The organism is Bacillus sp. B28 (genome assembly GCF_029536185.1).
Classification (GTDB): domain Bacteria; phylum Bacillota; class Bacilli; order Bacillales; family Bacillaceae; genus Bacillus; species Bacillus halotolerans.
This window is the reverse complement of the sequence record NZ_CP120511.1, coordinates 2,006,838-2,468,210: the sequence shown is the minus strand read 5'-3', so window position 1 is coordinate 2,468,210 and position 461,373 is coordinate 2,006,838. Positions and strand designations below refer to the sequence as shown.

Below are 461,373 nucleotides of genomic sequence, written 5' to 3'. Positions count from 1 at the left end.
GTTTTCTTCGCTCTTTTTCGGGGCTTTTGTAGCCGCCTTTGATTTGATGGCCAATGGAGCAAGTGATGACCGCTGCGGCTAGCAGCAGAACGAATTTTTTCATGAGCTGTAACTTCTTTCTGTAAAGTAAATATTCTTTAAAGCTTACGCCTGCCCAACCCTTCCGTCAAACCATCTGCTCACCGTATTCATCAATTTTTTAAAAATGAATATAAAGTTGCTTCTTTCAGCTAATTTTTTCTAAAATGCTGCTCTTTTAGAGACATCCTCATAGACAGATCCGCTTGCTTTCTTTCTAACAACAGGAAATCAGCAGGTCAGATAGCCCTTTTGAAAATCATGGAAAAGTTGTACCGGCTTTTGTGCAAGCTTTACAAATCCGCCATTCTGGTCAAAGATAAAAGCCAAACATCAGGAAGAGGTGATCATGTGAAACAAACTGGTCTATTTCTGTTTACTGTACTGCTGCTTTCCGGATGCAGTATTGCAAGCGCGGATGAATCAGCTCCGAGGTTTACAGAAGAGGGCAAATACATTGGCTCGGCCAATCCTCATACAATCGCTGTTTCCCTTAACGGAGAAGAAACCATGATACAAGTTCCGAGAGACAAGCGTGATGATTGTGAGGATCTGCCAGATCACACAAATGTCCAGGTGAAATATATAAAAAAAGAGAACGGAATCTTACAGCTGGAAGATATTCAGCAGCAAAAGAATTCGTAATGACAGACCGGAGGGAGAAACGTTGAGAATGTTATGGAGGAGTTTAGCGATATGCGGATTGGCTTTTATGCTCGCACCCTGTGCGCAAGCGGCAGAGCCGGTAGCAGGGAAGACGGTATATATTGATGCCGGCCATGGCGGCAAAGACAGCGGGGCAGTCGGAAACGGACTCTTAGAGAAAAATATTAATTTGGCTGTCTCCCGTCATGTTGTGGACAAGCTGAAAGCGGAAGGAGCGAATCCTGTCGCTACAAGGACAGATGATCATTTTCTGACCTTGGAGGAAAGAGTGGCAAAAGCAAGTGCAAACCATGCCGATCTTTTTGTCAGTATCCATGTGAATTCGGGCGTTTCCTCCGCTTCAGGAACGGAAACGTACTTTCAGTCTGATTATGAAGCGGAAAACAGTCAGCGGCTGGCATCAGATATTCAGTCAGAGCTGGTATCATCCTTACAAACAAGAGACAGGGGTGTGAAAGAATCAGATTTTTATGTCATTACATATTCACAAATGCCGAGCGTGCTGGCTGAGCTTGGATTTATTACAAACAGCTCTGATGCGGACAAGCTTGGGAGTGAAGTATATCAGGAAAAAGCTGCAGACGCGATTGTCGCGGGGATCGATTCTTATTACGCGCAATAGTCTGAGTACAAGAAACCTTAATTCTAGAGTGACAAGGCCAAAATCAGTATAATGAAGAAAACGGGCAACTTTAGGCTTGAGGTGAAACAATGACAAAGATTTTTGCCCATCGGGGGGCATCAGGTCATTATCCCGAAAATACAATGATTGCATTTGAAAAAGGGATTGAAGACGGAGCAGACGGAATAGAGCTTGATGTTCAGCTGACAAAAGACGGACGTATTGCCGTTATTCATGATGAAAGGCTCGACCGGACGACATCCTTAAAAGGTTTCGTAAAAGACACGGTGTACGATGTCTTGAAAACCGCGAATGCGGATGCCGGTCATCATCAAACAGTCGGCGATGTAAGGGTGCCGCTGCTAGAAGACGTGCTCTCGTGGGCTGAAAAAAAGGATTTTCTGATTAACATTGAATTGAAAAACAGCGTGATCCGCTATGAAGGAATGGAAGAAAAAGTGCTTGAGGCAGTAAAGCGATTTAAAATAGAAGAAAGAACGATTCTGTCCGCATTTAATCATGAAAGCTTAGCCTTATGCGGCCGGCTGGCACCCCATATTGAGCGGGCGGTGCTGACCTCAGATGTGCTTTATCAGGCTGATCAATATGTAAAATCCATTCCGGCAGCCGGCTACCACCCAAAGCTGCATAGCCCGGCGGTAACGGATGAAGTGCTGCATCAAATGCGGAACAGTTCGATTAAGGTAAGGCCTTTTACAGTCAATCGGCCAGACGATATGGAGCATTTGATGAAAATGGGAGCAGACGGCATTTTCACAGATTTTCCTGAGCGGGCTGCTGCCATCGCTAAGAAATTGAATAGAAGAAATTAGTTTTCAAGAAGGCTGCCGGAGCAGCCTTCTTTTTTCATTCATTCATACCTGTTTCAAAGCATACATTCATAGAAGACATCAAGAAATGTAAGCGCTGTCTATCTTCTGATTTGAGGTGACACTATGAGGAAAACAGTTATTGTAAGTGCTGCGAGAACCCCGTTTGGTAAATTTGGCGGGGCATTAAAAGAAGTAAAAGCTGCTGAACTCGGGGGCGCTGCTATGAAAGAGGCGTTGAAGCGTGCCGGAGTCTCTGGAGATCAGGCGGAAGGCGCGGTCATGGGTATGGTTGTCCAAGCCGGTGCGGGCCAGATACCTTCCCGGCAAGCTGCCCGTATAGCCGGACTGCCTTGGAGTGTGCCATCGGAAACGCTGAATAAAGTTTGCGCCTCCGGCCTTCGCGCTGTCACTCTATGTGACCAAATGATTCGGGCGCATGATGCGGACATTCTTGTTGCTGGAGGCATGGAGAGCATGAGCAATATTCCGTATGCTGTTCCCGCTGGCCGCTGGGGCGCGCGGATGGGTAACGGTGAGCTAAGGGATTTAATGGTTTATGACGGATTAATGTGCGCCTTTGATGAAGTGCACATGGCCGTTCACGGAAATACGGCGGCCAAGGAATATAGAATTTCACGTAAAGAGCAGGATGAATGGGCCCTTCGAAGCCACAAGCGGTCGGCCGAGGCGGCCGATGAAGGAAAGTTTGATGAAGAAATTGTTCCTGTCAGCTGGCTTGGCCGGAAAGGAAAAACAAACATTGTTGACAAAGATGAAGCGATTCGCCGCGATACCACTCTCGATCAGCTTGCGAAACTTTCTCCGATTTATTCAAGTGACGGATCCATTACAGCCGGCAATGCACCGGGAGTCAACGACGGAGCGGGAGCATTTGTATTAATGTCTGAGGAAAAAGCAGCTGAACTAGGAAAGCGTCCTCTTGCAACCATTCTTGGTTTTTCAACAGCCGGAATGCAAGCGCATGAGCTTGCGGCCGCTCCGGGATACGCAATAAACAAGCTGCTCAAAAAGACCGGTTTTACATTACAGGATATTGATCTTTTTGAAGTCAATGAAGCATTTGCTTCTGTTGTATTAACATGTGAAAAAATCGTCGGATTTGATCTTGAAAAAGTAAACGTAAATGGCGGAGCGATTGCGCTGGGCCACCCGATCGGCGCTAGCGGTGCGAGAATTTTGATGACACTTGTGTACGAATTAAAGCGCCGGGGAGGCGGACTGGGTATTGCTGCTATTTGCAGCGGGGCGGCTCAGGGAGACGCTGTCTTGGTTCAAGTTCATTAAAGCATTGACGGAGAAGGGGATTTGAATGGAAATCAAACATATCATGGTAGCCGGCGCCGGACAGATGGGAAGCGGAATTGCCCAAACAGCGGCTGAAGCCGGCTTTTATGTGCGGCTGTATGATTTGAATCCGGAGGCAGCGGAAACGGGGTTTCAGCACATAAAAAAGCATTTGAACCGCGCTGCTGAAAAAGGAAGAAAGACGGAAGCTGAAGTGAAGGCTGTTATCAGCCGCATTTCGCTTTCCCCCGCGCTGGAGGAGGCGCAGCATGCGGATGTTGTGATTGAAGCAATTGCAGAAAACATGACGGCAAAAACTAAATTGTTCAAAAACCTTGATCATATTTGCCCGGCTCATACGCTTTTGGCCAGCAATACATCTTCCTTGCCTATAACAGAAATTGCAGCTGTCACAAATCGTCCAGAACACGTCATTGGCATGCATTTTATGAACCCCGTCCCTGTTATGAAACTGGTTGAAGTTATTCGCGGCCTGGCGACATCAGATGAAACGGCATTAACCATTACGGCATTAGCAGAAAAAATGGGGAAAACACCGGTCGAAGTCAATGATTTTCCCGGATTTGTCTCCAACCGTGTGCTTCTGCCAATGATTAATGAAGCCATCTATTGTCTTTATGAGGGGGTAGCTGAGCCAAACGCAATAGACCAGGTCATGAAGCTTGGCATGAATCACCCGATGGGTCCGCTGAAATTAGCTGATTTTATCGGGCTGGACACGTGTTTGTCGATTATGGAAGTCCTTCACTCCGGGCTTGGAGACTCCAAGTACCGTCCTTGCCCGCTGCTTCGTAAGTACGTCAAAGCAGGGTGGCTCGGCAAAAAGAGCGGACGCGGCTTTTATCATTACGGCGAGGAGAAGAATACCTGAAGTCAATTCCAATCCGGGGGTGGCCGAGTTGCATTTAACCCAAGAGCAAGTCATGATGCGAAAGATGGTGCGGGATTTTGCCCGAAAAGAAATTGCTCCTGCTGCGGAGGTCATGGAGAAAACAGATGAATTTCCATTTCAGCTAATGAAGAAAATGGGTGAACACGGCTTGATGGGAATACCAGTGCCGGAACAGTATGGCGGCGCTGGAGCGGACGTTGTTTCTTATATTTTGGCCATTCATGAGATTTCTAAAATCAGCGCGGCGGTCGGTGTCATTCTTTCGGTTCATTCCTCAGTGGGCACAAATCCGATTTTGTACTTCGGAAACGAAGAGCAAAAAGTGAAATATATACCGAAACTCGCCTCAGGCAGCTATTTGGGTGCATTTGCGCTGACTGAGCCATACTCTGGATCGGATGCCGGGAGCCTTCGCACCACAGCAATCAAAAAGAACGGCAAATATATTTTAAACGGATCGAAAATTTTCATAACAAACGGCGGTGCCGCCGACCTCTATATTACGTTTGCTTTAACAGCCCCAGGCCAAAACAGGAACGGGATTTCGGCTTTTATCGTTGAAAAGAACACACCGGGTTTTACAGTCGGCAAAAAAGAAAGAAAGCTGGGGCTTCACGGGTCCAATACAACAGAGCTGATATTTGAAAATGCGGAAGTGCCGGAAGAGAATTTGCTGGGCGAAGAGGGCGATGGATTTAAAATCGCGATGGCGAATCTGAATGTGGGGCGCATCGGCATTGCAGCACAAGCGCTGGGAATCGCAGAGGCTGCCCTGGAATATGCGGTTGCTTACGCGAAACAGCGTGTCCAATTCAACAGGCCTATCGCAGCCAATCAAGGCATATCGTTTAAGCTCGCCGATATGGCGACAAGAGCAGAGGCGGCAAGGCACCTTGTCTATCATGCGGCAGATCTCCATAACCGCGGCCTGGCCTGCGGAAAGGAAGCGTCCATGGCTAAACAATTTGCTTCCGATTCAGCGGTGAAGGCTGCCCTTGAGGCAGTCCAGATTTATGGAGGATATGGTTATATGAAGGATTATCCGGTCGAACGGCTGCTTAGGGATGCAAAGGTAACACAAATTTATGAAGGCACAAATGAAATTCAAAGACTCATTATTTCCAAGCACCTGCTTGGCGCAATCTGACAGATAATAACGCAAAGCGGAGGTTGAGAATATGGATGGTAAACAGCCTTTTTCTCCAGGTCTGGACGGGGTCGTCGCGGCAGAAACGGATATTTCTTATCTTGACACACAGTACAGCCAGATATTGATTCGAGGCTATGATTTAATTGATCTTTCAAAAACCAAAAGCTATCTAGAACTGGTGCATCTATTGCTGGAGGGGAGGCTGCCGGATGAAAATGAAACGGAAACTGTCAAAAGGAAGGTCAACAGCGCTTCAAACCTGCCGGCTGACCTTGTCCGTCTTCTTGAGCTGCTGCCTGAACATACACATCCGATGGATTGTCTGCGAACCGGGGTATCGGCTCTTGCCGGCTACGACCGCCAAATTGACGATCGGTCGCCTTCTGCAAACAAGGAGCGCGCCTATGAGCTTTTAGGGAAAATGCCTGCGCTCACAGCAAGCAGCTATAGAAAGATAAATAAAGGAAAACCGATTCCTCCGCTTCAGCACCTTTCCTACAGTGCGAATTTCCTATACATGATGACAGGGAAAATACCGTCCGCATTGGAAGAGCGGATCTTTGACCGTTCACTCATTCTGTACAGTGAGCATGAGATGCCGAATTCAACCTTTACGGCCAGGGTGATCGCTTCAACACAATCGGATCTTTATGGCGCATTGACAGGAGCAGTAGCTTCTTTGAAGGGGAATCTTCATGGAGGCGCAAACGAAGCGGTCATGTATATGCTTTTGGAGGCAAAAACAAAGGCTGATTTTGAACAAATCCTGTTATCGAAACTGAGAAGAAAAGAAAAAATCATGGGCTTCGGCCACCGGGTGTACATGAAAAAAATGGACCCGAGAGCGCTTATGATGAAAGAAGCGCTTCAGCAGTTATGCGATCAAGCCGGAGATCACCGTTTATACGAAATGTGTGAAGCAGGGGAGCAGCTGATGGAGCGGGAAAAAGGGCTTTATCCAAATTTGGATTATTACGCCGCCCCGGTATATTGGATGCTGGGTATACCAATTCCATTGTATACACCTGTCTTTTTCAGTGCGAGAACGGCAGGCTTATGCGCACATGTGATTGAACAGCATACCAATAACCGCTTGTTCCGCCCGCGTGTCCGCTATACAGGTCCGCGATATGAGAACAAATCCAACTCATGAAAGGAATGGGGCGAATGCTGAAAACGGATCATGTCATTGAAGAAATAACAGACTATGTGCTTGAGAAAGAGATTACGAGTTCAGAAGCGTTTACAACGGCAGGTCACGTTTTGCTGGATACACTCGGCTGCGGGATTTTAGCGCTCCGCTATCCCGAATGCACCAAGCTGCTCGGCCCGATTGTCCCCGGAACCATTGTGCCAAACGGAAGCAGAGTGCCGGGAACGTCATATGTTCTTGATCCTGTACGGGCGGCATTTAACATAGGATGTATGATCCGCTGGCTTGATTACAACGATACGTGGCTTGCGGCGGAGTGGGGGCATCCGTCAGATAACTTGGGGGGCATTCTTGCGGCGGCTGATTATGTATCAAGAGTGAGGCTGTCTGAAGGAAAAGAGCCATTAACGGTTCGCGACGTCCTTGAAGCGATGATCAAGGCTCACGAAATTCAAGGTGTGCTGGCTTTAGAAAACAGCTTAAACCGTGTCGGGCTTGATCATGTGTTGTTTGTCAAGGTGGCAACGACGGCTGTAGCCGCAAAGCTGCTGGGCGGCGGAAGGGAAGAAATCAATCATGCGCTTTCGAATGCTTGGATTGACAGTGCCGCCTTGCGGACATACCGGCATGCGCCTAATACAGGCTCGCGCAAATCGTGGGCCGCAGGAGATGCGACCAGCAGGGGCGTTCATCTCGCACTGATGGCGTTAAAAGGCGAAATGGGTTATCCGACAGCTTTGACTGCTCCGGGCTGGGGCTTTCAAGACGTCTTATTGAACAAGAAAGAGATCAAGCTCGCCCGCCCGCTTGACGCGTATGTCATGGAAAATGTGTTGTTCAAAGTCTCTTATCCTGCGGAATTCCACGCCCAGACAGCGGCAGAGTGTGCCGTCATTCTTCATCCGCATGTCAAAGACCGTATCGATGAAATTGACCGTGTTGTTATCAAAACGCATGAATCAGCTATCCGCATCATTGATAAAAAAGGCCCGCTGCATAATCCCGCGGATCGCGATCATTGTCTGCAATACATCACAGCGATTGGTTTGATATTCGGTGATATCACTGCACAGCATTATGAGGCTGATACGGCAAGTGATCCAAGAATAGATAAACTTCGAGAAAAAATGGAAGTGACTGAAAACAAAGCATATACGGAAGATTATCTCAAACCAGATAAACGCTCCATTTCAAATGCCGTTCAGATTCATTTTAAAGACGGAACGAGTACAGAGATGGTTGAATGTGAATTTCCGCTGGGCCATCGTTTTCGAAGAGACGAGGCTGTGCCAAAATTGTTAGAAAAGTTTTCTGCGAATCTTAAAACCCATTTTCCAGAGAAGCAGCAAAAACATATTTACAAGCGCTGCACCAGCTCTGAAACATTACAAACGATACGCGTAAACGATTTTGTCGATATGTTCTGTATGTGAAAGGAGGACTCATATCTTGTCTTGGATCGTCAATGAGCAATCGTCACAAGAAGAACTTGCTGAACGCTTCCGCAAGCTGATGTGTGCGCCGGAAATATTGCAAATTCCCGGCGCTCATGACGGGATGGCCGCCTTGCTTGCGAAGGAGGCCGGTTTTTCTGCCTTATACTTATCGGGTGCGGCTTATACGGCCAGCAGGGGGCTGCCTGATCTTGGAATTGTTACGTCGGCAGAAATGGCCGAGCGGGCAAAAGATCTCGTGCGCGCAGCAGACCTGCCTTTGCTCGTTGATATCGATACGGGTTTTGGCGGGGTATTAAACGCTGCCCGCACCGCCCGCGAGATGCTGGAAGCAAGGGTGGCAGCAGTGCAAATAGAGGACCAGCAGCTTCCGAAAAAATGCGGGCATTTGAATGGCAAACAGCTTGTCCCGGCTCAGGAATTGGTGCAAAAAATAAAAGCCATGAAACAAGCGGCACCATCGCTTGTGATTGTCGCCCGTACAGATGCAAGAGCGCAGGAAGGACTTGAATCCGCAATAAAACGCGCTTTGGCATACATTGAGGCGGGAGCGGACGCAATTTTCCCTGAAGCGCTTCAAACGGAAAACGAATTTCGCCAGTTTGCTGAACAGATCCCTGTCCCGCTTCTTGCCAATATGACTGAGTTTGGGAAAACGCCGTATTATCATGCAGATGAATTTGCTGCTATGGGGTTTCAGATGGTGATCTATCCGGTCACCTCGCTCAGAGCTGCGGCAAAGGCTTATGAACGGATGTTTAGCTTGATAAGGGAGCGCGGATCGCAAAAAGAAGGGCTTGATGATATGCAGACGCGTAAGGAGCTGTATGAAACGATTTCTTATTATGATTATGAAGCGCTGGACAAAACGATTGCCAAGACCGTCTTGCCTGATAAATAATGCGAACAAAAAAGCCGGAGCATTCTCCGGCTTTTTTACATCTTTTGTTTTCTGAATCGCGGACTGACTTGATTGCGTTTTCTGTCTCTGTACAAAATGAACCCGGCCAGCACATACAGGCCGAAAACGAAAAAGATTAATCCTGATAAACCTTGGAGCCAAAGAGAAGAAAATGGCTTTACCGTATGGCCGAAAAGCATATCTCTCATCAGTTTAATGCCTAAAGCAGAAATGGCGCCGGGGAGCACTAAAATCAAAAGCGCAAGAAGTCGGCTCATGTTCAGAAAACCCCTTTATTTTTCATTTCCTTTATTGTCCAGCGGAAAAAATATTTTGTCAAGAGAAGAAAACGTGGTAACATAGGGTTGTGCAAATTATTGCAACGGAAAAAACAGGTATGCAAATTTTTTCATACAAAGGGGTATCGGGATGCAGAAGGTACTGATCGTAGGTGCCGGTAAAAGGGGAACGGCGTTATTACAAATTCTCATTAAAACAGCCATCATAGACATTATTGCCGTGGTTGACAAAAACCCCGAAGCGCCGGGATTAAAAGAAGCAAAACATTATGGAATTGCCGTTTCATCTGATTGGAAACCATACATACAACAAAAGCCGGATATCGTTATTCATACAACGGGTGAACAAGCTGTACTTGACGAACTCCTTCAGGAAAAACACGCGCAGACCATTGTTATGCCGGGAAAGATGGCTTACATTGTGTTTCAGCTTATGGAAGAAAAACAGCAGCTGATTCAAATGCTAAAAGAACAAACATACAAACATGACCGAATCTTTAATTCCACCCACGACGGAATGATTTTTATTGATATCAATGAAGAGATCATTCTGTTTAATCATATGGCTGAAAATATGGTGGGAAAACAACGTGAGGAAGTCATTGGACGTCCGATCAAAGAAGTCATCCCGAGCACAAAGATGCCTCGGATTTTAAAAACGAGAGAGCCTGAATACAATCAAAAACAGTTCTTGGGTGAAAATTTGCAAATTGTAACAACAAGGCTGCCGATCATTGATGAAGGCGGACGTCTGCTCGGAGCACTCAGTGTATTTAAGGATATTACAGATGCGGTCGAACTGGCGGAGGAAGTGACAAATCTAAAACAGGTGCGCACGATGCTGGAGGCGATTATACAATCCTCCGACGAGGCGATTTCTGTCGTTGATGAAAACGGCATTGGCCTGTTGATCAATAAAGCATACACAAAAATGACTGGGCTTTCTGAAAAAGAAGTCATCGGCAAGCCGGCGAGCACTGATATTTCTGAAGGGGAAAGCATGCATTTAAAGGTGCTTGAGACAAGACGCCCAGTGCGCGGCGTCAGAATGAAGGTCGGCCCGAATGAAAAAGAGGTCATCGTCAATGTAGCGCCGGTGATTGTGGATGGCATTTTAAAAGGCAGTGTCGGCGTGATCCATGACGTGTCAGAAATTAAAATGCTGACCGCGGAGCTTAACAGGGCCAGGCAGATTATCCGCACGCTCGAAGCGAAATATACCTTTGACGACATTATCGGCAAAAGTGAGCAAATGCTGGTTGCGCTTGAACAGGCGAAGCTTGGAGCGAAAACGCCGGCAACGATTTTGCTGCGCGGAGAATCGGGCACGGGCAAAGAGCTGTTTGCCCATGCCATCCATAACGAAAGCGACAGGAAATACAATAAATTCATCCGCGTAAATTGCGCCGCTCTTTCAGAAAATCTTCTGGAATCAGAACTGTTTGGCTACGAGGAAGGCGCGTTTTCGGGAGCGAAGCGCGGCGGCAAGAAGGGCTTATTTGAAGAAGCCAATAACGGTAGCATTTTCTTAGACGAAATCGGCGAGCTGACGCAAAATATGCAGGCGAAACTGCTGCGCGTCCTTCAAGAAAAAGAGATCGTCAGAGTGGGAGGCACGAAGGCAATCCCTGTTAATGTGAGAATTATTGCAGCCACAAATGTAAATATCGAAAAAGCAATGGCGGATGGGACGTTCCGTGAAGATCTGTACTACCGCATCAATCGCTATCCCATCTCTATCCCTCCTTTGCGTCACCGGATTGAAGACATTGAAGCGCTCAGTGAAAGGCTCATTCAAAAAATTAACCGCGATTACGGCCGGAATGTAAAGGGACTGACCCAGCAGGCTTTGCGGGCATTGTCGGCTTACCATTGGCCGGGAAATGTCCGCGAGCTGGAAAATGTCCTTGGACGAGCAATGATTTTTCTGAAGCCGCACATGGAATGGATTGAAAAAGAGCATTTGCCTGTATTTGAAATAGAACAAAAAGAAAGCAGCGCAGAACAGGGAGCCGGTTTTGATTTTCCTGACATCGAAGGCGAAAAGCTGTCTAAGGCCGTTGAAAAATTTGAAGCGCACTTGATTCAGCAAACGCTGGAAAAGCATCATTTTAACCGTACGAAAACAGCGAAAGCCCTCGGCGTCAGCATTCGAAATTTATATTACAAAATGGATAAATACGGCCTTGCAAATGAAGGCATGCAATAATTTGCAGAATAAGCGCAAACGTCTGCACGAATTTTTCTTCGCATCCATCATGACAGCATCGCACCGAGCTGGCATAGAACTTGCATAATAAAAAGCGGAGTCGAGACAAGAAAGGTGGTAACTGATGAAGCTGAAAGATTTGATCGGCAAAGCGTCGATGTACAAAAACAAGACCATTGCGGTTGCTCATGCTGAGGATGAGGAAGTGATCCGGGCTGTGAAACTGGCAGCCGAGCATTTGTCCGTCCGTTTTTTATTAGTGGGCGACAGCAAAAAACTGAACGACCTGACATCCTCCATGCAAGGGCATCAAGTGGAAATCATTCATGCCAATACGCCGGAGGAATCGGCGAAGCTAGCGGTTCGTGCTGTTCATCAAAAAAAAGCAGACGTCTTAATGAAAGGGAATGTGCCGACTTCTGTTTTGCTTAAAGCGGTATTAAACAAACAGGAAGGGCTGCGGAAATCCCGTGTCCTTTCTCATGTGGCCGTGTTTGATATTCCTGACTTTGAGAGACTCATGTTTGTGACAGATTCGGCTATGAATATTGCCCCTTCGCTGGAGGAGCTTCAGCAGATTCTTCAAAATGCTGTTCATGTGGCGCGTGCAGTAGGGAACAATATGCCAAAAGCGGCTGCCCTTGCGGCGGTAGAAACGGTAAATCCGAAGATGGAAGCGACGGTCAATGCAGCTGCTCTCGCCCAAATGTGCAAAAGAGGGCAGATTAAAGGGTGCATTGTAGATGGACCGCTTGCCTTGGATAACGCAGTATCGCAAATTGCCGCGGCTCAGAAAAAGATTTCGGGAGACGTAGCGGGCAGCGCCGATATCCTTCTTGTCCCTTCGATTGAAGCGGGAAATATTTTATATAAATCACTGATTTATTTTGCGAAAGCACACGTGGCGGCTGTCATTACGGGGGCCAAAGCGCCGATTGCATTAACGAGCAGAGCGGATTCCGCTGAAAACAAACTGTATTCGATCGCGCTGGCATTATGCGCATCTGAAGAATACACACTTTAGGAGGAACTGATATGGAACTTTTTAAATATATGGAGCAATACGATTATGAGCAATTGGTTTTCTGCCAAGACGAACAATCAGGATTAAAGGCAATTATCGCAATTCATGATACAACACTGGGACCAGCGCTCGGCGGAACGAGAATGTGGACGTATGAAAATGAAGAAGCTGCGATTGAAGACGCACTGAGACTTGCAAGAGGCATGACCTATAAAAACGCGGCGGCAGGCTTAAACCTGGGTGGCGGAAAAACGGTTATCATCGGCGATCCGCGCAAGGATAAAAATGAAGAAATGTTCCGCGCGTTCGGCCGTTATATTCAAGGGCTTAACGGCAGATACATTACGGCTGAGGATGTCGGCACAACGGTTGAGGATATGGATATCATTCATGATGAAACGGATTTTGTCACAGGTATTTCTCCTGCATTCGGCTCTTCAGGAAATCCGTCTCCTGTTACGGCTTACGGGGTGTATAAAGGCATGAAGGCTGCCGCTAAAGCTGCATTCGGCACGGACTCTCTTGAAGGAAAAACCATTGCTGTACAGGGTGTTGGCAACGTGGCTTACAATCTATGCCGCCACCTTCATGAAGAAGGAGCAAGCTTAATCGTTACGGATATCAACAAGCAATCAGTTGAACGTGCGGTACAAGATTTTGGTGCACGTGCGGTTGATCCAGAAGATATTTATTCACAAAACTGCGATATTTATGCGCCGTGTGCTCTTGGTGCAACCATCAATGACGATACTATTAAGCAGCTGAAAGCTAAAGTGATTGCAGGCGCGGCTAACAATCAGCTGAAAGAAACTCGCCACGGCGATCAAATTCACGAAATGGGCATTGTTTACGCACCGGACTACGTCATCAACGCGGGCGGTGTTATCAACGTGGCGGATGAGCTTTACGGCTATAATGCGGAACGTGCACTGAAAAAGGTTGAGGGCATTTACGCCAATATTGAACGCGTCCTTGAAATTTCCCAGCGTGACAGCATTCCGACGTATTTAGCGGCTGACCGCTTGGCTGAAGAACGAATTGAACGCAATCGCCGCTCAAGAAGCCAGTTTTTGCAAAATGGCCACCATATATTAAGCAGACGCTAAGAAATTGATCTGGAGGTTTTGAAATGCTACATGATGAAAAACGCATTCTCACCATTAATCCAGGCTCAACTTCAACGAAAATCGGTGTTTTTCATAATGAACGCAGTATTTTTGAAAAAACACTGAGACACAACATAGAAGAGCTGCAGCAGTTCGACCATATTATTGACCAGTATGAGTTTCGAAAAAAGCATATCCTCGAAACGCTTCATGAACAGGGCATCAATATTTCAAAATTTGATGCTGTCTGTGCCAGAGGAGGTCTTCTCCGTCCGATAGAAGGCGGGACATATGAAGTGAATGACGGCATGATTGAGGACTTGAAAAGCGGTTATGCAGGACAGCATGCCTCCAATTTAGGAGGCATTATCGCAAGAGAAATTGCTGACGGCCTCAACATTCCATCTTATATTGTAGACCCTGTTGTAGTTGACGAAATGTCAGAGCTCGCTAAAATATCAGGCATGCCGGAAATTGAACGGAAAAGCATCTTTCATGCGTTAAACCAAAAAGCTGTCGCCCGTAAGGCGGCAGCCTCTCTTGGCAAACGATATGAGAATATGAAAATGATCATTACTCATTTGGGCGGCGGCATTACAATAGGTGTACATGACCGGGGCCGGGTGGTCGATGTCAACAACGGCCTTCACGGAGAGGGGCCGTTTAGTCCTGAACGCGCAGGAACAGTGCCTGCGGGGGATCTCGTCAATTTATGCTTTTCAGGAGAATATACAAAAGAAGAAATGATGAAAAAACTGGTGGGAACCGGCGGACTCTCCGGTTATCTCGGTACAAATGACGCTGTGAAAGTAGAACAAATGATTCAGGAGGGCGATGAAAAAGCCCGCTTAATTTTTGACGCCATGGCGTATCAGGTAGCGAAAGAAATCGGAGCAGCAAGCGCCGTTTTAAAAGGCGAAGTCGAGGCCATTGTTCTGACAGGAGGTCTGGCTTACGGCAAAAGCTTTGTTTCCAGCATCAGATCATACATAGATTGGATTTCGGACGTTTTAGTATATCCGGGAGAAAACGAACTGCAATCTCTGGCACAAGGGGCGCTCAGGGTATTGCAGGGCGAAGAGCAATCCAAACAATATCGCATTGAATAGACAGACAGGAGTGAGTCAGATGGCAACTGAGTATGATGTAGTCATTCTGGGCGGCGGTACAGGCGGTTATGTCGCGGCGATCAGAGCGGCGCAGCTCGGCTTAAAAACAGCCGTTGTAGAAAAAGAAAAGCTCGGCGGAACATGCCTGCATAAAGGCTGTATTCCGAGTAAAGCGCTGCTGAGAAGCGCGGAAGTGTACCGGACAGCCCGTGAAGCCGATCAATTCGGAGTCGAAACGTCTGGCGTTTCCCTCAACTTTGAAAAGGTACAGCACCGTAAGCAGGCTGTTGTTGATAAGCTTGCAGCAGGCGTCAATCATTTAATGAAAAAAGGAAAAATTGACGTGTATGACGGATATGGGCGCATCCTCGGACCGTCTATTTTCTCTCCGCTGCCGGGAACGATTTCTGTTGAACGGGGAAATGGCGAAGAAAATGACATGCTGATTCCGAAGCAGGTCATTATAGCAACAGGCTCAAGGCCGAGAATGCTTCCGGGTCTGGAAGCGGACGGAGAGTTTGTTTTGACCTCGGATGAAGCGCTCCAAATGGAGAAGCTTCCAAAATCGATGATCATCGTCGGCGGAGGGGTCATTGGAATCGAATGGGCATCCATGCTTCATGACTTTGGCGTAAACGTAACGGTTATTGAATATGCGGACCGGATATTGCCGACTGAAGACCAGGACATTTCAAAAGAGATGCAAAGCCTTCTTACGAAAAAAGGAATTCAGTTTGTCACAGGAGCTAAAGTGCTGCCTGATACGTTGAAAAAATCGTCAGGCGAAATCAGCATACAAGCGGAAAAAGACGGAGAAACCGTTACCTACTCTGCTGAAAAAATGCTCGTTTCCATCGGCAGACAGGCAAATATCGAAGGAATCGGGATAGAAAACACCGATATTGTCACTGAAAATGGCGTCATTTCAGTAAATGAAAGCTGCCAAACGAAGGAGTCTCATATTTATGCAATCGGAGACGTAATCGGTGGCCTTCAGCTAGCTCATGTTGCATCGCATGAAGGAATCATTGCCGTTGAGCATTTTGCGGGTCTCAATCCGCATCCGCTTGATCCAACACTTGTACCGAAGTGCATTTACTCAAGTCCTGAAGCTGCCAGTGTCGGCTTAACAGAAGATGAGGCAAAAGCGAATGGGCATAATGTCAAGATCGGCAAGTTCCCATTTATGGCAATTGGAAAAGCGCTTGTATATGGAGAAAGCGACGGATTTGTAAAAATCGTGGCGGACCGTGAAACGGATGATATTCTCGGCGTGCATATGATAGGCCCGCATGTCACTGACATGATATCAGAGGCAGGTCTTGCAAAAGTGCTGGATGCGACGCCATGGGAGGTCGGACAAACGATCCACCCGCACCCGACGCTGTCTGAAGCGATTGGAGAAGCAGCGCTTGCTGCAGATGGCAAAGCCATTCATTTTTAAAAGCATAAAGGAGGCGCTTGAATGAGTACAAACCGACATCAAGCATTAGGGCTGACTGATCAGGAAGCCGTTGATATGTATAGAACCATGCTGTTAGCAAGAAAAATCGATGAAAGAATGTGGCTGTTAAACCGCTCTGGTAAAATCCCGTTTGTTATCTCTTGTCAAGGACAGGAAGCAGCACAAGTAGGAGCAGCTTTCGCCCTTGACCGTGAAACAGACTATGTGCTGCCTTACTATAGAGACATGGGTGTCGTGCTTGCGTTTGGCATGACCGCGAAGGACTTAATGATGTCCGGGTTTGCCAAAGCAGCAGATCCAAACTCAGGAGGCCGCCAAATGCCGGGGCATTTCGGTCAAAAGGAAAACCGGATTGTGACGGGGTCATCTCCGGTAACAACGCAAGTGCCGCATGCGGTCGGCATTGCGCTGGCTGGACGCATGGAGAAAAAAGATATCGCGGCTTTTGTCACATTTGGAGAAGGATCTTCAAACCAAGGCGATTTCCATGAAGGGGCAAACTTTGCCGCTGTTCATAAGCTTCCGGTTATTTTTATGTGTGAAAACAATAAATACGCGATTTCGGTCCCTTACGATAAGCAAGTGGCATGTGAAAATATTTCAGATCGTGCCGTAGGCTATGGAATGCCTGGCGTAACTGTGAATGGAAACGATCCGCTCGAAGTTTATCAAGCGGTGAAAGAAGCGCGTGAACGGGCGAGCAGAGGAGAAGGCCCTACCTTAATTGAGACGATTTCTTACCGCCTGACACCGCATTCCAGCGATGACGACGACAGCAGCTACAGAGGCCGTGAAGAAGTAGAGGAAGCGAAAAAAAGTGATCCCCTGTTTACTTATCAAGCTTACTTAAAGGAAATAGGCCTGCTGACCGAAGAGATAGAACAAACCATGCTGGACGAAATCATGGCAATCATAAACGAGGCGACAGATGAAGCGGAGAACGCTCCTTATGCAGCTCCTGAGTCAGCGCTCGATTATGTGTATGCGAAGTAGGGAGGAAGTACAAATGTCAGTAATGTCATATATTGATGCGATCAATTTGGCAATGAAAGAAGAAATGGAACGAGATTCACGTGTCTTCGTTCTTGGGGAAGATGTAGGAAAAAAAGGCGGGGTATTTAAAGCCACAGCCGGTCTGTACGAACAATTTGGAGAAGAGCGTGTCATGGATACGCCGCTTGCTGAATCAGCGATCGCCGGAGTCGGTATCGGAGCGGCTATGTACGGCATGAGGCCGATTGCTGAAATGCAGTTTGCTGATTTTATAATGCCGGCGGTAAACCAGATTATTTCCGAGGCTGCTAAAATCCGCTACCGCAGCAACAATGACTGGAGCTGCCCGATCGTTGTCAGAGCGCCGTACGGTGGCGGCGTGCACGGAGCGCTTTATCATTCTCAATCAGTCGAAGCGATTTTCGCCAATCAGCCCGGACTAAAAATTGTGATGCCTTCAACGCCATATGACGCGAAAGGACTCTTAAAAGCCGCAGTTCGTGATGAAGACCCGGTGCTGTTTTTTGAGCACAAGCGCGCGTACCGTCTGATCAAAGGAGAGGTTCCGGCAGATGATTATGTACTTCCTATCGGCAAGGCTGATGTAAAAAGGGAAGGCGATGACATCACGGTGATCACATACGGGCTTTGTGTCCACTTTGCTTTACAGGCTGCAGAACGTCTCGAAAAAGACGGCATTTCTGTACATGTGGTGGATTTAAGAACGGTATACCCGCTTGATCAAGAAGCGATCATCGAAGCCGCATCCAAAACCGGAAAGGTCCTTTTGGTCACAGAAGATACAAAAGAGGGCAGTATCATGAGTGAGGTGGCTGCCATTATATCCGAGCATTGTCTGTTCGACTTAGACGCGCCGATCAAACGGCTTGCAGGTCCTGATATTCCGGCTATGCCTTATGCGCCGACAATGGAAAAATACTTTATGCTCAACCCTGATAAAGTAGAAGCGGCGATGAGAGAATTAGCGGAGTTTTAAAGACGTAAGGAGGATACGATCATGGCAATAGAACAAATGACGATGCCGCAGCTTGGCGAAAGCGTAACGGAGGGTACAATCAGCAAATGGCTTGTCGCCCCTGGAGATAAGGTGAACAAATACGATCCGATTGCGGAAGTCATGACAGATAAGGTAAACGCGGAGGTTCCGTCCTCTTTTACCGGTACAATAACAGAGCTTGTGGGAGAAGAAGGCCAGACCCTGCAAGTCGGAGAAGTGATTTGCAAAATCGAAATAGAAGGCGCAAAGCCGGCTGAACAAAAACAAGATCAGACGGAAGTGCCAACTGCCGGGCAAGCTGCTCCTGAAAGCAACACTGAAGCAGCCAGCCAGGCCAATAAGAAACGTTTTTCTCCAGCCGTACTTCGTTTGGCCGGAGAGCACGGCATTGATCTTGAGCAAGTGACAGGAACGGGCGCCGGAGGAAGGATTACGAGAAAAGATATTCAGCGTATCATTGATTCAGGCGGTGTTTCCGAACGGACTGAGGAGCCAAAAGCAGCTGCTCCTGCACCAGTGCAAAAACAGGAGACGAAAGAAGATGTTTCTCATCCTGCTTCAGCAGCCGGTGATAAAGAAATTCCTGTCACAGCTGTTAGAAAAGCGATCGCTTCAAATATGAAACGAAGCAAAACAGAAATTCCTCACGCTTGGACGATGATGGAAGTCGATGTCACAAACATGGTGGCATACCGAAACAGTATAAAAGATTCCTTCAAGAAAACTGAAGGCTTTAATTTAACTTTTTTCGCTTTTTTCGTAAAAGCGGTCGCTCAGGCGTTAAAAGAATACCCGCAAATGAACAGCATGTGGGCGGGGGACAAAATCATTCAGAAAAAAGATATCAATATTTCAATCGCGGTTGCCACGGAAGATTCTTTATTTGTTCCGGTGATCAAAAACGCTGATGAAAAAACAATTAAAGGTATTGCGAGAGAAATTACCGACCTTGCCAAAAAGGTAAGAGACGGAAAACTGTCAGCAGACGATATGCAGGGAGGAACGTTTACCGTCAACAATACAGGTTCTTTCGGATCTGTTCAGTCGATGGGAATCATCAATTATCCTCAGGCTGCGATTCTTCAAGTGGAATCGATCGTCAAACGCCCGGTTGTCATGGATCACGGCATGATTGCAGTCAGAGATATGGTCAATCTGTGCCTGTCTTTAGATCACAGAGTGCTTGACGGCCTCGTGTGCGGAAGATTCCTGGCGCGTGTCAAAGAAATTTTAGAATCTATAGATGAGAAAACCTCTGTCTACTAAACAAACAGAAAGAGCATTTTTTGAACGATAACTTCAAAAAATGCTCTTTTTCTATGTATCATTATTCTGCGATTCGAATTTTCATCTCAACCCGATATTCTTCTTGTTTTTTCGGCGAATAATGAATCGGTATGATTAACTCGTATACATCACTGATAACCGTTAATTGATGGTCCGCGATATACTTAATCAGCTTCTGTAAGTTGAGAAAATAATGCTCCGGCGAGAAATTATAAGCGATACAAACATATTTGCCTTTTGGTATCGTTGTGATTTCCATATCCGGCGTAATCGAAGAAATTTGTTTATTCGTTAAGACAGGCGTGAAAATATGACGGTAAGTCATTTCATCAATGTTGTTGTACGGCTGAAACGAGAAAGTAGCACCGTAGCTATTGTTCGTAAAACCATCAGCTGATTCGATAAAGGTTTTTAGTTTGCTGTATGAAGCGTTGAGCACGTTTTCAGGCCCGATTCCCTCTGCCTCTGTCTGTATAATCCGTATTTCTTCTTCATCTAGAACAAACACCTCACCGAGCGCAGGATATTCCATCTGCCGCTTCATTCGCTTTTTCACCAGAGCAATGGTCTGCTCCAATGTTGATAAAAAATCTAATTTCTCCTTGATTTGCTTTTCCTGCTCTGTATAAAAAGAAAACAGTTCTTCCATCTCTAATTCCTGTGCCTTTTTCATCTCTTCTAAAGGTGTGCCGATATATTTTAATGATTTAATCAAATCAAGATGATAGAGCTGGGAGTCTGTATAAAAGCGGTATTTGGTATCCGGGTCGACGTAGGCGGGTTTAAATAAATCAATCTTATCGTAATACCGAAGCGCTTTAATCGACACATTTGCCAGTTTTGAAACTTCTCCAATTGAGTAAAACGAGTCCTTCATGCCATCACTCCCCTTATGATCAGTATAATAAAAAAGCGCATCCTTTGCAGTACACAAAGAATACGCTTTTTTTACATGCTGGCTTTTATATGGGCAGGGGCTTTCCAGGCAATGGTCAGCGCAATGCCAATGGCTAAAGCTGCTGTTGCAAAATAGAATGGATAGTTTAAGTCAATATCGAATAGCATTCCCCCGATAATAGGGCCGAACACATTGCCGATGCTCGTAAACATTGAATTCATCCCGCCGGCAAACCCCTGTTCATTTCCCGCAATTTTTGACAGATAGGTTGTTACGGCCGGCCGCATAAGATCGAATCCGACAAATACGGTGAAGGTAACTAATAAAATCGCAGCATATGAATTTACGAGGGTCAGCAAAAACACAAGACTAGTTGAGAGAATTAAGCTGTAGCGGATTAAACGGATTTCCCCAAACCACCTTGTGAAGCGGTCGAATAACACGACTTGCGTGATGGCTCCGACAATTGCTCCACCAGTTATCAAAATGGCAATGTCACTGGCCGTAAATCCGAATTTATGATCAACAAATAACGCAAATAAAGATTCAAACGATGCTAATCCAAAAGACGATATTAAAATGATGAGAAAAGCAATGAAATACATAGGTGCAAAAATCCGCTTGAATCCTGTCTTTTGGCCCTCTATTTTCTCATTCTCAGGATTTCGCTCCGGTTCCCGAAGCGTCAGCATCGATAAAATGGCTGCTATTAACGCAAAGGCTGCCGCAAAGAAGAAAGGCAGACGGGAATGGATTTCCGCTAAAAATCCGCCAATGCCGGGACCGATAATAAAACCTGTTGAAATAGCGGCTGACATATAGCCGAGCGCTTTCGGCCGTGTTTTAACAGTAGTGATATCGGCGATAAAAGCCGTGACCCCGGGCATAATGAAAGCAGCACTGATACCGCCAAGCATACGGGATATAAATAAAATGTCAACTGTTTTTCCGATGCCGAATAAAAACTCTGAAACACTAAAAAACAACAGGCCAATCACGATCATAATTTTGCGTCCGAAGCGGTCAACCCAGCGTCCGGCGATTGGTGACACAATAAGCTGCGTAACAGCGAAGCATGCAACCATATAGCCGACCGCGGTACCGGATAAATGCAATTCATTCATAATCGAGGGTGTTACCGGAATCACAAGCCCGATCCCTAAAAAAGCAATGAATAAATTGGTTAATAATATAGCTAATGTGATGTTCTGTTTCTTCATGTGACTTCCCCTTTTTACGAAAGTGTATCCCTTATACTGTAAGACCTCCTCTTAGGGGAGAGTCAACGGATTTCTTTCTATGAAGCTGTTCTCACTTTATAAACGTCCATGACCAGCGGACAGTTATTCATTGCGGGGAATAAGCATGTCAATGTGCTGCGGAAGGACTTGAATCACAGTGGGTGTATGTGTATACACTTCTCCATCTGTATCAGCCTTTTTAACAGTATCCGTTTCAATTTCGACGCGAGAGGCCTGAACATAGGAAAGCTCTCCGGTGAATCGCTCTATTGTACCCTGTTCCATATTCATCAGCTCACGCAAAGCGGAGAGATTGGTGCTGCGGCAAATGAGGATATCAAGTAATCCGTCACATATACTGGCATCCGGCAGGGGAATTCGATTCGTTCCGATGTACTGTCCGTTCATGACAAGCAGCATAACGGCTTCATCTTTTATCTCTTGCCCATCGATTGTCAATGAAATAGGAAAAGATTCAGCAGATGAGACGGTCCGTAACGCGCTTGTAAAATAGCTGATTTTTCCTAATAGGGCTTTTTCCGTTTCGTTGATTTGATTCGATGTTTCTGCGATCAGGCCGATCCCCCAGAAATTCAAAAAATAACGATCGTTCATCTGGCACACATCAACCTTGGATTTTTTTCCTGACACAAGTGCTTCGGCTGCCTTTGCAAGATTTTGAGGAATGCCCAGGACTCTTGAAAAGTCATTGCACGTTCCGCCGGGCAAAATACCGACAGCTGGCCTTCTTTCTAAAGTACTGATGCCGTTGATGCATTGATGGACTGTACCGTCGCCGCCGAGAATAAAGACAGTCTCGATAGAATCATCTATTGAACGGCAAAAATGATAGGCATCGTCTTTTTTCTTTGTCTGTTTAATGATCACCTCATCTAACGATTGTGATAAAACCGGCACAACAGCTCCCAATGCTTTTTCTATATTTTTGTTGCCGGCGTTTCCGTTATGAATAAGTAAAGCTTTCCTGTGGCTCATACAAAACTGCTCCTTTATTTATACATCTGATTATATAATTCCCTTTTCTTGTAAGCAGTAAACGGAAAGCAAAAAATCCTCCGATATAAGCGGTGGCATTTGCCGATAAGGCGGTTTCCTTGCTATCATAAGAACAGATGATGAAAAAGGAGAGGTCTTCATTGAACATGGACTTTAATTTATTTATGAATGATGTTGTCCGCCAAGCGAGACAAGAAATTACGGCTGCCGGATATACCGAGCTGAAAACAGCTGAAGAGGTGGACGAGGCACTTACGAAAAAAGGAACGACGCTTGTCATGGTCAACTCTGTCTGCGGATGCGCGGGCGGGATCGCAAGACCGGCTGCATACCATTCCGTTCATTATGACAAAAGACCTGACCAGCTCGTGACTGTGTTTGCGGGACAGGATAAAGAAGCGACGGCAAGAGCGCGCGAATATTTCGAAGGATATCCGCCATCCTCTCCGTCATTTGCTATTCTAAAAGACGGGAAAATCATGAAAATGGTGGAGCGTCATGAAATTGAAGGCCATGAGCCGATGGCAGTTGTCTCAAAACTGCAGGAAGCCTTCGAAGAATATTGCGAAGAAGTATAAGATAATAAAACCCCGGATGCCCGAGCGGCACGGGGTTTTTTTGTGCATAAAATTCCAAGTGATAATGAATAAATATTAGAGTTTATTCAATAGCTACGCTACAGAAGATGTCCTTTTATATAGTAATATGAAAAGAGATTGCTGGAAAAATAAGCTTCGAGATAATTTTTAAAAATAGTATTGCATAAAAATAAGAAAGTGTTTAAAATACAAATTAACGAATAAATATTCAAATATGATAAAAGTAATGAATATGGGGGAAATGGATCATGAAAAAATGGCTCTTATTACTGATAGCTGCGTGCATCACCTTTGCATTATCTGCTTGCGGCTCAAGCAGTTCAGGTTCAGAAAGCGGCAAGAAAAAATTAGTTATGGGAACTTCGGCGGATTACAAACCGTTTGAATATAAAGATGGCGATAACATTGTCGGTTTTGATGTAGATTTGGCAAAGGCCCTTGCGAAGAAAACCGGCTACGAAATTGAAGTGCAGGATATGGACTTTAACAGCTTAATTACAGCACTGAAATCAAAGCAAGTTGATTTGGTTTTGTCAGGAATGACACCGACGCCTGATCGTAAAAAACAAGTTGATTTTTCCGATGTATATTACACAGCGAATCATATGATTGTCAGCAAAAAAGACAGCGGCATTAAGTCTTTAAAAGATCTGAAAGGAAAAACAGTCGGCGTTCAGCTTGGCTCCATTCAGGAAGAGAAGGGGAAAGAGCTTTCTCCGGAATATGATTTTAAAACAGAAGACCGCAACAGAATTTCTGATTTGGTGCAGGAAATCAAATCTGACCGCTTTGACGCCGCGATTATTGAAGACATGGTGGCAGAAGGGTATTTCAAATCAAATGATGACCTGCAGGGCTTCGTGATTCCTGATGCGAAAGCGGAAGAAGCCGGTTCTGCGATTGCTTTCAGAAAAGACAGTGAACTGACGGCCAAATTCAATAAAGCGCTCAAAGAAATGCAAGATAACGGAGAGCTCGAAAAATTGAAGAAAAAATGGTTCACTGGCGAGAAGTAAAAAAAGCGGCTCAACTTTTTCGTTGAGCCTTTTTATTGAATAGGAAATCTTTTTTCCTGTAAGAAAAGGAGACAAAGGCTATGAATTTGGATTTTTCAGCAACGATTCCCCAAATTCCTTTTATATTAGAAGGCTTAGCAATCACATTAAAAATTGTTGTTGTATCTGCTATTATCGGACTTATATTAGGGATTGTGCTAAGCTTATGCAAGATCAGCACATTCCGCCCGCTGATCTGGATTGCTGATTTTTACACATCAGTATTTCGCGGCACGCCTTTAGTGCTGCAGCTTATGATTGTTTATTTTGGGCTCCCACAGCTGCTCGGCTTTCAAATTGACCAGTTTTGGGCGGCGGTTGTCGCATTGTCACTGAATTCCGCTGCTTATGTATCGGAAATTATCAGAGCGGGAATCAACGCAATTGATAAAGGGCAAAAAGAGGCTGCTGTCGCACTGGGTGTTCCGTACGGCAAAATGATGAAGGATCTGCTTTTGCCGCAGGCCTTCAAAAATATATCACCTGCCATTGTAAATGAATTAATTACGTTAACAAAAGAATCGGCGATCGTTACAGTTATTGGTCTTGGCGATGTCATGAGACGCGCGTATCAAGCTGGCGCCGCCACTTACAATTACCTTGAGCCGCTGATTATCGCCGGTTTGATTTATTATGTGCTTGTCCTTATTTTAACGTTTATCGGCAAGGCTGTAGAAAGGAAGCTGAAATCCAATGATTAAGGTTGAAAAGCTGTCAAAATCATTTGGGAAACATGAAGTATTAAAAAACATTTCAACAAACATCGCTGAAGGTGAGGTTGTTGCCGTCATCGGCCCTTCAGGCTCAGGCAAATCAACATTTCTTCGCTGTTTGAATCTCTTGGAGAAACCTAACGGCGGAACCATCACAATTAAAGACAAAGAGATTACGCAGCCGAAAACCAATTCATTAAAGGTACGAGAAAACATCGGAATGGTATTTCAGCATTTTCATCTTTTTCCGCATAAAACGGTTCTCGAAAATATCATGTACGCGCCTGTAAATGTCAAAAAAGAATCCAAGCAGACTGCACAGGGAAAAGCTGAGGACCTGCTGCGCAAAGTCGGATTGTTTGAAAAGCGAAATGACTATCCAAACCGTTTATCAGGCGGACAAAAGCAGCGTGTCGCCATCGCCCGTGCTTTGGCAATGAATCCTGAAATCATGCTGTTCGACGAGCCGACATCCGCGCTTGACCCTGAAATGGTCAAAGAAGTGCTCCAGGTCATGAAAGAACTGGTCGAAACCGGTATGACCATGGTAATCGTTACACACGAAATGGGCTTTGCAAAAGAAGTGGCCGACCGCGTGTTATTTATGGATGAAGGGATGATTGTCGAGGACGGCAATCCGAAAGAATTTTTTCTTTCGCCAAAATCCAAAAGAGCGCAGGACTTTTTAGAAAAAATATTATAGAATATAGGGAAAAAGGAGAAGGCTTGTGCTTCTTCTTTTTTGTTGAAGAAACAAATAGAATGGAGTCCGACATGTTTAAAATTGGTTACCGCACAATAAAGACAGCACTTGGAACAGCTCTGGCTATTTATATAAGCCAGCTATTGCATTTGCAAAACTTCGCATCAGCAGGAATCATCACCATTTTGTGCATACAAATCACACAAAAACGGTCGCTACAAGCGTCATGGGCCCGATTTGCAGCATGCTGTCTGGCAATTCTCTTTTCCTATCTCTTTTTCGAACTGATTGGTTATCATCCGTTTGTCATTGGATTGCTTTTGCTGATTTTCATCCCAACAACAGTTGTATTAAAAATCAACGAAGGCATCGTCACCAGCTCTGTTATTATCCTTCATCTGTATATGTCCGGCGGCATTACGCCCCAATTCATCTGGAATGAAGTCCAGTTAATTACGGTGGGAATCGGCGTCGCTCTTTTAATGAATCTGTATATGCCGAGCCTTGACCGAAAGCTGATCGCCTATCGAAAAAAGATAGAGGACAATTTTGCTGTCATTTTCGCAGAAATCGAACGGTATTTGCTAACTGGTGAGCAAGATTGGACAGGAAAAGAAATTCCGGAAACACACCAGTTAATCACTGAAGCCAAAAACCTGGCGTACAGAGATGTACAAAACCACATACTGCGCCACGAAAATCAGCACTATCATTATTTTAAAATGAGAGAAAAACAATTTGAAATCTTCGAGCGCCTTCTTCCTAAAGTGACATCCATCTCCATTACGGTGGATCAGGGAAAAATGATTGCTGAATTTCTTCGCGATCTGCGGGAAGCAATTCACCCGGGGAATACAGCCTACAAATTTTTGAAAAGACTTGCTGACATGAGAAAAGAATTCGAAGAGATGCCGCTTCCTGCGACAAGAGAAGAATTTGAAGCGAGAGCCGCACTCTTTCATCTTCTTGGGGAAATGGAGCAATATTTAGTGATCAAAAGTTATTTCAAAGGAATCAAACAAGAAAAATCGCTCGCTTAACTCGCATGAGCTCATCCTACATTGGTCAACCTAATGGAAAAGGAGGAGCTTATGCGTTTTTTCTTATGTTCAATTTTGATAATTATTTCTCCGATATGGCCTCTTGGCGAAAATCCGCTTTATGTCATCGTCAACAAGAAAACAAATGAGCTTGCTGTCATCATCGACAACAAAATTGAAGGCGTTTATCGTGTGGCAACCGGAAAGTCGGATGATTTGACGCCCGAGGGAGAATTTTCGATTACAGTAAAAGCGGCGAATCCTTATTACAGAAAGAAAAATATTGAAGGCGGAGCTTCTGAGAATCCGCTTGGGGCAAGATGGATTGGGTTTGATGCGAGAGGGACAGACGGCCGGATCTACGGTATTCACGGGACAAACCGGGAAGAATCTATCGGTCAATTTGTATCTAACGGCTGTATACGTATGCATAACGATGAAGTTGTCCATCTGTTTCAAGAGATTCCGGTGGGGACGAGAGTGCTGATCACGAAAGACTCCCGGTCTTTTGAGGAGATTGCCATTGAGCATAAAGCCCTGATAAAAAAGCAGGATGTTCCCGTTCAATAAGGCCGCCTGCTTTTTTATCATTATAAAAACATAACGATTCCTGAGAGTACTGTTGAAAGAATAAAAACTCCCAAAATCACGATTAAAACGCTTTTCATCAGTTTTTGAGACATGGTTTCACTCCTTAGACAATCTGATTATATTTTAACGTGTTTTGTATGGGCGGACAAGCGATATCTATTGCCGGAAAGCAGGGATGAAAATGACCGGACTTGACCATATTGGGATTGCCGTTTATTCCATAAAAAAAGCCAGAACTTTTTATGAAGATGTATTGGGATTAACGTTTCTTCATCAAGAAACGGTTGAAGAGCAAAAGGTGATCATTGCTCTGTTCCAAGCGGGAGGTGTTTATTTGGAGCTGATCGAGCCGTTAACGCCTGACAGCCCTGTCCGTACATTTTTAGATAAAAAAGGAGAGGGGCTGCACCATGTTGCGTTTTTATGCAGCGGCTTAACAGATCAGCTTCAAGCATTATCGAACCGGCAAATTGACGTAATAAACAGGCAGCCGAGACAGGGAGCAAACGGGAAACGGATCGCGTTTATTTCTCCGCGGGAAACAAATGGCGTGCTTGTAGAGCTCTGTGAACCGAAAGGAGATCAAGACATTGAACATGAATGAACATATCGGTCATCTATACAACAGGCGCAGGCAGGCGGAAGAAGGCGGGGGACATGCAAAGCAGGCTGAACAGAGGAAAAAGGGAAAGCTCACAGCACGGGAAAGGATCGCCTATCTCCTGGATGAGGATAGTTTTATCGAATTATATCCTTTCATGGAGAGCCGAAGTTTAACTAGGGAGCAGCGTATATTGGGAGATGGAGTCGTGACGGGCTACGGGACGATTGACGGCCGCTCTGTATATGTGTTTGCGCAGGATTTTACCGTATTCGGCGGGGCGCTTGGCGAAACCCATGCGAAAAAAATCACCTCTCTGATGGATCTTGCAGCAAAAAATAAAGCACCGATTATCGGGCTGAACGACTCAGGTGGTGCGAGAATTCAAGAGGGTGTGGTATCATTAGATGGATACGGTCACATATTTTACCGAAACGTCTTATATTCCGGAGTCATTCCGCAAATCTCGGTTATATTAGGGCCGTGCGCTGGAGGCGCTGTATACTCTCCGGCACTTACTGATTTTATCTTTATGGCAGAACAGACGGGCCGAATGTTTATTACCGGTCCGAAGGTCATTGAAAAAGTAACAGGAGAACAGGTTGATGCGGAGAGCTTAGGAGGAGCGGGAATACATAATGCCGTCAGCGGGAATGCCCACTTTTCCGGAAAAACGGAAGAGGAGGTTCTGGCAGGAGTGAAGAAGCTGCTGTCTTATTTGCCGCTCGACAAACAGATATCACTACCTTCATCTGGGGATGAGGCCTCCAGCTCGTTAATAAACCGCCTCGTGCCGGCTGACAGCACAAAGCCGTATGATGTTCGGGCGGTGATTCAGGAATTGGCTGATCCGCAGTCTTTTTTTGAGATTCAGCCGTATTTTGCGAAAAATATAGTCATCGGATTTGCAAAGCTTGGCCAAAAAACGATCGGAATTGTGGCAAACCAGCCGAAACATTTAGCAGGAAGCCTGACGATTGACGCGGCTGATAAAGCAGCGAGATTTATCCGGTTTTGTGACGCCTTTGACATCCCGCTGTTAACTGTCGAAGATGTTCCGGGGTTTTTGCCCGGCATTCAGCAGGAGCATAACGGCATTATCAGACACGGAGCCAAATTGCTGTTTGCTTATGCAGAAGCGACGGTCCCCAAAGTAACGCTCATTATAAGAAAAGCGTATGGCGGGTCGTATGTCGCCATGAACAGCAAATCCATCGGAGCGGATCTCGTGTTTGCTTGGCCAAATGCTGAAATCGCAGTGATGGGTGCTGAAGGTGCGGTATCTATTTTGTATCATAAGGATATTGAAGCGTCAGCTGACCCGCAAAAAACAAAATGCGAAAAAACAGCTGAATACAAAAAACAAAACGCCAGCCCTTACAAAGCGGCGGCATGCGGAATGGTCGATGACATCATTTTGCCGGAAGAATCAAGGAAAAGACTCATCCAAGCTTTTCACATGCTTGCACATAAGACAGAAGAGAGACCGAAAAAAAAGCACGGTAACATACCGCTTTAACATGGAGGGACTTACAAATGGTGAATGAAAAACGCCTGCTGGAAGAATTTTTAGAGCTTGTTCAAATCGATTCAGAAACGAAGCATGAAGCTGAAATCTGCAAAGTGCTGAAACAAAAATTTTCTGATTTAGGTGTAGACGTAAAAGAAGACGATACAATGGATATCACTGGCCACGGAGCCGGCAACCTGATCTGCACATTAAAAGGGACGAAAAAGACAGATACAATTTATTTTACATCTCATATGGACACAGTCGTACCCGGAAACGGCGTAAAACCGGTTGTTGAGGACGGATATGTCAAAACAGACGGCACAACGATTTTAGGCGCCGATGACAAAGCCGGATTGGCTGCCATGTTTGAAGCAATTAAAGTGCTCAAAGAAGAAAACATTGAGCACGGCACGATTGAATTCATCATCACTGTAGGTGAAGAATCAGGTCTGATCGGGGCAAAGGCGCTTGACCGTTCCATGATGACAGCATCCTACGGTTATGCTCTTGATTCAGACGGAAAAGTCGGCAATATCATTGTTGCGGCACCGACTCAGGCGAAGGTAAGAGCGGCGATTTACGGTAAAACTGCACACGCCGGAGTTGAACCAGAAAAAGGTATATCAGCGATTACAATCGCAAGCAAGGCGATTTCAAAAATGCCATTGGGCCGCATCGATGAAGAAACAACAGCAAACATCGGCCGGTTTGAAGGCGGCACACAAACGAACATTGTGTGCGACGAAGTTCATATTCTTGCTGAAGCCCGTTCTTTAGTTCCTGAAAAAATGGAAGCGCAGGTTCAAAAAATGAAAGCTGCTTTTGAAGAGGCGGCAGCTGATATGGGCGGACGTGCAGAAGTTGAAATCGAAGTCATGTATCCAGGGTTTAAATATCAAGATGGCGACCAGGTCGTTGAAATCGCGAAAAAAGCGGCTGCGAAAATCGGACGCACAAGCGAGCTGCAAACGAGCGGCGGCGGAAGCGACGCAAACGTAATCGCAGGCCATGGCATCCCAACGGTCAATCTTGCAGTCGGGTATGAGCAAATTCATACGAAGAACGAAAAAATGCCGATTGAAGAGCTGGTGAAAACAGCAGAAATGGTTGTTGCCATTATTGAAGAAGCAGCAAAATAATGAAGAAAACCCGAGTGCGGATCTGGCATTCGGGTTTTTTTCTGACAGTCAGCGCCATTGTCGAAGCGGCCAAAATAACACGTCTTGTTTTTTGGCATAATGAAGCAGCGGTTCTGAGTCTGGTAAAGTGATTTCGTGAGCATCAGCCACTGTATTGATTGAAAACTGGGCCTCGGCTCTTTGAAGAAGCCAAGGATGATGGTGAATGTCCTCATAATAGAGCTTGTCACGATGGGCGGTGTAGAGTCTGTAGCGCTCCGTCAGCCAGTAATCTAGCGAATCCTCTTGCGCTGTAAAAGGCGCAGAGAGTGGCCGGTACTTGGCGCCGAATTCTGCTTTTCCGGCGTCTCTCCGTTTGCTTCTATATTCCATATCATCCCCATTTTTTTCGGCTTTCATATCGGCGTAAAAATAAGGCAAATGAAAGAAAGTCCGTGCACCTTGAACTGCCAGCCGATGATCAGCATCTAAGCTGAAGAAATAAATGCCCGGCTTGCCTTTATAGGTGACATAAGTGCGCAGGTTAAGCTCTGGAAAGGACTGGGCTCCGGGAATAGGAGGGAGAAAACGCGCGCGAAGGTTTGTGAGCATAAAGGGAAGCACGCTGACCCAAGCTTGTCCGTTATATGTATCTATGTCCAATATCGGCGGAATCTTAGCTCGAAGGGTAGAGTAATTAACCGGCCAATGAGCAAATAAGACATCATTCCATGTTTGTTTCATGATCCAAATTCCCTCAGGCACAGAAATATTTTTTTGTTGAGACCGTTCCGTCACGACACCAGCTCCTTTCGTTTGGATGTGAGTAAAGGTATTCCCGATTTTCTTCTTTTTAAACGAATGCAGGTTCTAAAACGTGATGGAAATAAAAAACAACTCCGAACAAAAGTCGGAGTTGTTTTTTATTTCACCGGCTCTGTAAGAGCGGCTGTTTTTTTATGTTTATGGTGTGTCATCTGAAGTACGACGTTTTGCACTGTCAAGAACAGGCCGCTGGTGAACCAGTACAGCGGAAGGGCCGCAGGTACATTAAGCGAGAAAATCGTCATCATCACAGGGAAGAGAAACACCATTAGCTTTGCGGATTGCTGCGCTGCCGGATTTTGCGGAACAGCGGAATATTTCGCGCTCAGTTTTTGAGCGATATAGGCTTGGACAAAATACATAATCCCTGCACTAAGGGACATGAGAATATCAGATTGCCCTAAACTGAACCATAGAAACGAGTGTGACGCAATTTCAGGTGTTGAGCGAATCGCGTAATAAAGCCCAATCATAATCGGAGACTGAATCAGCATTGGAAGACAGCCCATCGCAAGCGGGTTGATATTATGCTCCTGATACAGCTTCATCATGTCCATTTGAAGTTCTTTCTGTTTTTCCGGGTCCTTTGTCTTTTTGATTTTGGCTTGAATGCTGTCTACTTGCGGTTTAATGACTGCCATTTTTTCTTGGAACACACGCTGTTTTTTAAACTGATTGACAAACAAAGGCAGTACCACAACGCGCACAATAACGGTTACAAGTATGATAGACAACCCGTATTCTCCGTGAAACAGTCCGGCAACACCTTTCAGCAGCGAGGAAAACGGCTCAATTAAATAGTCGTGGAAAAAACCGACGTTACTGAGGCCTCCCACCTGATTTGTTGCAGCAAAAGCTGCGTTGCCCGAGCATAATACGATCAAAAAGGCCCCTAGAGCCAAAAGTTTCTGATATGTTTTTAACAATTTGTTCTCCTCCTTTTTATAAATGCGGTTTATAAAAGAAGGGAACTGACGTCTTCATCATCATTTACAGGTGAATTCATGCGGAAGACTTTACGTATCCAAGTTGTAATGCGATGATATATAATAATAAGAAAGTCTGTTCGGTTTATTCGAAAGACCGTCTGATGTTCATCTGTTCGTTTTGATTTCCACTGCTCGCCGGCTCGGCACTCTCGCAAGAGAAAAGCAATCCCGATGGCGGTCAGAGCCGGAAGAATAATTGTGAAAAAATCGACTAAGAATAAAACGTCATTTATCGATTCCACAAACATTGTAATCACATCCATTCAATACCTTCATTTTACTATATGTACAAGCCGTTGTCTAATGAACGGAAAGGAGATATGTTTATGCCGGGGAAAGGCCGAATTATTTTCCATATTGATATGAACAGTTTCTATGCATCGGTGGAAATGGCATATGACCCGGCTCTCCGAGGAAAGCCGGTTGCAGTTGCCGGAAACGTCAAAGAACGCAAAGGCATCGTCGTCACATGCAGCTACGAAGCAAGGGCGCACGGCGTGAAAACAACCATGCCGGTTTGGGAAGCAAAGCGCAACTGTCCTGAGCTCATCGTCCTTCCGCCGAACTTTGACCGGTACCGAAGCTCTTCAAGAGCGATGTTTAGCATCCTTCGTGAATATACAGATCTGGTGGAGCCTGTATCCATCGACGAAGGCTATATGGATATGACGGATACACCATACAGCCGCAATGCCTATGAGACGGCAAAAGAAATACAAAGCAGACTGCAGAAAGAGCTGCTGCTTCCGTCAAGCATCGGAATCGCCCCGAATAAATTTCTCGCCAAAATGGCATCCGATATGAAAAAGCCGCTTGGGATCACCATCCTGAGAAAAAGAGAAGTGCCTGATATCCTTTGGCCTCTCCCCGTTGGAGAAATGCATGGCGTAGGCAAAAAGACGGCGGAAAAACTGAACGGGCTCAGTATTGATACGATTGGAGATTTAGCGGCCGCTGACGAACACGCGCTGAAACGGCTGCTTGGCATCAACGGGCCCCGTCTAAAAAATAAAGCGAACGGCATTCACCATGCCCCTGTTGATCCGGAGCGCATTTATGAATTTAAAAGCGTAGGCAATTCATCCACACTTTCTCATGATTCTGCCGATGAGGATGAGCTGTTAGCTGTTTTTCGCAAACTGTCCGCATCAGTTAGCGACCGTTTGCAGCGTAAGGAAGTAATGGCTTCAAAGCTGTTTATTATGATCAGATATGCGGACTGGAAAACGATTACGAGAAGCATCACACTGAAGAATCCGATAGATCAAAAAAACGAGATATATAATGAAGCAGAACATCTCTTCTTTAAGCATTGGAACAAAAACCCCATCAGGCTGCTCGGCATTACCGGAACGGAGTTGGTGGAAAAAGAGCAGGCCTATAAGCAGCTCGATTTGTTCAGCTATACAGAGGATGCGAAGGATGAACCGATTCAGCAGATGATGGAAAAACTGAATGAAAAGTACGGTTCCAAGCTGATCAGAAAAGGTGCAAAGGTTAAAAAAGACGAGAGCAAAACAAGCGGAACAAGCTTTAATAAAGATTTTTTTCAAGATGAAAAGAAAAGCTGAATGTCTTGAAATAAGGGGGTGAAGTATGGTAATTTCAATAGTATAAATATCATTTTATTTTAATGTAAATTTTAAAATGGTTAAACGTTTGCAGAAGGGACGTTAGAATATGTCAAAACAACAAATCGGAGTTATCGGACTTGCGGTAATGGGTAAAAATCTGGCTTTAAATATTGAAAGCCGAGGATTTTCTGTTTCTGTTTACAACAGATCAAGCAGCAAAACCGAGGAATTTTTGCAGGAGGCTAAAGGCAAAAACGTTGTTGGCACCTACAGCATTGAAGAATTTGTTCAATCCTTGGAAACACCGCGCAAAATTTTGTTAATGGTTAAAGCGGGAACTGCTACAGATGCGACAATTCAATCTCTTCTTCCTCACTTAGAGAAGGACGATATTTTAATTGACGGCGGAAATACATATTATAAAGATACACAGCGCCGAAACAAAGAGCTTGCTGAAAGCGGCATTCATTTTATCGGCACAGGCGTTTCAGGCGGAGAAGAAGGAGCGCTTAAAGGGCCTTCTATCATGCCTGGCGGACAAAAAGAAGCTCATGAACTTGTGAAGCCAATTCTTGAAGCAATTTCTGCAAAAGTTGACGGTGAAGCGTGTACGACATATATCGGTCCGGACGGTGCCGGCCATTATGTAAAAATGGTGCACAACGGTATTGAATACGGGGATATGCAGCTGATCTCTGAATCTTATTTCATCCTGAAGCAGGTACTCGGCCTTTCAGCTGATGAGCTTCATGAAGTATTTGCTGAATGGAATAAAGGCGAGCTTGACAGCTATCTGATCGAGATTACTGCTGATATCTTCACGAAAAAAGATGAAGAAACAGGCAAACCGCTTGTTGATGTAATTCTTGATAAAGCGGGTCAAAAAGGAACAGGAAAATGGACAAGCCAAAGTGCACTTGACTTAGGTGTTCCGCTTCCGATTATCACTGAATCTGTATTCGCACGTTTTATTTCAGCGATGAAGGATGAGCGTGTGAAAGCAAGCGGCCTTCTTTCAGGGCCTGAAGTGAAGCCTGTTACAGAAAATAAAGAAGAGCTGATCGAAGCAGTCAGAAAAGCGCTGTTCATGAGCAAAATCTGTTCTTACGCCCAAGGTTTTGCCCAAATGAAAGCAGCTTCTGAAGAATACAACTGGGATCTCAATTACGGTGAAATCGCTATGATCTTCCGCGGCGGCTGCATCATCCGTGCGGCATTCCTGCAGAAAATCAAAGAAGCTTACGACCGCGATCCTGAGCTTGATAACCTGCTGCTTGACAGCCACTTCAAGAATATTGCAGAAAGCTACCAAGGAGCGCTTCGCCAAGTGATTTCACTTGCAGTTGCCCAAGGCGTGCCGGTACCTTCATTCTCAAGCGCACTAGCTTATTATGACAGCTATCGCACAGCCGTGCTGCCTGCAAACTTAATCCAAGCGCAGCGTGACTACTTCGGCGCCCATACTTATGAGCGCACAGACAAAGACGGTGTCTTCCATACTGAATGGATGAAATAATGATGTGGAAATCCCGCAGCCTGACAGCTGCGGGATTTTTTTGAAATAGAGTGCCGACGAAAGGATGTATGTTTTGCCTGTAAATGAGTATTTACTTGAAAATTTTCCTGGTTTACGACTTACACCTCCTTTGTTTTATAACTGGCCGATCGGAATCCGGTTTGAAATAGGTGTAGGGTATAATGTGAACGATGCCTATCTACACAGCCCTTATTTAGATAACGCATATAAGAGAGCTATCACTTTATTTAAATCTCTACATGCCGAAGATGATGATATATTTGTTGTAGCTGATGCTGTTGGTTTTGAAGGGAGAAGGGGATATAAGAGCAAATTGCATATTTTCTCACGGTACATTCGAGAAAAAGCTGTGTTGAAAAAACTGCAGCACATTGCTGTTCCTTATACTTGTTCTGAGGATTATGATGATAAAACGCATAGATTTTTTCTTAGATGCAAAGCTGGTGATATAAGATATATCCCAATGCTGAGAGCAATATGTAATCAAGATATGGGGATAAAACCAAGCATTTCTCGAAAAATTTACTTTATCAATATAAAGAAGAGAACCATTTTTTATCTTTATGATGATCGAGGCTGCGATATTTTAGCTGCTGCAGCTGAAACAATACGGGATATGTATGAAACATATAACAGTTGGATATTAGATTACGACAGAGAGAGAATCAATCGACTTTTTGAGCCGCTTAGAGGCAGAAAGCTTGATACATAAATAAAAGGCTGAAAATGCTTTACAAGCACTCAGCCTTTTTCTTTATATATTCCACCAATGCAAGCCGTCTTTCGCCAAAAGATCATCTGATTCTTTTGGACCCATAGAACCTGATTCGTAGTTTGGCGATAGTGTTTTGTTGGCTGCCCATGTTTCAGAAATGGAATCGACAAAGCTCCAAGAAAGGGCAACTTCATCCCAGTGTGCGAAGTTCGTCGCATCGCCGAGAAGACAGTCGTGAATCAATTTTTCATATGCTTCAGGAGTGTTCAGCTCGTCATTGCAATTGCTGCAGTAATCCAGTTTGATTGGCTGCGCGTGTGCTGCTCCTCCGAGTTTTTTAGCGTTTAAGTAAAGTGTAATGCCTTCGTCAGGCTGAATATGAATGACGAGTAAGTTCGGATTCATGTTGTTTTCATTGCCGTAGTACAGGTTCATCGGAATGTCCTTAAATTGAACGACAATTTTTGTAGACTTTTCTTTCATTCGTTTTCCGGTACGGATGTAGAATGGAACACCAGCCCATCTGAAGTTGTCGATCAGAAGCTTTCCAGAAACAAAGGTTTCTGTATTTGAGTCAGGAGCGACATTATCTTCATCTGTATAAGCAGGGACTGGCAGACCGTCAATTTCACCGGCTTGATATTGTCCGCGCACAAAATACTCATCCACTTCGTCTTTTGCAATAGGGCGGAGGGCTCTCAGCACCTTCACTTTTTCGCTGCGGATTTCTTCTGTGTTCAGTTTAATCGGCGGCTCCATTGCGAGAAGCGCAACCATTTGCATAATATGGTTTTGGACCATGTCGCGAAGGGCGCCTGATTTTTCGTAATATCTAGCACGGTCTTCAACACCAAGTGATTCGCTTGATGTGATTTGGATATTTGAGATGTAGCGGTTTGTCCATAGCGGTTCGAAAATCGCATTGGCAAATCGAATGACCTCAATATTCTGCACCATTTGTTTTCCTAAATAGTGATCGATTCTGTAAATTTGATCTTCTGTAAATGCTTCGCGAATTTCTTGATTTAATGCTTGCGCGCTTGGCAAGTCATGGCCGAACGGCTTTTCAATCACAAGGCGGGACCAACCTGTAGTTGCTGTAACACCTTCTGATTTTAATGTCTTTGCAATTGTCCCAAAGAATTCTGGGGCCATTGCCAAGTAGAACATTCTGTTGTTCGGGATTTGATATGTATCTTCCAGCTGGTTGAGCAGCACGTTAAGCTCTTGATAAGAACCAGGGTTTGTCACGTCAAACGGGTGGTAATAGAAGTGAGACGTGAAATCATCTATATGTTTATCAGCAGCTGAGGAAATAGATGTTTTGACGGTTTGGCGAAGATCCTCATTGGACCAAGGTCTTCTTCCGACTCCTACAACTGCAAACTCTTCGCCGATTTGTCCGTTTTTATATAAACGGTGAATGGACGGATAGAGTTTTCGTTTTGCTAAATCTCCCGTTGCACCGAATATGACAATTACTGCTTTTGGTTGTTGGTTTGTTTTCACTAAAAGTACCTCACTTTATTCGAAGCTTTATTTTAGTACCCCGCATATTTCCTTCATTTTAAATCTAAAATTCAACGAAAGCAAACATTTAAGACCTTTTTTTGCAGAATGGCGCAAAATTATTTCTAGAACGAAAGGATTGCCCGAATCAGAGGCAAGATTCACATTTTACGCATGATCCTGTATTCTTGTAGGTAACTAGTTCTAGTAGGAGGAAGGAAATGTGGAATTACTTTTTTTAGGGACGGGAGCCGGAATTCCCGCTAAGTCGAGAAACGTGACGTCGATCGCATTAAAACTGCTTGAAGAAAGGCGATCTGTATGGCTGTTTGACTGCGGAGAAGCCACACAGCATCAAATTTTACATACATCGATTAAACCTCGAAAAATAGAAAAGATCTTCATTACTCACATGCACGGCGATCATGTATACGGTCTTCCAGGGCTTCTTGGCAGCCGTTCTTTTCAGGGCGGTGAGGACGAGCTGACGGTTTACGGACCGAAAGGCATCAAGGCGTTTATTGAAACAAGTCTTGCCGTCACGAAAACTCACCTAACATATCCGCTTGTGATCCAAGAGATTGAAGAGGGAGCGGTATTTGAGGACGATCAGTTTATCGTCACAGCTGTATCCGCGATTCATGGTGTAGAGGCCTTCGGGTACCGCGTACAGGAAAAAGATGTGCCTGGTTCTTTAAAGGCGGCGTTATTAAAGGAAATGAATATTCCGCCGGGACCTGTGTATTCGAAAATGAAAAAAGGTGAGACTGTGACACTTGAAGACGGACGCATCATAAACGGGAAGGATTTTCTGGAGCCTCCTAAAAAGGGGAGAGCTGTCGTGTTTTCCGGGGATACGAGAGTGAGCGATAAGATAAAAGAGCTTGCGCGGGACTGTGATGTGCTTGTGCATGAAGCCACCTTTGCTAAGGATGATGTGAAGCTTGCATTTGATTATTTTCACAGTACAACAGAACAAGCAGCTCTAACTGCCAAAGAAGCCGGAGCGAAGCAGCTCATTTTAACTCATATCAGCGCGAGATATCAGGGAGAGGCTTCTTTAGAGCTCCAAAAAGAAGCGGCAGCCGTTTTTCCGAACAGTATCACGGCGTATGATTTCTTAGAGGTGCAAGTTCCGAGAGGCTGAGAAAGAGATGGTGTTTGACAATCTGTTGTTAAGCTGTATAATAAAACGTAATCATTACGCTTTATAAGGAGATGTTAACATGAGAGTAAATGTTACTTTGGCTTGCACTGAAACAGGGGACAGAAACTACATCACAACCAAAAATAAACGCACAAATCCTGATCGTTTAGAGCTGAAAAAATACTCACCGCGTTTAAAGAAATATACCCTTCATCGCGAAACAAAATAATAAAAACCCCGGCTGCTTTAGCCGGGGTTTTTGTTTAATTGACTGCCTGGTATATCGGGGCGGCCTGCTGGCAGGCCGCACACCAAACATCATAAATCGCCAGATGGACGATATGAGGTTCATCATGATGAATGTTATGTGAGCTGTTTTTAGCTTGTATCCAGCCGCTTTGATCGGATAGAGACAAAATGCTGCTATGCAGGTTTCTCCAGTCCTCTTCAGCGGAGGCGAATTTCTCAGTGCGTTCACCTGATGACAGGACAATAAGCGGCATGTTCCCTAAATGGACTTGCTGCTGTTTGAACTGCCGCAGACTTTTCGAAAAGTCTGCATGTGTCTCCTCGTGCATCATCTGCTTTCTGTATGCTGTATGCATTTCTTCAGGAATAAATGTAAAGCCGCCTGTGCCGTAATCTCCTAAAGCGGGATCAAGGAGCACCATGCCGATAATATCCTGTCGGTTTTTACAGGCCCATAAACTGCTGATAACCGATCCGTATGAATGTGAAACAGCCAGATAAGGGGGTCTTATACCTGCTGCCTTAAGCAAGCTTTCTAATTCTCTCACCTTTTGGTCGGCTGTTCGTTCTGCCTTGCTTTGTCCGCTTTTCCCAATGCCCGCTCTATCATATGTGAATATGCCAAATTCGTCATCAATGTCCGCTGTTAGTGGTTTCCATGTCTCTGAAGAAGTGCCGTAGCCGGCTTCAAAGACAATGGTTACACCGCTAAATCCTTTTCGGTGTTTTGTATGAAATTCACAACCGTCAACCGTATAGGTCCTATCGATCCATGCTGCATTCATTGGAGTCATCTCCTCTAATTGGTTCTACTAGGGAGACGGAGAACGTCAGCTGATCGTTTCTCCAAAAATAAAAAAAGAGATATCCGGCGGCGGAGCCGCGGATATCTCGGATCAAGATTACCAGCCTCTTTCGTATTGAACAGGGGCTTGAATGTCTGTATTCAGCTGTTTTGCGGCAGTTCTTGCAAAGTAAGGGTCGCGTAATAGCTCTCTGCCGATAAAGATGAGGTCTGCACGGTTATTTTGAAGAATTTCTTCAGCCATTGAACCATTTGTAATCATTCCAACAGCTCCAGTCGCCATGTCAGCCTGTTCGCGGATTTTCTCGGCGAAGCTGACCTGATAGCCAGGGAATACGTTAATGTCTGCCTGAACAAGGGCACCTGAGCTGCAGTCAATTAAGTCAACGCCCTGCTCCTTCATCCATTTTGCAAAACCGATATGATCAGCGATGTCTAAGCCTTTGTCTGTATAGTCAGAAGCCGATACACGGACAAATAAAGGACCGTCCCACACTTGTTTGACTTCATCAATGATCTCTCTTAAGAAACGGTAGCGGTTTTCTGGTGAGCCGCCGTATTCATCTGTGCGATGGTTAGAAAGCGGAGATAAAAATTCATGAATTAAGTAACCGTGTGCTGCATGAATCTCAATCACATCAAAACCTGCTTCTTTTGCACGGGCAGCCGCTTGTTTGAACTCCTGTACGGTTTCTTTCACTTTTTCAGTTGTCATTTCAACCGGCGTGCTCGATTGCTCGTCAAACGCAATCGCAGACGGAGCGAAAATATCTCCTTCAAGCTCTGCTTTACGTCCTGCGTGGGCAAGCTGAATTCCGATTTTTGAGCCTTGCGCTTTTACCTGCTCAGTCAGCTTTGCGAAACCTTCGATATGCTCGTCGCCCCATATCCCTAAATCTTGGTCTGTGATTCGTCCTTGAGGATTAACCGCTGATGCTTCCACAATAATCAATCCGACCTGGCCGACTGCGCGCGTTATGTAGTGAGCCATGTGGAACGGCTGTAATTTTCCGTCCTTTTCGTGAGAAGAGTACATGCACATTGGTGACATCACAATGCGGTTTTTTAACGTTACATCTTTAATCGTAATAGGTGTGAATAATTTTCTGGCCATTTCTTTCGCCTCCCGTAAGGTTTTTAGAGATTGATTATAACAAGTCATTTCTTTCACGTCATATAAACTGCTCAAACGATCCGAATTTGTCAAATATTTCTGTATAATAGACAGGGAATCATGTTATTTTTTAGGATCGAAGCGTTTTTATACATAGGAGGGCGGAAATGATGAATTGGCAGACTAAGGATGATTTGCTTACCCTTTTAACTTCTCTTGTCCAGTATGAAAGTATCACCGGTTCGAAAGGGGAGGCCGCACTTGCAGAATATCTTTATCATCTTTTAAAGGACAAGCCTTATTTTCAAAATAACCCTGATCATGTAACACTCCATCCGATGGAAGACGGCAGAACGTTTTTGACAGCGCTTGTCAAAAAGAAAGATGTCAAACAGACGGTGCTCTTGCTGAGCCATTTTGACGTCGTGGACATAGAGGACTACGGAGAATTCAAGCATATGGCTTGTAAGCCGGCTGAGCTTTTGAACTCCTTTTTAGAGAAAAAAGAGTTGCTTCCTGAACATGTGAGAACAGACGCGGAAAGCGGCGACTGGCTGTTCGGGAGAGGCACGATGGATATGAAAGCGGGGCTGGCTGTTCAGCTGTCGATGCTTGAGCGGGCAATGAATGGTCATTTTGATGGGAATGTGCTTTTGATTTCGGTTCCTGACGAGGAAGTGAATTCAAGGGGAATGATCGAAGCCGTTCCTGCGTTGAAAGAAATGGGGAAAAAATATCATCTTACATACACTGCTTGTTTGAATAGCGAACCGATGTTTGAAAAGTTTCCGGGCGACCAGCAGCAATATGTGTATTCAGGAAGCATCGGCAAGGTTCTCGCAGGGTTTTTCTGCAAAGGGATAGAGACGCATGTCGGAGAGCCGTTTTCCGGTTTAAATGCAAATTTAATGGTTTCTGAGATCAACCGTCTGCTGGAACTGAACGTGAATTACTGCGAAATGGCTGACGGGGAAGTCACCCCGCCGCCGGTAAACTTAATGCAAAAGGACTTGAAGGAGGCATATTCCGTCCAAACACCGCATACGGCCGTTACGTTATTTAATGTACTGACAATGAAGCGCTCCGCGAGTGAGCTGCATGACATGCTGCGGAAAACCGCAGAGCAGGCGGCAGAGAAGATTTCAAACCATATTCAGCAGAAAACACGTGATTTCCAGAAGTTTGAGCCATTTCATCCAATTGAACGAACTGTCTCTGTTTTTACATTTGATGAGCTGCTTGCACGTGCGAAACGGCGTGTCGGAAGCTCGGAAACAGAACGGGTGCTGAATTTCACTTATGCAAACAGGGGAGATCTTGGAGACAGGGATTTTTCGACTAGAATTGTATCTGAGCTCGCAGCGCTGTGTAAGGAAGATGCGCCGCTCATCGTTCTCTTTTACAGCCCTCCATTTTACCCGGCAGTGTCATCAAAGAACGATCAGATAATCAAGAATACTGCTGGCAAGCTCATTCAATATGCAGCTGACAGGTACGGCATTGCTTTACGGGAGGTGCAGTATTTCCCAGGACTCTCGGATTTGAGCTATCTTCAGCTGGAAAAACAGGAGGTTGGTGCATACACAAGCAATATGCCGCTCTTTAACAGAGGATATTCACTTCCCGGCAGTAAAGACAAGGCGCTGTATGTCCCGGTATTAAATGTCGGCCCGGCTGGAAAAGACCCGCACAAATGGACAGAAAGACTGTATGTGCCTTATTCCTTTGAGGTGCTTCCCGACTTGCTTTCCTTTACAATCTCTGCATTATTAAAACAATCAGAAGCTGCCAGCCAGCCTTAAGATAAAAGAAGACAGAAAGCGCTTTGCCTTCTGTCTTGTGTTTTTTTCTATAAATGCTTCTCTAAGGCGGCTCCGGCAAATTGCTCTTTGATTTCAGCGCTGCGTTTGGCTGTTTCTTCAATACAATGAATGATCGCTTCTTCAAAGCTGGCTTCCGTTAAAGCGCGAAGGCCTGCCTCTGTTGTTCCCCCTGGGCTCGTAATCTCCCTGCGCAGCTGTGCGGGCTGTTTTCCGCTTTGACGAAGCATGTCTGTAGCGCCTGCCATTGTCTGCAGGATCAGTTTTTTAGCCGTTTCCTCATCTAAACCGACCTTTTGCGCCGCTTTTTCCATCGCTTCGATATAGCGATACAGGTAAGCGGGACCGCTGCCTGCTATCGCGGTAACGGCATCAAGGTGCTGCTCCTCAACCAATGTGGCGTCACCGATTGTTTCTAGCAATGCTGTAGCCGCCGTGATATCGTCTTGGCTTGCTTCAGTGCTTACGGAAAATCCGGTTGCTGATTTTCTGATGGCAGCTGAAGTATTCGGCATCACCCGTATGACAGCAAGCTTTCTGCCGAAATAATGCTGAATGGTTTCGATGGTAAGGCCTGCAAGCACAGAAATGACAAGCTGATCCTTCATGTAAGAACGAATGCTGTCAATGCTCTCTGCCGCATCCTTAGGCTTAAAAGCGAGAACGACGATATCAGTTTGTGTGAAAAACTCGCTCTTATCCCTGCATGGACGCACGCCGTACATTTCCTTTAATTCATTCAGTCTCTCTTCGTTTGACCTGTTTGTGATATAAATATTTTCAGGTTTTGTAATGCCGCTTTGCAAAAAGCCGTTGATCATTGCTTCAGCCATGGACCCGGCGCCGACAAATCCTATCTTTTTCATGGATATCCTCCTTCTATCAGAACAACAAAAAACCTTTTCATCACATAAAGGACGAAAAGGTTCGCGGTACCACCCTTATTAGCACAACTTGTGCTCAGCTCAAATCCCGTAACGCGGGAAACGTTTAGGTTTTCCTAACCGCGACTTGAGGGCAGGTTCTACAAACAAGCGGGCCGCGATACCTTTCAGCCTGGGGATATCGCTCTCTCTGGCCATTGCCTGTATACTATTCCTCGTCATAGCGTTCCAATGGTTCTCATTTTAGTTGTTGTTCATTATGCAATGGGGGATAAGCTAATGTCAATAGCTTTTTCAAAAAGGGACATTCTCATACGGCACAATAATGACACAAGACCGAGAAAAAGCTAAAATATGAGTAATGAATGAAGACAAGGAGCAAAAGAATGACAACTGCAGATATCATTCCGATTCGCGTCCCGACACCGTTTGCCGTCGGTGATGTCATCGTTTACATAGTGAAAGGTGACGCGCTGACACTGATCGATGCCGGACCGAACACTAAAGAAGCAGCTGAAGTCCTAAAAGAGCAGCTTGCTAGTATACATATAGAAATGTCAGATATTGAGCAGATCGTGCTGACTCACCATCACGCGGATCATGCGGGGTTGCTTGATGTTTTTTCTGATGATATTAAAGTGATTGGACATCCGTTTAACGAACCATATATCAGCAGAGACAAGGCATTTATGGAGTGGCAAAAACATTTTTTTCAAAAGCTGCTGCCTGAGTTAGGCGTTCCATTTGATGATGTGAAAGCAGAAAGGCTCATCCGGTCGGCGTACGCATTTTCCTGTACAAGATCCTTGACCCAAACGGTTACGGAAGGGATGAAAATTGACGGGATGGGTGACTGGACTGTTCTGGAAATGCCCGGACATGCAGAGTCGCATATTGTTCTCTTTCATGAAAAGACCGGAAGAATGCTTGGCGGTGATTTGTTGCTGGCGAACAGCTCGTCTAACCCGATTCTTGAAGCGCCAAAAACGGGAGAAAAAAGATCGGAGCCTTTACTGGATTATCAGCGGTCGTTGCGGAGGCTGTCTGAACTTGCCCCGAACACAGTGTTTCCCGGTCATGGCGAGATGATTGGCAATGTACGAGCACTGATCAAGAAGCGGTTTGACAAGCAGAGCAGCCGAACCGAGGATGTGCGTCAAATGCTGTCGGAAAAACCGCTTACCGCTTTTCAGGTCTGTCAGCAGCTCTTTCCTGCCGTTTATGAAAAAGAGTTGTTTTTAACGATGTCAGAAACGGTTGGGCATCTTGATATATTGGCAGCCGAAGCAGGCATCACGTCATATTGGGATGGAAAAACCGCATACTTTAGAGCAATAGAGAGGTGAACAGGGTGAAAAATATAGCTGGCAAGCGTATTTGGATTACAGGTGCTTCCGGAGGGCTTGGTGAAAGAATCGCTTATTTATGTGCGGCTGAAGGAGCCCATGTTTTGCTGTCGGCAAGACGTGAGGATCGTTTGAAGGAAATCAAAAGAAAAATGACCGAGGAATGGAGCGGACAATGTGATATTTTCCCTCTGGATGTCTCCCGTCTTGAAGATATCACCCTCGTCCGTGATCAGATCGGTCCGGTTGATGTGCTGATCAATAATGCAGGCTTCGGTATTTTTGAAACGGTTTTAGACTCTACACTTGATGAGATGAAATCAATGTTTGATGTCAATGTTTTCGGTCTGATCGCCTGTACAAAAGCTGTTCTTCCGCATATGCTTGAGCAAAAAAGCGGCCATATCATCAATATTGCCTCTCAGGCAGGGAAAATTGCCACGCCGAAATCCAGCCTTTATTCAGCGACAAAACATGCAGTGCTCGGCTATTCAAACGCTTTGCGTATGGAGCTGGCGGGCACGGGCGTCTATGTGACGACAGTCAATCCAGGGCCGATTCAGACTGACTTTTTTTCTATTGCTGACAAAGGCGGAGACTATGTCAAAAATGTCGAACGCTGGATGCTTGACCCAGATGATGTGGCAGCACAAATCGCGTCTGCCATTATGACGAACAAACGTGAAATCAACCTTCCTCGTTTGATGAATGCCGGCACAAAGCTATATCAGCTGTTTCCAGCCCTTGTGGAAAAGCTGGCTGGACGGGTGTTCATGAAAAAATAAGCATGGAACTGCCTGTGTGAGGCGCCTTTTGGTGTGTTTGCAGGCAGTTTTTTATAAAGATATACATTTGTTACAGGAAGGAGAAATGGCTGATGTCGATAAATCAAGAAACTTTGCTTAATCTGATAAAAGATCCATTTATTCAGAAATTGATTGATGCACGACCGGTATTCTGGGCTAATCCCGGCAAGAAAGAGGGGATGGTATTACAAGCGGCTGAGTGGGAAAGCGAGATAGCCGAGGCGGACAAAAGACTTCGGCGGTTTGCTCCTTATATTGCCGAGGCGTTTCCGGAAACAAAAGCTGCCGAAGGGATGATTGAATCGCCGCTTTTTGAAATACGCCATATGAAAAAGAAGCTGGAGGAAGTGTATGGCGAAACGTTTCCGGGGAGATGGCTTTTAAAGTGCGATCATGAGCTTCCGATTTCGGGATCGATTAAAGCACGCGGCGGTATTTATGAAGTGCTGAAACATGCGGAGGATCTTGCGCTTCAAGAAGGAATGCTTAAGGAAACAGATGATTACCGCATCTTGCACGAAGAGCGGTTCACTTCATTTTTCTCACGCTATTCCATTGCTGTCGGCTCAACAGGCAATCTTGGTTTAAGCATCGGCATCATTGGCGCCAAACTAGGTTTTCGAGTGACGGTGCATATGTCCTCCGACGCTAAGCAGTGGAAGAAGGATTTACTTCGCAAAAAGGGCGTCACCGTAATCGAGTACGAATCAGATTACAGTGAAGCGGTTAAAGAAGGACGGCGGCAGGCGGAACAAGATCCATTCTGTTATTTTATTGATGATGAACATTCCCGCCAGCTGTTCCTAGGATATGCGGTAGCGGCCAGTCGTTTAAAAACACAGCTCAGCTTAATGGATATCGAGCCTGGTCCTGAAACACCGCTGTTTGTGTATTTGCCTTGCGGAGTCGGCGGAGGGCCGGGCGGTGTGGCATTTGGACTGAAGCTATTGTACGGAAACCATGTCCATGTATTTTTCGGGGAGCCTACCCATTCACCGTCTATGCTCTTAGGTCTATATTCCGGCTTGCATGACCAGATCTCTGTGCAGGATATCGGCTTGGATAATGTAACGGCTGCTGACGGGCTTGCCGTAGGGCGTCCATCAGGATTTGTCGGCAATCTGATAGAACCTTTGCTGAGCGGCTGTTATACAATTGAAGACGAAACGCTGTATACTTTGCTTCATTTGCTGGCTTTATCTGAAAATAAGCATTTAGAGCCGTCTGCGCTTGCCGGTATGTTCGGGCCTGTTCAGCTGTTTTTATCGGAAACCGGGAAACACGACATGTTTGAAAATGATCTGCGTCACAGCATGAAAAATGCCGTACATGTTGTCTGGGGAACGGGAGGCAGTATGGTTCCGAAAGAAGAAATGACTGCATATAACCGAATCGGTGCTGACTTGTTAAAAAGGTAAATTGAAAAAATAAGCAGACAGTAGGAATGTTTTCCGTTACAATCTTTGTAAGCGTTTGTTTAAAGCTACAGAGAGTCAGGTGTAAACAGTGAAAAATAAAGAGCTTAATTTACATACTTTATATACACAGCACAGCCGGCAGTCTTGGTCAGGATTTGGGGGCCATTTGTCGATTGCTGTTTCTGAAGAAGAGGCAAAAGCTGTTGAAGGGCTGAATGATCATCTATCCGTAGAGGAAGTGGAGACGATCTATATTCCGCTTGTTCGCCTGCTTCATTTGCATGTCAAGTCCGCTGCCGAACGAAATAAGCATGTCAATGTTTTTTTGAAGCACCCTCATTCAGCCAAAATTCCGTTTATCATCGGCATTGCCGGCAGTGTCGCAGTCGGGAAAAGCACGACAGCGCGGATTTTGCAGAAGCTGCTTTCACGTTTGCCGGATCGCCCCAAGGTCAGCCTGATCACGACAGACGGCTTTTTATTTCCTACAGCTGAGCTGAAGAAGAAAAACTTGCTGTCAAGAAAAGGATTTCCTGAAAGTTATGATGTGAAAGCGCTCCTCGAATTTTTGAATGACGTAAAGTCAGGAAAAGAAAGAGTAAAGGCCCCGGTATATTCTCATTTAACCTATGACCGCGAGGAAGGTGTGTTCGGGGTTGTAGAACAGGCTGATATCGTGATCATCGAAGGGATTAATGTTCTTCAATCGCCGACCTTGGAGGATGACCGGGAAAATCCACGCATCTTTGTTTCCGATTTCTTTGATTTTTCAATTTACGTAGATGCGGACGAAAGCCGGATTCTTACCTGGTATTTAGAGCGTTTCCGCCTTCTTCGGGAAACAGCCTTTCAAAATCCGGACTCGTATTTTCATAAATTTAAAGACCTGTCTGACCAGGAGGCTGACGAGATGGCAACCTCGATTTGGGAGAGTGTCAACCGCCCTAATTTATATGAAAATATTTTGCCGACTAAATTCAGGTCAGATTTAATATTGCGAAAGGGAGACCGGCATAAGGTAGAAGAAGTGTTAGTGAGAAGGGTGTGATCATTATGCACCATATTGAACTGTATGTCTCCGATTTGGAAGCGGCTATAAAGAGTTTCAAAATGGAGTTCCGGCATCAGCTGGAAGAAAGATCACTTTTACCTTGTGATTGTTCAGGCAAAAGAAGAATGTCTAGAGCCGAAATATCACAGGTGCCGTGTCGGCCTGAACCATCTCGCGTTTCAGCTGAAATCAAGCTTCAAGTCGACCTGATGACTGAAAAATTGATGGCGAAAGGCTATCGTGTGCTGTACCGGGACCGGCATCCTTTTGCCGGAGGAGACGGGCATTATGCAGTTTATTGTGAGGACCCTGACCGGATCAAGGTAGAGCTCGTTGCCCCAAGCGGTTAATCGTTTTGGTCTTCGGACATGCTGTTAAGCTTTTTTTCGATTCGGTCCAGCTGTGCTTTACGGTTTTTCGCATATGTAGAGCCGATCACAGCCGCCGAGATAACAGCGGCAAACATGAAAAATACGATCAGCTGAAACATGATATCACCTATATTCATATTTCATCACCTCGTTTTTGCGGGAGAGAGCGATTCTCTCCCGTCTTCTTGTGTTAAAGCGGCTTCCCCAGTCCGGGTTGCTGCTCAGTGATTCCCGCTTTCATCCTCCGATAGGCAAACACTAAAAACGGCAGGCCAAGCAGGGTGATGCCGCTAAGGACAGAAAAAATGGAACTTGGATGCCCGGCACCAAATGCATCTATACATAAGCCGCCGGCCCAAGGGCCAATCACATTCCCAAACTGCGAAAAGCCGATCGCTCCGAAATACGTTCCTTTTAATCCGGGTTTTGCAATCTGGTCTACAAACAAATCCATCATACAGAATAAGAGCACTTCTCCAATTGTAAATGCAATCACAATGATAACAAGTGAAGAAACTCCGTGTGACATGGTAAGGATCATCATGCTGGCGCTGATCATGATATTGCCGAGCATCAGGGAGCAAAGCGGCGAAAACCGTTTACCAAGGTGGACGATGGGAAACTGTGTTGCCAAAACAACAATTGCGTTTAATGTCAGCATCAAGCCGTACAATTTTGTCCCATTTTCGATAAAAGGATTTTGCGCCATATATTGCGGGAATGTAGAGCTGAACTGCGAATAGCCGAAGCTGCATAGTGTAATGCCGATAAGAGCAACTGTAAAAAGACGGTCCTTTTGCGTTACCATAAACGCTTCCCGAACGTTCAGATTTCTGGATTGTTCTAATGTCGCGGGTGGATGCTTTTTAAATTGGATGGCAAGGATGACACCGTACATCCCATAAATCACCGCGGGCACCAAAAAAGGAGCGGTAGATTGTGATGAACCAAAGTGCAGACCGAGCACAGGGCCGAAGACAACGCCGATATTAATGGCTGCATACCGTAAATTAAAAACCAGCAATCTTGTTTTTTCTTCTGTCATATCTGACAGCAAAGCTTTTGAAGCAGGTTCAAACAGTGATTTACAAAGTCCGTTTAACGCATTTACCACAAAAAATACCCAGAGGTGAGAAGCGGCCGCAAACCCTGCAAACACCAGCATCCAGCCGAAAATGGATACAAGCATCATGTTCTTTCTGCCGAATTTGTCCGAGATATATCCGCCATAAAAGCTTGCAATGATACCGACTGATGAGCTCGCCGCAATGACAAGCCCCGCGTAGGACGCTGATGCGCCTTGGACAGATGTTAAATAAATCGCTAAAAACGGAATGCTCATCGATGTTGCCATCCTGCCAAAAATGGTTCCGATAATAATTGTCCAGCTGATTGGGTGGATATCTTTCCATGTCTTCATGTCTATTGTTCTCTCCTGTTAGTAAGATCTTTTTCTATCATACATGAAAAAATTTCCTTATCCAACGGAGGATTAAATATTTTTACTTACCGGTTTATAAGGGATTGTATTACACTATGGGTGCGCAGGATGACCTTTGTTTTTGAATGGTTCATGTTTCAAGGTTGACGATGGCGTTTACGCCGTTGAAGCAGAGGTTGAAGTACTCGGATTTTTTGTCCGGCGCTTATATCTCACCATGAAAGTGCAATTCTCATTCAGCAGAAATGCCCGGGCAGTTTAAAGATATCAGGAATGCGGGAGAATCAAACGGATTTCCGTTTAAAGACGTTGACCTATCAGGCTGTAGCTCATATCGGCGGGGTTCCTGAAATGCTGAGTGAGACGGGGCATCAGGCTAAAGTTTATGCTGATGGGCTTGAGCGTCCCTATATGAGAAGGGGCGCTTCCCGTCGATATCAGCGGCGTCCCTTCTGGCCATACGCAAACAGAAATACGAAATTTCTCCAACAATGAAGGTGCATGACACTAAGAAAACAGCCCTTGGTTTGTGACGTAGTCATAAATGATATCCTCTATATGCGCATGCAGGTCCTCATCTGGATCTTCATTTTGTCTTTCCTCTAAAGCAGCTTTCAGGCTTTGTTTTTCATATGGGCTTAACGGATCAACGGCAACATTTCGGCCGTATTGGCGCAATGCCTGTCCCAGCATTTTTTCAACAAATTTCTCCATTTTGACTCTCCTATCTTTATGGTTCGCTTTCATTCTACTAAATGTTTTCCTTCTCTCAAACCCTTGCATCATATTTTCTGTCAGACAAGAATCATTTACCAGTATAAATCGAACATATTTTCGCATATAATAGCGAAAGCGAACATAAGTTCTTTTTAGAGGTGTGTATGATGAAAGAAAAAGTGATTTTTCTCGTTGACATGCAATCGTTTTATGCATCTGTAGAGAAAGCGGAAAATCCACATTTGAAAAATCAGCCGGTGATTGTTTCGGGTGATCCGGAAAGGCGGGGCGGAGTTGTATTGGCTGCATGCCCGCTGGCGAAACAAAAAGGGGTAGCCAATGCCTCACGCCTGTGGGAAGCGCAGGAAAAGTGCCCTGAAGCTGTTGTGCTCCGGCCTCGTATGCAGCGGTATATTGATGTATCGCTGCAAATCACCGCCATTTTAGAGGAATATACAGATCTCGTGGAGCCCTATTCCATTGATGAGCAGTTCATGGATATCACAGGCAGCCAAAAGCTGTTTGGGGCGCCCGAGGAGATTGCTAAAAGCATTCAGGACAGAATTATGCGGGAGGTCGGCATTTATGCCCGGGTCGGAATCGGCCCTAATAAAGCGCTCGCCAAAATCGCGTGTGACAATTTTGCCAAAAAGAATAAGAACGGTATTTTCACGTTAACGAAAGAAAATATGAAAACCGAGATGTGGCCGCTTCCGGTGGGGAGTATGTTTGGCGTCGGGAGCCGGATGAAACATCATTTGAATCGAATGGGCATCAGCACGATCGGCGGGCTTGCGGTTTTTCCGCTCGAGCTTTTAAAAAAGAAATGGGGCATTAACGGACACGTGCTGTGGATGACGGCGAACGGAATCGACTATTCTCCTGTGTCAACGGCATCGCTGGACGGACAAAAAGCGATTGGCCACGGAATGACACTCCCGAAAGACTATGAACACTTTGACAAAGAAATAAAAGTCGTTCTGCTGGAGCTGAGTGAAGAGGTATGCAGGCGAAGCCGAAACGCCGGGATGATGGGGCAGACGGTTTCGGTGAGCTGCAGGGGGGCTGACTTTGATTTGCCGACCGGCTTCAACCGGCAAGTGAAGCTGGCGGAACCGACCAATTCTACGCAGGATGTGTACCAGGCTGTATGCAGACTGTTTCTCAAGTTTTGGGACGGGAAGCCTGTCCGCCGCCTCGGGGTCAATCTCTCTCAGCTCTCATCTGATGAAGTATGGCAGCTTAATTTATTTCAGGATTATGCAAAGAAGATGAGCCTCGGCTATGTGATGGACGGGATTAAAAACCGGTTCGGCGACACGGCGATCATCAGGGCGGCCTCACTGACAGCGGCAGGCCAGGCGTTTGAACGAGCGGCTAAAATAGGAGGGCATTATAAATGAATGAGCATTTAAAAAGAGGCAATCTGCTGTGGGAAGGAAGCCGAATGTTTCTGCCTGAACATAAACAAAGCCTGCTTGAGAGAAAACACCATAAACAGAAGCTGCAAAGGCCAATCCTTGATTCGGATAAGCTAGAGGAGATGAACCAAACGCTTTGCATGGCAATGGAATTTGCTCAGGATATTACTGTCAGCTGCTTTCAGGATGGCGAAATTGTCACCTGCAGCGGGAAAATCTGCCGCTATGAGGAATTTGAAAAAACAGTGTGGATAAAAGGAGACGCCGGCAAGCTCTGTAAGCTGAGACTTGATCAGGTGCTTGATATTTTTCTGTAAATGTTCCCCCTCCTGGAGGGGGAGAACTAGATGTGAAAATAGCAAACATCGTTCCGTCAGCAGTCTGGAAACGTATGATACAGAAAAGAAGGCATTTACAATTCCAGTCAGGCAAAATATAATTTTTATATTGTGAGAAAAAAAGAGACATTCGTTTTGCCAGACGGAGGGAGATCAAATCGTAATGGATATTCGAACAATCACGTCTTCAGATTATGAAATGGTAACGTCTGTAATGAATGAATGGTGGGGCGGCAGGCAGCTGAAAGAAAAGCTCCCGCGATTATTTTTTGAACATTTTCAGGACACCAGCTTTATCACACATGAACATAACAGCATGACTGGATTTTTAATCGGATTTCAATCGCAATCAGATCCTGTAACGGCATACATCCATTTTTCCGGTGTGCATCCGGATTTCAGAAAAATGCAAATTGGAAAACAATTATACGATGTGTTTATTGAAGCAGTTAAGAAGAGGGGATGCACCCGGGTAAAGTGCGTGACGTCCCCGGTAAATAAGGTGTCAATCGCGTATCATACAAGACTGGGATTTGAAATTGAAAAAGGTAGCAAAACAGTGAATGGCATCTCAGTATTTGCAAATTACGATGGACCGGGCCAGGACAGGGTTCTTTTTGTGAAGTACATATGAGGAGGAACCGCTATGGATTTTTTATCAAAAACACCTGAGCCCCCTTATTATGCTGTTATCTTTTCTTCTGTCAAAAGTGAAAATGACGAAGCGTATGGAGAAACAGCAGAGCGGATGGTTTCGCTTGCGGCGAGCCAGCCCGGATTTTTAGGTGTGGAAAGCGTTCGCGGAGCGGATGGAACCGGCATCACAGTTTCCTATTGGGAGAGTATGGACGCAATCAATCATTGGAAGCATCACACCGAACACCAGGCAGCGAAAGAGAAAGGAAAAAGCGTATGGTATGAATCGTATGCGATCCGCATCACCAAAGTCGAGAAGCAGCGGCTGTTTTCAGGAGAAAACAAATGATTGCATTTCTTCAGCATAAGGAAGAGGCTGTATCGCGTGAGATTATTGACGTTCAAAAGCCAGCTTATGTAAAAGAAGCGGAGCTTATCGGTTTTGACGGAATCCCTGCTTTACACGAAAAAGCTGAGGATATCAGAGCCTCTCAGGAGCAATTTGCGGGATACCGGGAAGACGGGAAACTGCTCGGTGTCGTTTCATACGAGAAGTTTATGCATGAGCTGACAATTTGCAGGCTTGTTGTGCATCCCGACGGTTTCAGAAAAGGCATCGGACGAGCACTCGTGCAATTTGTTATTGATCAGAACGAAGACGCTGAGAAAATCGAGGTCGTAACAGCCGAGAAAAACAGCCCGGCAGTGTCGCTGTATACGCAGGCAGGGTTTGTAAAGACGAAAACCGTCAAAGCGTCAGAGGGGCTTTTTCTGTCAGTCTTTCATCTCTATCCGAAAAGAAAGGTTGAAGTCGTTCACTGCAATGAAGAATGGGCAAGGCTGTTCAGAGAGGAAAAAGATCGTCTGAAGCTTGTGCTCGGCCCGGAGATCATTGACGTGCATCATGTCGGAAGCACATCGATACCAAATATGGCGGCAAAGCCGGTCATTGATATCCTGATTGCAGTAAAGGATATCGCGGCCGTGAACCAATATGATTCGAAAATGGCGGAGCTCGGCTATATGCCGAAAGGAGAAAACGGCATGATTGGCAGACGCTATTTTCAAAAGGGCGGAAATAAGCGTACCCATCATGTCCATATCTATGAGGGAGGGCATCCTGCTATTGAACGGCATTTGGTGTTCAGAGATTATCTCACAGCTCATCCGGAAATAGCGAATGAATACGCCTCGCTCAAAAAACAGCTCGCGGCCCAGTATCCGGACAATATCAAGCCGTACATACAGGGAAAAAACGATTGGATCAAGGCTGCAGAAGAAAAAGCGAAGCGGTGGAAAAAAGGCAGAAACAATGCGAACGGACGCGTGGTGTGCTACAATAGCGAAAATGAAAAAAACGGGGGTTTCACCTTATGAACATTCATGTGACAGATGCAGCAAAACAGGCACTGCAGCAGGCGCTTGACGCCAACCCGGGAAAAAAGGCACAGCTCCGTTATGACGCTGAAGGATGCGGCTGCGCAGTAAGCGGTGTACCGACCATCTGGGTGACAGAGGAATTAGCGGGACAGTGTGAGCAGCTGGAAACGAACGGCATTCCGCTATATATCCAGTCGTCGCAAAAAGTGTTTTTTGACGATCAAATGACAATCGATTACAATGAAAAAGCCAAAACGCTGGCGCTGAAAAGTCCGGCTCAAATGCTCAGTCCAAGAATGAGCATATTAGTAAAGTAGGGAGACACGAAACGTGGAACAAAAGCTGAAGTCAATTAAGAATACAGCACAGAATAAAACGTGGGTATCCTTTCTGAACAAAAACCATCCCTACACCCTGCTGCACTGGTCAATCGGAGGAGCGCAATCCGTCGAGAAGGATGTTTGGCTTTTGCAGGATGAAATGACATTTGAAGCGCAGGAGTTTACTACGATAGACCTTGCGATTGAATGGATCAGTGAACATATGGATGGCATCACCGACGTTTTATGATGGAAAAGCGAAAGGCTAGGGGCCTTTCGCTTTTTACGTTATTTTGTCTAAAAAGGCTTGCGCGGTTTTTCGATACGTGTCCCGATTTTTTGTATACGACATGGCGTGTTCTCCAGCTTCAGCAATATAGAGTTCCTTTGGACCGGGCTTTTTTTTATAAAGCCGCTCTGTTGCAGAAACAGGAATATAATCATCGTGCCTGCTGTGAATAAAGAGAACCGGCTTTTCGATCGTATCGATGACGGCAAGCGGGGAGACATCGCGTGCGCGGTAGCCGTCCCTGAACCGCAAAAAGGAGTCGGCAATGGGAAGAATCGGCCAGGAAGGCAGCCGGTATTCCGCTTTCAGACGATACGCAAGCTGTTCCTCGAAGCTTGCAAACGGGCAATCGGCAATATAAAAATCAGCGCCATCGTCAGGATGTGCGCCTGCATACAACAGAGCAGTCACTGCTCCCATTGATTCACCATGAATTCCAACCAATCCGCGGTTACCGGTTTTTTCTTTCACCCATTTGACGACCTCGTGTAAATCATCCTTTTCATAAAAACCATAGCTTGTAGTCTTTCCGCCGCTTTGTCCGTGCCGGCGATGATCGTAAATCAGCACATTCCAGCCGAGATCAAGAAATAAATCCATATATTTGAGAGAATTTAATACATTCACGGTGACACCGTGGCAGATGATCATTGTATTTGATGTATCGTGCGGTGCAGCATAGTAGCCTTTTATATCATATCCGTAAGCCGATGGAATCACAAAAGCCGTTTTCTCCATGCGTTCAAACCATTCAAATACATCATGCCCGTCATCTGTTTCTCTTTTCATAATCTCTTCGTCGGTTTTTTTCTTTATAAACATAATGATATTTGTGAAGCAAATACCGATAGCAGCTACTGCTGCCAAGACAGCGCCGACGGCTAAAAGGAATCTTTTCAAAAGACACAGCACCTTTCAACTCTATTATGGATAATCTTCTAAAACCATTATACCTAAACGCTGCTGAGCCGGCAGAAAAATATGACAGCGTTTTTCAGAAGAGAGTCTGCTTGTTCAGCCTGAATCTCCATGATAAACTGGCTTCAAAACAAAAACACGGGGGAAGCGAGCATGAAAAAACAAAAATCCGCTGACAAACACCAATTAAAAGACGACCTTCAATCCGATATAAAAGAAAAGCTGATGCAGATGAAAAGCCAATTGAAGGAAGAGGATGAGAAGAAACAGGAAAGAAAGAAAGCGGAACAGATCAGAAAGAAAAAGGAGATCGAAAAAAACAAAAGCTTTGAACAGCTCCTCAATGAAAGCCAGCTCGATTGGCATCAATACAAATAAACCAGCACCCGGTCAGGTGCTGGTTTTCTTATGAACGGTGCGCTTCGTAAACGTCTTGTTCCGTATCAGATTGGAGCGCTTTGATTTCCTCTTCACTTAAACGCCGTGCGTTTGCAGCATGAACGTTTTCCCGTAACTGCTCAATCTTACTGGCGCCTGTAATCACTGAGGCGACAGCCGGCTGTGCTAACAGATACTGCAGCGACTTTTCTGTCATGGACAGATCTGGCGCGACATTCTCCATCGCTTTGCGGGCATTTGTCAGTTTCTCGAACGAATAGGATAAGTATCCGTTTTGTTTGATACTGTCAGCCGTTTGTTCAAGCGGTTTCTCAGTCAGCAGCCCTTTAGCGACCGGGCCCCTGGCAACGACACTGATCTGATGTTCCTCTAAAAGCGGGAGCCATTCCTCCGGCCGTCTGTCAAACAGGCTGAATTGCATCATAATGCTGACGATGTTTGACTTTTTCACATATTCTTTAATGACGTTCGGGCGAATAGAAGAAATCCCATAATAACGAATGACGCCTTCTTGTTTTAATTCTTCAAATGCTTCAATCGTTTCGTCAATGTTGTCTTCTATTGTGCCGCCGTGAAGCTGATACAGATCAATATAATCCGTTTTCAGCCGTGTCAAGCTCTTTTTCACAGCTTCTTTTATGTAAGCTTTTGAAGGGTCCCAATACCAGCCTTCACTTTCGTCACTCCAGCGGTTTCCCGCTTTCGTTGCCAAAATAATATCCTGGCGTCTGTTTTGAATCGCTTCGCCGACGATTTCTTCATTGCGGCCGCGGTCATACAAATCAGCTGTGTCGAGATAGTTGATGCCAAGCTCAATGGCTTCATCAAGGATCGACAGCGCTTTATTTTTTTCGGTTCCAAGGGACATACAGCCAAGTCCGACTTCGCTTATTTCTAAATCAGATGAACCTAGTTTGCGCTTTCTCATGTGCACACTCCTTTTTTTAGGCTTTGTAATGACCGTAATATAAAGGAGCGGAGTTTTCAACTTTTACGGCTCGGAAACCCAATCTTTCACATACCGGAATGTGCGCCCGTATTCCTTGAGCTTCGCCCGCACCTCCCACGCTTTCCCCACTAAAACGACGCCCTTTTGCATACGGTACACTTTCATAAAGAAGCCCCCTTTTCTCTAGTATGATAAAATGTATGGGGCATGATATAGAGACAGAACGGGAGATGAAGAAATGAAACACTTAGAAGAAAAAACAATTGCGAAAGAACAGATTTTTTCGGGTAAAGTTATTGATCTTTATGTAGAGGACGTCGAACTCCCAAACGGAAAAACGAGTAAACGCGAAATTGTAAAACACCCGGGTGCGGTAGCGGTGCTGGCTGTCACAGACGAAGGGAAAATCATAATGGTGAAACAATTCCGGAAGCCGCTGGAGCGGACGATCGTTGAAATACCGGCCGGAAAGCTGGAAAAAGGAGAAGAGCCGGAGTATACGGCGCTTCGAGAGCTGGAAGAAGAAACAGGATACACAGCGAAAAAGCTGACGAAAATCACAGCATTCTATACATCGCCCGGTTTTGCCGATGAAATTGTTCACGTTTTTCTTGCGGAAGAGCTGTCTGTGCTTGAAGAAAAACGGGAGCTTGATGAGGACGAGTTTGTTGAAGTGATGGAGGTGACGCTTGAAGACGCACTGAAGCTGGTTGAGTCGCGTGAGGTATACGACGCAAAGACAGCCTATGCGATTCAATATCTTCAGCTGAAAGAAGCGCTGCAAGCATAAAAATGAAAAAGATTTACGCGGATTTACACATTCATATTGGCCGGACCTATACAGGGAGGGCTGTCAAAATAACAGGTGCAAAAACCCTGACGCTGGACCGGATTTTGGTTGAGGCCAGTGAATATAAAGGGATTGAACTTCTCGGGATTATTGACTGCCATTCCCCGGAAGTCATAATAGAGCTTGAGGAAGGCATTGCTTCAGGCAGGTATCACGAGCTTGAGGGCGGCGGAATCCGTTATCGCAGCACAACTCTTTTATTGGGAAGCGAGCTGGAGATTTATGATGAAGCCTGCGGCGGGCCGATTCATGTGCTCGCTTTTATGCCGACACTCGCTGCTATGAAACAATTTTCAGCCTGGCTTTCAGCGCGGATGAAAAATATTCACTTAAGCTCGCAGCGGATATACGAAACAGGCTTGAACCTTCAAAAAAAAATAAAGGAAATGGGCGGATTGTTTATCCCCGCCCATATTTTCACGCCCCACAAAAGCTTGTACGGAAAAGGGGTTAAGTCAAGTTTAACTGAGGTTTTTGATCCTTCTATGATAGATGCGGTCGAGCTTGGTTTAAGCTGTGACACACCTATGGCTTCACGGGTATCCGAATTAAATAAATATTCATTTTTAACAAATTCTGATGCGCATTCCTTAGGGAAGATCGGCAGAGAATATAATGAACTATATGTGCAGTCAGCTGATTTTTCTGAGTTTGCTCTTGCATTAAAGGGGCAGGACAACAGGAAAATTACTGCAAATTACGGATTAGATCCGCTGTTGGGGAAGTATTATCAAACGGCTTGTGAAGTATGCGGGGAGCGTACAGTGAGCGGGGCAACGGCGTGCGCGGAATGCGGAAGTGCCAGATTGACAAAGGGTGTCAGCGAAAGACTGCGCGAACTGAGTGATCATTCTGGAAAAAGCATAACGCGTCCTAGATATGTCCATCAGATACCGCTGCAATTTGTTCCGGGTGTCGGACCGAAAACCTTGGACAAGCTGAAGACTGCCTTTGGCACAGAAATGGCTGTTCTCCATGAGACTTCAGAGGAGGATCTGGCGCGGGTTGTTCCGCCGAAAACCGCCGCTCTTATTGTGAAAGCGAGGTCAGGAAAGCTTGAACTGAAAGCCGGAGGAGGAGGAACCTACGGGAAAGTTAAGTCGTGAGTGAAAATTAACTCAATTCCTCCTGGACTTTTCTCTTTGTCCGGATAAAGGTGATCAGCTGTATAATTTCGTCTTCAGACAGCGGCTTGCCGTCAACAGCAATATCAATGTCAAGGCTGCTCCACGTGGTCAATTCAATGGTCTGAGGAGCAGTCTGCTTTTGCTTTGGGCGGCCTAAGAGGTCATCGCAGGTTGTGTCAAAAAGGTCTGCCAGCATTGCCAGCGCCTCAAGCGAAGGGCGGCGGTAGCCGGACTCGTATCCCGCGTACGTGCTTTTTGCGATGCCCAGGAGGTCAGCCGTATATTGAAGCGACCAATTTTTCTTTTTTCTCAATTCAGTTAAACGATCTAAATTCATGGACTTCCGCTCCTTTTTCAACTTGAGCTGATTATATCATATAGGTATTCGGAAGTGTACGCGAATTGAATAATAATGTCTTGCGTATTTTATTTTCCGTGTCTATAATTGCATTAAAAGTATGCGAAAAGCGAATGCCTTCTCGCAAACCCATCTTTAGATATAGTGAAGAGGTGTATGGTATGAAAAAATTATTGATGTTGACAACTGGGGGAACGATCGCTTCAGTTGAAGGGGAAAACGGACTTGCCCCGGGGGTGAAGGCTGACGAGTTGTTAAGTTACGTATCAAAACTTGATAACGATTACACGATGGAAACCCAATCGCTTATGAATATAGACAGCACCAATATGCAGCCTGAATACTGGGTGGAGATAGCGGAAGCCGTTAAGGAAAATTATGATGCCTATGACGGGTTTGTTATTACCCATGGTACAGATACAATGGCCTATACATCTGCCGCATTATCTTATATGCTGCAGCATGCTAAAAAGCCGATTGTGATTACAGGCTCGCAAATTCCGATTACCTTTCAAAAGACAGACGCCAAAAAAAATATTACAGATGCCATTCGCTTTGCCTGTGAAGGCGTAGGTGGGGTTTATGTTGTGTTTGACGGCAGAGTCATTCAAGGAACACGTGCGATCAAGTTAAGAACGAAAAGCTATGACGCGTTTGAAAGCATCAATTATCCATATATCGCTTTTATTACAGAAGACGGGATTGAATACAACAAACAAGTAACGGAACCTGAGAACGACTCCTTCACAGTTGACACGTCACTATGCACAGATGTTTGTCTGCTTAAGCTGCATCCGGGCTTAAAGCCGGAAATGCTGGACGCTCTGAAAAGCATGTACAAAGGAATTGTCATCGAAAGTTATGGCAGCGGAGGCGTTCCGTTTGAAGGCAGAGACATTTTGTCCAAGGTAAATGAGCTGATTGAAAGCGGCATCGTTGTCGTTATTACGACTCAATGCTTGGAAGAAGGCGAAGATATGAGTATTTACGAAGTCGGCCGCAGAGTCAATCAGGACTTGATTATCCGCTCTAGAAACATGAACACTGAAGCAATCGTTCCTAAATTAATGTGGGCACTCGGCCAATCCTCAGATCTGCCGGTCGTAAAAAGAATTATGGAAACACCGATTGCCGATGACGTTGTCCTGTAAAAAAGCTAAAACTATAACCATTATAGAGAAAGTAGGTTAAAGATTATGTTAAACGGCCAGAAAGAATACCGCGTGGAAAAAGATTTCCTTGGAGAAAAACAAATTGAAGCAGATGTCTATTACGGCATCCAAACGCTGCGTGCTTCAGAAAACTTTCCGATTACGGGATATAAAATCCATGAAGAAATGATTAACGCGCTGGCGATTGTGAAAAAAGCTGCCGCTCTTGCAAACATGGATGTAAAACGGCTGTATGAAGGAATTGGCCAAGCTATCGTACAAGCCGCTGACGAGATTCTGGAAGGGAAGTGGCATGACCAGTTTATCGTCGATCCGATTCAAGGCGGCGCTGGTACATCCATGAACATGAATGCGAACGAGGTCATCGGAAACCGCGCGCTTGAAATCATGGGTCATAAAAAGGGAGAATACATCCACTTAAGCCCTAACACACACGTTAATATGTCACAGTCAACAAACGATGTATTTCCGACAGCCATTCATATTTCCACACTGAATCTGCTGGAAAAACTGCTTAAGACGATGGAAGACATGCATGGTGTATTTAAACAAAAAGCGCAGGAATTTGATTCTGTCATTAAAATGGGACGGACTCACCTTCAAGACGCTGTTCCGATTCGTCTCGGCCAGGAATTTGATGCATACAGCCGTGTTCTTGAGCGTGATATTAAACGCATTAAACAATCCCGGCAGCACCTGTATGAAGTCAACATGGGCGCTACTGCAGTCGGCACTGGCCTGAACGCCGATCCGGAATATATCAAACAAGTCGTTAAACACCTTGCTGATATTAGCGGACTGCCTCTTGTCGGCGCTGACCATCTTGTTGATGCAACGCAAAATACAGACGCTTACACAGAAGTTTCTGCATCATTAAAAGTCTGCATGATGAACATGTCGAAGATCGCAAACGACCTTCGTTTAATGGCATCGGGACCCCGCGCCGGACTTGCGGAGATTTCTCTGCCTGCCCGCCAGCCGGGATCTTCCATCATGCCGGGTAAAGTCAATCCGGTTATGGCGGAGCTCATTAACCAAATTGCGTTCCAGGTGATTGGAAACGATAATACCATCTGCCTAGCTTCAGAAGCAGGTCAGCTTGAGTTAAACGTTATGGAGCCAGTGCTCGTCTTTAATCTGCTGCAATCAATCAGCATTATGAACAATGGTTTCCGTTCCTTCACTGACTATTGCTTAAAAGGCATCGAAGCTAATGAAAAACGCTTGAAACAATACGTAGAAAAAAGCGCTGGCGTTATTACCGCTGTGAATCCGCATCTTGGTTATGAAGCGGCTGCCCGAATCGCCAGGGAAGCGATTATGACAGGCCAGTCCGTCCGTGATCTTTGCCTTCAGCATGATGTGCTGACAGAAGAAGAATTGGATATCATTTTAAATCCATACGAGATGACAAAGCCAGGGATTGCTGGAAAAGAGCTATTAGAAAAATAAAATTTAAACAAAATGCAGCTTATTCACCTCTGAATAGCCGGTGAATAAGCTGTTTACAAGCATAGGGATGAGGAAGTATAGTATACGTGTTGCACTATTTATTGAAAGCGTTTTAGCTTTTTCATTAAGGGGGACTTCTTTTGAAGGATGTAAGATTGCCAACACTATTTGAAATTATTATCGTACTAGGAGCATTTTTAGCACTTGTTCTGTCGTTTACAGTCTTTTTAGACTTGCCAATACAGCTAGCGCTTTTTGTTTCTTGGTTTATTGCAATGATTCTCGGAATCAGACTGGGTTATTCATATAAAGATCTGCAAAACGCGATTGTTCATGGGATATCTAATGGTCTTGAAGCTGTTCTGATTCTCGTTTCAGTCGGAGCGCTCATTGGAACATGGATTGCCGGAGGCGTCGTGCCAACCTTGATTTATTATGGATTAGAATTTATTCATCCTAGTATCTTTTTACTCGCAACGTTAATTATTTGTTCTATTATGTCTGTGGCGACAGGAACATCATGGGGAACAGTAGGAACAGCCGGCATTGCCATGATCGCAATTGGTGAAGGCCTCGGAATCCCGCTTCCTCTTGTAGCTGGAGCCATTCTTTCCGGAGCTTACTTCGGGGACAAGCTGTCTCCTCTGTCTGACAGCACAGTCCTGGCTTCTTCATTATCAAAAGTAGATGTATTGGCTCACGTCAGAGCGATGCTTTATTTATCAATACCAGCATATGTGATTACGGCTATTCTCTTTACAGCTGTTGGATTTATGTACGGCGGGAAAAATATTGATCTCGACAAAGTTGAATTTTTGAAATCTTCATTGCAGAATACATTTGACATTCATATTTGGATGCTGATTCCGGCTGTTGTCGTGATCGTCTTATTAGCGATGAAAAAGCCGTCTATGCCGGTTATCGTAATTGGTGCATTGCTTGGCGCTGTCTGGGCTGCTGTTTTCCAAGGCATGAATTTCGCCGATGCAATTGCAACTGCGTACAACGGCTTCTCTATTAAAACAGATGTTGAATTTTTAAACGGTCTCTTAAACCGCGGAGGCATCGTAGGCATGCTCGGTTCTCTCGTCGTGATTATCTTTGGTCTCGGTTTTGGCGGGTTGCTCGAGAAGCTAGGTGTGTTAAAAGTCATTGTTTCATTGTTTGAAAAGAAATTGACATCAGCGGGCAATGTGACATTATCTACGCTGATTGTAGCATTTTTGGCGAACATCTTCGGGTGTGCTATGTATGTATCTCTTATTTTGACACCGAAGATTATGGAAGACAGCTATGACCGTTTGCATCTGGACAGAAGAGTTCTATCCCGTAATTCAGAGGTCGGGGGAACTTTGACTTCAGGTATGGTCCCTTGGTCTGATAACGGCATTTACATGGCCGGGATTTTAGGAGTTTCTACCTTCTCTTATTTGCCGTTTATGTGGCTCAGTTTTGTCGCAATAGGTCTTGCCATTATCTATGGTTATACAGGAAAATGTATATGGTATACGAAAAACGATACAGCTCAAGCTGAAAAACTAGGCTAAGGGGAGGATCACTGAATGATAGCGAAACACATGATTCGGACACTGATGATAGAAACGCCTTCGGTTCCCGGAAATCTCGGAAGAGTGGCTACAGCAATCGGCCTTCTGGGCGGAGACATTGGTGATGTGGAGACGGTAAAAGTCGGACCCAATTACACGATGCGCAATATTACTGTACAAGTGGAAAATGAAGAACAGCTTCAGGAAGTGATCATGGCTGTTCAGGCTCTTGGCGAAGGGATCAGGCTTCACACGGTATCTGATGAAGTCCTGTCTGCCCATGAAGGCGGAAAAATCCAAATGAAAAGCAAAATGCCAATCCGTTCACTGGCAGAGCTTGGGCGCGTCTATACCCCAGGTGTAGCAGACGTCTGCAGACTGATCGAGAAAGAACCTCAGAAGGCTGATATCTATACAACAATCAGCAACTCGGTCGCAATTGTAACTGATGGAACAGCCATTCTCGGCCTTGGTAACATTGGCTCTGTTGCGGGAATGCCTGTTATGGAAGGAAAGGCAGCGCTGTTTGATCAGCTGGCAGGGATCAGCGGTATACCGATTTTGCTGGATACAAGTGATCCTGAAGAAATCATCAATACGGTAAAACATATTTCACCAGGATTTAACGGCATCCTGCTTGAGGATATCGGGTCACCGCATTGCTTCGAAATTGAAGATCGCCTAAAAGAGGAGCTCAGTATCCCAGTCATGCACGATGATCAGCATGGAACAGCTGTCGTCACGCTGGCAGCTGCCATTTCGGCATGTAAAAGCGCGGGCGTTGACTTGAAAGAAGCAAAAGTGGGACAGATCGGCCTCGGCGCAGCGGGCGTAGCCATATGCCGGATGTTTATGGCTTACGGCGTCAAAGCTGTATGCGGTACAGACAAATCAGAGGCGGCGATGAGTCGTCTTGAGCAATACGGCGGACAGACAGCCGCCAGCATCGAAGAATTAATGGAAACATGTGACATTGTCATTGCCACAACAGGAGTTCCTGGTTTAATTAAACCTGAATTCGTACGATCTGGTCAGGTCATATTGGCATTATCCAATCCGAAGCCGGAAATTGAGCCTGAGGATGCTTTGCAGGCCGGCGCAGCGTATGCGGCTGACGGGCGGTCTGTGAATAATGTGCTTGGCTTCCCGGGTATATTCAGAGGAGCACTGAATGCCAAAAGCAAGGAGATCAATCACGATATGCTTGTGGCGGCAGCAGAGGCCATTGCAGCCTGCACAAAGCCAGGCGACGTGGTTCCGCAGCCGCTGGATTCAAAGGTCCATCACGAAGTGACAGCTGCGGTTGAACGCGCAGCTCTTACAGCGGTCAAACATTAAAATGAAACCAGCACCTGGCACGACAGGTGCTGGTTTTTCTGACGGGTTCAAAACATTTTAATAACAAGTTCCATTTGCTATCATGAACCAAAATGAAACAGGGAGTGATCAGCATGGCAAAAAGCCGAGCGAAAAGAAAACGGGAGCATCTGCTTAGAAACAGCGGACGGGACGCCTTATTATCAAGAGGCAGTTCTCCATCCTTCAGCACCCATGAAAGAATGACAAAAAGCAAAAAAGACATATTGAATGAAAGAAAGCATAAACACAAAAATCCTTATGATCATAATGCATTTGATGATAGGGATTTTTTTATGCCCAAAACAGCCGCCTAGCAATCTCTATCGTTTCTTTTTGAAAAAGAGCATGTTTTTTCGTTTCTTTCATACAATCTATTAAATCAAATCAATAGAGCGGGCAGGAGGAAACGATATGCGGAAAATTTCTTATAAGGACATGTTTCTCGGGCATGTAAAGGATCATCTCTCTCTTTATATATTTGTGTCTGTCCTGTTTTTCATGGGTGTGATTTTTGGCGCTATTATTGTGAACAGCATGACGATCAGCCAGAAAGAAGATTTATATTATTATTTAAGCCAATTTTTCGGACAGCTATCAGACGGAAAACAGGCCAGCTCATCTGATATGTTTTGGCAAAGCATTTTTCATAATGTAAAGTATTTAGGGCTGATGTGGATTTTAGGCATTTCTGTGATTGGTATGCCGATCATTTTTATTATGATTTTTCTAAAAGGAATTGTCGTCGGATTTACTGTGGGATTTCTCGTCAACCAGATGGGAATCAGCGGTTTTTTCTTATCCTTTGTCTCGGTTTTGCCGCAAAATGTGCTGCTTATTCCGGCTTACCTCATTATGGGCACGTGTGCAATTGCATTTTCTTTAAAGCTGATCAGGCAGCTGTTCGTCAAACGAAGTCTGCATGATGCGCCGATCCAGTGGTTCGGGCGGTATGCTGTTGTTCTCCTGATCATTTTATTTTTAGCGCTGATCTCGTCTCTCTTTGAAGCATACATGTCGCCTGTTTTGATGGAAAAGCTGACATCGCGACTTTTTTAAAAACATTATTAAAAGAAAATCATTTTATTTATCAGTTTATAATAATTATAGTTGGAACTCCGCGCTTATTTTGTTATAATGAGTCATGGAATGCGGCGTAGGAGGGAAAGACATGGAAAACCGTATTGATCGAATTAAGAAACAGCTGCACTCGTCCAGCTACAAACTTACGCCTCAGCGTGAAGCGACAGTAAGAGTGCTGCTTGAAAACGAAGAAGACCATTTAAGCGCAGAAGATGTATACCTCCTCGTAAAAGAGAAATCTCCTGAGATCGGTCTCGCAACAGTATACCGTACGCTTGAATTACTAACTGAATTAAAAGTCGTTGATAAAATTAACTTTGGAGACGGCGTGTCCCGTTACGATCTTCGTAAGGAGGGGGCAGCTCACTTTCATCACCACTTGGTGTGCATGGAGTGCGGAGCCGTTGATGAAATTGAAGAAGATTTGCTTGAAGACGTAGAAGAAGTCATTGAACGTGATTGGAAATTTAAGATCAAAGATCATAGATTGACGTTTCACGGCATTTGCCATCGCTGTAACGGAAAAGAAACTGAATAGACGATGCCGGGCTCGAACCTTTTCTCTTGGGGAAAGGGTTTTTTGCTGTTTCGACGTATAAATCCTTTCTGATTTGGCATATGGTTTAAATAACTGGAACCATAGAGAAAGGATCGATTGGGACATGGGAAGATTCCTGAAAACGGCTGTTGATACATTGAAGGTTTTTATTCTGTTCACAGGTTTTACCGCTCTCTTCTATTATGCTATGATATGGGTAAATCAAGAGTATGAAAACTATCATCGGTACGATAAACCTGAAGGCTCCGCCGTAAAAGTTGTTGAAATGGATGCGGAAGAAAAAGGCGGATGGTTTGACCGGTTAATCTTTTTTTACCAAAATGGGGAGTAGATCTAGAGTGAAAGATCAAATAAAGGATTTCATCCACTACGTCATGGTAGAGAGAGGGCTTTCTCAAAATACGGTGGTCTCCTATGAGCGTGACTTGAAAAGCTATTCTCTTTATTTAACAGAAACCCTTCATATCAACAATTGGAACGATGTGACCCGTATACAAATTATCCAATATTTGAAGCACTTGAAGGACTCGGGGAAATCCGGAAAGACATCAGCGCGGCATTTGGCATCGATTCGCTCTTTTCATCAATTTCTGCTTAGGGAAAAGGTGACGGACAAAGACCCTTCCGTACATATCGAAACACAAAAAACAGAACGGACGCTTCCGAAGGTGCTGGCGCTGAACGAGGTTGAGCGGCTGTTGGACACGCCTAAGCTTACGAGTCCTTTTGGCTATCGGGATAAAGCGATGCTGGAGCTGCTCTATGCCACAGGTATCCGAGTCAGTGAAATGATTGAATTGAAAACGACAGATGTCCATTTGTCAATGGGGTTTGTCCGCTGTTTCGGAAAAGGGAGGAAAGAGCGGATTGTGCCGATCGGTGAAACCGCTGCCTCTGCTATTGAAGAATATATGATGAAAGCCAGGGGGAAACTGCTGAAGAACAAAGTGTCTGACGCACTCTTTTTAAATCATCACGGCAAGCAGATCTCACGCCAGGGGTTTTGGAAAAATCTGAAGAAAATTGCGCTCGAAGCCGGAATCAAAAAAGAGCTCACCCCGCATACACTCAGGCATTCCTTTGCAACGCATCTGCTTGAAAACGGGGCTGATTTAAGAGCGGTGCAGGAAATGCTCGGCCATGCGGATATATCTACGACGCAAATCTATACGCATGTGACGAAAACAAGGCTGAAGGATGTGTACAAGCAGTACCATCCGCGTGCCTAGCCGCAGCAGGCTGCGGCTTTTTTCTTTAGGCCAGACAGAAAATAATGAAGTTTCTCATTATTTTCAAATGCATTGTCAACGGGAATGAAAACGGTTTATACTTGAGTTGTCAGACCTCTAGGCGATACAATAGACGTATAGAAAAAAAGGAGGCTTTTATGATGCCTGCATACAAATATAATCGCGTGTTTTTAATCGTAATGGATTCAGTCGGAATTGGCGAAGCGCCTGATGCCGCCGACTTTAATGACGTAGGCGCCAATACGCTCGGGCATATTGCCGAGCACATGAACGGATTACATATGCCGAATATGGCAAAACTCGGCCTTGGCCTTATTGGTGATATCAAGGGCGTTGAAAAAACAGAACAGCCGCTCGCGTACTTTGGAAAAATGCAAGAAGCGTCAAACGGCAAAGATACAATGACAGGCCATTGGGAGATCATGGGCTTATACATTGATAAACCGTTTAAAGTGTTCCCTGAGGGTTTTCCTGATGAACTGCTTCAGGAGCTTGAGAAAAGATCGGGCCGCAAAATTATCGGAAACAAGCCGGCTTCTGGCACAGCTATTTTGGATGAACTCGGCAAAGAGCATATGGAGACAGGTGCTTTAATTGTGTACACTTCAGCTGACTCTGTTCTGCAAATTGCCGCTCACGAAGAAGTTGTTCCGCTTGAAGAACTGTACCGCATTTGTGAAACGGCGAGAGAGCTGACGCTTGATCCGAAATATATGGTAGGCCGTATTATCGCACGGCCGTTCGTCGGCGAGCCGGGACATTTCAAACGGACGCCAAACCGCCACGACTATGCGCTTAAGCCGTTTGACCGCACTGTGATGAATGAATTGAAAGACAGCGGCTTAGATGTCATTTCAATCGGAAAAATTTCTGATATTTATGATGGAGAAGGAATTACGTCTTCCCGCAGAACGGTATCCAATATGGACGGAATGGACAAGGTGGTTGACACGCTCGGAGAAGACTTTACGGGTCTGAGCTTTGCAAACCTTGTTGATTTTGACGCCTTATACGGCCATCGCCGTGATCCGGAAGGTTACGGACGCGCGCTTGAAGAATTTGATGCTCGTCTTCCGGAAGTATTCGAACAAATGAAAGAAGATGATCTGTTAATCATTACAGCCGATCACGGCAATGATCCGATTCATCACGGAACAGACCATACACGTGAGTATGTGCCGATTCTTGCATACAGCAAAAAACATGAGAAAGCGCAAATGCTGCCGCTCGCAGATACATTTGCCGATATCGGCGCAACCATCGCCGATAACTTCCAAACAAAAAAACCGAAATACGGTAAAAGCTTTTTATCTTTATTACAATAGGGGGACTGTTTCTTGAAAGACAGAATCGAACGCGCAGCCGCTTTTATTCAACAAAACTTGCCTGAATCACCAAAGATCGGCCTTATTTTAGGCTCAGGTCTTGGTATTTTGGCTGATGAAATCGAAAATCCTGTTAAGCTGAAATATGAGGATATCCCGGAATTCCCAGTATCAACGGTTGAGGGACACGCCGGACAGCTTGTGCTTGGCACACTTGAGGGAGTTACCGTCATCGCCATGCAGGGCCGCTTTCATTTCTATGAAGGCTATTCAATGGAAAAAGTCACTTTTCCTGTTCGCGTCATGAAAGCGCTCGGAGTCGAGGCTTTGATCGTGACAAATGCGGCAGGGGGCGTAAACACTGAATTCCGTGCGGGAGACTTAATGATCATTACAGATCACATTAACTTTATGGGGACAAACCCATTAATCGGGCCAAACGAAGCAGATTTCGGCGCCAGATTTCCTGATATGTCTTCAGCCTATGATAAAGATCTTTCCAACCTGGCTGAAAAAATGGCGAAAGACCTTAACATTCCAATTCAAAAAGGTGTGTATACTGCTGTGACAGGTCCTTCCTATGAAACACCGGCGGAAGTGCGCTTTTTAAGAACAATGGGTTCTGATGCAGTCGGCATGTCTACCGTACCGGAAGTGATTGTGGCAAACCATGCGGGTCTCCGCGTACTCGGCATTTCCTGTATTTCGAACGCAGCAGCCGGAATTTTGGATCAGCCTTTATCTCACGATGAGGTCATGGAAGTGACAGAAAAGGTGAAAGCCGGATTCTTGCAGCTTGTGAAAGCGGTAGTTGCTAAGTACGAATAAATATGGAATTCAGAAAAAATAAGAAGACAGCTGTTTCTAATCGAAACAGCTGTCTTTTTTATGTCGAAAAAGTCCCGAAACATTTTCCAACAGTGGTGTATAAAACCATTCAGCTTGGAAAAAATAAAAAGGATTATGAAATGGAGGGCTTTTGAGATGAAACGTCTTTTATCCACTTTGTTGATTGGTATGATGCTGCTTACATTTGCACCGTCCGCATTTGCAAAACAAGACGGAAAACATACATCGGAGCTTGCTCATGAGGCCAAGTCTGCGGTGCTGATTGAACGTGATACTGGAAAAGTGCTTTACAACAAGAACAGCCGTGAGAGACTGGCGCCTGCAAGCATGACAAAAATCATGACGATGCTTTTAATCATGGAAGCCTTAGATGAAGGAAAAATCAAGATGAGTGATAAGGTCCGTACGAGCGAACATGCTGCTTCAATGGGCGGATCACAGATTTTCCTTGAGCCCGGGGAGGAAATGACAGTTACAGAAATGCTGAAGGGCATTGCGATTGCATCAGGAAATGACGCGTCCGTAGCGATGGCTGAATTTATTTCTGGCTCCGAGGATGAATTTGTGAAAAAAATGAACAAAAAAGCGAAAGAGCTGGAATTAAAAGATACATCCTTTAAAAACCCGACCGGCTTGACTGAGGAAGGGCATTACAGCTCGGCTTATGACATGGCAATTATGGCTAAGGAATTATTGAAATATGAATCAATCACCAAGTTTACAGGTACGTATGAGGATTATTTACGTGAAAACACAGATAAAAAGTTTTGGTTAGTGAATACAAATAGGCTTATCAAATTTTATCCCGGTGTAGACGGCGTCAAAACAGGCTATACAGGAGAAGCGAAATACTGCCTGACCGCTTCGGCTAAAAAAGGGAACATGCGGGCGATTGCTGTTGTGTTCGGGGCAAGCACACCTAAGGAAAGAAATGCGCAAGTCACAAAGATGCTTGATTATGCTTTCAGCCAATATGAGACACATCCTTTGTACAAACGAAATGAAACGGTAGCAAAAGCAAAGGTCAAAAAAGGCAAACAAAAATTGATAGAACTCACCACTTCTGAGCCGATTTCTGTATTGACGAAAAAAGGCGAGGATATGAAACATGTGAAAAAAGAAATTAAAATGAACAACAATGTAAGCGCTCCGGTTCAAAAGGGCCAAGAGCTTGGTACGCTGGTGTTGAAAAAGGACGGAAAAGTGCTTGCTGAAAGTCCTGTCGTCGCCAAAGATGATATGGAAAAAGCCGGATATTTAACGTTTTTAAAGAGGGCAATGGGAGATTGGACAAAATTTAAGTAATTATGCCGAATGATCACTAGTTTTGTCACGGTGAAGGAATTCATTCCTGCGAAATCGAAACACTCATTATCCGATCATATCAAGGAGGAATGAGCATGAGCCTTGGAATTGACATGCATGTCAAAGAATCAGTGCTTTGTATTCGATTAACAGGCGAACTCGATCACCATACGGCTGAAACGCTGAAACAAAAAGTAACGGAATCATTGGAAAAGGATGATATTCGTCATATCGTGCTGAATCTGGAGGACCTTTCCTTTATGGACAGCTCGGGTCTTGGCGTTATTTTAGGCAGATACAAACAAATTAAGCAAATTGGCGGGGAAATGGTCGTTTGCGCCATCTCTCCGGCAGTGAAACGGCTGTTTGATATGTCTGGCCTGTTTAAAATTATTCGTTTTGAACAATCTGAGCAGCAGGCACTGCTCACGCTGGGGGTGGCATCATGAAAAATGAAATGCACCTTGAATTTTCCGCTCTCAGCCAAAATGAATCGTTTGCGCGTGTGACAGTTGCTTCATTTATTGCACAGCTTGACCCGACCATGGATGAACTCACCGAGATCAAAACCGTGGTGTCAGAAGCGGTGACGAATGCCATCATCCATGGTTATGAAGAAAATGGCGACGGAAAAGTATATATTTCGGTGACGCTGGAAGATCATGTCGTATATATGACCATCCGTGATGAAGGGCTCGGCATTACAGACCTGGAAGAAGCCCGACAGCCTTTATTCACAACAAAGCCTGAGCTGGAGCGTTCTGGAATGGGCTTTACCATTATGGAAAATTTCATGGATGATGTCAGTATCGATTCATCACCCGAAATGGGGACGACGATTCGCTTAACAAAGCACTTATCAAAAAGCAAAGCGCTTTGTAATTAAGGAGATTTGTTATGGATGTGGAGGTTAAGAAAAACGGTAAGAACGCTCAGCTGAAGGACCATGAAGTAAAAGAATTAATCAAACAGAGCCAAGATGGCGACCAGCAGGCAAGAGACCTCCTCATAGAAAAAAACATGCGTCTTGTTTGGTCTGTCGTACAGCGGTTTTTAAACAGAGGATATGAGCCTGATGACCTCTTTCAGATTGGCTGCATCGGGCTGTTAAAATCTGTTGATAAATTTGATTTAACCTATGATGTGCGCTTCTCGACATATGCAGTGCCGATGATTATCGGCGAAATCCAGCGTTTTATCCGTGATGACGGAACTGTCAAGGTGTCAAGATCATTAAAAGAGCTTGGCAACAAAATCCGCCGAGCGAAAGATGAACTTTCAAAAACACTGGGCAGGGTGCCGACCGTACAGGAAATCGCCGAACATTTGGAGATTGAAGCTGAAGATGTCGTGCTAGCACAAGAGGCAGTAAGAGCTCCGTCTTCGATTCATGAGACAGTTTATGAAAATGATGGGGATCCGATTACCCTGCTTGACCAAATCGCCGATAACTCAGAAGAGAAATGGTTTGAAAAAATTGCGCTGAAAGAAGCCATAAGCGATTTAGAAGAAAGGGAAAAATTAATCGTCTATCTTCGGTATTATAAAGATCAGACGCAGTCAGAAGTTGCTGAGCGGCTGGGGATATCTCAGGTGCAGGTATCCAGGCTTGAAAAGAAAATATTAAAACAGATCAAGGTTCAAATGGATCATACGGAAAGCTAGTCTGTCACTGCAGGCTGGCTTTTTGTTTTGCAAAAGCGTGGTAATTTATGGTCTTTTCCAGCGGATGAATGAGAACAAAATCGAACCACATACTACATATATAACCACCGAAAGATGGTGATCAATGATGGAACGACGACTATTTATCAGGCTTCGCCACCGCGTTTTGGCACATCCGGGGGATATCATAACGGTCGGGGATGCCGCGCAAATAGAAGGGCAGCATCAGCTGAAAAAGAAACTGTCGGCTATGCCGCTGTATCAGGTGAGCGAAAAAGATAAAAATATCGTAATTCTGGATATCATAAAAGTGCTCAAAGCCATTTATCAGCAGGATCCCACACTTGATGTTCAAACTGTGGGCGGAGCTGAAACTATTGTTGAAATTCAGTATCAGAAACGGCACATATCAACCGTTCTTTTTATTGGTGTCTGGCTGCTGCTGTTTATCGGATCGTGCCTCGCCATCATGAATTTCCATGAGGATGTCAGCATGGGAGATGTTCATATTGCGCTATATGAAATCATAACCGGAGAGCGGAATGACTATCCATATTTACTTCAAATCCCTTACAGCATCGGTTTGGGACTGGGGATGATCGTGTTTTTTAACCACATTTTTAAAAAGCGCCTTAATGAAGAGCCCAGCCCGCTGGAGGTTGAAATGTTTAACTATCAGCTTGATCTCGATCAATATGTGGCCATGCATGAAAATGAAGAAACAATAAAGGACCTGCATGATCGTTAGTGTATTGTTCATCATTTTTGTCGGGCTCGGCGGAGGCATCACAGTCGGGGCAGGTTTCGTGGCTTTTTTAACCGTGATGGGAATCATTCCGCGTCTGATGCAGCTCACCAAAACGATGAGATTTGTTCAAGCTTATGAAGCGGCTGTTATTCTCGGTGCGGTTTGCGGGGGCTGGGAAACACTGCATATGCACCATCTCTTTTTATCAAAGTGGATTGCCGTGCCGGTCGGGCTGTTGGCCGGAGTATTTGTCGGGATGCTTGCAGCCGCGCTGACAGAAGTGTTAAATGTCCTGCCGATCTTGGCTAAACGAATCGGCCTCAGAAGTAAAATCATTATTCTATTAATGGCCATTGTCATTGGAAAAATCGCGGGATCTTTATTTCATTGGCTGTATTTTATTCATCATTCATAAGGAGGTTTTAATATGACAAACATAAAAGAAAACTACAAATCAAAAGTAAAAACATATCAGCCAAAGCCGCCTTACGTATGGAACTGTGTAAAAGCCTTTCTTGTAGGCGGTTTGATCTGCATGATCGGGCAAGGTCTGCAGAATTTTTATATCCATTTTTTTGATTTTAACGAAAAAACAGCAGGAAACCCTACGGCGGCAACGCTGATCCTATTGTCAGCGTTGCTCACCGGATTCGGCATTTATGACAGAATCGGTCAGTTTGCAGGCGCAGGATCAGCTGTACCTGTCACCGGCTTTGCCAACAGTATGGCAAGCGCGGCTCTTGAGTATAAAAGCGAAGGTTTAGTATTGGGAGTAGCGACAAACATGTTTAAACTGGCGGGAAACGTCATCGTATTCGGTGTTGTGGCTGCTTACATCGTCGGAATGATTCGGTTTGCTTTTGAGAAACTGATGTCATAGGAGGAGAAAGAAATGAAATTAACAGGAAAGCAAACCTGGGTGTTTGAGCATCCCTTATTTGTCAATGCAGCGGGAACAGCAGTAGGGCCTAAGGAAAAAGACGGTCCGCTCGGGTCTTTATATGATAAAACCTATGACGACATGCACTGTAATCAAAAAAGCTGGGAAATGGCTGAAAGGCAGCTAATGGAGGATGCCATCAATACCGTGCTGCAAAAAAACAATTTGAAAAAAGATGATATTGATCTTTTGCTTGCAGGCGATCTGTTGAATCAAAATGTCACAGCCAACTATGTGGCAAGGCATCTGAAAATCCCGTTTCTTTGCATGTTTGGCGCATGCTCAACATCAATGGAAACAGTTGCTGTTGCATCTGCCCTAGTCGACGGCGGATTTGCAAATCGGGCGATTGCTGCTACAAGCAGTCACAATGCCACAGCCGAAAGACAGTTCCGCTATCCGACGGAATACGGCGGACAAAAACCGGATACTGCGACATCTACTGTAACTGGGAGCGGTGCGGTTGTTATCAGTCAAACACCGAGTGATATTCAAATTACAAGTGCAACTATAGGGAAGGTGGCTGACTTAGGAATTACCGACCCGTTTGATATGGGATCAGCCATGGCTCCTGCTGCTGCTGATACCATTAAACAGCACTTTCAAGACATGAACCGCACAGCGGACGACTACGATCTGATCCTGACGGGAGACCTTTCCGGCGTCGGATCTCCTATTGTCAAAGATATCTTGAAAGAAGAGGGATATCCGGTCGGCACAAAACATGATGATTGCGGGCTTCTGATTTACACTCCGGATCAGCAGGTGTTTGCCGGAGGAAGCGGCTGCGCTTGTTCCGCGGTTGTAACCTACTCACATATTTTCAAGCAGCTGAAAGAAGGAAAATTAAACCGTGTTTTCGTAGTAGCAACCGGGGCGCTGTTAAGCCCGACCATGATCCAGCAAAAACAAACCATTCCGACCATCGCACACGGGGTTGTATTTGAACGTGCAGGAGGTGCATCTTAAGTGGACTATCTTTTGGCTTTTGTTTGCGGAGGCGCTATTTGTATTGTCGGGCAGCTGCTGCTGGACATATTTAAATTGACGCCTGCCCACGTCATGACATCCTTTGTCGTTATCGGGGCGATTTTAGACGGTTTTGGCATTTACGATAAATTTATTGAGTTTGCTGGAGGAGGCGCCACGGTTCCGATTGTCAGCTTTGGCCACAGCCTTCTGCACGGTGCCATGCATCAGGCGCATATACACGGATTTATCGGAATCGGTATGGGGATATTCGAGCTGACATCTGCCGGTATCTCAGCCGCCATTCTATTCGCCTTTATCGTCGCTGTTATTTTTAAACCGAAAGGATAATGCCGAGATGACGACAAAACGCAAGGTCATACTGGTAACTGACGGAGATGTGTATGCCGCTAAAACAATTGAATACGCCGCAAGAAGAGCTGGAGGGAGATGTATTTCTCAATCAAAAGGCAATCCCTCCACCCGCAGCGGCGCCGAGCTTGTCAGGCTGATTACATCAGCACCGTATGACCCTGTATTTGTCATGTTTGACGACTCCGGCCTTCAAGGAGAGGGACCGGGAGAAACCGCTCTGACCTATGTGGCCACTCATCCGGCAATTGAAGTGCTCGGTGTGATTGCGGTAGCGTCGAAAACCCATCAGGCTGAATGGACCAGGGTTGACGTAAGTATTGACCGCAATGGAGAGATAACAGAATACGGCGTGGATAAAATCGGAGAGAGGGAATTCGATGAACACAGAATGAACGGGGATACGGTCTATTGCCTGGATAAACTTGATCTGCCGCTTATCGTTGGTATCGGGGATATCGGCAAAATGGGCAGGAAAGACGATATATCGAAAGGGTCGCCAATCACCATGAAAGCGGTCGAGTTTATTTTAGAAAGGAGCGGGTATCATGCCGGACAAACAGGAAGAGAAAATACGGGTTTATCGGAATCCAGACAAAAATGAAGCTTATTTTAAAAATCGCGTCGGAATGGGAATCAGCTATGATGTAGGTGTTCGCAAGCTTACCATTTTAGACAGAGAAGTTCAGCTGTACTATTTGAATGGATTATGTGACACTGCCTTTATCATTCACTTAATGAGAGAGCTAGTTGCCATTAACAACCGGACAGGAAAAGAGGACCCTGAAGAACTGGTCGATATCGTTGAAAACAGGCTGCTCAACGCCCAGGTCGAAAAAGTAAAAACGCTGGATGAAACCACCGACCAGGTGCTGTCCGGGTTAGTCGCAGTTATTGTCGAAGATGCAGGATTTGCTTTTATCATTGATGTCAGAAGCTATCCGGGAAGAAATCCGGAAGAACCGGATACGGAAAAGGTGGTCAGAGGCGCCAGAGACGGATTTGTTGAAAATATCGTCGTCAATACCGCACTTCTCAGAAGACGGATTAGGGACGAACGCCTTCGCGTCAAGATGACAAAGGTCGGCGAGCGTTCAAAAACGGATCTGAGCATTTGTTATATCGAAGACATTGCAGACCCGGATCTGGTTGACATCGTGGAAAAAGAAATTGCTGCCATTGATGTCGACGGATTAACAATGGCAGACAAAACAGTCGAAGAGTTTATTATCAAACAAAGCTACAACCCGTTTCCGCTCGTCCGTTATACAGAAAGGCCCGATGTGGCGGCCAATCACGTACTTGAAGGCCATGTCGTGATTATGGTTGATACATCGCCAAGTGTAATCATAACGCCGACAACCTTATTCCATCATGTTCAGCATGCTGAAGAATACAGACAGGCTCCTTCTGTGGGAACCTTTTTAAGATGGGTACGATTTTTCGGCATTCTTGCTTCTACTTTATTTCTCCCCATCTGGTTTCTCTTTGTTCTTCAACCGGAACTGCTGCCAGAGAATCTAAAATTTATCGGGTTAAATAAAGATATGCACATCCCGATCATTCTGCAGATTTTCTTAGCTGATTTAGGAATTGAGTTTCTCAGAATGGCGGCTATTCACACACCGACCGCTTTATCTACCGCAATGGGATTAATTGCCGCGGTTCTAATCGGGCAAATTGCCATTGATGTAGGGCTGTTCTCTCCTGAGGTCATACTGTATGTCTCGCTTGCCGCTATTGGAACCTTTACGACGCCAAGCTATGAATTAAGCCTGGCAAATAAAATGGCCCGTCTTACACTTATGATATTAGTAGCGCTCTTTCATGTAAAAGGGCTCGTTATAGGATTTACGGTGCTTATTATTGCCATGGCCAGCATAAAATCCCTTCAAACCCCATACTTATGGCCGCTCATTCCGTTTAACGGAAAGGCGCTATGGCAGGTGTTGATTCGCACGGCGAAACCTGGTGCGAAAGTAAGACCAAGCATTGTTCACCCAAGAAATCGCTTAAGACAGCCTACCAATTCATAATCGCATTGAAACTGACTGAAGAGTATGATAATGTATGTCTTAATTATGAAAGGACAGTCCATAAAACTGTCCTTTTCACCCATAAGCGGAGAAAGAGGGAATGACATTGTTCTTACACGGCACTAGCAGACAAAATCAACATGGGCATTTGGAAATCGGAGGTGTGGACGCTCTCTGTTTAGCTGAAACATACGGCACGCCTCTTTACGTATATGATGTGGCTTTAATACGTGAGCGTGCTAAAAGCTTTAAGCAGGCATTTATAACTGCAGGGCTGACAGCGCAGGTCGCGTATGCGAGCAAGGCATTCTCTTCTGTTGCGATGATTCAGCTTGCCGAGGAAGAAGGGCTTTCCTTAGATGTCGTGTCTGGAGGAGAACTTTACACAGCTGTTGCAGCAGGATTTCCAGCGGAGCGCATTCACTTTCACGGAAATAACAAAAGCAGGGAAGAGCTGCGGATGGCGCTTGAACACCGTATCGGCTGCATTGTGGTTGATAATTTCTATGAAATCTCGATTCTTGAAGACCTGTGCAAAGAAACTGGGCACTCAATTGATGTTCTCCTGCGGATTACCCCCGGAGTAGAGGCGCATACACATGACTACATTACAACGGGACAGGAAGATTCAAAGTTTGGTTTTGACCTTCATAACGGACAAACTGAACAGGCGATTGAACAGGTTTTACAATCAGAACACATTCAGCTGCTGGGTGTTCATTGCCATATCGGTTCGCAAATTTTTGATACAGCCGGTTTCGTGCTAGCGGCAGAAAAAATCTTCAAAAAGCTTGACGAATGGAGAGAAGCTTACTCATTTGTTTCAAAGGTGCTGAACCTTGGAGGCGGTTTTGGCATTCGTTATACGGAAGAAGATGAACCGCTTCATGCCACTGAATATGTAGAAAAAATTATCGAAGCTGTAAAAACAAATGCAGCCCGCTATGGATTTGACATACCGGAAATTTGGATCGAACCGGGCCGCTCGCTTGTAGGAGACGCAGGCACAACACTTTATACAGTCGGCTCCCAAAAAGAAGTGCCGGGTGTCCGGCAGTATGTAGCAGTTGACGGAGGAATGAACGACAATATCCGTCCGGCTCTCTATCAGGCAAAATATGAAGCTGTTACAGCTAACCGTATCGGTGAAGCGCATGATAAAACGGTATCGATTGCCGGCAAGTGCTGTGAAAGCGGAGATATGCTCATTTGGGATATTGACCTGCCGGAAGTAAAAGAAGGAGATCTGCTTGCTGTTTTCTGTACAGGCGCTTATGGCTACAGCATGGCCAATAATTATAATAGAATTCCAAGACCTGCCGTTGTATTTGTAGAAAACGGAGAGGCTCATTTAGTCGTAAAAAGAGAAACGTACGAGGATATTGTAAAACTGGATCTGCCATTTAAAACGAGTGTGAAGCAATGAAAAAAGCGCCGGGAATTCGGCGCTTTTTTTATTTGAATATAGAAACAATCGCGTTCCAGATGGAAACGAAGAAATCAATGACTTTCTGGATAAAGTTCTTGCCTTCATCTGAGTCTAAAAATTTACTAATCTTATCTTTCGCTTTATCAAGCTGGTCACCGACCTGTCCCCAGTCGATATCAACATTTTTCATCTTATTGAACAAGGATACAAGCTGATCCTTTTGGCTGTCTGTCAGTGTGACGTTTAAATCGGAAGCCGCATCATCCACTTTTTTCTCAATATCGGCTTTATTGTCAGGCACACCGTTTTTAGCAAACTCTTCTTTTATTTTTGCAATCAGCGCAGCCGCATTTTCGTCACCGATTTTGTCACCAAGCTCTGAGGTCGTCACAAGCTCTTGGTTGGCGACTTGCTTAACGTCTTCAGAAATCGCTTCGTCAGAAGAAACTTCATATGCCTTAATCAAGCCTGTCAAAGCCGCAGTACCGGACACTTCAAACGGAGCGGTAACATAAACCTTCGCGTCCTTAACGCCGGCTGTCATCAAGGCATTGAGGTACATTTCATCCGTAATGCCGCTGATATTATGTGTCTCAACATTTAATCCGGAGCCTTTTTTGGCAATGGTAATAGACGATGATGAAATCGCTCTTGAGCCAATTTGCGCGCTTGGTATATATTTTCCTAAATATTCGTGTTCTTCCTTATTGGTAACGGTCACGGTTGTGGCATTATCAGGGACATTCATTTCATCAAGCACTTTTTGCTTATCTGATTCTGACAAATTTGCACCAAGTGTCACGATGACATCTCCGACTGCGGCATCCGCGAGACTGACTTTCGGAATCGTCAGCAGCAAAACGGCCGCTGCCAGCATTCCAATCCATATTTTTTTCAAAGCAGTTGACCTCCTTCATTTCACAAGCAGCAGTTAAAGCTGCTTTGCGAGGACCTGAATCATGATGAAAAATACAGTTCCGATAGGTTAGACGGAGATAGAGAGGTTCAGGTTTCATTTTTATTTTGGAGAAAAGCCGGGAGAGTCGTTTTCCCCAAAAAGGTGTGGTATAATAGCCGCGACAAGGAGAGACAAGCCATAATGATGATACATAAATTTCTCCTTTGAAAATTAAAATAAAGAAAGTGGGCATACAATTGAAAACAGGTTACTTTTTATTAGAAGACGGCAACAAAATTGAATTTGAACTTTATCCGGAAGCAGCACCGGGTACAGTTGCAAACTTTGAAAAGCTTGCAAACGAAGGATTTTACGACGGACTTACATTCCACCGAGTCATTCCAGGCTTCGTCAGCCAAGGCGGATGCCCCCACGGTACTGGCACAGGCGGTCCAGGATACACAATCAAATGTGAAACAGAAGGAAACCCGCACACACATGAAGCAGGCGCACTCTCTATGGCACACGCAGGAAAAGATACTGGCGGCAGCCAATTTTTCATCGTCCATGAGCCGCAGCCTCATTTAAACGGTGTTCACACTGTATTCGGCAAAGTAACAAGCGGCTTAGAATTGGCGAAAAACATGTCTAACGGTGACGTGATGAAAGAAGTTCGCGTAGAAGGCTAATAGGCAGGCAGAAAGCTCCCTGATATGAGGGAGCTTTTTCTTTTCGCTCACAGCCTGATCTGGCTGTGGCAGTTAACAAACAGACGTTTTCAAGATAGAACGAGGAGGCATAGAGAGATTTGGTATGAATCCTATAGTCCTCTTTATACATATTAGAGACCGTATGAAATAGCTTAAACGAACAAGTAAAAAAACAAAATGAGGTTGTAAAGCTAGCCCGCGTTTGTATGGGTGGAGCATTCCTTACAGTCAGATACACTCATCAGGGAAAAAATTAAACAAATTTTAAAGTTGACATGTTTCATCCCAAACGGCATTTGTAGTAAAATGAAATCATATCAATGTCATTTTTTTGAAAAGGGGCTGTGTTTGATGAACAACAAGGGCTGTATAAAATGCGGAAGCACTGAAGCTGGCCAAAAAGAAATTGCCACAACCGGAACCGGATTGTCAAAGTTGTTTGATGTGCAGCATAACCGTTTTCTCGTCGTCTACTGTAAGAAATGCGGATATTCGGAGTTTTATAATAAAGAAACTTCAACTGCCGGCAATATATTGGATTTGTTCTTTGGAGGCTGATTGATTCTTCTCCCGATTTCATTAGGAAATGGGAACAAATTGATCTGGCAGAAGAATAAATAGATGTGAAAATTCGCTTCAATGGTCCTAATGGGATTTCTTATCGATTCGTGATAACATAAATTGAAGACCGTTGTTTATTGGAGGAACTCAGTTGAAATCGGAAAACGTCTCTAAGAAAAAATCAATATTTGAATGGGCCAAAGCGATTATTATCGCAGTTGTTCTGGCATTGCTCATCCGCAATTTTATTTTTGCGCCGTATGTCGTTGACGGTGAGTCCATGGAGCCTACCCTTCTTGACCATGAAAGGGTATTTGTCAATATGACAGTTAAGTACATAGGCGAGTTTAAGAGAGGGGATATCATCGTGCTAAACGGGGATGATGTCCACTATGTCAAGCGGCTGATCGGTTTGCCTGGAGACACAGTCGAAATGAAAAACGACCAGCTTTATATCAATGGAAAAAAAGTGGCTGAGCCTTATTTGAAGGCAAATAAAAAGCAAGCAAAAGAAGATGGATATGACCATCTAACTGATGATTTCGGCCCGATCAAAGTGCCTGATAACAAATATTTTGTTATGGGTGATAACCGCCGAAACTCAATGGACAGCCGAAACGGGCTTGGACTCTTTACGAAAAAACAAATTGCGGGTACGTCAAAGTTTGTTTTCTTCCCATTTAACGACATTCGTAAAACCAACTAAGTATAAGCAGTTTCCTGAAAAGGAGCTGCTTTTTTATTCTTTTTCTCATGCATCCCCTAAAACCAGAACATAAATTCGTATATCTATAGAAAAGAAATTTTGCAGAAATGCGAAACATATTCCCGTTATGCATCGTTATATTAATAATTTACGAGAATTTGCGGTTTTTTATTCATGAAAAAAAGGAATAACTCATATGAATGAATAGATTCATATTGGCTGGAGGTTTTTTTAAATGGGAAGAATAAAAACCAAGATTACCATTCTGTTAGTGCTACTGGTTTTGCTTGCAGGGGGGTATATGTACATAAATGATGTTGAATTGAAGGACGTTCCGACAGCGATTGGACAAACCTTGTCCTCTGAAGAAGAAGAGTATACAATCGAGGAATATCAAGTGACAGAAATTGACGGCACAGAATATCATGGAGAAGCAGAAAACGGCACGAAGATCATCTTCAACGGAAAAAAATTAAATCAAGATTTGTCTGATATAAAAGAAGGCGATAAGATCAAGGCGTACTTCAGCAAATCAAAGCGGATCGACGGTTTAATCAAGGTTGCAAAAGTAAATGATTAACTAAAAAACACCTTTCGGAACGATGGGTGTTTTTTTGATTTCTCAAATTGTAAGTTTATTTCATTGCGTACTTAAGAAAGGATCGCTATAATAGCCATTAAGGACAAATGAATAAAGATTGTATCCTTCGGGGCAGGGTGGAAATCCCGACCGGCGGTAGTAAAGCGCGATATGCGCTTTAGAGCCCGTGACCCGTGTGCATATGTACGCGGTGGATTCAGTTTAAGCTGAAGCCGACAGTGAAAGTCTGGATGGGAGAAGGATGAAGAACCGCTATGCAAAATGTATCAACATGCATAGTGTTATTTCCTATTGCGTAAAATACCTAAAGCCCCGAATTTTTCTTAAATTCGGGGCTTTTTTGACGGTAAATGAATAAAGAAGGGAGGGGGAAACAGATGGAAGAGTATTATATGAAACTGGCGTTGGATCTTGCGAAGCAGGGTGAAGGACAGACCGAATCGAATCCGCTCGTAGGCGCTGTTGTGGTGAAGGACGGACAGATTGTCGGGATGGGCGCCCATTTAAAATACGGTGAAGCTCACGCGGAAGTCCATGCTATTCATATGGCAGGCGCACATGCGAAAGGCGCTGATATTTATGTCACCCTTGAACCATGCAGCCATTACGGAAAAACACCGCCTTGTGCCGAACTGATTATCAAGTCCGGGATAAAGAGAGTATTTGTCGCAATGAGAGATCCTAACCCGCTTGTGGCCGGACGGGGAATCAGCATGATAGAAGAAGCCGGCATCGAAGTAAAGGAAGGCATTCTGGCAGATCAGGCGGAACAGCTGAATGAAAAATTTCTGCATTTAATGAGGACAGGCCTCCCTTACGTCACATTAAAAGCTGCCGCAAGTCTAGACGGAAAAACAGCGACCAGTACAGGTGACAGCAAATGGATCACATCAGAAGCTGCAAGACAGGATGCTCAGCAATACAGGAAATCACATCAAAGCATTTTGGTCGGAGCAGGCACTGTGAAAGCTGACAATCCAAGCTTAACCTGCAGGCTGCCGAATGTGTCAAAACAGCCGGTCAGAGTGATACTTGATACCGAACTTTCGATTCCCGATGACGCGAATGTGATTTGCGATCAGGCAGCGCCGACTTGGATTTTCACAACAACACGTGCTGATGAGGAAAAGAAAAAACGGTTTTCCGCTTTTGGCGTGAAAATATTTACTCTGGAAACAGATCGTATACCAATTTCTGATGTACTGAAAATCCTTGCGGAAGAAGGCATTATGTCGGTGTATGTGGAAGGCGGATCAGCTGTTCACGGAAGCTTCGTCAAAGCAGGCTGTTTTCAAGAGATCATCTACTATTTTGCCCCTAAATTAATCGGAGGAACGCTTGCTCCCAGCTTAATCTCCGGTGAAGGTTTTCAATCAATGAAAGATGTCCCCTTATTACAATTCACAGATATAACCCAAATTGGCCGTGATATCAGACTGACGGCAAAACCGAAAAACGAGTAGGATGGTGACCATGTTTACAGGAATTATAGAAGAAACAGGCACAATCGAATCCATGAAAAAAGCAGGCCCCTCTATGGCCTTAACAATTAAATGCTCAAAAATATTAGAGGATGTTCATTTGGGCGACAGCATTGCAGTGAATGGCATTTGTCTGACTGTTACTGATTTCACGAAAAGTCACTTTACAGTTGATGTCATGCCTGAAACAGTCAAAGCAACGTCGCTGAACGATTTATCAAAAGGCAGCAAAGTGAACCTAGAAAGAGCCATGGCGGCAAACGGGCGTTTTGGAGGCCATTTCGTTTCAGGCCATGTCGACGGAACCGCAGAAATCACGCGTATTGAAGAAAAAAGCAACGCAGTTTACTATGATTTGAAAATGGATTCGTCATTAACAAAAACGTTGGTTTTAAAGGGATCTATTACCGTTGACGGCGTGAGTTTAACCATCTTCGGGCTGACAGATGATACCGTGACGATTTCTTTAATCCCTCACACCATCAGCGAAACGATTTTTTCCGAAAAAACAATCGGCTCTAAAGTGAATATCGAATGCGATATGATCGGAAAATATATGTATCGATTTTTGCATAAAGCCAATGAAAATAAGAACCAACAAACCATAACAAAAGCCTTCTTAAGCGAAAACGGCTTTTAGAGAGGAAGATTTGCATGTTTCATCCGATAGAAGAGGCATTAGACGCTTTAAAAAAAGGCGAAGTCATCATTGTTGTGGATGATGAAGACAGAGAAAACGAAGGAGACTTTGTGGCTCTTGCGGAGCATACGACTCCTGAAGTGATTAACTTTATGGCGACGCACGGAAGAGGGCTGATTTGCACGCCTCTCAGTGAGGAAATCGCTGACAGGCTCGATCTTCATCCTATGGTTGAGCACAATACAGATTCCCACCACACTGCTTTTACAGTAAGCATTGACCACCGTAAGACAAAAACTGGAATCAGCGCACAGGAAAGATCATTTACTGTCAAAGCTTTGCTGGACAGCGATTCAGTGCCGGCAGATTTTCAGCGTCCAGGGCACATTTTTCCGCTGATTGCGAAAAAGGGAGGTGTCCTGAAAAGAGCGGGCCATACAGAAGCGGCAGTTGATCTTGCTGAAGCCTGCGGTTCTCAGGGAGCCGGCGTCATTTGTGAAATTATGAATGAAGACGGAACGATGGCAAGGGTACCGGAGCTCATTGAAATTGCGAAAAAGCATCAATTAAAACTGATCACCATTAAGGATTTAATTGAGTACCGCTACAACTTGACAACACTTGTAGAGCGGGAAGTCGATATTACCTTGCCTACTGATTTTGGCACATTTAAGGTGTACGGATACACAAATGAGATCGATGGAAAAGAGCATGTCGCATTTGTGATGGGAGATGTGCCGTTTAATGAAGAACCAGTATTGGTCCGGGTTCATTCAGAGTGTCTCACAGGTGATGTGTTTGGTTCTCATCGCTGTGACTGCGGACCGCAGCTTCACGCCGCGCTGACGCAAATTGCCGCAGAAGGCCGGGGAGTGCTTTTGTATCTCCGCCAAGAAGGCCGGGGCATCGGTCTGATCAATAAGTTAAAAGCTTATAAGCTTCAGGAAGAAGGGTATGACACCGTAGAAGCCAACGAGGAGCTGGGATTCTTGCCTGATCTTCGCAACTATGGCATCGGTGCACAAATGTTACGCGATCTCGGCGTGCGGAATATGAAGCTTTTGACGAATAATCCGCGCAAAATCGCCGGTCTTGAGGGCTATGGTCTCAGCATTACAGAAAGAGTGCCGCTTCAAATGGAGGCCAAAGAGCACAACAAAAAATATTTGCAAACAAAGATGAACAAACTAGGTCATTTACTTCATTTCTAATCACAAAAATCACAAAAAAGGATGGGAATCATATGAATATCATACAAGGAAATTTAGTTGGTACAGGTCTTAAAATCGGAATCGTAGTAGGAAGATTTAATGATTTTATTACAAGCAAGCTGCTGAGCGGGGCAGAAGATGCTTTGCTCAGACACGGTGTGGATACAAACGATATTGATGTGGCTTGGGTTCCGGGCGCATTTGAAATTCCTTTCGCTGCTAAAAAAATGGCGGAAACAAAAAAATATGACGCCGTTATTACACTCGGCACTGTCATCAGAGGCGCGACGACTCATTACGATTACGTCTGCAACGAAGCTGCAAAAGGCATCGCGCAAGCAGCGAACACAACAGGCGTACCTGTGATCTTTGGAATTGTCACTACGGAAAACATTGAGCAGGCCATTGAACGGGCTGGAACAAAAGCAGGCAATAAGGGCGTAGATTGTGCTGTTTCTGCCATAGAAATGGCAAATTTAAACCGTTCATTTGAATAATTTGCTGAAAACAGTTTAAAAATATGGCGAAAATGATATAATGTGAGAAAACGGATCACCTATACTTATCCGTTTGATAGAACTGGACATTTAGGATATAGAGGGGTTTTTATGTTAATTCGTTATAAAAAATCGTTTGAAAAGATTGCGATGGGACTTCTTTCATTTATGCCAAATGAAAAAGATCTTAAGCAGCTTCAGCAGACAATTAAGGACTACGAAACGGATACAGACCGCCAGCTCTTTCTTTGGAAAGAGGACGAGGATATCGTCGGAGCAATCGGAGTTGAAAAAAAGGATTCCGAGGTTGAAATCCGGCATATCAGTGTGAATCCTTCTCATCGCCATCAAGGAATCGGAAAACAGATGATGGATGCTTTAAAGCATTTATTCAAAACGCAGGTACTGGTTCCGAATGAATTAACGCAGAGCTTTTTCGAACGCTGTCAAGGTCAGCAGGATCAAGACATTTCATACAATAATTAAGCAGAGGCTGTTATCAGCCTCTGCTTTTTTTTCTTCGTTCAATTTCTTTCTCGCGTTCGCGGATGACATCAGTCCGATCCCGCAAACGATGTTTATGAATTAGAAATCTATCAGTGAGAGTGCTGGGCTGTCCCCACGTGTAAGCTTTTCGTTTGCATTCAATGCGGCATGCTTCCTTCAGCCTCTCATCTTTCATTGGCAGCATGATGCTTTTATAGGAAGATCCCAGTTCAATTTGTTCGTAAACCGACTGCATAAGCTCCAGTAAACGGGTATGATCAAGCCCCAAATCTTCCACCGCTTGTTTTTCCGCTTGAAGAATCCGTATGCTGTTTGCCAGCAATCTTTTGGCCCCGGCTGTATTCTGTCTTCTGTGATGATACAAAGCAACAGCAAGCTGGATAAAGCCGACCCAAAGTATTTTTCGTTTGTTCGGAGGATCTTCCTTCCAATATTCTTCTAGTATTTCATGGCATTCAAAATAATCCCGTGTTGCGTGAAATTCAACGAGATAATCGATATAAGCTTTTGGGTACAAGATGCTTCCTCCTTTTAATCCGCCTTTAGTGTAACACAGGACAGATAAAAGGAAAAAACAGCGCATTGGATTCGCTCTTTTTTAGTTCTAGCAAATCCAAGCGGCACCTACGATAATCAGCAGAATAAACAAAACAACAATTAAAGCGAAACCGCCGCTGAAGCACTTTTCTCCCATGAACATTCAGCCTCCTTTGTTGTGGTCTACGCGAGCATCCTATGTACACCTGCCCTTTTTTGTGTAGGCGGATATCTTGTTATTTGAATATTCAGCACTAATCTCTCGAAATGCAGGAAATGAAATAGTATTGGACGAGAGCTTTTTGGTGGCTTATACTAAAGGGTAGCCAGTTTATCCGGCAATGAGAGTGATACTTGAAAATGGTGAGATGATGGAAGAATATCAAGTGAAAATTGATACGTTTGAAGGCCCATTGGACCTGCTGCTTCATTTAATCAATCGTCTTGAAATTGACATATATGATATACCTGTGGCGAAGATTACTGAACAATATTTATTGTATGTACATACGATGCGTGTGCTTGAGCTTGATATCGCCAGCGAGTATTTGGTGATGGCTGCCACACTGCTCAGTATTAAAAGCAGAATGCTGCTCCCGAAGCAAGAGGAAGAACTGTTTGAGGATGAATTGCTTGAGGAAGAAGACCCGCGGGAGGAACTGATTGAAAAGCTGATTGAGTATAGAAAATATAAAGACGCGGCGAAAGAATTAAAGGAACGGGAAGAAGAAAGACAAAAATCATTCACGAAACCGCCGAGTGACTTGAGCGAATATGCAAAAGAAGTGAAACAGTCGGAGCAAAAGCTGTCAGTCACAGTCTACGATATGATTGGCGCTTTTCAAAAAGTGCTGAAGCGAAAAAAAATAACAAGGCCGATGGAAACAACAATTACAAGACAGGAAATACCAATCGAAGACAGAATGAATGAAATCGTGCACAGCCTGAAATCAAAAGGAAAAAGAATCAATTTTATGGATCTTTTTTCATATGAGCAAAAAGAACATTTGGTTGTCACCTTCCTGGCTGTTCTAGAACTGATGAAAAATCAGCTGATTTTGATTGAGCAGGAGCAAAATTTTTCAGATATTTACATTATGGGGAGTGAATCCATTCATGGGGCTTGATATCGTGAATTGGAAAGCTATAGTGGAAGCCCTTCTATATGCGGCAGGCGATGAAGGACTGACCAAAAAACAGCTGTTAACAGTGCTTGAAATAGAAGAGCCTGAACTGAACACCATTATGGCGGATGTCGCAGACGATTACCGTCATGATACAAGAGGCATTGAACTTATTGAATATGCAGATACGTACATGCTTTCCACCAAAAAGGACTTTGCGCCGTACTTGAAAAAACTGATCGAAGTACCGTCGAAAGGCCTTTCCCAGGCATCTTTGGAGGTGCTGGCGATTGTTTCATATAAACAGCCGATTACGAGAGCGGAAATTGAAGATATCAGAGGCGTGAAATCAGAAAGAATTTTACACAGCCTTGTCGCCAAGGCGCTGCTGTGTGAAGTCGGACGAGCTGACGGTCCGGGACGGGCCATTTTATACGGCACGACGCCGACTTTTCTTGAGCAATTCGGCTTAAAAACGCTGGACGAGCTTCCGCCGCTGCCTGAAAATGCGGAAGATGACGTTCTTCAAGAAGAAGCGGATTTATTCTTTGAGAACTTTAACCAAACCTTTGAAGATATAAAATAGAGATTTAATGAATCGCGCTTTTTCATCAACATAAGATATAAGGAAGAAGTAGCTATCATGAAAGAAGCAAAATGTGAGAGACAAAGACATGAGGGGAAGATACCAAACGAAATGGGACATTCGATTGTGCGAGTGCAGACTCAAAAAACAGGCGAATTCTTATCAATGGTTGTCAATACCGTTAATGATTATTTAAATCAAACCACACTGGCGTCTATGCAGGCTGAATTGCCTGTTGAAGAGACATACTGCTGCGATGTGCTGAGCACGCTGAGAAGAATGACAGTATTTTGTGAAGGAGGCGCTGAAGCATGCCGCCGTCTCCTTATGCAAGAGCCATTTCAGGAAACCAGAGCGGAAAAAACACTTTACAATGTGTATCATCAATGCATTGAAGAGTTCTTTATGCCAAAGAAAGACACCTGGTGTGAAAACAGCCGGGCGTCATATACCGGAGTCAGCGCAATTGAGTTCTACCATGCTGTTCCGCAGTCTCTGGAGCAATTATTATTGCCGCTGAGCGCAGCGTTTCTGAAGATGAGGGAAGAACTGGCTCATTACGAAGCGTCCGGATCTAGCATGGCATCAATCAGATAAGACTTACTCTCCCTTTATGGGAGAGTTTTTTTATGTTTGCAGGCCATGACACAATTGTTATTCATAACTGATGGACATGCGCATAAACTTGTACAAACCACCACAAGGACGTGAACAAACATGCGCATTTTTAAAAAAGCTGTATTAATCGTCATCATTTCTTTTCTATTTGCCAATGTAAATGTGAACACAGCACATGCAGCTATAAATGTCAGTGCGAAGAGCGCCATTGTCATTGACGGCACATCAGGAAGAGTGTTATTTGCCAAGGACGAGCATGAAAAAAGGCGGATTGCCAGTATTACAAAGATCATGACCGCTGTTCTCGCCATTGAATCCGGAAAAATGGAAGAAACCGTGACCGTTTCTGCAAATGCGGTCAGAACAGAGGGTTCGGCCATTTATTTAACCGAAGGGCAAAAAGTAAAATTAAAGGATCTTGTGTATGGCCTGATGCTGAGATCCGGGAACGATGCTGCTGTTGCGATTGCTGAGTATGTCGGGGGAAGCCTCGATGGATTTGTCTATATGATGAACCAAAAAGCAGAACAAATCGGTATGGAAAATACCCGTTTTCAAAACCCGCACGGATTGGATGACCATGAAAATCACTACTCAACAGCTTATGACATGGCTGTTTTAACGAAATACGCCATGAAGCTCAAAGACTATCAAACCATCTCCGGCACAAAAATATACAAAGCAGAAACAATGGAAAGCGTATGGAAAAACAAAAATAAATTGCTGACGATGCTGTATCCATACAGCACTGGGGGGAAAACAGGCTATACCAAGCTTGCAAAACGCACACTCGTTTCAACCGCTTCAAAGGACGGCGTTAATCTGATAGCCGTTACCATTAATGACCCCGACGATTGGGATGATCATATGAATATGTTTAACTATGTATTTGATCATTATCAAACATATTTAATCGCAAAAAAAGGAGATATTCCGAAGCTCAAAGGTACATTTTATGAGTCTAAAGCTTTCATCAAACGGGACATCACCTATTTGCTTACCGAAGAAGAAAAAGAAGATGTCAAAATTAACACTACCCTGCTCAAACCGAAAAAAGCCTGGGAAAAGGATGTCTCAAAAATTCCGGATATTGTAGGACATATGAAAGTCATGTTCAACGATGAAACCATCGCAAAAGTGCCGATCTATTACGAAAACCAACGAAATCAAAAACCGAAAAAAAAGTTTTTTGAAACGTTTCAATCCATTTTTCTGAATGCGGCTGGCGGGACAAAATGGTCAATATAATCTGGGTCAGCTTAACTGTGATCGGGCTAGTATTTGCGATGTGCAATGGAACGCTGCAGGATGTAAATGAGGCGGTGTTTAAAGGAGCCAAAGAAGCTGTCACAATCTCATTTGGACTTATGAGCGTGCTTGTTTTTTGGCTTGGTTTAATGAAAATAGCTGAACAGTCAGGACTGCTGGATATTTTCAGCCGTCTGTGCAGGCCTTTTATTTCTAAGCTGTTTCCTGACATACCGCCGGATCATCCAGCAATGGGCTACATTTTATCAAATCTCATGGCGAACTTCTTCGGCCTCGGGAACGCGGCCACACCTCTTGGCATTAAAGCAATGGAGCAAATGAAGAAGCTGAATGGAAACCGTTCGGAAGCGAGCCGTTCCATGATCACTTTTTTAGCTGTTAATACTTCGTGCATTACTCTCATCCCGACAACGGTTATCGCCGTGCGAATGGCCTATTCCTCCAAAACACCGACAGATATCGTCGGACCGAGCATTTTGGCGACACTTATTTCTGGAATTGGCGCCATTATTATTGACCGGTATTTTTATTACCGCCGTAAAAAGAAGGGGAGGTAAGCCGATGGAAATTATCAACTGGCTGTCTTTAGCCATGATCCCTATTATTATTGCCGGCATTCTTCTTTATGGAACAATCAAAAAGGTACCGACATATGAATCCTTTGTTGAAGGCGGAAAAGAAGGAATTGAGATCGCATTTTCGATTATCCCCTACTTAGTCGGGATGCTAGTTGCGATTACTGTTTTCAGATCATCAGGGGCGCTTGACTTTTTTATGGATTTTTTAAAGCCTGTCTTTTCCGCCTTCGGCATACCGGCTGAGGTGGTTCCGCTTGCGCTGATTCGTCCGATCTCCGGTACGGCTGCTCTGGGTATGACCACCGATTTAATTGCAGTGTATGGACCGGACTCCTTTATTGGCAGGCTGGCTTCGGTGATGCAGGGATCAACGGATACAACACTTTATGTGCTGACGGTGTATTTCGGAGCGGTCGGCATTAAAAAAATGGGTGATGCGTTAAAGGTGGGACTTCTTGCTGATTTAATCGGTGTAGTTGCATCTATCATCATCGTTACGTTATTATTTGGGAGCGCCTGAAAATGGCGTTTTTTTAGATAAAGCATGCGAAATCTGAAAAAGCTTGTTTGTTCAGGTTGAAAAAAGTAAGATAATACTTGAGGTGAAAGACATGGAAAGACTGCAAAAAGTAATTGCTCACGCCGGAGTTGCATCGCGCAGAAAGGCAGAAGAGCTGATTAAAGAAGGAAAAGTAAAGGTGAACGGCAAAGTAATAACAGAGCTTGGTGTTAAAGTCACCGGTTCTGATCAGATTGAAGTAAACGGCTTGAAGGTGGAACGTGAAGAGCCTGTTTATTTTCTTCTATATAAACCAAGGGGCGTGATTTCCGCAGCGGAAGATGACAAAGGGCGCAAAGTCGTGACGGACTTTTTAAGAGAAGTGCCGCAGCGCATTTATCCGGTCGGACGTCTGGATTACGATACTAGCGGTCTTTTGCTTTTAACCAATGACGGCGAGTTTGCCAACAAACTGATGCACCCTAAATATGAAATAAACAAAACATATGTAGCAAAGGTAAAAGGCATACCGTCTAAAGAGCTGATCAGAAAGCTGGAGCGCGGCATTATGCTGGAGGAAGGCAAAACAGCGCCTGCCAAAGCGAAGCTGCTTTCATTGGATAAGAAAAAACAAACCAGCATTATTCAGCTGACCATCCATGAAGGACGGAACAGGCAAGTGCGCCGCATGTTTGAAGCAATCGGACATGAAGTCATTAAGCTGAAGCGGGAAGAATACGCATTTTTAAACCTGAGAGGCTTAAATACGGGAGACGCAAGAGAGCTTACGCCGCACGAAGTCAAAAGACTCAGAGCGCTAGCGGAACACGGTAAAAACGCTTTCTAAGTTTCACATAACCTTCAAAAAGTTAGAAATGTGAAATGATTGTGAAATGATATAATTGAATGGATCTGCAATAGGGGAAGGGGGCAGTGGACAATGAAGAAAAAAAGACGTTTATTCATTCGGACCGGCATCCTTCTCGTTTTAATCTGCGCGCTGGCCTATACAATATACAATGCTGTATTTGCCGACAAAGAGAGCATATCCGAAGGGTCCGAGGCACCGAATTTTGTCCTTGAAGATACGAATGGGGAACGTATTGAGCTAAGTGACTTAAAAGGAAAAGGTGTTTTTTTGAATTTCTGGGGCACCTGGTGTGAGCCGTGCAAAAAAGAATTTCCTTATATGGCGAACCAATACAAATATTTTAAAGACCAAGGCGTTGAAATTGTCGCGGTAAATGTTGGGGAGTCAAAGATAGCAGTACATAATTTTATGAAATCCTACGGAGTAAATTTTCCGGTTGTTCTGGATACAGATCGTCAGGTGCTTGATGCCTATGGCGTATCTCCGCTTCCGACAACCTTTTTAATCAATCCGGAAGGAAAAGTTGTCAAGGTGGTGACCGGCACTATGACAGAAAGCATGATCCATGACTATATGAATCTGATAAAACCCGGAGCGACTTCGGGATGAAGCAGGTAAAATGTGAATGCGGACATATCAACCCGGTCGGAACTGTTTTATGTGAATCGTGCGGCAGGGCGCTTCAGGAAACGCAGACCCCGCTTGCTGATATGAGATACGATGGAAGTGCGAGACGTTCACAAACCTATAACAAAACGTTCATTGATAAAATATGGAACTTCTTTTCTTCGGTTAAGGTCGGAATATGGCTTATCGTCATAACCCTTGCAGCATCAGCATTCGGGACGATTTTTCCTCAAGAAGCCTATTTGCCCCCCGGCGCTCAGGCTGATACATATTATAAAGAACAATACGGCACGTTCGGCCAGCTTTATTATTTACTCGGGTTCCATCATTTATATGGATCTTGGTGGTATTTGCTGCTGATTGCCTCAATCGGCATTTCTCTTGTCATCTGCAGCCTTGACCGTGTGATTCCATTGTACAGAGCATTGAAAAATCAGGGGGTCAGGAGAAGCCCTGTTTTCTTAAAAAGACAGCGGCTGTTCAGTGAAACGGAGACCGAGCTCAACCTTGAAGAAAAAGAAAAGATTGTGACTCTCTTAAAGAAAAAGCGTTATAGAATACGAGAACAAGAGGGCAGCATTCTGGCGGAAAAAGGGCGTTTTTCCCGTTGGGGTCCGTATGTCAATCACATAGGATTAATCATTTTCCTGATTGGCGCAATGCTGAGATTTGTGCCGGGCATGTACGTCGATGAAACGCTCTGGGTCAGAGAAGGCGAAACTGCGGCAATTCCAGGCACAGACGGAAGATATTATTTGAAAAACAATCAATTCAGCGTAGAGACTTATAACAGCGAGACAGAAAAAAAGGTGTTCGCTGATGCCATTGACAGAGTCGGAAGCGGAAAGGTCGCGAAAAACTTTCAAACAGATGCGGTACTCTATAAACGGGAAGGCAAAATTGTCTATGGAGAGAAGCCGAAGCTGAAAAAAATAAAAGAAGAAGATATTCGTGTCAACCAGCCGCTGCGCTTTGATTCGTTTTCTGTTTATCAGGTGGATTATAAAGAGAATCAGCTCGATCAGATGGTGTTTCAGCTGATTGACAAAAAATCAAAAAAATCCTTTGGGAGCTTAAAGATCAACCTATTGGATCCAGATTCGGTTTATGATCTTGGCAACGGTTACAAAGTTGAGGTTGCCAGCTACCTTCCTGACTTCTATTTTAATCAGGACGGAGAGCCGAGCACAAAAACAAAAATCCCTAACAATCCGGCGTTTGTTTTTAATATCATAACGCCAGATAAGCCAAAAGGCGAAAAAAGCTTTGTTGCCATTCAAGAAACAATTGAAGGGTCGGGCAGCAATAAATACAAGTTAAAATTTGACCATGTCGAAACGAAAAACATAACCGGCCTGACAGTCAGAAAAGATTTGACGCTTTGGGTGCTTGCCATCGGCGGAGCCATTTTTATGATTGGCGTCATTCAAGGAATGTACTGGCAGCACCGCAGAATCTGGCTGCATACACAGGAAGGTGCAGTCATGGTTGCCGGCCATACCAATAAAAACTGGTACGGACTGAAGCGGGATTTAGAATTTGTTTTAGCCGATACGGGGCTGACTGAACCAGCAGACCAAAAAGAATTAATGAAAACACAGAAATAGGCGAAAAGGGAGTGGTGTCATGGCGGAGCTGAGCGGAAATTTTCTTTATGCGGCCTTTCTCGTGTATTTAATCGCGGTCCCGATTTTCGGCGGGGCCATACGAGGAAGGAAAATTAAAAAAGACAGGGCAAACCGGTGGGCGACGATCGGAATTATCCTTTCGATTATCGGTTTTCTCTGCCACCTGGGCTATTTTATTACAAGGTGGGCTGCCAGCGGCCATGCGCCTGTCAGCAACATGTTTGAATTTACAACAGCCTTTGGCATGATGCTTGTGCTTGCGTTTATTATCCTTTATTTTATCTATCAATTGCCTTCATTAGGTCTGTTTACATTATCGATCGCTTTATTGCTGATTGCATACGCCAGCATGTTTCCGACGGACATTTCGCCTTTAATTCCGTCATTGCAGAGCAATTGGCTGTATATCCACGTAACCACGGCCGCGCTGGGGCAAGCTATACTCGCCATCAGTTTTATCGCAGGTGTCATTTTTCTTTTGAAGCATGTTGACCAGACCAAACCAAGTAAAAAAACCTTTTGGCTTGAAGCTATCATGTTTATTATGGTGACGGCAGTTGCCTTTATTGTGATAACATCTGTGTTTCGTTTTGCCGGCTATGAAGCTGAGTTTAACTGGGTGGATAAGAATAAGGAAAAAAGCGTGATGGTCTATGAAATGCCCGCACTTGTAGGTCCGCATGAGGGTGAGCTTATCACCGAGGGGAAAATGCAGCCCATTGCAGAGCTTCCGGCCCTTTTCTCAGGCAGAAAGGTAAACACAGTGATTTGGTCGTTTGGAGCTGGACTCCTATTGTACGGAGCGCTTCGCCTGATCGTCAGAAAAAGAATCAGTGCCTGTTTCCATCCTCTGGTGAAAAACGTGAATCTTGATCTGGTAGATGAGGTTGGCTACAGAGCCGTTTCCATCGGTTTTCCGATTTTTACACTCGGCGCGCTGATCTTTGCAATGATTTGGGCTCAGCTCGCTTGGACGAGATTTTGGGGCTGGGACCCGAAGGAAGTATGGGCGCTGATCACGTTTTTGTTTTACGCCGCATATTTGCATTTAAGGCTGTCAAGAGGATGGCACGGTGAGAAATCAGCATGGCTGGCCGTAATCGGTTTTGCTATCATTATGTTCAATTTAATATTCGTAAATCTTGTGCTTGCCGGACTTCATTCTTATGCATAGTCCAGAACAAAGCGATACAGTTCTCAAACTTTCTCACGATTTGATAAAATGAAAGTAACAGAAGGAAAGCAGGGGGAAAACGATGGACCAAACCAATGAAACCAAAATATTAGTAGTTGATGACGAAGCCAGAATTCGCCGCCTTTTAAAAATGTATCTTGAACGTGAAAATTATGTGATTGAAGAAGCGGAAAATGGTGATGAGGCCATTGCCAAAGGCCTCGAAACCAATTATGACTTAATTTTGCTTGACCTAATGATGCCTGGCACAGACGGAATTGAGGTCTGCCGCCAAATTCGCGAAAAAAAAGCTACACCAATTATCATGCTGACCGCAAAAGGAGAAGAAGCAAACCGGGTGCAGGGGTTTGAATCGGGAACAGATGATTACATCGTCAAACCGTTTAGTCCGAGAGAAGTTGTGCTGCGGGTAAAAGCGCTTCTGAGAAGGGCATCTCAAAACTCTTATTTCAATGCGAATACGCCGACGAAGAACGTATTGGTGTTTTCTCATCTGTCAATCGATCATGATGCCCATCGGGTAACTGCTGACGGAACTGAAGTGAGCTTAACACCGAAAGAGTATGAGCTCCTTTACTTCTTAGCGAGAACGCCTGACAAAGTGTATGATCGGGAAAAGCTTCTCAAGGAAGTGTGGCAGTATGAATTTTTTGGCGATCTGCGTACAGTAGACACACACGTCAAACGTCTCCGGGAAAAGCTCAATAAAGTATCACCGGGAGCTGCCAAAAAAATCGTCACCGTATGGGGCGTCGGTTATAAATTCGAGGTAGGCGCTGAATGAAATTTTGGAAAAGCGTAGTAGGTAAGCTGTGGGCTACGATCCTTTCTCTTGTCCTGATCGTATTATTTATTTTAACGGTGCTTTTACTCGAGTTTATCGAAAATTATCATGTGGAAGAAGCCGAAAATGATTTAACCCAGCTTGCAAATAAAGTCGCAGTCATCTTAGAAAAACACGAGGATCAGGCGCTGGCAAGGTCGATCACCTGGGAGCTCGCTGATAACTTAACAAGCATTGCGATCATACAGGATGAGAAAAAATACTGGTATTCGCCGAACGATAAAAATCGGCTCTCATCTATTACGCTTGAGCAAATACAGCGGGACAAGGATTTACACCAGGCTCTGGACAACCATAAAAAAGTCAGTAAACGTACGGGCCTGAGTGGCAGAGACACGGATAATGAACGCCTGATTGTGGGTGTTCCGTATGAAAAAGACGGAAAAAAAGGCATGGTCTTTTTATCTCAGTCTCTGCTTGCTGTTAAAGACACAACAAAACACACGACCCGTTATATATTCCTTGCCGCAGGCATTGCGATTGTGCTGACCACATTTTTTGCTTTCTTTTTATCAAGCAGGGTCACGTATCCGCTTCGAAAAATGAGAGAGGGCGCACAGGATTTGGCAAAGGGCAAGTTTGACACGAAAATCCCGATTTTAACCCAGGATGAAATCGGTGAGCTGGCAACCGCCTTTAATCAAATGGGGCGGCAGCTTAACTTTCATATCAATGCGCTCAACCAAGAAAAAGAACAGCTTTCAAACATATTAAGCAGTATGGCTGACGGAGTGATTACCATCAATATCGACGGCACGATTCTCGTGACAAACCCGCCGGCCGAACGTTTTCTGCAGGCTTGGTATTATGAGCAGAATATGAATATTAAAGAAGGCGACAATCTTCCGCCAGAAGCAAAAGAACTGTTCCAAAATGCTGTCAGCACAGAAAAAGAACAAATGATTGAAATGACGCTGCAGGGCAGATCATGGGTGCTGCTGATGTCGCCGCTGTATGCAGAATCGCATGTCAGAGGCGCGGTTGCCGTTCTTCGAGATATGACCGAAGAACGCCGCCTTGATAAATTGCGCGAAGACTTTATCGCAAATGTCAGCCATGAATTAAGAACGCCGATCTCCATGCTTCAAGGGTACAGTGAAGCCATTGTCGATGACATTGCGAGCTCCGAAGAAGACCGAAAAGAGATTGCTCAAATTATATATGACGAGTCGCTGCGAATGGGCCGCCTTGTCAACGATTTGCTTGATTTAGCGCGAATGGAATCAGGGCATACTGGATTGCATTATGAACAAATCAATCTTAATGAATTTATAGAAAAGATCATGCGCAAATTTTCCGGTGTTGCCAAAGAAAAAAATATTTCTTTGCATCAGGACATTTCTCTCACTGAAGAGGAATTTATGTTTGATGAAGATAAGATGGAGCAGGTGTTTACCAATTTAATTGATAACGCGCTGCGTCATACTCAATCAGGCGGCAGTGTCTCCATCTCCGTTCATACGGTTAAGGATGGAATAAAAATAGACGTCAAAGATTCCGGCTCCGGCATACCGGAAGAGGATCTGCCATTTATTTTTGAGCGGTTCTATAAAGCGGATAAAGCACGGACAAGAGGCAGAGCAGGAACCGGACTGGGACTTGCTATTGTTAAAAATATTGTGGAAGCTCACAACGGTACCATTACGGTGCACAGCCGGATGGACAAAGGAACGACGTTTACGTTTTATATTCCGACAAAATGATCAAGTCGAGTCTGAATTTGCCGAAGAATCTTGTTCCATAAGAAACACCCGCTGATCCAAGCGGGTGTTTTTTAAAAGGTTTTTCTTAATAAAATTTAAGGATATGTTAATATAAATTCCCTTCCAAATTCCAGTTTCTCGTAATATAGTTGTAATGTAACTTTTAAGCTATTATTACGACTAAAGAAACGGAGGGGTTTCCTATGGAAGAAACCTTTCAAGCGTTATATAAAACTTACCATCAAGATTTATATCAATTTTTATTTTATATGGTAAAGGATAAAAGCCAGGCTGAAGACCTTCTTCAGGAGGTTTATATTCGTGTATTAAATTCATATCATACGTTTGAAGGAAGAAGCAGTGAAAAAACATGGCTTTTGTCGATTGCACGCCATGTGGCGATAGACTGGTTCCGTAAGCAGCAGACGATCAGACAGCGTGTACTCGGGACATTTGATTGGGATACACAGGATGTCAGAGATCAGCAATTGCTTCCGGACGAACTCGCGGTTCAACATGAAAATGTCCGGGAAATTTATGCTGCGCTCGATCAATGTACGATCGATCAAAGAGCTGTGATTATCTTACGGTTTATTCAGGGATATTCAATACAGGAAACAGCCAATGCTCTGCGCTTCTCGGAAAGCAAAGTGAAAACGACCCAACACAGAGGGCTCAAAGTACTTCGGAAACATATGGAGCTTTTGAGGGAGGAGCTAGTGGATGATGAAGCCAGATTGGAACGAAGAACAGATAAAGGAGTTGTTAAGTCAACTGCCGGCAGTTAAAGACCATCGTTCTCCGCAAGACATATATAAGCGGCTTTCGATGGCAAAAAGCAAAAAAAAGTCCGCTGTTAGGTGGATTGGCCCCGCATGTGCCACTGCGGTTGCGGTTTATATCGCCTTCATTATTTCTCCTCATTTCTTTGATCAGGCACAGCCTCAACAAAAAGAAGCGTCCCAAGAAAACGCTATAACGAAAACTGAGACAGCAGACAGCAAAAAAGCTGCATTATCCCTGGATCAGTCATCGTTAGTTGTTCCTGAAAAGGAGCAGAACAACTATACGACTGTAGCAATTGCCGATGCCGAAACATCCACAATTATACCCGTCAGCATTAAAAAAACGAAATCAAACCAAACCATACAGGAGGTGCTGTTTGAAAGTGATCAATTGGATATCCTTGATCACGCCATCACAATTCCCTCCTTCATGGATGAAGTGGAAGTAAAGGAAAACCAAAATCATAAGGAATTACATATACAAGTCGATCAGCCCATTGAGGCTTTTTCTGTAAAAGACGACGCAATACTAAAAAATTTGCTGAAAGAATCTTTAAAATGGAGTCCCTATGAAAAAATCAAAATTTTTTCATCGGAGCAGAAAAAGGACGGCGCCAGTATTGGCTCAAATGGTACTTTTACTGAAATTCCTATTCCTAAACAGTCGAACAGAGCCTACTCCTTGTACCAAAATGAACAAGGACAAGACTTTCTCGTTCCAACAGAAAGAACATTTAATACTGTAAAAGAAGCTATTAAGGAAATGGAATCGAGCAATCAAACAAATACTGCACCTCTTATTCAAGCAGGTGCCGTCAAATCTGTAACGGAGAAACAGAATCACTTATATATCCATTTCTCAAAACACTCGAGGGTTGAGGATTCTATTGCCGGCATCTTAATGCTGGAGGGACTTCTTTTAACAGCAAAGGAGTTTGGCTTTACAGAAGTGACCTTTGCGGAAACGGGAACAAAAAAAATCGGCAGATACGATGTATCAGAAGCTATTCCGGTTCCAGCTGCTCCAAATCCGATTTCCTTAAATTAAAAGAGCCTTTTTTCAGGCTCTTTTTTCGTTGCTTTTCATATAATAGAAATTTTCAAAAAAAACTTGTCCGTGTATAATAAAACAAGGTAAAGATTGAAAGGATTTGAGACGAGTGAACGTGTTAACAATCAAAGGAGTTTCCATCGGTGAAGGGATGCCGAAAATCATCGTTCCGCTGATGGGGAAAACAGAAAAGCAAATTTTAAAAGAAGCAGAAGCTGTGAAATTACTGGATCCGGATATTGTCGAGTGGCGAGTCGATGTATTTGAAAAAGCAGACGACAGCGAAGCAGTCATAAAGATGATCTCAAAACTGCGAGAGTCTTTGAGAGACAAGCTGTTTCTATTTACATTCAGATCGCATAAAGAAGGCGGGAGCAAAGAAATGGATGTACGTTCCTACATCGCTTTGCTGGAAACGGCTATCCGCACAAAAGATATAGACTTTATCGATATTGAATTATTTTCAGGAGAGGCCAACGTTGAAGCGTTAGTATCTTTAGCAGAAGAAAATGGTGTCTACGTGATTATGTCTAATCATGACTTTCAGAAAACACCTGCAAAGGACGAGATCATTTCCCGGCTTCGTAAAATGCAGGAGTTAGGAGCGCATATTCCGAAAATAGCCGTAATGCCGAAGGATGCAGGAGATCTTTTAACCTTGCTTGATGCGACGTATACGATGAAGACAAAATATGCGGACCGTCCAATGATCACAATGTCAATGTCGGGAACGGGATTAGTCAGCAGGCTGAGCGGTGAGATATTTGGATCAGCTTGCACATTCGGCGCAGGAGAAGAGGCGTCAGCACCTGGGCAAATACCTGTATCCGAACTGAGAAACGTGTTAGAAGTACTGCACAAACATACATAAACAGGAAACCGTTAAAAAGCAGAAAAAAACTCAAGCTGCAGAGCTTGAGTTTTTTTCATTATGGAAGATCAATAAGTTTCACAGACACGATATCAGGAACATCTGTTAGTTCTTTCACAATTTTATCTTCTAAATGTCTGTCAAAAGAAAGCATCATGATGGCTTCTCCGCCTTTTTCTTTACGGCCAACCTGCATGGTTGCAATGTTAATATCGTTATCTCCGAGAATACGTCCCACTCGGCCGATGACCCCCGTCGTATCCTGATGCTGGATGTAAACCAGGTGGCCTGTTGGATAAAAGTCGATATTAAACCCGTTGATTTCGACAATGCGTTCTCCGAAATGAGGGATATAGGTAGCTGTAACGGTAAAGGTGCTGCGGTCTCCCGTCACTTTTACGCTAATGCAATTATCGTATCCAGATTCAGAAGTGGAAATCTTTTCACTAAAGCTAATGCCGCGTTCTTTTGCGACACCGCCCGCATTTACTTCGTTAACTGTTGAGTCAACGCGTGGTTTTAAGAAGCCTGAAAGAAGGCTTTTTGTAATAAACGATGTTTCAAGTTTAGCAATTGTGCCTTCATATTGAATCGCGACATCCTGTACCGGCTCTTTCATGCATTGTGATACGAGGCTGCCGATTTTTCCTGCGATTTGGTGGTACGGCTTAATCTTAGCGAATTCATCTTTTGTCATGGCAGGCAGGTTAATGGCTGACATAACAGGAAGACCTTTTGCGAACTGCAGAACTTCTTCTGATACTTGCGCTGCAACATTCAGCTGCGCTTCTTTTGTCGATGCCCCTAGGTGAGGAGTGGCAATCACTAACGGGTGGTCAACGAGTTTATTATCAACTGGCGGTTCAACTTCAAAAACGTCAAGCGCCGCACCGGCAACATGGCCGCTTTCTAAAGCTTCAAGAAGAGCTGCCTCATCGATAATGCCGCCTCGTGCACAGTTAATTAAGCGAACACCTTTTTTCGTTTTTGCAATTGTTTCTTTGTTTAATAAGCCTTTTGTTTCTTTTGTTAATGGTGTATGCACAGTGATGATATCTGCGCTTTCCAAGACTTCTTCGAACGTACGGCTGTTTACACCGATTTTTTTCGCTCTTTCTTCTGTTAAGAAAGGATCAAAAACGTGCACGGTCATACCGAAGGCTCTCGCACGCTGTGCAATTTCGCTTCCGATTCTGCCTAATCCTACAATTCCAAGTGTTTTGCCGTAAAGTTCCGAACCGACATATGCTGTGCGGTTCCATTCTCTGGATTTTACAGAAATATTGGCCTGAGGGATGTGTCTCATTAAAGATGAGATCATCGCGAATGTGTGCTCAGCTGTGGAAATTGTGTTTCCGTTTGGCGCATTAATAACAATTACCCCGTGTTTCGTCGCTTCGTCAATGTCGATATTATCCACACCGACACCGGCTCTTCCGACGATTTTTAAAGAAGTCATTTTTTGAAAAAGGTCTTCTGTTACTTTTGTCGCGCTTCGCACCAATAGAGCATCAAAGGTATGTAATTCATCCTCTGCATCTGCTACGTTTTTTTGGACGATTTCAATAAAGTCTGATTCAATAAGTGGTTGTAAGCCGTCGTTGCTCATTTTGTCTGAGACCAATACTCGAAACATCGTAAGATTTCCTCCTAAATTGACAAACTAAATATCTGATAATTTAACATATTCTCAATAGAGTGTCAATGTGTATTGACGCAGTAAAGGATAAAAGGAAAGCGAGGAATTGACCAGTTTTAGAGACTTTTGGCGTTATATTTAATTTGAAGCAATTATCTATACAACCAACCCTTTATCGTTTATAATGGAACCAAATTCATATGATCAATCTTCGGGGCAGGGTGAAATTCCCTACCGGCGGTGATGAGCAATGGCTCTAAGCCCGCGAGCTGTTTTTGACAGCAGGATTCGGTGTGATTCCGAAGCCGACAGTATAGTCTGGATGGGAGAAGATGGAGGTTCAGCAGCGTTTTGAAAGAATGGTTTTCAAACGTTTCTTTACCAAGCCAAATTTTTAAAACCCCGCTTTTATATCATAGAGCGGTTTTTTTATTGGCTGGAAAAAGAACCTTTCCGCTTTTCGAGTAAGATGTGATCGAAAAGGAGAGAGCAAATTGAAAGTGAAAAAATTAGTCGTGATCAGCATGCTGAGCAGCATCGCATTTGTTTTGATGCTGTTAAATTTTCCGTTTCCGGGGCTTCCTGATTATTTAAAAATTGATTTCAGTGATGTCCCTGCCATTATTGCGATTCTTATATACGGACCTTTAGCGGGTATTGCCGTTGAAGCGATAAAAAACGTTCTTCAATATATCATTCAGGGGAGCATGGCTGGAGTGCCTGTAGGACAAATTGCAAATTTCATTGCCGGAACACTCTTTATTTTGCCGACTGCTTTCTTATTTAAAAAGCTGAACTCAGCAAAAGGCCTGGCAGTAAGTCTTCTGCTTGGAACTGCAGCTATGACGGTGCTGATGAGCATTCTGAATTATGTTCTGATTCTTCCGGCCTACACATGGTTTTTACACTCCCCGGCATTATCCGACAGTGCGCTGAAAACAGCGGTAGTCGCTGGTATCCTGCCATTTAACGTCATAAAAGGCATTGTCATTACGATTGTGTTCACACTAATCTTTATCAAGCTTAAACCGTGGATTGAACAGCAAAGAAGCGCGCATATTCATTAAATAAAAAAAGCTCCCGCAGGGGAGCTTTTTCGATTACTTCTATTCAAATTTAAGCGGGTCGCCCTCAAACGGCTCATCCGCCACTTTGATGGAATCAGTAGGGCATCCTTCAAATGCGTCAATCATATCTTCTTCCAGTACTTCAGGAACTTCGACAACGCCTTTGTTTTCGTCAAGCGTTACGAACGCGATGCCTTCATCATCGTAATCGTAAATGTCTGGTGCAGCCGCTCCGCAAGCGCCGCATGCAATGCATGTATCTTTGTCTACGATTGTGTACTTTGCCATGAATAAAACCTCCCAGATTGTTCTTGGTGGAACAAATGGATCAATCTTTATATTTAATCAATTTAACACCTATTCCTCTTACTTATTGTAATGATGTTGATGCCACATTTCAACAGAAAAATGATTGAGAATGCTTATCACATAAGGGGTTATCTACATAACATCCCCCCTAATAATGACTTTAAACGTCGATTTCTGTTTAAAATCTGTTAAAATAAAAAGAACAAACCAGCGATTTTTGTCAGGAAGAATGTGGGTGGATAGGTTGTCATTAAATTACTTTGATATCATGGTTCTCGATTGCCTTTCTAAAATAAACGGGGAACGGACAGGAAGTGCCGTTTTTCACTTATTCAAAGGAAAAAGATCGTCACAAACCATTCAAGATGCCGGCTTATTTCAGACTGCAAGATATTTTGGGATGGCTCCGCAATGTTCAAGAAGCGACATTTCAGCCTCACTCCGCAAGCTTGAACAGCAGTCATTTCTGGATCCGATGTCAGAAACAGATACATACAGAGTGACTATTAGAGGCGAAAGCATGTTGAGGCAGGCGCTGAGTGAACGGCCTTGGCCAGCCCATTGCCATGGCGCTTATTTTCAGCAGGCCGCAAGCGTGCTCTGGAAAAGACTTTCCCTTCTCGTACAGGTATTGTCAAATAAGCAGCACAGCAGCAGACAGTATATTCCCGTCACAAAAGATTATAAGACGCTTCACTGGGTCAAGCGATACATGCACAAGCAAAAGGACCATGAAAAACTGGCAAGAGGCTTGCAGGATATGCTGGAGAATCATTTGCAAAAGCTTGACGAGAAAGCAGCTCTTATCTTTGTCTACTCATTAACTTCATATAATAGGATCGGTTATACGAGCAGGCAGCTTGCTGACAATCTGAAAGAAGACGAGTGGTACGTTTATGTCTTGTTTTGGGCTGCGGTACATTATTTTATTCATTCCTTGCCGCAATGTGAAGATTCTATATTAAAGGATCTTCTTTCTGATGTGCACCTGGAGAACGCACTGACTGAGTCTACGAGAAAAACATGGCAGATGGTCAGACAAGGAATTCCGATTCAGCGAATTGCTGAAATCAGAAAGCTGAAAACCGCCACAATTGAAGACCATATCGTCGAAATTTCTCTTCATGAGCCGGCTTTTGTAATTGATGGATATATTTCGGCTGAAGATCAGCTCCAAATTGCTGAGTTCGCCAAACGCATGCAGACAAACAAGATCAAACAAATTCGAGAAGGCCTAGAGCAGCGGTTCAGCTACTTTCAAATCAGGCTGGCATTGGCAAAGCAGGTGAAACAGTATGACTAAATTACAGCAAGCGTTATATCAGTTTTTTGGTTTTCATTCCTTCAAAAAAGGGCAGGAGGACATCATCAGAAGCGTACTCAGCGGAAAGGATACCATTGCAATGCTTCCGACAGGGGGAGGAAAGTCTCTTTGCTACCAGTTGCCCGGTTATATGCTTGACGGTATGATATTAATCGTTTCTCCTTTGCTTTCTTTAATGGAGGATCAGGTGCAGCAGCTGAAAGCGCGGGGAGAAAAACGAGCTGCCGCTTTGAATAGCATGCTCGGCAGGCAGGAAAGACATTTCGTTTTGGAGCATATCCACCGCTACAAATTTTTGTATCTGTCGCCCGAAGCTTTGCAGTCGTCATATGTCCTAGAAAAATTAAAGAGCGTTCCGATCAGTCTTTTTGTTATTGATGAAGCGCATTGTATATCGGAGTGGGGACATGATTTTAGGCCTGATTATTCAAAGCTTGGACAGCTGAGAAAAAAACTAGGACATCCGCCGGTGCTTGCTCTGACGGCTACTGCGACGAAGGATACGCTGCATGATGTCATGAATTTGCTTGATCTGCAGCATGCCGAACAGCATCTTAACTCAGTTAACCGGCCGAATATTGCACTCAAAGTTGAAAATACCGCGGATACTGCCGAAAAAATAGATAGGGTCATTCGGCTGGTTGAAAACCTGCAAGGACCGGGAATTGTCTATTGTCCGACAAGGAAATGGGCAGAGGAATTAGCGGAGGAAATTAAAAATAAAACAAGCAGCAGGGTTGATTATTACCATGGCGGCATGGATTCTGGTGACAGAATGTTAATTCAGCAGCAATTTATCAATAACCAGCTTGATGTCATTTGCTGTACAAATGCGTTCGGAATGGGTGTTGATAAATCTGATATCAAATATGTCATCCATTTTTATCTCCCGCAGACGGCTGAAGCTTTTATGCAGGAAATCGGCAGAGCAGGGCGTGACGGAAAACCGAGTGTCAGCATTTTGCTCAGAGCGCCTGGAGATTTCGAATTGCAAGAGCAGATTATCCAAATGGAGAGCCTTGCGGATGGGGAAATCGCCAATGTTATTCGCGTGCTGGAAGAAACGGAAGAACGGGACGAAAGAAAGCTGCGCGAATTATTAATGCAATATGGTATCACAGAGACGCAGTCGCGAATGATCATCCATCTCTTTATGCAGGGGAAAACATCAATTGAACTGATCAAGCGGGAAATCACGTATCGCATGGAGCTGAAACTTGATAAAATGCGTCACGTAACAGCTTTGCTTCATCGCGATGGCTGTTTAAGACAATCGCTGTTAGCCTATTTTGATGAAACCTACGATCCCGATAAGGGAAGCATGCCATGCTGTTCACATTGCGGTTTTGATCTTTCGCTGTATGAACAAAAAGAGGAGCGCGTCAAAATAGAGCCAATAGACGGCTGGAGATCGGAATTGCACCGTATATTCAGTCTGCAGACTGTAGGTGAGCCGAACTGAAACAGCAAAAGGATTTGATCCAGCATTTGTCTGACCGTGATATACTGAAGCAGCTATACATGACACAGCTTCTGATCATCATGGTGTCCGCTGCTGCCGTTTTGTTCTTTTTTCAGGATGCAAGTGATTTTTTCAGGCTCTGGCATATTAGGGATATAAGAATCATTTGGTATGGTGTTTCTTTGGCGGTTATTGTCATTTTAGCCGACATGGCAATCATGAAATGGTGTCCGCCTCATTTATATGATGACGGCGGAATCAATAAAAAGTTATTCAGTAAAAGGCCAATCCCTCATATTATATTTTTAACGCTTCTGATTTCTTTTGCTGAAGAAATGTTATTCAGGGGAGTGCTGCAGACCCATATTGGTTTATGGGCGGCCAGTCTTGTATTTGCTGTTCTTCATTTTCGGTATTTGACAAAATGGCTGCTATTTATCATGGTGACGGCAATCAGCTTTTTGCTTGGACTGATTTATGAATGGACCGGCAATCTATTTGTTCCGGTAACGGCGCATTTTATTATTGATGCCGTGTTTGCCTGTCAGATTCGTTTTGAACATGTTAGGAGGGATACACATGACGAACATGTCTAGAGTAGAGAGAAGAAAAGCCCAGAATCTTTATGAAGACCATAAAACCGCATTGGCGGACGACCTTTTCGAAGATGATGAAGAAAGCCTTCCGACAAGACAATCTGTAAAAAATCAAAGAGAGAAGAAAAAAAAGCAAGGCAAAACAAGAACGCCGTTATTTACCACTCTCGCAGTACTGTTTGTATTTGTGCCGGTTATCGTCTTTGTCACCTTATTTTATCTAATGAAAAGCCATCCGGGAAATCCCGATGATTATGAAGATGTTTTTATAAACAGCAGCCAGAGTAAATACGAGGTGGTCCAAAAACCAGAGGCCAAAAAAGAAATGGCAGAGACAGTTCTGCGCGAAGAGTCAAAAAAAAAATCTGAAGGCAAAAAGACAGAGAAACAAACAGAAGCAACAACTGATAAGAAGCAGCCAGCTGTAGCGGAAAAAGAGGACACAGCAAACAAACAGGAAGCAAAAAGCGCGGCTGCTTCCCCTTCCCCGGAAAAAACATTCCAAAAAGAGCAGGAACAGGTACAGCAGCAGTCTGAACCAGTTCAAGATACGGAGGCAAAACGTATCGTTCAGCACACCGTTCAAAAGAAAGAAACGCTGTACCGCATTTCCATGAAATATTATAAAAGCAGATCAGGAGAAGAAAAGATCCGTGCATATAACCATTTGAACGGAAATGACGTTTATACCGGGCAAATTTTGGACATCCCTTTGACTTATTAGCGGGCATCTTTTTGATCGCAGGTTCATATATTGTAGCAATGAAAAGGGACAAGGTGTGAAGCGTATGGAATCCTTATGGAACCAGCTGGACCGATTTACGGACGCGCCGACCAAACAGATGCTACAGGCGTTGGTGAAACGAAAACAAAAATACGAAAACTATGCTGCGCAATGCCGCAGGTGGCGGTGGACCTCACTCATTTGCCTGGGCTTATTATGTCTTTTAATGATGACCAAAAGTCCGGCGCCTCAGCTCATTCTTCAAGAAATGCTCAGCCATACCTTTTATTTATTCTGGATGATGGCAACTGCTTTTGCATACTGCACTTCATATTATTTTAAGAAAAAAGAAGAAAAAGCCGAGGGTGATTTCCATAAACTGAGGTGTGAAATTATTCAGAAAAGCACTGATCTTTGGCCGCAGCCTGATAAATGGAAGGCGAGAGAATCTGTTTTTCGATTGATGAAGCACCAATACGATATTAATCTATATTTTGAAAGTAAATAAAATGGGGCGTTTTCTCAAACGATAGAAACGTCTTTTTTTTATTGTCCGTCTTATTGATAAGTTCTAAAAGAATGGAGAGTTTTTAATGAAGCGATCAATGAAAATTGCCGGTGCATTGGCTATTGCAGCAGCGGCAATGACGGCAAAAATGTATTCAGTGGCAAAAGGCAATCACCTAAAAATCCATACATTTACGTTATCAAAAATGAAGGGGAAGCCGCCTCTTACGATCTTTTTTATATCTGACATTCATAAACGTATGGTTGATCACGGTCTTTTAGAGGAAGCGCAGGGCCATCAGCCGGATCTGATTATAATCGGGGGTGATTTAGCTGAGGGCGGAGTGCCCTGCTCGAGAATTGAGGAAAACGTCAGAAGGCTTGCGGGTTTGGGAGTCCCTGTCATGTTTGTCTGGGGAAACAATGATTATGAAATCAGTCAGCGGGAACTGTATGCTATATTTAAAACGCACCGCATTATTACGCTGCGAAATGAATCGGTTCCTTTTACGTATAACGGACATACCATCACCATAGCCGGAGTGGATGACATCAGGATGGAGATGGATGATTATGAAGAAGCGATTAAAGAAATTGACGGGAACCAGGTGAACGTTCTGGTTTGCCATAACCCTGAGATCCATCAACAAATCAATGAAACTGACGGTATTGATGTGATATTCAGCGGGCATACCCATGGCGGGCAGATTCGATTCGGGAAATTTGGCCCTTATGAGCTTGGGACAACCGGTTTTGTTAAAAATGCTGCGTACCTCATCAGCAATGGGTACGGCACAACAAAAGTGCCCCTTCGCTTAGGGGCGGAGCCTGAGGCACACATCGTGACACTTGCAGCACCTGAATGACTTCCCTAAAGAGTGTGTCAATAAAAAACTGCATTGTGCTTGTCTTACTAGTGAACTCAGTGTAAACTGATAACAATTAAGAACCTATGACTCATCATCTCATATAATGTGTTATATGATTTGTGTGCAAGTAGAGGCAGGAGGGAACGTTATGCGGCTTGAGCGTCTGAATTATAATAAGATCAAAATCTTCTTGACCCTCGATGATTTAACTGATCGTGGATTAACAAAAGAAGACCTCTGGAAGGACTCATTTAAAGTCCACCAGTTATTTAAAGATATGATGAATGAAGCAAATACAGAGCTCGGCTTTGAAGCGAATGGACCGATTGCAGTGGAAGTGTATTCTCTCCAAGCACAAGGGATGGTTGTGATCGTAACAAAGAACCAAGAAGCGGATTCAGAAGAAGATGAGTATGATGATGATTACATCGAAATGCAAGTCAAGCTTGACGAAAGCGCGGACATCATATATCAATTCCATTCCTTTGAAGATATCATTCAGCTTTCTGAAAGCTTACAGCGGATCGGTATCACAGGAGGAACTGTCTACCACTATGAAGGACAGTACTTCCTGAGCCTTGAAGACTTGGGATCACAGACTGCCGAGGGTGTTGTGGCGGTCCTGGCTGAATACGGCAATCCGACAACATTAACGATTTATCGCTTACAAGAGTATGGTAAGCTCATTATGGACGGAAATGCTGTAGAGACAATCCAAACTCATTTTTCATAAGAATGGAAGAAAAACTGCTGTTTTTTACAGCGGTTTTTTTTGTTAAAAAACATGGAAAAACATAACGTTTATCCTATGCATAGATCATATGAAGGTGTATACTATTCTCTGAAAGGGAGCATGTGAGAAACAGAAGATTCTAGGAGGTTAACTCAAATGGCAGCCGATCGAAACACCGGTCATACAGAAGAGGACAAACTTGATGTATTAAAATCAACCCAAACCGTAATACATAAGGCTCTGGAAAAATTGGGATATCCTGAAGAAGTATACGAACTGTTAAAAGAGCCGATGAGATTATTAACGGTAAAAATACCAGTTCGTATGGACGACGGTTCAGTCAAGATTTTTACGGGTTATCGTGCCCAACACAATGACTCTGTCGGTCCGACAAAAGGCGGGATACGTTTTCACCCGAACGTAACTGAAAAAGAGGTGAAGGCACTTTCCATTTGGATGAGTTTAAAATGCGGTATCATTGATCTTCCATATGGCGGTGGTAAAGGCGGAATTGTTTGTGATCCAAGGGATATGTCGTTTAGAGAGCTGGAGCGTCTTAGCAGGGGTTATGTCAGAGCTATCAGCCAAATTGTCGGTCCGACGAAAGACGTGCCGGCACCGGATGTATTTACAAACTCACAAATCATGGCTTGGATGATGGATGAGTATTCAAGAATTGATGAATTTAATTCACCTGGGTTCATTACAGGCAAACCGCTTGTGCTTGGCGGATCTCACGGGAGAGAATCAGCGACAGCAAAAGGTGTAACCATCTGCATAAAAGAAGCGGCGAAGAAAAAAGGCATCGATATTAAAGGTGCACGAGTTGTCGTTCAAGGCTTCGGAAATGCCGGAAGCTATTTGGCAAAATTTATGCATGATGCAGGGGCAAAGGTTGTCGGCATATCCGATGCATACGGCGGACTGTATGATCCTGAAGGCCTGGATATTGATTATTTACTCGACCGCCGCGACAGTTTTGGCACAGTGACAAAGCTTTTCAACGATACCATTACGAACCAAGAGCTGCTGGAACTGGATTGTGATATTTTAGTTCCTGCCGCGATTGAAAACCAAATTACAGAAGAAAATGCCCATAACATTCAGGCGAAAATCGTTGTTGAAGCAGCAAACGGCCCAACTACGCTTGAGGGAACAAAAATTCTTTCAGACCGTGACATTCTGCTTGTTCCGGATGTACTGGCAAGCGCGGGAGGCGTAACGGTTTCTTATTTTGAATGGGTTCAGAATAACCAAGGCTTCTACTGGGGCGAGGAAGAAGTAGAAGAGAAATTAGAAAAAATGATGGTAAAATCATTCAACAATATTTATGAAATGGCCAACAACCGAAGAATCGACATGAGACTTGCCGCATATATGGTAGGCGTGCGTAAAATGGCGGAGGCTTCGCGCTTTAGAGGCTGGATATAAGTTGATGATTTGCATAAAAAATAAAAATCTCCTATGATAAAATAGGAGATTTTTTTATTTGGAAATAGAAAAATGTGAATCGAATGCCAATCGCAGGAGTTGACGGAAATGATTGAAGAAAAAGCAATAATTATTGGCGGAGGTCCTTGCGGGTTATCTGCGGCCATTCACCTAAAACAAATTGGCATTGATGCCCTCGTCATTGAAAAAGGCAATGTCGTTAACAGTATTTACAATTATCCGACGCATCAAACCTTTTTCAGCTCAAGTGAAAAGCTTGAAATCGGTGACGTGGCATTTATTACCGAAAACAGAAAGCCTGTCAGAATTCAGGCTTTGTCGTACTACAGAGAAGTCGTGAAGCGGAAAAAGATCCGTGTGAATGCATTTGAAATGGTGCAAAAAGTGACAAAAGCAGAAAACAATTCATTTGTTATCGAAACGTCAAAAGAGACGTATTCAACACCATACTGCATTATTGCCACAGGCTATTATGATCATCCAAACTATATGAACGTACCTGGTGAGGATTTGCCGAAGGTATTCCATTATTTTAAGGAAGGACATCCGTATTTCGATAAAGACGTCGTCGTTATCGGCGGAAAAAATTCAAGTGTAGATGCTGCGCTTGAACTCGTCAAATCAGGAGCGCGTGTCACCGTTTTATATAGGGGCAATGAATATTCTACAAGCATTAAGCCATGGATTCTGCCAGAATTCGAATCTTTAGTAAGAAACGGTACAATCCGAATGGAATTTGGCGCTTGTGTAGAAAAAATCACTGAAGATGAAGTCGTTTTCCGCTCCGGCCAGCAGGAACTGATTACCATTAAAAACGACTTTGTATTTGCCATGACGGGTTATCATCCTGATCATCAATTTTTGAAAAAAATCGGTGTGAAAATCGATGAGGAATCAGGGCGTCCGTTTTTTAATGAAGAAACGATGGAAACCAATGTGGAGGGCGTTTTTATTGCCGGGGTCATCGCTGCCGGAAACAATGCAAATGAAATATTTATTGAAAACGGAAGATTTCACGGCGGCCACATCGCAAATGAAATCGCAAAAAGAGAAGATAAGTGAAAAGAGGAGAGCATATGAAGGATTCGTATGCTCTTTTTGTTTTTTTAAGGGCAGACAGATGTAAATTCATACACAACATGATAGGATAGACATAGGAATATAAAGGAAAGAGGTTGCCTGATGTTTGCAATCATCTCTGCAGGAATTGCTCCCGGCATCGCGCTGTTAAGTTATTTTTATTTAAAAGATCAGTATGATAATGAACCTGTACATATGGTGCTTCGGTCATTTTTTCTTGGGGTTGTTCTTGTATTTCCCACCATGTTTATCCAGTATGTGCTTGAAAAAGAGAATGTGGGAGGCGGAAGCTTTTTTGTTTCTTTTTTGTCTTCTGGCTTTTTGGAGGAATCATTAAAATGGTTTATTTTAATGATCAGTGTTTACCCGCACGCCCACTTTGATGAACATTATGACGGAATTGTATACGGCGCAAGTGTATCGCTCGGTTTTGCGACACTCGAAAATATTCTTTATTTAATCGGACATGGCGTGGAGCATGCGTTTGTCAGAGCGCTGCTGCCCGTTTCATGCCATGCCTTAATTGGCGTGATTATGGGGTTTTATCTAGGGAAAGCGCGTTTTTCCGCTGAAAAAGCACGTGCAAAATGGCTTTTCCTTTCGTTGGCCGTACCTTCACTTTTACATGGGTCGTATGACTTTATCCTGACAGCCCTCAGTAATTGGATCTATTACATGCTTCCATTTATGTTATTTTTATGGTGGTTTGGTTTGCGAAAAGCAAAAAAAGCCCGTTCCGTCAATATGATGCAGATATAGAAGAGCCGCACAGCGATAGTGCGGCTTTTTGATTTGCTGAAATTTTTAAGCTGTGAGGGATAAGAAGGAAAGAGTGTATAAAAATAACCTCGTTACAGAAAATACGATTACACTCAAAAATTTGCTGTAGGAGGCTTGAAAAAATGAAGTCCAAAGGATCGATTATGGCATGTCTCATCTTATTTTCCTTTATCATTACGACGTTTATCAATACTGAAACCATTTCAGCCTTTTCTAATCAAGTCATTCAAAGAGGGGCAACAGGGGACGATGTGATCGAGCTGCAGGCGCGTCTTCAATATAACGGATATTATAATGGGAAAATTGACGGGGTTTATGGATGGGGGACATACTGGGCAGTACGGAACTTTCAGGATCAATTCGGCTTAAAAGAGGTAGATGGTCTGGTCGGAGCTCAAACCAAAAAGACCTTGATATGTAAGTCTAAATATTACCGTGAATATGTCATGGAGCAGCTTCAAAAAGGAAATAAATTCACGCATTACGGAAAAATACCGCTGAAATACCAAACAAAACCGTCAAAAACAGCGACTCAAAAAGCAAGGCAGCAAGCAGAGACGCGGCAGAAACAGCCTGCTGAAAAAATAACACAGCAGCCGCAAGCGAATAAACAGCAAAACAATAACACGCCTGCAAAAACCAGAAAACAGGATGCGGTTGCAGCTAACATGCCGGGCGGTTTTTCCAATAATGATATTCGGCTGCTTTCTCAAGCGGTTTACGGGGAAGCGCGTGGGGAGCCGTACGAGGGACAGGTTGCTATTGCAGCAGTTATCTTGAACCGTTTAAACAGTCCGTTATTTCCAAATTCAATAGCAGGTGTTATTTTTGAACCGCTTGCCTTTACAGCTGTGGCTGACGGACAAATTTATATGCAGCCGAACGAAACAGCAAAAGAAGCAGTATTAGACGCCATTAATGGCTGGGACCCTTCCGAGGAAGCGCTATATTACTTTAATCCGGATACAGCTACCAGCGCGTGGATTTGGGGGCGCCCGCAGATTAAGAGAATCGGTAAACACATTTTCTGTGAGTAGCAGGACATAAGAAAGCATAAAAATGAGGTGTGATAAATGATCAGAGCTATTTTAATCGCAGTGCTCGGTATTGCAATTGTCGGTACTAGTTACTGGGGATACAAAGAGCACCAGGAAAAAGACGCTGTCCTTCTTCATGCTGAAAATAACTATCAGCGGGCGTTTCATGAGCTGACCTATCAGGTAGACCAGCTGCATGATAAAATTGGTGCAACGCTTGCCATGAACAGCAAAAAATCACTGTCCCCCGCATTGATAGATGTTTGGAGAATTACATCAGAAGCCCATAACAGTGTCAGTCAGCTGCCGCTTACATTAATGCCGTTTAACAAAACGGAAGAGCTGTTATCTAAGATCGGTGATTTCAGCTATAAAACGTCAATCAGAGATTTGGATCAAAAACCGCTCGATGAAAAAGAGTATACTTCGTTAAATAAGCTTTATCAGCAATCAGAAGATATACAAAATGAACTGCGCCACGTTCAGCACCTTGTTATGAGCAAGAACTTGCGCTGGATGGATGTAGAGATGGCGCTGGCCTCTGATGAAAAACAGAGTGATAACACGATCATCAATAGCTTTAAAACGGTTGAAAAAAATGTCGGATCCTTTGCCTCAGGAACAGATCTTGGGCCAAGTTTCACCAGCACCAAAAAAGAAGAGAAGGGTTTTGCCCATCTGAAGGGAAAAGAAATTTCTGCACAGGAAGCCAAACAAATTGCCCAACGCTTTGCACCTGATGACAATTATGCAATCAAAGTGATAAAGAGCGGAAAAAAAACAAACCGTGACGTCTACAGTATCAGTATGAAAGATCCTGATCATAAAGCAGCGATATATATGGATATTACAAAAAAAGGCGGACACCCGGTTTATTTAATCCAAAACAGAGAAGTGAAAGATCAGAAAATCAGCTTGAATGATGGATCGAATCGAGCCCTTGCTTTTCTAAAGAAAAACGGATATGAAACAAAAGATCTGGAAATCGATGAAAGTGCGCAATACGATAAAATCGGTGTATTCTCATATGTTCCAATAGAAAATAATGTCCGGATGTATCCAGAAGCCATCCGTATGAAAGTTGCCTTGGATGACGGCGAGGTTGTCGGCTTTTCAGCGCGAGATTTCTTAACATCCCACAGAAAAAGAGACATACCAAAGCCGGCTATCTCTGAACAAGATGCGAAAGCAAAATTAAACAAAAGTGTAGAAGTGAGAGAAACAAGGCTTGCTGTGATCACAAATGAATTAGGACAGGAAGTATTATGCTATGAAATGCTGGGTACGATTGAAAATGATACATTCAGAATGTATATAAATGCTAATGACGGAACGGAAGAGAAAGTTGAAAAACTAAAAAATGCTGAACCTATATATAAAGACCTATAAAAACCAGGAGGAAAGGACTAAAAGTCTTTTCCTTTTTTTCATTACATGCTTTAATAAAAAGTGAGTATATTGAATGCGAAAGAGTGAAGTCAATGATAGAGATTGGGGAAACTGTACACTTAGAATACATAGAAGAAAATGATTTAAAAATAGCAAAGAGCAAAGCCGTGAGTATAGAAAACGGAGAGCTCCTGATCGCATATCCGGTTGATGTAAACACAGGAAGAACCGTGATTTTACATCAAAATATTGAAGTAACGGTAGAGTTTGTCGGTAAAGACGAAGTGCCTTACCGCTTCTCAAGCCGCATTAAGGGAAAAGTGAAGGACAAGCTTCAAATGATCTGCCTTGAAATGCCTCCCCGTGAAAAAATGAAGCGAATTCAGCGCCGCCAATATGTAAGAACTGACGCGGTATTGGATGTGCTGGTCGAGCCGGCAGATGAAAAAGACGGGTTTCATACACTCTCGTACAATATCAGCGCCGGCGGTATTGCTTTGATTGTGACAGATGGCTATTCTTTTCAGCACGGGGATACGCTGCGCCTGTTCATCAGCCTTCAGGATGGGGAGAAAACGAATCAAATAGAGGCTGACGCGGTTGTCAGGCGTGTTTATAATGATTCAAAATCAGGCAAACGTAAAATGACCTTGGAGTATTCGGAGATTTCAGCCAGTGATCAGCAGCTCCTTCTTCAGTATTGCATACGCCGCCAGTTAAACAAGAGAAGAAAGGGACGATTGGAATAAACATCGGCAAACACTTCCATACTATTTGTGATGGAGGTGGGCTGATGAAGACCTTTGAACGGCTGCTGCTCAAATTATTGTTCATTCAGGCAGTGATTTTACTTGGTATCCAGTTTCTTTTTCACTATCAGCATATTGAACCTTATGTCTCAAAAGTGATTCAATATGAAGGGGTGGATAAAATGGAAGTTAATGATTGGGTAGAAACCTTCAATCATTAATTATTCATGAATTTTTCACCCTTTTTCATAAAGTTCATGATACAATCCATAGAGGAGAAAAGAGCAAGGAGAGGAATTATGGAAAAGAAATTATCGATTGCGATCGACGGCCCGGCTGCTGCGGGGAAAAGCACCGTTGCCAAAATTGTGGCTGAGAAAAAATCGTACATATATATTGATACAGGAGCGATGTATCGGGCCATTACATATGTGGCTTTACAAGAAAAAGTTGATTTGACAGATGAAGCAAAATTAGCTGAGCTGTTAAAGCAAACCGATATTGAGCTGATTACAACAAAAGAAGGACAAAAGGTGCTTGTCAACGGCACAGATGTGACTGAGGACATCAGAAAAGACGAGGTCAGCAATCAAGTCTCAATTGCTGCCAAGCACAGAAGCGTCAGGGAAGAAATGGTGAAACGCCAGCAGCAGCTCGGGGAAAAAGGCGGTGTTGTCATGGACGGACGTGATATCGGAACTCATGTGCTTCCAAACGCCGAAGTGAAGATCTTTCTTTTGGCATCTGTTGAAGAGAGAGCGAAACGCCGTTATGAAGAAAACGTAAAAAAAGGCTACGATGCCAACTACGAAACATTAATTGAGGAAATTGCAAGAAGAGATAAGCTCGATTCAGAGCGCGAAGTTTCTCCGCTTCGAAAAGCAGATGACGCGCTTGAAATCGACACGACTTCTCTCTCCATTCAGGAAGTTGCTGAAAAAATCCTTGATGTAGTGGAGCAAAAGTCCCGCTGATACCGGCGGAGGCCACTTTTTTTGAATTTTTCAACAAAGAAAGAATGTTATTGCTTGACAAACCTGTCCTTTTATTAGAAGTTAATACTAATAAAACTTTTTATTGATCATTCAAAATCTTTTTTGGATGATTCTTTAATACATATTCGGCTAAAAGCGGACATGCATGATACGTGTTCAGCTTTCAAACCGTTTTTAATTAAGCTGTGTAGGTTTGGACCAAGGAGGTTATTCAAATGACAGAGGAAATGAATCAAATTGATGTTCAAGTACCAGAGGTTGGAGATGTAGTAAAAGGGATTGTGACAAAGGTAGAGGACAAGCATGTGGATGTTGAAATTATCAATGTCAAACAGTCCGGTATTATTCCAATCAGTGAATTATCAAGTCTTCATGTAGAGAAAGCATCGGATGTCGTAAAAGTAGACGACGAGCTTGACCTGAAAGTAACAAAAGTGGAAGACGATGCTTTGATTTTATCTAAACGTGCTGTTGATGCAGACCGCGCTTGGGAAGACCTTGAGAAAAAATTTGAAACAAAAGAAGTGTTTGAAGCTGAAGTGAAAGATGTCGTAAAAGGCGGTCTAGTGGTTGATATCGGCGTTCGAGGCTTTATTCCGGCATCACTTGTAGAAGCGCATTTTGTAGAAGATTTTACCGACTATAAAGGAAAAACACTGTCTCTGCTCGTAGTAGAGCTTGACCGTGATAAAAACCGCGTCATCCTTTCACACCGTGCGGTTGTTGAAAGTGAGCAGGCGAATAAAAAACAAGACCTTCTTCAGTCTCTAGAAGTCGGAAGTGTGCTCGATGGTAAAGTGCAGCGCCTGACTGACTTTGGTGCGTTTGTTGATATCGGCGGTATCGACGGGCTTGTGCACATTTCACAGCTTTCCCACTCCCACGTTGAAAAGCCGTCTGATGTTGTGGAAGAGGGACAGGAAGTGAAAGTGAAAGTATTATCGGTTGACCGGGATAATGAGCGTATTTCTTTATCTATTAAAGAAACGCTGCCTGGGCCTTGGAGCCAAATTGGCGAGAAAGTCAAACCGGGTGATGTGCTTGAAGGAAAGGTTCAGCGTCTCGTGAGCTTCGGTGCGTTTGTTGAAATTCTTCCTGGCGTAGAAGGTCTCGTTCATATTTCTCAAATTTCTAATAAACACATCGGCACGCCGCATGAAGTCCTTGAAGAAGGACAGACTGTAAAAGTGAAGGTTCTTGATGTGAATGAAAATGAAGAGCGCATTTCATTAAGCATGCGTGAGCTTGAAGAAGCTCCTAAAGCCGATCAAGAGGATTACCGCCAATATCAGGCGAAGGAAGAAACAAGCACTGGCTTCCAGCTTGGAGATCTGATCGGAGATAAGCTTAATAAATTAAAATAACTGGTGATAAACGTGACTCGAGCAGAACGGAAAAGAGAACACATCAATCATGCCCTGTCTACCGGCCAAAAGCGGGAGACGGGTCTTGATGATATTACGTTTGTTCATGTCAGTCTGCCCGATCTTGCATTAGAACAAGTAGATATTTCCACAAAAATCGGCGAACTTTCAAGCAGTTCGCCGATTTTTATCAATGCAATGACTGGCGGCGGCGGACAACTTACATATGAAATTAATAAGGCGCTTGCTAGAGCAGCTCGTATAGCTGATATTCCTCTCGCTGTCGGCTCACAAATGTCGGCGTTAAAAGACCCGTCTGAACGCTATTCGTATGAAATCGTCCGAAAAGAAAATCCGAATGGGCTGATTTTTGCCAACTTGGGCAGTGAGGCGACAGCTCGTCAGGCGAAGGAAGCTGTCGAAATGATTGAGGCGGATGCGCTGCAGATTCACCTGAATGTGATTCAGGAAATTGTCATGCCCGAAGGCGACAGAAGCTTTAGCGGCGCTCTTTCCCGTATTGAACAGATCTGCAGCGAAATCAAAGTGCCTGTCATAATAAAAGAAGTAGGCTTCGGAATGAGCAAAGAATCAGCAAGAAAGCTGTATGACGCTGGTGCGGCAGCTGTTGATATCGGCGGTTACGGAGGAACAAATTTCTCGAAAATAGAAAATCTCCGAAGACAGCGGAAGATCACTTTTTTCAACTCATGGGGGATTTCAACAGCAGCGAGCCTGGCGGAAATCCGCTCTGAGTTTCCCGGTAAAACAACGATTGCGTCCGGCGGCCTTCAAAATGCGCTTGATGTCGCGAAGGCGATAGCTCTTGGGGCTTCCTGTACCGGAATGGCAGGGCACTTCTTAAAAGCGCTGACTGAAAAAGGCGAAGAAGGGCTGCTTGAAGAGATTCAGCTGATCCTAGAGGAATTAAAAATGATTATGACTGTGCTTGGCACCAGTACGATTTCTGATTTGCAAAAGGCTCCTCTTGTCATAAAAGGTGAGACTCATCACTGGCTGACAGAGAGAGGCATTCAAACTTCCAATTACAATGTGCGTTGACAGCTGTATAAGAAAAGCCCAAAACGGTGTGAGTTTTGGGCTTTTTGTATTATGATTTACGCTTTTTAAATTTGCCGTTTTGTTCAAGGCTGGTGGCTCCGTCATAGTGAATCGATTGGTCTCGGTCTGATTCCACTCTGCCCGAAGCCTTGAGTTTTTTCTCCTGTCTGTCTTTTCCCATGATCATTCTCCTTTACGTGAAGCGGTTTGTTTAAAAAAAGTGTTTAGACTCCATACTGGGAGTATGGAGGAAGCGATATGGAACAATTTTATTATTATTGGTCAATGTGGTTTTTGTGGGTGCTGACAACCTTTATTCTTGGAAAGACGAAAAGGCGCTTTGCCGTCTCAGTATTTATTTTGACTAATATCATCTTAAGCATACATCACTTTACTTTATATTTTTCTCTGAATGCGGCGTACGTGATGTTTCTCGTTTGCGGGTGCGTCTATGCCGGATATTTAGGGATGTATAAACGATTTCGCTATATCATGGTGCACCTGACGCTTGTTTCCGGGTATGCGTTTGTTTATCTTTTTGCATTATATGATCCGGTTTGGTTCATCATAAAACCTGAGTGGACCGCTGTTGTATTATGTGTGCTTTTGACTGCTTCTGTTGAAAGAGATTTTCAGATGCAGCTTGCCTTATATGTTCTAGGAATGTGCCAAGGCGAACTGGTGTATTCTTTTGTCATTCAACAATTGGCAGGGCATACGGCTGTCGGAGGTTTTCAATGGCTTAACGCGTGCTCTGCGGGAACGATATTGCTGTTTGGCATATCAAAATATGAACAGCTCGCCAGTCAAATTGGCCAGAGAGGCAAAAGATCAAACAAAGGAGCTACTAAAATGTCATGAGTGATTACATCTATCCGATTATTGCAGGGGTCGTAGCAGGAGTCGCCACAAGGCTGTATATGCTGAAAACAGATTACCGTCAGTATCCGACCTATATTCACGGAAAAGTCATTCATATTGCACTTGGGCTTATTGCGGCAGGGTTAGGGGCAATTATTATGCCTGCGCTATTACAGGAGGAGTTTACGGCCATCACGTTTTTGACACTTGCAGCCACTCAATTCAGAGATGTCAGAAATATGGAGCGGAATACACTGACACAAATGGATTCGTACGAACTTGTCTCAAGAGGAAGCACTTACATTGAAGGAATCGCCATTGCGTTTGAAAGCAGAAATTATATCGTAATTTTTACTGCTCTTTTGACAACATCGGCGTACGTGTTTTTCTCAATCTGGGCTGCTGTCATCACCGCTGTTGTTTGTTTTTTGTTAGCAATGAAATTTATGTCCGGCAGTGTATTGAAAGATATTGTCGATATTGAGTACATAGAGCCTCACTTCGAAGGGCCGGGTCTGTTTGTAGATAATATTTATATGATGAACATCGGACTTCCGGAGAAACAGGAGCTGATTTTAAAGCATGGCATGGGGTTTATTTTAACGCCTAAAAATTTTAATTCAGCTGCAACCATTGCCAACCTGGGTCAGCGCCAGGCCATTTTATTTGATGTCTCCAATGTGCTGGGGGTGTATCGGGACTCAGGAGAGCCGTCCCTGACGCCAATCGCGAAACGGGATCTTAATGACGGAAGAGTGGGCGTTTTTGTCCTGCCGCAAATTCATCACCCGGAAACAGCTGTTCAGATTATCAGCAATGTTCCGACCTTGGAAAACGCGATCAGAATGCCTACGGAATTTATCAAAAAACAGGATAAGGTGATAGGATGAGTGAATCGCTGACGAAAGTGATTTTGTCTGTTATCACGACAAACCGGGACCGTGCTTCAGGAGGAACGCCCATCTTTTTTTGTAATGACCAAAAAGAGATGGAGCTTTTCGCTAAAAACCTTGAGGCAATCCTTGACGGAATTGCCCATAGAATTGGGGAAGATGTTTATTTGATCGTGAAACATTTTTAAGAATAGTTGTGATCCCAGTAAAAACTGATATAATAAATGAGTTAAGCCCTTCCTCTGAAGGGTTTCTTTTCATAAAAGTGAATGAGATGATTTAAATAACCGGTTGAGAATTTATGTAAAAATGAAAGCGGCTGGATCGAAAGGAAGGGTACTATGGGTAAACCTGTCGTAGCCATTGTCGGGAGACCGAATGTAGGAAAGTCCACAATCTTTAATCGGATTGCGGGTGAAAGAATTTCAATAGTAGAAGATACCCCTGGTGTGACAAGGGATCGGATATACAGCTCGGCTGAATGGCTGAATTATGATTTTAATTTGATTGATACGGGCGGTATTGATATTGGTGATGAGCCGTTTCTAACACAGATACGCGAGCAGGCCGAAATCGCCATGGATGAAGCGGATGTCATTATTTTTATGGTGAATGGCCGTGAAGGTGTGACTGCTGCTGATGAAGAAGTAGCGAAAATTTTGTACCGCACGAAAAAGCCTGTTGTTTTAGCGGTAAATAAACTGGATAACACAGAAATGAGAGCGAATATTTATGATTTTTATTCGCTGGGCTTTGGTGAACCGTATCCGGTTTCAGGAACACACGGGCTGGGACTCGGAGATTTACTGGATGCCGCAGCGGAGCATTTCAAAAATATTCCTGAGACAAAATACGATGATGAAGTCGTTCAATTTTGCCTGATCGGACGCCCGAATGTAGGGAAGTCTTCTCTGGTAAACGCGATTCTTGGCGAAGATCGTGTCATTGTGAGTAACGTGGCAGGAACAACAAGAGATGCCGTTGATACAACATTTACTTATAACCAGCAGGATTTTGTCATTGTAGACACTGCCGGCATGAGAAAAAAAGGTAAAGTGTATGAAACGACTGAAAAGTACAGCGTGCTGCGTGCGCTGAAAGCCATCGACCGCTCTGAAGTTGTTGCGGTGGTGCTTGACGGCGAGGAAGGCATTATCGAACAGGACAAGCGAATCGCGGGTTATGCACATGAAGCAGGCAAGGCTGTCGTGATCGTAGTGAATAAATGGGATGCTGTTGACAAAGATGAAAGCACGATGAAAGAATTTGAACAAAATATCCGCGACCATTTTCAATTTCTTGACTATGCACCGATTCTGTTCATGTCAGCATTAACGACAAAACGGATTCATACGCTCATGCCTGCAATCATTAAAGCAAGTGAAAATCACTCACTTCGTGTCCAGACGAATGTCTTAAATGACATCATTATGGATGCGGTGGCAATGAACCCGACACCGACTCATAACGGGTCACGCTTGAAAATTTATTATGCGACTCAAGTTGCGGTGAAGCCGCCGAGTTTTGTTGTGTTTGTAAACGATCCCGAACTGATGCATTTTTCATACGAACGATTTTTAGAAAACCGAATCAGAGACGCGTTCGGTTTTGAGGGGACACCAATCAAAATATTTGCAAGAGCTAGAAAATAAAAAGGTGTGAATCAAAATGAAAAAAGTAACAATGCTTGGAGCAGGGAGCTGGGGAACCGCGCTGGCTTTGGTTTTAACTGATAACGGAAATGAAGTATGCGTTTGGGCTCACCGTGCAGAGTTAATACATCAAATCAATGAGCTACATGAGAATAAAGACTATTTGCCAAATGTTAAGCTGCCTACAACTATGAAAGGGACAACAGATATGAAAGAAGCTGTGTCAGACGCAGATTTCATCATAGTTGCTGTTCCGACCAAAGCGATTCGGGAAGTGTTGAGACAGGCAGTGCCTTTTATGACGAAAAAAGCAGTTTTTGTTCATGTGAGTAAGGGGATAGAGCCGGATTCGCTCCTGCGTATTTCTGAAATTATGGAATTTGAGCTCCCGAGTGATGTCAGAAAGGACATTGTCGTGCTCTCCGGGCCGAGCCATGCTGAAGAAGTAGGACTCCGGCATCCGACAACCGTCACTTCCTCTTCAAAGAGCATGCAGGCTGCAGAAGAGGTGCAGGATCTGTTTATAAACCACAATTTTCGGGTGTACACAAATCCTGACATTATCGGTGTAGAAATCGGAGGCGCTTTGAAAAATATTATCGCCCTTGCTGCTGGCATCACAGACGGCTTAGGATACGGCGATAATGCCAAAGCTGCTTTGATTACACGGGGTCTTGCTGAAATTGCGAGACTCGGCACAAAAATGGGCGGGAATCCGCTAACGTTTTCCGGATTGACAGGTGTCGGAGACCTGATTGTTACGTGCACAAGTGTTCACTCCAGAAACTGGCGTGCCGGCAATTTACTCGGAAAAGGGTACAAGCTTGAGGACGTTCTCGAAGAAATGGGAATGGTCGTTGAGGGAGTGCGCACGACAAAAGCGGCTTACCAGCTTTCAGAAAAATATCAGGTGCAAATGCCGATTACAGAAGCCCTTCATCAAGTTCTGTTTAATGGACAAAAGGTAGAAACCGCTGTTGAATCCTTAATGGCGAGAGGGAAAACCCACGAGATGGAGGACTTGGTGAATACATTTGATAACCAAGTTAAATAAAAGTGTCAACGGAATAGAATTCCGCATATTCTAATTGCACGAAAGCCCGAAACACAGAAGAATACCCATGCCTTGGGATCTCCTGAAACATTTTGCCGATTTAGGCAAGAGAGGATGCATCTGTATGCAAAGTCGCATACTATAGCATCGAAGTCCAAGAGAGTGTTTCTTAAACGTAGGTGAATATAGTCAATTTGACTGAAGCAAAGTCCCCCTCTTTGCTTCAGTTTTTTTATTCTATCAAAGGATGGAAAATCTGGTTGATCTTTTCAAGCGCTGTATATTAAAATAAAATGTAACGCTTACAAAACAAATGTCGGAGGGGGCGCGGGTCATTTGAGTCTGGCATTGATCAAAATGTGGTTTGCCCTTGGTTCCATGGGGCTGATGTTTCTGGCCGTAGCATGCATCTATTTAAGCCGTTTTAAATGCCGAAACCGTTTTCTGAAGATTGCGGTTTCATCGTTTGCTTACATGTGTGTATTGATTTCGGGAATTATTGTATTTGTGGTGGTATTCAGCGGCCCTGTTAATGAATAAAGCTGTAAAAGGAAGTGCTGTATGGGTAAACTGAAGTGCGCTATGATTTTTGTAGCAGTGATTTTCTTATCTGGATGTTTATATCCGCATGAGCGGAAAAGCAGTGTACAAGCCACTCCATATCAGGACCAATTAAAGCTGGTTCAATCAGCCGTTGATGAATTTCAAAAGGCAAACGGAGGACTGCTTCCGATTCAAACAAAAGATATGTCAACACCGCTTTATCAAAAATATCCGATAGATTTTAACCGTTTAGCGCCGAGATATATGGCTGAACCTCCAAGCACGGCATATGAAAGCGGCGGAGACTATCAATACGTGCTTGTCGATGTAGAGAACAATCCGACTGTTAAACTGATTGATGTAAAGATGGCGGAAAAAATACGTGATATCAAATTACGCGTTCAAATGTACCGCCAAGAACATAAATATCCACCATATCAGGATGTATTAGCGCGTGACTTGTTTACGCTTGATGGGAAAAAACTAGGGGAGGCTGATTCTCTTTCTGTCACAAGCCCAATCTCAGGAAACTCCCTGCCGCTTATGATTGACGGAGACGGAGACATTTATGCCGACTATCGGACAGAGCTCGTTTCCTGTCTCAAAAAAAGCAAAAAAACTTTTAAACCCGGCACGGAAATACAGGACATAATATGGGAAGAGACGCCTTTCGTTCCCGCATTTTCAGTGAAATATACCGTTAATGACAAACAAGAACCTGTTTTTTTAGAAAATGATATAAAAAAGGAATGAACCTTTCTCCCTTGCATACAAATAGGGAGAAAGGTTTTTTTATACTTTAATAGATTAAGGATGGAAAATTTTCTGAAGATGTCATATTGAAATAGGACAACGTCATACACATATAGTGTCCTGTGTTTGATTGAAAAAGGTTAATAAAATTGATAAGGATAGGAAGTCCGGGAGGGGATCACTTGGAAAAGGTCGATATTTTCAAGGATATCGCTGAACGAACAGGAGGCGATATATACTTAGGAGTCGTTGGTGCTGTCCGTACAGGGAAATCTACGTTTATTAAGAAATTTATGGAGCTTGTGGTGCTCCCGAATATCAGTAATGAAGCAGACCGGGCACGTGCGCAGGATGAACTGCCTCAAAGCGCAGCCGGAAAAACGATTATGACTACAGAGCCTAAATTTGTTCCGAATCAGGCGATGTCTGTTCATGTATCAGACGGACTCGATGTCAATATAAGATTAGTAGATTGTGTAGGCTACACAGTGCCGGGTGCAAAAGGATACGAGGATGAAAACGGCCCGCGGATGATTAATACACCTTGGTACGAAGAACCGATCCCGTTTCATGAGGCTGCTGAAATCGGAACGCGGAAGGTGATTCAAGAACATTCGACCATCGGAGTGGTTATTACGACAGACGGCACGATTGGTGATATCGCCAGAAGTGACTATATAGAGGCAGAAGAAAGAGTCATTGAAGAGCTGAAAGAAGTCGGAAAACCCTTTATTATGGTCATTAACTCAGTAAAACCGTATCACCCGGAGACAGAGGCGATGCGCCAGGATTTAAGCGAGAAATACGATATCCCTGTTTTGGCAATGAGCGTAGAAAGTATGCGGGAAAACGATGTACTGAATGTTCTCAGAGAGGCTCTTTATGAGTTTCCTGTGCTTGAAGTAAATGTAAATCTTCCAAGCTGGGTCATGGTGCTGAAAGAAAACCATTGGCTGCGCGAGAGCTATCAGGAATCAGTGAAGGAAACTGTTAAGGATATTAAACGGCTCCGTGATGTCGACAGGGTTGTCGGTCAATTCAGCGAGTTTGAGTTTATTGAAAGTGCCGGATTAGCCGGGATTGAGCTCGGCCAAGGGGTTGCAGAAATTGATTTGTATGCGCCCGACCATTTATATGATCAAATCCTAAAAGAAGTGGTTGGCGTTGAAATCAGGGGCAGAGACCACCTGCTTGAGCTGATGCAGGATTTTGCCCATGCGAAAACGGAATATGACCAGGTGTCCGACGCCTTAAAAATGGTCAAACAGACGGGATACGGCATTGCAGCGCCTGCTTTAACTGACATGAGTCTGGATGAGCCGGAAATTATACGGCAAGGCTCCAGATTCGGCGTAAGATTGAAAGCTGTCGCACCGTCAATCCATATGATCAAAGTGGATGTCGAAAGCGAATTTGCGCCGATTATCGGAACTGAAAAACAAAGCGAGGAACTGGTGCGTTACTTAATGCAGGACTTTGAGGATGATCCGCTTTCAATTTGGAACTCTGACATTTTTGGAAGATCGCTCAGCTCTATCGTGAGAGAAGGGATTCAGGCTAAGCTGTCACTGATGCCTGAAAACGCACGATATAAATTAAAAGAAACATTAGAAAGAATCATAAACGAAGGATCAGGCGGCTTAATCGCCATTATCCTGTAATGCGGGAAGACCTCTTTATAGAATAGGAGGTCTTTTTTCTTTGCTCTTAATATTGGAAAAGGATCAAGGAATAGGATGAAAAAAGGAAAAAAAGGAATATTTGTTCGATAAATCACGTTAAATCCTTGACGAGCAAGGGATTGACGCTTTAAAATGCTTGATATGGCTTTTTATATGTGTTACTCTACATACAGAAATTCTTCACTCTGATGGACAAACATTCCTTGGAGTGCAGTTTTTCTTAAAAGCCGTTTAATTGTCTTTCTCTTGCTTGTCTGATTTTTTTCTCAGGCAGGTTTAGAATCAGACTGAACTGTGAAGAAATGATAATAAACGAACTGAGCTTATTCCTTTTGGGAGGAGGTGAAAGGCATGAACAAAACAGAACTTATTAATGCGGTTGCGGAAGCAAGCGAATTGTCTAAAAAAGACGCTACAAAAGCAGTTGACTCTGTTTTTGATACGATCTTAGATGCACTTAAAAACGGTGATAAAATCCAACTGATCGGTTTTGGTAACTTCGAGGTGCGTGAACGTTCTGCACGTAAAGGACGCAACCCTCAAACAGGTGAAGAAATCGAAATTCCAGCAAGCAAAGTACCTGCTTTCAAACCAGGTAAAGCGCTTAAAGACGCAGTTGCCGGAAAATAATTGTGAATATAGATCGTGTATGCATCTAGATTACATACACTTTATTTCTTCACAGAAAAGCCCCTTCTTAAGGGGCTTTTCATTTTTTTAGGAGCGTGTGCATTCACTTTGCTTTTAGCGGGGCATGTGTGCTAGAATCGAAATTAAATGTATTCATTGGTGGAGGACACAGAACATGAAAGAAGTTAATAAAGAACAAATCGAACAAGCTGTTCGTCAAATTTTAGAAGCGATCGGAGAGGACCCAAACAGAGAAGGGCTTCTTGATACTCCGAAACGAGTCGCAAAGATGTATGCCGAAGTATTCTCCGGCTTGAATGAAGATCCAAAAGAACATTTCCAGACTATCTTCGGTGAAGACCATGAGGAGCTTGTCCTAGTAAAAGATATCGCGTTTCATTCTATGTGTGAGCATCACCTTGTTCCTTTTTACGGAAAAGCACATGTTGCATATATACCGCGGGGCGGAAAAGTCACAGGGCTCAGCAAATTGGCGCGTGCCGTTGAGGCAGTTGCAAAGCGTCCGCAGCTTCAGGAGCGCATCACTTCTACAATTGCAGAAAGCATCGTAGAAACGCTCGATCCGCATGGCGTAATGGTTGTTGTTGAAGCGGAGCATATGTGCATGACAATGCGGGGCGTAAGAAAGCCGGGCGCCAAAACAGTCACTTCAGCTGTCAGAGGCATTTTCAAAGATGATGCTGCTGCACGTTCAGAAGTATTGGAACATATTAAACGCCAGGACTAATAAAGATAGAGGGTGCTATAAATGAACGAAAAGCATTCAAGCGATTTTGTCGTCATTAAAGCAATTGAGGATGGAGTGAATGTGATCGGCCTGACAAGGGGAACGGACACAAAGTTTCACCATTCCGAAAAACTCGACAAGGGAGAAGTGATCATTGCTCAGTTTACAGAGCATACTTCTGCCATTAAAGTCAGAGGAGAGGCGCTCATTCAAACCGCATACGGAGAAATGAAAAGCGAAAAAAAATAAGCTGGCTGTCCCCGCTGTTTTAAAGCAAATGCTCGCAAACAGCGGGAGGATACAGCCAATTTGTTTTTTTTATGCTATAATGATACCTGCGTAATCTTATGACAAAATAAAACTGATACATATGATTTAGAAATAAATGTGAATTTGGGGACAAGGGTGATATTTTTGCAAGACATCTACGGAACTTTAGCCAATCTGAACACGAAAATAAAACAAAAGCTGTCTCATCCTTATTTAGCGAAGCATATTTCTGCGCCTAAGATCGATGAGGATAAGCTTCTTCTTTTTCATGCATTATTTGAGGAAGCCGACATAAAAAACAATGACAGAGAAAATTATATTGTAACAGCGATGCTTGTACAAAGCGCCCTTGATACCCATGATGAAGTAACGACAGCCAGAGTCATAAAACGAGACGAAAACAAGAACCGCCAATTGACTGTTCTTGCAGGCGATTATTTCAGCGGACTGTACTATTCATTACTATCTGAAATGAAGGATATCTACATGATTAGAACGCTCGCTACAGCAATTAAAGAAATCAATGAACATAAAATTCGTCTGTATGACCGATCTGTAAAGGACGAACACCATTTTTTCGAAAGTGTCGGCATCGTTGAATCAGCTTTATTCCATCGGGTGTCTGAACATTTCAATCTCCCGCGCTGGAAGAAGCTATCGAGTGATTTTTTTGTATATAAGCGGCTTATGACCGGAAATGATACATTTTTAGATGTGATCGGCAGTGTTATACAGCTGGGGAAAACAAAAGAAGAGATGCTGGAAGAGTGTTTTAAGAAAGCAAAGAACAGCATTGAGTCACTTCTGCCTCTAAGCTCACCTATTCAGCAAATTTTATTAAACCGCCTGAAGACAATCAGCCAAGACCAAACTTATCATCAGAAAGTGGAAGAAGGGTAACCATTATGCAGGACTCAAAAGAACAGCGCGTACACGGAGTATTTGAAAAAATATATAAAAACTACGACCAAATGAACTCTGTCATCAGTTTTCAGCAGCACAAAAAATGGCGTGATAAAACGATGCGCATCATGGGTGTAAAAGAAGGCGCCAAAGCTCTTGATGTTTGCTGCGGAACAGCTGACTGGACGATTGCTCTTGCAAAAGCAGCCGGTAAAACCGGTGAAATAAAGGGTTTGGATTTCAGCGAAAACATGCTGAGCGTCGGCAAACAGAAAGTAAAAGACGGCGGTTTCAGTCAAATCGAACTGCTGCACGGAAATGCAATGGAGCTCCCTTTTGATGATAATACATTTGATTTTGTAACAATTGGCTTCGGTCTGCGTAATGTGCCGGATTATTTGACCGTACTGAAAGAAATGAGACGTGTGGTGAAGCCTGGCGGACAAGTAGTATGCCTGGAAACCTCACAGCCTGAAATGTTTGGATTTAGACAGGCTTATTTTATGTACTTTAAGTATATTATGCCGTTTTTCGGGAAGCTGTTTGCGAAAAGCTATAAAGAATACTCGTGGCTCCAAGAGTCAGCCAGAGAATTTCCTGGTATGAAGGAACTGGCAGGCCTGTTTGAAGAGGCGGGTCTGAAAAATGTCAAATATCATTCGTTTACTGGCGGAGTCGCAGCCACGCATATCGGATGGAAATGAAAACACAGATGTTTGGGTGAATGATATGAAATTTAAAATGGCCTACTCTTTTTTAAATGACGATATTGATGTAATTGAAAGGGAGCTTGAACAAACTGTACGCTCCGATTATCCGCTTTTGAGCGAGGCGGGTCTTCATCTATTGCAGGCAGGAGGCAAACGGATTCGGCCTGTCTTCGTTCTGCTTTCCGGCATGTTTGGCGATTACGATATCAATAAGATTAAATATGTCGCTGTCACTCTGGAAATGATTCATATGGCATCATTGGTTCATGATGATGTCATTGATGATGCGGAGCTTCGCCGGGGAAAGCCGACGATCAAAGCCAAATGGGATAACCGAATTGCGATGTATACAGGCGATTATATGCTTGCCGGATCTCTTGAAATGATGACGAGAATTAATGAACCGAAAGCGCATCGGATTTTGTCACAGACCATTGTTGAAGTGTGTCTTGGAGAGATTGAACAAATCAAAGACAAATACAACATGGAACAGAATCTCAGAACGTACCTGCGGCGCATAAAGAGAAAAACGGCGCTTCTTATCGCTGTCAGCTGCCAGCTGGGGGCTATTGCGTCCGGAGCTGAAGAAAAGATTCATAAGGCGCTCTACTGGTTTGGATATTATGTCGGCATGTCTTATCAAATCATTGATGATATTCTTGATTTTACTTCAACTGAAGAAGAACTGGGGAAACCGGTTGGAGGCGATTTGCTTCAAGGAAATGTTACATTGCCTGTCCTATATGCATTAAAAAATCCAGCTTTAAAGAATCAGCTTAAATTAATTAACAGCGAGACGACACAAGAACAGCTTGCGCCCATTATTGAAGAAATCAAAAAGACAGATGCAATTGAAGCATCGATGGCAGTGAGCGAGATGTATCTGCAAAAAGCTTTCCAAAAACTTAACACGCTTCCGAGAGGGCGTGCGCGTTCTTCTCTTGCAGCCATCGCAAAATATATCGGCAAAAGAAAATTTTAATTTTTTGTAGATATTAAGAAATTTCTCCGCCCCGGATTGATTAATTATCTGAAAGATGTTACGATTTCGGTGTGCAATGTGAAAGCCTATACATACATATGATGGGGTGGAGAATGTGATGGAAAAGACTTTTATCATGGTGAAACCGGACGGTGTCCAACGGCAGCTGATCGGGGAAATTTTATCTAGATTCGAACGTAAGGGCTTACAATTGGCTGGCGCAAAGCTGATGAGAGTAACTGAACAAATGGCTGAGAAACACTATGCCGAACATCAAGGGAAGCCTTTCTTTGGAGAACTTGTTGAGTTTATTACTTCCGGACCAGTTTTTGCGATGGTGTGGGAAGGCGAAAATGTCGTTGAAGTGACCAGGCAGCTGATTGGAAAAACAAACCCTAAAGAAGCATTGCCAGGCACCATTCGCGGGGATTTCGGCATGTTTGTCGGAAAAAATATTATCCACGGCTCTGATTCTCTGGAAAGTGCTGAGCGTGAGATTAATATTTTCTTTAAGGATGAAGAGTTAGTATCATATCAACAACTCATGACAGGCTGGATCTATTAATCATTGCTGAAAAAGCCGAGAGAAGAGCCGGCATCTGCACTCCGTCGGTTCCGGCTTTTTTGTAAAGGTTTACATTGACTTGAATATATGGTTAAACGGCAGGGGATCCACCCCTGCCTTTACCAATCATCTGAAATCAGCTGAAAAGCTGATTTTTTTATTTGAAACAATACAATTTCCTGATAAAACAAGCTATACTAGGACAAAAGACAGCGAGACTGGGAGAGAAGAGATGGATACATACAGCGTATTTACAACCAAATGGAAGCAATTAACCGGAGTTGATTTAACTTTATACAAAGAAGCGCAAATGAAGAGAAGGCTGACATCTCTTTATGAGAAAAAAGGTTTTCAAAGTTTTAAGGATTTTGCAGTCGCATTAGAAAAGGATCAGGCGCTTTTAAATGAAACATTGGACAGAATGACGATTAATGTTTCAGAATTTTATCGAAATTATAAAAGATGGGAAGTTCTTGAAACAGCTATTTTGCCTTTAATCAAACATTCAAAGCCTTTAAAAATATGGAGCGCGGCATGCTCTACAGGGGAGGAGCCTTATACGCTCGCAATGATTTTAGATCAGCAGAAAGGGCTCCCAGGCTATCAGATTTTGGCGACTGATATAGATGATAAGGCATTGGAAAAAGCCAAAAAAGGCGTGTATCAGGAGCGGTCTTTGCAAGAAGTGCCGTCTTCTGTGAAGGATCGTTATTTTACTCAAAACGCTGATAAGAGCTATGAAGTGAAACATGACATAAAGAAGAACATTAGGTTTCAAAAACATAATCTGCTTGCGGATCGCTACGAGCAAGACTTTGATTTGATCGTGTGCCGCAATGTTTTTATTTATTTTACAGAAAACGCAAAGGAAGAGTTGTACTTAAAAATGGCGCATAGCCTAAAAAAGAATGGGGTTCTCTTTGTCGGCAGCACAGAGCAGATCTTCAATCCGGAGAAATTCGGCCTTTCTCCCGCGGATACATTCTTTTATCAAAAAAGATAGACTGACTTTTTGCCGAAAAATATGTTATAGTAGTTTTACTTAAAAGCGTTAATGCGATGAAGGGAGAAGAAGTCATGAGATATTTAACAGCCGGTGAATCACACGGCCCCCAATTGACAACCATTATTGAAGGTGTGCCTGCGGGGCTTTACATAACTGAGGAAGATATCAACTTTGAGCTTGGCAGACGCCAGAAAGGCCATGGCCGCGGGCGCCGCATGCAGATCGAAAAGGACCAGGCGAAAATTATGAGCGGGGTGCGCCATGCCCGCACTCTCGGTTCACCAATCGCTCTTGTCGTAGAAAATAACGATTGGAAACACTGGACTAAAATTATGGGTGCGGCTCCGATTACTGAAGAAGAAGAAAAGGAAATGAAACGCCAAATTTCCAGACCAAGACCGGGACACGCAGATTTAAACGGTGCGATTAAATATAACCACCGCGATATGAGAAATGTGCTTGAGCGCTCTTCAGCACGTGAAACGACCGTAAGAGTGGCGGCAGGCGCTGTCGCTAAAAAGATCCTTTCTGAGCTTGGCATTAAGGTAGCGGGCCACGTATTACAGATCGGGGCAGTTAAGGCGGAAAAAACGGATTATACTTCAATTGATGACTTAAAGCGTGTGACTGAAGAGTCTCCGGTCAGATGCTACGATGAAGAAGCAGGCAAAAAAATGATGGATGCCATTGACGAAGCGAAGGCAAACGGAGATTCCATCGGCGGAATTGTGGAAGTGATTGTTGAAGGAATGCCGGTGGGCGTGGGCAGCTACGTTCATTATGACCGTAAACTGGACAGCAAGCTTGCTGCGGCAGTACTGTCTATTAATGCATTTAAAGGTGTGGAATTCGGCATCGGCTTTGAAGCGGCCGGAAGAAACGGAAGCGAGGTTCATGACGAAATCATTTGGGACGAAGAAAAAGGATATACGCGTGCTACGAACAGACTTGGCGGATTGGAAGGCGGCATGACGACAGGAATGCCAATCGTTGTCCGCGGAGTCATGAAGCCGATTCCGACATTATATAAACCGCTGAAAAGTGTGGATATTGAAACGAAAGAACCGTTTTCAGCCAGTATTGAACGTTCAGACAGCTGCGCAGTGCCAGCGGCAAGTGTAGTGGCGGAAGCTGCTGTTGCATGGGAAATTGCGAACGCTGTTGTTGAACAATTCGGCTTAGACCAAATTGACCGCATTAGAGAAAACGTGGAGAATATGAGAAAACTGTCGAGGGAATTTTAATGAGAACACTGCATGTTCAAACCGCTTCCTCTTCGTATCCTGTATTTATCGGACAAGGAATCAGAAAAAAGGCTTGTGAACTATTAACCTCGCTAAACAGGCCATTAACACGCATTATGCTTGTTACCGATGTAGAAGTGGATCGCCTGTACGGTGATGAAATGCTTCACCTGCTGGAAGAAAAATGGCCTGTGAAAAAAGTGACGGTGCCGAGCGGAGAGCAGGCGAAATCAATGGATATGTACACGAAACTGCAGAGTGAAGCGATTCGATTTCATATGGATCGCTCCTCATGCATCATCGCTTTTGGAGGCGGTGTTGTAGGAGATCTTGCTGGATTTGTGGCTGCCACTTTTATGCGCGGCATTGATTTCATTCAAATGCCTACAACGCTTTTGGCGCATGACAGCGCGGTCGGAGGAAAAGTAGCGGTGAATCATCCGCTTGGAAAAAATCTGATCGGCGCATTTTATCAGCCCAAAGCCGTGCTTTACGATACGGACTTTCTCCGTTCCCTACCGGAAAAAGAGCTTCGGTCCGGGATGGCAGAAGTGATTAAGCATGCTTTTATTTATGACAGAGAATTCCTGAAAGACCTGCTGGGCATTCACTCACTGAACGATATCACCAGCGAGCAGCTGAATGACATGATTTTTAAAGGTATTTCGATTAAAGCGTCTGTCGTTCATCAGGATGAAAAGGAAGAAGGAATCAGAGCCTATCTTAACTTTGGGCATACACTCGGCCACGCAGTTGAGGCGGAGTATGGCTACGGACAGATCACCCACGGTGATGCGGTAGCACTCGGTATGCAGTTTGCTTTATATATAAGTGAACAGGAAGCCGGCTGTAAAATGGACAGAAATCGATTAGTCAGCTGGCTTAAGAACCTGGGCTATCCAAGCCGCATTAAAAAAGAAACGGCAACTTCCGTACTTTTAGACCGTATGATGAATGATAAAAAAACCCGCGGCGGTATGATTCAATTCATCGTTCTCAAAGAATTAGGAAAAGTCGCCGACCATACGTTTTCAAGAGATGAACTTGAGAGCTGGCTGAACAAATGGCGAATGGAGGAGACATCATGATGATTCGTGGAATTCGCGGAGCAACTACAGTCGAAAAGGACACTGAAGAAGAAATTTTGCAAAAAACCAAACAGCTGTTAGAAAAAATGATAGAAGAAAACAAAACAAAGCCGGAAGATGTTGTTCAAATGCTTCTATCGGCGACGCCTGACCTGCACTCTGTTTTCCCGGCAAAAGCTGTCCGCGAGCTTTCTGGCTGGCAGTATGTGCCGGTGACATGTATGCAGGAAATGGATGTTGCAGGCGGGCTGAAAAAATGTATAAGGGTCATGATGACTGTTCAGACTGATGTTCCTCAGAATCAAATCAGACATGTCTATTTAGAAAAAGCGGTTGTATTAAGACCCGATTTATCATTGACAAAAAATAATGAATTGTAATACGATTAGAACAGCTTAGAAATACACAAGAGTGTGTATAAAGCTTAGTGAATGAGTTGAGTTAGAGAATAGGGTAGCAGAGAATGAGTGTAGTTGAGCTGAGACATGTATGTTTATTCTACCCAAAAGAAGCCTTTCTTTTGGGTTTATTTTGTTATATCTTGATTTTCCCTCTCATGCCTTCTTCTCATTCTCCTTGCCAAAAGGAGTGAGAGCAATGAATTTCCAATCAAACATTTCTGCATTTTTAGAGGACAGTATGTCCTACCGCACCATACCGATTGTGGAGACATTCACAGTTGACACACTGACACCTATCCAAATGATCGAGCAGCTGGACAGGAAGATCACTTACCTTCTTGAAAGCAAGGATGACACATCAAATTGGTCCAGATATTCGTTCATCGGCCTTCAGCCATTTCTCACGATCAAAGAACAGCAAAATGATTTTACTACTCAAGATGAGAATGACCGATCCCTTTACACTGGAAAAGAATTAAAAGAGGTTCTGGATTGGATGAATGCAACATACAAAATCAAAACACCAGAGCTTGCCATTCCCTTTGTAGGCGGAGCTGTCGGGTATTTAAGCTATGATATGATCCCGATGATTGAACCTTCTGTTCCTCGCCACAGGAAGGAAACGGAATTTGAAAAGTGTATGCTGTTTGTTTGCAGCACATTAATTGCTTATGATCATGAAACAAAAAACGTCCACTTTATTCAGTATGCTAGATTGAATGGACAAGAAACTGAAGCTGAAAAAATTGCTGTGTTCAATAAAAATCACCGAGAGCTCCAAGGCCTCATTGAAAAGATGATGGATCAAAAAAACATAAAAGAACTATTTCTTTCATCTGAGTCATATAAGACACCAGGTTTCGATACAGTATCTTCAAACTACGAAAAATCAGCGTTTATGGCAGATGTAGAAAAGATCAAAGAATATATAAAAGCAGGCGACATCTTTCAAGGTGTCCTGTCACAAAAATTTGAGATTCCGATAACAGCAGATTCCTTTGAATTGTACAGAGTGCTGCGAATCGTCAATCCTTCGCCGTATATGTATTATATAAAACTCCCGGACAGAGAGATTGTCGGCAGCTCTCCGGAACGGTTAATCCACGTTCAAGACGGGCATTTGGAAATCCATCCGATTGCCGGAACAAGAAAAAGAGGCGCAGACAAAGAGGAAGATGAAAAACTCAAAATTGAGCTGATGAAAGATGAAAAAGAAAAAGCGGAGCATTATATGCTCGTTGATCTAGCTCGAAACGATATCGGCAGAGTGGCAGAGTATGGATCGGTTGCTGTGCCGGAGTTCACAAAGATCGTCTCATTTTCACATGTTATGCACATCATTTCAGTCGTCACAGGGAGGTTGAAAGAGGGAGTTCACCCTGTCGATGCGCTAATGTCGGCTTTTCCTGCGGGAACTTTAACCGGGGCCCCAAAAATCCGCGCCATGCAGCTTTTAAATGAATTGGAGCCGACACCGAGAGAGACATACGGCGGCTGCATCGCCTACATCGGATTTGACGGGAATATCGACTCCTGTATTACGATCCGGACCATGAGCGTAAAAAACGGTGTTGCATCGATACAGGCTGGAGCAGGTATTGTTGCTGATTCTGTGCCGGAAGCCGAATATGAAGAAAGCTGCAACAAAGCGGGCGCACTGCTGAAAACCATTCATATTGCTGAAGACATGTTTCGTAGCAAGGGGGATGAAGCTGATGAACCAATTTCTGCAAACATGCGTTGACGGAAAGACACTTACTGCCGTTGAAGCGGAAGCGCTTATGAATATGATGATGACAGCAGAAATGACTCCTTCTGAAATGGGCGGTATATTGTCAATCCTGGCTCATCGGGGCGAAACTGCAGAAGAGCTGGCGGGCTTTGTGAAGGCCATGCGGACACATGCCCTTACGGTAGACGGACTTCATGATGTGGTTGACACATGCGGTACAGGCGGTGACGGCATCTCTACCTTTAATATTTCAACGGCATCGGCAATCGTTGCTTCAGCAGCAGGAGCTAAAATTGCAAAGCACGGCAATCGCTCCGTATCTTCTAAAAGCGGAAGCGCAGATGTTCTAGAAGAGCTTGGGATACCAATCCAAACCACACCTGAAGAAGTCAAAATCAGCATTGAAACAAATAATATGGGATTTCTCTTTGCACCGCTTTATCATTCGTCCATGAAACATGTAGCGGGCACAAGAAAAGAGCTCGGATTTAGAACGATTTTTAATCTGCTCGGACCGCTCAGCAATCCTTTGCAGGCGAAGCGTCAGGTGATCGGTGTCTATTCTGCTGAAAAAGCGGGATTGATGGCAAGCGCACTGGAAATGTTCCAGCCGAAGCATGTACTATTCGCAGCAAGCCGTGACGGTTTAGATGAGCTTTCGGTTACATCACCGACCGATGTGATTGAAATAAAGGATGGAGAGCGCCGGGAATATACTGTTTCACCCGAAGACTTCGGCTTCAAAAATGGCAGACTTGAAGATATACAGGTGCAGTCACCGACAGAAAGCGCTCATCTGATTCAGAATATTTTTGAAAATAAAAGCAGCCGATCAGCTTTATATATTACAGCCTTTAATGCCGGCGCTGCGATATACACGGCGGGTATTGCCGAAACACTGAAAGAAGGAACGGAGCTTGCGTTAGAAACGATTGCAAGCGGAGGTGCCGCAGCGCAGCTCAATAGACTGAAACAGAAAGAGGGAGAGATCTATGCTTGAAAACATAATCAATCAAAAAAAAGAAGAAGTCAAAACTCTCATCCTGCCAGAAGAGCAGCCTTTTGAAAAACGGTCTTTTAAAGAGGCGCTGGATAACCCGAACCGTTTTATCGGATTGATTGCCGAAGTCAAAAAAGCGTCGCCGTCAAAAGGACTCATTAAAGAAGATTTTGTTCCGGAGCGGATTGCAAAAGACTATGAAGCTGCGCAGGCAGACGCGCTTTCTGTTTTAACTGACTTTCCGTTTTTCCAAGGGAAAAACAGTTATTTATCAGACGTAAAGCGTGCTGTTTCGATTCCGGTGCTGAGAAAAGATTTTATTATTGATTCGATTCAAGTGGAGGAATCAAAGAGAATCGGAGCAGATGCCATATTGTTAATCGGAGAGGTGCTTGATCCCGTACAGCTTCACGAGTTGTATCTCGAAGCAGGGGAAAAGGAAATGGACGTGTTAGTGGAGGTTCATGATCAAACGACGCTTGAACAAATAGTGAAGGTATTCACCCCTGATATTCTCGGTATTAATAATCGAAACTTAAAAACGTTTGAAACTTCGCTCGAACAGACGAAACAGATTGCATCCCTAGTTCCGAAAGAATGCTTGCTTGTCAGTGAAAGCGGCATTGGTTCTTTAGAACATTTAACATTTGTCAAAGAACATGGAGCACGAGCTGTTCTCATCGGAGAGTCATTGATGAGACAGCATTCACAGCAAAAAGCAATCCATGCTTTGTATGGGGAGTGAGGATGTGAAAAAACCGGCATTAAAGTATTGCGGTATACGGTCTCTGCAGGATCTGCAACTTGCAGCGGATTCACAGGCAGATTATCTGGGTTTTATTTTTGCTGACAGTAAACGAAAAGTATCTCCGGCAGATGTGAAAAAGTGGCTGAGCCAAGTTCGCACCGAAAAACAGATTACAGGCGTTTTTGTGAATGAATCGCTGGGAACGATTTCCCGTATAGCAGGCGATTTGCAGCTTGACGTCATCCAGCTTCATGGTGATGAGACGCCAAAGGATGCTGAAGCCCTCCGTCTGCTGACAAATTGTGAAATATGGAAGGCGCTCCATCATAACAGCACAGCAATTCAGGACTTGGACCGCTTTAACGATTCTGTAGACGGTTTTGTGATTGACTCATCTGTAAAAGGGGCAAGAGGCGGGACTGGAGTGGCTTTTGCTTGGGATTGTGTGCCTGAATATCAGCAGAAAGCTGAACAAACGGGGAAACGGTGTTTCATCGCAGGCGGTGTGAATCCCGACACAATCGCAGACTTATTAAAATGGAGACCGGGCGGAGTCGATCTTGCTAGCGGAATAGAAAAAAACGGACAAAAAGATGACAAACTGATTAGGCTCTTAGAAGAAAGGATGAACCGATATGTATCCATATCCGAATGAAATAGGCAGATACGGCGATTTTGGCGGGAAATTTGTTCCGGAAACTCTTATGCAGCCGTTAGAAGAAATTGAAACAGCATTTAAGGAAATAAAGGATGATCCTGTTTTTAGGGGAGAATATCATAAGCTGTTAGCTGAATATTCCGGCAGGCCGACCGCATTAACATATGCCGATCGAGTCACAGAACATTTAGGCGGCGCCAAAATTTATTTGAAAAGAGAAGATTTAAACCATACAGGTTCTCATAAAATCAACAATGCTTTAGGTCAGGCATTGCTTGCAAAAAAAATGGGCAAAACGAAAATCATTGCAGAAACAGGTGCCGGACAGCATGGAGTAGCCGCCGCCACAGTTGCTGCCAAGTTTGGTTTTTCCTGCATTGTATTTATGGGTGAAGAGGATGTCGCCCGCCAGTCTCTGAACGTATTCCGAATGAAGCTTCTTGGAGCAAAGGTTGTGCCGGTCACAAGCGGAAACGGGACACTGAAGGATGCGACAAATGAGGCTATCCGTTATTGGGTTCAGCATTGTGAGGATCATTTTTATATGATTGGATCGGTTGTCGGACCGCACCCTTACCCGCAAATTGTCCGGGAATTTCAAAAAATGATCGGAGAGGAAGCGAAGGATCAGCTGAAAGACAATGAGGGAACACTGCCGGATAAAGTCGTTGCCTGCGTAGGCGGCGGAAGTAATGCGATAGGCATGTTTCAGGCATTTTTAGACGAAGATGTTGAACTGATCGGTGCTGAAGCGGCAGGAAAAGGAATTGATACCCCGCTTCATGCCGCTACCATTACGAAAGGAACTGTCGGTGTGATTCACGGTTCGCTCACTTACCTCATTCAAGACGAGTACGGTCAAATTATTGAGCCTTATTCAATTTCAGCAGGACTTGACTATCCGGGAATTGGTCCGGAGCACGCCTATTTGCATAAAAGCGGCCGTGTCACATACGATAGCATAACTGATGAAGAAGCAGTAAACGCGTTAAAACTATTGTCAGAAAAAGAAGGGATTTTACCAGCGATCGAATCTGCTCATGCATTAGCGAAGGCATTTAAAACCGCAAAAGAGATGGGGCGGGATCAAACTATCCTCGTCTGTTTATCAGGAAGAGGAGACAAGGATGTCAACACATTAATGAACGAATTGGAAGATGAGGTGAAAGCGCATGTTTAAAGTAGACCTGCAGCAGTCGGGAAAGTTGTTTATCCCGTTTATTACAGCGGGTGATCCGTTGCCGGAAGTATCAATCGAACTGGCTAAGTCTCTCCAAAAAGCGGGTGCCACGGCACTTGAGATTGGTGTAGCATACTCTGATCCGCTGGCAGACGGTCCGGTGATTCAGCGGGCTTCAAAACGGGCGCTTGAGAACGGGATGAATATTGTAAAAGCGATTGAATTAGGCGGAGAAATGAAAAAAAATGGCGTCAATATTCCCATTATCCTCTTTACGTATTATAATCCTGTGTTACAATTGAACAAAGAATACTTTTTCGCTTTACTGCGGGAAAATCATATAGACGGCCTGCTTGTTCCGGATCTGCCTTTAGAAGAGAGCGCCAGCCTTCAAGCGGAATGCAAAACCCATGAGGTAACGTATATTTCTTTAGTTGCACCGACAAGCGAAAGCCGTTTGAAAACGATTATTGAACAAGCCGAGGGCTTCGTCTACTGTGTATCTTCGTTAGGTGTGACCGGTGTCCGAAATGAGTTCAATTCATCAGCTTATCCATTTATCCGGACAGTGAAGAACCTCAGCGCTGTGCCGGTTGCTGTTGGGTTTGGTATTTCCAGCCGCGAGCAGGTGGTCAAGATGAATGAAATCTGTGACGGTGTCGTAGTGGGAAGTGCGCTCGTCAAAAAGATAGAAGAATTAAAGGATCGGCTCATCAGCACTGAGACGAGAGATCGTGCAGTGCAGGAGTTTGAAGATTACGCGAAGACGTTTGGCGGTTTGTACAGTTTAAAATGAGGTGACTGGATTTGCGTATCAAAGAACATTTAAAACAACTGAAGCCTTATCAGCCGGGTAAACCGATTGAAGCAGTAAAAGCAGAATATGGCTTGGATAAAGTCGTGAAGCTTGCATCAAACGAAAATCCGTACGGCTGTTCGGAAGCTGCAAAAGAGGCGCTTCATCATGAAATTCAACAGCTTGCGCTTTATCCCGATGGATATAGCGCAGCTTTGCGGACAAGGCTCAGTGAGCACCTCAATGTGAGCGAAACATCACTTATTTTCGGTAATGGTTCAGATGAAATCATCCAAATTATATGCCGGGCTTTTTTAAACGACAAAACAAACACGATTGCAGCAGCACCGACTTTTCCGCAATATAAGCATAATGCGGTGATTGAAGGCGCTGAAGTTCGTGAAATTGCCCTTCGTTCTGACGGCTCTCATGATTTAGACGCGATGCTTGAAGCGATTGACGAACAGACTCAAGTCGTTTGGATTTGCAGCCCGAACAACCCGACTGGAACTTATACATCTGAAGGAGAATTGACTTCATTTCTGGAACGTGTTCCTTCTCGTGTCCTCGTTGTTCTTGATGAAGCATATTATGAATATGTAACAGCTGAGGATTACCCGGAAAGCATACCGCTTTTGAATACGTATTCCAATCTGATGATATTGCGCACGTTTTCAAAGGCATACGGTCTGGCGGCGCTTAGAGTCGGATACGGTATTGCTGACGAAAAATTGATCCGCCAGATAGAGCCGGCAAGAGAGCCGTTTAACACCAGCCGTCTTGGCCAGGCTGCAGCAATTGCAGCCCTTGACGACCAAGAATTTATCGCTTCTTGTATTGAGAAAAATCAAGCAGGCCTTCAGCAGTATTATGATTTTGCGGAAACACACGGATTAAAGTGCTACCCTTCACAGACAAACTTTGTTTTAATAGACTTTAACCGCCCGTCTGATGAGTTGTTTCAGGCATTGCTGCAAAAAGGTTATATTGTCCGATCAGGAAATGCATTAGGGTTCCCGACTTCACTCCGGATTACGATCGGAACGAAAGAGCAAAACGAGGAAATTCTCGCAACTTTAGCTGAAATTTTATAAGAGGTGGTCAAGAATCACCTCTTTAGTCTATGAACCAGGTGATGACGAATGAATCAAATCAAAGATACAATATTGCTCGCCGGTCTCGGATTGATAGGCGGTTCTATTGCGTTAGCCATCAAAAAAAAACATCCGGAAAAACGCATTATTGGGGTCGATATCTCAGATGAGCAGGTAGTGGCTGCCTTAAAATTAGGTGTGATAGACGAGAGTGCTGAATCGTTTATTGACGGCGCGAAAAAAGCTGCAACCGTTATTATTGCAACACCTGTTGCGCAAACGCTGCTTATGCTTGAAGAGCTGGCCCATTCAGAAATTAAGCATCCGCTTTTGATTACTGACGTAGGAAGCACAAAGCAAAAAGTGGTTCATTACGCCGATCAAGTGCTGCCTGCCGGCTACCAATTTGTCGGAGGGCATCCGATGGCGGGCTCGCATAAATCAGGAGTTGCCGCTGCAAAGGAATTTCTGTTTGAAAATGCGTTTTATATTTTAACCCCGGGCCGTAAAACGGACAGACAAGCGGTCAATCAGTTAAAACATTTGCTGCAAGGGACGAATGCCCAATTTGTAGAAATGTCGCCTGAAGAGCATGATGGAGTAACAAGCGTGATCAGTCATTTTCCGCATATTGTTGCAGCCAGTCTTGTGCATCAGACCCATCACTCGGAAGAGCTTTATCCGCTTGTGAAGCGGTTTGCTGCCGGCGGTTTTCGGGATATTACCCGGATTGCATCAAGCAGTCCTGCAATGTGGCGTGATATTCTGTTACATAATAAAGATAAGATTTTAGATCGTTTTGATGAGTGGACTCGTGAGATTGAAACGATCCGGACATATGTAGAGCATGGAGATGCGGAAAAACTATTCAATTATTTTAAAACGGCAAAGGACTACCGTGATGGACTGCCTCTCCGCCAGAAGGGCGCAATACCGGCATTTTATGATTTATACGTAGACGTGCCAGATCATCCTGGGGTGATTTCCGAGATAACGGCTATACTTGCTGCGGAACGCATCAGTATAACGAATATCCGCATTATTGAAACGAGAGAAGATATTAACGGGATTTTAAGGATCAGTTTTCAATCCGATGATGACCGTAAACGGGCCGAACAGTGCATAGAAGCCCGCGCGGAATACGAAACTTTTTATGCTGATTGAGGTGGAAACAATGAAAAGAGAAAAGGTGCAGGCGTTAAACGGCGAAATACATGTTCCCGGTGATAAATCTATTTCTCACCGCTCTGTTATGTTTGGCGCGCTTGCGAAAGGCACAACAACTGTTAAAAATTTTCTGCCGGGAGCAGACTGTCTGAGCACCATCGATTGCTTTAGTAAGATGGGTGTTCAAATTGAGCGAAACGGCAGTGATGTAGTCATTCACGGGAAAGGGATGGATTCCCTGCGAGAACCAGAAAGTCTGTTAGACGTCGGTAATTCAGGCACAACGATTCGTCTGATGCTCGGAATCCTTGCGGGCCGCCCTTTTTACAGCGCGGTAGCTGGGGATGAAAGCATTGCGAAACGCCCAATGAAGCGTGTAACAGAGCCTCTGAAACAAATGGGCGCTAAAATTGACGGCAGAGCCGGCGGAGAATTTACACCGCTGTCAGTAAGCGGCGGTACATTAAAAGGCATTGACTATGTATCACCTGTGGCCAGCGCTCAAATTAAATCGGCTGTTCTGCTTGCCGGGTTGCAGGCTGAGGGAACTACAACTGTCACCGAGCCTCATAAATCCAGAGATCATACTGAACGGATGCTGTCTGCTTTCGGAGTGAAACTGGCAGAGGACAAGACAAGTGTCTCCATAAAAGGCGGCCAGCAGCTTACGGCTGCAGATATTTTTGTTCCCGGAGATATTTCTTCAGCCGCGTTTTTCCTTGCAGCTGGCGCAATGATTCCAAACAGCAGAATTGTACTGAAAAACGTGGGGTTAAATCCGACTCGGACAGGTGTCATCGATGTGCTTCAAAACATGGGGGCAAAGCTGGAAATCAAACCATCTGTTGACGAAAGCGCAGAGCCTTATGGAGATTTGATCATTGAAACGTCAACTCTTAAAGCGGTTGAAATTGGCGGAGATATGATTCCGCGTTTGATTGATGAGATTCCTATTATTGCGCTACTTGCGACTCAGGCGGAAGGAACAACAGTCATTAAGGATGCCGCAGAGCTTAAAGTGAAAGAAACGAACCGTATCGATACAGTTGTTTCAGAGCTTCGAAAGCTCGGTGCTGAGATTGAACCGACTGAAGACGGAATGAAGGTATACGGCAAACAAACTCTCAAAGGCGGCGCGAAAGTATCAAGTCATGGAGATCATCGGATCGGGATGATGCTAGGCATAGCTTCCTGTTTAACAGAGGAGCCGATTGAGATCGGACAGACAGACGCCATTCATGTGTCATATCCAAACTTTTTTGATCATTTAAATAAGCTTTCAAACAAATCCTGAAGTTTATGCTTCAGGATTTGTTGTGTGAGCGTTTATCAGTCATAAACTGAAGGAAAAAAACATAGCCTGTCTTATAGAGGAATATAAAAACACAAAAGAGGGAGGGGGGCTTTACTTACAAGTCGGCAGGTCAAGGGCTGCTTTACTGTAATAGAGGGCTATCTTCCTTTTTTTATTTGCTATCGCAGGATCTTTTGATAAACTAATAAGACTCAGAAATTCCTTGACGTACAGTGTAAGCATCTTATTTGCCGAGGGCTATCCTCTGAATTATGATAGGATTAACCCGAACAAATAAGACTTTTATGTATGATTGATGTTGTTAGGAAAAGAAAGGATCGGTCCGATTTGAATACATTAATTCAAGAAGCCATAAAATTAGTTGAAGCAGGAGAAACAGAAAAGGGACTCAACACCCTCTCGAAGGCCGAAAAACAGCTTCATGATGAAGATAAAGCCATCGCAGCACAGCTTTATTACGAGTGGGGAAATGTAGAGAAAGCGATCTCACTGATTAGTGATTTGCATGATTTATATCCGAATGAAACAGAACTGACGAATTTTTATGCTGAACTTTTAATAGATATTGACGAAGAAGAAAAAGCATTGGCTGTGCTGGAAACGATCCCGGAATCAGACCCATCATATCCGGAAAGCCTGCTGCTCATGGCTGATCTTTATCAGATGCAGGGGCTGTTCGAAGTAAGTGAGCAAAAGCTTTTACAGGCAAAGTCTATTCTTGAAAATGAACCAATCATTGATTTTGCGTTAGGCGAGCTATACTTTACTCAAGGAGCCTATGCAAAAGCTGTTCAATATTTTAAAAGAACGGCTGGGGAGCAGAGTGAGATCGGAGGCGTTAATGTCCACCAAAGATTGGCGGAATCGCTAAGTGCATCAGGAGATTTTGAGGAGGCCATTCCATGGTATGAAAAAGCTGTAGATGAGAATCCTGACCCTAATACAATTTTCGGCTATGGATTTACAGCCTCGCAGGCGGGACTGATCAAAACGGCTATTAAACAGCTGTCCGATTTAAAGGAGCTTGATCCATCCTATTCATCACTTTATATGCCGCTTTCAAAAAGCTATGAGGCTGAAGGGATGTATGAAGAGGCATTAAAAACGGCAAAAGAGGGTATCAGGTATGATGAATATAACAAAGAGCTTTTCCTCTATGCCGCAAAGATGGCGTTAAAAATCGGGAAGTCAGAAGAAGGGAAAAAACTTCTTCAGGAAGCGCTTGCTCTTGATCCTGGCTTCGTCGAAGCACTCCATACTTTACTTGCTGTGTATCATAAGGAAGAGGATTATGAGCAAATTATTGATCTGATTCAAGAGGTGCGGGGCTACGGGGAAGAAGATCCGAAATACAATTGGTATCTGGCCAGCGCTTACACCGAATTAGAGCAGTACGAAGAAGCAAAACAATCCTTTGAAGCTGCTTTTCTTCACTATCGTGAGGACAGAGATTTCTTATACGAATACGCAACCTTTTTATTAGAAGAAGGCCTCCAACAAGAAGCGCTGCCGCTATTGAAAAAGGTACTCGAAATAGATGGAGCCAATGAAGAGCTGGAAGAAATAATCTTGCGGATCGAGGATGAATTTTCGAGATAAGCAGGAATTTTAACCGCTTATGTGGAACATATAAGTATAGATTATACGAACGATAGAGGAGGGAATTACATGCAGACCCCTGTTTCTGTCAATGAGAAAAAGGATTTTATCCGTTGGTTTTTAAACCATTATCAGCTAAAGCGCAGAGAGTGCGTATGGATCTTGAACTACTTAATGAGCCACGATTCTTTAATGGAAAAGGTTCATTTTGTAGAGCAGGCAGAATTTTGCCCGAGAGGCATTATAATGTCAACACATTGTGTTGAAGAAGTTCCGTTTCGGTTTTATAAAGAGAATGTCATGACAACCGACGCGGAAAAATCTTTTCATGATATTAGATTAAATAAACAGCAGGATTTGTTTATCCAGCTTAATTTCCGTTCAGCCTACAGTTCTCCTGAGTATGCGGCGGTGCTGGAGTCCAACCCTCACATTCCGAAAGATCTGTTTGAAAACAAAAAAGATCAGGGGCTGGCTGAACAAATCCTGGAGCACGCCATTTCTACATTCCAAAGAGAAAAATTATTAAAAGACATTGACGATGCGCTCGATCGTCACGATAAAGAAGCATTTGAACAATTATCGCGCCAATTGAATCAGCTCACATAACATGACCAGCCTTGCAGTGTAATGCAAGGCTCGTTGTCGTAAAAAGGGGAGAACGATGATGAGGTGGAAAATGCCTGATGCCAAGGACTATTTACAATCTAAAGATTACATTGATACCGCTGTCATACCATTAATTAACATACAAATGGGGAGCCAATTAAAAATAGCAGCAGAAAGAGGCGAATTTACGCAGCTTCTAGCTGATGAATTGGAAAGGCAGTTAAAAGGTCGGGTATATTTATTGCCTGCTTATACATATGTTGATAGAAATGAAAATACCGTTCAAGGGCTGAAAGATTTACAGGAGGAGGTCAAATCAGATTTTCAGCATGTTGTACTGCTGACAGCTGATGATCATTGGAGTAGCGAAGAGTCATTGGGGAAGATGATTGTTGCGCCTTCTGTTCCGTTAGAGCACTTAAATGACTCCATAAAAAGAAAAATATTAGATGAACGCACAGCTGAAATTTTGAACGTTTTGTTACAGTTATGGAACGCTTCGTAAAAACACTTACATTTCCTTATAAACAATATTTTGGCTATATTGACCTTGCTGAGAGATTCATATATTATGAGGGTGTCTAGAGTTATGAAATATTTTCTATTTTAGTCAGTTTGCAGGGTTGACCTTGAGGGGGGAGAAGAGATGGGCGGAAGACATGATATATCGAGACGTCAATTTTTAAATTATACGCTTACAGGCGTAGGGGGGTTTATGGCGGCTAGTATGCTCATGCCTATGGTTCGCTTTGCACTCGACCCGGTATTAAAATCGACAGGAAAGCAGGACATGGTTCAGGTTGTCAGCGTAGATGAGCTGACAAAAGAGCCGCAGCGCTTTGATTTCAAAATTAATCAAGTCGATGCCTGGTATGAGTCGGAAGAATCGAGATCAGCTTGGGTTTTCAAAAATGGGGATGAGATTGTAGCACTTTCACCAATTTGTAAGCATTTGGGGTGTACGGTGAACTGGAACAGCGATCCTAAAAATCCGAATAAATTTTTCTGTCCTTGCCACTACGGACTCTATGAAAAAGACGGCACCAATGTCCCGGGCACGCCGCCGCTTGCGCCTCTTGATCATTACGAGCAAGAAGTTAAAGACGGCTTCCTGTATCTTGGAAAAGCAAAGCCTAAGGGGGAAGGGTGACATGCTGAACAAAATTTATGACTGGGTAGATGAACGGCTTGATATTACACCGATGTGGAGGGATATTGCCGATCACGAAGTGCCGGAACATGTGAATCCCGCCCATCATTTCTCTGCGTTTGTGTACTGCTTTGGGGGACTGACGTTTTTTGTAACCGTTATCCAAGTGTTGTCTGGGATGTTTTTAACGATGTACTATGTACCTGATATTAAAAATGCCTGGGAATCGGTATATTATTTGCAAAATGAAGTTGCATTCGGCCAGATTGTCAGGGGAATGCACCATTGGGGCGCCAGCTTGGTCATTGTGATGATGTTTTTACATACGCTGAGGGTCTTTTTCCAAGGGGCGTATAAAAAGCCGCGGGAACTGAACTGGATAGTCGGTGTGTTAATCTTTTTTGTCATGCTTGGGCTTGGGTTTACAGGCTACTTGCTTCCTTGGGATATGAAGGCTCTGTTTGCCACAAAAGTCGGGCTGCAGATCGCTGAAGCCACTCCTTTGATCGGGACACAAGTCAAAACACTCCTGGCAGGGCATCCGGATATTGTAGGCGCCCAAACGCTGACTAGGTTTTTTGCGATCCATGTATTCTTTCTTCCTGCCGCCTTGTTTGGATTGATGGCCGCACACTTTATTATGATCCGTAAGCAGGGGATTTCAGGACCGCTTTAAACTTGATCTGCGAATAAAAGGGAGGGGATGACATGCACCGGGGCAAAGGGATGAAATTTGTAGGAGACTCAAGGATACCGGCTGAGAAAAAGCCGAATATACCGAAGGATTATTCAGAGTATCCCGGTAAAACAGAAGCCTTCTGGCCGAATTTCTTATTGAAGGAATGGATGGTCGGAGCTGTCTTTCTGATCGGTTTTCTTGTTTTGACGATTGTACACCAGCCGCCTTTGGAGCGGATGGCGGACCCGACGGATACAGGTTATATTCCGCTGCCGGACTGGTATTTTCTTTTCTTATATCAGCTTTTGAAATATGAATACGCCGCTGGGAGCTTTACGGTGGTCGGCGCTATGATTATGCCGGGGATCGCCTTTGGCGCTCTGCTTTTGGCGCCATTTCTCGACAGAGGAACGGAAAGAAGGCCTTGGAAGCGTCCCGTGGCTGTCGGGATGATGCTCTTGGCTATTTCCGCGGCTGTATTTTTGACCTGGCAGTCCGTAGCTACTCACGACTGGGCAAAGGCGGAGGAGCAGGGGAAAATCACAAAAGAAGCGGATATCGATACCAGTGCCGAAGGATATAAAATTTTTCAGGAGCAGGGCTGTATTTCATGTCACGGGGATAATCTTCAAGGCGGAGCGGCCGGGCCTTCATTGGTAGACACCGGACTGAAGCCGGAAGAAATCAAAAAGATCGCTGTTGAAGGAAAAGGCCAAATGCCGGCAGGCGTGTTCAAAGGAAATGATAAGCAGCTTGAAGAACTTGCGAAATTCATTTCCGAAACAACGGCAAAATAACGTATTGTGAATTGCGAAACGGAAGGATATACTTTTATTATCAAAAGCTGACCAGGCGTCAGCTTTTTTATATGGACACATTATTTTTACAGACTGAGAGTTGATTTGATGTGAAATGGTTTCAATATGTATTAGGACAGCGAACGATGCTTATTCTTGTCTTAGTGATCAATTTTCTGGGAACGGTTTACGGATACTATTGGTACTTGCCTCAGCTTTTGGAGACGCCGGCCCGTTTCCTCATATTTGTCCCGGACAGCCCGACAGCAACGTTTTTCTTTTTGTTTGTGCTGCTGGCCTTTCTCATGAAGCGGAATGCTCCGCTTTTTGAAGCGCTTGCGTTAGTGACGCTCGTGAAATATGGCTTGTGGGCGGTCGGAATGAATCTTCTCGTATTAGCTGTAACGGGTGATTTGCCATGGGAAGGCTATATGCTGATTGCCTCGCATTTTGCAATGGCTGTCCAGGGGGTGCTGTACAGCCCGTATTTTCGATTTTCATTATGGCATCTTGTTATCGCTGCGGTCTGGACGCTTCATAATGATGTCATTGATTACCTGTTTGGAATGATGCCGCAATACTCCATGCTTTCTGAATATATGACTGACATAGGATACGGAACGTTTTGGCTGAGCATCTTTTCAATCGGACTTGCCTTCTATCTCGTCATTTCGAAAAAGCAAACAAAGCTTCAACTGACGTAAAGACAATCTTGGTCTATCCTTGTCCCTTCCTTCATATCCTGTAAGGAGAGAGAGTGGGAGGGACCTGCATGAAACGAAAGCTGACGATCTGTTTGTTGATTGCTCTTATTTTTTATAATGGGAACGCCATGGCTGAAGAGCGGGGAAGCCTCAAGGAATTGAATGATTTATCCGATACGGTTTTTCAAATGACCCGCCAGTCAAAATATGAAGAGGCGCTGCAAGTCTTATCTTATTTTGAAAAAACATTAAAATCCGCTGAAAAACAGAAGCAAGACAGCATGTTAACTGGAGCCCAAATTCGCCAGATTACTTTGGGCTATAACGATATGGTACGGAGTTTAAAACAGTCTGATGCATCAGACAAACAAAAGCTCAGAGCAGCTGCGCAGTTCAGAATGCTGATGGATGCTGTTGACAATCAGTCTGATCCCCTTTGGGGGTCACTGGAGAAGCCGATTATGGAGGTCTTTGCCGCACTCAAGCAGGATGTCCAAAAAAATGAAAGTACGAGCTTTCATGAAAAGTGGAACGAATTTATCAGCTTGTATGATTTGATTTATCCAAGTCTTACAATCGATATATCAGAAGATCAGCTTGCTACAGTCGGAAAACATATTGAAGTGATTGAGCAAGAGGGGTTTCAGCAAATGACTGAGAGTACGAAGCTTGAACGGCTTTCTCTACTCCAGAACGATCTGAAGAGTGTATTTGACAGGGTGGAAGAGGATGATTCAGATCCGTCTTTGTTATGGGTGATGATCACTACAGGCGGTATCATCATTACTGCACTTACTTATGTCGGTTACAGAAAATACAGAGCGGAGAAAAAGAAACTAAAAAAGCGGGATTATCCAAAATGAGTAAGAGGGGCGGCGGCAGCCGCCTTTTGTCATTCAAGAAACATTAGCGCGGGAGCGGATTTTTATTTTCATCGAGTGTAAATCCTTCTCCAAGCACATCGTGGACATCGCTGACCGCGACAAAGGCATGAGGGTCAATGGAGTTAATCACACTTTTCAGCATGACCAGTTCGTTTTTGGGCACTACACAATACAGCACGTCTAGATCCTCTTTCGTGTAGGATCCCTGTCCTTTCAAAATGGTAACGCCCCGTTCCATTTCCTCAAGAATTTTCTTCTGAATCTGGTCGTTTTTCGCAGAGATGATTGTTGCACCTTTAGCTGCGTATCCGCCTTCCTGAATAAAATCAATCAGTCTTGCCGCCACAAAAACGGCAACCAATGTGTACATGGCTTCTTTGTAAGAGAGATAGGTAAGCAATGATAAAATGATCACGCAAGCATCGAAAGCAAACATCGTTCGGCCCATTGGTATCCCAAAATACTTATTGACCAAACGGGCAATGATATCAACCCCGCCCGTCGTACCGCCGAACTTAAAAATAATGCCTAAGCCGGCTCCAATGAATACGCCGGCAAATAAAGCGGCAAGCGCAAGATCATGCTGAAGGGGCATATGTATTTCATATCGCTGAAAAATGCTGAGGAATAAAGACAGTGCTACAGTACCGACTAGGGTGTATACAAACATCGTCTTGCCCAGCAAACGCCAGCCGATAAAAAAGATCGGGATATTCAAAACCAGGTTTGAAATAGAAGGACTAATATGGAAAAGGGCATAAAGCAATAACGTAATTCCCGTGAATCCACCCTCTGCCAGATTGTTTTGCATATTGAAATGAACCAGGCCAAATGAAAAAATTGCTGCACCGATTAAAATAAAAAATATGTTTTTTAATCTAATTTCTCCAAGCATCACACAAAACCCCTTTTCCTTCCATTAGATAGCGTTTATATTATAGTGGATGCAAAAGAAAACAGCAAACGTGCTTAAACATTTGTCAAACGTATCCGAATTAGCTAACATGTAAGAGGATGATAGGAGGTTTCGTGCAGTGAGTGATAAAACAATGAAAGATATACAGGCTGAGGTGGACCGCTACATCGGCCAATTTAAGGAAGGGTATTTCAGCCCGCTTGCCATGATGGCAAGATTAACCGAAGAACTGGGCGAGCTTGCAAGAGAAGTCAATCATCGTTATGGAGAAAAACCAAAAAAAACGACTGAAGATGATAAAAGCATGGAAGAGGAAATGGGAGATGTGCTGTTTGTATTGGTTTGTTTAGCCAACTCACTTGATATTTCATTAGAGGAAGCCCACGACCGAGTCATGCATAAATTTAATACTAGAGATAAAGACCGCTGGACAAGAAAAGAAGAAGGAAAGTAGAGGAGATCAAGATGTCAAACGAAACAATTAAAGTAGTCATTGCAGGACCGCGGGGAAGAATGGGGCAAGAAGCTGTTAAATTGGCGGAAAAAACACCTCATTTTGACCTAGTCGGAGCAGTTGACCATACATACGATCAGCACAAATTATCTGATGTGATGTCTGTTGAGTCTGATGCTCTTATTTACACAGATATCCATGCCTGCTTTACAGAAACAAAACCAGATGTATTGATTGATTTAACTACACCCGAAATCGGGAAAGTACATACAAAAGTTGCATTAGAACACGGTGTCCGCCCTGTAGTGGGTACGACCGGTTTCTCTGATACTGATTTGAAAGAACTTACATCTCTGACAGAAGAAAAAGGGATCGGGGCTATCATCGCTCCAAATTTTGCATTGGGTGCGGTACTCATGATGAAATTCTCAAAAATGGCTGCCAATTACTTCGATGATGTTGAGATTATTGAGCTTCACCATGATCAGAAGCTTGACGCGCCAAGCGGAACGGCTCTCAAAACAGCTGAAATGATTTCCGAGGTTCGAAAAGAAAAACAGCAAGGACATCCAGATGAAAAAGAAATTCTCCCAGGAGCAAGAGGTGCGGAGCTAAACGGCATCCGTCTGCACAGTGTTCGTCTTCCAGGGTTGATCGCCCATCAGGAAGTGATGTTCGGCATGGACGGCCAAACGTTGCAGATCCGTCACGATTCTTATAACCGTGCTTCCTTCATGTCCGGTGTAAAACTGTCTGTAGAACAAGTCATGAAGATTGATCAGCTTGTCTACGGATTGGAAAATATCATTGATTAGACAGGGGGATAAATGATGAAAATTGCTTTGATCGCGCATGACAAGAAGAAACAGGATATGATCCAATTTACAACCGCTTATCAAGAGATTTTGAGTCATCATGATCTATATGCAACGGGAACAACGGGATTGAAAATTCAAGAGGCGACCGGCCTTCAAATTCAGCGTTTTCAATCCGGCCCTTTAGGCGGAGACCAGCAAATCGGCGCGTTAATTGCCGCTAACGCACTTGACCTAGTTATCTTTTTGCGCGACCCGCTGACCGCACAGCCGCATGAACCGGATGTCTCGGCATTAATCCGTTTATGTGATGTTTATTCGATTCCGCTTGCCACCAATATGGGAACTGCGGAAATACTTGTTCGCACACTTGATGAAGGCGTTTTTGAATTCCGCAATCTTCTTCGGGGAGAAGAACCTCATGTATAATGCTGACGTTCTTGCTTTTGGCGCCCATAGTGATGATGTCGAGATTGGTATGGGCGGCACAATAGCAAAGCTTGTCAAACAGGGAAAAAAAACCGTGATATGCGATTTGACTGAAGCGGAGTTGTCTTCAAACGGAACAGTCAGTTTGCGAAAAGAAGAAGCGGCCGAAGCAGCCCGTATATTAGGTGTGGACAAAAGAATTCAGCTGACGCTCCCTGACCGCGGGCTGATGATGAGTGATGAGGCGATTCGGGCGATTGTCACAATCATTAGAACCTGCCGGCCGAAAGCGGTGTTTATGCCATATAAAAAGGATCGTCATCCGGATCACGGCAATGCTGCCGCACTTGTAGAAGAAGCGATCTTTTCAGCAGGAATTCATAAATATAAAGATGAAAACAGCCTGCCTGCGCATAAAGTAAGTAAGGTCTACTATTATATGATAAATGGTTTTCACCAGCCTGATTTTGTTATTGATATCTCGGATACAATAGAGGATAAAAAGAAAAGCCTCAATGCCTACAAAAGCCAGTTTGTACCGTCACAGAATTCTGTTTCAACACCATTGACGAACGGTTATATCGAGATCATTGAAGCAAGAGAAAAGCTGTACGGCAAAGAAGCAGGTGTAGGGTACGCTGAGGGCTTCTTTTCCAATCGGATGCTGATGCTGGATCATGATGTGCTTGGGGGCGAACAATGAAAAAGTTAAAAATAGGCATTACATGCTATCCGAGCGTCGGCGGCTCAGGTATCATTGCGACAGAACTCGGGAAACAGCTTGCTGAAAAGGGTCATGAAATCCATTTTATAACATCGAGCATCCCGTTCAGACTAAATACATACCATCCTAATATTCACTTTCATGAAGTTGAAGTTAACCAATATGCCGTTTTTAAATATCCGCCGTATGATTTAACATTGGCAAGCAAAATCGCTGAGGTTGCAGAACGGGAGAATTTAGACATCATCCACGCTCACTACGCTCTGCCGCATGCGGTTTGCGCTTATCTCGCAAAGCAGATGCTGAAACGGAATATCGGCATCGTAACAACTTTGCATGGAACGGATATTACAGTATTAGGATACGATCCATCCTTAAAAGATCTTATCCGTTTTGCGATAGAGGCTTCAGACAGGGTGACAGCGGTCTCATCAGCACTTGCTGCTGAAACGTACGATTTAATTAAGCCGGAGAAAAAAATAGAAACGATTTATAATTTCATAGATGAACGTGTATACCTTAAGAAAAATACAGCGGCCATTAAAGAGAAACACGGCATACTGCCGGATGAAAAAGTCGTGATCCATGTGTCCAACTTCAGAAAGGTCAAACGTGTGCAGGATGTCATCCAGGTGTTTCGAAATATAGCCGGCAAAACAAAAGCAAAACTGCTCTTAGTCGGAGACGGTCCTGAGAAATCAGTGGCCTGTGAGCTTGTCAGAAAATATGGGCTGGAAAAACAAGTGCTGATGCTTGGAAATCAAGATCGTGTCGAGGAGCTATACTCCATCAGTGATCTGAAGCTGCTGCTGTCTGAAAAAGAAAGTTTCGGCCTTGTCCTGCTTGAAGCGATGGCATGCGGAGTGCCTTGCATTGGAACGAATATTGGCGGTATCCCTGAAGTGATAAAAAACAATGTGAGCGGGTTTTTGGTGGATGTCGGCGATGTCGAAGCCGCTTCAGCTAAAGCGGTTCGCATTTTAGAAGACGAACAGCTGAGCAAGCGGTTTACCGAAGCGGCCATGGAAATGCTCAATAATGAATTTTCGTCACAAAAGATTGTCAGCCAGTATGAACAGATATATGCCGATTTAGCAGAACCGGAGTGATGACATGGAACAAATTTTTATCAAAGCACTTCCCGTGCTCCGCACATTAATTGAAGCAGGTCACCAAGCTTACTTTGTCGGAGGCGCAGTTCGTGACAGCTATATGAAACGAAATATTGGAGATGTCGATATTGCGACAGATGCGGCACCGGACCAAGTAGAACGGCTTTTTAAGCGGACAGTTGATGTCGGCAAAGAGCACGGGACCATTATCGTGCTCTGGGAAGATGATACCTATGAAGTCACTACATTCCGGACTGAATCAGATTATGAAGATTACAGAAGACCGTCAGAAGTGCACTTCATCACTTCATTAGAAGAGGATTTGAAACGCAGGGATTTGACGATTAATGCGATGGCCATGACAGCTGACGGTCAAGTTCTTGATTATTTTGGCGGCAAGAAAGACATTGATCAGCAGCTGATTCGAACGGTTGGAAAACCGGAGGACCGCTTTCAGGAAGATGCGCTTCGCATGCTGAGAGCGGTGCGATTTATGAGCCAGCTCGGATTTACGCTTTCGAAAGAAACAGAAGAAGCGATCATAAAAGAGAAAACACTTCTTTCTCATGTATCAGTCGAACGGAAAACAATAGAGTTCGAGAAGCTTTTACTGGGAAAAGCGTCCCAAGAGGCCATTCAAATGCTTGTACATACGGGGCTTTATGAAGAACTGCCGGGTTTTTATCACAAACGGGAGAACCTGCTGACGGCGAGCGAGTTTCCGTTTTCTCTTCTCACTTCTCGTGAGGAGCTTTGGGCAGCGCTTCTACTTGATCTTCAGATAGACTTGAAAGAAGCGATGCTTTTCTTGAAAGCCTGGAAGCTCCCTGGAAAAGTGATGAAGGAAGCCGCTCACATTGCCGATACGTTTGGCCAGAGCCTTGACGCTATGTCCATGTACAAGGCTGGTGAAAAAGCGCTTTTATCCGCCGTCAAAATATCAATGCTCCGGCAAACCAAGCAGCTGAACGGCGAGAGACTGAAGGAAGTTAGAGAAGCTTATCAAAGCCTGCCCATCAAAAGTCTGAAGGATCTTGCCATCACAGGGCGGGATTTACTTGCACTGCGAAACCAGCCCGCTGGAAAATGGGTGTCTGAAGAATTACAGCGGATAGAGCAGGCTGTTGTAACGGGAAAGCTCTCCAATCAGAAGGAACACATAGAGGAGTGGCTGAAGACATGCGATCAACCTTAAGAAACGATCTTATTGAATTATTTTCTCAGGCCGGAAGCGAGTTTATTTCCGGCCAAAAAATCAGTGATGCTCTCGGATGCTCGAGAACAGCTGTATGGAAGCATATTGAGGAGCTTCGCAAAGAAGGCTATGAAGTGGAGGCTGTCAGAAGAAAAGGGTATCGGCTTATCAAAAAGCCTGGAAAACTCAGTGAAAGTGAAATTCGGTTTGGGCTGAAAACAGAAGTGATGGGCCAGCATCTTTTTTATCATGACGTCCTTTCATCCACTCAAAAAAAGGCTCATGAGCTTGCTAATGATAACGCGCCGGAGGGCACTCTCGTTGTCGCAGATAAACAAACAGCCGGCAGAGGGCGTATGTCAAGGGTGTGGCATTCTCAAGAAGGAACAGGCATCTGGATGAGCCTGATTTTGCGTCCAGACATTCCGCTTCAAAAAACACCTCAGCTTACGCTTCTTGCTGCGGTAGCTGTTGTGCAAGGAATAGAGGAGGCAACAGGTCTCCAAACGGATATTAAATGGCCTAATGACATATTAATTCACGGAAAAAAAGCAGTCGGCATCTTAACTGAAATGCAGGCGGAAGAAGACCGCGTCCGTTCAGTCATTATCGGAACAGGCATAAACGTTAATCAAGAGGCCGATGATTTTCCCGAGGAGCTAAAGGAAACCGCAACGAGCCTTAGTCAGGCAGCCGGTGAAAAAATAGATCGGGCCAGCGTCATGCAGCATATTTTGCTATCTTTTGAAAAACGGTACCGAGATTATTTAGCGCATGGTTTCACGCCGATTAAACTACTGTGGGAAAGCTATGCGCTGGGTATCGGCAGTGAATTAAGAGCAAGAACGCTAAACGGAACATTTTATGGGAAAGCTTTAGGAATAGACGAAGAGGGTGTTCTTCTTTTAGAAACAAAGGAAGGCATAAAAAAAATCTATTCGGCAGATATCGAAATGGGTTCATTGTAGTTGGTACAAGCCTGTTGATTTTGATATACTTCCATTGGGCAGTATCGCCTGCGAACTGCACCTATTCATAAAAAATAGATAGACATTGCAGCAGTCTGCCTTGATCCAAAAAGGACTGGGACAGAGGGATGAAACTCGCCGAACTTTAGAAAGTGAAGAATCCTTCTCGTGTAGCGGAAGGTTTTTTTGGCTTGGATAAGATACGGCAGCTCATCTCCTCTAAAAATGAGGAGGAGAAAAAGTGAAAACAAAACTTGATTTCTTAAAAATGAAAGAGAATGAAGAACCGATTGTCATGCTGACGGCTTACGATTATCCGGCAGCTAAGCTTGCTGAACAAGCGGGAGTGGATATGATTTTAGTCGGCGATTCACTAGGAATGGTCGTGCTAGGCCTTGATTCAACTGTCGGCGTGACAGTTGCGGATATGATCCATCACACGAAAGCGGTCAAAAGAGGTGCGCCAAATACATTTATCGTAACCGACATGCCGTTTATGTCCTACCACTTGTCTAAAGAGGATACGCTGAAAAATGCCGCAGCTATCGTTCAGGAAAGCGGAGCCGACGCGCTGAAGCTGGAAGGCGGTGAAGGGGTGTTTGAATCCATCCGCGCCTTGACGCTCGGTGGCATTCCTGTTGTCAGTCATTTAGGGCTGACACCGCAATCAGTCGGTGTATTAGGCGGATATAAAGTACAGGGCAAAGATGAACATAGCGCCAAGAAATTAATAGAAGACAGTATAAAATGTGAGGAAGCGGGGGCCATGATGCTTGTGCTTGAATGTGTGCCTGCAGAACTCACGGCAAAAATCGCAGAAACATTATCTATTCCTGTCATTGGAATCGGAGCTGGTGTAAAAGCGGACGGACAGGTTCTTGTTTATCACGATGTTATCGGCCATGGTGTTGTTAGAACACCTAAATTTGTGAAACAATATACGCAAATTGACGGCACTATAGAAACAGCAATCAGTGGATATGTCCATGATGTAAGATATCGTGCTTTCCCTGAACAAAAGCATTCCTTTCAGATGAATCAGACAGTCCTGGAAGGCTTGTACGGAGGAAAATAAGATGAAGCAGATTACAGATATCTCACAGCTGAAAGAAATCATTACACAATATCAGTCAGAAGGCAAAACAATCGGATTTGTTCCGACGATGGGATTTCTTCATGAAGGGCATTTAACTTTGGCAGACAAAGCCAGACAAGAAAATGACGCCGTCGTTATGAGTATTTTTGTAAATCCGACGCAATTCGGTCCCGGGGAGGATTTTGAAGCGTATCCGCGCGATCTCGAACGTGATGCCGCTCTTGCGGAAAATGCCGGCGTTGATATTCTTTTCACTCCTGATGCCAGTGACATGTATCCCGGTGAAAAAAATGTAACGATACATGTTGAGAGACGTACAGAGGTTTTATGCGGGCGTTCAAGGGAAGGACACTTTGACGGAGTTGCCATCGTGCTGACGAAGCTGTTCAATCTTGTTAAACCGACACGCGCTTATTTTGGTTTAAAGGATGCGCAGCAGGTGGCAGTTGTTGATGGTTTAATCAGTGATTTCTTCATGGATATTGAACTGGTTGCTGTAGATACGGTCAGAGAGGAAGACGGGTTAGCCAAAAGCTCCCGGAATGTGTATTTAACGGCGGAGGAAAGAAGAGAAGCACCTAAGCTTTACAAAGCCCTTCAGACGAGTGCCGAGCTGATCAGAGCAGGTGAGAGAAATCCTGAAGCGGTCATCAATGCTGCAAAAGACATCATTGAAACGACAAGCGGCAGAATTGATTATGTTGAGCTATATTCTTATCCGGAACTTGAGCCTGTGAACAAGCTCGAAGGAAAGATTATTCTGGCTGTAGCAGTTGCATTTTCAAAAGCGCGTTTAATAGACAATATCATTATTGATATTCAAGAAATGGAGAGAATATAATGATGTATCGCACGATGATGAGCGGAAAGCTTCATAGGGCAACGGTTACAGAAGCAAATCTTAACTATGTGGGCAGCATTACAATTGATGAAGATCTGATTGATGCGGTAGGAATGCTTCCTAATGAAAAAGTGCAAATTGTGAATAATAACAATGGAGCACGCCTGGAAACGTACATTATTCCCGGTCAGCGCGGAAGCGGAGTCATCTGTTTAAACGGAGCTGCCGCACGCCTTGTACAGGAAGGCGATAAGGTTATTATTATTTCCTACAAAATGATGTCTGATCAAGAAGCGGCAAACCATCAGCCGAAAGTTGCCGTTTTGAATGACCAAAACAAAATTGAACAAATGCTTGGACAAGAACCTGCCAGCACTATTTTGTAGATATACCGCCCCCTTTATCGGGGGTTTTCGTTTAAGATTTTCAGCGTAAAACGGTTTTGCCGCTCCATTTCCGTACAAAACGTGTTACACTTTTGTCGTATGCAAGAATTGAGGTGTCCATTTTAATGAAAAAGCAACGGTTCGTTGTTATAGATGTAGAAACAACAGGGAATTCGCCAAAAAAGGGCGATAAAATCATTCAAATTGCAGCGGTTGTAATTGAAAATGGACAAATTACTGAGCGGTTTTCAAAATATATTAATCCAAATAAATCCATTCCGGTTTTTATTGAACAGCTTACGGGAATCACGAATCAAATGGTAGAAAATCAGCCGCCGTTTAAAGCAGTGGCTGAAGAAGTGTTTCATTTGCTTGACGGCGCTTACTTTGTCGCCCACAATATCCATTTTGACCTCGGGTTTGTGAAGCATGAGTTACATAAAGCGGGTTTCCAGCTCCCAGATTGTGAAGTGCTGGATACTGTTGAGCTCTCCCGTATCGCATTTCCGGGATTTGAGGGATATAAGCTGACTGAATTAAGCGAAGAGCTTCAGCTGCGGCATGATCAGCCGCATCGAGCTGACAGCGACGCTGAAGTCACAGGACTTATTTTTTTGGAAATTCTTGAAAAGCTAAGGCGGCTTCCTTATCCGACATTAAAGCAGTTAAGAAGGCTGTCACAGCATTTTATCAGTGATCTGACGCATTTGTTAGATATGTTCATTTATGAAAACAGACATACAGATATGCCAGGCTTTACGCGTTTTTCATCTTTTTCTGTCAGAGAACCTGAACCTGTGATTGAACGTCGCAAAGAAGATGAAGAATTTCTATTTGAGATGGAAAATTGGGCAGCAGGAAATGAAAAAGCGCTCTCTGAGTTCATGCCCCAGTACGAAAAAAGAGAAGGCCAAATGCTGATGATGAAAGAAGTGGCTGATGCCTTTGCCAATCGTGAACACGCGCTGATTGAAGCTGCTCCGGGAATCGGAAAAACGATCGGCTACCTGATTCCGGCTGCGCTTTTTGCTAAAAAGTCAAAAAAGCCGGTCGTCATCAGCACGTATTCAACCCTTCTTCAGCAGCAGATTTTGACGAAGGATTTGCCGATCGTTAAAGATATGTTCCCTTTTTCGGTGACTGCGGCTATTTTAAAAGGGCAATCGCATTATCTGTGTCTTTATAAGTTTGAGCAGGTGCTTCATGAGGAAGATGATAACTATGATGCCGTTTTGACAAAAGCCCAGCTTCTTGTTTGGCTGACAGAGACAAACACGGGAGATGTAGCAGAACTGAATTTGCCGTCAGGCGGAAAACTGCTGTGGGACAGATTGGCATATGATGATCATTCTTATAAACGACATCAGAGGGATCAAGTGATTGGTTTTTATGAACGGGCCAAACAAAGTGCCATGCGGTCTGATCTGGTGATTACGAATCATTCTCTTCTGCTAACCGATGAGGCAAGCCGGAAAAAAAGACTTCCGGATAGCGGGACTTTTGTAATTGATGAAGCACACCATTTTGAACGTGCTGCAAGCGAACATTTAGGAAAAAGAGCAACTTACATAGAACTGCATACAAAATTGAGCAGAATCGGAACGCTTAAAGAGCAGGGGCTTCTGAAAAAAATGAGACAGCTTTTTCAGCGTCACAGCCTGCCGGTGGATTCATTTTTCGAAGTGGAGGAGTGGATTCAGCATATTCAGGCGGAAAGTGATGCGTTTTTCAGCTCTGTGCATTCTTTTGTCAAACGAAGAAAACCTAAAGAAGACTTAAACCGTCTTGTCTTTAACGTGAACAAAAAAAGTCACGATAAAGGATGGCCTATTTTAACAGATGGAGCGGAAAGGCTCTGTTCTATGCTGGCGCATTTGCAGCAGCTTTTTGAGACCCAGACAGCTTTGATGGAAGAACATCTGACGGCTATGAAAAGCAAAAATGCTTTTTTGGCCGATGAATATAATAGAAGCATGAATGATTTGGGGGAGTACTGCCAGACTCTAAATCAGCTGTTCTTTGGCTCAGATGACAATGAAGCGGTTTGGATTGAGATAGATGCTAAAGGTGCGAAGAATGCAGTAGCTATATATGCGCAGCCGCTGGAACCGGGCGAGCTTCTTGCTGATCAGTTTTTCGCCCGGAAAAACAGTGTCGTTCTTACATCTGCAACCCTAACGATAGAAAATTCGTTTCATTTTATCATTGAGCGTTTGGGGTTAAGTGACTTTTTCCCCCGCACAATGAGGATCGCGTCGCCTTTTTCTTATGATGAGCGGATGCAGGTAATGATTCCAAAAGAAATAAAATCGATCCAAGATACGGGGCAGACTGAATTTATACAGGATACCGCACGTTATATCGAACTGATGGCAAAAGAAAAACAGCCGAAAATCCTTGTGCTGTTTACGTCTCATGACATGCTGAAAAAAGTGCATCAGGAACTCAAGCTCGCCATGAGTGTTTCAGGCATACAGCTTTTGGCTCAGGGCATAACCGGCGGCAGTCCCGGAAAACTGATGAAAACGTTCAAAACAGCCAATCAGGCCATTTTGCTTGGAACGAATCATTTTTGGGAAGGCGTTGATTTCCCTGGCGATGAACTGACGACAGTGATCATCGTGAGACTTCCTTTCCGGGCTCCGGATCATCCGCTGCACGCTGCAAAATGTGAGCTGGCGAGGAAGAAAGGGCGCAATCCGTTTCAAACGGTCTCACTGCCGGAAGCGGTGCTGACGTTCAGACAAGGAATTGGGCGCTTGCTCCGGACAGCCGGAGACAAAGGAACGATTGTCATATTAGACAGACGGGTCAAAACCGCTGGCTACGGGCGCCTGTTCCTTGATGCTCTGCCGACAACAGCAATATCTGAAGTGACTGACAGTGAGATTGAAGCTTATGTTGCCGGAAAAAGTGAATAAAAGCCGCATAAAGCGGCTTTCCGGTGTGGGAGTAGGACGTGTTTTATTTGTAAAAGCGGGTTTTTCCGCTTTGTGGTACTAGTATGGCGCGTCCTGAAAAGGAGTATGACTAACAATATTTGTTCAATTTGGAGGATGAAAAAATGGAAAGCAAAATCGAAATTCTTTCAACTATTAATGTAGAGCATTCGGATGACCTTTATAAAATTGTAGACACGCTGAATCGGACACTGAAAAGAGATAATCTGATGTTCGGTCTTGCGCTTGATGAAGAAAACAAAAACCAAGCCGTTTTTACCATTTATCGTACGTAGGTGAGAAGATGAGAAAAAAAGCATTAATATTTACCGCCATATTTGGTATTATTTTTTTAGCAGTACTTCTTGTCTCGGCAAACATTTATAAATCAGCCATGGCACAAAAGGAAAAGGGGCACGAAGCAGCAGCTGCTGAAGCGAAAAAAGAAACCGACCTCACCAGCGTTGATCAAGTCGAAACATTTGTCGGAAAAGAAAAGTATTATATCGTAAAGGGAACCGACAAAAAAGGCATCAAATTATATGTATGGGTTCCTGAAGATAAAAAAGCAAAAATTCTCTCAAAAGAAGCAAAAGAGGGAATCACCGAGGACAAAGCGGCGAAAATCATACAAGATGAAGGGCTGGTTTCAAAGCAAAAAGAGATTCACCTGGCAAGAGAAGGGAACGTCCTGCTTTGGGAAGTAACGTACTTAGACAAAGAAGGACAATACAGTTTAAGTTATGTGGACTTTACAACTGGAAAGATTCTCAAAAATATCACGCCTTAAGACGAATTAGGGGGAGTTCAAGTTGAAACTGGCAAAAAGAGTATCCGCATTAACACCGTCTACCACACTGGCCATTACAGCGAAAGCGAAAGAACTGAAAGCGGCAGGCCATGATGTCATCGGCCTTGGAGCGGGCGAACCCGACTTCAATACACCGCAGCACATTATTGATGCAGCTGTACGCTCAATGAACGAAGGACATACGAAATACACGCCTTCAGGCGGTTTGGCTGAATTAAAAAACAGCATTGCAGAGAAATTTAAACGTGACCAGAATATTGAATACAAACCGTCTCAATTGATTGTCTGTACTGGTGCCAAACATGCACTGTATACCCTTTTCCAAGTGATTTTGGATGAAGGAGACGAAGTGATTATCCCAACGCCTTACTGGGTAAGCTATCCGGAACAGGTGAAACTCGCTGGAGGTCAGCCTGTTTATGTGGAAGGGCTTGAGGAAAATCACTTTAAAATTTCTCCTGAGCAGCTGAAAAAAGCGATTACAGAAAAAACAAAAGCAATCGTTATTAATTCACCAAGCAATCCGACTGGCGTTATGTATACAGAAGAAGAGCTGGCCGCGCTTGGCGAAGTGTGCCTTGATCATGACATCCTGATAGTATCTGACGAAATTTATGAAAAACTTACATACGGCGGAAAAAAACACGTTTCCATCGCACAGCTGTCTGACCGTTTGAAAGAGCAAACGATCGTCATCAACGGCGTATCAAAATCACACAGCATGACAGGCTGGAGAATCGGTTATGCGGCTGGAGCAGAAGAGATCATCAAAGCGATGACAAACCTTGCAAGCCACAGCACGTCAAATCCGACATCCATCGCGCAATACGGAGCGATTGCCGCATACAACGGACCTTCTGAGCCAATGGAGGAGATGAGAAAAGCATTTGAGCATAGATTAAACACGATTTATGATCAGCTCGTTGAAATCCCGGGCTTCAGCTGCGTGAAGCCGGAAGGTGCTTTTTACTTATTTCCGAATGCAAAAAAAGCAGCTCAAACTTGCGGTTTCAAAGATGTAGATGAATTTGTCAAGGCGCTTCTTGAAGAAGAAAAAGTCGCGATAGTTCCAGGCTCCGGATTCGGCTCTCCTGATAATGTCCGGTTGTCCTACGCGACATCATTAGACCTTCTGGAAAAAGCGGTGCAACGAATCAAACGATTTGTAGAAAAACATAGCTAACGGATCAGAAAGCGGCTGACAAAAAGCCGCTTTTTATCTGCATTGACCCGGTCAGTTAAGACCGGGTATAATAAAGTGATGATAAAAGAGTTCGCGGGGCAAAAGCTTCCGAATGTCTTCTTGTTTTGGAGGGAAATATTTTGAAAACAACAATCAACCAAGTGTACAAGCACGTAGGTGAGGAAGTAACGATCGGAGCTTGGATCGCTAATAAGCGTTCAAGCGGGAAAATCGCGTTTTTACAGCTGAGAGACGGTACAGGTTTTATTCAAGGTGTCGTTGTAAAAGCGGAGGTTGAAGAGAGCATTTTCCAAACGGCTAAATCTGTGACGCAGGAAACGTCACTCTATATAAAAGGAATTGTCAAAGAGGACGAGCGTTCTCCGCTTGGTTATGAATTAGCTGTCACAGATATTGAAGTCATTCACGAAGCGACTGATTATCCAATTACGCCAAAGGAACACGGTACGGAATTTTTGATGGATCACAGACACTTATGGCTTCGTTCAAAGCGCCAGCATGCGATCATGAAAATCCGCAATGAAATCATTCGCGCGACTTACGAATTCTTTAATAACGAAGGCTTCGTAAAAGTAGATCCGCCGATTTTGACTGGAAGCGCGCCTGAAGGAACAACTGAGCTCTTTGCGACAAAATACTTCGATGAAGATGCTTACCTTTCTCAAAGCGGACAGCTGTACATGGAAGCTGCGGCGATGGCATTAGGAAAAGTATTCTCCTTCGGACCGACGTTCAGAGCAGAAAAGTCTAAAACAAAACGCCACTTAATCGAATTCTGGATGATCGAACCGGAAATGGCGTTTGTTGAATTTGAAGAAAACCTTCAGGTACAGGAAAATTACGTTTCATTCATCGTGCAATCGGTTCTTAAGAATTGCAAAATTGAATTAAACACACTAGGAAGAGACACGTCAAAACTTGAGCAAATCAAAGCGCCGTTCCCAAGAATTACGTATGACGAAGCGGTTGATTTTCTGAAAGAAAAAGGCTTTGACGATATCGAGTGGGGAGACGATTTTGGAGCGCCTCATGAAACAGCGATTGCCGAGCACTATGACAAACCGGTTTTCATCACTCGCTATCCGACGTCTTTAAAACCGTTCTATATGCAGCCGGCATCTGACCGCGAAGATGTAGTGCTTTGCGCAGATCTGATCGCGCCTGAAGGCTACGGAGAAATCATCGGCGGTTCTGAACGGATTCACGATATGGAACTATTGGAAGCGCGCCTTAAAGAACATGGACTGGATTCTGACGCATATAAATGGTATGCTGAACTTAGAAAATATGGATCAGTTCCACATTCCGGATTCGGCCTAGGGTTAGAGCGTACAGTAGCTTGGATCAGCGGAGCGCCTCACGTACGTGAAACAATTCCGTTCCCAAGACTGTTGAACCGTCTGTATCCGTAATACATTTAAATGAAACAAGAAAAAAGAGTCTCCTGCAAGGGAGACTTTTTACAGTAAAGGGGAAAACACTATCCTTTACAGTAAGAGGTGTAACGATGAAAAAACAGCAATTTATTGATATGCAGGAGATGGGGATGTCAACGATCCCCAATCTTTTGCTGACCCACTATAAACAGCTTGGACTTAACGAAACAGAACTGATTCTGCTGTTGAAAATCAAAATGCATTTAGAAAAGGGATCTTATTTTCCTACACCGCATGAACTGCAGGAAGGCATGACGATTTCTGTTGAAGAATGCACAAACAGATTGCGTATGTTTATCCAAAAGGGTTTTCTGTTTATTGAGGAAGGCGAAGACCAAAACGGCATCAAGTTTGAGAAATATTCACTCCAGCCTTTATGGGGCAAGCTCTATGAGTATATAGAGCTTGCCCAGAATCAAACACAAGAAAGAAAAGCAGAAGGGGAACAAAAAAGCCTTTATACGATTTTTGAAGAAGAGTTTGCAAGACCGTTATCTCCTTTAGAGTGTGAAACGCTGGCCATTTGGCAGGATCAGGATCAGCATGATGCACAGCTGATTAAACACGCTTTAAAAGAGGCTGTATTATCAGGAAAACTCAGCTTCCGCTACATTGACCGGATTTTGTTTGAATGGAAGAAAAACGGGTTGAAAACAGTGGAGCAGGCCAAAATCCACAGTCAAAAATTCCGGCGTGTTCAAACAAAACAGAATGAACCGCAAAAAGAGTATAAGAGGCAGGTTCCTTTTTACAATTGGCTTGAACAATAAAGTGAAAAGGTGACAATCGTGTTAAATCTAAAACAAATTGAATTCTGTTTAGAGAAGATAGGCGACATGTTTCCCCACGCGGAGTGTGAACTTGTTCATTCCAATCCCTTTGAATTAGTGGTGGCAGTCGCTTTATCTGCGCAATGTACAGACGCACTTGTAAACAGGGTGACCAAAACATTATTTCAAAAATATAAACGGCCGGAAGACTATTTATCTGTTTCTCTGGAAGAGCTTCAGCAGGATATCAAATCAATCGGTCTGTACCGTAATAAAGCAAAAAATATTCAAAAACTGAGTAAAATGATTATTGAAGATTATGGCGGAGAAGTACCGAAGGACCGTGATGAGCTTGTGAAACTCCCAGGAGTTGGCCGGAAGACCGCCAATGTTGTCGTATCTGTTGCCTTTGGCGTACCGGCCATTGCAGTGGATACACACGTCGAGAGGGTCAGCAAGCGTCTGGGAATCTGCCGGTGGAAGGATTCGGTGCTGGAAGTCGAAAAGACACTGATGCGCAAGGTTCCTAAAGATGATTGGTCCGTTACCCATCATCGTCTCATATTCTTCGGAAGATACCACTGTAAGGCACAATCGCCGCGCTGTGCGGAATGTCCATTGCTTTCTCTGTGCAGAGAAGGGCAGAAGAGAGATAAAAAAGGGCTGGTGAAACGATGACGGCAGCGAATGAATTGTTAGCTTCTTATGAGCAATATTTGCGCAGTCTAGGACACATTGACTTCACTGATATCAAGGAACCATTAAGGATTAATCCTTTGTATTTTGACTTCTGCGAGACCACGCAGGACATATTGCCATGGGAAAACAGCGGCAAGTACGTTCCGTATCTATTTCAAGTGTGGGAAGAAACAAAAGAATCACTTCTCCCTGTATTTCAAACAAGAAAGTCCAGATGCGATCAAAACGACATGCTTAAAGGTATTGTATGTTTACTGGCTTCATTTCATTGGACAGCGGGTGAGCGGGTGATATCGCTGAATTGGTCAGAACTGACAAAGAAATCATTTCCGGCTAAGCCGATTAATTGGGCTGAACGAGTGGAGTTCATTTTGCTGAAGCCGACCCAATATCATTGCTTTATCCAGCTAGATGAACTTTTTACAGAAATGAAGAAGCATTTCTATAAGCATCACGCGATGAAACGATAAAACCTCCCCTAAAAAGGAGGTTTTTTTGTGCAGAAAAAAGCCACCACCTTTTAAAGGGTGATGGCTTTGTCTTTAATTCGTTTTTTCAGTTGATGATGAATTCGTTTGTGTATTACCAGAAGTATTTGTTTTGTTTTTATCTGTATTAGACCCTGAAGAATCATCCGTTGAGTCACCATCTGACGCGTCCTCTTCTTTGCGGCCGTTGTTATTGTTGCTGTTATCGTTAGATTGGTCTTGGTTGCTGTTGTCGGACGGATTGGTGTTCGTGTTGTCTTGTTTTTTGTCTTGATCGTTTGTTGAATCATCTGTCTGATCTTGATCTGTCTGACTGTCATCTGTTTGAGAATCATCAGTTTGTGTGTCATCCTGAGTCTTCTCATCATCTTTATTTTCATCATCCGTTTGCTGCTGGTCTTCCTTATCTTCATCCTCTTCGGCTTTTGGCACTTCATAGGATGTCGACGCTGAACTTTCGCCATCATCACTGACGGCTGTCACTTCGAATTTGTATACAGAGCCTGGCTGCACGCCCGAAATGACTGCTTCTTTTGCAGAGCTGTTTTGAACTTCAGAGTAGCTGCCGCCATCAACAGATTGCTTAACAGCAAAGGTCGCATCTCCGTCGTACTTCCAGCTTAATGTCAATGATTGATTATCTTTATCATATTTCACACTTAAACCAGACAGTTTTGCTGTTTCTTCTTTCTCTTCTTTCTCATATGTTTTAGAAACAGTAGAAGGGGATGTACCTTTTACAAAGTACTCTGTGACCTTTTTATCGCTTGGTGTATTCGGCCCTGCCAGTTTTGCCGGATTAGAGCCTTTTTCCACAGTCGCTTCCACTACGCTGTCAGGTTTCTCAAATGATCCGCTTCCGTCATCGACTTGGGCGATGAGCTGTGCAAATAGACGTTTTGCGACTTGCTGTTCCGTTTTATTTAAAGATTTTTTCCCTAACTTGTTTTGTGAATCTACACCTGTCCATACAGCAGCAGTGTACTGAGGTGTATACCCGACAAACCAGGAATCAGGCACACCGCCAGGAGCGATATTGTACTTTTGTATTGTATCTTCATTAAAGTTTGTTGTTCCTGTTTTACCGGCTACCTCGACTCCAGGTACTTGTGCAAGCTGTCCGGTACCTGTCTTAACAGCTGTTTTCAGCATATCTGTAATCATAAAGGCTGTATAATCGCTCATTGCTGACTTAGATTTCGGTGTTAAGTCAAGCTTTGTTCCATCGTTAAATTCAATAGACTTCACAAAATGCGGTTCATTATACGTTCCGTTATTTCCAAATGCGCTGTATGCTCCTGCCATTGTCAGAGAAGAGACACCCGGGTTGTCATCTCCGAATCCTCCGATAGAATACGATTCATACACTTTTTCCTTATTTAAACCGAGTCCCAATCCGTTAGCAAAATCCACTGCAGTGTCTTTTCCGACTGCTTGGAATGCTTTTAAAGCCGGGATATTACGAGATTGTGCCAGTGCTTCACGCATAGACATTGGTCCTTTATATGAGCGGTCAAAGTCTCGGATAGGTGTTCCATCTGAATATGTGTAAGCTGAGTCATCAATTTGCTCGTAGGTGGACCATTTTTTATTTTCAATAACTGGTCCGTAGTCTAGGATTGGTTTTATCGTAGAACCAGGCTGAGTTTTTGCTTGAGTGGCATAGTTGAAGCCCCCAACTGTTGAGTTTCTTCCGGAACCGATTGCCCGGACTTCACCAGTTTTTGTGTCAAGAAGCGAAACGCCGCCTTGCATTCCTTCAGTAAATCCGACAGTCTCCCCATCCATTAATTCATCTAAAGTGTCTTGTGCTTTTGTATCCAGTGTTGTATAGATCTTTAATCCGTCAGCAGATGGATCGACATCAGATTTTTCATCTATTTCTTTCATGACTTCATCAACAAACGCGCTGTATTTGTTTGAATTTGTTTTTTCATATTCCTTCTGTGAAACAACGCCTTCATCTTTCATCGCAACTTTTTTAGCTTTAGTATATTGAGAATCAGAAATAAATCCTTGCTTTTTCATCAGGCTGAGTACAATGTTCCGTCTTTTTTCCGCTTTATCAGGGTTTTTAACCGGATTGTACGCTGTCGGGCTTTGCGGCATACCCGCAAGTGTCGCAGCCTGTTCCACTGTCAATTTGCTTAAATCAGTGACGCCGAAAAATTCTTCCGCCGCTTTTCCGATTCCGTAAGCTCTAGGAGAAAAATAAATTCGGTTTAAATACATTTCTAAAATTTCATCTTTAGAGTAATTGCGCTCCAGCTGAATTGAAAGCCACACTTCCTGTACCTTCCGTTTCAGCGTCTTTTGATGGGACAGAAGGGAGTTCTTAACGACCTGCTGGGTTATCGTACTCCCGCCTTCAGCTCCGAAGCCGTCTTTAAAGTTGGCGACAAGGGCACCTCCGATACGGACAGGGTCAATCCCGTGGTGTTCGTAAAAACGTGCGTCCTCTGTCGCGATAAAGGCTTCTTTTACGACATCAGGTATTTCATCTATCGAGACGTAGGTACGCTTTTCGGCACCGACTTCTGCGACTTCTTTTCCATTTTTATCATAAATCGTTGAAGAATAAGGCGTCTTCAATTTGTTTTCGTCCAGTGATGGCGCATCTGAAACCATGACGGCAAATGTTACGGCGCCGCCGACTACACCCAGGATAAACAGAATGAGTAAAGTGAATAGCGTCTTTTTAAACAAACCGCCTTTTTTTCGTTTCTTGCCTTTTTTCGGTGAAGGGCTCGACTTGCTGTTCGCTTTACGTCGAGCTTCACGGCTGTTAAATTGATCTGACATAACATCTCAACCTTTCGTTAATCAACCTTTCGCACTAGATGATGGCGAAAAATAAAGCTGCTCAATAATACTAATATAATCAATTCTTGGCGCGTATCCAAGAGAAATCGGATAAGCTGCTTCCTCTAACTCATCTTTTCGAATTGATTTTCTGCCGTTTTTTTCTTTTCTTTCCCAGAAATAAAACAGCCTATCGGCTTCTAAAAAATAAACCTGGCCGAAAGCGGATATAATAACAAAACAAATACCGTCTTGAGCCGTTACCTGCTTCATATGCTCAATTTGATGGTCATGGAAATTCTGCAGAGGGAAAGAGGTTTTGTTTTTTGTCTCTTTCGCCTCAAAGTCAATGTACCGCCCTTTATAAATTCCGTTATAATCTGTTGTCGATGATTGTTTAAAATAGGCTTCTTTTATGACTGCAGCGCTTCTTTTTGGATAATGGACATTTACAATTTGAACAGGTGTCGGCTTTTTGTGTATCACGGCAATTTGGTTTGTCAGATAATACTTATTCGTTTCGTTTAAGTCATCTTCGAGGGTCATCCCGCGATTACTGTAAGATAGCGCTCTTTTATGACTGTTTTGGGATGAAACCGGATGTTTCGGCTGAAACGTTTTTCCGTTAGGATACCGAATCACTTTCTCATCCTCCTTATTAAACTATTAGTGACGGAAGTGAATGAACGTGCAAGAACAACAGGCCATCAGAAAGCTTCTTCGCCGGATTGAGCGGCAGACGGCAGTCAAAAACGCCGATAATATTTCAAGAACGAATGCTTATAAAGCATTCTATGACCGTCATCCGGAAATTAAATGGTCGCTCTTAGCTTCCTTCGTTTCACGCAATGCCGGCTGGTCAATGACTGATTTAAAGGGCAGTCTGTTTCAGCTTGGTCTGCGTGAGTCACAGCAAAGGTGGTTCTTTTTGGCCTACGAGAGAGCGAATTGGCTCATCTTTTCAGATGCCTATCCGCAGCTTCTTTTGTACCACTGGTCTGTAAAAATCGGGAAGCCCCTGTTCAACTATCTGCAATTGTTTGGCGTATCACAATTTATGACAGAAGAGTGGACCCGTTTTTGGCATGAACGAAACACGGAGCGGCTCATGTATGCTCTCATTATAAATGAACAAAACACTATCCAAACACCTATTATACAAAATCCTTCGTTCAAAAAGAACGTTTTTGGCACGATTCCTTTTTATTTAAGTGACTGGTTTCATTTCAACACCGTTATTTTTCCTTCTTCAGACGGCATTCTTTACGGTATTTCGGCCAAGCGTTTTTCTAAAACCGAAGAAAGGATAAGGCTTGGAAAACAGCTGTCACAATTGCTGTTCAGTCCGGAACTGTTTTCTTCTTTTTATGACTTTTTGCACACAGTGCCGCATACAGGCTCCCGTTTTGATATGGAAAAAATGATCGGAATCACAAAAAGGACATCTCCTATGCTAAGGACATGCTACCCTGAATTAACTCACTCATTAGACGGAAAGAAAACAGATTGGTTTCATGGAAAGATAAAGAAAGGCCTCTTTGCGCGGGAGGCATTGCCGCGGCAGATAGAATTGACTGACTGGTATGTAAACAAAAAACGTCAGCTGCATGCGCTCTTTGCGGTGGAGCATTGGCTGAAGAAATAAAAGAAGCAAGGAATTTCCTTGCTTCTTACGTAGAAGGACGGTTCGGGCCGCCTAGTTTTTTATCTAAAGAATCAACTGCTTTTGATTCTGTCTTTTTTTGCTGGCCGGCTTTTTTCGGTCTAGATTTCATACGGCACCTCCTCACAAGTATCGTGTGCATTAAGCGTGAGGATCATACAATTTTTGCGTGTCTTTTTGTCGAAAACTTCAGCTTTTCGTGGAATACCTGTTTGTTTGGCGATTTGCTTCTAGTTTTGTCATGCGGAAGGATTGCGCCGTACGAGCAAAGAATTTAACCGGGAGAGAAGAGTAAAGGGAGGAACACAAATGTCCGGTTATGTAAGCAAGACAGATATTCTCCGAATGCTTTCTGATATAGAAACTGAAATAAACTGTGCTGAACAGAGCCTTGGCCGTTCTATAGATGTATTCGAGGCTGAAATGCGTGAAACGGAGGACGAGCGTTTGAGTGTTCTGGAAGAAGAAATCATGGATATTCATATATGTATAAACGAACTGTACCGATCCCCTCAAGAGAGGTATGCTGTAGATAAGGTATACCGTATCGGCTGAATTTATGAGCAAAATTTGGTACGATAAGCTTTGAGGTGAAGGATGTTGCAACCACAAACATTGCTGAAAGTTACCGAGCAAATGATTGAAGCCGCTGAAACAGGTGTTGCACGATATCAGGAAGGGAAAGAAAATAACCATTCGTACGATTTTTTTGAGACGATAAAGCCTGCTGTGGAGGAGAATGATGCCCTGGCAGCTCACTGGGCGGAAGGGGCGCTTGAATTTATAAAGTCTCACCGCCCGAAATACGTGCATGCTGAGCAAATAGAGACCGCAAAAGATAATTTCCTGGAATTGATTCTTCAATCATATGTTCATCATATTCATAAAAAGCGATTCAAAGACATCACTGAATCAGTCATTTACACATTGCAGACAGTGAGGGATGAAATTGCAAGTGAAGACAGCCAATAAGGCTGTCTTCATTTTTATTATAGGGGGCCCACATTAATTCAGCTCATATGCCGGGCTTTCTGCTCCATTTGCTTCCAGAACCTTCATACTGTTACGAAATTCAGTTGCGTTGAGGTGTCCTTGAATATAGAGGAACTTGGCAAAGTCCATCAGTTTATTCACACAGTCTGTTTCATATTTCTTCATTTCTGCAAAACGTTTGCTTAAGTATGGTACGTTCATTATGGTGCATCCCCTCTCATCTGTATTGAAAATATGGTATCATAATGATTCGACTTTTTTCTGTTTTTAAAAAATTTAAACTTTCGACACAATTTGACAAACACGCTTGATAGCATCAGACACAAACAAAAGAAATGATTCATACATATATAGGAGAGAAACTGTTGAGTCTAGGGGGGAAATCGCAATGAAAAGGAGACCTCAAAACGATCCTCGGCAATTGGGTTATTATTATCCTCAGCAAGTGCAGGGATATTATCAGCAGAATGCGCCTGTTCATTCTGAACAGTACGTTCCGCAGCATTACGGACAACAGGAGTTTTATCAGCCGTATAATCCGCCTCAGTCTATGCCTATGCAGCCGCCGGTATTTCCTAATCCTTATCCTATTCCGAGACCGAATCAGCAGCAGCCGTCACAGGTTCAAAGTATTATGTCGCAATTCAAAAAAGCGAACGGGCAGTTTGACTTTAATAAAATGATGGATACGACAGGCCAAGTCATGAGTGCCATGAATCAAGTCGGCTCATTAATAAAGGGGTTTACCAGCTTTTTCAAATAACAAAAGCATGAATGAATCAAATCATTCATGCTTATTTGTTGGGAAGAAAAGCGTCATTGTCTGCTCACTCCATGACGTTTCCATTTCTTCCTGATGTACCTCATAAGGCAGCTGTACGGTTCTTGTCATGCTTGTTAATGTGGAGGCGTTTTGCTCCTTCTGTTTTTCCTGAAGCGTTACATGGAGGTACCGGGACTTAATGTCGATGAGAATCTCGCCGTCTCGAAACGTTGCTGGAATTGTGATATCGACATACAGCCCGTCATCACTTTCTCTGACGTCTATCGTTGTCTGTACATCTTTAAAACTAGAGTCGATCAAGTTTTGAAAACCATGTAAAAGATTTCCTAATGCAGAAGACTGAAACAGATGGTCCATTGCTTGATTGATGATCTCTTCTTTCTTAGACAATTCATTCTTTTTGTCATCTTTACATTCCAAATGAGCCACCGCCTTTTTTTATCAGACTATGCGTTTGTGCCGGATGTTGTTATAAATTGAAGCGAAATTGAAAGTGTGGTTAAATAGGTGGTGAATGAAGGGATAACGGTTGATGAATTGGAAGGGAGATAACACATTGCTGAAAAAATTATTCGGAATGGGAAAATCAGAGGAAAAAATTACGGAAGAGGTCATCTATTCTCCGGCAGACGGGACGGTAATGGATCTGACAGATGTGCCGGATCCTGTTTTTTCACAAAAAATGATGGGCGAAGGAATTGCAGTTGAACCCTCTAATGGTGAAATTGTTTCACCTGCTGAAGGTGAAGTGATTCAGCTGTTTCATACAAAACACGCCGTGGGCATCCGGACACGTTCGGGAATCGAGCTGTTAATTCACGTCGGATTAGAAACCGTAAATATGAATGGAGAAGGATTTACCGCTCATATTAAAGAAGGTGACAAAGTAAAGGTCGGCGACCCGCTCATCACGTGTGATTTGGAGTTAATAAAAGAAAAAGCGAGCAGCACAGTCATTCCAATCGTCATTATGAATGGGGAAGCTGTGGAAACAATAGAGCCTGCAGGCGAAAAGGCTGCACACAAAGGCGAAACAAAGCTGCTCACAATAAGAGCGAAATAAGCAGGGCGGATGCCTTGCTTTTTTGTTGTCCGATTGTATAAAATTTGCACCTAGCCATGCAAACAAATATTCGGTAAACTGTACTTGATAAAGAGGTGTAAAGAATGAAAAAGAAATCACTGACTGAACTCATTTCTGAATTGAAAGGAAATGAAAACGTTGTGAACTGGCATGAAATTGAGCCTCGTGAAGCAAGGACAAGACCGATGCCTGAACGTATAGATGAGAGACTCAAAACAGCCCTTTCCAAAAGGGGAATTGATGCCTTATATACCCACCAATATGCCGCTTTTCAATATGTGCAAAAAGGTGAAAGCATTGTAACTGTAACGCCTACGGCATCCGGGAAAACATTATGCTACAACCTGCCTGTCCTGCAATCTATCGCTGAGGACGATACAAACCGGGCGTTATATTTATTTCCTACTAAAGCGCTGGCCCAGGATCAAAAAAGTGAGCTCAATGAAATCATTGATGAGATGGGCATTGATATTAAAAGTTTTACATATGACGGAGATACATCTCCGGCGATCAGACAAAAAGTCAGAAAAGCAGGGCACATTGTGATTACAAACCCTGATATGCTCCACTCGGCAATTCTTCCGCATCATACAAAATGGGTGAGTCTGTTTGAAAACCTTAAATATATTGTGATAGACGAGCTGCACACGTATCGCGGTGTATTCGGAAGCCATGTGGCAAATGTAATCCGCCGGCTGAAACGGATCTGCCGATTTTATGGAAGTGACCCGATCTTTATTTGTACCTCGGCAACGATCGCGAATCCGAAGGAATTGGGAGAGCAGCTGACCGGAAACTCAATGAGGCTGGTTGATGACAACGGTGCGCCAAGCGGACGGAAGCACTTTGTATTTTATAATCCGCCAATTGTTAATCAGCCGCTTAACATCAGAAAAAGCGCAACAGTAGAAGTAAACGAGCTGGCGAAAGAGTTCCTGAAGAACAAAGTGCAGACCATTGTATTTGCCAGAAGCAGAGTCCGTGTGGAAATTATTTTAAGCCATATTCAGGAACTGGTGAAAAAAGAGATCGGGGCAAAGTCTATCAGAGGCTATCGGGGAGGATATCTTCCAAAAGAACGAAGAGAAATCGAAAGAGGGCTGCGAGATGGCGAAATTCTTGGGGTTGTCAGCACAAATGCGCTGGAGCTCGGGGTTGATATCGGTCAGCTGCAGGTCTGTATCATGACCGGTTATCCCGGAAGTGTGGCAAGTGCGTGGCAGCAGGCGGGAAGAGCCGGCAGAAGACACGGTGAGTCCTTGATTGTCATGGTGGCTAATTCAACGCCGATTGACCAGTATATTGTGCGCCATCCTGAATACTTTTTTGACCGTTCGCCGGAATCGGCAAGAATCAACCCAGAGAATCTAATTATTTTAGTTGATCACTTAAAATGCGCTTCTTATGAACTTCCTTTTAAAGCCGATGAAGAGTTTGGGCCGCTGGACGTCAGTGATATCCTCGAGTACCTTCAGGAAGAAGGTGTCCTGCACCGCAATGGAGAACGTTATCATTGGGCAAACGAATCGTTTCCTGCTTCCAATATCAGTCTGCGTTCGGCTTCACAAGAAAATGTTGTCATTGTCGATCAAACGGATGTTGCGAATGTGAGAATCATCGGTGAAATGGATCGGTTTAGTGCGATGACGCTTCTTCATGATGAAGCGATTTATTTGCATGAAGGCGTGCAATTCCAAGTGGAAAAGCTTGATTGGGATCATAAAAAGGCTTATGTCAGAAGAGTTGATGTGGAATATTACACGGATGCCAATCTGGCAGTCCAGCTGAAGGTGCTGGAAATTGACAAAACAAAAGTGAGGAGCCGTACATCCCTACATTACGGCGATGTTACAGTAAATGCATTGCCCACTATTTTTAAAAAGATTAAGATGACTACTTTTGAAAATATCGGATCAGGACCTATCCATTTACCGGAAGAAGAACTCCACACGAGTGCGGCTTGGCTTGAAATCAAAACAATTGATGAAGACATTGGAGAAAAGACACTCGAACAGCTGCTTCTCGGCATATCGAATGTTTTGCAGCATATTGTCCCTGTGTATATTATGTGTGACCGAAATGATGTCCATGTCGTTTCGCAAATCAAAGCTGCCCATACCGGTTTGCCAACGGTATTTTTGTATGACCATTATCCGGGCGGAATCGGCTTGGCAGAGGAAGTTTTTACACGGTTTGCTGACATTAATGAAGCGGCTAAGCGGCTGATAAAACAATGTCCTTGTCATGATGGCTGTCCGTCTTGTATAGGTACTGAAATAGAAGGAATAAAAGCCAAGGAACGAATTTTGCAGCTGTTGGACCAAATGTCATAAGGAAAGGAGGTTAGGCATGTCGTTAAAAGGAAAACTCCAGCGTATGAAAAAGCATATGGTGCTGGAGGAAGCAGAACACAAGATAGAAGAGAATGGGACTTCAGACATTCGCTCTGATATACCGTTTCTTAAAGAGTGGGAGGCTTATGGCGTGAAGCCTTTCTTCTTTGAGGATGAATACTGTCTGATCAGGGAAGTAGAATATCCGCTCTCCCATCGGCACGGGCATTACTGTTTTTCCGAGCTGGATGAAGTCATCGGGTTATGGAACAAAAGCAGCCTCTCGCATACATTATCTGCAAAAGGATATGAAAACAACAGCCTGTTTTTCTTTGATACAGAAACAACAGGTCTTGGCGGCGGAGCCGGCAATACGATTTTTTTGCTCGGCCATGCAAGGGTATATAAAGATCGAGTGGTAATCAAACAGCATCTTCTGCCCAAACCGGGGAATGAAGTCGCCTTGTATCAGAGCTTTTTAAGCGAGGTTGATATTACATCACTTGTTACCTACAACGGAAAAGCTTTTGATTGGCCGCAGGTAAAAACAAGGCATACACTGATTCGTGACAGAGTTCCGAAGCTCCCGGAATTCGGGCATTTTGACCTCTTGCATGGAGCAAGGCGTTTGTGGAAGCACAAAATGGAACGCGTGTCGCTAGGCTCAGTTGAAAAAGAAGAGCTCGGCGTACGCAGAAAAGAAGACACCCCGGGCTATTTGGCGCCAATGCTGTACTTTCATTTTATTAAGGCACAGGAACCGGATCTTTTAAAGGGTGTGCTGCACCATAATGAGATGGATGTGCTGTCGTTAATTTCACTGTACATTCATATGTCAAAGAAAATTCTTTCCGCTTCTGATATGCCAAAAGAGTATGATGAAGCATACGCAATGGCGAAATGGTTTATGGCCCATAGGGAAACGGGCCAAGCAGTCAATCAGCTTGAAAGACTTAAAGAAAAGTCATTTGAAAATAAAGACAGAGCCCTTTTAGATTTATCAATGCTGTACAAAAAACAAAACCGCCTAGAAGATGCAGTCCCGCTTTGGGAGAAACTATCTCATTCTCAGCACCAAAAATGCAGGTACACGTCAGCGATAGAGCTTGCTAAATATTTTGAGCATAAGAAAAAGGAATTCGGGAAAGCTTTACATACAGCTGAACAATTACTTGCTGATGAGGCGTCCTTATCAGAAAAAGAAACGGAAAATCTGCACGTGAGAATTGCCCGTTTGAAGAGGAAATATTCCTCTTAAATATTCCCCGGGAAAGCGCAAAAGACGACTTCTTTCGCCATGAAATTTTTTTGCTGGATTCACATCGATTTTGTTGTAGAAAACCGGCGAATCCTGTAAAATGACGTTAGTTATTTTTAAAGGGAGAGTTGGTATGTATAAGGGTGTTTTTTATTTGTTCTTCGTCGTTGTGTTTTTGATTGCTTTCGTATTTTCAAACTTTAAAGACAGCTTAATTGCACACTTTTAAAATAGGTCTTTGCATCAGAACATGTACCCCCTATTTTTCATAGCTTAGTATTGTAATAAAGTTTATGGAAAGGGGATTTAAATCATGCATCACTGCAGACCGCACATGATGGCGCCGATTGTCCATCCTACTCATTGCTGTGAACACCATACGTTTTCAAAAACAATCGTGCCGCACATTCACCCACAGCACACAACAAACGTAAATCACCAGCATTTCCAGCACGTTCACTACTTTCCACACACTTTCTCAAATGTTGATCCGGCTACGCATCAGCATTTTCAAGCAGGAAGACCTTGTTGCGATTACTAGTATGGAAACGTGCAGCTTGATGGTGTAAACCAACGCAGCACATCAAATGGGGCCCAAAGGGAGCCCCATTTTTTAAAGCAGGTGAAAAGATGAAAGTATTGGCAATAACAGGATATAAACCGTTTGAACTCGGGATATTTAAACAGGATGACAAGGCGCTGTATTACATAAAAAAAGCCATTAAGAACCGGCTGATTGCTTTTTTGGATGAAGGATTAGAATGGATTTTAATTTCAGGGCAGCTTGGAACAGAACTCTGGTCGGCCGAAGTTGCATATGATTTGCAGGAAGAATACCCTGACTTAAAGGTTGCTGTCATCACACCATTTTACGAGCAGGAAAAGAACTGGAAAGAGCCGAATAAGGAACTGTATGAAGCTGTTCTGGCCCAGGCGGACTACGAGGAAAGCCTGACTCATCGTCCGTATGAAAGCCCGCTTCAGTTCAAACAAAAAAATCAGTTCTTCATTGATAAGTCTGACGCGCTTATGCTTTTATATGACTCTGAAATGGCTGGTTCCCCAAAGTATATGCTTGAGACAGCTGAAAAAAGACGCGAACAGGATGGCTATCCGATCTATTTTATCACAATGGATGATCTGAGAGTGACAGTAGAGGAAGACAGCTTCTCATAACAAAGAAAGAGAAATTTGACAATCGTCTAGATTTCTGAAAAAATATAAGATGATGATTCACGATACGAGGTGAAAAAGATGCTTGCTGATAAAGTAAAGCTTTCTGCGAAAGACATTTTGGAAAAAGAATTTAAAACAGGCGTTAGAGGTTACAAACAAGAAGACGTTGACAAATTTTTAGATATGATCATTAAGGATTATGAAACCTTCCATCAAGAAATTGAAGAACTGCAGCAGGAAAATTTGCAGCTGAAAAAACAGCTTGAAGAAGCCAGCAAAAAACAGCCAGTGCAATCAAACACAACGAACTTTGATATCTTAAAACGGCTGTCTAACTTAGAAAAGCATGTTTTTGGCAGCAAGCTTTATGATTGATCTGCGCTTGTAAAAAATGGCGCTTGTAAATGACAATCAGTTGTTATATAATAATTCATGTTCTTAACGTTCGGGTAATCGCTGCAGATCTTGAATCTGTAGAGGAAAGTCCATGCTCGCACGGTGCTGAGATGCCCGTAGTGTTCGTGCCTAGCGAAGTCATAAGCTAGGGCAGCCTTGATAGGCTGACGGCAGGAAAAAAGCCTACGTCCTTTGGATATGGCTGAGTATCCTTGAAAGTGCCACAGTGACGAAGTCTCACTAGAAATGGTGAGAGTGGAACGCGGTAAACCCCTCGAGCGAGAAACCCAAATTTTGGTAGGGGAACCTTCTTGACGGAATTCAACGGAGAGAAGGACAGAATGCTTTCTGTAGATAGATGATTGCCGCCTGAGTACGAGGTGATGAGCCGATTGCAGTACGATGGAACAAAACATGGCTTACAGAACGTTAGACCACTTAAATTAAATGATGAAATCAAGCTCTCCCGTATAAGGAGAGCTTTTATCTTGATGAGAGAAAAGTTTTAAAAGACAGGGTGATACGATGAAGAAGTATACACTAATTGCAACAGCGCCGATGGGCATTGAAGCTGTAGTTGCAAAAGAAGTTCGTGACTTAGGATATGAATGCAAGGTTGATAACGGAAAAGTTATCTTTGAAGGAGATGCGCTTGCGATTTGCCGTGCGAATCTTTGGCTGAGAACGGCGGACCGCGTAAAAGTTCAAGTTGCTACATTTCAAGCAAAAACATTTGATGAGCTGTTTGAAAAAACGAAAGCGGTTAACTGGCGTTCATTTATACCGGAGAACGGGAAATTCCCTGTCATCGGTAAATCCGTTAAATCAACACTTGCAAGCGTTCCCGACTGTCAGCGGATCGTCAAAAAAGCGATTGTTGAAAAGCTGAAGCTGCAGTCCGGCAAAGCCAATGACTGGATCGAAGAAACAGGCGCCGAATATAAGGTGGAAATTTCTTTATTGAAAGATCAAGCGGTTATTACACTTGATACGTCAGGGACAGGCCTCCACAAACGGGGATACCGCGTGGATCAGGGAGGCGCGCCCATTAAAGAAACGCTTGCTGCCGCTTTAGTGCAATTAACTAATTGGACTCCGGACCGTCCATTTGTCGATCCTTTTTGCGGTTCCGGAACGATCGCGATTGAAGCCGCATTAATCGGCCAAAATATTGCCCCGGGATTTAACCGCGATTTTGTCTCAGAGGATTGGGAGTGGATCGGTAAAGATCTGTGGGACAAAGCACGTCTTGAAGTCGAAGAAAAGGCAAACTATGATCAGCCGCTTACGATTTTCGCCAGTGACGTAGATCACCGCATGGTGCAAATCGCAAAAGAAAATGCAGAGGAAGCGGGACTGAGCGAATTAATCGAATTTAAACAAATGCAGGTAAAGGACTTCACTACAAAACTTGAGTTTGGCGTGATTGTCGGAAACCCGCCGTACGGAGAACGTCTCGGAGAGAAAAAAGCTGTGGAACAAATGTACAAAGAAATGGGGCAGGCGTTCGAACCGCTTGATACGTGGTCTGTGTATATGCTGACTTCAAATGAAAATTTTGAGGAAGCATATGGAAGAAAAGCAACGAAGAAACGAAAGCTCTTTAATGGATTTATTAAAACGGATTACTATCAGTACTGGTCTAAAGTAAGACCTCAGCGTAATAAAACGGAACACGCATAAAAAGAAGACGCTCTGGATGCGTCTTCTTTCATCTTTCAGCCATATTCTATCGTTACCAACGGTGCGCTTTCGCGTTACTTCTTAATATAATGTTGGTTTGGGACATTTCGGTGTGACCGTTTACTTGAGACTTAGAACGTTTAGGCCGCGTCCAATTGTGATGAAACAGTTCAGAATGCTGATCTAATCGGTCTTTATAACTCATGTCAACATCACTCCCTGATAGAATATTGTTGATAAGACGGATAGTCCATGACGGAGTATCGGATGTAGTTTGTGCACATTTCAGAGATAACATGCGGAAAGCATGTATATAAAAAGAAAAGTTCGCATACAATGATGATTATTTCAATTAGAGGTGATCTCATGCTGAACAGAGAACATTTTAATCTCATTCAAAGGGCGCTTGACGCAACCGCAAACGAGCTGAAGGAGCTCAGAGCTGATGCGTCTCCGTCTGTGATTTCACATGCGCAAAATAATTTAGAAAAAGCGGTGGAACATATTCATTCAACAGACCATCCTTTTTTATCCTCGCATGTGATCAACCGAAAGTAAGTCACAAAAAGCTTGGCACTGCCAAGTTTTTTTATTGTATTCAGCGGCGGGAAATGATAATATTGATGGTCTGAATGCCGAATAGTTGGGGGTTGGAACTGGGTGACAACATCACGTTTGCCTTTTTCTTTAACGAAAACAAAGAATTTTTATGAAGAATTGAACAATTGGATTGGTGACGTGTTTTACGATATTCTTCCCGAAAAAGGGTTTGATCTTCGAGATGAGCAAGTGTTCATGGCTTTTCAGCTGGAACGGGCGTTTAAAGAGAAAAAAGTCATGTTTGCCGAAGCCGGAGTAGGAACGGGGAAAACACTTGTTTACCTTCTTTTTGCGATCAGCTATGCAAGATATGTCGGGAAACCCGCCATTATCGCTTGTGCTGATGAAACGTTAATCGAACAGCTCGTAAAAAAAGAGGGAGACATTTCGAAACTGGCTGAACATTTGGATCTTAAGATTGACACAAGGTTATCGAAATCACATGAGCAGTATCTATGCTTGAAAAAGCTTGAAAAAACAATGCAGCGATCTGATGATGAAAAGTGGCTTGATCTTTATGAAGCTTTACCGTCATTTGTCCATGAGTCACAGGCCATGCAGCGGTTTTATCCATATGGTGACCGAAAGCAGTACGCTAACCTTTCGAATGAAGAATGGTCGCAAGTAAGCTACGACTCGTTTCAAGATTGCCTGACATGTGATATGAGACATAGATGCGGCTTGACGCTATCAAGAGATTATTATCGCAAGTCAACAGACTTGATCATTTGTTCTCATGATTTCTATATGGAACATGTATGGACGGAAGAATCGCGCAAACGGGAGGGACAGCTGCCGCTCTTGCCTGATCATAGTGCGGTTGTATTTGATGAAGGGCATCTGTTAGAGTTTGCTGCGCAAAAAGCATTAACCTACAGAGTCAAGCAATCAACTCTCGAATTATTTTTAGAACGTTTGCTTCAAAATGACATTAGAGAAGAATTTGCTGAATTGATAGAAGACGCACTTGCTGCAAACGACGAATTTTTCTATGTTCTTTCTGAAGAATCAAGAGAAGTTGCCGGGTCGCACCGTTTGGAAATAAAGAATGATCAGCGTGTCAAAAAGGCGGCGGACGAGCTGTGCCGTTTGCTTGATAAAATTGGTGAAGCACTCGTATTTGAGTCAGAAATGTACACCATTGATCAATACGAGCTGTCAGTCGTAGAGGAATACGTTGAGCAAATGGCGTATTCACTATCTTTATATCAAAAGGATGCGATCAGCTGGCTGGAGCAAAAGGAAGCGGAATCCACTTTTGTCGTGATGCCGAGAACAGTAGCAGAAGTGCTTGGCGAGAAAGTGTTTTCAAAGAAAATTCCGTATATCTTTTCTTCTGCAACGCTGTCAGAAGGCGGTTCGTTTGACTATATTGCGGACAGTCTGGGGATTCACGATTACTTATCGTTAACGGTTGATTCTCCTTATGATTATGACGAACAAATGACCGTTACCCTTTATGGGAAAACAGAAATGAGCGCAGAACAAAAAACAGCTCAAACAATAGAGACAATTAAGCACTATAAAGGCAGAACGCTGGTGCTCTTCCCGTCTTTTGAGGAATTAAACGAGTTTAAGGAGCTCGCAGCTGCTTGGGAGCTGCCGTATCCGATTTACTTTGAAGGCGACGAGGAAATCAGCAGCTTAGTAGAAAAATTCCAAGGGGAAGAGGAAACGGTTTTATGTTCAGTTCACCTATGGGAAGGGCTTGATATACCTGGTGACGCACTGAAGAATGTCACGATCTGGTCATTGCCGTTTCCGCCTCATGACCCTGTATTTACGGCAAAACGCAACAGTGCGAGAAAAGACCCGTTTGAAGAGGTTGACCTTCCGTATATGCTGTTGAGAGTGCGGCAGGGGATTGGCCGTCTGATTCGCTCAAATCAAGACAGCGGCTCGATTCATATTTATGCGGGCGGAGAAAATGAACGCATCATTGATGAAGTGAAAAAGGTCTTACCTGTTGAACCGCATATGATGTAATCACGAAAAAGCTGATGATCCATGATCATCAGCTTTTTCATTTTGTCAGCGGGCAAGCCAGCCGCCGTCTACTGCTAAAATATGTCCATTGACATAATCCGAAGCGCGAGCTGCCAGAAAAACAGCCGTCCCGCCGATATCATCAGCTTGGCCCCAGCGGCCGGCAGGAATCCTTTTTAAAATGTCTTCATTTCGCTTTTCATCATTCCGGATAGGCTGTGTATTGGCAGTTGATATATAGCCAGGCGCTATCGCGTTAACTTGTACGCCGGAAGCGGCCCACTCATTTGCAAACGATTTTGTTAAACCAGCAACGGCATGTTTGCTTGCTGTATAGGCTGGAACAAGAATACCGCCTTGAAAAGAGAGGAGAGAGGCAATATTGATAACCTTCCCGTGACCTCTTTTCAGCATGTGTCTGCCCGCTAGCTGTGTCAGGATAAACAAGCTGTTTAGGTTCACATTCAGCACGTTATGCCAGTTCTCTTCAGCGAAAGTGTCCGCTTTTTCCCGGTGAATAATCCCGGCGTTATTGACAAGGATGTCGATTTGCTGTGTTTCAAACAGTTCAGCCGCTGTATCCTTTATTGCATCAGGCTTACTCATATCCAATGTAAAGGAAGTGAATGTGCGGCCTTCTTGTTCCACAAGCTTCTGTGTTTCAGAGAGGCTGCTTTTATGTGATGTGCCGATAATATCAGCACCGGCGCCTGCCAGCGCTTTGGCGATTCCTTGGCCGATTCCCGTACCCGGCCCTGTCACCAGTGCCGTTTTTCCTTCTAATGAAAATGCCTCTTGCAGATAACTCATCTTATTTCAGCCCATCCATCGGCACAAGATCCATGTCCGTAAATGTGTAGTTTTCACCAGCCATCGCCCATACAAAACTGTAGTTAGATGTTCCTGCGCCAGAATGAATGGACCAGGCAGGAGAAAGGACAGCCTGCTCGTTTCCGACGACAAGGTGGCGTGTTTCATCCGGCTGACCCATGAAGTGAAAAACCTTCGAATCCTTCTCAAGATCAAGGTAGAGATAAGCCTCCATCCGGCGATCATGAACGTGTGCCGGCATGGTGTTCCAGTTATTGTTTTCGTCCAGCATCGTGATCCCCATCATCAGCTGACAGCTTTGAATGCCATCTTGATGAATGACTTTGTACAGGCTTCTTACATTTGATGCTGCTGCGTCACCGAGCCGGTCCGGTGTCAGTTCAGAAAGAGCGGCTTTTTGCGTCGGATAGCTTTGATGCGCGCCCGAGGAGACGAAGTAAAACTTTGCTGTTTCTCCGTTCAGGCTTTTAAATGCTACATCCCGATTGCCCATCCCGATATATAGAAAATCCTTTGTTTGAAGCACATATTCATCATCGCCAACTTTAACCGCACCAGGCTGGCCGACGTTAATAATACCGATTTCACGCCGTTCCAGAAAAAAGTCCGTTTTAAGAAAGTCTCCGGCATCAAGCTTCAGTTCGCTCTGTCCGGGTGCTGCACCGCCGATCACAACACGGTCTTCATGGGAGTAATACATGGTCAGCTTATTTTCCGTAAATAACGTATCCATTAAAAAATGACTGCGAAGCTCCTCGGTTGTAAAGCGTTTTACTTGTTCAGGGTGTACAGAGTAACGATTTTCCATTGGATTTCCCCCTTGGTTAGGATTTCAGCATCACTTGAATGAAAATATTTTGGTAACGGTTTCAAAGAAAATTTTAGGATAAATAGAGAAAAGAGTCAACGGAAAGTTTGTGAATAATCCCATTATTAAAAAAATACTTTTCAATTTTAAAAAATATGGTATTCTTGTGTTGTAACGGTTTTGAAATCGGTTTCAAATTATAAGACGATACAGGAGCACTTGAATGAAAAAGAAAACAACAGGCCATATCACCATCAAAGACGTAGCTGAATTTGCAGGAGTATCAAAATCAACCGTTTCTCGTTATATTAACGGGAAAATTGACGCGATTTCTCCTGAAAAGGTAAAAAACATAAAAAAGGCAATCGCTGAATTGAATTATCGGCCGAGTAAAATGGCACAAGGCTTGAAAATAAAAAAAAGCAAATTAATCGGATTTGTTGTAGCCGACATTACAAATCCCTTTTCAGTCGCAGCATTTAGGGGAGTTGAAGAGGTTTGTGATCAATATGGCTACAGCATAATGGTGTGCAACACTGATAACAGTCCTGAAAAAGAACGGGAAATGCTGTTAAAGCTCGAAGCACACTCTGTAGAAGGGCTGATTTTGAATGCAACCGGGGAAAACAAGGATATTTTATATTCCTTTGCCGAACAGCAGGTGCCGACAGTATTAATTGACCGCAAATTGCCGGATCTGAAACTGGATACCGTAACGACTGACAACAGAAGAATCACTGAAGAGATCCTTCAGCAGATTTACAGCAAAGGGTACACAGATGTCGCGCTGTTTACCGAACCGATTGCATCCATCAGCCCCCGGGCGGAAAGAGCGGCTGTTTATCAGGAGATTGCTGCGGTGCGAAATGTGAATGGACTCAGGCGAATGTATGAAATTGACGTCAAAGACAAAGAGCAGCTTGAGAAGGCGCTGCGTTCTTTTATGAATGAGATGCCTGAGCAAAAAAAAGCGATTCTTGCTTTAAATGGTTTGATTATGCTGAAAATTATTAGCTGTATGGAAGAAATAGGGCTGCGCATTCCCGAAGATACGGGGATTGCCGGATTCGATGATACGGAATGGTATAAACTCATCGGCCCGGGCATTACAACAATCGCCCAGCCGTCACATGATATGGGCAAGACGGCGATGGAACGCGTTTTAAAAAGGATTGAAGGTGACGAGGGAGCGCCTCAAACCATTGAATTAGAGGCAAAAGTCATCATGAGAAAGTCACTTTAATCCAAAGTGCCCTCAACTAAGGGGAGGTTGGGAAATGAAGCTTGATGCGGTTACTTTCGGCGAATCGATGGCCATGTTTTACGCAAATGAGTACGGAGGCCTTCATGAAGCTTCCACATTCTCAAAAGGACTGGCCGGGGCAGAAAGCAATGTGGCTTGCGGCCTGGCCAGACTTGGCTTTCAAATGGGCTGGATGAGCAAAGTCGGCAATGATCAGCTCGGAACATTTATTCTTCAGGAGCTGAAAAAAGAGGGAGTGGATGTGTCTCGCGTGATCCGGTCTCAGGATGGCAATCCAACGGGGCTGCTGCTAAAGTCCAAAGTGAAAGAAGGCGATCCTGAGGTAACCTATTACAGGAAGAATTCGGCTGCAAGCACTTTAACAGCTGCTGAATACCCAAAAGACTATTTTCAAAGCGCAGACCATCTGCATGTGACAGGTATTCCCCCGGCTTTGTCCGCCGATATGAAAGAATTCGCCTATTATGTGATGAAAGACATGAAACAGGCTGGAAAAACCATCTCATTAGATCCTAACCTAAGACCCGCCCTTTGGCCTGATCAAGCAACAATGGCACATACGATTAATGATTTGGCGGGACTTGCGGATTGGTTCTTCCCTGGAATCGCAGAGGGAGAGCTACTGACTGGCGAAAAAACGCCTGAAGGCATTGCAGATTTTTATCTGAAAAAAGGGGCCAGCTTTGTCGCTATTAAACTTGGGAAAGAAGGCGCTTACTTTAAATCAAAGGAAAGTGAAGGATATACAGAAGGCTTCCGGATTGATCAGGTTGTTGACACAGTCGGCGCCGGAGACGGGTTTGCTGTTGGCGTCATCAGCGGAATCCTTGATGGCTTGCCGTACAAGGATGCAGTGCAAAGGGGGAATGCGATCGGCGCATTGCAAGTTCAGGCACCGGGGGACATGGACGGTTTGCCGACAAGGGAAAAACTAGCCGCATTTTTATCTGCTCAAAGAACAGTTCACCACAAGAAAGGGGATTGTTAATATGGAGTCCAATGTAGTAGAAAACCGTCTGAAAGAAGCCATATTGATTGCAGTCATTCGTTCAAAGGATAAACAGCAGGCCTGTCAGCAGATTGAGAGTTTGATAGATAAAGGGATTCGGGCAATTGAAGTCACTTATACGACACCTGGAGCTTCTGCTATTATTGACTCCTACAGAAATCAGGAAGATGTCTTAATCGGTGCGGGCACGGTCATTACTGCGCAGCAGGCGGGAGAAGCTGCGGAAGCAGGAGCACAATTTATTGTCAGTCCGGGTTTTTCAACAGATCTTGCTGAGCACCTATCGTTTATGAAGACGCATTATATCCCTGGCGTACTGACACCGAGCGAAATTATGAAAGCGTTGACATGCGGATTTACTACATTAAAGCTGTTTCCAAGCGGTGTATTCGGCATCCCTTTTATGAAAAATTTAGCGGGCCCTTTTCCGCAGGTTACTTTTATACCGACTGGCGGGATCCATCCGTCTGAGGTTCCGGAATGGCTCAAGGCAGGGGCAGGTGCCGTCGGAGTCGGAAGCCAGCTGGAAAGCTGTTCAAAAGAGGATTTACAGGCTGTTTTCCAAGTGTAGCCACATAAGGGGTATTGTTTTTCCATAACCGGAGGATGGGAGAATATATATGAAAATCAAAGCGACAATTGAACGGGTACCTGGCGGAATGATGATTATTCCGCTGTTTCTGGGAGCAGCGCTTAATACGTTTGCGCCTGGAACAGCAGAGTTTTTTGGAGGGTTTACGGGTGCGCTTATTACAGGAACCCTTCCCATACTAGGCGTTTTTATCTTTTGCGTTGGAGCGACGATTGATTTCCGTTCTTCAGGCTATATTGCGAGAAAAGGGATTACCTTATTATTGGGAAAGATCGGGTTTGCGGCACTGCTCGGTGTGATTGCGGCTCAATTTATACCCGATGAAGGCATCCAATCCGGATTCTTTGCAGGTCTTTCTGTTCTAGCCATTGTTGCAGTGATGAATGAAACGAACGGCGGCCTCTATTTGGCGCTCATGAATCATATGGGCAGAAAAGAAGATGCCGGCGCATTCGCGTTTATCAGTACAGAATCTGGACCTTTTATGACCATGGTTACATTCGGTGTTACCGGACTGGCTGCTTTTCCGTGGGAAACGCTGGCGGCAACAGTCATCCCGTTTTTGCTCGGCTGCATACTTGGAAATCTTGATCATGATCTGAGAGACTTATTCAGCAAGGTAGTGCCGGCAATCATTCCGTTTTTTGCATTTTCACTTGGGAATACTTTGAATTTCGGAATGCTGATTCAGTCAGGATTATTAGGCATTTTGGTCGGTGTCTCTGTTGTCATCTTATCCGGCGGCTCCTTGTATTTGCTTGATCGTTTCATTGCCCGGGGAGATGGTGTCGCGGGGGTGGCAGCTTCATCAACAGCGGGAGCGGCAGTCGCCGTGCCATACGCCTTAGCGGAAGCGAATTCTGCGTTTGCACCCGTTGCTGAATCGGCAACTGCAATCATTGCGACAAGCGTTATTGTCACCTCTTTGTTAACACCTCTGGCAACGGTGTGGGCGGATAAAAAAATCAATGCAAAAAAACGAAAAACACCGCCGCCGCCAAACAATCAAATGACGATAAACTGAGTGATGAAGGCTGCCGATAACTAGGCCGGCAGCCTTTTATACAAACAATTTGACTTTCAAACACCCTTCCAGTAGCCTGTAATGGAACGGCTAGAATAGGGAGGGAATGGATATGGAGATACATACATACGAAAAGGAATTTTTTGATCTTTTAAAAAGAATCTCACATTATAGTGAAGCGGTTGCATTGATGCATTGGGACTCCAGAACAGGCGCGCCGAAAAACGGCTCAGAGGACCGCGCTGAAAGCATCGGTCAGCTTTCGACAGATATATTCAATATCCAGACATCAGATCGGATGAAGGAGCTTATTGACGCGCTTTATGAACGGTTTGATGATTTGGCTGAAGATACGAAAAAGGCTGTAGAGCTGGCAAAAAAAGAGTATGAAGAAAACAAAAAAATTCCTGAAGCAGAATACAGGGAATATGTTATTCTTTGCTCAAAGGCTGAAACAGCTTGGGAGGAAGCGAAAGGAAAATCTGATTTCAGCTTGTTTGCCCCTTATTTGGAGGAGCTGGTCGAATACAATAAACGATTTATTGAATATTGGGGTTATGAAGAGCATCCTTATAATGCATTGCTTGATTTGTTTGAACCAGGTGTGACGGTCAAGGTGCTTGATCAGCTGTTTTCTGAGCTGAAAGAAGCGATCATTCCTCTTATCAAACAAGTGTCAGCCTCAGAGAATAAACCGAATACAAGCTTTATCAGTGAAGTGTTCCCTAAGGAAAAACAAAAAGAACTCAGCCTTTATTTCCTGCAAGAGCTCGGCTACGATTTTGACGGCGGAAGGCTTGATGAAACCGTTCATCCATTTGCGACAACAATGAACCGCGGGGATGTTCGGGTGACGACGAGATATGATGAAAAAGATTTCCGGACAGCTATTTTCGGCACAATTCATGAATGCGGTCACGCGATCTACGAGCAAAATATCGACGAAGCGCTGAGCGGGACGAATTTATCAGACGGTGCTTCAATGGGAATTCATGAATCTCAATCATTGTTTTACGAGAATTTTATTGGACGCAACAAGCATTTCTGGACACCATACTATCAGAAAATACAAGAAGCGTCTCCTGAACAGTTCGGCAACATATCGCTTGATGATTTTGTTAGGGCTGTCAATGAATCAAAACCTTCATTAATCAGAGTTGAAGCGGATGAATTGACGTATCCTTTGCATATTATTATTCGTTATGAAATTGAAAAAGCGATTTTCAGCAATGAAGTATCTGTGGAAGAACTGCCTTCACTTTGGAATCAAAAATATCAGGATTATTTAGGTATTACTCCTTCTGAGGATGCAGAGGGAATCCTGCAGGATGTTCACTGGGCGGGTGGAGATTTTGGCTACTTCCCATCGTATGCACTTGGTTATATGTATGCAGCGCAGCTGAAACATAAAATGCTCGATGATCTGCCTGAATTTGATACTCTCTTGGAAAGAGGAGAGTTTCATCCGATTAAACAATGGCTGACGGAAAAAGTGCATATTTACGGAAAACGGAAAAAGCCATTAGACATTATTAAAGAAGCAACAGGTGAAGAGCTGAATGTGCGCTACCTGATTGATTATTTGCAAAATAAATACTCAAATCTGTATTTATCTTAATGAAAAAGCCTGGCGTCTCAAACGTCAGGCTCAATTTATTATCGAAATATTCATAAAAAACGAATGATTTTTCCAAAAAAAGAATTAAAGTTCGGAAATTTTTATTTTTGTCTATACAAGACCTTAGAATCTTGATATAATTTGTAACAATATAATAGGAACACTCATATAATCGCGTGGATATGGCACGCAAGTTTCTACCGGGCACCGTAAATGTCCGACTATGAGTGAGCAATGAGACCGGACGTATACGGTTTTTTGTTATTTCAGCATTGCTTGCTCTTTGTTTTGAGCGGGTAATGCTTTTTTTATTATCTAAACGGAGGTATGACAGGATGGAAGCACTGAAACGAAAAATAGAGGAAGAGGGCGTCGTTTTATCAGATCAGGTATTGAAAGTGGATGCTTTTTTAAATCATCAAATTGATCCGCTGCTCATGAAGCAAATCGGTGACGAGTTTGCCGCCAGATTTGAAAAAGACGGAGTAACAAAAATTGTTACAATCGAATCATCCGGAATTGCTCCGGCCGTAATGGCTGGTTTACAAATGGGTGTGCCAGTCGTATTCGCGAGAAAACATAAGTCTTTAACGCTCACTGACAATTTGCTGACATCGTCTGTTTATTCCTTTACGAAGCAAACAGAAAGCCAAATCGCAGTATCAGGAAATCATCTGTCAGATCAGGATCGCGTTTTGATTATTGATGACTTTTTGGCAAATGGACAAGCCGCACTTGGGCTGGTATCGATCGTACAGCAAGCTGGAGCTTCTGTCGCGGGACTTGGAATTGTCATTGAAAAATCGTTTCAGCCGGGAAGAGAAGAACTTGTGAAGCTTGGCTATCGGGTGGAATCTTTGGCAAGAATTGAATCTTTAGAAAAAGGAAAAGTATCCTTTGTACAGGAGGTTCGTTCATGAAAAACGGATTCGGCAAAACGCTGTCACTGGGGATCCAGCATGTACTCGCCATGTACGCCGGCGCCATTGTCGTTCCCCTGATTGTGGGGAAGGCGATGGGGCTGACGGCGGAGCAGCTGACCTACTTGGTGTCGATTGATATTTTTATGTGCGGTGTTGCTACACTTCTCCAAGTTTGGAGCAATCGGTTTTTCGGCATCGGTCTTCCAGTTGTGCTTGGCTGCACATTTACCGCTGTGTCACCAATGATTGCGATAGGCTCCGAATATGGGGTTTCCGCTGTTTATGGAAGTATTATCTCTTCAGGTATTCTTGTGATTCTCATTTCTTTTTTCTTTGGAAAGCTCGTTTCGTTTTTTCCGCCTGTTGTTACAGGTTCTGTCGTTACCATCATTGGCATTACGCTTATGCCGGTGGCCATGAATAATATAGCCGGCGGGGAAGGCAGTCCAGACTTCGGTGATCTTTCTAATCTCGCTCTCGCTTTTATCGTTTTGAGCATCATCGTGCTTCTCTACCGCTTTACAACAGGATTTATCAAGTCCATCTCCATTTTGATCGGTATTTTGATCGGAACAATTATTGCGTATTTTATGGGGAAAGTTCAGTTTGATCATGTTTCAGACGCTGCCATTGTGCAGATGATTCAGCCGTTTTATTTCGGCACACCGTCTTTTCATGCGGCCCCTATCATTACAATGTCCATCGTTGCCATCGTCAGCCTTGTGGAGTCAACGGGCGTTTACTTTGCTTTAGGCGATCTGACCAACCGCCGTCTGTCAGAAAAGGACTTATCCAGAGGATATCGTGCAGAAGGACTGGCTGTTTTGCTGGGCGGTATATTTAATGCATTTCCTTACACTGCATTTTCTCAAAACGTCGGTCTTGTCCAGCTGACAGGAATCAAGAAAAATACAGTGATTGTGGCGACAGGCGTGCTTCTAATGGCTTTTGGCCTGTTTCCCAAAATTGCTGCTTTTACGACAATCATTCCATCTGCCGTGTTAGGCGGAGCGATGGTGGCCATGTTTGGAATGGTCATTGCTTATGGCATCAAAATGCTCAGCCGAATTGATTTTGCAAAGCAGGAAAATCTGCTGATCGTTGCCTGCTCAGTGGGGCTTGGGCTCGGTGTGACAGTTGTGCCGGACATATTTAAACAGCTTCCAAGTGCCTTAACGCTTCTTACAACAAATGGCATTGTTGCCGGCAGCTTTACAGCTGTTGTCTTGAATGTGATATATAATATGTTTTCGAAAACTGAAAAAACTGAACAGAAAGCTGATATCAATCAGCAAAAAACAGCAGTGTAAACTCCGCTTCGGCGGAGTTTTTTGCATATAAAAAAGAAAGTTGCGGCACAATGTATGCTAAGAGGTGATCATATGGCGTTTGTTTTGTCGATCGGGACAAGTCTTCCTGAGAATGATGTGGATCAAGAAAAGGCGGAGGAGTTTGCCAGATATATGTTTCAGCATTCCTTTAAAGATATAGAACGGCTGTTAACCTCCTTTAAAAACGGGCAAATTGAATCGAGACAATTTGTGAGACCGATTGAATGGTATAAAGAAGGGCACAGCTTCGAAGAAAAAAATCAAATTTATATAGAGGAAACACTCAGGCATAGCGTCAGTGCTGTTCAAACGTGTCTCGCAAATGCAGCTTATCTTCAAGAACCCATTCCTTATGAAAAAGTGGATGCTGTTTTTTTCGTCTCCAGCACGGGCCTTTCCACACCAAGCATTGAGGCGCGGCTGATGAATGAACTCCCGTTTTCTCCTTATACAAAGCGAATTCCGCTTTGGGGACTTGGCTGTGCAGGAGGGGCGAGCGGACTTGCGCGCGCTGCTGAGTACTGTAAAGCGTATCCGGAGGCTTTTGTTCTTGTCATTGCTGCTGAGCTGTGCAGTCTGACATTTCAGCCTGAAGATAAAACGAAAAGCAATTTGATCGGCACCTCACTTTTTGGCGACGGCATTGCAGCGGCATTATTATGCGGGGAGAAGGCTGACCGCCGGCTGACAAAGCTGCAGCTTTTGCCGAATATATCGGATTCGCAATCTGTATTGATGAAACAATCTGAAGATGTTATGGGCTGGGACTTTACCGATCATGGTTTCAAAGTCATTTTTTCAAGGGATATTCCGACTTTAGTTGAAAAATGGCTGAAGACAAATGTCCAGGCTTTTTTGAATGGACATCAGCTTTCATTCAGTGATATTACGGTCTTTCTGGCTCATCCAGGCGGAAAAAAAGTCATTGATGCATACATTAAATGTCTTGAACTGTCACCTGAGCAGCTTGCGTCTTCGCAAACTATCCTTAAAAAACACGGAAATATGTCATCAGCCACAATTCTGTATGTAATCGACCACCATCTGCAGAGCGGAAGCAAAAATGAAGCAGAACGGGGGCTGATCGGTGCATTGGGGCCGGGATTTTCATCAGAATTGTTGCTGTTCAGCTGGGAAAAGGGGGCGTAACTCATGTTTTGGATGCTAATCACTGTGCTCACTGCTCAAAGAGCAGCGGAAATGGCTGTGGCGAGACGAAACGAACAAAAGGTGAAAAAACAAGGGGCGATAGAATGCGGAGAGGGACATTATCCGTATATCATCACCATGCACATTCTTTTTTTTCTGTCTTTAATTGCCGAAGTACTGCTGCTGCACAAACAGCCTTCAAACTGGTGGTCAGGCATAGCAGCGGCTATATTGGCAGTACAGGCGATTCGATATTGGGCGCTTTGTTCCTTGGGGGCATACTGGAATACAAAAATTCTTGTTGTTCCGGGTGTTGAACTTGTCAAAAAAGGGCCTTACAAATGGCTGAAGCACCCAAACTATACGGTTGTTGTATTAGAAATCATCCTGATTCCGCTCTTGTATCAAGCGTACTTTACCATGTGTCTGTTTTCACTTTTAAATGCCGTTATGCTGTCTGTCAGAATACGTGCAGAGGAGCAAGCATTACGAGAGTATACAGCAAAATAGAGATTGAATATCATTCTCATCCATGTTAGAATGAACTTGAAAAAGATTCTCAATCAGGATGGTGAAGCAAATGACAATGCTGTTTTTGCTTGGGGCAGTTTGTACATATAGTGTATTAATTGGTTTTGTATTGAAAGGAATCTCTAATAAATCTGTTTGAAGAATCTGGAACTTATAAAAAAGTTGCAGATTTTCTTTTATAGAAGCTGCCGTCTTCGGCAGCTTTTTTTCTATTCTCTTAAAGAAATTTGGGTCATTCTTGTGTAAAATGGAAGTGGGATTTATTCAGATCTTTCAAAAAAGATTCATAATTGAAACGGCACAAAGGGGTTCAGACTTATGACAGAACGCAGCAGACAAGAACTTTTGTACAAAACTGGGGCACTTTATGAACAATTGATTGAGAACCAGGATGAAAAAAGGGCGGCTAAACTGGCTTCAGTTGTTAAAAAAGCCGCAGATGAAGAAATTTATATCGCGTTTACAGGGCATTATTCAGCGGGGAAATCGTCATTGCTGAACTGCCTGTTAATGGAGAATATTCTGCCGACAAGTCCAATTCCGACCAGCGCTAACCTTGTTGTGATCAGAAACGGAGAAACGCGAGTTCGTCTTCATACAACAGACGGAGCGTGTGCGGAGCTGGAGGGTGCCTATCATAAGGACAAGGTGCAGCAATATTGCAAGGATGGGGAGCAGATTGAAACCGTAGAAATTTTTGACCGGTATACTGAAATCGAACCAGGAGTTGCGTATATTGATACCCCCGGGATTGACTCAACAGATGAGGCTCATTTTTTATCGGCGGCATCTATTCTTCACCAGGCAGATGCGCTGTTTTACGTCGTTCATTATAACCATGTCCACTCTGAGGAAAATGTACTGTTTCTTAGGTCAATCAAAGACAGCATTCCGAATGTCTATTTTATCGTTAATCAAATTGACAGACATGATGAGACCGAGACACGCTTTGAAGATTACAAAGCGCAAGTGGAGGAGATGCTTTGCCAAGAAGGCATTCCGAAGGATGCACTCTTTTTTACGTCGGTGACGGAACCGAATCACCCATTCAATCAAATCGGTATCCTGCGAAAAGAGTTAAAAAGAATCGAACAGCAGTCAAAAAGAAATTTGCATTCCATTACTGAACAAAAAGTACAGAATTTACTGAGAGAGCACACAGAGATGCTCATGAAAGAGGATACGGACAGCCCAAGTTCCGGAGAACAGCTTGAAAAGCAAGCACGGCTGGTGGATTCCCTGCAGCTTCAATCAACCGAAGCAGCAAATAAACCGATTAAGGCAGAAAGCACGATGCAGGAGGAAGTCAATCGAATTTTAAGAAACGCTAATTTGACGCCTTTTGAAATGCGTGAACTGGCAGCGGCTTACTTAGAATCACGTGAGCCCTCTTTTAAGACCGGTTTTTTCTTTTCTAAAGCAAAGACTGCACAGGAAAGAGAAAAAAGGAGAAATGAGTTTTTCTCTGATGTGAAAAAAAGAACGGAAGCTGAAGCGGATTGGCATATCATAGATATTTTGCATAAACTCGCCAAGGGATTTGGTATTCAATCAGCTGAAAGTGAAAAGCTGATCCAGGCTTATCGCACGCCGCTTCATATTGATATCATTGAACGCGCAGTCAAGCAAGGTGCAGCATTTTCTTCTGAATATGTCTTGCAATATACAAAAGATTTGGCAGAGCTGATCCGTAAAGAGGCGAAAGCTGAAGCGTCAGACATCATCAAAACGCTTACCGCCACGGTAAAAGAGAGTACTTCTCTAGTACAGGAATCGATCAATGGCCGGCTCGCGCAGGAATCGGAAAAGCTGGCCGGTCTTCAGGAACAGGCCAGTCATGAACAACATGCCCGTGAGAAAGCTGACCGGATGTGGGCGATCTGGGAAGAGAAGTCTGCAAGCCCAATAAACATAGATCCGGACTGGTTTAGAACGAAGAAAAAGAAGGTCGAGGCTCCAGAACAGAAACAAAGCCAGGCACAGCATACAAAGCAGCAGACGCTACAAACAGAAGTGAAAAGCGGGAAAGAGCTCCCGCTTCAAGAGCAGATAAAACGCTTTTACACACTGTCTGATCTATTGGGCGGATATCGTATGCTGTCCAAACAAACCTTAGCTTTTCGTGAAAGGATTAAAAGGCTGGAAGACCGAAAATTTACACTTGCTCTATTTGGCGGATTCAGTTCAGGAAAATCTTCATTTGCCAATGCGCTGGTTGGTGAAAGAGTGCTGCCGTCATCACCGACACCGACAACAGCAACGATTAACAAAATAACGAAACCGGTAAACGGCAAATCCCACAAAACAGCGGATGTCATGTTTAAGACGGAGGATGACATAACGGCTGAAATCATGCAGCTCACAGGAATGCAAGAGGAACCACAAGGACGGTCATTTGCGGAAAAATGGAAAAAGGCAATCAAAAAAGAGCGTCTGCAAGAAGAACAAATCAACATGATCAGTCATTTCCTGCTTGCATATGAAAAATATCAGCAATATATTCAGGCCCAAAAGATATTAACCATTCCGCTCTCCGAATTAAAACCGTATGTAGCTGAGGAGACAACGGCTTGTGCTGTAAAGGAAGTGACCGTTTATTATAAAAGCCCGCTGACTGAAAAAGGGATTACGATCGTTGATACACCTGGAGCCAGCAGTCTGAATAAACGGCATACAGAACTTGCGTTTCAATATATCAAGGATGCCGATGCGTTTTTTTACATGACCTACTATCAGCATTCTTTCTCGAAAGGAGACCGCTCTTTTTTACGGAAGCTGGGACTCGTGAAAGAATCGCTCAGCATGGATAAAATGTTTTTTGTCATTAATGCCGCTGATCTTGCGAAAGATAAAGCAGAGCTCGAAACGGTCACGGATTATGTCAGATCAGAGCTTTTAAAAGAAGGAATACATGGTCCGCAGCTCTTTTACGTGTCAAGTAAAGAAGAGCTCTTAGGAAAACCGGAAACGTATCATAATCAGTTCTCAAAAGTAAAAGCACATTTAGACCAGTTTATTGAGGTCGATGTAAAGAAAGCGGCTGCGGCACAGCTTAGCTCAGAAGCAGACAAACTATGTGAGACGGTCGTACAGCTTCATCAATCTCAGCATCAGTCCAAAGAAGAAAAGGAAGCGCAAAAACAGCGCCTTCTGTTATCGTTTGAGCGGGCAGCTGCTGATATTAAGGAACGCCGCAATTCAGAAACCATTATTGAGAAAGTAAAAAAGGATACAAGGGAGCAGCTTTATCATATTACACAGCGTTTGTCCTTTTTTGCGAATGATTTGTTAAAATCAGCGTTTCATCCGGGTCTTCAAAATGGAGATTGGAAAAAGAATATCAGTGCGGCGATGAAAAGCGCATTACATGATTATCAATTTGAATATATTCAGGAGATCAAAACGCTCGACATTCGAATGAGCGGTTTCATCGAACGGCATATCACTGAAGAGTGGCTGGAAAGCTGTCAAAAAACATTGGAAGAAGACGGATATTTCTCCATTTATGCGGATGATCAGCTTTCTAACAGCATACAGCTCAAAGAAGTTGAACCTGAAATCGATGAACGTGCCTTTGAACAGGAGCAAAAACAAATCAAATCTCCGAAGCAGTTTTTTGAACAGAAAGGAAAAGCAGGCTTCATTGAAGCAGTGCGGACGAAGCTTATGAAAATAACGGAGGCCTGGATTAAAAGTGAAGAAGAAAGCCTTATATCTCATTATGCTGAATATGTCAGACACCAGCAGTATGGAATGGCGGAAAAAGCATTGGCGCAAATAGAGGGCCAAAGAGATACGTATGTAAAAGGATACGCAGAAGGGGAACATGTGAAAGAAATAGAAGATGCATATCAAGCATGTATTTCTTGGCAGAGAACAGGCGATACAATCAAAATGTAAAAATTCAGTTGGCTTGCATTTCAAGTCATGATAGACTAAATAGAAAAAGCGAGATGAACGATTGATGTCAGAGGTACATAAAGCAATTTCTGCACATTCTGCAAAACAGCACGAGCATATTAAAACATTTATGCAGCTTGAACACCTTCGTGAAATGGCGATTGAAGAAGCTGTTGCTAAATGCAAAAACGATGAGCCATTTTCAACAGATGCCATTAATGAAATTACAGAAAAGATGAATCAGCTGGCCAAAAAAGGTATCGTACCGACTAGACGTCTGGTATCAAAAGAAATGGTCAAAGAATACGTCAGCCGCACATAAGCTGGATGATCCTGCCTCGAGTGCAAATTCTCCGTTACGCGCATACTATATGTATCCGACGTAAGGGGGGATTTATGTTGGGCAGAACAAAGCTGGGTAACAGAAATGCACAGGCCAATAACAATGCCAAAAAGAAAAACGGGTTTCAAACCCATTTTGACTCTTACGCAGGACGCGAAGCTGAAAAGCTGATTGCCAGCAATAAAAGACACAACGATTAATGTAACCGCAAAACAGTATCTCTATACAGAGATGCTGTTTTTTATTTTCGCGGCACTTATGGTAAAATAGATCGACTGATAGAAAAAGGAGTTATCATATGAAAAATAAATTATTGCTTGTTGACGGCATGGCTTTATTATTCAGGGCATTTTTCGCCACAGCCGTGCATCGCAACTTTATGATAAATGACAGCGGGGTTCCGACAAACGGCGTTAACGGATTTTTGAAGCATTTAATCACAGCCGTGGAAACATTTCAGCCTACACATGTTGTATGCTGCTGGGACATGGGGAGCAAAACGTACCGGAATGATCTGTTTCAGGATTATAAGGCGAACCGAAGCCAGCCGCCGGTTGAGCTGATCCCGCAATTTGATCTGGCAAAGGAAGCGGCCGCTGAACTTGGCATCATGAATATTGGCCTTGCCGGGTACGAAGCGGATGATTGTATTGGAACACTTGCAGCTTTGTTTTCTGAAGAAACCGATATTACGATCGTAACAGGCGACAGGGATTTACTTCAGCTGTTAACGGACGAAGTAAGCGTTGCGCTGCTTCAAAAAGGAATCGGCAATTATAAAATGTATACAAAAGATGTATTTTACGAAGAAACAGGTGTCCTTCCCAAGGCTTTAATTGACATCAAAGCGCTGATGGGCGATTCCAGTGATAATTATCCCGGAGTAAAAGGCATTGGAGAAAAAACCGCGTATAAACTGATCCGTGAATACGAAACAATTGACCGCTTGCTGGAGAATCTGTCTCTTCTTCCAAAGGGACAGCAGGGGAAAATTCAGCAAGGTTTAAGCGACCTGGAAATTTCGAGGAAGCTTGCTGAGATTAACTGCTCTGTGCCGTTAGCCTGTACGCTGACAGAAGCCGTTTTTACATTGAAAATGGAGCAGGCGGCTGTCATGCTTCGCCGCCATCAGATCAAAGGAATAGAGCGTATGCTTGAAAAACTGAACGCTAGAGAGATCGTGTAAGATCTTCTCTAGCGTTTTGTATTGCTTTTTTTAGCTCTTTCCTCAAGCTCTGTTTTAGGGTCATTATGCGTATTTCCTTCTAAATCGCCTTGCGGGGAAACACCGCCGGTCAGCCGGCCCTTATCTTTCTTTTTCATGTTTGTTCACCTCATCAATAGGATGAACCATTCAGCTTGATTTAATTCTTATCATTCATCCGAATCGCTTCTTTTGCCAGCTGGTCGGCTTTTTGGTTTTGCTTTCCCGGAATCCATTTGATGAAAAAAAGAGGGAATGCCATTTTTAATCGGATGATTTCTTCGACAAATGACTGAAACGCTTTATTTTTCACGATTTCAAGATCGGCTGCGCGTTCCACGATATCCGAGTCAGTTCGAAAGGAGACCGATTGATACCCGCGCGCTGCACACAGTTTCATGCCTTCAATTAACGCCAGAAATTCCGCTTCCTGATTGGTATGCATTCCAATTGGAATCGAGAAAGATTCTGCTTTTCCTTCATGTTTGATAAAAATGCCGATGCCTGAAGGCCCTGGATTACCGGCGCTCGCTCCGTCAACATATATTTCAGTAGGCATCATGTACTCCTTTCGTCACTCGGAATCATTTTTTTCGCCGCATAAGCATATGGCAGCGAAATCAGAGATACCGCAAACTTAATCAAATATGTAGAAATAAAAATATGAAGCCAAACATCCGCCGGATATGTGCCGAAAAAAGCGACTCCGGTAAAAATGAATGTATCAAACAGCTGGCTGACTGCTGTACTGCCGCCGTTTCTCAGCCATAGAAGCCGATCGGAAGGAAATATCCTTCTAATTGCCGAATATACATAAACATCCAGTGTTTGGCTGAAGATAAAGGCAAGCAGACTTCCCAAAGCAACTCTAGGAAGAAAACCGAAAATCGTTTCCAGTGCTGTTTGTGAAATATCGCTCGAAGCGGGTTCGAAAAGCAGAACGCCCTGCATAACAAAAGTCAGTGTCAGGAGAGTCGAAAACCCGAGCCATACAGCTTTTCTCGCTTCAGCTGGCCCATATTTTTCATTCAGCACATCTGTAGCAAAAAAGATTGTGCCGTACATCACATTCCCGAGCGTTGCTGTTAAGCCAAACAGTTCAACCGTTTTGACGACTTGAAGGTTGGCACAGACTGTTGCAAAGCCGATCCACACAAATAAACCCATTTTGCCAAATCCTTTATAAAATAAAAGAACAATGATAAAATGAATGATCGCAAAAAAGATCCAAAAAGAGTTATTAAACAAAATGAAGAAGCTTCCTTTCCGGGTTAAGAATGGTTTGATTATAGCACAAGCCCGGCAACTAATGAATGGTAAGGTGATTATATTGAATCTCAGACCGCACATGAAAATAGAAGCAAAAGGGACAGGGCCTGTCTCGTTTTTGGGCGAAAACTGGCTGACTGTTCAGGAAGCGCGTATGCTCGCGAGGGAACTCGGCCGTTTTCCTTATATGAAAGAACTTGAATTCGAAGATGAGAAGGGCGGCATCTGGACGCTGAAGGAATTAGAAAAGCTGACTGAGGAGCTTGCGCATGAACCCGATGACATTACCGTTTATTTTGACGGCAGTTTCGATAAGGAAAGTCAGCTGGCCGGGCTTGGAATCGTCGTTTATTATACATTGGGAGGGACGCGCCACCGTTTAAGAAAAAATAAAAGCTTCCGCCTGAAAACCAATAACGAAGCTGAATATGCCGCTCTTTATGAAGCAATAAGAGAAGTAAGAGAGCTCGGAGCTAGCAGAAATTCAATCACGATCAGAGGGGACTCTCTTGTTGTGCTGAATCAGCTTGACGGCAGCTGGCCTTGCTATGATCCCTCCCATAATGAATGGCTTGATAAAATTGAAGCGCTACTAGAATCATTAAAGCTGAGTCCGACATACGAAACGATACAGCGCAAAGAAAATCAGGAAGCTGACGGCCTCGCAAAAAAAATCCTATCTCATCAATTCGTAGAAAGCCACATGAAATTAGACTGTAACGGAGATGACAATATTGGATAAGAAAGCTATATATAAGGAACTGACAGAACTGCAAGATGAATATTGCAAAGACTGTTTTATTAAGAAGCAGTTTCGCAAGGAGTTTGGCAAAACATATGCACATTCATTTTGTATCAATAAATGTACAGTGGGTGAAAAGCTTAAATCATATGGAGATGTCTTAACCAAGCACTAAAAAATAAAACCGCAGAAGCTGCGGTTTTATTTTTGAAATTCATCCAGCTGATGCTGACAGGCATCTAACAGCTGCTGTTGCTGCTGTATAAATTCAGGATCATCAAGAGCTGCCAGTTCTTGAGACAGTGAAAGCTCTCTGGCGTCCTCGATGGCTTGGTATGCGGAATTGAGTAATGTTGAGCTTCGGCCTCTTGTGGCGGCGCCGGTCGTTTTCTGCGCTGTTTCCACCGCTAGCTCCAGCTGCCGTTTATCGGTAAATCCAGTCTGATCCTCTTCATGAAATTCTGAGTTCACAAAAAAACACCTCCGCAACTATTTTGCAGAGTTTTTTAAAATTTATGTGCCAAAATAGAAAATAAAATAAAAAATAAGCCGATATAACTATTGAACCTGAATGAGTAGGTCTGTTTTACTATTTGAGGTATCTTGGTAGAGAAGGGGAGCGCAGCTATGGATGATAAAGACTTAAAATCGATCCTTCACAAAACATTTATAGAAATATACAATGATTTAGAAGAACTTGCGGATATTGCGAAAAAAGGAAAGCCGTCAATGGAAAAGCATATTGAAGAGATTGAGCAGAGGTGCAAACAAAACATTTTAGCAATCGAAATTCAGATGAAAATCAAATAGGAGAGGCATTTGCCTCTCCTCTATTTGTCAACTTATATTGAGTTTAGAGTTTTACAACATTAGAAGCTTGAGGTCCACGATTACCTTCGACAATTTCAAAAGAAACTTCTTGTCCTTCTTCTAATGATTTGTATCCATCTCCTTCGATAGCTGTGAAGTGAACAAATACATCGTCTCCGCCTTCAACTTCAATGAAGCCGAAGCCTTTTTCGTTGTTGAACCATTTTACTTTACCGTTTTGCATATTGCTTAATTCCTCCTAGTACTGTAGCACCCATGTGCTAAAAAAAATTTTGTATCATTTAACTTCGTTTCGTTGTTAAATGATGGTTCAACTATACACCATCTGGCAGCACGCGTCAAGTTGCGAAACTGCTTATTTTTCAAAAAAAGGGCACATTTCTCAAAAAAATGTAACCGCTTTTACGAAAAGGTGAATGCAAATAAAAAGAGCACACGATTTTTCGTGTGCTCCTGCAAGAACATCAGTTAAGAAAGCGCCTTGGCTTTTTGTTTGGTCGTCATCATTTCTGATTCCTTCAAAATATCCTCCAAAATCACTTCAGAGGAGTGTGCCAAATGAAGACTCTTAATATTTTTCTTCATTCGCTGTAAGGTATCTTCATCTGAAAGAAGGGAGGTGACAGACTCGAGAATCTCTTCATGCCGGTTCACGACAATGGCAGCTCCGCGGTCCTCAAAGAAATTTGCATTTTCTTTTTCTTGTCCGGGTACTGGTTTGTACAGAATGACAGGCACACCGATAGCAGTGGCTTCTGTCAAAGTAATGCCGCCTGGTTTTGTAATCATGCAATCTGTGACCCGGAAGAGCTCGTCAATTCGCTCTACATAGCCGAGAACCTTTAAGTTATCGCCGTTTTCTGCTTCAAGTATGCTCAAGGATTCTTTTAAAGCCGTATTTTTTCCGCATACGACCACCACTTGCACCTGATCATCCATAACAAGGTTTTCGCACAGCTCTTTTACGTTCTTTAATACACCGTGTGCGCCAGCCATGATGAGCAGCACTTTTTTGTCAGGCGAAAGATCGTACTTTTTATAAATCGGCTCAACCGGCAGAGATTCTTCAAATTGAGGCCTGATCGGAATTCCCGTAATTTTCACGTTGCTGGGATGGGTCCCGATCTCAATCAGTTTTTCCTTCACATAATCTGTTGCTACATAATATTTATCCACATTTTCGTGAACCCAAATTTTATGAAGGCAAAAATCAGTCATAACGTTGAAGGTAGGAATAACTCTTCCTGTTCTCCGTCTGTATTCGGGTACGACGATCATCGGAAATGTATTAATAATGATGTCGGGCTGATGTTCATCAACAAGTTCGCCCAATCGTTTATTTCCCATTTTAAAGTAAATATTAAATTTACGTTTATTATAGATTTTGTCAACTCCGTAATAAAACAAACGATAAAACTGTTTTCCGATTGAGAAGCTTTTTAAATAAAGGTACTGAGTTACCTCTGAAACAATCGGATTTGACTCTTGATACAAATTAGAAACTGTTACATGCTGAAAGCCGAGACGTACACATTGTTCATAAAGCGTTTTGGCTACCTGTACATGTCCATTTCCGTAATTTGCAGTCAAAATTAATACTCTTTTATTGGTATTCAAGTAAATTCACCTCAATGTAATCAACAACAAGCAAGCTTCATGCATCGTAAGGAGTTATTGTCTATACATAAACATAACACAAATACATAATCGAATTATTAATGCAGTGAAAAAATTAAACTAATTTTAAAAGATTCGGATTCCAGTATTTTTAATTTTTGTTATACGCATACTGAATCAGATGTATTTTATCATATTTTTTGCTCAGCGTATCACTTTAAAAAGAAAAATTAGTCCCATTCATAAGGAGTTTCTTGGTAAACATAATAATTAAGCCAGTTCATAAACAATAATGTCGCATGTGCTTTCCAGCGATTGACAGGTTCTTTGCTGTCTTCTGCGAAATAATGTTTCGGCGCCTCGACAGTCGAAAGGTTTCGTTCCAGATCTCTTTCATACTCTTGAAGCAACGTATTTGTATCATATTCAGGGTGTCCTGTTAAAAAGACTTGTTTTTCGTCTTTTGACACAATTAAGCAAACCCCAGCTTCCTTTGATGCAGTAAGAATGTTTAACTCGGGCGCTGCTTGCAGTTGTTCCATATTTATATCTGTATGCCGGGAATGCGGCACGTAGTATAGCTCGTCAAAACCTCTTACCAATCTTTCGTGCTTGGAAAGAACAGTATGTTCAAACACACCAAAGATTTTTTTCGGCATTTCAGTTTTTTCCACGCCATAATGATAATACAAACCTGCCTGAGCACCCCAGCAAATATGCAAGGTTGACGTGACATTCGTTTTGCTCCATTCCATAATCTCTTTGAGCTCTTCCCAATAAGAAACATCTTCAAACGCCAAATGCTCGATCGGCGCACCGGTGATGATCATGCCGTCAAATTTCTTATGACGGATATTGGAGAATGTCGTATAAAACTCATCAAGGTGTTCCCTTGCTGTATTTTTCGGTGTATGAGTGCTTGGGATTAAAAATGTAAAATGAACCTGCAAAGGCGAATTCCCAAGCAGTCTGAGCAGCTGAGTTTCCGTTTGGATTTTTTTCGGCATTAAATTTAAAATAATAATTTTCTGCGGCCGGATATCCTGATGAAATGCTCTGCTTTCATCCATTACAAAGATATGTTCACTCTCAAGCACCTGTTTTGCCGGCAGGTGTGTAGGTATATTAATAGGCAACGTGCCACCTCCATCATTTCCCCGTTAATTTTCTTCATTATAGGAATTTTCCCGCCAATTTTCAATCTATCTATAAGGGTTTGAAGGGGAGCAGCAGAAAATACTATATAATAAACGCAAACATATGACTTTTGGTTTCACTGTAATGAGTTTTCCAGGTGTCATGCAATATATAGAATAATAGCTCCTTCTCAAGAGATGTTTCTGTCCATAAACAAATGATCGATGAGGGAAGAACATCCGTTAAACACGATGTCTGTACAATTGATAAACCTAGAGCTTCCGTTTTGTTTTGAAACAGGAAAAAAGGTAAAATAATCACAGCACTCAGGTTCATTAGGAGGGAATTTCAATGTCTATATACAATATGAGGGTACGCACCATTACAGGCAAAGACATGACACTTCAGCCATTTGCCGGAAAGGTGTTGATCATTGTTAACACAGCCAGTAAATGCGGTTTTACTCCTCAATTTAAGCAGCTTCAGGAGTTGTATGATACATACCAGCCGGAGGGCCTGGAGATTTTAGGGTTCCCCTGCAATCAATTTATGAATCAGGAGCCTGACGACGAGGAAGACATACAGGAATTTTGCGAAACAAATTACGGCGTTACGTTTCCCATGTTTTCAAAAGTCGAGGTGAACGGAAAAAATGCCCACCCGCTTTTTGCGTTTTTGACAGACAATGCGAAAGGCATGCTTGGAACAAAGGCGATCAAATGGAATTTCACTAAATTTGTAGTGGACAGAAACGGAGAAATAGCCGGCCGCTATTCACCAAACACAAATCCGAAAGAGCTGGAAGACGTTATTACGAAGTTATTAGGACAATAAAGAGGGATCGAAAACTGATGCAGACAGAGCAAATCAGGACATGGGTCAAATCTGTTCTGAGCGGGGAAAGCACGGGTCATGATTGGCTTCATGTGTCAAGAGTTGCAGAGCTTGCTTTATATATTGGAAAAAAGGAAAATGCGGATTTGTTCGTCGTTGAAGCGGCAGCCTTGGTTCATGATTTGATTGATGTGAAGCTGCCTGACGCCATCAGGCTTTCAGTCAGTGAGGTGGACGAACGGCTTGTTTCTTTAGGAGCCGGAAAAGATGAGGCTGAAAGAATTATTCACATTATTACTAGAATGTCCTTTCGGGACAGGGAAAAGCTCGGAAAAGAACCGCTTTCACTTGAGGGGAAAATCGTACAGGATGCTGACAGGCTGGATGCAATCGGCGCAGTTGGTATAGCACGGACGTTTATGTTTGCGGGAGCAAAGGGACATAGCCTTTATGGAAATGATAAGAGTGCATATGCCCACTTTTTCAGCAAGCTGCTGCTCCTAAAAGATATGATGAATACAGATACCGCAAGAGAAATGGCCGACGAGAGGCATAAATTTATGCTTCATTTTGTCAGTCAATTAGGAAAAGAAATTCCCGGAATTGATATTGAAACATCGTAATAGAAGGCGCGGGGCGACTATGTTAGAATAAGTCACAGATAGGCTATAGGAGGACAATCATGAAGATAAAATCAATTGAACCGACGCCAAGTCCGAATACAATGAAGGTCATCTTAACGGAAGAGCTTCCGGCGGGCAAAAGCAATAATTATAAACCGGATCAGGCAGAAGGCGCCCCGCCTGTTGTCGTGGAAATCCTAAATATTGAAGGAGTTAAAGGGGTATATCACGTTGCCGACTTTCTTGCGGTTGAACGGAACGCCAGATATGACTGGAAAGACATTTTACCGCAAGTCCGGACGGCGTTTGGAATGGAGAGCGCTGAGAGTGCAGAAAACCGCTCGGATCAGGAGTCATTTGGAGAAGTGAAAGTTTTTGTACAGATGTTCAGCGGAATTCCTATGCAAGTCAAATTGACAGATGGCGAGCGTGAAGAGCGGTTAGGGCTTCCTGACCGTTTTCAGCAGGCGATCTTAAAACTCAGATCTGAAGCGTCAAATGTTGTGTTTGAACGTGCTTGGAAAGAACAAGGCGTCAGATTCGGCGATTTTACTGAAATCGGCCATGACGTGACAGAAGAGCTTCAGGCCGCTTACAGTGATGAAAGGCTGAAACGGCTAACGGAAGCAGCGGCCCAAGGTAAAGGTGAAACGAAACAAACGGCACAGCGCAAAACCTATAAAGTAACGCTTGACATGCTGGATGATGAGGACTGGAAGCAGCGGTACGCACACTTGGAGCAGATGGATCCGAAAGAAGAGGACATCCCCGTTTTGCAAAAAGCATTGGATGATCCGAAGGTGTCCATCAGAAGACAGGCTGTTGTGTATTTGGGAATGATTGAATCACCTGATGTTCTTCCTCTATTGTATAAGGCGCTTGAGGATAAGTCTGTATCGGTGAGAAGGACGGCTGGAGACTGCCTTTCTGATATCGGCGACCCTCAAGCCATCCCTGCGATGATAAAATCGTTAAGCGACTCAAGCAAGCTGGTCCGCTGGCGCGCCGCTATGTTCCTTTACGAAGTCGGTGATGAAAGCGCGATAGAAGCTTTGCGGGCTGCTGAAGATGATCCGGAATTCGAAGTCAGCCTTCAAGTGAAAATGGCGCTGGAACGAATCGAACATGGGGAAGAGGCAAAAGGTTCAGTCTGGAAACAAATGACAGAGAGCAGAAAAAAAGGCGAATAAAAAAGAAGATGAAGGTGCAGATCGTGCACCTTTTTTGTTTGAATTCACTTTTTATAAAAATTATTTCGAATATTGTTGAAAAATAGTCAAAAACTATATATAGTAAGTAACAATATTAATAGTTGGAGGGTTCACATCGACATAAAGCTATATAAATATAAAAACATGAATCAAACAACCGAGGAAAGGGCGGCCTGAAATCATGCGATTTAGAAAAAACGGCCCACAAATAAACTGAAAATTGTTAAAATAAAATTCAATCTAACAATTGAGACTATTTAGGAGGATCACCATGGCAGAATTACGCAGTAACATGATCACACAAGGAATCGATAGAGCACCGCACCGCAGCTTGCTTCGCGCAGCAGGTGTGAAAGAAGAGGATTTTGGCAAACCGTTTATTGCGGTTTGTAACTCATATATTGATATCGTTCCCGGTCATGTTCACTTGCAGGAGTTTGGAAAAATCGTAAAAGAAGCAATCAGAGAAGCCGGAGGCGTACCGTTTGAATTTAATACAATCGGTGTAGATGACGGAATAGCAATGGGGCATATCGGAATGAGATATTCGCTCCCGAGCCGTGAGATCATCGCGGACTCAGTGGAAACTGTGGTATCAGCGCACTGGTTTGACGGAATGGTTTGTATTCCGAACTGTGATAAAATCACGCCGGGAATGCTTATGGCGGCTATGCGCATCAACATTCCGACCATTTTTGTCAGCGGAGGACCGATGGCGGCAGGAAGAACAAGCGACGGCCGCAAAATCTCTCTTTCTTCAGTATTTGAGGGAGTCGGTGCTTATCAAGCTGGAAAAATCGGCGAAAGCGAACTTCAAGAATTAGAACAGTTCGGCTGCCCGACATGCGGATCTTGCTCGGGAATGTTTACAGCAAACTCAATGAACTGTCTGTCAGAAGCGCTTGGATTGGCTTTGCCAGGTAATGGAACCATTCTTGCGACATCACCGGAACGAAAAGAGTTTGTCAGAAAATCAGCTGCGCAATTAATGGAAACCATTCGCAAAGACATCAAACCGAGAGATATCGTTACAGTAAAAGCGATTGATAACGCGTTTGCGCTTGATATGGCGCTCGGCGGTTCAACAAATACTGTACTTCATACGCTTGCCCTTGCAAATGAAGCTGGCGTTGAATACTCTTTAGAACGCATCAATGAAGTCGCAGAGCGCGTGCCGCATTTGGCCAAGCTGGCGCCTGCATCTGATGTATTTATTGAAGATCTTCATGAAGCGGGCGGTGTGTCTGCAGCATTGAATGAGCTTTCTAAAAAAGAAGGAGCACTTCATTTGGACGCGCTGACAGTTACAGGTCAGACGCTTGGAGAAACCATTGCCGGACATGAAGTGAAGGATTATAACGTGATTCATCCGTTAGATCAGCCATTCACTGAAAAGGGCGGTCTTGCCGTATTATTCGGAAATCTGGCTCCGGACGGCGCTATCATCAAAACCGGCGGCGTACAGAACGGAATTACGAGACACGAAGGGCCCGCTGTCGTGTTCGACTCTCAGGATGAGGCGCTAGACGGCATTATCAACCGGAAAGTAAAAGAAGGCGATGTCGTCATCATTCGTTACGAAGGGCCAAAGGGCGGGCCGGGTATGCCTGAAATGCTTGCACCTACATCACAGATTGTCGGAATGGGGCTTGGTCCGAAAGTAGCGCTGATTACAGACGGGCGTTTTTCCGGAGCATCACGAGGCCTTTCAATCGGACACGTATCACCAGAGGCAGCAGAAGGCGGACCGCTTGCCTTTGTTGAAAACGGCGATCATATCATCGTTGATATTGAAAAACGCATCCTAGACGTTCAAGTGCCGGAAGAAGAATGGGAAAAACGAAAAGCGAATTGGAAAGGCTTTGAGCCAAAAGTGAAAACCGGCTATTTAGCCCGTTATTCTAAACTCGTGACAAGTGCCAATACGGGCGGTATCATGAAAATCTAGACATCAGGATCACATTCTCTTATTTTAAGACGTGAACATTTGAAATCCGGCTCTCTCTATAGTATCCTTTACTTCAGATGAAGGATAATAGAGGGGGCTTTTTTTATGTCAATGGCTTATGAAGAATATATGCGCCAGCTTGTCGTTCCGATGCGCCGCGAGCTGACTGGGGCCGGTTTTGAAGAATTAACAACGGCAGAAGAAGTGGAGAATTTTATGGAAAAGGCAGAGGGCACAACTCTCGTAGTCGTTAACTCTGTTTGCGGCTGTGCGGCTGGTCTTGCGCGTCCTGCGGCAACTCAGGCAGTCCTGCAGAACGACAAAACACCTGACAATACGGTGACAGTATTTGCGGGCCAAGATAAAGAAGCCACTGCGAAAATGCGGGAGTATTTTACAGGCCAGGAGCCTTCTTCACCGTCAATGGCTCTTTTGAAAGGCAAAGAAGTCGTGCATTTTATTCCGCGCCATGAGATTGAAGGGCACGAAATGGAAGAAATCATGAAAAACTTAACTGACGCCTTTGATGCACACTGCTAAATGCCCGTTTTCCGGGCATTTTCTTTTGGAGTATAGATCATGATTACAACAAGCTATAGACCGTCTGACCACACGATAAAGATCGCAAAAATGCTTTCGGAAGAGTTGGGTATACAATATTGCGACCGAAATAAACAAACTGTTGAAAATATGCTGAAGTCAGCTGAGCGTGATTTGCTCGTGATTGGAAAAGAGCGGTTCGAACTTTATACAAAACAAGGCGGTAAATTCTTTTTTCATCCGAATACAGCGATGTTCAGAGCTAAACGGTTTATGCGCGGCGAGCAAGAGCCAATGCTTCGGGCAGCCGGCTTAACGGCCGGAGATTCTTTTTTGGATTGCACGCTCGGTCTGGCTTCCGACGCTATTATTGCAAGTATGGCGGTTGGCGAAACCGGGTCGGTGATCGGGCTGGAAAAAAACAAGCTTGTGTCCGTTCTGGTGAATACGGGGCTCCATTCATGGGAAACCGGTATAGAACAGCTTCAAGCTGCCATGAGAAGAATACAAGTGAATCATGCGGATTGCTTTGACTATCTAAAGCGGCTGCCTGACAAATCAGTAGATGTCATTTATTTTGATCCGATGTTTCATGAGCCTGTAGAGTCGTCTGATGGCATCGCGCCATTACGAGAGCTGGCTGAGGATTCTGCATTGGCCGACGGCTGCATCAAAGAAGCGGTGCGGGCAGCCAGAAAAAGCGTGGTACTCAAAGACCATTGGAAAAGCCCGCGCTTTAACCAATTTGGTTTTAACGTATTGAAAAGAAAAACAGCGCTTTTTCACTACGGTGTTATTCAAATCGCAAGCGAAACAAGCCCGTGAAGAACCTCACGGGCTTGTTTCTAATCGGTGACTTCCATGACGACAAAGTATAATAATGTTAAAAGTGAAACCGTTGCAAACAAAGCGTCAATCATGCGGAAGGCCTCCTTTCATATTATATTGTAAGCGTTTTTACACACGAAGCAAAGCAACAAATCTCCTAAATTGACTTAGAGCTTTATATAGTACATGACTTGTAAGTTCGACCTATGATAAAATAAGAGAAACATGACAATAAAATAGAGAGGAATAAGCAGTCATGAAATTGTGGATGAGAAAGACCCTTGTGGTTTTATTTACCATCGTAACGTTCGGGCTCGTATCTCCTCCGGCTGCTCTCATGGCAGACAAGCCTTCAGGACAGCCGAGCAGTCTTGAGCAGAATGATTACACCGCTTTTTATGATGAGCATGATTTGTACGATGATTATGAATCGGAAGACAGGCGAGACCCCGAATTACTTTTTCAATCGTACAAGGAACAGCTCCTTGACAGCGCTGAAAATCAGTCTTTTTTGAAATTTGGCAGCAAAATTGCTCCGGTCATTGAAGATGACTATCGGAAAGAGATTCTGCCGAAAATCGAAAACGTCATATGTGACTTTTTAGCGACATTACAAGATGACGAAGCGTATCAAGATGTTGTGATTTCAAGCAAGCCTTCAGCGGGGAAAACGGAGAAAATCTTTCACGTTTTTAATCGGACTACCGGAGAAGACCTCCTCAGGTTCCATGTGCGCAGAGACCACCCTCCGCATGACGGCTACTGGTTTAATTTTCATTATCATACAGCAGAAGATGGATTTCAATCACACCATGAGCTTGGGAGCATTTATTGGGACCGCAACACACCTCCCAACTGGATGAGTGCCTAAAGGAGATGCCATTAGATATGAAAAAGTACACAATGAATGAAATGGTCGATATAACAAAAGATATGCTGAACAAACGGGGCGTTATGATAGAAGATATTGCGCGTATTGTTCAAAAACTTCAGGAAAAATACAATCCAAATCTCCCGCTTAGTGTATGTATGGAGAATGTAGAAAAAGTACTGAACAAGCGTGAAATTATCCATGCTGTTTTAACTGGGCTGGCGCTTGATCAGCTTGCCGAGCAGAAACTTCTTCCTGAACCGCTGCAGCATCTTGTTGAAACAGATGAACCGCTGTACGGCATAGATGAAATTATTCCTCTTTCAATCGTTAATGTGTACGGTTCGATCGGCTTGACCAACTTTGGTTATTTGGATAAAGAGAAGATCGGAATTATTAAGGAGCTCGATGAAAGCCCTGACGGCATCCATACATTTTTGGATGATATTGTGGCAGCACTTGCAGCCGCAGCAGCGAGCAGAATTGCCCATACGCATCAGGATCTGCAAGATGAAGAAAAGGAACAGGGCGAAAAGCCTGTTGTCAGCTGACTTATAAAAAAAATCATTTCTGGGTTCAGAAATGATTTTTTATTGTGTTACACTACTATAAGACTACTTTTAAAGGATGAATAAAATGAAACAATATAAAGAATTATGCCGACATGTTTTAGATCATGGTGAAAAAAAGGGCGACCGTACAGGAACCGGAACAATCAGCACCTTCGGTTATCAAATGAGATTTAATTTACAGGAAGGCTTCCCGATGCTGACCACAAAAAAACTTCACTTTAAATCAATTGCGCATGAGCTGCTTTGGTTTTTAAAGGGTGATACCAATGTACGCTATCTCCAGGAAAACGGAGTGCGTATTTGGAATGAGTGGGCTGATGAAAACGGCGAACTCGGACCTGTATATGGTTCGCAATGGCGTTCGTGGCGGGGAGCTGATGGAGAAACCATTGATCAAATTTCACGACTTGTGGAAGATATTAAAACAAATCCGAACTCAAGACGTTTAATCGTCAGTGCGTGGAATGTTGGTGAAATCGATAAAATGGCCTTGCCTCCGTGCCACTGCCTGTTCCAATTTTATGTATCTGACGGCAAGCTGTCCTGCCAGCTTTATCAGCGCTCAGCCGATGTTTTCCTCGGTGTGCCGTTTAATATAGCTTCTTATGCGCTGCTTACGATGATGATCGCGCATGTAACAGGGCTTGAGCCGGGCGAGTTTATTCATACATTCGGCGATGTTCATATTTATCAAAATCACATTGAACAGGTTAACTTGCAGCTGACCAGAGATGTCCGCCCGCTGCCGAAGCTTCGTTTTGCCAGAGAGGTTGATTCGATTTTCGGCTTTACGTTTGAAGACTTTATCATTGAAGATTACAATCCGCATCCGCATATTAAAGGAGCGGTCAGCGTATGATTTCATTCATTTTCGCGATGGATGCCAACCGGCTTATCGGGAAGGACAATGATTTGCCGTGGCATTTGCCGAATGACCTTGCATACTTTAAAAAAATAACCTCAGGACATTCAATCATCATGGGGCGAAAAACATATGAATCAATTGGACGTCCGCTTCCGAATCGGAAAAATATTGTTGTGACTTCTGCACACATTTCAGAATTTCCCGGTTGTACCGTCGTCAGTTCAATAGAAGATGTGCTCCAGACTACCTCAGATACTGAGGAATGCTTCGTGATCGGAGGCGCACAGCTTTACACAGCGCTGTTCCCTTATGCGGACAGGCTGTATATGACAAAAATTCATCACCAGTTTGATGGAGACCGCTACTTTCCTGAATTTGATGAGAGCAAATGGAAACTTGTTTCTTCTGAGCAAGGGACTAAGGACGAAAAAAATCCGTATGATTATGAATTTTTAGTGTATGAAAAAAAGAATGTATCATCTGAAGCGGGAGGATTTTAATTGATTCGCTACAGCTGTCTAGTGATTTACATTATGTATATGCTGTTAAAAAATATAAAACAATTGTTTAATCAAAGAATGCTGGATCCGCGTCTGTCATACAAAAAACAGATGACGCTCGTTTACGAGCAGCCAAAGGCATTTTTGGAAGGCTGTATCGGCATTTCAGGATCTGTCATCACCATTCATCAGCCAGAGCCGATACCGAGCGGTCCTGTTTTGTATGTGCATTCTCGTTTAGGATTGCCTGAACTTGCTTTGATTGCCGGGTATATTGAAGAACCAGCCGGATTTATCGCAAATCCCAAAGTGTTTCGTTTACCGATTATCAGACAATGGCTTGAACGGATGAATGTCATTCGAGAGAGCAGTTCAGAAATGGTATATGAAAATATTTTGACCCAATTAGAAAAAGGCCAAAGCATGATTCTTTCTTTAGATGGCTGTATCAATCCATTGGAACTTGCAGCCCGCTGCAGCCTTCCGGTTGTAATGGTGGAAACGAAAGGAACCGATGAACTGCTGAAGGGATCGCTTGTTAAACGCTTAAAGCCAGCAGATATAGAAGTGTCATTTTCCAAGGCTTATATACCGGCAAGTGAGAAGCAATTACGGGCCTAAAAAAGCGCAGTCACTGAGACTGCGCTTTTTCATTAGGATAAAAACGGCACTTTCACACAATAGAACAGCACGCAGAAAAACATCGCTGCACTCCCGCCTAAAACAAAGCTGTGCCAAATGGCATGATGGAAGGGGATCTTTCTCCAAATATAAAAGATCGTTCCGGCTGAATACAACAGACCGCCAAGTAAAAGAAGGCTGAATCCAGCTCCTGTCAGTGAAGCATATAAAGGCTTAACCGCGATAATCATTAGCCATCCCATTAATAAATACATCAAGGTAGATAAAATGATAAAGCGTTTTACGAAGAAAATTTTGAATACGATTCCGCCAAGGGCTAGCGCCCAAACGATGATGAGCAGGGTGAAGCCGAGTGTGCCTTTTAACGGTCCAAGCAGAAAAGGGGTATAGGTTCCGGCAATCAACACGTAAATGGCGCTATGGTCAATAATCTCCAAGATATCTTTCGTCTTTTTGTGCTGAATGCTGTGAAGCAGGGTGGAGCTCAAATAAAGCAGCAGCATGGAAACACCAAATATGGTAAAACTGACGATATCCCATGCGGACCCGTAATTAGCCGCAAATATAATGAGAAACACTAATGCTGGTATGGATAAGAACACACCGATGCCGTGGGTAATGGCGTTGGCGATCTCTTCTTTTATTGTATACACGTACATTCTCCTCTCTTTAGCTGCTACATCATCTGTTTTTGCAGCGTTTCTAAAAAATTCAGCCCTTCTAAAGTGATTTTCGTGCCCGCACGTCCGCGGCTTTTTGTCACATACTCTTTCTTCTCCAAATAATCGAGACGGCTTCTGACCTGCTGCGGCGTTAAAGAGATTTGGCTGTTTTTGCTGCTTTCAGAGATGATCCGTCTGCTTGCCGGTTCGCCTTTTTCATTTAACACTTTTATGGTTTCCAAAATAAACAGAAACTCGGCTTTTTCCATTAAAGTCAGAAGCTTCGCTTTTTTCTTCGTCGTTTTTTCATTTAGCCCGTCCCGTATATACGGCGGCACATCATACGGATGAATGGTTCCTCCGCTTGATACAGCCGCCATATAATCTGCAGCGTTTTTCAATTCTCTTACATTCCCATCAAAGGGATGCTGTTCAAGCAGCGGAAAGACTGAGGGATCAATTAACAATTGCTGCCCTGATTCAGAAAGGAAATACTGGGTCAAAAGGGGGATATCGCTTTTTCGCTCGGACAGCACCGGCAATGTGAGCGTTAAAATGTTCAGCCTGTAAAATAAGTCCTGCCTGAATGTATTTTCAGGAACAACTGTTATCGGGATTGCAGAAGCACAGATGATTCTCGGTTTTTCCCCATCTGAGTCAAGTGCTTCTAGAAGCTTAGCTTGTACAGAAACCGGCATACTCCATACGTCATTAAGAAATAGTGTACCTCGGGCGGCTTTTTGAAACGCACCCAAGGCATCATCAGCGCCAAAAAGCTCGTATGCAAGGCTTTCTTCAGAATGGGTGCTGCAATTGATACTGATCAATGGTTCGCCGTTTCTTGAAGAGCCTTGGTGTATGGCCTGTGCAAAATGATCCTTGCCTGTTCCGACCTTTCCTGTGATCAGGACAGGAAGCTCTGATAGGGCGAACTGCAAGGCGACTCGTTTTGTTTCGAGAAATAGTTGATGCTCTCCAATTAGATTATGAAAAGTGCAAGGTCGAGGTGCGGTAATCATTTATTGGCTCCTTTTGGTTCTAATTGGTTCTATTATAGCATGCCTTTCAGATGAAAACATCTTTTATCTTTAAGAAACTTTTTTCTTAGGCTGCTGGATACAGGTCACGCAGATGTTATCACGGTGCGGGGAACTTAGTATATGATTCATTTTTTTATTTACTAAATAAAAATAATTGTCTTATTATTTGAATATTCATGTTATAATGGCATATTAAATAGGGATTTAAAACAAGAAAGGAATCTGTACATGAAACCGTTGCTTAAAGAAAACTCTCTCATCCAAGTAAAAGACATTTTAAAGGCTCATCAAAACGTGAAGGACGTTGTGACTCACACACCGCTGCAAAGGAATGACAGACTTTCTGAGAGATACGAATGCAATATTTATTTGAAACGAGAAGACTTGCAGGTAGTCAGATCTTTTAAACTCAGAGGGGCTTATAACAAAATGAAGCAGCTCTCTGACGAGCAGACTAAAAACGGAGTCGTGTGCGCAAGTGCCGGAAACCACGCGCAAGGTGTAGCGTTTTCGTGTAAGCACCTGGGCGTTCACGGGAAGATTTTCATGCCTTCCACAACACCAAGACAAAAAGTGTCACAAGTTGAACTGTTCGGAAAAGGATTTATCGATATTATTTTGACAGGTGATACTTTTGATGATGCGTATAAAAACGCAGTTGAATGCTGTGAGCAGGAACACCGCACCTTTATCCATCCGTTTGATGATCCGGATGTAATGGCCGGCCAGGGAACTCTGGCGGTCGAAATTTTAAACGATATTGATACAGAACCGCATTTTCTATTTGGAAGTGTCGGGGGAGGCGGGCTTCTTGCAGGGGTCGGCACGTATATGAAAAACGTGTCTCCTGAAACCAAAGTAATCGCTGTTGAACCGGCGGGCGCTGCGTCATATTTTGAATCTAACAAAGCTGGACATGTCGTCACGTTAGATAAAATTGATAAATTTGTGGACGGAGCGGCTGTGAAAAAAATCGGTGATGAAACCTTTCAAGCGCTAGAAACCGTTGTAGATGACATACTTCTCGTGCCAGAAGGGAAGGTATGCACAGCCATTCTTGAACTGTATAATCAATGTGCGATTGTCGCTGAACCGGCCGGTGCTCTTTCTGTCGCGGCACTGGATTTATATAAGGAAGAAATTAAAGGGAAAAACGTAGTATGTGTTGTCAGCGGCGGCAATAACGATATCGGAAGAATGCAGGAAATGAAGGAGCGGTCTATGATTTTCGAAGGCCTTCAGCATTATTTTATCGTCAATTTTCCGCAAAGAGCTGGTGCACTCCGTGAATTTCTTGACGAAGTTCTTGGGCCGAATGATGACATTACACGATTTGAGTATACGAAGAAAAACAATAAAAGCAACGGACCGGCCCTGGTCGGCATTGAGCTTCAAAACAAAGCTGACTATGGACCGCTGATTGAACGGATGAATAAAAAAGCGTTTCATTATTTAGAGGTAAATAAGGATCAAGATTTATTCCATCTGCTGATCTGATTTTTTCGGCACAACCGCGCAAAATGACAGACAGCCCGGCCGGCATTGTATATAATAGAAGAAAACAATCAAAAAATGAGGATTGATAGCTTGTTACTCAAAAGCCTAGAGTTCAAACGCAGCGACGGGATTCAGGTGAAAGTGACAGAAATACCTGTGTTAAAGGAAGATGAACATTATTTCTTTATGCTGAATCAGCATTTGCAGATCTACTTAAAAGAAGTGTTTTCATCAAAAAGCAGGACAAAAGTGTATTCTTTCCGACAATATATGAAGCGCCGGATGAAATGGACTGATTATCAGGCTGTTTTTCATCAAGAGGTGTTAAAACACAACGCGTGATACGCCGTTTATTCCTGTGTGTCCCCTTTGCTATGCCGCTCGCAGGCGGACAAAGGGGCGTGCAGGAATTTTTTTTGCGGGTATAGAATTAAACATGAAGGTGAGCGCGGCATTTAGTAAGCGCTTTAAGCTGGAAAGGGTGAACGGCATGAAGATGATCAAAGGGTTGGCGGCGGGGCTGATTTTTCTGCTTTTGTGTGCCTGCGGAGGACATCAGATTAAGGATCCGCTTAATTACGAGGTGGAGTCTTTTACTTTTAAAAACCAAGATGGCAAAAATGTTTCTTTAAACAGTTTAAAAGGAAAGGTTTGGCTCGCAGACTTTATTTTCACCAATTGTGAGACCGTGTGTCCGCCGATGACGGCTCATATGACAGATCTTCAAAAGAAATTAAAAGCTGAGAATATAGATGTGCGTATCGTATCATTTAGTGTTGATCCTGAGAATGATAACCCGAAGCAGCTGAAAAAATTTGCGGCAAATTATCCTTTATCGTTTGATAACTGGGATTTTCTAACGGGATACAGTCAAAGTGACATTGAAACGTTTGCGTTTGATAGCTTTAAAGCGATCGTGAAGAAACCTGAAGGCCAGGACCAGGTCATTCATCAATCCTCTTTTTATTTAGTAGGCCCTGACGGTAAAGTGCTGCAAGATTACAATGGCGTAGAAAATACACCATACGATGACATTATCGCTGATGTGAAAGCGGCTAGTAAACTCAAGTAATCTCGAAGACAAGGCATTTTCAAATCTCCTAAAACATGATACACTTTCCACTAGTAGAATGGGGAGGAGCAACAAGATTGAAACTGCGCATTTTTGCACTCATGGCCAGTTTGATTTTGCTTCTTACTGCATGTACGAGCATACGTACAGCATCTGAGGGAAAACAAAAAGCCCATGAACTGAAAACGAAGGAACACATTGTCATTGCCGCTGTCGGAGATTCGCTTACAGAAGGTGTCGGAGATCCTGAGGGCAAGGGATATGTCGGCAAGGTGGCGGATTCTATCCGGTCAATTGAGCAAGTCAAAAAGGTTGACGTTAAAAATTATGCCGTCAAAGGGAATCGTTCGGAAGATTTGTTAGAGAAACTAAAAGATAAAAACGTTCAAAAAGGCATAAAAGATGCAGATTATGTCTTTTTAACAATTGGCGGTAATGATCTGATGAAGGTCCTTCGTCAAAACTTCCTGCAATTAACCGTCGAACCGTTTCAGGAAGAGGAAAAGCCGTACGAAAAGCGTTTTAAAAAAATCATTTCAGAAATCCGCGCGCTGAATAATCACGCAGAGCTGATTTATGTCAGCATGTATAATCCGTTTACATTTACTTTATCTGAATTACAGGAATTAAACGGGGTAGTCACTGATTGGAACAATATTGCTCAAAAAGAGCTGAAAAAAGATAAACATGCAAAAATCATTAATATAGAAGACTTGTTCAATCAAAAAAGTGACAGTAAACGAATTTCTGAGGAAGATGATTTTCATCCTAATGGAACGGGTTATTCCTTAATAGCGAAGCGGGTCTATCAAGCAATTGAAAAAGAAGGATTACCGAAAGAGTAGGGTGAAATCATGAATAACTGGAAACGACTGTTTTTTATATTGCTTGCCATCAATATTGTGCTAGCAGTAGGATTTGTGACGCTGGTCATGCTGCCGGGCAAGCAAGCTGAGGTAGAGGATACCTCTAAAAGCGAGTACGGATTTCAAGTGACAAGCACAAAAGAATCCTTAGCTGCGTTTGTCAACTCATATTTAAACGAGAAAGCGTCAAATCAGCTTGATTACAAAGTGGATATCGATGATGATGTCCATGTGGCAGGGAAAATCAAGGCTTTTTCCACGTCAATTGACGCGTTTATCGCATTTGAGCCGACCGTGAAAAAGAATGGCGATGTCGAGCTGAATGTAACGAAATTTTCCTTAGGGAAATTGAGTATTCCTATTAGCTTTGTGTTAAATTATATGGACAGCTTCTATGAACTTCCATCCTTTGTGCATGTTCATCCCGGCGATAAAAGCATTGAGGTTCGTTTGTCTGAAATGCCATTAACGAACGGTATGTATGTCAAAGCAGATAAAATTAATTTAGAAAAAGATGAAATTGAGTTTTCCTATTACCATCCTAAACAATAGAGGTGACTGAAATGAAGCGGATTTACCAGTATTTCAGTTTGTTATCATTTACGTTTTCCCTTTACTTCGGCTGGCTGGCTTATCATCATCTGGCGGCTGAGGATATGGATCAAATGTACTTGAACATTTCGTACTGCGCATTGTTTTTGAGTGTGATGGTGTTTACATTTGGCATGAAAGACCGAAAAAAAACCGATAAATCATGAAAAAAAGAGACATGCTGCACCGTCTCTTTTTTCATGCGGCTGAACGAAAATACAAGAGAACAAGGAGAAGAAATGAAAGCATACGATTTTACGAAGGGAAACGTGCTGAGGCAGCTTATCCTGTTTTCGATGCCTATTATGCTGGGAAATGCTCTGCAGGTTTCTTTTCAATTCATAGACAGTTTATGGGTCGGCAATTTGCTGGGTGCAAAAGCGCTTGGCGCGGCCGCGGTATCAAGCACGATTGTTTTAACCGTGCTGTCTTTTATTTTGGGACTTAATAATGCGACCTTAACCATTCTGTCTCAGCAAAAGGGAAAAGATGATGAGAAAGGAATGGCGTCGTATATAAATGCCTTTGTGGTTTTATTAACAGGCTTAAGCATAGGGTTCGGCGCAGCCGGTTTTTTCCTGTCAGAACCATTGCTGCGTCTTCTGCAAACGCCGGAGTCCATGATTCCGCTTGCCGAGATCTATTTGCAGATTCAATTTATCGGCATACTGTTTTTGTTTGGTTATAACTTTATCAGTACGGTTCTTCGGGCGCTAGGCGACAGCAAAACACCGCTGCGGTTCATCGCTTTTGCCGTTGTGCTGAATGCTGTGCTGGCACCGCTCTTTATTTCTGTTTTCCGCATGGGGATTGCGGGAGCAGCTTATTCAACTGTTTTGTCACAGGGCATTGCGTTTCTTTACGGTTTGTTTTATGTCATCAAACATCAGCTGGTTCCGTTTTCTATGCCAAGAGCACCTAAGTGGGAAGAGACTGCTTTGATTCTGAAACTTGGTATTCCCGCCGGTCTGCAGATGATGGTGATTACAGGCGGAATGATGGCGATCATGAGCGTCGTCAACTCCTATGGAGAGCATGTGGTCTCTGGATTTGGCGCGGTGCAGCGGCTGGACAGCATCATCACACTTCCGGCTATGGCGGCCGGTACGGCGGTCAACAGCATGGCGGGACAAAATATCGGGCTCGGAAACTATAAAAGAGTGGAATCGATTGCGAAGCTTGGTGTGATGTCTGTTTTTTCTTGCATGCTCGTCATTGCTATTATCATTTGGTTATTTGGAAAATACTTGATGAGGTTATTTATTAGTGAGCCTGACGCGGTAGCGTTTGGTGAACAATATTTGCGGTGGATTGCGTTTTTCTATCCCTTTATCGGTATTAATTTTGTACTGAACGGAATTGTCAGAGCCGCTGGTGCAATGATGCAGGTTTTGGTTTTAAATTTGATTTCTTTTTGGGTTTTGAGATATCCTTTCACGGCTCTGTTTTCAGCTTGGCTTGGACAGAAAGGGATCGGTCTCGGAATCGGTATGAGTTTCTTATTCAGCAGCTGTGCGGCGTTTTTGTACTACAGATACGGCCGTTGGAAAACGATGAAATTGTTTACTGAAAGATAAGAAAGGCGCTGGAAAAGCACATACCCTAAATGGGTATGTGCTTTTTTTACCGTTTTTTATCAAGTTTGCTGAAAAGCTCGATTAATGTGGCGAGTTCAGTATCCGTATAACAATCAAAGCGTTTAAAGAAATATTCAGTTTTTTTCTCATTGAAATGCTGAACGATTTTTTCACCTGCTTCAGTGATATGGATGCGGATGATCCGCCGATCTTCCTTCGATCTGATTCTCGTGATCCATTCTTTTTCTACCAGCGCGTCAGTCACTGCGGTAATATGGCTTGCCGATACTTCCAAAATGGGCGCAAATTCCGTCACTTTCTTAGGTCCCTGTTCACTTAGAATGCGCAAAATGGTAAATTCATTCCGCGAAAGCTCTTTATCTAGAATATCGTTGATTTCATTGCGTATTTGTTTAAAAACTTTACGGAGTAAAGTTTCCATATCATACATCATTTGTGTTCTTACTTTCAAATTTGTGAACCCCCATTACATAATTGCTAATACTCAAAACCTATAGATTTTTATTGAAAAGCAGAATCATTTTCATTCTATTTTTACATGCTATAATATAATAATACCACGTATTAACAAAGGAGGCACCAGTATGTCTGAAAAAAAAGAACTCGCCACATTTGCAGGCGGCTGTTTTTGGTGTATGGTCAAACCATTTGACGAACAGCCGGGAATTGAAAAAGTGGTGTCCGGGTATACAGGCGGCCATACTGAAAACCCTACGTATGAAGAAGTATGCAGCGAAACAACAGGGCATCGTGAAGCTGTACAAATCACGTTTGAGCCTGATGTATTCCCTTATGAAAAGCTATTAGAGCTGTTCTGGCAGCAAATTGATCCGACAGATGCAGGCGGCCAGTTCGCTGATCGCGGCAGCTCTTACCGTGCAGCGATTTTTTATCATCATGAAAAACAAAAGGAGCTTGCCGAAGCATCAAAACAGCGGCTGGCGGAAAGCGGCATTTTTAAAGATCCTATCGTGACAGACATTTTAAAGGCTGAACCATTCTATGAAGCGGAAGATTACCATCAGCATTTTTATAAAAAGAATCCAGGGCATTATCAGCGTTACCGGACAGGCTCCGGAAGATCTGGATTTATCAGTGAGCATTGGGGGGCGAAATAAATGACGCTAAATAAAGAAGAAAGAATAAAGTCATTAAACCGTATGCAATACGAGGTCACACAAAATAACGGAACGGAGCCGCCGTTTCAAAATGAGTATTGGGATCATAAGGAAGAAGGGCTTTATGTTGACATTGTGTCAGGAAAGCCTTTGTTTACCTCCAAGGATAAATTTGATTCCCATTGCGGCTGGCCAAGCTTTACAAAGCCGATTGAGGAAGAAGAAGTAGAAGAAAAACAGGATACGAGCCACGGAATGATTCGGACAGAAGTCAGAAGCCGAACAGCCGATTCCCATCTGGGACATGTATTTAATGACGGACCTGGGCCTAGCGGACTTCGTTACTGCATTAATTCTGCGGCGCTGCGGTTTATTCCTAAGGATAAGCTCAAAGAAGAGGGATATGAAAGCTATCAGCACCTATTTGACAAATAAAATGCAAGAAAAAAACAAGCCTGCCTAATGGATAGACAGGCTTGTTTTATGCCTTTTTTTCTTTATGCAGGTCTTCGATAATTTGGGCAATTCTGTCTTTTGTAATAAGAGGAGCCTGATCAGACTGATATCCGGGCAAATTGACTTTGCGAAAATCAGGATGTTTTTCAGGTTCTGGGAGGATAGCATATAGGTTGCCCCATTCATATAGTGACTCTACTTCGTGGGGAGATGTCAATTCTTCGTGAAGCTTTTCACCTGGACGCTTGCCGACTTCTATTGCGGCCGGGCGCGGGAGACCGTGCTGCGCTGCGTATTCTTCAAATCCATGAATCAATTCCTCGAGTTTCAGTGATTCCATTTTAAAAATAAAAGTTTCTCCGCCTGTGGTTATAGCGGCTGATTGCAGTGTCAGTGTGGCTGCATCATCAATAGACATAAAAAATCTGGTCATGTTCTTGTCTGTGATGGTCAGCGGTTCACCCTCCATCATCTGTTCAAATAAAATAGGGATGACTGAACCTCTTGAGCCGAGAACATTTCCGAAACGGACGGAACAAAAAACAGTTCCTCTATTTTGAACGTGGCGGTTAGCTTGATGAAACAGCTTTTCAGATAACAGCTTAGTGGCACCCATTGTGTTTACAGGGGACACAGCTTTGTCTGTACTGATATTGATGACATGCTGTACTCCATTGATTAGGGCGGCCTCCACTACATTCTGTCCGCCGATGAGATTGGTCTGGATCGCTTCAAACGGATTGTCTTCGCATGTAGGTACCTGTTTCAGCGCTGCTGCGTGAAAGACGATATCGACACCTGTCATCACCTGATTCACTCTCCGGTGGTCGCGCACATCTCCAAGTATAAATGAAAGCCGCTGATCCTCCGCATACTTTTGACTCATTACATACTGTTTACTGTCGTCTTTGCTGAATACAATGATCTTTTTTGGTGTAAGCAGCAAAAGGCGTTTGACAATTTGACTTCCGATTGAACCCGTTCCGCCAGTGACTAAAACTGTTTTGTTATGGAAAAATGGTTTTAGTTCTGCTGTTTGCTGTTTAGGCATGGCTTATCCTCCAACTCTCGTTTCTCTACCATGCATTATATGTTCAACATTTTAATCGAGTTAATGAAAGCAACCAATAAAACGAAATTTAGGGGAATGATGATGTCACAAGGTGTCTTTTTTAATAGAAAATGAAGAGATTGGCTTAATCTAACTAAATAAACAGTGTACTAAATTTTCATATGATCTTTTTTCGCTCCATATAAACAGGTCCCATATGATCTTATCACGTCCATATAAAAAGCTCTCTTTTGAATCAGAAACACTCGAAAAAAAGGTTCGATTGTCTCACTATTCTTCAACTTCATATATTTTACAATAAGAAATGAAGGTTAAAATAAGGAGGCTGTAAAATGAAGTATCCAAAAACTATACTGTTTAGTGCCGCTGCGGGTTTATTGCTTAGCCTATCTGCAAACTCGGTATCGGCTCATCAGGCTGATGAAGTGAATCATTTCAAAGTGACGGCAAAGGGAGAGACTGACCCGGTTGCTTCAGGAGATGACGCAGCGGATGATCCGTCCATTTGGGTTGATGCAAAGCATCCGGAAAAAAGCAAATTGATAACGACAAACAAGAAGTCCGGGTTAGTCGTGTATGATTTGGACGGCAAACAGATCAATTCTTACGAGTTTGGCAAGCTGAATAATGTCGATCTGCGTTATGATTTTCCGTTCAACGGCAAACAGATTGACATTGCCGCTGCTTCAAACCGGACAGAAGGAAAAAATTCGATTGAAGTTTACGCCATTGATGGGGAAAAAGGTGAATTGAAAAGCATCACAGACCCAAAACATCCTATTTCCACTGATATTTCTGAAGTTTACGGTTTCAGCCTGTATCACAGCCAAAAAACAGGGGCATTTTATGCTTTGGTAACGGGAAAGCAAGGAGAGTTCGAGCAGTATGAAATTGCCGACAATGGGAAGGGATATGTAACAGGGAAAAAAGTGCGGCAATTCAAATTACATTCACAAACTGAAGGTCTCGTCGCAGATGACGAGTACGGGAATCTCTATATAGCGGAGGAAGACACAGCGATTTGGAAATTTAATGCTGAACCATCTGGAGGATCGCAGGGCAAAGTCATTGATCATGCTTCTGGAAAGCATTTGACAGCTGATATTGAGGGCTTGACCATTTATTATGCGCCGGACGGAAAAGGTTATCTTATCGCCTCAAGCCAAGGCAATAACAGCTATGCGTTGTATGAAAGACAGGGAGGCAATCGGTATATTGCCAATTTTGAAATTACGGATGGCGAGAAAATAGACGGGACGAGTGATACTGACGGTATTGATGTTCTTGGTTTCGGGCTGGGGCCAAAATATCCGTACGGCATTTTTGTAGCGCAGGACGGAGAAAATACAGAAAATGGACAAGCTGTCAATCAAAATTTCAAAATTGTATCATGGGAACAGATTTCTCAGCATCTAGGCGGAAAACCTGATCTGAATAAACAGGTAAATCCAAGGAAGCTGAAGGACAGATCTGATGAATAAAGAAGCAGCCTATTTTCGGCTGCTTTTTTATGTGCATGAAAAAATCGTTCATATGAAATGAACGATTTTTCAAGAAAGCGCCAGATGAATGGCTTTCAGTTTTGCGGGAAGCTCATCAAATGTATGAGCAGGAACGGTCTCTTTGTAATTTAACGCCGCAGCTTTGTTTCGTTCCTCAGGATGATTGATATAGAAAGCGGCTTTTTCCTTAAAGTCGTTGATGCTGTGATAAGAAATAAAGGATGAAAAAGGATGTGCCGCGGGGAGATCCACTAGTTGAAATGCTTCGCATGCAGCGATATCAAAGGTGCGGTTATTAAAGCTTGTATTTTTAATGCGGCTTTTATTTTTGTTGAACGTAAAATGATACGGCCGATGCGGATTGATCACGATGTCTGCCCCGTTATAATAATGAACGGCCTGTTCAGGCGGAACCCATGTGCTGACTACATCTATATGCGGCTGTTTGAGTACTTTTTTAGGCAGGTATTTTCTCCATTCCTTTCCGATGACCCGAATGGTGTACGGGAGATATGCCGCTTCTTTCACAAGCTGAACCCGATTAGGGTAAGGATAGCCGATGATAAGCAATTGTGAATGAAAGGAATGTTCGGTGTCCATTTTTTTAAACAGCCGATGATTAACAGGAATCGGAGCATAATAGATATGCTGATAACCAAGCTCCTGATAATAGAGAGCAGCATTTTGGTCAATTGTTAAAACCGCGTCAGCGTGCTTTATCACCTGAAGACTGATATCAATATAAAATGGATCTTCTGTCAGCCAAACATATACGGGAATACCCTTACCCTTTAACCAGGTCAGCCAGTCGTGAGGAACGTGAACTCCAACCATCATGAGTGCGAAGTCCGGCTGAAACGTTTCAATGCGTGACAGCGATTCGGTGTCTGGTGTATCTGCAGCCATGTATTCTGTCTGAGCGTGCCGAAAGCATTCTTCAGCCCAGCGGTCAAAATAACTGTATATTCCTCCATATCCCGACTGGATATACAAAACTTTCATCAGAGGTTATGAAAAGAATGTAACGCTTTCTACTTTATCTACATCAATCAATGTTGTCGCTTGACCTGGCGGAGTTACAGAGCTTTCCTGTGTGACAAATACGATGCCGTGGACTTGATCAAAAGCAACAAAGACAACCGGACCGATCATGTCACCGGAATCTGTCACAATGCTGATGGTAGTGCCAGGTGTAATTCTGGCAAAAATCCATCTTGCAGGAAGGGAAGGATCTAAAACAGATTCAGCAGTAACCGTTTCGCTTTCGTCAACTTTTTTATCAACAGCAGCTTCAAGTAATTCTTTAAGGTTATTATTCACGTTTTCTCCTCCTTCTGTTGCATTTGTAAATAAAGGGCTTAAAAGGCTTTTAATAATATCCTTTTTTAATTGCGCATTTTCACTGCTCAACACATACACCTCCTATTAATTATTGAACTCACGTTTAATCATATTCTTCTGATTGGCAATTGGTATGAGTCGAACGCCGTACCTGAGCTATTTTTCATATATTTAAGGAAAATGCTGATTTTCTTCTATGGATGGACATTGCCTATACCGCAATTGACAGCATGTTCATATTGTGAAACAGAGGGTAAGGGAGAGAGGGAAGTTTGGATTTAGAAAACAAAGTGAACCAAGAAGAAAATGACGACGAATTGCATTTTATTCATTCTGCTTATACGTCAAACAGCTTCAGACGGAAATCCATTTGATCACAGACGCCAGCTCGTAGTTGTTAAAGAGCTTGGTGTGCCGATTTCAAGAGTCAATCTGATCAATGGAGATACGCTTCAAAATGTATCGTAAAAAGTCCTGGCTGATTTGGTTATTTTTCAGAAGCCGCTAAATCAAACGGGATCAAATGTTGCTATTGTAAGTTGGTGTGCTTTTTACATGATGACAGAGGCTCTGCTTGCTGCGGAGCTGTTTTCATGTGTGACAATAGGAGGCTTGCAGAGATGGGGGACAAAATTTCCATTATTTTAACGAGTTATAACAAACCTGATTATCTGCAAATGGCGATTGAGAGTGTCATCAATCAAACTCATAGCAATTGGGAGCTTTTTGTCATGGATGACCATTCAAACGAGAAAACGATTGCGGTGATTCACAAGTACCTTCATGATCAGCGCATTCGTTATAAAAACAGCTTCGTCCATCCTCAAAATCGATTAAAAACAACCCGTTATGCCACATTAATTAATAACGCTCTTCCATTTGCCGCAGGCGACTACATTTCTTATCTCACCGATGATACAGTTTATCATCCTGATCGGCTGAGCCGTATGGTGCAGACATTTTTGTGCCATCCTGAAGCACAGGCAGTCTATTCAAAACAAAAAGTTGTTCATGTAAACGAAAGAGGAGAGGAAATTTCCCATTTTTACAGAGATGCCAATGCGGTGCTTGATCAAGCCGCTTTTCAAGTCGATCATTGCTCTGTTATGCATCGCCGTTCGTTGCTTGATCGGATCAAAGATAAATATGGAAGCTATTGGGACGATGATATGATGCATTGGAATCACGGCGACTCAATTTTTTGGATGAGAGTAAACACATTTGCCCCGTTCCTGCCGATAAATGAAGTATTAGATACAACGTATAAGACTCCGAATTCCTTTCAAAACGCTTATCAGTTTCTGCCCGCCGATTTGATTGACGGCACGTTTGTAAAAGGATCTGATCAACATGTGTATTTTCTTGATCAAGGTGTGCGGCATCCTGTGGGGGAGAGATGGAGTTCAGTGTATCTGGATCGGACTGTTGTTATCCCCGATCCGTATTTATTTCAATATCATACGGGAAAATGTTTAAACATTCCGAATTATGTTTTGGTAAAAGAACCTGACCAGCCTGCAGTATTTTACATTGACGCCGGTAAAAAAAGACGGATAGAAAGTCAGCATGCTTTTCAATTTTATCAATTTAAAAGAAAAGATATTTTGACGATTGAAAAAGAAGTGCTTGAGGATTTGCAGGAAGGGCCGCCTATCACGCGGGACAGATCTGGGGTGATCGCAAATCCGCCTGGACGAAGACTGTTTTTTATAGAACGCGAGCGGTTTCTATTTCTAAACGGTGTTTTTCATCCAATCAGCGAGCAAGTAGTGAGGAAATTCTTTTTGCAGCAGAAACCAATACCCGCTTCTTTCCGGAATATTCAGCAATTTCCAATTGGAAAGCCGTTTTATCCGGTGTACGATGAGATTATAAAGAAATTAAATATTGCAATCGAGTAAATGTATAGGTCATAAAAAGGAGACATTCATGACAGGACATTATTCAAAAACGGAGCATCAATATCTATCGTTAACGTCTGAATCGAAGTTGTTTGGTCATTACAGTGTATATAAAGATTCCAAGCTGCCGCAAATTTTTTCTCATAATTTTGTACAGCTTCATGATACATTTCCATTGGAGCGTATACCTGATTTTTTGCCGTCCGTACCGAAGCTGCTTGATGCGAATTATATCCATTTAAAAGCGTCTCCTCAGCATGTTTTTCCGCTTGTTTTGAAGCAATCGCTTGTGAAAAGCGGTTTTGTGGTTGAAGATGAGCTGTTATACTGCATGAAGCTTGGAGACTGGAAGGGACAGACGGGACATCCTTTCACGGCATGGGGGACGGCAAAGAGTCTTAGTGACGGTTCTTCTATCATGAAAATTTATGACTCGCTTTATATAGGAGAGGCAACCGCAGAACAAAAATTAGTAAGAAAATATCCTTTTTACAAAGCGGGTACGATTTTGCTTGTCGTTTGTTACAGCGATTCATCACAGAACATACCGATTGGCTGCGGGGAACTTTTTATTGATTCGCAAGAGAAAACGGCGAAAATTGAAGAGGTGGCGATATTGGATCAGTTTCAAAGAAGGGGCTACGGCAGTATTCTTGTGGGTGAGATGCTGTCCATTGCCAAATCTTCAGGAATGGACGATGCTTATTTAGTGGCCTCAAATTCTGATGGCGTCTCTCATTTTTATGAAAAGCTCAAATTTAAAAAATTTGAGCGGGTGCACACTGTTTTTCATTATTTCCTTACATAGATGGGCATTTGCACAAACCGTTTGGGACTTGGCCCGCATACAATGCCGTATATCGTGATAAGAAAGGATGAAAAACAATATGCATGGATATCATGGATACGGTTACGGAGGATTTGGCTGCGGGACAAATACATTTGTATTGATTGTTGTCTTGTTCATTTTATTAATTATCGTCGGAGCCGCTTTTATTTGCTAGATGAAATAACACAAGAGCCTTTCGAAGTTCGGAAGGGCTCTTTTTTTGTGCGAAAAAAGATTTTTTAGGGAACGTCATGCCGCTATTTGGACACTCATACAATGTAGAAAAGGCGTTTTTGAGGTGGAGCATGAGCAGTTATTTAATTAAGCCAGAGCTTAATGCGGAATATCCGATTGTCAGTCATGCAAAGGGCACATATGTGTATGATCAGAACGGAAAAAAATATCTTGATGGCTCATCTGGTGCGGTGACATGCAATATCGGCCATGGGGTTGAGGAAGTAACTGAGCAGCTGAAAGAACAGCTTGAAAAGGTGTCTTTTGCATACCGCTCGCAGTTTACGAGTGAGCCGGCGGAGCAATTAGCTGCTTTACTGGCCGAGCAGCTGCCGGGAGACTTGAATTGGTCTTTTTTTGTCAACAGCGGATCAGAGGCCATAGAAACGGCAATGAAAATCGCCATTCAATATTGGCAGGAAAAAAAGCAGACACAAAAATCCATCTTTCTCTCACGATGGAGCAGTTACCACGGAATAACTTTGGGAGCGCTTTCATTGTCGGGATTTTATGAACGAAGGTACCGGTTCACCCATTTGCTAGAGCGTTATCCCGCTCTCTCAGCCCCGCATATATATCGGCTGAATCAAGAGGCAAAAAAAGATTTTGTTCAAACGGCTGCGGAGGAGCTGGAAACCGCTATTAAAAGAATTGGAAGTCAGTTTATTGCTGGCTTTGTGGCAGAACCTATTATTGGAGCCGCGGGAGCAGCAATCACTCCTCCTTCTGGATATTATGAGAGATTGCAAGAGGTGTGCCGCTTACACGGCGTGCTGTTTATTGCGGATGAAGTGATGACCGGGCTTGGGAGAACTGGAAGGATGCTTGCGACAGAGCATTGGCATACCGTTCCTGATATCGCTGTGCTTGGAAAGGGACTCGGTGCCGGCTACGCGCCTATTGCAGCCGCAGTTGTATCTGATACGGTTCTCCAAACGATAAAACAAGGATCAGGTGTTATTATGAGCGGTCACACATACAGTGCTCATCCCTTTTCAACCAAAGCCGCTCTCGAAGTTTTGCGTTATGTTATCAGACACGGCTTGATCAAACAGGCTGAAGAAAAGGGCTTCAAGCTGAAAAAGAAACTTGAAGAGATGATGCACCGAAGCGGCATCATTGGGGATGTCCGCGGCAAAGGACTGCTGTTAGGCGTTGAATTTGTGGCTGATAAAAAGACAAAGCGAGTGTTTCCGCAAGATCGGTCGATGACCCAGCGTATCATCAGCGAAGCAAAAAAACGCGGGCTCATTGTCTATCCTGCCAAGGCTGGAATCGACAGCGGAGAAGGAGATGCCGTAATCATCGCTCCTCCATTCACAATCTCAGACGGAGAGATGGAAGAGCTTATATCAACTTTTTCGGAAACAGTTACAGAAGTTGAAAAAAACTGAAAAGGGACTGAAAACAATATGGCACCATTTCAAAAAACGATCAGCATTGAATCGGCAATTGCAGATGTGCGTGATGGATCGGTCCTTATGTTTGGCGGCTTCGGAGGAGTCGGCTCTCCTCCTTCTTTGATTGAAGCCATATTGGACAGCGGTGTGAAAGAATTAACTGTCATTTGCAATGATGCCGGATTCCCGGAGATTGGGATTGGACCGCTTATTGTCAATAAAAGAGTCAAGACACTGATTGCATCGCATATCGGTTCAAATCCTGTAGCCGGAAAACAGATGACAGACGGCACATTAGAGGTTCGATTTTCGCCTCAGGGCACGCTCGCAGAACGGATTCGCGCCGGCGGATCCGGCCTTGGCGGCATTTTGACCGATATCGGCATTGATAATCAAATGGTTTGTGAGAAGAAAGAGATTGTGTCTGTAGCGGGGAAACAATACTTGGTTGAAGAAGCGCTGACGGCTGATTTTGCCTTCATCAATGCCTGCATTGCAGATGAATTCGGCAATTTAACGTATGACAAAACAGCGCGCAACATGAATCCGCTTATGGCAATGGCCGCCAAAAGAACCTTTGCCGAGGCTGAGACGATTGTGCCGATGGGTGATATTGCAGAAGAAATGATTGTAACGCCTGGGGTTTTTGTTGAGGGGGTTGTGAGAAGCGAAGGGGTGAGGTGGAAATGGGCTTGGGAGTAACAGAAAGAGAGCAGATCGCCAGACGGGCTGCTTCTGAAATCAAACCAGGCATGATGGTGAATCTCGGTATCGGCATCCCTTCCTTGGTGCCGAACTTTTTGCCGCCTGACATGCAGGTTATGCTGCAGGCGGAAAACGGTGTACTCGGGATTGGCGAAAGTCCCGAAAAAGGGAATGAGGATGAAAATTTATGCAACGCCGCGGGATTCCCTGTCCGTGCTGTAAAGGGAGCATCTTATTTTGATACAACGATGTCTTTTGCCATGATCAGAAGAGGCAAGATTGACATTACGATTCTAGGCGCTTTGCAGGTAAGCCAGTCGGGAGACCTTGCGAATTGGCTTGTACCCGGAAAAAAGGTGCCAGGCATGGGCGGTGCGATGGAGCTCGCCCAAAAAGCGAAAAAAGTGGTTGTCGTCATGAGCCATACCGATCAAAAAGGGAGGCCTAAATTAACAGAAGCCTGCACCCTTCCGTTAACAGCAGCAGGCTGTGTAGATATGATCATTACTGAAAAAGCAGTTCTTGCAGTTGGCCGGCATCATTTTATTTTAAAAGAACTGATGAATGGCTCAACAATTGACGAGGTGATCGGGCTGACCGACGCTGAAATAATGGTAGATATGCCTTTTTCTTAAAAGGGGGAGTGATGATGCAGGACATTGAAAGAAAAGTAATCGAATGGCTTGATCAGCATTCAGCCAAAGCCATTCGTCTTTTGAAAAGGCTGGTTGGAGAAAAAAGCACACTTGGCAAGGAATTTAACGCTCAGGCAGTAGTCCTTGAAAAGCTTAGGCAATTTCATATGGACATTGATGTGTGGGAGCCGAGCCTAAAACAATTAAAACAGCATTCCTATTTTATATCAGACCGGTCGGATTTTCATGAGAGCCCGAACATTGTCGCTAAAAAAACGGGAGAGGGCGGAGGACGATCTCTGATTTTAAACGGGCATATCGATGTTGTGCCAGAAGGAAATTTGAAGGAATGGAAGTATGAACCGTTTCAAGCTGCCGAAGTAAATGGTAAAATTTACGGCCGCGGCTCCACTGATATGAAGGGAGGCAATACAGCCCTTCTATTTGCATTAGAAGCTCTGCACGCCTGCGATGTCAAACTGAAGGGTGATGTATTGTTTCAGAGTGTTATAGATGAAGAGTGCGGCGGCGCCGGAACACTTTCTGCCATTATGAGAGGCTATCGTGCGGACGGGGCGCTAATTCCGGAACCGACCAATATGAAGCTTTTTATTAAACAGCAGGGCTCGATGTGGTTTCGGATCACGGTTAAAGGATTAGCGGCACACGGAGGCACACGATATGAAGGTGTCAGCGCCATTGAAAAAAGCATGCATGTCATTACAGCCATCCAAGAGCTTGAAAAAGTCCGCAATGCAAGAATTTCTGACCCGCTGTATGATCATATCCCAATCCCGGTTCCGATCAATATTGGCACCATCTCAGGCGGAACATGGCCGTCCTCGGTAGCAGACCGCGTCGTCATAGAAGGAAGATGCGGAATTGCTCCCCATGAAAAGCCTGAAGCCGTGAAAATGGAATTGGAAAATTGGCTGAAAGATTTACAATACCATGATGAATGGTTTAAACGCCATCCAATTCAAGTGGAATGGTTCGGAGCTCAATGGCTGCCGAATGATTTGCCTGATGACCATCCTTTACTATCAGTCTTGCAATCAGCCTATCAAAAAATGAAACAAACAGAGCCGATCATCGAAGCGTCGCCTTGGGGGACAGACGGCGGCCTTTTGTATCATGCGGGAGATACTCCTGTTATCGTTTTTGGGCCGGGAGAGACGAAAACAGCACATCAGGCAAACGAGTATATTGAAGTTGAAGCCATGTTAGAATCAGCTAAAATTATTGCTCTTTTTGTGATGGATTGGTGCGGGCTTCATACAGACGGGGAGGATGCTGATGATCAAAACGGTAAAGAGTAGCGGCGTCACGGCTGTCATAGACAATGACCGCTTTAATAAACGAATGAGAATCATTCGTTATGAAGGCGCTATTCAGGAAGCCTTGTCTGATATTATGGCAGCGGCTGAAGAGGAGGGTGCCGAAAAAATTATTGTGTACACGAAACAGCATGACGAGGCAGAGCTGGCTAAACAATTGTTTACGCCGGAGGGCTTTCTCGAAGGCTACTATCTCGGCCATCGCGCTGCCGTCATGGTCCGTTATCTCACAGAAAAACGAAGACAAACAGATACCTATTTAGCCGAGCAGGAAATGATAGAGCTATTATATAAAATGAAGCCTCAGCCACAAATCGAAGACAGGTCACCTTTTACAATGAGAAAAGCAGAAACAAACGACATGTATCAGTTATCTATGCTGTATAAAAAAGTATTCCGCACGTATCCGACTCCTGTGTTTGATCCCGCCTATATTGAAAAGACGATGAATGAGCATACGCTTTATTATGTCATGCTTGAAGATGACCGTCTGATTAGCGCGGCAAGCGCAGATATCAATCCTGAGCTGGGGCATGCCGAAATGACGGACTGTGCCGTGCTTCCCGATTATCGGGGCCGTTCGCTGACAAGTATTTTAATAGATGCATTAGAAAAAGAAATGAGAGAGCAAGATATCTTTCAAGTATTTTCACTCGCCCGCGCTGCGTCTTTTGGTATGAATGCGGTCCTGTATCATTCCGGGTATCAGTATGGAGGAAGGCTGATCAATAATTGTTATATAGGAGAAGGGCTCGAAAATATGAATATCTGGTGCAAGCGCCTGTAAGTCAAAAAGAAATGCACGAGGAGGAATTTCATTTGACAAACAAATGGTATAAACCGAAACGGCATTGGAAGGAGATAGAGTTATGGAAGGATGTTCCGGAAGAAAAATGGAATGATTGGCTCTGGCAGCTGACCCATACTGTAAGAACATTAGATGACTTGAAAAAAGTGATTAACCTGACCGAAGAAGAAGAGGAAGGCGTCAGAATATCTACTAAAACGATCCCCTTAAATATCACACCCTATTATGCTTCCTTAATGGATCCCGACAACCCGAGATGTCCGATACGGATGCAGTCTGTGCCGCTCTCTGAAGAGATGCACAAAACAAAATACGACCTGGAAGACCCGCTTCATGAGGATGAAGACTCTCCAGTACCCGGTCTGACACACCGTTATCCCGACCGAGTCCTGTTCCTTGTCACGAACCAATGCTCCATGTACTGCCGCTACTGCACAAGGAGGCGTTTTTCCGGTCAAATCGGAATGGGTGTCCCTAAAAAGCAGCTTGATGCCGCGATCGCCTACATTCGGGAGACACCCGAGATCCGGGACTGTCTGATTTCAGGCGGGGACGGGTTGCTGATCAATGATCAAATTTTAGAATACATTTTAAAAGAGCTGCGCAGTATACCGCATTTGGAAATTATCAGAATCGGCACAAGAGCGCCTGTCGTTTTCCCTCAGAGAATTACCGATCAACTGTGCGATATCTTAAAGAAATATCATCCGGTCTGGCTGAACACCCATTTCAACACAAGCATCGAAATGACGGAGGAATCCGTTGAGGCTTGCGAAAAGCTGGTGAACGCAGGTGTGCCGGTCGGAAATCAGGCCGTCGTGTTAGCAGGCATTAATGATTCGGTAACAATTATGAAAAAGCTTATGCATGACTTGGTGAAAATCAGAGTCCGTCCCTATTATATATATCAATGTGATCTGTCAGAAGGCATCGGACATTTTAGAGCTCCAGTTTCAAAAGGGCTGGAGATTATTGAAGGGCTGCGGGGCCATACTTCAGGCTACGCGGTACCAACCTTTGTCGTTGACGCACCAGGCGGCGGCGGGAAGATCGCACTGCAGCCAAATTATGTTTTATCGCAAAGTCCTGACAAAATCATCTTGAGAAATTTTGAAGGAGTCATTACCTCTTATCCGGAACCTGAACATTATATCCCTAACCAGGCTGAGGCCTACTTTGAGTCTGTTTTTCCTGAAACCGCTGACAAAAAAGAACCAATTGGACTGAGTGCCATCCTTGCCGACAAAGAGATTTCTTTCACACCGGAAAACGTGGCCAGAATCAAAAGGAGAGAAGCATATACAGCGAAGCCGGGGCATGAAACATTAAAGGACCGGCGGGAGAAAAGAGACCAGCTAAAGGAAAAGAAATTTTTAGCCCAGCAGAAAAAAGAAAAAGAGGCAGAAAGCGAGGGGAATTCTTCATGAAAACATGCGAATGGTGCGGTGTGCCTGAGGCGCAGCCTGGCACGAACACGGTTTATTGGGAGCTTCCTGACGGCACACGAGCCATAGAGCTGACAAACACCCCCGCGATGATTTGCTCTTCTTGCGGAATGGCCTACCAAGAGGATTCGACGATAAAGGATATTGAGGATCAGCTGTTTTTAATCAACACAAAAAAACTCCCTGAAAGTCTGACATATCAACAGCTCATGGAAACGGAAAGGATATTAAAACGCAACTATTTTGATTTTTCCTGAATGATGTTTCGTTATTCTTTTGTTGTAATTTTACACTTGCACTGTATAATAGAACAACAAAAGACAGACACCAGGAGGGGAAACCCATGAAATCCTTTTATCACTATTTATTGAAATACAGACATCCTAAACCGCAGGACAGCATCAGCGAGTTTGCCAATCAGGCGTATGAGGATCACAGCTTCCCAAAAACATCAACCGATTATCACGAAATCAGTTCATATTTGGAGCTGAATGTTGATTATCTGGACACGATGGCGACGTTTGATGAAGCTTGGGAAAAATACGAGGCCGAGGTGCACGGCAAATAACCACATGTTTAAATCCGCAGATCCGCTGCGGATTTTTTTGTGCGCATACACATACCATAATTGGATACTTCCAATGGTTTTCATGCCCATGCGAATTGGTGTAACCCAGCATACGATAGCGTATGAGAAATGTTGCGGCGAGGGGGAGACACCATGAAGCAAAACAAACCGAAATTCCAAGTAGGGGATATCGTAGTCGTCATTATGTATGGGACAGTCGGCACAATCACAAAAGTACACCAAATCGATAAGCACTATCTTTATGAAGTAAACCACAATGAAGTCTTATATTTTGAATCGTCCATTCAATTATATAAAGATTATGAAGGCGTCATTGTCGATATGGAAAAACTTGATATTGAATATGAATTCCTCATTGGAGATGTCGTTTATGTAAAAGATTATGGAAAAGAACTCTTTCGCATTATCGGCCACAGAACGGAAATTTGGAGATATTTAGAAGATGGCTGGGAAGATATTATTTATGAGCTGACTCGTTTAAAGGATGGAGAGTGGCTTGAAACGGAGGAAGAGGATCTCACGCTGGTTCTCAGAAAGTATGAAATGGACCAGTTTGTGCATCAGCTTTTGTTTGTCCATTATGTCGGAGAAACTGCTCATGAGATCGGCGAAGATATTGTCCCGTCTGCTCTTCTTCAGTTTGAAGGCGAAGATGAAGATCAAGATACCCTGCGCATCCTGGCTGTATCAATTGTTGATGAGCTTTTGGATATTTATAACGACTACAAAATTCTGTACGAAATGTTTAAAGATGAAGAATATAAAGATATGATGATGTTTGTGCTGGAAAGTTTAAAAGAACACTTCAGTTAGTTTGTGAACAAGCGGATGACCACATATAAAAAGTAAGGCAGACAGCCCCACATCATGACATGCGTCATACCTTTGAGCGTTTTTTCCATCACCATATCGAATCTTTCTCCGTCCAGTGCTTCCATCATTTTAGCGATCATATGTCAGCCTCCTATGGCTTGTTTTTTTATTCAATGTATATGAATGAAAGAATTGTTTAGAACACCGGGTATAATTCATCCCGTTTTTTCATAAAACATAAAAAAGGAGGCGGTACGGTTATGAAAGAAATAGATCTTGTGATTGACACGGAAGAAATCGCTGAATTTTTTTACAGAGAGCTTGCAAGACGGGGCTACATACCGAGTGAAGATGAGCTGTTTGAAATCGCCGATATTACCTTTGATTATCTGATAGAAAAATGTATGATAGATGAAGAGCTGGATGAAGATTGTTAAGGCTTGAAACCGGAGCGGCCAGCTCCGGTTTTTTATTCGGCTGATATGAAATTTTGAGAAATAAAGGAGGGAAAATCTTGTACAAGCCAGTCAGTCTGTTTCTTCTCTTTCTTTTTTTAGCCGCGGTTATTCATACATCTGCTGTTCAATCAACAGATGAAATGATCAGTAGGGCAGCCGCAGCTATCCGTCAGCCTTGGCTGAATGATGTGATGATTTGGGTGACTCATCTTGGTGCTACTTCCTTTTTACTGCCACTTATCGTAGTCATTGGGGCAGGGCTGTTTTTTTACAAGAGAACCTTGGATGGTCTTTTGATGCTCTTCATATTCGGTGCGGATCGTCTGTTAAACAAAATATTAAAAGAGTGGATCGAACGGTCAAGGCCGGATTTTGAACCGCTCGTTCATGAGTCGTCCTTCAGCTTTCCGAGCGGCCACTCCATGAACGCTGCTTGTGTTTATCCAGTAATCGCCTACTTTTTAGTGAAACACATCCCGTTTTTGTCAAAGCATAAAAAAGCGGTATACATAATCGCCGGAACTGTCGTTATTTTGGTTGGTGCCAGCAGAGTCTACCTCGGCGTGCATTTTTTAACTGACGTTTTAGGAGGCTTCAGTCTCGGCCTGCTGCTGTTTTTCCTCGTGAAAGGTTTTGACGAAAAGTTACATTCGTTTCGACAAAAGTAGAGAGAGGAAAAAGAGGACGAAACGCCAATATGTTATAGAAATAAAAGGGAGGGATCTTGATGATGTTATCCGTGTTTAAAAAGAAGTCTTGTTTTTACGATGTGACAATATTTCAAACACCCCGGTTTGGTGAAAAAAAAGGCTACAGAGCCGTCTATCGAACTGAACTGAACGGGAGCAATCATCAAGACGTGCTAAAAAGAGCATTCTCTTTGTTTAATGTATTCGATACTGTTCCAAGTGATTATGATGCGAGATTTATGGCCACAGGGGATGTGATTTTGATTGATGAAGGCAGAAAAGGGAAAACATATTATAAACTGCTTCCTGCCGGATGGAGGAAAATCAATCGTCTGATTGTGCAAACAACATAACGAAAGAAAACGATGTTTTTTCTACATGCTGAATACCAAGGGTGTCAAAACCCTTGGTATTTTTTCTGGTTATTAGATTTTATCTTCAGCTTTACGTGCTGCCTCGAGTTTATCAATCCTGTCTTTATATTTTTCTCCCCAGTCCTTCATATGAAGGATAACAGGTTCTAATGTTCTTCCAAACTCAGTTAAAGAGTATTCGACTTTTGGAGGGACCTGTTTATAAACCTCACGGTGAATCACGCTATCCCGTTCCAATTCTCTTAATTGTAGCGTGAGCATTCGCTGGGTAATTTCAGGGTATAGTTTCCGAAACTCATTAAACCTCTTTTTACCGTCAATGAGATGATAAAGAAGAATGCCTTTCCATTTCCCACCGATGATATCTAATGTTGTTTCCACCGGACATCCTTCAAAGTCATCAAAAAGAATAATCAATACCGAGTTTACGATTTCTCAAGCTATCCACTCCTAATAGTATACTTTTTGATACTATATACATTCAATGTGTTTTAATATACATCATATAATGATGTCACATCAAAGGAATGAAAGGAATGAAAGGAATGAAAGGAATGAAAGGAATGGATCATATGAAAACACTCGTACTCGTGGTACATCCGAACATAGAATCCTTTCAGATCAACAAAAAGTGAAAAGAAGCCGTTTTAAGTGCACCGGATGTAACTGTCCATGATCTTTATGAAAAATATCGCGATCAACCAATTGATGTCGAATTTGAACAACAGCTGCTCCTCGCCCATGACCGTATCGTTTTTCAGTTTCCATTATACTGGTACAACAGTCCACCGCTTTTAAAACAATGGTTTGATGAAGTGTTTACGTTTGGCTGGGCTCATGGTCCCGGCGGAAATAAATTGAAGAGGAAAGAGTGGGTAACTGCCATGTCCATCGGTTCACTTGAACACTCTTATCAAGCCGCCGGATATAACTTGTTTTCAATAAGCGAGCTGCCAAAACCGTTCCAAGCATCTGCCTTCCTTTGCCGAATATCGCGCCAATACAATCAGTGACCAAGAAATTGCCGAAAGTGCGAATCGGTATGTAAAGCATATTACAAATATAGAATTAAACCCGAAGGTTCGCCCTGCAAAGATATTTGAAACAGCTTGAGGGTGTCGATTTAACATAAAGATTGATTTTGGAAAATCCTGTTCTCACCAAGCAGGATTTTTTCTTGTTCAGCACATTGAAAAAGAAGAATCCACCAAAAATAAGCCATCAGCTTGGTCTTGACTGCTTATTTTTGGTGAAAGATTATTTCTCTGTGGCGAAATAAAGCGAAGCTATGACCGGAAAAGCGATACCAATCCATAATGCTGTACTCCAGCCGCCTGAGGCATATGCCCATCCTCCAATAGATGATCCTATCGCACCGCCTAGAAAGAAGATTGCCATGAATAATCCGTTTAATCGACTGCGAATTTCAGGCGCCAACGAAAAAATGGCGCGTTGACTGAGCACAAGGTTTGCTGATACGCCCATATCTAACAGAATTGCGGCAGCCACTAGAACTGTTATACCGACGGGGGAGCTGCTCTGAATCATGAGCGGCAGTAATAAAGAGACAATGACAACACCGAGAGCGATTCCAGTGGCAATCCGGGTCAAGCCGCGATCAGCCAGACGGCCGCCTATTGGTGCAGCGACTGCACCCGCAATGCCTACCAATGCGTAGAGTGCTATTGCCTTCTGAGAAAAATGAAAAGCAGGACCGGACAATAATAAAGGAACAGTCGTCCAAAACAAGCTGAAAGCTCCAAATACAAACCCATGATAGATGGCACGGCGGCGTAAGACTGGAGTCGTGCGCAGCAGCTTCCACATTGAACCGAGTAATGCCGTATAGTTTGTATTTGCTGTTGGTTTTCTGGCAGGAAGCACTTTTGATAATACGATGGCCAGGACAACACTTACCACGGCGGACAAAGCAAATATTGCATTCCACCCCCAAATATCAGCGACTAGACTGGATATCGGCCGGGAAAGCATAATACCGAGTAATAAGCCGCTCATGACATTGCCAACGACCCGGCCGCGTGCAGCGTCTGATGCGAGGTATGATGCAAATGGAACAAGCACCTGGGCTGCGATTGACCCTAATCCGATGAAAAACGCAGCTGCTAAAAACAGTGGCCCATGCTTCACAAATGCTGTTAGTGTCAAAGCTGCTGCGCTTAGAAGGAGCGATGCAACGACAAGTTTTTTGTTTTCGATAATATCTCCTAAAGGGACAAGAAATAGTAAGCCGGCAACGTATCCGATTTGGGTTAGGGTGACAATCAATCCAGCACTGCTTGGAGAAAGTCCAATTGCCTTACTAATTAAACCAACCAAGGGCTGTGCATAGTAAAGATTAGCAACAATGATACCGCATGCCGTTGCGAGAAGAAGGGTTAAACTGGGTGAGACCCTCTGACCTGCTTGTTTGTTACTATTAGCCATAAGAATGAACTCCTTTTTAAGTGGTTTTTTGAGTGTAATCATGACTCTCAAGTCATTTTATAAACTGAACGTATAGTTTTGTTGATTAAGGAAAATGATATACTAAACGTTCAGTTTTGTAAATAGGTTTCTGTTTTCTTTTTTTATTCAGTTTAAGTATACTGAACGTATAGTTTATATTTCAGGAAGGAATGATTCACATGCAGAGTAAACGAGGGCGGCCGCGTGATGAAGGAACGCATAAGGCGATTCTCTCTGCAGCCTATGACCTATTGCTGGAAAAAGGCTTCGATGCGGTGACAGTCGATAAAATTGCCGAGCGTGCGAAAGTGAGTAAAGCAACGATTTATAAATGGTGGTCTAACAAGGCTGCCGTTATCATGGACAGCTTTCTTTCGACCGCGACGGACAGGCTGCCTGTGCCTGATACAGGGTCGTCAGTACATGATATAGTAACCCACGCCACGAATTTAGCAAGGTTTTTGACAAGCAGGGAAGGAACCGTTATTAAGGAATTAATAGGTGCAGGGCAGTTGGATGAAAAATTGGCTGAAGAATATCGCACACGATTTTTCCAGCCTCGCCGCCTCCAAGCGAAAGGCCTTCTAGAAAAGGGAATTGAGGAAGGTGAATTGAGAGAGAATCTTGATATTGAAGTAAGCATAGATCTCATATACGGACCGATTTTCTATCGTCTGCTTATAACAGGTGACGAAGTGAATGACTCCTATGTGCATGATTTGGTGATGAATGCGTTTAAGGGAGTTCAAGCTACGTGAATCATATTTGGGATTTGGTACAGAAAGCCTTCAAAGAACAGGAAGAAATCAACGGCCATTTTGTAGATGTCATGGCAATGGAGAAAATACTTGCAATATAAAACAGGCTGTCGAGATTTTCTCGACAGCCTGAAAACTGCGGATATCCGCAGTTTTCTGTTTTTTTAAGGTTTTCGTTTGGCCGCGGAATGCTCTTTTTCGTGCGCCTCTTCAGCCGCGATAACGTCTTTAGCAGGTATGTGGTTGTTCTTTTTTTGTCCGGTTATTCGGTTACGCTGTTTTTTACCCATGTTTCATCCCTCCTTTTGCCGTTAGGTTCTCATATAAGCGGCTCAATTATCCCGATTTTCTCTAATGGCGCCTAAAATACCCCGGATCATTTTCTTTTTTCGGAACATTCCTTTATAATCAATGCTGAAGTTTGTCTCATCATGACATCAGTTGTAAAATGAACGGACTGATCGTTAATTTTGGTTTATAGGAGGATATGAGATGAGTGTACATATCGGTGCGGAAAAAGGACAAATTGCGGATACGGTACTATTGCCGGGGGATCCTTTAAGAGCAAAATTTATCGCTGAAACGTATCTTGAAAATGTGAAATGCTATAATGAAGTCAGAGGCATGTATGGATTTACAGGTACATATAAGGGCAAAAAAATCTCTGTGCAGGGCACGGGCATGGGCGTTCCGTCCATTTCAATTTACGTCAATGAATTAATTCAAAGCTATGATGTGCAAAATTTAATAAGAGTAGGCTCTTGCGGCGCTATCCGTAAAGATGTCAAAGTGCGCGACGTCATTTTGGCCATGACTTCTTCTACTGATTCACAAATGAACAGAGTCGCTTTTGGAAGTATCGATTTCGCGCCTAACGCAGATTTCGAGCTTTTGAAAAATGCCTACGACGCCGCTAAGGATAAAGGCGTACCGGTGACAGTAGGCAGTGTATTTACTGCTGACCAGTTCTACAATGAAGATTCTCAAATTGAAAAGCTTGCCCGATACGGTGTGCTCGGGGTAGAGATGGAAACAACTGCTTTGTATACATTGGCAGCGAAGCACGGTAGAAAAGCGCTGTCCATCCTGACCGTGAGCGATCACGTATTAACAGGAGAAGAAACAACAGCAGAAGAGCGTCAAACCACTTTTCATGATATGATAGAAGTGGCTTTACATTCTGTATCAAAATAAAATAAATGAGGAGGCGTGCTGGGTGCCGGCAGCCTCTTCTTTATGGATACGGAAACGATTGATAAAAGGAAGGTAATGTGATTATGAAAAAGTCCGGTAAATGGTTCTCACTGGCCGCCGCTCTGAGTGTGACGGCAATTGTCGGAGCCGGCTGCAGCATGTCAAATGGAGATGCTCAAAAGGGTACGAAAACCACTGCAGAATCAAAACAGACAGAAGAAAAAACAGCTGACAGCAAAAAAACAAATACGCAGGACAGTGAGTTCTTATTGGAAAGCAAGTTTTTCAATAACATTAAAAAAGTGGACGGCCTGGAAACCATTCAAAATCCAAAAAATATCCTCGCCCTTGTCAATAAGCAATACGCACTGCCAGGAGACTATGAACCTAGCGATCTAGTTATCCCTGATGTCGAGTTTTCTTTTGAAGAGAAAATACAAAAGCGATACATCAGAAAAGAAGCAGCAGACGCATTAAAAACGATGTTTGACGCTGCGAAAAAGGATGGCTATGAGCTGGCAGCCGTGTCAGGATACCGCTCGTATGACAGACAGCAGGTTATCTTTAAAAATGAAGTAAGCTTAAAAGGGGAAAAGAAAGCAAGAGAAGCTGTCGCATATCCTGGTGAAAGTGAACATCAAACAGGTCTGGCAATGGATATTTCCAGCCGAAGCAACGGTTTTGAGTTAAATGAAGCGTTCGGCAGCACCGAAGACGGAAAATGGGTGCAGAACAATGCATATAAATATGGTTTTATCATTCGCTACCCTAAAAACAAAGAAGACATCACGAAGTACGAATACGAACCATGGCATTTGCGTTATGTAGGCAAAAAGGCTGCAAAGGTTATTCATGAGAATGACTTAACATTAGAAGAATACTTTGAAAAAGTGAAGAAGATATAAAATAAAAACCCGCTTACCATTGGTTAAGCGGGTTTTTCCATTAAAAAAAGAATAAACCGGCGAGCGCCACACCTGTAATCAGCCCAAGGCCAATACCGTATGCGGCTCCATAGCCAAATCCGTAGCCGCCCCAATATCCATAGCCAAATCCGCCTCTTGGGCCCCCTGAAGTAACTGGAGCAATAAAGACCTTGCTGTTGGTTACCCGTGTAATTCTGCCCACGTGGACTCTGCCGTTTCTTTCTGTAATTCTAGCAACTTTTCCTTGGTGCTGGCGGCAGATATGATAGTATTTTTCCAATATAATTCCCTCCTAATCCGTCTTTCTACCAGCTTATGATAGATAAACAAAAAAGGTTGGACGAAAAGAGGGGGTGAAGCGCCGTTTTACTTGTATGCGATAAAGATACAATGACCCATATACTCGCTGTATGCCTGCATGAGGTCATAATGGGACTGAAGCGTTTCATAGTAGATAGGAGCGATTGCTTGCGATACATCCATTTCTGTCGTCGGTTCAAATTCCATATCTTCCGGCAAAAGGGTGATCGTTTCTGTTTTCTGAAATCCATGGGAATGAATCGATTCCATCCACTCCGATTCGTTATAAAGCTTTGTAAAACCGTAAAAGTCCATCATTTGCTTCTTTTCGTGCGGAGGCATCGCCTTTTTAAGCGCCGCTTCAATACCGATCAGCATTCCGCCCGGCTTCAATACCCTATTAATTTCTTGAAGGGAGGATGTCAGATGGGAAAAACTGAGGACGGATTCGGACAGGACGCAGGAAAAGGACGCCGAAGAAAACGGAAGATGTTCCAGCTCTCCAAGATATGCAGGGATGGCCAGCCCTTCATTTGCAAATCTTTTTTTCGCCTTCTCAAGCATGACAGGGTCTTTATCAACGACTGTGACAGGATAAAGCAAATGTCCTAAATAAGCCGCAGTTTGCCCCGTCCCGCATCCGGCATCAAGAATCGGCTGATCAGGCGGAGGTGCCGCTTTTTGCAATACGGCTTTTGAAAAAGCAAGCCCGCCTGGATGTGCACCTGAAACACCGAATAAGGACAGCATTTCTAAATATCGGCTCAAAATGGTATCCTCCTTTTTCGTTATTATATGTCGTGAAAAGACATAGGTTTATGAAACGATAAAGAAGGGCGGATCTCTATATTTTCTGCTCCGAGTTGACGAATAGGAAATCGTCCATGATAATAATGTAAGAAGAAAAGGTGGTGTTTAATTGAAACGGCAATTGAAACTGTTTTTTGTTGTGCTGATCACTGCGGTTGTCGCTTCAGCGCTGACTTTATTTATTACGGGCAATTCAAGCATTCTGGGCCAGAAATCAACGAGCGCAGGAGATAGTAAGTTCGATAAATTAAATAAAGCGTATGAGCAAATCAAAAGTGATTATTACAAGGAAACAAACGATGACAAATTAGTAGACGGAGCAATTAAAGGAATGATTGAGTCTCTGGACGATCCTTACTCTACCTATATGGATCAAGAGGAAGGAAAATCATTCGAAGAAAGCATTTCTGCATCCTTTGAAGGAATAGGAGCGCAAGTAGAGGAAAAAGACGGTGAAATCCTTATTGTTGCGCCGATCAAAGGTTCACCTGCTGAAAAAGCCGGAATCAAACCGAAGGATCAAATCCTGAAAGTAAACGGTAAAAGCGTAAAAGGCATGAATGTAAATGAAGCCGTCGCTTTAATCCGCGGCAAAAAGGGCACAAAAGTGAAGCTTGAGCTGAACAGAGCGGGAGTGGGAGAGATTGATCTTTCCATTAAGCGCGATACGATTCCTGTTGAGACCGTCTATTCTGAGATGAAAGAAAACAATATCGGTGAGATTCAAATCACTTCTTTCTCTGAAACAACTGCTAAAGAGCTGACAAGTGCGATCGACAGTTTAGAGAAAAAAGGTGCCAAAGGATATATTTTAGACTTGAGGGGCAATCCGGGCGGCTTAATGGACCAGGCGATTACAATGAGCAATCTGTTTATTGATAAAGGTAAAAATATCATGCAGGTTCAGTACAAAAATGGCTCAAAAGAAGTCATGAAAGCGGAAAAAGAACGAAAAGTCACCAAGCCGACTGTCGTTTTAGTAAATGACGGAACAGCGAGCGCTGCAGAAATCATGGCCGCTGCCCTTCATGAATCGTCAGGCATTCCGTTAATTGGAGAAACCACATTCGGAAAAGGCACAGTGCAAACTGCAAAAGAGTATGAGGATGGCTCAACAGTCAAACTGACAATGGCCAAATGGCTGACTGCTGACGGTGAATGGATTCATAAAAAAGGCATCAAGCCGCAAGTGAAAGCAGAGCTTCCTGATTACGCGAAGCTCCCATATTTGGACGCTGATAAAACGTACAAATCAGGCAATACAGGCACTGAAGTCAAAGTCGCTCAGCAAATGCTGAAAGCACTTGGCTATCAGGTGAAGGTAAACAGTACGTATGATCAAGATTTTGTATCAGTCGTCAAACAGTTCCAGAAAAAAGAGAATCTGAAACAAACAGGCGTGCTGACTGGCGATACTACAACAAAACTAATGACAGAACTTCAACAAAAACTGTCAAATAATGATACGCAAATGAAAAAAGCAATTGAAACGCTGAAAAAAGAAATGTAAAAAAGCCATACGCGGCTACCGCGTATGGCTTTTTTTAAGCACCCTTCTGATTCGGATTCGGTTCAGTTTTTTTACCAAATAAACCTTCTTTGACTGAATTTGAACCTGCTCTTTTTACAAACAGCGGATTGAGAATGATTACAGCGATGATATTGGCGGACAATCCCCAGAAACCTTCATAAATGCCGTGTGCAGATTGAGTGATATACACAATAAACGTAACCGCAAGGCCGGCTAATAATCCGATCACTGTCGCCTCTCTCGTTTGGTTCTTCCAGAATAAGCTGACGGCAATCGCCGGGAAGATCTGCACCATACCGGAAACGCCTAAAAGCTGAAGTGTTACTAAGGCAGTCGGGAACAGCATTCCAAATAGAAGAGCAAGACCGATCACGACAAACACCATGGAACGTGTAATAAGGGTCAGTTTGCTTTGTGACACATTTGGATGGATCAAGTCACGGTATAAGTTATTGGCAAATAAATTCGATGCTCCAATAGCCATGATCGAACAAGGGATCAATGAAGCTAGGGCGATAGTGGCGTATGCAAAACCTTGTGCCACGCCGCCGTAAGACGTCTGAATCAGATGCAGCAGCGCCAGTCTTGGATTTGTATCTTCCGGCAGCACAAGAAAAGCGATAAAACCAAGGAAAATAACTAAGATTAAAACGATATTATAAAGCGGCAAAAACATGCTGTTTTTTCTAACTGCATCGGCACTTTTCGCCGTAAATACACCTGTAGCGGCATGCGCCCACATAAAAAGTGCCAAGGCGGATACAATAGATGCTGTAATAAACCAAGGGATGCCTTTTGGGCCCTCTGTCGGTATCGTCAGCATTTGCGGCGCTTCCTTCACCAATGTATCAATCATCGGCGTCCAGCCGTTGAAATGAATAAGAGGGAGGGAAACGACCATAAACAGCATAATCACCCATACTAAAATATCTTTAATAATGGCTGTAAAAGTAGGCCCTTTAATCCCGCTGAAAAACGTGTAAAGAGCAACTAGAATGAATGAGATGATCACAACGAACTTTACGTTGATATAGCCAGTGCCCGCCACCTGAAGCGTATCTTGAATTCCGCTAAGCTGAAGACAGATATATGGGATAAGCATCAGGACACCGACAATTGCAACGAGACTTGCCAACAGCTTGCTGTCAAAACGTTCCCGCGCATAATCAGCGAGAGTTGTTAATTTGTGAATTTTTGCAACTTTCCAAAGTTTCGGCAGGAAGAAATAGGCGATAAAATAAGCCAATACAGAGTAAGGAATAGCAAAAAATGCAACACTTCCGCCTGTGTAAGCCGTACTGGTCAGGCCTAAGAAAGTATATGCCGTGTAAAGGTCAGCGCCTACTAAAAACCAAACGAGAAGGCCTCCAAAACGTCTGCCGCCGACAGACCATTCTTCTACCGAGGTTCGCGATGATTTATCTCTGCCGGCGAGAAATCCGATACAGACAACAGTTAATACGATAATAGCCGTAATCATAAGTGCAGTGAGATTTCCTTGCATCATTCAATTCCTCCATCTTTTTTTTGCACCAGGTAAATGCCAAACGAACATACCGGCGTAATAATAATCCACAGCAGCAGCCAAAAATGGAAAAAAGGAAGGCCGAAAATAATCGGTTCGATTCGATTCACAAACGGCAAAAGTGCAAGCTGAATGAATGGTAAAATGATGAGTATAACAATAAGTGCTTTTTTAACCATTTACTTTCCTCCTGAAAGATGATAATGCTCACTATAATAGCAGTTGTAAGATAAGATCACAACATAATTATTAGAAAAAAATGATTTTTTCAATTATTTAATTAAATCACATGGTTTGCATCGTGCACATTATAGGGTTAAAATAATAAATATCTCGAAATCAAGATAATTTAGGAGTGGAAAGATGAAAACAGAAGGATTGCATCATGTCACAGCATTTGCCAGAGATCCGCAAGAAAATTTACGATTTTATACAGAAGTGCTCGGGCTTCGGCTTGTCAAAAAAACAGTGAATTTCGATGACCCGGGAACATATCATTTTTACTTTGGGAATCAAAATGGAGATCCAGGGACAATTATTACCTTTTTCCCGTTTCAAGGAAGCGGGCAGGGGACGGTAGGGAAAGGCCAAGCCGGCCGGATTTACTTTTCAGTCCCTAAAGGCTCTCTGGCTTTCTGGAAGGAACGCCTTCAAAATAATGGACTGAATGCAGAGGAGAAAATGCTATGCGGGGAACACGCGCTGATCTTTGATGATACAGAAGACCTTCCGTTAGCAATCATGGAAGACGGCGAAAGCGGAAAAAGCGAATGGACACCTGACGGCATTTCAGAACATGAAGCCATCACCGGAATGAGAGGCGTGCTGCTGTACTCCTATGATCCGCAAGCAACGATTCAATTGTTAGCGGAAAGCTTCGGATACAGCAAAGTAGCGGAAGAAGATCAGATCGTTAGACTGAAATCCGCAGCGGCTGTCGGAAACGTGATTGACGTTCATTTGCAGCCGGAAAAAAGAGGCGTCGGCGGTTATGGAACAGTTCATCATATAGCGTTTCGGACAACGAGTGAGGAGCAGGCCAAGTGGCAGCCGATGATTGCTGAAAAACATCTCCCTTCATCAGAAATTCTGGACAGGGAGTATTTCACATCAATTTATTTCAGGGAAAAAGGCGGCATCCTATTTGAGATTGCCACAGATGAACCAGGCTTTATGACAGATGAAACGTTTGATGAGCTGGGGACATCCTTAAAGCTGCCTGAATGGCTGGAGCAACACCGCAAACAAATTACAGATATTTTGCCTGAATTGTAGGAGGGGACATGATGAAGCATATTTTTGAAAAAGGGACATCTGATAACGTCTTACTGCTGTTACATGGAACCGGAGGAAATGAGCATGATCTCTTTTCATTGGGCCGTTTTATAGATCCGGATGCTCATTTGCTGGGTGTCAGGGGATCAGTGCTCGAAAATGGAATGCCGCGCTTTTTCAAACGCCTTAGGGAAGGTGTATTTGATGAAAAGGATCTCGTTGAGCGGACAAAAGAATTGAAAGATTTTATCGACGAGGCGGCACAAACGCATCAGTTTGACCGGAGCCGAGTGATTGCAGTCGGCTACTCAAACGGCGCAAATATCGCGGCGAGCCTGCTTTTTCATTATGCGGATGTTTTAAAGGGGGCTATTCTGCATCATCCTATGGTGCCGATACGGGGGCTTGAGCTTCCCGATATGACAGGGCTTCCTGTTTTCATTGGGGCGGGAAAATATGATCCGCTTTGCACAAAGGAAGAATCGGAAGAGCTTCATCGCTGTTTGCTTGACAGCGGGGCATCTGCTTCTGTTTTTTGGCAGGATGGGGGCCATCAGCTCACACAGCATGAAGCTGAACAGGCTCGCCAATGGTACAAAGATACGTTTCAATAAAAAAACCTTAGTCCGTGTTTATACGGACTAAGGTTTTTCTTAGATTTACAGCCAAGTTGATACTTTTGATAGAGGCAAGCGGTTGCTTTGATGTGCAGGTTTCACTGCTTTCCCGATAGAAATAAGCATCACCGGAACATAGCGCTCGCTGATATCAAATTCCTTTTGGAACTGCTCCTTATTAAATCCTCCGATTGCGCAGGTGTCATAACCTTTCGCTTTTGCGGCAATCATAAGCTGCATAGCAGCCAATGAAGCATTTAAGAAAGCGGAATCGCGTGCGAACTGTTCACTTTGGTAAGCACCGTTAATTTGGCCAAGAAGCGTTTGTTTGATTTCATCCGTAATGAAACCTTGGTTTGCCAGTTCAGCGTAAACGTCTTCACCGTTTTCATTCGCTTTTAGATCGCCTAAAATGGCAACAACAGCAGAAGATTCAACAATTTGTTTTTGATTATATGCTACAGGCAGAAGAGCCGCTTTTGATTCATCGCTGTGGAAAACTGTAAAATGCCAGTGCTGCAGATTCCATGCAGAAGGCGCTTTAGTGGCGAGCTCCAAAAGATCAGTCAGTTCCTCTTTAGAGATCGGGGCATTCGTATCATATTCCTTAACAGATGCCCGTGCTTGCAAAATGTCCAGAGTATCAGTCATAATGTTTCCTCCTTCGGGTAAACGTGGTATGATAATAGAAAAGTTAGAAGCTTACTAAATGTAACTTGAAAGATAATTTTAATGGATCAGTGAATACTTGTCAAACAATAGATGAAGGGATGAAGACTAGTGGGAAATACAATGTGCCCTAAAATGGAGTCAGCTTTCTCATTGCTGGGAAAACGATGGAACGGTCTGATCATCCATGTACTAATGGATGGGCCGAAACGATTTAAAGAGATAACGGAAACCATACCGATGATCAGCCAAAAAATGCTGGCAGAGCGCCTTAAAGAGCTAGAGCAAAACGAAATTGTTGAACGCCGGGTTCTACCCGAGACACCGGTAAAAGTGATCTATACGCTGACTGAAAAAGGAACCGCGCTGCAAGCCGTATTTCAAGAAATGCAAGCGTGGGCCGATCAATTTTGTGAGCCTGGTGTTACAGTGTGCGAAGAAGAGAAATAATGGAAAGTAACAGAGCATCCGCAGAAAGGGTTTGTTTCAGTGAGAAAGTCATGTAAGTGGGTCATACCGTTTACATGACTTTTTATTTTAGGAGCCATGTTATGAATCAGCTTTTATTTTACATATATAAAAAGAGATGTTAGGATGATGTCAACATACAAAAATAGGAAAGGGTCCTTCCGTGAAAAAGTTACTAATAGCTATCCTGTTGTTAATGGGAATCATCATTTATCTTGTTGTTCAAATCAGCAAACCGGAACTCTATCTGCCTGAATTTTATATATACGATCAAAACCCTGTCAGCTTTCATTGGAATTACATAGGCATCGAAACTGGTTATAAAAAGGGAGACCCTGATTCTATCCATCAAATCTGGATCACACCGTTATATTTCGTTTTGCTGGCTGTTTTCATTCTGGTTATTTCTGCTTTTTTGAAAAAGAAATAAAAAAAGAGAGGTCTTGAATAAGGATCTCTCTTTTTTTATTTCATTGACTGGACATTTGCTAAGTGTAAAGCAGATGAAGAAGTTTCACCATCTTATAACTTACCATTCAAAAATTGTGCCTCGCCGAGCCCGAAACTCCAATCAGCATCACCGTTTTCCGTAATGGAAACCATTAGGTCTTCCGGGGAAATACCGCATTCTGCTTCTAGTTTTTCTGCCAGCAAGGCATATAATTTCTCTTTTTGGCTCTTTGTTCTTGTTTTACTTGTAATGCTGATCACGATCAAATCCTTGCTTCTATGAAATCCTAATCCGGTATCGTGAATCACGAGCTCATTCGGGGGGTGCTGGTGCACAATTTGATATCGGTCACTCTCCGGTACGCCAAACGCTTCTACCATCGCTTGATGAGCAGTGTCTAATAGCGATTGTAATGCTTTTTGATCACGGCCTTCTATCAGATCGAAACGTAATAATGGCATTTGAATTCCTCCTTTTGTGACACTGATTTTATCAGCATGTTATCACATTGTTTTGTTATCTGAAGCCAATTGATAGATAAAAACATAACATATAACCAATAATTGATCAATATATAACTACGTTGTTGTCTGACAGCCTATGAAATCATAAATATTATTGGCAGTAATTGATTAGGAGATTAGCATGAAATAATAGTTGATCAAAAGATGACAATTATATCACCACGAAGATCCTATTTCACCAAAAAACGAAAACGCTTTCTAACAAACATCCGGAGATATTGTCAAAAACAACATGAAAATGGAGGTTAGCCATGCCGATGTTTATCATTGCTGCCGGGGTTTTTATTTTGTTATTTCTGACGGCTTGAGCATGAAGGAAACGTTTCACACATGGACGCTGCTCACAACGGTCCTCTCGGTACAGGACTGGACTGGGCTGTTTTTTATTGGCCGAACTATTTTTGTAAATAATGCTTTATCAGTAAAAATCAATATAACAATAGCCCAATCGTTTTTCTTCCTGGATGAATATCTTACATATAGGCAGACATAAAGGAGGAAATAATCATGTACCCTCAACACTCGTATTATCGCGGGAACCCAGGTGCGGCCGGATACCCGGAACGAAACCCTTTTTTGTTTGGCGCTCCTTTAGTCGGCGGTTTATTAGGCGGTTTTCTTGGGAGTGCTCTTTTTAATTATCCGCGTCCCTATGCGTATCCGCCTGTTCCTTACGGTTACGGAGGTGCGCCATACGGCCCCGGAGGACCGTATGGCGGAGGTTATCCCGGTTTCTATTAGCAAAAACGGCCTGCTTCTGTGCAGGCCGTTTTTTTATCGCATAATTTCTACCTCGGACATATTGTAGTCCTGCTGTTTATGAAACATGACTTCCAGATGGCCGTCTTTATATACGGCTTTCGTTCCTTTCCGCTTGACAAGACAGGGAAGATTTACTTTTTTAGGATGGGTCAAACCCGGGAAATGTTCAATCAGTAATGTATGAGATGTATGTTTAATTTTGAGCTGTTCCAGCTGGCTTTCATTTACTGAAACCTTTACAAACACATGGTCTGCTGTTTCGAATATATCGATATCAGGTTCGGTGCGCTGTGTTTTTTCTTTAGTCGGGAGAGGATCGCGAAATGGAAATTGAGCCGCGTAATCACTTCCGAACACACTTTCCATTACACTGTTTACATAATGCTCAACCTCTTTTGGATCGGCCTTTTTTAATGCTTCCTTGGAAAATTGATTTTGGAAAGGAAAGTACTTGTTCCACTCAAACATCTTCGTCACACCTTTCTTCACGGACAAAATAGTATATGCCTGCTCGATCTTTCACGTGATATAATATAAGATGCTCTAAAGAAAGGCAGGGACAAAATATGCATCATTCAGAAACAAAAAAAGGCGTTCTTTATACAGCCGTTTCCTTTACGATGTGGGGGCTGTTTCCGCTTTATTGGAAGCTTCTTGAACAGCTGCCGGCACTTGATATTTTAGCTCACCGTATCATTTGGTCTTTTGTTTTTATGTGTATCGTGCTTTTTTTCTTGCGTCAATGGAAAACGGGGTGGCATGAGCTGCGGTCTTTAAAAAAGAACGGAGGCATACTATCTTTATTTCTCGCTTCAATTCTCATTTCGGTTAACTGGTTTGTATACATATGGGCTGTCAATCATGGATTTCTGCTTGAAGCAAGTCTTGGCTACTACATCAATCCGCTTGTGTCAGTTCTTCTCGGCATTTTGTTTTTAAAGGAAAAGCTGAATCGCCTTCAATTGGTTGCAGTTTCGATAGCGGCAGCCGGCGTTATTATTTCTGCGCTTCAATACGGCTCCATTCCGTACATCGCGCTGCTGCTAGCATTCAGCTTCGGCTTATACGGATTTACCAAAAAAAGAACAAGTCTTTCAAGCGCTATCGGTTTAACGCTGGAGACATTCATGATTATGCCGATTGCATTGGGGTATTTGCTGCTTAGCGGCCATATTCAGCCTGCGGGTGCAGAAAGCGGCGGGGCATGGGTGCTTCTCTTTTTTGCGGGTGTGTTTACCGCGCTGCCGCTCTTATTGTTTGCTGAAGGGGCAAAGCGGCTGCCGCTGTATCAAGTCGGTATATTGCAATATATTGCACCGACCATCACCTTGCTGATCGGGCTGTTCATTTACCATGAGCCATTTTCAAGCTCGAAGGCATTTACCTTTGCCTGTATATGGGCTGCATTAGTCTTGTTTACGTTTTCACAACTGAAATGGAAACGGGCATCAAAAAGCCATTGAGCCTTTGGCTTTTCAGTTTGAGTATATATTATGTATAATCATTTCATGTATGTAAGACATAAAGGAGCAGGACGATGGACAATGATATAGAAATAGTAAAAGCATACGCCTCGCTATGGAACAGCCGCTCTTTCTCAAACGAAGATGCAGAAGCGGTTACAGAGGCAATTGATCTTGAGCTTTTGGATAAGAGAACACATCCGAGACTCCGTAAACCTATGCTGGAAAAATATTACGCTGCTATACAGCGCATTGTGAATTCACAGCTGGAACCGGCTGTCAAATATCAACTGGTCAAATTACATACAGAACGCGTACAGTATTTAAAAGAAGAAAGAGGGGAGCAATTATGAAAGCAATCATAAAAGAAGATGTGCAAGCATCTTTAGAACGATATGCGGACCGCCCTGTATATATCCATTTAGAAACCACAACCGGTTCTTACTCGGCACATTTAAATGAAAAAAACATGACGGTTGTTGCTTATATACGCAATGCGAAGGTAACCTATCATCAAGCTAAAATCAAAGGGAGCGGGCCTTACCGGGTCGGCTTAAAAACAGAAGAGGGCTGGATTTATGCTGAAGGCCTGACTGAGTACACAGTGGATGAAGAAAACCGCTTATTAATGGCAGGACACTTGCCGGGCGGAAAACTGGCAATTTCACTTCAAATCAGTGAAAAACCGTTCACAGTTTAAAGAAAAGGGTGAAAAAATAATGAAAGAACACGTGCTTGTAATCCTGCCTCACCCTGATGACGAATCATACGGTGTGGCGGGTCTGATTGCTTTAAACAGAAAAAAAGATGTGCCCGTTACATATGCTTGCGCTACGTTAGGCGAAATGGGCAGAAATATGGGTGATCCATTTTTTGCCAATCGGGAAACCTTGCCATTATTAAGAAAACAAGAGCTTATCAACGCCTGCAAAGAAATGGATATCAATGATCTGCGAATGCTCGGACTTCGGGATAAAACGCTTGAGTTTGAAGACGATGAATATTTAGCTGATATCATGGAAGAAATCATAGATGATGTAAAACCAAGCTTAATTGTCACATTTTATCCGGGACATGGCGTGCACCCTGACCATGATGCATGCGGGGAAGCGGTCATCCGGGCATTGTACCGCAAAAAGAAAGAAGACCGTCCGCGCACACTATGCATGGCTATTACACGCAATAGGGAAGAGGTGCTTGGCGAAGCAGACGTCGTACTTGATATCAAAGAAGTGGCAGATATTAAAATGAACGCGTTAAGAGCTCATCGCACCCAGACGGAAGGTATGCTCCGAGAGCTTGAGGAAAAACTGAAAAACAATGAACCTGTTATGGCAACATGGTTTGAAGAAGAAGTGTACTGGACATATCAATGGAATGATTAAAAAAAAGAAGGTATAAGGCCCTTGAGGGGACCTTATACCTTTTTTAATTTCAAGTCAGATGCAATCGCTGATGCAAGAGTAGATCTCAGTGAGATGTCCTCAAATGACAAACCGAGCTGAACCGCGGTTTGCGCAATTTCGGGGCGGATCCCCGACAATGTGGATGAAACGCCGATCAAACGCAGCGCCTCAATCAGACTGAACAGCTGGTGGGCAACCATGGTATCAATTACCGCTACTCCGGACAAGTCAATGTAAAGCTGCGTCACCTTTTTTTTCGCACATTGATTCAATGTATTTTCCATGATCAATTTAGCGCGGACGGTATCAATATCACCGATTAACGGAAGCAGTCCCACACTGTGGAACAGCACGATTACCGGGGCGCTCAATTCAGTGATCATATCCTTTTGGGCTTGAAGCTGAAGGCTTGTGTTTTTGTACATTTCTTCTATAAAAATATGAATCACAAGATCAAACGCCTTAATAAGGGTGTGATACAAATCCTCGGCTTCTTCGTTTTTCACGGTATCCTGATTGATATGAACAAAGTCCTTCATATAGGAAATATACAAGTCTCTCACTCTGACAAACTCACGGATAATATAGTGGATAGGCGTTTTTAAATGCTCCTGATCCTGAGTGACTTCAAATGCCCAGGCTTTTAGAATGGGCAAGTATATCTCTTCTTCATCTATAAAGATACGGCTGATCTTATAATTGAAAGCAAGATTCTGGCTCTTTAAATTTTTAATGACGGCCGGGTCTGTTGATGCATAGATTGAATTCGGGTCAGTTTCCTCGATTGTTTCATACCATGTAGAACTTATTTCTTCTGCATGCTGAGACAGATACTCATATAATTTCTGATTTTGTGCCATATCATATCACCTCTTTTAAAATTCCTGTTTCAATAAATAACGCTTCTGCAGTTTAACCAGCCTGAAAAACAGCCCGACTGCTCCTGCCGCTAGCCCTGCAATTAACCCGATCCAATAACCGAACGCGCCAAGTCCTGTAAACGTGCCGACCGCATAACCGACAGGAAGGCCGATAACCCAATAAGAAATAAAAGCGGCTGCAAGTGTATAATTGACATCTTTATATCCTCTGAGGGCGCCCTGAATAGGTGCTGCCACAGCATCGGAAAGCTGAAAAAACAGCGCGTAAATTAAAAAGTGCTGCGTTAGCCGGAGGACATCCTGATCAGAGGTGTACATACCTGCGATTTGCTCTCTGAATAAAAGGATACAGGCAGCTGTTAACAAAGAAAAGCCTACTGCCATCATGATGCCGATAAAGCTGTAAGAGCGAGCGTCTTTAAAACGAGCTGCTCCGGCCTCAAACCCGACAACTATCGTTAAAGCCATGGACACACTGAGCGGCAGCATATATAAAAGTGACGCAAAGTTCATGGCGGCCTGATGGGACGCGATGGTTACTGTATTGAAATGGCTCATCAGCAAAGTGACAGCCGCGAAGATGCTCGTTTCAAAAAACACGGCAAACCCGATGGGCAGTCCGATTTTCAGCATATTTTTGCACGCTTCCCAAGAGAACTTATACATGGTAAGGAAAATGCCATATTCAGAAAACGGCGCTGCTTTATGAATGATGATAAAACTGATGATACAGATGCACCAATACGTAAGCGCTGATGCAATTCCGGCGCCGACTCCGCCAAGGGCAGGCATGCCGAATTTTCCGAAAATAAATACGTAGTTTAACACAAAATTAATCGGCAGTGAACATAGTGTAATCATCATGGTCACTCGTGTTTTTCCTAATGAGTCAATGAACGATCTCAAAACGGTGTAAACAAATAAAGGGAAAATCCCCAAAGATAAAAACCCTAAAAAGTGCTTAGCAATGTCATATACGTGTGCCTCAAGGTTCAACCGGGACAGAACAGGATCAACTATTCCATATCCAACCGCTAAAACGGCGATGCTTAGAAGCGCGGCCACATACACAGCCTGTAAGACAGTAAAGGGAATTTGTTTGGTTTTATCAGCGCCTAATAGCTGAGCGACAATCGGCGTGACAGCCATTAATATACCTGCCAGTCCAGTATAGACAGGCGTCCAAAGACTTGATCCAATGGCCACACCGGCTAAATCGGCGGCGCTGACTTTCCCTGACATCACCGTATCTAAAAAGGTCATGAGAGAAAGCCCCGCCTGAGTGATTAAAATCGGAATTAAAATGTGTAAAAGCTGTCTTATCTTTTGTCCGGCGTTTTTGGTTTCTTTCATACATTGATCCCCGTTTCTTTATCATAACGAGAGAAATTATAACATTTTATGTATAAAAAGCAATGAACGCCTGGCCTATTCTTTTTTTGTCGGTTTCGTTTTTCTAAACATTTGGGCATAAATAAAAGAAAGCGAAATAACGCCTAAAAAGGTGCAGATATATTGAATGATTCTTTCCATTTCCATTCTTTACATACCTCCTTTACCAATAGAATGTACATCAATAAGATAAGCATGCGTGCAAAGTTGAAAATATGAAAAGGAGATGAAGGCCCATGCATTACGAACAGATGACAGAAAGTGTATTCACGGCAAAGATACAATCGCATTTAGAACAGATATTAGGGGATGCTTCTCTTATTTTGAAAACGTTACACGAAAAAGATCAATGCCTCCTTTGTGAATTGGATGACTTGGGACGTATTTTTCAGAATATGCACGGCATTGCCTCATCTTTTTATTTGCAATCATATATTGAACAATTTACACCGTCATTTGTGGAACTGGCCAAGGCGATTAAAAATTTATCGGAAAATAAGCATGGCGCGTTAATTGTCATTGAAAGGACAGACCCGGTTGACAAATTTATTCAAAAAGGAACATCGCTTCATGCAGAAATCAGTGCTTCATTAATTGAAAGCATCTTTTTCCCGGGAAACCCTCTTCATGACGGCGCTTTATTAGTGAGGGATCATACACTCGTCTCAGCTGGAAACGTTCTCCCGCTGACGACAAAAGAAGTGGATATTCATCTGGGGACCAGGCACCGTGCGGCTTTGGGGATGTCTGGATATACAGATGCGCTTGTGCTGGTTGTTTCTGAGGAAACAGGCAAGATGTCGTTTGCGAAGGACGGTGTGTTATATCCGCTCATCTCACCGAGAACATAAAAATAAACAAAAGGACCCGAACAGCTTTCGTCTCATGAGACAAAATGACTGGAATTGAACTCTTTTTTAAAAGCATTCATGCCATACTGAATGCTTTTTTTCTTGGAAATAGAAAGTCGGGAAATGTAACCTAGTATAAAAGTTACATTGGATTAATATTAATAAAGTTAAATACTTTACCTGATTTTGTATTTATAGTACCGTATAAAATATTACATAAATTTTAACGGAAGGGTGTGCCGCATGGCTAATGTATTAATGATCGGTTTTCCGGGAGAGGGCCATATTAATCCGTCTATCGGTGTAATGAAGGAGCTGAAATCACGAGGAGAGAACATTACTTACTATGCAGTAAAGGAATATGAAGAAAAAATCACCGCGCTTGATATTGAATTTCGTGAATATAACGATTTTAGAGAAGATTATTTCGGAAAAAACGCAACTGGTAATGAAGAAAGAGATTTTGCCGAAATGATATGCGCCTTTTTGAAAGGGTGTAAGGACATCGCCACCCATATTTATAATGAAGTGAAAAACGAATCATATGATTATGTCATATATGATCACCATTTCCTGACCGGTAAAATCATTGCCAATCTGCTGAAACTGCCTAGATTTTCATTATGTACGACCTTTGCGATGAATGAGGATTTTTTAAAGGAAATGATGGACACCTTCAATAGCAGACCATTTGAAGACTCACCTTATTATGAATCCTATCAGCAGCTCGCAGAAACCTTAAATGCCGAGTTTCAAGCGGGCATTACCAAGCAGTTTGACGTTTTTTCGTCCGATGGAGATTTGACGATTGTCTTTACGTCAAGAGAATTTCAGCCAATGGCTGAGCAATTCGGAGAAAATTATGTTTTTGTTGGTCCTTCAATTGCAAAAAGAGCCAAAAGCAATGACTTTCCATTCGATCAGATTGACAATGAAAACGTGCTGTTTATTTCTATGGGAACTATTTTTAATAATCAAAAAGAGTTTTTCAATCAATGTCTCGAGGTGTGCAAAGACTTTGACGGAAAAGTTGTGCTGTCCATTGGGAAACATGTTAAACAAAGTGAGTTAAACGATATTCCTCACAATTTTATTGTGCGCCCGTATGTGCCACAGCTTGAAATTCTGAAAAGAGCCAGTTTGTTTGTCACCCACGGCGGAATGAACAGCACAAGCGAAGGCTTGTATTTTGAAACACCGCTCATTGTCATTCCGATGGGAGCTGATCAATTCGCTGTCGGAAAACAGGTGGAACAAGTAGGTGCGGGGAAAGTGCTGAAAAAAGAACAGTTGTCTGAAAACCTTCTGAAAGAAACCATTCAAGAAGTGATCAGCAATCCTGTTTATGCTGAGAAAGCAAAAGCAATTGGTCAGTCACTGAAAGCAGCAGGCGGTGCTGAAAAAGCTGCCGACAGCATTCTTGAATATGTTAAACACAATACTCAATCAGCTAACGCATAGTGTATACAGCCTGTTCATTTGTAATGGACAGGCTTTTAACTGTTTCGGAAAGCTGGGCAGAGTTGCAGTCAGAAGAAGGGATTTGACACTTTGATAGAGAATTGAAAGAAAAACAGACAAGAAAGGAGGGAAATCTGCTTCTTTCATCAGCATAAACCAATCATTTTACCCCCGCTTAAATAGTTCCTTAGACTTTCGATAAACCTATACAAATTATGTAAAGTATTAGGTGTTTATCTAAAGGTTTAAGGTCGAACGAAGCTGAATTTGCTGCCGATCTATATAAATTAGTTTATAACGCTAAAAAAGTGACGATAAAACGTATGTGTGCCATTTTTGGAAACAGAATACTAATTATTTCTGTTTGTCTCATAAAAAGTTTAGGAGGTTAAATGAATGAAAAAGAAGATCATAGCCGGCTTGGCTGTTTCCGCTGTTGTTGGGTCATCGATGGCAGCAGCACCCGCGGACGCAAAAACGATAAAGGTGAAAAGCGGTGACTCTCTTTGGAAACTTTCGCGCCAGTATCATACGAGTATTTCAGCACTGAAATCAGAAAACAAATTGAAATCGTCAATGCTTTATGTCGGCCAAAGCCTTAAAGTTCCTGAAAGCAGCAAAAAAAGCAAAACATCCCCATCAAACTCAAGCAAAACGTCAACATACACCGTAGCATATGGTGATTCCTTATGGATGATTGCCAAAAATCATAAAATGAGTGTTTCAGAGCTTAAAAGCTTAAACAGCCTGAGCAGTGATTTGATTCGTCCCGGCCAAAAACTGAAAATGAAAGGGACAAGCAGTTCAAATGGTTCGAATGGGCAGAAAAAAAGCAACGGTTCAATTTCTGCAGGCTCATCAAAAGGTACATATACTGTAAAGCTTGGTGATTCTCTGTGGAAAATCGCAAACAGTTTAAATATGACGGTGGCCGAATTGAAAACCTTAAATGGCTTAACATCAGATACACTTTATCCTAAGCAAGTATTGAAAATAAAAAAAGGCAGCTCATCCAATAGCGGTAGCAGCGGTTCCAAAAAGCCGTCAAACTCAAATTCTTCAAAAACAACTACATACAAAGTGAAATCAGGTGATTCGTTATGGAAGATTGCGAATCAGCTGGGCGTCACTGTGCAAAGTATTCGTGATAGAAACAATTTGTCTAGCGATGTGCTGCGAATCGGACAGGTTCTCACGATTTCAGGAACGACTAAATCAAATCATTCCAATAAGACAGTTCCGAAAGACAAACCAGGATCAAACGTTCAAATAGGAACAAAGATTGACAGAATGATAACGGAGGCAAAAAAATATGTCGGTGTTCCGTATCGCTGGGGCGGAAATACGCCTTCCGGTTTCGATTGCAGCGGTTATATTTATTACCTCATTAATAAAGTATCATCTATTTCAAGGCTGAGCACGGCAGGGTACTGGAATGTGATGCAAAAAGTCAGCCAGCCGTCAGTCGGAGACTTTGTTTTCTTTACGACGTATAAATCCGGACCGTCTCACATGGGGATTTACTTGGGCGGCGGCAATTTTATTCATGCAAGCTCCGACGGTGTGGGCATTTCCAATCTCAGCAATTCGTATTGGAAACAGCGCTACCTGGGAGCACGAAGCTATTTTTAAACTTTGAGCATCGACATTAGACAGACGGGGCGTTTGGGCAGGACGTCCTGCTGCCCTAATGTAAAAGCCTTTTAAAAGGCTTTTTTTAGTTTATATCGGAATATGATTGACCAAACTGTTAGAAAAAACAAGGGGGAGACAGCATGAATCGTTTCTTGCTCCTTATCGTGCTGACGGCACTGGGTCTTGCGGGATGCAATCAGGAAACACCTCCTGATCATCCGCGGCGGGTACCGGAAAAAAAGGTAATAGAAACCTCAGCGTTTCGTCATCAGATTCAGCTGGTCAATAGAGAAGGCAAAAAAGTCGGGTTTATTGAAATAAAAGAGTCAGAAGACGAAGGGCTCGATTTCCACATCTCAGCACACAGCCTGACACCTGGGGCTTCACTCGGGTTTCATATTTATGAAAAAGGATCATGTGTCAGACCGGATTTTGAATCCGCGGGCGGACCTTTTAATCCGCTGAACAAAGAACACGGCTTCAATAATCCGATGGGACATCATGCCGGAGATCTTCCGAATCTTGAAGTCGGCGCAGACGGGAAAGTAGATGTTATTATGAATGCGCCTGAAACCTCTTTACAAAAAGAAAGCAAATTGAATATTCTCGACCAGGATGGCAGCGCGTTTATTATTCATGAACAGGCTGACGACTATTTGACGAATCCGAGCGGAAACTCAGGAGCGCGAATTGTCTGCGGAGCGCTTTCTGGCAATAACGAGAAACAGTAATATAGCGGGAGCCCTTTTGTATTGAGCATACAGGGGCTTTTTTAGTATACTCGTTAATGGAATACGAATAGGAAAGGAAACCTGTCTATGACATCTCAATTGCAGCACTTAACATTGCCGGAAGATATACAAAATAAGCTTTTATCATATAAAAGCCAGCCGATTTCTCCAGAATTTCAATCGCTTATCGGGACATCAGGCTATGAGGCGGAGGATGAAGCCATTTTATTCGATGCCATTATCGCATTAGCGATGGGGAAAAATATCCTGTTAAAAGGACCTACAGGCTCAGGTAAAACTAAGCTGGCAGAAACATTGTCCAGCTATTTTCATAAACCAATGCACAGTGTCAACTGCTCAGTTGATTTGGATGCTGAAGCGCTGGTCGGCTATAAAACCATTGAAAATCAATCTGGCCAGGCGACGATCGAGTTTGTCTCGGGACCTGTGACAACGGCCATGAATGAAGGCCACTTTCTTTATATAGATGAAATTAATATGGCAAAACCGGAAACCCTGCCCATCTTAAACGGTGTATTGGACTACAGAAAAATGATGACAAATCCGTTTACAGGAGAAGTCGTTCGGGCAAAAGAAGGGTTTGGAGTCATCGCTGCCATCAATGAAGGCTACGTCGGAACCGTTCCGCTGAATGAAGCGCTTAAAAACCGTTTTGTCATCATTGATGTGCCGTATATTAAGGGCGAGCTGCTGAAACAAGTACTCATGTCTCAGTCTGCTCTTCATGATGAGAAATTGATTGACCGGTTTATCACGCTGTCTTCTGATTTGATCGTTCAGGCCAATAACGGGCAGGTGTCTGAAGAAGCGGCATCCATCAGAGCTTTAATTGATACGTGTGATTTAGCCGCTTATATTCCGCCGCTACGCGCCATCGAACGCGGAATTGTAGAGAAGCTTGACGATGACCGTGAAAAGGCGGCGGTCCGAAATATCGCAGAAACTCTGTTTGAATGAGGGATGTGCGATGAAATTTATCAAATTTAATGACAGCACAATTGACTCGTTTTTATTTATGATGCTGACCGATTTGGCCAAAACGCTCACCAAAAGTGAGGCAGTGGAAGTGGAGTATGGCGTTCAGTCCTACTACAACCCATTTGAAAAAAAAATCTACATGAGCCACTTTTGGAAGGACAGAGCAGCTGAAGATATGGAAGCAGGTCTCAAAAGCGATGTCTACCTTCGATCGGTCGGAACAAAATACAGCTCGCTGCAAGAGTTTGCGAGCCTTTTGGATTATATCCAGCACAATCTTACGTACAAAAGCTTTGCCAAACAGCTGTTTATGCTGCTTGAGGACATCAGAATTGAAGAATGTATCAAACACGAGCGTCCTGGGACAAAGCATGTATTTGCAAAACGAAAAGACATGTACAGAAAACATTTCTCCACGCAGCTGACTTTAAATTTAGAACGAAGCATTTTTACGGATGCGCTCTTTTGCGCCATGTATGTCAAGCTGACTGCGGAATCGCCTCTGGAAGCCATCCCGTCTATGCGTGATGATATTGATCTGATGCGTCCGTTTATCGAACAGCAGCTCTTGCGTGTGTATGAAGCTGATTCTACACATCACGTTCTGAAAATTGTCGAAGATATCATGGACGGACTTGAAGAGGTGCTTGATAAAGACATGCTGAATACCTACTTCTTTTTGCCTGAGTTAGATTATGCAAAAGCTGCAGAGCAGCCGTTATTTGAAGAAGAGAAAAAAGCGCCGAAGCTGAGCGATGACATAACGCTTCCGAAAAAGTCAGACGGCGATGAAGATATTCACGATGAAGAAATGCCGACTTGGCACCGTGAAACAGAAGCGCCGTCTAAAAGCTTCCTTCAATTTGATATTGAACACGGCGCAAAATCTGATTTAGGAAAAGATGCTTCTCGAGAAGGGGACGATGGAGACCAGGCCCTCGGCTCTGTTCAAGGTTCAGCCAGACAGACAAAACGAAAAGACTATTCCAAACTGGAAGCGCTGGAGTCCAAAAAAGACCAGCCGAACGGTGCGGGTCTTGCCGACGGAAAGGAAAATAAATTCGCGTTTGCGATTTATAAAGAACCGCAGCCTGCAACACAAGATGAAGAGCTTTCTTATAAACAGCAGGCAAAATCGATCGAATCGTATCAGAAGCGTTTGAAACAGATGATTCAAAAAACGCTTGAACACAAAAAAACGCTGCCAAGGACTGAACTTCACGCGGGCCGTCTGAACAACAAGCTTCTCCGTTATTTTACGGAGCGGAATCCGCGTCTTTTTTACAAAAAACAAGAGCCTTCTTCAGAAATTGACGCTGTTTTTACATTGCTGGTCGACTGTTCAGCAAGCATGTTCGACAAAATGGATGAAACGAAGCGGGGAATCGTATTGTTTCACGAAGCCCTGAAGTCGGTAGCAGTCCCGCATCAAATTGTCGGTTTCTGGGAGGATACAAACGATGCGACCGAAACGAGTCAGCCGAACTATTTTAATACGGTAATTCCATTTCAGTCATCCTTAAGACAGGCGGCGGGACCGGCGATTATGCAGCTTGAACCTGAGGAAGACAACCGTGACGGCTATGCGATCAGGCAAATGACGAAAAAAATGCTGCAGCGGAGCGAGGCGCAAAAATTCTTAATCGTGTTCTCTGACGGAGAGCCGGCCGCATTTGGTTATGAGCAAAATGGAATTGTCGATACAAGTGAAGCGGTTATCGAAGCTCGAAAAAGAGGAATAGAAGTCATAAATGTTTTTCTCTCCAACTCGGAAATTGAAGAATCACAAATGAAAACGATACAGGATATGTACGGGAAGTTCAGTATATTTGTCCCGGATGTCGATCAGCTTCCGGATGTACTGTATCCGCTTCTTAAAAAACTGCTCCATAAAAGCATAGGATAACCCTTTATTCTATGCTTTTTGGCGTTTCTTTTTTTAAATGATTAAATTTTTTGTTTTTTATAAAGGTTTTTTACTATTTTGTGAACAATCAAGGTAGAATCAAATTGCAAACAGTGGTAAAATATCGTTGGAAGCGTTTTTATTACATAATTTTGGACACAGCGTTCGAAAGTTATTTTAAGATAGTGAATAAATCACTTGATTATCTAGGTTGGGGGTAATATTCAAATGTTTCAAAATAATATGAAACAACGAATGAATTGGGAAGATTTTTACGGTCCGAACCTCGGTTATGCCCTGGAGCTTTACGATCAGTACACCCAGGATCCGAACAGCATTGATCCGGATCTGAAGGAAATGTTCGACGAACTCGGAGCTCCTCCAAGCGATATAAAAGAGGCATCGGGAACAAAAGAAAAGGGACGTGTTACAGCCGATCTGATACAAAAGATCGCATCAGCAATCAGACTTGCAGAAGATATACGAACCTATGGCCATTTGAACGCTTCCGTCAATCCGCTCAGAAAGGATGGGAAAAAGAGCGAGCTCTTTCCATTATCCGATTACGGGCTAACAGAAGAGGAAATAAAAGAAATACCTGCGTCGGTCATTTGTAAAGACGCTCCTACAAACATTACGAACGGTTTAGAAGCCATTCAATATTTACGAAATACGTATAAAAGAACCATCTCATTTGAATTTGATCATGTACACGACTTTAAAGAGCGCGAATGGCTGACTCAAAAGATTGAATCCGGTGAATTGTTCCAAAAGAACTCAGCCGAAAAGCTGTCAGCTGTGCTGGAGAGACTGATGGAAGTAGAGGGATTCGAGCAATTTTTACATCGGACCTTCGTCGGGCAGAAGCGTTTTTCAATTGAGGGTCTGGACGCTCTCGTTCCAGTGCTTGATGACATTATTGCACAATCTGTCAAATCAGGTACAACGAGCGTCAACATCGGTATGGCGCACAGGGGCCGCCTGAATGTGCTGGCACATGTGCTGGGCAAACCGTATGAAATCATCTTCTCAGAATTCCAGCACGCGCCGAACAAAGATCTTGTCCCGTCTGAAGGATCAATCGGCATCAGCTACGGATGGACGGGGGATGTCAAATATCATCTGGGAGCGAACCGTGAGCTTCATGACGCTGAAACGAAGTCAGCGCGCATTACGCTGGCGAATAACCCGAGCCACTTGGAATTTATCAATCCGATTGTTGAAGGCAGCACAAGAGCGGCGCAGGAAACAAGAACACAAAGCGGATATCCGGTTCAGGATGAAACAAAATCACTTGCGATTTTAATTCATGGAGACGCTGCGTTCCCGGGGGAAGGAATTGTAGCTGAAACATTGAATTTAAGCTCTTTAAAAGGGTATCAAGTCGGCGGTGCGATTCATATTATCGCCAATAACATGATCGGATTCACAACAGAAAGCGCTGAATCAAGATCAACAAACTATGCCAGTGACCTGGCGAAGGGCTATGAAATTCCGATTGTTCACGTAAATGCGGACGATCCTGAAGCCTGTCTTTCAGCTGTTAAGTTTGCGGTAGAATACCGAAAAACATTCAACAAGGACTTTCTGATTGACTTGATCGGGTACAGACGCTATGGACACAACGAAATGGATGAGCCGTCAACTACTCAGCCGATGCTGTATGACGCTGTAAGAAAGCATCGGACTGTCAAACATATTTTCGCGGAAAAGCTCGTTAAAGAAGGGGTGCTAACCGAGGAAGTTGTTCAAAACATTGAAAAGTCGGTAACGAAACGCATAGAAGACGCTTATCAAAAAGTGCCGGCTAAAAAGGAACATATCGCCAGTGAAATAGAACTTCCGGAACCTGTTTCAAACGGCTTTCCGGATGTAAATACATCTATTGATTTTGATGTGCTCCGCAAGCTGAATGGCGAACTGGTCAATTGGCCGGAGTCGTTTAATGTATTCGGTAAGCTAAAACGCATTTTGGAAAGACGGGCCAAAGCGTTTGATGATGACAGAAAAGTGGAATGGTCATTGGCTGAATCTCTCGCGTTTGCTTCCATTCTGAAAGACGGAACACCGATTCGATTAACAGGACAGGATTCTGAGCGCGGAACGTTTGCCCAAAGAAACCTTGTGCTTCACGACAGTGAGACAGGCAAGGAATTTGTGCCGCTGCACCATTTGTCAGATTGTGACACATCATTTGCCGTTCATAACAGCCCGCTGTCTGAGGGATCTGTACTCGGTTTTGAATACGGCTATAATGTGTATTCACCTGAAACACTTGTCCTTTGGGAAGCGCAGTATGGGGATTTTGCCAATGCTGCTCAAGTGTACTTTGACCAATTTATTTCTGCCGGACGAGCAAAATGGGGCCAAAAATCCGGATTAGTGATGCTGCTGCCGCACGGTTATGAGGGACAGGGCCCTGAGCATTCAAGCGGTAGAATCGAGCGGTTCCTGCAGCTAGCTGCTGAGAATAACTGGACGGTTGCCAACCTGACAAGCGCCGCTCAATATTTTCATATATTAAGAAGACAGGCTAAAATGCTGCTGCGTGAGGAAATTCGTCCGCTCGTCATCATGACGCCGAAGAGCCTTCTGCGCAATCCGAATACCGTTTCTGAAGTGCAGGAGCTCAGCGAAAGCCGCTTCCAGCCTGTTTACGAACAGTCAGGACTTTCTCATGAGTATGAAAAAGTAACGCGGCTCGTATTATCCAGCGGTAAAGTATCTATAGACATCAGCGATCATTTCAACAAGTTAGAAGACGGGAAAGAGTGGCTTCACATTGCGAGAATTGAACAGCTGTATCCATTCCCTGCAAAAGGAGTCAAAGAATTATTTGCAAAGCTTCCGAACCTTAAAGAAATCGTTTGGGTTCAGGAAGAGCCGCAGAACATGGGGGCTTGGAGCTACATCAGCCCTTATTTGACAGAACTTGCACCAGAAGGAGTAAGCGTTCAATATATTGGACGAAGAAGACGATCCAGTCCTGCAGAGGGAGATCCGACAGTTCATAAAAAAGAACAGGAACGTATTGTATCTGATAGCTTGACTCGCAAAAACTAAGGGGGAAATGAAAAAATGGCGGAAATTAAGGTACCTGAATTAGCAGAATCAATCTCAGAAGGAACAATAGCCCAATGGTTAAAGCAGCCCGGTGATTATGTAGAACAGGGTGAATATCTGCTTGAACTTGAAACGGATAAAGTAAATGTTGAATTGACAGCAGAAGAATCGGGTGTTCTTCAAGAGGTATTGAAAGATTCGGGTGATACCGTCCAAGTTGGAGAAATTATCGGTACCATTACAGAAGGCGCGGGTGAAAGTTCTGCCCCTGCTCCTTCAGAGAAGGCTGAAAGCAAAGAAAGTGAAAAAGAAGAAAAGCAAGCTGAACCAGCGGCGCAAGAAGTGAGCCAGGAAACGCAAACTGAAGCAAAATCAAGAACAATCGCATCTCCTTCTGCCCGTAAGCTGGCGAGAGAGAAAGGGATTGACCTGTCTCAGGTTCCGACTGGCGACCCGCTTGGAAGAGTGCGCAAACAGGATGTTGAGGCGTATGAAAAACCGGCGGCGAAACCAGCTCCTCAGCAAAAACAACAGCCGCAGGCTCAAAAAACTCAGCAAAGCTTTGAAAAGCCTGTTGAAGTGCAAAAAATGTCACGCCGCAGACAGACAATCGCAAAACGTCTAGTCGAAGTACAGCAAACATCTGCGATGCTGACTACATTTAATGAAGTTGACATGACGGCTGTTATGAATCTTAGAAAACGCCGCAAAGACCAATTCTTTGAGCAAAATGAAGTGAAGCTCGGCTTTATGTCTTTCTTTACAAAAGCTGTTGTAGCGGCTTTGAAAAAATATCCGCTCTTGAATGCAGAAATTCAAGGCGATGAGCTGATTGTTAAAAAATTCTATGATATCGGAATCGCTGTCGCAGCTGAGGAAGGACTTGTCGTTCCAGTTGTACGTGATGCAGACCGCCTGACATTTGCAGGCATTGAAAAAGAAATCGGCGAGCTTGCGAAAAAAGCGAGAAGCAATAAATTGACCCTTGGTGAGTTGCAAGGAGGCTCATTTACCATTACAAACGGAGGGACTTTCGGTTCACTCATGTCGACACCGATTTTAAACAGCCCTCAAGTTGGTATCCTGGGTATGCATAAGATTCAGCTGCGCCCTGTCGCAATTGATGAAGAGCGTTTCGAAAACCGTCCGATGATGTATATTGCATTATCTTATGATCACCGGATCGTAGATGGTAAAGAAGCAGTTGGATTCCTTGTCACAATTAAAAACTTACTAGAAGATCCTGAACAGCTTTTGTTAGAGGGATAAAATTAAAAAGGTACATCACGGATAAACGTGATGTACCTTTTTATATACAATAGAATGTTAAAGAGACAGTTCTGTGCTGTTTGAATCTTCTTTTGGATTCTTACCTTTTTTAGACCAATATGTAGCGAGCAGGGAGCCCGAAAGGTTGTGCCATACACTGAAAATCGCGCTCGGAACAGCAGATAGCGGTGAAAAATGTGCCGTGGCAAGTGCTGCGCCAAGCCCTGAGTTTTGCATGCCGACTTCAATTGCAATTGCTTTTTGAGACGAATAATCCATTTTTAACAGCTTTGCACAAAGAAATCCCAGTAAATATCCAAACCCGTTATGCAGGATGACTACTGAAAAAATAAGCAAACCTGATTGAAGCAGGTTTTCCCGGTTGCCGCTTACAACAGCTGACACAATGGCAACGATACCGATGACTGAAACAAGCGGCAGGGCATGAACGGCTTTTGCGACCTGTTTTTTGAAAAATATTTTGACGACTAGGCCTGCAATGATTGGAATCAATACAGCCTGCAAAATCGAAATAAATAACGAGCCAGGTGAGACAGGCAGCCATTCCTTGGCAAACAGCATAATCAAAACCGGCGTCAAAACAGGTGCCAACAAGGTGGAAATCGTAGTGACAGCAACAGACAGGGCCGTATTGCCTTTTGCTAAAAATGTCATGACATTAGAGGCAGTTCCACCGGGACAGCAGCCAACGAGAATAACGCCTACCGCGATTTCCGAGGGAAGATGCAGGCCATAGGCTAAGCTGAAAGCAACAAGCGGCATAATCGTATATTGGGCGATCACTCCGATAATGACATACAAAGGTTTTCTGATCAGCTCTTTAAAATCATCGGTTTGCAGTGTTAGCCCCATTCCAAACATAATAATGCCAAGAAAAATCGTAATATAAGAACTGATCCAAGAAAATAATGACGGGAAAGAAAATCCGAGCACGGCAAAAACAATGACCCAGATTCCGAAGGTTTGTCCCGCGAAATGACTTATCTTTCTGATGTTTTCCATAAAAACACTCCTCATACACTGATCAAGAACTCCAGCAGAAATCCTTACAGATTTTTTGGTATTCCCCTATTATAATTAATTTTCTGAATAATTCAATATTGATAGATTGACTGTATTCTGATATATCTATGGAAATAGATGATAAATATATTATGTAAACTAATCAAAATATTCTTGACTATATAGGTAGATATTCTTACAATGAACCTTTAAGCTGTTTTGGAAAATAGGAGTGATAGGGTGAAGGAAGCTAATCAATGGTCTTCGAAGCTGGGCTTTATTTTAGCTGCGGCTGGATCGGCTATCGGTCTCGGTGCAATATGGAAATTCCCATATGTAGCAGGCACCAGCGGAGGAGGCGCGTTTTTATTTATTTTTATTTTATTTACAATTTTAATCGGACTGCCATTATTGCTCGGTGAATTCATCATAGGCAGAAAAACACAGCAAGATGCCGTCCAATCCTATAAATCTCTTGCTCCAGGGTCTAAGTGGCATTGGATAGGCTATTTGGGCATGGCGACGTGCTTTATTCTGTTATCATTCTACAGCGTCGTCGGCGGATGGATTTTAAATTACATTTTTAAAGGCTTTACCGGCGGTTTATCGCATACGTCAGGATTTAATACGCTGTTTGCGAATACTATTTCAAATCCTTATTTGGCTGTAGGAGGCCAGCTGCTGTTTATGCTGGTCACAATTTTGGTTGTCGCAAAAGGTGTAAGCAGCGGAATTGAAAAAGCAAGCCAAATTTTAATGCCGGCGCTTTTTATATTATTTATCATTTTAATGGTGCGTTCAGTTACACTTCATGGAGCGATAGAAGGTATTAAGTTTTTCCTGACACCTGATATCTCTGCGATTGACGCCAATACGATATTATATGCGATGGGCCAGTCCTTCTTCTTATTAAGTGTCGGTGTATCTGTAATGGTAACGTATAGTGCTTATCTAGAGAAACAAGAAAATCTGGTTCAGTCTGCTGTATCTGTTACGGTTTTAAATGTCCTTGTCGCCATTATGGCGGGCATCGCGATCTTTCCAGCTGTTTTTTCATTCGGTCTCAAACCGGATCAAGGGCCTGTTCTGTTATTTAATGTGCTGCCGACTGTGTTTAATCAAATGCCGTTCGGAATTGTCTTTTTATTAGCATTTTTAATTCTATTTTTATTTGCGGCACTGACCTCTGCCTTTTCAATGCTTGAAATTTTGGTCGCTGTGCTTTCTAAAGGCGATGTTAGTAAAAGAAAACGATTTGCTTGGATCGGCGGGATTGCTATCTTTCTGGTCGGCGTACCGTCTGCGTTATCATACGGGGTTTTAAGTGATGTTACCATTTTTCACATGTCTATTTTTGACGCAGCTGATTTTCTGGTCAGCAATATTTTAATGCCGTTAGGAGCGTTATTGATTTCTATCTTTGTACCGTTAAAAATACCGAAAGAGGATTTGTTTAACGAGCTGAAAAGCGGCTCAAACCTCAAGCGAAAGTGGTTCGCGGTTTGGCTTCTGCTGATACGTTATCTTTCACCTGTTGCAATCATTATTGTATTTTTACATGTATTAGGTGTTTTTTAAAAAATGAAGCCCCCTGGAAAAGGGGGCTTTTTTAATAGAGTTTCCATACAACTTCTTTTGCCTGTTCAAAACGTTTTTCGGCTTCACGCCAATCGACTACATTCCACCAATGATCAACATAGCTCCCGCGGTCATTTTTATATTGCAAATAGTAAGCATGTTCCCATACATCAAGCGGCAAAAGAGGGATAACATCCCACTGGCTGAAGTGCTGGTGCTTCTCTGCGGCTAAAATCTCAAGCCGTCCGGAACGAGGGGACCAGACAAGAATGGCCCACCCGACACCCTCCACTTTTTTTGCAGCTTGGGTAAAATGCTCCTTAAAGGCCGAATAGCTTCCAAATGAAAGATCGATCATTTGAAACAATGCTCCAGTAGGACGTCTTTTTCCGTTTGGATGCATAGAAAACCAAAAAATACTGTGCAAATAATGGCCGGCTCCATGAAATGCCAGCTCTCTTTCCCAATGAGTGATCAAGTCATAGTTCTTTGAAGCTCTGGCATTCTTAAGCGCCAATTCTGCCTTATTCAGTCCGTCAACATAGCTTTGATGATGCTTTGTATGATGAAGCACCATAATATCACGTGAAATATAAGGTTCTAAAGCGGAGTACTTGTACGGAAGCTTTGGGAGAACATGTTTTCCTATAGGAACGAAGGCACGTCTTTCACCTGTTTCTTCTGATTGTGTAATATCACGATAGAGTGTGGCGGCCTGCTGATACCACTCTTCTTCTGTCGTCTGGTCATCCTCCAGCGCTTCAATCATCTTTTCGATTTGATCCTCAAATTGATCAAGCTGTCCTCGTTTTTGAATCTGATCTTTTAAGGCTTCACACCAATTGAACATCTCGTTTTGATAAGATTCACGTTTCATTTGCTGTCTCCTTTTCAATAGAATTCAAATACTTGCTGACAGCCAGCAAAGGGAACACATAAGGGTAACTATGGTAACGAATATAAAATTGCTTTGGCAGCCCGATACCCACTGGATAAGTCAAGCTTCTACCGTCATGAGAACTGTTGTCCATGAGGTAGTTCATTCCTTTCACAATTGCTGAATGACTGGGTTTTTCAAATTGTAATAAAGCATCTAAAGCCCATGCAGTTTGTATAATGGTTCCTTCTTTAAGCGGCACATAGGTTTTGACCTCCGCGCTTTTGCAGGATTCACCCCAGCTGCCGTCATCATTTTGTACGGTTTTGAGCCACCGGATTGCCTTTTGTATCGAAGGATGTGTTCGAACAACTCCGCAGGCGTGCATACCGGTCAAGGCAGCCCATGTGCCATAAATGTAGCAAACACCCCATCGTCCGTACCAAGATCCATTATGTTCCTGGTTTTCAAAAAGCCAGTTCACAGCACGCTGAATGTGGTGATGTTTTACTGAAAAGCCGGCTTTTTCACCTAAAAAGTGCAGCACCCGCCCGGTAAGGTCGGCGGTTGAGGGATCAACAGCCGCATCCTCGGCGGATTCAAGCGGGAGGTGGCGGATAAGAGGGTGGTTCACATTTTTTTCAAAGGCGGAAAACCCTCCATCATTGTTCTGCATCGATAAAAGCCAAGCCACACCTCGCTCCCAAGAAGAAGGAGAGAAGTTGCGGGGAATTGCTTTTAAGACGGCTGCGGTGTCGTCACAATCAGGGTTATTCGTGTTGATATTTGAAAATCCCCAGCCGCCTGGAGATACATTTGGATTTTTGACAGACCAATCTGCTATCTTGGTATGCTGCCGCTTTTGTAAAAACGAAGCGGATTTTGTCATTGTACCGTCTGTTTCGGCAACGCCGTTTTGCTGAAGCGCATAGGTGATTAATGCAGTATCCCAAACAGTGGATGTGGAATTTTCTAAGTAAGGAATGCCGCCGCATTCAGCCACCAATGCTTTGATGCCATTTATTGCCCTTCGGATGACCGGTGAATGGCGTGACACACCAAGTGACAGAAGGCTGTATACCATAAATATTGTGGCGCTTGCATAACTGTACAGTGTGCCGTCTTTTTCAATCCGGTCAAGCATATACGTTTTAGCTGTGTGTAAGCCCAGTTCCTGAAGAGCAAAGGGTGCACGAAAAATGCGCTTCCAATGAGTCAGAACAGAAGAGAGGTCTCTCTCCTCGAAAGCATCGGAACGGAGCCAAGTCAAAGGATTTTTTGTCATGTGCGGGTCGAGGTGGCGGAGAGATTGAATTTTGCGGTTTTTTAGTGTGAATCGCTGATTGAGTGTTACGGCCATCGGGGCAAAGTGTATACGGGCATATGTGCTGAACTGATAAAAATGAACCGGGAATGTTGGGGGAATTGCTAAAAGCGACAATGGCAAATATAAAGCGGGCCAAGGGTAAAGGCCATTTGCTGCAAGCATCCATTTTGTCATAAAATGAATATTTCTCAAGCCGCCATGTGAAGCAATGAATTGTTCAGCTTTTTTCATGTGCGGATCAGTTCGATGGTAGCATCCTGAAGCCAGCATTCCGACATATCCTTGGACGGTAGCTGTTATATTGCCGCCTGTTTCGTCAGGAAAATTGTTAAACGTTCCGTCTGGCTGCTGATTTTCGCGAATGCCGGCTGCGAGTGCCGAAATGAGTTCTTTTTCATTTTCACCTTCATCAAGTGAGGTGAGGAGCAGAATAAAAAAAGAATTCGTCATGATTGGCCCTTCAAAGCAAAATGTCCAAGAACCGTCATCATTTTGCCTATCTTTCAGCTCTGAGATGGTGTTTTGCTGATAACGCCTCACCTTCTCCTGAAGTGTGCTCATCCCGCTCAACTCCTTCAGAAGATATATATTCATCTGCTTTTGCCGCCATTACTGAAAGAAAAAAACTGCTGGCTGGCAGCAGTTTTTTTGAAAAACCTTTTAGTCCTCAAGATTAATCCAGACACTCTTGACTTCTGTGTAGTTATCTAGAGCATATGAGCCCATTTCTCTTCCGAGTCCGGATTGTTTATAACCGCCGAATGGGGAAGCTGCGTCAAACACATTATAGCAGTTTACCCAGACAGTGCCGGCTTGAAGACGATCTGCGATATAATGGGCTTGTTTTACATTCTCGGTCCATAGTCCGGCAGCAAGTCCGTATTCAGAATGGTTAGCTCGTTCAATGACTTCATCCACTGTTTCATATGGTATGGCCGTCAGGACTGGTCCGAAAATTTCTTCTTTAGCGATGGTCATATCGTCTTCCACATTCGCAAACACAGTCGGCGCGACAAAGTATCCTTCTTCATAAGGGCAGCTTCCGCCAGTGACAGCTTTAGCCCCTTCATCTTTCCCTTTTTGAATATAAGAAAGAACGCGTTCATGCTGCTCCTTGCTCACGAGCGGGCCGATTTGGGTATCTTTATGAAGTCCGGCTCCTTGGCGGAGTGATTCAGCATAAGACACCATCTCATTGACAACTTCATCATACTGGTCTTTATGAATAAAGACGCGTGAGCCCGCACAGCAGACTTGGCCTTGGTTAAACATGACACCGTTTAAAGCGCCTGGAATGGCTTTTTTCAAATTCGCATCCGGGAGCAGAATATTAGGTGATTTTCCGCCCAGTTCCAGGGTGACCCGCTTAATGCTTTTTGCCGCCGTGCCCATGATTTTCTTTCCGATTTCTGTTGATCCGGTAAAGGCAATTTTATCAACCGCTTCATGGTTGGTAAGTGCTTCTCCCGCATCCTCACCGAATCCCGGAATGATATTGATGACACCGTCAGGGAAACCGGCTTTATCAATTAACTCAGCCAAATAAAGAGCTGAAAGCGGGGTTTGCTCAGCAGGCTTAAGCACAATGGTACAGCCGGTTGCAAGAGCCGCACCCATTTTCCACATCGCCATAAGAAGCGGGAAATTCCATGGGATGATTTGCCCGACGACGCCGACAGGCTCATGGCGTGTGTAATTAAAATAAGAGCCGGAAACAGGGATTGTCTGCCCTGTTATTTTTGTACACCAGCCGGCGTAATAGCGCATATGCTCAATAGCCAGCGGAATATCTCCATTTGTTGTTTCGTTTATTGGTTTTCCGTTATCAAGGGTTTCAAGCTGAGCAAGCTCAGTTTTATGCTCTTCCATTAAATCTGCCAGCTTATACATCAGTCTGCTTCTCGATGCTGGAGACATTGTTCTCCACTCGCCTTGATCAAAGGCTTTGCGGGCAGCTTTAACGGCTTTGTCCACATCCTCTGCCTGGGCTTCATACAGCGTCATTAAGGTTTCGCCTGTCGCCGGGTTGGGCGTGTCAAAGGTTGCCCCTGAGGCACTCGGAACAAACTTTCCATCAATATAAAGCTTCTTTGTTCCCTGTAAAAATGTCTCCAGCCTTTTACTCACTTGCATCGTTAAAGAACTCATTCGTAACAAACCTCCAGTCATTTTTATGGTCTGTTCTGAGATTCTTGGTGATAGAATGGATATTGCTTCATTGAAGAGCAGGAATTAGCTGTGATCGTTACTGCGGAAGTAAGCGTATACAAACATTCTATACTAGAAAACAAGACAAAATCAATGAATAACCGATATTGCAATTTACAAAAGAAAAAAGCTACAATAGGCTTATAGACAAGTAAAGGAGATTTCACCATGATACATAAAAATTGGCTTGAAAAAGAAACCATTAAAAAAGTAAAGTGTGTTCAGACAAACGCAAAAAAATACATTGTAAATCGCGTATTAACTCCAGGGAAAGAATATGAAGTGAAGAATGAAACAGAGGAATTTCTGTTTGTCGTCGATAATACAAATAAAATCGGCGGTTATTATAAAGAATATTTTGAAGAGGTATAATCACCGATTGAATTCCTGATTTAAGAAGAAACAGAAGATGTACAATTGAAGATACGGATGGTTATGCAAAGAACCGCAGCTAAGCTGCGGTTCTTCTTTGATTCAAAAAGGGAAAATAAAACAGATACACAAAAGAAACGTTAAAAAACTCATTTTTCAAAAAATATTTACGGAAAATGAAACTTTTTTCTCTTTTGGTGCGTACTACATGATGACAACAATTCAAAAGACAAGAAACAAATCAAAAATTTGAAAAATGTAATCTGTTCGTAATGGTTTAAATGTCTTCTATGTCGTATTCTTATATAGGGATAAAGGACTTATTTTATTTAATGTAATCTCGTCATAAGAAAAATAGATAAATGCAGAAAGAGGGGTTCTTCATTGGGTATTTTTTCTGTTAGCAGATCAACTGACGCAAAGAAGCTTGAAGCTTTGCTCGTTGAAGGGGAAAGAATAGAATCGATTTATAAGCTCCGGGTTGACCAAATTTGCTTTACAAACAAACGTATCATTTTCTTTGATAATAAGGTGTTTTCTAAAAAGAAGGTACGTGTATTTCTTCCATATAAAACGATTGAAAGCTTTGCCATTCAAGAGGCGGGAATGTTTGATCCCGATACTGGACTTTTATTAATGACAAGAAGCAAAACCTTTGAATTAGAATTTGCGAAAGATACCGATTTAAGCGAAGTGCAAGCGGTGCTGACAAAGTATTTATGCAGCTGAATAAACTGACTGAGGCCAGCCGTCTCCAAAGAATGGTTTGGCTTTTTTTGTGCCATAAAAACGCTTTTTTGGTTTGTCAGTATTCAAAACGGGGAACAGAGAAAAAAAGGAGAGGATATACATGGCACTGACTAAAGAACAAACTCAGCATCTCTACCATAAATTGCTTGATATGCAAAAAGAATTGTCTGGCGAAAAAAAGAAAACACAATCAATGACTGAAGAAGTAGGAGAGCTGTCTAATGGGGTCGATAACCATATGGCTGACCACGGAACACTTGTAACAGACCGCATGACAGACCAAACGGTAAAAGAAATAGACCGGGAGCTTTTGGAGGAAGTTAATCACGCTTTACAAAAGATAAAAGACGGAACGTACGGCATTTGTGAAAAAACTGGTCAAGACATTCCATACGAAAGATTGGAAGCTGTTCCGTACGCAAGAATGACAGTGGAAGCCCAAGCTGATATAGAGGATGAATTGGAAACGGATGCTCCGTCATTCGAAAGGGAGTTTCATGAACAGGTCAAAGATCTATCTAATAAAGAAACAATTGATCAAAAAAGCTCTCAAACGTATGAGATTTTAGATCGTGAGCAGGATTCAAACTGAAAATGGCAAGCAAGTACACCGATATGAAGTGTACTTGCTTTTTTTTATGAAAAAATCTCATATTCGAAATAAAGTGATTGACTTTGCATAAAAAAGAAAGTAACATACTATTTGTAAGTTAATATAAAAAGTTTACCGGGAGGAATACAAATGTCTACAGTTTTATTTGTAAAATCAAGTGACCGTACAGCTGAAGAAGGTGTTTCAGTTAAACTATACGAAGCATTTCTAGCTGCATATAAAGAAAACAACCCTAATGATGAAGTGATTGAATTAGATCTTCATAAAGAAAACCTTCCTTACCTTGGAAGAGATATGATTAACGGAACATTTAAAGCAGGTCAAGGTATGGAAATGACTGAGGAAGAGAAAAAACAAGCTGCAACAGCTGACAAATATCTGAACCAATTTGTAAAAGCTGATAAAGTGGTATTCGCATTCCCGCTTTGGAACTTTACAGTGCCAGCAGTGCTTCATACTTATGTAGATTACCTGTCTCGCGCAGGCGTTACATTCAAATACACACAAGAAGGACCAGTTGGTTTAATGGGCGGCAAAAAAGTTGCACTTCTTAACGCGCGAGGCGGCGTTTATTCAGAAGGACCAATGGCTTCACTAGAAATGTCATTAAACTTCATGAAAACAGTTCTTGGTTTCTGGGGTGTTCAAGACTTACACACAGTTGTCATTGAGGGACATAACGCAGCGCCTGATAAAGCACAAGAAATTGTTGAAAAAGGTTTACAAGAAGCGAAAGAGCTTGCTGTTAAATTTTAATGAATGAAGACTCCTATCCGTGAGATAGGAGTTTTTTTGCGTGTACATATTATATAGAAGAAAGTGATGACTTCTTGCCGTTAAAAAGCGCCGTTTTTTATTGTAATATATTTTTTGTTTGTCGAATCATTAGATATATTAACGAAAAAACAGTTTTATGGACGGAAAAAAGTTTTTCTGAACAATTGATCTGCCCCTTGATAAAATATGTCCGATGGTGTACTATATAAAAGAAGCTACTTTGTACGTATTGTTAATTAAGTTTTAACCTTTAAGCTGTAATAGGGAGTTTTATATCGAAGCCGGAATGTCATGCCTCCATTGTAGAGGACGACAGGAACGTTTCTGCAAACACCCACTTTGAGGAGTGGTGGTTTAAAACTTTCTTACTTGCATACGGCAAGATGTAGCGAAAGCCATTTCCTTTATGGAAATGGCTTTTTATTTTATCTGAAAAAGTATCGAAAATTCAATTTCCATTTGAGAAGAAATGCAGGGTTATTTTTTGTGATATGATGGGAGAAATTGAAGGAAAAGCGAGGGTTACACGTTATGTTACATAAAGCCCAATCTCTTTTGGCGCATTATTTCGGTTATGAAAAGCTGCGCAGAGGGCAGGAGGAAGCCATCCGTTCGGTGACAGAAGCGAGACAAAACACGGCCTGCATCATGCCGACAGGCGGGGGGAAATCAATTTGCTATCAAATTCCGGCATTGATACTTGAAGGAACAACTATTGTCATTTCACCGTTAATTTCCTTAATGAAGGATCAGGTTGATGCTCTTGAAGAAGCGGGAATCAGAGCTGCTTACATCAACAGCACGCAAACCAATCAAGAGATATATGAAAGGCTGAACGGGCTGAAAGAAGGAGCTTATAAGCTTTTTTACATTACACCAGAGCGGTTAACGTCAACAGAATTTATTCGTATTTTGCAAAGCATTGACGTTCCTCTAGTAGCAATAGATGAAGCGCACTGTATTTCTCAATGGGGCCATGATTTCAGGCCAAGCTACAGAAACATTGAAATTCTGTTTCGTGAGTTAAATGACAAACCCGTCATCATGGCATTAACGGCAACAGCAACACCTGAGGTGCATGATGATATATGCAGCCAGCTGCATATTCAAAAAGAAAACACGGTGTATACCGGTTTCTCCCGTGACAATCTGACTTTAAAAGTTGCAAAGGGGGAAAACAAAGATCGTTTTATTGAAGAGTATGTAAAAAGAAACAAACATGAAGCAGGCATTGTCTATACGGCGACAAGAAAAGAAGCAGATCGGATATATGAGCGATTAAAACGAAATCAGATCAGCGCAGGGCGGTATCACGGGGGCTTACAGGACGAAGTCAGAAAAGAACAGCAGGAAAGGTTTCTGAACGATGAGCTGCAGGTCATGGTTGCCACATCTGCTTTCGGCATGGGCATCGATAAATCAAATATCAGGTTTGTTCTTCATGCACAAATCCCGAAAGATATGGAAAGCTACTATCAGGAGGCGGGACGAGCTGGCAGGGATGGCCTCGACAGTGAATGTGTGCTTTTATTTTCTCCGCAGGATATTATGGTGCAGCGCTTTTTAATCGAGCAATCGGAAAATGAAGAGAAGCAAAAGCAGGACTTGAAAAAACTGCGGCAAATGGTTGACTACTGCCATACGGAAGATTGTTTGCAGCGATTTATTCTGATGTATTTCGGAGAAAAGGAAGCTGAAGCCTGCGGACAGTGCGGAAACTGCACAGATACAAGAACAGCCCATGACGTGACGAGAGAAGCACAAATGGTCTTATCGTGTATCATTCGCATGAATGAACGTTTTGGGAAGACGATGGTTGCTCAGGTGCTCGCTGGATCAAAAAATAAAAAAGTGCTCGAAAACGGTTTTAGCAGCCTTTCAACATACGGAATATTAAAGCACCAATCAGTTGGTGAAATCAGCGACTTCATTGAATTTCTGATTGCTGACGAATTTATTAGGATGTCAGATGGAACATTTCCGACTCTTTTTGTAAGCGGAAAAGGGAGAAATGTGCTGAGAGGCGAATTATCAGTAGCGAGAAAAGAAGCATTAAAAGCAGAAGCCATTACAGAAAATGACGCGCTGTTTGAACGGCTGCGCACCTTACGCAAGCAAATTGCAGCAGAGCAGGGCGTTCCGCCTTTTGTCGTTTTTTCTGATCAGACGCTTAAAGATATGTCTGGAAAACAGCCTGTAAATGATGAGGAACTTTTGTCTGTAAAAGGAGTCGGAGAACAAAAAAGAGCAAAATATGGCCGGCTTTTTTTAGAAGAAATACAAGCTTATGTACAGGTGACAGACTCAAAAAAAGCATAAATCAACCTTTTTTTCTTTGAAAAACACATTTTCTTTTCTTTTTTTTGACTCGAACTTAAAAGACTTGAAAAGCCTATTACATCAAGGGTTCAGTAAGACTTTCCAACAGAGAGAAATCCTTCATGTAAAGGAACTGTAATCTAAATCATATCTTTTTGTTATTGATTTGACATTTACATGTGTTACGATATCACCTGTTAGCCGCCAATAAAAAGCTAACAAGGGAGGATTTACTTATGAAGAAGACGATTATGTCCTTTGTAGCAGTTGCAGCACTTTCAACAACTGCATTCGGAGCTCATGCTTCTGCAAAAGAAATCACGGTGCAAAAGGGTGATACGCTCTGGGGGATCTCTCAGAAAAACGGAGTGAACCTAAAGGACCTAAAAGAATGGAACAAGTTAACTTCTGATACAATCATTACGGGAGAAAAACTGACCATTTCTTCAGAAGAAACAACCACTTCTGGGCAATATACAATTAAAGCGGGAGATACGCTTTCTAAGATTGCTCAAAAATTCGGTACGACAGTTAACAACCTGAAAGTTTGGAATAACTTAAGCTCTGACATGATCTATGCTGGATCTGCACTTTCAGTAAAAGGTCAGGCAACAGCAGCAAACACAGTGACTGAGAATGCGCAAACAAGCGCACCTCAAACTGAAACAAAACAAGAGGCTGTGCAAAAAGAGCAACCTAAACAAGAAGCTGTTCAACAGCAACCAAAACAAGAAACAAAGGCTGCAGCAGAAACTTCTGTTAAAACAGAAGAAAAGGCTGTTGAATCTAATACAAATCAACAAGAAGCGGCAAAAGAACTAACTGTTACTGCTACTGCTTACTCTGCTAACGACGGCGGCATTTCCGGCGTTACAGCAACAGGCATCGACTTAAACAAGAACCCGAATGCTAAAGTTATTGCGGTTGATCCAAACGTGATTCCGCTAGGTTCTAAAGTCTATGTTGAAGGTTATGGAGAAGCAACAGCAGCAGACACTGGCGGCGCAATAAAAGGAAATAAAATTGACGTATTTGTACCAAACAAAAGTGATGCACATAATTGGGGCGTCAGAACAGTAAGTGTAAAAGTGTTAAATTAATAGAATAGATGAAGATAAAGGACATGTAGCTCTAAGCTCGTGTCCTTTTTTTGTTTTTTAGAGACGTAAAACATAATATGCTAATAAAAGAAAAATTGTGCTCCTTCTGATTTCGATAAATCGAAGGTAAACGCTCCTGCTCCTGTCATCTACTGTCTTTGCGGAAGGTGTTGTTGGTTTTTGCTATGATTATTGTATCGTTCATACTCTAACCTTATTTCTTAGGGGAGGAGCCTCACTGTTTTATATATTGAAAGCTCTCTTTTATAACGAATTTATCAACTGAGCTGATGGCCGGGTTAAATGGACAAAGCTACGCGGGCTCTATGACAGCATGTCTTGGGAAGCAAGTGCGCCGCCCGCGTTACTTAAAAACAGGAGTCATGGCGATACCTGATTTTTTGGAGCAGCGATTTGATCATAGGTTATGCTGTTTCATTCCAGCAACAATGCTGTATTCAAGGCTCTTGTCTTCCGCTTTACGGAGACGTTTGGCATCAGCACGTTCATGACGGTTTAGCTGATTTCCTTCATTATTGCGTAACGACTGCTACATTTTTTGGGGGGCTGATCGCAGCTGCTTTTAGCAGATGTGATATACGGAATTGATTTAATTTTAGACGATTTTTTTTTTTGTGGTTCTCGGCGTTCTTGCAGTCGAAGATGGCAGCTTTGAGAGCGGAATTGCAAGACTGACTGCATTACATAAAATCGATATTTGTAATTCGGCAGATGTATCCTGGCCGACGATTTTAACAGGTTTATTAGTTGAATCACCTGTATTTATGAACATGCAATTTGTTTAGCGTGCGTTAGGCGCTAAACATTCAGATGAAGGACAGGGGCTTTTTTAGCAGGTTTTTAAACTGATCGGAGTGTATTATATAGTAGTTCCGGGAGTGACTGCCTTTTCATTTGTATGGCTTCGGAATAGAGATGCTGCCACTGTATACCCTCGAGATCGTCGACTTATTGCCAGCGTCGCTTAATGGTGTTTTTGCCGCTATTTTATTCAGGGTGATTTTAAGCTCTTTCAGTGGGGCTGTAAACAGTACAGTTACCTCGTTTACATTAAATATATACAAGCCAATGTTCAAGCCAGATGATGGTGAAGGTGAAATTGTCAAATCAGGGCGCATTTTTGTTGCAGCCCTCGGGATTGTATCCATGTCATCGCACCATTTGTTTTATACGCGCCATAGAGCTATACAGCTATCATCAAGAGGTGGATGATATGCCAATGAACAATGAACGGCGAAAATGACGCCTTGGTTTATCAAAGAAAACACCAGACTATGAAGAAGTGAAGGGGTAAGAAACTAATTAGAGGAGTAGATCGTGTGTTTACTCCTCTTTTCTTCTGTCTATGAAAGCCGTGTGATATGCCTTCCAGTATACAATCTTCTAGAGATGATCAGGTTCTTTAATGTCCTCGTGGTTTCTTTACGAAAAGAGTACCGGCATTTGCTGCGGTTCCAAAATTGAATACAAGCCTGATTATGACCCGCAGGTTGATATTACACCATGGAAGCACGTCAAGCTGGCGTCATGTGTTATTTTCATTCTTGGAACGGCAACATATCTCCTGTTTTCAGCGTGGGGAGTAGCAGATGAACAAAAGAGGATCTTGGACATATGCCAAGATCCTCTTTTACTTAAACCACCCTTTTTCCTTTGAACGCGTAATGGCTTCTATACGGTTTTTCACTTCAAGCTTTTCTAGAATCATAGAGATATAATTTCGCACCGTCCCGCTTTTAATGCTGAGTTCTTGGGCGATTTCTTTTGTGTTTTTTCCGTCAGCCACAAGTTCGAGCACTTCTTTTTCTCTATCTGTGAGAGGGTTGGCCTCGCTATACATATCCTCCATCAGCTCAGGTGCGTAGATACGCTTTCCGTTCATGACGCTTCGGATGGCGCTCGCGAGCTCTTCACTCGGACTGTCCTTCAACAAATAGCCTTTAACGCCGGCTTTAATGGCTCTCTGAAAGTAGCCGGGGCGGGCAAAAGTGGTTAAGATAATAATTTTGCAATCTGTATCCTTTAATTCCTCAGCAGCTTCAAGCCCTGTCTTTCCGGGCATTTCAATGTCCATAATGCATACATCGGGCTGATGTTTTTTTGCGAATTCGACAGCATCCTGTCCGGTTGTTCCTTTGCCGACAACTTTCATATCGTCTTCTAAGTTTAATAGTGACCCTAAAGCGCCCAGCAGCATTTGCTGATCTTCCGCAATAAATATACTAATCATGTAAGCCATCCTTTTTGTTTATTTTGAGTTATTAGGAATCGTCATGGTAAGCTTGGTTCCGTTTTTGGTGTCGATGTGAAGGCTCCCGTTTGCAAATTCAAGACGCTCTCTCATACCGAGTAAGCCATGTCCTTTTGAAAAGCACGTGTCTCTTCCTTGAAATGTTCCATCGTCAGACACTGTAATAACAACTTCCTTCCAGAGCTCCTGAATATCAACTCGGCATGTTTTAGCCTGACTGTGTTTCACGACATTTGTGACAGCTTCCTTTAAGCACATGCTCAAAATGTTTTCATTAAGCAATGAGATATTTTCGGGCATTTTCTCATCTTCGTAGATAAATGTAATGTCAGCTGCTTCGAGAATTTGTTTGATGTTTATGATTTCATCCTTGAGCCGGATGCCTTTCATAGAGGATACGATTTTTCTTACTTCATTTAAAGAAGTTCTCGCTGTTTGCTGAACACTTTTCAGCTCACGCGTTGCTTGTTCAGGATCTTTGTATATTAATTTTCTCGCCAAGTCGCTTTTTAAACCGATAAGAGAAAGCTTTTGACCAAGCGTATCGTGGAGATCGCGGGCAATTCGCTGCCTTTCTTCTAATTTTACCAAATCGGCAATCCGTTCATTTGCAAATTCAAGTTTTTCTTCCAGCCGTTCGCGCTCCTTGCGGCTTCTGATACTGAACGGCAATAAAATTGCACTGATGAGGGTAATGACTACAAAAGGAATTTGTGTCAGAAAGAATTCCTTTTTTAACACAAGACTGAAATTCGCTGCGACGGCTGCGCTTATTAAATGTACGTAATATAAAATGTGGAAAGGGACGCGTTCTTTTATGTTTCCAATAAAATACGCGATAAAAAAAGCAAAATAAATATAACTGAACAGCGTAATGGAGGCTGTTGAAATGCCGATTAGCAGAAACGCCCACAAATAAATGGCCCAGCCTTTTGAGACAAAAGCAAATCGATAAACTGAAAAAAATAAAAGCGTCAAAATAATTCCGACGATAATAACAACTGTAGAAGTTGATTTAAATATAAAGTAGAAGGGCAGGATGAAAAATATCGTCCATATATAAGGCGTGATCCCGCTTAGTTTTTGAAATGTAAAATGCTTTTTGATCATGATATAACCTCATTTTCAGCTTTTCATCTTAAATGTAACTTTACCATTGTGAAAGCCAGATTGCACCACCGAACAATAAAAAGGAAGCCTTCTTGTTGTATAAGAAGACCTCCTAATTGTCAGGCGTTCTTCCGCAGCTTCTGTTTTTCTGTTGAATCAGGCGGAAGGCGGAAAGATATTTGTTTGATATCCCGAAATGACACAAATTGTTTTTTGTCTTCATCCCAAAGCCGGAATGCGAGTGATTGCAGGCTTGTTTTTAAGGTGATTGTCGGTACGTTTTTTAATGGTTCGTGATGTTCATGAGCAACTTCAAGCTTATAGTTGGGGACCTTTGGGCTCAAATGGTGAACGTGGTGGTAACCGATATTGCCTGTCAGCCATTGAAGGAGTTTCGGGAGTTTATAAAATGAACTGCCTTCCACAGCGGCCTGAACGTAGCTCCAGTTTTCATCTGCTTCAAAATAAGAGTCTTCAAATGTATGCTGTACATAAAACAGCCACACGCCGATTGAACCTGAGATCAGAAAGATAGGGCCTTGCACCAGCAAAAACGATTGCCAGCCAAAGATCAGGCAGCAAACAGCAGCCAATGACACAATTGCCAGGTTTGTAAGGTACGTGTTCACACGCTCCTTACGTCTTGCGCCTTTTTTGTTAAAACGGTTGGTGATCAGAAAAACATAAATTGGTCCGAGAATAAACATGATAAACGGATTTCTATAAAGTCTGTATGCAAGTTTTGTGCGTCTAGGTGCGGCTTTATATTCGTTTACCGTTAACAGCCAGATGTCGCCTGTTCCGCGTTTATCCAGGTTGCTGCTGGTCGCGTGATGAATCGAATGGCTGTGCTGCCATTGAAGGTAAGGGAATAAAGTCAGAACACCTGTCAGAAAACCGAGAATATGGTTATAGCGCTTTTGTTTGAAAAATGATTGATGGCAGCAGTCATGAAAGATAATGAAAATTCTGGTTAAAAACCCTGCGGCAATCACTGTTAAAGCTAAAGTAAGAAGATAGGAGACATTGAGGCTGAAATAAGCAAGAAACCACAGTCCGAAGAAAGGAATAAACGTGTTTAAAAGCTGAATCAGACTGTTTTTTGTTTCGGGCTGAGCAAAAGCAGCGACTTGCTTTGTCAGCAGTTTTTGTTTATGGGCAATGGTTTTTTCAGTCATAGTAAGTATCCTCTCATTGTGTGTCTCGGTTAAGTATACGCTAATGAGAGGAGTCCTTTGTAGTAGCACACATCATGCATCATATATGACACTTGTCATATGCCCTCGTGCAGTAAGCTGATTAATGCTTGTCGATCCATATTCGTGATTTGCCCGAATCAGCTTCAATCCTGCATGTTCCCCCTATAGGGAACGTGGCAATTGGAGAGGTATGCCCGGCATTTATGTTTGCGATGACGGGGAGGCCGGATAATTCTTTTTTTGATCTAATCATGGCTTTTACATGATCTATTGATACGTTTGATGCTTTTTGGAACCTGCCGATCAATATCCCCTTTACATTTGAAAAAGAAGGGAGGTGGATGAGCGATTGTAAATCGCGGTCAAACATATTTGCGTCTGACATATAATCATCTTCAATCAGTAAAATTGTATTTTCTGTTTCAGGAAAATACTCCGTGCCCTGCAGCAAATTAAGTGTACACAGGTTGCCGCCAATCAATGTGCCTTCAGCATAACCATCCTGGATCACAATAGGACCGGAATGAGGGTGAAAGTGCCTGTTTTCTTGATCTGAAAACCATTGATCATCACTCCACTCTTGTGATGGCAGGATTTCAAAGGCTTCATCCGAAGCGCAGCAAGCCAGAAAATAATCTTTTATATAGTCCAAGCCTTTTTTCATTGCAAATGTAGAAAAGTGGGGGCCTGAATATGTAACGAGACCGGTTTTTTGATAAATAGCATTGGCGAGAGCCGTAATATCGGAATAGCCGCAAAGAATTTTTGGATTCTGTTTGATTTTCTCGTAATCAAGATAACGCAGCAGCTGATTGCTGTTGAATCCGCCGAGTGTTGTTAAAATAGCTTTGACGTTGGGATCAAAAAAGGCGCTGTGCAGATCACTTACTCTTGATTCGATAGAGGATGACTGGAATTCGTTTAATTCCTCTGCGTGTTCAGCAATGGTCACCCGAAAACCCAATCGTTCTAATGTCGTTTTTGCGTGCAACTTTGCTTCATCTGTTAATACGGACATGCTGGTGGCGGGAGACACAATTCGAATTTCGTCTCCCGGTTTCAGTTTGGGTGCAAACACTCTTCAGGTCCTCCTAAACAGTTTTACACCATTACAGCATATCTCGGCATATTCTTCCAGACTTTTTTAGAAATCCGTCCATTTAATGCTTCCTGATTGTGTATCGTAGTCAATGGATACTTCAAATTGATGCTTTTCATAAAAATGAATGAGTCTGTCCACATGATTCCAATCCCGTTTGGCTATATCGCCGGTGACTTTTGGGATATTGCAGTCTCTGGCAATATCTTTTAAATATTTCATACAAATAGAACCGAAGCCGTAATTCGGAGGTCCTTTAATATCCCCAATATGAATGGCATCGTCCTGATAGGATGCTACAAGTGAAAAGCAGCTTTTCCCTCTATAAGCTGATTCACAATCTGTGAGCATAATTTTGCATGTTTGGCCATCATCAATCGAGGAAACAATCATCCAATCTTCATCTTTCGATTGATCAATACCAAGCACTCTGGCATCTTTCGATAGATCCTTTATATTTTCCTGCATGCGATAAATTTGAAATTCTAAATGATTCAGCTCTTCTTCAAGCTCTTGGCGGTTTTTTTCCTTAGTGGTAATCAAAATCAAACCCCTTTTCAAAAAATAGTTAGAAACACAGTAACCAATTGTAGTAGATAGAAGAGGCGTTTGTAAATGATAAATCCATAATTGCTAGAATTTAGTGCAAGGAAGGTTTGATTGGTTTTAAGAGAGGAAAAAGAAAAGTAACCCGTTGCAAAAGGAGGAGTATGAATGCCGATTGATTCATTGATTAAGAAATTGCGTTATGTCCAATTGGAACCCCCGGACAAAATTCTCTCGTTATATCTCAACACAGATATGAGGGATCCAGAGCAGCAAGGGGGAGAATGGAAAATTGCCCTTAAGTCGGGGTTCGGCAGATTAAAAGAATATCTGGCAGCAAGTGACCCGGAGGAAGAAAAGTGTCTGAATGCAATCACGGATAAAATCTATCAGCACCTTAACGGAATAGGAAAAAACATGCCGCGCAGCCTCGTGTTTTTTGTTACGAATAGCGGTATATGGGAAGCGATCAGGCTTCAAATTCCTGTTGAAACAAAATTTTACTGGGAAGAGACAGCTGTACTTGATCAGCTGGAGAATTTGCGCAAAACGTATCCAAGCACGGCTTTTATTTTAACGCAGCAAAATGAAGTGAAAATTATAGAAACCGTTTTAGGCAAAATTGAAGCAGTGGAACATTATGAATATGACGTAATCAATGAATCATGGGAGAGCAGCCAGTCTTCTAAAACCGCATCGGCTTCATTAGAAGAGGAACAGCTGAAGAATCATGTAACGGAGAATCAAACGAGACTGTACAAGCGGCTGGCGGCCAACCTCGACCAAAAGGCCGCGGCAAAAAAATGGGAGCGGATGATCATTGCCGGTGATAAAGAAACGGCTGACATCCTTGATCAGCATATGACCAAGCCCATTCACTCGAAAATCCAAAAAAATTTGCTGAATGAAAATGAACATAAGGTTGTTGATCATTTAATGCAAGAGGCATAAACCAAAAGGCTGGTGCTTTTAATGCACCGGCCTTCTGAAGTGTGTCTAATTTCTGACGAAGCCATCGAAAACGTTGACATCTCTGTTGAATTTGCATACGATTTGGATAGCCAGTACAAATTAGGAGAGGTCACCAAATGAATCAAACAGAAAATAAACCGAAAAATTATACTGGAATTGTCCTTACACTGACAGTTCTGATTAACGGTTTAATCGCAGTGCTGTTTTTTATGCCCAAATTAGATCAGTTCAGCCATGCGAATATTCACATTTTGCCGATGCTGAATGCGATATTCAACAGCTTTACGTTTATCTTCTTATTGGCGGCACTGATTATGATTAAACAAAAAAACATTAAGGCGCATAAACGCTTTATTTTAGCTGCTTTTACGACAACATTATTGTTTTTGATTTGCTATGTCACATACCATTCGATTGCGGAGAATACGCTGTATGGCGGAGAAGGTATTATGCGTCCGATTTACTTCTTTATCTTAATTACGCATATCTGCCTTTCTGCAATCATCGTGCCGCTTGCGCTGTTTACGCTGATCAGAGGCTTCAGCATGCAGGTTGAGCGCCATAAAAAAATTGCCAGATGGACAATGCCGCTGTGGCTGTATGTCAGCCTTACAGGCGTTATTGTATATTTGATGATATCACCGTATTATTAAAAGCCATACTTTGTATGGCTTTTTTGAGGTTTGTAAACATAACAAAAGCCCAAATATCGTTTTGGGCTTTGTCAGTAAATTGACAGGCTCCTTTAATGAGCCGTTGATTCCATGGTTTCAAGTGTTGCAACTTGTAAAGATTTTTCAACAGTTTTCGTTTTTTCTTTTACTTTTTCCGCGTACGTGTAATCACCGTAGCAATACGGATAACGGAAATTGTTTTCATTTCCTCCGCAAGTATAGAGCCCGGGATTTTTTTCGACTTGCTGCTCGGAGTATTGTTTTGCCAATTCCTCAGTATGCGTTCCTCCATGTTCAGCTACAAAATCAATATAACCTGCCCCCATGTTGTAGCTTTGAATAATCGTATCCAAATCCACACCTTTTTCTTTACCGGTTTTGTACATGAGGGTAAATTGCTTGATGCCTTGTTTAATACTGAGTTGAGGGTCTGTTATCTCATTACGCTTTAACCCTAGAGATTCAGAGGACTGCATCGGATCATTGCCTTTTCCTTTTGACTCCTGATACATCATGCCGAGTATCAGCGATGTGTAATTGGAGAGTCCCCGATTTTCAAGCTCGTCCTCAACCAGCGGTTTATAATCAGTTAAACGTTCGAGGACAATTGTTTTCGTGTCAATCGGAAGTTTTTTGATTAAATCGCGGTTGAACAAAAGCAGGACCAATAAAAAAGAGGCCATGACAAAGACAGAAATCATCATAAAACCCGCAGCAGCGAAACAGCCTTTTCTCTTTTTCTTCACTGTGTTTCACCCTCAATGTTTGCAGCAGTATGACTTTTTCATTATGACACAGAACGTATACCAGACCAAGTGAAAACCTGATTTGAAACATAAATTTAAACTATGAGATTAAATTGGAACAAGAAGAGACAGGTTTGCATGAAAGGACATTTGTTATAAGATAAAACTATGAAATAAGAAAGGTGAGACACATGACAGAATTTCGAGAAACGGACCGTGCGAATGAAACGGTGACCGATTTGGACGAAGAAACTTTATTTCTGGTCGCACAAACCTTCAAAGCGCTTTCTGATCCTACGAGAATCAGAATTCTCCATTTGCTTTCTCAGGGTGAACATGCTGTGAACGGGATCGCTGAGAAACTGAATTTACTGCAATCAACAGTATCCCATCAGCTCAGGTTTTTAAAAAATCTACGGCTCGTGAAATCGCGCAGAGAAGGAACATCAATCTACTATTCTCCCGAGGATGAGCATGTTTTAGATGTGCTTCAGCAAATGATCCATCATACAAGACACGATTAAAAAAGACATCCTTGCTGCCGCATGTCGCGATTAAGCAAGGATGTCTTTTTCTTTACTGTGCCCATTTTGTTCCAGACCGTTTCTGCTGATTTTGATGACAATAGAGGAAAAACCGATATAATAGACGGCGATCAGAAAACAGACGCCAATCGTGAAAGGATCAGTACCGATAGACTGGCTGTAAGATCCCAGGCTGTGTAAATCAGGCGCGGCAAGGTACAGCTCTGTGACACGATAAAGAAATCTTGATAGAAATAGGGTTAGCAGAATAAGCTCTACCCAAATATGAGTCCGAAAATAAATTTTTCCTCTGCGTTTTTCAAATGAGAGATTTTTCCTGGCGAAAAAAACCAGCAGACCTCCGCCGAGAATGCCGATAATGAAATATCCGTATAAAAAAGGATGAATGAGACTGAAGATGGTGAGACCGAATGCAAACATTGAAAAAAGAATCATACGAGTAAAAAGCCAGCGAGGCTTCAGCGGCTGATATCCGATGGATCGTTTGATTTTTTTATACAGAAAAAAGACGATAATCACGACAGGATAAACGCTTTGAAGTGTAAGATGCATGATGTGATATCCCCTCCGTTGAGAAGTGTATGCTTATCCGTTTTGAATTAGTAGTCTAAATAAACAATGACCATAAAAAAAGAAGGGGAGGCCCCTGTTTTCATAACATATGCACGATGCCTTTAGGCTGCATAATAGATATGCCCAAGCCTCATAAAATGGTATGATAATATTGGAAAATAAAAGCAGGAGACAAGGTGCGAAAAATGAAACTGGAACGTATGTTAGCGATGGTGATGTTATTAATCAGCAAAAAACAAGTGCAGGCTGCTGAGCTAGCTGATTTGTTTGAAGTATCAGTCAGAACGGTGTACCGAGATATTGATACGATCAGCAGAGCGGGCATTCCGATTGTAACCTCACAAGGCGCCGGGGGCGGGATCAGTGTGATGGAAAGGTATCGGCTTGAAAGAGAGTGGCTGAAAGAAGAGGAGCTATTTGCTATTGCTTCCGCTTTGCAGAGCGTCTCATCGATGTATGAACCCGCTTCTCACAGCGCGGCTTATCAAAAAATAAAACATCTCATACCTGACCAGGCCGCAGAGGCATTTAAGCGTGAAACGGAAAAATGGTTTATTGACATGACGGCATGGGGACAAACAGAGGACCAAAAGGCGCTTCGACAAAACATCAGTGATGCAATCGATCGGTCGTCAACCATATCATTTACATATACAAATGCAAACGGGAAAACACTTCTCCGTGAAACAGAGCCTTACACGTTGGTGTGCAAGACAGGCCGCTGGTATTTATACGCCTACTGTCTGGTTAGAAACGATTTCCGCTTTTTTAAATTAAGCCGGATGAAAGATCTGACTGTTTTACAGCAATCATATAAGAGAAAAGACATACAGCTGGAGACTCTGCCTTGGGATGCGAATTGGTATCGAAAGGATCGTTTAACTGAGCTGGTCATTCTTGTCCAGCCCGGTGCGCATCAGCGTATAAGTGAATGGTTTGGAAATGATGTCCTTCTATTTGATGATAATGAAGCCTGCCGAGCGGTGATATCTCTGCCTGAGGATCAATGGCTGATCGGTTTCTTGCTGCAATTTGGCAAGGATATTGAGGTCCTGGAACCGCTTCATATCCGGGAAAAGGTAAAAGAAACGATTTTTCATATGCAAAAAATATATGAAACCTGACACAATGCTGTCAGGTTTCTTCTTTTATAATCTAGGTAAAAAGGAGGTATCAAATGAGCTATTCACATATGACACATTTAGAACAAAAGCGCTTTTCAGGGCTGTCACAAAGAACAAGCAATGCATTGGAAATGACGGAAAAAAGACAAATCCCGTTCTTATGGAATCGATTTTGGCAGCAGGATACGAGCGTGTTACTTCCGCCTAATAAAAAGGATCAGAGCATTATCGCTTTATACTCTCATTACGAACAGCAGGAGAATGGGTTTTACACATTTTCTGTCGGCGCTTTTACCGAGCATAGCGACATACTTCCGGAACCTTATGAGGATATATATTTACCAGCTTCCGCTTATGCTGTTTTTACTTCAAGAATCGGTCCTATTGAAGACATTGTACTCGACACATGGAAGGAAATCTGGTCTTGGGACAAGCGCCATTTGCGTACTTTTTCAGGAGACTTTGAGCAGTATGATCAAAGTGCGCTTTCACCGCAGCGGGCGCAGGTTAAAATATTTGTCGCCATAAACTTGGTATAACACTCTTGAAAAACTAATGGTATTAGTTAATAATGAAACTAACACCATTAGTTTTTTATTCAGGAGGAGTATCATATGAGAATCATTCAGAATCAAACTGTGCGGCAGCTGACGTTTTATCCGACATTATTTCCGGTCAATTGTTATCTTGTAGAGGAAGAAAATGAAGTAACTTTAATTGATACTGGTCTTCCGAACAGCTATAAAGGGATTATCCAAGCAGTGAATCAGCTTGGAAAACCGTTACAACACATTTTATTGACTCATGCGCACGGTGATCATGTCGGTTCGCTGGATGCACTGTCCCAAGCTTTCCCTCATGCAAAGGTTGTCATATCCGAGCGTGATTCATTTTTGTTAAAAGGTGATGTTTCTTTGCGAAAAGATGAACCGCAGACGCCTATAAAAGGAGGAATTCCAAAAAATATCAAAACAAAGCCTGACGTTTTGCTGGCGGGTGGTGAAACAATCGGTTCTCTCCTTGCGATTTCAAGCCCAGGTCATACCCCGGGAAGCATGTCGTTTCTGGACACAAGAAACGGAATTGTAATAGCTGGGGATGCATTTCAATTACGCGGGGGAATAGCCGTCTCAGGCCAGATGAGATGGTCATTTCCTTTTCCTGCCTTCGCCACTTGGAATAAGGAGGCTGCTGTAAGAAGCGCGGAATGGCTTGTTGACAAGGCGCCGAGCTGTCTCGCGGTCGGACATGGGAATTTCCTTGCTTCACCAGAACAATTGATGAAATTAGCAATTCAAAAAGCAAAGAAGGGGGTCTGACCATGTCACCGAGAGCAGGATTGCATCAAAAGATGATTATAGAGGCGGCGGCAGAGATTGCTGATCAGGAAGGAATAAACGGCGTGACGCTAGCCGCACTCTCTAAAAAAATGAATGTACGGCCCCCGTCTCTGTATAATCACATAAGCGGGCTGCAGGGAATCAGAACAGAGCTTGCCGTTAGCGGTTTGACAAGGCTTTTTGATCAGATGGCTGATTCCGTCAAAGAACAAAAGGGGGAGTCCGCCTTGCTATCTTTAGGCGATGCATATGTTGGGTTTGCAGTTGAAAATCCGGGTTATTATGAAGCGACTTTGCTTAAAATTCAAGATGAAAGAGCTGAAAGCCTGTCAAACCAGATTGTCCGTCTTGTCACGAAACTGCTAATTGACAGCGGTTATGCAAACGAACAGACTGTGATTCATGCAACAAGAGGGCTGCGAAGCTTGCTGCACGGCTTCGCGACTTTAATCGGAAAAGAAGCGTTTGAATTAAAGGAAGATATTTCAGACAGCTTAGCATTTTCAATTCGATTATTTCTATCAGGTCTGTCAATAAACAGTAAAAGTATTATGTAAACTAAATAATATATGTCTTATATTTCTGAATATTGTATAATAAATCATGCAGTATATATAAGGGAGAGGCAAGAGGCTATGCATGATATTTACAAAATTGAGCAATTAGCGGCAGCATCATGGCCGTCTTATATTCAAAAAAGAATGGGGAAATGGCTTCTCAGAGCGAATTTTGGCGTAACCAAACGGGCGAACAGCGTATGGACATCGGCGGACATGCCAGAAGAAGATTACCAAAAAGAGATCGAGCATTTCTATAAAAGTTTAGGTCTGCCCGTTTGTGTTCAAATCAGTGACGCATCTCCGGAAGGACTGGATGATGCGCTGGCAGACAGCGGATATGAAAAGATTGATGAATGTTTTCAAATGACAGCAACATGCTGCGATATTTTAGATCGTACTTTTGACAACAGCCGATTTACATATAAGTGGGAGCAGGAGTCATCGTCTTCATGGATTGATGATTTTATCCAATTGGAAGAATTTTCACCCGAACGGCATTGCGGCTATACAAGCATTTTCAAACGAATGCAGCCGTGTAAAACCTTTTTCACTATGTATGACCAAGGCAGCCTGACAGCAGTGGGCACGGCTTCCGTTATCGATGGCTATGGCGGACTCAGCAACGTTGTAGTAGCAAAGGAACATAGAGGAAAAGGGGCAGGGACCCAAGTCATCAGGGCTCTGACTGAATGGTCAATGAACAATGGAGCTAAGTATATGTACTTGCAAGTGATGAAAGAAAACACAGCCGCCGTTTCTTTGTATGAAAAAATCGGGTTCTCGCCTATATCGGAACACCATTACCGGATCAAAAAGGAGGATGGCTGATGAATTCGCTTCAAGAGATTATCTGTGAAAAACGGACATATACACGCCTTTATTCCTCACATAAGCACGCATATAGCCAATTTCTTTTTCCCCTTGAAGGGAATATCGATCTTGAAACAGAGGATCGGCAGGTCAAATTAAAGCCGGATCAATTTTTATATATTCCGCCAGAGTGCGAGCATCGGTTCCGCTCTATTGGCAGAAATGAATGCCTTGTGCTGGATGTGCCGCTTCAGGCGATGAAAATTGAGGAGCATCATGCAGCCGCAGGGATTGAAGCTGCAATCGATCCTTTTTGGTCTTCGATCAGGCACTTATTAATAGAGGAAGCACACACACGCTCAGCGCACACGCTCCACCTGCTTGTTCAATACATAAAAGAAAAACTGCAAACCCATACTCATGCGTCAATCGCATACATCCATAGCCATTTGTCTGAGCCGCTGACAATACAAAAGCTGGCGAAAATTGAACATTATCACCCAGCTTACTATTCAAGCTGGTTTAAGAAACAGACCGGTAAGTCCCCTCAAGTCTATATAGCTGACCTCCGTCTTGAGGAAGCGAAACGGATGCTGATTGAGAAAAATGTTACGCTGACTGTCGTGAGTCAATCGCTCGGTTTTCAAAACCTTTCTTCTTTTACAAGATGGTTTGCAAAAAGTACAGGTGTATCGCCCCGAATGTACCGGAATACCTTTCATTCAGATAAAAAAAGATGAGCTTTTGGTTAAACATTTAGCAGGTGTCTCTTTTAAAATAGTAAGAAAAAGGAGATATAATGATGGCTGTAATTGAAGATTTTGAAAAACTGGATATCAGAACTGGCACCATTATCAAAGCGGAAGAGTTCCCTGAAGCAAGAGTCCCGGCGATTAAACTGTTCATTGATTTTGGAGAAGAAATCGGCATTAAACAATCAAGCGCGCAAATCACAAAGCGCTATTGCTCAGAAGAACTGGCCAACACACAAATTATCGCTGTCGTGAACTTCCCGCCGCGCCGAATCGCAGGTTTTAAATCCGAAGTCTTAGTCCTCGGCGGCATTCCCGGCCAAGGCGATGTCGTCCTGCTTCAGCCTGAACAACCATTACCAAACGGAACAAAAATCGGATAACACAAAAAAGACGTTTGCCTAAGAGGCAAACGTCTTTGCGTATTGAGGCGATGCACCACACGCCACATTCGTGTGTGCCGCAAAGGGCATGTACATCGGCTTACACAATTCAGCTCATCGCTATATGAATATAGCATGACGGATGAGGAAATGCAAGGAGTACTTTGTTATTTTATGTTTGAGTTTACTGTGAAAATATGAAATGAAGAGAGATAGGGTAGATTACTGTACAATGATTAGTTTGTATTGGATGATTTGAAACCGGTAAAAGTCATTTTATGACCTGAGTGTGACCCCCACTGTGACCCGAAGTGTACATGTAAGAGTTGTCATAAACATAGTTAAATCAATAAAAACGTACTAAATAATAAGGTGAATACAGGGGAGTAGTGTGACCTGGATTTTTAATTCAGGTCTTTTTTTATGCACAAGAAAATGCCTATCTAGAGATCATAGGCATTAAATATTATTATCAATATCTTCATTTATTTTTTGGCTAAGTTTCTGAACCTTAAAGTTCTCCTGAATATAGTCCATGACACTTCTTATTAGAACTTCACTTTCAAAATTGAATATCTCATTTATTTTTGACTGTTCTTCATCTGTTAGGTGATGGTATTGAAGTTGTTTAGCATTTACTTCAGCAGCTACATCAATCCTAACTTTAGTTATTCTGGTTGTACAATTTCATATTCACCTTCTGCATACTCTTGCTCCGCATAATGGCTTCCCCATTGACAGAGCTCCTGCAAGATAGGTTTAAGAGATTCTCCAAGTTCAGTGGATGAATATTCAACCTTCGGCGGTACTTGATTATACATCTTTCTGCTCACAAGTCCACTGGCTTCAAGCTCTCTAAGTGTTTGAATCAGCATTTTCTGAGTTATATTTGGGATAATGCGCTTTAATTCACTCGTTCTCTTTGGTCCATTCATTAAAAAGTATAATACAAGGCCTTTCCATTTTCCGCCAATAACTTCCTTTGTCACTTCGAACCCACAGCTAAATTTTTTCATGTCTAAAGCTCTCCATTCCACATTTATTACTTTTTAGTTACTATATCACAAAAAAGTGGGTACTTCCGATAATGTGCTTACTGAAGGATACTATATCTTGTAAGTTGTTCTTCAAGTACTTAAAGGTACTAGATATAAAATAAAATTAATTCTAAAGGAGTGTTAAGTATGGGTAAATTTGAAGGTAAAATAGCGCTTGTAACGGGTGGAACAAGTGGGATTGGTCTTGCTACAGCACAAAAATTTGTAAACGAAGGTGCATATGTTTATATCACGGGACGTAGACAAAACGAACTTGATAAAGCTGTTAACCAAATTGGCAAGAACGTAACCGGTGTTCAAGGTGATATTTCTAAGCTTGAAGACTTAGACAAACTATATGACATTATAAAGCAGGAAAAAGGTAAGCTGGACATTCTTTTTGCTAATGCAGGCACCGGCAACTTCCTTCCATTAGGTGAAATTACTGAAGAGCAGGTTGATAGAACGTTCGACATTAACGTTAAAGGAACCATCTTTACTGTTCAAAAAGCGTTATCACTATTCCCGGACAAAGTAGGTTCTATTATTGTAACGGGCTCTACTGCTGGATCAATTGGCAACCCAGCGTTTAGTGTATATGGAGCATCAAAAGCAGCATTAAGAGCACTAGTTCGCAACTGGATTCTTGACCTAAAAGGCACTGAAATCCGTGTAAATGTGGTTAGTCCAGGAGTTATTCTTACACCTGCATACGATGAGCTTTTTGGTGATGCACTTGAAGGAGCAATGGAAAATACCAGAAATACTGTTCCAACTGGAAAAGTTGGTACACCTGAAGAAGTAGCAAACGCTGTATCTTTCCTTGCTTCAGACGAAAGCAGTTACTTGACGGGTGTTGAATTGTTCGTAGATGGCGGGCTAGCACAGGTATAATTTCACTGCGCAGAGATTACAAATAGCCCCCAAAAAAGGTTAATGGGGATTTACTTGAAGAAGTCGTATAAATAAGTGTTTTCCTTAAAGGACAGGGGGACTGACCCCATAAGATGAGACAAATAAAAAACACCTTCAAGTTTGAAAACGGATGATTGTTAGCCGAAATTAGACTTGGAGGTGTTTTTTGCATGGGAACAAGACTGAGTTATTCGATTGAAGTCAAACAGAAGGCTGTAGAAATGAGATTGGCAGGCGTGCCTACGAAAGAGATCATGCAGGAATTGAATATCAAGAATAAGACGCAGGTTCAGACATGGGTTAGATGGCATAAGGCTGGGGATACACATCGATTCGAACAGCCTGTTGGAAAGCAATACACTTACGGAAAAGGGCCGGAGTATGCTTCCGAATTAGAGAAACTGCAGGCAGAGAACCGTTATCTGAGACAACAGAATGAAGTTTTAAAAAAGTACAACGAATTGGAAAGGAAGTTGATAGCCAAACGTCAGTCGAACTTGTAGAAGGATTGCACAGCGCAATGACCGTGCAGAATATCTGTGTTCATTTAGGTATCTCACGAGCGTCTTATTATCGTTGGAAGAAGAACCTGACGAAAGATCATCCCAAATGCGATTTGGAAAAACAAATCGGCACGTTGTGCCGAGAGCACAAGTATCGATATGGATATCGAAAAATTACAGCTATATTAAAAAAGGGAATGCGTATTAACCATAAAACGGTTCAACGTATCATGCAGAAAAATCAGTGGCAGTGCCGTGTTAAGGTTAAGAAGCGTAAGAGGAATGGACAACCATGTGCCGTGGCCGATAATGGTATTGGATCGGAACTTTCAGTCCGATCGCCCTCTCGAAAAACTAGTAACAGATATTACGTATTTGCCTTACGGACAGAAACAATTGTATCTGTCCAGTATATTGGATGTATACAATGGAGAAGTGATTGCTTTCACGATTGGAGACAAGCAGGACACAGACTTTGTCTTAAACACACTTGATCAACTGCCAACAATGCCTCAGAACTGCGTGTTACATAGTGACCAAGGGTCTGTGTATACATCTTATGAGTATCAGAAAGCTGTTAAAACAAAAGGCATTACCATGAGCATGTCCCGGAAAGGGACGCCCGCTGATAATGCCTCCATCGAATCGTTTCATTCCTCACTAAAGTCTGAAACGTTCTATCTTAACAGCATTGATCGAACCACGACCGCCATCGTAGAACGCACTGTCAAAGAATACATTTATTATTATAACAACATTCGTATTCAAACGAAACTAAACAGCCAATCACCGATAAGCTATCGGCAATTGGAAGTATAAAAGGTGTTTTGATCCCTGTCTCAAAAACGGGGGTCAGTCCCAAATAGCCCAGGTTCTTTTTATATTGCACAATAATAGACACGGTGATATAATCAGACTACGTGTGCTTTCTGTATAAAAAGTTATAGATATCCATCTTATATTTTTAATATATCATACTGAAAAGCTCTTTGTCAATTATTATTTTTGAAGGGGAGATGTAGAATGAGTTCTTTGGTTCTTGGTTTTCACGAAATTGAAAAAACACAGCATTTGCTTGTTGGAGGAAAAGGATTAAATTTAGGGGAATTATCTAAAATTCAAGGTCTACAAGTACCAGAAGGATTTTGTGTCACAACAGTAGGATATCAAAAAGCCATCGAACAAAACGAAACGTTACAAGTGTTATTGGATCAATTGGCCATGCTAAAAGTTGAGGAGCGAGAACAAATTGGTAAAATCAGCAGAAAGATTCGACAAATCATTATGGAAGTAGAAATTCCTTCCGATGTTGTGAAAGCAGTTGCTCACTATCTCTCCCAGTTTGGCGAGGAACATGCCTATGCCGTGCGTTCGAGTGCGACTGCTGAAGATTTACCACATGCCTCTTTTGCCGGTCAGCAAGATACCTATTTAAATATTATCGGCAGAGAAGCGATCTTGCTGCATATCAGCAAATGCTGGGCTTCCCTATTTACGGATCGCGCGGTAATCTACCGCATGCAAAATGGATTCGACCATACCCAAGTTTATTTATCTGTTATCATTCAAAGGATGGTTTTCCCACAGACTTCGGGGATTTTATTTACCGCTGATCCAATCACTTCCAACAGAAAGGTGTTATCCATCGATGCCGGTTTTGGACTTGGTGAAGCACTGGTCTCTGGCTTGGTATCTGCCGATTGTTATAAAGTACAGGATGGGCAAATCGTCGATAAGATGATAGCAACCAAAAAATTGGCTATCTATGGACGAAAAGAAGGAGGAACAGAAACACAGCAGATCGAGCCTACTCAGCAAAAGACTCAAACACTGACTGATGAACAAATTTTACAACTGGCACGCATCGGGAGACAGATCGAAGCCCACTTTGGTTGCCCGCAAGATATCGAATGGTGTTTGGTTGACGATACTTTTTATATTGTCCAGAGTCGTCCAATCACAACTTTATACCCCATCCCTGAAGCGAGTGATCAAGAAAATCACGTCTATATCTCTGTTGGTCATCAACAAATGATGACGGATCCCATAAAACCACTGGGATTGTCTTTTTTTCTGTTGACGACTTCTGCACCCATGCATAAAGCTGGTGGAAGGTTATTTGTTGATGTCACACATAATCTGGCATCACCTGACAGCAGAGAATTTTTATTAAATGGCATGGGACAACACGATCCGCTCTTAAAAGACGCACTTATGACCACAATTGAGCGACGAGATTTCATTAAGTCGATACCAAATGATAAAACAGCAACGATTCCCAACCGAAGTAATAATACAGATATGCTGTCACAATTCGAGAACGATCCGACAATCGTTTCTAATTTGATTAAGCGAAGTCAAACATCGATAGAAGAGTTAAAACAAAACATCCAAACGAAATCGGGATCGGATTTGTTTGATTTTATTCTCGAAGATATCCAGCAATTAAAGAAGATCTTATTTGACCCAAAAAGTTCAGCTGTGTTTATGGCTGCTATAAATGCTACATCATGGATTAACGAAAAAATGAACGAGTGGTTAGGCGAAAAAAACGCAGCAGATACGCTTTCTCAATCTGTACCTCATAATATTACTTCAGAAATGGGTCTTGCGCTATTGGACGTCGCAGACGTGATCCGTCCTTATCCAGAAGTAATTGCTTATTTACAGCATGTAAAAAATGATCACTTTTTGGATGAGCTGGTTGAGTTTGAAAATGGACAGAAAATCCAAGACGCTATCTATGCTTATCTCAACAAATACGGGATGCGATGTGCCGGAGAAATTGATATTACAAGAACTCGGTGGAGCGAAAAACCAACTACACTTGTCCCAATGATTCTTAATAATATCAAAAACTTTGAGCCTAATGCCAGCCATCGGAAATTTGAGCAAGGGCGACAGGAGGCTTTGAAGAAAGAACAAGAGCTATTAGATCGATTGAAGCAATTACCGGATGGTGAACAAAAAGCCAAAGAAACCAAACGAATGATCGACATAATCCGGAATTTCATCGGTTATCGGGAATATCCAAAATACGGCATGGTTAATCGCTACTTCGTTTATAAGCAGGCTTTACTGAAAGAAGCCGAACAACTCGTAAAAGTGGGCGTTATTCATGAAAAAGAAGATATCTACTATCTCACTTTTGAAGAACTTCACGAAGTCGTACGCACAAATAAACTGGATTACCAAATCATAAGCAAACGAAAAGACGAGTATAAATTATATGAAAAACTATCTCCACCACGTGTTATCACGTCTGATGGTGAAATCATGACAGGCGAGTACAAACGAGAAAATCTCCCAGCTGGAGCGATTGTAGGTCTCCCTGTTTCCTCCGGAGTTATAGAGGGGCGAGCACGTGTCATCTTAAACATGGAAGATGCTGATCTAGAAGCTGGAGATATATTAATCACTTCCTTTACTGACCCTAGCTGGACACCATTGTTTGTATCCATAAAAGGCCTAGTCACCGAAGTTGGTGGACTGATGACCCATGGAGCAGTGATAGCGCGTGAATATGGCTTACCTGCAGTTGTTGGAGTTGAAAATGCTACCAGACTAATCAAAGACGGGCAACGAATTCGTGTGAATGGAACAGAAGGGTACATTGAAATATTGTAATGGCTTATCAATTGAGATCTTGTTATAATGGACGACCTTAAATGGATAAAAGAACGGTTATACTGTTCATTCTTTTATCTCTTGAGCAGAGATAAGGACACTTAGTGAATGTTGAATATTTGATGGCTTGCTACACACATTGAGGCCATAGCTATTCTTCGACAAGATTAGAGAATCGATGAAATATAAAAAATGAAAAAAATAATACTCTAACAATAAGCAAAGCCGGATCCCCATAGAGTGGGGATCCGGCTTTTTTATGTAATAATTGCTTAGCGTGGGAAATCCGCATTGCAGGAAAAGAAGATCCTGAAGAAATGGCCAAAGCAATCCAAAGCAGCATGTGGAGAGAATTTGGTTTGATGTGCACAGTAGGTATTGGAGACAATATGTTACTCAGTAAGCTTGCACTTGACCTGGAGAGTAAGAAAACAAATGCACGTTGGAGATATGAAGATGTGCCAAATAAGGCTTTAGAATGTTCATTCGTTGTTGTCTAAAATGGGGATAGGAGGGAGGGTAGAAAGGAACCTGAACCGAATGGGGATATCGACTGTAGGCCAGTTAGCCAAGTTTCCCTTAGAGCTGCTTGAACAAAGTTCAGAATAGAGGGTAACAAGTTGGTGGACATAAGAGTTAAAACCCTTCTCATTGAGAAGGGTTTTAACATTAAACAAAAAACTTGGTTGGTTGAATAGAAGTAATGTTCCTTTTAGCTTCATGGAATTCTTGGTCATTCGAGGATGAAAAGCCACTAAACACTGCTAATCCAACGAAAACTGACAAGGTGGCTAATGCAAGTTTAAATTTCATATAAACACTCTCCTCTTTGTATTTGGATTCGGACATCCACCATGACGTCAAAAAAGGTGGTTGAGTTTTCAAATTGCCCTATCTCCTTACAATAATTAGCCGTGTCGAGTGCTAATTCCTCTAAATCTGGATACATAACATTATCTTTAAGTACAGAAAAAGTTCGGAAAACTGTGCGTTTATCTATAGAGTCGATATATAAAGCCTTTAAGTAATTAAACTCAGCAATTAAGACATCATCATTTATTGCTTTTGCTTTCTCGATTCCTTTTTTGTAAAGAACCAAGGCTTTTTCAATATCCTTCATTTTAAAGTGAATTTGTGTCAGCGTAAATAACGTGTGAGGGAGGAGATCGCTTTTATCTCTTTCATACAATGAAACTGCTTGTTCAATATATTCAGCAGCTTTGTCATACTCTTTCATCTTATAATAACAGTTTCCCAAATTATATAATGATGCACCAATTAGTTTATGTTTGTTTATGGCTTTTGAGTCTTTTAGGGCTCTCTGAAGATGGGGAACTGCTTTTTCATGACTTTCCAGATCATCAAAGTTGCCTGCTACAACAAATGCACATTGTATTCGGCGAACAGTATAAGTTTTTTGGTCTTTATAAATGTTAAGGGCTGTTTCAGCATAGTGCATTGATACATGGGTTTGTTTCATGTGATAATAAACTTCAGCCATTTTGAAATAAAACTCAGCTCGTTCAATTTCGTCTGTTACTAAAGCAAGCTTTTTCTCAGCCATTTTATATGACCTTATTGCTTTATATAATCCTTCTTATCAAATTCGTACATTCCTCTAAAGAAATTGCAGTAGTATTCTAGTACACCTTTCAGTTTTGTTTGGCTGCTTTCGATCTTTTCTAATAAGTCTGAAATTTTAGGGCGTTCTTCATTCAATGACTTAGGTTCAAGGTAATCCAGCATTAGCTGATGACGAAAACACATTAGAGAATAATACAGCAATAAGTCTTGGTCTTCCTTCATATGTTTAATTTCTTCTTCAATCTCTGCTTTCAATATCTCTGAATCTGGAACGGCGAACATCCGTATGTATTTATACCACTCATTTATTTTAACTCCAACTGTAGATGACGGTAATTAATTGCTCCATTGAAATCCCTCCCTCTATGTATCCAATAGACTAATATGTAATATTTTATAATATTTGAATGAATGAGGAAGATTAATGTTATCTTAAATTACCTTCCTCAATAAAGAGAAGGGTAGGGGGGGGTTATCTCGGTGAATCATAATCCATTGCTTGTTCACTATCAGAAATACCTTGAGAGTTGTCGGGTCAACAATGATTCCCATTGCAGTTAAAAAAGTTAGAAGTGCATTAAATTTCTCTGTCAAATTGTCACCCAATATCTTCAAGTCGTATATCATACACAATCCCAGTGCTTATATTGCATCTAAGGGTTAATCAGTCGAGATCATTGAGGAATCAAAATATGGCCAAGTGATTGTTATTATTCAGCGCAACAGAAAAGAAGGAACCAGCAAAAGTAGATATTACGGTTGATTTCATACATAAAAGATCACATAGGAAGAAACACCTTGCTTAAAACAAGAAAAAGGAGCTTAAAAGCCCCTTATAAGTTTAAACAACTTTTGTATAAATAGCCTTATAAAACCCTATTGAGTAATCAAAATAATAATTTGTAAGAGTATAAGTATAACCATTGTATTCAAGAGAAGGCTTGAAGTTTGGTATGGGACTAAGCTGATATATGGTATCGTACTCATATTCATCATTTTTCACAACAACTTCAGATGAAACATTCGTTGCCAAGGCAGGAACAGCGGATATTAGCATGCCGAATGTTAAAGCAGAACTCAATAAAATTTTTCGAGGGTTCAATTATATCAACTCCATTTACATATTATTCATTTACTATGCAATATCTGGAGTTTATTTAGAAGTGAATGAAGGATCATAAAAGCCTATTTATTTTCAAAATCGTGGTTTTAAACAAATTAGGGGGAAACGAATGAATCAAGATATTCAGCTTTTGAAAGACCTCAAAACGAATTGAAAACGCAGGATCATGGCTCTCAAGCTGCACCGCGGTTTTGGTCTATAGGAGATTATAAATGGATTAAGACTTCAGATGATGATGCGGAACGCTATTCTGTTTACATTCCTGAAGATGGCGAATCCTATGAGCTGGAAAGTTGTCTAAAGGACATCAAGAAGAATGATGAATTGTCTTCAGAAGCGGTGGAAGATATAGAGTGTGAGGCTTCCGCATTAGATTGGATACATGAATATGTAGACAGTGGCGCTGATCTGATACCAGAAACAGAGGTTCATTACATTTATCAAAATACAATGTTTCTAACTAAAGCGGAGGAAAAACAGTACATAAAACAAAATCATTACCACTATACGAAAAAGGTTCATACGGGCTATGACAGCTTGGAGAGCACCAAAAGTTGAAAGGTTGCTTAAAATTCTCGAAACGTTTGATTGGAGTTCAATAACGATATCTAAATAAAAGATAGTTTTTATATAGTTGAGTTGTTGAAACGATCGCAATAATAACTAATCTTTTCCAATGGGTCGTCCTTAGCAAGAGACTTATTAAATCGTTCATCTAATGTTATATTGCTTGATGAATTTGATAAAGCTCCTGCAGTATTTCATAGCGCATTTTATCAAATGTTTGATGAAGGCATTTTAGTTGATAAACACTATGTAGCAGATATTTCAAAAGCAATCATTATCTGCACTTCTAACTATAAATCTAGAGAAGAAATTAAAAAGTCATTAGGAGAAGCCTTGTATTCCAAGTTTGATCACTTTATTGAATTCGAACTAATATTAAAAGAGGCACAACTAGAATTAATTGAAAAAAGTTATATAAAAATGATACAATTTTTCTCAAAGAAGGAGAAAGAAGTAATGGAAGATGATGTTTTTAAATCTATAATTGACCTAGCGGGCAGTTTAATAATGTAAGAGAAATTGAGCGGGAAACCCAGAAGTTGATGTGTAGTGTTTTAATTAAGGAGCTATAAAAAGCTATTGTTTTTAAATAGAAAGAAAAAGGTTAAGACATTCCTGGGAAAAAGTCTAAATAAAACTACGATTTTAAGAGAAGGGAGACTTGCTATCAATATGAATGTTAAAAATGCTGCAGCTATTTTTTCAATCGCTATTCCAATTATCTGAGCTATCTATTAATTTTTTTATGGGAGTTATTTCAATTCCATGGCAAAGTATGCCGATGTTTTTTCATTATTGCTTTCTCCTATAGGAATGTTTTTTGCGTTGGTTTCAATAAAGTCAAATAAACGGTGTGCATATATGAAATAGTCTTAAATGGAATTATGTTTCTATTTCCTTTTTTCTGGTTTATAGGCGGGATTTTGTTATTTGAAGTTTAAAATTTATAATGACGTGAAAATCGATGAAGATCTAGCAATTTGGATAACTGAATAACAATTCTTTTTTTAAGAAAAGATTTGAGCTATATTTTTTGGAGGTTAAAGCTTTGAGTTTTAATAAAAAAAATGTCGCTAGATATAGTCTTACACTAGCGCTCTCATGCATTACATACGGGATTATTATTGGGTTTTATGGTTTTGCTTATTCTAATTTCGAACCTTGGATGCTGATAACAATTTTCATCATACCATTTTATGCATTCATCCCATATACAGTATTTGCTATTCCATTGCAAATATTACTTCGAAAAAAAGTAAAGAAATTTAGTGTGCTGTACTTATTGATTTACATAATCGTAGCGCTAATCGCATTATTCTTGTTCTCCTTAGCCAGTGATCCAACTTATGTGCTTACTGAGGTTCAACATGTGAACTTTTATTATTTGAGTTTTGTAGCTGCGGCGGTGTACTGGTTCTGGGATTCAGTATTTATAAAGAATCAAGAAAAGATTTAATATAACAACGTTCTTAACAAGTATTAAGGCTGTTGAAGAAAAAGCTTATGGCAATTAACTAAAAGAACAGGGGATATGAATATGGAAATCTCAATTAGGCAAGAGCTCACTGAAGAATATCATACGTCTGAAGAAATGATTAAAAGAGCTTTTTCAAAAGTAGAATATAGCGACAAGAAAGAACACATACTTGTAAATAAGATTAGAAAATCAGATGCATTCATTCCTGAACTTTCATTAGTTGCATTACATCAAGACAAAGATATCGTAGGTCATATCCTTTTATCTAAAATCCAAATCATAGATGGCGATAACGCAGTCGATTCTTTGGCACTTGCTCCAGTTTCTGTTGCGCCTGAGAACCAGAAAAAAGGAATCGGGAGTCAATTAATTCGTGCTGGGTTAAAAAAAGCAATAGAGCTTGGTTATCGTTCAGTAATTGTTTTAGGACATAAAGATTATTATCCGAAGTTTGGTTTTAAGCCAGCTAGCTTATGGAATATAAAAGCGCCCTTTGAGGTGCCTGATGAAGTATTTATGGCTCTGGAATTAGCAGATCATTCTCTTGAAGATGTGCAAGGTGTCGTTCATTATTCAGAAGCTTTTATGGAGTGAAAGCTAGATGATTGATTAGAAATTGATAAAAAAGAGGTTATCCCTAAAATTGTCATTTTGTGGATAGCCTCTTTTTTGTGTAAATAGCTTTAAAAATGAAAAAGAAAGCTGCAAAGGGATATGAATGAAAATAAAAAAGACGCGATTATTGAATCATTAAAGCGGAAAGTCAAGCGATTAGAGCATAAGAGCAACGATTTACGTGACCAATTAAAGGCATACACAGAAGTCTACAAGAAGATATAGCTGAGACGCCTACCCTTTGTTTGCAAGGGCCCAGATTGTTGTATAAGGATAGTATTTAAAGAGGTTATTATTGTCTTAATATCGAATAAAGATTTAAGTGTAATTATTTTTGATGGGAGATATTTTAATGCATATAACAACAAAAAGGTTATTGATACGTGAATTTGAATTCAAAGATTGGAAAGCTGTATATGAGTATACGTCAGATATGAATGTTATGAAGTATATACCAGAAGGGGTTTTTACTGAAGAAGATGCAAAAACATTTGTAAATAAAAACAAAGGTGATAACGCTGAAAATTTTCCTGTAATACTAAAAGATGAAGATTCTCTTATAGGCCATATTGTTTTTTATAAGTATTTTGGTGAACATACATATGAGATTGGGTGGGTGTTTAATCCGAATTATCAAAATAGAGGGTATGCTTCTGAAGCAGCACAAGCTATCTTGGAATATGGATTTAAAGAAATGAACTTACATAGGATGATAGCTACGTGTCAACCTGAGAATATTCCATCATACCGAGTTATGGAGAAGATTGGAATGAGAAGAGAAGGCTTTTTTAAAAAATGTATTCCTAAAGGCAATGAATGGTGGGATGAATATTATTACGCTATTTTAGAGGAAGAGTGGAATTGAACTATATTGAAGGCAGAAACATTGGCGATATAAACAAAATACCATCTCCTACTTAGAACACTGAAATGCCAGTAGACATTCTTACATGCAGGGCATTTTATTTGAGACAATTCTGGGAGGATTAAAACTATATATTTACTAATGTGTAAACCAATGCAACGATGAACAAGAAATATGAAATATAAGAAATTGCTTTTGACGAACTTGCTTTATGTTTTTGGAGAGTATATATAAGTGCAAAACTCAAAAAGAAAACAGTCACAAACCAAGAAGTGTATTCAGGAAAGATTGCGGCCACCAACACGATGATCGTTGAAAAAATAATGAAGAGTAATGAGTAACTTTTTGATCATGATTCAAAGAAATCACCTTATAAATTTTTACCCATTTTAATGTGTATCAAAACATTATTCAAAAAGGAGATTAGAAAAATGCCAGATATTATTTCTCATGTTAATCAACATTGATTAAATGAACAAAAGGAAGAGCATGTTTTGAAAAAAAAATCATCGAAACATGCTTTTATATTTTGTAATAGGTTAACTTCGTTATAAAGGCTGCTTACATTTGCGGGGGTTCCAAACCGAATCTTGTCCATTCCTCTTTAGCTGGACCATAAATACCTGGAACAGTTAATCCTGCTTGTCTCATAAGAACAGTCATTTGTCCTCGATGGTGATTTTGATGTTGAATCAAAAACATCAAAAGTGAACCATTTGGCAATTGTTGACCAATAAAGTTGATACGTTCTTGAAGTGTATGATCAGTCCATTGGGTAGTTAATGCCTGTACAAACGCATTGCTGGCTTGATGATAGCTGTCTGCTATAAACTGAGCCGAAGTAGGAACAGGATAATCTTCAGCAGGGGCATGAAACGTTAAGTTTGTGTTTGAGGTAATGATGCGAATGGCAGCAACAGTATGCCAAGCAATACGGCCTAAAGTCCAATTTTGTGAAGTTATTGCTTGTTTAAGTGATTCATCAGTTAGACTATTTAGCAGTTTCTGTGTAGCGTCAGCTTCGAACTCCCAAGATTTTAAAAAATGGTCTAAGGTTTGAAACACAAAAATCCTCCTTATGATGTTTTGTTTTCTTTTTATAGCTTAATTATACCTGCTCGTTTAGTTAAAAAGAACAAAACTTTAGACAAGAATTTTCTAAGGAAAAGAAGGCAGCGCAACATTATTATAGACGTTACGACTTTATTTCAAAGTTACATGAATACATGTAATCAAGACGAAAAAAAGCTGTAGGAAGAACAAAAGAGGGGGGAGTATGAAGTTTTTTAAGTGTTACGCCATCAAAAAAAAGAAGGAGTTTACCTGACATATAATGAATTATTATAGTAGGGAAGAGAAAAATTTTACAGAAAAGGGAGGAATGAGTTGGTAATGAAGGGTTTTGTCAAAGGCGCTGTTCTAACTGCTGTTCTGAGTGTGGGTGCTACTTTATTTGCAGGTGATGTATCTGCACACGGGTATATAAAAGAACCTGCTAGTAGAGCGTACATGGGATCATTAGAAAAACAAATAATTGGTTGGACGGCAGCTACGCAAAAGTATGGTTCTGTAGTTGATAATCCTCAATCGGTAGAAGGACTAAAAGGGTTTCCAGCCGGAGGTCCGCCAGATGGAAAAATTGCATCGGCAAATGGAGGCTTTGGTCAAATTGACTTTGGGTTAGACAGGCAGACTGCAGATCATTGGGTAAAACAAAACATGCATGGAGGTCTAAACACCTTTACTTGGCACTATACTGCTCCTCACGCAACATCAAAGTGGCACTATTATATAACCAAGAAAGATTGGAATCCAAACAAACCATTAACAAGAGATGAGTTTGAATTAATTGGAACAGTAGATCACGATGGTTCAAGGGCAGATACTAATCTTTCTCATAAGATTTATGTGCCAGCTGATCGCAGTGGCTATCATGTCATTCTAGGGGTGTGGGACGTTGCGGATACCTCTAATGCCTTTTATAACGTAATTGATGTAAACCTAATACAATGATGTTGAACCTCCATCGAACAAATCTTAATCCCAATGGACAAGAATATGAGGCTTAATCAGAAAATTGCCATCAAATCTGGCACAGTGTATACCGCTAAGGTTTTAACAGCTGTCAATAGTTGTGAAGCCATCACCAGCTAGTGAAACGTCTACAGTACAACGAAGGAAACTGTAACGGAACCGGGAGAACACAGAGTGTTTGAGTGTGGAAGTACGAGAATCAAATGGGATGCTGTGAAGCTATTAAGAGGAGCTATCTATTGCAGATCGGTTAGATGTTCGTGCATCTGCCGATCTTTTTTTAATTTTAATTGAAGTCTACTCAATACATAGAATAGAATGGCATTAAGCTTCTTCACTTCCTTGATAATAACGAATAGAAAACCATTATGATAAACCCTATTTTCGGGATATGAGAAAAGAATTAAGCTCAGTGTGAACTGAGAAAAGGTTTGAATCATCTCTCGAAATTATAATAAAGCTGTTGTTGAAGCATAGCACGGAGACAATGACGTCTTAATATATTTTTTAATAAAAATACGATTTTAAAGAGAACGGAGATTTACTTTTAATATGAATTTTAAAAAAGCTGCAGTCATATTTTCATTTGCTTTTCCAATTATCTCAGCTATATTAATAATTAATTTGTTGACTGGAATTATTTCAATGCCGTGGCAAGGAATGCCGGTATTGTTCCCTTTATTACTTTCACCTATAGGCATAATGCTGGCGTTAGGTTCAATCAAGACAAATAAACGGTGGGCTATATGGGGAATCATCTTAAATTCAATTTTGTTACTATTCCCTTTCTTCTTTTTTATAGGTGGAACTTTGTTATTCGGAGTCTAATTTTTAAAAAGTTGTGAAAATCGATGAAGATTTTGAACAATTGGATAACTGGTTAAACAGGATACATGTAGGGGGTGCTGATTTTGAGCCTCAATCAAAAGACGTTAAACAGTTATGTTTATACTCTGGTATTCTCGAGTTTGTCATATGGTCTAGTCTTTGGCTTGTATATGTTTGTTTATTCGGGATTTATGGCGATCGCCTTAATCACAATAGGCATCATTGCATTCTACTCTTTTATCACTTACTTAATATTTGCTTTCCCCTTACAATTATTACTAAGAAGAAATCCCAGAAAGTTCAGTTTGATCTATTTTTTCATTTATACAGCAGTAGCTTTTTTAGCTGTGTTCGTGTTCTGGTTTGTTGATTATCCGCCTAGTGCTCTTACAGTGTTCAAGAGCTTAAATTATTACATAATGAGCATTGTTGCTGCGTTAATTTATTGGTTCTGGGATTCCATATGCCTGCGGAATTAGTTTATCTACTATTTAAATCATGCATTTCACAACGTTCACAACAAGTATAAAAGCCGCTGATCCGAACAACAAATACGCAGACCTTGTTTGTTTCTTTGAAAGTGTCTCCACTCCCATTAAAACAAAGAGAAGGGCAACTAATACTTGGAGAGAAACCAAGAGGAATTCACTTTGATTGTATAAAGAATATACACATAGAATTAAAGCTGCACATGAAATCAGTATTTTTGAAGCTTTAAGCAAAGAACCACTCCTTGGAAGTTTTATTAAACCATAACACGGTATGAGCATTTATTGGAGAGGAAAAAGCAAAAGAAGTGTTTTATTTAAAATTGGGGGAGTTGACTTGAACATTTTTATTTGGATTGCCATGTTTATAGCTATTTTTGGCGGCTCTTATGCAGGTTACAAAAGGAATAAAAAGAAAGAGCTTAAACAAGAAAAGTAAGTATATAAGTTTCTGGAAAGAGTATTAAGTTAAATGCTCTTTTCTATTCCACATCTCCGGCATTCACGTATGAATACACCGCTCTTTGCAGAGTTTTTGAATAAAGCTAATCGCCATTATCGCAAGGGAAGGAGTGTTTATTTGTATTGGAATAGAGCGGAAAGAGAATGGTGAGTCAAAAAGCATGGCAGCTGAGAGGGTTTGTAGAGCGGGCTGCTATACTTGTAGACCTGTATCAAAAGCGGTTAATAATGGAAACTGATTTAAAAAGGGGTGAAAAGCTATCAAAACATTAGTTGTATTATCCAGTGTTATGGGGATTGTGTTATCAATTATTGGACAAATATTTGGAATCCTAACCGATTTCTTTATTCCAGGCATTGCTCGGTTTATAGGGGTAATAGCGGGTATTCTAGTGTTACTTAGTTTGAAGTCAAGAAATACAGAAATGCAGGCTTTTATATTAGGTTCAAGTACTACGTTAGGAATAATGGGAGCAGGAATTTTATATGTTCCAGCTGCGATGATCAATGTCTTCATTAGTTTCAAGCTAAACAAAAAGTTAAAAGAAGAGAACACTAAGGAGCAGTTCTGAATAGACTGCTTTTTGTTTTATTCAGAGTGAAGTTTATATGAATTTAAAAATTTCACAGGGTTCTTAGAAGGAATGAAATCTTTTTGAAGAGAATAATCAGGATATTTGAGAAACTGACTGTTTAAAAAAGCAATAATCAATATTTGCTTCAGGAATTTAAATTTTCTGAAAAAACATTGAAAAAGTTGATAGGATTTTATAATATTAAGTCAAGTTAGTTTGTCTAATCAACAAACTAATGAAGATGACTTTATTAGTTCCATAAGATAAGGTTACTTCTAAATTTAAAGGGGGTATAAGAGGCTCGATTCAATTGGAGCTAAACAATATATAAAACAAAAGAGTGTATCTTTAATCCTTTCCAAAGTATACGGGTGCAACTAAAAAAGATGAATTTACTGCTTGGTGATTAGATCGCTTTGTACGATGAAAAATGCACTGTGAAATTAAACCACTCATATTTTTTGTGATTTCTTGAAAGCGCTTTTATAAACAATTGCCGGCCGAGGTGAGTTTGAGAAATTTTTATACCATTGCATACTGTTCCTTATTTAATGATCGAAAAGGGAGGAAAGATCATGGTCAGTGAAAATGTAAAGAAGATTAGCATGACTGAAAAAGTTGGCTATGCTTCTGGAGATTTTGCATGTAATTTAATTTATGCAACGGTGTCTACTTATCTTTTGTTCTTCTATACAGATGTATTTGGTTTATCGGCAGCAGCAGCCGGTACCATGTTCTTAGTGGTTAGAATCATCGACGCTCTCGCTGACCCTTTTATTGGAACAGTAGTAGACAGAACAAATAGCAGGTTTGGACGCTTTAGACCGTATCTTTTATTCGGAGCTTTCCCATTTGTCATACTGGCAATACTCTGTTTTACAACACCAGATTTTTCAGATATGGGGAAATTAATATATGCCTATATGACCTATGTTGGCTTGTCGCTTACATACACAACGATTAACGTGCCATATGGCGCGTTAACTTCTGCAATGACTAGAAATAATCAAGAAGTGGTTAGTATAACATCAGTTCGTATGTTATTTGCGAATCTTGGGGGACTTGTCGTTGCATTTTTTGTTCCCTTATTGGCTGCTTATTTAAGCGATACTTCCGGCAACGAATCTCTTGGCTGGCAGCTAACCATGGGTATTTTAGGATTGATAGGAGGGTGCCTTTTAATCTTTTGTTTTAAAAGCACAAAAGAGCGTGTCACTCTTCAAAAATCCGAAGAAAAAATTAAATTTACGGATATATTTGAGCAGTTTCGTGTTAATCGTCCACTTGTTGTATTAAGTATTTTCTTTATTATTATTTTTGGAGTGAATTCCATCAGTAATTCGGTTGGCATTTATTACGTAACGTATAACTTAGAAAGAGAGGATTTGGTGAAGTGGTACGGTTTGATAGGAAGTTTGCCCGCTTTGGTCATTTTACCGTTTATTCCAAGGCTTCATCAATTTTTGGGGAAGAAGAAATTACTAAACTATGCTTTATTACTGAATATAATCGGCCTCTTAGCTTTACTGTTTGTTCCGCCAAGTAATGTATATCTCATACTTTTCTGTCGCTTAATCGCTGCTGCTGGAAGTCTCACTGCCGGGGGATATATGTGGGCGCTTATTCCTGAAACAATAGAATATGGAGAGTACAGGACTGGGAAAAGAATGGGTGGGCTTATTTACGCTATCATCGGATTTTTCTTTAAGTTTGGTATGGCCTTAGGAGGAGTTGTTCCGGGTCTGGTTCTTGATAAGTTTGGATATGTGGCAAATCAGGCACAAACCCCGGCGGCATTAACGGGGATTTTAATTACAACAACCATTATTCCCGTGTTCTTGCTGGCTCTGGCTTTAATTGATATTAATTTCTATAACTTAGATGAGAAAAAATATAAAAACATGGTTCGAGAATTAGAGAATAGAGACAAAGTTTATTTGGATCATATTGATGATTTCAAGGCTTAAAAAAGAAAATAAACTGAGGAGGAGTTCCATATGAAAATTACCAATCCAGTACTTAAAGGATTCAATCCCGATCCAAGTATTTGCAGGGCAGGGGAGGATTATTATATCGCTGTATCTACATTTGAGTGGTTTCCAGGTGTCCAGATACACCATTCAAAAGATTTAGTGAATTGGCGCTTAGTCGCACATCCATTACAGAGAGTTTCACAATTAGACATGAAAGGAAACCCTAATTCAGGCGGGGTATGGGCACCATGTTTAAGTTACAGTGACGGAAAGTTTTGGCTGATCTATACGGATGTTAAGGTAGTAGATGGCGCTTGGAAAGATTGTCACAATTATTTAGTGACTTGTGAAACGATTAATGGTGATTGGGGGGAGCCGATCAAATTAAATAGTTCAGGATTTGATGCTTCTTTGTTCCATGATACGGATGGAAAAAAATATTTATTAAATATGTTATGGGATCAGCGTATTGATCGGCACTCCTTTGGAGGCATTGTCATGCAGGAATATTCTGATAAGGAGCAAAAACTAATCGGTAAACCGAAAGTGATATTTAAAGGAACTGAAAGAAAGCTGACAGAAGCGCCGCACCTTTACCGTATCGGGAACTATTATTATTTATTGACTGCAGAAGGAGGAACACGGTTTGAACACGCTGCTACAATTGCCCGTTCTAAAAATATTGAGGGACCATATGAAGTTCATCCCGATAATCCAATCTTAACATCATGGCATGATCCAGGAAATCCATTGCAAAAATGCGGGCATGCATCCATTGTTCAAACACATACAGATGAGTGGTATTTAGCTCATTTAACGGGACGTCCCATTCATCCTGACGATGATTCAATTTTTCAGCAGAGAGGGTATTGTCCTTTAGGCAGAGAAACAGCTATTCAAAAACTGGATTGGAAAGATGAATGGCCTTATGTAGTAGGTGGAAAAGAAGGAAGCTTGGAGGTAGAAGCGCCTTCTATACCTAATACAATGTTTCAAGCAACGTACCCGGAAGTTGATGAATTTGAGGACTCAACATTAAATATAAATTTTCAAACTTTAAGGATCCCGTTTACGAATGAATTAGGTTCATTAACTCAAGTGCCAAATCATTTACGATTATACGGTCATGAATCATTAACCTCGACTTTTACTCAGGCATTTGTGGCCAGACGTTGGCAAAGTCTCCATTTTGAAGCAGAAACGGCTGTTGAGTTTTATCCGGAGAATTTTCAACAAGCTGCTGGATTGGTGAACTATTACAATACAGAAAACTGGACGGCTCTTCAAGTCACGCATGATGAAGACCTTGGCCGTATTCTTGAATTAACAATATGTGATAACTTTTCTTTTTCACAACCATTAAAAAATAAAATTGTTATTCCTCGTGAAGTAAAGTATGTATATTTAAAAGTAAATATTGAAAAGGAAAATTATTATTATTTTTATTCTTTTAACAAAGAAGATTGGCACAAAATTGACATTGCATTGGAATCGAAAAAATTATCAGATGATTATATCCGTGGAGGAGGATTTTTCACGGGAGCCTTTGTAGGGATGCAATGCCAAGATACCAGTGGTAACAATATTCCGGCCGACTTTAGATATTTTCGCTATAAAGAAAAATAATTTGTGCATGAAAAAAGGAGACTTCTATTTTAGAACTCCTTTTTTCATATCCTTCAGAAATATTCCTATTCAACATCAATATAACAAACAAAAAGCTCATCTTTAAAGATGAGCGCAGGACACAGAGATCTGTACATTTTAATCATAAATTACATTGTAACCATATCCAGAAATTGATCAATAACAATAGAGGACATTCCTAATGCCGGTGCATTTTTTCCTAAGAAAGACGGTAATAATTCATAGCTATTGCCTAATTGGGAATAAACCCTGGACGACACTTCACTTCTAATTGAATTTAAAACCATAGGATGCGATTCAATTATGCTGTTTCTTAAAATGATGGCTTGAGGATTGAATGTATTTAGAATATTGGTAAGGCCTATTCCTAAATAGAATCCAAAATTCTGTAATGCATTTAAAGTTCCGATATCATTCCGGTGGGCAAGGTCTATAATATCTTGATAGGACACTTTTGTCTCTTTAGTCTGAAGAGATTTTAATAAAGCCTTCTCAGAAGCATACAATTCCCAGCAGCCTCGGTTTCCGCAACTGCATTTAGGGCCATTAAAGTCTATTGTCATATGTCCCATTTCTCCAGAGAATCCGCTGACCCCTCTATATAAATCATTGTTGATAATAACACCGATCCCTATCCCTGTACTGACACTTGCATAAATAATGTTATCGTGATTTTTTGCAGCACCGAATACTTTTTCTCCATATGCCCCAGCATTCGCCTCATTTTCAATAAAAACGGGCACATTGAACTTCTCTTGTATGAAAGATTTTAAGTCAATATCTCTCCAGTTGGAGTTCGGAGTGAAAACAATTTTTTGATTTTTATCAACTAGTCCAGGCACGCATATGCCTATACCAGTAAGCCCGTATGGAGATTGTGGCATATGCGTAATAAAGTGATGAATCATATCAATTAAAATGTCTTTGGTTTTTTCTGGAGAATTCGATTCCAAATGATGGTGTTGATCAAGAACGATCGTTCCTGCAAGGTCTGTTAAAATGCCATTAATATAATCCACACCAACATCTATTCCTACGCAGTATCCTGCCTTTTTATTAAAAACAAGCATGACAGGTCTTCTTCCGCCACTTGATTGTCCCTGACCAATTTCAAATACAAGATTTTCTTTCATTAACGTGTTTACCTGTGATGAAACAGTTGATTTATTTAATCCAGTCTTTTCAGATAATTTTGCTCTTGAAATAGGTGAATTTTTAAGAATTTCTTTTAATAATAACTTTTGATTTACTTTTTTGACAAAGGTTTGATCAGCGATAACCACTTAATCCACTCCATTTGTATAATCTTTAAATTAAGTTGAAATGTATTGTTTTCAGTATGAGACATAGTACATAGCGAATCTTACCTTTACTATATCTAATGTGTTCATAAAAAACAAAAAAAATATTGAAAATACTGATGAGGTTATATAAGATGAAAATAAGTTAGTTTGTTCGAACAACAAACTAATAGACAACTTACTTACAATATGAAATAAAACGTGCATGTATTTGAAATGATTTTTAAGGGGGAAATAACATGGCTCAATCTTATTCTAGTTCAGTCAACTATTTTGAAAGCGTAAACAAAGTGGTTTACGAAGGGAAAGATTCCACTAATCCTTTAGCATTTAAATATTATAATTCTCAAGAAGTAATTGGCGGAAAAACGATGAAAGAGCACTTGCGATTTTCTATTGCCTATTGGCATACATTTACCGCTGATGGAACAGACGTTTTTGGGGCAGCTACGATGCAAAGACCATGGGATCACTATAAAGGAATGGATCTGGCGAAGGCGAGAGTAGACGCAGCATTTGAGATGTTTGAAAAACTAGATGCACCATTCTTTGCTTTTCATGACCGAGATGTTGCACCAGAAGGAAGTACGTTAAAAGAGACAAATCAAAATTTAGATATCATCGTGGGTATGATTAAAGAGTATATGAGAAATAGCAACGTTAAGCTATTATGGAATACTGCAAACATGTTCACGAATCCCCGCTTCGTCCATGGTGCGGCGACTTCCTGCAATGCAGATGTGTTTGCGTATGCTGCAGCACAAGTAAAAAAAGGGTTAGAAACAGCAAAAGAGCTTGGCGCCGAGAACTATGTATTTTGGGGCGGCCGTGAAGGATATGAAACATTGTTAAATACCGATTTAAAATTGGAGCTTGATAATTTGGCGAGATTCATGCATATGGCAGTGGATTATGCGAAGGAAATCGGATATACAGGGCAGTTTTTGATTGAGCCAAAACCAAAAGAGCCGACCACTCATCAATATGATACAGATGCAGCAACAACCATTGCCTTTTTAAAGCAATATGGCTTAGACAATCATTTTAAATTAAATCTCGAAGCCAATCATGCCACCTTAGCAGGGCATACATTTGAACATGAATTACGGATGGCAAGAGTACATGGTCTTCTTGGCTCTGTTGACGCGAATCAGGGTGATCCTCTTTTAGGCTGGGATACAGATGAATTTCCGACGGATTTATATTCTACGACATTAGCAATGTACGAAATCCTTCAAAATGGCGGCCTTGGAAGCGGTGGATTAAACTTCGATGCGAAGGTGAGAAGGTCTTCTTTTGAGCCTGATGATTTAATATATTCCCATGTTGCAGGGATGGATGCATTTGCAAGAGGATTGAGAGTAGCCCATAAATTGATCGAAGATCGTGTGTTTGATGATGTGATTCAACATCGTTATCGCAGCTTTACTGAAGGAATTGGTCTTGAAATTACAGAAGGCAGAGCTAATTTCCATACTCTTGAGCAATATGCGCTAAATAATAAAGCAATTAAAAACGAATCAGGAAGACAGGAGCGATTAAAAGCTATATTGAACCAATACATTTTAGAAGTATAACAGATAAAGAGAACTGCTATAAAAAGGTATAGCATGATAGCCAATACCTGAGATTACCCGTCATGATCCCTTAACTTTTGCTTATTGTTATGACGGGTAATTTCTATAACTGGGCATTTATTTAGAGTGAATGGTTTTTTATAAGGGTAAGGGGTGAAAAAATGAAGTATGTCATTGGAATAGATCTTGGAACGAGTGCTGTTAAAACGATTTTAGTTAATCAAAACGGCAAGGTTTGTGCAGAAACGTCCAGAAGTTATCCGCTCATTCAAGAGAAGGCGGGATATAGTGAGCAAAATCCTGAAGACTGGGTGCAGCAAACAATTGATGCATTGGCTGAATTGGTGTCCATATCCAACGTTCAAGCCAAGGATATTGACGGGATAAGTTATTCAGGACAAATGCATGGGTTAGTACTGCTTGACCAGGATCGGCAGGTGTTACGTCATGCGATTCTTTGGAATGACACCAGAACCACGCCTCAATGTATTAAGATGACCGAGAAATTCGGTGATCATCTGCTTAACATCACAAAAAACCGTGCTTTAGAAGGGTTTACATTACCTAAAATCTTATGGATGAAGGAACATGAGCCTGAACTTTTTAAAAAAACGGCTGTTTTTTTGCTTCCGAAAGACTATGTGAGATTTCGTATGACCGGTGCCATTCACACCGAATACTCCGATGCAGCAGGAACGTTACTTTTACATATTACTCGCAAGGAGTGGAGCGATGATATTTGCAATCGATTTGGCATTTCTGCAGATATTTGTCCTCCGCTTGTTGAATCTCATGATTGTGTAGGATCGCTGCTTCCGAACGTTGCGGCGGAGACAGGGCTGTCGGAAAAAACAAAAGTGTACGCTGGGGGAGCAGATAATGCTTGTGGTGCGATTGGAGCCGGCATTCTTTCTTCCGGAAAAACATTATGCAGTATTGGAACGTCAGGGGTCATACTTTCATACGAAGAAGGCGAAGAAAGAGACTTTAAAGGGAAAGTGCACTTTTTTAATCATGGAAAAAAGGATTCTTTTTATACGATGGGAGTCACGCTCGCTGCAGGGTACAGCTTGGACTGGTTCAAAAGAACGTTTGCCCCAAACGAATCGTTTGAGCAATTATTGAAGGGGGTGGAATCTATTCCAATAGGAGCAAATGGACTGCTATACACTCCTTATTTGGTAGGTGAAAGAACGCCACATGCTGATTCTTCTATTCGGGGAAGCTTAATTGGAATGGATGGAGCACACAAAAGAGAGCATTTTTTGAGGGCGATTATGGAAGGCATTACATTCTCTTTACATGAATCAATTGAGCTATTTCGAGAAGCGGGAAAATCAGTGCATACTGTTGTTTCTATTGGTGGAGGAGCTAAAAATGAAACGTGGCTTCAAATGCAAGCTGATATTTTCAATGCGAGAGTGATAAAGTTGGCAAATGAACAAGGCCCGGCCATGGGTGCTGCTATGCTAGCTGCCTTTGGAAGTAGGTGGTTTGAATCTCTTGAAGAGTGTGCAGAGCAGTTCATTCGCGAGGCTGCTACATTTTATCCAAAGGAACAAAATGTTCAAAAATATAAAACACTATTCGATGTGTATAAGAAAATTTACACTCACACAAAGGATCTAAATACAGCCTTGAAGAGCTTTCGAAAAAACCAATTATAAGTATGGTTCAAAAACAGTGTGTTTTTTTGTCAGGGGATCAACGAAAAAACAATTAACGACTAATCCTCAACAAAGGCATTTGATGACAAAACTACAGCTCAAATCGGCTCCCAAGATGGCTATTGCGGAAGGATTATGGGAACACCAGTATGACGCTCAATAGCGGCGGCGCGTTTAGTGCCCAGTGAAGTAGCATTGGGAATGCTTTATTCGAAAAGGCAAGAAATTCGATACAACCAAGACTTACTCATAACTTGGAAATGTCAATTCATTACAATGCAACCTTCAATCTGGAAGGAAATTCAAGCAGTAAATCATCCTTTTAAGTTTTGATTCAAATCCTGATTTGGTTTCAGTCCAAACTCTTGATTTACGATCAAATCGGAAGTATTGTCTACGCACAAACACCCACTCACATTAAATGTGAAGGGGTGTTTGTGATTAGCTACACGATCTAATTGCTGTTTTAAAAAGCAATATCAAATCTATCTAAAGGAGTCGCTAAAAACGGATATAAAAAACGAATGATTTAAGTTATACGATTCACTTCATACGCCGTTCGTATTCCGGATTCAATCGCTCCTTGCATCCATCCGTGAGTAAGTGAGGCGTGTTCTCCAGCGAAATGTATTTTCCCTTCAGGGGCAGGGATGTATGGATACAGCTGTAATTCCTGTCCTGGTTCGAAAGCTGTGAAACCCCCGGCTGAATGTGGATTTTGTGTCCAGCTAAAAGAAGCGCCGGTCACAAACTCTGACCATACAACATCACCATAGATTTCCGATAAATTCATTAACGTATAGCGGAGGCGCTCTCCCTCTGAAAGACTGTCCCATATCAGTGCCTCATCCGCCCATGTGTAACTCGCTACAACGACAGCATGTCCATTCGATCCAATGTCAATGCTGGGATAATACGAAAATCTAATCGGAAGATCAGTTATCGATTTGCCGCCGCGCTGCCCAGCTTTTTCCCAAAAACGGCTCTTAAACTCTATTCCGATTTTTGTTGCGGCAATATAGTTGAGTTCACGAATGGCCCGCCGTTTATAATAGGAAAATGAATCATATGGTTCAACTTGTACAAAACGCAATGTTGAAAATGGAATGGTTATGATAGCGAGATCGCCTGTCACTGCCAAATGTTTTGCTGTCTGTTGATGAATGCAGTTAACCGTAACATTGTTTTGGTTTTGAGATATTTTCACCATTTTATGATGGAAGACAGTATGTTCTTTTAATTGAGGAAGAAAGGCTTGAGGAAGCCGATCCATGCCGCCTGTTATTTCATAGAAGCGAGTTGGCGACGTATAAAAGATGGATTCCCGTAACACTTCAACAAGGGACATCCCCATATATGCTTCCATATCCAAAAGTACGCCGATCATATCGATTGCACCGTATGAAAAATAAGTATTCAAGTAAGAGCCTAACGAATGGTTCCGGTATTGTGTTTCAACAATCCGCCAATTTCTCGCAGGATCTGCATAAATAAAATTGAGGATAGGCTGCAATACAGAAAGCATCAGCTCTTCGGCCGTTTTTCTTTGTTCATTTGCTGCAACTGGGTATCTTAAGATACCCGGATTGCTTTCAAAATGAAGAAGACGTGTTTGAATGCCATTGGCGTAAATGATGTCCATTGGAGTTCTGTTCAAAAATACATTTGTTGGCAGGCTGAATTTTTTTATATATTCCAAGGTTAGAGTATGGGTATCCGGAATACGCATTGGTCCAACATTGAAATACAGCCCGGCACTGGAGGGAGATCGCAACGTGCAAACTCTGCCCCCGACTCTATCACTCGCTTCCAGAATCGTCACTTTATGTCCCGCATTCTTCAGTAAAGATGCAGAAACAAGCCCGGCCAACCCGGCGCCAACGATAATAATGTGCTTTGGGTATTGTGATGTGCTAAGACCATTTCTAATCATCGCAATCATGTCTTCGTTCTTTAGTAGAGAATTCATTTTTGTGAGGCACCCTCTTTTTTGATTTATTGCATTATATTCATTCAAAAGGGTATCTATCACGAACTATATCCTTTTTTCACTTATGTTTTTCAGTTGAGTGCTGCTTAACACAGCCTTTAAATCCTCTGGCATTCACATAACCGTTTTTACTCCAAATAGAACGTTTTTTCGTTTGTGCTTCCTGTTCATCTTTTCTAAACTGGTCTATGTATTTCGTATTTGGCTCATAAACATATGCTACTCTGGCTAATCCTTCTTTTAACAGTGTTTCTTGAACAGATTTGCCATCGACATAAACGTAAGCTAACAGCCTTCCGAATTTATCTCTGCGCTCTCCTTTATCAAATTCTAATTGGAGCTTGCCGCCGCTAACCAATTCTTTGTTTCGTTTAGATGCATCCTCGCCATATGGCTGAACACATGAATGTGGCTTTTTAGTCTCTGGAGTATCAATGAGCAAGTAGCGAACCGTGTCAATATTGCCGTTATAGCTAACTTTGATCGTATCTCCGTCAACAGGCCTTTCTAACAAAGCATCCACCAAGCCTTTTTTTGCTTCCGATTTAGAATTCTTGGCAACTGGCTGTATAAGATCTGAATGGCTTTTTTCAGCAGTATCATTTAATCCGCAGGCTGCCAAAGAAAAACTCAAAGCTAATAGACTAAAGCCTAACATTACTTTCTTCAATTCTATTTCTCCTTCTTCTGTTTCTATCTCAATCAACCAACATCCATTATAAAGATATCGCTATTTATTGTGAATGTAATTTTTCTTAACACGTTTATATTTGAGTACAAGCCTTTGATCAATATTCAGATATCACAAAAAGGTTTCAAAAACATAACCATAACATAATGAAAATAGAACATGTTCAGCTGAATTTCCTGAAATCATTCGGAGCATAAGGGGATTAGTATGTATTCCTGGTGTTAGGCGTTTTATCTGGGAAAATCCTATGATTGCTAAAAAACTTCAGAAGCTTTTTATTGACTGAAAATGCTTTTAAAATTATGATAATATCAAACCTAACAAGGATGTAACAAAAATATAACTAGGACATAACAAAAAAGTGGATATGTTTCTTGTAAAAAAATGAAAGCGATTTCAATTAGGTTGTTTTTGCGAAAAGCCTCATTCGCTGCATTGAGTATTGCTAATTTTCAGATTGATAAGGTCTCGAGAAATAAAAAACCTGGCTGAAACGAGTATTGCTCTTTAAAAGAGAAAGGGTGAATCCAGCACACTCGGTTGACAAGAATGAAAAAATGTATAAAGCATTCTTCATAAAGGTGGGGAAAGGGTATGAAAGAACAACGAAATCCTAGGTCGTCTTTACAGTTAATAATGATTTCAGCAACATTTGGCGGGCTTCTCTTTGGATATGACACCGGAGTTATAAATGGAGCTTTGCCTTTTATGGCAAGATCTGATCAACTTAACTTAACACCGGTCACAGAAGGGCTGGTTACAAGCATGCTTCTATTAGGAGCAGCGTTTGGTGCATTGCTGTGCGGCAAATTGGCTGACCGCTATGGCAGACGTAAAATGATCCTTAATCTTTCCTTTTTATTCTTTCTGGCATCACTCGGAACAGCATTTGCTCCGAATGTTTTAACGATGGTTATCTTTCGGTTTTTGCTGGGACTGGCTGTCGGTGGGGCATCATCAATGGTACCGGCCTTTTTAGCCGAAATGGCGCCGTATGAGAAAAGAGGGCGAATGGTAACGCAAAATGAACTGATGATCGTCGGCGGGCAATTTTTAGCCTACGTTTTTAATGCGATTCTTGGTGTTGCAATGTCTGATACAGGGCATGTTTGGAGATACATGCTTGTCCTTTGTGCCATACCGGCTCTCCTATTATTTGCAAGTATGCTCATGGTTCCGGAGAGCCCGAGGTGGCTAACTTCTAAAGGTAAAAAAAGCGAGGCGCTGCGCGTTCTTAAACTCATACGTGACGAGAAAAGGGCAGAAGCAGAATTTAAAGAAATACAAGCAGCGGCAGTCAAAGATTCAAATGTAGAGAAGGCATCGATCAAAGAGTTCTCTACACCATGGCTGCGCCGTCTTTTATGGATTGGGATCGGTGTTGCCATCGTTAATCAAATCACAGGCGTCAATTCGATTATGTATTACGGCACTCAAATCCTGCAAGAATCCGGTTTTGGTACAAAGGCAGCGTTAATCGCTAATATTGGGAATGGATTGATATCAGTCATCGCCGTTATCATCGGCATTTGGCTGGTTGGCAGGGTGAACCGGCGCCCGATATTGATGATTGGTTTATCAGGAACCACCACAGCGCTTTTATTCATTGCCATATTCTCAATCGTGCTTGATGGATCAGCAGCACTCCCGTATATCGTGCTATCTTTGACCGTTTTATTTCTAGCCTTTATGCAGGGCTGTGTCGGACCAGTAACATGGCTGGTCATTGCAGAAATATTCCCGCAAAAAGTAAGAGGGCTTGGTTCTGGCATCAGTGTATTTTTCCTCTGGATTTTAAACTTTATCATCGGTTTTGCTTTTCCAATCATGCTTAGCTCTGCAGGCTTATCCTTTACTTTCTTTATATTTGTCGCTTTGGGTATCTTGGCAATCGGTTTTGTGTACAAATTCATGCCGGAAACTAAGGGACGAACACTTGAGGAATTAGAAGAGCATTTCCGTTCAATGGATAGAAATTATGACTCTGAAAAATCAATTCATGAAGCGTGATATCTGTACTAAAATGATATTGAAACTCAATTAGATTAATCAAGAAAACAATTCTGCATCAGACTCCCAATGAAGTGCGAGAAATAATTGATATGGACTTGTGGGAGAAAGCAAACTTTATACTTTCTTAATTCAACGATTACATGAAGGCCGCCATTAGTATTGGCGAAGCAAATGATGGGATGGCATGTGCCCTTCACTGATCTGCTCAAACAAAACGATTTGTAATTATAATTTGTCGAAGTTCTTTTCGTTTTGGAAATAACTAACGGAATCTTTTGATATCTCATTTTAATTTGTGAAGCTAGAATTTAGGGCACTAATAACTTTAGGGAGGCTATTTGTTTTGAGGCAGTCAAGTATGTGCATTACTTTAGTGTCAGGGCCAAATTGTGAGTTAGAATCATTTGCATTACGTTCCGCACTTGAATATTACGGTGCAAAAGTACACATGCATTGGGTTGGACGACCTAATGATTTAGTTAGCGTGCTTTCTGGCGAGAACAGGGAAGAAACCGATTATTTGATTTTAAGTTTTCATGGAGAAGATGGAAAATTTATATTGCCGGAATTGGGGCAAGAGGTTTATGAAAAAAACGAGCCGCATTCATGTTATTTCGGTCCTGAAGAAGTTCGGGCGTATGCAGATTTACGAGGGGTGCATGTGTTAGCAACTGGATGCACATTAGGTGACAAAAGGCTTGCAGAAGCGTTTAGACAATGCAAAAGCTCTTCTTACATAGCCCCTGGCGACTATATAGATGGAAACGCTACGCTTATCTTCGTCCTCACATTCATATATGAACTAATGACAAATGCGAAATCTCAAGAGGCAGCATTTCAAAAGGCTGCTTCGATCGACAAAGAAACAAGCTTGTTTCAATTGTTTTGAATCTAAACCACATACATTTAGCTATTGTAATGTTATGTTGCTGAAAGTCCTGCTTAGATTCCCGCAGACTAATGAAATAGTATTGCATTTGTAATAAAGCTCTCTAAATGAGGGCTTTTTTTATGCGTCATACTGGACACTTATATTGGGGAAGCTAATGAAAAAGAAAGAAGGAGATACGAAGTGAAGAAGCATTTACTTTCCTTATGTGTTTTATTATTTGCATTGACTTTTGTTCAAACAAAGACTCAAGCCCTGACATTTACAGAGTTGCCAATTAAACAAAAAACAGAACAATGGTCAGTCGAAATAACTGAAGCAAAAAATGCAAAGGAATTAGCGAGTCCAAAAAAGGGGGAATATAACGTATATTCAATGGAAATCAAAAACATAGGGGAAGCCGCAGCTACAGTGGATGTACAATTGTATAGAAATGATCCTGATTCAACCACTAGGTTTTCACTTTTTGGCTGTCCCAACGAAAATTGTGTGAGACAGGAGGAGGATTTAATAAGCTTAGCCGAAAGTTTAAACGATGGTGCCCCGCTGAAGTTTAACCATTTTATGGTGGCTGAAAAGGCATCTGAATTAGAGGTTGTTATGATTTGGACACAAAAAGGAAAAGAAGGACGCCAATTAAAACAAACCTTTACATTCAGTTAGTACCAGGTGAATTAGACAATGTAGTGACCTACATAGCTTGTAAGTAAATTTCTTTCCATTTGATGCTAAAAGGCAAATAATCAACACCTGATCAGTCATTAGCAAATATAGATGCGCTGTGAATCACAAAGCTGAGAACAAAGAAGAAAGTCTTATATGGCTGCAAAACTGAAAAGACAATGATTGGGCTGCTTTATGAGCAGCTTTTTTTATATTCTTTTTCAAGTAACATTTTGCCCATTTATTCTACTAATAAAATGAAGAAAGCGAGGGAAAACATGAGAAGCAAAAATAAAATTAAAAAATCACTAATCATTACAGCTCTATTATTGATTTGTTTTGTAACGTTCTTTGCAATGATATCAGGAGACAAAGTAAAATATGAGGGAAGCAGCAGGAACGGATTGTGGGTTTCTACCATTGAAAAATCAGATAAAACTTCGATTGGCCCTAATTACTTCTTGAATTTATACTGGCGAGGGAACAAGAAAGAAGCGAAAAGAACCATTGTTGAAAAAATTATATTATATATAGATGGTAAAAAGTACGATGACAGAGAAGATTATGATTTATCAGAGTACACAGGTGAAGAAATGCCAGGCGGAGGACAAATGGAAGACCATATTGCTACGTTTGATTTTATGCCTGAAGATGAAGTAATAGGACATGATGTAGTTGTTAAGGTTGAGTGGAAGACCGGTAGGGAGAAACATACAGATAAAATAAGATTACAAGAGAAACCATGGTATAAAAGATAAATTTGCAATGGCAAGTTTAGGGATGAACGTCCAAAATATAGGTCTGCCTTTCAGAAACATCTGATTGATACGTACATGTCATGATTAAGGCATGTTTTTATTCAAAGTAAAAATAAAACATGCGAGTGTAGTTCCTTACCTGTACATAAAATGCTTACATTTCTTTCAAATGCTCGTAAAGCAATCTAAAGCAAACAGTACCAGATATCAAAGGGACTGGAAACAAAATAATCACTGCTATGGTCTCCCAGCCGTTAAAAAAATCGTGGTTTTTAATGAATACCTGTCCTTCTAAAATGATAAAAGTTATAATCCCTGTTAATACTAAAAAGCATGAAAACAGAATGCTCCTTGCTTTTGGTTTTAGCTTTTTAAACTCATCTTTAAAATAAATGAAAACGAGAACTAAAGAGCAAAAGGATGCTACAGTGCTTATGACATCAATATTTTTCATGATTTTCTCAATGATGATACATAAGATGAAAAGAAAAAATGCTAAGTTTTTAGACAAAAAAATCGCTCCTTATTTTATGGCTACCCAAAAAGTTTACAAGTTTTTCACAATAGGCACAACGCGATGTCAGTAAATTAATCTATTGGTTAACGAAATAGGTGTTTTACCTTATTGTACCATGTACTAAATATTCAATCATTTTTTATGTGCGGGCACTAGGAAATGATGTGTAACGGAAAGGCAAAACGGAATTGAAGAGAGTTTACCTGTGGTAAATCTGTTCTTCAAATCTATAAACTTGTACTGTTTTTCCGGGTCCAGTACTCTTGTGTCGCGTGATTATAAATTACCTCTAAAATGATTTGCCTTTTTTTACTGTTATAAAACATACGCCAAAAAGGGAGAGATAAATGCGTAAAAACGGGATATTGGTCTTAGTGTTCCTTGCTTTTATTTCAGGCTGCAATGATAAGGAAGAAAATAAAATAAAAACGCCAAAGATGCAGAACCTTGTTGGTTTTATCCTTTTTAAGGATGAAAAGTCAGCCGTTTTTCTTCAGGGCACACATGCTCCTGAAAAAGAGGACTTTGAATTGTCTCAAGATAGACTTATAAGAAAATATAAAAATCATGTTGTGATATTAGAGTTAAGTCAAATTGAAAACAAAGAAGACCTTGTGGAAGGTAAAAAAATGAAGGTGTGGTTCAACACTCTAAAAGAATCTGATCCTCCAAAAGCAACAATTAAAAAATTCAAATGGTTATAAAGGTTGGCATCCCCCCGCATATGATCGCTTAATAGAAAGCTCTACAATTACCGTATACAACAATTTGAAGAGTTAAATAGCAAGAGGGGATACACCTGCTTCTCTAGAATCGATTCAATCTAAATGCAGATAAAGTTAGCTTCAATTATTCATTTAACCCGTCGATTTCAAAATTATCTATATCAAGATTTAGGTTTTTCAATTGTTTTAACAAAACTTCAGCTTTTAAGCAGTCACCGTTTTTAAATTCTTTTGGGATATCTTCAGGGTGAAAAATTTTTATACCAGCCTCAATCCATTGTTTACGATACAATTGAAATGCAGCTTCAATCAGATGATCTGGTGTTACAATAAAACCTAATTTCACATCATGATCTTCACTGTAACCAAATTCAAATCCACAACATGGACAAATATCAAATGTTTTTTGATACTCCCCATTATACAAAAGATTTTCTATTAATCCTTTATACCCGCATACTAAACATGAGTACAATTCTTTGTCCAACATTAATCCCTCATTTGTCTATTTTTATAATTACGCATTACGTTCTGCTGAATAAGAAGTTCTTTGGTCTTTTATTTTATTTTAATAATGGTACTGCCATTAACAGCGCTAGGGCAATTTTGATATGAAACAAACTTTAAAGCTTAGAGAAAATGGATTTACGATTGGAACGGTCCTGAAAAAAAGATGTTCTTTTACCACGCCGAAAGAGCATGAACATTCAATGCAGCTAGTTGCTGTATAAAAGCAGCATGATGGGCGAGGGCGGCAAGTGTAATTTGTAATGATGCTTTAGCGTAAAAAACAGCACTCACACGAAGACGTAGTGCTGTTTTAACGTTTGCAGAGCATTACATAAAAGTGGTTATTTCCAGGCTGACAAATATTTCTTTCGATATGTGCTATCTTTCTCGATCTCAATCAAGTCCATTGCTATTTCCCTAATATGCTCATCTTTATCTTCATCGTATAATTTTTTTAATCCTACAATCATATCGTAGCGAATCAATGTATAATGTTTTTCGTTCATTCCATTTTTAAAGCGATCAATAATATGAGTAAGCACCAGTTCTTTTTGTTCTGGTCCAGCTAAGCCAACCTTCCAGATTGCTTGCAAACTATGCCGAGCAGTTACAAATTTTGAATCCCTGGTCACTTCCCATAACGCTGGAAAGTCGTACAGCATCCGCTTATCCGGATCACTGATTGCTAAACCAGCAAGAAACTGTGCAGCTCTCGCTCGCCTGTGGTTATCCGGATCGGTCAGCCATCCTATTAATTGATCCCATACTTCATAAGCCCAGTCTACTTTTTCCTTTGTGGCGTTAATAATATTCTGAAAGGCTTCTAATTGCAGGCTTTTGTCCTTTGCTTCTAGATTTTCAAAATGAGATTTCATTACACTGTCCATTTTCGTATCACCTTAAAATGATTAGTTATGTTGATTATATCCTTTCACCTTGCGGTCTTCCAATAAACATCATTTCTCGCGCTAGTGAATGCTTACCTTTTCCTATTATGTCTTTCTAGTTGAATTTCAACAAAAAGTCTGTCACATTGGCTGGTCTTTGCTTGATGAGGGCTACATATCTTGTTTACAGATCAGATGTTTATGAAAGAATCATTTTTAAATCGCAATTTTTTATATAACGATCGAAGAATACAAAACAGCGAGTAGCCTATTGCAGCACCTGACGTATTAAGGATTAAATCATCAACGTCAAAACTTCTATAAGAGTTTCTTACATACATAGAAATTGAAAGTTGCGTTAGTTCTATAAACAATGAAATAAAAAATCCAGTTAATAACATTCTTTTTAGGTTCCTTAACTTGTCAAATAAAAGGGGGAACAACAAGCCAATTGGCAACAGTAAAATCAGATTTCCGCCAAGAGATCTTATCACAAAAAACTGCAAGCCTAGATGATAAATATCTACAAAGAAATAAAACGGGATAAAGTTATTTCCATACAAAAATGGATGATAAGAATCGTTCCTCCAGTTCGCAATTAAATGATGATCTATAGGTAAAGGGAATATTGTTACGCTTATCAGTTCAAAGAAGTAAACGATTAAACAAACAATAACAAGATGCTTATCATTGGCCATTCGTTCTTTCTTAAATATAAATCGTTTAATAATTCTATATAGAATAAAACAAAAATAAAGTACAAACATGAATGGCAAGAGAAAAGTTGAGTCAAGCATAAATACACCACAATTTCTTTTTTGATCTATTTTAACATAATTAGGAAAGAGATTAAGATTAAATAAAAAAGACTTTTATCTAGATTTAAAAGGAGGAAAGAGAAGGTGAAACTCAATAACGACAGTGATTTCCAAACCAAGTTTGCTGACATGTTTTTAAGAAACGGGTTGTGGAGAAGTTTATTGCTCATATGAGTCAAAGTTGAAAATAATTGGAGTGAAATTGAATTGATAAATTGTTAAAGAATAAAAAAATAACTAAATGTGTTGAAAAGATCAATTGCTCTAAAGAATGCCTAATTTCGTATGGACAAATGACATTTGGCTGTGAGGTAAATACAATACATTAAACTAGAGGAGCGAATGGAGGGTTCGATGTGTTTAGACAATATCCAGTTTGGTATACACAAACACCGTACTATCTAAATTATCATGTGCCTCAATACCAAACAATCTCTTATGATCCACAACGATGCTATCAACGTTGCATGTATCAAACTGGCGGTAACTATGAGTTATGTGACAGATTATGTTATGGAGAAATACAAGTGTAAAAGAGGGGACTTTCTCCTCTTTAAAACCACATTATATAAATGAAAAATGAAGAATCTGATAAAAAGGAAGTAAATTGGGATAACTCTATTTGATAAACGATACATCACAATTATAAATAATGATATCTCAGTTGAAGAATGTAAACCAAGTAGGAGTCAGAGAAAGCTTGCAGCTTAAAGAATGACGAAGGAAACAAGAGGACGGCAGCATCGGCAATACATATGATGATAAGCTTGCTAAGAAATATTGAATGTTAAATGATGAAAAAGCTGACCAGGTCGATGATCTTCTTCATCAGTTAAAGAACGACTTCATCACGCATGCTTTGGAATCAAGACCAATTAAACTCAATGGCATTTACACTATGCTTATATGAAATTCAAAGGTATTGTAAGCAAGGAAAACTACATTTAGGGGTAAGACCGTAGCAATGAAACATTGGGTACCGGTCTAATGAATTCCAATATAATGTATTACAGCGTATAAGGGATCAATCCTGAAGTGAAGAACTTTATTACTTTACACACAATGATTTCAACTTGAATTAATTAATATAATACAAGCTTTCTTTTGAGACAGCAGTTTACATTATGTGGAGAAACATTGATTTGTTAAAATAAATATATCGTCACTATACCTCATTGCGAAAGGGGAATATTTATGACCAAGGTAGCAATTGTTACTGGTTCCGCAGGCGGATTAGGGAGAGGGATAGCAGAAAGATTGTGCAAGGATGGTTTTAGTGTCGTTCTGCATGATATTAACGAGGAACTGCTGCAGACAACTGTATCAGACTTCAAAGAAAAAGGCTATCATGTTATCGGAGTAAAAGGGGATGTATCCAAGCGTGATGATCAATTCAATTTAGTTAAAGCAGCGGCAGATACATTTGGCCGTTTGGATGTGTTTGTAAACAATGCAGGCATTGAGGCAGTTTCGCCATTTTTAGAAATAACAGAAGAACAACTGAATCAATTGTTCAAGGTTAATGTCAATGGCGTTGTGTTTGGTACTCAAGCAGCTGCTGATCAGTTCATTAAGCAAGAAACAAAAGGCAAAATCATTAACGCATGCAGTATAGCAGGTCACGAATCATTTGAAATGCTTGGCACATATTCCGCAACGAAGCACGCTGTGAAATCTTTTACACATTCAGCTGCTAAAGAGTTAGCCAAATATAAAATAACAGTTAACGCATATTGTCCTGGTGTTGCAAAAACAAAAATGTGGGATCGTATTGATGAAGAAATGGTTAAACATAGCGATGATTTAAAACCAGGAGAAGCTTTTGAGAAATTCTCTTCAGACATTGCACTTAAAAGATATCAAACACCTGAAGATGTGGCCAATTTAGTCTCATTTCTAGCTTCAGATGATTCAGATTATATCACCGGTCAAGCTATTTTAACTGATGGCGGCCTGGTTTATAGATGATAGAATGTACATTAAAATAAAAGAATCCATTTTCGAAATGGATTCTTTTTGTTTGAGATGAAACCATAATGACCTAGTTGTATAATGAGAAAAGCAATTCAGAGGTCCGTGTGTTCCTTCAATGAAAATGGAGTGAACATTTTGGCGAAAAAATTTTGGTCCGTAAGCATGTTCATCTTGTGCAGGAATGATATGTTTGATAAGCAAGTTTAGACACAAGCCAGACGAACAATACATAGCCATAAAGAGAGGCTTGGCGTTATGCAAGCCCTCTTTGTGTCAGTAGCCAAAAACCAATGTTGTACTTTGTGATCCGGCATATTTTGTGACAAATTCTTTTGTGTACTGCGGAGTTTGCACCCGGTAGCTGTAATTGGAGCCTGGATTCCACGTTGTCAACGGAGAGGATTGCCTGTTCAAGGATGGATAGCTTCCTGTATCCTTAAAGTATCCGGTGCCCTTGTCATCAAGGATTCCGCCTTTTTCGCTGCCTTTTCCAAAATAATTGTATTCAGAGTATATTTTTGCTTTTGTCGCGATGGTAATTGCTTGGTTAAAATTGTTGCTATAATTGTTTTTGACATGAAAATAGCCATATCTCATCAGCCCCGGGCCTCTTACATACAAATTCTCAAAATAGTTGTTGGCGATGGTCATGTGCGGATAGCCGTCATATTGGTGCTGGGAATCATCAGGATATCCTAAAATTAAACCGTACTTATGATTTGCGAATTTTGAGTTGCTGATGGTAATATAATCAGCTGATTTACCGATATACAACAGCTTGTCCAGGTCACTTCCGCCAGCATTATAGCTGTGTCCTGAAAATGTAACATGGTCGATCCAATAGTTGAAGCCTGAATCTAGATAAAGCTGTATATCGTTATTTCCATTAATCTGCGGGCTGTGTTCAAAGGTCAGATTTTGAAAGATGACGTTTCCGGATGAAGAAGCTGTTGTTAAATAAATATTTTTCAGCGTTTTTTTAGCATAAGAACCTACAAGTGTTTTATTTGAACCAATCGTTACCGTTGTTTTTGAAGAAGCGATTAAATCATTTTGAAGCACTAAAATTTTAGGTGTTGATCCGCTCAGATGGGTTTTTAAATCATTTAGACTTTGGATATATACGATCTGGCCGTTTTTTCCGCCGGTTGTGCTGGCTTTAGAGACTCCTTTTTCATTTTTTGCATTTCCGGCAAATCCTAAAATGCCATTCGTCGAGGTATTTGGAAAATCGACGGCGCCTAAAGCTTTTTCAGGCAAGAGAAGCAATAATAAACTTAACATGGCAAATAATAAAGAAAATCGTTTCAAAGCCACTCAGCTTCCTTTCAAATTGAAATAAATTCATATGGATTATTATTACAGTTGGACAAAAGTAAGAATAGAGTCTATATTCCTGATCAAAACCGGGATTTTATATGTTTTTGATGTCAAATAAAAGAGTTACAATTGGAACAACACGAAAGGATTGATACACCATTGACTGCTTCAGCATATCGAAACACCTTGCTTTCACTTCTTTGTTTAACAGCGGGAATCGTGGATGTGATCGGCTATTTAAGCCTAGGACACGTCTTCACTGCTAATATGACCGGAAATATCGTTTTATTGGGATTAGCGATCGGAAAGTCTCTTCAGGTCACTGTTTTTCATTCTCTGACTGCGCTAATCGGTTTCATATTTGGGGTGATTATTTCAACAATCATTGTTGGAAAGGCAGAGAAAACATTTTGGCCATCCGCTGTAACAAAAGCTCTGGCAATTGAAGCATTCATTTTATTTGTTTTTGCTTGTCTTTCAATATCTTCTGCTTTCGTTCCCGTATACATCCTTATTATCCTTTTGAGTATTGCCATGGGGATACAAACAACAGCAGCTAAACAACTGGGGATTGCAGGCATTTCTTCAACTGTTTTGACCGGAACATTGGCTTCTCTTTTAGAGGATCTTTCCGGCCGGTTGTTTTTCTCTAAACAGAATAAAACATTCTTGAGAGATGCTGTGTTAAGGGCGCTGGCCATCATATTATATTGTATGGGGGCTATTATTGTAGCTTTTGCAGAACCGCATTTTCATTACATCATTATTTGGGTTCCGATTGTGCTCATTTTAGGTATTATACTTACTGCTCTGGCCAAGTTGCAAAAAGTAAAGTGAAATTCTCCCGCTTGCGATTTCAAGCGGGGATGGGAATTTTTTGAGCTGATGTACTTCAGATCCTCACTATAGCTATCCATATTAATGAAACAAGAATTTTGGCTCATATGTGCATCTGAACATAAGTATTGCATAGTCGTATAAAATGCACCCTTTGATAGATATAGAATAGTGAATTAGACATAAATCAATCTATGAATCTATGTCCTCTTTCAATCCATATCGAATGAGTATTACAATGATAATGATTCTCATTCGAAATTTGGATTAGGAGGATGTCTATGAAAAAGAAGATCAGTGCTGTTATTAGCGTGGTTATGTTGATGATTCTTTGTTTTTGCCCGCAGGCTTCGGCAGCCTATAACGATTTGCACGAAGGCTATGCAACCTATACCGGATCAGGCTATTCAGGAGGGGCTTTCCTTCTTGACCCCATTCCATCTGACATGGAGATTACGGCAATTAACCCAAAAGATCTTAATTACGGCGGTGTGAAAGCAGCTCTTGCCGGCTCTTATCTTGAAGTGGAAGGGCCAAAGGGGAAGACGATCGTCTATGTTACCGATCTATATCCTGAGGGTGCCCCAGGAGCCCTTGATCTTTCACCCAATGCCTTCAGCAAAATCGGTGCTATGAAAGATGGAAAAATCAAAATCAAATGGCGTGTGATCAAAGCGCCAATCACTGGCAATTTCACATACCGGATTAAAGAAGGCAGCAGCCAGTGGTGGGCGGCAATCCAAGTTAGAAACCACAAGTATCCCGTTATGAAAATGGAATACTACAAAGACGGAAAGTGGATCAACATGGAGAAAACGGACTATAATCATTTCCTCAGCACCAATTTAGGAACAGGCTCTCTTAAAGTCAGAATCACTGACATTCGAGGAAAAGTTGTAAAAGACACGATTCCAAAGCTTCCTGCAAACGGAACATCTGGGGCGTACACAGTTCCCGGGCATGTTCAGTTTCCTGAATAAAACCTTTGAAAAACGTCGGAAAATCTAAATTTTCCGACGTTTTTTTATACGTGCAAATGATTATGAAATAAGAATGTTGTGACTTGCTTACAAGTTGGCACAGCAATGGTAGAGGAACATTTCAAATGAAAGTCCTGCTCAAGAAAAAGGGCTAAACGAATCCTGCGACTGGTCTTTGTCTTTCAGCTACTTGGATACTAGATGGTGACTCTGTATTCATTTGGCAACCCCTCTACCAAAGACAGCAATACCTATACTTGATAAGTAAAAATCAATATTTGCATATGTGAGATGCTTTCGTTAATGTGTTGATTGGTTTCAAATTAAATAAATAACTAAAGAACCAATAAATTCATCAAAAAGCGTTTCCAATCCTGCTTTTTGTTGTGTTTGGAAAAGAAATTTTATAGCTCGTCTTATTGAAAAATCCGCATTAATCTTTCGCTTGTTGTTTCTCTCCTAATGTTAATACCCATTCTCTTAAGATATGTTTTTGCACATATCTTTTTCCGTTTATTTCGATATGAGGGAGGTCTGTGAGATCCTTTGCTAAGAGTTTCGCCTCCGCTTGGGTTATTCCTAAAAAATGCCCGATGTAAAAGTAAATATCTCGTTCTTTAATCAGCATGATGTCATTTTTTTCGTTAGCTTTTGGGTTGTTAATATGCTTTAATCCTTCTCCGATAAAATATCCAGCCAATGCAATACCGATTCCTAAAAAAACGTCCATGTGTATGCCTCCATTATGTAATCGTCATGTTATACGGTCAATCTATATCATTGGTTTCATTTTTGTTGACTGTGTACACAAAAAAACGCCAGAGCAAGCTCTGGACGGTTTCTATGCTTTTTCAATCTGCACTCGTCCTGAGAAAAAAGTGGCGCCTCCGCCCATATCAGACAAGCGGTCGGGGGTCAGGGCGTTAACAAGCTGATTTTTGCCTGGTTCATCTGCCCATAATCCTTGACTGACGACAACACCGGGCAGCACTTGTTCTCCGACTGCGGCGGTTAGTTCACACTCACCTCGGCTGTTGCAAATCCGTACGGCTTCACCATCAGTGATGCCGTGTTTTTCGGCATCTTTCGTGTTGATAAAGAGTTTCGGTGTCTTTTCAAGTTTGACGTGCTTTGCATTATTGGAAAACGTTGAGTTTAAGAAATTATGATTCGGCCCGGGAACATACATAAACGGGAATTCATGATCCGGCGCAAGCGGCGTATGGGTCGGTAACGGCGGGAAACCGGATTGTTTCATTTTTTCTGAATATAATTCTATTTTTCCGCTCGGTGTCGGCAATTTACCCGGAAACAGCGGCTTTTCACGCTTGGCCTTCATAAATGAACGTTCAGTAAGTGTTTCATAAGTAATCTCTGCTAAATAAGGATTATCGGGGTGGTGAAGCGCCTGCCGGATTAAGTCTTCATCTGAATCTTTGAGCTCCTGATCCGTAAATCCCATTGCCTCAGCCAATAACCGGAATACCTCAGTATTAGACTTACTTTCCCCGTATTTCTCAATAACCGGCTGCTGCAGCTGAATGTAATGATGCCAGTATGAGGTGTAAAAATCAGTATTTTCAAAAGCAGATGCAGCGGGCAGTACAATGTCCGCATATTTGGCAGTTTCTGTTAAAAACAAATCATGAACCACGGTGAACAAGTCATCCCGCAGGAGGCCTTGTCTGACTTTGTTCGCTTCTGGCGCCACAACGGCTGGATTCGTCCCATAAATAAAGAGGGAGCGAACAGGAGGGTCTGTTTCCAGAAGAACTCTGCCCAGCTGGTTCATATTAAACGATCTCGGTGTGCGGCCTTTCAGTAAATCAGGACGCTGAAGCGCGGTGGTATTATATTCTAAAATTCCGCTGTTATGTTTGATGGCACCGCCTCCTGTATGCATCCATTGACCGGTAATCGCCGGAAGACAGGCAATTGTTCTTACAATCATTCCGCCGTTGTCATGATGCTGAAGGCCGTTTCCGATTCTGATAAAGGAAGGGGAGGTTTCACCATACATTTTTGCCAGCTGATAGATATCGTCGGTACTGATACCAGTGATCAGGGATACCTTTTCTGGATGATACTGTTTCGCATGCTCGCGAAGTTCTTCACAGCCGACTGTATATTCTGAAAGAAACGCTTCATCCTGAAGATTTTCTTTAAATAAAATGTGCATGATGCCGAGGGCAAGCGCGCTGTCGGTACCGGGTTTTATAGGAATAAACCAGTCTGCGAGACGCCCTGTCTGATTTTTATGCACATCAATCACAATAATTTTTGCGCCTTTTTTCCGTGCTTTTTGGGCGATTGTAATTTGATGCATATTTGTGCTGACTGCGTTAATTCCCCAAAAGATAAACAGTTTCGTATGGATTGTTTCTTCAGGATCGATTCCAGCACTCACACCCATGGTATATTTATAGCCCTCTGATCCGGCTTTGCTGCAAATCGTCCGCTCAAGCTGGCTCGAGCCCAAGCGGTAAAAAAAGCGGCGGTCCATTCCTTCAGCCGTTAATTTTCCCATATTGCCGTAAAAGCTGTAAGGCAGTATGCTTTCAGCTCCTTCTTGATCAATCAGCTGTTTCCAGCGGGATGTGATGGTGTCAATCGCTTCTTCCCAAGAAATTGGTTTAAACTCTGCCTCGCCCTTTATACCTGTTCGTTTCAGCGGAGTCGTCAGCCGCTTTTCATCATAGATGCGCTCAGCCATATTTCGTACTTTGTTGCATATATTTCCGGCTGTCACGGGGTGATCAGGATCACCCTGCACTTTTACAATTTTCCCGTCTTTTTTATGTACCAGCAAGCCGCACTGGTCCGGGCAGTCCAGTGAGCAAACGGATTTAAAAATGCCGTTTTGTTGAGTGGCAAACGATTTCATAGCCCAGTTCCTCTCCCCAGTTAGATATATTGTAAGAATTATAACATTTCGAATGATAACGTCAATTCTGAAAAAAAAGACATTGACATCAATCTGGCTCTTCTTTATGATTAACGTATTCTCAATTCTGAAAATTACATACAAAACATTTTCTATCAAGAGAGGTGGAGGGACTGGCCCTATGAAACCTCGGCAACATTATTGTGCCAATTCCAGCAAGCGTCAGCTTGAAAGATAGGAAAGTAAGGTTTATACCGGCTTCTGTCTGTGGCAGAGTGCGCCTATACATGAATCTCTTTCCATCTTTGGAGAGAGATTTTTTTGTGAAAAATAACGATGAAAAGGATGTTTTGCATCATGACGGTTTTGATTACAGCACCGTACAACGAAGAAGGACGAAAAGAGCTTGAAGAATTGTTCGGTTCCGTTGTTTATCAGTCTTGGAAAGAGAACGGCCGGGCATACAGGGAAGATGAATTGATTCAGCTATTAAAAGAAACAAATGCGACGGGTTTGATTACTGAGCTTGATCAGGTGACAGAGAATGTGTTTGCATCAATGCCGGAACTTTCATTTGTGGGAGTATGCAGGGGAATGCCTTCCAATGTTGATGTAGCAGCAGCGTCAAACAGAGACATTCCGGTTTTCTATACACCTGGGCGCAACGCACAAGCTGTTGCTGAAATGTTTATTGGAAATGTGATTTCATTTCTCCGGCACACGAATACCTCTAATCAATGGCTAAAGGATGGAAAATGGAACAGTGATTATTTGCAGGCGTATGCCAAATTCAAAGGTAATGAAATAACAGGAAAAACCGTGGGTATGGTCGGATTCGGAGCGGTTGGGCAAAGAATTGCAAAACTGCTGGCTGCGTTTGACTGCAAGGTTTTGTATTACGATCCATACATACAGCATGATTATCCGCAATATGAAAAAGTATCTCTGGAGAGGATTTTTTCAGATAGTGATATCGTTTCTGTTCATCTGCCGCGTACAGATGCTACGCTTGGCCTCATTGATCGGACGTATTTTGACTTGATGAAAGAGAGCGCCATTTTCGTGAATACATCAAGAGCTGTCGTGGTAAACCGAGAGGATCTTTTATCTGCACTGAAAGAAAGTAAAATCAGAGGTGCGATATTAGACGTTTTTTATCATGAGCCGCCAGAGCAATCGGATTATGAATTTATTTCATTGCCTAATGTTCTGGCAACACCGCATTTAGCAGGAGCAACATTTGAAGTAGAGGATCATCACGTTACCATTCTGAACGAAGCGCTTAAAAAGTGGAAGGATGAAAAAACTCTCAATATTCCGACTTTATATAACAAAAACGATCTTAAAGCAGAAGTGTAAGAAAAGGGGGCATCAGGATGATGAAACAAAAAGGTTATCTCGTATTTGACATTGGCACTGGCAATGCAAGAGTTGCGGTCGTAAGTGTGTCGGGCAGCGTTCAAACGGTTGAACGGGAGGACATTGTATATACGACCGAGCCGCTTTACCCGGACAGCCGCTATTTTTCTCCACGGGCGCTGTGGAATCAAATCATGAATCTGGCTAAATGTGCGATTTCTCGTTCTCGTCATATTGAAATTATTGGTCTCACTTCAACAAGTCAAAGACAGGGGATCGTGCTGCTTGATCAAAATGGTGAGTCTTTCCTCGGTCTGCCCAATATTGACAATCGGGGCAGGGAGTGGGAGGAAAACATACCGAATCGGGAAGAAGTATACAGCCGAACAGGCCGTCTGCCGACTGCGCTTTTTTCAGCGCTCAAGCTTTATGGTTTAAAGCACCGGCAGCCCTCCTTATGGGAAAAAACTGCAAGCTTCACAAGCATCAGTGATTGGGTGACGTATCAGTTGAGCGGAGTATTGATATATGAACCGTCACAGGCGACGGAAACGCTGCTGTTTGATGTAAAACAAAATACATGGTCAGAAGAGATGTGCGGTATATTCGGTTTCTCGCCATCCATTCTTCCGCCTCTAGTAAGAGCGGGAACAGTCATTGGATCGATAACAGATGAGTATGCGGCAGAATTAGGACTATCACATCATGCGAAGGTTATAGCGGGTGGGGGAGATACACAACTTGCTGTCAAAAGCACTGGTGCTGCTCTGGGAGACGCAGTCATTGTATCAGGTACGACAACACCGATTACCAAAATTATTGATGAAATTCATGAGGACAGACAAAATAAAGCCTGGCTGAACTGCCACACAGATCAAGGACAGTGGCTTGCAGAGACAAATCCCGGGGTAACGGGTCTGAATTTTCAAAAATTAAAGGATATTTTCTATCCGAATGAACCGTACGATGTGATGGAAGAAGAGATTGCTGCTCTTGCTAAGGAAGATCATGCATGTGTATCTTCCCTCGGCTCGTATTTATCGACAGAAAAAAACGCCCTGACGAAAGGCGGCTTTCTCTTTGATGTACCGCTTTCAGCCCATTTAAGCAGAGCGCATTTTGTACGCGCGGCCTTACAGGAGATTGCATGTTCAATCAAATGGAACTTCGACATCTTAACAGAGATCACCCCGTTTGATCGTGACTATGTGTGGGGATGCGGAGGCGGATTCCAAAGCAGAACATTTACACAATATATTGCCAATCTTCTTCAGAAAAAAATCTATGTCAAAGAAGGGTACAGTCAGGCATCAGTCGTTGGTGCTGCTGTGGTTTGCAATGAGGCCTATAGATTGACCGAAGAAATGTCTGGAAGTGTTCGGGTGATAGAACCGCAGGATTGCCAGATAGAAATGACTTTATACGAGGAGTGGAAGCAAGTCCAACGCTTCTTTTCAGGGTTAGAGCCGTCATCGAGAAACAAGGTATTAGTATAAGGCGGAATTTGCCGCCAATTGAGGAATTATACATTTTCTTACTTTAGTGAGGTAATACGGTAATTGAAATAAGCATCTAAGGAGGATACAGATATGTTAGATAAAATTGGTATACCGAAGCGGCTGGCATGGGGGTTTTTAGGGGTTGTGCTGTTTATGATGGGAGACGGTCTTGAACAAGGATGGCTCAGTCCTTTTCTGATTGAAAATGGGCTCACCGTTCAGCAATCCGCTTCGATTTTTAGTATATACGGCATTTCACTGGCCATCGCTTCATGGTTTTCGGGTGTATGTCTGGAAGCATATGGCGCAAAGCGGACGATGTTTATGGGGTTGTTGTTTTATGTGATCGGTACAGCTGCTTTTATCGTCTTCGGATTTGAACAGCTAAATCTGCCTGTCATGTTTGTGACTTACTTTATTAAAGGCTTAGGATACCCGCTTTTTGCTTACTCCTTCTTGACATGGGTCATCTACAGAACACCGCAGAACAGGCTCAGCACAGCTGTCGGCTGGTTTTGGATTGCGTATTGTCTGGGCATGTTTGTTTTCGGTGCTTGGTATTCAAGTTATGCAATTAAAACGTTTGGTTATTTAAATACGCTGTGGAGTTCTATTTTCTGGGTATGCCTCGGTGCAGTCTTCGCGTTGTTTATTAATAAAGACCGGTTTGAAAAGAAGAAAAGAAAACGATCAGAAACGGCGGAGGAGCTTTTAAAAGGGATTACCATTCTTGTTACCAATCCGCGGGTGCTGACAGGAGGAATGATTAGAATCATCAACAGCATCGGCACATATGGTTTCCCTGTGTTTTTGCCGATGCACATGGCTCAGCACGGCATTTCAACTAATGTGTGGCTGCAGATTTGGGGAACGATTTTTCTGGGCAACATTGTATTTAACCTCATTTTTGGAATTGTCGGTGATAAATTCGGATGGAAAAACACCGTCATTTGGTTTGGAGGAGTCGGCTGCGGCATTTTCACTGTTTTATTATACTATGCGCCTGTTTTTTCAGGCGGGAATATGGCGGTTGTGAGCATCATCGGCTTTATCTGGGGCGGCTTGCTGGCAGGCTACGTGCCGATTGGTGCGATCGTGCCGACAGTTGCCGGAAAAGACAAAGGAGCCGCCATGTCCGTTCTGAACCTCGCAGCCGGCTTATCGGCATTTGTCGGACCTGCTTTAGCTTGGATGTTCATCGGACTCGTCGGTGCACAAGGCGTTGTCTGGATATTTGCGGTGCTTTATCTTGCGAGTGCAGTCATGACGAAATGTATTAAGCTACCTGAAGAAAAAGAAGTACAGAAAGAGACTTCCCCTCAATATGCATCCTGATGAAAAGCGCCCTGAAACAGGGCGCTTTTCATGATTTTTTTCAGCAATGGCTTCAGTTACAGAGTGCCGCTCAATAAATAGTTTGGGCAATCGCTTCTGCATGAATATCGCTTTTTAACTTTCATGATTGTATGCCTTTTTTTAAGTGTATCTTTGCAGGGCACGGTTCAACCATTGTAGTACGATTTAAGGGTCTCCGTATTTCTCTTCAATTAGATCTTCAAAAAAAAGGCTGATTTCAATGCTTTTTCTTCATCAACTATACGTTGCCGAGCCATGATATACCTTTTTCTATTGATCAATATGTGTATGTTTTGCAAACGAGGATGTTAGTTTTTTGAAATAAAATAGACAATATGTTGACAAATCAAAACGAAGTGCTATGATGTTATAGACAACAAATTGTCTTTTTTAGGAGGATTATAATGAACTTTTCTAAAGAACTAAAAGATTTATTTTTAATGCAGCAGTCTTACGCTACACTTTTTTCTGTTTTAAACAAAATTCAATCACGAGGTGATGAGTACTATGAGAGCTTAACGACTAGGCAATTTATGACGATGGTCTCCATACTGCATTTACCGGAAGAAGAAACCACTTTCAACAACATTGCCAAAAAATTAGGTACGTCGAAACAGAACATAAACAGGCTTGTCAGCAGTATTGAAAAAAGAGGATATGCCGTTACTGTGCCAAGTAAACGTGACAAGCGTGCGGTTAATGTGAAAATTACCGATTCTGGAAAACGCGTTTTAGAGGAGTGCGGTGAAAAAGCTGTGTACTTTATGGCAGATATTTTTCAGGGGTTTTCGACGGAAGAATTAGAGACACTGTGGAATTTATTGAAAAAGCTATACAGTTTTGACGGAGAAGAGCAGGATGGTTTCGAAGAAGATGCTCGTGACTTTGAAATTGAACAAGAACGTGATGATCTGAAAATAAAAATACTTCAGGAGTTCGCAAAACGGAGAATGTAAAAAGGAGATACGTATGAACAGCGTGGCATCAATTGAAAATTTGAAAAAGCAGTACACGAACAAAACTGCAGTAGACGGCATTTCATTTGAAGTAAAGGAGAGTGAAGTCCTTGGGCTTCTTGGCCCAAACGGAGCAGGAAAAAGCACAACGATTCATATTTTATCCGGAGTACTGTCGGCCACTTCCGGAAATGTTACGATATTGGGCCATAATGTAAAAAACAGCGCAAAGAAAATGAAAAAGGGCATCGGAATCGTCCCTCAAGATATCGCCATCTATGAGGATATATCTGCTGAACAAAATGTTCGCTTTTTTGCCAGTCTATATTCTCTTAAAGGAAAAGAGCTGAAAGCCCGGGTTAAGGAGGCCTTGGAGCTTGTACAGCTATATGATCGTAAAGATGATAAGCCTAAGACTTTTTCAGGCGGGATGAAAAGAAGACTAAACATTGCCTGTGCTATTGCCCATCAGCCGAAACTGATTATTATGGATGAGCCGACTGTTGGGATAGACCCTCAATCCAGAAATCACATATTGGAGTCTATTAAATTGCTTAAAGAAAAAGGGGCGAGCATCATTTACTCAACTCATTATATGGAAGAAGCGGAGGCTATTGCTGATCGGATTATGATTATGAATGAGGGAAAAATCATTGCTAACGGGACGAAAGATGAATTGTACAAAAAAGTAAATAAAGAAATGACTTACTCTTTTCAGCTGGCGAATGCAGATAAATTAAACAAAAACATTCTGATGGATATAGTAGGGGTTATAAAAGTACACTCCAGAGAGGATGAATTGAAAGTTACAGTCCGAAAGAGCCAAGATCTCCTAGGTGAAATCATAGCAGAATTAAGTGTTCAAGGATGCAGCATTCTGCATATGAGCAGTCAAGAGGCATCATTAGAAACGGTATTTTTGGAGCTGACGGGAAGAAATTTAAGAGATTAGGAGAGGCAACATGAGTTTGATAAAAGTAATGACATTTGATTTTATGAATATTTTAAGGAATCCGGTTCTCGTTTTAGCTAATACGATTTTTCCTTTCATTCTTATTGTGATCATGGGTTTTGTCACAAAAAACAGCTTTGGGGCAGATGGTATCAGTTCATACGATTATTACGGGGTGAATATGATCATTTTCTCAGCGGCTCTGATCGCAATGACCGCGTCCAACACATTTATGGAAGAAAAGGTGAAGAGTGGAAACATCCGCCTTGTATACGCACCCGTTTTGAAAACAAGTATTTATCTTTCAAAATTACTATCAACTTACATATTCAGTGTGATATTGTACAGCATGAATGTATGGACGGCCCAAACGATTTTTAAATTGAACTTTGGCGGAGAAGACCTTCCGTATATCTTGCTTTTACTGCATGTCTTTTTGTTCTTTGGCTGCTGTTTCGGCACCATGTTTTGCTGCATTTTCAAAAATGAAGAACAGGCGAATAGTATCATGCAAATTCCAGTTGCTTTTTTTGTTTTCTTTGGAGGCGTTTTTTTCGGAATTCATAGATTTGGAGATACCGTAAATGAAATTTCCGTATTTTCTCCGGTTAAATGGGTAGCGGAATGCTCATTTCGCCTCATTTATGATCATGATTTCAGCATTTTGCTGCCTGTGGTATCCATTCTTCTCTTGGCTTCAATCGTTTGTATTGCCGTTTCCCATGTTGTTTTTAAGCCGGAGGGATATGTATGCTGAATCTATTCCGAAATAGGTGGGAACGAATACTGGCGAAGAAAGCCGTTATCATCATTGCATTGATTATCATTCCGCTGATGGTTGGAACAGCGATTCTTTTTTCCGGTAAACCGGTCTTAAAAGAAACCATTGCATTTGTCACGGAGCAGGATGAAATGAAAAATCTCCCCAAAGATCCTGCCTTTCGAGTGGTTATGGTCCATCAAAAGCCGAGGTTTTCTGATCTTGTGTTAGGAAAATATGCAGCAGTCGTAGAAAAAAATCATCAAGACTACAAGGTAACCACTTTGAAAAGTGAAGCGGATAAAAAAATGATTCGGGAGCTTTTTGAGACTGGGAAAATGCCGAACAGCTATAAAGGAGAGGATAAAATAAGGACTGAAAGAGGGACAGGCACAAATATCTTAGGTTTTATCGTGATGCTTGTTTTTATGCAAGGTGTCGCGCTCACTGCCTTGTATCCTGAAGACCGCATGCTTAAAACCTTCAGGCGGATTTTAGTGTCACCCGTAAACGAGAACAAATACCTGAGTGTTCAGTTTATCTTTACATTTTTATGTCTATACATACCAACCTATCTGGCCATTGTGATGACAACAATATTATTTCAGGTGGATATTGGCTTTCGCTTGGACATTCTTGCTGAACTGCTGGCTGTTCTCGCAGTGCTTGCAGCGTCATTCGCTATTTTTATGTCATCAGTTATGGATCGAAACTTAAGCTTGGTGACGAGCGGAATCAGTGTGGTTACGTCTGTATTGTCGGGCTGTTTTATTTCTTTTACGACTAATCTTCCCGTCTTAGATGCACTATGTGCGATTCTGCCGCAAAAAGCATTCATGACTTTTATCCATGGGATAGAAATAGGGCAGACAGTGCAGGAATTCAAATTTCAGCTTTTTTATATCTTTCTTTGGTCGGCATTATTTTATTTCTTTGGTGGCTTTATGACAAGAAGCAGGATGAAGAAAGGGATTTATTAATGGACGTCACTAGATGCATATAGCGCTATGCATCTTTTTTATTGTTTCGTTATAGGGAGTTATTTATTAGGGAGTTTTTAAGAATGAAATGGCATTGCTGGCACGACTACAGAACCGGACATTTTATATGACAAGGCTCCGTCTTCGCCAATGCTGCGATGGAATGCGGTCTTTTTGATTTCCACTACTGTGAGTATTTTGGCTATGATATTTTGAGAGGCAATCATGAGGAGTGAAAACAGACGAGAGACTTAGGGAAGAGCAGCTAGAATCTCTGCTCATTCTCTGATTTTCATGATTTTATCATAGAATAAACATTTGTATCATAAGGGACACCGTTTTGGTACATATATTGTTTTAATACGCCTTCTTTTTCAAATCCCATTTTTAACAGCAAACGATTTGACGCTTCATTTTCCATAAAAACAACTGCACCGATTCTCGTTAATTCAAGGATATCAAAGCCGAAAGACACAATTTCTAAAATGGCTTCTGATGCATAGCCGTTTCGCCAATTCACCGGGCTGATTTCATAACCGATTTCTGCACGTTTATGCTTGGGGGCCAAAGCATGAAAGCCAATCGTACCGATGAGTTCTTTGGTGTCTTTTCTTTCAATTCCCCATCGTATTCCCCGCATTTCTTGATAATTGTCGGCAAACTGATGAATCATTGTTTTTGCCTGATCTATACTTTCAAAGGGATCAAGTCCGTAGTAGCGTGTGACGCCATGGTTTGAAAAACAAGTAAAAATGGCTTCCGCATCTTTCTCTGTCAACTCTCTTAGAATAAGCCTGCCGGTTTCTAATACAGGAAACACCCAATCCCTCCCTTATGATGTATGTAGGTTTATCATATCCCTTTTATTTCCTCTTTTCTATAACAAAATCGAATTTGATGAAGCAAAGGAGCGAATTTGTTTTTCTAATTCCTCTTTGTTTTTCTTAAATTGTTTCATTCGATGGCCGTTCGCGCCTGATGGGTGAGGGAAGCCGTGTAGGCAGGTCAGCCGCCATTTGCCGTTTTCCCTGATCAGTGTTTCACAGACTGTTTCGGCTGCTTTGCCTAGCGGGATAAGAAGAGCAGGGCCCGATAGCTTTTCAAGTTCAGCGGGAAAATGCTTATATGCATAAGTGCTTAGCATAGATGAGCGGGGGATAGCCGGACGATGTCCTGTATAGTTTTTCTGCTGAATGAAAACAGGGTATTTGATAACAGAAGTGGTGTGAAGCATATGGCGCAAGTCGCCGAAAAGCTGTGCGGTGCTTTGAATGCCTAAAACCTGCGGCAGCCCGCATTGATCCAGCATCGCAATCAGGTTATCTCTCATAGTTCCAGAAAGTCCTGCCGCTTTTTTGGTGTCTAAAGCTATCTGTTCTAGAGATCGGCCTTTGCGCAAGCTTTCTGCAGCTGTTTCATAAGCTGTTTTCATCTGTGAAAAACCCGGCGTTATGCCTGAAATCACAATCGAAGCATCTTGATTGATATATTCATTATGAGGTGAATAGTACATTTCAAGCGCGTTTTCTTGGTGTATGCGAAATGGGGAAGTAAGCAAATCCGTTTTCGAAAGCGGTTTTGATACCGGAAGAGTATTTAGTTTCTCTGCAAATGATGCTAAACCGCTGCGGTTTTCAATCATGTGCGAACCTCCCTAAAAATGATATCCCATTGTCCATTTTAAACGTTACAACGGGATATCATTCATATTTAACCTCTATTCAAATGTCCTGCGTGCCACACCTCTTTAACTGCTTGAGGGGCTTTCTTCACTTCAGCAGCAGTCTGCTGCAACGCGGTTTTTTTCATTTCAACATCGTACTGAATCATTTTTTGTTTTTGAGACAGCTGCTGTGCTTCCGTTTTTACCATTTCAACTTGTTTTTGCATGGATTGCGTAACTGCAGTGAGTTCCTTCATAGCGGGATCTATTTTCTTCTTGTTTTGAATCACATTTATCCCTAAGTAAATGATTGAAATGGCTATTACTGCGATACTGATATAAACGATAACCATATGTTCACCCCTTTTCTAATGTCATACCCTATTTCGCCTATTTTAAGCAGGTGAAATGATAGTTGCGCAGTTCATATCATTTGCGTATTGGTTTTCTTGTGCTTATAATGTGTTATCGTACATATGTAAACAAAGAAAGGGTGCTTCAATTGCAAAGTTTACAAAATAAAACTGCTCTTATCACAGGCGGAGGCAGAGGGATTGGACGCGCGACAGCTCTTGCGCTTGCGAAAGAAGGCGTAAATATCGGTTTAATCGGACGAACTGCCGCCAATGTTGAGAAAGTCGCAGAAGAAGTAAAAGCACTTGGTGTGAAAGCTGCGTTTGCCGCTGCGGATGTAAAGGATGCGGCGCATGTTGATCAAGCTGTGGCTTCTATTAAAGAGGAGCTAGGCGAGATTGATATTCTCATTAACAATGCGGGAATCAGCAAATTTGGCGGATTCTTAGATCTATCCGCTGATGAGTGGGAAAATATCATTCAAGTGAATCTAATGGGTGTATACCATGTTACTCGTGCGGTGCTTCCTGAAATGATTGAACGCAAAGCTGGTGACATTATTAATATTTCTTCTACAGCCGGCCAAAGAGGAGCAGCTGTCACGAGCGCTTACAGCGCATCCAAATTTGCCGTTCTTGGGTTAACAGAATCTCTCATGCAAGAAGTGAGAAAGCATAATATCAGAGTCAGCGCGTTAACGCCGAGCACTGTCGCAAGTGATATGTCGATTGAACTGAACCTGACAGACGGTAATCCTGAAAAGGTTATGCAGCCTGAGGATCTTGCTGAATATATGGTAGCTCAATTGAAGTTAGATCCGCGTATTTTCATTAAATCTGCTGGATTGTGGTCAACAAATCCGTAAAACGAAAGCCTGTCTAGCGACAGGCTTTTTTTATTTGAATTCAATCCGCACAGGTAAATGTTTAACACCAAACACGAAAGGACTTGGTACCGCTTCGAGTTTCTGTTCATCATCAGCTTGTTTAATATAAGCTGACATAGACAAGAGGGAGGAAAGAGCGATTTTTGCTTCGAGCCTGGCCAATGGTGCGCCGAGGCAAAAGTGAATTCCGAACCCAAAGCTGAGATGGGGGTAGGAGGGGCGGTTAATGATAAAACGATCAGGTTCAGAAAATTTAGCTTCATCCCGATTGGCTGACGCGACCCAGCTGATAACGGAAGATCCTTTCTTTATAAATGCTCCGCCAAGCGCTATATCTTCTGCTGCAACTCGTCCGATGGCTTGAACAGGCGGATAATAGCGGAGCGTTTCTTCTATTATATTAGGCACATAGTCTGTATTCTGTCTTATCTGTTGTTGCATGGCTGTGTCTTCCGTGATATAGCGAACAGCATTCGCGATCAAATTAGTAGTCGTTTGGTTTCCCGCGACAAGAAGTAGAATGCAAAAACCGAGCAGCTGCTCTTCTGTTAGATATTCTCCATCGACCTCTGACTGCAAAAGCATCGTAATCAAATCTTCTTTTGGATGGGCTCGTCGTTTTAATAGAATGTCTCTAAAATAGTTACTTAAGAAAGCGTAGCCGTCCCGGCGTTTTTGAACCATGTCAGCGACAGATTTGTCTGAACTGTCCTTCGCTCCGGCAACGAGCACGTCGGAGTATGTTTTGATGATGTGCCGGTCTTCAATCGGTGCTCCAAGCATTTCAGCAATGATAATAACAGGAAGGGGGCCTGCTATATCATCTATCATATCGATTGTGTCTTTTTGCCGCGCCTCCTGTAAGAGGAGTGCTGTAACGTCTTTTATGCGGGTTTCGATTTGTTTCACTGCCTTTGGAGTAAACGATTTGTTGACGAGTGCACGTAATTTGGTATGTTTCGGAGGGTCCATTGTTAAAATGCTTTCTGCCTGTATGCCGCGTTTGGATGAAAAATGTTTGGGATTTTTCAGGACGAATTGAACGTCATCATACTTAAAAACATCCCAGCAATCACGCTGTTTGTCATAGCGGACAGGAGACGATTTCCGAAGCTTTTCATAAATCGGGAAGGGGAAAAGACGATCCTTTTCGAATTGCAATTCTTTCATGGGAATTAAGTTGGCGTAACGTTCTTCTTTGGCAGGACACGCTGTTTGCTTTGTCATTTTATCATCTCCTTTATCGATACGTTATCAAAGGCTGTTTTTCAATTCAACGGACATATATTGAAGGAAATGTAAACCGGACAATAGTTTTAAATTGAAGATCATAGTGAAAACAAGTTATAATGAACAAAACAAACTGTGTACCAAATGTTCACTTTATCTTTTTTTATTCCCTCCACCCATACAAACATCAAACACAAAATAACTTGATTATCATGTTATTAATAGAAGAAGGAGAATAACAGGAAAAAATTGAATATTTAGTACATGGTGTTCTCAGTTTACAGAGAAGGGGTGCAGACCGATGAAAGAAGAAAAAAGAAGTTCCACTGGATTTTTAGTCAAGCAGCGCGCGTTTTTGAAGCTTTATATGATTACCATGACTGAGCAGAAAAGACTTTACGGGTTAAAGCTTCTGGAAGTGCTTCGATCAGAATTTAAAGAGATTGGTTTTAAACCAAACCATACAGAGGTTTACCGGTCTTTGCATGAGCTTCTTGATGATGGGATATTAAAACAAATCAAAGTAAAGAAAGAAGGGGCTAAGCTCCAAGAAGTGGTCCTCTATCAGTTTAAAGATTACGAGGCAGCCAAGCTGTATAAAAAACAGCTGAAAGTAGAGCTGGATCGCTGCAAGAAACTGATTGAAAAAGCACTGTCAGATAATTTTTAACATAGAAAACACCCGGCATAGTCACGAGTATCGGGTGTTTTCTGTTTTTCATTATACATATTTGTCGAAATGAAACAATACAAATCAATAGTGACCTTCAAACTTGACATCATTTCCTCACGTGGTAACATTTTAAACGTGTGAAAATACGAACAAAAAAGCGAACAAAGGAGATGTTACCGATCTTTGATCAAAAAAAAGTAGCTTTTATAGGAGCCGGATCTATGGCGGAAGGAATGATATCAGGTATCGTTCGTGCCAATAAAATCCCAAAACAAAACATCTGCGTTACAAACCGCAGCAATACAGAGCGATTAGCTGAGCTTGAACTTCAATATGGAATCAAAGGCGTGGCGCCGGATCACTTATGTATTGAAGACATGGATGTGCTCATTTTGGCGATGAAGCCAAAAGATGCCGAAAGCGCTCTGTCATCATTAAAAACACGCATCCAACCCCATCAATTAATTTTGTCGGTGCTAGCCGGCATAACCACCTCTTATATTGAACAATCATTGCATAATCAACAGCCGGTTGTCAGAGTAATGCCTAACACATCAAGTATGATCGGCGCTTCTGCAACTGCCATCGCGCTTGGCAAACATGTGACAGATGATTTAGAAAAACTGACGGCGGCTTTGCTCGGCTGCATGGGTGAAGTGTATACAATCCAGGAAAATCAAATGGACATTTTCACGGGAATTGCCGGCAGCGGCCCTGCGTATTTTTATTATTTAATGGAATTCATCGAAAAGACAGGCGAGGAAGCGGGCCTTGATAAACATTTATCACGAAGCATCGGTGCACAGACACTCTTGGGTGCTGCAAAAATGCTGATGGAGACAGGAGAACAGCCTGAGGTGCTGAGAGATAATATTACCTCGCCAAATGGAACGACTGCTGCCGGATTACAGGCCTTGAAGAAGAGCGGCGGAGGAGAAGCCATTTCTCAAGCCATTAAACATGCGGCTAAGCGTTCAAAGGAAATCAGCGATGATATCGAAAAAACAGCGGCACCGCTATAAAACAGGAGTGATAAAGTGACGTCTGAAACAGAAATGAAAAGAGTTGTCGTGAAGATCGGCAGCAGTTCATTGACAAGTCTTCATGGGGAAATCAGCATTCGCAAACTGGAAGCTTTAGTGGACCAGGTCGCCAAACTAAAAGACGCCGGATATGAAGTCATCCTGGTTTCTTCCGGCGCAGTAGCAGCAGGATATCGCAAGCTCGGATTTCTTCAGCGACCAGAAAATCTGCCTGAAAAACAAGCGTCTGCTTCAATCGGTCAAGGGTTGCTGATGGAGGCTTATTCAAAGCTGTTTTTGGCGCACGGTTATGTAGCTTCCCAAATTTTAATTACAAGAAGCGACTTTTCTGATGAATATCGATATCACAATGTTCGGAACACAATGAATGTACTGCTCGAACGCGGTATTATCCCGATAATTAACGAAAATGACACAGTGACCGTCAATCGGCTTAAGTTTGGCGATAATGATACACTTGCGGCCAAAGTCGCCGGATTAATCGATGCGGATCTTCTTGTGATTTTATCGGATATCGACGGTTTATATGACGGCAATCCGCGAAATAATCCAAAAGCGAAAAGGGTGCAGCGAGTCAGTGAGGTTACACCGGAAATTGAAGCGTGTGCAGGCGATACAGACAGCGAAGTCGGCACCGGAGGCATGCGGTCCAAACTGGATGCGTTTAAAATTGTGATGGCATCCGGCATAAAAGGATTTCTTGGCCAGGCAGACGCTGCAGATATATTATATCAAGCTGTTCATGGAGAGGCGGAAGGCACCTATTTTGAAGCTGAGGGAATGCTTCCGTTGAATCAAAAAGAGCAGTGGATCGCTTTTAATTCCGGACCAGAAGGTGAAATTGTGTTATCAGATGACTGTTCCGGCCAAATAGCTGACGGTCAATCGCATATATACCCAGATGGTGTAAGGGAGATTAAAGGAAAATTTAAAAGCGGCGCTGTTGTCCGCCTGACTGATTCTCATGGTGAAGACATCGGCCTCGGGATCGTCAATTATTCTTCCTCGCAGCTTGAGACACCCGAAAAAAATAAAGGCATGAAAAACAAAGCTGTGATTGATCCAGAAGCGTTTGTATGCCATGTGGATTTATCTTTGCCTGTATATTAAGTAGAAGAAATACACGGGAACAAAAAACCCGAACTTCTCCAGAGAAGCTCGGGTTCTTTTTTATTGATACTGTTCCAATTTCGAGAAAAACTGTATGACAAACTCATAAAAATCCTGCGCTGACGGTGCAAGCTCTCTGTTTTTCGGCTTAATAATCCCGACAGTCCGTTTCACTTGAGGAAACTCAATTGGAATTTTCACAGTAAATCGGGGTGTCGTTTCCGCAAAAGTGCTCTCCGGCAGAAGGGTGACACCCATACCTGCGGACACCAATCCTTTGATAGCGTCCAAATCCTCACCCTCTGTAGAGACAAGAGGGGCAAACCCGGCTTGTTTGCAAGAGTCAATCGCCATTTTTCTGAGCACAAAGCCTTCCGGAAACAACACAAATTGATCGTTGCGCAAATCGATTAAATGGACCGTTTTTTGTTTGGCGAGCGGATGATTTAAAGGTACAAGCGCGTAAATTTTTTCCGTGAATAAAATATGTCCTGCTATGTCTGGAAAATTCGTCGGCACCGGGCCTAATAACGCTAAATCGATATCGCGGTTTCTGACAGCTTCAATCAGAAACTTATAAGAGCCTTGGCGCAGCAAAAACTCTACGTGCGGATATTCTTCTTTAAATGCCGAAACGACAGTCGGCAGAAGCTGACTGGCGAGGCTTGTAGGAAAGCCGATTTTTACGGTTCCGCGATGCGGGTCAAGGTACTCATCAATTTGTTCTTTTGCATAATCGATGGCTTTCATCGCTGTTTTGACATGAATTAAAAATTCTTTTCCAATCGGAGTGAGTTTGATATTTCTCCCTTCACGCTCAAATAAAGTAACATTTAATTCTTCTTCAAGGTTTGCAATTTGTCTGCTGATTGCTGATTGGGCCACATGCAGATAATCAGCGGCTTCTGAAACGTGTTCACGTTCAGCAACCTCCATAAAATAACGCAGTTGGCGCAGCTCCATGTAAGTCTCACATCCATCTATCTCATTTTGAGATTCTTTTGATCTAAATTATATATTGTTTATATCGTTTTGAAAACCTACAATAATATTAGAGTTGTTAGATTTTATGACCGGTATTATCGGAAACTGATCGGGGGAGAGGAATTATGACTTACAATCAAATGCCAAAAGCTCAAGGTCTCTACCGTCCTGAATTTGAACATGATGCATGCGGAATCGGCCTATATGCGCACTTAAAAGGCAAGGCGACACATGACATCGTCAAACAGGGGCTGCAGATGCTTTGCCAGCTCGACCACAGAGGAGGTCAAGGCAGTGATCCGGATACGGGAGACGGCGCCGGCTTACTGGTTCAAATCCCTGATGCTTTCTTTAAGAAAGAGTGCAAAGACATCAATCTGCCGGAAAAAGGACGTTACGGGGTAGGAATGGTCTTTTTCTCGCAGAAGGAAGCTGAAAGAAAAAAAATCGAAAAGCAAATCAATGCACTGATTGAACAGGAAGGCCAAGTTGTGCTTGGATGGAGAACTGTACCTATAAATGTCGGAAAAATCGGAACAGTAGCACAAAAAAGCTGTCCGTTTGTCCGTCAAGTATTCATTGGCGCAAGTTCTGACCTGAAGGATGATTTGTCCTTTGAGCGAAAATTGTATGTCATTCGTAAACAGGCTGAAAACTGGGGAGTAACGGAAGGTCTAGATTTTTATTTTGCCAGTCTTTCAAGCCAAACTATCGTTTATAAAGGCCTTTTAACACCTGAACAGGTTGATGCGTTTTATTCCGATCTGCAAGATGAGGCATTCGTATCCGCTTTTGCACTAGTTCATTCACGCTTCAGCACTAATACCTTCCCTACATGGGAAAGAGCACACCCAAACCGTTATTTGGTTCACAATGGTGAGATTAACACCCTTCGAGGAAATATCAACTGGATGAGAGCACGCGAACAGCAATTTGTGTCTGAAAGTTTTGGTGAGGATCTCAATAAAATTCTTCCAATTCTGAATGCTGACGGCAGTGACTCTTCCATTTTAGATAACGCATTTGAGTTTTTCGTTATGGCGGGACGCAAGCCGGCACATACGGCGATGATGCTGATTCCTGAGCCATGGACAGAAAATACGCACATGTCTAAAGAAAAAAGAGCGTTTTATGAGTATCACAGCTCATTAATGGAGCCTTGGGACGGTCCGACGGCCATTTCATTTACTGACGGAAAACAAATCGGCGCAATACTCGACCGAAATGGTTTACGTCCGGCCCGTTATTATGTGACAAAAGATGATTATATTATTTTCTCATCTGAGGTCGGCGTTATTGAGGTTGAACAGGAAAACGTTTTATATAAAAACCGCCTTGAACCAGGAAAAATGCTTTTAATTGACCTGGAAGAAGGCCGCATTATTTCTGATGAAGAAGTAAAAACACAAATCGCAACTGAATATCCGTACCAAAAATGGCTTGAGGAAGAGCTTGTGCAAGTGAATCCTGATCCGGAAACAAGAGAGGAAGAGCAGTTCACGGATCTTCTTACGCGTCAGAAAGCGTTTGGATACACATATGAGGATATTCAAAAATATTTAATTCCTGTTATTAAAGAAGGAAAAGATCCTCTCGGCTCAATGGGGAACGATTCGCCGCTTGCTGTTTTGTCTGATCGCCCGCAATCGCTGTTTAACTATTTTAAGCAATTGTTTGCACAGGTTACCAACCCGCCGATTGACGCGATTCGCGAGCAGCTCGTGACTTCAACAATGACTTGGCTCGGAGCAGAAGGCGATCTCCTTCATCCGAATGAACGGAACGTCCGCCGAATCAAGCTGTATACACCCGTGTTATCCAATGAGCAGTTTTATGCGCTGAAAACCATCGTCCATCCTGATTTAAGAAGCCAAAAAATGAATGTGCTGTTTTCAGAAGATCTTGAACGCGGGTTAAAAGACATGTTCACTCAAGCTGAGAAAGCAATCAGCCAAGGCGTCAGTCTTTTGATTTTGTCCGATAGAGCAATGAATGAGCAGTTAACGCCAATTCCGCCGCTGTTAGCAGTCAGCGCACTGCACCAGCATTTAATCCGAAAAGGATTGCGCACGAAAGTCAGCATTATCGTTGAATCGGGAGAAGCACGTGAAGTTCATCACTTCGCAGCTCTAATCGGCTATGGAGCCGATGCTGTCAATCCTTATCTGGCATATGCGACCTACAAGCAGGAAATTGATGAAGGCCGTTTGGATATCAGCTATGAAGAAGCGGTCAGCAAGTATGGAAAAAGCATTACCGAAGGTGTCGTAAAAGTGATGTCGAAGATGGGGATTTCTACTGTACAGAGCTACAGGGGCGCCCAAATCTTTGAAGCGGTAGGAATCAGCCGTGACGTGATTGACCTTTATTTTACGGGAACAGCATCACAGCTCGGCGGCATTGACTTAAATACCATTGCCGAAGAGGCGCAGCGCCGCCACCAGGAAGCGTATAAAGATGACTACAGCAAAACGCTTGAACCGGGAAGTGACTTCCAATGGAGAAACGGCGGAGAGCATCACGCATTTAACCCGAAAACGATTCACACCTTGCAATGGGCGTGCCGCAGAAATGATTACAATCTGTTTAAACAATATACGAAAGCGGCAGATGAAGAACGAATCGGATTTCTGCGAAACTTGTTCTCATTTGATGAAAACCGCAAGCCTCTAAAAGTGGAGGAAGTAGAATCTGCTGAATCGATTGTCAAACGTTTTAAAACAGGTGCGATGTCATTTGGATCATTAAGCAAGGAAGCCCACGAAGCATTAGCGATTGCGATGAACCGCCTGGGCGGAAAAAGCAACAGCGGTGAAGGCGGAGAAGATCCAAAACGCTTTGTGCCTGATGAAAACGGCGATGACAGAAGAAGCGCGATCAAACAAATTGCATCCGGACGATTCGGTGTAAAGAGCCATTACTTAGTCAATGCCGATGAGCTGCAGATTAAAATGGCGCAAGGCGCAAAACCGGGAGAAGGCGGACAGCTGCCAGGCAATAAAGTGTATCCTTGGGTTGCCGATGTCCGCGGATCAACACCTGGGGTCGGATTGATTTCACCGCCTCCGCACCATGACATTTATTCAATCGAGGATTTAGCCCAGCTGATTCACGATTTAAAAAATGCGAACCGTGATGCAAGAATCAGCGTGAAGCTGGTCTCAAAAGCTGGTGTCGGAACGATCGCTGCGGGTGTTGCTAAAGCAACTGCAGATGTCATCGTTATCAGCGGTTACGACGGAGGTACAGGTGCTTCACCTAAAACAAGCATTAAACATACAGGGCTTCCGTGGGAGCTTGGCCTTGCAGAAGCGCACCAAACCTTAATGCTGAACGGACTCCGTGATCGTGTTGTATTAGAAACAGACGGAAAGCTTATGACAGGCCGGGACGTCGTCATGGCCGCATTGCTCGGCGCTGAAGAATTCGGTTTCGCAACTGCTCCGTTAGTTGTTCTCGGCTGTGTTATGATGCGCGCCTGCCATTTGGATACATGTCCTGTCGGGGTAGCGACTCAAAATCCTGAACTTCGCAAAAAGTTCATGGGAGATCCTGATCATATTGTGAACTACATGTTGTTTATTGCTGAAGAAGTCCGTGAATACATGGCTGCATTAGGTTTTAAAACTTTCGATGAAATGATCGGCCGCACTGACGCACTTAACGTGAGTGAGCGGGCAAAGGCGCATTGGAAAGCGAGCCAGCTTGATTTGTCCACACTTCTTTATCAGCCGGAAGGCGTACGGACATTCCAAACGCCGCAAAACCATAAAATTGATCAATCGCTTGATATCACAACGATTCTTCCTGCTGTAAAAGATGCCATCGAATCGGGAAAAGAAGCTGGTATTTCAGTCGAAATCAATAACACAAACCGTGTAGCAGGTACTGTAACAGGCAGTGAAATTTCGAAACGTTACGGCGAAGAAGGACTTCCGGAAGATACGATTAAGCTGCAATTCACAGGATCAGCCGGCCAAAGCTTTGGAGCGTTCGTTCCAAAAGGCATGACGCTTTATTTAGACGGAGATTCAAATGACTACGTCGGAAAAGGTCTGTCTGGCGGAAAAATCATTGTCAAATTACCGGAAGGATTCAACTCCGAATCACATGATAATGTAATTATCGGCAACGTAGCATTCTATGGCGCGACGAGCGGAGAAGCATATATTAACGGCCGTGCAGGTGAACGCTTTGCCGTTCGGAACAGCGGTGTGAATGTTGTTGTTGAAGGCATCGGTGATCACGGCTGTGAATACATGACAGGCGGAAGTGTTGTCGTACTGGGTGATGTCGGCAAAAACTTCGCGGCTGGTATGTCCGGCGGAATCGCGTATGTATTGGCCGAAGATGTAAAAGCATTTAAACGCAAATGCAACCTTGAAATGATTTTGTTAGAGTCATTAGAAGATGAAAAAGAAATTCAGCAAGTTAAAGCAATGCTTGAAAAGCATGCTGCATATACAAACAGCCAAAAAGCAGCAGACCTGCTTGAACAATGGGAAGACAGCGTGAAAACATTCATTAAAGTGATTCCGAAAAACTATAAACAAATGCTTGCGAGCATCGAAGAGCAAAAAGCTGCGGGCTTATCTGAGGAAGAAGCCGTCATGTACGCGTTTGAAGCCAATACGAAACCAAAGCAGAAAAAAGCGCCGGCGGGACAAAAACAAGCGGTAGTACAGTAAGGAAGGGGAGAGGAACATGGGGAAACCAACTGGATTTATGGAAATCAAACGAGAAAAACCAGCTGAGCGAGACCCTCTCACTCGCTTAAAGGACTGGAAGGAATATTCTGCTCCTTTTTCAGAAGAAGCGTCGAAACGGCAGGGGGCGCGGTGTATGGATTGCGGTACACCGTTTTGCCAGATCGGTGCCGACATTAACGGATTTACATCCGGCTGTCCGATTTACAACTTAATTCCTGAATGGAACGATCTTGTCTACCGAGGCAGATGGAAAGAAGCATTAGAACGGCTTGTAAAAACAAACAACTTTCCTGAATTCACAGGGCGGGTTTGTCCCGCTCCTTGTGAAGGGTCATGTACACTAGCGATTTCCGACCCGGCCGTATCGATTAAGAATATTGAACGGACCATTATTGATAAAGGGTTTGAGAATGGCTGGATTCAGCCTAGAATACCGAAAAAACGAACAGGCAAAAAAGTTGCCATCGTTGGGTCGGGTCCAGCCGGACTTGCGAGTGCTGACCAGCTGAACCAAGCTGGACATTCTGTCACTGTATTTGAACGCGCAGACAGAGCGGGCGGACTTTTAACTTACGGCATTCCAAACATGAAACTTGAAAAAGGAATTGTCGAACGCCGTATTAAGTTGCTGACGCAAGAAGGAATCGATTTTGTTACAAATACGGAAATTGGCGTTGATATAACGGCCGATGAGCTGAAAGAGCAATTTGATTCCGTAATCCTTTGCACAGGTGCTCAAAAACAGCGGGATCTATTAATCGAGGGGCGCGAATCAAAAGGTGTTCACTACGCGATGGATTACTTGACGCTTGCTACAAAAAGCTATTTAGATTCTAACTTTAAAGACAAGCGATTCATTGATGCGAAGGGGAAAGATGTTATCGTGATCGGAGGCGGAGACACAGGAGCTGACTGTGTGGCTACCGCTTTGCGCCAAAAAGCCAAAAGCGTGCACCAATTCGGCAAACACCCGAAACTTCCTCCGGCTCGCACGAATGATAATATGTGGCCTGAACAGCCGCACGTCTTTACGCTTGAATATGCATATGAAGAAGCAGAAGCAAAATTCGGAAGAGACCCGAGAGAATATTCGATCCAAACAAAAAAATTGGTTGCCGATAAAAACGGCAAATTGAAAGAGCTCCATACGATTCAAATGGAGAAAGTGAAAAATGAGCATGGAAAATACGAGTTCCGCGAGCTGCCTGGAACTGAAAAAGTATGGCCTGCTCAGCTCGTCTTTATCGCTATCGGCTTTGAAGGCACAGAACAGCCGCTTTTAAAACAATTCGGTGTTGATTCTAATAACAACAAAATCAGCGCAGCATATGGGGATTATAAAACAAATATCGATGGTGTTTTCGCCGCAGGGGATGCAAGAAGAGGCCAAAGTTTAATCGTATGGGCGATTAATGAAGGCCGTGAAGTGGCGCGTGAAGTTGACCGATATTTGATGGGGAGTTCAGTTCTGCCGTAAATAAAGGGGATTATATAAAAAAAGAAACCGGACTGTTTGTCAGCCGGTTTCTTTTTTAATCTATTGTGATCCCGATGTTCCCAAACTGGCTGCCTTCCTGCATTCTGGTATATGCTTCATGTGCTTGTTCTATAGGATATGTCCGGTCAAGCACGGGCCGAAGTTTATGTTTTTCCATGAAATGCAGCATTTTATGAAATTCATCACTGCTACCCATCGACGTTCCCAATATATTGATTTGCGGAAAGAATAAAGAACGCAGCGGAAAACTGAGATTATCACCCGAACTTGCACCAAAGCTGACAATACGGCCATTCGGTTTAACATGATCAAAGTATTCTGAAAAGAGGGCCGGTCCTATGCTATCGAGAATGACATCAGCTCTTTGTCCTTGAAGATGTTCAGACCAATTGCTGTAACTGTCAAAAGCGTGGTCAGCACCTAATTGTATTGCTCTTTTTCTTTTTTCCTCGCTTCGAGAAGTTACGCTTACAGTTGCTCCAATCGCTTTAGCCATTACTAGCGCGTAGGTTGCAACGCCGCTTCCAATTCCGGGTATCAAAATATGCTCGCCTTTTTTTAATTGGGCCTTTGTAAAAAGTGCTCGATATGCGGTCAGAGCTGATAATGGCAACACGCCTGCTTCCTCCCAGGATAGATAAGAAGGTTTTTTTACTGCGTTTTGTGAAGGAATGATCACATATTCAGCAAGTGTTCCGTTTGAAGGGCCTCCCAAAATATCCGGAACAGGAGGTACATCATCTGTTACTTCCCAATTCAAAGTCGGTAAAATCACCACTTCTGTTTGAACAGCCAGATCATCTACACCTTCACCGACCGCTTCAATAATGCCAGCACCGTCAGAGCCCAGAATAAACTCATGATCTTGTTCAGTTTTATTTTTCATGAGAAACAGGTCCCGGTGATTTAATCCCGCCGTTTTCAACTTTACTTTCACTTCTCCGTATCCGGGATTTTGAGAAGAGAGGTCCTGATACGCTAACCCCCGAAGTCCGCTTTTTCCGTTATGAATAACCGCTTTCATGCCGTCTGCCTCCTATATTCCTCGTAATCTATGATCTTCACATATTTTACACAGCGGTTTTCTTCAAGTAAAATGAACAAAAATGATTGCCGGTATCACTTTTAATCATAACAAGAAGGTGACAGCGTGTGGAAAGCGGAGAATTAAAGATATTCCGGGCTGTTGCCCGTGAAGGAAGTATAACAAAAGCAGCCCGGCAGCTGAATTATGTTCAATCTAATGTAACAGCCAGAATCCATAAGCTTGAGACAGATCTGAATATCAAGTTATTTCACCGGACAAATCGTGGAATGAAGTTAACGGCTGCAGGGCAAAACCTATTACAATACGCAGATCAAGTTTTATCATTATTAGACGAAGCTGAGAAATCAGCGCAGTTAAGTCAGCATCCGAAAGGGCCATTGCGGCTTGGAGCATTGGAAACAACAGCGGTCACTCACCTGCCTGAACATGCAGCTTCATTCCTTAGACGTTTTCCTGAAGTTGATTTATCAGTGAACACAGGTGATACGCACAGCTTGGTTCAGCAAGTTCTAGATCATAAGGTGGATGGCGCTTTTGTCTACGGTCCTGTTGAATACATGGATATCAAACAAATTCCTGTTTCCCATGAGGAATTGGTGTTGATTTCACCGGAGGAAGGGGCGATAGAGGACATGCTTCGGCTGCCGATGCTCTTTTTTGGAACCGGCTGCTCTCATCGCGATAGGGTCAAAAGATTATTGGAGGAAGCCGGTATTCAACAGCAAAAAATCATAGAATTTGGCACATTGGAAGCCGTTATCAGAGGAGTTTCCGCTGGTTTGGGAACGGCGCTGCTGCCAAAGTCGGCCATTGCCTGCTCTGTCCATCGCCAAAGGGTGTACGTTCACCAGCTTCCCGCATCATATCAGGATATGATGATCGTGTTTATTTACAGAAAAGACTTTTTTATGACCAGTGCATTTCAGCGGTTTATTGCAGAATTGAACGAAACCAAATTTATCCCATCAGGCTAATCAAGAAGAGAAGATTCAACAATAGCAGGGGATACGGGATAGATTTTTGTTTTCGTAAGCTGGAGAGACTGTTTTCAAAAAAACAAAGAAGCTTTAAGGTCTATGAATTGATTAGCTGATCAAACCTTTATGTGTTTCGAATTGTTATCTGGCACATGTCTGGATGTTATATTGAAAGGTATTCGTACCGACATTAGATTCGCGTTAAGGAGTTTGCGAGAACCATAGGCAAGATTAATCGTTCACAGCAAAAAAACTGTACTCGGCAAAAATGAGTACAGTTTTTCTTTTTTTATTTATGTCTTAAATTAATTCCGATCGCTGCGCCGTTTCTGCTTGAATCGGCTACTCCTTTGAAGGTGCCGTTTTCACGGTCGATAAAAATGCTTTGCACGTTTCCGATGTCCACTGGACTTGTGCTGAATTTATGGCCCATGTCTTTTAATTTGCTGAGTACATCCTCTGGAACTCCGTCTTCGTATCTGTAGGAGCTCATACTGTTTGTGTAAATTCTCGGCTCTTCAACCGCTGCTTTTAACTCCATTCCATATTCTATATTATAGAGGATGGTTTGCAGCACGGAAGAAATAATCGTTGCCCCTCCAGGAGATCCGACGGTGAGAACTGGTTTGTCATCTTTAAACAAAATCGTCGGCGTCATGCTGCTTAACGGCCGCTTGTTCGGCTGAACTTCGTTGGCTCCGCCTGGAACCGCATCAAAATCTGTTAGTTCATTGTTTAAAATGACGCCGTAATCAGGAACCATAATGCCTGTTCCAAACAGCTGTTCAATTGTTGTTGTATAGGAAACAACATTGCCCCAGCGGTCCGCGACGGTAAAGTGTGTCGTTTGGCCGTCTACTTTATCATTCGGCTGTTCGACTTGCTTATAGTTTGCGGTTCCTTCTTCGTATTTCCAAGGATCACCGGCTTTTGGTTTTTTGTTGACTTCATCTAAACTGATTAATTGCTGGCGCTCTTTTATATAGTCGGGGTGAAGCAAACCTTTGAGAGGAACATTTACAAATTCGGGATCGCCTGCATAAGCCGCACGGTCAGCGTAAGACAAATGCATGGTTTCAGCGAGCAGATGGTATTTTTCCCATGAGCGGATATCATATTGTGAAAGGTTAAAATCATCGAGAATGTTCAGCATTTGCAGCAAAAACACGCCGCCAGAGCTTGGAGGAGGAGTCGTTGCGATTTGATAGCCTTGATATTCTCCCCAAATCGGTTCGTCAACCGTAATGTCGTAATTTTCTAAATCTTTTTTGGTCATTGATCCCCCAAAATCCTGAACAGTGTCAGAAAGGGCTTTGGCAAATCTGCCTTCGTAAAAGGCGTCTATGCCTTTCGAACGAATGAGCTTAAAGGTTTTGGCCAGATCTTTTTGAATGAGCGTATCGCCTTCTTTAAGCGGCTCGCCATTCGGCAGAAATACATCCTTAGCGGCAGTCCGTGATAATTTTTCCTGATAATCAGAAATCGCATCTGCTAACACTGAATCAATCGGAAAGCCTTTATCAGCGAGTTTAATAGAGGGGGAAATTAATTGTTTCATCGAACGGGTTCCCCATTTATCCAAGGCTTTTTCCAGCCCTTTCAGTGTACCCGGAACACCAACGGCAGTACCTTTTGTGACACGTTCGGAGAAGGGTATCGCTTTGCCGTTTTCATCGAGAAACATATCCGGAGTTGCGCCTGCGGGAGCGCGTTCACGGCTGTCAATGATCGTCGTATCTCTTGTTTTTCCGTCATACACCATCATAAAACCGCCGCCGCCAATACCTGACATCATTGGTTCTGTGACATTAAGCGCAAACTGAATGGCAACCGCCGCGTCAATGGCATTTCCGCCTTTTTTCAGGACGTCAGCTCCGATCTCTGAAGCAAGAGGATGCGCAGTTGCAACCATTCCGTCTTTGCCTACATCTACTTGTTTGTACTCGTCATAGCCTTTGGGCGGCTTTTTAGCTTCCGCGTGAAATGGAGCACATCCAGCGACTAACAGAACACTAAGCAGGGCTGCTAAACAGACGTTCCACGTTTTTTTCATGTTCTCCCTCCTATTAAGCTGTTATGTTACAATCTTAGCGTAAAAAAAATACAGCGGTTTCACAAGTGACAAATGGTATATTATCTATATCATCCGACCTTATTTCTGTGTGAAATTGATTATATTGGGGTAAGTCATGTGCTATAGTAGAAACAGCATACGGATTAAGAAAGGAATGCTATATGTATTTAACGATTAAAGAAACAGCAGAATATGCAAATCTTTCAGAGGATTATATTAAAAGTTTGGTGCTCGAAGGAAAAATCAGGGCCGTTCATGACGGTGAGCAATTTTTGATTTATAAGGGACAGTTCAAAACGCATCTCGAACAGCTGGAGAATTACAAAGCGCTCGTGCAGGAAATATTAAATGAACCGATCCCCGAAGATATTGATGTAAAGGATGAGGATTAGGACACAATTTGAAATTGTGTCTTTTTTTGCATCTTTTTTTGAGAGCATCTCGAAAAGCAAAGCGTCATATTGCGTTTTAAGGGCTTTTTCGGGAAGGATTAGAGTGATTTGTCTCAGGAGTTGAAAAAGCTTTATATGAGCCTGTAAATGTCATTTCAGAAGATAGGGCGTTTCAAGAGATCTTTTTTCTGCTTATGTAACACTATGTATATTATGTTACATAAATGCCTCCGAACTTTGACATTCAACGTTTTTCCGCTATAATAGTAACATAGACCTCAAAACGTTACATAACGGTTTTTAAGGAGTTTTTTGATGCATATTGTACAGCCGATCCGCAGTTTAGAGAAAATTCAAGATGTGAAACAGTATTTACGCAGCAAAAACAAGCGTGATTATTTTTTGTTTATTTTCGGCATTAACAGCGCGCTCCGAATTTCTGATATTTTGCCGCTTCAAGTGAAAGATGTCAGAAATAAAGACCATTTATGGGCGACTGAAAGCAAAACAAAAAAGAAAAGGAAGATTCTCATTTTAGAATCTTTGAAAGCAGAAATATACGAGTATACGAAAGACATGAAAGAAAATGAATATCTCTTTAAATCTGTCCGAACCAGAAAGCCAATTTCACGGATTCAGGCATACAGAATTTTAAGAGAGGCAGCCGAAGCGTGCGGACTTGAGGAAATAGGGACCCATACGCTCCGGAAAACATTTGGCTATCATTTCTACCAGCGGACAAAAGATATCGCTGAGCTGCAGAGGATCCTTAATCATTCATCACCTTCGATTACAATGCGTTATATTGGAATCGATGAAGATACAACAAGAGCTGCTTATAAGGTATTTGGAGGGCTGTAAATCAAATCGCTTGAAAATCGTAACAATCGGAGCTACTATATAGATATTAAAAATGCTCTAGTAGCACAGCGGATAGTGCAGCAGTTTCCTAAACTGCAGGTCGGGAGTTCGAATCTCTCCTAGAGCGTAATAAAACAAAAGGGCAATGGACGATACGTCCGTTGCTTTTTTATGCTGAACATAAAAAACGCCCGAGAAAAACGGGCGTTTTTTCTTATATAACTGCGTCAAAGCGATTTACTTTCCACTTTTTATTCTCTTTTACAAATGTCACTTTCCGTTTTGCTGAAGGTGATCCGTCCAAAGTAGGAACGGTAAATTCATATGTGACTGTGCCGCCTTTTTTAGAAATGAGTTTAGCGGTTGATTTTTCCCAATTTAAGAGATTGTCTCCGTCACCGACCGGAACAGCCAGTTTTCCTTTTGACACAATGAAATGATAGTCTTTAAAGCCTTTTTCAATCGCTGTTTTTGAGAAAATAGGTGTTAAGTAATTCACAGCTTTTTCTTTTGTACCAAGGTCACTGCACATGTATACGTACTGAAGGTTTTGATGCTCGAATGTGCCTGATGGGCAAACTGCTTTTTTCGCTTTTGGATTGTGTCCGCTCATTGTATTCCAAAAATGCTCTCTTGCTGTTAGCGCCAGCTGCAATGCTTGTTTTTGTGATAAATCCCCGGATGTGTTTTTCGCAAATGCATTTGTGTTTAATGACAGAATAAGTGCAATAGTGGTTAGAAATAGAAGATATTTTTTCAATGTGGCTCTCTCCTTTAAAATCTCTTTCTCTTATGTTGCAAATGTTACAATAGTTACGTTTAGATTACAATACTTTTGCATAAATTATTTTTTATTCTTTCATCTCACCAAAAGACTATGCTGTATCGCACTAGTTTATTCTGGCAGATTGAAAAATGTGTAAAAATAGGAGAATCGGGAAGGGTTTTATAAGTACTGTGGTGAATAGTTACATGTTGCATGTCGTGTTCATTTCAAAAGAAACGGGAGCACGTTAGTGAAACGAGTTTAAATAAAGGAGTCATTCATATGGAAACATTACAAGAAAATCCCGTATCTAAGAAGAAGAGCAATCCATCTGTTTGGCGGTCAATGTCACTATTTTTAGTGCCGCTCCTTCTGAGCAATGTGCTGCAATCAGTGGGCCAATTAGTCGGGATGGTCGCTGTGGGCAGATGGCTTGGCGTAGATGCGCTTGCAGCTGTCTCATCCTTTTTCCCGCTGTTTTTTCTTCTCATTTCATTTACGATCGGCATCGGTTCCGGCAGTTCCATTCTTATCGGGCAAGCCTATGGGGCAAAAAATGAGGAACGGTTAAAGGCCGTTGTCGGAACAACGCTGACATTCACCTTTTTATTAGGAATTGTGTTAGCTGTGATCGGCAGTATATTCACCTTAGATATTCTGCGTCTCATGGGCACGCCGGAAAATGTAATTCATGTCAGTGTCAGCTATGCACGTATCTTATTTTGCGCAATGCCGTTTATGTTTTTATATTTTGCTTATACCACATTCTTGCGGGGGACAGGAGATTCTAAGACACCGTTTTATACATTGATTGTAAGCACAGTCATCAATATAGCACTTTTACCAATCTTAATTCTCGGCATGTTCGGTTTGCCGAAGCTGGGCATTTACGGCTCTGCTTACGCAACGGTTATTTCTACAATTGTGACCTTTATCGTATTATTGGTGTATCTGCGGAAAACGAAACACCCGCTGCAATTTGATAAGACAGTGCGGCGTTATTTGAAAATGGATAAGGAACTGCTGGCGCTTCTGCTGCGTCTTGGTATTCCGTCAAGCATTAACATGATTCTCGTCTCACTATCGGAAATAGCGGTCATTTCATTCGTCAATCATTATGGCTCTGATGCAACCGCAGCATATGGCGTGGTCAATCAGGTAGCCAGCTATGTGCAAATGCCGGCTGTCAGTCTGGGGATCGCGGTGTCTATTTTCGCTGCTCAATCTATTGGAGCGAATGAGTTTGACCGGTTAAAGCAAGTCATTCGGGTCGGTATTTGGCTGAATTATATCATTGGCGGTGTGCTGATCCTCCTTATCTATCTTTTTGCACATCAGATTTTAGCATTATTTTTGACCGAGAAAGATACCCTTTACATTGCACACAGGCTTTTGATGATTACATTATGGAGCTATTTGCTGTTTGGGAATGCCCAAATTATTTCTGCGACGATGCGTGCAAGCGGAACGGTTTTATGGCCGACCCTCATCAGTATTTTCGCCATCTGGGGAATCGAAGTGCCGGTCGCGTTTGTTCTGTCTCACTATACAAATCTTGAAATACTCGGCATTTGGGTAGGCTATCCGGCAGCATTTGCCGTGAGTTTGCTTTTGATTTACGGGTATTATCAATTCATTTGGAAAAAGAAGCAGATTACACGTCTGATTCAATAAACTCCAAGAGAACACCGTTCATTTTGAATGGTGTTTTTTGTTTACTTAAAGACTAAAGGGAAAACATAAAATGGAGGAAATAGTGCACACTGAATTGAATTCATATATAAGCATTGAATTAAGGAGAGGTTGAGTACACATGACAAATTATATTGAAAAGATGACGTATTTAGGAACACCAGCTGTCAAAGCGGGTAATGAGCATTTGGAAATAATAGTCGTGCCTGAGTGGGGCAGCAACGTCATTTCTCTCGTAGACAAAGAAACAAAGATGCACCTTTTACGAGAACCGGAAACAACTGAAAGCTTTCATGACACACCTGCATTGTATGGAATTCCCATTTTGTTTCCGCCTAACCGCATAAGTGACGGAACGTTCACCTTCCGGGGCAGAACGTATCATTTTGATATCAATGAAAAGGATAAACACCATCACCTTCACGGCTTTCTCTATGACAAAAAGTGGGACATCATAACAATGAAACAAACAGACGAAGAAGTGATCATAGAAACTGAAATTGATCTTTCGGAGATTCCCCATGTTTATAAACAATTTCCGCATCATGCTATTGTACGGATGACATACATTTTAATAGATAACACTCTTTATAAGCATGCCACGATCATGAATAAAGGGAAGGATGCATTTCCTTGGGGGCTTGGTTATCATACGACCTTCGTTTTCCCGGAAGAGAGCTCTTTATTTTCTCTTACTGCTGATCAGCAATGGGAATTGGATGAACGTTTATTGCCGACCGGAAAGCTGATTGATATACCGAATCAGGAAGCTTTGCACGAAGGAATGCTCTTACGGCAGCAGCTTGATGATGTCTTTTTATCTTCTTATCAGAAGAGAGGGGGAGAAAATCAGGCTGTCATTTACCATCAGCATGCACACCTGAATATGATCTACAAGGCGGATGAACAATTTAAGCATTGGGTTGTGTATAATGCAGATGGAACACAAGGGTATTTGTGCCCGGAGCCTTATACATGGGTGACAAACGCAGTTAACCTTGAGCTCCCTTCGTCACTCACTGGCTTACAAGTGTTAGAGCCTGGTGAAGAGAAGACAGTAAAAAGCAGCATCACGATTGAGCGTAATCATCGATAGCCAATCAGGAGAGGCGGGATAAGAAAATGGGAAAAAGCATGAAGCTTTATTTTGTAATATTGCTGCTTTTCATCTTTGCTTCCATTCCATATATGCATCATGCTGCACATGCGGCTGAAGAACAGGATACACTTGCCGGGCAGATTGAAACCATTTTAGCCAATGAACCTGCTTTAAAAGGTGCAATGGCCGGCATTACTGTCCGTTCTGCAGAAACAGGCGACGTCATATACGACCATTTAGGGGATGTCCGGATGAGACCCGCCTCTTCTTTGAAGCTTTTTACAGCCGCCGCGGCACTTTCTGTTCTCGGTGAGGATTTTTCTTTCACAACAGAAGTGCGGACAGACGGCCGCCTCAAAGGACAAAAGCTGAATGGCAACCTTTATCTGAAAGGAAAAGGAGATCCGACACTTTTACCAGCTGATTTTGATCAAATGGCCGAAAAGCTGAAAAAATCCGGCATCAAGTCCATAAAAGGCAATCTTGTCGCCGATGACTCATGGTATGATCATATCCGCTATTCGCCTGATTTGCCATGGAGTGATGAGTACACTTATTACGGCGCGCAAATTTCCGCACTGACAGCGTCTCCAAATGAGGACTATGATGCAGGCACTGTGATAGTAGAAGCCAGTCCGGGAAAGAAAGAAGGACAAAAGCCAGCAATATCAGTGTCACCAAAAACGGATTATGTAGCGATTGAGAATGAGGCGAAAACAGTTGAGGCGGGAAAAAAGAAAGATCTTTCTATCGAAAGAGAACATGGAACCAATACTATTACGATTAAAGGGAGCATACCGGTTGATGCGAGCAAAACAAAAGAGTGGATTTCCGTCTGGGAGCCGGCAGGATATGCTTTAGATTTATTTAAGCAGGCTCTTAAAAAACAAGGCATAACAGTAAAAGGGAAAATCATAATGGGCACAGCACCCGACTCTTCAGACGTACTGGCCACTCATCACTCAATGCCTTTGTCAAAGCTATTTCTTCCTTTTATGAAATTAAGCAATAACGGGCACGCCGAGGTACTTGTAAAAGAGATGGGGAAAGCGGAAAAAGGAGAGGGCAGCTGGGAAAAAGGGCTTGAAGTGCTAAACAGTACGCTTCCGAATTTCAGCGTTGATCCCAAAACACTTATTTTGAGGGATGGTTCGGGGGTCTCTCATATCAACGCCGTATCATCAGACCAAATCACAAAGCTGTTATATGACATTCAAGATGAAAAGTGGTTTCAACCTTATCTGCATGCTCTGCCGGAAGCGGGGAACAGTGACAGACTGGTAGGCGGGACGCTAAGAAACCGCATGAAAGACACCCCGGCAGAAGGAAAGATAAGGGCAAAGACCGGGTCGTTAAGCACTGTCAGCTCTCTGTCTGGCTATGCAGAAACAAAGAGCGGAAAAACGCTTGTTTTCTCTATTCTTCTAAACGGTTTGATTGATGACTCGGATGGCAAAGACATTGAGGATCACATTGCTGTTATCTTGGCAAATCAATAAAAACGCTAAACCTGCTTTCGTGGAAAACAGGTTTTTTTATGTTTCTTTTTACATTATCGCGCTTGTTTTTAAAACATTCAGCTAAATATTGTAGAAATGTAACCTGATACTGAGGCGGAGAATATCTTATAAACGGTCCAACACTATCCTCATATGAAATTAAATAATTGAAGAAAAAATCTAGTGATGAAGAACTATTAAAAATCGATACTTTCATAACTTTACATTCGAAATCCTAATAAAATCAATCAAGAAAAATAAATAATTAATACTATATTCAAAAAAATGTTATAAAAATTTTATATTTTTTATTGTACTTTAAAAAAATTCGGTTAATATAATGCATATATGGATTATATAGTCATATAATTTCTTTTTATTGTAATTATTTCAGTTTCTTATCCTCTTATAAATTAGAATTGGAGGGAATTCGTTGAAAGAAAATACTTATGGTTTAACTCATGCCCAAAGGAGAGTTTGGTTTACTGAACTGTTGGAGCCTGGTACAAGCATCTGTAATCTGACCGCCTGTGTAAAATTCAGGGGTGATGTTGATCTTGATGCTCTTCAGCTGGCTCTGAACCTTTCAATCTCCCGTAATGATGCAATCAGGTTCCAGCTGACAGAAGGAATTGAATCGGAGTCAGAGCCTCGTCTGTATCTTGCAGAATACAAAGGATTATCACTTGAAATAATAGATTTTACAAATGCTGAAATGACAGAAACAGAGCAATGGATTCATGATCAAGCCAGAATTCCGTTTAAGCTGCTTGATTCGCCTCTGTATCAATTTTATCTCCTTAGAATCCATCCTCATGAGATTTGGTTATATGCGAAATTCCATCATATTATCATGGATGGCATCTCTTTAAATTTGCTGGGAAATCAAATTATTGATCTGTATCAAAAAATCAAAAAAGGGGAGCCTGTACCCGATGAGCAAGAGCCTTCCTACATTAGCTACATAGAAAAAGAGAGGCAGTACTTACAATCTTCACGTTTTGAAAAAGACCATTTGTTTTGGACGCAAACCTACCAACAGCCTCCGGTATACCACTCACTAACCGGACAGAGCACTTCACAAAAGCAGAGTACCTCCGCATCGAGAGATACTATCACACTTTCACCTTACCTAGCACATACCATCCAAGCTTTTTGCGAAGAACAGAAAATCAGTATGATTTCCTTATTTATGGCTTCATTTTACATATGTATCAGCCGCATCACCTCTAAAACGGACCTTGCGATCGGAACCTACTATGGAAACAGGGGGTCAAAGGCGGAGAAAGAAATGCTTGGCATGTTTGTCAGTTCTCTTCCAATCAGAAAAACGGTTGATTCTGACGCCGATTTTCTTTCCTTTGCACGCAGTGTCGGCAGAGAACAGCTTTCAGTCATGCGCCACCAAAGATTTCCTTATAATTTGCTGGTGAATGAATTAAGAAAAGAACATAAGGATTTACACAACCTGATCGGTATATCAATGCAGTACCATCCGCTTCAGTGGAAAAAAGCGGATGATTTGAACTATGAGACGGCGCTTTACTTCAGCGGATACACCGCGAATGAGCTTTCTGTTCAAATACAGGAGCGGATAGATACTGGAGCCATTCAATTAAATTTCGACTATCAAAATACCTTATTTTCTCTTGAGGACATTAAACGGATTCAGCACCACCTGCTTACGTTGCTGGAAAACGCACTTCAAAATCCGCATAGTACTATAAAAGAATTAGATATGGCAGAAAAACGTGAGAAAGAAAAAGTTTTGTATGAGTTTAACAGAACGAAAGCTGTTTCGCCTGTAGCTTCGACGCTGCACGGGCTGTTTGAACGTCAAGCGGCTTTGACGCCGGATCGGACGGCCTTACGCTTTTCTGGCGGCTCGCTGACTTACGCGCAGCTTGACATGTACGCCAACAGGCTGGCAGCGCGCCTTACGGCGCATGGTATCACAAAGGAAAGCATTGTCGGTGTTCTAAGCGAGCGTTCGCCGGACATGCTGACAGCCGTTCTCGCCGTATTAAAGGCAGGCGGAGCTTATGTGCCGCTTGATCCTGTATATCCAGAGGAGCGGCTGAGCTATATGCTGAAAGACAGCGGGGCAGCATTGTTGCTGACGCAGCCGGGATTAAAGGCACCTGTTTTTTCCGGAAAGACACTTGAAGTGGATATGACGTCGCTTGCGAATGAAGAATCTGAATATCACTCTCTTCATCAAGCAGACAGCGATTCTCTCGCCTATGTGATCTATACGTCGGGCTCTACTGGACAGCCGAAAGGGGTCGCCGTGGAGCACCGCCAGGCTGTTTCCTTTCTGACCGGCATGCAGATGCAGTTTCCTTTAGAGGAAGACGACATCATTATGATGAAAACGTCTTTTTCCTTTGATGCATCTGTCTGGCAGCTGTTTTGGTGGACGCTTTCAGGTGCTTCGGCCTATCTTCTTCCGTCCGGCTGGGAGAAAGACCCGGCATTGATGGTAAAAGCCATTCGAGAGGAAGGTGTTACAACGGCCCATTTTATTCCGGCCATGCTGAACAGCTTTTTGGATCAAGCGGAAATAGAGGCACCGAGAAGCCTGAAGCGCGTATTCGCCGGAGGTGAACCGCTTGCTCCCCATACGGCAGCCCGATTCGCTTCTTTGCTGCCGGAGACATCGCTGGTTCACGGCTACGGGCCGACAGAAGCAACCGTTGATGCCGCATTTTACGCGTGTGATCCTGAGCTGGACAAGGATCGCTTGCGCCTTCCGATCGGAAAACCCGTGCCTGGCGCGCGTCTGTATGTATTAGATCCTCATTTAGCCGTACAGCCTGTCGGCGTAGCGGGAGAATTGTATATCGCCGGAGCCGGGGTTGCCAGAGGCTACTTGAATCGTCCGGAATTAACAGAAGAACGTTTTCTTGATGATCCATTTTATCCGGGAGAACGCATGTACAAAACAGGGGATTTAGCACACTGGCTCCCAGACGGACAGGTTGAATTCCTCGGCCGTCTGGATGACCAGGTGAAAATCCGCGGCTACCGGATTGAGCCGGGAGAAATCGAAGCGGCGCTCAGAAGCATTGAAGGCGTGCGGGAAGCGGCTGTAACTGTTCGTACAGAAAGCGGCGAGGCGGAATTATGTGCGTATGCGGAAGGGCTCGGAAGAAATGAAGTGCGCAAGCAGCTTGAGACATTGCTGCCGGGCTATATGATTCCTGCTCATATCATTGAGCTGGAACAATGGCCGGTTACCCCAAGCGGAAAGCTCGACCGAAAAGCGCTGCCTGCTCCTGACGGAGCGGCAGATCGGGAAACCTACACAGCACCGAGAAATCTGACAGAGATGAAGCTTTCCCAGCTGTGGGAGGAAGTGCTGAAAAGCGGCCCTGTCGGCATTCACGACAACTTTTTTGACCGGGGCGGCCATTCCTTAAAAGCCACCGCGCTTGTCTCCCGGATCGCCAAGGAATTCGGCGTCCAAGTGCCGCTGAAGGATGTGTTCGCCCATCCGACGGTAGAAGGTTTGGCGTCTGTCATCAGCGAAGGAACGGAAAGTCCGTATGAAGCCATTAAGCCGGCTGAAAAATGCGAGACCTACCCGGTTTCCTCCGCCCAAAAGCGGATGTATGTGCTCCAGCAGCTGGAGGATGGAGGCACAGGCTACAATATGCCGGCAGTCTTGGAGCTGGAAGGAAAGCTGGATCTTACAAGAATGGAGGCCGTATTCAAAAAGCTGATCAAACGCCACGAGTCACTGCGCACGTCCTTTACAACGGACACAGATGGCGAGCCGGTTCAGCGCATCCATGACGAAGTGCCGTTTACATTCCGCACCTCTGTGCTCGGCGGACAAACTGAACAGGAAGCCGCGGCAGCGTTTATCCAGCCGTTTGAACTCAGCCAAGCTCCGCTGTTCCGAGCGGGGGTCGTCAAGGTATCAGACGGGCGGCATCTATTACTGGTCGATATGCATCACATTATTTCAGACGGTGTGTCAGTCAATACGCTCATTCGGGAATTCGGGGAGCTGTACGCCAATCAAGAGCTACCTGCGCTTCACATTCAATATAAAGACTATGCCGTATGGCAGGAGGCCTTTAAAAAAGGAGACACGTACAAGACGCAGGAGGCGTACTGGCTGAAGCAGCTCGAAGGCGAGCTGCCCGTACTGGACCTGCCGGCTGATTACGCCCGGCCGCCGGTGCGAAGCTTCGCGGGTGATCAAGTCTCATTTATGCTCGATCAAGAACTCACAGCCGGACTTCACAAACTCGCACGCGAGAACGGAAGCACCCTGTACATGGTGCTCCTTGCAGCTTACACAGCGTTATTGGCGCGCTTAAGCGAACAGGAAGACATCATCGTCGGGTCACCAATTGCCGGACGTCCTCACAAAGACCTTGAGCCGATACTTGGAATGTTCGTCAACACCCTGGCGCTTCGGACACGCCCGGAGGGCGGTAAGCCATTTACGCAATTTTTGCAGGAAGTGCGCGAGACCGCATTGGAAGCTTACGAACATCAGGATTATCCGTTCGAAGAGCTTGTCGACAAGCTCGGCGTAACAAGGGATATGAGCCGAAATCCAGTGTTTGATGCGATGTTTATTCTTCAAAATATGGACAAACAAGACATTCATCTTGGAGACATAAAAGCCCGGCCTGCAAATGTCATTCATCAAATTTCTGTATTTGACATGACGTTGATGGCGGCTGAATCAGATGGAGTCATCAAATGTGACATGGAATTTAGTACCGACGTATTTATGAGAACGACAATTGAACGCTGGACAGCTCATTTTACCGAATTTTTGCGTGCTGCCACGTCAAATCCTAATACAACTCTTTCACAAGTGGATATACTCAGCGAAAAAGAAAAACAAAAGATTTTGATAGAACTCAACAAAACCCACGTTGAATGTTCTCAAACTGATACCGTTTTTCATCGCATGTTTGAAAAGAGGGCTGAAGAGACACCGGAGCATATTGCTGTTATTGACGGTGAAAAACAGATCAGCTATCGCCATCTCAACGAAAAAGCCAATCGTCTGGCGCGTACGCTGCAAGAAAAAGGAAAAGAGACGCAGCCAATCGTTGCTGTTTTAGCGGAGCGATCCATTGATGCTATTGTTGGCATTTTAGCTGTTATGAAAGCCGGCGGCGTGTATATTCCGATAGATTCTCATTATCCAAAAGCCCGGGTTGAATATCTTCTCAAAGACAGCGGGGCTGAAATTCTTCTTTTACAGAATGAAGTAAAGCATTTGATTGCAGGCTCAGATATAGGTGATATTTCTCGAGTCTGTCTTGATGATGAAAGTTTCTATGAAGCAAAAAGATGCAACCTTTCTTCATCTCCTGCCCCGGAGGACTCGGCATATATCATTTATACGTCAGGAACAACCGGTGCGCCTAAAGGCGTTATCGTTACGCACCGCAACTTTGCTCATGCTGTTCTTGCATGGCGCAGCATATATCAGCTCGATCAAATGCCTGTCAGGCTGCTTCAAATGGCGAGCTTTTCCTTTGATGTCTTTTCAGGAGACTTGGCGAGAACATTGGCCAACGGAGGGACTCTAGTCATTTGTCCTGATGAAACAAGGCTTGAACCTGCTGAATTATATGCATTGATGAACCGCCAGCGTATCACGATCATGGAGTCAACACCGGCACTCATTGTCCCATTTATGGAATATGTTTACCGCAACCAGCTTAGTCTTCCTGACTTAGACATCCTTATTCTTGGTTCGGATATGGTGAAAGCCCATGATTTCAAAACACTGGCGGACCGTTTCGGAAACAAAATGCGCTTAATCAATAGTTACGGGGTCACAGAGGCCACGATCGATTCAAGTTACTATGAAATGAATATGGGTGAAGAGTATTCGGGAGACAGCGTACCGATCGGCATCCCGCTTCCCAATGTAAAACTGTACGTACTCAGCCAGACTGACCAAATACAGCCGATCGGTATTGCCGGCGAGCTTTGTATCGGCGGAGCCGGCGTTGCCAAGGGCTATCACGGAAAATTTGAATTAACGGAAAAGAAATTTACAGAAAATCCATTTGTGCCCGGAGAAAGACTGTACAGAACAGGGGATCTGGCTTGCTGGCTTCCAAACGGCACTCTCAGGCTTCTTGGCCGGATAGATCATCAAGTAAAAATAAACGGGTACAGAATCGAAACAGAAGAAATTGAAAGTGTGCTCCTCCAAACCGGACTTGTCAATGAAGCGGTTGTTGCGGTTCAAAATGATACGAATGGACAGGCTCGTTTGGCAGCGTATATTCTGCCTTCCGATGCCGATACAACGGCTCTCCGCGGTGCTTTATCAAAAATGCTGCCGGCATATATGGTTCCTGCGCATATCATTCCTTTGGAAACTATGCCGCTGACATTAAACGGGAAGCTGGACAGAAGAGCCTTACCGGCACCAAATGAAGCTGTCTCGCGGCCGTATACTGCACCGGTCAACGAATTGCAGGGAATGACAGCGCAGATATGGGAGGACGTGCTGAGCGTGTCTCGAGTTGGCATTCACGACTCCTTTTTTGAGCTCGGAGGAGACTCTATTAAAGCACTGCAAGTGTCCGCCCGGCTGGCAGCTGAAGGCTGGAGCATGACTATATCAGATTTATTCCGTTATCCAACAGTTCATGAGCTGAGCGGCCATATCACTCCATTGATATCTCAGGCAGAACAGAGGCCTATCGAAGGTGAAGCGGATCTCACACCGATTCAGAGCAGATTTTTTGATCAGCGTCATGCTTTTCGTGATCATTACAACCAATCGGTCATGCTTTTCAGCGAAAAGGGGTTTCATGCTGACGCACTTCGACAAGCGCTGCGCAAATTGACTGAGCATCATGACGCGCTTCGCATGGTGTTTACACAGGATCATACCGGGCGTGTCGTTCAGTACAATCGCGGTATTCAGATTACTGAAAATGAACTGTTCGGATTTCATCTTACGGATTGGACAAAAGAACAGGCAAAAGGCACACTCTTGAAAGAAAAATTTGCTGCTGAGGAAATCGTGCTTCAAAGCAATATGAATGTAAAAGAAGGACCTTTGCTGCAAGCGGGATTGTTTAAAACGAGAGAGGGAGACCATTTGCTGATTACGATCCACCATCTCGCTGTAGATGGCGTTTCTTGGAGGATTCTGCTTGAAGATTTAGCTGCAGCCTACCAACAGTCTTTGGAGCAAACAGAGATCAAACTGCCGCCGAAAAGCGATTCTTATTTATCATATGCCAACGGTCTGGCACAAATAGCCGGGAGCCGGCAATTGTTATCAGAAATAACATATTGGCAAACGATTTTGGATGCTCATAACGTTTTTCTGCCTAAGGACATGGCTGAGTCGGACAGGCATCAAAGCAGTGCTGAAACAGCTGCATTTGTATTAGCCAGTGACTGGACTAAAAAACTGCTGTTTGAAACGCAGCAAGCCTATGGTACTGATGCCAACGAACTTTTGCTGACCGCTTTAGGAATGGCGCTTTACGAATGGAGCGGGCACGAACAAATTGTGATCAGCGCTGAGGGCCATGGAAGAGAAGGACATGTTCCGAATATTGATATTTCACGGACAGTAGGTTGGTTCACTTCTATTTATCCTATCCTTCTGGACATGAGTGCACCGCATTCATCTGAAGATCAGCTCGGTTACAGAATCAAAGGGACAAAGGACAGGCTGAGAAGAGTGCCGCATAAGGGAACGGGCTACGGCTTATTAGTACAAAAGGGAGCCATACAGCATAAAGAGCCTGAGATCAGCTTCAATTATCTTGGACAATTCAGCGAAGGTGAGAGTTCAGATTTGTTTCAACTGTCTTCTTATCAGCCTCGTTACGAAATAGCGGGGGAGAGAGAAAGAGAGTACGAGCTCGATATTAATGCTCTGATAACAGACGGACGCCTGCAAGTCAAAGCAGTATACACCCGGGTGTTCCACGAAAACACAATTCAGTGTTTGATGGACAGCTTTCACAGTCATCTTATTGAGATCATTGAGCATTGTACAAAGAAAAAAGAACGAGAAAAAACGCTGAGCGATTTCAGCAACAAAGAACTAACGCCATCCGCATTATCTAGCATCGAAAATCTCGTTAAAGATCTTTAACTTTTGGAAAAGGTGTGTGGAATTGATGACGCAAGCAACACAGATCCAAGATATTTATCCGTTATCGTACATGCAGGAAGGGATGCTGTTTCATTCACTGCTTGATTTCAGCTCTAAAGCCTATGTGGAACAAACCTCGTTTACCATTACAGGCAGCCTGTGTATCGATTCGTTTCAAAAAAGCTTAAATCTTCTTGTTTCCCGATACGATATTTTCAGAACCATATTCATTAAGGAGGTTCCAGACCTCACTGGGCCGCAGCAAGTTGTGCTGACAAACCGGGAATTGACCGTACAAAGGGAAGATCTTTCTCACCTGAAACATGATGAGCAGCTTGCTCTGATAGAAGACTTTATGCAGCAGGACCGGGAAAAAGGGTTTCACTTGCAAAAAGATCCGTTAATGCGGCTCACGCTTTTTGATAGAGGAGACAGCACATATACATGTGTCTGGACGCATCACCATATCATCATGGATGGCTGGTGCCTGGGCATCATCCTCAAAGAATTCTTCAGCATGTATGACTCACTTAAAAATAACAGGCCTGTACAGCTCGATAGCACGGTGCCGTACAGCCGTTATATTGAATGGCTCGGAGAACAAGATCAAGAAGAAACCGCTGCATACTGGAGAGATTATCTGCAGGAGTACGGCAATACCGCTTCTATTCCCAAACTAAAAAGCCGCTCAGCGAACGGGGAATATGAAGCCGCAAATATCCGTTTGTCTTTAGAGCCGGCTATCGTTCAGAAATTGACAGCAGCTGCTCAAAATTGGGGAGTTACATTAAACACTTTATTTATGAGTCTATGGGGTGTTCTTCTCCATCGTTACAACGGTACGGATGACGCGGTCTTCGGCTCTGTTGTTTCCGGACGTCCGTCAGCGATTGACGGGATCGAGTCAATGGTCGGCTTGTTTATTAACACTGTTCCGGTGCGTATTCGATCTGCAGAGAAAATGGCATTTTCTACGCTTGTCAAATCCGTGCAGGAGGATACTTTACGTTCTGAGCAGCATGGTTATTATCCGCTTTACGAGATTCAAAACAGCAGTGCTTTGAAGCAAGGATTGATCGATCATATTCTTGTCTTTGAAAATTATCCTGTACAGCTTCAGCAGGCAGTCAATAGGCAAAGCGAAAATGACGAAAACGCATTGAAGCTTGATGACATTTCTATGTCAGAACAAACCAGCTATGACCTTAACGTTGTCATCGTTCCAGGTGAATCATTTTATATTAAATTCAGCTACAATGCCGCCGTTTATGAACGTGAAGAGGTGCTTCGGATTCAGGGGCACCTCATGGAGGCAATGGATTGTATTTTGTCAAATCCCGATATTGCTGTCGACAGCATCAACATTGTGCCTACTGAAGAACGAAAGCTCATTCAATCGTTTAACGAAACGGAGCGCCATTATCCAAATAAAACGCTATCCCAATTATTTGAGGAACAGGCTCTCAAAACACCTGACGCGGCTGCTTTGAGAATGGGAGATGAGTGCCGGACATATCGGCAATTAGATGAAAGAGCCAATCAGATTGCACACGCCCTGATAGAAAAGGGAGCTGGATCTGGCGGGATTGTCGCTGTGATGATGGAACGGTCAATGGACATGGCTGCTGCCCTGCTTGGAATTTGGAAAGCCGGAGGCGCTTATCTGCCTCTTGATCCAAGTTATCCGAAAGAGCGGCTTTCTTTTCTGCTGCATGACAGTCAAGCAGCTCTCTTACTGACAGAAGAAGAACTTATTTCATCCATCCCGTCAGGCTATGAAGGCAGTATTGTGACATCAGGACATACAACACATTACAGAACGGATTCTCCTGATGCATCGATTGGTGAGCTTGCCTACCTGATCTATACGTCAGGAACGACAGGACGGCCAAAAGGAGTGCTCGTTGACCATCAAGGAATTGCAAATACCTTGCAGTGGAGACGGGAAGAGTACGGCATGAGCGAAGGGGATACAGCACTTCATCTGTTTTCCTATGTTTTCGACGGCTGCGTGACGAGCTTGTTTACTCCGCTTCTGTCCGGCGCATGCGTGTTGCTGACAACAGATAACGAAGCGAAGGACGTGCTCGCCCTCAGACGGAAAATAGCTCAATACAAGGTTAGTCATATGCTTATTGTTCCTTCCTTGTACCGGGTGTTATTAGAAGTGCTGACTGCTGAAGATGCAAAAAGTCTTCGTATCGTGACATTTGCGGGCGAGGCAGTGACTCCCGACCTGCTTGAGACCAGCAGAAAGATTTGTCCCTCCGCTGAACTTGCAAATGAATATGGACCGACAGAAAACAGTGTGGCAACAACAATCCTTCGTCATCTGAACGAAGAAGAGAGAATCACGATCGGACACCCGATCGCCAATACAAAAGTATATATTTTACAAGGAGAGCAGCTGCAGCCGATAGGCGCGGCGGGTGAACTGTGTATTTCCGGCGCGGGTCTCGCACGGGGGTACTATAAGCGGACAGAGCTAACAGAGAAAGCATTCACAGACCATCCATTCCTTAAAGGGGAACGCTTATATCGAACCGGGGATGCAGGGCGCTTCCTGCCTGATGGCACGATTGAATATATTGGACGTTTTGATGATCAGGTAAAAATCAGGGGATATCGCATTGAATTAAGTGAGATTGAAACTGTTCTTCGGCAAGCATCTGGAGTGAAGGAAGCTGCAGTGCTGGCCCGTGATGTTTCTGATGAGGAAAAGGAACTCGTTGCTTATATCGTTCCGGAAAAAGGAAACGGCCTTCCGAATCTGCACCAGCATCTTGCCGGTACATTGCCGTCCTATATGATTCCCGCAAGCATCATCAAAATCACTCAAATGCCGTTAACATCCAGCGGGAAGCTCGACCGTTCCGCACTTCCGGAACCAGAAAACACAACTAGCTTAACGTACATGCCGCCACAAACCTTAATGGAAACGGAACTGGCACGCATTTGGGAAGAGGGGCTGAACAAAAATCAAATCGGTATTCGCGATGATTTCTTTCAATTAGGCGGACAGTCCTTAAAAGCAGCCACACTCGTATCACGAATACATAAACGGCTGAATATCGAGCTGCCGCTCAGTGACGTTTTTTCTTATCCGACCGTGGAAAGCATGGCAGCCAAACTGATGAGTTTACATGAGCATGCTTTTATGCAGATTGAACCTGCGGATTTTAGAGATGTTTATCCGCTGTCTTTCTCGCAAAAAAGATTATACGCTCTTTACCAGTTGGCAGATGACAGCACAGGTTACAACATGCCGGCGGTACTGGAACTGCGAGGACATCTGGATCGCGGGAGATTGAGAAAAGTTCTCACAGAGCTTGTGAATCGGCATGAATCATTGCGTACGGCATTTGAACTGAACAACGGAGAGCCAGTGCAAAAGATTCATCCGGCGCTGACAGCTGATCTGAAAGAGCTTGAAATTGACTCAGAGCAAATGCTGCAGTCTGCGATCTCGTCCTTTATCAAACCGTTTGATCTTACCGCGGGACCGCTTTTTAGAGCAAGCTTGATTTCTCTCGAAAAAGAAAGAGCCTATTTGTTGCTTGATATGCATCACATCATTGCTGACGGAATCTCCATGAGTACACTCGTCCAAGAATTCACTGATCTTTATTGCGGAAAAGAGCTTCCAGCTTTAAACCTGCATTATAAGGATTTTGCGGTTTGGCAGCAGGAGAAGTTTCCGGAAACGCATTACAGCAAACAGGAGGCCTACTGGCTGAAGCAGCTTGGCGGCAGCCTTCCAGTATTGGATTTGCCGCTTGATAAAACGAGGCCGCTTCTGCCTGATTTCAGCGGCGGAACATTTGAAGTAAACATTGATAAAAGAACGGCGGAAGAACTGCACCGCTTGATGTTTGAAACGGGAACGACGATGTATATGCTCCTTCTGGCTGTCTATTCCATCATGCTTTCCAAACTGAGCGGGCAGGAGGATATCGTTGTCGGCTCGCCTGCTGCCGGGAGACCGCACGCTGATCTGGAGCGAGTCATCGGGATGTTTGTCAATACATTAGCTATGCGATGCCAGCCTGAGGGCCGCAAAACGTTCAGCTCTTATTTGCAGGAAATTCGCGAACTTGCTCTGACTGCATACGAGCATCAGGATTATCCTTTTGAAGAGCTCGTCAATAAGCTTGAAACGAAACGGGAGGTAAATCGCAATCCGCTGTTTGACGCGATGCTCGTGCTTCAAAACAGCGAAGATTTCCAGTTTGAAGTGCCTGGTTTATCTATCTCGTCTGTAACCCCGTCACACAATGTATCTAAATTCGATTTGACATTACACGCTGAGGAGCATTCCAATGGCATTCGCTGCCGCTTCGAGTACAGTACCGCGCTGTTTGAAGAAGAGACCATTGCAAGATGGGCTTCTCATTTTATTGAGCTGGTGAAAGGAATAACGTCTGATATCCATATGAAGCTTTCGGAAATGCAATTGCTATCTGCTCCAGCGCGCGAACTGCTTCTTGAAACGATGGGTCAGTATGCTGACTATCCAAGAGATGAAAGCATCGTTCGTTTATTTGAAAAACAAGCAGCTGAACATCCCGAACATACCGCAGTCGTATGCGATCATATACGGCTGACTTATCGGGACCTGAATGAAAAAGCAGAACGGACAGCGACTATGCTGATGAAACAAGGAGTCCGATCCGGGGATATCATCGGTTTAATGTTTGATCGATCGCCTGATATGGTGATTGGCGTTTTATCTATTCTAAAGGCCGGAGGGGCATACTTGCCGATTGACCCTGAATATCCTCAAGAACGCATCAGCTTTATGCTGAATGACAGCGGGGCGAGAATTCTCCTGACAGAGCACGGACACAACAAGCCGGCGGATTACCATGGGCAAATTTTATACCTGAATGACGCCGAAAACGAATTGATTTCGCCTGATTTGAAAGCGCAAGAAACATTAGCAGACCAGCCAGCTTATGTGATTTATACATCTGGAACCACTGGGCAGCCAAAGGGCGTCGTTGTCGAGCACCGTAATGTGATTAGTCTATTGAAGCATCAGGACCTGCCTTTTGATTTTGGCAGTGAGGACGTTTGGACTTTATTTCATTCATATTGCTTTGATTTCTCAGTATGGGAAATGTTCGGAGCGTTGCTGAATGGAAGTACGCTGGTTGTTGTCTCCAGAGAAACAGCCCGCGATCCAAACGCATTCCGCCTATTGTTAAAAAACGAAGGCGTCACAGTACTCAATCAGACTCCAACTGCTTTTTACGGACTCATTCATGAAGAAGAAAACCATACGGACCGATTACATGTGCGATACGTTATTTTCGGCGGAGAAGCTTTACAGCCCGGCATGCTTGTAACCTGGAACGAGAAATACCCTGATACTGATCTGATCAATATGTACGGCATTACTGAAACAACTGTACATGTGACATATAAGAAATTGTCCTCAGCTGATATAGAAAAAAATAAAAGCAATATCGGAAAACCGCTGGCAACCCTTCAGGCTTATGTGATGGATGCTCATATGAATCTACAGCCTACAGGAGTTCCAGGAGAGCTGTATATTGGCGGAGAAGGTGTAGCCCGGGGATATTTGAACAGAGATGATCTGACCGCGGCCCGATTTGTACCTAATCCTTATCTTCCGGGAGACAGATTATACCGAACCGGAGACCTTGCAAAGCGTCTGGCAAGTGGAGATCTGGAATATATGGGCCGCATTGATGATCAAGTAAAGGTGAGAGGACACCGCATCGAGCTCGGTGAAATCCAGGCGTCTCTGCTTCAGCTTCCAATAATTAAAGAGGCTGCTGTCATCACAAGAGATGATGAACAAGGCCAATCCGCTGTATATGCTTACTTGGTTGCGGAAGATGGACAGGTCGTAAATGAAGCAGATATCAGGGCTGCCCTGAGAGCCGTTCTGCCTGATTTTATGGTGCCTGCCCGCTTGATCCAAATTGACAGCATCCCGCTGACGGTTAACGGCAAGCTCGACCAGAAAGCCCTGCCGGAACCAGATAAGCGCGCTCAAGCTGAGAATGATATCAGCCCTAGAAATGAGATTGAAAAGGCGATGGCTGACATTTGGGAGGAACTGCTCGAAGCGGAGGAGATAGGTGTCAGCGCGAATTTCTTTGAGCTTGGAGGGGATTCAATAAAAGCGTTGCAGGTGTGTGCACGGCTGAAGCAGCGAGGCTATGAAACGACAGTGCGTGAGATGTTTGAGCATCAGACGCTTGGTGAACTGTCCGCCCGCGTTCGAAAAGCCGTACGCGTAATTGACCAAACGCCAGTCGAAGGCGAGTTGCCTTGGACACCTGTACAGCAATGGTTTTTCTCACAATCATTGGAAACCCATCATTTTAATCAATCTGTCATGCTCTACCGGGCTGAACGGTTTGATGACATTGCACTCAGAAATGTACTGAGAAGCTTGGTGACTCATCATGACGCACTGAGAATGATATGCCGTTACAAAGATGGCAAGCCTGTACAGGTTAACAGAGGAGCAGATCTTCCGGATGAGGAGCTATATGCCTTCGATCTGTTTGATATAAGAGATCATCGTTCAAATACAGCCGGAAATGCACAGGGCTTGTCAGCCGAAGCACACAAACAGATTGAAGAAATGGCAAACCAAATTCAGCGAACTATTCGACTGGAGACTGGCCCTTTGCTTCATGCTGGTTTGTTTAAAGCCGAAGATGGAGACCATTTGTTTCTGACGATCCATCACTTAGTCATTGATGCCGTTTCATGGCGCATTTTATTTGAGGATTTTTCAATTGCTTACGAACAGGCAGTGTCAGGAAAGCCCATCGTACTGCCCGAAAAAACGGATTCATATTTCACTTATGCACAAACATTGGCTGACTATTCAAAGAGCCGTCGTCTGCAGCGTGAAATCGCGTATTGGAATGAGCGGGAGGACCGGCATATTGAGCGTATTCCCACAGATCATACGATCACATCGAACTCATTCAAAGATACAGAAGTAATTGATTTCGAGCTGTCTCGTGAAGATACAGAATTGCTGTTAACTGCTGCAAACAATGCATACAACACGGAAACGAATGATATCCTTCTGACTGCTTTAGGCCTAGCTTTGCAGGAATGGACGGGCTTTGATCATTTCAAAATCAGTATGGAGGGCCACGGCAGAGAAGATTATCTTGACAATATTGACATGAACAGAACTGTAGGCTGGTTCACTTCAATTTATCCTGTATGGCTTGATATGAGTGATTCTGACCATACGGATGAAGGTGAGCGGCTAGGACGACACATTAAACAGACAAAAGACATGCTGCACCGCATACCGCATAAAGGCGCAGGCTATGGAGTGCTGAAATATATCAATAAGATATGGGATTCTGAGTACAGCGACCCGGAAATCAGCTTTAATTACTTAGGCCAGTTTGATCAGGATGTTCAATCAAAAGCTTTTGAGATTTCTGATATTAAGACAGGGAATGAAATCAGCCCGGATTGGGAGCGTCCTTATGTGCTTGATATCAGCGGAGCCGTTTCATCAGGATGCCTGCACATGCACATTATTTATAACCGTCTTCAATTTAAGAAACAAACCATACAAGCATTAGCCGATCATTTTAAACATGCGCTTGAAAACATGATTCAGCATTGCACGGGCAAAGAAAACCGCGAATGGAGTGCCGCTGATTTTACTGATGAGGATTTAACGCTGGAGGATTTAAGTGAGATTATGGGGGCCGTCAACAAACTATAAGAGAGGAGATTCATTGATGCCGCAGCAACCCGAAATACAGGATATATATCCCTTGTCTTTTATGCAGGAGGGGATGCTTTTTCATTCGCTGTATGATGAACAGTCGAGAGCTTATTTTGAACAAGCGTCTTTTACAATCAATGGGCAGCTTGACTTAGACCGTTTCCAGAAAAGTATGGACGCTGTTTTTGACAGGTATGAAATCTTTCGAACAACTTTTATCTACAAAAATGTAGCCAAACCTCGTCAGGTGGTGCTTAAAAACCGTTCTTGCCATGTTCATTTTGAAGATATTTCTCATCTTAATGAGAGAGAGAAAGAACATTGTACAGAAGCATTCAAGGAACAAGATAAAAAAAGGGGCTTTGATCTTCAGTCGGATGTACTGATGAGAATATCCGTTTTAAAATGGGCGCCTGAGCGTTACGTATGCATCTGGAGCCATCACCATATTTTAATGGACGGATGGTGCTTAGGCATCATCATTAAAGACTTTCTCCACATTTATCAAGCGCTGGGAGAAGGGCGGCTTCCATATTTGCAGCCAGTTCAGCCGTACGGAACGTATATTAAATGGCTGATGCAGCAGGATCGTGAAGAGGCAGCTGCATATTGGAAAAAGCGGCTGCAGCATTTCGAGAAAGCTTCTTCTTTGCCAAAAAGAAACGAGCAAGTATCAGAAGGTGAATTACAGCAGGTCACGTTTACCATCTCTGAAAAAGAAACGTCCGATTTGCAGAAAATCGCAGCAGCATCCGGTGCAACGCTTAACACCGTTTTCCAAGCTTTGTGGGGAATTTTGCTGCAAAAATTCAATCGCTGTGACGATGCCGTGTTCGGATCAGTCGTCTCAGGCAGGCCCTCTGAGCTGGAGGATGTAGAAAATATAGTCGGCCTTTTTATCAATACCATCCCCATCCGGGTCCAAAGCAAAGCTCTTTCTTTCTCTGGCCTGGTCAGCCGGATGCAAAAGGAAATGACTGAAGCAGAAGCATACAGTTATTTCCCTCTATATGACATTCAAGCACAGAGTGCTCTTAAACAAGAGCTCATTGATCATATTATCGTGTTTGAAAACGTGCCGACCCAGCAAGAAATTGAAGGACTAAACCAGACTGGATCGTTCGGTTTCTCAGTGGAAAACTTTGCGATGGCGGAGGAGACTAATTATGGTTGCAGCGTCAAAGTGATTCCAGGCCGCACATTGTTCGTGCGCATCAATTTTCATACAGGTTTATATGAGCCTGGCATAATAGCTGAGATAAAAGATTATTTACAGCATATGATTTCAGCTGTTATCTCTGATCCTTCTCTTCCTGTTTCAAAGATGACGTTACTAGATCATGACAAAACACAGAAAATGGTTGCTGAATATAATACGACGGGAGCTGTTTCAGCGTTAGCTCCGACGCTGCACGGGCTGTTTGAACGTCAGGTGGCTTTGACGCCGGATCGGACGGCCTTACGCTTTTCTGGCGGCTCGCTGACTTACGCGCAGCTTGACATGTACGCCAACAGGCTGGCAGCGCGCCTTACGGCGCATGGTATCACAAAGGAAAGCATTGTTGGTGTTCTAAGCGAGCGTTCGCCGGACATGCTGACAGCCGTTCTCGCCGTATTAAAGGCAGGCGGAGCTTATGTGCCGCTTGATCCTGCATATCCAGAGGAGCGGCTGAGCTATATGCTGAAAGACAGCGGGGCAGCATTGTTGCTGACGCAGCCGGGATTAAAGGCACCTGTTTTTTCCGGAAAGACACTTGAAGTGGATATGACGGCGCTTGCGAATGAAGAATCTGAATGTCACTCTCTTCATCAAGCAGACAGCGATTCTCTCGCCTATGTGATCTATACGTCGGGCTCCACTGGACGGCCGAAAGGGGTCGCCGTGGAGCACCGCCAGGCTGTTTCCTTTCTGACCGGCATGCAGATGCAGTTTCCTTTAGAGGAAGACGACATCATTATGATGAAAACGTCTTTTTCCTTTGATGCATCTGTCTGGCAGCTGTTTTGGTGGACGCTTTCAGGTGCTTCGGCCTATCTGCTTCCGTCCGGCTGGGAGAAAGACCCGGCATTGATGGTAAAAGCCATTCGGGAGGAAGGCGTTACAACGGCCCATTTTATTCCGGCCATGCTGAACAGCTTTTTGGATCAAGCGGAAATAGAGGCACCGAGAAGCCTGAAGCGCGTATTCGCCGGAGGTGAACCGCTTGCTCCCCATACGGCAGCCCGTTTCGCTTCTTTGCTGCCGGAGACATCGCTGGTTCACGGCTACGGGCCGACAGAAGCAACCGTTGATGCCGCATTTTACGCGTGTGATCCTGAGCTGGACAAGAATCGCTTACGCCTTCCGATCGGAAAACCCGTGCCTGGCGCGCGTCTGTATGTATTAGATCCTCATTTAGCCGTACAGCCTGTCGGCGTAGCGGGAGAATTGTATATCGCCGGAGCCGGGGTTGCCAGAGGCTACTTGAATCGTCCGGAATTAACAGAAGAACGTTTTCTTGATGATCCATTTTATCCGGGTGAACGCATGTACAAAACGGGTGATTTGGCGCGCTGGCTCCCAGACGGACAGGTTGAATTCCTCGGCCGTCTGGATGACCAGGTGAAAATCCGCGGCTACCGGATTGAGCCGGGAGAAATCGAAGCGGCGCTCAGAAGCATAGAAGGCGTGCGGGAAGCGGCTGTAACTGTTCGTACAGAAAGCGGCGAGGCGGAATTATGTGCGTATGCGGAAGGGCTCGGAAGAAATGAAGTGCGCAAGCAGCTTGAGACATTGCTGCCGGGCTATATGATTCCTGCTCATATCATTGAGATGGAACAATGGCCGGTTACCCCGAGCGGAAAGCTCGACCGAAAAGCGCTGCCTGCTCCTGACGGAGCGGCAGATCGGGAAACCTATACAGCGCCGAGAAACCTGACAGAGATGAAGCTTTCCCAGCTGTGGGAGGAAGTGCTGAAAAGCGGACCTGTCGGCATTCACGACAACTTTTTTGACCGGGGCGGCCATTCCTTAAAAGCCACCGCGCTTGTCTCCCGGATCGCCAAGGAATTCGGCGTCCAAGTGCCGCTGAAGGATGTGTTCGCCCATCCGACGGTAGAAGGTTTGGCGTCTGTCATCAGCGAAGGAACGGAAAGTCCGTATGAAGCCATTAAGCCGGCAGGAAAACGCGAGACCTACCCGGTTTCCTCCGCCCAAAAGCGGATGTATGTGCTCCAGCAGCTGGAGGATGGAGGCACAGGCTACAATATGCCGGCAGTCTTGGAGCTGGAAGGAAAGCTGGATCTTACAAGAATGGATGCTGTATTCAAAAAGCTGATCAAACGCCACGAGTCACTGCGCACGTCCTTTACAACGGACACAGACGGCGAGCCGGTTCAGCGCATCCATGACGAGGTGCCGTTTAGATTCCACACCTCTGTGCTCGGCGGACAAACTGAACAGGAAGCCGCGTCAGCGTTTATCCAGCCGTTTGATCTCAGCCAAGCTCCGCTGTTCCGAGCGGGGATCGTCAAGGTATCAGACGGGCGGCATCTATTACTGGTCGATATGCATCACATTATTTCAGATGGTGTGTCAGTCAATACGCTCATTCGGGAATTCGGGGAGCTGTACGCCAATCAAGAGCTACCTGCGCTTCACATTCAATATAAAGACTATGCCGTATGGCAGGAGGCCTTTAAAAAAGGAGAAACGTACAAGACGCAGGAGGCGTACTGGCTGAAGCAGCTCGAAGGCGAGCTGCCCGTACTGGACCTGCCGGCTGATTACGCCCGGCCGCCGGTGCGAAGCTTCGCAGGTGATCAAGTCTCATTTACGCTCGATCAAGAACTCACAGCCGGGCTTCACAAGCTCGCACGAGAGAACGGAAGCACCCTGTACATGGTGCTCCTTGCAGCTTACACAGCGTTATTGGCGCGCTTAAGCGGACAGGAAGACATCATCGTCGGGTCACCAATTGCCGGACGTCCTCACAAAGATCTTGAGCCGATACTTGGAATGTTCGTCAACACCCTGGCGCTTCGGGCCCGCCCGGAGGGCGGGAAGCCATTTGCGCAATTTTTGCAGGAAGTGCGCGAGACTGCATTGGAAGCTTACGAACATCAGGATTATCCGTTCGAAGAGCTTGTCGATAAGCTCGGCATGACAAGGGATATGAGCCGAAATCCGCTGTTTGATGTGATGTTTGTGCTTCAGAATATGGACCAAGAATCCATGCAGCTGAAGGACCTGTGTCTCCGGCCCGCAACAAATGTGGAACATCAGGTCTCAAAGTTCGATTTAACCCTATATGCGTACGAGGAAGCTAATGGTTCTATGATGTTTCAAATGGAATATAGCACTGATCTCTATCAGAAAAATACGATTGAAATGTGGCTTCACTATTTAATGAATATGCTGCGCGCCATCATCCAAGACAGCGAAGCAGCACTTGGAACAATACATGTATTGGACGAGAATGAAACCCATTTCCTTATCCATGAACTCAACTGTACAAAAAGAGAGTATCCGAGACATGAAACCATCAGCAGGCTGTTTGAGTTACAGGCTGCACAAACGCCTGATGCCATAGCTGTGGCCGGCGATGAACAAACATTAACGTATAAGGAGCTGAACATCCGGGCAAACAGGATTGCTGCTGTTCTTCGGAGAAAAGGGGTCGGACCTGAAACTGTAGTTGCATTATTGACAACACGAACTCCAGAAATTGCAGCAGGAATGCTCGGCATTTTGAAAGCTGGAGGAGCCTATCTGCCTATTGCTAAGGATCTTCCCGCTGACCGAATATCATATATGCTGTCTGACAGCGGTGCAAAAATACTCCTTCAATCTGAAAAAGCAAACAATCAACGATTAGACTTAGAGCTTAAATGTGAGAAAATCGTCATCGAAGAGATTCAAGGGCAAGGAGAAACGAAGAACTTTGAATCTCCAGCAGGGCCACATTCACTCGCTTATATCATCTATACCTCGGGATCAACCGGCAAACCGAAGGGTGTCATGATTGAGCAGCGAAGTGTGATCCGTCTTGTCAAAAACAGCAATTACATTGAATTTACACCTGAAGACCGGCTTCTGCTGACTTCTTCACTCGGTTTTGATGTCGTTACATTTGAAATACTCGGGCCGCTGCTAAATGGCGCTGCTTTGCATCTAACAGATAAAGAAACATTTCTGGATTCCCATCAGCTTAAGAGATACATAGAACAAAACGGAATCACTACAATGTGGCTGACTGCATCTCTTTTCAACCATTTAACAGAACAGAATGAGAAAATATTTTCCCGGCTCATAAATCTGATTATTGGCGGAGAAGCTCTGTCAGCCAGTCATGTCAATCGAATCAAGCAAGCATGCCCGGAATTGTCAATCTGGAACGGATATGGGCCGACTGAGAATACAACATTTTCGACTTGTTTTCACATTGAAAAACTGTATGAACATTCCATTCCGATCGGCCGGCCGATTGGTAATTCAACCGCATTTATCTTAAATAAATGGGGAATGCTGCAGCCGATCGGAGCTGTCGGTGAACTGTGTGTCGGCGGAGATGGTGTGGCAAGAGGCTATCTTGGTCGACCAGACCTGACGAAAGAGAAATTTGTGCCAAATCCATTTGCGCCCGGCGAACAAATGTACCGTACCGGTGATCTGGCACGCTGGCTACCGGACGGCACAATTGAATATGTAGGCCGTGTCGATGATCAGGTAAAAATAAGAGGGTACCGGGTTGAGCTCGGTGAGATTGAATCAGCGCTTCGTCATATAGACGGTGTCAAAGAAGCAGCCGTATTGGCGCGAACAGGACAATTAGGCACCAAGGAGCTTTACGCCTATATAAGCGTAAAAGAGGGTACTGATGCTGAACAAGTGCGTACTCACCTTTCTCAAATGCTGCCAGGCTATATGATGCCGGCCTATGTGATAGAAATGGATGCTCTCCCGCTCACTGCCAATGGAAAATTGAACCGAAAAGCACTGCCTGAACCAGATATTACATCTAAACAAACGTACGTCCCGCCTCGAAATGACCTTGAAGAACAGCTTGCGATCATATGGCAGGAGGTTCTCGGGACACAGAGGATCGGAATAGAAGATTCATTTTTTGAACTAGGCGGAGATTCAATTAAGGCTCTTCAAGTATCCGCGCGCCTCGGACGTTATGGATGGAGCTTGCATGCAAGCGATTTATTCCGCCATCCCAAAATAAAAGATTTATCAGCAGTCATCCGGAAGACAGAAAGAGTAATAGACCAAGGATCTGTTCAGGGAGCTGTTCCATGGACACCTATTCAGCATTGGTTCCTCTCTCAGGATATAAAAGAAAGACACCATTTTAACCAGTCTGTCATGCTGTTTAGCCCTGATTGTTTGTCGGAAAATGCACTGCGCGCATCATTAAAAAAACTGGCAGAGCATCATGATGCCCTGCGGATGATTTATCGGGAAGATAGCGGACAACAGATGCAAATCAACCAAGATATTCATGAATCCAAACTGTACAGCTTAAGGATTTCTGATTTTTCAGATTCGGGAATCGATTGGGAAACGAGCATTAAAGAAGAAGTGGCAAATCTTCAGCAAAGTATCAATCTCCAACAAGGACCATTACTGCATGCCGCTTGGTTTAAAACGCTGTCCGGAGATTATTTATTTCTCACGATTCATCATTTGGTCGTTGATGGGGTATCATGGAGAATTTTACTGGAGGACCTGTCAGCGGCATATCATCAAGCAGCTTCAGGACAGGCTATACAGCTTCCGCCTAAAACAGATTCCTATCAGGAATACGCACGGCGAGTTCAAGATTATGCCCAAAGCAGCAAGCTGATTCGCGAGGAAACGTACTGGCGGACGGTTGAAGAGGAAAAAGCAGCGGAACTGCCATATGAAATGCCTTATATGGAGAATATGAACAGCAGTGAAAGGGAAACATTGCGCTTTTCACTCACTGAAGCAGACACCGCGGTCTTGCTACAAAAGGTAAACCACGCTTATGGCACAGATACACAAGATATTCTATTGACAGCGGCTTCCTTAGCAATTTGTGACTGGACAGGGGGCAGCAAGCTCCGTATGGCAATGGAGGGACACGGAAGAGAACACATTCTGCCGGATTTAGACATCAGCCGGACGGTTGGCTGGTTTACATCCATTTACCCCGTCCTTATTGACTTTGAAAATCAAGCGGATGAGCTTGGAACCGCAGTTAAAACCGTGAAAGATACATTGGGCCGGATACCGAACAAAGGGGTAGGGTACGGCATGTTGAAATATCTTACACCTCCCGAACATAAAAGCATGGTGTTTTCAAAAACACCTGAAATCGGCTTTAACTATTTAGGGCAGTTCAACGACATAGAAAATCAAGACCGTTTCCGCCCATCCGGTCTTGGGAGCGGTAAGGACATCACTCCTACTTGGAAGCGGGAGCAGCTTATTGAGATGAGTGCGATGGCAGCAGAAAATCAGCTTCATTTTCAGCTCAGCTATCCTCCGGCACGGTTTCACAGGGGTACAATGGAGCGGCTCATCACCATGATTGAATGCTATTTGCAGGATATTATGAAACACTGTGCTGAAAAACAGAACACAGAAAAGACGCTGAGCGATTTCAGCAGCCAATCATTAACGGCAGAGGATTTGGACAGTATATCCAGCTTGGTGGAAGACTTGTAGAAAATCGTGACAGGGAGATATGAACATGACAAAAGCGAATTCAATTCAGGATATTTATCCGCTGTCTTATATGCAGGAAGGAATGCTCTTTCATTCCCTCCTGCAAAAAGATTCACGGGCATATGTTGAACAAGCCTCTTTTACAATAGAGGGCGAAGTCAATTTGCAGTTTTTCCAAGAGAGCATCAATGCTTTAGTAGCAAGACATGACATTTTCAGAACGATTTTCATCAGCCAAAATGTCTCTTCACCTCAGCAGGTTGTCCTGAGGGAACGGACTGTCAGTGTACTGGAGGAGGACATTGCTCATTTAGATGAAGCGGGCCAATCTGCGTTTGTCGAACGAATAAAAGAAAAGGACCGCGCCAAAGGGTTTCATCTGCAAAAAGATATGCTCATGCGCATCACACTTATTCGAACCGGAAAGCGGCAATATACTTGTGTTTGGACCTTTCATCACATCATGATGGACGGCTGGTGCCTCGGCATTGTACTAAAAGAATTCCTTCAGATTTATGCATCAAAAATAAAAGGGGCTCCATTATCATTGGAGCCCGTTCAGCCATACGGAACTTATATCAATTGGCTGATGGAGCAAGACAAAGAGAAAGCTGTTTCCTATTGGGACAATTATCTTTCCGGCATTGAGCAGCAAACCTTGCTCCCGAAGCAGAAAAAAACAAAGAGCACAAGCAGGCAGGAGCAAATTACATTTTCATTTTCAAAAGAAGACAGCAGCAGGCTGTCAGAGCTTGCCGTAAGAGAAGAAGTCACACTCAGTACAATTTTCCATACCCTATGGGGAATTCTTCTTCAAAAATATAACAATAGTGATGATGCGGTATTCGGTTCTGTCATTTCAGGAAGGCCCTCAGACATTGAAGGAATTGAACAAATGGTCGGGCTTTTCATCAACACGATTCCCATACGGCTGCATGGATCAAAAACGCCATTTTTACAGCTCGTAAAAGACATGCAAAAGGATCGCCTTGCTGCAGAAGCATACAGCTACCATCCTCTATACGAGATACAGTCCCGTTCAGCAGTCAAGCAAGGTTTGATTGATCACATTCTTGTATTCGAAAACTATCCGGTGCAGAAAGAAATAGAAATGCTGAACAGCCAGGAGCCTGATTCAGATCTTTTTCAGATTCATAACTTTACAGTAGCGGATGAAACCAATTACAGCTTTTATCTTATGGTGGCGCCAGCGGAAGAAATCCATATAAAAATGAGCTATGATGCAGCACTGCACGACCGATCCTTTGTGCTTTCTGTTAAGGAGCATCTTTTGAACACTGTTTCCCAAATCTTAGATCATCCGCATCTCTCACCCGAAGACATCGATATCACAACAGACACTGAAAAGCTGCAGCTGATTGGGGAAATCAAAGATCACAAACCAGTTTACGAAACCATCCATGCCATGTTTGAAAAACAGGCAGAAAAGACGCCTGACGCGCGGGCTGTGATTGATCAAGCGCATTCTCTGACCTATAAAGAATTGAACGAATCCGCCAACAGATTGGCACGGCATTTGCGGAAAAAAGGCGTTATGAGGCAGGAACCTGTCGCAATCATGATGGAACGCTCAACTGAGTTCGTTACAGGTATTCTCGGTATATTGAAGGCTGGAGGCGCCATTGTTCCAATCGATCCCCATTATCCGTCTGACAGAATAAATTATATTCTGAATGACTGCGGCTGCTCTCATGTCGTTTCACAAGCGCATTTTGCACCTTTGCTTGAGACTGGCCTGAATGTTATCTATATGGAAGATATTCAAATCGAAGACGGCAGCTGCTTACATTCAGTGAATAGTGCGGACGACCTGCTCTATATGATTTACACATCAGGCACAACAGGAAAACCAAAAGGCGTTCAATTTGAACATCGAAATATGGCTAACTTGCTGCAGTTCGAATTCACTCGCTCTGGCATTGATTTTGAAAATGATGTTTTGCAATTTGCAACTCCTGCCTTTGACGTCTGCTATCAAGAAATATTTTCAACATTGCTGGGAGGCGGCACACTTCATATCGTGCCTGAAGCTATAAAAAGAGACGTGCCGCAGCTGTTTGCATTTATAAAAGAGCATCAGACGACTATTGTGTTTCTCCCAACGGCTTTTATCAAAATGATTTTCAGCGAACAGGAATTTGCGAACGCGTTTCCTCATGATGTAAAACACCTGATTACAGCCGGTGAGCAATTAATCGTTTCCAGTCTTCTCCAAGATGTTTTGCGCCAGCGCAGCATGTACTTGCACAATCATTATGGACCTTCAGAAACTCATGTAGTGTCGGCATATACCATACATCCGGGTGACCAAATTCCGGAGTTTCCTCCGATCGGAAAACCGATTGATTGTAGTGATCTGTATATTTTAAATCGCCAAAAACAGCTGCAGCCTCGGGGGGTATCAGGAGAACTATATATTTCCGGTTCAAGTGTCGCCAGGGGTTATGTCAATAACGATAAACTGACGCGAGAGAAATTTTTACCCGATCCCTTCAGGTCCGGAGCGGTCATGTACCGAACGGGAGATGTAGCGAGAATTCGTGAAGACGGCAGCTTTGAATATATCGGGCGAGCCGACGATCAAGTGAAAATCAGAGGTTATCGAATCGAGCCGCAAGAAATAGAAATCGCGTTAATGAATCATCCAGAGGTCAAAGAAGCTGCTATTCTTATCCGGCAAAATCAAGGTGAAGAACATGAGTTATGCGCTTATTATTGCAGTATGCACAGGCTGGATTCCTCGGCTTTGCGACAATACCTGGAAAATGAGCTCCCAGAATATATGATTCCGGCCAAATGGGTCTGGGTTGACAGCATTCCTTTGACGCCGAACGGAAAAGTCGATCAATCAGCTCTTCCAGAACCGGAAGCTTCAATCAGCAGTAATACATACGCTGCTCCGCGGAACCTGTTAGAGGTAAAGCTTTCGCAGCTGTTTGAAGATGTGCTGAAGGAAGCCCCGATCGGCATTCACGACAACTTTTTTGACCGCGGCGGACACTCGTTAAAAGCAACGGTGCTTGTGTCGCGAATCGCCAAGGAATTTCATGTTCAAGTCCCGCTGAAGGACGTATTTGCCCATCCGACAGTGGAAGGATTGGCTCTCATTATCCGACATGCAGAGGAAAATCCCTTTGCGTCGGTTGCACAGGCAAAAGAACAACCGACGTACCCAGTATCATCAGCTCAAAAGCGGATGTACGTGCTCCAGCATCTAGATAATGGAGGAGTCGGCTACAACATGCCGGCAGTTTTAGAACTGGAAGGGAAGCTTGATCGCGAAAAACTGGCTGCTGTATTCAAGGAACTGATCAGCCGGCATGAGCCGCTTCGAACGTCCTTTGTGCCGGGAGAAGATGCCGAGCCCGTACAGCGTATTCACAGTGAGGTTCCGTTCACGTTAAGTGAAGAAGCCTCTGCTGCTGGATTTGTCCGTCCATTTGACCTCAGTCAAGCGCCGTTATTCAGAGCTGGCCTTGTGAAACTGGCAAACGAGAAGCATTTGCTGCTGGTGGACATGCATCATATCATTTCCGATGGTGTATCCGTTCAGCTTTTAATCCGCGAATTCACTGAGCGCTATGCAAATCGGACGCTTAAGCCGTTACGAATCCAATATAAAGATTACGCCGTTTGGCAGCAGGAATTTCAAAAGGGAGACACATACAAAAAGCAGGAGACTTACTGGCTGAGACAGTTTAGCGGTGAGCTGCCGGTGCTCGAGCTCCCAACAGACAAGCGCCGACCGGCAGAACGGAATTTCACAGGCGGCAAAGTTTTATTTCAAATGAATGAAGAAATCACGTCCCGCCTGAAGGAGCTAGCCCGCAAAAATGAGAGCACGCTGTACATGACGCTACTCGCATTGTATTCAGCTTTTTTGTCGCGGTTAAGCGGTCAGGAAGACATCGTGATCGGTTCACCTATTGCCGGACGCCCGCATGCCGATCTTGAAGCAGTCCTTGGTATGTTCGTCAATACATTAGCGCTCCGGACGCACCCAGCCGGCAATAAGACATTTACGGATTTTCTGAAGGAAGTCAAGCAGACAGCACTGGAAGCCTATGAGCATCAGGATTATCCGTTTGAAGAGCTGGTTGATCAACTCGGTGTGCAGCGGGAAATGAGCCGGAATCCGCTGTTTGATACAACACTTGTGCTGCAAAATATGGAAAAGCAAACGCTGAAAATGAATGATTTGCTGCTCAGATGGAACGATTTGCAGCATCCGATATCTAAGTTCGATATTTCCCTGTATGTCACAGAGCATGAAGCTGAGCTGTACTGTCAGTTTGAATACAGTACAGCTTTGTTTGAAGAAGATACCGTTCAAAGGTGGGCCGGCCTTTTTACGACACTTGTGGAAAACACAGTTTCCAGTCCTGACATGGAATTGGACGATATTCCGATCCTGACTTTAGAAGAAGAAAGGTCTTTCATTGACTCATGCCAGCCGCTTGAAGAGACAGGCTATCGGTTGAAACAGACCCTGCACCATGCACTCGAACAGCAAGCGGCAAAAACACCTGACCAACCGGCCGTGATCGTTGAAGACGAAGAGATAACCTACAAGGAATTGAACGAACAGGCTAACCGTGTAGCCTGGGAGCTGATCGACCGGGGAGTAAAAGCCGAAACGACTGTTGCCATTATGGGAAGGCGTTCCCCTGAAATGCTGATCGGGATTTATGCGATTCTAAAAGCAGGCGGTGCTTATCTTCCTATTGACCCGGATTATCCAGAGGAACGGATCCGCTTTTTGCTGAAGGACAGCGATTCTGACATTCTCCTTATTCAATCTGACAATCTAGACATTCCGGCTTTTGATGGAGAAATCGTTCATCTCAGTCAATTAAACAGCGGGCTGAAACGTCGTCTGTCCAATCCAAATGTTGAAGTCTATCCGGATTCTTTAGCCTATATGATTTATACATCCGGCTCTACTGGAAGACCTAAGGGTGTACAGGTTGAGCATCAATCTGCAGTGAATTTTTTAAATTCCCTTCAGTTCCGCTATCCTTTGAACCAATCGGACGTCATTTTGCATAAAACGTCGTATTCCTTCGATGCTTCGATATGGGAGCTGTTTTGGTGGCCGTACGGTGGCGCCTCTGTTTATCTGCTTCCTCAAGGAGGCGAAAAAGAACCTGACATGATATTGAAGGTCATAGAAGAACAGCAGATTACAGCGATGCATTTTGTGCCTTCTATGCTTCATGCGTTTTTAGAATATCTAAAAAATGGCCCTGTACCGATCAAAACGAACAGGCTGAAGAGGGTGTTTTCTGGAGGCGAACAGCTGGGGGCACATCTTGTCTCTCGGTTCTGTGAATTGCTGCCAGATGTTACATTAACCAATTCCTATGGGCCTACCGAAGCTACTGTAGAAGCGGCATTCTTTGATTGCCCGCTGGATGAAAAACTTGACCGCATTCCCATTGGCAAACCTATTCATCATGTCAGATTGTATATTCTGAACCAGAAGCAGAAGATGCTGCCTGCTGGATGTATCGGAGAATTGTATATCGCCGGAGCCGGCGTCGCCAGAGGCTACTTGAATCGTCCGGAATTAACAGAAGAACGTTTTCTTGATGATCCATTTTATCCGGGTGAACGCATGTACAAAACGGGTGATCTGGCGCGCTGGCTCCCAGACGGACAGGTTGAATTCCTCGGCCGTCTGGATGACCAGGTGAAAATCCGCGGCTACCGGATTGAGCCGGGAGAAATTGAAGCGGCGCTCAGAAGCATTGAAGGTGTGCGGGAAGCGGCTGTAACCGTTCGTACAGAAAGCGGCGAGGCGGAATTATGTGCGTATGCGGAAGGACTCGGCAGAAATGAAGTGCGCAAGCAGCTTGAGACTTTGCTTCCGGGCTACATGATCCCTGCTCATATCATTGAGATGGAACAATGGCCGGTTACCCCGAGCGGAAAGCTCGACCGAAAAGCGCTGCCTGCTCCTGACGGAGCGGCAGATCGGGAAACCTACACAGCGCCGAGAAATCTGACAGAGATGAAGCTTTCCCAGCTGTGGGAGGAAGTGCTGAAAAGCGGCCCTGTCGGCATTCACGACAACTTTTTTGACCGGGGCGGCCATTCCTTAAAAGCCACCGCGCTTGTCTCCCGGATCGCCAAGGAATTCGGCGTCCAAGTGCCGCTGAAGGATGTGTTCGCCCATCCGACGGTAGAAGGTTTGGCGTCTGTCATCAGCGAAGGAACGGAAAGTCCGTATGAAGCCATTAAGCCGGCAGGAAAACGCGAGACCTACCCGGTTTCCTCCGCCCAAAAGCGGATGTATGTGCTCCAGCAGCTGGAGGATGGAGGCACAGGCTACAATATGCCGGCAGTCTTGGAGCTGGAAGGAAAGCTGGATCTTACAAGAATGGATGCTGTATTCAAAAAGCTGATCAAACGCCACGAGTCACTGCGCACGTCCTTTACAACGGACACAGACGGCGAGCCGGTTCAGCGCATCCATGACGAGGTGCCGTTTAGATTCCACACCTCTGTGCTCGGCGGACAAACTGAACAGGAAGCCGCGTCAGCGTTTATCCAGCCGTTTGATCTCAGCCAAGCTCCGCTGTTCCGGGCGGGAATCGTCAAGGTATCAGACGGGCGGCATCTATTACTGGTCGATATGCATCACATTATTTCAGATGGTGTGTCAGTCAATACGCTCATTCGGGAATTCGGGGAGCTGTACGCCAATCAAGAGCTACCTGCGCTTCACATTCAATATAAAGACTATGCCGTATGGCAGGAGGCCTTTAAAAAAGGAGACACGTACAAGACGCAGGAGGCATACTGGCTGAAGCAGCTCGAAGGCGAGCTGCCCGTACTGGACCTGCCGGCTGATTACGCCCGGCCGCCGGTGCGAAGCTTCGCGGGTGATCAAGTCTCATTTACGCTCGATCAAGAACTCACAGCCGGGCTTCACAAGCTCGCACGAGAGAACGGAAGCACCCTGTACATGGTGCTCCTGGCAGCTTACACAGCGTTATTGGCGCGCGTAAGCGGACAGGAAGACATCATCGTCGGGTCACCAATTGCCGGACGTCCTCACAAGGACCTTGAGCCGATACTTGGAATGTTCGTCAACACCCTGGCGCTTCGGGCACGCCCGGAGGGCGGGAAGCCATTTGCGCAATTTTTGCAGGAAGTGCGCGAGACTGCATTGGAAGCTTACGAACATCAGGATTATCCGTTCGAAGAGCTTGTCGACAAGCTCGGCGTAACAAGGGATATGAGCCGAAATCCAGTGTTTGATGCGATGTTAGTCGTTCAAAATACAGAGCAACAGACTTTTGAGCTGGCTGACATACAACTCCAGCCGGCCGGCGTTTCTCATCATGCTTCTAAGTTTGATATCACATTGCAGGCTTCTGAGGGTGACGAGCAAATTCATTTGAAATTTGAATATTCGACTGCACTTTTTCAAGAAGCAACGATAAAACAATGGACATATCACCTGACAAAATTGCTGAGTCATATTGTCAAAAATCCGAACACACGTCTTAACAATATCGACATTCTGACTCATGAAGAGCGAAACAAACTGCTGAATGAGTTTAACAGCGGGCAAGAAAATGAACATAAAGTGCAAACAATCGATCAGCTGTTTGAAAAACAAGCAGCGCTGACTCCGAATGCTCCTGCACTCGTCAGCAGAGAAAACACGCTCACCTATCAGGAACTGGACGAATGGTCCAATGGCATTGCATGGGCTCTGCGAGACCGCGGGGTTAAACCGGACACACCAGTCGGAATTATGATGCCTCGTTCATTCAGCATGATTGCAGCCATTCTGGGCGTTTGGAAAGCCGGCGGCTGTTATGTCCCGATTGATCCGGAATACCCGGCGGAACGGAAACGCTATATACTCGGCGACAGCCGAACCAAACTGCTCATCACTTTACCTGCTGCCGACCAAGAAGCACTTGAAGATTTTGAAGGTGAGATATTCGCCATAGAGAACGCGGAGACATACGACGGATCACCGCTTCCGCAAGTGTCACGCCCTCAGCATTTGGCTTATATCATTTACACTTCAGGAACGACAGGCCAGCCAAAAGGCGTGATGGTCGAGCATAAAGGAATAGCCAACACTCTGCAGTGGCGGCGAAATGCTTATACTTTGAATGAGACAGACACAGTCCTCCAGCTCTTTTCTTTTTCGTTTGACGGCTTTTTAACAAGTATGTTTACACCGCTTTTGTCAGGTGCAAAGACAGTGCTGCCTGATGAAAACGAAGCGAAAGATATTTTGTCCATTAAGCATGATCTATCTCATCATCGGATTACACATATGATTATCGTCCCTGTTTTATATCGGGCACTTTTGGACGTCATACAGCCGGAAGATGCGAAGACGCTTAGAGTAGTCACGCTTGCAGGAGAAGCAGCTGACCGGGAATTGATAGACCGCAGCATGGCAATATGCCCGAATACAGAGCTAGCAAATGAATATGGGCCGACAGAAAACAGTGTGGCAACCACAGCCATGAGACATATGGAACGGCAGAAAAACGTATGCATCGGCCGGCCGATCGACAATACTGAAGTGCTGATTTTAAACGGGGATCAGCTTCAGCCAATCGGCGTTGCCGGCGAGCTTTGCATAGCAGGAACAGGGCTTGCGAGAGGGTACGTCAATCTTCCGGAACTGACAGCAAAAACGTTCGTTCAGCACCCATACCAGCCCGAAAAACGGATGTACCGAACAGGTGACGCAGCCAGATGGATGGCAGACGGTACAATCGAATACTTAGGACGGATGGACGATCAAGTCAAAATCAGGGGCCACCGTGTAGAAACGAAAGAAATTGAATCGGTTATCCGCCGTATAAGCGGAGTAAAAGAGGCTGTTGTCCTTGCTCGCGAAACAGCGCCTGCTCAAACCGAATTATGTGCTTACATTGTGGCAGAGCAAGACTTTAATACAGAAATGCTGCGTGCCGAATTAAATAAACAGCTGCCTTTATATATGATGCCGGCGTTTATTCAAACGCTGGACTCGCTTCCTTTGTCACCAAATGGCAAGCTGGATCGCCGGGCACTTCCAGAACCTGCATTCAATCAAGTACGTACATTTCATGCACCGACCAGCGAGATGGAACAAAAACTGGCAGATATATGGGGTGAAGTGCTCGGTGCAGAGAAAATTGGAATTGATGATTCGTTCTTCGAGCTCGGCGGAGATTCCATTAAAGCGTTACAGGTGTCAGCACGGCTTCATCGAATCGGAAAACAAATGTCGGTTAAAGATTTATTCAGTCATTCGACCATTAAAGAACTGGCAGCATATATTCGTGATTCCGATACTAGTGCCAGCCAAGCTCCGGTTGAGGGGGAAGTACAGTGGTCACCGGTTCAGAAATGGTTCCTTTCTCAAGATATAAAAGAGAAACACCATTTTAATCAATCTGTTATGCTGCACCGGAGCACCTCCATCCAAGAAGACGCGCTGCGCAAAACGTTAAAAGCCATCACAATCCACCACGATGCGCTGCGAATGGTGTTCACACAGTCTGAGCAAGGCAAATGGGTTCAATATAATCGGCCGGTCAGTCATTCAGACGACGCGCTGTACAGCCTACAGATCATCAATCTTAAAGGTTCAGAAGTCAATGAATATGAATCTCTGATTAAACATCATGTACGTGACATTCAGCAGAACATCAATTTGGAAAAAGGGCCGCTATTGCAGGCCGGACTTTTCCGTACAGATGATGGAGACTTTTTGTTCCTAACGGCTCATCACTTCATCGTTGACGGCGTCTCATGGCGTGTCCTGCTGGAGGATTTGGCAACCGGATACCGTCAGGCTGTAAACGGAGAAGACATTGATTTGCCGCCTAAAACAAGCTCTTTCAAAGCATATACGGAAAAACTCGCTGACTATGCTGAAAGCCGTCAGCTTATGAAACAGCTCTCATATTGGCGCGAAGCTGAAGAGTATCAGGCAAAAGCACTGCCGTTTGATCAAATGGACGCTCAAACGGCAAATGAGAGAAAACGGGATACAGTTTCATTCTCTCTAAATACAAAAGAGACGGAGGCGCTTTTAAAACATGTCAACAGCACATATAACACAGATACGCAAGATATGCTGCTGGCTTCCGTGATTCTAGCTTTGCGGGATTGGACAAAACAATCCGCCGTCAAATTGTCATTAGAAAGCCACGGACGCGAGGATGTGTTAGACGGCATAGATGTCAGCCGCACGGTTGGATGGTTTACCGCCATTTATCCATTATTCGTCAAACTAGATTCAGACTTGACCGGCAAGGATCAAGAAGAATACTTGGTTCATGTGTTAAAAACAACAAAAGATACACTGAGATGCGTTCCGGACAAAGGATTCGGCTACGGTGTACTCAAATATTTGACCCCGCCTGAGAAAACTGGCGTCGATTTCACCGGCACGGCGGACATCAGCTTCAACTATTTGGGTCAATTTGAAAACAGCCGTACAACTGAAGCGACTGATGAAAACACCTTCTCGTTTTCTCCGCTCGGGACCGGAGAAGATATCAGCACTTCTTGGAACCGTGAGCAAACGCTTGACATCAGTGCGATGGCAGCAGAAGGAAAAATGACAGTCAACATGACGTATGAAACATCCCGGTTCCAGCATAAAACAATCGCACAGCTTTGTGAGAATTGCCATCACTACTTACTGAAGCTGATTGATCACTGTCTGAACAAAACAGAAACAGAAAAAACCATCAGCGATTTTGATGATCATGAACTGACCGAGGACGCGCTCCAAGAAATCGCTGATATGCTCAGTTTTCACTAACTAATGAAACCGTATAGAAAGGTGCAGGCGATATGGTTAAAACCAAAAAAATCAAGAATGTTTATCCTCTCAGTCATATGCAGGAAGGAATGCTGTTTCATTCCTTCCTCCATAAAGAGGAGGGAGCTTATGTTGAGCAGTCGCTCTTTACGATAAAAGGAAGCCTCAGCTATGAGATATTTCAGCGCAGTATTCAAGCCATCATCGACCGCCATGATATTTTCAGAACTGTATTTCTGCCGCACGTCCCCAATCTGTCGGGGCCTCGGCAGGTCGTGATGACAGAACGGAATTTCCATTTGCACACTGAGGACATTTCCAGCCTGCAAACGAATGAGCAAAATGATTATATTGAACAGTTTAAGGAGAAAGATAAGAAAAAAGGGTTTGATTTGCAAAAAGACATGCTGATGCGGATTTCTCTGCTCAAAACAGCGGAAAATGAGCATGTCTGTGTCTGGAGCCACCATCACATCTTAATGGACGGCTGGTGTCTCGGAATCATTCTGCAGGAATTTATGCAAATCTATCAATCTATCCATACAGGAAATCACCTTGCTTTGGAGCCTGTTCGTCCCTACAGCACCTATATTTCTTGGCTGACAAAACAAGACAAAGAAACGGCAGCAGACTACTGGCGTGCTTATCTGAAAAACTACAGCACCCCCTCACAGCTGCCTCGGGTGACGGACAGAGAAGCAAAAGAAGGGTATTACCGTGAAGAATTAATTTTCACTCTAAATCAAAAGCTGACGGACAAGCTGAAAGAGACCGCCAAACAAACAGGCGTCACGCTTGCCACCTTTATTCAAACGGTCTGGGGTGTCATGCTCCAGCGCTACAACCGAACGGACGATGTCGTTTTTGGCGCGGTCGTTTCAGGCAGACCATCTGAAATTCCGGGTGTTGAGTCAATGATCGGATTGTTTATCAATACAGTTCCGGTTCGTGTTAAAACAGGCAAAGAAGAAACGTTTGCAGAACTGCTCAGCCGCTGTCAACAAGATATGCTGGACGCTGAGCCGTTTACCTGCCATCCTTTATTCGATATTCAGGCAAACACCGCCTTAAAACAGGAACTGATTGACCACATTATTGTCTTTGAAAATTATCCGTTACAGCAAAAAATGGCTGACTCAGCTGATCAGATTGATTCACCTCTGCAAATAGACAATGTAAAAGTGTCTGAACAGTCAGGATACAATTTCAACCTTGTCGTTGCTCCCGGTGATGAACTCGTCATCAAGTTCAGCTATAATGCGCACGTGTATGATGCTGCCTGGATGACCTGCATCCAAAGACAGCTGACTCAAGCGTTACAAGCCGCTGCAGATCACCCTGACATTCCCGTTGCAGACTTTTCCTTTCTTGATCCGAAAGAAAAAGAGCAGATTTTAACACAATGTAACGACACTTCGACGGCATATCCGAAAAACAAAACAGTGATAGATATATTCCGCGAACAGACAGTAAAAACACCAGATCAAACAGCTCTGGTTTACGGAAATAGGTCCATTTCGTATCGTGAACTCGATCAAAAATCGGATGCACTGGCCAGAACATTGTATGAAAACGGGCTGCGCCGAAACGGAACAGCCGGTATTTTGGCTGGTCATTCTCCTGAATTCATCATTAGTGTACTGGCTGTTTTAAAAGCAGGGGGGACATACCTTCCTCTTGACGCGGAGCTTCCGCCTGAACGGATCAGCTATATGCTCAGCGAAACAAAAGCCGCTATTCTGATTGTTCAAAAAGGACTGGAGCCAAACACAGCGTTTGCAGGAACCTTTATTTCTGCAGATGCGGAGGCGATGATTGAAGAACATACGAAACCTTTGGAAATCGTCACTGGCCCGGATGATCTCGCGTACATCATGTATACTTCCGGTTCGACAGGCCGGCCTAAAGGCGTCATGATTACCAATCGCAATGTCGTGTCCCTTGTTTGCAACAGCAATTACACATCAGCTTCTGTAAATGACCGGTTTATCCTGACAGGGTCCATCAGCTTTGACGCCGTCACCTTTGAAATGTTTGGAGCGCTTTTAAAAGGAGCAACGCTGCATATCATTGATAAATCAACAATGCTGACACCAGATCGTTTTGGCGCGTATTTAATTGAAAACAACATTACTGTGCTGTTTTTGACAACCGCTCTTTTTAATCAGCTGGCACAAGCTCAAGCTGACATGTTTCACAGGCTTCATACGCTATATGTCGGAGGCGAAGCGCTGTCGCCTGAGCTTATAAATGCTGTCAGGCGCGCGTGTCCGAACCTTTCGCTTTATAATATCTATGGACCGACAGAAAACACGACGTTTTCAACCTTTTTTGAAATTAAAAGAGACTATGCCACTCCTATCCCGATCGGGAAACCGATCAGCAATTGTACCGCTTTCATCTTAGATGCAAAAGGATGTCTCTTGCCAATAGGCGTTCCCGGAGAGCTATGTGTGGGCGGTGACGGGGTGGCAAAAGGCTATTTAAACAGAGATGATGTAACAGCTGCCGTTTTTTCTCCTGATCCTTTCATACCTGGAGAAAGAATATACCGTACCGGTGATTTGGCGCGGTGGCTGCCTGATGGGAACCTAGAATATATCAGCCGGATTGACAGACAGATTAAAATTCGCGGAAAACGGATTGAACCCGCTGAAATTGAAGCGCGGCTGTTAGAAATCGAAGGGGTACGTGAAGCGGCAGTTACATTGCTGGAAACAGATGGAGAGGTGCAGCTATACACGCATTATGTTAGTGATGAAAGCAGAAACGAAAAGGAAATTCGCGCTGCATTGGCACGTGTGCTTCCTGACTACATGATTCCGCAGCGCTGGGTTCGGGTTGACCGTATGCCGCTTACCGGAAACGGAAAAATCAATCGCAGCGCACTCCCTGTTCCAGAAAACGAGTCTGAAAATCGTCAGGACCTCACACCGCCCAGAAACTGGGTCGAACAGGAATTGACGCAAATTTGGAAAAGCGTACTCGGCGTTAAAACGATCGGAATACATGATGATTTCTTCGCTCTTGGCGGACATTCACTAAAAGCGCTTCAAGTGATACACATGCTTAAACATCATCAGCATGTTGATATACCGATTGATGTCTTATTCGAAAATCCGACGATCGCCCAGCTTGCGGAAAAGCTTTATTCTAATCAGCTGTCAGCGGCCGGTGAACAGCATGTGATCCAACTGAACCAGCAAGGCGGAAAAAACCTGTTCTGCTTCCCGCCGATTTCAGGCTTCGGGATTTATTTTAAAGACCTGGCATTGCAGCTGAATCACAAAGCAGCCGTGTATGGCTTTCATTTTATTGAGGAAGACAGCCGCATCGAACAATATGTCAGCCGCATTACCGAAATACAGCCAGAAGGGCCGTACGTTCTATTAGGCTACTCCGCGGGCGGAAACTTGGCTTTTGAGGTTGTACAGGCTATGGAGCAGAAAGGATTAGAAGTCAGTGACTTCATTATCGTAGACGCCTACAAAAAGGATCAGTCTATAACAGCAGATACCGAAAACGACGACTCAGCCGCATACCTGCCGGAAGCAGTCAGAGAAACAGTGATGCAGAAAAAAAGGTGCTATCAGGAATATTGGGCTCAGTTAATAAATGAAGGCCGCATTAAATCAAACATTCATTTCATTGAAGCTGGCATTCAAACCGAAACGAGCGGGGCTATGGTATTACAGAAATGGCAAGACGCCGCTGAGGAAGGCTATGCTGAATACACCGGGTACGGCGCGCACAAAGACATGCTGGAAGGTGAATTTGCTGAAAAGAATGCAAATATTATCCTCAATATTTTAGACAAGATCAATTCAGATCAAAAAGTGCTGCCAAATAAGCATTAAACAAATACTTGCCGGACAGAAGCGTATCTCTGTCCGGTTTTCTTTTTGCAAGAGAGTCGCGCATAAGAATGGATGCAAAAAAGCGGGGAATGATAACATCATCCTTTTTCTTGGAGGGTTGTCATGGAACATCTTTCTTGGCTTACTTTTTTTATGCTGATACTGGCGAGTTACAGGCTGACACACTTAATTGTATTCGACAAAATTACAGAATTCATCCGAAAACCTTTTATGAAAAAGAAAAGAACCGTTGATGCAAACGGGCACGTGAATGAAAAAAACGTGCCGGCCTCAAACTTTGGCTATATGTTAAATTGCTACTGGTGCGCCGGCGTTTGGTGTGCCATCCTGATCGGGCTTGGCTATCTTTTTTTACCTGATATCGCTGTTCCGGTGATTTTCATATTATCGATCGCAGGCGCACAGGCCATTCTTGAATCAGCTGTCGGCGTAGGCGTAAAACTCGTAGACGTGTTAAAAAGTGTCCAAATTCTCATAAATGATAAAAAGTCCTAAAGCAGGGTAAAGAGGCTTCGGGACTTTTTTACGTTCAGCCGGTTATAAATCCGGTTTCTTCAATCCGATTAAGCACCCTTTTACAGCCCGGGAATACCGTAATAACGAATAGTGAAAGCGATGTAATGGGGGAGAAGAAACAGAATGAAGGGTTGTCAAAAGCCGATTGTACGTATTCTTGTCAGCTTGCTCATCGGAACGTTAATCATCTCCGTTCCGTATCTGGCCAAAGCACAAACGGACAGGGAACTGAGAGCCGTATGGATTGCATCCGTACTAAACCTTGATTGGCCGTCAAAAAAAGGCTTATCGATTGAGGCGCAAAAACAGGAGTATCTCAGCCTGCTAGATGACGTTCAGTCAATGAGAATGAATGCCGTCATTGTTCAAATTAAGCCGACGGCCGATGCCTTTTATCCGTCCGCTTACGGGCCTTGGTCTGAATATTTGACTGGTGTTCAAGGAAAAGACCCAGGTTATGATCCGCTCGCTTTTATGATTGAAGAAGCCCATAAACGAAATCTTGAATTTCACGCTTGGGTTAATCCTTACCGCATTACGATGAACCATACAGATCTCAATAAATTGTCTGATGATCACCCGGCAAGAAAGCATCCGGACTGGGTCGTGGCTTACGGAAAGCAGCTTTATTATAATCCCGGTATTCCTGAAGCGAGGGATTTTATCGTCGAGGGCATTGAAGAAGTCGTAAAGCATTATGACGTTGATGCCGTTCATATGGATGATTATTTTTACCCTTATAAAATAGCCGGACAGGAATTTCCTGATACCGTACAGTATGAACAATACGGGAAATACACGTTTCCCGATATTGATGACTGGCGAAGAGATAATGTAAACCAGCTTGTCAGCCAAATCAATCAAACAATCAAAGCTGAAAAACCATATGTCAAATTCGGCATCAGTCCATTCGGTGTATGGAGAAACGCAGAAGACGACCCAAGCGGATCGAATACCAAAGCAGGTGTCAGAAATTATGATGACCTTTATGCAGATACGAGACACTGGATCCAGCAAGGCGACATTGACTATATCGCCCCGCAAATTTACTGGAGCATCGGCTTCAACGCAGCCGCTTATGACGTGCTGGCTGATTGGTGGAGCAACGAGGTCAAAAACAGACCCGTTCATTTATACATCGGGCAGGCAGCCTATAAAATCAATAACAATTTTGACCCGCCTTGGTCCGACCCTGAAGAATACGCCAGACAAATTAACCTCAACCGTCAGTTGGAGCTGGTGAAAGGAAGCATGCATTTCAGCCTCAAAGACCTCAATAAAAATCCGCTCGGCATCAAAGACAGACTCATTACCGACCTGTATAGTCAGCCTGCATTGGTACCCGAAATGCCTTGGCTCGACAGCAAAGCGCCAAAAAAACCGAAACTGACCAAAGTAACCGCAGACGATAACGGAAACCTCCTGCACATACAAGACCACCCATCAAATCGAAAAACAAAGGAAACAGCCTATTATGCAATATACAGAGCTGAAGGAAAACAGGAGCAAACATTGCTGGCCACAGCAAGAAAAACAAGCGACAAGCAAACCTTCCTGGATGACACGGCAGAACCAAATAAAACATATTCGTATTATGTCACGTCCGCAGACCGGCTTCATAACGAAAGCAAGGCCTCGAAAAGAAAAATAAATCAATAGCCCGCAGAGAGACGGCTGTTTACTAGCCGTCTTTTTCAACAAATTGCATTTTTTATGAAATGAAACAAGAAACGGATTGCCGGTGCTGAATTACCTGTATTGGAAACTTCATGACGAAGTATTTGAAAACTGCGGCATCATTCCTAAACATAACATAAAAGAAAGTACATAAAATGATTAGCCATTTTGATCGAGATGATCAGAAAAAAGCGGGGGATTTATAAGAAGTATCAAGGAACTACAATGACGTTAAAATCAGTTGCCGAACAAGCAAATGTTACACAAGGAACGGTTTATTATCATTTTCGCACAAAAAAGAACCTGATGCTGGAGGTGGTTCGTCATGTGTGCGACAGTTCATGGGCAAACGTAAAGAACAATCAGCGTCCGCCAATCGAAAAGCTAAAATCAGCAAAAGCCCGAACGAATGAAAATGCTTATTATCACCGGTTAATTTTAATGCTGACGTTTTAATTTTCAGACTTCTTTTGTCAGGGAATGATTCCTGAATTCACTTAATAGGATGTTACAAAGATGTGAAGGAGGAAACCAAGTGAATTTTGAGCTGACAAAAGAACAGCAAATGGTTCGTGAAATGGTAAAGGATTTTGCAAAGAAAGAAATTGCTCCTCACGCAGAACATGTAGATCAAACGGGTGAATTCCCGATACAAACGTTTCAAAAAATGGGTGATCTCGGACTGATGGGCATCCCCTTTCCTGAGGAATATGGAGGATCAGGCGGAGATACGATTTCCTATGCCTTAGCTGTTGAAGAAATCGGCAAAGCATGCGGCAGTACAGGATTAAGCTATGCAGCTGCAGTTTCACTCGGTGCAAGCCCTCTATATTACTTCGGGACAGAAGAACAAAAACGGGCGCATTTGATTCCTCTGGCTTCCGGAAAAGCACTCGGATCATTCGGCCTGACAGAACCAAATGCCGGATCTGATGCAGGAGGCACGCAAACGAAAGCGGTGATAGATGGTGATGAATATGTGATTAACGGCGAAAAATGCTGGATCACAAATGCCAGCTATGCACGTACGGTGATTGTGACAGCAGTGACAGGCAAAAATGAGAGCGGAAATAATATCATCTCCGCATTGATTGTTCCGACTGACACACCCGGCCTTACGATAACGAGCCCGTACGATAAAATGGGCGTGCGCGGATCAAATACAGCGGAAATTTTGCTTGAAGATGTCCGTGTACCCGCAAGTTACCTGCTCGGCGACCCTTCAAAAGGATTTAAACAGTTTCTTCATACCCTAGATGGCGGACGTATTTCTATTGCCGCTCTTGCAGTCGGCATCGCCCAAGCGGCACTTGAAGCATCATTGGCATACGCGAAAGAACGAAAGCAGTTCGGACAGCCGATTTCTTCCTTTCAGGCGATTCAATTTAAACTTGCCGACATGGCGATGGAAATTGATCTGGCCCGGCAAATGGTATTAAAAGCTGCCTGGCTGAAAGATCATAAGCGCCCGTTTACGAAAGAAGCGGCTTATGCCAAGCTGTTTGCATCTGAAATGGCAACAAGGGCATGCAACCAAGCGATTCAAATTCACGGCGGTTCCGGCTACATGAGAGAATATGCGGTTGAACGGATGCTGCGGGATGCAAAATTGATGGAAATTGGAGAAGGCACATCAGAAATACAGCGTATCGTGATCGCCAGACAGCTTCTGAAATAAAATGTAAACGCTTTCTGATCTCGTGAAAGGAGGACCGTCACATGTCCGAACTCATCCATTGCACAATCGGCAGGCTGCTGGAACAAACGGCAGCAGCCTATCCTGATCAAGAAGCGGTTGTCTATCCCGACCGGAATCTTCGCTACACGTACGTGCAATTCAACAGGCTGTGCCGCCAAACCGCTAAAGGGCTCATGGGGATGGGGATTGGAAAGGGAGACCACGTGGCCATATGGGCCTCGAATATACCTGAATGGCTTGCTGCTCAATTCGCCACCGCAAAAATCGGGGCCGTGCTCGTTACCGTAAATACAAATTACCAATCCCAAGAGCTTGATTACTTGCTGAGACAATCAGATGCGGATGCACTTATCGTCATGAATTCATATCGCGGCACTTCTTATACTGAGATCCTGAACAGCTTAATTCCCGAGCTGAAGGAAGCAGAGCCCGGGCATCTGCAATCAGAACGCTATCCGTGTTTAAAAACATTGATTTATATCGGTGAAAAACGTTTACCTGGTATGTATCATTGGGACGATACAGAGATGTTGGCACAGTCAGTGTCAGATGCCGAGCTGGAAGCAAGAATGAGCAGCCTTGAAAAAGATGATGTCATTAACATGCAATACACGTCAGGAACGACAGGATTTCCTAAAGGAGTGATGCTGACTCATTTTAATGTCATCAACAACGCCGCAAATATCGCTGAATGTATGAAATTAACCTCATCTGACCGCATGTGCATCCCGGTTCCGTTTTTCCATTGCTTCGGCTGCGTGCTTGGCGTTTTGGCATGTGTGTCCGTCGGAGCAGCCATGGTACCTGTTGTAGAATTTGAACCTGCCACAGTCCTTACAACGGTTGAAAACGAGACATGCACAGCACTGCACGGTGTTCCGACGATGTTTATCGCGGAGCTTCATCTTCAAGATTTTGATTCTTATGATCTGTCATCTTTGCGAACAGGCATCATGGCAGGATCATCCTGTCCGAGTGAGGTGATGAAAGCTGTCATTGAAAAAATGGGCATGACAGACATCACAATCGCCTACGGACAAACGGAAGCTTCGCCGGTGATCACACAAACAAGAGCTAATGATTCCTTCCAAAGAAGAGTGGAAACAACCGGCCGAGCCTTGCCAGAGGTCGAAGTGAAAATTGTGGAGCCCGGCACGTTTAATGAGGTTCAAAGAGGCGTACAGGGAGAGCTTTGCACTCGCGGCTATCATGTGATGAAGGGCTATTATAAAGACGAAGAAGCTACCCAAAAGGCAATCAACCCAGAAGGATGGCTATTTACCGGTGATCTCGCTGTGATGGATGAAGACGGATACTGCCGCGTCACCGGGAGATTAAAAGACATGCTCATCAGAGGCGGTGAAAACGTTTATCCGAGAGAAATAGAAGAATTTTTATACCGTCATCCTAATATTTTAGATGTACAGGTAGTTGGTGTGCCTGACGAAAAATACGGGGAGGAGGCAGCTGCCTGGATTAAGCTGAAAGAGGGAAAAACAGCTTCACCCGAAGAGCTGAAAGCCTATTGCAAAGGGAAAATCGCCCGCCACAAAATTCCGCGCTATTTCATCTTTACAGACGAGTATCCTATGACGGCCTCAGGCAAAATTCAAAAATATAAGCTGCGTGAAAAAACGATTCAGCTGTTTCGCTTACCATCAAGTCAATGAGGGGTGATTTCATTTGTTTAGAAAAGTGCTGATTGCCAATCGCGGAGAAATCGCAATGAGAATCATACGTACGTGCAGCCGCCTTGGGATCAAAACGGCAGCGGTATATTCTGAAGCAGACAGAGATGCGCTCCATACAAAGGCAGCAACAGAGGCTTATTATATCGGAGAATCGAGAGTCAGTGAGAGCTATTTAAATATTGAGAGAATCATAGAGGCGGCGAAAAAGGCAAATGCCGACGCCATCCATCCGGGATATGGATTATTGTCAGAAAACAGCCGTTTCGCGCAACGCTGCAAAGAAGAAAACATTGTATTTATCGGTCCTTCACCCGCTGTGATTGCCAAAATGGGAAGTAAGATTAAAGCACGAAAGGCAATGGAGGAGGCAGGTGTTCCTGTAGTGCCGGGTGTTTCCGAATCCCTTGGAGATATTCAGGCAGCCTGCCTCGCCGCGAGTGAAATCGGCTACCCCGTTATGCTGAAAGCTTCAGCAGGGGGAGGAGGCATCGGAATGCAGCTCGTTCCTGACGAAGAAGCATTGATAAAGGCGTATGAAGGAAACAAAAAGCGAGCAGCAGATTTTTTCGGAGACGGCTCCATGTATATAGAAAAGGTGATTGAACACGCCCGCCACATCGAAATTCAAATTCTTGCAGATCACCATGGGCATGCTGTGCATCTGTTTGAACGTGATTGTTCTGTCCAGAGACGCCACCAAAAGGTCATTGAAGAAGCCCCATCTCCATTTGTTGATGATGAGCTGAGAATGAAGATAGGAGAAACGGCAGTGAAAGCAGCCAAAGCGATCGGCTATGCCAATGCGGGAACGATCGAATTTTTAGTCGATGAGAATAAAAACTTTTATTTTCTGGAAATGAATACGAGATTGCAGGTAGAACATCCCGTGACTGAAGAAATTACAGGTTTAGATTTAGTTGAGCAGCAATTAAGGGTTGCGGAGGGACAGACTCTCAGATTCTCTCAGCAGGACATAAAACGAAACGGGCATGCCATAGAGGTCAGAATATATGCGGAAGATCCGAAAACCTTCTATCCGTCACCGGGAACAATCACCGCTTTTTCTCTCCCGGAACAATATGGAGTCCGACACGAATGTGCAGTAGCAACAGGGAGCGCAGTTACGCCTTTTTACGATCCGATGATCGCCAAAATGATCGTCAAAGGCCCAAACAGAGAGGAAGCGATTGAGAGGCTAAAGGAGGCGCTCCGTGACTATCGGATAGAAGGCATCAAAACGAATATTCCGCTTCTCTTACAGGCTGCTTCATCAGAAGCATTCAAAAAAGGAGACGTCACGACTGATTTTTTGAAAAACAACTTATAAGGAGGAAGCTGTCATGACGATACACATTCAAATGGCAGGGAACCTGTGGAAGGTGCATGTCAAAGCCGGAGACCACATTGAAAAAGGCCAGGAAGTCGCCATTTTAGAATCAATGAAAATGGAAATCCCGATTGTTGCAGAGAGAAGCGGAACAGTCAAAGAAGTGAAAAAAAAGGAAGGTGATTTCGTGAATGAAGGTGATGTGCTGCTCGAACTGAACGATCCAACTCAATAATCGGGGAGGCTTACCATGTCCTATCCTAAAAAAGCCATGTTAAGAGAAGTCGGCCCGCGGGACGGCTTGCAAAACGAACCGGTGTGGCTTGCAACAGAAGACAAAATCGCTTGGATCAACCAGCTTTCCCAGACAGGACTCTCCTATATCGAAATAACATCCTTCGTTCATCCAAAGTGGATTCCCGCGCTTCGAGATGCTCTAGATGTGGCAAAAGGCATCAGCCGGGTAAAAGGCGTCACGTACGCAGCACTTGTCCCTAATCAAAAGGGACTGGAGAATGCGCTGGAAGGGGGTATTGACGAAGCTTCTGTCTTTATGTCCGCAAGCGAAACACACAACGTAAAAAACATCAACAAATCCACTGCTGACACTCTCCAAGTTCTCAAACAAGTAACAGACGACGCAAAAAAAGGAAATCTTACAGTAAGAGCCTATCTCTCCACAGTTTTCGGCTGTCCGTATGAAAAACATGTACCGATCGAACAAGTGATTCGCCTTGCAGAATCTTTATTTGATTTCGGAATTTCTGAACTATCGCTTGGAGATACGATCGGCGCCGCAAATCCTGTACAGGTTGAAATCATACTTGAAGCGCTTTTGAAACGATTCCCGGCAAGCCAGCTCGCCCTCCACTTTCATGATACAAGGGGAACGGCTCTCGCCAACATTCTCACCGCTCTGCAAATGGGCATCACCACATTTGACGGTTCAACGGGCGGGCTTGGCGGCTGCCCATATGCTCCAGGTTCATCGGGAAATGCTGCGACAGAAGATATGGTGTACATGCTTGATCAAATGGGAATTGAAACAAACGTAAAGCTCGCCAAGTTGCTTCCAGCAGCCAAATGGATCGAGGAGAAAATCGGGAAACATCTTCCGAGCCGAAATTTACAGGTGTATAAATCATCTTTATAAAAGAAAGGAAATACCAATGGGAGAATCTATTCTTTTCACTGCAAAAACAGAACATATTACTGTCATCACCCTTAACAGGCCCCATGCGGCAAATGCCCTTTCGGCAGAAATGCTTAGAGACCTGCAATCCACTCTCCAAGAAGTCGAATTCAACACGAAAATCCGCTGCGTCATCCTGACAGGCGCCGGTGAAAAAGCATTCTGTGCGGGAGCAGACTTGAAAGAAAGAATAAAAATGAAACAAGATCAGGTTCTCAAAAGTGTTTCCCTCATTCACAGAACCGCTGCTTTACTCGAAGCCTTGCCGCAGCCGGTGATAGCAGCCATAAACGGAAGTGCTTTAGGGGGCGGGCTTGAATTGGCATTGGCATGCGACATCCGAATAGCAGCCGAGAACGCTACGTTAGGCCTTCCGGAAACGGCTTTAGCCATTATCCCGGGCGCAGGAGGGACACAAAGACTTCCGCGTCTGATCGGCAGAGGAAAAGCAAAAGAACTCATTTATACAGGCAGACGCATAACCGCACATGAAGCCAAAGAGATAAACCTTGTAGAGCATGTTACGGCTTCTTGTGAGCTTATGGCGAAAGCAGAGGAACTGGCAGAAGCCATTTCAGCTAACGGACCAATTGCCGTCCGCCAGGCTAAATTCGCGATCAATAAAGGATTGGAAACAAACCTTGCAACGGGATTATCAATTGAACAAAAAGCATATGAACACACGATCCCGACAAAGGACAGGACAGAGGGACTTCAAGCCTTTCAAGAAAAAAGACGTGCCGTATACACGGGAGAATAAAGATCGGAGGGAACGCCTTATGGATTATGAAAAAGAACGAACAGAACGGGCGGAAAGAATACAAAAAGGCGGAGCGGAGAAGTATCATCGCAGCAACCAAGAAAAAGGCAAGCTCTTTGTTAGAGAGCGGCTTGCCCTTTTATTTGACGATGACATCGAGCTCGAGGACGCTTTTTTTGCAGAATGTATGTCAGACGGGCTTCCCGCCGACGGAGTCGTAACCGCCATCGGTAAAATCGGCGGCCAAACCGTCTGCGCCATGGCAAATGATTCTACAGTGAAAGCAGGCTCCTGGGGAGCAAAAACAGTTGAAAAAATCATCAGAATACAAGAAACAGCAGAAAAATTAAACTGTCCGCTCATTTATTTAGTCGATTCGGCAGGCGCCAGAATCACCGACCAGGTCAATGTATTTCCGGGCAGAAGAGGCGCAGGGAGAATTTTTTACAATCAGGTCAAATTGTCAGGGCGCATTCCCCAAATCTGCCTTCTATTCGGCCCGTCCGCAGCTGGGGGTGCGTATATTCCTGCCTTCTGCGATATTGTCGTCATGGTAGACGGTAACGCATCTATGTATTTAGGCTCGCCGCGGATGGCAGAAATGGTGATCGGCGAAAAGGTGTCACTTGAAGAGATGGGAGGCGCCCGCATGCATTGTTCAGTTTCCGGCTGCGGAGATATTCTCGCAGAAACTGAACAAGAAGCCATTCACTTGGCACGCTCATATTTATCTTACTTTCCGGCAAATTATAAAGAAAGAGCGCCTGTACAAGAAAAACGGCCACCAAAGCCCTTTGAGATACCGCTTTCCGACGTTATTCCGCAAAACCAAAATGCACCTTTTAATATGTTTGAGCTGATCGATCGTGTAATAGATGAAGGCTCTTTTTTTGAAATCAAAGCTTTATTCGCACCGGAAATCATTACAGGTCTTGCAAGGATTCACGGACAGCCTGTCGGAATTATCGCGAATCAGCCAAAAGTAAAAGGCGGTGTCTTATTCCACGATTCAGCGGACAAAGCCGCTAAATTTATCACATTATGCGACGCCTTTCATATTCCATTGCTGTTCTTAGCGGACATTCCCGGCTTTATGATCGGCACAAAGGTAGAACAGGCCGGAATTATCCGTCATGGAGCCAAAATGATTTCAGCGATGTCAGAAGCAACCGTCCCCAAGCTTTCTGTAATTGTCAGAAAAGCCTATGGAGCGGGGTTATATGCTATGGCCGGACCGGCTTTCGAACCGGATTGCTGCATAGCGCTTCCAACCGCACAAATCGCCGTAATGGGCCCTGAAGCAGCCGTAAACGCTGTCTACGCCAAAAAAATCTCCGAGCTGCCGAAAGAAGAGAGGGCTCAATTTATCAGCAGCAAACGGGAGGAGTACAAAGAGGACATCAATATATACCGCTTGGCTTCAGAGATGATCATTGACGCGGTAATCCCAGCCAATTCATTGCGCGGGGAATTGCACAAACGGCTTATGGCGTACATGACAAAGGAAATAACATTCACCAATCGAAAACATCCGGTTTATCCAGTTTAAAAGGAAGTACCAGGAGCGTGAATAAGCGCTCTTTTGTTATTTTATATAATTTTATTATGTAAACTAATCAACTGTGCATAAAACCCTCTGTTTTTTACAATAGTAAATATAGGCTGCCGCACATCTATAGCGGCAATCTCCAGTATGATAAAAAGGGGCCTTTATTATGTACCATTTATATTCACATAACGACTTGGACGGAGTAGGGTGCGGGATCGTTGCGAAATTGGCTTTCGGGAAAGAAGTTGAGGTCCGTTATAACTCTGTCAACGGCTTAAATGCTCAAGTCCAATACTTCTTAGAAAAAGCAAAAGAGAGCAGCAGACACGATGCCTTATTTATTACGGATCTGGCTGTCAATGAAGAAAATGAAAAGAGGCTGAACGAGTATGTCCATGCGGGCGGAAAAGTGAAACTGATTGACCACCATAAAACAGCCCTTCATTTGAATGAGCATGAGTGGGGATTTGTCCAGGTGGAATACGATGACGGACGTCTTGCATCGGCCACATCTCTTTTATACGACTATTTTGTCCAAAATGATCTGATGAAGCCGACAAACGCCTTAGATCAATTTACAGAGCTCATCCGCCAATACGACACTTGGGAATGGGAGCAGTACGATCAAAAACAGGCAAAGCGGCTCAATGACCTTTTCTTTTTGCTTTCAATCGATGAATTTGAACAAAAAATGATTCAGCGGCTTTCTGCCCATGACGAATTCTTCTTTGATGAATTTGAAGTGAAACTGCTTGATTTAGAAGAAGAGAAAATCGAGCGCTACCTTCGCAGGAAAAAAAGAGAAATGGTGCAAACCTTTGTTCACGAACACTGTGTAGGTATCGTTCACGCAGAATCGTACCATTCTGAACTCGGAAACAGACTCGGAAAAGACAATCCGCATCTTGATTACATTGCCATTTTAAGCATGGGATCAAAACGAGCCAGCTTGCGTACCATTCATGATTACATTGATGTTTCAGAAGTAGCAGGCCGGTACGGAGGCGGGGGGCATGCGAAGGCTTCAGGCTGTTCCATAACGGACGAAGTATACGATTTGTTTGTAGCTGAAGCATTCCGAATGGAACCGGTCCGCCCAGATGCATTCCGTAATTTCTATAATCTGAAAGGGTCGGCAAACGGCTCATTATACGAAAATCGCGAACAAATGAGATTCTTCCTGTTTCCTTTGGACAACGCATGGAACATTCAAATTAACGGGGAGACACAGGACGAAACCTTCGCGGCTTTTGAGGAAGCAGAATGGTTTATTAAAAGGAATTACGCGGCATCTCTTGTACGGGATGAAGTGTTTGTCGCATTTTTAGCGGAACATATGAAGCTTTCAAATCATCATCGAAAATAACAAAAAATATGCATAGGGGAGAGTCCTCCCTATGCATATCCATAAGCTATCGTTTAAAAATGGCTGTGCGTTTTTTTATGACAAAATAAAGTGCAATGACCACTATAGCCAGTATCATAATCGGTGTTGTATAAGTGCCTGCAATGTTCTCAACGTCATCCCACTGGCTTCCGAGCCGAATGCCTAAATAAACAAACAGGATAGACCACGGAATGATAGCAAGTACAGTCAGTACCACAAATTTGAGAAACGGCATTTTTGCAATGCCTGCGGGAATTGATATCGCATGTCTGACAACCGGTATAAAACGTGCCGAGAAGACAACTCCCGTACCATACTTTTGAAACCAGTTTTCTGACATGTCAATGTGATGCTTTTTAATCAATAAGTACTTCCCGTATTTGTCCAAAAACGGCCTGCCGCCATAGCGTCCGATCCAATAAATAAAGATCTGGGCAATGGTGCCCCCGATAACCCCCGCAATGATGGCGCCGATAAATCCAATCGTGCCTTCCGATACCATATAGCCGCCATAGGCCAATACAATTTCACTCGGTATGATTTCGATCATCAACCCAATTGCAATGCCCGCATATCCCATATTCGTCAGCCAAGTTAAAATTTCGCTTATCAAACTGCCCACATTCTTCACAACCTGTCCTTATCTTTTTCACTATTATATGACTGATTGACGAGCAAGATGGTTACAAATTTTTTTATCGCAGCACTTCTTTTGTTTCCCGTTTGAGCACTTCTTCTAAATAAGCTAAAAGCTGAGATCTCATTTCAGGACGCATTAAGCCGATTTCAGTGCTTGCTTTAAAACAGCCCAATTTATCGCCAATGTCATATCGTTTTCCTTCCAGAAGCCGCGCATGAATAGGCTGGGTACGGCAAACCTCACGAAGTGCATCTGTTAATTGAATCTCATTGCCTGCGCCTCTCCCGATCGACTTCAAAATAGGGAAGATAGAAGGATTCAGTACATATCGTCCCATCACTGCAATTTCGGAAGGGGCTTCTTCCGGAGACGGCTTTTCAACTAAATCGTTCACTTCATACACATGGCCTTGAGAGCCTGATGTCTGAATAATGCCATATTTGCTGACATCCTCAGGGAGAACAGGCTGTACGCCGACAACCTCTGTGCCATAAGCGGCATATACATCCATTAATTGCCGAAGAGCCGGCTTTTCAGACACCATAATATCATCACCTAATAGAACGGCAAAAGGCTCATCTCCGATAAAATGCTCCGCACACAGCACCGCATGACCTAAGCCGAGCGGTTCTTTCTGGCGGATATAATGTATGTTGGCCAAATCAGCAATCTGCTGCATTTCCTTAAGCGTCTCCGTCTTGCCTTTTTCCCGCAGATTGAATTCCAATTCCGCCGACCGGTCAAAATGATCTTCAATCGAGCGTTTGTTTCTCCCTGTAATAATCAGTATATCTTCAATTCCTGACTCTACGGCCTCTTCTACAATGTATTGAATGGCTGGTTTGTCGACGATCGGGAGCATTTCTTTCGGCTGCGCCTTTGTCGCCGGCAGAAATCTCGTTCCTAAACCCGCTGCGGGAATGACCGCTTTTCTCACTTTTTTTCTCATTCATCTTCACTCCTGATCCTGTATGTTTTTCAGCGAATCTCCAAATACCCAGACTCGGTTTCCGATAAAATTCATCATCATTCCGCCGATAGTGGCGGCGAGCTTACTCACCAAAAGCGAACAGCCGCCTTTTTGAAACAAATAAAGCAGCAAAAGGGTGATCCCCGACGCTGCAATATTAATCATGAGAAAGCGCACGATCTCTTTTCCGTCAGCCTTACGTTTTACACGAAACGTCCAATTCCGGTTCCACACATAGCTATTGATGATACCTGCCGAATAGGAGCAGATCTGTGCCGGCAGATAAGGGACATGACAAGCGGTGAGAAGAAAGAAGACACCAAAATCTATCAGCGTATTGCCGACGCCCACGGTACAAAAACGGCCTAATGTCTTTATTTTTTCTTTCAGCATAACGGCACTCAGTTTTGACCTCCCTTCATAAAAGATGCATATGGCTGTCATATTTGTTGATATGGATTACTTTAGCGGACAGTGTTGAATAAACAATTAATAAAATATGAACAAAACATGAAAAAGTAATGAGGCCTTGCAGATTCATTAAGTTAACATTTTGCTAGGAATTTTAATGTTCTGTATAAGTGTTAACTTTTAATCATTTTTTTCAAGATGGGAGAGGACGTCATCTTCCAGGTCGTTCCCCAAAAACATCTGCTGTCAGGGAAGGAGAAAGAGATCGCTGCTTGAGCAGCGACAAAGCAAAAGGCGCCACAGGTCATGGACGGCGGGAATACTGCTCAATAGTTCTTATGCTCTTGAAAAAAACAGCCGCTCTGAACGCGGCTGTTTTATTGTGCCTGAAAACTTTGTTCACAGAAAGATGACAAAATATGACGGATTTCGAAAGGGGAATGCGGAATGATAAAGAAGTGTCTTACAAAGAAGAGAACAATGGAAAAAAGAATCAGCAGAAGAAGTTGTCAAAATTCAATAGATTGAGAAGTTCCGCGCGCAACATCTATAATCAGCCACAATCAATTTACAATCCTTCACAAATATACAAATTAACATTTACAATAAAAAAGAAAATATGTAATTTCCGACACAATTATGTCAATAGCCCTAAAACAATGAACATCAAGGGCGCTATCTAAGTGAAGAAGAGTCGGTAACAGACTTCCATCCCGGCTTTTATCATCTCTCTTTAAGACTGATTTTTCAGTGTCAGCCCACGCTTATATTTCATGAATAAATGTATCCAGGCCCTTTGTAAAATCGAACAATAACTCCTCCAAAAGTATTCTATACACATTTATTATAATCATGCTAGGATGTTAGATATAGGGATATTTTGTATAAAATTGTATCCATCTTCAATGTGATCGGAGGAAGCTCATGAACAATCTTGCCTTTTTATTTCCTGGACAAGGGTCTCAATTTGTAGGAATGGGCAAACCTTTTTGGAATGATTTTGTGCTCGCAAAGAGGTTATTTGAAGAAGCGAGCGATGCGATCTCCTTTGATATAAAAAAACTGTGTTTTAACGGTGATATGAATGAATTGACAAAGACAATGAATGCACAGCCCGCTATTTTAACGGTCAGTGTGATTGCTTTTCAAGTGTATATGCAGGAAATAGGGATTAAGCCTCGCTTTCTTGCAGGTCATAGCTTAGGAGAATACTCAGCGCTTGTCTGTGCGGGCGCCCTTTCTTTTCATGATGCCGTTACACTTGTAAGACAGCGGGGAATTCTTATGCAAAATGCGGACCCTCAGCAGCAGGGGACGATGGCCGCCGTGACTCAGCTTTCTCTTCAAACATTGCAAGAAATATGTTCAAAAGTGTCGACGGAAGAATGTCCGGCAGATGTCGCCTGCATGAATTCAGACCAGCAGCATGTGGTTTCCGGACATAGAGAAGCTGTGGAACGTGTCATCAGGATGGCGGAGGAAAAGGGGGCTAAATATACTTATTTGAATGTCAGTGCGCCTTTTCACAGTTCGATGATACGATCAGCATCCGAACAATTCCAGACTGTATTACACCAGTATTCCTTCCGGGATGCCGCATGGCCGATCATTTCGAATGTCACCGCACACCCATACAGCAGCGGAAATTCGATCAACGAACATCTCAAGCAGCACATGACGATGCCGGTTAGATGGGCGGAATCAATACATTACTTGCTTCTACAAGGAGTCACGGAAGTCATCGAAATGGGGCCGAACAATGTCTTATCCGGTCTGCTGAAAAAAATAACGAATCACATTGCACCTTATCCTTTAGGACAGACATCTGATATTCACCAGCTTTCCAATTCAGCGGTAAGAAATAAACTTGTTGTCCGTTTACGCAAAAAACAACTGAATAAATTGATGATTCAAACCGTCATTGCGCGAAATTACAACAAGGATTCATTGGCTTATTCCAACATGACGACCCCATTATTTACGCAAATCCATGAGCTGAAGGAGAGAATGGAAAGACATGGAGATGAGCTTTCAGAACAAGAACTCGAACATTCGATCCATTTATGCAAATTAATTTGCAAGGCTAAACAGCTTCCGGCTTGGGAACAATTACGGATTTTAAAATAAAGCGCCCAGGAGGGTACCTATGTATACCAGTCAATTCCAAACCTTAGTCGATGTCATTCGGGAAAGAAGCAATATTTCAGATCGCGGGATCCGTTTTATCGAATCCGATAAAAACGAGACTGTTGTCTCTTACCGCCAATTGTTTGATGAGGCGCAAGGGTATCTTGGCTATTTACAGCATATCGGCATTCAGCCGAAGCAGGAAATTGTATTTCAAATCCAAGAAAACAAATCATTTGTCGTTGCTTTTTGGGCTTGTTTATTAGGAGGAATGATCCCGGTACCGATCAGTATCGGAGAAGATGATGACCATAAGCTGAAGGTCTGGCGCATTTGGAATATATTAAATCACCCGTATTTGATTGCCTCTGAAAAAGTATTGAACAAAATAAAGAAATACGCTGAAGAACACGATTTACATGATTTCCATCAGCAATTAAACGGGAAATCTGACATCATTCAAGATCAAACCTACGATTACCCCGCTTCGTTATATGAACCTGATGCGGATGAACTGGCTTTTATCCAATTTTCTTCAGGATCGACAGGAGATCCAAAAGGAGTCATGTTAACGCATCACAACTTAATACATAACACGTGCGCCATTCGGAATGTCCTGTCCATTGACTCGAAAGACTCTTTCTTATCCTGGATGCCTTTAACGCATGATATGGGGCTCATCGCCTACCACCTTGTTCCCTTCTTAGTCGGAATCAACCAACATCTGATGCCTACAGAATTATTTATTCGCAGACCTATTCTTTGGATGAAAAAAGCCCATGAACACAAAGCTAGCATTCTATCCTCTCCTAATTTCGGATACAACTACTTCCTTAAATTTCTGAAAAACGAACCAGACTGGGATTTATCCCACATCAGAGTCATCGCAAACGGTGCAGAACCGATATTGCCGGAGCTCTGTGACGAATTTTTGACCAGATGCGCAGCATTCAATATGAAAAGATCCGCCATTTTGAATGTTTACGGTTTAGCGGAAGCTTCGGTTGGCGCAGCGTCCTCTAAACCAGAGGAAGAATTCGTTCCCGTTTATCTGCATCGCGACTATTTAAACCTCGGTGAAAGAGCTGTAAACGTCAGCAAAGAGGATCAAAATTGCGCCTCATTCGTCGAAGTGGGACAACCCATAGACTATTGCCAGATTCGAATCTCCGACGGAGCAAATGAACGAGTAGCAGACGGAATCATCGGTCATATCGAGATCAAAGGAGACAATGTGACGCAAGGGTATTATAACAACCCCGAAAGTACGGACAAAGCACTAACTTCTGACGGCTGGATAAAAACAGGAGACCTCGGATTCATTAGTGAAAATGGTAACTTAGTCGTAACCGGAAGAGAAAAGGACATTATATTTGTGAACGGAAAAAATGTCTACCCGCACGATATTGAACGGGTCGCGATTGAAATGGAAGAGGTTGACTTAGGAAGGGTTGCCGCCTGCGGTGTATATGATCAAAAAACGCGAAGCGGAGACATCGTGCTCTTTGTTGTTTTCAAAAAATCACCAGAAAAATTCGCGCCGCTAGTCAAAGAGATTAAAAAGCATTTGTACAAGCGGGGCGGCTGGAGCATAAAAGAAGTCCTTCCGATCCGAAAACTCCCTAAGACTACCAGTGGAAAGGTTAAGCGCTATGAACTTGCCAGACAGTATGAGGCAGGGAATTTTTCAATAGAGTCTGCCGCCATCAATCAATTTCTGGAGAGCAGCCCGGAGAAATCCGGACAGACTCCCATTCATGAGATAGAAACGGAATTGCTATCTATCTTTTCCCACGTGCTCGATGGAAAAAAGGTTCACCTCACTGATAGTTATTTTGATATGGGGGCAAATTCATTGCAGTTATCGCAGATTGCCGAGCGCGTAGAACAGAAATTTGGACGCGAGCTTGCCGTTTCAGATCTCTTTACCTATCCTTCTATCACTGATTTAGCTGCATATCTGTCTGAAAGCCGGGCTGAAATCAAGCATGACGTGACAGCGAAACCAAGCCATGTGACGCCGAAAGATATCGCCATTATCGGGATGTCGCTCAATGTCCCAGGAGCATCGACTAAAAGTGATTTTTGGGATCTGCTTGAAAAGGGAGAGAACGGCATTCGAGAATTCCCTGCATCCCGGCTGAAAGATGCGGCGGATTATTTAAAGTCCATCCAAAGTGAATTCAATGGAAATCAGTTTGTGAAGGGCGGCTATTTAGATGAAATCGACCGCTTTGATTATTCGTTCTTTGGTTTAGCTCCTAAAACGGCTCAGTTTATGGATCCCAATCAAAGACTGTTTTTGCAGTCTGCATGGCATGCGATTGAAGATGCGGGCTATGCCGGCGACAGTATGAACGGGAGTCGGGTCGGGGTATATGCAGGGTACTCGAAGGTAGGCTACGATTATGAGCGCCTCCTTTCTGCGAATTATCCGGAGGAACTTCATCAATATATTGTAGGCAATCTTCCTTCCGTGTTAGCCAGCCGAATCGCTTATTTCTTAAATTTAAAAGGGCCGGCGGTCACAGTGGATACAGCTTGTTCTTCATCGCTTGCTGCCGTTCATATGGCATGCAAATCTTTAATTTCTGACGAGTGTGAAATGGCTCTTGCCGGAGGTATCCGGACATCGCTCTTGCCGTTGCGTATCGGGCTTGATATGGAATCTTCGGATGGGTACACTAAAACGTTCAGCAAAGATTCAGACGGCACGGGCTCAGGCGAAGGCGCGGCGGCAGTCCTGTTAAAACCTTTGCAGGATGCGGTTCGCGACGGAGATCATATTTACGGCGTGATCAAAGGAAGCGCGATGAATCAAGACGGAACAACCGCCGGGATTACCGCACCGAACCCGGCAGCTCAGACTGAGGTTATTGAGACGGCCTGGAAAGACGCGGGAATCGATCCTGAAACGCTGTCTTTCATCGAAGCGCATGGCACCGGAACCAAGCTTGGCGATCCTGTTGAATTTAACGGGCTTTGTAAAGCGTTTGAAAAGTATACGGCAAAAAAACAATTTTGCGCGATTGGTTCTGTTAAGTCGAACATTGGCCATTTGTTCGAAGCGGCAGGCATCGTTGGGCTGATCAAATCTGTCCTCATGCTGAATCACAAAAAAAACCCGCCGTTAGCGCACTTTAAGGAGCCTAATCCGCTCATTCATTTTCACTCTTCACCGTTTTATATAAATCAGGAAGTTGCGGAGTTCACACCTGGTGACGAGCCGCTGCGAGGCGGAATCAGCTCGTTCGGTTTCAGCGGAACGAATGCTCATGTGGTGTTGGAAGAATACACCTCTCAAAGTGAGTATGCACCCGAGAATGAAAATGAGCCGCACCTATTTGTTTTATCCGCCCATACTAAACATTCACTCTATGAACTCGCACAGCAGTATCGGCAATATGCATCGGATGACAGCCAAGCTTCATTGAAGTCCATTTGCTATACAGCCAGTACGGGAAGAGCTCATTTGGATCATGGTATTGCATTAATTGTATCCAATAAGCAAGAATTACGTGACAAGCTGGCCTCCGTGGTTCAGGGAGACGGTCATCTTCCCGGGGTACACATGGGGTATAAGAACTTGAAGGAAATGCAGCCTGTCCATAAAGAAGAGCTGAATAAACAAGCCGCTAATCTGATTGAGCAGCGAATCCGCACGCATGATGAACGAATCACATGGCTGAATCGCGCCGCCGAATTATTTGTGCAAGGAGCCGTTATAGACTGGCGCACGCTTTATGCCGGTGAAACTGTACAAAAAACGCCATTGCCCCTGTATCCGTTTGAACGGAACCGCTGCTGGGCTGAAGCGGACCATTTGCGCTTAAACAAGGGCGAAGAGAGAGGAGAAGCGGCATTGAATATGAATCAAACGAAGGCGCATATTGAATCCTTCCTGAAAACTGTAATCGGCAATGCTTCGGGAATCAGAGCGGATGAGCTTGATCTGAATGCTCATTTTATCGGGCTCGGAATGGATTCCATTATGCTGTCACAGGTCAAAAAAGCCATTGCTGACGAATTTGGTGTAGACATCCCGATGGATCGTTTTTTTGATACGATGAACAACCTTCAAAGTGTCATAGATTACTTGGCTGAGACCGCACCATCGTCCTTTGAATCCGCCCCGCCTCAAGAGAATGTTCCGGCGCAGGAAAAACTGTCCATTTCGGAAGCACAGCCTGAATCTAGTCACAGAGAAGAGCATCAAGGGCATATGCTTGAAAAAATAATCGCTTCTCAGAATCAATTAATTCAGGATACCTTGCAAGCTCAATTAAATAGCTTTAATTTGCTGAGAAACAGCGGACATTCCAATGTGAAAGAATACGCTAAAGCGCAGGAAAAATCAATTCCTTCTGTCAAGCAGGGGAATCCGACCGTCACTGCAGAAAAGAAATTGGCTCAAGATGCGAAGCCCTATGTTCCTTTTCAGCCTCAGAACTTGCATGAACAGGGACACTATACCGCACAGCAAAGACAATACTTAGCAGATTTCATCGGGAAATACGCAGACAAAACGAAAGGTTCCAAACAATATACGGACAAAACCCGATTTGCTCATGCAAATAACCGCAACTTGTCCAGTTTCCGTTCATATTGGAAGGAAATCGTGTACCCGATTATTGCCGAACGTTCTGACGGTTCCAAGATGTGGGATATTGACGGAAACGAATATATCGATATCACCATGGGATTCGGGGTTAACCTTTTCGGCCATCATCCGTCCTTTATTACACAAGTTATCGATGATTCAATCCGTTCATCATTGCCTCCGCTCGGCCCAATGTCGGACGTCGCCGGTGAAGTTGCCGATCGAATCCGCACATGTACCGGAGTAGAAAGGGTCGCTTTCTATAATTCAGGAACAGAAGCCGTCATGGTTGCCCTTCGTTTGGCAAGAGCGGCAACAGGAAGAAAGAAAGTTGTGGCGTTCTCAGGCTCTTATCACGGCACGTTTGACGGCGTATTAGGATTGGCCAGTACAAAAGGCGGGGCTGCGTCTGCGAATCCGCTTGCTCCGGGCATACTGCAGAGCTTTATGGATGATTTGATTATTTTGCATTACAACAATCCCGATTCGCTCGATGTAATTCGCAGTCTTGGAGATGAATTGGCAGCCGTATTGGTGGAACCTGTACAAAGCCGCAGACCGGATTTGCAGCCAGAAGCATTTTTGAAAGAACTGCGGGCGATCACGCAGCAATCCGGTACAGCCCTGATTATGGATGAAATCATTACCGGATTTCGGATCGGTCTCGGAGGCGCCCAGGAATGGTTCGGCATTCAAGCGGATTTAGTGACCTACGGGAAAATCATCGGCGGCGGGCAGCCGTTAGGAATAGTTGCCGGAAAAGCTGAGTTCATGAATGCGATCGACGGGGGAACCTGGCAATATGGAGACGACTCCTATCCACAAGACGAGGCGAAACGCACATTTGTGGCCGGCACCTTCAATACTCACCCGCTTACCATGAGAATGTCGTTAGCCGTGCTTCGCCATTTACAAACCGAGGGAGAACACCTGTATGAGCAGCTGAATCAAAAAACAGCCTCCCTGGTCGATCAGTTAAATCGCTACTTTGAACAATCACAAGTGCCTATCCGCATGGTTCAATTCGGTTCCTTGTTCCGGTTTGTCTCATCACTTGATAACGACTTGTTCTTTTACCATCTCAATTATAAAGGAGTCTATGTATGGGAAGGCCGAAACTGCTTCTTGTCTACGGCACATAGCGCGGATGATATTGAACATATCATTCAAGCCGTTAAAGATACGGTGAAGGATCTTCGCCGAGGCGGATTTATCCCGGAAGGCCCGGATTCCCCTGACGACGGCGGCCATAAAGAATCCGGGAATTACGAGCTTTCACCTGAACAAAAACAATTGGTTATGGCATCCCATTATGGGAACGAGGCTTCTGCAGCTTTAAACCAGTCCATTATGCTAAAAGTGAAGGGTGAACTGCAGCATCCGCCCTTAACACAAGCCGTGCAGCATATCGTCGACCGCCACGAGGCTTTACGTACGGTGATTCATGTCGATGACGAGGTACAGCAAGTGCAGGAACGGATGAATATGGAAATTCCTGTCATTGACTTTACCGGTCACCCAGATGAGAAACGGGAATCGGAAATTCAGAAATGGCTGACAGAAGATGCCAAGCGGCCATTTCATTTTCATGAACAAAAGCCCTTGTTTAGAATCCATGTACTTACATCGGCTCAAGATGAACATCTGATTGTGCTCACGTTCCATCATATCATTGCCGATGGATGGTCAATCGCCGTTTTTGTTCAAGAGCTGGAGAGCAACTATACGGCAATTGTACAAGGACAATCGTTTCTGCCAAAAGAAGCGCCTGCTTCGTTTCGACAGTATTTAGACTGGCAGCAGGCGCAAATTGATAGCGGACATTATGAAGAAGGAGTCCGTTATTGGCGGGATCATTTCTCTGAACCGATACAGCAGGCAGTCCTGCCGAGCGCCGCTTCTGCCCGTTATCCGAACGGATATGAGGGAGAACGTTGTACCGTCAGGCTTGGACGGCCATTGAGCGAGGCTTTAAGGTCATTAAGCATTCAGATGAAAAATAGCGTATTTGTGACGATGCTGGGTGCATTTCATCTTTTTCTGCACCGGCTTACCAAACAGTCAGGCCTTGTGATCGGGATCCCCGCTGCAGGTCAATCGCATATGAAACAGCATGATCTGATTGGAAATTGCGTCAATATGATTCCCGTGAAAAACACGTCTTCTTCGGAAAGCACTTTATCCGGTTATCTTGGCAGTATGAAAGAAAGCGTGGATCACGCAATGCGCCATCAAGCCGTTCCGATAACACTGGTAGCCAGACAGCTTCCGCACGATCAAGTGCCGGATATGCGTATTATCTTTAATTTGGACAGACCTTTTCGAAAGCTGCATTTTGGAAAGGCGGAGGCGGAGCCCATTGCATACCCGGTGAAATGCATGCTGTACGATTTATTTCTTAACATAACAGACGCAAATCAAGAATATGTTCTTGATTTTGACTTTAATACGAATGTTATCAGTCCGGAAATCATGAAAAAGTGGGGAGCAGGCTTTACGAAATTGCTGCAAAAAATGGTTGAGGGAGGTTCAGTTCCTCTTGACGCCATGATGATGTTTTCCAATGAAGAAGAGCATGTTTTACAAGAACTGTATGCCGATCACCAGCAGCGGGTCTCTTCAATCGTAAGCAAGACGGCTAACTTTTCTGACGCCTACGAGGCGCCGGCAAATGAAACAGAGCGGCAGCTGGCTCAGATTTGGGAGGAACTTTTCGGCCTTGAGCGGGTTGGCAGATCAGACCGCTTTCTGGATCTGGGCGGAAACTCACTCCAAGCGACGCTTATGCTTTCCAAAGTTCAGAAGACATTTCACCAAAAAGTTTCTATCGGACAATTTTTCAATCACCAGACTGTTAAGGAATTAGCGCGTTTCATTGAGAATGAAAAGAAAGTCATGCACCTCCCGATGAAGGCTGCTGAGAAAAAAGCGTATTACCCGACATCATCGGCGCAGCAAAGGGTATATTTCCTGCACCAAATAGAGCCGGATCAACTGGCTCAAAATATGTTTGGGCAAATATCAATTATAGGGCAGTACGATGAGCAAGCCCTGATTTCTTCTCTTCAGCAAGTCATGCAGCGGCATGAAGCGTTTCGCACGTATTTTGACATTATAGATGGCGAAATCGTCCAGAAACTTGAAAACGAAGTTGATTTTAACGTTCATGTCCGAACGATGAGCCGGGACGAATTTGACACCTATGCAGACCGGTTTGTAAAACCGTTCCGCTTGGAACAAGCTCCTTTGGTTCGCGCGGAGCTGATCAAGATTGATAACGAACAGGCTGAGCTGCTCATCGATATGCATCATATCATTTCGGACGGTTACTCCATCAACATACTTACAAATGAATTGCTGGCTTTATATCACCGGAAACCATTACCGGACATTGAATTTGAATATAAAGATTTCACAGAATGGCAAAACCAATGGCTGAATGAGGATGCCATGAAGCAGCAGGAGACATATTGGCTGGAACAATTTGAAGACGAAATTCCGGTCCTTCAACTGCCGACAGACGGTTCAAAAGCGGCGGAACGGTCTTCCGAGGGACAGCGCGTGACGTGCTCCCTACAGCCGGATGTCATCCGTTCGCTGCAAGATCTGGCGAAAAAGACGGAAACCACTCTTTATACGGTGCTGCTGGCCGCCTACAAAGTGCTGCTTCACAAATATACAGGACAAGAAGACATGGTCGTAGGCACGCCTGCTTCAGGAAGAAATCATCCGGATATTGAAAATATCATCGGTATTTTCATTCAAACGGTCGGAATCCGGACGAAGCCGCGCGCCAATAGAACGTTTACGGATTATTTGGAAGAAGTAAAGCGGCAAACGCTTAATGCTTTCGAAAACCAAGACTATCCATTCGACAAGCTTGTGGAGAAATTAAAAGTGCAGCGGGAAACAACAGGAAAATCACTGTTTAACACGATGTTTGTGTTTCAAAATATTGAATTTCATGAAATCCGGCACAATGAATGTACGTTTAAGGTAAGAGAGCGAAACCCCGGAGTCTCTTTATATGATTTGATGCTGACGGTCGAAGATGCCGGGCAACAGATAGAGTTGCATTTTGATTTTAAGCCGGGACAGTTTGAAAAAGACACCATTGAACAGATCACGAGACACTATACCAGCATTTTGAACAGCCTTGCAAAACAGCCGGAGATGATGTTGTCCTCCATTCCCATGCTGTCTGAAACCGAACTTCAGCAATTGCTCACGGAGTTTAATGACACAAAGACACCGTATCCGCATAACGAAATGGTTTCCCGATGGTTTGAAGTGCAGGCGGATCAGCGGCCTGATCATGATGCCGTTATTTTTGGCAATGAGCGGTATACGTACAGACAGCTCAATGAACGGGCGAACCAATTGGCGCGAACGTTACGGACAAAAGGCGTACAAGCGGACCAATTCGTTGCCATTATCTCTCCACACTGCATCGAGCTGATTGTTGGTATTTTGGCTGTTCTGAAATCCGGCGGCGCATACGTGCCCATTGACCCTCAATATCCGGAGGATCGGATCCAATATATGCTGAGTGATTCAAGAACGGAGATTGTGTTGACACAGCGCCGCCTGCTGGATCAATTACCGTATGATGGTGACGTTGTGCTTTTGGATGCGGAAAACTCTTATCATGAGGACCGCTCAAATCTTGACTTGTTCAGCAATACGCATGATTTAGCCTACATGATCTATACCTCGGGTTCCACGGGCAATCCGAAAGGTGTGCTCATTGAGCATCAGGGACTGGCCAATTATATTTGGTGGGCGAAAGAGGTTTATGTGAGGGGCGAGAAAACCAACTTCCCATTATACTCTTCCATCTCTTTCGATCTAACAGTGACTTCAATATTTACACCGCTGGTTACGGGAAATACCATCATTATCTACGATGGAGAAGACAAAAGTGAAGTGCTTTCTGCGATTATGCGGGACTCAAGAATAGATATAATCAAATTAACACCGGCACATTTGCATGTACTGAAGGAAATGAATGTAGCCGATGGCACCGCCATACGAAAAATGATTGTGGGCGGAGAAAATTTAAGCACCCGGTTGGCCAAAAGTGTCAGCGAACAGTTTAAAGGACGGCTGGACATTTTCAATGAATACGGACCGACGGAAACTGTCGTCGGCTGTATGATTTACCGTTACGACGCAAAACGGGACAAGCGGGAATTTGTGCCGATCGGCACTCCGGCTGCCAACACGGACATTTATGTGGCGGATGCAAACAAAAATCTGGTTCCGATCGGGGTAATCGGCGAAATGTATATCAGCGGACCCGGTGTTGCCAGAGGGTATTGGAACCGCCCGGATTTGACGGCAGAGAAGTTCGTTGAAAATCCGTATATCCCGGGAGCGAAGATGTACAAGTCAGGAGACTTGGCTAAGCGATTGAGAGATGGAAATCTCGTATATGTGGGCCGTATCGATGAACAAGTCAAAATCAGGGGACACCGAATCGAACTGGGTGAAATCGAGGCAGCGTTGCATAACGTGGAAGCGGTGCAAAAGGCCGCCGTTACAGTCAGGGAAGAAGAAGACGGCTTAAAACAATTGTGCGCGTATTACGTAAGTGAAAAATCTATACCTGCTGCCCAGCTTAGGGAACAATTGTCATTGGAGCTTCCGAACTACATGGTTCCTTCCTATTTTGTCCGCCTTGAGCATATGCCCTTAACATCCAACGGGAAAATAAACCGTAAAGTATTGCCCGCGCCCGAAGCGAGTCTGCAGCAGACAGCTGAATATGTTCCGCCGGGCAATGAGGTGGAGTCCAAACTGACAGATTTATGGAAGGAAGTACTCGGAATAAGCCATGCGGGGATCAAACATAATTTCTTTGATCTTGGAGGAAACTCCATTCGCGCGGCGGCCTTAGCCGCCAGAATTCACAAAGAGCTGGATGTGAATCTGTCTCTCAAAGACATATTCAAGTTTCCTACCATTGAACAATTGGCTGACAAGGCGTTACACATGGAAAAAAATCGATATGCACCGATCCCGGCCGCAAAAGAAATGCCCTATTATCCGGTTTCTTCTGCTCAGAGGCGGATGTATTTGTTAAGTCACGCAGAAGGCGGCGAGCTGACTTACAATATGACGGGTGCCATGAGCGTGGAAGGGACGGTCGATCCCGCCCGGTTAAACGCCGCTTTCCAAAAATTAATCGAGCGCCATGAAGCTTTGCGGACCAGCTTTGAATTATATGAAGGCGAACCGGCACAGCGTATCCATCAGACCGTCGAATTTACAATAGAACAAATTCAAGCAAGCGAAGAAGAAGCGGAAGCTCGTGTGCTTGATTTCATCCAATCGTTTGATTTAGCTAAGCCGCCGCTGATGCGGGCCGGACTGATTGAACTAGAGCCTTCGCGACATGTGCTTGTGGTTGATATGCACCATATCATTTCTGACGGCGTGTCCGTCAATATTCTGATGAAAGATTTAAGCCGGCTCTACGAGGGATACGAACTCGATCCGCTTCCTGTTCAATATAAAGACTATGCAGTTTGGCAGCAATCGGACATTCAGAAACGGAGTATCAAGAGCCAGGAGGCGTACTGGGTCGATCAGTTTCGCGATGATATTCCTGTACTGGATATGCCTGCGGATTACGAACGGCCTGCCATACGCGATTACGAAGGCGAATCCTTTGAATTTGTTATACCGGAACACTTGAAACAGCGCTTAAGACAAATGGAAGAAAACACAGGAGCAACACTGTATATGATTTTATTGGCCGCCTATACGGTTCTTTTGTCCAAATACAGCGGACAAGAGGATATTGTCGTCGGAACGCCATCTGCCGGGCGGACTCATTTGGATGTGGAGGCGGTCGTTGGAATGTTCGTCAATACGTTAGTCATCCGCAATCACCCGGCGGGCCGTAAAACATTTGATGCCTACTTAAACGAAGTAAAGGAAAACATGCTGAATGCCTATAAAAATCAAGACTATCCGTTGGAAGAATTGATTCAGGATTTACAGCTTTCGAAAGATCCAAGCCGCAATCCTTTGTTCGATACGATGTTTGTGCTGCAAAATCTCGATCACGCTGAATTGACATTCGATTCTCTTGAACTCAAGCCGTATCAGTTTCATCATCCGGTTGCCAAATTCGATTTAACCTTGTCGATTCAGGCAGACCAAGACAACTATCACGGCCTGTTTGAATATTCGAAAAAACTGTTTAAGAAAAGCAGAATTGAGGCTTTATCAAACGACTACTTACACATTCTATCCGTGATTCTGGAACAACCAAGCATTCTAATCGAACAAATCGAATTGAGCGGGAGCAATGAGGAAGAAGAGAACATGCTGGATTCTATTCAATTGAATTTTTAGAGAAAAGTATTTATTTCTTTACATTATACAAAATGAGGTGCTCCAATGTCGGTTTTTAAAACTCAAGAAATGTACTGGGATAACTTATTTGATGAAGATGACGGCCTAAGCGCATTCCCTTACTTTAAAGCGGCGGACAACACGTCATTGTCCCGTACCGGCTATCAGGAAAAATGCATCTGCCGTTCCTTATCTCCGGAAGTATCTCAAAGAATAATGACAATGGCTAATCATTCTGACATGGCTGCCTATTTGATTTTATTGGCAGGTATTGAATGCTTGTTGTATAAATATACGGATCGAACGAGCCTGATTCTTGGCATTCCAACGATATCGAAGCAAAAAAGCAGCCAGTCAGCTGTTAACACCATTGTCCTCTTGAAAAACAGGCTTACAAGCCAGAGCACGTTTAAAACCGTATTCGAGCAATTAAAAGAAGCCGTTCATGATTCGCTGAAAAATCAAAACCTGCCGTTCCGAAAAATGGTTCAGCATCTAAATGTGCAATACAATGACGAGCGTATGCCGTTGATTCATACCGTCGTTTCGCTTAACGAAATTCATTCCTTGCAATTTAAAGAAGATGTTGCGACCGATACGCTGTTTCACTTCGATTTGGAGAACGATGGAATTCAATTGAAGCTTTTTTATAACGGCAATCTGTACGACGAGGGCTATATGGATCAAATTGCAGCCCATTTAGATCAGCTGCTTTCTATAATCTTGTTTCAGCCTCAGGCTGCGATCCATACGGCAGAGGTCGTACCCGAAACAGAAAAACAGAAACTATTGTTCGATTTTAATGACACCGGCGCAGATTACTCCGGGAGCAGAACCGTCTATCAATTATTTGAAGAACAAGCACAAAGAACGCCTGAGCATGCAGCCGTCAAGTTCAAAAACAGCCATCTGACCTACAGAGAATTGAATGAAAAGGCCAGCCGTTTGGCAAGAACATTGCGTAACTGCGGCGTTCAAGCTGATACGTTGGTCGCCATTCTGGCTGATCGTTCATTAGAAATGATCGTGTCTATTATTGCCATTTGGAAGGCGGGGGGCGCTTATGTGCCCCTGGACCCTGAATATCCAAAAGAGCGGCTTCAATATCTGCTTCATGATGCGAATGCAGACGTTCTCCTTGTTCAGCGTCATTTCAAAAACAGCCTCACCTTTGACGGACCAACAATCGATCTGAATGATGAATCATCTTACCATACGGACTGCTCATTGTTATCACCCGTAGCGGAACACAACCATTTAGCCTATGTCATTTATACCTCAGGCACAACAGGATTGCCGAAAGGGGTCATGGTTGAACACGGCGGCATTGTGAACTCGCTTCAGTGGAAGAAGGCGTTTTTCAAGCATTCTGCCAAGGATCGCGTGCTTGTCTTATATCCCTATGTTTTTGATGCATTCATTTTAAATTTCTTCAGCCCTCTTATATCAGGTGCAACCTTGCACCTTTTGCCAAATGAAGAGAACAAAGACCTTTTCGCCATTCAAAACACGATGAAACAAGAGAGAATTACACATTTTTCAACTTCTCCCCGTCTTCTGAAAACGATGATCGAACAAATGAACGCAGAGGACTTTATTCATGTTCAGCATGTTGTTGTAGGCGGCGAGCAGCTGGAAATAGATACAGTTGAGAAGCTATATTCTCTGCAGCCTCACATTCAAATCAATAATGAATACGGACCGACCGAAAATAGTGTGGTATCTACATTTCACCCTGTTCAGTCCGCAGATGAACAGATCACAATCGGCAAACCGGTGGCCAACCACCAAGCCTATATTTTAGGAGCGCACCTTCAAATCCAGCCGATCGGCGTACCGGGAGAACTGTATGTCGGAGGAGCGGGAGTGGCCCGCGGCTACCTCAATCAGCCTGTATTGACGGAAGAAAAGTTTGTTCAGCATGTGCATCTCCCTGGTCAAAAGATGTATAAAACGGGTGACCTTGCCAGGTGGCTGCCAGATGGAAGAATCGAATATTTAGGGCGAATCGATCATCAAGTGAAAATTCGCGGCTACCGTATCGAGATCGGCGAGGTAGAGGCCGCCATATTCAATCTTGAAAAAGTTCGTGAAGCTGCTGTCGTTGCGCGGGAAGACGAAGACGGAGCCAAGCAATTGTATGCCTATTATGTCGGTGAGCCTTCTTTGACCGCTGCGCAGTTCAGAGACGATTTGTCCCGTAAACTGCCGGATTATATGATTCCCTCCTATTTTATCCATTTGGAACACATACCGCTCACTTCCAATGGAAAAATTGATTTGAAAGCTTTGCCTGCTGCCGAAGAAAAAACACGGATGGATAACGAATACATAGCCCCGCGAAACCCAACAGAAGAACTACTGGCGTCTATCTGGCAAGAAGTATTAGGGGCTGAGCGTATAGGGATTCTCGATAATTTCTTTGATTTTGGAGGAGATTCGATTAAATCAATTCAGGTGTCTTCGAGATTATATCAAGCCGGATACAAGGTTGATATGAAGCATTTGTTTAAATACCCTGCGATTGCTGACCTAAGTCAATTTGTAGCGCCGGTTGGCAGGAAGGCTGATCAAGAGGAAGTGAACGGCCGGACAAATCTGACCCCGATTCAGCATTGGTTTTTTGAACAAAAAATGCCGAATGCACACCATTACAATCAGGCCGTCATGTTATATTCGGCGGAAGGCTTTAAAGAGGAGCCGCTTCGCCGGACGATGGAACGTGTCGCATCTCATCACGATGCCTTGAGAATGATTTTTGAAGAAACGCCGAATGGATACGCTCCGCGAATTACAGGGACAGATGAGAGTGAATTATACCATCTGGACGTGATGAATTATAAAGGGGAAACCGATCCGGCTCAAGCGATTGCCGATAAAGCGAATGAGATTCAAAGCAGCATGGTATTAGACCAGGGGCCTTTGATGAAGCTTGGTTTGTTCCAATGTCCGGACGGAGATCATTTGCTGATTGCGATTCATCACTTGGTGATTGATGGGGTATCCTGGCGCATTTTACTTGAGGATTTTGCAAGCGGTTATGAGCAGGCAGAGCACGGGCAAACAATCCAGCTCCCGCAAAAAACAGATTCATTTCCATTCTGGGCGGATCAATTGTCCAAGTATGCAGCGGAAACCGACATAGAACAGGAGATCGCTTATTGGGCTGACCTTACAAGCATAAAGCCGCAGTCATTGCCAAAGGACAACATAAGCGAAGGTTCGTTATTAAGAGACAGCGAAGAAGTAAAGATTCAATGGACAAAAGAGGAAACAGAGCAATTATTAAAACATGCGAATCGCGCCTATAACACGGAAATCAATGATCTGCTGCTGACTTCATTAGGACTCGCCGTTCACAGGTGGACTGGCATAGAAGACATTGTCGTGAATGTGGAAGGCCACGGGAGAGAGCCAATTATTCCGGATGCGGATATCTCCCGCACGATTGGATGGTTTACAAGCCAATACCCTGTCGTACTGAAGATGGAAGCCGGCAAAGACCTGTCGCAGCGAATTAAGAGCGTGAAAGAAGGGCTGCGCCGTATCCCTGATAAAGGGATGAATTACAGCATCGTCAAATATGTATCCGGGCGCCCGGAAGCCGTAAGCCTGCAGCTGAATCCGGAAATATCGTTTAATTACTTGGGACAATTTGACCAAGATCTGAAGCATCAAGCTTTCCGCATATCACCTTTTTCCACAGGGTTATCGATGAATGAAAACCAAGAGAGAACAGCCGTGCTAGATTTGAATGGCATGATTGCAGAAGGGAAATTATCGCTGACGCTGAGCTACAGCAACAAACAATACGAAAGATCGACTATGGCGAAATTTGCACGGAGTTTGAAAGAAAGTCTGCAGGAAGTCATTGCGCATTGCGTAAGCCGGCAGCAGACTACCCTGACGCCAAGTGACATCCTGTTAAAGGATATCACAATAGACGAACTGGAACAGCTTTTGGAGCAGACGAGTGAATTGGGCGAAACGGAAAACATTTATCCATTAACACCGATGCAGAAAGGTATGCTGTTTCACAGCTTGTTTGACCCGAGTTCTGGTGCTTATTTTCAGCAAACGATGTTTGATCTGCATGGAGACCTGAATATTGCTTCATTTTCGAAAAGCTTGGATGGCTTATCGAAAAAATATGATATTTTCCGCACGAATTTTTACAGAGGCTGGAAGGATCAGCCTCTGCAAATCATATTCAAAACGAAAAAAATCGGTTTTGAATTCATTGACTTACGCGAAATGAAGGAATCACATAAAGAAGAGATGATTCAGGAATATGTCAGAAAAGACAAGATGAGGGGTTTCGACTTAGAGAAAGACGCGTTAATGCGGCTACTCATTCTTCGCACGGATGAAAAGGCATACCGTTTTATATGGAGTTTTCACCACATTTTGATGGACGGCTGGTGCCTGCCGCTGATTACAAAAGAAATATTCGAGCATTACTTTGCCTTGCTTCAGCAAAAGCAGCCTGAGCAATCGGCAATTACTCCCTACAGTCAATACATTGAATGGCTCGGCCGTCAAGATGCGAAAGAGGCGATGGGTTATTGGGATCAGTACTTGGAGGGGTATGAGGAGCAAACCATCCTGCCTAAGGATCACCATGCGGCGGAAGAACGATATATTCCGGATAAAGTAACATGTAAAATAAGCTCTGATCTCACTTTGAAAATGAAACAGACGGCCGGCAGACGCCATGTCACGCTGAACACGCTGCTGCAGACGGCATGGGCGGTTCTGCTGCAGAAATATAACCGAAGCCGGGACGTTGTTTTTGGAAGTGTTGTTTCCGGAAGACCCGCTGGAATTCCAAACGTGGAAACCATGATCGGCTTGTTCATTAACACCATTCCCGTCCGGTTCCGATGTGAAGCCGGGACAACGTTTGCCGAGCTTATGAAAGAGGCGCAGGAAAGAGCTGTAGCGTCTCAACAATTTGAGACGCACCCGTTGTACGATATTCAAGCACGCACAACGCAAAAGCAAAATTTAATTACACATTTAATGATATTCGAAAATTATCCGGTTGATCAGTATATGGAAAGCATAGGCCGGCAAAACGGATCATCCATCACGATTTCCAACGTACAGATGGAAGAACAGACCAACTACGATTTCAATTTGACCGTTATACCGGGCGACGAGATGAACATCTCTTTTGAATACAATGCAACTGTGTATGATCGGGCAAGCATAGAGCGGGTTCGGGAACATTTCATGCAAATCCTGCAGCAAGTCGTGACAGATGCGGATATCCAGGTGGACCAAGTGGAATTGTTAACGGAAGGCGAAAAAAGAACCCTTCTTCATACTCTTAACGACACGGCTGCGCCATTTCCGCAGACACCGGTTTATCAATTATTTGAAAAACAATCGCAGCGTACGCCCGATCAAGCGGCCGTCATCGATAGAGACAGGCAGCTCACGTACGGAGAGCTTAATAAGCGGGCAAACCAACTGGCGCGAACGTTACGAGCGAAGGGGGCGCAGGCGGACCATCCTGTCGCTGTCATCAGCAGAAACAGGATCGAATCGGTTGTCGGGATTCTTGCCGTTTTAAAATCAGGCGGAGCCTACGTCCCTATAGATCCGGAATATCCGCAAGACCGTATCCGGTATATGCTGGATGACTCTCAAGCCGGCATCGTTTTGATGCAGCGAGATGTGAGGGAGCAGCTTGCCTATGAAGGCGACACGGTTTTACTGGATGATGAAAGCTCGTATCACCAAGATGATTCTGATCTTGCACCGATAAGTGAAGCAAGTCATTTGGCATATGTCATTTATACGTCAGGTTCCACAGGCCGGCCAAAAGGCGTATTAATCGAGCACCGAGGCTTGACCAATTATATTTGGTGGGCAAAAGAAGTTTATGTAAAAGGCGAGAAAACCAACTTCCCGTTGTACTCGTCAATCTCTTTTGATCTGACGGTGACGTCTATTTTCACACCGCTTGTCACAGGCAATACGATCATCGTCTATGACGGAGAGGACAAAACAGCACTGCTCGCATCGATTGTACAGGACCCGAGGGTGGATATCATTAAATTGACCCCTGCCCATTTGCAGGTTTTGAAAGAAATGAACATCGCCGATAAGACGGCTGTCCGAAGAATGATTGTGGGCGGGGAGAATCTAAGCACCCGGTTAGCCAAAAGTATTCATGAACAGTTCGAAGGCAAAATTGAAATATGCAATGAGTACGGACCGACGGAAACCGTTGTCGGCTGCATGATTCACCGTTACGATGCCGTGAAGGACAGGCGGGAATCGGTACCGATCGGAACGGCTGCAGCAAACATGAGCATTTATGTGCTGGATGAGAATATGAAACCTGCGCCGGTCGGTGTCCCAGGAGAAATCTATATCAGCGGCGCCGGTGTGGCAAGAGGATATTTGAACCGTCCGGAATTGACGGCAGAGAAATTTGTCGATGACCCGTTTGCAACCGGAGCCAAGATGTATAAGACCGGAGATTTGGCAAAGTGGCTGGCTGACGGAAACATTGAATATGCGGGCAGAATAGATGAACAAGTGAAAATCAGAGGCTATCGTATCGAATTAGGCGAGATCGAGGCGGCGCTGCTTCAAGAAGAAGCGATTAAAAAAGCGGTCGTTACAGCTAGAGAAGATGTCCACGGGTTTAAACAATTGTGTGCGTATTACGTGAGCGGCGGGCAAATAACGGGATCCCGGCTCCGGAAACATCTGTCTCATAGCCTGGCGAGTTATATGATTCCGGCTTATTTTATTGAGCTGGATGAAATGCCTTTAACCTCCAATGGGAAAATAAACAAAAAAGCGCTGCCTGCTCCGGATTTCGAGCTGCAGGACAGAGCAGAGTATAAGGCTCCCCGAACAAACGTGGAAGAAATATTAGTTTCCGCCTGGGAAGCTGTATTAGGCGCAGAGAACGTCAGTATTTTGGATAATTTCTTTGATCTTGGCGGAGATTCGATTAAATCAATCCAAGTGTCATCAAGATTAAATCAAAACGGATACAAAATGGAAATCAAAGACTTGTTCCAATATGCAACGATTGCCGAATTGACTCCGCATATCAAGCCGAATCTGCGTATAGCTGATCAGGGTGAAGTCAAAGGAAAAGTCAGCCTGACTCCTATTCAGCATTGGTTCTTTGATCACATAACGATAGATCCGCATTATTATAATCAAGCCGTCATGCTGTATGCACCGGAAGGGTTTCAGGAAACGCCGCTGCGCCAAACCTTGCAAAAGCTTGCAGAACACCATGATGCGCTCCGCATGACATTCCAGCAGACGGAGAATGGTTACGAGGCACAGAATGCAGAGATCGCGCAAAGCGGGCTATATCACCTAGAAGTTCTGAATCTAAAAGCAGAATCCGATCCGGGGCAGACAATTGAAGCCAAAGCAAATGAGATACAAGGCAGTATGCGTTTAAGTGACGGGCCGTTAATGAAAATCGGATTGTTTCAATGTGCAGAGGGAGATCACTTGCTGATTGCCATCCATCATTTAATTGTAGACGGGGTTTCATGGCGGATTTTATTGGAGGATATCGTTAGTGGTTACAGGCAAGCTGAGAACGGGCAAGTGATTCAACTGCCGCAAAAAACGGACTCTTTCCAATTATGGGCCAAGAGGCTTTCTGAATATGCGCAAAGTGAAACCATAAAACAAGAACAGGAATATTGGACAAAGATCGAACAAACCGATGTGAAACCGCTGCCTAAGGATTTTCATGAAACACATACGACTTCAAAAGACAGTGAAACGGAAACAGCGGAATGGACTAAAGAAGAAACCGAGCTGTTATTAAAACAAGCGAATCGCTCTTATAACACTGAAATAAACGATTTGCTTTTAACCTCCCTTGGTCTTTCCATATCACACTGGTCAGGACTTGAACAGATTCCGATTCATTTAGAAGGACACGGAAGAGAACAGATGAGTCAAGATATGGATGTCTCCCGTACGGTTGGATGGTTCACAAGTCTGTATCCGGTTGTTCTACACGCGCAGTCAGGCAAAGAAATCTCTGATTATATCAAGTTGACCAAAGAAGGACTGCGCCACATTCCGCATAAAGGGATCGGATATGGAATAGCAAGGTACTTAAGCGGCGCAATGCCATCAAAACTAAATCCGGAGATTTGTTTTAACTACCTGGGGCAGTTTGACCAAGATTTGCAGCAGCATGCGATTCAATTATCTCCTTACTCCTGCGGTTCAGACTCGAGCGGGAATCAAGAAAGACCATATGTCTTGAATATAAACGGAATGATAACCGAGGGACAACTGAGGTTTACGATCAGCTACAGCAGCAAACAGTACACAAAAGAAACGATTAAGCGGTTATCGGAAACGATTCAAAGCCGCCTGCGGACAATCATTACGCATTGCGTTCATAAAGAACAATCGGAACTGACGCCAAGCGATATTTTGTTAAAAGGCATGTCCATTGACGAATTGGACCAGCTCCTCATTCAACTGCCGCATGCAGGTGAGATTGAAAACGTGTATCCGCTCACTCCGATGCAGAAAGGAATGCTCTTCCACAGCTTACTGGATGAGGACTCACATTCTTATTTCGAACAAGCATCGTTCGATTTGCAGGGAGAGTTAAAGATTGATTGCTTTAAAGCGAGCTTGGAACGATTATTTGAAACATACGCCGTGTTCAGAACCCGTTTTTACAGCGGCTGGAACGATACTCCTTTACAAATTGTCTATAAAACGCAAAAACCGCAAATTCATTTTGCAGATTTGCGTGACATAGAGGAGCATCTGCGTGAGGATGCAATCGCAGCCTATGAAAGAGAAGACAAGGCAAAAGGATTTGACTTAGCTCGGGATTCGCTGATGCGCATAGCGATTATCCGTATGGAAGACAGCAAATATCATTTGATTTGGAGCTTTCATCATATTGTTATGGACGGCTGGTGCCTGTCTCTTATCACGAAGGAAGTGTTTGAGTATTATAACGCCTTGCAAGAAGGCAGGGAAATAGAACTGCCTTCTGCAGCTCATTACAGCGACTATATCGAGTGGCTTCATCTCCAAGACCAGGGAGCGGCCAAACGGTACTGGAGCGAGTATCTTGACGGTTATAAAGCTGAAACCAGGCTGCTTCATAAACGACCGAAGCATGAACAAAAAGCATATGCCTATGCCAATGTGACCTGCGAACTAGACCAAGAACAGACAAAGCAGTTGCAGCAGATCGCAAACCAGCATCAAGTGACATTAAATTCGTTGATCCAAACGTTGTGGGGAATTTTATTACAGAAATACAGCGGGTCGCAGGACGTTGTATTTGGCAGTGTCGTGTCGGGAAGGCCAGCGGAAATTCCCGGTGTGGAACAGATGATCGGCCTGTTCATCAATACCATTCCGGTTCGCATCCGCTGCGAGGAGGACAGCTCTTTTGCTGATACGATGCAAATGGTTCAACAAAACGCACTGGCTTCCCAAGCATACGATACCTATCCTTTATACGAAATTCAGGCCCAGACGGAACTGAAGCAAAACCTGATTGACCATATCATGATCTTTGAAAACTATCCGATAGGGCAGCAGGTTGAAGAGGCAAGCCGTTATGATACGGAACTGAACGTCATGAATTTTCATATGCAGGAACACTCCCATTATGATTTGAATGTGGTTGTCATTCCTGGCAGACAGCTGGCCGTTCATTTCGGTTTTAATGAAAATGAATATGAAAAATCACAAGTGGAGCAGATCTGCGGACATTTTGAACAGCTCATGCAGCAAGTATTGAAGCAGCCATCTGTCAAATTAGACGAATTGGAGCTTTTGACTCAACGAGAAAAAGAAGACCTGCTCAGCCATTTTCAGTCTGTCGGCAAGAAATATCAGCGCGAACAAACGATTCATGAGTGGTTCGAGGAACAAGCGCATCGTACGCCGGCCCATACGGCGGTTGTATTCGAGGGTAACCAATTAAGCTACGGGGAACTGAATCGGCGGGCCAATCAGCTTGCGCGAACCTTGCAGGCAAAGGGAGTACAGTCCGATCAGCTTGTCGGCATTATGACTGAACGATCGCTGGAGATGATTGTAGGCATCTTGGGAGTTTTAAAAGCGGGCGGTGCATATTTGCCGATAGATCCTGATTCTCCGCCTGAACGCATTCGCTATATTTTTAGTGATTCAGGCATCAGTGTATTGCTTTATCGCGGAAAGCTGCAGGATAATATCTGCTTCTCGGGAACATGTATCGATCTCATGGAGGAACATGCCTATCACGAAAAAGACAGCGGCCTTGCGCTCTCTTATCAGTCGAGTCAACTGGCCTATGCCATTTATACTTCCGGCACGACAGGCAAGCCTAAAGGCACGTTAATTGAACATCGCCAGGTCATTCACTTGATTGAAGGACTGAGCAGCCAAGTTTACTCTGCCTATGATGCGGAGCTAAATGTTGCCATGCTTGCGCCATATTATTTTGATGCTTCTGTTCAGCAGATGTATGCTTCCTTGCTGTTAGGTCATACCTTGTTTATTGTTCCCAAGGATGTCGTGTCAGACGGCGCAGCATTATGCCGTTACTATCGGCAGCATTGCATTGATATAACTGACGGAACACCTGCTCACTTAAAACTTTTAATAGCTGCAGGTGATTTGCAGGGAGTCCCGCTTCAGCATCTGTTAATCGGAGGAGAGGCGCTTTCCAAAACGACGGTAAATAAGTTCGTGCAAGTATTCGGCAAGCCTGGGGATGCGCCTGCGATCTCCAATGTATATGGGCCTACAGAAACTTGCGTAGACGCGTCCCTGTTCAACATAGAATTTTCTGCCGAGGCTTGGGCACGCAGTCAAATTCATGTTCCGATAGGCAAGCCGTTAGGCAGCAACCGCATGTACATTTTGGATTCGAAAAAACGGCTGCAGCCGGCTGGCGTTCAAGGCGAGCTGTATATTGCAGGGGACGGTGTCGGAAGGGGTTACTTGAACCTGCCGGAACTAACGGATGAAAAATTTTCTGCCGATCCGTTTGTCTCGACGGACCGAATGTATAGAACCGGTGATCTGGCCCGCCTTATGCCGGATGGAAATATTGAATTTATCGGCCGGATTGATCATCAGGTGAAAATTCACGGTTTTCGGATCGAACTCGGTGAAATCGAATCGGTAATGTTGAACATCCCCGATATTCAAGAAGCCGCCGCAATTGCCCTTAAAGATGCGGATGGAGATTATTTCCTATGCGGATACTATACTGCGGATAATCCAATACAGATCAGTGAACTTCGCGAAAGTATGGCACGGCATTTACCGGGATATATGATACCGGCTCATTTTGTGCAGCTGGATAAGATGCCGCTGACGCCAAACGGGAAGTTGAACCGTCAGTTATTACCGGCTCCGGTCAAAAATCGGGATAAAGGCATAGAATACGTGCTGCCGCAGACTCCTGCAGAAATCCAGCTGACGGCAATTTGGCAGGATGTTCTCGGGTTAGAGCAGGTCGGGATTCGAGATCACTTTTTTGATATCGGCGGCCACTCCCTGCGGGCAACCGCGCTTATTGCAAAAATACAAAAACAAATGCATGTCCAAATTCCTTTGCGGGACGTATTCCGTTTCCCAACCATTGAACAGCTCGCGCGGGAAATCATGACGATGGAGCAAACCGGGTATGCCGGGATTCCTGCAATTGAGAAAAGACCATATTATCCTGTATCTTCGGCGCAAAAACGATTGTACATTCTCAATCATCTGGAAGGCGGAGAACTCAGTTACAACATGCTGGGTCTGATGGCTGTCGAGGGCAAGCTTGATCGTGATAAGCTGCAGCAAGCCTTCCTCACAATGATTCAACGTCATGAATCTTTGCGCACCGGTTTTAAAATGGCCGGCGGAGAACCTGTTCAGTATGTCTTGGATCACGCAGAGTTTGAAGCAGAGTGGTATCAGGCAGAAGAAAATGATGCAGACCTTTATATCCGCCAATTTATTTGTCCATTTGATCTGGAGAAGCCGCCGCTGCTTCGTGTGGGACTGATTGAACTTCAACCTGACCGCGGAATTCTGCTGTTTGATATGCATCACATTATTTCTGACGGAACATCTTTGAGCGTATTGATTAAAGAATTTATTCGGATTTATGAAGGAGAGACATTACCGCCCCTGCGCATCCAGTACAAGGACTACGCAGTATGGCAGACCGGACAAGCGCGTTTAAAACAGATCCAAAACCAAGAAGCCTATTGGTTAGAGCTGTACAGCGGCGACGTTCCTGTCCTTCATATGCCTACCGATTATAAACGGCCGTCGGCACGGGATTTTGCGGGAGCCACGATGCATTTCACGCTTGATAAGCAAAAAAGCGAAGGGTTAAAGCAGCTCGCATCCCAAACAGAATCCACTTTATATATGGTGCTCCTTGCGTCTTATACCTTATTGCTTTCAAAATACAGCGGACAGGAAGACATTATTGTCGGCAGCCCAATAGCGGGGAGACCGCATGCGGATTTGGAACCCATTATCGGAATGTTTGTAAATACACTGGCGATGAGAAATCACCCTGAAAAAGGGAAGACATTCACTCAGTATCTGGCCGAGGTGAAGGAGAATGCTTTGAAAGCTTACGAGCATCAAGATTACCCTTTTGAAGCGCTGGTTGATCAACTGGATATTGCCAGAGATTTGAGCCGCAATCCGCTGTTTGACACCATGTTTGTGCTTCAAAACACGGAGCAGGAACAGTTAGAGATAAATGACGTAACTTTCAAACCATACCCAAGTGAACATACGATGGCTAAATTTGATTTAACCTTAACGGCTGTGGAAGAAGAGTCGGGTATTCATTTCACGATGGAATACTTGACGGCTCTGTTTAAACCGGAAACGATCGAACGTATGATGGGACATTTTGTGCAGCTGATTGATTCGGTTATCAAACAGCCTGAGGCCGAGCTGGCTCATTTGGATATGATGACCCAAGAAGAGAACAGTGAAATCCAGAAACTCTTTAACGATACTGCAACTGCAGAAAAACGTAATCCGGCAGCGATTCATCAACTTTTTGAGCAGCAGGCTGCGCTTAACCCGGATCATGAAGCCGTCATATTTGGAAATCAAACTCTGACTTATCGTCAGCTGAATGAACGTTCCAATCAGCTGGCGCGCATCCTACAAGATAAGGGTGTTGGCACAGATCAGGTGGTTGCCGTTCTCACGGATCGCTCAGCAAATATGATCATCGGCATTTTAGCCATATTAAAGGCGGGCGGAGCATTTCTTCCTATCGATCCGGAACTTCCTGATGAACGGCGGGCTTTTTTGATAAAAGACAGCGGCGCCAGTGTGCTTTTGACTAGTGCAGGTCACGTAATTCCGCCGCTCTTTAAAGGGGAAGTGCTTCTGCTTGATGATCCGTTACTATATCAAGGCGGGACAGACAATCTTAATCTTTCCTATTCGGAAAATGATTTAATGTACGTCATTTACACGTCAGGCACAACAGGGAAACCAAAAGGAGTTCAGCTAGAGCATAAAACGATGACGAATCTGCTCGCTTATGAGCAGGGGCATACGCGGCTGCGCTTTGACAGAGTGCTGCAATTTGCCGCAATGAGCTTTGATGTCTGCTATCAAGAAATGTTTTCGGCGCTTTCAAGCGGAGGAACACTCTGTATCATCAGCAATGAGGCGAAACGGGAAATACGTCAGCTCAATGAATTTGTCAAAATGCATAGGATACAAACAGCATTTCTTCCGACCGCTTTCCTTAAGCTCCTTGCCTCGGAGAAACACCATTTCGAACCGTTTGCCGAGTGCGTGGATCACATCATCGCTGCGGGAGAACAGCTCATCGTAACAAGTATGCTGCGTGACATGCTGGCACGCCACCATGTCACATTGCATAATCATTACGGCCCATCGGAGACCCATGTCGTGACCATGTATACCGTTGATCCGGAAACAGAACAGGAGCTTCAGCCAATCGGCAAACCGATTTCAAATACGGAGATTTTCATTTTGAATGAAGCAGGAACGCTTCAGCCTGTCGGAATTGTCGGTGAACTTTGTATTTCAGGGGTCAGCTTAGCACGTGGTTATCATAACAGAGAGCTTTTGACGCTCGAAACATTTGTTCCGCATCCATATGATCCGAATCAACGGATGTATAAAACCGGTGATCTGGCCCGTTACCTTCCTGACGGGAACATTGAATATGCTGGTAGGATGGACCATCAAGTCAAAATTCGCGGTTACCGGATTGAACTCGGTGAGCCGGAAGCCGCTCTTCTAGAGCATGTCCAAGAAGCAGTTGTTCTGGCCAGAGAAAATGAAGACGGGCAAAGCGATTTGTATGCCTACTTTACAGCGGAGCAATCACTCTCGATCAGTCAGCTAAAAGAAAACCTTGCTGAACAAATACCGGGATATATGATCCCTTCATACTTCATCCAACTGGAGAAACTGCCGTTAACCTCCAATGGAAAAGTAAATCGAAGAGCGTTACCGATGCCTGAAGCAGGTTTGCAAACCGGGATCGACTACGTTGCTCCGCGGACGAGTATGGAAAAGCAGCTGATAGGCATCTGGCGTGACATTTTGAAGATAAAAGAAATAGGAGTGAAAGATAACTTTTTCGATTTGGGCGGCCACTCGTTACGGGGGATGACGCTCATCGCCAAAATTCATCAGCAATTCAGCAAAAACATTTCATTAAGAGAAGTATTCCAATGTCCGACAGTTGAAGAAATGGCACAGGCTATTGCAAAAGCGAAAGACATCAGGCCAGATTACATTCCGGCTGCCAAAGAAAAAGATGTCTATGCTGTATCCTCCGTGCAGAAAATGGTTTACCTGTCGACACAAATTGAAGGAGGCGAACTCAGCTATAATATGCCGGGAGTCCTCACATTAGAGGGAAAAATCGACATAGATCGCTTACAAACCGTATTTCAAAAACTGATTTATCGTCATGAATCACTGCGTACCGGTTTTGAAATGATCCGCGGAGAACCAGTGCAGGTGATCAAACCGCAAGTGGAGTTTTCTATGGAAAGGTACAAGGCGGCACCTGACGAGGTTGAAGAACTTTTCCGCGCCTTCGTGCGGCCATTCGATCTCAGCCAGGCTCCATTACTTCGGGCCGGACTCATTGAGTTAGAACAAGACAGGCATGTTTTCATGTTTGACATGCACCACATCATTACGGACGGCGCGTCCATGAATATTTTCGTCGAAGAACTGATTCAATTGTATGACGGCAAAGATTTAGCTCCGCTCCGTATTCAGTACAAAGACTTTACTGAATGGAAACATCAAAAAGAACAGAGAGAACGAATCAAGAGGCAGGAAGAGTATTGGCTGGGTGTATTTCATGAAGAGCTGCCGTCATTCGAGCTGCCGAAAGATATTGCGAGACCGCCGGTTAGAAGTTTCGATGGGAAGCGGCATAATTTTGTGCTCGATAAGACTGTCATCCAAGGTGTAAAACAGCTGGAAGACTTGACCGGCTCGACCGCTTATATGATTTTGTTCTCGGCCTATTCCATACTGCTGGCTAAATACAGCGGACAGGATGATATCGTCATCGGCACACCTATTGCGGGAAGAATGCATGAAGATTTGCAACATCTCATCGGCATGTTTGTCAATACATTAGCCATCCGTACCGCTCCGATGGCGGAAAAGACATTTATGGATTATATAACGGAAACGAAAGAAACAATGCTGAAGGCTTATGAAAATCAAGAGTATCCTTTTGAAGAACTAGTAGAAAAACTGGGTGTGAAACGGGACTTAAGCCGAAATCCATTGTTCGATACGATGTTTGTCCTGCAAAATACGGAACAAACGGATATTGAAGTGGACTCTCTCGCGGTCAAGTCTTATGAACAAACGAATACAACAGCTAAATTTGATTTACAGCTGAACTTTGTAATGGACCAAGATGAGATACAAGGCAGCTTTGACTACTGCACGAAGCTATTTAAAAAGAAAACCATTGCTGTAATGGC

The 461,373-nt window shown here is 43.3% G+C and carries 429 protein-coding genes, 1 tRNA gene, 2 other RNA genes, 15 pseudogenes and 4 riboswitches (2 of these 451 running past the window's edge); of the genes and pseudogenes, 345 read left to right on the top strand and 102 right to left on the bottom strand.

From position 1 onward, the window contains the following. Window positions 1-103, bottom strand: the 5' portion of a protein-coding gene (locus P3L57_RS12125; RefSeq protein WP_024122000.1) for a hypothetical protein. Its footprint begins 32 nt before the window's first position; 103 of the gene's 135 nt are visible here — the first part of the coding sequence; it begins with the start codon at window positions 101-103; its stop codon lies beyond the left edge, outside the window. Window positions 104-429: 326 nt separating this feature from the next. On the opposite strand from P3L57_RS12125, the gene P3L57_RS12120 reads away from it, so the two are divergent. The 9 genes from P3L57_RS12120 to prpB all read left to right on the top strand — a co-directional run bounded on the left by P3L57_RS12120 (window position 430) and on the right by prpB (window position 9,075). Beyond that, window positions 430-723: a hypothetical protein gene (locus tag P3L57_RS12120; protein WP_069487405.1), complete on the top strand. Its 294-nt coding sequence runs from the start codon at window positions 430-432 to the stop codon at window positions 721-723. Window positions 724-745: 22 nt separating this feature from the next. Then, window positions 746-1,366 carry an N-acetylmuramoyl-L-alanine amidase family protein gene (locus P3L57_RS12115; RefSeq protein ID WP_083244528.1) on the top strand — a complete coding sequence of 207 codons (621 nt, stop codon included), beginning with the start codon at window positions 746-748 and terminating at the stop codon, window positions 1,364-1,366. An 89-nt stretch (window positions 1,367-1,455) separates the two neighbouring features. Continuing rightward, window positions 1,456-2,199 (top strand): glycerophosphodiester phosphodiesterase, encoded by a 744-nt coding sequence (locus tag P3L57_RS12110; protein ID WP_059352389.1) that lies wholly within the window; start codon window positions 1,456-1,458, stop codon window positions 2,197-2,199. 123 nt (window positions 2,200-2,322) lie between these two features. Next, window positions 2,323-3,504: an acetyl-CoA C-acetyltransferase gene (locus P3L57_RS12105; protein WP_069487199.1), complete on the top strand. Its 1,182-nt coding sequence runs from the start codon at window positions 2,323-2,325 to the stop codon at window positions 3,502-3,504. Window positions 3,505-3,529: 25 nt separating this feature from the next. After that, a complete protein-coding gene (locus P3L57_RS12100; protein WP_069487200.1) occupies window positions 3,530-4,396 on the top strand; it encodes a 3-hydroxybutyryl-CoA dehydrogenase in 867 nt (288 codons plus the stop codon). 28 nt (window positions 4,397-4,424) lie between these two features. Continuing rightward, complete coding sequence (locus tag P3L57_RS12095) at window positions 4,425-5,564, top strand: acyl-CoA dehydrogenase (RefSeq protein WP_059335396.1); 1,140 nt, start codon at window positions 4,425-4,427, stop codon at window positions 5,562-5,564. 31 nt (window positions 5,565-5,595) lie between these two features. Further along, window positions 5,596-6,720, top strand: a complete 1,125-nt coding sequence (gene mmgD / locus P3L57_RS12090) for a citrate synthase (RefSeq protein WP_059335395.1) — start codon at window positions 5,596-5,598, stop codon at window positions 6,718-6,720. Between the two features lie 14 nt (window positions 6,721-6,734). Beyond that, on the top strand, window positions 6,735-8,153 hold the full coding sequence (locus tag P3L57_RS12085; RefSeq protein ID WP_069487201.1) for a bifunctional 2-methylcitrate dehydratase/aconitate hydratase: 1,419 nt from the start codon (window positions 6,735-6,737) through the stop codon (window positions 8,151-8,153). Between the two features lie 16 nt (window positions 8,154-8,169). Continuing rightward, window positions 8,170-9,075 carry a methylisocitrate lyase gene (prpB, locus tag P3L57_RS12080; RefSeq protein ID WP_059335393.1) on the top strand — a complete coding sequence of 302 codons (906 nt, stop codon included), beginning with the start codon at window positions 8,170-8,172 and terminating at the stop codon, window positions 9,073-9,075. 35 nt (window positions 9,076-9,110) lie between these two features. On the opposite strand, the gene P3L57_RS12075 is transcribed toward prpB, so the two are convergent. Then, on the bottom strand, window positions 9,111-9,353 hold the full coding sequence (locus tag P3L57_RS12075; protein WP_024121990.1) for a DUF2627 domain-containing protein: 243 nt from the start codon (window positions 9,351-9,353) through the stop codon (window positions 9,111-9,113). 151 nt (window positions 9,354-9,504) lie between these two features. Between P3L57_RS12075 and P3L57_RS12070 the strand changes: the two genes are divergently transcribed. The 8 genes from P3L57_RS12070 (at window position 9,505) to P3L57_RS12035 (ending at window position 19,564) form a co-directional block, all read left to right on the top strand. Beyond that, window positions 9,505-11,583, top strand: coding sequence for a sigma-54 interaction domain-containing protein (locus tag P3L57_RS12070; RefSeq protein WP_069487202.1), 2,079 nt, complete (start codon window positions 9,505-9,507; stop codon window positions 11,581-11,583). Between the two features lie 124 nt (window positions 11,584-11,707). Continuing rightward, window positions 11,708-12,607 carry a phosphate butyryltransferase gene (gene yqiS / locus P3L57_RS12065; RefSeq protein WP_059293634.1) on the top strand — a complete coding sequence of 300 codons (900 nt, stop codon included), beginning with the start codon at window positions 11,708-11,710 and terminating at the stop codon, window positions 12,605-12,607. Between the two features lie 11 nt (window positions 12,608-12,618). After that, a complete protein-coding gene (gene bcd, locus P3L57_RS12060) occupies window positions 12,619-13,713 on the top strand; it encodes a branched-chain amino acid dehydrogenase (protein WP_059293635.1) in 1,095 nt (364 codons plus the stop codon). 23 nt (window positions 13,714-13,736) lie between these two features. Then, the gene (gene buk, locus P3L57_RS12055) at window positions 13,737-14,822 is read left to right on the top strand and encodes a butyrate kinase (RefSeq protein ID WP_044154667.1); all 1,086 of its coding nucleotides are present in this window, start codon (window positions 13,737-13,739) and stop codon (window positions 14,820-14,822) included. Between the two features lie 19 nt (window positions 14,823-14,841). Beyond that, complete coding sequence (lpdA, locus tag P3L57_RS12050) at window positions 14,842-16,266, top strand: dihydrolipoyl dehydrogenase (protein WP_059335391.1); 1,425 nt, start codon at window positions 14,842-14,844, stop codon at window positions 16,264-16,266. Window positions 16,267-16,287: 21 nt separating this feature from the next. Beyond that, window positions 16,288-17,280 (top strand): 3-methyl-2-oxobutanoate dehydrogenase subunit alpha, encoded by a 993-nt coding sequence (gene bfmBAA / locus P3L57_RS12045; RefSeq protein WP_044154670.1) that lies wholly within the window; start codon window positions 16,288-16,290, stop codon window positions 17,278-17,280. A 13-nt stretch (window positions 17,281-17,293) separates the two neighbouring features. Beyond that, window positions 17,294-18,277: a 3-methyl-2-oxobutanoate dehydrogenase subunit beta gene (gene bfmBAB / locus P3L57_RS12040; protein ID WP_024121983.1), complete on the top strand. Its 984-nt coding sequence runs from the start codon at window positions 17,294-17,296 to the stop codon at window positions 18,275-18,277. A 21-nt stretch (window positions 18,278-18,298) separates the two neighbouring features. After that, entirely contained in the window at window positions 18,299-19,564 is a 1,266-nt protein-coding gene (locus P3L57_RS12035; protein ID WP_059293637.1) for a dihydrolipoamide acetyltransferase family protein, read from the top strand. Between the two features lie 61 nt (window positions 19,565-19,625). On the opposite strand, the gene P3L57_RS12030 is transcribed toward P3L57_RS12035, so the two are convergent. The 3 genes from P3L57_RS12030 to P3L57_RS12020 all read right to left on the bottom strand — a co-directional run bounded on the left by P3L57_RS12030 (window position 19,626) and on the right by P3L57_RS12020 (window position 22,720). Next, entirely contained in the window at window positions 19,626-20,462 is an 837-nt protein-coding gene (locus P3L57_RS12030; protein WP_059352397.1) for a MerR family transcriptional regulator, read from the bottom strand. A 71-nt stretch (window positions 20,463-20,533) separates the two neighbouring features. After that, complete coding sequence (gene bmr, locus P3L57_RS12025) at window positions 20,534-21,703, bottom strand: multidrug efflux MFS transporter Bmr (protein WP_069487204.1); 1,170 nt, start codon at window positions 21,701-21,703, stop codon at window positions 20,534-20,536. Between the two features lie 123 nt (window positions 21,704-21,826). Then, complete coding sequence (locus P3L57_RS12020; RefSeq protein WP_069487205.1) at window positions 21,827-22,720, bottom strand: YegS/Rv2252/BmrU family lipid kinase; 894 nt, start codon at window positions 22,718-22,720, stop codon at window positions 21,827-21,829. Between the two features lie 161 nt (window positions 22,721-22,881). Between P3L57_RS12020 and brxB the strand changes: the two genes are divergently transcribed. From brxB to P3L57_RS11990, 6 genes are all read left to right on the top strand, one after another. Continuing rightward, complete coding sequence (gene brxB / locus P3L57_RS12015) at window positions 22,882-23,319, top strand: bacilliredoxin BrxB (RefSeq protein WP_024121978.1); 438 nt, start codon at window positions 22,882-22,884, stop codon at window positions 23,317-23,319. Between the two features lie 269 nt (window positions 23,320-23,588). Next, a complete protein-coding gene (gene artP, locus P3L57_RS12010) occupies window positions 23,589-24,356 on the top strand; it encodes an arginine ABC transporter substrate-binding protein ArtP (RefSeq protein WP_069487206.1) in 768 nt (255 codons plus the stop codon). An 80-nt stretch (window positions 24,357-24,436) separates the two neighbouring features. Further along, complete coding sequence (gene artQ, locus P3L57_RS12005; RefSeq protein WP_014664528.1) at window positions 24,437-25,096, top strand: arginine ABC transporter permease ArtQ; 660 nt, start codon at window positions 24,437-24,439, stop codon at window positions 25,094-25,096. Next, complete coding sequence (artM, locus tag P3L57_RS12000) at window positions 25,089-25,811, top strand: arginine ABC transporter ATP-binding protein ArtM (protein WP_059293640.1); 723 nt, start codon at window positions 25,089-25,091, stop codon at window positions 25,809-25,811. The genes artQ and artM overlap by 8 nt, the downstream gene beginning before the upstream one ends. A 71-nt stretch (window positions 25,812-25,882) precedes the next feature. Beyond that, window positions 25,883-26,851 carry an aromatic acid exporter family protein gene (locus P3L57_RS11995; protein WP_044156725.1) on the top strand — a complete coding sequence of 323 codons (969 nt, stop codon included), beginning with the start codon at window positions 25,883-25,885 and terminating at the stop codon, window positions 26,849-26,851. A gap of 51 nt (window positions 26,852-26,902) precedes the next feature. Further along, the gene (locus P3L57_RS11990) at window positions 26,903-27,421 is read left to right on the top strand and encodes a L,D-transpeptidase (protein ID WP_277617432.1); all 519 of its coding nucleotides are present in this window, start codon (window positions 26,903-26,905) and stop codon (window positions 27,419-27,421) included. A 20-nt stretch (window positions 27,422-27,441) separates the two neighbouring features. Here the strand turns inward: P3L57_RS11990 and prli42 are convergent, their stop codons facing one another. Beyond that, a complete protein-coding gene (gene prli42, locus P3L57_RS11985) occupies window positions 27,442-27,534 on the bottom strand; it encodes a stressosome-associated protein Prli42 (RefSeq protein ID WP_003226489.1) in 93 nt (30 codons plus the stop codon). Between the two features lie 89 nt (window positions 27,535-27,623). On the opposite strand from prli42, the gene mce reads away from it, so the two are divergent. From mce to P3L57_RS11970, 3 genes are read left to right on the top strand one after another with little or no spacing between them, the layout of a single operon-like run. Beyond that, window positions 27,624-28,046 (top strand): methylmalonyl-CoA epimerase, encoded by a 423-nt coding sequence (gene mce / locus P3L57_RS11980; protein WP_059293642.1) that lies wholly within the window; start codon window positions 27,624-27,626, stop codon window positions 28,044-28,046. Next, window positions 28,039-29,562 carry an acyl-CoA carboxylase subunit beta gene (locus P3L57_RS11975; RefSeq protein ID WP_082687879.1) on the top strand — a complete coding sequence of 508 codons (1,524 nt, stop codon included), beginning with the start codon at window positions 28,039-28,041 and terminating at the stop codon, window positions 29,560-29,562. The genes mce and P3L57_RS11975 overlap by 8 nt, the downstream gene beginning before the upstream one ends. 17 nt (window positions 29,563-29,579) lie before the next feature. After that, window positions 29,580-30,695: a tripeptidase T gene (locus P3L57_RS11970; protein WP_044154721.1), complete on the top strand. Its 1,116-nt coding sequence runs from the start codon at window positions 29,580-29,582 to the stop codon at window positions 30,693-30,695. 48 nt (window positions 30,696-30,743) lie between these two features. Here P3L57_RS11970 and P3L57_RS11965 read toward each other — a convergent pair whose 3' ends face one another. The 3 genes from P3L57_RS11965 to mifM all read right to left on the bottom strand — a co-directional run bounded on the left by P3L57_RS11965 (window position 30,744) and on the right by mifM (window position 32,742). Beyond that, window positions 30,744-31,472, bottom strand: coding sequence for a YqjF family protein (locus tag P3L57_RS11965; protein ID WP_069487207.1), 729 nt, complete (start codon window positions 31,470-31,472; stop codon window positions 30,744-30,746). A gap of 125 nt (window positions 31,473-31,597) precedes the next feature. Then, window positions 31,598-32,425, bottom strand: a complete 828-nt coding sequence (locus P3L57_RS11960; protein WP_069487208.1) for a membrane protein insertase YidC — start codon at window positions 32,423-32,425, stop codon at window positions 31,598-31,600. A 29-nt stretch (window positions 32,426-32,454) separates the two neighbouring features. Then, on the bottom strand, window positions 32,455-32,742 hold the full coding sequence (gene mifM / locus P3L57_RS11955; protein WP_081638334.1) for a membrane protein insertion/folding monitor MifM: 288 nt from the start codon (window positions 32,740-32,742) through the stop codon (window positions 32,455-32,457). A gap of 72 nt (window positions 32,743-32,814) precedes the next feature. On the opposite strand from mifM, the gene P3L57_RS11950 reads away from it, so the two are divergent. From P3L57_RS11950 to P3L57_RS11940, 3 genes are all read left to right on the top strand, one after another. After that, on the top strand, window positions 32,815-34,059 hold the full coding sequence (locus tag P3L57_RS11950; protein ID WP_069487209.1) for a DNA polymerase IV: 1,245 nt from the start codon (window positions 32,815-32,817) through the stop codon (window positions 34,057-34,059). Between the two features lie 109 nt (window positions 34,060-34,168). Continuing rightward, window positions 34,169-35,578: an NADP-dependent phosphogluconate dehydrogenase gene (gndA, locus tag P3L57_RS11945; protein ID WP_044154734.1), complete on the top strand. Its 1,410-nt coding sequence runs from the start codon at window positions 34,169-34,171 to the stop codon at window positions 35,576-35,578. 64 nt (window positions 35,579-35,642) lie between these two features. Then, complete coding sequence (locus tag P3L57_RS11940; RefSeq protein ID WP_069487210.1) at window positions 35,643-36,311, top strand: DUF3885 domain-containing protein; 669 nt, start codon at window positions 35,643-35,645, stop codon at window positions 36,309-36,311. Window positions 36,312-36,353: 42 nt separating this feature from the next. Here the strand turns inward: P3L57_RS11940 and zwf are convergent, their stop codons facing one another. After that, entirely contained in the window at window positions 36,354-37,823 is a 1,470-nt protein-coding gene (gene zwf / locus P3L57_RS11935; protein WP_059293648.1) for a glucose-6-phosphate dehydrogenase, read from the bottom strand. A gap of 223 nt (window positions 37,824-38,046) precedes the next feature. Here zwf and rnz point away from each other — a divergent pair, with 223 nt between their 5' ends. Both rnz and rpmG read left to right on the top strand, forming a co-directional pair. Next, window positions 38,047-38,970 carry a ribonuclease Z gene (rnz, locus tag P3L57_RS11930; RefSeq protein WP_069487211.1) on the top strand — a complete coding sequence of 308 codons (924 nt, stop codon included), beginning with the start codon at window positions 38,047-38,049 and terminating at the stop codon, window positions 38,968-38,970. A gap of 79 nt (window positions 38,971-39,049) precedes the next feature. Beyond that, a complete protein-coding gene (gene rpmG, locus P3L57_RS11925) occupies window positions 39,050-39,199 on the top strand; it encodes a 50S ribosomal protein L33 (protein WP_003226511.1) in 150 nt (49 codons plus the stop codon). A gap of 34 nt (window positions 39,200-39,233) precedes the next feature. On the opposite strand, the gene P3L57_RS11920 is transcribed toward rpmG, so the two are convergent. Further along, on the bottom strand, window positions 39,234-40,004 hold the full coding sequence (locus tag P3L57_RS11920; protein ID WP_069487212.1) for an alpha/beta fold hydrolase: 771 nt from the start codon (window positions 40,002-40,004) through the stop codon (window positions 39,234-39,236). Between the two features lie 117 nt (window positions 40,005-40,121). Continuing rightward, window positions 40,122-41,138: an NADPH dehydrogenase NamA gene (gene namA / locus P3L57_RS11915; RefSeq protein ID WP_044154738.1), complete on the bottom strand. Its 1,017-nt coding sequence runs from the start codon at window positions 41,136-41,138 to the stop codon at window positions 40,122-40,124. 170 nt (window positions 41,139-41,308) lie between these two features. Between namA and P3L57_RS11910 the strand changes: the two genes are divergently transcribed. After that, on the top strand, window positions 41,309-42,940 hold the full coding sequence (locus P3L57_RS11910) for a M20/M25/M40 family metallo-hydrolase (RefSeq protein WP_069487406.1): 1,632 nt from the start codon (window positions 41,309-41,311) through the stop codon (window positions 42,938-42,940). Window positions 42,941-42,987: 47 nt separating this feature from the next. Here P3L57_RS11910 and proC (P3L57_RS11905) read toward each other — a convergent pair whose 3' ends face one another. Next, window positions 42,988-43,824 carry a pyrroline-5-carboxylate reductase gene (proC, locus tag P3L57_RS11905; RefSeq protein ID WP_069487213.1) on the bottom strand — a complete coding sequence of 279 codons (837 nt, stop codon included), beginning with the start codon at window positions 43,822-43,824 and terminating at the stop codon, window positions 42,988-42,990. A 404-nt stretch (window positions 43,825-44,228) separates the two neighbouring features. Between proC (P3L57_RS11905) and P3L57_RS11900 the strand changes: the two genes are divergently transcribed. From P3L57_RS11900 to P3L57_RS11880, 5 genes and pseudogenes are all read left to right on the top strand, one after another. After that, window positions 44,229-45,188 carry an MBL fold metallo-hydrolase gene (locus P3L57_RS11900; protein ID WP_069487214.1) on the top strand — a complete coding sequence of 320 codons (960 nt, stop codon included), beginning with the start codon at window positions 44,229-44,231 and terminating at the stop codon, window positions 45,186-45,188. 5 nt (window positions 45,189-45,193) lie between these two features. Beyond that, a complete protein-coding gene (locus P3L57_RS11895; protein ID WP_069487215.1) occupies window positions 45,194-45,973 on the top strand; it encodes an SDR family NAD(P)-dependent oxidoreductase in 780 nt (259 codons plus the stop codon). Window positions 45,974-46,065: 92 nt separating this feature from the next. Next, window positions 46,066-47,412, top strand: coding sequence for a D-serine ammonia-lyase (gene dsdA / locus P3L57_RS11890; protein WP_069487216.1), 1,347 nt, complete (start codon window positions 46,066-46,068; stop codon window positions 47,410-47,412). Between the two features lie 88 nt (window positions 47,413-47,500). Next, the gene (coaA, locus tag P3L57_RS11885; protein WP_069487217.1) at window positions 47,501-48,460 is read left to right on the top strand and encodes a type I pantothenate kinase; all 960 of its coding nucleotides are present in this window, start codon (window positions 47,501-47,503) and stop codon (window positions 48,458-48,460) included. 5 nt (window positions 48,461-48,465) lie between these two features. Continuing rightward, a pseudogene (locus P3L57_RS11880) lies at window positions 48,466-48,813 on the top strand (VOC family protein). On the opposite strand, the gene P3L57_RS11875 reads toward P3L57_RS11880, so the two are convergent. From P3L57_RS11875 to P3L57_RS11865, 3 genes are all read right to left on the bottom strand, one after another. Continuing rightward, entirely contained in the window at window positions 48,810-48,971 is a 162-nt protein-coding gene (locus tag P3L57_RS11875; protein ID WP_024121954.1) for a hypothetical protein, read from the bottom strand. The pseudogene P3L57_RS11880 and the gene P3L57_RS11875 overlap by 4 nt on opposite strands. A 53-nt stretch (window positions 48,972-49,024) precedes the next feature. Continuing rightward, complete coding sequence (locus P3L57_RS11870) at window positions 49,025-50,254, bottom strand: MDR family MFS transporter (protein ID WP_069487218.1); 1,230 nt, start codon at window positions 50,252-50,254, stop codon at window positions 49,025-49,027. Between the two features lie 528 nt (window positions 50,255-50,782). Beyond that, complete coding sequence (locus tag P3L57_RS11865; RefSeq protein ID WP_024121951.1) at window positions 50,783-50,989, bottom strand: YqzH family protein; 207 nt, start codon at window positions 50,987-50,989, stop codon at window positions 50,783-50,785. 167 nt (window positions 50,990-51,156) lie between these two features. Between P3L57_RS11865 and P3L57_RS11860 the strand changes: the two genes are divergently transcribed. The 7 genes and pseudogenes from P3L57_RS11860 to P3L57_RS11830 all read left to right on the top strand — a co-directional run bounded on the left by P3L57_RS11860 (window position 51,157) and on the right by P3L57_RS11830 (window position 55,337). Beyond that, window positions 51,157-52,395 carry a DNA polymerase IV gene (locus P3L57_RS11860; protein ID WP_082687967.1) on the top strand — a complete coding sequence of 413 codons (1,239 nt, stop codon included), beginning with the start codon at window positions 51,157-51,159 and terminating at the stop codon, window positions 52,393-52,395. Next, the gene (locus P3L57_RS11855; RefSeq protein WP_024121949.1) at window positions 52,392-52,730 is read left to right on the top strand and encodes a YolD-like family protein; all 339 of its coding nucleotides are present in this window, start codon (window positions 52,392-52,394) and stop codon (window positions 52,728-52,730) included. The genes P3L57_RS11860 and P3L57_RS11855 overlap by 4 nt, the downstream gene beginning before the upstream one ends. A gap of 184 nt (window positions 52,731-52,914) precedes the next feature. After that, complete coding sequence (locus tag P3L57_RS11850) at window positions 52,915-53,385, top strand: GNAT family N-acetyltransferase (RefSeq protein WP_044154753.1); 471 nt, start codon at window positions 52,915-52,917, stop codon at window positions 53,383-53,385. A 12-nt stretch (window positions 53,386-53,397) separates the two neighbouring features. Beyond that, window positions 53,398-53,755 (top strand): annotated as a pseudogene (locus tag P3L57_RS11845) (antibiotic biosynthesis monooxygenase family protein). Then, window positions 53,733-54,764: a bifunctional GNAT family N-acetyltransferase/GrpB family protein gene (locus P3L57_RS11840; RefSeq protein ID WP_069487220.1), complete on the top strand. Its 1,032-nt coding sequence runs from the start codon at window positions 53,733-53,735 to the stop codon at window positions 54,762-54,764. Before P3L57_RS11845 ends, P3L57_RS11840 begins: the two are co-directional and overlap by 23 nt. Then, a complete protein-coding gene (locus P3L57_RS11835) occupies window positions 54,761-55,084 on the top strand; it encodes an iron-sulfur cluster biosynthesis family protein (RefSeq protein WP_024121945.1) in 324 nt (107 codons plus the stop codon). The genes P3L57_RS11840 and P3L57_RS11835 overlap by 4 nt, the downstream gene beginning before the upstream one ends. Window positions 55,085-55,097: 13 nt before the next feature. Further along, a complete protein-coding gene (locus tag P3L57_RS11830; protein ID WP_044154756.1) occupies window positions 55,098-55,337 on the top strand; it encodes a DUF2552 family protein in 240 nt (79 codons plus the stop codon). Window positions 55,338-55,370: 33 nt separating this feature from the next. Here the strand turns inward: P3L57_RS11830 and P3L57_RS11825 are convergent, their stop codons facing one another. Continuing rightward, window positions 55,371-56,276: an alpha/beta hydrolase gene (locus P3L57_RS11825; RefSeq protein ID WP_069487221.1), complete on the bottom strand. Its 906-nt coding sequence runs from the start codon at window positions 56,274-56,276 to the stop codon at window positions 55,371-55,373. Between the two features lie 171 nt (window positions 56,277-56,447). On the opposite strand from P3L57_RS11825, the gene P3L57_RS11820 reads away from it, so the two are divergent. Then, the gene (locus P3L57_RS11820) at window positions 56,448-56,672 is read left to right on the top strand and encodes a YqkE family protein (RefSeq protein ID WP_044154759.1); all 225 of its coding nucleotides are present in this window, start codon (window positions 56,448-56,450) and stop codon (window positions 56,670-56,672) included. Window positions 56,673-56,700: 28 nt separating this feature from the next. Here the strand turns inward: P3L57_RS11820 and P3L57_RS11815 are convergent, their stop codons facing one another. Further along, window positions 56,701-57,621, bottom strand: a complete 921-nt coding sequence (locus P3L57_RS11815; RefSeq protein ID WP_069487222.1) for an aldo/keto reductase — start codon at window positions 57,619-57,621, stop codon at window positions 56,701-56,703. Between the two features lie 63 nt (window positions 57,622-57,684). Then, window positions 57,685-57,807, bottom strand: a complete 123-nt coding sequence (gene mciZ / locus P3L57_RS11810; RefSeq protein ID WP_024121940.1) for a Z-ring formation inhibitor MciZ — start codon at window positions 57,805-57,807, stop codon at window positions 57,685-57,687. Between the two features lie 73 nt (window positions 57,808-57,880). On the opposite strand from mciZ, the gene nudF reads away from it, so the two are divergent. Together nudF and P3L57_RS11800 are read left to right on the top strand one after the other, a co-directional pair. Continuing rightward, entirely contained in the window at window positions 57,881-58,432 is a 552-nt protein-coding gene (gene nudF, locus P3L57_RS11805) for an ADP-ribose pyrophosphatase (protein WP_044154761.1), read from the top strand. A gap of 2 nt (window positions 58,433-58,434) precedes the next feature. Next, on the top strand, window positions 58,435-59,598 hold the full coding sequence (locus tag P3L57_RS11800) for a TIGR00375 family protein (RefSeq protein WP_069487223.1): 1,164 nt from the start codon (window positions 58,435-58,437) through the stop codon (window positions 59,596-59,598). A 7-nt stretch (window positions 59,599-59,605) separates the two neighbouring features. Here P3L57_RS11800 and P3L57_RS11795 read toward each other — a convergent pair whose 3' ends face one another. Continuing rightward, complete coding sequence (locus tag P3L57_RS11795) at window positions 59,606-59,956, bottom strand: helix-turn-helix domain-containing protein (protein WP_024121939.1); 351 nt, start codon at window positions 59,954-59,956, stop codon at window positions 59,606-59,608. A gap of 182 nt (window positions 59,957-60,138) precedes the next feature. Between P3L57_RS11795 and ansA the strand changes: the two genes are divergently transcribed. The 23 genes from ansA (at window position 60,139) to lysA (ending at window position 80,031) form a co-directional block, all read left to right on the top strand. Further along, window positions 60,139-61,128, top strand: a complete 990-nt coding sequence (gene ansA / locus P3L57_RS11790; protein WP_024121938.1) for an asparaginase — start codon at window positions 60,139-60,141, stop codon at window positions 61,126-61,128. A 45-nt stretch (window positions 61,129-61,173) separates the two neighbouring features. After that, window positions 61,174-62,601 (top strand): aspartate ammonia-lyase, encoded by a 1,428-nt coding sequence (aspA, locus tag P3L57_RS11785; RefSeq protein WP_024121937.1) that lies wholly within the window; start codon window positions 61,174-61,176, stop codon window positions 62,599-62,601. A gap of 140 nt (window positions 62,602-62,741) precedes the next feature. After that, complete coding sequence (gene mleN / locus P3L57_RS11780) at window positions 62,742-64,148, top strand: malate-H+/Na+-lactate antiporter MleN (protein ID WP_059293660.1); 1,407 nt, start codon at window positions 62,742-62,744, stop codon at window positions 64,146-64,148. A gap of 15 nt (window positions 64,149-64,163) precedes the next feature. After that, window positions 64,164-65,486: an NAD-dependent malic enzyme gene (locus tag P3L57_RS11775; RefSeq protein WP_069487224.1), complete on the top strand. Its 1,323-nt coding sequence runs from the start codon at window positions 64,164-64,166 to the stop codon at window positions 65,484-65,486. Between the two features lie 113 nt (window positions 65,487-65,599). Next, a complete protein-coding gene (locus tag P3L57_RS11770; protein WP_059293662.1) occupies window positions 65,600-65,821 on the top strand; it encodes a hypothetical protein in 222 nt (73 codons plus the stop codon). Window positions 65,822-65,918: 97 nt separating this feature from the next. Then, window positions 65,919-66,563, top strand: coding sequence for a stage II sporulation protein M (spoIIM, locus tag P3L57_RS11765; protein ID WP_024121933.1), 645 nt, complete (start codon window positions 65,919-65,921; stop codon window positions 66,561-66,563). A gap of 112 nt (window positions 66,564-66,675) precedes the next feature. Then, complete coding sequence (gene fur / locus P3L57_RS11760; RefSeq protein WP_024121932.1) at window positions 66,676-67,125, top strand: ferric iron uptake transcriptional regulator; 450 nt, start codon at window positions 66,676-66,678, stop codon at window positions 67,123-67,125. Window positions 67,126-67,249: 124 nt separating this feature from the next. Then, complete coding sequence (locus tag P3L57_RS11755; protein ID WP_010334808.1) at window positions 67,250-67,477, top strand: YqzK family protein; 228 nt, start codon at window positions 67,250-67,252, stop codon at window positions 67,475-67,477. A 7-nt stretch (window positions 67,478-67,484) separates the two neighbouring features. Then, window positions 67,485-68,375 (top strand): site-specific tyrosine recombinase XerD, encoded by an 891-nt coding sequence (gene xerD / locus P3L57_RS11750; protein WP_059293663.1) that lies wholly within the window; start codon window positions 67,485-67,487, stop codon window positions 68,373-68,375. A gap of 161 nt (window positions 68,376-68,536) precedes the next feature. Next, window positions 68,537-69,721 (top strand): phosphopentomutase, encoded by a 1,185-nt coding sequence (deoB, locus tag P3L57_RS11745; RefSeq protein ID WP_024121929.1) that lies wholly within the window; start codon window positions 68,537-68,539, stop codon window positions 69,719-69,721. 12 nt (window positions 69,722-69,733) lie between these two features. Next, on the top strand, window positions 69,734-70,549 hold the full coding sequence (locus P3L57_RS11740) for a purine nucleoside phosphorylase I, inosine and guanosine-specific (RefSeq protein ID WP_059352419.1): 816 nt from the start codon (window positions 69,734-69,736) through the stop codon (window positions 70,547-70,549). Window positions 70,550-70,705: 156 nt separating this feature from the next. Next, window positions 70,706-71,875: a D-alanyl-D-alanine carboxypeptidase family protein gene (locus P3L57_RS11735; protein WP_059352420.1), complete on the top strand. Its 1,170-nt coding sequence runs from the start codon at window positions 70,706-70,708 to the stop codon at window positions 71,873-71,875. A gap of 95 nt (window positions 71,876-71,970) precedes the next feature. Then, the gene (spoIIAA, locus tag P3L57_RS11730; RefSeq protein WP_010334804.1) at window positions 71,971-72,324 is read left to right on the top strand and encodes an anti-sigma F factor antagonist; all 354 of its coding nucleotides are present in this window, start codon (window positions 71,971-71,973) and stop codon (window positions 72,322-72,324) included. Continuing rightward, window positions 72,321-72,761 (top strand): anti-sigma F factor, encoded by a 441-nt coding sequence (gene spoIIAB / locus P3L57_RS11725; protein WP_010334803.1) that lies wholly within the window; start codon window positions 72,321-72,323, stop codon window positions 72,759-72,761. The genes spoIIAA and spoIIAB overlap by 4 nt, the downstream gene beginning before the upstream one ends. An 11-nt stretch (window positions 72,762-72,772) precedes the next feature. Beyond that, complete coding sequence (gene sigF, locus P3L57_RS11720) at window positions 72,773-73,540, top strand: RNA polymerase sporulation sigma factor SigF (protein ID WP_059352422.1); 768 nt, start codon at window positions 72,773-72,775, stop codon at window positions 73,538-73,540. 127 nt (window positions 73,541-73,667) lie between these two features. Further along, complete coding sequence (gene spoVAA / locus P3L57_RS11715) at window positions 73,668-74,288, top strand: stage V sporulation protein SpoVAA (protein WP_044154790.1); 621 nt, start codon at window positions 73,668-73,670, stop codon at window positions 74,286-74,288. Further along, a complete protein-coding gene (gene spoVAB / locus P3L57_RS11710; RefSeq protein WP_024121923.1) occupies window positions 74,278-74,703 on the top strand; it encodes a stage V sporulation protein SpoVAB in 426 nt (141 codons plus the stop codon). The genes spoVAA and spoVAB overlap by 11 nt, the downstream gene beginning before the upstream one ends. Window positions 74,704-74,715: 12 nt before the next feature. Next, window positions 74,716-75,168: a stage V sporulation protein AC gene (spoVAC, locus tag P3L57_RS11705; RefSeq protein WP_024121922.1), complete on the top strand. Its 453-nt coding sequence runs from the start codon at window positions 74,716-74,718 to the stop codon at window positions 75,166-75,168. A 12-nt stretch (window positions 75,169-75,180) separates the two neighbouring features. Beyond that, window positions 75,181-76,197, top strand: a complete 1,017-nt coding sequence (gene spoVAD / locus P3L57_RS11700; protein ID WP_024121921.1) for a stage V sporulation protein AD — start codon at window positions 75,181-75,183, stop codon at window positions 76,195-76,197. After that, entirely contained in the window at window positions 76,198-76,548 is a 351-nt protein-coding gene (spoVAE, locus tag P3L57_RS11695; RefSeq protein WP_003230467.1) for a stage V sporulation protein AE, read from the top strand. Between the two features lie 7 nt (window positions 76,549-76,555). Continuing rightward, window positions 76,556-77,173 (top strand): stage V sporulation protein SpoVABEA, encoded by a 618-nt coding sequence (gene spoVAEA / locus P3L57_RS11690; protein WP_069487225.1) that lies wholly within the window; start codon window positions 76,556-76,558, stop codon window positions 77,171-77,173. Continuing rightward, window positions 77,118-78,605, top strand: a complete 1,488-nt coding sequence (gene spoVAF, locus P3L57_RS11685; protein ID WP_069487226.1) for a spore germination protein SpoVAF — start codon at window positions 77,118-77,120, stop codon at window positions 78,603-78,605. Before spoVAEA ends, spoVAF begins: the two co-directional genes overlap by 56 nt. Before the next feature lie 106 nt (window positions 78,606-78,711). Then, entirely contained in the window at window positions 78,712-80,031 is a 1,320-nt protein-coding gene (gene lysA / locus P3L57_RS11680) for a diaminopimelate decarboxylase (RefSeq protein ID WP_044154818.1), read from the top strand. 28 nt (window positions 80,032-80,059) lie between these two features. Here lysA and P3L57_RS11675 read toward each other — a convergent pair whose 3' ends face one another. After that, on the bottom strand, window positions 80,060-80,932 hold the full coding sequence (locus P3L57_RS11675) for a DUF1002 domain-containing protein (RefSeq protein WP_059336647.1): 873 nt from the start codon (window positions 80,930-80,932) through the stop codon (window positions 80,060-80,062). Window positions 80,933-81,189: 257 nt separating this feature from the next. Here P3L57_RS11675 and P3L57_RS11670 point away from each other — a divergent pair, with 257 nt between their 5' ends. The 9 genes from P3L57_RS11670 (at window position 81,190) to ribT (ending at window position 87,825) form a co-directional block, all read left to right on the top strand. After that, entirely contained in the window at window positions 81,190-81,621 is a 432-nt protein-coding gene (locus P3L57_RS11670) for a peptidylprolyl isomerase (protein ID WP_044156728.1), read from the top strand. Between the two features lie 372 nt (window positions 81,622-81,993). Continuing rightward, complete coding sequence (locus P3L57_RS11665) at window positions 81,994-82,200, top strand: zinc ribbon domain-containing protein (RefSeq protein WP_010334793.1); 207 nt, start codon at window positions 81,994-81,996, stop codon at window positions 82,198-82,200. A 154-nt stretch (window positions 82,201-82,354) separates the two neighbouring features. Beyond that, a complete protein-coding gene (gene sipS, locus P3L57_RS11660) occupies window positions 82,355-82,909 on the top strand; it encodes a signal peptidase I sipS (protein WP_069487292.1) in 555 nt (184 codons plus the stop codon). Between the two features lie 235 nt (window positions 82,910-83,144). Next, complete coding sequence (locus P3L57_RS11655; RefSeq protein ID WP_059336645.1) at window positions 83,145-83,489, top strand: hypothetical protein; 345 nt, start codon at window positions 83,145-83,147, stop codon at window positions 83,487-83,489. A 119-nt stretch (window positions 83,490-83,608) separates the two neighbouring features. Beyond that, window positions 83,609-83,756: riboswitch (FMN riboswitch) on the top strand. 131 nt (window positions 83,757-83,887) lie between these two features. Then, on the top strand, window positions 83,888-84,973 hold the full coding sequence (gene ribD / locus P3L57_RS11650) for a bifunctional diaminohydroxyphosphoribosylaminopyrimidine deaminase/5-amino-6-(5-phosphoribosylamino)uracil reductase RibD (protein WP_069487293.1): 1,086 nt from the start codon (window positions 83,888-83,890) through the stop codon (window positions 84,971-84,973). 10 nt (window positions 84,974-84,983) lie between these two features. Continuing rightward, complete coding sequence (gene ribE, locus P3L57_RS11645; protein ID WP_024121913.1) at window positions 84,984-85,631, top strand: riboflavin synthase subunit alpha; 648 nt, start codon at window positions 84,984-84,986, stop codon at window positions 85,629-85,631. A gap of 14 nt (window positions 85,632-85,645) precedes the next feature. Continuing rightward, window positions 85,646-86,842, top strand: a complete 1,197-nt coding sequence (locus tag P3L57_RS11640) for a bifunctional 3,4-dihydroxy-2-butanone-4-phosphate synthase/GTP cyclohydrolase II (RefSeq protein WP_069487294.1) — start codon at window positions 85,646-85,648, stop codon at window positions 86,840-86,842. A gap of 32 nt (window positions 86,843-86,874) precedes the next feature. Then, window positions 86,875-87,339, top strand: coding sequence for a 6,7-dimethyl-8-ribityllumazine synthase (gene ribH, locus P3L57_RS11635; RefSeq protein WP_024121911.1), 465 nt, complete (start codon window positions 86,875-86,877; stop codon window positions 87,337-87,339). Window positions 87,340-87,450: 111 nt separating this feature from the next. After that, window positions 87,451-87,825: a GNAT family N-acetyltransferase RibT gene (gene ribT, locus P3L57_RS11630; RefSeq protein ID WP_003223910.1), complete on the top strand. Its 375-nt coding sequence runs from the start codon at window positions 87,451-87,453 to the stop codon at window positions 87,823-87,825. Between the two features lie 13 nt (window positions 87,826-87,838). On the opposite strand, the gene P3L57_RS11625 is transcribed toward ribT, so the two are convergent. Next, on the bottom strand, window positions 87,839-88,363 hold the full coding sequence (locus P3L57_RS11625; RefSeq protein WP_044154865.1) for a DUF309 domain-containing protein: 525 nt from the start codon (window positions 88,361-88,363) through the stop codon (window positions 87,839-87,841). Between the two features lie 87 nt (window positions 88,364-88,450). Further along, the gene (locus P3L57_RS11620; RefSeq protein WP_024121909.1) at window positions 88,451-88,540 is read right to left on the bottom strand and encodes a YjcZ family sporulation protein; all 90 of its coding nucleotides are present in this window, start codon (window positions 88,538-88,540) and stop codon (window positions 88,451-88,453) included. A 214-nt stretch (window positions 88,541-88,754) separates the two neighbouring features. Here P3L57_RS11620 and scpA point away from each other — a divergent pair, with 214 nt between their 5' ends. The 15 genes from scpA to aroD all read left to right on the top strand — a co-directional run bounded on the left by scpA (window position 88,755) and on the right by aroD (window position 102,632). Continuing rightward, window positions 88,755-89,510: a segregation/condensation protein A gene (gene scpA, locus P3L57_RS11615; RefSeq protein ID WP_024121908.1), complete on the top strand. Its 756-nt coding sequence runs from the start codon at window positions 88,755-88,757 to the stop codon at window positions 89,508-89,510. Continuing rightward, window positions 89,500-90,093: an SMC-Scp complex subunit ScpB gene (scpB, locus tag P3L57_RS11610; RefSeq protein ID WP_044154877.1), complete on the top strand. Its 594-nt coding sequence runs from the start codon at window positions 89,500-89,502 to the stop codon at window positions 90,091-90,093. Before scpA ends, scpB begins: the two co-directional genes overlap by 11 nt. Window positions 90,094-90,150: 57 nt before the next feature. Next, complete coding sequence (locus tag P3L57_RS11605; protein WP_059336642.1) at window positions 90,151-90,690, top strand: YpuI family protein; 540 nt, start codon at window positions 90,151-90,153, stop codon at window positions 90,688-90,690. Between the two features lie 120 nt (window positions 90,691-90,810). Continuing rightward, complete coding sequence (locus tag P3L57_RS11600; protein WP_069487295.1) at window positions 90,811-91,959, top strand: D-alanyl-D-alanine carboxypeptidase family protein; 1,149 nt, start codon at window positions 90,811-90,813, stop codon at window positions 91,957-91,959. Beyond that, complete coding sequence (gene spmA, locus P3L57_RS11595; RefSeq protein WP_044154898.1) at window positions 91,947-92,537, top strand: spore maturation protein SpmA; 591 nt, start codon at window positions 91,947-91,949, stop codon at window positions 92,535-92,537. Before P3L57_RS11600 ends, spmA begins: the two co-directional genes overlap by 13 nt. 4 nt (window positions 92,538-92,541) lie before the next feature. Continuing rightward, entirely contained in the window at window positions 92,542-93,078 is a 537-nt protein-coding gene (gene spmB / locus P3L57_RS11590; protein ID WP_044154903.1) for a spore maturation protein SpmB, read from the top strand. A gap of 91 nt (window positions 93,079-93,169) precedes the next feature. After that, window positions 93,170-93,904, top strand: a complete 735-nt coding sequence (gene rluB, locus P3L57_RS11585; protein WP_044154911.1) for a 23S rRNA pseudouridine(2605) synthase RluB — start codon at window positions 93,170-93,172, stop codon at window positions 93,902-93,904. Between the two features lie 93 nt (window positions 93,905-93,997). After that, window positions 93,998-94,537 carry a thiol-disulfide oxidoreductase ResA gene (gene resA, locus P3L57_RS11580; RefSeq protein ID WP_044154915.1) on the top strand — a complete coding sequence of 180 codons (540 nt, stop codon included), beginning with the start codon at window positions 93,998-94,000 and terminating at the stop codon, window positions 94,535-94,537. Continuing rightward, on the top strand, window positions 94,534-96,162 hold the full coding sequence (gene resB, locus P3L57_RS11575) for a cytochrome c biogenesis protein ResB (RefSeq protein ID WP_059336640.1): 1,629 nt from the start codon (window positions 94,534-94,536) through the stop codon (window positions 96,160-96,162). Before resA ends, resB begins: the two co-directional genes overlap by 4 nt. A 19-nt stretch (window positions 96,163-96,181) precedes the next feature. Next, window positions 96,182-97,357, top strand: coding sequence for a c-type cytochrome biogenesis protein CcsB (gene ccsB / locus P3L57_RS11570; protein ID WP_069487296.1), 1,176 nt, complete (start codon window positions 96,182-96,184; stop codon window positions 97,355-97,357). A gap of 82 nt (window positions 97,358-97,439) precedes the next feature. Further along, window positions 97,440-98,162 carry a DNA-binding response regulator ResD gene (resD, locus tag P3L57_RS11565; protein WP_069487297.1) on the top strand — a complete coding sequence of 241 codons (723 nt, stop codon included), beginning with the start codon at window positions 97,440-97,442 and terminating at the stop codon, window positions 98,160-98,162. After that, complete coding sequence (gene resE / locus P3L57_RS11560) at window positions 98,159-99,925, top strand: sensor histidine kinase ResE (protein WP_059293678.1); 1,767 nt, start codon at window positions 98,159-98,161, stop codon at window positions 99,923-99,925. Before resD ends, resE begins: the two co-directional genes overlap by 4 nt. Before the next feature lie 203 nt (window positions 99,926-100,128). Further along, entirely contained in the window at window positions 100,129-100,713 is a 585-nt protein-coding gene (gene sigX / locus P3L57_RS11555; RefSeq protein WP_059336638.1) for an RNA polymerase sigma factor SigX, read from the top strand. After that, window positions 100,649-101,758 (top strand): hypothetical protein, encoded by a 1,110-nt coding sequence (locus tag P3L57_RS11550; RefSeq protein WP_059336637.1) that lies wholly within the window; start codon window positions 100,649-100,651, stop codon window positions 101,756-101,758. The genes sigX and P3L57_RS11550 overlap by 65 nt, the downstream gene beginning before the upstream one ends. A 112-nt stretch (window positions 101,759-101,870) precedes the next feature. Beyond that, complete coding sequence (gene aroD, locus P3L57_RS11545; protein WP_069487298.1) at window positions 101,871-102,632, top strand: type I 3-dehydroquinate dehydratase; 762 nt, start codon at window positions 101,871-101,873, stop codon at window positions 102,630-102,632. A 58-nt stretch (window positions 102,633-102,690) separates the two neighbouring features. On the opposite strand, the gene serA is transcribed toward aroD, so the two are convergent. After that, window positions 102,691-104,268: a phosphoglycerate dehydrogenase gene (gene serA / locus P3L57_RS11540; protein WP_010334772.1), complete on the bottom strand. Its 1,578-nt coding sequence runs from the start codon at window positions 104,266-104,268 to the stop codon at window positions 102,691-102,693. A gap of 206 nt (window positions 104,269-104,474) precedes the next feature. After that, window positions 104,475-104,609: riboswitch (FMN riboswitch) on the top strand. Window positions 104,610-104,765: 156 nt separating this feature from the next. Here serA and fmnP point away from each other — a divergent pair. Further along, window positions 104,766-105,338 (top strand): riboflavin transporter FmnP, encoded by a 573-nt coding sequence (gene fmnP, locus P3L57_RS11535; RefSeq protein ID WP_024121894.1) that lies wholly within the window; start codon window positions 104,766-104,768, stop codon window positions 105,336-105,338. Window positions 105,339-105,377: 39 nt separating this feature from the next. On the opposite strand, the gene P3L57_RS11530 is transcribed toward fmnP, so the two are convergent. Further along, a complete protein-coding gene (locus P3L57_RS11530; RefSeq protein WP_003225461.1) occupies window positions 105,378-105,626 on the bottom strand; it encodes a ferredoxin in 249 nt (82 codons plus the stop codon). 265 nt (window positions 105,627-105,891) lie between these two features. On the opposite strand from P3L57_RS11530, the gene P3L57_RS11525 reads away from it, so the two are divergent. The 17 genes from P3L57_RS11525 to fni all read left to right on the top strand — a co-directional run bounded on the left by P3L57_RS11525 (window position 105,892) and on the right by fni (window position 121,770). Beyond that, window positions 105,892-106,950 (top strand): YpbB family protein, encoded by a 1,059-nt coding sequence (locus P3L57_RS11525; protein ID WP_069487299.1) that lies wholly within the window; start codon window positions 105,892-105,894, stop codon window positions 106,948-106,950. Further along, window positions 106,943-108,433, top strand: a complete 1,491-nt coding sequence (locus P3L57_RS11520) for a RecQ family ATP-dependent DNA helicase (protein ID WP_069487300.1) — start codon at window positions 106,943-106,945, stop codon at window positions 108,431-108,433. Before P3L57_RS11525 ends, P3L57_RS11520 begins: the two co-directional genes overlap by 8 nt. Before the next feature lie 14 nt (window positions 108,434-108,447). Further along, window positions 108,448-109,029: a CPBP family intramembrane glutamic endopeptidase gene (locus P3L57_RS11515; protein WP_286238784.1), complete on the top strand. Its 582-nt coding sequence runs from the start codon at window positions 108,448-108,450 to the stop codon at window positions 109,027-109,029. Next, the gene (locus tag P3L57_RS11510) at window positions 109,013-109,753 is read left to right on the top strand and encodes a LysM peptidoglycan-binding domain-containing protein (RefSeq protein WP_044154974.1); all 741 of its coding nucleotides are present in this window, start codon (window positions 109,013-109,015) and stop codon (window positions 109,751-109,753) included. The genes P3L57_RS11515 and P3L57_RS11510 overlap by 17 nt, the downstream gene beginning before the upstream one ends. A gap of 64 nt (window positions 109,754-109,817) precedes the next feature. After that, a complete protein-coding gene (locus P3L57_RS11505; RefSeq protein WP_044154976.1) occupies window positions 109,818-110,261 on the top strand; it encodes a YpbF family protein in 444 nt (147 codons plus the stop codon). Between the two features lie 85 nt (window positions 110,262-110,346). Continuing rightward, entirely contained in the window at window positions 110,347-111,126 is a 780-nt protein-coding gene (locus P3L57_RS11500) for a metallophosphoesterase (RefSeq protein ID WP_044154977.1), read from the top strand. A gap of 151 nt (window positions 111,127-111,277) precedes the next feature. Then, window positions 111,278-111,862: a genetic competence negative regulator gene (locus P3L57_RS11495; RefSeq protein WP_010334765.1), complete on the top strand. Its 585-nt coding sequence runs from the start codon at window positions 111,278-111,280 to the stop codon at window positions 111,860-111,862. Between the two features lie 156 nt (window positions 111,863-112,018). Then, the gene (gudB, locus tag P3L57_RS11490) at window positions 112,019-113,293 is read left to right on the top strand and encodes an NAD-specific glutamate dehydrogenase (protein WP_044154979.1); all 1,275 of its coding nucleotides are present in this window, start codon (window positions 112,019-112,021) and stop codon (window positions 113,291-113,293) included. A 108-nt stretch (window positions 113,294-113,401) separates the two neighbouring features. Then, the gene (locus tag P3L57_RS11485) at window positions 113,402-114,376 is read left to right on the top strand and encodes a YpdA family putative bacillithiol disulfide reductase (RefSeq protein WP_044154980.1); all 975 of its coding nucleotides are present in this window, start codon (window positions 113,402-113,404) and stop codon (window positions 114,374-114,376) included. A gap of 120 nt (window positions 114,377-114,496) precedes the next feature. Further along, complete coding sequence (gene prsW, locus P3L57_RS11480) at window positions 114,497-115,153, top strand: glutamic-type intramembrane protease PrsW (RefSeq protein WP_044154984.1); 657 nt, start codon at window positions 114,497-114,499, stop codon at window positions 115,151-115,153. Between the two features lie 143 nt (window positions 115,154-115,296). Further along, a complete protein-coding gene (gene sleB, locus P3L57_RS11475; RefSeq protein WP_059293685.1) occupies window positions 115,297-116,211 on the top strand; it encodes a spore cortex-lytic enzyme in 915 nt (304 codons plus the stop codon). Between the two features lie 36 nt (window positions 116,212-116,247). Then, window positions 116,248-117,600, top strand: coding sequence for a germination protein YpeB (gene ypeB, locus P3L57_RS11470; RefSeq protein ID WP_024121883.1), 1,353 nt, complete (start codon window positions 116,248-116,250; stop codon window positions 117,598-117,600). Window positions 117,601-117,692: 92 nt separating this feature from the next. After that, a complete protein-coding gene (locus tag P3L57_RS11465; protein ID WP_059293686.1) occupies window positions 117,693-118,349 on the top strand; it encodes a cyclic di-GMP receptor DgrA in 657 nt (218 codons plus the stop codon). A gap of 44 nt (window positions 118,350-118,393) precedes the next feature. After that, on the top strand, window positions 118,394-118,570 hold the full coding sequence (locus P3L57_RS11460; RefSeq protein ID WP_044154999.1) for a YpfB family protein: 177 nt from the start codon (window positions 118,394-118,396) through the stop codon (window positions 118,568-118,570). Window positions 118,571-118,648: 78 nt separating this feature from the next. Further along, window positions 118,649-119,323 (top strand): (d)CMP kinase, encoded by a 675-nt coding sequence (gene cmk, locus P3L57_RS11455; RefSeq protein WP_044155003.1) that lies wholly within the window; start codon window positions 118,649-118,651, stop codon window positions 119,321-119,323. Between the two features lie 236 nt (window positions 119,324-119,559). Next, window positions 119,560-120,708 (top strand): 30S ribosomal protein S1, encoded by a 1,149-nt coding sequence (rpsA, locus tag P3L57_RS11450; RefSeq protein WP_024121879.1) that lies wholly within the window; start codon window positions 119,560-119,562, stop codon window positions 120,706-120,708. Between the two features lie 12 nt (window positions 120,709-120,720). Further along, complete coding sequence (fni, locus tag P3L57_RS11445; protein WP_069487301.1) at window positions 120,721-121,770, top strand: type 2 isopentenyl-diphosphate Delta-isomerase; 1,050 nt, start codon at window positions 120,721-120,723, stop codon at window positions 121,768-121,770. A gap of 49 nt (window positions 121,771-121,819) precedes the next feature. Here the strand turns inward: fni and P3L57_RS11440 are convergent, their stop codons facing one another. Beyond that, on the bottom strand, window positions 121,820-121,951 hold the full coding sequence (locus P3L57_RS11440) for a YpzI family protein (protein ID WP_010334754.1): 132 nt from the start codon (window positions 121,949-121,951) through the stop codon (window positions 121,820-121,822). A gap of 77 nt (window positions 121,952-122,028) precedes the next feature. Between P3L57_RS11440 and P3L57_RS11435 the strand changes: the two genes are divergently transcribed. The 36 genes from P3L57_RS11435 to ypjB all read left to right on the top strand — a co-directional run bounded on the left by P3L57_RS11435 (window position 122,029) and on the right by ypjB (window position 153,846). After that, window positions 122,029-122,631, top strand: coding sequence for a YphA family membrane protein (locus tag P3L57_RS11435; protein WP_059336631.1), 603 nt, complete (start codon window positions 122,029-122,031; stop codon window positions 122,629-122,631). Beyond that, window positions 122,628-123,521: a YIEGIA family protein gene (locus P3L57_RS11430; RefSeq protein WP_044155014.1), complete on the top strand. Its 894-nt coding sequence runs from the start codon at window positions 122,628-122,630 to the stop codon at window positions 123,519-123,521. Before P3L57_RS11435 ends, P3L57_RS11430 begins: the two co-directional genes overlap by 4 nt. Then, a complete protein-coding gene (locus P3L57_RS11425) occupies window positions 123,518-123,712 on the top strand; it encodes a capping complex subunit for YIEGIA (RefSeq protein ID WP_069487302.1) in 195 nt (64 codons plus the stop codon). Before P3L57_RS11430 ends, P3L57_RS11425 begins: the two co-directional genes overlap by 4 nt. 153 nt (window positions 123,713-123,865) lie before the next feature. Continuing rightward, window positions 123,866-125,176, top strand: a complete 1,311-nt coding sequence (gene der, locus P3L57_RS11420; RefSeq protein WP_010334750.1) for a ribosome biogenesis GTPase Der — start codon at window positions 123,866-123,868, stop codon at window positions 125,174-125,176. Between the two features lie 16 nt (window positions 125,177-125,192). Then, window positions 125,193-126,230: an NAD(P)H-dependent glycerol-3-phosphate dehydrogenase gene (locus tag P3L57_RS11415; RefSeq protein WP_044155027.1), complete on the top strand. Its 1,038-nt coding sequence runs from the start codon at window positions 125,193-125,195 to the stop codon at window positions 126,228-126,230. 336 nt (window positions 126,231-126,566) lie between these two features. Next, window positions 126,567-126,770, top strand: coding sequence for a DUF2768 domain-containing protein (locus P3L57_RS11410; protein WP_024121873.1), 204 nt, complete (start codon window positions 126,567-126,569; stop codon window positions 126,768-126,770). Window positions 126,771-126,791: 21 nt separating this feature from the next. Beyond that, window positions 126,792-127,526 carry a hypothetical protein gene (locus P3L57_RS11405; RefSeq protein WP_059293690.1) on the top strand — a complete coding sequence of 245 codons (735 nt, stop codon included), beginning with the start codon at window positions 126,792-126,794 and terminating at the stop codon, window positions 127,524-127,526. Window positions 127,527-127,708: 182 nt separating this feature from the next. Continuing rightward, window positions 127,709-129,187 carry a stage IV sporulation protein A gene (spoIVA, locus tag P3L57_RS11400; RefSeq protein WP_010334746.1) on the top strand — a complete coding sequence of 493 codons (1,479 nt, stop codon included), beginning with the start codon at window positions 127,709-127,711 and terminating at the stop codon, window positions 129,185-129,187. Window positions 129,188-129,559: 372 nt separating this feature from the next. Next, the gene (gene hbs, locus P3L57_RS11395) at window positions 129,560-129,838 is read left to right on the top strand and encodes a non-specific DNA-binding protein Hbs (protein WP_003153447.1); all 279 of its coding nucleotides are present in this window, start codon (window positions 129,560-129,562) and stop codon (window positions 129,836-129,838) included. Window positions 129,839-130,013: 175 nt separating this feature from the next. Continuing rightward, entirely contained in the window at window positions 130,014-130,586 is a 573-nt protein-coding gene (gene folE, locus P3L57_RS11390; protein WP_010334745.1) for a GTP cyclohydrolase I FolE, read from the top strand. Between the two features lie 21 nt (window positions 130,587-130,607). Continuing rightward, on the top strand, window positions 130,608-130,835 hold the full coding sequence (gene mtrB / locus P3L57_RS11385; RefSeq protein ID WP_024121871.1) for a trp RNA-binding attenuation protein MtrB: 228 nt from the start codon (window positions 130,608-130,610) through the stop codon (window positions 130,833-130,835). A 165-nt stretch (window positions 130,836-131,000) separates the two neighbouring features. Next, the gene (gene hepS, locus P3L57_RS11380) at window positions 131,001-131,756 is read left to right on the top strand and encodes a heptaprenyl diphosphate synthase component 1 (protein WP_024121870.1); all 756 of its coding nucleotides are present in this window, start codon (window positions 131,001-131,003) and stop codon (window positions 131,754-131,756) included. 5 nt (window positions 131,757-131,761) lie between these two features. Beyond that, complete coding sequence (gene menG, locus P3L57_RS11375) at window positions 131,762-132,463, top strand: demethylmenaquinone methyltransferase (protein WP_024121869.1); 702 nt, start codon at window positions 131,762-131,764, stop codon at window positions 132,461-132,463. A gap of 25 nt (window positions 132,464-132,488) precedes the next feature. Beyond that, window positions 132,489-133,451 carry a heptaprenyl diphosphate synthase component II gene (hepT, locus tag P3L57_RS11370; protein ID WP_024121868.1) on the top strand — a complete coding sequence of 321 codons (963 nt, stop codon included), beginning with the start codon at window positions 132,489-132,491 and terminating at the stop codon, window positions 133,449-133,451. Between the two features lie 115 nt (window positions 133,452-133,566). Next, window positions 133,567-134,016, top strand: a complete 450-nt coding sequence (ndk, locus tag P3L57_RS11365) for a nucleoside-diphosphate kinase (RefSeq protein ID WP_081638330.1) — start codon at window positions 133,567-133,569, stop codon at window positions 134,014-134,016. A 232-nt stretch (window positions 134,017-134,248) separates the two neighbouring features. Then, window positions 134,249-135,019: a protein-glutamate O-methyltransferase CheR gene (gene cheR / locus P3L57_RS11360; protein WP_059293691.1), complete on the top strand. Its 771-nt coding sequence runs from the start codon at window positions 134,249-134,251 to the stop codon at window positions 135,017-135,019. A gap of 74 nt (window positions 135,020-135,093) precedes the next feature. Further along, window positions 135,094-136,266, top strand: a complete 1,173-nt coding sequence (gene aroC / locus P3L57_RS11355) for a chorismate synthase (RefSeq protein ID WP_024121865.1) — start codon at window positions 135,094-135,096, stop codon at window positions 136,264-136,266. Then, window positions 136,266-137,354, top strand: coding sequence for a 3-dehydroquinate synthase (aroB, locus tag P3L57_RS11350; RefSeq protein ID WP_069487304.1), 1,089 nt, complete (start codon window positions 136,266-136,268; stop codon window positions 137,352-137,354). Before aroC ends, aroB begins: the two co-directional genes overlap by 1 nt. Further along, window positions 137,351-137,734, top strand: a complete 384-nt coding sequence (gene aroH, locus P3L57_RS11345) for a chorismate mutase (protein WP_069487305.1) — start codon at window positions 137,351-137,353, stop codon at window positions 137,732-137,734. Before aroB ends, aroH begins: the two co-directional genes overlap by 4 nt. Window positions 137,735-137,951: 217 nt before the next feature. Further along, window positions 137,952-139,499 (top strand): anthranilate synthase component I, encoded by a 1,548-nt coding sequence (trpE, locus tag P3L57_RS11340; protein ID WP_069487306.1) that lies wholly within the window; start codon window positions 137,952-137,954, stop codon window positions 139,497-139,499. After that, window positions 139,471-140,487, top strand: a complete 1,017-nt coding sequence (gene trpD / locus P3L57_RS11335; RefSeq protein ID WP_069487307.1) for an anthranilate phosphoribosyltransferase — start codon at window positions 139,471-139,473, stop codon at window positions 140,485-140,487. Before trpE ends, trpD begins: the two co-directional genes overlap by 29 nt. Next, window positions 140,480-141,232 carry an indole-3-glycerol phosphate synthase TrpC gene (gene trpC, locus P3L57_RS11330; RefSeq protein ID WP_069487308.1) on the top strand — a complete coding sequence of 251 codons (753 nt, stop codon included), beginning with the start codon at window positions 140,480-140,482 and terminating at the stop codon, window positions 141,230-141,232. Before trpD ends, trpC begins: the two co-directional genes overlap by 8 nt. Window positions 141,233-141,236: 4 nt before the next feature. After that, window positions 141,237-141,890, top strand: a complete 654-nt coding sequence (locus P3L57_RS11325) for a phosphoribosylanthranilate isomerase (protein ID WP_069487309.1) — start codon at window positions 141,237-141,239, stop codon at window positions 141,888-141,890. Beyond that, window positions 141,871-143,073 carry a tryptophan synthase subunit beta gene (gene trpB, locus P3L57_RS11320; protein ID WP_069487310.1) on the top strand — a complete coding sequence of 401 codons (1,203 nt, stop codon included), beginning with the start codon at window positions 141,871-141,873 and terminating at the stop codon, window positions 143,071-143,073. Before P3L57_RS11325 ends, trpB begins: the two co-directional genes overlap by 20 nt. Next, entirely contained in the window at window positions 143,066-143,869 is an 804-nt protein-coding gene (gene trpA, locus P3L57_RS11315) for a tryptophan synthase subunit alpha (RefSeq protein WP_069487311.1), read from the top strand. The genes trpB and trpA overlap by 8 nt, the downstream gene beginning before the upstream one ends. A gap of 11 nt (window positions 143,870-143,880) precedes the next feature. Further along, window positions 143,881-144,963: a histidinol-phosphate transaminase gene (hisC, locus tag P3L57_RS11310; RefSeq protein WP_059293698.1), complete on the top strand. Its 1,083-nt coding sequence runs from the start codon at window positions 143,881-143,883 to the stop codon at window positions 144,961-144,963. A 48-nt stretch (window positions 144,964-145,011) separates the two neighbouring features. Further along, window positions 145,012-146,127 (top strand): prephenate dehydrogenase, encoded by a 1,116-nt coding sequence (locus P3L57_RS11305; RefSeq protein WP_059293699.1) that lies wholly within the window; start codon window positions 145,012-145,014, stop codon window positions 146,125-146,127. A 10-nt stretch (window positions 146,128-146,137) separates the two neighbouring features. Next, window positions 146,138-147,424, top strand: a complete 1,287-nt coding sequence (gene aroA, locus P3L57_RS11300) for a 3-phosphoshikimate 1-carboxyvinyltransferase (protein WP_069487312.1) — start codon at window positions 146,138-146,140, stop codon at window positions 147,422-147,424. A gap of 348 nt (window positions 147,425-147,772) precedes the next feature. After that, window positions 147,773-149,044, top strand: coding sequence for a tetratricopeptide repeat protein (locus P3L57_RS11295; protein ID WP_059336621.1), 1,272 nt, complete (start codon window positions 147,773-147,775; stop codon window positions 149,042-149,044). A 69-nt stretch (window positions 149,045-149,113) separates the two neighbouring features. After that, window positions 149,114-149,653 carry a ReoY family proteolytic degradation factor gene (locus P3L57_RS11290; protein WP_003225551.1) on the top strand — a complete coding sequence of 180 codons (540 nt, stop codon included), beginning with the start codon at window positions 149,114-149,116 and terminating at the stop codon, window positions 149,651-149,653. 58 nt (window positions 149,654-149,711) lie between these two features. Beyond that, window positions 149,712-150,158: a YpiF family protein gene (locus tag P3L57_RS11285; RefSeq protein WP_059293702.1), complete on the top strand. Its 447-nt coding sequence runs from the start codon at window positions 149,712-149,714 to the stop codon at window positions 150,156-150,158. A gap of 141 nt (window positions 150,159-150,299) precedes the next feature. Further along, window positions 150,300-150,803 carry a Rieske (2Fe-2S) protein gene (locus P3L57_RS11280; RefSeq protein ID WP_010334725.1) on the top strand — a complete coding sequence of 168 codons (504 nt, stop codon included), beginning with the start codon at window positions 150,300-150,302 and terminating at the stop codon, window positions 150,801-150,803. A gap of 1 nt (window position 150,804) precedes the next feature. Beyond that, window positions 150,805-151,479: a menaquinol-cytochrome c reductase cytochrome b subunit gene (qcrB, locus tag P3L57_RS11275; protein WP_003225560.1), complete on the top strand. Its 675-nt coding sequence runs from the start codon at window positions 150,805-150,807 to the stop codon at window positions 151,477-151,479. Window positions 151,480-151,511: 32 nt separating this feature from the next. Continuing rightward, a complete protein-coding gene (locus tag P3L57_RS11270) occupies window positions 151,512-152,279 on the top strand; it encodes a menaquinol-cytochrome c reductase cytochrome b/c subunit (RefSeq protein WP_010334724.1) in 768 nt (255 codons plus the stop codon). Window positions 152,280-152,389: 110 nt separating this feature from the next. Next, on the top strand, window positions 152,390-152,983 hold the full coding sequence (lhaT, locus tag P3L57_RS11265; RefSeq protein WP_069487313.1) for a lipoprotein heptaprenylglyceryl N-acetyltransferase LhaT: 594 nt from the start codon (window positions 152,390-152,392) through the stop codon (window positions 152,981-152,983). Between the two features lie 68 nt (window positions 152,984-153,051). Next, window positions 153,052-153,846 (top strand): sporulation protein YpjB, encoded by a 795-nt coding sequence (gene ypjB / locus P3L57_RS11260; protein ID WP_069487314.1) that lies wholly within the window; start codon window positions 153,052-153,054, stop codon window positions 153,844-153,846. 43 nt (window positions 153,847-153,889) lie between these two features. On the opposite strand, the gene P3L57_RS11255 is transcribed toward ypjB, so the two are convergent. Then, window positions 153,890-154,762 (bottom strand): YitT family protein, encoded by an 873-nt coding sequence (locus P3L57_RS11255; RefSeq protein WP_044155146.1) that lies wholly within the window; start codon window positions 154,760-154,762, stop codon window positions 153,890-153,892. A gap of 139 nt (window positions 154,763-154,901) precedes the next feature. On the opposite strand from P3L57_RS11255, the gene P3L57_RS11250 reads away from it, so the two are divergent. The 18 genes from P3L57_RS11250 (at window position 154,902) to P3L57_RS11165 (ending at window position 171,132) form a co-directional block, all read left to right on the top strand. Beyond that, window positions 154,902-155,237 carry a nucleotide pyrophosphohydrolase gene (locus P3L57_RS11250; RefSeq protein ID WP_059352445.1) on the top strand — a complete coding sequence of 112 codons (336 nt, stop codon included), beginning with the start codon at window positions 154,902-154,904 and terminating at the stop codon, window positions 155,235-155,237. Between the two features lie 11 nt (window positions 155,238-155,248). Beyond that, on the top strand, window positions 155,249-156,052 hold the full coding sequence (dapB, locus tag P3L57_RS11245) for a 4-hydroxy-tetrahydrodipicolinate reductase (protein ID WP_059336620.1): 804 nt from the start codon (window positions 155,249-155,251) through the stop codon (window positions 156,050-156,052). Window positions 156,053-156,067: 15 nt separating this feature from the next. Continuing rightward, window positions 156,068-156,481 (top strand): methylglyoxal synthase, encoded by a 414-nt coding sequence (gene mgsA / locus P3L57_RS11240; RefSeq protein ID WP_044155160.1) that lies wholly within the window; start codon window positions 156,068-156,070, stop codon window positions 156,479-156,481. Then, window positions 156,474-157,184: a bacillithiol biosynthesis deacetylase BshB1 gene (bshB1, locus tag P3L57_RS11235; RefSeq protein ID WP_069487315.1), complete on the top strand. Its 711-nt coding sequence runs from the start codon at window positions 156,474-156,476 to the stop codon at window positions 157,182-157,184. Before mgsA ends, bshB1 begins: the two co-directional genes overlap by 8 nt. Beyond that, entirely contained in the window at window positions 157,181-158,314 is a 1,134-nt protein-coding gene (gene bshA, locus P3L57_RS11230) for an N-acetyl-alpha-D-glucosaminyl L-malate synthase BshA (RefSeq protein WP_024121846.1), read from the top strand. Before bshB1 ends, bshA begins: the two co-directional genes overlap by 4 nt. 4 nt (window positions 158,315-158,318) lie before the next feature. Beyond that, window positions 158,319-159,512 carry a CCA tRNA nucleotidyltransferase gene (locus P3L57_RS11225; protein WP_059352447.1) on the top strand — a complete coding sequence of 398 codons (1,194 nt, stop codon included), beginning with the start codon at window positions 158,319-158,321 and terminating at the stop codon, window positions 159,510-159,512. Next, window positions 159,497-160,480, top strand: coding sequence for a biotin--[acetyl-CoA-carboxylase] ligase (locus tag P3L57_RS11220; RefSeq protein WP_059293705.1), 984 nt, complete (start codon window positions 159,497-159,499; stop codon window positions 160,478-160,480). Before P3L57_RS11225 ends, P3L57_RS11220 begins: the two co-directional genes overlap by 16 nt. Before the next feature lie 241 nt (window positions 160,481-160,721). Further along, window positions 160,722-161,555, top strand: a complete 834-nt coding sequence (gene panB, locus P3L57_RS11215) for a 3-methyl-2-oxobutanoate hydroxymethyltransferase (protein WP_069487316.1) — start codon at window positions 160,722-160,724, stop codon at window positions 161,553-161,555. A 1-nt stretch (window position 161,556) separates the two neighbouring features. After that, the gene (gene panC, locus P3L57_RS11210) at window positions 161,557-162,417 is read left to right on the top strand and encodes a pantoate--beta-alanine ligase (RefSeq protein WP_069487317.1); all 861 of its coding nucleotides are present in this window, start codon (window positions 161,557-161,559) and stop codon (window positions 162,415-162,417) included. 2 nt (window positions 162,418-162,419) lie between these two features. Further along, window positions 162,420-162,803: an aspartate 1-decarboxylase gene (gene panD / locus P3L57_RS11205; protein WP_044156733.1), complete on the top strand. Its 384-nt coding sequence runs from the start codon at window positions 162,420-162,422 to the stop codon at window positions 162,801-162,803. Window positions 162,804-162,928: 125 nt separating this feature from the next. After that, window positions 162,929-165,724, top strand: a complete 2,796-nt coding sequence (dinG, locus tag P3L57_RS11200) for an ATP-dependent DNA helicase DinG (protein ID WP_069487318.1) — start codon at window positions 162,929-162,931, stop codon at window positions 165,722-165,724. A 143-nt stretch (window positions 165,725-165,867) separates the two neighbouring features. Then, on the top strand, window positions 165,868-166,038 hold the full coding sequence (locus P3L57_RS11195; protein ID WP_003225588.1) for a YpmA family protein: 171 nt from the start codon (window positions 165,868-165,870) through the stop codon (window positions 166,036-166,038). Between the two features lie 8 nt (window positions 166,039-166,046). Continuing rightward, window positions 166,047-166,532: a cell wall elongation/penicillin-binding protein regulator TseB gene (tseB, locus tag P3L57_RS11190; protein ID WP_044155205.1), complete on the top strand. Its 486-nt coding sequence runs from the start codon at window positions 166,047-166,049 to the stop codon at window positions 166,530-166,532. A 22-nt stretch (window positions 166,533-166,554) separates the two neighbouring features. Next, complete coding sequence (gene aspB, locus P3L57_RS11185; RefSeq protein ID WP_044155214.1) at window positions 166,555-167,736, top strand: aspartate transaminase AspB; 1,182 nt, start codon at window positions 166,555-166,557, stop codon at window positions 167,734-167,736. A gap of 140 nt (window positions 167,737-167,876) precedes the next feature. Further along, the gene (gene asnS / locus P3L57_RS11180) at window positions 167,877-169,169 is read left to right on the top strand and encodes an asparagine--tRNA ligase (RefSeq protein ID WP_044155223.1); all 1,293 of its coding nucleotides are present in this window, start codon (window positions 167,877-167,879) and stop codon (window positions 169,167-169,169) included. Between the two features lie 95 nt (window positions 169,170-169,264). Beyond that, window positions 169,265-169,963 (top strand): DNA replication protein DnaD, encoded by a 699-nt coding sequence (gene dnaD, locus P3L57_RS11175; RefSeq protein WP_044155229.1) that lies wholly within the window; start codon window positions 169,265-169,267, stop codon window positions 169,961-169,963. Between the two features lie 18 nt (window positions 169,964-169,981). Then, window positions 169,982-170,641, top strand: a complete 660-nt coding sequence (gene nth, locus P3L57_RS11170) for an endonuclease III (protein ID WP_059293710.1) — start codon at window positions 169,982-169,984, stop codon at window positions 170,639-170,641. Next, window positions 170,638-171,132: a YpoC family protein gene (locus P3L57_RS11165; RefSeq protein ID WP_059352451.1), complete on the top strand. Its 495-nt coding sequence runs from the start codon at window positions 170,638-170,640 to the stop codon at window positions 171,130-171,132. The genes nth and P3L57_RS11165 overlap by 4 nt, the downstream gene beginning before the upstream one ends. Window positions 171,133-171,204: 72 nt before the next feature. On the opposite strand, the gene P3L57_RS11160 is transcribed toward P3L57_RS11165, so the two are convergent. Then, a complete protein-coding gene (locus P3L57_RS11160) occupies window positions 171,205-173,952 on the bottom strand; it encodes a PBP1A family penicillin-binding protein (protein WP_069487319.1) in 2,748 nt (915 codons plus the stop codon). Window positions 173,953-173,973: 21 nt separating this feature from the next. Further along, window positions 173,974-174,594, bottom strand: coding sequence for a Holliday junction resolvase RecU (recU, locus tag P3L57_RS11155; RefSeq protein WP_069487320.1), 621 nt, complete (start codon window positions 174,592-174,594; stop codon window positions 173,974-173,976). A gap of 40 nt (window positions 174,595-174,634) precedes the next feature. On the opposite strand from recU, the gene P3L57_RS11150 reads away from it, so the two are divergent. Next, window positions 174,635-175,597 (top strand): DUF2515 domain-containing protein, encoded by a 963-nt coding sequence (locus P3L57_RS11150; protein ID WP_069487321.1) that lies wholly within the window; start codon window positions 174,635-174,637, stop codon window positions 175,595-175,597. 25 nt (window positions 175,598-175,622) lie between these two features. Here the strand turns inward: P3L57_RS11150 and sspM are convergent, their stop codons facing one another. Beyond that, the gene (sspM, locus tag P3L57_RS11145) at window positions 175,623-175,727 is read right to left on the bottom strand and encodes an acid-soluble spore protein SspM (protein ID WP_010334703.1); all 105 of its coding nucleotides are present in this window, start codon (window positions 175,725-175,727) and stop codon (window positions 175,623-175,625) included. A gap of 197 nt (window positions 175,728-175,924) precedes the next feature. On the opposite strand from sspM, the gene P3L57_RS11140 reads away from it, so the two are divergent. Both P3L57_RS11140 and P3L57_RS11135 read left to right on the top strand, forming a co-directional pair. Then, on the top strand, window positions 175,925-176,170 hold the full coding sequence (locus P3L57_RS11140) for a DUF5446 family protein (RefSeq protein ID WP_069487322.1): 246 nt from the start codon (window positions 175,925-175,927) through the stop codon (window positions 176,168-176,170). Between the two features lie 45 nt (window positions 176,171-176,215). After that, window positions 176,216-176,587 carry a YppE family protein gene (locus P3L57_RS11135; RefSeq protein WP_095532968.1) on the top strand — a complete coding sequence of 124 codons (372 nt, stop codon included), beginning with the start codon at window positions 176,216-176,218 and terminating at the stop codon, window positions 176,585-176,587. A 33-nt stretch (window positions 176,588-176,620) separates the two neighbouring features. Here P3L57_RS11135 and P3L57_RS11130 read toward each other — a convergent pair whose 3' ends face one another. Continuing rightward, window positions 176,621-176,809, bottom strand: a complete 189-nt coding sequence (locus P3L57_RS11130; RefSeq protein WP_044155293.1) for a YppF family protein — start codon at window positions 176,807-176,809, stop codon at window positions 176,621-176,623. 187 nt (window positions 176,810-176,996) lie between these two features. Here P3L57_RS11130 and P3L57_RS11125 point away from each other — a divergent pair, with 187 nt between their 5' ends. Further along, window positions 176,997-177,371, top strand: coding sequence for a YppG family protein (locus P3L57_RS11125; RefSeq protein ID WP_044155301.1), 375 nt, complete (start codon window positions 176,997-176,999; stop codon window positions 177,369-177,371). A gap of 21 nt (window positions 177,372-177,392) precedes the next feature. Here the strand turns inward: P3L57_RS11125 and P3L57_RS11120 are convergent, their stop codons facing one another. Next, window positions 177,393-177,812 carry an Hsp20/alpha crystallin family protein gene (locus tag P3L57_RS11120; protein WP_059352454.1) on the bottom strand — a complete coding sequence of 140 codons (420 nt, stop codon included), beginning with the start codon at window positions 177,810-177,812 and terminating at the stop codon, window positions 177,393-177,395. A gap of 136 nt (window positions 177,813-177,948) precedes the next feature. Here P3L57_RS11120 and P3L57_RS11115 point away from each other — a divergent pair, with 136 nt between their 5' ends. The 9 genes from P3L57_RS11115 to P3L57_RS11075 all read left to right on the top strand — a co-directional run bounded on the left by P3L57_RS11115 (window position 177,949) and on the right by P3L57_RS11075 (window position 185,322). Continuing rightward, window positions 177,949-178,455 carry a PTS sugar transporter subunit IIA gene (locus tag P3L57_RS11115; RefSeq protein ID WP_044155315.1) on the top strand — a complete coding sequence of 169 codons (507 nt, stop codon included), beginning with the start codon at window positions 177,949-177,951 and terminating at the stop codon, window positions 178,453-178,455. A gap of 104 nt (window positions 178,456-178,559) precedes the next feature. Continuing rightward, window positions 178,560-180,809 (top strand): ATP-dependent helicase MrfA, encoded by a 2,250-nt coding sequence (gene mrfA / locus P3L57_RS11110; RefSeq protein ID WP_059293716.1) that lies wholly within the window; start codon window positions 178,560-178,562, stop codon window positions 180,807-180,809. Window positions 180,810-180,825: 16 nt separating this feature from the next. Next, on the top strand, window positions 180,826-182,067 hold the full coding sequence (locus P3L57_RS11105; RefSeq protein ID WP_069487324.1) for a ribonuclease H-like domain-containing protein: 1,242 nt from the start codon (window positions 180,826-180,828) through the stop codon (window positions 182,065-182,067). Window positions 182,068-182,167: 100 nt separating this feature from the next. After that, window positions 182,168-182,296, top strand: coding sequence for a hypothetical protein (locus tag P3L57_RS11100; protein ID WP_003230707.1), 129 nt, complete (start codon window positions 182,168-182,170; stop codon window positions 182,294-182,296). Window positions 182,297-182,380: 84 nt separating this feature from the next. After that, a complete protein-coding gene (gene cotD, locus P3L57_RS11095; protein ID WP_081638329.1) occupies window positions 182,381-182,608 on the top strand; it encodes a spore coat protein CotD in 228 nt (75 codons plus the stop codon). A gap of 89 nt (window positions 182,609-182,697) precedes the next feature. Beyond that, entirely contained in the window at window positions 182,698-183,243 is a 546-nt protein-coding gene (locus tag P3L57_RS11090; protein WP_024121823.1) for an SLOG family protein, read from the top strand. A gap of 78 nt (window positions 183,244-183,321) precedes the next feature. Then, entirely contained in the window at window positions 183,322-183,618 is a 297-nt protein-coding gene (gene gpsB, locus P3L57_RS11085; protein WP_010334692.1) for a cell division regulator GpsB, read from the top strand. A gap of 66 nt (window positions 183,619-183,684) precedes the next feature. Then, window positions 183,685-184,066: RNase P RNA component class B (gene rnpB / locus P3L57_RS11080), an RNA gene on the top strand. Between the two features lie 98 nt (window positions 184,067-184,164). Then, the gene (locus tag P3L57_RS11075; protein WP_059293718.1) at window positions 184,165-185,322 is read left to right on the top strand and encodes a THUMP domain-containing class I SAM-dependent RNA methyltransferase; all 1,158 of its coding nucleotides are present in this window, start codon (window positions 184,165-184,167) and stop codon (window positions 185,320-185,322) included. A gap of 52 nt (window positions 185,323-185,374) precedes the next feature. On the opposite strand, the gene P3L57_RS11070 is transcribed toward P3L57_RS11075, so the two are convergent. Beyond that, window positions 185,375-185,527, bottom strand: a complete 153-nt coding sequence (locus tag P3L57_RS11070) for a YpzG family protein (RefSeq protein WP_003153548.1) — start codon at window positions 185,525-185,527, stop codon at window positions 185,375-185,377. A gap of 161 nt (window positions 185,528-185,688) precedes the next feature. Here P3L57_RS11070 and P3L57_RS11065 point away from each other — a divergent pair, with 161 nt between their 5' ends. Further along, window positions 185,689-185,880: a hypothetical protein gene (locus P3L57_RS11065; RefSeq protein ID WP_069487410.1), complete on the top strand. Its 192-nt coding sequence runs from the start codon at window positions 185,689-185,691 to the stop codon at window positions 185,878-185,880. 102 nt (window positions 185,881-185,982) lie between these two features. Then, window positions 185,983-187,908, top strand: coding sequence for an ATP-dependent DNA helicase (locus P3L57_RS11060; RefSeq protein ID WP_069487325.1), 1,926 nt, complete (start codon window positions 185,983-185,985; stop codon window positions 187,906-187,908). Window positions 187,909-187,953: 45 nt separating this feature from the next. Here the strand turns inward: P3L57_RS11060 and kduD are convergent, their stop codons facing one another. Both kduD and kduI read right to left on the bottom strand, forming a co-directional pair. Next, window positions 187,954-188,718, bottom strand: a complete 765-nt coding sequence (kduD, locus tag P3L57_RS11055) for a 2-dehydro-3-deoxy-D-gluconate 5-dehydrogenase KduD (RefSeq protein WP_069487326.1) — start codon at window positions 188,716-188,718, stop codon at window positions 187,954-187,956. Window position 188,719: 1 nt separating this feature from the next. Next, complete coding sequence (kduI, locus tag P3L57_RS11050) at window positions 188,720-189,547, bottom strand: 5-dehydro-4-deoxy-D-glucuronate isomerase (protein WP_024121818.1); 828 nt, start codon at window positions 189,545-189,547, stop codon at window positions 188,720-188,722. Between the two features lie 223 nt (window positions 189,548-189,770). Between kduI and P3L57_RS11045 the strand changes: the two genes are divergently transcribed. From P3L57_RS11045 to P3L57_RS10980, 14 genes are all read left to right on the top strand, one after another. After that, the gene (locus P3L57_RS11045; protein WP_044155381.1) at window positions 189,771-190,790 is read left to right on the top strand and encodes a LacI family DNA-binding transcriptional regulator; all 1,020 of its coding nucleotides are present in this window, start codon (window positions 189,771-189,773) and stop codon (window positions 190,788-190,790) included. A 34-nt stretch (window positions 190,791-190,824) separates the two neighbouring features. After that, window positions 190,825-191,799 carry a 2-dehydro-3-deoxygluconokinase gene (gene kdgK, locus P3L57_RS11040; RefSeq protein ID WP_059336606.1) on the top strand — a complete coding sequence of 325 codons (975 nt, stop codon included), beginning with the start codon at window positions 190,825-190,827 and terminating at the stop codon, window positions 191,797-191,799. 1 nt (window position 191,800) lies between these two features. Next, on the top strand, window positions 191,801-192,391 hold the full coding sequence (gene eda, locus P3L57_RS11035) for a bifunctional 4-hydroxy-2-oxoglutarate aldolase/2-dehydro-3-deoxy-phosphogluconate aldolase (RefSeq protein WP_069487327.1): 591 nt from the start codon (window positions 191,801-191,803) through the stop codon (window positions 192,389-192,391). A 49-nt stretch (window positions 192,392-192,440) separates the two neighbouring features. Further along, complete coding sequence (gene kdgT, locus P3L57_RS11030; RefSeq protein WP_024121814.1) at window positions 192,441-193,436, top strand: 2-keto-3-deoxygluconate transporter; 996 nt, start codon at window positions 192,441-192,443, stop codon at window positions 193,434-193,436. Window positions 193,437-193,548: 112 nt separating this feature from the next. Then, window positions 193,549-195,054 carry a carboxypeptidase M32 gene (locus P3L57_RS11025; RefSeq protein WP_069487328.1) on the top strand — a complete coding sequence of 502 codons (1,506 nt, stop codon included), beginning with the start codon at window positions 193,549-193,551 and terminating at the stop codon, window positions 195,052-195,054. Between the two features lie 144 nt (window positions 195,055-195,198). Further along, window positions 195,199-195,298: riboswitch (purine riboswitch) on the top strand. A 91-nt stretch (window positions 195,299-195,389) separates the two neighbouring features. Further along, window positions 195,390-195,974, top strand: coding sequence for a xanthine phosphoribosyltransferase (gene xpt, locus P3L57_RS11020; RefSeq protein WP_069487329.1), 585 nt, complete (start codon window positions 195,390-195,392; stop codon window positions 195,972-195,974). Continuing rightward, on the top strand, window positions 195,971-197,287 hold the full coding sequence (gene pbuX, locus P3L57_RS11015; protein WP_069487330.1) for a xanthine permease PbuX: 1,317 nt from the start codon (window positions 195,971-195,973) through the stop codon (window positions 197,285-197,287). The genes xpt and pbuX overlap by 4 nt, the downstream gene beginning before the upstream one ends. Before the next feature lie 72 nt (window positions 197,288-197,359). Continuing rightward, complete coding sequence (locus P3L57_RS11010; protein ID WP_059336601.1) at window positions 197,360-198,457, top strand: type III polyketide synthase; 1,098 nt, start codon at window positions 197,360-197,362, stop codon at window positions 198,455-198,457. A 3-nt stretch (window positions 198,458-198,460) separates the two neighbouring features. After that, on the top strand, window positions 198,461-198,967 hold the full coding sequence (locus tag P3L57_RS11005) for an isoprenylcysteine carboxyl methyltransferase family protein (protein WP_059336600.1): 507 nt from the start codon (window positions 198,461-198,463) through the stop codon (window positions 198,965-198,967). A 70-nt stretch (window positions 198,968-199,037) separates the two neighbouring features. Continuing rightward, complete coding sequence (fbpC, locus tag P3L57_RS11000) at window positions 199,038-199,127, top strand: Fur-regulated basic protein FbpC (protein ID WP_100069434.1); 90 nt, start codon at window positions 199,038-199,040, stop codon at window positions 199,125-199,127. A gap of 179 nt (window positions 199,128-199,306) precedes the next feature. Next, window positions 199,307-202,888, top strand: a complete 3,582-nt coding sequence (dynA, locus tag P3L57_RS10995; protein ID WP_069487331.1) for a dynamin GTPase — start codon at window positions 199,307-199,309, stop codon at window positions 202,886-202,888. A gap of 64 nt (window positions 202,889-202,952) precedes the next feature. Next, the gene (locus P3L57_RS10990; RefSeq protein ID WP_044155446.1) at window positions 202,953-203,210 is read left to right on the top strand and encodes a YpbS family protein; all 258 of its coding nucleotides are present in this window, start codon (window positions 202,953-202,955) and stop codon (window positions 203,208-203,210) included. Between the two features lie 74 nt (window positions 203,211-203,284). Beyond that, window positions 203,285-203,431, top strand: coding sequence for a hypothetical protein (locus tag P3L57_RS10985; RefSeq protein WP_003230761.1), 147 nt, complete (start codon window positions 203,285-203,287; stop codon window positions 203,429-203,431). Window positions 203,432-203,529: 98 nt separating this feature from the next. After that, window positions 203,530-204,417, top strand: a complete 888-nt coding sequence (locus P3L57_RS10980) for a 5'-3' exonuclease (protein ID WP_069487332.1) — start codon at window positions 203,530-203,532, stop codon at window positions 204,415-204,417. Window positions 204,418-204,425: 8 nt separating this feature from the next. Here P3L57_RS10980 and sspL read toward each other — a convergent pair whose 3' ends face one another. Genes sspL through P3L57_RS10965 form a run of 3 tightly spaced genes read right to left on the bottom strand, consistent with a single transcriptional unit; the run spans window position 204,426 to window position 205,683 of the window. Next, the gene (sspL, locus tag P3L57_RS10975; protein ID WP_010334670.1) at window positions 204,426-204,554 is read right to left on the bottom strand and encodes a small, acid-soluble spore protein L; all 129 of its coding nucleotides are present in this window, start codon (window positions 204,552-204,554) and stop codon (window positions 204,426-204,428) included. Between the two features lie 41 nt (window positions 204,555-204,595). Beyond that, window positions 204,596-204,994, bottom strand: a complete 399-nt coding sequence (locus P3L57_RS10970) for a reverse transcriptase-like protein (protein WP_024121805.1) — start codon at window positions 204,992-204,994, stop codon at window positions 204,596-204,598. Then, the gene (locus P3L57_RS10965) at window positions 204,994-205,683 is read right to left on the bottom strand and encodes a queuosine precursor transporter (RefSeq protein ID WP_024121804.1); all 690 of its coding nucleotides are present in this window, start codon (window positions 205,681-205,683) and stop codon (window positions 204,994-204,996) included. The genes P3L57_RS10970 and P3L57_RS10965 overlap by 1 nt, the downstream gene beginning before the upstream one ends. 82 nt (window positions 205,684-205,765) lie before the next feature. On the opposite strand from P3L57_RS10965, the gene P3L57_RS10960 reads away from it, so the two are divergent. Both P3L57_RS10960 and P3L57_RS10955 read left to right on the top strand, forming a co-directional pair. Further along, window positions 205,766-206,446, top strand: coding sequence for a ribonuclease H family protein (locus tag P3L57_RS10960; RefSeq protein WP_059293837.1), 681 nt, complete (start codon window positions 205,766-205,768; stop codon window positions 206,444-206,446). Continuing rightward, complete coding sequence (locus tag P3L57_RS10955) at window positions 206,439-206,621, top strand: zinc-finger domain-containing protein (protein ID WP_024121802.1); 183 nt, start codon at window positions 206,439-206,441, stop codon at window positions 206,619-206,621. The genes P3L57_RS10960 and P3L57_RS10955 overlap by 8 nt, the downstream gene beginning before the upstream one ends. Window positions 206,622-206,647: 26 nt before the next feature. Here the strand turns inward: P3L57_RS10955 and P3L57_RS10950 are convergent, their stop codons facing one another. Further along, window positions 206,648-206,917 carry a DUF2564 family protein gene (locus P3L57_RS10950; RefSeq protein ID WP_059352467.1) on the bottom strand — a complete coding sequence of 90 codons (270 nt, stop codon included), beginning with the start codon at window positions 206,915-206,917 and terminating at the stop codon, window positions 206,648-206,650. 156 nt (window positions 206,918-207,073) lie between these two features. Here P3L57_RS10950 and degR point away from each other — a divergent pair, with 156 nt between their 5' ends. Continuing rightward, complete coding sequence (degR, locus tag P3L57_RS10945) at window positions 207,074-207,256, top strand: transcriptional regulator DegR (RefSeq protein ID WP_010334663.1); 183 nt, start codon at window positions 207,074-207,076, stop codon at window positions 207,254-207,256. Window positions 207,257-207,299: 43 nt separating this feature from the next. Here degR and cspD read toward each other — a convergent pair whose 3' ends face one another. The 4 genes and pseudogenes from cspD to metA all read right to left on the bottom strand — a co-directional run bounded on the left by cspD (window position 207,300) and on the right by metA (window position 210,030). Next, window positions 207,300-207,500: a cold-shock protein CspD gene (cspD, locus tag P3L57_RS10940; protein WP_003230776.1), complete on the bottom strand. Its 201-nt coding sequence runs from the start codon at window positions 207,498-207,500 to the stop codon at window positions 207,300-207,302. A gap of 15 nt (window positions 207,501-207,515) precedes the next feature. Next, a pseudogene (locus P3L57_RS10935) lies at window positions 207,516-207,643 on the bottom strand (hypothetical protein). Between the two features lie 102 nt (window positions 207,644-207,745). Beyond that, a complete protein-coding gene (locus tag P3L57_RS10930) occupies window positions 207,746-208,894 on the bottom strand; it encodes a diglucosyl diacylglycerol synthase (RefSeq protein WP_044155455.1) in 1,149 nt (382 codons plus the stop codon). 230 nt (window positions 208,895-209,124) lie between these two features. Beyond that, window positions 209,125-210,030, bottom strand: a complete 906-nt coding sequence (gene metA / locus P3L57_RS10925) for a homoserine O-acetyltransferase MetA (RefSeq protein WP_044155457.1) — start codon at window positions 210,028-210,030, stop codon at window positions 209,125-209,127. A gap of 352 nt (window positions 210,031-210,382) precedes the next feature. Between metA and P3L57_RS10920 the strand changes: the two genes are divergently transcribed. The 11 genes from P3L57_RS10920 to P3L57_RS10870 all read left to right on the top strand — a co-directional run bounded on the left by P3L57_RS10920 (window position 210,383) and on the right by P3L57_RS10870 (window position 219,444). Then, complete coding sequence (locus P3L57_RS10920; protein WP_059336597.1) at window positions 210,383-210,865, top strand: glutathione peroxidase; 483 nt, start codon at window positions 210,383-210,385, stop codon at window positions 210,863-210,865. A gap of 17 nt (window positions 210,866-210,882) precedes the next feature. Continuing rightward, window positions 210,883-211,488: an HD domain-containing protein gene (locus P3L57_RS10915; RefSeq protein WP_069487333.1), complete on the top strand. Its 606-nt coding sequence runs from the start codon at window positions 210,883-210,885 to the stop codon at window positions 211,486-211,488. A 59-nt stretch (window positions 211,489-211,547) separates the two neighbouring features. Further along, window positions 211,548-212,678, top strand: coding sequence for a conserved virulence factor C family protein (locus tag P3L57_RS10910; protein ID WP_069487334.1), 1,131 nt, complete (start codon window positions 211,548-211,550; stop codon window positions 212,676-212,678). A gap of 292 nt (window positions 212,679-212,970) precedes the next feature. Then, window positions 212,971-214,647 carry a dihydroxy-acid dehydratase gene (ilvD, locus tag P3L57_RS10905; protein ID WP_059293734.1) on the top strand — a complete coding sequence of 559 codons (1,677 nt, stop codon included), beginning with the start codon at window positions 212,971-212,973 and terminating at the stop codon, window positions 214,645-214,647. A 105-nt stretch (window positions 214,648-214,752) separates the two neighbouring features. Further along, the gene (brxA, locus tag P3L57_RS10900; RefSeq protein WP_024121794.1) at window positions 214,753-215,187 is read left to right on the top strand and encodes a bacilliredoxin BrxA; all 435 of its coding nucleotides are present in this window, start codon (window positions 214,753-214,755) and stop codon (window positions 215,185-215,187) included. A gap of 39 nt (window positions 215,188-215,226) precedes the next feature. Beyond that, window positions 215,227-216,012 carry a class I SAM-dependent methyltransferase gene (locus tag P3L57_RS10895; protein WP_044155464.1) on the top strand — a complete coding sequence of 262 codons (786 nt, stop codon included), beginning with the start codon at window positions 215,227-215,229 and terminating at the stop codon, window positions 216,010-216,012. Window positions 216,013-216,271: 259 nt separating this feature from the next. Next, window positions 216,272-216,886: a YpjP family protein gene (locus P3L57_RS10890; RefSeq protein WP_059352470.1), complete on the top strand. Its 615-nt coding sequence runs from the start codon at window positions 216,272-216,274 to the stop codon at window positions 216,884-216,886. Window positions 216,887-216,903: 17 nt separating this feature from the next. Next, entirely contained in the window at window positions 216,904-217,437 is a 534-nt protein-coding gene (locus P3L57_RS10885; protein WP_044155466.1) for a phosphatidylglycerophosphatase A family protein, read from the top strand. 85 nt (window positions 217,438-217,522) lie between these two features. Continuing rightward, the gene (locus P3L57_RS10880; protein WP_044155467.1) at window positions 217,523-218,317 is read left to right on the top strand and encodes a thymidylate synthase; all 795 of its coding nucleotides are present in this window, start codon (window positions 217,523-217,525) and stop codon (window positions 218,315-218,317) included. Next, on the top strand, window positions 218,314-218,823 hold the full coding sequence (dfrA, locus tag P3L57_RS10875; RefSeq protein ID WP_059293736.1) for a dihydrofolate reductase DfrA: 510 nt from the start codon (window positions 218,314-218,316) through the stop codon (window positions 218,821-218,823). Before P3L57_RS10880 ends, dfrA begins: the two co-directional genes overlap by 4 nt. Then, the gene (locus P3L57_RS10870) at window positions 218,824-219,444 is read left to right on the top strand and encodes a lysophospholipid acyltransferase family protein (RefSeq protein WP_059293737.1); all 621 of its coding nucleotides are present in this window, start codon (window positions 218,824-218,826) and stop codon (window positions 219,442-219,444) included. 32 nt (window positions 219,445-219,476) lie between these two features. Here P3L57_RS10870 and trhA read toward each other — a convergent pair whose 3' ends face one another. Beyond that, window positions 219,477-220,118 carry a PAQR family membrane homeostasis protein TrhA gene (trhA, locus tag P3L57_RS10865; protein ID WP_044155470.1) on the bottom strand — a complete coding sequence of 214 codons (642 nt, stop codon included), beginning with the start codon at window positions 220,116-220,118 and terminating at the stop codon, window positions 219,477-219,479. A gap of 23 nt (window positions 220,119-220,141) precedes the next feature. Further along, complete coding sequence (locus tag P3L57_RS10860; RefSeq protein ID WP_069487335.1) at window positions 220,142-221,146, bottom strand: sigma 54-interacting transcriptional regulator; 1,005 nt, start codon at window positions 221,144-221,146, stop codon at window positions 220,142-220,144. 249 nt (window positions 221,147-221,395) lie between these two features. Between P3L57_RS10860 and ilvA the strand changes: the two genes are divergently transcribed. From ilvA to P3L57_RS10825, 7 genes are all read left to right on the top strand, one after another. Continuing rightward, window positions 221,396-222,664 (top strand): threonine ammonia-lyase IlvA, encoded by a 1,269-nt coding sequence (gene ilvA / locus P3L57_RS10855; RefSeq protein WP_044155473.1) that lies wholly within the window; start codon window positions 221,396-221,398, stop codon window positions 222,662-222,664. A 90-nt stretch (window positions 222,665-222,754) separates the two neighbouring features. Beyond that, window positions 222,755-223,006, top strand: coding sequence for a DUF2535 family protein (locus tag P3L57_RS10850; RefSeq protein ID WP_059293739.1), 252 nt, complete (start codon window positions 222,755-222,757; stop codon window positions 223,004-223,006). Window positions 223,007-223,154: 148 nt separating this feature from the next. Next, complete coding sequence (locus P3L57_RS10845; protein ID WP_069487411.1) at window positions 223,155-223,736, top strand: SCO family protein; 582 nt, start codon at window positions 223,155-223,157, stop codon at window positions 223,734-223,736. 77 nt (window positions 223,737-223,813) lie between these two features. Continuing rightward, window positions 223,814-224,581: an SGNH/GDSL hydrolase family protein gene (locus P3L57_RS10840; protein ID WP_069487336.1), complete on the top strand. Its 768-nt coding sequence runs from the start codon at window positions 223,814-223,816 to the stop codon at window positions 224,579-224,581. A 9-nt stretch (window positions 224,582-224,590) separates the two neighbouring features. Continuing rightward, window positions 224,591-225,154, top strand: a complete 564-nt coding sequence (locus P3L57_RS10835; RefSeq protein WP_069487337.1) for a YpmS family protein — start codon at window positions 224,591-224,593, stop codon at window positions 225,152-225,154. Window positions 225,155-225,165: 11 nt separating this feature from the next. Beyond that, window positions 225,166-225,360 carry a protein YpmT gene (ypmT, locus tag P3L57_RS10830; protein WP_044155479.1) on the top strand — a complete coding sequence of 65 codons (195 nt, stop codon included), beginning with the start codon at window positions 225,166-225,168 and terminating at the stop codon, window positions 225,358-225,360. A 72-nt stretch (window positions 225,361-225,432) separates the two neighbouring features. Next, entirely contained in the window at window positions 225,433-226,770 is a 1,338-nt protein-coding gene (locus P3L57_RS10825; RefSeq protein WP_069487412.1) for an MATE family efflux transporter, read from the top strand. Between the two features lie 46 nt (window positions 226,771-226,816). Here the strand turns inward: P3L57_RS10825 and P3L57_RS10820 are convergent, their stop codons facing one another. Further along, window positions 226,817-227,242 carry a MarR family transcriptional regulator gene (locus tag P3L57_RS10820; RefSeq protein ID WP_024121778.1) on the bottom strand — a complete coding sequence of 142 codons (426 nt, stop codon included), beginning with the start codon at window positions 227,240-227,242 and terminating at the stop codon, window positions 226,817-226,819. A gap of 133 nt (window positions 227,243-227,375) precedes the next feature. Between P3L57_RS10820 and msrA the strand changes: the two genes are divergently transcribed. Together msrA and msrB are read left to right on the top strand one after the other, a co-directional pair. Then, window positions 227,376-227,909: a peptide-methionine (S)-S-oxide reductase MsrA gene (msrA, locus tag P3L57_RS10815; RefSeq protein ID WP_069487338.1), complete on the top strand. Its 534-nt coding sequence runs from the start codon at window positions 227,376-227,378 to the stop codon at window positions 227,907-227,909. Then, window positions 227,910-228,344 carry a peptide-methionine (R)-S-oxide reductase MsrB gene (gene msrB / locus P3L57_RS10810; RefSeq protein ID WP_024121776.1) on the top strand — a complete coding sequence of 145 codons (435 nt, stop codon included), beginning with the start codon at window positions 227,910-227,912 and terminating at the stop codon, window positions 228,342-228,344. A gap of 46 nt (window positions 228,345-228,390) precedes the next feature. On the opposite strand, the gene P3L57_RS10805 is transcribed toward msrB, so the two are convergent. Further along, window positions 228,391-229,416, bottom strand: a complete 1,026-nt coding sequence (locus P3L57_RS10805; RefSeq protein WP_044155480.1) for an SDR family NAD(P)-dependent oxidoreductase — start codon at window positions 229,414-229,416, stop codon at window positions 228,391-228,393. Window positions 229,417-229,769: 353 nt separating this feature from the next. Here P3L57_RS10805 and P3L57_RS10800 point away from each other — a divergent pair, with 353 nt between their 5' ends. Beyond that, window positions 229,770-230,918, top strand: a complete 1,149-nt coding sequence (locus P3L57_RS10800) for a phytase (RefSeq protein WP_059293298.1) — start codon at window positions 229,770-229,772, stop codon at window positions 230,916-230,918. A gap of 69 nt (window positions 230,919-230,987) precedes the next feature. On the opposite strand, the gene P3L57_RS10795 is transcribed toward P3L57_RS10800, so the two are convergent. Further along, window positions 230,988-231,941, bottom strand: coding sequence for a spore maturation protein CgeB (locus tag P3L57_RS10795; RefSeq protein ID WP_059293297.1), 954 nt, complete (start codon window positions 231,939-231,941; stop codon window positions 230,988-230,990). Window positions 231,942-231,947: 6 nt separating this feature from the next. Then, window positions 231,948-232,349, bottom strand: a complete 402-nt coding sequence (cgeA, locus tag P3L57_RS10790; RefSeq protein WP_024121772.1) for a spore crust protein CgeA — start codon at window positions 232,347-232,349, stop codon at window positions 231,948-231,950. 203 nt (window positions 232,350-232,552) lie between these two features. On the opposite strand from cgeA, the pseudogene P3L57_RS10785 reads away from it, so the two are divergent. From P3L57_RS10785 to P3L57_RS10725, 13 genes and pseudogenes are all read left to right on the top strand, one after another. Beyond that, window positions 232,553-232,832 (top strand): annotated as a pseudogene (locus tag P3L57_RS10785) (spore maturation protein CgeC); the annotation flags it as partial. Between the two features lie 68 nt (window positions 232,833-232,900). Further along, the gene (locus tag P3L57_RS10780) at window positions 232,901-234,181 is read left to right on the top strand and encodes a spore maturation glycosyltransferase CgeD (protein ID WP_059293296.1); all 1,281 of its coding nucleotides are present in this window, start codon (window positions 232,901-232,903) and stop codon (window positions 234,179-234,181) included. Window positions 234,182-234,209: 28 nt separating this feature from the next. Further along, complete coding sequence (locus P3L57_RS10775) at window positions 234,210-234,989, top strand: spore maturation N-acetyltransferase CgeE (protein WP_059293295.1); 780 nt, start codon at window positions 234,210-234,212, stop codon at window positions 234,987-234,989. A gap of 79 nt (window positions 234,990-235,068) precedes the next feature. Beyond that, the gene (locus P3L57_RS10770; RefSeq protein ID WP_044155488.1) at window positions 235,069-235,185 is read left to right on the top strand and encodes a YjcZ family sporulation protein; all 117 of its coding nucleotides are present in this window, start codon (window positions 235,069-235,071) and stop codon (window positions 235,183-235,185) included. A 130-nt stretch (window positions 235,186-235,315) separates the two neighbouring features. Then, complete coding sequence (locus P3L57_RS10765) at window positions 235,316-236,638, top strand: aspartate aminotransferase family protein (RefSeq protein WP_059293294.1); 1,323 nt, start codon at window positions 235,316-235,318, stop codon at window positions 236,636-236,638. Window positions 236,639-236,656: 18 nt separating this feature from the next. Next, window positions 236,657-237,346, top strand: a complete 690-nt coding sequence (locus P3L57_RS10760) for a CoA transferase subunit A (protein ID WP_044155490.1) — start codon at window positions 236,657-236,659, stop codon at window positions 237,344-237,346. Then, window positions 237,331-237,984 (top strand): 3-oxoacid CoA-transferase subunit B, encoded by a 654-nt coding sequence (locus P3L57_RS10755; RefSeq protein WP_059293293.1) that lies wholly within the window; start codon window positions 237,331-237,333, stop codon window positions 237,982-237,984. Before P3L57_RS10760 ends, P3L57_RS10755 begins: the two co-directional genes overlap by 16 nt. Window positions 237,985-237,992: 8 nt before the next feature. Next, window positions 237,993-239,303, top strand: coding sequence for a peptidase (locus P3L57_RS10750; RefSeq protein ID WP_083244534.1), 1,311 nt, complete (start codon window positions 237,993-237,995; stop codon window positions 239,301-239,303). Beyond that, window positions 239,281-240,108, top strand: coding sequence for a putative beta-lysine N-acetyltransferase (gene ablB, locus P3L57_RS10745; protein WP_059293291.1), 828 nt, complete (start codon window positions 239,281-239,283; stop codon window positions 240,106-240,108). The genes P3L57_RS10750 and ablB overlap by 23 nt, the downstream gene beginning before the upstream one ends. 32 nt (window positions 240,109-240,140) lie before the next feature. Next, window positions 240,141-241,556 (top strand): lysine 2,3-aminomutase, encoded by a 1,416-nt coding sequence (gene kamA, locus P3L57_RS10740; RefSeq protein ID WP_059293290.1) that lies wholly within the window; start codon window positions 240,141-240,143, stop codon window positions 241,554-241,556. Further along, a complete protein-coding gene (locus P3L57_RS10735; protein WP_024121762.1) occupies window positions 241,553-241,831 on the top strand; it encodes a YokU family protein in 279 nt (92 codons plus the stop codon). Before kamA ends, P3L57_RS10735 begins: the two co-directional genes overlap by 4 nt. Before the next feature lie 86 nt (window positions 241,832-241,917). Next, window positions 241,918-242,142 (top strand): YozE family protein, encoded by a 225-nt coding sequence (locus P3L57_RS10730; RefSeq protein ID WP_010334616.1) that lies wholly within the window; start codon window positions 241,918-241,920, stop codon window positions 242,140-242,142. Window positions 242,143-242,295: 153 nt separating this feature from the next. Continuing rightward, the gene (locus P3L57_RS10725; RefSeq protein WP_010334614.1) at window positions 242,296-242,976 is read left to right on the top strand and encodes a hypothetical protein; all 681 of its coding nucleotides are present in this window, start codon (window positions 242,296-242,298) and stop codon (window positions 242,974-242,976) included. Here P3L57_RS10725 and P3L57_RS10720 read toward each other — a convergent pair. Next, window positions 242,973-243,116, bottom strand: a complete 144-nt coding sequence (locus P3L57_RS10720; RefSeq protein WP_063623049.1) for a hypothetical protein — start codon at window positions 243,114-243,116, stop codon at window positions 242,973-242,975. The two genes, P3L57_RS10725 and P3L57_RS10720, sit on opposite strands and share 4 nt — an antisense overlap. A 120-nt stretch (window positions 243,117-243,236) precedes the next feature. Here P3L57_RS10720 and P3L57_RS10715 point away from each other — a divergent pair, with 120 nt between their 5' ends. The 3 genes from P3L57_RS10715 to yodL all read left to right on the top strand — a co-directional run bounded on the left by P3L57_RS10715 (window position 243,237) and on the right by yodL (window position 244,476). Then, window positions 243,237-243,413, top strand: a complete 177-nt coding sequence (locus P3L57_RS10715) for a YozD family protein (protein ID WP_010334612.1) — start codon at window positions 243,237-243,239, stop codon at window positions 243,411-243,413. A 77-nt stretch (window positions 243,414-243,490) separates the two neighbouring features. Continuing rightward, a complete protein-coding gene (locus P3L57_RS10710) occupies window positions 243,491-244,102 on the top strand; it encodes a phosphatase PAP2 family protein (protein ID WP_069487339.1) in 612 nt (203 codons plus the stop codon). 59 nt (window positions 244,103-244,161) lie between these two features. Further along, window positions 244,162-244,476, top strand: a complete 315-nt coding sequence (gene yodL, locus P3L57_RS10705; protein WP_038954208.1) for a shape determination protein YodL — start codon at window positions 244,162-244,164, stop codon at window positions 244,474-244,476. A gap of 72 nt (window positions 244,477-244,548) precedes the next feature. Here the strand turns inward: yodL and P3L57_RS10700 are convergent. Beyond that, window positions 244,549-244,936 (bottom strand): annotated as a pseudogene (locus P3L57_RS10700) (winged helix-turn-helix transcriptional regulator). Between the two features lie 124 nt (window positions 244,937-245,060). Between P3L57_RS10700 and P3L57_RS10695 the strand changes: the two are divergent. Beyond that, window positions 245,061-245,629, top strand: a pseudogene (locus P3L57_RS10695) (NAD(P)H-dependent oxidoreductase). A 125-nt stretch (window positions 245,630-245,754) separates the two neighbouring features. Here the strand turns inward: P3L57_RS10695 and P3L57_RS10690 are convergent. Beyond that, window positions 245,755-246,942, bottom strand: a complete 1,188-nt coding sequence (locus P3L57_RS10690; protein ID WP_044155503.1) for an MFS transporter — start codon at window positions 246,940-246,942, stop codon at window positions 245,755-245,757. A gap of 200 nt (window positions 246,943-247,142) precedes the next feature. Between P3L57_RS10690 and P3L57_RS10685 the strand changes: the two genes are divergently transcribed. Beyond that, window positions 247,143-247,721, top strand: coding sequence for a TetR/AcrR family transcriptional regulator (locus tag P3L57_RS10685; protein ID WP_044155505.1), 579 nt, complete (start codon window positions 247,143-247,145; stop codon window positions 247,719-247,721). A gap of 164 nt (window positions 247,722-247,885) precedes the next feature. Here P3L57_RS10685 and P3L57_RS10680 read toward each other — a convergent pair whose 3' ends face one another. After that, window positions 247,886-248,011: a hypothetical protein gene (locus tag P3L57_RS10680; protein WP_024121758.1), complete on the bottom strand. Its 126-nt coding sequence runs from the start codon at window positions 248,009-248,011 to the stop codon at window positions 247,886-247,888. A gap of 202 nt (window positions 248,012-248,213) precedes the next feature. Here P3L57_RS10680 and deoD point away from each other — a divergent pair, with 202 nt between their 5' ends. Then, window positions 248,214-248,915 carry a purine-nucleoside phosphorylase gene (gene deoD / locus P3L57_RS10675; RefSeq protein ID WP_069487340.1) on the top strand — a complete coding sequence of 234 codons (702 nt, stop codon included), beginning with the start codon at window positions 248,214-248,216 and terminating at the stop codon, window positions 248,913-248,915. A gap of 83 nt (window positions 248,916-248,998) precedes the next feature. Then, window positions 248,999-249,820, top strand: a complete 822-nt coding sequence (locus P3L57_RS10670) for a M15 family metallopeptidase (protein WP_069487341.1) — start codon at window positions 248,999-249,001, stop codon at window positions 249,818-249,820. 40 nt (window positions 249,821-249,860) lie between these two features. Here P3L57_RS10670 and P3L57_RS10665 read toward each other — a convergent pair whose 3' ends face one another. Continuing rightward, window positions 249,861-250,121 (bottom strand): hypothetical protein, encoded by a 261-nt coding sequence (locus P3L57_RS10665; RefSeq protein WP_044155510.1) that lies wholly within the window; start codon window positions 250,119-250,121, stop codon window positions 249,861-249,863. Window positions 250,122-250,207: 86 nt separating this feature from the next. Then, window positions 250,208-250,909 carry a class I SAM-dependent methyltransferase gene (locus P3L57_RS10660; protein WP_069487342.1) on the bottom strand — a complete coding sequence of 234 codons (702 nt, stop codon included), beginning with the start codon at window positions 250,907-250,909 and terminating at the stop codon, window positions 250,208-250,210. A gap of 151 nt (window positions 250,910-251,060) precedes the next feature. Between P3L57_RS10660 and ctpA the strand changes: the two genes are divergently transcribed. Next, on the top strand, window positions 251,061-252,461 hold the full coding sequence (gene ctpA / locus P3L57_RS10655; RefSeq protein ID WP_044155514.1) for a carboxy-terminal processing protease CtpA: 1,401 nt from the start codon (window positions 251,061-251,063) through the stop codon (window positions 252,459-252,461). A 34-nt stretch (window positions 252,462-252,495) separates the two neighbouring features. On the opposite strand, the gene P3L57_RS10650 is transcribed toward ctpA, so the two are convergent. Then, complete coding sequence (locus P3L57_RS10650; RefSeq protein WP_069487413.1) at window positions 252,496-253,986, bottom strand: sodium:solute symporter family protein; 1,491 nt, start codon at window positions 253,984-253,986, stop codon at window positions 252,496-252,498. Then, window positions 253,986-254,186 (bottom strand): DUF3311 domain-containing protein, encoded by a 201-nt coding sequence (locus tag P3L57_RS10645; protein WP_044155515.1) that lies wholly within the window; start codon window positions 254,184-254,186, stop codon window positions 253,986-253,988. Before P3L57_RS10645 ends, P3L57_RS10650 begins: the two co-directional genes overlap by 1 nt. A gap of 184 nt (window positions 254,187-254,370) precedes the next feature. Between P3L57_RS10645 and P3L57_RS10640 the strand changes: the two genes are divergently transcribed. Further along, window positions 254,371-255,282 carry a ring-cleaving dioxygenase gene (locus P3L57_RS10640; protein WP_044155517.1) on the top strand — a complete coding sequence of 304 codons (912 nt, stop codon included), beginning with the start codon at window positions 254,371-254,373 and terminating at the stop codon, window positions 255,280-255,282. A gap of 11 nt (window positions 255,283-255,293) precedes the next feature. Continuing rightward, complete coding sequence (locus P3L57_RS10635; RefSeq protein ID WP_069487343.1) at window positions 255,294-255,896, top strand: alpha/beta hydrolase; 603 nt, start codon at window positions 255,294-255,296, stop codon at window positions 255,894-255,896. A 45-nt stretch (window positions 255,897-255,941) separates the two neighbouring features. Here the strand turns inward: P3L57_RS10635 and P3L57_RS10630 are convergent, their stop codons facing one another. Next, entirely contained in the window at window positions 255,942-256,550 is a 609-nt protein-coding gene (locus P3L57_RS10630) for a nitroreductase family protein (RefSeq protein ID WP_024121749.1), read from the bottom strand. 129 nt (window positions 256,551-256,679) lie between these two features. Between P3L57_RS10630 and yodB the strand changes: the two genes are divergently transcribed. Together yodB and P3L57_RS10620 are read left to right on the top strand one after the other, a co-directional pair. Then, window positions 256,680-257,018, top strand: coding sequence for a transcriptional regulator YodB (gene yodB / locus P3L57_RS10625; protein ID WP_024121748.1), 339 nt, complete (start codon window positions 256,680-256,682; stop codon window positions 257,016-257,018). Window positions 257,019-257,199: 181 nt separating this feature from the next. Beyond that, window positions 257,200-257,466 carry a hypothetical protein gene (locus P3L57_RS10620; RefSeq protein ID WP_044155522.1) on the top strand — a complete coding sequence of 89 codons (267 nt, stop codon included), beginning with the start codon at window positions 257,200-257,202 and terminating at the stop codon, window positions 257,464-257,466. Window positions 257,467-257,558: 92 nt separating this feature from the next. Here the strand turns inward: P3L57_RS10620 and P3L57_RS10615 are convergent, their stop codons facing one another. Then, complete coding sequence (locus tag P3L57_RS10615; protein ID WP_059336578.1) at window positions 257,559-257,948, bottom strand: tautomerase family protein; 390 nt, start codon at window positions 257,946-257,948, stop codon at window positions 257,559-257,561. Between the two features lie 364 nt (window positions 257,949-258,312). Between P3L57_RS10615 and P3L57_RS10610 the strand changes: the two are divergent. Then, window positions 258,313-258,418 (top strand): annotated as a pseudogene (locus P3L57_RS10610) (transporter); the annotation flags it as partial. A 100-nt stretch (window positions 258,419-258,518) separates the two neighbouring features. Beyond that, window positions 258,519-258,752, top strand: a complete 234-nt coding sequence (locus tag P3L57_RS10605) for a hypothetical protein (protein ID WP_059293282.1) — start codon at window positions 258,519-258,521, stop codon at window positions 258,750-258,752. Window positions 258,753-258,785: 33 nt separating this feature from the next. On the opposite strand, the gene P3L57_RS10600 is transcribed toward P3L57_RS10605, so the two are convergent. Beyond that, complete coding sequence (locus P3L57_RS10600) at window positions 258,786-259,241, bottom strand: Hsp20/alpha crystallin family protein (RefSeq protein WP_059293281.1); 456 nt, start codon at window positions 259,239-259,241, stop codon at window positions 258,786-258,788. A 98-nt stretch (window positions 259,242-259,339) separates the two neighbouring features. Between P3L57_RS10600 and rarD the strand changes: the two genes are divergently transcribed. From rarD to bshB2, 4 genes are all read left to right on the top strand, one after another. Beyond that, complete coding sequence (rarD, locus tag P3L57_RS10595) at window positions 259,340-260,236, top strand: EamA family transporter RarD (protein ID WP_264797779.1); 897 nt, start codon at window positions 259,340-259,342, stop codon at window positions 260,234-260,236. Between the two features lie 74 nt (window positions 260,237-260,310). Further along, on the top strand, window positions 260,311-260,589 hold the full coding sequence (locus P3L57_RS10590) for a hypothetical protein (RefSeq protein ID WP_044155530.1): 279 nt from the start codon (window positions 260,311-260,313) through the stop codon (window positions 260,587-260,589). Then, window positions 260,586-260,936 (top strand): YojF family protein, encoded by a 351-nt coding sequence (locus tag P3L57_RS10585; RefSeq protein ID WP_010334594.1) that lies wholly within the window; start codon window positions 260,586-260,588, stop codon window positions 260,934-260,936. The genes P3L57_RS10590 and P3L57_RS10585 overlap by 4 nt, the downstream gene beginning before the upstream one ends. A gap of 19 nt (window positions 260,937-260,955) precedes the next feature. After that, the gene (gene bshB2, locus P3L57_RS10580; RefSeq protein WP_024121739.1) at window positions 260,956-261,621 is read left to right on the top strand and encodes a bacillithiol biosynthesis deacetylase BshB2; all 666 of its coding nucleotides are present in this window, start codon (window positions 260,956-260,958) and stop codon (window positions 261,619-261,621) included. A gap of 32 nt (window positions 261,622-261,653) precedes the next feature. On the opposite strand, the gene rsbRC is transcribed toward bshB2, so the two are convergent. After that, the gene (gene rsbRC, locus P3L57_RS10575) at window positions 261,654-262,502 is read right to left on the bottom strand and encodes an RsbT co-antagonist RsbRC (RefSeq protein WP_069487344.1); all 849 of its coding nucleotides are present in this window, start codon (window positions 262,500-262,502) and stop codon (window positions 261,654-261,656) included. A gap of 15 nt (window positions 262,503-262,517) precedes the next feature. Beyond that, complete coding sequence (locus P3L57_RS10570) at window positions 262,518-263,876, bottom strand: MATE family efflux transporter (RefSeq protein WP_069487345.1); 1,359 nt, start codon at window positions 263,874-263,876, stop codon at window positions 262,518-262,520. Window positions 263,877-264,151: 275 nt separating this feature from the next. On the opposite strand from P3L57_RS10570, the gene cdaS reads away from it, so the two are divergent. The 8 genes from cdaS to odhB all read left to right on the top strand — a co-directional run bounded on the left by cdaS (window position 264,152) and on the right by odhB (window position 275,830). Beyond that, entirely contained in the window at window positions 264,152-264,766 is a 615-nt protein-coding gene (cdaS, locus tag P3L57_RS10565; protein WP_069487346.1) for a sporulation-specific diadenylate cyclase CdaS, read from the top strand. A 243-nt stretch (window positions 264,767-265,009) separates the two neighbouring features. Beyond that, window positions 265,010-266,227 (top strand): macrolide family glycosyltransferase, encoded by a 1,218-nt coding sequence (locus P3L57_RS10560; RefSeq protein ID WP_069487347.1) that lies wholly within the window; start codon window positions 265,010-265,012, stop codon window positions 266,225-266,227. A gap of 396 nt (window positions 266,228-266,623) precedes the next feature. Then, a complete protein-coding gene (locus tag P3L57_RS10555) occupies window positions 266,624-267,859 on the top strand; it encodes a C40 family peptidase (RefSeq protein ID WP_069487348.1) in 1,236 nt (411 codons plus the stop codon). Window positions 267,860-268,002: 143 nt separating this feature from the next. Further along, complete coding sequence (locus tag P3L57_RS10550) at window positions 268,003-268,593, top strand: superoxide dismutase family protein (protein ID WP_069487349.1); 591 nt, start codon at window positions 268,003-268,005, stop codon at window positions 268,591-268,593. An 87-nt stretch (window positions 268,594-268,680) separates the two neighbouring features. Further along, window positions 268,681-269,571, top strand: coding sequence for an AAA family ATPase (locus P3L57_RS10545; protein WP_010334584.1), 891 nt, complete (start codon window positions 268,681-268,683; stop codon window positions 269,569-269,571). A 10-nt stretch (window positions 269,572-269,581) separates the two neighbouring features. Next, window positions 269,582-271,498, top strand: a complete 1,917-nt coding sequence (locus P3L57_RS10540; RefSeq protein ID WP_069487350.1) for a vWA domain-containing protein — start codon at window positions 269,582-269,584, stop codon at window positions 271,496-271,498. Between the two features lie 228 nt (window positions 271,499-271,726). Beyond that, window positions 271,727-274,561: a 2-oxoglutarate dehydrogenase E1 component gene (gene sucA, locus P3L57_RS10535; RefSeq protein ID WP_069487351.1), complete on the top strand. Its 2,835-nt coding sequence runs from the start codon at window positions 271,727-271,729 to the stop codon at window positions 274,559-274,561. 15 nt (window positions 274,562-274,576) lie between these two features. Next, on the top strand, window positions 274,577-275,830 hold the full coding sequence (gene odhB, locus P3L57_RS10530; protein WP_059352495.1) for a 2-oxoglutarate dehydrogenase complex dihydrolipoyllysine-residue succinyltransferase: 1,254 nt from the start codon (window positions 274,577-274,579) through the stop codon (window positions 275,828-275,830). A 57-nt stretch (window positions 275,831-275,887) separates the two neighbouring features. Here the strand turns inward: odhB and P3L57_RS10525 are convergent, their stop codons facing one another. Continuing rightward, window positions 275,888-276,853 carry a bile acid:sodium symporter family transporter gene (locus tag P3L57_RS10525; RefSeq protein WP_059336570.1) on the bottom strand — a complete coding sequence of 322 codons (966 nt, stop codon included), beginning with the start codon at window positions 276,851-276,853 and terminating at the stop codon, window positions 275,888-275,890. A gap of 240 nt (window positions 276,854-277,093) precedes the next feature. Here P3L57_RS10525 and P3L57_RS10520 point away from each other — a divergent pair, with 240 nt between their 5' ends. After that, the gene (locus P3L57_RS10520) at window positions 277,094-278,431 is read left to right on the top strand and encodes a sodium-dependent transporter (RefSeq protein ID WP_044155549.1); all 1,338 of its coding nucleotides are present in this window, start codon (window positions 277,094-277,096) and stop codon (window positions 278,429-278,431) included. Between the two features lie 31 nt (window positions 278,432-278,462). Here the strand turns inward: P3L57_RS10520 and P3L57_RS10515 are convergent, their stop codons facing one another. The 3 genes from P3L57_RS10515 to dhaS form a co-directional block, all read right to left on the bottom strand. Further along, complete coding sequence (locus tag P3L57_RS10515; protein WP_044155550.1) at window positions 278,463-279,308, bottom strand: superoxide dismutase; 846 nt, start codon at window positions 279,306-279,308, stop codon at window positions 278,463-278,465. Next, window positions 279,298-281,196: a terpene cyclase/mutase family protein gene (locus P3L57_RS10510; RefSeq protein ID WP_069487352.1), complete on the bottom strand. Its 1,899-nt coding sequence runs from the start codon at window positions 281,194-281,196 to the stop codon at window positions 279,298-279,300. Before P3L57_RS10510 ends, P3L57_RS10515 begins: the two co-directional genes overlap by 11 nt. A 99-nt stretch (window positions 281,197-281,295) precedes the next feature. After that, window positions 281,296-282,783, bottom strand: a complete 1,488-nt coding sequence (gene dhaS, locus P3L57_RS10505) for an aldehyde dehydrogenase DhaS (protein ID WP_024121723.1) — start codon at window positions 282,781-282,783, stop codon at window positions 281,296-281,298. A 228-nt stretch (window positions 282,784-283,011) separates the two neighbouring features. On the opposite strand from dhaS, the gene P3L57_RS10500 reads away from it, so the two are divergent. From P3L57_RS10500 to P3L57_RS20750, 10 genes and pseudogenes are all read left to right on the top strand, one after another. After that, a complete protein-coding gene (locus P3L57_RS10500; RefSeq protein ID WP_024121722.1) occupies window positions 283,012-283,215 on the top strand; it encodes a DUF6501 family protein in 204 nt (67 codons plus the stop codon). A 384-nt stretch (window positions 283,216-283,599) separates the two neighbouring features. Next, complete coding sequence (locus P3L57_RS10495; protein ID WP_024121720.1) at window positions 283,600-283,944, top strand: PH domain-containing protein; 345 nt, start codon at window positions 283,600-283,602, stop codon at window positions 283,942-283,944. A gap of 121 nt (window positions 283,945-284,065) precedes the next feature. After that, window positions 284,066-284,557: a TraR/DksA family transcriptional regulator gene (locus P3L57_RS10490; RefSeq protein WP_069487353.1), complete on the top strand. Its 492-nt coding sequence runs from the start codon at window positions 284,066-284,068 to the stop codon at window positions 284,555-284,557. A gap of 150 nt (window positions 284,558-284,707) precedes the next feature. After that, window positions 284,708-285,334 (top strand): FMN-dependent NADH-azoreductase AzoJ, encoded by a 627-nt coding sequence (gene azoJ / locus P3L57_RS10485; protein WP_024121718.1) that lies wholly within the window; start codon window positions 284,708-284,710, stop codon window positions 285,332-285,334. Window positions 285,335-285,564: 230 nt separating this feature from the next. After that, window positions 285,565-285,751: non-coding RNA, 6S RNA (ssrS, locus tag P3L57_RS10480), on the top strand. Window positions 285,752-285,886: 135 nt separating this feature from the next. Next, a complete protein-coding gene (gene recQ / locus P3L57_RS10475; protein WP_069487354.1) occupies window positions 285,887-287,674 on the top strand; it encodes a DNA helicase RecQ in 1,788 nt (595 codons plus the stop codon). Between the two features lie 236 nt (window positions 287,675-287,910). Then, window positions 287,911-288,774: a LysM peptidoglycan-binding and 3D domain-containing protein gene (locus P3L57_RS10470; RefSeq protein WP_059293267.1), complete on the top strand. Its 864-nt coding sequence runs from the start codon at window positions 287,911-287,913 to the stop codon at window positions 288,772-288,774. A 635-nt stretch (window positions 288,775-289,409) separates the two neighbouring features. Next, entirely contained in the window at window positions 289,410-289,580 is a 171-nt protein-coding gene (locus P3L57_RS10465; protein ID WP_254665054.1) for a hypothetical protein, read from the top strand. Between the two features lie 130 nt (window positions 289,581-289,710). Next, complete coding sequence (locus P3L57_RS10460) at window positions 289,711-290,007, top strand: sodium:solute symporter family transporter (RefSeq protein ID WP_229043067.1); 297 nt, start codon at window positions 289,711-289,713, stop codon at window positions 290,005-290,007. Between the two features lie 17 nt (window positions 290,008-290,024). Next, window positions 290,025-290,089 (top strand): annotated as a pseudogene (locus P3L57_RS20750) (lipoprotein); the annotation flags it as partial. A 336-nt stretch (window positions 290,090-290,425) separates the two neighbouring features. On the opposite strand, the gene desR reads toward P3L57_RS20750, so the two are convergent. The 5 genes from desR to P3L57_RS10435 form a co-directional block, all read right to left on the bottom strand. Further along, window positions 290,426-291,025: a two-component system response regulator DesR gene (desR, locus tag P3L57_RS10455; RefSeq protein ID WP_044155563.1), complete on the bottom strand. Its 600-nt coding sequence runs from the start codon at window positions 291,023-291,025 to the stop codon at window positions 290,426-290,428. Window positions 291,026-291,043: 18 nt separating this feature from the next. Continuing rightward, the gene (desK, locus tag P3L57_RS10450) at window positions 291,044-292,156 is read right to left on the bottom strand and encodes a two-component sensor histidine kinase DesK (RefSeq protein ID WP_044155565.1); all 1,113 of its coding nucleotides are present in this window, start codon (window positions 292,154-292,156) and stop codon (window positions 291,044-291,046) included. 119 nt (window positions 292,157-292,275) lie between these two features. After that, a complete protein-coding gene (desA, locus tag P3L57_RS10445; protein ID WP_044155570.1) occupies window positions 292,276-293,334 on the bottom strand; it encodes a Delta(5) desaturase DesA in 1,059 nt (352 codons plus the stop codon). Window positions 293,335-293,455: 121 nt separating this feature from the next. Further along, window positions 293,456-294,433: a S66 family peptidase gene (locus P3L57_RS10440; protein ID WP_069487356.1), complete on the bottom strand. Its 978-nt coding sequence runs from the start codon at window positions 294,431-294,433 to the stop codon at window positions 293,456-293,458. A gap of 66 nt (window positions 294,434-294,499) precedes the next feature. Further along, window positions 294,500-294,997 (bottom strand): hypothetical protein, encoded by a 498-nt coding sequence (locus tag P3L57_RS10435; protein ID WP_069487357.1) that lies wholly within the window; start codon window positions 294,995-294,997, stop codon window positions 294,500-294,502. Window positions 294,998-295,168: 171 nt separating this feature from the next. Between P3L57_RS10435 and P3L57_RS10430 the strand changes: the two genes are divergently transcribed. Both P3L57_RS10430 and P3L57_RS10425 read left to right on the top strand, forming a co-directional pair. Further along, complete coding sequence (locus P3L57_RS10430; protein ID WP_069487358.1) at window positions 295,169-295,951, top strand: VLRF1 family aeRF1-type release factor; 783 nt, start codon at window positions 295,169-295,171, stop codon at window positions 295,949-295,951. A 137-nt stretch (window positions 295,952-296,088) separates the two neighbouring features. Continuing rightward, window positions 296,089-296,625: a DUF420 domain-containing protein gene (locus tag P3L57_RS10425; protein ID WP_003231280.1), complete on the top strand. Its 537-nt coding sequence runs from the start codon at window positions 296,089-296,091 to the stop codon at window positions 296,623-296,625. Between the two features lie 92 nt (window positions 296,626-296,717). Here the strand turns inward: P3L57_RS10425 and P3L57_RS10420 are convergent, their stop codons facing one another. Next, a complete protein-coding gene (locus tag P3L57_RS10420) occupies window positions 296,718-297,392 on the bottom strand; it encodes a lysozyme family protein (protein ID WP_024121708.1) in 675 nt (224 codons plus the stop codon). A gap of 191 nt (window positions 297,393-297,583) precedes the next feature. Here P3L57_RS10420 and czrA point away from each other — a divergent pair, with 191 nt between their 5' ends. Beyond that, window positions 297,584-297,916 carry a Zn(II)-responsive metalloregulatory transcriptional repressor CzrA gene (gene czrA, locus P3L57_RS10415; protein WP_024121707.1) on the top strand — a complete coding sequence of 111 codons (333 nt, stop codon included), beginning with the start codon at window positions 297,584-297,586 and terminating at the stop codon, window positions 297,914-297,916. 30 nt (window positions 297,917-297,946) lie between these two features. Here the strand turns inward: czrA and csk22 are convergent, their stop codons facing one another. Further along, the gene (gene csk22 / locus P3L57_RS10410) at window positions 297,947-298,489 is read right to left on the bottom strand and encodes a mother cell-specific sporulation protein Csk22 (protein ID WP_044155576.1); all 543 of its coding nucleotides are present in this window, start codon (window positions 298,487-298,489) and stop codon (window positions 297,947-297,949) included. A gap of 206 nt (window positions 298,490-298,695) precedes the next feature. Here csk22 and P3L57_RS10405 point away from each other — a divergent pair, with 206 nt between their 5' ends. From P3L57_RS10405 to csaA, 7 genes are all read left to right on the top strand, one after another. Then, on the top strand, window positions 298,696-299,634 hold the full coding sequence (locus P3L57_RS10405; protein ID WP_069487359.1) for a helix-turn-helix transcriptional regulator: 939 nt from the start codon (window positions 298,696-298,698) through the stop codon (window positions 299,632-299,634). A gap of 53 nt (window positions 299,635-299,687) precedes the next feature. Then, entirely contained in the window at window positions 299,688-300,173 is a 486-nt protein-coding gene (locus P3L57_RS10400) for a GyrI-like domain-containing protein (RefSeq protein WP_044155578.1), read from the top strand. 75 nt (window positions 300,174-300,248) lie between these two features. Further along, complete coding sequence (locus tag P3L57_RS10395) at window positions 300,249-300,953, top strand: MBL fold metallo-hydrolase (protein WP_069487360.1); 705 nt, start codon at window positions 300,249-300,251, stop codon at window positions 300,951-300,953. 2 nt (window positions 300,954-300,955) lie between these two features. Next, window positions 300,956-301,531 (top strand): TetR/AcrR family transcriptional regulator, encoded by a 576-nt coding sequence (locus tag P3L57_RS10390; protein WP_069487361.1) that lies wholly within the window; start codon window positions 300,956-300,958, stop codon window positions 301,529-301,531. Between the two features lie 78 nt (window positions 301,532-301,609). Beyond that, window positions 301,610-302,362, top strand: a complete 753-nt coding sequence (locus P3L57_RS10385; protein ID WP_069487362.1) for a GNAT family N-acetyltransferase — start codon at window positions 301,610-301,612, stop codon at window positions 302,360-302,362. Beyond that, on the top strand, window positions 302,362-303,084 hold the full coding sequence (locus tag P3L57_RS10380; protein WP_044155585.1) for an AraC family transcriptional regulator: 723 nt from the start codon (window positions 302,362-302,364) through the stop codon (window positions 303,082-303,084). The genes P3L57_RS10385 and P3L57_RS10380 overlap by 1 nt, the downstream gene beginning before the upstream one ends. A gap of 62 nt (window positions 303,085-303,146) precedes the next feature. Next, complete coding sequence (gene csaA, locus P3L57_RS10375; RefSeq protein WP_044155587.1) at window positions 303,147-303,479, top strand: chaperone CsaA; 333 nt, start codon at window positions 303,147-303,149, stop codon at window positions 303,477-303,479. A 668-nt stretch (window positions 303,480-304,147) separates the two neighbouring features. Here csaA and P3L57_RS10370 read toward each other — a convergent pair. Then, window positions 304,148-304,495 carry a winged helix-turn-helix transcriptional regulator gene (locus P3L57_RS10370; protein WP_069487363.1) on the bottom strand — a complete coding sequence of 116 codons (348 nt, stop codon included), beginning with the start codon at window positions 304,493-304,495 and terminating at the stop codon, window positions 304,148-304,150. A 168-nt stretch (window positions 304,496-304,663) separates the two neighbouring features. Between P3L57_RS10370 and P3L57_RS10365 the strand changes: the two genes are divergently transcribed. The 4 genes and pseudogenes from P3L57_RS10365 to P3L57_RS10350 form a co-directional block, all read left to right on the top strand. Next, entirely contained in the window at window positions 304,664-305,410 is a 747-nt protein-coding gene (locus P3L57_RS10365; RefSeq protein WP_069487364.1) for an SDR family NAD(P)-dependent oxidoreductase, read from the top strand. 191 nt (window positions 305,411-305,601) lie between these two features. Continuing rightward, a pseudogene (locus P3L57_RS10360) lies at window positions 305,602-306,753 on the top strand (IS3 family transposase). A 204-nt stretch (window positions 306,754-306,957) separates the two neighbouring features. Then, entirely contained in the window at window positions 306,958-309,561 is a 2,604-nt protein-coding gene (gene ppsA / locus P3L57_RS10355; RefSeq protein WP_069487365.1) for a phosphoenolpyruvate synthase, read from the top strand. A gap of 293 nt (window positions 309,562-309,854) precedes the next feature. Further along, window positions 309,855-310,184, top strand: a pseudogene (locus P3L57_RS10350) (Y-family DNA polymerase); the annotation flags it as partial. Between the two features lie 46 nt (window positions 310,185-310,230). Here the strand turns inward: P3L57_RS10350 and P3L57_RS10345 are convergent. From P3L57_RS10345 to P3L57_RS10330, 3 genes and pseudogenes are all read right to left on the bottom strand, one after another. Then, a complete protein-coding gene (locus P3L57_RS10345; protein WP_162264507.1) occupies window positions 310,231-310,374 on the bottom strand; it encodes a hypothetical protein in 144 nt (47 codons plus the stop codon). Next, window positions 310,364-311,454: pseudogene (locus tag P3L57_RS10340) on the bottom strand (tetratricopeptide repeat protein). Before P3L57_RS10340 ends, P3L57_RS10345 begins: the two are co-directional and overlap by 11 nt. 532 nt (window positions 311,455-311,986) lie before the next feature. Further along, window positions 311,987-312,247: a hypothetical protein gene (locus tag P3L57_RS10330; RefSeq protein WP_083244535.1), complete on the bottom strand. Its 261-nt coding sequence runs from the start codon at window positions 312,245-312,247 to the stop codon at window positions 311,987-311,989. A gap of 171 nt (window positions 312,248-312,418) precedes the next feature. Here P3L57_RS10330 and P3L57_RS10325 point away from each other — a divergent pair, with 171 nt between their 5' ends. From P3L57_RS10325 to P3L57_RS10300, 6 genes and pseudogenes are all read left to right on the top strand, one after another. Then, the gene (locus tag P3L57_RS10325; protein WP_254665056.1) at window positions 312,419-312,826 is read left to right on the top strand and encodes a hypothetical protein; all 408 of its coding nucleotides are present in this window, start codon (window positions 312,419-312,421) and stop codon (window positions 312,824-312,826) included. A gap of 108 nt (window positions 312,827-312,934) precedes the next feature. Continuing rightward, window positions 312,935-313,348 (top strand): AAA family ATPase, encoded by a 414-nt coding sequence (locus tag P3L57_RS10320; protein WP_083244536.1) that lies wholly within the window; start codon window positions 312,935-312,937, stop codon window positions 313,346-313,348. Window positions 313,349-313,507: 159 nt separating this feature from the next. Then, a pseudogene (locus P3L57_RS10315) lies at window positions 313,508-313,776 on the top strand (hypothetical protein). A 92-nt stretch (window positions 313,777-313,868) separates the two neighbouring features. After that, on the top strand, window positions 313,869-314,291 hold the full coding sequence (locus tag P3L57_RS10310; protein ID WP_306481471.1) for a UPF0715 family protein: 423 nt from the start codon (window positions 313,869-313,871) through the stop codon (window positions 314,289-314,291). Window positions 314,292-314,372: 81 nt separating this feature from the next. Next, window positions 314,373-314,906, top strand: coding sequence for a GNAT family N-acetyltransferase (locus P3L57_RS10305; protein WP_069487367.1), 534 nt, complete (start codon window positions 314,373-314,375; stop codon window positions 314,904-314,906). Window positions 314,907-315,279: 373 nt separating this feature from the next. After that, on the top strand, window positions 315,280-315,792 hold the full coding sequence (locus P3L57_RS10300; protein WP_044155603.1) for a GNAT family N-acetyltransferase: 513 nt from the start codon (window positions 315,280-315,282) through the stop codon (window positions 315,790-315,792). Between the two features lie 127 nt (window positions 315,793-315,919). Here P3L57_RS10300 and P3L57_RS10295 read toward each other — a convergent pair. After that, window positions 315,920-316,152: pseudogene (locus P3L57_RS10295) on the bottom strand (hypothetical protein). Between the two features lie 201 nt (window positions 316,153-316,353). After that, window positions 316,354-316,857 (bottom strand): DinB family protein, encoded by a 504-nt coding sequence (locus tag P3L57_RS10290; RefSeq protein ID WP_059336548.1) that lies wholly within the window; start codon window positions 316,855-316,857, stop codon window positions 316,354-316,356. 327 nt (window positions 316,858-317,184) lie between these two features. Between P3L57_RS10290 and P3L57_RS10285 the strand changes: the two genes are divergently transcribed. From P3L57_RS10285 to P3L57_RS10275, 3 genes are all read left to right on the top strand, one after another. Beyond that, the gene (locus tag P3L57_RS10285) at window positions 317,185-317,805 is read left to right on the top strand and encodes a lytic polysaccharide monooxygenase auxiliary activity family 9 protein (RefSeq protein ID WP_044156741.1); all 621 of its coding nucleotides are present in this window, start codon (window positions 317,185-317,187) and stop codon (window positions 317,803-317,805) included. 573 nt (window positions 317,806-318,378) lie between these two features. After that, entirely contained in the window at window positions 318,379-318,654 is a 276-nt protein-coding gene (locus P3L57_RS10280; RefSeq protein ID WP_069487368.1) for a hypothetical protein, read from the top strand. Window positions 318,655-318,737: 83 nt separating this feature from the next. After that, window positions 318,738-319,133 carry a UPF0715 family protein gene (locus P3L57_RS10275; protein ID WP_059352513.1) on the top strand — a complete coding sequence of 132 codons (396 nt, stop codon included), beginning with the start codon at window positions 318,738-318,740 and terminating at the stop codon, window positions 319,131-319,133. 12 nt (window positions 319,134-319,145) lie between these two features. Here P3L57_RS10275 and P3L57_RS10270 read toward each other — a convergent pair whose 3' ends face one another. Both P3L57_RS10270 and P3L57_RS20745 read right to left on the bottom strand, forming a co-directional pair. Then, window positions 319,146-319,376, bottom strand: coding sequence for a membrane protein (locus P3L57_RS10270; protein ID WP_044155615.1), 231 nt, complete (start codon window positions 319,374-319,376; stop codon window positions 319,146-319,148). 234 nt (window positions 319,377-319,610) lie between these two features. Continuing rightward, window positions 319,611-319,658: pseudogene (locus tag P3L57_RS20745) on the bottom strand (hypothetical protein); the annotation flags it as partial. Between the two features lie 236 nt (window positions 319,659-319,894). On the opposite strand from P3L57_RS20745, the gene P3L57_RS10260 reads away from it, so the two are divergent. The 3 genes from P3L57_RS10260 to xynB all read left to right on the top strand — a co-directional run bounded on the left by P3L57_RS10260 (window position 319,895) and on the right by xynB (window position 323,778). After that, window positions 319,895-320,176: a permease gene (locus P3L57_RS10260; RefSeq protein ID WP_069487369.1), complete on the top strand. Its 282-nt coding sequence runs from the start codon at window positions 319,895-319,897 to the stop codon at window positions 320,174-320,176. Between the two features lie 578 nt (window positions 320,177-320,754). Beyond that, entirely contained in the window at window positions 320,755-322,146 is a 1,392-nt protein-coding gene (locus P3L57_RS10255; protein WP_044155618.1) for an MFS transporter, read from the top strand. A 30-nt stretch (window positions 322,147-322,176) separates the two neighbouring features. Then, a complete protein-coding gene (gene xynB / locus P3L57_RS10250) occupies window positions 322,177-323,778 on the top strand; it encodes a xylan 1,4-beta-xylosidase (RefSeq protein ID WP_069487370.1) in 1,602 nt (533 codons plus the stop codon). Window positions 323,779-323,927: 149 nt separating this feature from the next. Here xynB and xylR read toward each other — a convergent pair whose 3' ends face one another. Further along, window positions 323,928-325,082, bottom strand: coding sequence for a transcriptional repressor XylR (xylR, locus tag P3L57_RS10245; protein ID WP_069487371.1), 1,155 nt, complete (start codon window positions 325,080-325,082; stop codon window positions 323,928-323,930). A gap of 257 nt (window positions 325,083-325,339) precedes the next feature. Between xylR and xylA the strand changes: the two genes are divergently transcribed. Further along, window positions 325,340-326,677, top strand: a complete 1,338-nt coding sequence (xylA, locus tag P3L57_RS10240; protein WP_059336544.1) for a xylose isomerase — start codon at window positions 325,340-325,342, stop codon at window positions 326,675-326,677. Window positions 326,678-326,838: 161 nt separating this feature from the next. Continuing rightward, entirely contained in the window at window positions 326,839-328,344 is a 1,506-nt protein-coding gene (gene xylB / locus P3L57_RS10235; RefSeq protein ID WP_264797750.1) for a xylulokinase, read from the top strand. Window positions 328,345-328,873: 529 nt separating this feature from the next. Here the strand turns inward: xylB and P3L57_RS10225 are convergent. Further along, window positions 328,874-330,313, bottom strand: coding sequence for a flavin monoamine oxidase family protein (locus tag P3L57_RS10225; protein ID WP_264797749.1), 1,440 nt, complete (start codon window positions 330,311-330,313; stop codon window positions 328,874-328,876). A gap of 79 nt (window positions 330,314-330,392) precedes the next feature. Then, entirely contained in the window at window positions 330,393-331,004 is a 612-nt protein-coding gene (locus tag P3L57_RS10220; RefSeq protein ID WP_455708637.1) for a thermonuclease family protein, read from the bottom strand. 615 nt (window positions 331,005-331,619) lie between these two features. Here P3L57_RS10220 and P3L57_RS10215 point away from each other — a divergent pair. The 4 genes from P3L57_RS10215 (at window position 331,620) to P3L57_RS10200 (ending at window position 335,348) form a co-directional block, all read left to right on the top strand. Beyond that, a complete protein-coding gene (locus P3L57_RS10215; RefSeq protein WP_202657149.1) occupies window positions 331,620-333,035 on the top strand; it encodes a sugar porter family MFS transporter in 1,416 nt (471 codons plus the stop codon). Between the two features lie 346 nt (window positions 333,036-333,381). After that, window positions 333,382-333,927 carry a delta-aminolevulinic acid dehydratase gene (locus P3L57_RS10210; RefSeq protein WP_264797748.1) on the top strand — a complete coding sequence of 182 codons (546 nt, stop codon included), beginning with the start codon at window positions 333,382-333,384 and terminating at the stop codon, window positions 333,925-333,927. 183 nt (window positions 333,928-334,110) lie between these two features. Then, the gene (locus tag P3L57_RS10205; protein WP_059336538.1) at window positions 334,111-334,590 is read left to right on the top strand and encodes a hypothetical protein; all 480 of its coding nucleotides are present in this window, start codon (window positions 334,111-334,113) and stop codon (window positions 334,588-334,590) included. Window positions 334,591-334,868: 278 nt separating this feature from the next. Beyond that, window positions 334,869-335,348 carry a DUF4944 domain-containing protein gene (locus P3L57_RS10200; RefSeq protein WP_059336677.1) on the top strand — a complete coding sequence of 160 codons (480 nt, stop codon included), beginning with the start codon at window positions 334,869-334,871 and terminating at the stop codon, window positions 335,346-335,348. Between the two features lie 154 nt (window positions 335,349-335,502). Here P3L57_RS10200 and P3L57_RS10195 read toward each other — a convergent pair whose 3' ends face one another. Next, window positions 335,503-335,859 (bottom strand): YoqO family protein, encoded by a 357-nt coding sequence (locus P3L57_RS10195; RefSeq protein ID WP_264797747.1) that lies wholly within the window; start codon window positions 335,857-335,859, stop codon window positions 335,503-335,505. A gap of 353 nt (window positions 335,860-336,212) precedes the next feature. Here P3L57_RS10195 and P3L57_RS10190 point away from each other — a divergent pair, with 353 nt between their 5' ends. Beyond that, window positions 336,213-336,569: a DUF3221 domain-containing protein gene (locus P3L57_RS10190; RefSeq protein ID WP_059336536.1), complete on the top strand. Its 357-nt coding sequence runs from the start codon at window positions 336,213-336,215 to the stop codon at window positions 336,567-336,569. A 145-nt stretch (window positions 336,570-336,714) separates the two neighbouring features. Here P3L57_RS10190 and P3L57_RS10185 read toward each other — a convergent pair whose 3' ends face one another. From P3L57_RS10185 to P3L57_RS10175, 3 genes are all read right to left on the bottom strand, one after another. Next, window positions 336,715-337,080: a hypothetical protein gene (locus P3L57_RS10185; protein ID WP_059336535.1), complete on the bottom strand. Its 366-nt coding sequence runs from the start codon at window positions 337,078-337,080 to the stop codon at window positions 336,715-336,717. A 361-nt stretch (window positions 337,081-337,441) separates the two neighbouring features. Further along, the gene (locus tag P3L57_RS10180) at window positions 337,442-337,987 is read right to left on the bottom strand and encodes a hypothetical protein (RefSeq protein ID WP_264797746.1); all 546 of its coding nucleotides are present in this window, start codon (window positions 337,985-337,987) and stop codon (window positions 337,442-337,444) included. A gap of 191 nt (window positions 337,988-338,178) precedes the next feature. Next, entirely contained in the window at window positions 338,179-338,685 is a 507-nt protein-coding gene (locus P3L57_RS10175; protein WP_229042978.1) for a VanZ family protein, read from the bottom strand. 844 nt (window positions 338,686-339,529) lie between these two features. On the opposite strand from P3L57_RS10175, the pseudogene P3L57_RS20650 reads away from it, so the two are divergent. After that, window positions 339,530-339,824, top strand: a pseudogene (locus P3L57_RS20650) (thymidylate synthase); the annotation flags it as partial. A 175-nt stretch (window positions 339,825-339,999) separates the two neighbouring features. Then, window positions 340,000-340,773 carry an acetoin reductase gene (locus P3L57_RS10170; protein ID WP_069487379.1) on the top strand — a complete coding sequence of 258 codons (774 nt, stop codon included), beginning with the start codon at window positions 340,000-340,002 and terminating at the stop codon, window positions 340,771-340,773. Window positions 340,774-341,052: 279 nt separating this feature from the next. Here P3L57_RS10170 and P3L57_RS10165 read toward each other — a convergent pair whose 3' ends face one another. Further along, on the bottom strand, window positions 341,053-342,063 hold the full coding sequence (locus P3L57_RS10165; RefSeq protein WP_371411780.1) for a polysaccharide lyase family 1 protein: 1,011 nt from the start codon (window positions 342,061-342,063) through the stop codon (window positions 341,053-341,055). 195 nt (window positions 342,064-342,258) lie between these two features. Here P3L57_RS10165 and P3L57_RS10160 point away from each other — a divergent pair, with 195 nt between their 5' ends. After that, a complete protein-coding gene (locus P3L57_RS10160; protein WP_059293345.1) occupies window positions 342,259-342,936 on the top strand; it encodes a YoaK family protein in 678 nt (225 codons plus the stop codon). 281 nt (window positions 342,937-343,217) lie between these two features. Further along, window positions 343,218-343,916, top strand: a complete 699-nt coding sequence (gene exlX / locus P3L57_RS10155; RefSeq protein WP_044155645.1) for an expansin ExlX — start codon at window positions 343,218-343,220, stop codon at window positions 343,914-343,916. Window positions 343,917-344,349: 433 nt separating this feature from the next. Here the strand turns inward: exlX and P3L57_RS10150 are convergent, their stop codons facing one another. Next, window positions 344,350-344,646, bottom strand: a complete 297-nt coding sequence (locus P3L57_RS10150) for a hypothetical protein (protein ID WP_069487381.1) — start codon at window positions 344,644-344,646, stop codon at window positions 344,350-344,352. Between the two features lie 111 nt (window positions 344,647-344,757). Then, window positions 344,758-346,800: a molybdopterin oxidoreductase family protein gene (locus P3L57_RS10145; protein ID WP_069487415.1), complete on the bottom strand. Its 2,043-nt coding sequence runs from the start codon at window positions 346,798-346,800 to the stop codon at window positions 344,758-344,760. Window positions 346,801-346,949: 149 nt separating this feature from the next. After that, window positions 346,950-347,041: riboswitch (SAM riboswitch) on the top strand. A 95-nt stretch (window positions 347,042-347,136) separates the two neighbouring features. Between P3L57_RS10145 and P3L57_RS10140 the strand changes: the two genes are divergently transcribed. The 7 genes from P3L57_RS10140 (at window position 347,137) to P3L57_RS10110 (ending at window position 354,662) form a co-directional block, all read left to right on the top strand. Further along, complete coding sequence (locus P3L57_RS10140) at window positions 347,137-348,159, top strand: 2-hydroxyacid dehydrogenase (RefSeq protein WP_083244537.1); 1,023 nt, start codon at window positions 347,137-347,139, stop codon at window positions 348,157-348,159. A gap of 17 nt (window positions 348,160-348,176) precedes the next feature. Beyond that, window positions 348,177-349,655, top strand: a complete 1,479-nt coding sequence (locus P3L57_RS10135) for an FGGY-family carbohydrate kinase (protein WP_069487383.1) — start codon at window positions 348,177-348,179, stop codon at window positions 349,653-349,655. A gap of 93 nt (window positions 349,656-349,748) precedes the next feature. Further along, window positions 349,749-350,993 (top strand): MFS transporter, encoded by a 1,245-nt coding sequence (locus tag P3L57_RS10130; protein WP_069487384.1) that lies wholly within the window; start codon window positions 349,749-349,751, stop codon window positions 350,991-350,993. Window positions 350,994-351,418: 425 nt separating this feature from the next. Continuing rightward, window positions 351,419-351,970: a MarR family winged helix-turn-helix transcriptional regulator gene (locus P3L57_RS10125; protein WP_069487385.1), complete on the top strand. Its 552-nt coding sequence runs from the start codon at window positions 351,419-351,421 to the stop codon at window positions 351,968-351,970. Between the two features lie 13 nt (window positions 351,971-351,983). Continuing rightward, window positions 351,984-352,922 carry an ABC transporter ATP-binding protein gene (locus P3L57_RS10120; protein WP_069487386.1) on the top strand — a complete coding sequence of 313 codons (939 nt, stop codon included), beginning with the start codon at window positions 351,984-351,986 and terminating at the stop codon, window positions 352,920-352,922. 10 nt (window positions 352,923-352,932) lie between these two features. Beyond that, window positions 352,933-353,679 carry an ABC transporter permease gene (locus P3L57_RS10115; RefSeq protein ID WP_277617425.1) on the top strand — a complete coding sequence of 249 codons (747 nt, stop codon included), beginning with the start codon at window positions 352,933-352,935 and terminating at the stop codon, window positions 353,677-353,679. After that, window positions 353,673-354,662, top strand: coding sequence for an ABC transporter permease (locus P3L57_RS10110; protein ID WP_059293227.1), 990 nt, complete (start codon window positions 353,673-353,675; stop codon window positions 354,660-354,662). Before P3L57_RS10115 ends, P3L57_RS10110 begins: the two co-directional genes overlap by 7 nt. A gap of 292 nt (window positions 354,663-354,954) precedes the next feature. Here P3L57_RS10110 and P3L57_RS10105 read toward each other — a convergent pair whose 3' ends face one another. The 3 genes from P3L57_RS10105 to P3L57_RS10095 form a co-directional block, all read right to left on the bottom strand. After that, on the bottom strand, window positions 354,955-355,482 hold the full coding sequence (locus P3L57_RS10105; RefSeq protein ID WP_069487388.1) for a GNAT family N-acetyltransferase: 528 nt from the start codon (window positions 355,480-355,482) through the stop codon (window positions 354,955-354,957). 57 nt (window positions 355,483-355,539) lie between these two features. Continuing rightward, the gene (locus tag P3L57_RS10100) at window positions 355,540-356,304 is read right to left on the bottom strand and encodes a hypothetical protein (RefSeq protein WP_059336521.1); all 765 of its coding nucleotides are present in this window, start codon (window positions 356,302-356,304) and stop codon (window positions 355,540-355,542) included. A 68-nt stretch (window positions 356,305-356,372) separates the two neighbouring features. Continuing rightward, complete coding sequence (locus tag P3L57_RS10095) at window positions 356,373-356,678, bottom strand: DUF948 domain-containing protein (RefSeq protein WP_059293224.1); 306 nt, start codon at window positions 356,676-356,678, stop codon at window positions 356,373-356,375. Between the two features lie 149 nt (window positions 356,679-356,827). Here P3L57_RS10095 and P3L57_RS10090 point away from each other — a divergent pair, with 149 nt between their 5' ends. Beyond that, on the top strand, window positions 356,828-357,544 hold the full coding sequence (locus tag P3L57_RS10090) for a 3-ketoacyl-ACP reductase (protein ID WP_059293344.1): 717 nt from the start codon (window positions 356,828-356,830) through the stop codon (window positions 357,542-357,544). A 30-nt stretch (window positions 357,545-357,574) separates the two neighbouring features. Here the strand turns inward: P3L57_RS10090 and P3L57_RS10085 are convergent, their stop codons facing one another. Further along, a complete protein-coding gene (locus P3L57_RS10085; RefSeq protein WP_069487389.1) occupies window positions 357,575-358,792 on the bottom strand; it encodes a cytochrome P450 in 1,218 nt (405 codons plus the stop codon). Between the two features lie 304 nt (window positions 358,793-359,096). Between P3L57_RS10085 and rtp the strand changes: the two genes are divergently transcribed. The 3 genes from rtp to proB all read left to right on the top strand — a co-directional run bounded on the left by rtp (window position 359,097) and on the right by proB (window position 361,621). Continuing rightward, window positions 359,097-359,465: a replication termination protein gene (rtp, locus tag P3L57_RS10080; protein WP_010334473.1), complete on the top strand. Its 369-nt coding sequence runs from the start codon at window positions 359,097-359,099 to the stop codon at window positions 359,463-359,465. 146 nt (window positions 359,466-359,611) lie between these two features. Continuing rightward, window positions 359,612-360,490 carry a pyrroline-5-carboxylate reductase gene (proC, locus tag P3L57_RS10075; RefSeq protein WP_083244549.1) on the top strand — a complete coding sequence of 293 codons (879 nt, stop codon included), beginning with the start codon at window positions 359,612-359,614 and terminating at the stop codon, window positions 360,488-360,490. 15 nt (window positions 360,491-360,505) lie between these two features. After that, a complete protein-coding gene (gene proB, locus P3L57_RS10070) occupies window positions 360,506-361,621 on the top strand; it encodes a glutamate 5-kinase (RefSeq protein ID WP_069487391.1) in 1,116 nt (371 codons plus the stop codon). Window positions 361,622-361,681: 60 nt separating this feature from the next. On the opposite strand, the gene gltC is transcribed toward proB, so the two are convergent. Continuing rightward, complete coding sequence (gene gltC / locus P3L57_RS10065) at window positions 361,682-362,584, bottom strand: glutamate biosynthesis transcriptional regulator GltC (protein ID WP_044155665.1); 903 nt, start codon at window positions 362,582-362,584, stop codon at window positions 361,682-361,684. A gap of 146 nt (window positions 362,585-362,730) precedes the next feature. On the opposite strand from gltC, the gene gltB reads away from it, so the two are divergent. Then, complete coding sequence (gltB, locus tag P3L57_RS10060; protein WP_069487392.1) at window positions 362,731-367,293, top strand: glutamate synthase large subunit; 4,563 nt, start codon at window positions 362,731-362,733, stop codon at window positions 367,291-367,293. A gap of 16 nt (window positions 367,294-367,309) precedes the next feature. After that, window positions 367,310-368,791 carry a glutamate synthase small subunit gene (gltD, locus tag P3L57_RS10055; protein WP_044155668.1) on the top strand — a complete coding sequence of 494 codons (1,482 nt, stop codon included), beginning with the start codon at window positions 367,310-367,312 and terminating at the stop codon, window positions 368,789-368,791. Between the two features lie 55 nt (window positions 368,792-368,846). Here gltD and P3L57_RS10050 read toward each other — a convergent pair whose 3' ends face one another. Next, on the bottom strand, window positions 368,847-369,836 hold the full coding sequence (locus tag P3L57_RS10050) for a zinc-binding dehydrogenase (protein WP_069487393.1): 990 nt from the start codon (window positions 369,834-369,836) through the stop codon (window positions 368,847-368,849). Between the two features lie 128 nt (window positions 369,837-369,964). Between P3L57_RS10050 and yofA the strand changes: the two genes are divergently transcribed. Beyond that, window positions 369,965-370,834, top strand: coding sequence for a LysR family transcriptional regulator YofA (gene yofA / locus P3L57_RS10045; protein ID WP_059293219.1), 870 nt, complete (start codon window positions 369,965-369,967; stop codon window positions 370,832-370,834). 292 nt (window positions 370,835-371,126) lie between these two features. On the opposite strand, the gene ggt is transcribed toward yofA, so the two are convergent. Further along, window positions 371,127-372,890, bottom strand: a complete 1,764-nt coding sequence (gene ggt / locus P3L57_RS10040) for a gamma-glutamyltransferase (protein ID WP_069487394.1) — start codon at window positions 372,888-372,890, stop codon at window positions 371,127-371,129. 182 nt (window positions 372,891-373,072) lie between these two features. Between ggt and P3L57_RS10035 the strand changes: the two genes are divergently transcribed. The 3 genes from P3L57_RS10035 (at window position 373,073) to P3L57_RS10025 (ending at window position 374,291) form a co-directional block, all read left to right on the top strand. Beyond that, on the top strand, window positions 373,073-373,303 hold the full coding sequence (locus P3L57_RS10035) for an excisionase family DNA-binding protein (protein WP_024121629.1): 231 nt from the start codon (window positions 373,073-373,075) through the stop codon (window positions 373,301-373,303). 315 nt (window positions 373,304-373,618) lie between these two features. After that, complete coding sequence (locus tag P3L57_RS10030) at window positions 373,619-374,164, top strand: site-specific integrase (RefSeq protein WP_044155674.1); 546 nt, start codon at window positions 373,619-373,621, stop codon at window positions 374,162-374,164. 54 nt (window positions 374,165-374,218) lie between these two features. After that, window positions 374,219-374,291, top strand: a tRNA-Arg gene (locus P3L57_RS10025). An 87-nt stretch (window positions 374,292-374,378) separates the two neighbouring features. Here the strand turns inward: P3L57_RS10025 and P3L57_RS10020 are convergent. After that, window positions 374,379-374,924, bottom strand: a complete 546-nt coding sequence (locus P3L57_RS10020) for an IseA DL-endopeptidase inhibitor family protein (RefSeq protein WP_069487395.1) — start codon at window positions 374,922-374,924, stop codon at window positions 374,379-374,381. 288 nt (window positions 374,925-375,212) lie between these two features. Between P3L57_RS10020 and P3L57_RS10015 the strand changes: the two genes are divergently transcribed. The 19 genes from P3L57_RS10015 (at window position 375,213) to P3L57_RS09925 (ending at window position 429,235) form a co-directional block, all read left to right on the top strand. Further along, window positions 375,213-376,604: an MATE family efflux transporter gene (locus tag P3L57_RS10015; RefSeq protein ID WP_059336512.1), complete on the top strand. Its 1,392-nt coding sequence runs from the start codon at window positions 375,213-375,215 to the stop codon at window positions 376,602-376,604. A gap of 139 nt (window positions 376,605-376,743) precedes the next feature. Then, window positions 376,744-377,718: an aldose 1-epimerase gene (galM, locus tag P3L57_RS10010; RefSeq protein ID WP_069487396.1), complete on the top strand. Its 975-nt coding sequence runs from the start codon at window positions 376,744-376,746 to the stop codon at window positions 377,716-377,718. Between the two features lie 26 nt (window positions 377,719-377,744). Next, the gene (gene dacB / locus P3L57_RS10005) at window positions 377,745-379,220 is read left to right on the top strand and encodes a D-alanyl-D-alanine carboxypeptidase/D-alanyl-D-alanine endopeptidase (RefSeq protein ID WP_069487397.1); all 1,476 of its coding nucleotides are present in this window, start codon (window positions 377,745-377,747) and stop codon (window positions 379,218-379,220) included. Window positions 379,221-379,653: 433 nt separating this feature from the next. Next, window positions 379,654-387,336, top strand: a complete 7,683-nt coding sequence (gene fenC / locus P3L57_RS10000; protein WP_264797743.1) for a fengycin non-ribosomal peptide synthetase FenC — start codon at window positions 379,654-379,656, stop codon at window positions 387,334-387,336. A gap of 25 nt (window positions 387,337-387,361) precedes the next feature. After that, on the top strand, window positions 387,362-395,077 hold the full coding sequence (gene fenD, locus P3L57_RS09995; protein ID WP_069486275.1) for a fengycin non-ribosomal peptide synthetase FenD: 7,716 nt from the start codon (window positions 387,362-387,364) through the stop codon (window positions 395,075-395,077). A 16-nt stretch (window positions 395,078-395,093) separates the two neighbouring features. Further along, window positions 395,094-402,758 (top strand): fengycin non-ribosomal peptide synthetase FenE, encoded by a 7,665-nt coding sequence (gene fenE, locus P3L57_RS09990; RefSeq protein WP_264797742.1) that lies wholly within the window; start codon window positions 395,094-395,096, stop codon window positions 402,756-402,758. Window positions 402,759-402,783: 25 nt separating this feature from the next. After that, window positions 402,784-413,580, top strand: coding sequence for a fengycin non-ribosomal peptide synthetase FenA (fenA, locus tag P3L57_RS09985; RefSeq protein ID WP_264797741.1), 10,797 nt, complete (start codon window positions 402,784-402,786; stop codon window positions 413,578-413,580). 32 nt (window positions 413,581-413,612) lie between these two features. Next, a complete protein-coding gene (gene fenB / locus P3L57_RS09980; RefSeq protein ID WP_069486619.1) occupies window positions 413,613-417,437 on the top strand; it encodes a fengycin non-ribosomal peptide synthetase FenB in 3,825 nt (1,274 codons plus the stop codon). A gap of 123 nt (window positions 417,438-417,560) precedes the next feature. Then, the gene (locus tag P3L57_RS09975; protein ID WP_010334451.1) at window positions 417,561-417,953 is read left to right on the top strand and encodes a DUF1360 domain-containing protein; all 393 of its coding nucleotides are present in this window, start codon (window positions 417,561-417,563) and stop codon (window positions 417,951-417,953) included. A 144-nt stretch (window positions 417,954-418,097) separates the two neighbouring features. After that, window positions 418,098-419,633: a glycoside hydrolase family 10-like protein gene (locus P3L57_RS09970; protein WP_069486618.1), complete on the top strand. Its 1,536-nt coding sequence runs from the start codon at window positions 418,098-418,100 to the stop codon at window positions 419,631-419,633. A gap of 243 nt (window positions 419,634-419,876) precedes the next feature. Continuing rightward, window positions 419,877-420,107, top strand: coding sequence for a TetR/AcrR family transcriptional regulator (locus tag P3L57_RS09965; protein WP_063623053.1), 231 nt, complete (start codon window positions 419,877-419,879; stop codon window positions 420,105-420,107). A 79-nt stretch (window positions 420,108-420,186) separates the two neighbouring features. Further along, the gene (locus P3L57_RS09960; protein ID WP_044155696.1) at window positions 420,187-421,329 is read left to right on the top strand and encodes an acyl-CoA dehydrogenase family protein; all 1,143 of its coding nucleotides are present in this window, start codon (window positions 420,187-420,189) and stop codon (window positions 421,327-421,329) included. 41 nt (window positions 421,330-421,370) lie between these two features. Next, window positions 421,371-423,020, top strand: coding sequence for an AMP-binding protein (locus P3L57_RS09955; RefSeq protein ID WP_069486616.1), 1,650 nt, complete (start codon window positions 421,371-421,373; stop codon window positions 423,018-423,020). A gap of 13 nt (window positions 423,021-423,033) precedes the next feature. Next, the gene (locus tag P3L57_RS09950) at window positions 423,034-424,368 is read left to right on the top strand and encodes an acetyl-CoA carboxylase biotin carboxylase subunit (protein WP_069486615.1); all 1,335 of its coding nucleotides are present in this window, start codon (window positions 423,034-423,036) and stop codon (window positions 424,366-424,368) included. Window positions 424,369-424,381: 13 nt separating this feature from the next. Continuing rightward, window positions 424,382-424,603 (top strand): acetyl-CoA carboxylase biotin carboxyl carrier protein subunit, encoded by a 222-nt coding sequence (locus tag P3L57_RS09945; protein WP_069486614.1) that lies wholly within the window; start codon window positions 424,382-424,384, stop codon window positions 424,601-424,603. A gap of 15 nt (window positions 424,604-424,618) precedes the next feature. Further along, window positions 424,619-425,521, top strand: a complete 903-nt coding sequence (gene ldeG / locus P3L57_RS09940; RefSeq protein ID WP_069486613.1) for a hydroxymethylglutaryl-CoA lyase — start codon at window positions 424,619-424,621, stop codon at window positions 425,519-425,521. Between the two features lie 16 nt (window positions 425,522-425,537). Further along, window positions 425,538-426,320 (top strand): enoyl-CoA hydratase, encoded by a 783-nt coding sequence (locus P3L57_RS09935; protein WP_069486612.1) that lies wholly within the window; start codon window positions 425,538-425,540, stop codon window positions 426,318-426,320. 19 nt (window positions 426,321-426,339) lie between these two features. After that, entirely contained in the window at window positions 426,340-427,869 is a 1,530-nt protein-coding gene (locus tag P3L57_RS09930; protein ID WP_069486611.1) for an acyl-CoA carboxylase subunit beta, read from the top strand. A gap of 166 nt (window positions 427,870-428,035) precedes the next feature. Then, the gene (locus tag P3L57_RS09925; RefSeq protein ID WP_069486610.1) at window positions 428,036-429,235 is read left to right on the top strand and encodes a DHH family phosphoesterase; all 1,200 of its coding nucleotides are present in this window, start codon (window positions 428,036-428,038) and stop codon (window positions 429,233-429,235) included. Between the two features lie 46 nt (window positions 429,236-429,281). On the opposite strand, the gene uptA is transcribed toward P3L57_RS09925, so the two are convergent. The 3 genes from uptA to P3L57_RS09910 form a co-directional block, all read right to left on the bottom strand. Continuing rightward, the gene (gene uptA, locus P3L57_RS09920) at window positions 429,282-429,878 is read right to left on the bottom strand and encodes an undecaprenyl phosphate transporter UptA (RefSeq protein WP_059291718.1); all 597 of its coding nucleotides are present in this window, start codon (window positions 429,876-429,878) and stop codon (window positions 429,282-429,284) included. 73 nt (window positions 429,879-429,951) lie between these two features. Further along, a complete protein-coding gene (galU, locus tag P3L57_RS09915; RefSeq protein ID WP_059291719.1) occupies window positions 429,952-430,845 on the bottom strand; it encodes a UTP--glucose-1-phosphate uridylyltransferase GalU in 894 nt (297 codons plus the stop codon). Between the two features lie 6 nt (window positions 430,846-430,851). After that, the gene (locus P3L57_RS09910) at window positions 430,852-431,310 is read right to left on the bottom strand and encodes a GtrA family protein (RefSeq protein ID WP_083244472.1); all 459 of its coding nucleotides are present in this window, start codon (window positions 431,308-431,310) and stop codon (window positions 430,852-430,854) included. 891 nt (window positions 431,311-432,201) lie between these two features. On the opposite strand from P3L57_RS09910, the gene fabD reads away from it, so the two are divergent. The 3 genes in view from fabD to P3L57_RS09895 are tightly spaced (at most 45 nt apart) and all read left to right on the top strand, a layout consistent with a single transcriptional unit that may run on beyond the window. Continuing rightward, window positions 432,202-433,404 (top strand): ACP S-malonyltransferase, encoded by a 1,203-nt coding sequence (fabD, locus tag P3L57_RS09905; RefSeq protein WP_059291722.1) that lies wholly within the window; start codon window positions 432,202-432,204, stop codon window positions 433,402-433,404. A gap of 19 nt (window positions 433,405-433,423) precedes the next feature. Further along, entirely contained in the window at window positions 433,424-445,369 is an 11,946-nt protein-coding gene (locus P3L57_RS09900; protein WP_069486606.1) for a non-ribosomal peptide synthetase/type I polyketide synthase, read from the top strand. Between the two features lie 45 nt (window positions 445,370-445,414). Further along, window positions 445,415-461,373: the 5' portion of a non-ribosomal peptide synthase/polyketide synthase gene (locus P3L57_RS09895; protein ID WP_277617520.1), read on the top strand. Its footprint extends 127 nt past the window's final position; only the first 15,959 of its 16,086 coding nucleotides appear in the window; it begins with the start codon at window positions 445,415-445,417; its stop codon lies off the right edge, out of view.

Excerpts from the sequence above, each read along its gene's own strand:
- P3L57_RS12110 (WP_059352389.1), top strand. The coding sequence starts at position 1,456 with ATGACAAAGATTTTTGCCCATCGGGGGGCATCAGGTCATTATCCCGAA.
- P3L57_RS12105 (WP_069487199.1), top strand. The coding sequence starts at position 2,323 with ATGAGGAAAACAGTTATTGTAAGTGCTGCGAGAACCCCGTTTGGTAAA.
- P3L57_RS12100 (WP_069487200.1), top strand. The coding sequence starts at position 3,530 with ATGGAAATCAAACATATCATGGTAGCCGGCGCCGGACAGATGGGAAGC.
- mmgD (WP_059335395.1), top strand. The coding sequence starts at position 5,596 with ATGGATGGTAAACAGCCTTTTTCTCCAGGTCTGGACGGGGTCGTCGCG.
- P3L57_RS12085 (WP_069487201.1), top strand. The coding sequence starts at position 6,735 with ATGCTGAAAACGGATCATGTCATTGAAGAAATAACAGACTATGTGCTT.
- P3L57_RS12075 (WP_024121990.1), bottom strand. The coding sequence starts at position 9,353 with ATGAGCCGACTTCTTGCGCTTTTGATTTTAGTGCTCCCCGGCGCCATT.
- P3L57_RS12070 (WP_069487202.1), top strand. The coding sequence starts at position 9,505 with ATGCAGAAGGTACTGATCGTAGGTGCCGGTAAAAGGGGAACGGCGTTA.
- yqiS (WP_059293634.1), top strand. The coding sequence starts at position 11,708 with ATGAAGCTGAAAGATTTGATCGGCAAAGCGTCGATGTACAAAAACAAG.
- bcd (WP_059293635.1), top strand. The coding sequence starts at position 12,619 with ATGGAACTTTTTAAATATATGGAGCAATACGATTATGAGCAATTGGTT.
- buk (WP_044154667.1), top strand. The coding sequence starts at position 13,737 with ATGCTACATGATGAAAAACGCATTCTCACCATTAATCCAGGCTCAACT.
- lpdA (WP_059335391.1), top strand. The coding sequence starts at position 14,842 with ATGGCAACTGAGTATGATGTAGTCATTCTGGGCGGCGGTACAGGCGGT.
- bfmBAA (WP_044154670.1), top strand. The coding sequence starts at position 16,288 with ATGAGTACAAACCGACATCAAGCATTAGGGCTGACTGATCAGGAAGCC.
- bfmBAB (WP_024121983.1), top strand. The coding sequence starts at position 17,294 with ATGTCAGTAATGTCATATATTGATGCGATCAATTTGGCAATGAAAGAA.
- P3L57_RS12035 (WP_059293637.1), top strand. The coding sequence starts at position 18,299 with ATGGCAATAGAACAAATGACGATGCCGCAGCTTGGCGAAAGCGTAACG.
- P3L57_RS12030 (WP_059352397.1), bottom strand. The coding sequence starts at position 20,462 with ATGAAGGACTCGTTTTACTCAATTGGAGAAGTTTCAAAACTGGCAAAT.
- bmr (WP_069487204.1), bottom strand. The coding sequence starts at position 21,703 with ATGAAGAAACAGAACATCACATTAGCTATATTATTAACCAATTTATTC.
- P3L57_RS12020 (WP_069487205.1), bottom strand. The coding sequence starts at position 22,720 with ATGAGCCACAGGAAAGCTTTACTTATTCATAACGGAAACGCCGGCAAC.
- artP (WP_069487206.1), top strand. The coding sequence starts at position 23,589 with ATGAAAAAATGGCTCTTATTACTGATAGCTGCGTGCATCACCTTTGCA.
- artQ (WP_014664528.1), top strand. The coding sequence starts at position 24,437 with ATGAATTTGGATTTTTCAGCAACGATTCCCCAAATTCCTTTTATATTA.
- artM (WP_059293640.1), top strand. The coding sequence starts at position 25,089 with ATGATTAAGGTTGAAAAGCTGTCAAAATCATTTGGGAAACATGAAGTA.
- P3L57_RS11995 (WP_044156725.1), top strand. The coding sequence starts at position 25,883 with ATGTTTAAAATTGGTTACCGCACAATAAAGACAGCACTTGGAACAGCT.
- P3L57_RS11990 (WP_277617432.1), top strand. The coding sequence starts at position 26,903 with ATGCGTTTTTTCTTATGTTCAATTTTGATAATTATTTCTCCGATATGG.
- prli42 (WP_003226489.1), bottom strand. The coding sequence starts at position 27,534 with ATGTCTCAAAAACTGATGAAAAGCGTTTTAATCGTGATTTTGGGAGTT.
- mce (WP_059293642.1), top strand. The coding sequence starts at position 27,624 with ATGACCGGACTTGACCATATTGGGATTGCCGTTTATTCCATAAAAAAA.
- P3L57_RS11975 (WP_082687879.1), top strand. The coding sequence starts at position 28,039 with ATGAATGAACATATCGGTCATCTATACAACAGGCGCAGGCAGGCGGAA.
- P3L57_RS11970 (WP_044154721.1), top strand. The coding sequence starts at position 29,580 with ATGGTGAATGAAAAACGCCTGCTGGAAGAATTTTTAGAGCTTGTTCAA.
- P3L57_RS11950 (WP_069487209.1), top strand. The coding sequence starts at position 32,815 with ATGCCGGGGAAAGGCCGAATTATTTTCCATATTGATATGAACAGTTTC.
- gndA (WP_044154734.1), top strand. The coding sequence starts at position 34,169 with ATGTCAAAACAACAAATCGGAGTTATCGGACTTGCGGTAATGGGTAAA.
- P3L57_RS11940 (WP_069487210.1), top strand. The coding sequence starts at position 35,643 with ATGTATGTTTTGCCTGTAAATGAGTATTTACTTGAAAATTTTCCTGGT.
- rpmG (WP_003226511.1), top strand. The coding sequence starts at position 39,050 with ATGAGAGTAAATGTTACTTTGGCTTGCACTGAAACAGGGGACAGAAAC.
- P3L57_RS11920 (WP_069487212.1), bottom strand. The coding sequence starts at position 40,004 with ATGAATGCAGCATGGATCGATAGGACCTATACGGTTGACGGTTGTGAA.
- namA (WP_044154738.1), bottom strand. The coding sequence starts at position 41,138 with ATGGCCAGAAAATTATTCACACCTATTACGATTAAAGATGTAACGTTA.
- P3L57_RS11910 (WP_069487406.1), top strand. The coding sequence starts at position 41,309 with ATGAATTGGCAGACTAAGGATGATTTGCTTACCCTTTTAACTTCTCTT.
- proC (WP_069487213.1), bottom strand. The coding sequence starts at position 43,824 with ATGAAAAAGATAGGATTTGTCGGCGCCGGGTCCATGGCTGAAGCAATG.
- P3L57_RS11900 (WP_069487214.1), top strand. The coding sequence starts at position 44,229 with ATGACAACTGCAGATATCATTCCGATTCGCGTCCCGACACCGTTTGCC.
- dsdA (WP_069487216.1), top strand. The coding sequence starts at position 46,066 with ATGTCGATAAATCAAGAAACTTTGCTTAATCTGATAAAAGATCCATTT.
- P3L57_RS11875 (WP_024121954.1), bottom strand. The coding sequence starts at position 48,971 with ATGAATATAGGTGATATCATGTTTCAGCTGATCGTATTTTTCATGTTT.
- P3L57_RS11870 (WP_069487218.1), bottom strand. The coding sequence starts at position 50,254 with ATGAAGACATGGAAAGATATCCACCCAATCAGCTGGACAATTATTATC.
- P3L57_RS11865 (WP_024121951.1), bottom strand. The coding sequence starts at position 50,989 with ATGGAGAAATTTGTTGAAAAAATGCTGGGACAGGCATTGCGCCAATAC.
- P3L57_RS11860 (WP_082687967.1), top strand. The coding sequence starts at position 51,157 with ATGATGAAAGAAAAAGTGATTTTTCTCGTTGACATGCAATCGTTTTAT.
- P3L57_RS11855 (WP_024121949.1), top strand. The coding sequence starts at position 52,392 with ATGAATGAGCATTTAAAAAGAGGCAATCTGCTGTGGGAAGGAAGCCGA.
- P3L57_RS11850 (WP_044154753.1), top strand. The coding sequence starts at position 52,915 with ATGGATATTCGAACAATCACGTCTTCAGATTATGAAATGGTAACGTCT.
- P3L57_RS11840 (WP_069487220.1), top strand. The coding sequence starts at position 53,733 with ATGATTGCATTTCTTCAGCATAAGGAAGAGGCTGTATCGCGTGAGATT.
- P3L57_RS11835 (WP_024121945.1), top strand. The coding sequence starts at position 54,761 with ATGAACATTCATGTGACAGATGCAGCAAAACAGGCACTGCAGCAGGCG.
- P3L57_RS11820 (WP_044154759.1), top strand. The coding sequence starts at position 56,448 with ATGAAAAAACAAAAATCCGCTGACAAACACCAATTAAAAGACGACCTT.
- P3L57_RS11815 (WP_069487222.1), bottom strand. The coding sequence starts at position 57,621 with ATGAGAAAGCGCAAACTAGGTTCATCTGATTTAGAAATAAGCGAAGTC.
- mciZ (WP_024121940.1), bottom strand. The coding sequence starts at position 57,807 with ATGAAAGTGTACCGTATGCAAAAGGGCGTCGTTTTAGTGGGGAAAGCG.
- nudF (WP_044154761.1), top strand. The coding sequence starts at position 57,881 with ATGAAACACTTAGAAGAAAAAACAATTGCGAAAGAACAGATTTTTTCG.
- P3L57_RS11800 (WP_069487223.1), top strand. The coding sequence starts at position 58,435 with ATGAAAAAGATTTACGCGGATTTACACATTCATATTGGCCGGACCTAT.
- P3L57_RS11795 (WP_024121939.1), bottom strand. The coding sequence starts at position 59,956 with ATGAATTTAGATCGTTTAACTGAATTGAGAAAAAAGAAAAATTGGTCG.
- ansA (WP_024121938.1), top strand. The coding sequence starts at position 60,139 with ATGAAAAAATTATTGATGTTGACAACTGGGGGAACGATCGCTTCAGTT.
- aspA (WP_024121937.1), top strand. The coding sequence starts at position 61,174 with ATGTTAAACGGCCAGAAAGAATACCGCGTGGAAAAAGATTTCCTTGGA.
- P3L57_RS11775 (WP_069487224.1), top strand. The coding sequence starts at position 64,164 with ATGATAGCGAAACACATGATTCGGACACTGATGATAGAAACGCCTTCG.
- P3L57_RS11770 (WP_059293662.1), top strand. The coding sequence starts at position 65,600 with ATGGCAAAAAGCCGAGCGAAAAGAAAACGGGAGCATCTGCTTAGAAAC.
- spoIIM (WP_024121933.1), top strand. The coding sequence starts at position 65,919 with ATGCGGAAAATTTCTTATAAGGACATGTTTCTCGGGCATGTAAAGGAT.
- fur (WP_024121932.1), top strand. The coding sequence starts at position 66,676 with ATGGAAAACCGTATTGATCGAATTAAGAAACAGCTGCACTCGTCCAGC.
- P3L57_RS11755 (WP_010334808.1), top strand. The coding sequence starts at position 67,250 with ATGGGAAGATTCCTGAAAACGGCTGTTGATACATTGAAGGTTTTTATT.
- deoB (WP_024121929.1), top strand. The coding sequence starts at position 68,537 with ATGCCTGCATACAAATATAATCGCGTGTTTTTAATCGTAATGGATTCA.
- P3L57_RS11735 (WP_059352420.1), top strand. The coding sequence starts at position 70,706 with ATGAAACGTCTTTTATCCACTTTGTTGATTGGTATGATGCTGCTTACA.
- spoIIAA (WP_010334804.1), top strand. The coding sequence starts at position 71,971 with ATGAGCCTTGGAATTGACATGCATGTCAAAGAATCAGTGCTTTGTATT.
- spoIIAB (WP_010334803.1), top strand. The coding sequence starts at position 72,321 with ATGAAAAATGAAATGCACCTTGAATTTTCCGCTCTCAGCCAAAATGAA.
- sigF (WP_059352422.1), top strand. The coding sequence starts at position 72,773 with ATGGATGTGGAGGTTAAGAAAAACGGTAAGAACGCTCAGCTGAAGGAC.
- spoVAA (WP_044154790.1), top strand. The coding sequence starts at position 73,668 with ATGGAACGACGACTATTTATCAGGCTTCGCCACCGCGTTTTGGCACAT.
- spoVAB (WP_024121923.1), top strand. The coding sequence starts at position 74,278 with ATGATCGTTAGTGTATTGTTCATCATTTTTGTCGGGCTCGGCGGAGGC.
- spoVAC (WP_024121922.1), top strand. The coding sequence starts at position 74,716 with ATGACAAACATAAAAGAAAACTACAAATCAAAAGTAAAAACATATCAG.
- spoVAD (WP_024121921.1), top strand. The coding sequence starts at position 75,181 with ATGAAATTAACAGGAAAGCAAACCTGGGTGTTTGAGCATCCCTTATTT.
- spoVAEA (WP_069487225.1), top strand. The coding sequence starts at position 76,556 with ATGACGACAAAACGCAAGGTCATACTGGTAACTGACGGAGATGTGTAT.
- spoVAF (WP_069487226.1), top strand. The coding sequence starts at position 77,118 with ATGCCGGACAAACAGGAAGAGAAAATACGGGTTTATCGGAATCCAGAC.
- P3L57_RS11665 (WP_010334793.1), top strand. The coding sequence starts at position 81,994 with ATGAACAACAAGGGCTGTATAAAATGCGGAAGCACTGAAGCTGGCCAA.
- P3L57_RS11655 (WP_059336645.1), top strand. The coding sequence starts at position 83,145 with ATGGGAAGAATAAAAACCAAGATTACCATTCTGTTAGTGCTACTGGTT.
- ribD (WP_069487293.1), top strand. The coding sequence starts at position 83,888 with ATGGAAGAGTATTATATGAAACTGGCGTTGGATCTTGCGAAGCAGGGT.
- ribE (WP_024121913.1), top strand. The coding sequence starts at position 84,984 with ATGTTTACAGGAATTATAGAAGAAACAGGCACAATCGAATCCATGAAA.
- P3L57_RS11640 (WP_069487294.1), top strand. The coding sequence starts at position 85,646 with ATGTTTCATCCGATAGAAGAGGCATTAGACGCTTTAAAAAAAGGCGAA.
- ribH (WP_024121911.1), top strand. The coding sequence starts at position 86,875 with ATGAATATCATACAAGGAAATTTAGTTGGTACAGGTCTTAAAATCGGA.
- ribT (WP_003223910.1), top strand. The coding sequence starts at position 87,451 with ATGTTAATTCGTTATAAAAAATCGTTTGAAAAGATTGCGATGGGACTT.
- P3L57_RS11620 (WP_024121909.1), bottom strand. The coding sequence starts at position 88,540 with ATGGGAGAAAAGTGCTTCAGCGGCGGTTTCGCTTTAATTGTTGTTTTG.
- scpA (WP_024121908.1), top strand. The coding sequence starts at position 88,755 with ATGGAAGAATATCAAGTGAAAATTGATACGTTTGAAGGCCCATTGGAC.
- scpB (WP_044154877.1), top strand. The coding sequence starts at position 89,500 with ATGGGGCTTGATATCGTGAATTGGAAAGCTATAGTGGAAGCCCTTCTA.
- P3L57_RS11605 (WP_059336642.1), top strand. The coding sequence starts at position 90,151 with ATGAAAGAAGCAAAATGTGAGAGACAAAGACATGAGGGGAAGATACCA.
- P3L57_RS11600 (WP_069487295.1), top strand. The coding sequence starts at position 90,811 with ATGCGCATTTTTAAAAAAGCTGTATTAATCGTCATCATTTCTTTTCTA.
- spmA (WP_044154898.1), top strand. The coding sequence starts at position 91,947 with ATGGTCAATATAATCTGGGTCAGCTTAACTGTGATCGGGCTAGTATTT.
- spmB (WP_044154903.1), top strand. The coding sequence starts at position 92,542 with ATGGAAATTATCAACTGGCTGTCTTTAGCCATGATCCCTATTATTATT.
- rluB (WP_044154911.1), top strand. The coding sequence starts at position 93,170 with ATGGAAAGACTGCAAAAAGTAATTGCTCACGCCGGAGTTGCATCGCGC.
- resA (WP_044154915.1), top strand. The coding sequence starts at position 93,998 with ATGAAGAAAAAAAGACGTTTATTCATTCGGACCGGCATCCTTCTCGTT.
- resB (WP_059336640.1), top strand. The coding sequence starts at position 94,534 with ATGAAGCAGGTAAAATGTGAATGCGGACATATCAACCCGGTCGGAACT.
- ccsB (WP_069487296.1), top strand. The coding sequence starts at position 96,182 with ATGGCGGAGCTGAGCGGAAATTTTCTTTATGCGGCCTTTCTCGTGTAT.
- resD (WP_069487297.1), top strand. The coding sequence starts at position 97,440 with ATGGACCAAACCAATGAAACCAAAATATTAGTAGTTGATGACGAAGCC.
- resE (WP_059293678.1), top strand. The coding sequence starts at position 98,159 with ATGAAATTTTGGAAAAGCGTAGTAGGTAAGCTGTGGGCTACGATCCTT.
- sigX (WP_059336638.1), top strand. The coding sequence starts at position 100,129 with ATGGAAGAAACCTTTCAAGCGTTATATAAAACTTACCATCAAGATTTA.
- P3L57_RS11550 (WP_059336637.1), top strand. The coding sequence starts at position 100,649 with ATGATGAAGCCAGATTGGAACGAAGAACAGATAAAGGAGTTGTTAAGT.
- serA (WP_010334772.1), bottom strand. The coding sequence starts at position 104,268 with ATGTTTCGAGTATTGGTCTCAGACAAAATGAGCAACGACGGCTTACAA.
- P3L57_RS11530 (WP_003225461.1), bottom strand. The coding sequence starts at position 105,626 with ATGGCAAAGTACACAATCGTAGACAAAGATACATGCATTGCATGCGGC.
- P3L57_RS11520 (WP_069487300.1), top strand. The coding sequence starts at position 106,943 with ATGACTAAATTACAGCAAGCGTTATATCAGTTTTTTGGTTTTCATTCC.
- P3L57_RS11510 (WP_044154974.1), top strand. The coding sequence starts at position 109,013 with ATGACGAACATGTCTAGAGTAGAGAGAAGAAAAGCCCAGAATCTTTAT.
- P3L57_RS11505 (WP_044154976.1), top strand. The coding sequence starts at position 109,818 with ATGGAATCCTTATGGAACCAGCTGGACCGATTTACGGACGCGCCGACC.
- P3L57_RS11500 (WP_044154977.1), top strand. The coding sequence starts at position 110,347 with ATGAAGCGATCAATGAAAATTGCCGGTGCATTGGCTATTGCAGCAGCG.
- P3L57_RS11495 (WP_010334765.1), top strand. The coding sequence starts at position 111,278 with ATGCGGCTTGAGCGTCTGAATTATAATAAGATCAAAATCTTCTTGACC.
- gudB (WP_044154979.1), top strand. The coding sequence starts at position 112,019 with ATGGCAGCCGATCGAAACACCGGTCATACAGAAGAGGACAAACTTGAT.
- P3L57_RS11485 (WP_044154980.1), top strand. The coding sequence starts at position 113,402 with ATGATTGAAGAAAAAGCAATAATTATTGGCGGAGGTCCTTGCGGGTTA.
- prsW (WP_044154984.1), top strand. The coding sequence starts at position 114,497 with ATGTTTGCAATCATCTCTGCAGGAATTGCTCCCGGCATCGCGCTGTTA.
- sleB (WP_059293685.1), top strand. The coding sequence starts at position 115,297 with ATGAAGTCCAAAGGATCGATTATGGCATGTCTCATCTTATTTTCCTTT.
- ypeB (WP_024121883.1), top strand. The coding sequence starts at position 116,248 with ATGATCAGAGCTATTTTAATCGCAGTGCTCGGTATTGCAATTGTCGGT.
- P3L57_RS11465 (WP_059293686.1), top strand. The coding sequence starts at position 117,693 with ATGATAGAGATTGGGGAAACTGTACACTTAGAATACATAGAAGAAAAT.
- P3L57_RS11460 (WP_044154999.1), top strand. The coding sequence starts at position 118,394 with ATGAAGACCTTTGAACGGCTGCTGCTCAAATTATTGTTCATTCAGGCA.
- cmk (WP_044155003.1), top strand. The coding sequence starts at position 118,649 with ATGGAAAAGAAATTATCGATTGCGATCGACGGCCCGGCTGCTGCGGGG.
- rpsA (WP_024121879.1), top strand. The coding sequence starts at position 119,560 with ATGACAGAGGAAATGAATCAAATTGATGTTCAAGTACCAGAGGTTGGA.
- P3L57_RS11440 (WP_010334754.1), bottom strand. The coding sequence starts at position 121,951 with ATGGGAAAAGACAGACAGGAGAAAAAACTCAAGGCTTCGGGCAGAGTG.
- P3L57_RS11435 (WP_059336631.1), top strand. The coding sequence starts at position 122,029 with ATGGAACAATTTTATTATTATTGGTCAATGTGGTTTTTGTGGGTGCTG.
- P3L57_RS11430 (WP_044155014.1), top strand. The coding sequence starts at position 122,628 with ATGAGTGATTACATCTATCCGATTATTGCAGGGGTCGTAGCAGGAGTC.
- P3L57_RS11425 (WP_069487302.1), top strand. The coding sequence starts at position 123,518 with ATGAGTGAATCGCTGACGAAAGTGATTTTGTCTGTTATCACGACAAAC.
- der (WP_010334750.1), top strand. The coding sequence starts at position 123,866 with ATGGGTAAACCTGTCGTAGCCATTGTCGGGAGACCGAATGTAGGAAAG.
- P3L57_RS11415 (WP_044155027.1), top strand. The coding sequence starts at position 125,193 with ATGAAAAAAGTAACAATGCTTGGAGCAGGGAGCTGGGGAACCGCGCTG.
- P3L57_RS11405 (WP_059293690.1), top strand. The coding sequence starts at position 126,792 with ATGGGTAAACTGAAGTGCGCTATGATTTTTGTAGCAGTGATTTTCTTA.
- hbs (WP_003153447.1), top strand. The coding sequence starts at position 129,560 with ATGAACAAAACAGAACTTATTAATGCGGTTGCGGAAGCAAGCGAATTG.
- folE (WP_010334745.1), top strand. The coding sequence starts at position 130,014 with ATGAAAGAAGTTAATAAAGAACAAATCGAACAAGCTGTTCGTCAAATT.
- mtrB (WP_024121871.1), top strand. The coding sequence starts at position 130,608 with ATGAACGAAAAGCATTCAAGCGATTTTGTCGTCATTAAAGCAATTGAG.
- menG (WP_024121869.1), top strand. The coding sequence starts at position 131,762 with ATGCAGGACTCAAAAGAACAGCGCGTACACGGAGTATTTGAAAAAATA.
- hepT (WP_024121868.1), top strand. The coding sequence starts at position 132,489 with ATGAAATTTAAAATGGCCTACTCTTTTTTAAATGACGATATTGATGTA.
- cheR (WP_059293691.1), top strand. The coding sequence starts at position 134,249 with ATGGATACATACAGCGTATTTACAACCAAATGGAAGCAATTAACCGGA.
- aroC (WP_024121865.1), top strand. The coding sequence starts at position 135,094 with ATGAGATATTTAACAGCCGGTGAATCACACGGCCCCCAATTGACAACC.
- aroB (WP_069487304.1), top strand. The coding sequence starts at position 136,266 with ATGAGAACACTGCATGTTCAAACCGCTTCCTCTTCGTATCCTGTATTT.
- aroH (WP_069487305.1), top strand. The coding sequence starts at position 137,351 with ATGATGATTCGTGGAATTCGCGGAGCAACTACAGTCGAAAAGGACACT.
- trpE (WP_069487306.1), top strand. The coding sequence starts at position 137,952 with ATGAATTTCCAATCAAACATTTCTGCATTTTTAGAGGACAGTATGTCC.
- trpD (WP_069487307.1), top strand. The coding sequence starts at position 139,471 with ATGAACCAATTTCTGCAAACATGCGTTGACGGAAAGACACTTACTGCC.
- trpC (WP_069487308.1), top strand. The coding sequence starts at position 140,480 with ATGCTTGAAAACATAATCAATCAAAAAAAAGAAGAAGTCAAAACTCTC.
- trpB (WP_069487310.1), top strand. The coding sequence starts at position 141,871 with ATGTATCCATATCCGAATGAAATAGGCAGATACGGCGATTTTGGCGGG.
- trpA (WP_069487311.1), top strand. The coding sequence starts at position 143,066 with ATGTTTAAAGTAGACCTGCAGCAGTCGGGAAAGTTGTTTATCCCGTTT.
- P3L57_RS11305 (WP_059293699.1), top strand. The coding sequence starts at position 145,012 with ATGAATCAAATCAAAGATACAATATTGCTCGCCGGTCTCGGATTGATA.
- aroA (WP_069487312.1), top strand. The coding sequence starts at position 146,138 with ATGAAAAGAGAAAAGGTGCAGGCGTTAAACGGCGAAATACATGTTCCC.
- P3L57_RS11290 (WP_003225551.1), top strand. The coding sequence starts at position 149,114 with ATGCAGACCCCTGTTTCTGTCAATGAGAAAAAGGATTTTATCCGTTGG.
- P3L57_RS11285 (WP_059293702.1), top strand. The coding sequence starts at position 149,712 with ATGAGGTGGAAAATGCCTGATGCCAAGGACTATTTACAATCTAAAGAT.
- P3L57_RS11280 (WP_010334725.1), top strand. The coding sequence starts at position 150,300 with ATGGGCGGAAGACATGATATATCGAGACGTCAATTTTTAAATTATACG.
- qcrB (WP_003225560.1), top strand. The coding sequence starts at position 150,805 with ATGCTGAACAAAATTTATGACTGGGTAGATGAACGGCTTGATATTACA.
- P3L57_RS11270 (WP_010334724.1), top strand. The coding sequence starts at position 151,512 with ATGCACCGGGGCAAAGGGATGAAATTTGTAGGAGACTCAAGGATACCG.
- ypjB (WP_069487314.1), top strand. The coding sequence starts at position 153,052 with ATGAAACGAAAGCTGACGATCTGTTTGTTGATTGCTCTTATTTTTTAT.
- P3L57_RS11255 (WP_044155146.1), bottom strand. The coding sequence starts at position 154,762 with ATGCTTGGAGAAATTAGATTAAAAAACATATTTTTTATTTTAATCGGT.
- dapB (WP_059336620.1), top strand. The coding sequence starts at position 155,249 with ATGTCAAACGAAACAATTAAAGTAGTCATTGCAGGACCGCGGGGAAGA.
- mgsA (WP_044155160.1), top strand. The coding sequence starts at position 156,068 with ATGAAAATTGCTTTGATCGCGCATGACAAGAAGAAACAGGATATGATC.
- bshB1 (WP_069487315.1), top strand. The coding sequence starts at position 156,474 with ATGTATAATGCTGACGTTCTTGCTTTTGGCGCCCATAGTGATGATGTC.
- bshA (WP_024121846.1), top strand. The coding sequence starts at position 157,181 with ATGAAAAAGTTAAAAATAGGCATTACATGCTATCCGAGCGTCGGCGGC.
- P3L57_RS11225 (WP_059352447.1), top strand. The coding sequence starts at position 158,319 with ATGGAACAAATTTTTATCAAAGCACTTCCCGTGCTCCGCACATTAATT.
- P3L57_RS11220 (WP_059293705.1), top strand. The coding sequence starts at position 159,497 with ATGCGATCAACCTTAAGAAACGATCTTATTGAATTATTTTCTCAGGCC.
- panC (WP_069487317.1), top strand. The coding sequence starts at position 161,557 with ATGAAGCAGATTACAGATATCTCACAGCTGAAAGAAATCATTACACAA.
- panD (WP_044156733.1), top strand. The coding sequence starts at position 162,420 with ATGTATCGCACGATGATGAGCGGAAAGCTTCATAGGGCAACGGTTACA.
- dinG (WP_069487318.1), top strand. The coding sequence starts at position 162,929 with ATGAAAAAGCAACGGTTCGTTGTTATAGATGTAGAAACAACAGGGAAT.
- P3L57_RS11195 (WP_003225588.1), top strand. The coding sequence starts at position 165,868 with ATGGAAAGCAAAATCGAAATTCTTTCAACTATTAATGTAGAGCATTCG.
- tseB (WP_044155205.1), top strand. The coding sequence starts at position 166,047 with ATGAGAAAAAAAGCATTAATATTTACCGCCATATTTGGTATTATTTTT.
- dnaD (WP_044155229.1), top strand. The coding sequence starts at position 169,265 with ATGAAAAAACAGCAATTTATTGATATGCAGGAGATGGGGATGTCAACG.
- P3L57_RS11165 (WP_059352451.1), top strand. The coding sequence starts at position 170,638 with ATGACGGCAGCGAATGAATTGTTAGCTTCTTATGAGCAATATTTGCGC.
- P3L57_RS11160 (WP_069487319.1), bottom strand. The coding sequence starts at position 173,952 with ATGTCAGATCAATTTAACAGCCGTGAAGCTCGACGTAAAGCGAACAGC.
- P3L57_RS11150 (WP_069487321.1), top strand. The coding sequence starts at position 174,635 with ATGAACGTGCAAGAACAACAGGCCATCAGAAAGCTTCTTCGCCGGATT.
- sspM (WP_010334703.1), bottom strand. The coding sequence starts at position 175,727 with ATGAAATCTAGACCGAAAAAAGCCGGCCAGCAAAAAAAGACAGAATCA.
- P3L57_RS11140 (WP_069487322.1), top strand. The coding sequence starts at position 175,925 with ATGTCCGGTTATGTAAGCAAGACAGATATTCTCCGAATGCTTTCTGAT.
- P3L57_RS11130 (WP_044155293.1), bottom strand. The coding sequence starts at position 176,809 with ATGAACGTACCATACTTAAGCAAACGTTTTGCAGAAATGAAGAAATAT.
- P3L57_RS11125 (WP_044155301.1), top strand. The coding sequence starts at position 176,997 with ATGAAAAGGAGACCTCAAAACGATCCTCGGCAATTGGGTTATTATTAT.
- mrfA (WP_059293716.1), top strand. The coding sequence starts at position 178,560 with ATGAAAAAGAAATCACTGACTGAACTCATTTCTGAATTGAAAGGAAAT.
- P3L57_RS11105 (WP_069487324.1), top strand. The coding sequence starts at position 180,826 with ATGTCGTTAAAAGGAAAACTCCAGCGTATGAAAAAGCATATGGTGCTG.
- P3L57_RS11100 (WP_003230707.1), top strand. The coding sequence starts at position 182,168 with ATGACGTTAGTTATTTTTAAAGGGAGAGTTGGTATGTATAAGGGTGTT.
- cotD (WP_081638329.1), top strand. The coding sequence starts at position 182,381 with ATGCATCACTGCAGACCGCACATGATGGCGCCGATTGTCCATCCTACT.
- P3L57_RS11090 (WP_024121823.1), top strand. The coding sequence starts at position 182,698 with ATGAAAGTATTGGCAATAACAGGATATAAACCGTTTGAACTCGGGATA.
- gpsB (WP_010334692.1), top strand. The coding sequence starts at position 183,322 with ATGCTTGCTGATAAAGTAAAGCTTTCTGCGAAAGACATTTTGGAAAAA.
- P3L57_RS11075 (WP_059293718.1), top strand. The coding sequence starts at position 184,165 with ATGAAGAAGTATACACTAATTGCAACAGCGCCGATGGGCATTGAAGCT.
- P3L57_RS11070 (WP_003153548.1), bottom strand. The coding sequence starts at position 185,527 with ATGAGTTATAAAGACCGATTAGATCAGCATTCTGAACTGTTTCATCAC.
- P3L57_RS11065 (WP_069487410.1), top strand. The coding sequence starts at position 185,689 with ATGCTGAACAGAGAACATTTTAATCTCATTCAAAGGGCGCTTGACGCA.
- kduD (WP_069487326.1), bottom strand. The coding sequence starts at position 188,718 with ATGAGTTATCTGCAAGAGGCATTTTCATTAGAAGGAAAAACGGCACTG.
- kduI (WP_024121818.1), bottom strand. The coding sequence starts at position 189,547 with ATGGAAAATCGTTACTCTGTACACCCTGAACAAGTAAAACGCTTTACA.
- P3L57_RS11045 (WP_044155381.1), top strand. The coding sequence starts at position 189,771 with ATGAAAAAGAAAACAACAGGCCATATCACCATCAAAGACGTAGCTGAA.
- kdgK (WP_059336606.1), top strand. The coding sequence starts at position 190,825 with ATGAAGCTTGATGCGGTTACTTTCGGCGAATCGATGGCCATGTTTTAC.
- eda (WP_069487327.1), top strand. The coding sequence starts at position 191,801 with ATGGAGTCCAATGTAGTAGAAAACCGTCTGAAAGAAGCCATATTGATT.
- kdgT (WP_024121814.1), top strand. The coding sequence starts at position 192,441 with ATGAAAATCAAAGCGACAATTGAACGGGTACCTGGCGGAATGATGATT.
- P3L57_RS11025 (WP_069487328.1), top strand. The coding sequence starts at position 193,549 with ATGGAGATACATACATACGAAAAGGAATTTTTTGATCTTTTAAAAAGA.
- xpt (WP_069487329.1), top strand. The coding sequence starts at position 195,390 with ATGGAAGCACTGAAACGAAAAATAGAGGAAGAGGGCGTCGTTTTATCA.
- pbuX (WP_069487330.1), top strand. The coding sequence starts at position 195,971 with ATGAAAAACGGATTCGGCAAAACGCTGTCACTGGGGATCCAGCATGTA.
- P3L57_RS11010 (WP_059336601.1), top strand. The coding sequence starts at position 197,360 with ATGGCGTTTGTTTTGTCGATCGGGACAAGTCTTCCTGAGAATGATGTG.
- P3L57_RS11005 (WP_059336600.1), top strand. The coding sequence starts at position 198,461 with ATGTTTTGGATGCTAATCACTGTGCTCACTGCTCAAAGAGCAGCGGAA.
- fbpC (WP_100069434.1), top strand. The coding sequence starts at position 199,038 with ATGACAATGCTGTTTTTGCTTGGGGCAGTTTGTACATATAGTGTATTA.
- dynA (WP_069487331.1), top strand. The coding sequence starts at position 199,307 with ATGACAGAACGCAGCAGACAAGAACTTTTGTACAAAACTGGGGCACTT.
- P3L57_RS10990 (WP_044155446.1), top strand. The coding sequence starts at position 202,953 with ATGTCAGAGGTACATAAAGCAATTTCTGCACATTCTGCAAAACAGCAC.
- P3L57_RS10985 (WP_003230761.1), top strand. The coding sequence starts at position 203,285 with ATGTTGGGCAGAACAAAGCTGGGTAACAGAAATGCACAGGCCAATAAC.
- P3L57_RS10980 (WP_069487332.1), top strand. The coding sequence starts at position 203,530 with ATGAAAAATAAATTATTGCTTGTTGACGGCATGGCTTTATTATTCAGG.
- sspL (WP_010334670.1), bottom strand. The coding sequence starts at position 204,554 with ATGAAAAAGAAAGATAAGGGCCGGCTGACCGGCGGTGTTTCCCCGCAA.
- P3L57_RS10970 (WP_024121805.1), bottom strand. The coding sequence starts at position 204,994 with ATGCCTACTGAAATATATGTTGACGGAGCGAGCGCCGGTAATCCAGGG.
- degR (WP_010334663.1), top strand. The coding sequence starts at position 207,074 with ATGGATGATAAAGACTTAAAATCGATCCTTCACAAAACATTTATAGAA.
- cspD (WP_003230776.1), bottom strand. The coding sequence starts at position 207,500 with ATGCAAAACGGTAAAGTAAAATGGTTCAACAACGAAAAAGGCTTCGGC.
- P3L57_RS10920 (WP_059336597.1), top strand. The coding sequence starts at position 210,383 with ATGTCTATATACAATATGAGGGTACGCACCATTACAGGCAAAGACATG.
- P3L57_RS10915 (WP_069487333.1), top strand. The coding sequence starts at position 210,883 with ATGCAGACAGAGCAAATCAGGACATGGGTCAAATCTGTTCTGAGCGGG.
- P3L57_RS10910 (WP_069487334.1), top strand. The coding sequence starts at position 211,548 with ATGAAGATAAAATCAATTGAACCGACGCCAAGTCCGAATACAATGAAG.
- ilvD (WP_059293734.1), top strand. The coding sequence starts at position 212,971 with ATGGCAGAATTACGCAGTAACATGATCACACAAGGAATCGATAGAGCA.
- brxA (WP_024121794.1), top strand. The coding sequence starts at position 214,753 with ATGTCAATGGCTTATGAAGAATATATGCGCCAGCTTGTCGTTCCGATG.
- P3L57_RS10895 (WP_044155464.1), top strand. The coding sequence starts at position 215,227 with ATGATTACAACAAGCTATAGACCGTCTGACCACACGATAAAGATCGCA.
- P3L57_RS10890 (WP_059352470.1), top strand. The coding sequence starts at position 216,272 with ATGAAATTGTGGATGAGAAAGACCCTTGTGGTTTTATTTACCATCGTA.
- P3L57_RS10885 (WP_044155466.1), top strand. The coding sequence starts at position 216,904 with ATGAAAAAGTACACAATGAATGAAATGGTCGATATAACAAAAGATATG.
- P3L57_RS10880 (WP_044155467.1), top strand. The coding sequence starts at position 217,523 with ATGAAACAATATAAAGAATTATGCCGACATGTTTTAGATCATGGTGAA.
- dfrA (WP_059293736.1), top strand. The coding sequence starts at position 218,314 with ATGATTTCATTCATTTTCGCGATGGATGCCAACCGGCTTATCGGGAAG.
- P3L57_RS10860 (WP_069487335.1), bottom strand. The coding sequence starts at position 221,146 with ATGATTACCGCACCTCGACCTTGCACTTTTCATAATCTAATTGGAGAG.
- ilvA (WP_044155473.1), top strand. The coding sequence starts at position 221,396 with ATGAAACCGTTGCTTAAAGAAAACTCTCTCATCCAAGTAAAAGACATT.
- P3L57_RS10845 (WP_069487411.1), top strand. The coding sequence starts at position 223,155 with ATGAAGATGATCAAAGGGTTGGCGGCGGGGCTGATTTTTCTGCTTTTG.
- P3L57_RS10835 (WP_069487337.1), top strand. The coding sequence starts at position 224,591 with ATGAATAACTGGAAACGACTGTTTTTTATATTGCTTGCCATCAATATT.
- ypmT (WP_044155479.1), top strand. The coding sequence starts at position 225,166 with ATGAAGCGGATTTACCAGTATTTCAGTTTGTTATCATTTACGTTTTCC.
- P3L57_RS10825 (WP_069487412.1), top strand. The coding sequence starts at position 225,433 with ATGAAAGCATACGATTTTACGAAGGGAAACGTGCTGAGGCAGCTTATC.
- msrA (WP_069487338.1), top strand. The coding sequence starts at position 227,376 with ATGTCTGAAAAAAAAGAACTCGCCACATTTGCAGGCGGCTGTTTTTGG.
- msrB (WP_024121776.1), top strand. The coding sequence starts at position 227,910 with ATGACGCTAAATAAAGAAGAAAGAATAAAGTCATTAAACCGTATGCAA.
- P3L57_RS10805 (WP_044155480.1), bottom strand. The coding sequence starts at position 229,416 with ATGCCTAAACAGCAAACAGCAGAACTAAAACCATTTTTCCATAACAAA.
- P3L57_RS10800 (WP_059293298.1), top strand. The coding sequence starts at position 229,770 with ATGAAGTATCCAAAAACTATACTGTTTAGTGCCGCTGCGGGTTTATTG.
- P3L57_RS10795 (WP_059293297.1), bottom strand. The coding sequence starts at position 231,941 with ATGAAAGTTTTGTATATCCAGTCGGGATATGGAGGAATATACAGTTAT.
- P3L57_RS10780 (WP_059293296.1), top strand. The coding sequence starts at position 232,901 with ATGGGGGACAAAATTTCCATTATTTTAACGAGTTATAACAAACCTGAT.
- P3L57_RS10775 (WP_059293295.1), top strand. The coding sequence starts at position 234,210 with ATGACAGGACATTATTCAAAAACGGAGCATCAATATCTATCGTTAACG.
- P3L57_RS10770 (WP_044155488.1), top strand. The coding sequence starts at position 235,069 with ATGCATGGATATCATGGATACGGTTACGGAGGATTTGGCTGCGGGACA.
- P3L57_RS10765 (WP_059293294.1), top strand. The coding sequence starts at position 235,316 with ATGAGCAGTTATTTAATTAAGCCAGAGCTTAATGCGGAATATCCGATT.
- P3L57_RS10760 (WP_044155490.1), top strand. The coding sequence starts at position 236,657 with ATGGCACCATTTCAAAAAACGATCAGCATTGAATCGGCAATTGCAGAT.
- P3L57_RS10755 (WP_059293293.1), top strand. The coding sequence starts at position 237,331 with ATGGGCTTGGGAGTAACAGAAAGAGAGCAGATCGCCAGACGGGCTGCT.
- ablB (WP_059293291.1), top strand. The coding sequence starts at position 239,281 with ATGATCAAAACGGTAAAGAGTAGCGGCGTCACGGCTGTCATAGACAAT.
- P3L57_RS10735 (WP_024121762.1), top strand. The coding sequence starts at position 241,553 with ATGAAAACATGCGAATGGTGCGGTGTGCCTGAGGCGCAGCCTGGCACG.
- P3L57_RS10730 (WP_010334616.1), top strand. The coding sequence starts at position 241,918 with ATGAAATCCTTTTATCACTATTTATTGAAATACAGACATCCTAAACCG.
- P3L57_RS10725 (WP_010334614.1), top strand. The coding sequence starts at position 242,296 with ATGAAGCAAAACAAACCGAAATTCCAAGTAGGGGATATCGTAGTCGTC.
- P3L57_RS10720 (WP_063623049.1), bottom strand. The coding sequence starts at position 243,116 with ATGATCGCTAAAATGATGGAAGCACTGGACGGAGAAAGATTCGATATG.
- P3L57_RS10715 (WP_010334612.1), top strand. The coding sequence starts at position 243,237 with ATGAAAGAAATAGATCTTGTGATTGACACGGAAGAAATCGCTGAATTT.
- yodL (WP_038954208.1), top strand. The coding sequence starts at position 244,162 with ATGATGTTATCCGTGTTTAAAAAGAAGTCTTGTTTTTACGATGTGACA.
- P3L57_RS10690 (WP_044155503.1), bottom strand. The coding sequence starts at position 246,942 with ATGGCTAATAGTAACAAACAAGCAGGTCAGAGGGTCTCACCCAGTTTA.
- P3L57_RS10685 (WP_044155505.1), top strand. The coding sequence starts at position 247,143 with ATGCAGAGTAAACGAGGGCGGCCGCGTGATGAAGGAACGCATAAGGCG.
- P3L57_RS10680 (WP_024121758.1), bottom strand. The coding sequence starts at position 248,011 with ATGGGTAAAAAACAGCGTAACCGAATAACCGGACAAAAAAAGAACAAC.
- deoD (WP_069487340.1), top strand. The coding sequence starts at position 248,214 with ATGAGTGTACATATCGGTGCGGAAAAAGGACAAATTGCGGATACGGTA.
- P3L57_RS10670 (WP_069487341.1), top strand. The coding sequence starts at position 248,999 with ATGAAAAAGTCCGGTAAATGGTTCTCACTGGCCGCCGCTCTGAGTGTG.
- P3L57_RS10650 (WP_069487413.1), bottom strand. The coding sequence starts at position 253,986 with ATGCAAGGAAATCTCACTGCACTTATGATTACGGCTATTATCGTATTA.
- P3L57_RS10645 (WP_044155515.1), bottom strand. The coding sequence starts at position 254,186 with ATGGTTAAAAAAGCACTTATTGTTATACTCATCATTTTACCATTCATT.
- P3L57_RS10640 (WP_044155517.1), top strand. The coding sequence starts at position 254,371 with ATGAAAACAGAAGGATTGCATCATGTCACAGCATTTGCCAGAGATCCG.
- P3L57_RS10635 (WP_069487343.1), top strand. The coding sequence starts at position 255,294 with ATGAAGCATATTTTTGAAAAAGGGACATCTGATAACGTCTTACTGCTG.
- P3L57_RS10630 (WP_024121749.1), bottom strand. The coding sequence starts at position 256,550 with ATGACTGATACTCTGGACATTTTGCAAGCACGGGCATCTGTTAAGGAA.
- P3L57_RS10615 (WP_059336578.1), bottom strand. The coding sequence starts at position 257,948 with ATGCCATTATTACGTTTCGATCTGATAGAAGGCCGTGATCAAAAAGCA.
- P3L57_RS10605 (WP_059293282.1), top strand. The coding sequence starts at position 258,519 with ATGTACCCTCAACACTCGTATTATCGCGGGAACCCAGGTGCGGCCGGA.
- P3L57_RS10600 (WP_059293281.1), bottom strand. The coding sequence starts at position 259,241 with ATGTTTGAGTGGAACAAGTACTTTCCTTTCCAAAATCAATTTTCCAAG.
- rarD (WP_264797779.1), top strand. The coding sequence starts at position 259,340 with ATGCATCATTCAGAAACAAAAAAAGGCGTTCTTTATACAGCCGTTTCC.
- P3L57_RS10590 (WP_044155530.1), top strand. The coding sequence starts at position 260,311 with ATGGACAATGATATAGAAATAGTAAAAGCATACGCCTCGCTATGGAAC.
- P3L57_RS10585 (WP_010334594.1), top strand. The coding sequence starts at position 260,586 with ATGAAAGCAATCATAAAAGAAGATGTGCAAGCATCTTTAGAACGATAT.
- bshB2 (WP_024121739.1), top strand. The coding sequence starts at position 260,956 with ATGAAAGAACACGTGCTTGTAATCCTGCCTCACCCTGATGACGAATCA.
- rsbRC (WP_069487344.1), bottom strand. The coding sequence starts at position 262,502 with ATGGCACAAAATCAGAAATTATATGAGTATCTGTCTCAGCATGCAGAA.
- P3L57_RS10570 (WP_069487345.1), bottom strand. The coding sequence starts at position 263,876 with ATGAAAGAAACCAAAAACGCCGGACAAAAGATAAGACAGCTTTTACAC.
- cdaS (WP_069487346.1), top strand. The coding sequence starts at position 264,152 with ATGCATTACGAACAGATGACAGAAAGTGTATTCACGGCAAAGATACAA.
- P3L57_RS10560 (WP_069487347.1), top strand. The coding sequence starts at position 265,010 with ATGGCTAATGTATTAATGATCGGTTTTCCGGGAGAGGGCCATATTAAT.
- P3L57_RS10555 (WP_069487348.1), top strand. The coding sequence starts at position 266,624 with ATGAAAAAGAAGATCATAGCCGGCTTGGCTGTTTCCGCTGTTGTTGGG.
- P3L57_RS10550 (WP_069487349.1), top strand. The coding sequence starts at position 268,003 with ATGAATCGTTTCTTGCTCCTTATCGTGCTGACGGCACTGGGTCTTGCG.
- P3L57_RS10545 (WP_010334584.1), top strand. The coding sequence starts at position 268,681 with ATGACATCTCAATTGCAGCACTTAACATTGCCGGAAGATATACAAAAT.
- P3L57_RS10540 (WP_069487350.1), top strand. The coding sequence starts at position 269,582 with ATGAAATTTATCAAATTTAATGACAGCACAATTGACTCGTTTTTATTT.
- sucA (WP_069487351.1), top strand. The coding sequence starts at position 271,727 with ATGTTTCAAAATAATATGAAACAACGAATGAATTGGGAAGATTTTTAC.
- odhB (WP_059352495.1), top strand. The coding sequence starts at position 274,577 with ATGGCGGAAATTAAGGTACCTGAATTAGCAGAATCAATCTCAGAAGGA.
- P3L57_RS10525 (WP_059336570.1), bottom strand. The coding sequence starts at position 276,853 with ATGGAAAACATCAGAAAGATAAGTCATTTCGCGGGACAAACCTTCGGA.
- P3L57_RS10515 (WP_044155550.1), bottom strand. The coding sequence starts at position 279,308 with ATGAAACGTGAATCTTATCAAAACGAGATGTTCAATTGGTGTGAAGCC.
- P3L57_RS10510 (WP_069487352.1), bottom strand. The coding sequence starts at position 281,196 with ATGAGCACACTTCAGGAGAAGGTGAGGCGTTATCAGCAAAACACCATC.
- dhaS (WP_024121723.1), bottom strand. The coding sequence starts at position 282,783 with ATGAGTTCTTTAACGATGCAAGTGAGTAAAAGGCTGGAGACATTTTTA.
- P3L57_RS10500 (WP_024121722.1), top strand. The coding sequence starts at position 283,012 with ATGATACATAAAAATTGGCTTGAAAAAGAAACCATTAAAAAAGTAAAG.
- P3L57_RS10490 (WP_069487353.1), top strand. The coding sequence starts at position 284,066 with ATGGCACTGACTAAAGAACAAACTCAGCATCTCTACCATAAATTGCTT.
- azoJ (WP_024121718.1), top strand. The coding sequence starts at position 284,708 with ATGTCTACAGTTTTATTTGTAAAATCAAGTGACCGTACAGCTGAAGAA.
- recQ (WP_069487354.1), top strand. The coding sequence starts at position 285,887 with ATGTTACATAAAGCCCAATCTCTTTTGGCGCATTATTTCGGTTATGAA.
- P3L57_RS10470 (WP_059293267.1), top strand. The coding sequence starts at position 287,911 with ATGAAGAAGACGATTATGTCCTTTGTAGCAGTTGCAGCACTTTCAACA.
- P3L57_RS10460 (WP_229043067.1), top strand. The coding sequence starts at position 289,711 with ATGCTGCCACTGTATACCCTCGAGATCGTCGACTTATTGCCAGCGTCG.
- desR (WP_044155563.1), bottom strand. The coding sequence starts at position 291,025 with ATGATTAGTATATTTATTGCGGAAGATCAGCAAATGCTGCTGGGCGCT.
- desK (WP_044155565.1), bottom strand. The coding sequence starts at position 292,156 with ATGATCAAAAAGCATTTTACATTTCAAAAACTAAGCGGGATCACGCCT.
- desA (WP_044155570.1), bottom strand. The coding sequence starts at position 293,334 with ATGACTGAAAAAACCATTGCCCATAAACAAAAACTGCTGACAAAGCAA.
- P3L57_RS10430 (WP_069487358.1), top strand. The coding sequence starts at position 295,169 with ATGCCGATTGATTCATTGATTAAGAAATTGCGTTATGTCCAATTGGAA.
- P3L57_RS10425 (WP_003231280.1), top strand. The coding sequence starts at position 296,089 with ATGAATCAAACAGAAAATAAACCGAAAAATTATACTGGAATTGTCCTT.
- czrA (WP_024121707.1), top strand. The coding sequence starts at position 297,584 with ATGACAGAATTTCGAGAAACGGACCGTGCGAATGAAACGGTGACCGAT.
- csk22 (WP_044155576.1), bottom strand. The coding sequence starts at position 298,489 with ATGCATCTTACACTTCAAAGCGTTTATCCTGTCGTGATTATCGTCTTT.
- P3L57_RS10405 (WP_069487359.1), top strand. The coding sequence starts at position 298,696 with ATGAAACTGGAACGTATGTTAGCGATGGTGATGTTATTAATCAGCAAA.
- P3L57_RS10400 (WP_044155578.1), top strand. The coding sequence starts at position 299,688 with ATGAGCTATTCACATATGACACATTTAGAACAAAAGCGCTTTTCAGGG.
- P3L57_RS10395 (WP_069487360.1), top strand. The coding sequence starts at position 300,249 with ATGAGAATCATTCAGAATCAAACTGTGCGGCAGCTGACGTTTTATCCG.
- P3L57_RS10390 (WP_069487361.1), top strand. The coding sequence starts at position 300,956 with ATGTCACCGAGAGCAGGATTGCATCAAAAGATGATTATAGAGGCGGCG.
- P3L57_RS10385 (WP_069487362.1), top strand. The coding sequence starts at position 301,610 with ATGCATGATATTTACAAAATTGAGCAATTAGCGGCAGCATCATGGCCG.
- P3L57_RS10380 (WP_044155585.1), top strand. The coding sequence starts at position 302,362 with ATGAATTCGCTTCAAGAGATTATCTGTGAAAAACGGACATATACACGC.
- csaA (WP_044155587.1), top strand. The coding sequence starts at position 303,147 with ATGGCTGTAATTGAAGATTTTGAAAAACTGGATATCAGAACTGGCACC.
- P3L57_RS10370 (WP_069487363.1), bottom strand. The coding sequence starts at position 304,495 with ATGAAAAAATTTAGCTGTGGGTTCGAAGTGACAAAGGAAGTTATTGGC.
- P3L57_RS10365 (WP_069487364.1), top strand. The coding sequence starts at position 304,664 with ATGGGTAAATTTGAAGGTAAAATAGCGCTTGTAACGGGTGGAACAAGT.
- ppsA (WP_069487365.1), top strand. The coding sequence starts at position 306,958 with ATGAGTTCTTTGGTTCTTGGTTTTCACGAAATTGAAAAAACACAGCAT.
- P3L57_RS10345 (WP_162264507.1), bottom strand. The coding sequence starts at position 310,374 with ATGAAATTTAAACTTGCATTAGCCACCTTGTCAGTTTTCGTTGGATTA.
- P3L57_RS10305 (WP_069487367.1), top strand. The coding sequence starts at position 314,373 with ATGGAAATCTCAATTAGGCAAGAGCTCACTGAAGAATATCATACGTCT.
- P3L57_RS10300 (WP_044155603.1), top strand. The coding sequence starts at position 315,280 with ATGCATATAACAACAAAAAGGTTATTGATACGTGAATTTGAATTCAAA.
- P3L57_RS10285 (WP_044156741.1), top strand. The coding sequence starts at position 317,185 with ATGAAGGGTTTTGTCAAAGGCGCTGTTCTAACTGCTGTTCTGAGTGTG.
- P3L57_RS10280 (WP_069487368.1), top strand. The coding sequence starts at position 318,379 with ATGAATTTTAAAAAAGCTGCAGTCATATTTTCATTTGCTTTTCCAATT.
- P3L57_RS10260 (WP_069487369.1), top strand. The coding sequence starts at position 319,895 with ATGGGGATTGTGTTATCAATTATTGGACAAATATTTGGAATCCTAACC.
- P3L57_RS10255 (WP_044155618.1), top strand. The coding sequence starts at position 320,755 with ATGGTCAGTGAAAATGTAAAGAAGATTAGCATGACTGAAAAAGTTGGC.
- xynB (WP_069487370.1), top strand. The coding sequence starts at position 322,177 with ATGAAAATTACCAATCCAGTACTTAAAGGATTCAATCCCGATCCAAGT.
- xylA (WP_059336544.1), top strand. The coding sequence starts at position 325,340 with ATGGCTCAATCTTATTCTAGTTCAGTCAACTATTTTGAAAGCGTAAAC.
- xylB (WP_264797750.1), top strand. The coding sequence starts at position 326,839 with ATGAAGTATGTCATTGGAATAGATCTTGGAACGAGTGCTGTTAAAACG.
- P3L57_RS10225 (WP_264797749.1), bottom strand. The coding sequence starts at position 330,313 with ATGAATTCTCTACTAAAGAACGAAGACATGATTGCGATGATTAGAAAT.
- P3L57_RS10215 (WP_202657149.1), top strand. The coding sequence starts at position 331,620 with ATGAAAGAACAACGAAATCCTAGGTCGTCTTTACAGTTAATAATGATT.
- P3L57_RS10200 (WP_059336677.1), top strand. The coding sequence starts at position 334,869 with ATGAGAAGCAAAAATAAAATTAAAAAATCACTAATCATTACAGCTCTA.
- P3L57_RS10190 (WP_059336536.1), top strand. The coding sequence starts at position 336,213 with ATGCGTAAAAACGGGATATTGGTCTTAGTGTTCCTTGCTTTTATTTCA.
- P3L57_RS10185 (WP_059336535.1), bottom strand. The coding sequence starts at position 337,080 with ATGTTGGACAAAGAATTGTACTCATGTTTAGTATGCGGGTATAAAGGA.
- P3L57_RS10180 (WP_264797746.1), bottom strand. The coding sequence starts at position 337,987 with ATGGACAGTGTAATGAAATCTCATTTTGAAAATCTAGAAGCAAAGGAC.
- P3L57_RS10175 (WP_229042978.1), bottom strand. The coding sequence starts at position 338,685 with ATGGCCAATGATAAGCATCTTGTTATTGTTTGTTTAATCGTTTACTTC.
- P3L57_RS10170 (WP_069487379.1), top strand. The coding sequence starts at position 340,000 with ATGACCAAGGTAGCAATTGTTACTGGTTCCGCAGGCGGATTAGGGAGA.
- P3L57_RS10165 (WP_371411780.1), bottom strand. The coding sequence starts at position 342,063 with ATGTTAAGTTTATTATTGCTTCTCTTGCCTGAAAAAGCTTTAGGCGCC.
- exlX (WP_044155645.1), top strand. The coding sequence starts at position 343,218 with ATGAAAAAGAAGATCAGTGCTGTTATTAGCGTGGTTATGTTGATGATT.
- P3L57_RS10150 (WP_069487381.1), bottom strand. The coding sequence starts at position 344,646 with ATGGACGTTTTTTTAGGAATCGGTATTGCATTGGCTGGATATTTTATC.
- P3L57_RS10145 (WP_069487415.1), bottom strand. The coding sequence starts at position 346,800 with ATGAAATCGTTTGCCACTCAACAAAACGGCATTTTTAAATCCGTTTGC.
- P3L57_RS10140 (WP_083244537.1), top strand. The coding sequence starts at position 347,137 with ATGAAAAGGATGTTTTGCATCATGACGGTTTTGATTACAGCACCGTAC.
- P3L57_RS10135 (WP_069487383.1), top strand. The coding sequence starts at position 348,177 with ATGATGAAACAAAAAGGTTATCTCGTATTTGACATTGGCACTGGCAAT.
- P3L57_RS10130 (WP_069487384.1), top strand. The coding sequence starts at position 349,749 with ATGTTAGATAAAATTGGTATACCGAAGCGGCTGGCATGGGGGTTTTTA.
- P3L57_RS10125 (WP_069487385.1), top strand. The coding sequence starts at position 351,419 with ATGAACTTTTCTAAAGAACTAAAAGATTTATTTTTAATGCAGCAGTCT.
- P3L57_RS10120 (WP_069487386.1), top strand. The coding sequence starts at position 351,984 with ATGAACAGCGTGGCATCAATTGAAAATTTGAAAAAGCAGTACACGAAC.
- P3L57_RS10115 (WP_277617425.1), top strand. The coding sequence starts at position 352,933 with ATGAGTTTGATAAAAGTAATGACATTTGATTTTATGAATATTTTAAGG.
- P3L57_RS10110 (WP_059293227.1), top strand. The coding sequence starts at position 353,673 with ATGCTGAATCTATTCCGAAATAGGTGGGAACGAATACTGGCGAAGAAA.
- P3L57_RS10100 (WP_059336521.1), bottom strand. The coding sequence starts at position 356,304 with ATGATTGAAAACCGCAGCGGTTTAGCATCATTTGCAGAGAAACTAAAT.
- P3L57_RS10095 (WP_059293224.1), bottom strand. The coding sequence starts at position 356,678 with ATGGTTATCGTTTATATCAGTATCGCAGTAATAGCCATTTCAATCATT.
- P3L57_RS10085 (WP_069487389.1), bottom strand. The coding sequence starts at position 358,792 with ATGACAAAGCAAACAGCGTGTCCTGCCAAAGAAGAACGTTACGCCAAC.
- rtp (WP_010334473.1), top strand. The coding sequence starts at position 359,097 with ATGAAAGAAGAAAAAAGAAGTTCCACTGGATTTTTAGTCAAGCAGCGC.
- gltC (WP_044155665.1), bottom strand. The coding sequence starts at position 362,584 with ATGGAGCTGCGCCAACTGCGTTATTTTATGGAGGTTGCTGAACGTGAA.
- gltB (WP_069487392.1), top strand. The coding sequence starts at position 362,731 with ATGACTTACAATCAAATGCCAAAAGCTCAAGGTCTCTACCGTCCTGAA.
- gltD (WP_044155668.1), top strand. The coding sequence starts at position 367,310 with ATGGGGAAACCAACTGGATTTATGGAAATCAAACGAGAAAAACCAGCT.
- P3L57_RS10050 (WP_069487393.1), bottom strand. The coding sequence starts at position 369,836 with ATGAAAGCGGTTATTCATAACGGAAAAAGCGGACTTCGGGGGTTAGCG.
- ggt (WP_069487394.1), bottom strand. The coding sequence starts at position 372,890 with ATGAAAAAAACGTGGAACGTCTGTTTAGCAGCCCTGCTTAGTGTTCTG.
- P3L57_RS10035 (WP_024121629.1), top strand. The coding sequence starts at position 373,073 with ATGTATTTAACGATTAAAGAAACAGCAGAATATGCAAATCTTTCAGAG.
- P3L57_RS10030 (WP_044155674.1), top strand. The coding sequence starts at position 373,619 with ATGCATATTGTACAGCCGATCCGCAGTTTAGAGAAAATTCAAGATGTG.
- P3L57_RS10015 (WP_059336512.1), top strand. The coding sequence starts at position 375,213 with ATGGAAACATTACAAGAAAATCCCGTATCTAAGAAGAAGAGCAATCCA.
- galM (WP_069487396.1), top strand. The coding sequence starts at position 376,744 with ATGACAAATTATATTGAAAAGATGACGTATTTAGGAACACCAGCTGTC.
- dacB (WP_069487397.1), top strand. The coding sequence starts at position 377,745 with ATGGGAAAAAGCATGAAGCTTTATTTTGTAATATTGCTGCTTTTCATC.
- fenD (WP_069486275.1), top strand. The coding sequence starts at position 387,362 with ATGACGCAAGCAACACAGATCCAAGATATTTATCCGTTATCGTACATG.
- fenE (WP_264797742.1), top strand. The coding sequence starts at position 395,094 with ATGCCGCAGCAACCCGAAATACAGGATATATATCCCTTGTCTTTTATG.
- fenA (WP_264797741.1), top strand. The coding sequence starts at position 402,784 with ATGACAAAAGCGAATTCAATTCAGGATATTTATCCGCTGTCTTATATG.
- fenB (WP_069486619.1), top strand. The coding sequence starts at position 413,613 with ATGGTTAAAACCAAAAAAATCAAGAATGTTTATCCTCTCAGTCATATG.
- P3L57_RS09975 (WP_010334451.1), top strand. The coding sequence starts at position 417,561 with ATGGAACATCTTTCTTGGCTTACTTTTTTTATGCTGATACTGGCGAGT.
- P3L57_RS09970 (WP_069486618.1), top strand. The coding sequence starts at position 418,098 with ATGAAGGGTTGTCAAAAGCCGATTGTACGTATTCTTGTCAGCTTGCTC.
- P3L57_RS09965 (WP_063623053.1), top strand. The coding sequence starts at position 419,877 with ATGACGTTAAAATCAGTTGCCGAACAAGCAAATGTTACACAAGGAACG.
- P3L57_RS09955 (WP_069486616.1), top strand. The coding sequence starts at position 421,371 with ATGTCCGAACTCATCCATTGCACAATCGGCAGGCTGCTGGAACAAACG.
- P3L57_RS09945 (WP_069486614.1), top strand. The coding sequence starts at position 424,382 with ATGACGATACACATTCAAATGGCAGGGAACCTGTGGAAGGTGCATGTC.
- ldeG (WP_069486613.1), top strand. The coding sequence starts at position 424,619 with ATGTCCTATCCTAAAAAAGCCATGTTAAGAGAAGTCGGCCCGCGGGAC.
- P3L57_RS09935 (WP_069486612.1), top strand. The coding sequence starts at position 425,538 with ATGGGAGAATCTATTCTTTTCACTGCAAAAACAGAACATATTACTGTC.
- P3L57_RS09930 (WP_069486611.1), top strand. The coding sequence starts at position 426,340 with ATGGATTATGAAAAAGAACGAACAGAACGGGCGGAAAGAATACAAAAA.
- P3L57_RS09925 (WP_069486610.1), top strand. The coding sequence starts at position 428,036 with ATGTACCATTTATATTCACATAACGACTTGGACGGAGTAGGGTGCGGG.
- galU (WP_059291719.1), bottom strand. The coding sequence starts at position 430,845 with ATGAGAAAAAAAGTGAGAAAAGCGGTCATTCCCGCAGCGGGTTTAGGA.
- P3L57_RS09910 (WP_083244472.1), bottom strand. The coding sequence starts at position 431,310 with ATGACAGCCATATGCATCTTTTATGAAGGGAGGTCAAAACTGAGTGCC.
- fabD (WP_059291722.1), top strand. The coding sequence starts at position 432,202 with ATGAACAATCTTGCCTTTTTATTTCCTGGACAAGGGTCTCAATTTGTA.
- P3L57_RS09900 (WP_069486606.1), top strand. The coding sequence starts at position 433,424 with ATGTATACCAGTCAATTCCAAACCTTAGTCGATGTCATTCGGGAAAGA.